This is a genomic window from Psychrobacillus sp. AK 1817, assembly GCF_008807035.1.
Classification (GTDB): domain Bacteria; phylum Bacillota; class Bacilli; order Bacillales_A; family Planococcaceae; genus Psychrobacillus; species Psychrobacillus faecigallinarum.
Window position 1 is genome coordinate 3,229,599 of sequence record NZ_CP031739.1, and the last position, 461,373, is coordinate 3,690,971.

The 461,373-nt window shown below is 36.8% G+C and carries 429 protein-coding genes, 19 tRNA genes, 6 rRNA genes, 1 other RNA gene, 7 pseudogenes, 7 riboswitches and 3 other annotated features (2 of these 472 running past the window's edge); of the genes and pseudogenes, 334 read left to right on the forward strand and 128 right to left on the reverse strand.

Annotated elements, in window-relative coordinates; genetic code table 11:
- The 31 genes from D0S48_RS20710 to gatB form a co-directional block, all read left to right on the forward strand.
- Positions 1 to 5 carry the end of a hypothetical protein gene (locus D0S48_RS20710; RefSeq protein WP_186318291.1) on the forward strand. 145 nt of this gene lie to the left of the window's left edge, so only the last 5 of its 150 coding nucleotides appear in the window; the start codon falls outside the window, past its left edge; its stop codon occupies positions 3 to 5.
- Positions 6 to 541: 536 nt separating this feature from the next.
- Positions 542 to 643, forward strand: a riboswitch (purine riboswitch).
- 86 nt (positions 644 to 729) lie between these two features.
- Entirely contained in the window at positions 730 to 2,061 is a 1,332-nt protein-coding gene (locus D0S48_RS16145) for an NCS2 family permease (RefSeq protein ID WP_151112699.1), read from the forward strand.
- Between the two features lie 128 nt (positions 2,062 to 2,189).
- A complete protein-coding gene (locus D0S48_RS16150; protein WP_151113851.1) occupies positions 2,190 to 2,705 on the forward strand; it encodes a GNAT family N-acetyltransferase in 516 nt (171 codons plus the stop codon).
- A 397-nt stretch (positions 2,706 to 3,102) separates the two neighbouring features.
- Positions 3,103 to 4,657, forward strand: a 16S ribosomal RNA gene (locus D0S48_RS16155).
- A 197-nt stretch (positions 4,658 to 4,854) separates the two neighbouring features.
- A 23S ribosomal RNA gene (locus tag D0S48_RS16160) occupies positions 4,855 to 7,782 on the forward strand.
- Between the two features lie 175 nt (positions 7,783 to 7,957).
- Positions 7,958 to 8,073: ribosomal RNA gene (rrf, locus tag D0S48_RS16165) — 5S ribosomal RNA — on the forward strand.
- The 16S, 23S and 5S rRNA genes sit together here, the layout of an rRNA operon.
- A gap of 361 nt (positions 8,074 to 8,434) precedes the next feature.
- A complete protein-coding gene (locus tag D0S48_RS16170) occupies positions 8,435 to 9,439 on the forward strand; it encodes a nuclease-related domain-containing protein (protein ID WP_191963820.1) in 1,005 nt (334 codons plus the stop codon).
- 473 nt (positions 9,440 to 9,912) lie between these two features.
- Positions 9,913 to 10,458: a DUF2179 domain-containing protein gene (locus D0S48_RS16175; protein WP_144541586.1), complete on the forward strand. Its 546-nt coding sequence runs from the start codon at positions 9,913 to 9,915 to the stop codon at positions 10,456 to 10,458.
- The gene (locus tag D0S48_RS16180; protein WP_151112703.1) at positions 10,455 to 10,646 is read left to right on the forward strand and encodes an NETI motif-containing protein; all 192 of its coding nucleotides are present in this window, start codon (positions 10,455 to 10,457) and stop codon (positions 10,644 to 10,646) included. Before D0S48_RS16175 ends, D0S48_RS16180 begins: the two co-directional genes overlap by 4 nt.
- Positions 10,647 to 10,742: 96 nt before the next feature.
- Positions 10,743 to 10,843, forward strand: a riboswitch (purine riboswitch).
- Between the two features lie 141 nt (positions 10,844 to 10,984).
- A complete protein-coding gene (gene purE, locus D0S48_RS16185; RefSeq protein WP_151112705.1) occupies positions 10,985 to 11,473 on the forward strand; it encodes a 5-(carboxyamino)imidazole ribonucleotide mutase in 489 nt (162 codons plus the stop codon).
- The gene (purK, locus tag D0S48_RS16190; protein ID WP_151112707.1) at positions 11,470 to 12,591 is read left to right on the forward strand and encodes a 5-(carboxyamino)imidazole ribonucleotide synthase; all 1,122 of its coding nucleotides are present in this window, start codon (positions 11,470 to 11,472) and stop codon (positions 12,589 to 12,591) included. The genes purE and purK overlap by 4 nt, the downstream gene beginning before the upstream one ends.
- Positions 12,592 to 12,606: 15 nt before the next feature.
- Entirely contained in the window at positions 12,607 to 13,905 is a 1,299-nt protein-coding gene (purB, locus tag D0S48_RS16195; protein WP_151112708.1) for an adenylosuccinate lyase, read from the forward strand.
- A 47-nt stretch (positions 13,906 to 13,952) separates the two neighbouring features.
- The gene (purC, locus tag D0S48_RS16200; RefSeq protein WP_144541596.1) at positions 13,953 to 14,669 is read left to right on the forward strand and encodes a phosphoribosylaminoimidazolesuccinocarboxamide synthase; all 717 of its coding nucleotides are present in this window, start codon (positions 13,953 to 13,955) and stop codon (positions 14,667 to 14,669) included.
- Positions 14,666 to 14,920, forward strand: a complete 255-nt coding sequence (gene purS, locus D0S48_RS16205) for a phosphoribosylformylglycinamidine synthase subunit PurS (RefSeq protein WP_144541598.1) — start codon at positions 14,666 to 14,668, stop codon at positions 14,918 to 14,920. Before purC ends, purS begins: the two co-directional genes overlap by 4 nt.
- The gene (gene purQ, locus D0S48_RS16210; RefSeq protein WP_151112710.1) at positions 14,917 to 15,603 is read left to right on the forward strand and encodes a phosphoribosylformylglycinamidine synthase subunit PurQ; all 687 of its coding nucleotides are present in this window, start codon (positions 14,917 to 14,919) and stop codon (positions 15,601 to 15,603) included. Before purS ends, purQ begins: the two co-directional genes overlap by 4 nt.
- Positions 15,587 to 17,818: a phosphoribosylformylglycinamidine synthase subunit PurL gene (gene purL / locus D0S48_RS16215; RefSeq protein WP_151112712.1), complete on the forward strand. Its 2,232-nt coding sequence runs from the start codon at positions 15,587 to 15,589 to the stop codon at positions 17,816 to 17,818. Before purQ ends, purL begins: the two co-directional genes overlap by 17 nt.
- On the forward strand, positions 17,794 to 19,215 hold the full coding sequence (gene purF, locus D0S48_RS16220) for an amidophosphoribosyltransferase (protein WP_144541604.1): 1,422 nt from the start codon (positions 17,794 to 17,796) through the stop codon (positions 19,213 to 19,215). The genes purL and purF overlap by 25 nt, the downstream gene beginning before the upstream one ends.
- An 11-nt stretch (positions 19,216 to 19,226) precedes the next feature.
- Positions 19,227 to 20,282 (forward strand): phosphoribosylformylglycinamidine cyclo-ligase, encoded by a 1,056-nt coding sequence (gene purM, locus D0S48_RS16225; protein ID WP_151112714.1) that lies wholly within the window; start codon positions 19,227 to 19,229, stop codon positions 20,280 to 20,282.
- Positions 20,282 to 20,851: a phosphoribosylglycinamide formyltransferase gene (gene purN, locus D0S48_RS16230; RefSeq protein ID WP_151112716.1), complete on the forward strand. Its 570-nt coding sequence runs from the start codon at positions 20,282 to 20,284 to the stop codon at positions 20,849 to 20,851. Before purM ends, purN begins: the two co-directional genes overlap by 1 nt.
- Before the next feature lie 266 nt (positions 20,852 to 21,117).
- Entirely contained in the window at positions 21,118 to 22,653 is a 1,536-nt protein-coding gene (gene purH / locus D0S48_RS16235; RefSeq protein ID WP_151112718.1) for a bifunctional phosphoribosylaminoimidazolecarboxamide formyltransferase/IMP cyclohydrolase, read from the forward strand.
- Positions 22,654 to 22,670: 17 nt separating this feature from the next.
- Complete coding sequence (purD, locus tag D0S48_RS16240) at positions 22,671 to 23,930, forward strand: phosphoribosylamine--glycine ligase (RefSeq protein ID WP_151112720.1); 1,260 nt, start codon at positions 22,671 to 22,673, stop codon at positions 23,928 to 23,930.
- A 462-nt stretch (positions 23,931 to 24,392) separates the two neighbouring features.
- Positions 24,393 to 26,123: an adenine deaminase C-terminal domain-containing protein gene (locus D0S48_RS16245; RefSeq protein WP_151112722.1), complete on the forward strand. Its 1,731-nt coding sequence runs from the start codon at positions 24,393 to 24,395 to the stop codon at positions 26,121 to 26,123.
- 14 nt (positions 26,124 to 26,137) lie between these two features.
- Positions 26,138 to 27,196, forward strand: a complete 1,059-nt coding sequence (locus D0S48_RS16250; protein WP_151112724.1) for a DUF3048 domain-containing protein — start codon at positions 26,138 to 26,140, stop codon at positions 27,194 to 27,196.
- A 25-nt stretch (positions 27,197 to 27,221) separates the two neighbouring features.
- Positions 27,222 to 27,542: a YerC/YecD family TrpR-related protein gene (locus tag D0S48_RS16255; protein ID WP_144541618.1), complete on the forward strand. Its 321-nt coding sequence runs from the start codon at positions 27,222 to 27,224 to the stop codon at positions 27,540 to 27,542.
- 342 nt (positions 27,543 to 27,884) lie between these two features.
- Positions 27,885 to 28,565 (forward strand): heptaprenylglyceryl phosphate synthase, encoded by a 681-nt coding sequence (locus D0S48_RS16260; protein WP_151112726.1) that lies wholly within the window; start codon positions 27,885 to 27,887, stop codon positions 28,563 to 28,565.
- A 67-nt stretch (positions 28,566 to 28,632) separates the two neighbouring features.
- Positions 28,633 to 30,861: a DNA helicase PcrA gene (gene pcrA / locus D0S48_RS16265; RefSeq protein WP_151112728.1), complete on the forward strand. Its 2,229-nt coding sequence runs from the start codon at positions 28,633 to 28,635 to the stop codon at positions 30,859 to 30,861.
- A gap of 22 nt (positions 30,862 to 30,883) precedes the next feature.
- Positions 30,884 to 32,884, forward strand: a complete 2,001-nt coding sequence (gene ligA / locus D0S48_RS16270; protein ID WP_151112730.1) for an NAD-dependent DNA ligase LigA — start codon at positions 30,884 to 30,886, stop codon at positions 32,882 to 32,884.
- A gap of 14 nt (positions 32,885 to 32,898) precedes the next feature.
- Complete coding sequence (locus tag D0S48_RS16275; protein WP_151112732.1) at positions 32,899 to 34,035, forward strand: CamS family sex pheromone protein; 1,137 nt, start codon at positions 32,899 to 32,901, stop codon at positions 34,033 to 34,035.
- 81 nt (positions 34,036 to 34,116) lie between these two features.
- Positions 34,117 to 34,407: an Asp-tRNA(Asn)/Glu-tRNA(Gln) amidotransferase subunit GatC gene (gene gatC / locus D0S48_RS16280; protein WP_144541628.1), complete on the forward strand. Its 291-nt coding sequence runs from the start codon at positions 34,117 to 34,119 to the stop codon at positions 34,405 to 34,407.
- 22 nt (positions 34,408 to 34,429) lie between these two features.
- Positions 34,430 to 35,896: an Asp-tRNA(Asn)/Glu-tRNA(Gln) amidotransferase subunit GatA gene (gene gatA, locus D0S48_RS16285; RefSeq protein ID WP_151112734.1), complete on the forward strand. Its 1,467-nt coding sequence runs from the start codon at positions 34,430 to 34,432 to the stop codon at positions 35,894 to 35,896.
- The gene (gene gatB / locus D0S48_RS16290; RefSeq protein ID WP_151112736.1) at positions 35,896 to 37,326 is read left to right on the forward strand and encodes an Asp-tRNA(Asn)/Glu-tRNA(Gln) amidotransferase subunit GatB; all 1,431 of its coding nucleotides are present in this window, start codon (positions 35,896 to 35,898) and stop codon (positions 37,324 to 37,326) included. Before gatA ends, gatB begins: the two co-directional genes overlap by 1 nt.
- A 713-nt stretch (positions 37,327 to 38,039) precedes the next feature.
- Here gatB and D0S48_RS16295 read toward each other — a convergent pair.
- Positions 38,040 to 38,507: a hypothetical protein gene (locus D0S48_RS16295; protein ID WP_151112738.1), complete on the reverse strand. Its 468-nt coding sequence runs from the start codon at positions 38,505 to 38,507 to the stop codon at positions 38,040 to 38,042.
- Between the two features lie 210 nt (positions 38,508 to 38,717).
- On the opposite strand from D0S48_RS16295, the gene D0S48_RS16300 reads away from it, so the two are divergent.
- Complete coding sequence (locus D0S48_RS16300) at positions 38,718 to 39,347, forward strand: Type 1 glutamine amidotransferase-like domain-containing protein (protein ID WP_191963821.1); 630 nt, start codon at positions 38,718 to 38,720, stop codon at positions 39,345 to 39,347.
- A 158-nt stretch (positions 39,348 to 39,505) separates the two neighbouring features.
- Here the strand turns inward: D0S48_RS16300 and D0S48_RS16305 are convergent, their stop codons facing one another.
- Positions 39,506 to 40,822 (reverse strand): TrkH family potassium uptake protein, encoded by a 1,317-nt coding sequence (locus tag D0S48_RS16305; protein ID WP_151112741.1) that lies wholly within the window; start codon positions 40,820 to 40,822, stop codon positions 39,506 to 39,508.
- A 124-nt stretch (positions 40,823 to 40,946) separates the two neighbouring features.
- Here D0S48_RS16305 and D0S48_RS16310 point away from each other — a divergent pair, with 124 nt between their 5' ends.
- From D0S48_RS16310 to D0S48_RS16430, 25 genes are all read left to right on the forward strand, one after another.
- On the forward strand, positions 40,947 to 41,513 hold the full coding sequence (locus D0S48_RS16310) for a thioredoxin family protein (protein WP_151112743.1): 567 nt from the start codon (positions 40,947 to 40,949) through the stop codon (positions 41,511 to 41,513).
- A gap of 117 nt (positions 41,514 to 41,630) precedes the next feature.
- The gene (locus D0S48_RS16315; RefSeq protein ID WP_151112745.1) at positions 41,631 to 42,542 is read left to right on the forward strand and encodes a diacylglycerol kinase; all 912 of its coding nucleotides are present in this window, start codon (positions 41,631 to 41,633) and stop codon (positions 42,540 to 42,542) included.
- Positions 42,543 to 42,821: 279 nt separating this feature from the next.
- Positions 42,822 to 44,168 (forward strand): cytochrome ubiquinol oxidase subunit I, encoded by a 1,347-nt coding sequence (locus D0S48_RS16320; protein WP_151112747.1) that lies wholly within the window; start codon positions 42,822 to 42,824, stop codon positions 44,166 to 44,168.
- Positions 44,165 to 45,190 (forward strand): cytochrome d ubiquinol oxidase subunit II, encoded by a 1,026-nt coding sequence (locus tag D0S48_RS16325; protein ID WP_151112749.1) that lies wholly within the window; start codon positions 44,165 to 44,167, stop codon positions 45,188 to 45,190. The genes D0S48_RS16320 and D0S48_RS16325 overlap by 4 nt, the downstream gene beginning before the upstream one ends.
- Positions 45,191 to 45,412: 222 nt before the next feature.
- Positions 45,413 to 46,114: a YjjG family noncanonical pyrimidine nucleotidase gene (locus tag D0S48_RS16330; RefSeq protein ID WP_151112750.1), complete on the forward strand. Its 702-nt coding sequence runs from the start codon at positions 45,413 to 45,415 to the stop codon at positions 46,112 to 46,114.
- 362 nt (positions 46,115 to 46,476) lie between these two features.
- Positions 46,477 to 47,187 carry a cytochrome c biogenesis CcdA family protein gene (locus D0S48_RS16335; protein WP_151112752.1) on the forward strand — a complete coding sequence of 237 codons (711 nt, stop codon included), beginning with the start codon at positions 46,477 to 46,479 and terminating at the stop codon, positions 47,185 to 47,187.
- A 37-nt stretch (positions 47,188 to 47,224) separates the two neighbouring features.
- Positions 47,225 to 47,761 (forward strand): thiol-disulfide oxidoreductase ResA, encoded by a 537-nt coding sequence (gene resA / locus D0S48_RS16340; RefSeq protein WP_151112754.1) that lies wholly within the window; start codon positions 47,225 to 47,227, stop codon positions 47,759 to 47,761.
- A gap of 55 nt (positions 47,762 to 47,816) precedes the next feature.
- Entirely contained in the window at positions 47,817 to 49,178 is a 1,362-nt protein-coding gene (locus D0S48_RS16345) for a sensor histidine kinase (RefSeq protein WP_151113853.1), read from the forward strand.
- 37 nt (positions 49,179 to 49,215) lie between these two features.
- The gene (locus D0S48_RS16350) at positions 49,216 to 49,893 is read left to right on the forward strand and encodes a response regulator transcription factor (RefSeq protein ID WP_151112756.1); all 678 of its coding nucleotides are present in this window, start codon (positions 49,216 to 49,218) and stop codon (positions 49,891 to 49,893) included.
- 15 nt (positions 49,894 to 49,908) lie between these two features.
- Positions 49,909 to 50,832, forward strand: coding sequence for a F510_1955 family glycosylhydrolase (locus D0S48_RS16355; protein ID WP_151112758.1), 924 nt, complete (start codon positions 49,909 to 49,911; stop codon positions 50,830 to 50,832).
- Between the two features lie 21 nt (positions 50,833 to 50,853).
- Entirely contained in the window at positions 50,854 to 51,588 is a 735-nt protein-coding gene (locus D0S48_RS16360) for an urease accessory protein UreH domain-containing protein (RefSeq protein ID WP_151112760.1), read from the forward strand.
- 124 nt (positions 51,589 to 51,712) lie between these two features.
- On the forward strand, positions 51,713 to 52,309 hold the full coding sequence (locus D0S48_RS16365) for a YdhK family protein (RefSeq protein WP_151112762.1): 597 nt from the start codon (positions 51,713 to 51,715) through the stop codon (positions 52,307 to 52,309).
- A gap of 338 nt (positions 52,310 to 52,647) precedes the next feature.
- Positions 52,648 to 52,836 (forward strand): hypothetical protein, encoded by a 189-nt coding sequence (locus tag D0S48_RS16370; RefSeq protein ID WP_144542031.1) that lies wholly within the window; start codon positions 52,648 to 52,650, stop codon positions 52,834 to 52,836.
- 127 nt (positions 52,837 to 52,963) lie between these two features.
- Complete coding sequence (rlmD, locus tag D0S48_RS16375) at positions 52,964 to 54,325, forward strand: 23S rRNA (uracil(1939)-C(5))-methyltransferase RlmD (protein WP_151112764.1); 1,362 nt, start codon at positions 52,964 to 52,966, stop codon at positions 54,323 to 54,325.
- 201 nt (positions 54,326 to 54,526) lie between these two features.
- Positions 54,527 to 54,624: riboswitch (TPP riboswitch) on the forward strand.
- Between the two features lie 59 nt (positions 54,625 to 54,683).
- Positions 54,684 to 54,781, forward strand: a riboswitch (TPP riboswitch).
- Positions 54,782 to 54,854: 73 nt separating this feature from the next.
- A complete protein-coding gene (gene tenA, locus D0S48_RS16380) occupies positions 54,855 to 55,544 on the forward strand; it encodes a thiaminase II (RefSeq protein WP_144542041.1) in 690 nt (229 codons plus the stop codon).
- Positions 55,525 to 56,268 carry a hydroxyethylthiazole kinase gene (thiM, locus tag D0S48_RS16385; protein ID WP_151112766.1) on the forward strand — a complete coding sequence of 248 codons (744 nt, stop codon included), beginning with the start codon at positions 55,525 to 55,527 and terminating at the stop codon, positions 56,266 to 56,268. Before tenA ends, thiM begins: the two co-directional genes overlap by 20 nt.
- On the forward strand, positions 56,265 to 57,077 hold the full coding sequence (thiD, locus tag D0S48_RS16390; RefSeq protein WP_151112768.1) for a bifunctional hydroxymethylpyrimidine kinase/phosphomethylpyrimidine kinase: 813 nt from the start codon (positions 56,265 to 56,267) through the stop codon (positions 57,075 to 57,077). Before thiM ends, thiD begins: the two co-directional genes overlap by 4 nt.
- Positions 57,068 to 57,679, forward strand: coding sequence for a thiamine phosphate synthase (gene thiE / locus D0S48_RS16395; protein ID WP_151112770.1), 612 nt, complete (start codon positions 57,068 to 57,070; stop codon positions 57,677 to 57,679). The genes thiD and thiE overlap by 10 nt, the downstream gene beginning before the upstream one ends.
- Before the next feature lie 512 nt (positions 57,680 to 58,191).
- Complete coding sequence (locus D0S48_RS16400; RefSeq protein WP_151112772.1) at positions 58,192 to 59,043, forward strand: DegV family protein; 852 nt, start codon at positions 58,192 to 58,194, stop codon at positions 59,041 to 59,043.
- Between the two features lie 407 nt (positions 59,044 to 59,450).
- Complete coding sequence (locus D0S48_RS16405; protein WP_151112774.1) at positions 59,451 to 60,554, forward strand: TolB family protein; 1,104 nt, start codon at positions 59,451 to 59,453, stop codon at positions 60,552 to 60,554.
- Between the two features lie 281 nt (positions 60,555 to 60,835).
- Positions 60,836 to 61,753: a LysR family transcriptional regulator gene (locus tag D0S48_RS16410; RefSeq protein ID WP_151112776.1), complete on the forward strand. Its 918-nt coding sequence runs from the start codon at positions 60,836 to 60,838 to the stop codon at positions 61,751 to 61,753.
- A gap of 190 nt (positions 61,754 to 61,943) precedes the next feature.
- Positions 61,944 to 63,302, forward strand: a complete 1,359-nt coding sequence (locus tag D0S48_RS16415; RefSeq protein ID WP_151112778.1) for an MFS transporter — start codon at positions 61,944 to 61,946, stop codon at positions 63,300 to 63,302.
- A gap of 229 nt (positions 63,303 to 63,531) precedes the next feature.
- Entirely contained in the window at positions 63,532 to 64,884 is a 1,353-nt protein-coding gene (locus D0S48_RS16420; RefSeq protein ID WP_151112780.1) for an SMI1/KNR4 family protein, read from the forward strand.
- A 218-nt stretch (positions 64,885 to 65,102) separates the two neighbouring features.
- Positions 65,103 to 67,484: a polyprenyl synthetase family protein gene (locus D0S48_RS16425; protein WP_151112782.1), complete on the forward strand. Its 2,382-nt coding sequence runs from the start codon at positions 65,103 to 65,105 to the stop codon at positions 67,482 to 67,484.
- 360 nt (positions 67,485 to 67,844) lie between these two features.
- Positions 67,845 to 69,083 (forward strand): right-handed parallel beta-helix repeat-containing protein, encoded by a 1,239-nt coding sequence (locus D0S48_RS16430; RefSeq protein WP_225321635.1) that lies wholly within the window; start codon positions 67,845 to 67,847, stop codon positions 69,081 to 69,083.
- Positions 69,084 to 69,314: 231 nt separating this feature from the next.
- On the opposite strand, the gene D0S48_RS16435 is transcribed toward D0S48_RS16430, so the two are convergent.
- Both D0S48_RS16435 and D0S48_RS20715 read right to left on the reverse strand, forming a co-directional pair.
- Positions 69,315 to 69,665 (reverse strand): YciI family protein, encoded by a 351-nt coding sequence (locus D0S48_RS16435; RefSeq protein WP_151112784.1) that lies wholly within the window; start codon positions 69,663 to 69,665, stop codon positions 69,315 to 69,317.
- Between the two features lie 333 nt (positions 69,666 to 69,998).
- A complete protein-coding gene (locus tag D0S48_RS20715; RefSeq protein WP_154309982.1) occupies positions 69,999 to 70,145 on the reverse strand; it encodes a hypothetical protein in 147 nt (48 codons plus the stop codon).
- A gap of 122 nt (positions 70,146 to 70,267) precedes the next feature.
- On the opposite strand from D0S48_RS20715, the gene D0S48_RS16440 reads away from it, so the two are divergent.
- The 4 genes from D0S48_RS16440 (at position 70,268) to D0S48_RS16455 (ending at position 73,428) form a co-directional block, all read left to right on the forward strand.
- Positions 70,268 to 70,948 carry a hypothetical protein gene (locus D0S48_RS16440; RefSeq protein ID WP_151112786.1) on the forward strand — a complete coding sequence of 227 codons (681 nt, stop codon included), beginning with the start codon at positions 70,268 to 70,270 and terminating at the stop codon, positions 70,946 to 70,948.
- A 185-nt stretch (positions 70,949 to 71,133) separates the two neighbouring features.
- Positions 71,134 to 71,919 (forward strand): SDR family oxidoreductase, encoded by a 786-nt coding sequence (locus D0S48_RS16445; protein WP_151112788.1) that lies wholly within the window; start codon positions 71,134 to 71,136, stop codon positions 71,917 to 71,919.
- A 255-nt stretch (positions 71,920 to 72,174) separates the two neighbouring features.
- On the forward strand, positions 72,175 to 72,855 hold the full coding sequence (locus D0S48_RS16450) for a YwaF family protein (RefSeq protein WP_225216154.1): 681 nt from the start codon (positions 72,175 to 72,177) through the stop codon (positions 72,853 to 72,855).
- A 105-nt stretch (positions 72,856 to 72,960) separates the two neighbouring features.
- The gene (locus tag D0S48_RS16455; protein WP_151112790.1) at positions 72,961 to 73,428 is read left to right on the forward strand and encodes a hypothetical protein; all 468 of its coding nucleotides are present in this window, start codon (positions 72,961 to 72,963) and stop codon (positions 73,426 to 73,428) included.
- An 85-nt stretch (positions 73,429 to 73,513) separates the two neighbouring features.
- Here D0S48_RS16455 and D0S48_RS16460 read toward each other — a convergent pair whose 3' ends face one another.
- The gene (locus D0S48_RS16460; RefSeq protein ID WP_225216153.1) at positions 73,514 to 74,476 is read right to left on the reverse strand and encodes an alpha/beta fold hydrolase; all 963 of its coding nucleotides are present in this window, start codon (positions 74,474 to 74,476) and stop codon (positions 73,514 to 73,516) included.
- Between the two features lie 206 nt (positions 74,477 to 74,682).
- Here D0S48_RS16460 and D0S48_RS16465 point away from each other — a divergent pair, with 206 nt between their 5' ends.
- The 9 genes from D0S48_RS16465 to D0S48_RS16505 all read left to right on the forward strand — a co-directional run bounded on the left by D0S48_RS16465 (position 74,683) and on the right by D0S48_RS16505 (position 85,295).
- Positions 74,683 to 75,666, forward strand: a complete 984-nt coding sequence (locus D0S48_RS16465; protein ID WP_151112792.1) for a LacI family DNA-binding transcriptional regulator — start codon at positions 74,683 to 74,685, stop codon at positions 75,664 to 75,666.
- Positions 75,663 to 76,547 (forward strand): ribokinase, encoded by an 885-nt coding sequence (gene rbsK, locus D0S48_RS16470; protein ID WP_151112794.1) that lies wholly within the window; start codon positions 75,663 to 75,665, stop codon positions 76,545 to 76,547. Before D0S48_RS16465 ends, rbsK begins: the two co-directional genes overlap by 4 nt.
- Complete coding sequence (gene rbsD, locus D0S48_RS16475; RefSeq protein WP_144541305.1) at positions 76,544 to 76,933, forward strand: D-ribose pyranase; 390 nt, start codon at positions 76,544 to 76,546, stop codon at positions 76,931 to 76,933. Before rbsK ends, rbsD begins: the two co-directional genes overlap by 4 nt.
- A 14-nt stretch (positions 76,934 to 76,947) precedes the next feature.
- Positions 76,948 to 78,444: a sugar ABC transporter ATP-binding protein gene (locus D0S48_RS16480; protein ID WP_151112796.1), complete on the forward strand. Its 1,497-nt coding sequence runs from the start codon at positions 76,948 to 76,950 to the stop codon at positions 78,442 to 78,444.
- Positions 78,431 to 79,372 (forward strand): ribose ABC transporter permease, encoded by a 942-nt coding sequence (rbsC, locus tag D0S48_RS16485; protein ID WP_144541302.1) that lies wholly within the window; start codon positions 78,431 to 78,433, stop codon positions 79,370 to 79,372. Before D0S48_RS16480 ends, rbsC begins: the two co-directional genes overlap by 14 nt.
- Before the next feature lie 15 nt (positions 79,373 to 79,387).
- The gene (gene rbsB, locus D0S48_RS16490) at positions 79,388 to 80,314 is read left to right on the forward strand and encodes a ribose ABC transporter substrate-binding protein RbsB (RefSeq protein WP_144541301.1); all 927 of its coding nucleotides are present in this window, start codon (positions 79,388 to 79,390) and stop codon (positions 80,312 to 80,314) included.
- A gap of 259 nt (positions 80,315 to 80,573) precedes the next feature.
- On the forward strand, positions 80,574 to 81,125 hold the full coding sequence (locus D0S48_RS16495) for a biotin transporter BioY (protein ID WP_144541299.1): 552 nt from the start codon (positions 80,574 to 80,576) through the stop codon (positions 81,123 to 81,125).
- Positions 81,126 to 81,614: 489 nt separating this feature from the next.
- A complete protein-coding gene (locus D0S48_RS16500) occupies positions 81,615 to 84,425 on the forward strand; it encodes a CHASE3 domain-containing protein (RefSeq protein ID WP_151112798.1) in 2,811 nt (936 codons plus the stop codon).
- 12 nt (positions 84,426 to 84,437) lie between these two features.
- Positions 84,438 to 85,295, forward strand: a complete 858-nt coding sequence (locus D0S48_RS16505; RefSeq protein ID WP_151112800.1) for a CheR family methyltransferase — start codon at positions 84,438 to 84,440, stop codon at positions 85,293 to 85,295.
- A 144-nt stretch (positions 85,296 to 85,439) separates the two neighbouring features.
- Here D0S48_RS16505 and D0S48_RS16510 read toward each other — a convergent pair whose 3' ends face one another.
- On the reverse strand, positions 85,440 to 86,576 hold the full coding sequence (locus tag D0S48_RS16510) for a SpoIIE family protein phosphatase (RefSeq protein ID WP_151112802.1): 1,137 nt from the start codon (positions 86,574 to 86,576) through the stop codon (positions 85,440 to 85,442).
- Positions 86,577 to 86,856: 280 nt separating this feature from the next.
- Between D0S48_RS16510 and D0S48_RS16515 the strand changes: the two genes are divergently transcribed.
- The 3 genes from D0S48_RS16515 to D0S48_RS16525 all read left to right on the forward strand — a co-directional run bounded on the left by D0S48_RS16515 (position 86,857) and on the right by D0S48_RS16525 (position 88,047).
- Positions 86,857 to 87,327, forward strand: a complete 471-nt coding sequence (locus D0S48_RS16515) for a YbaK/EbsC family protein (RefSeq protein WP_151112804.1) — start codon at positions 86,857 to 86,859, stop codon at positions 87,325 to 87,327.
- A 15-nt stretch (positions 87,328 to 87,342) separates the two neighbouring features.
- Positions 87,343 to 87,819: an NUDIX hydrolase gene (locus tag D0S48_RS16520; protein WP_151112806.1), complete on the forward strand. Its 477-nt coding sequence runs from the start codon at positions 87,343 to 87,345 to the stop codon at positions 87,817 to 87,819.
- A gap of 75 nt (positions 87,820 to 87,894) precedes the next feature.
- Complete coding sequence (locus D0S48_RS16525) at positions 87,895 to 88,047, forward strand: DUF1540 domain-containing protein (RefSeq protein ID WP_144541288.1); 153 nt, start codon at positions 87,895 to 87,897, stop codon at positions 88,045 to 88,047.
- A gap of 117 nt (positions 88,048 to 88,164) precedes the next feature.
- On the opposite strand, the gene D0S48_RS16530 is transcribed toward D0S48_RS16525, so the two are convergent.
- Entirely contained in the window at positions 88,165 to 89,619 is a 1,455-nt protein-coding gene (locus D0S48_RS16530) for a phospholipase D family protein (RefSeq protein ID WP_151112808.1), read from the reverse strand.
- A 198-nt stretch (positions 89,620 to 89,817) separates the two neighbouring features.
- On the opposite strand from D0S48_RS16530, the gene D0S48_RS16535 reads away from it, so the two are divergent.
- The 6 genes and pseudogenes from D0S48_RS16535 to D0S48_RS21365 form a co-directional block, all read left to right on the forward strand.
- A complete protein-coding gene (locus tag D0S48_RS16535; RefSeq protein ID WP_225216152.1) occupies positions 89,818 to 90,798 on the forward strand; it encodes an ABC transporter substrate-binding protein in 981 nt (326 codons plus the stop codon).
- 18 nt (positions 90,799 to 90,816) lie between these two features.
- Complete coding sequence (locus tag D0S48_RS16540; protein ID WP_151112810.1) at positions 90,817 to 91,824, forward strand: FecCD family ABC transporter permease; 1,008 nt, start codon at positions 90,817 to 90,819, stop codon at positions 91,822 to 91,824.
- Entirely contained in the window at positions 91,817 to 92,848 is a 1,032-nt protein-coding gene (locus D0S48_RS16545) for a FecCD family ABC transporter permease (RefSeq protein ID WP_370455705.1), read from the forward strand. The genes D0S48_RS16540 and D0S48_RS16545 overlap by 8 nt, the downstream gene beginning before the upstream one ends.
- A gap of 10 nt (positions 92,849 to 92,858) precedes the next feature.
- Complete coding sequence (locus D0S48_RS16550) at positions 92,859 to 93,656, forward strand: ABC transporter ATP-binding protein (RefSeq protein ID WP_151112812.1); 798 nt, start codon at positions 92,859 to 92,861, stop codon at positions 93,654 to 93,656.
- Positions 93,657 to 93,659: 3 nt separating this feature from the next.
- Positions 93,660 to 94,436 carry an alpha/beta hydrolase gene (locus D0S48_RS16555; RefSeq protein ID WP_151112814.1) on the forward strand — a complete coding sequence of 259 codons (777 nt, stop codon included), beginning with the start codon at positions 93,660 to 93,662 and terminating at the stop codon, positions 94,434 to 94,436.
- Between the two features lie 19 nt (positions 94,437 to 94,455).
- Positions 94,456 to 94,596, forward strand: a pseudogene (locus D0S48_RS21365) (hypothetical protein); the annotation flags it as partial.
- A 44-nt stretch (positions 94,597 to 94,640) separates the two neighbouring features.
- On the opposite strand, the gene D0S48_RS16565 reads toward D0S48_RS21365, so the two are convergent.
- The 3 genes from D0S48_RS16565 to D0S48_RS20720 are packed head-to-tail and all read right to left on the reverse strand — an operon-like array spanning position 94,641 to position 96,198.
- Positions 94,641 to 95,297, reverse strand: a complete 657-nt coding sequence (locus tag D0S48_RS16565) for a GAP family protein (RefSeq protein WP_151112816.1) — start codon at positions 95,295 to 95,297, stop codon at positions 94,641 to 94,643.
- A gap of 9 nt (positions 95,298 to 95,306) precedes the next feature.
- Positions 95,307 to 96,050, reverse strand: a complete 744-nt coding sequence (locus tag D0S48_RS16570) for a MerR family transcriptional regulator (RefSeq protein ID WP_151113866.1) — start codon at positions 96,048 to 96,050, stop codon at positions 95,307 to 95,309.
- Position 96,051: 1 nt separating this feature from the next.
- The gene (locus D0S48_RS20720; protein ID WP_191697768.1) at positions 96,052 to 96,198 is read right to left on the reverse strand and encodes a hypothetical protein; all 147 of its coding nucleotides are present in this window, start codon (positions 96,196 to 96,198) and stop codon (positions 96,052 to 96,054) included.
- 137 nt (positions 96,199 to 96,335) lie between these two features.
- On the opposite strand from D0S48_RS20720, the gene D0S48_RS16575 reads away from it, so the two are divergent.
- On the forward strand, positions 96,336 to 97,010 hold the full coding sequence (locus D0S48_RS16575; RefSeq protein ID WP_151112818.1) for a DUF4097 family beta strand repeat-containing protein: 675 nt from the start codon (positions 96,336 to 96,338) through the stop codon (positions 97,008 to 97,010).
- A 68-nt stretch (positions 97,011 to 97,078) separates the two neighbouring features.
- On the opposite strand, the gene D0S48_RS16580 is transcribed toward D0S48_RS16575, so the two are convergent.
- The 3 genes from D0S48_RS16580 to D0S48_RS16590 all read right to left on the reverse strand — a co-directional run bounded on the left by D0S48_RS16580 (position 97,079) and on the right by D0S48_RS16590 (position 98,789).
- The gene (locus D0S48_RS16580; RefSeq protein ID WP_151112820.1) at positions 97,079 to 97,375 is read right to left on the reverse strand and encodes a phospholipase; all 297 of its coding nucleotides are present in this window, start codon (positions 97,373 to 97,375) and stop codon (positions 97,079 to 97,081) included.
- A 283-nt stretch (positions 97,376 to 97,658) separates the two neighbouring features.
- Positions 97,659 to 98,048 carry a hypothetical protein gene (locus D0S48_RS16585; protein WP_151112822.1) on the reverse strand — a complete coding sequence of 130 codons (390 nt, stop codon included), beginning with the start codon at positions 98,046 to 98,048 and terminating at the stop codon, positions 97,659 to 97,661.
- Positions 98,049 to 98,276: 228 nt separating this feature from the next.
- Positions 98,277 to 98,789: a helix-turn-helix domain-containing protein gene (locus D0S48_RS16590; protein WP_151112824.1), complete on the reverse strand. Its 513-nt coding sequence runs from the start codon at positions 98,787 to 98,789 to the stop codon at positions 98,277 to 98,279.
- A 162-nt stretch (positions 98,790 to 98,951) separates the two neighbouring features.
- Here D0S48_RS16590 and D0S48_RS16595 point away from each other — a divergent pair.
- From D0S48_RS16595 to D0S48_RS16605, 3 genes and pseudogenes are all read left to right on the forward strand, one after another.
- A pseudogene (locus D0S48_RS16595) lies at positions 98,952 to 100,291 on the forward strand (MFS transporter).
- Between the two features lie 72 nt (positions 100,292 to 100,363).
- On the forward strand, positions 100,364 to 101,347 hold the full coding sequence (locus D0S48_RS16600) for an ornithine cyclodeaminase family protein (RefSeq protein ID WP_151112826.1): 984 nt from the start codon (positions 100,364 to 100,366) through the stop codon (positions 101,345 to 101,347).
- 126 nt (positions 101,348 to 101,473) lie between these two features.
- Entirely contained in the window at positions 101,474 to 102,451 is a 978-nt protein-coding gene (locus D0S48_RS16605; RefSeq protein ID WP_144541264.1) for a ring-cleaving dioxygenase, read from the forward strand.
- A gap of 270 nt (positions 102,452 to 102,721) precedes the next feature.
- Here the strand turns inward: D0S48_RS16605 and D0S48_RS16610 are convergent, their stop codons facing one another.
- The 4 genes from D0S48_RS16610 to D0S48_RS16625 form a co-directional block, all read right to left on the reverse strand.
- Entirely contained in the window at positions 102,722 to 103,864 is a 1,143-nt protein-coding gene (locus D0S48_RS16610) for a DHHW family protein (protein WP_151112828.1), read from the reverse strand.
- Between the two features lie 13 nt (positions 103,865 to 103,877).
- Positions 103,878 to 105,263 carry an MBOAT family O-acyltransferase gene (locus D0S48_RS16615; RefSeq protein WP_151112830.1) on the reverse strand — a complete coding sequence of 462 codons (1,386 nt, stop codon included), beginning with the start codon at positions 105,261 to 105,263 and terminating at the stop codon, positions 103,878 to 103,880.
- Between the two features lie 6 nt (positions 105,264 to 105,269).
- Entirely contained in the window at positions 105,270 to 105,755 is a 486-nt protein-coding gene (locus D0S48_RS16620; RefSeq protein WP_151112832.1) for a DUF4358 domain-containing protein, read from the reverse strand.
- Positions 105,756 to 105,968: 213 nt separating this feature from the next.
- Positions 105,969 to 106,460 carry a QueT transporter family protein gene (locus D0S48_RS16625; protein WP_151112834.1) on the reverse strand — a complete coding sequence of 164 codons (492 nt, stop codon included), beginning with the start codon at positions 106,458 to 106,460 and terminating at the stop codon, positions 105,969 to 105,971.
- Between the two features lie 6 nt (positions 106,461 to 106,466).
- Positions 106,467 to 106,511, reverse strand: a riboswitch (PreQ1 riboswitch).
- Positions 106,512 to 107,059: 548 nt separating this feature from the next.
- On the opposite strand from D0S48_RS16625, the gene D0S48_RS16630 reads away from it, so the two are divergent.
- From D0S48_RS16630 to D0S48_RS20725, 3 genes are all read left to right on the forward strand, one after another.
- The gene (locus tag D0S48_RS16630; protein ID WP_144541254.1) at positions 107,060 to 108,028 is read left to right on the forward strand and encodes a tRNA dihydrouridine synthase; all 969 of its coding nucleotides are present in this window, start codon (positions 107,060 to 107,062) and stop codon (positions 108,026 to 108,028) included.
- Positions 108,029 to 108,345: 317 nt separating this feature from the next.
- Positions 108,346 to 108,861 (forward strand): sigma-70 family RNA polymerase sigma factor, encoded by a 516-nt coding sequence (locus D0S48_RS16635; protein ID WP_151112836.1) that lies wholly within the window; start codon positions 108,346 to 108,348, stop codon positions 108,859 to 108,861.
- Positions 108,854 to 110,065: a hypothetical protein gene (locus D0S48_RS20725; RefSeq protein WP_191963822.1), complete on the forward strand. Its 1,212-nt coding sequence runs from the start codon at positions 108,854 to 108,856 to the stop codon at positions 110,063 to 110,065. Before D0S48_RS16635 ends, D0S48_RS20725 begins: the two co-directional genes overlap by 8 nt.
- A gap of 768 nt (positions 110,066 to 110,833) precedes the next feature.
- On the opposite strand, the gene D0S48_RS16650 is transcribed toward D0S48_RS20725, so the two are convergent.
- Positions 110,834 to 111,628, reverse strand: coding sequence for a polysaccharide deacetylase family protein (locus tag D0S48_RS16650; RefSeq protein WP_151112840.1), 795 nt, complete (start codon positions 111,626 to 111,628; stop codon positions 110,834 to 110,836).
- 254 nt (positions 111,629 to 111,882) lie between these two features.
- Here D0S48_RS16650 and D0S48_RS16655 point away from each other — a divergent pair, with 254 nt between their 5' ends.
- Together D0S48_RS16655 and D0S48_RS16660 are read left to right on the forward strand one after the other, a co-directional pair.
- Complete coding sequence (locus D0S48_RS16655) at positions 111,883 to 112,365, forward strand: NUDIX hydrolase (RefSeq protein ID WP_255475365.1); 483 nt, start codon at positions 111,883 to 111,885, stop codon at positions 112,363 to 112,365.
- An 87-nt stretch (positions 112,366 to 112,452) separates the two neighbouring features.
- Positions 112,453 to 112,833 (forward strand): SET domain-containing protein, encoded by a 381-nt coding sequence (locus D0S48_RS16660; protein WP_144541244.1) that lies wholly within the window; start codon positions 112,453 to 112,455, stop codon positions 112,831 to 112,833.
- A gap of 96 nt (positions 112,834 to 112,929) precedes the next feature.
- Here D0S48_RS16660 and D0S48_RS16665 read toward each other — a convergent pair whose 3' ends face one another.
- The 6 genes from D0S48_RS16665 to dapF form a co-directional block, all read right to left on the reverse strand.
- The gene (locus D0S48_RS16665) at positions 112,930 to 114,285 is read right to left on the reverse strand and encodes a tripartite tricarboxylate transporter permease (protein WP_144541242.1); all 1,356 of its coding nucleotides are present in this window, start codon (positions 114,283 to 114,285) and stop codon (positions 112,930 to 112,932) included.
- The gene (locus D0S48_RS16670) at positions 114,282 to 114,725 is read right to left on the reverse strand and encodes a hypothetical protein (RefSeq protein ID WP_144541240.1); all 444 of its coding nucleotides are present in this window, start codon (positions 114,723 to 114,725) and stop codon (positions 114,282 to 114,284) included. Before D0S48_RS16670 ends, D0S48_RS16665 begins: the two co-directional genes overlap by 4 nt.
- A gap of 1 nt (position 114,726) precedes the next feature.
- Positions 114,727 to 115,995, reverse strand: a complete 1,269-nt coding sequence (locus D0S48_RS16675; protein WP_151112842.1) for a hydroxymethylglutaryl-CoA reductase, degradative — start codon at positions 115,993 to 115,995, stop codon at positions 114,727 to 114,729.
- Positions 115,996 to 116,121: 126 nt separating this feature from the next.
- A complete protein-coding gene (locus D0S48_RS16680; protein WP_144541236.1) occupies positions 116,122 to 116,673 on the reverse strand; it encodes a helix-turn-helix domain-containing protein in 552 nt (183 codons plus the stop codon).
- A gap of 132 nt (positions 116,674 to 116,805) precedes the next feature.
- The gene (locus D0S48_RS16685) at positions 116,806 to 117,366 is read right to left on the reverse strand and encodes a 3D domain-containing protein (protein WP_225321636.1); all 561 of its coding nucleotides are present in this window, start codon (positions 117,364 to 117,366) and stop codon (positions 116,806 to 116,808) included.
- A 176-nt stretch (positions 117,367 to 117,542) separates the two neighbouring features.
- Entirely contained in the window at positions 117,543 to 118,391 is an 849-nt protein-coding gene (gene dapF, locus D0S48_RS16690) for a diaminopimelate epimerase (RefSeq protein ID WP_151112846.1), read from the reverse strand.
- Positions 118,392 to 118,562: 171 nt separating this feature from the next.
- Between dapF and D0S48_RS16695 the strand changes: the two genes are divergently transcribed.
- The gene (locus D0S48_RS16695) at positions 118,563 to 119,123 is read left to right on the forward strand and encodes an STM3941 family protein (RefSeq protein WP_305076200.1); all 561 of its coding nucleotides are present in this window, start codon (positions 118,563 to 118,565) and stop codon (positions 119,121 to 119,123) included.
- Positions 119,124 to 119,252: 129 nt separating this feature from the next.
- Here the strand turns inward: D0S48_RS16695 and D0S48_RS16700 are convergent, their stop codons facing one another.
- Positions 119,253 to 120,104, reverse strand: coding sequence for a KPN_02809 family neutral zinc metallopeptidase (locus D0S48_RS16700; protein ID WP_151112855.1), 852 nt, complete (start codon positions 120,102 to 120,104; stop codon positions 119,253 to 119,255).
- A gap of 111 nt (positions 120,105 to 120,215) precedes the next feature.
- Between D0S48_RS16700 and D0S48_RS16705 the strand changes: the two genes are divergently transcribed.
- The 3 genes from D0S48_RS16705 to D0S48_RS21205 are packed head-to-tail and all read left to right on the forward strand — an operon-like array spanning position 120,216 to position 123,272.
- Positions 120,216 to 121,250 carry a S66 family peptidase gene (locus D0S48_RS16705; RefSeq protein WP_151112857.1) on the forward strand — a complete coding sequence of 345 codons (1,035 nt, stop codon included), beginning with the start codon at positions 120,216 to 120,218 and terminating at the stop codon, positions 121,248 to 121,250.
- A gap of 3 nt (positions 121,251 to 121,253) precedes the next feature.
- Positions 121,254 to 122,342: an NAD(P)/FAD-dependent oxidoreductase gene (locus D0S48_RS16710; RefSeq protein ID WP_151112859.1), complete on the forward strand. Its 1,089-nt coding sequence runs from the start codon at positions 121,254 to 121,256 to the stop codon at positions 122,340 to 122,342.
- A 21-nt stretch (positions 122,343 to 122,363) separates the two neighbouring features.
- Positions 122,364 to 123,272 carry a methyl-accepting chemotaxis protein gene (locus tag D0S48_RS21205; RefSeq protein ID WP_151112861.1) on the forward strand — a complete coding sequence of 303 codons (909 nt, stop codon included), beginning with the start codon at positions 122,364 to 122,366 and terminating at the stop codon, positions 123,270 to 123,272.
- Here D0S48_RS21205 and D0S48_RS16720 read toward each other — a convergent pair.
- Positions 123,265 to 123,927 (reverse strand): HAD family hydrolase, encoded by a 663-nt coding sequence (locus D0S48_RS16720; protein WP_151112863.1) that lies wholly within the window; start codon positions 123,925 to 123,927, stop codon positions 123,265 to 123,267. The two genes, D0S48_RS21205 and D0S48_RS16720, sit on opposite strands and share 8 nt — an antisense overlap.
- Positions 123,928 to 124,003: 76 nt before the next feature.
- On the opposite strand from D0S48_RS16720, the gene D0S48_RS16725 reads away from it, so the two are divergent.
- The 7 genes from D0S48_RS16725 to D0S48_RS16755 all read left to right on the forward strand — a co-directional run bounded on the left by D0S48_RS16725 (position 124,004) and on the right by D0S48_RS16755 (position 130,378).
- Positions 124,004 to 124,294 (forward strand): hypothetical protein, encoded by a 291-nt coding sequence (locus tag D0S48_RS16725; protein ID WP_151112865.1) that lies wholly within the window; start codon positions 124,004 to 124,006, stop codon positions 124,292 to 124,294.
- A gap of 183 nt (positions 124,295 to 124,477) precedes the next feature.
- Positions 124,478 to 124,579, forward strand: a riboswitch (purine riboswitch).
- A 135-nt stretch (positions 124,580 to 124,714) separates the two neighbouring features.
- Positions 124,715 to 125,305, forward strand: a complete 591-nt coding sequence (locus D0S48_RS16730; RefSeq protein WP_144541217.1) for a xanthine phosphoribosyltransferase — start codon at positions 124,715 to 124,717, stop codon at positions 125,303 to 125,305.
- Positions 125,298 to 126,578 (forward strand): nucleobase:cation symporter-2 family protein, encoded by a 1,281-nt coding sequence (locus D0S48_RS16735; protein WP_151112867.1) that lies wholly within the window; start codon positions 125,298 to 125,300, stop codon positions 126,576 to 126,578. Before D0S48_RS16730 ends, D0S48_RS16735 begins: the two co-directional genes overlap by 8 nt.
- Before the next feature lie 77 nt (positions 126,579 to 126,655).
- A complete protein-coding gene (locus D0S48_RS16740) occupies positions 126,656 to 126,973 on the forward strand; it encodes a YbjQ family protein (protein ID WP_144541213.1) in 318 nt (105 codons plus the stop codon).
- Between the two features lie 210 nt (positions 126,974 to 127,183).
- Positions 127,184 to 128,458, forward strand: a complete 1,275-nt coding sequence (locus D0S48_RS16745) for an MDR family MFS transporter (protein WP_144541211.1) — start codon at positions 127,184 to 127,186, stop codon at positions 128,456 to 128,458.
- A 502-nt stretch (positions 128,459 to 128,960) separates the two neighbouring features.
- Positions 128,961 to 129,923, forward strand: a complete 963-nt coding sequence (locus D0S48_RS20730; RefSeq protein WP_225321637.1) for a GNAT family N-acetyltransferase — start codon at positions 128,961 to 128,963, stop codon at positions 129,921 to 129,923.
- Between the two features lie 11 nt (positions 129,924 to 129,934).
- On the forward strand, positions 129,935 to 130,378 hold the full coding sequence (locus D0S48_RS16755) for an SRPBCC family protein (RefSeq protein ID WP_144541207.1): 444 nt from the start codon (positions 129,935 to 129,937) through the stop codon (positions 130,376 to 130,378).
- Between the two features lie 100 nt (positions 130,379 to 130,478).
- Here the strand turns inward: D0S48_RS16755 and D0S48_RS16760 are convergent, their stop codons facing one another.
- Positions 130,479 to 131,846, reverse strand: a complete 1,368-nt coding sequence (locus D0S48_RS16760) for an aspartate kinase (protein WP_151112869.1) — start codon at positions 131,844 to 131,846, stop codon at positions 130,479 to 130,481.
- Positions 131,847 to 132,215: 369 nt separating this feature from the next.
- Positions 132,216 to 132,441 (forward strand) — a binding site (T-box leader).
- Between the two features lie 57 nt (positions 132,442 to 132,498).
- Here D0S48_RS16760 and D0S48_RS16765 point away from each other — a divergent pair.
- Together D0S48_RS16765 and serA are read left to right on the forward strand one after the other, a co-directional pair.
- Positions 132,499 to 133,647 (forward strand): pyridoxal-phosphate-dependent aminotransferase family protein, encoded by a 1,149-nt coding sequence (locus tag D0S48_RS16765; RefSeq protein ID WP_151112871.1) that lies wholly within the window; start codon positions 132,499 to 132,501, stop codon positions 133,645 to 133,647.
- A 38-nt stretch (positions 133,648 to 133,685) separates the two neighbouring features.
- A complete protein-coding gene (gene serA, locus D0S48_RS16770; protein WP_144541201.1) occupies positions 133,686 to 135,272 on the forward strand; it encodes a phosphoglycerate dehydrogenase in 1,587 nt (528 codons plus the stop codon).
- Positions 135,273 to 135,901: 629 nt separating this feature from the next.
- Here serA and plsY read toward each other — a convergent pair.
- The 6 genes and pseudogenes from plsY to D0S48_RS16800 all read right to left on the reverse strand — a co-directional run bounded on the left by plsY (position 135,902) and on the right by D0S48_RS16800 (position 141,796).
- Positions 135,902 to 136,478 (reverse strand): annotated as a pseudogene (gene plsY / locus D0S48_RS16775) (glycerol-3-phosphate 1-O-acyltransferase PlsY).
- Positions 136,479 to 136,605: 127 nt separating this feature from the next.
- Entirely contained in the window at positions 136,606 to 137,607 is a 1,002-nt protein-coding gene (locus D0S48_RS16780) for a DUF2268 domain-containing putative Zn-dependent protease (RefSeq protein WP_191963824.1), read from the reverse strand.
- Between the two features lie 156 nt (positions 137,608 to 137,763).
- Positions 137,764 to 138,162, reverse strand: a complete 399-nt coding sequence (locus D0S48_RS16785) for a hypothetical protein (RefSeq protein WP_151112875.1) — start codon at positions 138,160 to 138,162, stop codon at positions 137,764 to 137,766.
- A 255-nt stretch (positions 138,163 to 138,417) separates the two neighbouring features.
- Positions 138,418 to 139,446, reverse strand: a complete 1,029-nt coding sequence (locus D0S48_RS16790) for a S66 family peptidase (protein WP_151112877.1) — start codon at positions 139,444 to 139,446, stop codon at positions 138,418 to 138,420.
- A gap of 41 nt (positions 139,447 to 139,487) precedes the next feature.
- Positions 139,488 to 139,704, reverse strand: a binding site (T-box leader).
- 622 nt (positions 139,705 to 140,326) lie between these two features.
- Positions 140,327 to 141,118, reverse strand: coding sequence for an HAD family hydrolase (locus tag D0S48_RS16795; protein ID WP_151112879.1), 792 nt, complete (start codon positions 141,116 to 141,118; stop codon positions 140,327 to 140,329).
- Positions 141,119 to 141,187: 69 nt separating this feature from the next.
- A complete protein-coding gene (locus tag D0S48_RS16800) occupies positions 141,188 to 141,796 on the reverse strand; it encodes a DUF3298 and DUF4163 domain-containing protein (protein ID WP_151112881.1) in 609 nt (202 codons plus the stop codon).
- A gap of 53 nt (positions 141,797 to 141,849) precedes the next feature.
- Between D0S48_RS16800 and D0S48_RS16805 the strand changes: the two genes are divergently transcribed.
- The 6 genes and pseudogenes from D0S48_RS16805 (at position 141,850) to D0S48_RS16830 (ending at position 146,771) form a co-directional block, all read left to right on the forward strand.
- Positions 141,850 to 142,566 (forward strand): AAA family ATPase, encoded by a 717-nt coding sequence (locus tag D0S48_RS16805; protein ID WP_144541354.1) that lies wholly within the window; start codon positions 141,850 to 141,852, stop codon positions 142,564 to 142,566.
- Complete coding sequence (locus D0S48_RS16810; protein ID WP_144541356.1) at positions 142,567 to 143,148, forward strand: VanZ family protein; 582 nt, start codon at positions 142,567 to 142,569, stop codon at positions 143,146 to 143,148.
- Positions 143,149 to 143,205: 57 nt separating this feature from the next.
- Entirely contained in the window at positions 143,206 to 143,367 is a 162-nt protein-coding gene (locus D0S48_RS16815) for a Fur-regulated basic protein FbpA (protein ID WP_144541359.1), read from the forward strand.
- A 109-nt stretch (positions 143,368 to 143,476) separates the two neighbouring features.
- On the forward strand, positions 143,477 to 144,628 hold the full coding sequence (locus D0S48_RS16820; protein WP_151112883.1) for a DEAD/DEAH box helicase: 1,152 nt from the start codon (positions 143,477 to 143,479) through the stop codon (positions 144,626 to 144,628).
- Positions 144,629 to 144,631: 3 nt separating this feature from the next.
- Positions 144,632 to 145,860: pseudogene (locus tag D0S48_RS16825) on the forward strand (aminopeptidase).
- 14 nt (positions 145,861 to 145,874) lie between these two features.
- Complete coding sequence (locus D0S48_RS16830) at positions 145,875 to 146,771, forward strand: SGNH/GDSL hydrolase family protein (RefSeq protein ID WP_191963825.1); 897 nt, start codon at positions 145,875 to 145,877, stop codon at positions 146,769 to 146,771.
- A 325-nt stretch (positions 146,772 to 147,096) separates the two neighbouring features.
- Here the strand turns inward: D0S48_RS16830 and D0S48_RS16835 are convergent, their stop codons facing one another.
- On the reverse strand, positions 147,097 to 147,435 hold the full coding sequence (locus D0S48_RS16835) for a magnetosome magnetite crystal formation protein family (RefSeq protein WP_151112887.1): 339 nt from the start codon (positions 147,433 to 147,435) through the stop codon (positions 147,097 to 147,099).
- Between the two features lie 70 nt (positions 147,436 to 147,505).
- The gene (locus D0S48_RS16840) at positions 147,506 to 148,570 is read right to left on the reverse strand and encodes a M20 family metallopeptidase (protein WP_144541369.1); all 1,065 of its coding nucleotides are present in this window, start codon (positions 148,568 to 148,570) and stop codon (positions 147,506 to 147,508) included.
- 102 nt (positions 148,571 to 148,672) lie between these two features.
- Positions 148,673 to 148,764, forward strand: a riboswitch (TPP riboswitch).
- Positions 148,765 to 148,826: 62 nt separating this feature from the next.
- On the opposite strand from D0S48_RS16840, the gene thiT reads away from it, so the two are divergent.
- Both thiT and map read left to right on the forward strand, forming a co-directional pair.
- Positions 148,827 to 149,405 (forward strand): energy-coupled thiamine transporter ThiT, encoded by a 579-nt coding sequence (thiT, locus tag D0S48_RS16845; RefSeq protein ID WP_151112889.1) that lies wholly within the window; start codon positions 148,827 to 148,829, stop codon positions 149,403 to 149,405.
- A 51-nt stretch (positions 149,406 to 149,456) separates the two neighbouring features.
- Entirely contained in the window at positions 149,457 to 150,206 is a 750-nt protein-coding gene (gene map / locus D0S48_RS16850) for a type I methionyl aminopeptidase (RefSeq protein WP_144541373.1), read from the forward strand.
- A gap of 97 nt (positions 150,207 to 150,303) precedes the next feature.
- Here map and D0S48_RS16855 read toward each other — a convergent pair whose 3' ends face one another.
- Entirely contained in the window at positions 150,304 to 151,032 is a 729-nt protein-coding gene (locus D0S48_RS16855; protein ID WP_151112891.1) for a tryptophan-rich sensory protein, read from the reverse strand.
- 158 nt (positions 151,033 to 151,190) lie between these two features.
- Between D0S48_RS16855 and D0S48_RS16860 the strand changes: the two genes are divergently transcribed.
- Together D0S48_RS16860 and D0S48_RS16865 are read left to right on the forward strand one after the other, a co-directional pair.
- Positions 151,191 to 152,993: a M3 family oligoendopeptidase gene (locus D0S48_RS16860; RefSeq protein ID WP_151112892.1), complete on the forward strand. Its 1,803-nt coding sequence runs from the start codon at positions 151,191 to 151,193 to the stop codon at positions 152,991 to 152,993.
- A 6-nt stretch (positions 152,994 to 152,999) separates the two neighbouring features.
- Positions 153,000 to 153,545: a GNAT family N-acetyltransferase gene (locus D0S48_RS16865; protein WP_151112894.1), complete on the forward strand. Its 546-nt coding sequence runs from the start codon at positions 153,000 to 153,002 to the stop codon at positions 153,543 to 153,545.
- A gap of 158 nt (positions 153,546 to 153,703) precedes the next feature.
- Here D0S48_RS16865 and D0S48_RS16870 read toward each other — a convergent pair whose 3' ends face one another.
- The 4 genes from D0S48_RS16870 to D0S48_RS16880 form a co-directional block, all read right to left on the reverse strand.
- On the reverse strand, positions 153,704 to 154,273 hold the full coding sequence (locus D0S48_RS16870) for a beta-class carbonic anhydrase (RefSeq protein ID WP_144541380.1): 570 nt from the start codon (positions 154,271 to 154,273) through the stop codon (positions 153,704 to 153,706).
- Positions 154,274 to 154,360: 87 nt separating this feature from the next.
- Complete coding sequence (gene mreBH / locus D0S48_RS16875; RefSeq protein WP_144541382.1) at positions 154,361 to 155,368, reverse strand: rod-share determining protein MreBH; 1,008 nt, start codon at positions 155,366 to 155,368, stop codon at positions 154,361 to 154,363.
- 257 nt (positions 155,369 to 155,625) lie between these two features.
- Positions 155,626 to 155,766: a hypothetical protein gene (locus tag D0S48_RS20735; RefSeq protein WP_154310020.1), complete on the reverse strand. Its 141-nt coding sequence runs from the start codon at positions 155,764 to 155,766 to the stop codon at positions 155,626 to 155,628.
- 92 nt (positions 155,767 to 155,858) lie between these two features.
- Positions 155,859 to 157,091, reverse strand: a complete 1,233-nt coding sequence (locus D0S48_RS16880) for an aminopeptidase (protein WP_151112896.1) — start codon at positions 157,089 to 157,091, stop codon at positions 155,859 to 155,861.
- Between the two features lie 189 nt (positions 157,092 to 157,280).
- On the opposite strand from D0S48_RS16880, the gene motA reads away from it, so the two are divergent.
- The 4 genes from motA (at position 157,281) to D0S48_RS16900 (ending at position 160,948) form a co-directional block, all read left to right on the forward strand.
- Positions 157,281 to 158,084, forward strand: a complete 804-nt coding sequence (gene motA, locus D0S48_RS16885) for a flagellar motor stator protein MotA (RefSeq protein WP_144541386.1) — start codon at positions 157,281 to 157,283, stop codon at positions 158,082 to 158,084.
- Positions 158,068 to 158,832 (forward strand): flagellar motor protein MotB, encoded by a 765-nt coding sequence (gene motB / locus D0S48_RS16890; protein ID WP_144541388.1) that lies wholly within the window; start codon positions 158,068 to 158,070, stop codon positions 158,830 to 158,832. Before motA ends, motB begins: the two co-directional genes overlap by 17 nt.
- 104 nt (positions 158,833 to 158,936) lie before the next feature.
- The gene (locus D0S48_RS16895; protein WP_151112898.1) at positions 158,937 to 160,037 is read left to right on the forward strand and encodes a carbohydrate kinase; all 1,101 of its coding nucleotides are present in this window, start codon (positions 158,937 to 158,939) and stop codon (positions 160,035 to 160,037) included.
- Positions 160,034 to 160,948: a pseudouridine-5'-phosphate glycosidase gene (locus D0S48_RS16900; RefSeq protein ID WP_144541392.1), complete on the forward strand. Its 915-nt coding sequence runs from the start codon at positions 160,034 to 160,036 to the stop codon at positions 160,946 to 160,948. Before D0S48_RS16895 ends, D0S48_RS16900 begins: the two co-directional genes overlap by 4 nt.
- A 291-nt stretch (positions 160,949 to 161,239) precedes the next feature.
- Here the strand turns inward: D0S48_RS16900 and D0S48_RS16905 are convergent, their stop codons facing one another.
- Both D0S48_RS16905 and D0S48_RS16910 read right to left on the reverse strand, forming a co-directional pair.
- A complete protein-coding gene (locus D0S48_RS16905; protein ID WP_144541394.1) occupies positions 161,240 to 161,461 on the reverse strand; it encodes a DUF1128 domain-containing protein in 222 nt (73 codons plus the stop codon).
- Between the two features lie 68 nt (positions 161,462 to 161,529).
- Positions 161,530 to 162,885 carry an alanine/glycine:cation symporter family protein gene (locus tag D0S48_RS16910; RefSeq protein WP_151112900.1) on the reverse strand — a complete coding sequence of 452 codons (1,356 nt, stop codon included), beginning with the start codon at positions 162,883 to 162,885 and terminating at the stop codon, positions 161,530 to 161,532.
- A 260-nt stretch (positions 162,886 to 163,145) separates the two neighbouring features.
- On the opposite strand from D0S48_RS16910, the gene D0S48_RS16915 reads away from it, so the two are divergent.
- Positions 163,146 to 163,538: a YtxH domain-containing protein gene (locus tag D0S48_RS16915; protein ID WP_151112902.1), complete on the forward strand. Its 393-nt coding sequence runs from the start codon at positions 163,146 to 163,148 to the stop codon at positions 163,536 to 163,538.
- 19 nt (positions 163,539 to 163,557) lie between these two features.
- Complete coding sequence (locus tag D0S48_RS16920) at positions 163,558 to 164,529, forward strand: YihY/virulence factor BrkB family protein (RefSeq protein ID WP_225321639.1); 972 nt, start codon at positions 163,558 to 163,560, stop codon at positions 164,527 to 164,529.
- 749 nt (positions 164,530 to 165,278) lie between these two features.
- On the opposite strand, the gene D0S48_RS16925 is transcribed toward D0S48_RS16920, so the two are convergent.
- From D0S48_RS16925 to D0S48_RS16935, 3 genes are all read right to left on the reverse strand, one after another.
- The gene (locus D0S48_RS16925) at positions 165,279 to 167,180 is read right to left on the reverse strand and encodes a heavy metal translocating P-type ATPase (RefSeq protein WP_151112904.1); all 1,902 of its coding nucleotides are present in this window, start codon (positions 167,178 to 167,180) and stop codon (positions 165,279 to 165,281) included.
- A gap of 152 nt (positions 167,181 to 167,332) precedes the next feature.
- Positions 167,333 to 168,862, reverse strand: coding sequence for a fumarate hydratase (locus tag D0S48_RS16930; protein WP_151112906.1), 1,530 nt, complete (start codon positions 168,860 to 168,862; stop codon positions 167,333 to 167,335).
- A 226-nt stretch (positions 168,863 to 169,088) separates the two neighbouring features.
- Positions 169,089 to 169,274, reverse strand: coding sequence for an SE1561 family protein (locus D0S48_RS16935; RefSeq protein ID WP_144541402.1), 186 nt, complete (start codon positions 169,272 to 169,274; stop codon positions 169,089 to 169,091).
- Between the two features lie 373 nt (positions 169,275 to 169,647).
- On the opposite strand from D0S48_RS16935, the gene D0S48_RS16940 reads away from it, so the two are divergent.
- Positions 169,648 to 170,835, forward strand: coding sequence for an MFS transporter (locus D0S48_RS16940; RefSeq protein ID WP_151112908.1), 1,188 nt, complete (start codon positions 169,648 to 169,650; stop codon positions 170,833 to 170,835).
- A gap of 163 nt (positions 170,836 to 170,998) precedes the next feature.
- Entirely contained in the window at positions 170,999 to 171,907 is a 909-nt protein-coding gene (locus D0S48_RS16945; protein WP_151112910.1) for an EamA family transporter, read from the forward strand.
- A gap of 34 nt (positions 171,908 to 171,941) precedes the next feature.
- Here D0S48_RS16945 and D0S48_RS16950 read toward each other — a convergent pair whose 3' ends face one another.
- Both D0S48_RS16950 and D0S48_RS16955 read right to left on the reverse strand, forming a co-directional pair.
- Positions 171,942 to 173,081 carry a zinc-dependent alcohol dehydrogenase gene (locus tag D0S48_RS16950; protein WP_151112912.1) on the reverse strand — a complete coding sequence of 380 codons (1,140 nt, stop codon included), beginning with the start codon at positions 173,079 to 173,081 and terminating at the stop codon, positions 171,942 to 171,944.
- A 115-nt stretch (positions 173,082 to 173,196) separates the two neighbouring features.
- A complete protein-coding gene (locus tag D0S48_RS16955) occupies positions 173,197 to 173,493 on the reverse strand; it encodes a YetF domain-containing protein (RefSeq protein ID WP_191697919.1) in 297 nt (98 codons plus the stop codon).
- A gap of 305 nt (positions 173,494 to 173,798) precedes the next feature.
- Between D0S48_RS16955 and D0S48_RS16960 the strand changes: the two genes are divergently transcribed.
- Positions 173,799 to 174,491: a hypothetical protein gene (locus D0S48_RS16960; RefSeq protein WP_151112916.1), complete on the forward strand. Its 693-nt coding sequence runs from the start codon at positions 173,799 to 173,801 to the stop codon at positions 174,489 to 174,491.
- A gap of 264 nt (positions 174,492 to 174,755) precedes the next feature.
- On the opposite strand, the gene D0S48_RS16965 is transcribed toward D0S48_RS16960, so the two are convergent.
- From D0S48_RS16965 to D0S48_RS17000, 8 genes are all read right to left on the reverse strand, one after another.
- Positions 174,756 to 175,331 carry a DNA-3-methyladenine glycosylase I gene (locus D0S48_RS16965; protein ID WP_151112918.1) on the reverse strand — a complete coding sequence of 192 codons (576 nt, stop codon included), beginning with the start codon at positions 175,329 to 175,331 and terminating at the stop codon, positions 174,756 to 174,758.
- 119 nt (positions 175,332 to 175,450) lie between these two features.
- Positions 175,451 to 176,866, reverse strand: coding sequence for an alanine/glycine:cation symporter family protein (locus tag D0S48_RS16970; protein WP_151112919.1), 1,416 nt, complete (start codon positions 176,864 to 176,866; stop codon positions 175,451 to 175,453).
- 296 nt (positions 176,867 to 177,162) lie between these two features.
- Positions 177,163 to 177,522, reverse strand: coding sequence for a DUF779 domain-containing protein (locus D0S48_RS16975; RefSeq protein ID WP_151112921.1), 360 nt, complete (start codon positions 177,520 to 177,522; stop codon positions 177,163 to 177,165).
- A gap of 23 nt (positions 177,523 to 177,545) precedes the next feature.
- Positions 177,546 to 179,066, reverse strand: coding sequence for an acetaldehyde dehydrogenase ExaC (locus tag D0S48_RS16980; protein WP_151112923.1), 1,521 nt, complete (start codon positions 179,064 to 179,066; stop codon positions 177,546 to 177,548).
- Positions 179,067 to 179,617: 551 nt separating this feature from the next.
- On the reverse strand, positions 179,618 to 180,142 hold the full coding sequence (locus D0S48_RS16985) for a YehS family protein (RefSeq protein ID WP_151112925.1): 525 nt from the start codon (positions 180,140 to 180,142) through the stop codon (positions 179,618 to 179,620).
- A gap of 133 nt (positions 180,143 to 180,275) precedes the next feature.
- Positions 180,276 to 181,649, reverse strand: a complete 1,374-nt coding sequence (gene rlmD, locus D0S48_RS16990) for a 23S rRNA (uracil(1939)-C(5))-methyltransferase RlmD (RefSeq protein ID WP_151112927.1) — start codon at positions 181,647 to 181,649, stop codon at positions 180,276 to 180,278.
- 126 nt (positions 181,650 to 181,775) lie between these two features.
- Positions 181,776 to 182,585, reverse strand: coding sequence for a polysaccharide deacetylase family protein (locus D0S48_RS16995; protein ID WP_151112929.1), 810 nt, complete (start codon positions 182,583 to 182,585; stop codon positions 181,776 to 181,778).
- 131 nt (positions 182,586 to 182,716) lie between these two features.
- A complete protein-coding gene (locus D0S48_RS17000) occupies positions 182,717 to 183,613 on the reverse strand; it encodes a TIGR01777 family oxidoreductase (RefSeq protein WP_151112931.1) in 897 nt (298 codons plus the stop codon).
- Between the two features lie 101 nt (positions 183,614 to 183,714).
- Between D0S48_RS17000 and recX the strand changes: the two genes are divergently transcribed.
- Genes recX through D0S48_RS17015 form a run of 3 tightly spaced genes read left to right on the forward strand, consistent with a single transcriptional unit; the run spans position 183,715 to position 185,105 of the window.
- The gene (gene recX, locus D0S48_RS17005; RefSeq protein WP_144541424.1) at positions 183,715 to 184,530 is read left to right on the forward strand and encodes a recombination regulator RecX; all 816 of its coding nucleotides are present in this window, start codon (positions 183,715 to 183,717) and stop codon (positions 184,528 to 184,530) included.
- Positions 184,520 to 184,849: a YfhH family protein gene (locus D0S48_RS17010; RefSeq protein WP_144541426.1), complete on the forward strand. Its 330-nt coding sequence runs from the start codon at positions 184,520 to 184,522 to the stop codon at positions 184,847 to 184,849. Before recX ends, D0S48_RS17010 begins: the two co-directional genes overlap by 11 nt.
- A 1-nt stretch (position 184,850) precedes the next feature.
- Positions 184,851 to 185,105 (forward strand): YfhJ family protein, encoded by a 255-nt coding sequence (locus tag D0S48_RS17015; protein WP_144541428.1) that lies wholly within the window; start codon positions 184,851 to 184,853, stop codon positions 185,103 to 185,105.
- 32 nt (positions 185,106 to 185,137) lie between these two features.
- On the opposite strand, the gene D0S48_RS17020 is transcribed toward D0S48_RS17015, so the two are convergent.
- Complete coding sequence (locus D0S48_RS17020; protein ID WP_151112933.1) at positions 185,138 to 186,118, reverse strand: metal-dependent hydrolase; 981 nt, start codon at positions 186,116 to 186,118, stop codon at positions 185,138 to 185,140.
- A gap of 126 nt (positions 186,119 to 186,244) precedes the next feature.
- Here D0S48_RS17020 and mutY point away from each other — a divergent pair, with 126 nt between their 5' ends.
- From mutY to D0S48_RS17070, 10 genes are all read left to right on the forward strand, one after another.
- Positions 186,245 to 187,315: an A/G-specific adenine glycosylase gene (gene mutY / locus D0S48_RS17025; protein WP_151112935.1), complete on the forward strand. Its 1,071-nt coding sequence runs from the start codon at positions 186,245 to 186,247 to the stop codon at positions 187,313 to 187,315.
- Positions 187,312 to 188,055: an enoyl-[acyl-carrier-protein] reductase FabL gene (fabL, locus tag D0S48_RS17030; RefSeq protein ID WP_151112937.1), complete on the forward strand. Its 744-nt coding sequence runs from the start codon at positions 187,312 to 187,314 to the stop codon at positions 188,053 to 188,055. Before mutY ends, fabL begins: the two co-directional genes overlap by 4 nt.
- A gap of 104 nt (positions 188,056 to 188,159) precedes the next feature.
- Positions 188,160 to 188,369: a gamma-type small acid-soluble spore protein gene (locus tag D0S48_RS17035; RefSeq protein ID WP_225216174.1), complete on the forward strand. Its 210-nt coding sequence runs from the start codon at positions 188,160 to 188,162 to the stop codon at positions 188,367 to 188,369.
- Positions 188,370 to 188,504: 135 nt separating this feature from the next.
- On the forward strand, positions 188,505 to 189,044 hold the full coding sequence (locus D0S48_RS17040; RefSeq protein WP_144541438.1) for a nucleoside tri-diphosphate phosphatase: 540 nt from the start codon (positions 188,505 to 188,507) through the stop codon (positions 189,042 to 189,044).
- Between the two features lie 58 nt (positions 189,045 to 189,102).
- The gene (locus tag D0S48_RS17045; RefSeq protein ID WP_144541440.1) at positions 189,103 to 190,854 is read left to right on the forward strand and encodes an ABC transporter ATP-binding protein; all 1,752 of its coding nucleotides are present in this window, start codon (positions 189,103 to 189,105) and stop codon (positions 190,852 to 190,854) included.
- Positions 190,855 to 191,043: 189 nt separating this feature from the next.
- A complete protein-coding gene (locus D0S48_RS17050) occupies positions 191,044 to 192,063 on the forward strand; it encodes an ABC transporter ATP-binding protein (RefSeq protein ID WP_151112939.1) in 1,020 nt (339 codons plus the stop codon).
- Positions 192,038 to 193,021: an ABC transporter ATP-binding protein gene (locus tag D0S48_RS17055; RefSeq protein ID WP_151112941.1), complete on the forward strand. Its 984-nt coding sequence runs from the start codon at positions 192,038 to 192,040 to the stop codon at positions 193,019 to 193,021. Before D0S48_RS17050 ends, D0S48_RS17055 begins: the two co-directional genes overlap by 26 nt.
- Before the next feature lie 24 nt (positions 193,022 to 193,045).
- Positions 193,046 to 194,656 carry an ABC transporter substrate-binding protein gene (locus tag D0S48_RS17060; protein WP_151112943.1) on the forward strand — a complete coding sequence of 537 codons (1,611 nt, stop codon included), beginning with the start codon at positions 193,046 to 193,048 and terminating at the stop codon, positions 194,654 to 194,656.
- Between the two features lie 123 nt (positions 194,657 to 194,779).
- Positions 194,780 to 195,784: an ABC transporter permease gene (locus D0S48_RS17065; RefSeq protein ID WP_144541449.1), complete on the forward strand. Its 1,005-nt coding sequence runs from the start codon at positions 194,780 to 194,782 to the stop codon at positions 195,782 to 195,784.
- A 23-nt stretch (positions 195,785 to 195,807) separates the two neighbouring features.
- The gene (locus D0S48_RS17070; RefSeq protein WP_225216176.1) at positions 195,808 to 196,701 is read left to right on the forward strand and encodes an ABC transporter permease; all 894 of its coding nucleotides are present in this window, start codon (positions 195,808 to 195,810) and stop codon (positions 196,699 to 196,701) included.
- 57 nt (positions 196,702 to 196,758) lie between these two features.
- Here D0S48_RS17070 and D0S48_RS17075 read toward each other — a convergent pair whose 3' ends face one another.
- Both D0S48_RS17075 and D0S48_RS17080 read right to left on the reverse strand, forming a co-directional pair.
- A complete protein-coding gene (locus D0S48_RS17075) occupies positions 196,759 to 197,841 on the reverse strand; it encodes an FUSC family protein (protein WP_144541452.1) in 1,083 nt (360 codons plus the stop codon).
- Positions 197,842 to 197,867: 26 nt separating this feature from the next.
- Positions 197,868 to 199,166, reverse strand: coding sequence for a glutamate-1-semialdehyde 2,1-aminomutase (locus tag D0S48_RS17080; protein WP_151112945.1), 1,299 nt, complete (start codon positions 199,164 to 199,166; stop codon positions 197,868 to 197,870).
- A gap of 178 nt (positions 199,167 to 199,344) precedes the next feature.
- Here D0S48_RS17080 and bcp point away from each other — a divergent pair, with 178 nt between their 5' ends.
- The 3 genes from bcp to perR all read left to right on the forward strand — a co-directional run bounded on the left by bcp (position 199,345) and on the right by perR (position 201,332).
- Complete coding sequence (gene bcp / locus D0S48_RS17085) at positions 199,345 to 199,827, forward strand: thioredoxin-dependent thiol peroxidase (RefSeq protein ID WP_151112947.1); 483 nt, start codon at positions 199,345 to 199,347, stop codon at positions 199,825 to 199,827.
- 4 nt (positions 199,828 to 199,831) lie between these two features.
- Complete coding sequence (locus tag D0S48_RS17090; RefSeq protein WP_151112949.1) at positions 199,832 to 200,776, forward strand: D-2-hydroxyacid dehydrogenase; 945 nt, start codon at positions 199,832 to 199,834, stop codon at positions 200,774 to 200,776.
- A 112-nt stretch (positions 200,777 to 200,888) separates the two neighbouring features.
- On the forward strand, positions 200,889 to 201,332 hold the full coding sequence (gene perR / locus D0S48_RS17095) for a peroxide-responsive transcriptional repressor PerR (RefSeq protein WP_151112951.1): 444 nt from the start codon (positions 200,889 to 200,891) through the stop codon (positions 201,330 to 201,332).
- A 36-nt stretch (positions 201,333 to 201,368) separates the two neighbouring features.
- On the opposite strand, the gene D0S48_RS17100 is transcribed toward perR, so the two are convergent.
- Entirely contained in the window at positions 201,369 to 203,054 is a 1,686-nt protein-coding gene (locus D0S48_RS17100) for a methyl-accepting chemotaxis protein (protein WP_151112953.1), read from the reverse strand.
- A gap of 508 nt (positions 203,055 to 203,562) precedes the next feature.
- A complete protein-coding gene (locus D0S48_RS17105; protein ID WP_144541464.1) occupies positions 203,563 to 203,907 on the reverse strand; it encodes a YgzB family protein in 345 nt (114 codons plus the stop codon).
- A 129-nt stretch (positions 203,908 to 204,036) separates the two neighbouring features.
- Here D0S48_RS17105 and D0S48_RS17110 point away from each other — a divergent pair, with 129 nt between their 5' ends.
- The 25 genes from D0S48_RS17110 to D0S48_RS21155 all read left to right on the forward strand — a co-directional run bounded on the left by D0S48_RS17110 (position 204,037) and on the right by D0S48_RS21155 (position 215,230).
- Complete coding sequence (locus D0S48_RS17110) at positions 204,037 to 204,903, forward strand: nucleotidyltransferase-like protein (protein ID WP_144541466.1); 867 nt, start codon at positions 204,037 to 204,039, stop codon at positions 204,901 to 204,903.
- Positions 204,904 to 205,373: 470 nt separating this feature from the next.
- A 16S ribosomal RNA gene (locus tag D0S48_RS17115) occupies positions 205,374 to 206,928 on the forward strand.
- Positions 206,929 to 207,039: 111 nt separating this feature from the next.
- A tRNA-Ile gene (locus D0S48_RS17120) sits at positions 207,040 to 207,116 on the forward strand.
- A gap of 15 nt (positions 207,117 to 207,131) precedes the next feature.
- Positions 207,132 to 207,207, forward strand: a tRNA-Ala gene (locus tag D0S48_RS17125).
- A 118-nt stretch (positions 207,208 to 207,325) separates the two neighbouring features.
- Positions 207,326 to 210,253: ribosomal RNA gene (locus tag D0S48_RS17130) — 23S ribosomal RNA — on the forward strand.
- Positions 210,254 to 210,374: 121 nt separating this feature from the next.
- Positions 210,375 to 210,490 (forward strand): 5S ribosomal RNA (rrf, locus tag D0S48_RS17135).
- An 8-nt stretch (positions 210,491 to 210,498) separates the two neighbouring features.
- Positions 210,499 to 210,573: transfer RNA gene (locus D0S48_RS17140), tRNA-Asn, on the forward strand.
- Positions 210,574 to 210,579: 6 nt separating this feature from the next.
- A tRNA-Ser gene (locus D0S48_RS17145) sits at positions 210,580 to 210,671 on the forward strand.
- Positions 210,672 to 210,699: 28 nt separating this feature from the next.
- Positions 210,700 to 210,774 (forward strand) — tRNA-Glu (locus D0S48_RS17150).
- 22 nt (positions 210,775 to 210,796) lie between these two features.
- Positions 210,797 to 210,872 (forward strand) — tRNA-Val (locus tag D0S48_RS17155).
- A gap of 146 nt (positions 210,873 to 211,018) precedes the next feature.
- Positions 211,019 to 211,095 (forward strand) — tRNA-Met (locus tag D0S48_RS17160).
- 3 nt (positions 211,096 to 211,098) lie between these two features.
- Positions 211,099 to 211,174, forward strand: a tRNA-Asp gene (locus D0S48_RS17165).
- A gap of 143 nt (positions 211,175 to 211,317) precedes the next feature.
- Positions 211,318 to 211,393: transfer RNA gene (locus tag D0S48_RS17170), tRNA-Phe, on the forward strand.
- 4 nt (positions 211,394 to 211,397) lie between these two features.
- Positions 211,398 to 211,473: transfer RNA gene (locus D0S48_RS17175), tRNA-Thr, on the forward strand.
- 9 nt (positions 211,474 to 211,482) lie between these two features.
- Positions 211,483 to 211,566: transfer RNA gene (locus D0S48_RS17180), tRNA-Tyr, on the forward strand.
- A gap of 9 nt (positions 211,567 to 211,575) precedes the next feature.
- A tRNA-Trp gene (locus D0S48_RS17185) sits at positions 211,576 to 211,649 on the forward strand.
- 25 nt (positions 211,650 to 211,674) lie between these two features.
- Positions 211,675 to 211,750: transfer RNA gene (locus D0S48_RS17190), tRNA-His, on the forward strand.
- Between the two features lie 35 nt (positions 211,751 to 211,785).
- Positions 211,786 to 211,861: transfer RNA gene (locus D0S48_RS17195), tRNA-His, on the forward strand.
- Position 211,862: 1 nt separating this feature from the next.
- Positions 211,863 to 211,934 (forward strand) — tRNA-Gln (locus D0S48_RS17200).
- A 6-nt stretch (positions 211,935 to 211,940) separates the two neighbouring features.
- Positions 211,941 to 212,015: transfer RNA gene (locus D0S48_RS17205), tRNA-Gly, on the forward strand.
- Between the two features lie 6 nt (positions 212,016 to 212,021).
- Positions 212,022 to 212,095 (forward strand) — tRNA-Cys (locus D0S48_RS17210).
- A gap of 31 nt (positions 212,096 to 212,126) precedes the next feature.
- Positions 212,127 to 212,208: transfer RNA gene (locus D0S48_RS17215), tRNA-Leu, on the forward strand.
- 479 nt (positions 212,209 to 212,687) lie between these two features.
- Positions 212,688 to 213,158 carry a potassium channel family protein gene (locus tag D0S48_RS17220; RefSeq protein WP_151112955.1) on the forward strand — a complete coding sequence of 157 codons (471 nt, stop codon included), beginning with the start codon at positions 212,688 to 212,690 and terminating at the stop codon, positions 213,156 to 213,158.
- 260 nt (positions 213,159 to 213,418) lie between these two features.
- Positions 213,419 to 214,924, forward strand: a complete 1,506-nt coding sequence (locus D0S48_RS17225) for an alkaline phosphatase family protein (protein WP_225321640.1) — start codon at positions 213,419 to 213,421, stop codon at positions 214,922 to 214,924.
- A 171-nt stretch (positions 214,925 to 215,095) separates the two neighbouring features.
- Positions 215,096 to 215,230 carry a hypothetical protein gene (locus D0S48_RS21155; RefSeq protein ID WP_255475366.1) on the forward strand — a complete coding sequence of 45 codons (135 nt, stop codon included), beginning with the start codon at positions 215,096 to 215,098 and terminating at the stop codon, positions 215,228 to 215,230.
- 34 nt (positions 215,231 to 215,264) lie between these two features.
- On the opposite strand, the gene D0S48_RS17230 is transcribed toward D0S48_RS21155, so the two are convergent.
- Complete coding sequence (locus D0S48_RS17230; RefSeq protein ID WP_151112959.1) at positions 215,265 to 216,341, reverse strand: threonine aldolase family protein; 1,077 nt, start codon at positions 216,339 to 216,341, stop codon at positions 215,265 to 215,267.
- A gap of 134 nt (positions 216,342 to 216,475) precedes the next feature.
- Positions 216,476 to 216,692 (forward strand) — a binding site (T-box leader).
- 44 nt (positions 216,693 to 216,736) lie between these two features.
- On the opposite strand from D0S48_RS17230, the gene proS reads away from it, so the two are divergent.
- The 3 genes from proS (at position 216,737) to D0S48_RS17245 (ending at position 220,110) form a co-directional block, all read left to right on the forward strand.
- On the forward strand, positions 216,737 to 218,176 hold the full coding sequence (gene proS / locus D0S48_RS17235; RefSeq protein ID WP_151112961.1) for a proline--tRNA ligase: 1,440 nt from the start codon (positions 216,737 to 216,739) through the stop codon (positions 218,174 to 218,176).
- A 124-nt stretch (positions 218,177 to 218,300) separates the two neighbouring features.
- The gene (locus D0S48_RS17240) at positions 218,301 to 218,816 is read left to right on the forward strand and encodes an RNA polymerase sigma factor (RefSeq protein ID WP_151112963.1); all 516 of its coding nucleotides are present in this window, start codon (positions 218,301 to 218,303) and stop codon (positions 218,814 to 218,816) included.
- Positions 218,797 to 220,110 carry a hypothetical protein gene (locus tag D0S48_RS17245; RefSeq protein ID WP_151112965.1) on the forward strand — a complete coding sequence of 438 codons (1,314 nt, stop codon included), beginning with the start codon at positions 218,797 to 218,799 and terminating at the stop codon, positions 220,108 to 220,110. Before D0S48_RS17240 ends, D0S48_RS17245 begins: the two co-directional genes overlap by 20 nt.
- A 221-nt stretch (positions 220,111 to 220,331) precedes the next feature.
- On the opposite strand, the gene D0S48_RS17250 is transcribed toward D0S48_RS17245, so the two are convergent.
- Positions 220,332 to 220,850 carry a hypothetical protein gene (locus D0S48_RS17250; protein WP_151112967.1) on the reverse strand — a complete coding sequence of 173 codons (519 nt, stop codon included), beginning with the start codon at positions 220,848 to 220,850 and terminating at the stop codon, positions 220,332 to 220,334.
- 4 nt (positions 220,851 to 220,854) lie between these two features.
- On the reverse strand, positions 220,855 to 221,544 hold the full coding sequence (locus D0S48_RS17255; protein ID WP_151112969.1) for a B3/B4 domain-containing protein: 690 nt from the start codon (positions 221,542 to 221,544) through the stop codon (positions 220,855 to 220,857).
- Positions 221,545 to 221,601: 57 nt separating this feature from the next.
- On the opposite strand from D0S48_RS17255, the gene queG reads away from it, so the two are divergent.
- The 7 genes from queG (at position 221,602) to D0S48_RS17290 (ending at position 226,800) form a co-directional block, all read left to right on the forward strand.
- Positions 221,602 to 222,741, forward strand: coding sequence for a tRNA epoxyqueuosine(34) reductase QueG (gene queG, locus D0S48_RS17260; protein WP_151112971.1), 1,140 nt, complete (start codon positions 221,602 to 221,604; stop codon positions 222,739 to 222,741).
- 12 nt (positions 222,742 to 222,753) lie between these two features.
- Entirely contained in the window at positions 222,754 to 223,227 is a 474-nt protein-coding gene (trmL, locus tag D0S48_RS17265) for a tRNA (uridine(34)/cytosine(34)/5-carboxymethylaminomethyluridine(34)-2'-O)-methyltransferase TrmL (protein ID WP_144541919.1), read from the forward strand.
- 308 nt (positions 223,228 to 223,535) lie between these two features.
- A complete protein-coding gene (locus D0S48_RS17270) occupies positions 223,536 to 223,718 on the forward strand; it encodes a hypothetical protein (protein WP_144541921.1) in 183 nt (60 codons plus the stop codon).
- A gap of 249 nt (positions 223,719 to 223,967) precedes the next feature.
- Positions 223,968 to 224,801: an aldo/keto reductase gene (locus D0S48_RS17275; RefSeq protein WP_151112973.1), complete on the forward strand. Its 834-nt coding sequence runs from the start codon at positions 223,968 to 223,970 to the stop codon at positions 224,799 to 224,801.
- A gap of 403 nt (positions 224,802 to 225,204) precedes the next feature.
- Complete coding sequence (locus D0S48_RS17280; protein ID WP_151112975.1) at positions 225,205 to 225,909, forward strand: DUF2711 family protein; 705 nt, start codon at positions 225,205 to 225,207, stop codon at positions 225,907 to 225,909.
- A gap of 80 nt (positions 225,910 to 225,989) precedes the next feature.
- A complete protein-coding gene (locus tag D0S48_RS17285) occupies positions 225,990 to 226,307 on the forward strand; it encodes a putative quinol monooxygenase (RefSeq protein ID WP_151112977.1) in 318 nt (105 codons plus the stop codon).
- Between the two features lie 82 nt (positions 226,308 to 226,389).
- Entirely contained in the window at positions 226,390 to 226,800 is a 411-nt protein-coding gene (locus D0S48_RS17290; protein WP_151112979.1) for a hypothetical protein, read from the forward strand.
- A 202-nt stretch (positions 226,801 to 227,002) separates the two neighbouring features.
- On the opposite strand, the pseudogene D0S48_RS17295 reads toward D0S48_RS17290, so the two are convergent.
- From D0S48_RS17295 to D0S48_RS17315, 5 genes and pseudogenes are all read right to left on the reverse strand, one after another.
- Positions 227,003 to 228,357: pseudogene (locus D0S48_RS17295) on the reverse strand (uracil-xanthine permease family protein).
- Between the two features lie 15 nt (positions 228,358 to 228,372).
- The gene (guaD, locus tag D0S48_RS17300) at positions 228,373 to 229,740 is read right to left on the reverse strand and encodes a guanine deaminase (protein ID WP_151112980.1); all 1,368 of its coding nucleotides are present in this window, start codon (positions 229,738 to 229,740) and stop codon (positions 228,373 to 228,375) included.
- Between the two features lie 330 nt (positions 229,741 to 230,070).
- Positions 230,071 to 230,919: an RluA family pseudouridine synthase gene (locus D0S48_RS17305; RefSeq protein ID WP_225321641.1), complete on the reverse strand. Its 849-nt coding sequence runs from the start codon at positions 230,917 to 230,919 to the stop codon at positions 230,071 to 230,073.
- Positions 230,920 to 230,969: 50 nt separating this feature from the next.
- Positions 230,970 to 231,440: a thioredoxin family protein gene (locus D0S48_RS17310; protein ID WP_151112982.1), complete on the reverse strand. Its 471-nt coding sequence runs from the start codon at positions 231,438 to 231,440 to the stop codon at positions 230,970 to 230,972.
- 1 nt (position 231,441) lies between these two features.
- Entirely contained in the window at positions 231,442 to 231,867 is a 426-nt protein-coding gene (locus D0S48_RS17315) for a disulfide oxidoreductase (protein WP_151112984.1), read from the reverse strand.
- Positions 231,868 to 231,996: 129 nt separating this feature from the next.
- Here D0S48_RS17315 and D0S48_RS17320 point away from each other — a divergent pair, with 129 nt between their 5' ends.
- The 5 genes from D0S48_RS17320 to D0S48_RS17340 all read left to right on the forward strand — a co-directional run bounded on the left by D0S48_RS17320 (position 231,997) and on the right by D0S48_RS17340 (position 238,492).
- Positions 231,997 to 233,538, forward strand: coding sequence for a carbon-nitrogen hydrolase family protein (locus tag D0S48_RS17320; RefSeq protein WP_144541937.1), 1,542 nt, complete (start codon positions 231,997 to 231,999; stop codon positions 233,536 to 233,538).
- Positions 233,539 to 233,556: 18 nt separating this feature from the next.
- Positions 233,557 to 235,275: a phospho-sugar mutase gene (locus tag D0S48_RS17325; RefSeq protein ID WP_151112986.1), complete on the forward strand. Its 1,719-nt coding sequence runs from the start codon at positions 233,557 to 233,559 to the stop codon at positions 235,273 to 235,275.
- Positions 235,276 to 235,620: 345 nt separating this feature from the next.
- Positions 235,621 to 236,202 carry a hypothetical protein gene (locus D0S48_RS17330; protein ID WP_191963826.1) on the forward strand — a complete coding sequence of 194 codons (582 nt, stop codon included), beginning with the start codon at positions 235,621 to 235,623 and terminating at the stop codon, positions 236,200 to 236,202.
- A 515-nt stretch (positions 236,203 to 236,717) separates the two neighbouring features.
- Complete coding sequence (locus D0S48_RS17335) at positions 236,718 to 237,833, forward strand: GAF domain-containing sensor histidine kinase (protein ID WP_144541782.1); 1,116 nt, start codon at positions 236,718 to 236,720, stop codon at positions 237,831 to 237,833.
- 11 nt (positions 237,834 to 237,844) lie between these two features.
- Positions 237,845 to 238,492: a response regulator gene (locus tag D0S48_RS17340; protein ID WP_144541725.1), complete on the forward strand. Its 648-nt coding sequence runs from the start codon at positions 237,845 to 237,847 to the stop codon at positions 238,490 to 238,492.
- A gap of 258 nt (positions 238,493 to 238,750) precedes the next feature.
- Here D0S48_RS17340 and D0S48_RS17345 read toward each other — a convergent pair whose 3' ends face one another.
- On the reverse strand, positions 238,751 to 240,088 hold the full coding sequence (locus D0S48_RS17345) for a hemolysin family protein (protein WP_186318279.1): 1,338 nt from the start codon (positions 240,086 to 240,088) through the stop codon (positions 238,751 to 238,753).
- Positions 240,089 to 240,305: 217 nt separating this feature from the next.
- On the opposite strand from D0S48_RS17345, the gene chrA reads away from it, so the two are divergent.
- The 4 genes from chrA to D0S48_RS17365 all read left to right on the forward strand — a co-directional run bounded on the left by chrA (position 240,306) and on the right by D0S48_RS17365 (position 246,863).
- Entirely contained in the window at positions 240,306 to 241,460 is a 1,155-nt protein-coding gene (gene chrA, locus D0S48_RS17350) for a chromate efflux transporter (protein ID WP_151112988.1), read from the forward strand.
- 463 nt (positions 241,461 to 241,923) lie between these two features.
- Entirely contained in the window at positions 241,924 to 243,666 is a 1,743-nt protein-coding gene (locus tag D0S48_RS17355) for an ABC transporter ATP-binding protein (protein ID WP_151112990.1), read from the forward strand.
- Complete coding sequence (locus tag D0S48_RS17360; RefSeq protein ID WP_151112992.1) at positions 243,663 to 245,402, forward strand: ABC transporter ATP-binding protein; 1,740 nt, start codon at positions 243,663 to 243,665, stop codon at positions 245,400 to 245,402. Before D0S48_RS17355 ends, D0S48_RS17360 begins: the two co-directional genes overlap by 4 nt.
- Positions 245,403 to 245,609: 207 nt before the next feature.
- Positions 245,610 to 246,863 (forward strand): MFS transporter, encoded by a 1,254-nt coding sequence (locus tag D0S48_RS17365; protein ID WP_151112994.1) that lies wholly within the window; start codon positions 245,610 to 245,612, stop codon positions 246,861 to 246,863.
- Positions 246,864 to 247,061: 198 nt separating this feature from the next.
- Here the strand turns inward: D0S48_RS17365 and D0S48_RS17370 are convergent, their stop codons facing one another.
- The 4 genes from D0S48_RS17370 to D0S48_RS17385 all read right to left on the reverse strand — a co-directional run bounded on the left by D0S48_RS17370 (position 247,062) and on the right by D0S48_RS17385 (position 251,423).
- Positions 247,062 to 248,786 carry a GMC family oxidoreductase gene (locus D0S48_RS17370; protein WP_151112996.1) on the reverse strand — a complete coding sequence of 575 codons (1,725 nt, stop codon included), beginning with the start codon at positions 248,784 to 248,786 and terminating at the stop codon, positions 247,062 to 247,064.
- A gap of 23 nt (positions 248,787 to 248,809) precedes the next feature.
- On the reverse strand, positions 248,810 to 249,577 hold the full coding sequence (locus D0S48_RS17375) for a gluconate 2-dehydrogenase subunit 3 family protein (RefSeq protein WP_144541739.1): 768 nt from the start codon (positions 249,575 to 249,577) through the stop codon (positions 248,810 to 248,812).
- Between the two features lie 74 nt (positions 249,578 to 249,651).
- On the reverse strand, positions 249,652 to 249,909 hold the full coding sequence (locus tag D0S48_RS17380) for a hypothetical protein (RefSeq protein WP_151112998.1): 258 nt from the start codon (positions 249,907 to 249,909) through the stop codon (positions 249,652 to 249,654).
- A gap of 875 nt (positions 249,910 to 250,784) precedes the next feature.
- Positions 250,785 to 251,423: a GntR family transcriptional regulator gene (locus D0S48_RS17385; RefSeq protein WP_144541743.1), complete on the reverse strand. Its 639-nt coding sequence runs from the start codon at positions 251,421 to 251,423 to the stop codon at positions 250,785 to 250,787.
- 573 nt (positions 251,424 to 251,996) lie between these two features.
- On the opposite strand from D0S48_RS17385, the gene D0S48_RS17390 reads away from it, so the two are divergent.
- Together D0S48_RS17390 and D0S48_RS17395 are read left to right on the forward strand one after the other, a co-directional pair.
- Positions 251,997 to 253,415 carry a YfcC family protein gene (locus tag D0S48_RS17390; RefSeq protein ID WP_151113000.1) on the forward strand — a complete coding sequence of 473 codons (1,419 nt, stop codon included), beginning with the start codon at positions 251,997 to 251,999 and terminating at the stop codon, positions 253,413 to 253,415.
- A gap of 33 nt (positions 253,416 to 253,448) precedes the next feature.
- Entirely contained in the window at positions 253,449 to 254,624 is a 1,176-nt protein-coding gene (locus tag D0S48_RS17395) for a M20 metallopeptidase family protein (protein ID WP_151113002.1), read from the forward strand.
- A 113-nt stretch (positions 254,625 to 254,737) separates the two neighbouring features.
- Here D0S48_RS17395 and D0S48_RS17400 read toward each other — a convergent pair whose 3' ends face one another.
- Entirely contained in the window at positions 254,738 to 254,941 is a 204-nt protein-coding gene (locus D0S48_RS17400; RefSeq protein ID WP_144541784.1) for a YheE family protein, read from the reverse strand.
- A 73-nt stretch (positions 254,942 to 255,014) separates the two neighbouring features.
- On the opposite strand from D0S48_RS17400, the gene D0S48_RS17405 reads away from it, so the two are divergent.
- The 6 genes from D0S48_RS17405 to D0S48_RS17430 all read left to right on the forward strand — a co-directional run bounded on the left by D0S48_RS17405 (position 255,015) and on the right by D0S48_RS17430 (position 260,055).
- Positions 255,015 to 255,404, forward strand: coding sequence for a ferritin-like domain-containing protein (locus D0S48_RS17405; RefSeq protein WP_151113004.1), 390 nt, complete (start codon positions 255,015 to 255,017; stop codon positions 255,402 to 255,404).
- Positions 255,405 to 255,469: 65 nt separating this feature from the next.
- A complete protein-coding gene (locus D0S48_RS17410; protein ID WP_151113006.1) occupies positions 255,470 to 256,612 on the forward strand; it encodes a DUF445 domain-containing protein in 1,143 nt (380 codons plus the stop codon).
- Between the two features lie 41 nt (positions 256,613 to 256,653).
- Positions 256,654 to 256,998 (forward strand): YlbF family regulator, encoded by a 345-nt coding sequence (locus D0S48_RS17415; protein WP_151113008.1) that lies wholly within the window; start codon positions 256,654 to 256,656, stop codon positions 256,996 to 256,998.
- Positions 256,999 to 257,116: 118 nt separating this feature from the next.
- Positions 257,117 to 257,896 carry an enoyl-CoA hydratase gene (locus D0S48_RS17420; protein WP_191697590.1) on the forward strand — a complete coding sequence of 260 codons (780 nt, stop codon included), beginning with the start codon at positions 257,117 to 257,119 and terminating at the stop codon, positions 257,894 to 257,896.
- Positions 257,897 to 258,497: 601 nt separating this feature from the next.
- Positions 258,498 to 259,052 (forward strand): sigma-70 family RNA polymerase sigma factor, encoded by a 555-nt coding sequence (locus tag D0S48_RS17425; RefSeq protein ID WP_151113010.1) that lies wholly within the window; start codon positions 258,498 to 258,500, stop codon positions 259,050 to 259,052.
- Entirely contained in the window at positions 259,039 to 260,055 is a 1,017-nt protein-coding gene (locus D0S48_RS17430) for an anti-sigma factor (protein ID WP_151113012.1), read from the forward strand. Before D0S48_RS17425 ends, D0S48_RS17430 begins: the two co-directional genes overlap by 14 nt.
- 45 nt (positions 260,056 to 260,100) lie before the next feature.
- Here the strand turns inward: D0S48_RS17430 and D0S48_RS17435 are convergent, their stop codons facing one another.
- Entirely contained in the window at positions 260,101 to 260,286 is a 186-nt protein-coding gene (locus tag D0S48_RS17435) for a YhzD family protein (protein ID WP_144541759.1), read from the reverse strand.
- 139 nt (positions 260,287 to 260,425) lie between these two features.
- On the opposite strand from D0S48_RS17435, the gene D0S48_RS17440 reads away from it, so the two are divergent.
- From D0S48_RS17440 to yhaM, 6 genes are all read left to right on the forward strand, one after another.
- On the forward strand, positions 260,426 to 260,626 hold the full coding sequence (locus tag D0S48_RS17440) for a helix-turn-helix transcriptional regulator (RefSeq protein ID WP_144541761.1): 201 nt from the start codon (positions 260,426 to 260,428) through the stop codon (positions 260,624 to 260,626).
- On the forward strand, positions 260,627 to 260,938 hold the full coding sequence (locus D0S48_RS17445; RefSeq protein ID WP_151113014.1) for a DUF2178 domain-containing protein: 312 nt from the start codon (positions 260,627 to 260,629) through the stop codon (positions 260,936 to 260,938).
- 17 nt (positions 260,939 to 260,955) lie between these two features.
- Entirely contained in the window at positions 260,956 to 261,144 is a 189-nt protein-coding gene (locus tag D0S48_RS17450) for a hypothetical protein (protein WP_151113016.1), read from the forward strand.
- A gap of 90 nt (positions 261,145 to 261,234) precedes the next feature.
- Positions 261,235 to 262,440, forward strand: a complete 1,206-nt coding sequence (locus D0S48_RS17455) for a metallophosphoesterase family protein (protein WP_151113018.1) — start codon at positions 261,235 to 261,237, stop codon at positions 262,438 to 262,440.
- Between the two features lie 3 nt (positions 262,441 to 262,443).
- A complete protein-coding gene (locus D0S48_RS17460) occupies positions 262,444 to 265,161 on the forward strand; it encodes an ATP-binding protein (RefSeq protein ID WP_151113020.1) in 2,718 nt (905 codons plus the stop codon).
- Positions 265,158 to 266,096 (forward strand): 3'-5' exoribonuclease YhaM, encoded by a 939-nt coding sequence (gene yhaM, locus D0S48_RS17465; RefSeq protein ID WP_144541771.1) that lies wholly within the window; start codon positions 265,158 to 265,160, stop codon positions 266,094 to 266,096. The genes D0S48_RS17460 and yhaM overlap by 4 nt, the downstream gene beginning before the upstream one ends.
- 267 nt (positions 266,097 to 266,363) lie before the next feature.
- Here yhaM and D0S48_RS17470 read toward each other — a convergent pair whose 3' ends face one another.
- Entirely contained in the window at positions 266,364 to 267,299 is a 936-nt protein-coding gene (locus D0S48_RS17470; RefSeq protein ID WP_144541773.1) for a peptidylprolyl isomerase, read from the reverse strand.
- 139 nt (positions 267,300 to 267,438) lie between these two features.
- Between D0S48_RS17470 and D0S48_RS17475 the strand changes: the two genes are divergently transcribed.
- The gene (locus tag D0S48_RS17475) at positions 267,439 to 267,552 is read left to right on the forward strand and encodes a YjcZ family sporulation protein (RefSeq protein WP_144541775.1); all 114 of its coding nucleotides are present in this window, start codon (positions 267,439 to 267,441) and stop codon (positions 267,550 to 267,552) included.
- A 100-nt stretch (positions 267,553 to 267,652) separates the two neighbouring features.
- Here the strand turns inward: D0S48_RS17475 and D0S48_RS21020 are convergent, their stop codons facing one another.
- The 6 genes from D0S48_RS21020 to D0S48_RS17505 all read right to left on the reverse strand — a co-directional run bounded on the left by D0S48_RS21020 (position 267,653) and on the right by D0S48_RS17505 (position 270,927).
- Complete coding sequence (locus tag D0S48_RS21020) at positions 267,653 to 267,838, reverse strand: hypothetical protein (protein ID WP_090570160.1); 186 nt, start codon at positions 267,836 to 267,838, stop codon at positions 267,653 to 267,655.
- 68 nt (positions 267,839 to 267,906) lie between these two features.
- On the reverse strand, positions 267,907 to 268,452 hold the full coding sequence (locus tag D0S48_RS17485) for a DUF3267 domain-containing protein (RefSeq protein WP_144541776.1): 546 nt from the start codon (positions 268,450 to 268,452) through the stop codon (positions 267,907 to 267,909).
- Positions 268,453 to 268,573: 121 nt separating this feature from the next.
- Positions 268,574 to 269,107, reverse strand: a complete 534-nt coding sequence (locus D0S48_RS17490; protein ID WP_144541778.1) for an HTH-type transcriptional regulator Hpr — start codon at positions 269,105 to 269,107, stop codon at positions 268,574 to 268,576.
- A gap of 273 nt (positions 269,108 to 269,380) precedes the next feature.
- Complete coding sequence (locus D0S48_RS17495; RefSeq protein ID WP_144541780.1) at positions 269,381 to 269,758, reverse strand: YtxH domain-containing protein; 378 nt, start codon at positions 269,756 to 269,758, stop codon at positions 269,381 to 269,383.
- A gap of 105 nt (positions 269,759 to 269,863) precedes the next feature.
- On the reverse strand, positions 269,864 to 270,388 hold the full coding sequence (locus tag D0S48_RS17500) for a tryptophan transporter (RefSeq protein ID WP_144539154.1): 525 nt from the start codon (positions 270,386 to 270,388) through the stop codon (positions 269,864 to 269,866).
- A gap of 110 nt (positions 270,389 to 270,498) precedes the next feature.
- Positions 270,499 to 270,927, reverse strand: coding sequence for an HIT family protein (locus tag D0S48_RS17505; protein WP_151113022.1), 429 nt, complete (start codon positions 270,925 to 270,927; stop codon positions 270,499 to 270,501).
- Between the two features lie 147 nt (positions 270,928 to 271,074).
- Here D0S48_RS17505 and D0S48_RS17510 point away from each other — a divergent pair, with 147 nt between their 5' ends.
- Both D0S48_RS17510 and D0S48_RS17515 read left to right on the forward strand, forming a co-directional pair.
- The gene (locus D0S48_RS17510) at positions 271,075 to 271,824 is read left to right on the forward strand and encodes an ABC transporter ATP-binding protein (protein ID WP_151113024.1); all 750 of its coding nucleotides are present in this window, start codon (positions 271,075 to 271,077) and stop codon (positions 271,822 to 271,824) included.
- Positions 271,808 to 273,004, forward strand: a complete 1,197-nt coding sequence (locus D0S48_RS17515; RefSeq protein WP_151113026.1) for an ABC transporter permease — start codon at positions 271,808 to 271,810, stop codon at positions 273,002 to 273,004. Before D0S48_RS17510 ends, D0S48_RS17515 begins: the two co-directional genes overlap by 17 nt.
- 350 nt (positions 273,005 to 273,354) lie before the next feature.
- Here D0S48_RS17515 and D0S48_RS17520 read toward each other — a convergent pair whose 3' ends face one another.
- Together D0S48_RS17520 and D0S48_RS17525 are read right to left on the reverse strand one after the other, a co-directional pair.
- Positions 273,355 to 273,627, reverse strand: a complete 273-nt coding sequence (locus D0S48_RS17520) for a 2TM domain-containing protein (protein WP_144539146.1) — start codon at positions 273,625 to 273,627, stop codon at positions 273,355 to 273,357.
- 658 nt (positions 273,628 to 274,285) lie between these two features.
- Positions 274,286 to 274,774 carry an antibiotic biosynthesis monooxygenase family protein gene (locus D0S48_RS17525; RefSeq protein WP_151113028.1) on the reverse strand — a complete coding sequence of 163 codons (489 nt, stop codon included), beginning with the start codon at positions 274,772 to 274,774 and terminating at the stop codon, positions 274,286 to 274,288.
- A 293-nt stretch (positions 274,775 to 275,067) separates the two neighbouring features.
- On the opposite strand from D0S48_RS17525, the gene hemE reads away from it, so the two are divergent.
- The 7 genes from hemE to D0S48_RS17560 all read left to right on the forward strand — a co-directional run bounded on the left by hemE (position 275,068) and on the right by D0S48_RS17560 (position 282,336).
- Positions 275,068 to 276,120, forward strand: a complete 1,053-nt coding sequence (gene hemE / locus D0S48_RS17530) for a uroporphyrinogen decarboxylase (protein ID WP_151113875.1) — start codon at positions 275,068 to 275,070, stop codon at positions 276,118 to 276,120.
- 17 nt (positions 276,121 to 276,137) lie between these two features.
- A complete protein-coding gene (hemH, locus tag D0S48_RS17535) occupies positions 276,138 to 277,070 on the forward strand; it encodes a ferrochelatase (protein WP_144539186.1) in 933 nt (310 codons plus the stop codon).
- A gap of 163 nt (positions 277,071 to 277,233) precedes the next feature.
- Positions 277,234 to 277,713 (forward strand): FixH family protein, encoded by a 480-nt coding sequence (locus D0S48_RS17540; protein ID WP_144539142.1) that lies wholly within the window; start codon positions 277,234 to 277,236, stop codon positions 277,711 to 277,713.
- A 94-nt stretch (positions 277,714 to 277,807) separates the two neighbouring features.
- A complete protein-coding gene (locus D0S48_RS17545) occupies positions 277,808 to 278,377 on the forward strand; it encodes a TetR/AcrR family transcriptional regulator (RefSeq protein WP_151113030.1) in 570 nt (189 codons plus the stop codon).
- 67 nt (positions 278,378 to 278,444) lie between these two features.
- Positions 278,445 to 280,634: a YhgE/Pip domain-containing protein gene (locus tag D0S48_RS17550; RefSeq protein WP_151113032.1), complete on the forward strand. Its 2,190-nt coding sequence runs from the start codon at positions 278,445 to 278,447 to the stop codon at positions 280,632 to 280,634.
- 301 nt (positions 280,635 to 280,935) lie between these two features.
- Entirely contained in the window at positions 280,936 to 281,676 is a 741-nt protein-coding gene (locus D0S48_RS17555; protein ID WP_225216120.1) for an alpha/beta hydrolase, read from the forward strand.
- 105 nt (positions 281,677 to 281,781) lie between these two features.
- Complete coding sequence (locus tag D0S48_RS17560) at positions 281,782 to 282,336, forward strand: GNAT family N-acetyltransferase (RefSeq protein WP_225321642.1); 555 nt, start codon at positions 281,782 to 281,784, stop codon at positions 282,334 to 282,336.
- A 360-nt stretch (positions 282,337 to 282,696) separates the two neighbouring features.
- On the opposite strand, the gene D0S48_RS17565 is transcribed toward D0S48_RS17560, so the two are convergent.
- Entirely contained in the window at positions 282,697 to 283,749 is a 1,053-nt protein-coding gene (locus tag D0S48_RS17565) for an LLM class flavin-dependent oxidoreductase (protein ID WP_151113036.1), read from the reverse strand.
- Positions 283,750 to 283,939: 190 nt separating this feature from the next.
- Positions 283,940 to 284,065 (reverse strand): protein YhfH, encoded by a 126-nt coding sequence (yhfH, locus tag D0S48_RS17570; RefSeq protein WP_144539133.1) that lies wholly within the window; start codon positions 284,063 to 284,065, stop codon positions 283,940 to 283,942.
- Between the two features lie 122 nt (positions 284,066 to 284,187).
- On the opposite strand from yhfH, the gene D0S48_RS17575 reads away from it, so the two are divergent.
- Both D0S48_RS17575 and D0S48_RS17580 read left to right on the forward strand, forming a co-directional pair.
- Entirely contained in the window at positions 284,188 to 285,180 is a 993-nt protein-coding gene (locus tag D0S48_RS17575) for a lipoate--protein ligase (RefSeq protein ID WP_144539131.1), read from the forward strand.
- Positions 285,181 to 285,652: 472 nt separating this feature from the next.
- Positions 285,653 to 285,904 carry a DUF3006 family protein gene (locus D0S48_RS17580; RefSeq protein ID WP_151113038.1) on the forward strand — a complete coding sequence of 84 codons (252 nt, stop codon included), beginning with the start codon at positions 285,653 to 285,655 and terminating at the stop codon, positions 285,902 to 285,904.
- A 71-nt stretch (positions 285,905 to 285,975) separates the two neighbouring features.
- Here the strand turns inward: D0S48_RS17580 and nadR are convergent, their stop codons facing one another.
- The gene (nadR, locus tag D0S48_RS17585; RefSeq protein ID WP_151113040.1) at positions 285,976 to 287,055 is read right to left on the reverse strand and encodes a multifunctional transcriptional regulator/nicotinamide-nucleotide adenylyltransferase/ribosylnicotinamide kinase NadR; all 1,080 of its coding nucleotides are present in this window, start codon (positions 287,053 to 287,055) and stop codon (positions 285,976 to 285,978) included.
- Positions 287,033 to 287,755, reverse strand: coding sequence for a nicotinamide riboside transporter PnuC (gene pnuC / locus D0S48_RS17590; RefSeq protein ID WP_144539126.1), 723 nt, complete (start codon positions 287,753 to 287,755; stop codon positions 287,033 to 287,035). Before pnuC ends, nadR begins: the two co-directional genes overlap by 23 nt.
- 222 nt (positions 287,756 to 287,977) lie before the next feature.
- Here pnuC and D0S48_RS17595 point away from each other — a divergent pair, with 222 nt between their 5' ends.
- From D0S48_RS17595 to D0S48_RS17620, 6 genes are all read left to right on the forward strand, one after another.
- Positions 287,978 to 288,682: a response regulator transcription factor gene (locus D0S48_RS17595; RefSeq protein WP_144539124.1), complete on the forward strand. Its 705-nt coding sequence runs from the start codon at positions 287,978 to 287,980 to the stop codon at positions 288,680 to 288,682.
- 1 nt (position 288,683) lies between these two features.
- Positions 288,684 to 289,709: a sensor histidine kinase gene (locus D0S48_RS17600; protein WP_144539122.1), complete on the forward strand. Its 1,026-nt coding sequence runs from the start codon at positions 288,684 to 288,686 to the stop codon at positions 289,707 to 289,709.
- Positions 289,690 to 290,460, forward strand: a complete 771-nt coding sequence (locus D0S48_RS17605) for an ABC transporter ATP-binding protein (RefSeq protein WP_144539120.1) — start codon at positions 289,690 to 289,692, stop codon at positions 290,458 to 290,460. The genes D0S48_RS17600 and D0S48_RS17605 overlap by 20 nt, the downstream gene beginning before the upstream one ends.
- A gap of 38 nt (positions 290,461 to 290,498) precedes the next feature.
- Complete coding sequence (locus D0S48_RS17610) at positions 290,499 to 292,433, forward strand: FtsX-like permease family protein (protein ID WP_144539118.1); 1,935 nt, start codon at positions 290,499 to 290,501, stop codon at positions 292,431 to 292,433.
- Between the two features lie 176 nt (positions 292,434 to 292,609).
- Positions 292,610 to 294,163, forward strand: coding sequence for a fatty acid--CoA ligase family protein (locus D0S48_RS17615; RefSeq protein WP_151113042.1), 1,554 nt, complete (start codon positions 292,610 to 292,612; stop codon positions 294,161 to 294,163).
- 204 nt (positions 294,164 to 294,367) lie between these two features.
- A complete protein-coding gene (locus D0S48_RS17620) occupies positions 294,368 to 296,344 on the forward strand; it encodes a S9 family peptidase (protein WP_151113044.1) in 1,977 nt (658 codons plus the stop codon).
- A gap of 324 nt (positions 296,345 to 296,668) precedes the next feature.
- Here the strand turns inward: D0S48_RS17620 and D0S48_RS17625 are convergent, their stop codons facing one another.
- Complete coding sequence (locus D0S48_RS17625; protein WP_144539114.1) at positions 296,669 to 298,036, reverse strand: amino acid permease; 1,368 nt, start codon at positions 298,034 to 298,036, stop codon at positions 296,669 to 296,671.
- A 126-nt stretch (positions 298,037 to 298,162) separates the two neighbouring features.
- On the opposite strand from D0S48_RS17625, the gene D0S48_RS17630 reads away from it, so the two are divergent.
- The 3 genes from D0S48_RS17630 to fetB are packed head-to-tail and all read left to right on the forward strand — an operon-like array spanning position 298,163 to position 300,154.
- On the forward strand, positions 298,163 to 298,708 hold the full coding sequence (locus D0S48_RS17630) for a GNAT family N-acetyltransferase (RefSeq protein WP_225216122.1): 546 nt from the start codon (positions 298,163 to 298,165) through the stop codon (positions 298,706 to 298,708).
- On the forward strand, positions 298,692 to 299,411 hold the full coding sequence (locus tag D0S48_RS17635; RefSeq protein WP_151113046.1) for an ABC transporter ATP-binding protein: 720 nt from the start codon (positions 298,692 to 298,694) through the stop codon (positions 299,409 to 299,411). The genes D0S48_RS17630 and D0S48_RS17635 overlap by 17 nt, the downstream gene beginning before the upstream one ends.
- Positions 299,408 to 300,154: an ABC transporter permease gene (fetB, locus tag D0S48_RS17640; protein WP_151113048.1), complete on the forward strand. Its 747-nt coding sequence runs from the start codon at positions 299,408 to 299,410 to the stop codon at positions 300,152 to 300,154. The genes D0S48_RS17635 and fetB overlap by 4 nt, the downstream gene beginning before the upstream one ends.
- Before the next feature lie 128 nt (positions 300,155 to 300,282).
- Here the strand turns inward: fetB and D0S48_RS17645 are convergent, their stop codons facing one another.
- Both D0S48_RS17645 and D0S48_RS17650 read right to left on the reverse strand, forming a co-directional pair.
- Complete coding sequence (locus tag D0S48_RS17645; protein WP_151113050.1) at positions 300,283 to 300,525, reverse strand: hypothetical protein; 243 nt, start codon at positions 300,523 to 300,525, stop codon at positions 300,283 to 300,285.
- Positions 300,526 to 300,584: 59 nt separating this feature from the next.
- Positions 300,585 to 301,586 (reverse strand): S66 family peptidase, encoded by a 1,002-nt coding sequence (locus tag D0S48_RS17650; protein ID WP_144539106.1) that lies wholly within the window; start codon positions 301,584 to 301,586, stop codon positions 300,585 to 300,587.
- A 143-nt stretch (positions 301,587 to 301,729) separates the two neighbouring features.
- Between D0S48_RS17650 and D0S48_RS17655 the strand changes: the two genes are divergently transcribed.
- The 8 genes and pseudogenes from D0S48_RS17655 (at position 301,730) to D0S48_RS17690 (ending at position 309,337) form a co-directional block, all read left to right on the forward strand.
- Entirely contained in the window at positions 301,730 to 302,233 is a 504-nt protein-coding gene (locus tag D0S48_RS17655) for a GNAT family N-acetyltransferase (RefSeq protein ID WP_144539103.1), read from the forward strand.
- A gap of 184 nt (positions 302,234 to 302,417) precedes the next feature.
- Entirely contained in the window at positions 302,418 to 304,262 is a 1,845-nt protein-coding gene (locus tag D0S48_RS17660; RefSeq protein WP_151113052.1) for an SLC13 family permease, read from the forward strand.
- A gap of 50 nt (positions 304,263 to 304,312) precedes the next feature.
- Complete coding sequence (locus D0S48_RS17665; RefSeq protein ID WP_144539100.1) at positions 304,313 to 304,795, forward strand: NUDIX hydrolase; 483 nt, start codon at positions 304,313 to 304,315, stop codon at positions 304,793 to 304,795.
- 263 nt (positions 304,796 to 305,058) lie between these two features.
- Positions 305,059 to 305,700, forward strand: a complete 642-nt coding sequence (locus D0S48_RS17670; protein ID WP_151113054.1) for a class I SAM-dependent DNA methyltransferase — start codon at positions 305,059 to 305,061, stop codon at positions 305,698 to 305,700.
- Positions 305,701 to 305,713: 13 nt separating this feature from the next.
- The gene (locus D0S48_RS17675) at positions 305,714 to 306,184 is read left to right on the forward strand and encodes an S-ribosylhomocysteine lyase (protein ID WP_144539095.1); all 471 of its coding nucleotides are present in this window, start codon (positions 305,714 to 305,716) and stop codon (positions 306,182 to 306,184) included.
- Positions 306,185 to 307,114 carry a PLP-dependent cysteine synthase family protein gene (locus D0S48_RS17680; protein WP_151113056.1) on the forward strand — a complete coding sequence of 310 codons (930 nt, stop codon included), beginning with the start codon at positions 306,185 to 306,187 and terminating at the stop codon, positions 307,112 to 307,114.
- A 3-nt stretch (positions 307,115 to 307,117) separates the two neighbouring features.
- Positions 307,118 to 308,251 (forward strand): bifunctional cystathionine gamma-lyase/homocysteine desulfhydrase, encoded by a 1,134-nt coding sequence (locus D0S48_RS17685; protein ID WP_151113058.1) that lies wholly within the window; start codon positions 307,118 to 307,120, stop codon positions 308,249 to 308,251.
- Positions 308,252 to 308,579: 328 nt separating this feature from the next.
- Positions 308,580 to 309,337 (forward strand): annotated as a pseudogene (locus D0S48_RS17690) (SDR family NAD(P)-dependent oxidoreductase).
- A 374-nt stretch (positions 309,338 to 309,711) separates the two neighbouring features.
- Here the strand turns inward: D0S48_RS17690 and D0S48_RS17695 are convergent.
- Complete coding sequence (locus tag D0S48_RS17695; RefSeq protein WP_144539087.1) at positions 309,712 to 309,963, reverse strand: hypothetical protein; 252 nt, start codon at positions 309,961 to 309,963, stop codon at positions 309,712 to 309,714.
- Positions 309,964 to 310,126: 163 nt separating this feature from the next.
- Here D0S48_RS17695 and D0S48_RS17700 point away from each other — a divergent pair, with 163 nt between their 5' ends.
- The gene (locus D0S48_RS17700; protein ID WP_144539085.1) at positions 310,127 to 310,975 is read left to right on the forward strand and encodes a DUF2268 domain-containing putative Zn-dependent protease; all 849 of its coding nucleotides are present in this window, start codon (positions 310,127 to 310,129) and stop codon (positions 310,973 to 310,975) included.
- A gap of 7 nt (positions 310,976 to 310,982) precedes the next feature.
- On the opposite strand, the gene D0S48_RS17705 is transcribed toward D0S48_RS17700, so the two are convergent.
- A complete protein-coding gene (locus D0S48_RS17705) occupies positions 310,983 to 311,687 on the reverse strand; it encodes a class I SAM-dependent methyltransferase (RefSeq protein ID WP_151113060.1) in 705 nt (234 codons plus the stop codon).
- A gap of 130 nt (positions 311,688 to 311,817) precedes the next feature.
- Here D0S48_RS17705 and D0S48_RS17710 point away from each other — a divergent pair, with 130 nt between their 5' ends.
- From D0S48_RS17710 to D0S48_RS17745, 8 genes are all read left to right on the forward strand, one after another.
- The gene (locus D0S48_RS17710) at positions 311,818 to 312,363 is read left to right on the forward strand and encodes a GNAT family N-acetyltransferase (protein WP_151113062.1); all 546 of its coding nucleotides are present in this window, start codon (positions 311,818 to 311,820) and stop codon (positions 312,361 to 312,363) included.
- A gap of 13 nt (positions 312,364 to 312,376) precedes the next feature.
- Positions 312,377 to 312,781, forward strand: a complete 405-nt coding sequence (locus tag D0S48_RS17715; protein WP_144539078.1) for a hypothetical protein — start codon at positions 312,377 to 312,379, stop codon at positions 312,779 to 312,781.
- A 236-nt stretch (positions 312,782 to 313,017) separates the two neighbouring features.
- Positions 313,018 to 314,325: an aspartate aminotransferase family protein gene (locus D0S48_RS17720; RefSeq protein ID WP_144539077.1), complete on the forward strand. Its 1,308-nt coding sequence runs from the start codon at positions 313,018 to 313,020 to the stop codon at positions 314,323 to 314,325.
- Between the two features lie 22 nt (positions 314,326 to 314,347).
- A complete protein-coding gene (locus tag D0S48_RS17725) occupies positions 314,348 to 315,148 on the forward strand; it encodes a transporter substrate-binding domain-containing protein (RefSeq protein WP_144539075.1) in 801 nt (266 codons plus the stop codon).
- Positions 315,149 to 315,194: 46 nt separating this feature from the next.
- The gene (locus D0S48_RS17730; protein ID WP_144539073.1) at positions 315,195 to 315,851 is read left to right on the forward strand and encodes an amino acid ABC transporter permease; all 657 of its coding nucleotides are present in this window, start codon (positions 315,195 to 315,197) and stop codon (positions 315,849 to 315,851) included.
- Positions 315,844 to 316,566, forward strand: a complete 723-nt coding sequence (locus D0S48_RS17735; protein ID WP_144539071.1) for an amino acid ABC transporter ATP-binding protein — start codon at positions 315,844 to 315,846, stop codon at positions 316,564 to 316,566. The genes D0S48_RS17730 and D0S48_RS17735 overlap by 8 nt, the downstream gene beginning before the upstream one ends.
- 184 nt (positions 316,567 to 316,750) lie before the next feature.
- Positions 316,751 to 317,170, forward strand: a complete 420-nt coding sequence (locus D0S48_RS17740; RefSeq protein WP_144539069.1) for a DUF2262 domain-containing protein — start codon at positions 316,751 to 316,753, stop codon at positions 317,168 to 317,170.
- A gap of 53 nt (positions 317,171 to 317,223) precedes the next feature.
- Complete coding sequence (locus D0S48_RS17745) at positions 317,224 to 317,982, forward strand: hypothetical protein (protein WP_144539067.1); 759 nt, start codon at positions 317,224 to 317,226, stop codon at positions 317,980 to 317,982.
- A gap of 129 nt (positions 317,983 to 318,111) precedes the next feature.
- On the opposite strand, the gene D0S48_RS17750 is transcribed toward D0S48_RS17745, so the two are convergent.
- Together D0S48_RS17750 and D0S48_RS17755 are read right to left on the reverse strand one after the other, a co-directional pair.
- On the reverse strand, positions 318,112 to 318,504 hold the full coding sequence (locus D0S48_RS17750) for an MFS transporter permease (RefSeq protein ID WP_151113064.1): 393 nt from the start codon (positions 318,502 to 318,504) through the stop codon (positions 318,112 to 318,114).
- Positions 318,505 to 318,717: 213 nt separating this feature from the next.
- The gene (locus D0S48_RS17755) at positions 318,718 to 319,701 is read right to left on the reverse strand and encodes a C39 family peptidase (RefSeq protein ID WP_151113066.1); all 984 of its coding nucleotides are present in this window, start codon (positions 319,699 to 319,701) and stop codon (positions 318,718 to 318,720) included.
- A gap of 212 nt (positions 319,702 to 319,913) precedes the next feature.
- Here D0S48_RS17755 and D0S48_RS17760 point away from each other — a divergent pair, with 212 nt between their 5' ends.
- The 5 genes from D0S48_RS17760 (at position 319,914) to D0S48_RS17780 (ending at position 323,786) form a co-directional block, all read left to right on the forward strand.
- On the forward strand, positions 319,914 to 320,609 hold the full coding sequence (locus D0S48_RS17760; RefSeq protein WP_151113068.1) for a response regulator transcription factor: 696 nt from the start codon (positions 319,914 to 319,916) through the stop codon (positions 320,607 to 320,609).
- 1 nt (position 320,610) lies between these two features.
- Positions 320,611 to 321,546, forward strand: coding sequence for a sensor histidine kinase (locus tag D0S48_RS17765; protein ID WP_151113070.1), 936 nt, complete (start codon positions 320,611 to 320,613; stop codon positions 321,544 to 321,546).
- Positions 321,547 to 321,646: 100 nt separating this feature from the next.
- Positions 321,647 to 322,567 (forward strand): ABC transporter ATP-binding protein, encoded by a 921-nt coding sequence (locus tag D0S48_RS17770; protein ID WP_151113072.1) that lies wholly within the window; start codon positions 321,647 to 321,649, stop codon positions 322,565 to 322,567.
- Complete coding sequence (locus D0S48_RS17775; protein ID WP_151113074.1) at positions 322,560 to 323,255, forward strand: ABC transporter permease; 696 nt, start codon at positions 322,560 to 322,562, stop codon at positions 323,253 to 323,255. Before D0S48_RS17770 ends, D0S48_RS17775 begins: the two co-directional genes overlap by 8 nt.
- 48 nt (positions 323,256 to 323,303) lie before the next feature.
- Positions 323,304 to 323,786 carry a DMP19 family protein gene (locus D0S48_RS17780; protein ID WP_151113076.1) on the forward strand — a complete coding sequence of 161 codons (483 nt, stop codon included), beginning with the start codon at positions 323,304 to 323,306 and terminating at the stop codon, positions 323,784 to 323,786.
- A 39-nt stretch (positions 323,787 to 323,825) separates the two neighbouring features.
- On the opposite strand, the gene D0S48_RS17785 is transcribed toward D0S48_RS17780, so the two are convergent.
- A complete protein-coding gene (locus D0S48_RS17785) occupies positions 323,826 to 324,458 on the reverse strand; it encodes a GntR family transcriptional regulator (protein WP_370455706.1) in 633 nt (210 codons plus the stop codon).
- 226 nt (positions 324,459 to 324,684) lie between these two features.
- Here D0S48_RS17785 and garR point away from each other — a divergent pair, with 226 nt between their 5' ends.
- The 4 genes from garR (at position 324,685) to D0S48_RS17805 (ending at position 329,555) form a co-directional block, all read left to right on the forward strand.
- Positions 324,685 to 325,581 carry a 2-hydroxy-3-oxopropionate reductase gene (gene garR / locus D0S48_RS17790; RefSeq protein ID WP_151113078.1) on the forward strand — a complete coding sequence of 299 codons (897 nt, stop codon included), beginning with the start codon at positions 324,685 to 324,687 and terminating at the stop codon, positions 325,579 to 325,581.
- On the forward strand, positions 325,581 to 327,020 hold the full coding sequence (locus D0S48_RS17795) for a four-carbon acid sugar kinase family protein (RefSeq protein WP_151113080.1): 1,440 nt from the start codon (positions 325,581 to 325,583) through the stop codon (positions 327,018 to 327,020). Before garR ends, D0S48_RS17795 begins: the two co-directional genes overlap by 1 nt.
- Before the next feature lie 15 nt (positions 327,021 to 327,035).
- Positions 327,036 to 327,872: a class II fructose-bisphosphate aldolase gene (locus tag D0S48_RS17800; protein WP_151113082.1), complete on the forward strand. Its 837-nt coding sequence runs from the start codon at positions 327,036 to 327,038 to the stop codon at positions 327,870 to 327,872.
- 363 nt (positions 327,873 to 328,235) lie between these two features.
- On the forward strand, positions 328,236 to 329,555 hold the full coding sequence (locus D0S48_RS17805; protein ID WP_144539045.1) for a gluconate:H+ symporter: 1,320 nt from the start codon (positions 328,236 to 328,238) through the stop codon (positions 329,553 to 329,555).
- A gap of 83 nt (positions 329,556 to 329,638) precedes the next feature.
- Here D0S48_RS17805 and D0S48_RS17810 read toward each other — a convergent pair whose 3' ends face one another.
- The 3 genes from D0S48_RS17810 to D0S48_RS17820 form a co-directional block, all read right to left on the reverse strand.
- A complete protein-coding gene (locus D0S48_RS17810; protein ID WP_151113084.1) occupies positions 329,639 to 330,424 on the reverse strand; it encodes a M15 family metallopeptidase in 786 nt (261 codons plus the stop codon).
- Positions 330,425 to 330,493: 69 nt separating this feature from the next.
- Positions 330,494 to 331,603 carry a HAMP domain-containing sensor histidine kinase gene (locus tag D0S48_RS17815; protein WP_144539041.1) on the reverse strand — a complete coding sequence of 370 codons (1,110 nt, stop codon included), beginning with the start codon at positions 331,601 to 331,603 and terminating at the stop codon, positions 330,494 to 330,496.
- Positions 331,596 to 332,294 (reverse strand): response regulator transcription factor, encoded by a 699-nt coding sequence (locus D0S48_RS17820; RefSeq protein WP_144539039.1) that lies wholly within the window; start codon positions 332,292 to 332,294, stop codon positions 331,596 to 331,598. Before D0S48_RS17820 ends, D0S48_RS17815 begins: the two co-directional genes overlap by 8 nt.
- 325 nt (positions 332,295 to 332,619) lie before the next feature.
- Between D0S48_RS17820 and D0S48_RS17825 the strand changes: the two genes are divergently transcribed.
- Together D0S48_RS17825 and D0S48_RS17830 are read left to right on the forward strand one after the other, a co-directional pair.
- The gene (locus D0S48_RS17825; RefSeq protein WP_151113086.1) at positions 332,620 to 333,495 is read left to right on the forward strand and encodes a DMT family transporter; all 876 of its coding nucleotides are present in this window, start codon (positions 332,620 to 332,622) and stop codon (positions 333,493 to 333,495) included.
- Positions 333,496 to 333,593: 98 nt separating this feature from the next.
- Positions 333,594 to 334,682, forward strand: coding sequence for a mechanosensitive ion channel family protein (locus D0S48_RS17830; RefSeq protein WP_144539037.1), 1,089 nt, complete (start codon positions 333,594 to 333,596; stop codon positions 334,680 to 334,682).
- A 37-nt stretch (positions 334,683 to 334,719) separates the two neighbouring features.
- On the opposite strand, the gene D0S48_RS17835 is transcribed toward D0S48_RS17830, so the two are convergent.
- Positions 334,720 to 335,259 (reverse strand): 2'-5' RNA ligase family protein, encoded by a 540-nt coding sequence (locus D0S48_RS17835; protein ID WP_151113088.1) that lies wholly within the window; start codon positions 335,257 to 335,259, stop codon positions 334,720 to 334,722.
- A 338-nt stretch (positions 335,260 to 335,597) separates the two neighbouring features.
- Here D0S48_RS17835 and D0S48_RS17840 point away from each other — a divergent pair, with 338 nt between their 5' ends.
- From D0S48_RS17840 to D0S48_RS17850, 3 genes are all read left to right on the forward strand, one after another.
- Positions 335,598 to 335,774: an asparagine synthase gene (locus D0S48_RS17840; protein ID WP_144539033.1), complete on the forward strand. Its 177-nt coding sequence runs from the start codon at positions 335,598 to 335,600 to the stop codon at positions 335,772 to 335,774.
- A gap of 76 nt (positions 335,775 to 335,850) precedes the next feature.
- Positions 335,851 to 336,240, forward strand: coding sequence for a DUF378 domain-containing protein (locus tag D0S48_RS17845; RefSeq protein ID WP_151113090.1), 390 nt, complete (start codon positions 335,851 to 335,853; stop codon positions 336,238 to 336,240).
- Positions 336,241 to 336,370: 130 nt separating this feature from the next.
- Positions 336,371 to 337,141, forward strand: a complete 771-nt coding sequence (locus D0S48_RS17850; RefSeq protein ID WP_151113092.1) for a class I SAM-dependent methyltransferase — start codon at positions 336,371 to 336,373, stop codon at positions 337,139 to 337,141.
- A gap of 218 nt (positions 337,142 to 337,359) precedes the next feature.
- Here the strand turns inward: D0S48_RS17850 and D0S48_RS17855 are convergent, their stop codons facing one another.
- From D0S48_RS17855 to D0S48_RS17865, 3 genes are read right to left on the reverse strand one after another with little or no spacing between them, the layout of a single operon-like run.
- Positions 337,360 to 338,916, reverse strand: coding sequence for a YndJ family protein (locus D0S48_RS17855; protein WP_225321643.1), 1,557 nt, complete (start codon positions 338,914 to 338,916; stop codon positions 337,360 to 337,362).
- Entirely contained in the window at positions 338,906 to 339,514 is a 609-nt protein-coding gene (locus D0S48_RS17860) for a DUF4166 domain-containing protein (RefSeq protein WP_151113096.1), read from the reverse strand. The genes D0S48_RS17855 and D0S48_RS17860 overlap by 11 nt, the downstream gene beginning before the upstream one ends.
- Before the next feature lie 11 nt (positions 339,515 to 339,525).
- Positions 339,526 to 340,428, reverse strand: coding sequence for a DoxX-like family protein (locus D0S48_RS17865; RefSeq protein ID WP_144539023.1), 903 nt, complete (start codon positions 340,426 to 340,428; stop codon positions 339,526 to 339,528).
- Positions 340,429 to 340,517: 89 nt separating this feature from the next.
- Between D0S48_RS17865 and D0S48_RS17870 the strand changes: the two genes are divergently transcribed.
- The 6 genes and pseudogenes from D0S48_RS17870 (at position 340,518) to D0S48_RS17895 (ending at position 343,698) form a co-directional block, all read left to right on the forward strand.
- Positions 340,518 to 340,991: a GyrI-like domain-containing protein gene (locus tag D0S48_RS17870; protein WP_144539022.1), complete on the forward strand. Its 474-nt coding sequence runs from the start codon at positions 340,518 to 340,520 to the stop codon at positions 340,989 to 340,991.
- A gap of 10 nt (positions 340,992 to 341,001) precedes the next feature.
- A pseudogene (locus tag D0S48_RS17875) lies at positions 341,002 to 342,015 on the forward strand (serine hydrolase domain-containing protein).
- Between the two features lie 14 nt (positions 342,016 to 342,029).
- On the forward strand, positions 342,030 to 342,560 hold the full coding sequence (locus tag D0S48_RS17880; protein WP_225321644.1) for a GNAT family N-acetyltransferase: 531 nt from the start codon (positions 342,030 to 342,032) through the stop codon (positions 342,558 to 342,560).
- On the forward strand, positions 342,553 to 342,720 hold the full coding sequence (locus D0S48_RS20740) for a hypothetical protein (protein ID WP_191697627.1): 168 nt from the start codon (positions 342,553 to 342,555) through the stop codon (positions 342,718 to 342,720). Before D0S48_RS17880 ends, D0S48_RS20740 begins: the two co-directional genes overlap by 8 nt.
- A 181-nt stretch (positions 342,721 to 342,901) precedes the next feature.
- On the forward strand, positions 342,902 to 343,228 hold the full coding sequence (locus D0S48_RS17890; protein WP_151113100.1) for a hypothetical protein: 327 nt from the start codon (positions 342,902 to 342,904) through the stop codon (positions 343,226 to 343,228).
- Complete coding sequence (locus tag D0S48_RS17895; protein ID WP_151113102.1) at positions 343,225 to 343,698, forward strand: GNAT family N-acetyltransferase; 474 nt, start codon at positions 343,225 to 343,227, stop codon at positions 343,696 to 343,698. Before D0S48_RS17890 ends, D0S48_RS17895 begins: the two co-directional genes overlap by 4 nt.
- Before the next feature lie 53 nt (positions 343,699 to 343,751).
- Here the strand turns inward: D0S48_RS17895 and D0S48_RS17900 are convergent, their stop codons facing one another.
- The 3 genes from D0S48_RS17900 to D0S48_RS17910 all read right to left on the reverse strand — a co-directional run bounded on the left by D0S48_RS17900 (position 343,752) and on the right by D0S48_RS17910 (position 346,565).
- Positions 343,752 to 344,288: an MFS transporter gene (locus tag D0S48_RS17900; RefSeq protein WP_144539015.1), complete on the reverse strand. Its 537-nt coding sequence runs from the start codon at positions 344,286 to 344,288 to the stop codon at positions 343,752 to 343,754.
- Positions 344,285 to 345,721, reverse strand: a complete 1,437-nt coding sequence (locus tag D0S48_RS17905) for an FAD-binding oxidoreductase (protein ID WP_151113104.1) — start codon at positions 345,719 to 345,721, stop codon at positions 344,285 to 344,287. The genes D0S48_RS17900 and D0S48_RS17905 overlap by 4 nt, the downstream gene beginning before the upstream one ends.
- 67 nt (positions 345,722 to 345,788) lie before the next feature.
- On the reverse strand, positions 345,789 to 346,565 hold the full coding sequence (locus D0S48_RS17910) for an enoyl-CoA hydratase-related protein (RefSeq protein ID WP_151113106.1): 777 nt from the start codon (positions 346,563 to 346,565) through the stop codon (positions 345,789 to 345,791).
- A 151-nt stretch (positions 346,566 to 346,716) separates the two neighbouring features.
- Between D0S48_RS17910 and D0S48_RS17915 the strand changes: the two genes are divergently transcribed.
- Both D0S48_RS17915 and D0S48_RS17920 read left to right on the forward strand, forming a co-directional pair.
- Positions 346,717 to 347,949: an EAL and HDOD domain-containing protein gene (locus D0S48_RS17915; RefSeq protein ID WP_144539009.1), complete on the forward strand. Its 1,233-nt coding sequence runs from the start codon at positions 346,717 to 346,719 to the stop codon at positions 347,947 to 347,949.
- 121 nt (positions 347,950 to 348,070) lie between these two features.
- Complete coding sequence (locus D0S48_RS17920; protein ID WP_144539007.1) at positions 348,071 to 348,424, forward strand: YhjD family protein; 354 nt, start codon at positions 348,071 to 348,073, stop codon at positions 348,422 to 348,424.
- On the opposite strand, the gene D0S48_RS17925 is transcribed toward D0S48_RS17920, so the two are convergent.
- A complete protein-coding gene (locus tag D0S48_RS17925) occupies positions 348,421 to 348,963 on the reverse strand; it encodes a competence protein ComK (protein WP_144539005.1) in 543 nt (180 codons plus the stop codon). The two genes, D0S48_RS17920 and D0S48_RS17925, sit on opposite strands and share 4 nt — an antisense overlap.
- A gap of 179 nt (positions 348,964 to 349,142) precedes the next feature.
- Here D0S48_RS17925 and D0S48_RS17930 point away from each other — a divergent pair, with 179 nt between their 5' ends.
- The 4 genes from D0S48_RS17930 to D0S48_RS17945 all read left to right on the forward strand — a co-directional run bounded on the left by D0S48_RS17930 (position 349,143) and on the right by D0S48_RS17945 (position 355,925).
- Positions 349,143 to 349,373 carry an IDEAL domain-containing protein gene (locus D0S48_RS17930; protein WP_144539003.1) on the forward strand — a complete coding sequence of 77 codons (231 nt, stop codon included), beginning with the start codon at positions 349,143 to 349,145 and terminating at the stop codon, positions 349,371 to 349,373.
- A 463-nt stretch (positions 349,374 to 349,836) separates the two neighbouring features.
- Complete coding sequence (gene uvrB / locus D0S48_RS17935) at positions 349,837 to 351,819, forward strand: excinuclease ABC subunit UvrB (protein ID WP_144539001.1); 1,983 nt, start codon at positions 349,837 to 349,839, stop codon at positions 351,817 to 351,819.
- A gap of 6 nt (positions 351,820 to 351,825) precedes the next feature.
- Positions 351,826 to 354,696, forward strand: coding sequence for an excinuclease ABC subunit UvrA (uvrA, locus tag D0S48_RS17940; protein ID WP_151113107.1), 2,871 nt, complete (start codon positions 351,826 to 351,828; stop codon positions 354,694 to 354,696).
- A 101-nt stretch (positions 354,697 to 354,797) separates the two neighbouring features.
- On the forward strand, positions 354,798 to 355,925 hold the full coding sequence (locus D0S48_RS17945; protein WP_144538997.1) for a DUF4097 family beta strand repeat-containing protein: 1,128 nt from the start codon (positions 354,798 to 354,800) through the stop codon (positions 355,923 to 355,925).
- 144 nt (positions 355,926 to 356,069) lie between these two features.
- On the opposite strand, the gene D0S48_RS17950 is transcribed toward D0S48_RS17945, so the two are convergent.
- A complete protein-coding gene (locus D0S48_RS17950; protein WP_151113109.1) occupies positions 356,070 to 356,621 on the reverse strand; it encodes an N-acetylmuramoyl-L-alanine amidase family protein in 552 nt (183 codons plus the stop codon).
- Positions 356,622 to 356,740: 119 nt separating this feature from the next.
- Between D0S48_RS17950 and hprK the strand changes: the two genes are divergently transcribed.
- The 20 genes from hprK to D0S48_RS18050 all read left to right on the forward strand — a co-directional run bounded on the left by hprK (position 356,741) and on the right by D0S48_RS18050 (position 373,812).
- On the forward strand, positions 356,741 to 357,670 hold the full coding sequence (gene hprK / locus D0S48_RS17955) for an HPr(Ser) kinase/phosphatase (protein ID WP_144538993.1): 930 nt from the start codon (positions 356,741 to 356,743) through the stop codon (positions 357,668 to 357,670).
- Positions 357,671 to 357,698: 28 nt separating this feature from the next.
- The gene (gene lgt / locus D0S48_RS17960) at positions 357,699 to 358,508 is read left to right on the forward strand and encodes a prolipoprotein diacylglyceryl transferase (RefSeq protein ID WP_151113111.1); all 810 of its coding nucleotides are present in this window, start codon (positions 357,699 to 357,701) and stop codon (positions 358,506 to 358,508) included.
- 23 nt (positions 358,509 to 358,531) lie between these two features.
- On the forward strand, positions 358,532 to 359,470 hold the full coding sequence (locus D0S48_RS17965) for a nucleoside recognition domain-containing protein (protein ID WP_151113882.1): 939 nt from the start codon (positions 358,532 to 358,534) through the stop codon (positions 359,468 to 359,470).
- Positions 359,467 to 360,123: a pyrophosphatase PpaX gene (gene ppaX, locus D0S48_RS17970; protein ID WP_144538989.1), complete on the forward strand. Its 657-nt coding sequence runs from the start codon at positions 359,467 to 359,469 to the stop codon at positions 360,121 to 360,123. The genes D0S48_RS17965 and ppaX overlap by 4 nt, the downstream gene beginning before the upstream one ends.
- A complete protein-coding gene (locus D0S48_RS17975; protein WP_144538987.1) occupies positions 360,120 to 360,629 on the forward strand; it encodes an acyltransferase in 510 nt (169 codons plus the stop codon). The genes ppaX and D0S48_RS17975 overlap by 4 nt, the downstream gene beginning before the upstream one ends.
- 202 nt (positions 360,630 to 360,831) lie before the next feature.
- Positions 360,832 to 361,266 (forward strand): MarR family winged helix-turn-helix transcriptional regulator, encoded by a 435-nt coding sequence (locus tag D0S48_RS17980; RefSeq protein WP_151113113.1) that lies wholly within the window; start codon positions 360,832 to 360,834, stop codon positions 361,264 to 361,266.
- 62 nt (positions 361,267 to 361,328) lie between these two features.
- A complete protein-coding gene (locus D0S48_RS17985) occupies positions 361,329 to 361,955 on the forward strand; it encodes a nitroreductase family protein (protein WP_151113116.1) in 627 nt (208 codons plus the stop codon).
- A 345-nt stretch (positions 361,956 to 362,300) separates the two neighbouring features.
- Complete coding sequence (locus tag D0S48_RS17990; protein WP_313955902.1) at positions 362,301 to 363,488, forward strand: ATP phosphoribosyltransferase regulatory subunit; 1,188 nt, start codon at positions 362,301 to 362,303, stop codon at positions 363,486 to 363,488.
- A complete protein-coding gene (gene hisG / locus D0S48_RS17995; protein ID WP_151113118.1) occupies positions 363,481 to 364,110 on the forward strand; it encodes an ATP phosphoribosyltransferase in 630 nt (209 codons plus the stop codon). The genes D0S48_RS17990 and hisG overlap by 8 nt, the downstream gene beginning before the upstream one ends.
- Positions 364,111 to 364,121: 11 nt before the next feature.
- A complete protein-coding gene (hisD, locus tag D0S48_RS18000; protein ID WP_151113120.1) occupies positions 364,122 to 365,408 on the forward strand; it encodes a histidinol dehydrogenase in 1,287 nt (428 codons plus the stop codon).
- Complete coding sequence (hisB, locus tag D0S48_RS18005; RefSeq protein WP_151113122.1) at positions 365,401 to 365,997, forward strand: imidazoleglycerol-phosphate dehydratase HisB; 597 nt, start codon at positions 365,401 to 365,403, stop codon at positions 365,995 to 365,997. The genes hisD and hisB overlap by 8 nt, the downstream gene beginning before the upstream one ends.
- A gap of 12 nt (positions 365,998 to 366,009) precedes the next feature.
- Positions 366,010 to 366,747 carry a 1-(5-phosphoribosyl)-5-[(5-phosphoribosylamino)methylideneamino]imidazole-4-carboxamide isomerase gene (gene hisA, locus D0S48_RS18010; protein WP_151113124.1) on the forward strand — a complete coding sequence of 246 codons (738 nt, stop codon included), beginning with the start codon at positions 366,010 to 366,012 and terminating at the stop codon, positions 366,745 to 366,747.
- 29 nt (positions 366,748 to 366,776) lie between these two features.
- Entirely contained in the window at positions 366,777 to 367,403 is a 627-nt protein-coding gene (gene hisIE, locus D0S48_RS18015; protein ID WP_151113126.1) for a bifunctional phosphoribosyl-AMP cyclohydrolase/phosphoribosyl-ATP diphosphatase HisIE, read from the forward strand.
- A 76-nt stretch (positions 367,404 to 367,479) separates the two neighbouring features.
- Positions 367,480 to 369,009, forward strand: coding sequence for a tetratricopeptide repeat protein (locus D0S48_RS18020; RefSeq protein ID WP_151113128.1), 1,530 nt, complete (start codon positions 367,480 to 367,482; stop codon positions 369,007 to 369,009).
- A 68-nt stretch (positions 369,010 to 369,077) separates the two neighbouring features.
- A complete protein-coding gene (trxB, locus tag D0S48_RS18025; protein ID WP_144538969.1) occupies positions 369,078 to 370,028 on the forward strand; it encodes a thioredoxin-disulfide reductase in 951 nt (316 codons plus the stop codon).
- A 196-nt stretch (positions 370,029 to 370,224) separates the two neighbouring features.
- Entirely contained in the window at positions 370,225 to 370,695 is a 471-nt protein-coding gene (locus D0S48_RS18030) for an NUDIX domain-containing protein (RefSeq protein ID WP_144538967.1), read from the forward strand.
- Positions 370,696 to 370,698: 3 nt separating this feature from the next.
- The gene (gene rapZ, locus D0S48_RS18035; protein WP_144538965.1) at positions 370,699 to 371,583 is read left to right on the forward strand and encodes an RNase adapter RapZ; all 885 of its coding nucleotides are present in this window, start codon (positions 370,699 to 370,701) and stop codon (positions 371,581 to 371,583) included.
- Positions 371,584 to 371,587: 4 nt separating this feature from the next.
- Positions 371,588 to 372,550, forward strand: coding sequence for a gluconeogenesis factor YvcK family protein (yvcK, locus tag D0S48_RS18040; RefSeq protein WP_151113130.1), 963 nt, complete (start codon positions 371,588 to 371,590; stop codon positions 372,548 to 372,550).
- A gap of 43 nt (positions 372,551 to 372,593) precedes the next feature.
- Positions 372,594 to 373,535 carry a DNA-binding protein WhiA gene (gene whiA, locus D0S48_RS18045; RefSeq protein WP_144538961.1) on the forward strand — a complete coding sequence of 314 codons (942 nt, stop codon included), beginning with the start codon at positions 372,594 to 372,596 and terminating at the stop codon, positions 373,533 to 373,535.
- A gap of 19 nt (positions 373,536 to 373,554) precedes the next feature.
- Positions 373,555 to 373,812 carry an HPr family phosphocarrier protein gene (locus D0S48_RS18050; protein ID WP_144538959.1) on the forward strand — a complete coding sequence of 86 codons (258 nt, stop codon included), beginning with the start codon at positions 373,555 to 373,557 and terminating at the stop codon, positions 373,810 to 373,812.
- 1,038 nt (positions 373,813 to 374,850) lie between these two features.
- Here D0S48_RS18050 and D0S48_RS18055 read toward each other — a convergent pair.
- On the reverse strand, positions 374,851 to 375,135 hold the full coding sequence (locus D0S48_RS18055) for a hypothetical protein (RefSeq protein WP_151113132.1): 285 nt from the start codon (positions 375,133 to 375,135) through the stop codon (positions 374,851 to 374,853).
- A 71-nt stretch (positions 375,136 to 375,206) separates the two neighbouring features.
- Entirely contained in the window at positions 375,207 to 375,803 is a 597-nt protein-coding gene (clpP, locus tag D0S48_RS18060; RefSeq protein ID WP_144538955.1) for an ATP-dependent Clp endopeptidase proteolytic subunit ClpP, read from the reverse strand.
- A 176-nt stretch (positions 375,804 to 375,979) separates the two neighbouring features.
- Here clpP and D0S48_RS18065 point away from each other — a divergent pair.
- Positions 375,980 to 376,051: transfer RNA gene (locus tag D0S48_RS18065), tRNA-Arg, on the forward strand.
- A gap of 98 nt (positions 376,052 to 376,149) precedes the next feature.
- Here the strand turns inward: D0S48_RS18065 and D0S48_RS18070 are convergent.
- Complete coding sequence (locus tag D0S48_RS18070; RefSeq protein ID WP_151113134.1) at positions 376,150 to 377,091, reverse strand: catalase family peroxidase; 942 nt, start codon at positions 377,089 to 377,091, stop codon at positions 376,150 to 376,152.
- A 209-nt stretch (positions 377,092 to 377,300) separates the two neighbouring features.
- Between D0S48_RS18070 and D0S48_RS18075 the strand changes: the two genes are divergently transcribed.
- Positions 377,301 to 377,960 carry a TPM domain-containing protein gene (locus tag D0S48_RS18075; RefSeq protein WP_191963827.1) on the forward strand — a complete coding sequence of 220 codons (660 nt, stop codon included), beginning with the start codon at positions 377,301 to 377,303 and terminating at the stop codon, positions 377,958 to 377,960.
- 66 nt (positions 377,961 to 378,026) lie between these two features.
- The gene (locus tag D0S48_RS18080) at positions 378,027 to 378,473 is read left to right on the forward strand and encodes a GNAT family N-acetyltransferase (protein ID WP_151113138.1); all 447 of its coding nucleotides are present in this window, start codon (positions 378,027 to 378,029) and stop codon (positions 378,471 to 378,473) included.
- Positions 378,474 to 378,865: 392 nt separating this feature from the next.
- On the opposite strand, the gene D0S48_RS18085 is transcribed toward D0S48_RS18080, so the two are convergent.
- Both D0S48_RS18085 and D0S48_RS18090 read right to left on the reverse strand, forming a co-directional pair.
- On the reverse strand, positions 378,866 to 379,618 hold the full coding sequence (locus D0S48_RS18085; protein ID WP_151113140.1) for a hypothetical protein: 753 nt from the start codon (positions 379,616 to 379,618) through the stop codon (positions 378,866 to 378,868).
- Positions 379,596 to 380,117, reverse strand: a complete 522-nt coding sequence (locus tag D0S48_RS18090; RefSeq protein ID WP_151113142.1) for an RNA polymerase sigma factor — start codon at positions 380,115 to 380,117, stop codon at positions 379,596 to 379,598. The genes D0S48_RS18085 and D0S48_RS18090 overlap by 23 nt, the downstream gene beginning before the upstream one ends.
- Positions 380,118 to 380,522: 405 nt before the next feature.
- Here D0S48_RS18090 and D0S48_RS18095 point away from each other — a divergent pair, with 405 nt between their 5' ends.
- The 8 genes from D0S48_RS18095 (at position 380,523) to D0S48_RS18130 (ending at position 388,233) form a co-directional block, all read left to right on the forward strand.
- Positions 380,523 to 380,756 (forward strand): glutaredoxin family protein, encoded by a 234-nt coding sequence (locus D0S48_RS18095; RefSeq protein ID WP_151113144.1) that lies wholly within the window; start codon positions 380,523 to 380,525, stop codon positions 380,754 to 380,756.
- Positions 380,757 to 380,893: 137 nt separating this feature from the next.
- Entirely contained in the window at positions 380,894 to 381,931 is a 1,038-nt protein-coding gene (locus D0S48_RS18100; RefSeq protein ID WP_144538796.1) for a sugar-binding transcriptional regulator, read from the forward strand.
- 12 nt (positions 381,932 to 381,943) lie between these two features.
- Positions 381,944 to 382,951: a type I glyceraldehyde-3-phosphate dehydrogenase gene (gap, locus tag D0S48_RS18105; RefSeq protein ID WP_144538794.1), complete on the forward strand. Its 1,008-nt coding sequence runs from the start codon at positions 381,944 to 381,946 to the stop codon at positions 382,949 to 382,951.
- A gap of 179 nt (positions 382,952 to 383,130) precedes the next feature.
- A complete protein-coding gene (gene pgk / locus D0S48_RS18110; RefSeq protein ID WP_370455763.1) occupies positions 383,131 to 384,297 on the forward strand; it encodes a phosphoglycerate kinase in 1,167 nt (388 codons plus the stop codon).
- A gap of 16 nt (positions 384,298 to 384,313) precedes the next feature.
- Complete coding sequence (tpiA, locus tag D0S48_RS18115; protein ID WP_144538790.1) at positions 384,314 to 385,075, forward strand: triose-phosphate isomerase; 762 nt, start codon at positions 384,314 to 384,316, stop codon at positions 385,073 to 385,075.
- The gene (gene gpmI / locus D0S48_RS18120) at positions 385,068 to 386,606 is read left to right on the forward strand and encodes a 2,3-bisphosphoglycerate-independent phosphoglycerate mutase (RefSeq protein WP_151113148.1); all 1,539 of its coding nucleotides are present in this window, start codon (positions 385,068 to 385,070) and stop codon (positions 386,604 to 386,606) included. Before tpiA ends, gpmI begins: the two co-directional genes overlap by 8 nt.
- A 2-nt stretch (positions 386,607 to 386,608) precedes the next feature.
- Entirely contained in the window at positions 386,609 to 387,901 is a 1,293-nt protein-coding gene (gene eno, locus D0S48_RS18125) for a phosphopyruvate hydratase (RefSeq protein ID WP_151113150.1), read from the forward strand.
- Between the two features lie 59 nt (positions 387,902 to 387,960).
- Entirely contained in the window at positions 387,961 to 388,233 is a 273-nt protein-coding gene (locus tag D0S48_RS18130; RefSeq protein WP_191963828.1) for a hypothetical protein, read from the forward strand.
- A 364-nt stretch (positions 388,234 to 388,597) separates the two neighbouring features.
- On the opposite strand, the gene D0S48_RS18135 is transcribed toward D0S48_RS18130, so the two are convergent.
- Positions 388,598 to 390,112, reverse strand: coding sequence for an MFS transporter (locus D0S48_RS18135; RefSeq protein WP_151113154.1), 1,515 nt, complete (start codon positions 390,110 to 390,112; stop codon positions 388,598 to 388,600).
- Positions 390,113 to 390,308: 196 nt separating this feature from the next.
- Between D0S48_RS18135 and secG the strand changes: the two genes are divergently transcribed.
- The 16 genes from secG (at position 390,309) to D0S48_RS18215 (ending at position 407,961) form a co-directional block, all read left to right on the forward strand.
- Positions 390,309 to 390,536, forward strand: coding sequence for a preprotein translocase subunit SecG (secG, locus tag D0S48_RS18140; RefSeq protein WP_144538782.1), 228 nt, complete (start codon positions 390,309 to 390,311; stop codon positions 390,534 to 390,536).
- Between the two features lie 146 nt (positions 390,537 to 390,682).
- Complete coding sequence (locus D0S48_RS18145) at positions 390,683 to 391,429, forward strand: alpha/beta hydrolase (RefSeq protein ID WP_151113156.1); 747 nt, start codon at positions 390,683 to 390,685, stop codon at positions 391,427 to 391,429.
- Between the two features lie 43 nt (positions 391,430 to 391,472).
- The gene (gene rnr, locus D0S48_RS18150; protein ID WP_151113158.1) at positions 391,473 to 393,785 is read left to right on the forward strand and encodes a ribonuclease R; all 2,313 of its coding nucleotides are present in this window, start codon (positions 391,473 to 391,475) and stop codon (positions 393,783 to 393,785) included.
- 51 nt (positions 393,786 to 393,836) lie between these two features.
- Positions 393,837 to 394,304, forward strand: a complete 468-nt coding sequence (smpB, locus tag D0S48_RS18155; RefSeq protein ID WP_144538776.1) for an SsrA-binding protein SmpB — start codon at positions 393,837 to 393,839, stop codon at positions 394,302 to 394,304.
- Positions 394,305 to 394,577: 273 nt separating this feature from the next.
- Positions 394,578 to 394,932: a transfer-messenger RNA gene (gene ssrA / locus D0S48_RS18160) on the forward strand.
- A 150-nt stretch (positions 394,933 to 395,082) separates the two neighbouring features.
- Entirely contained in the window at positions 395,083 to 396,051 is a 969-nt protein-coding gene (locus tag D0S48_RS18165) for a tyrosine-type recombinase/integrase (protein ID WP_151113160.1), read from the forward strand.
- A gap of 628 nt (positions 396,052 to 396,679) precedes the next feature.
- Entirely contained in the window at positions 396,680 to 396,889 is a 210-nt protein-coding gene (locus D0S48_RS18170) for a hypothetical protein (protein WP_151113162.1), read from the forward strand.
- Between the two features lie 346 nt (positions 396,890 to 397,235).
- Positions 397,236 to 397,769, forward strand: coding sequence for an HNH endonuclease (locus tag D0S48_RS18175; protein ID WP_151113164.1), 534 nt, complete (start codon positions 397,236 to 397,238; stop codon positions 397,767 to 397,769).
- A gap of 41 nt (positions 397,770 to 397,810) precedes the next feature.
- Positions 397,811 to 398,200, forward strand: a complete 390-nt coding sequence (locus D0S48_RS18180) for a hypothetical protein (protein ID WP_151113166.1) — start codon at positions 397,811 to 397,813, stop codon at positions 398,198 to 398,200.
- A 663-nt stretch (positions 398,201 to 398,863) separates the two neighbouring features.
- Complete coding sequence (locus tag D0S48_RS18185; RefSeq protein WP_151113168.1) at positions 398,864 to 399,367, forward strand: HNH endonuclease; 504 nt, start codon at positions 398,864 to 398,866, stop codon at positions 399,365 to 399,367.
- Positions 399,368 to 399,653: 286 nt separating this feature from the next.
- The gene (locus D0S48_RS18190) at positions 399,654 to 400,433 is read left to right on the forward strand and encodes a hypothetical protein (protein WP_151113170.1); all 780 of its coding nucleotides are present in this window, start codon (positions 399,654 to 399,656) and stop codon (positions 400,431 to 400,433) included.
- A 149-nt stretch (positions 400,434 to 400,582) separates the two neighbouring features.
- Positions 400,583 to 401,839 carry a hypothetical protein gene (locus tag D0S48_RS18195; protein ID WP_151113172.1) on the forward strand — a complete coding sequence of 419 codons (1,257 nt, stop codon included), beginning with the start codon at positions 400,583 to 400,585 and terminating at the stop codon, positions 401,837 to 401,839.
- Positions 401,840 to 402,032: 193 nt separating this feature from the next.
- Positions 402,033 to 403,382, forward strand: a complete 1,350-nt coding sequence (locus D0S48_RS18200) for an ankyrin repeat domain-containing protein (protein WP_151113174.1) — start codon at positions 402,033 to 402,035, stop codon at positions 403,380 to 403,382.
- 375 nt (positions 403,383 to 403,757) lie between these two features.
- The gene (locus tag D0S48_RS18205) at positions 403,758 to 404,342 is read left to right on the forward strand and encodes a tyrosine-type recombinase/integrase (protein WP_151113176.1); all 585 of its coding nucleotides are present in this window, start codon (positions 403,758 to 403,760) and stop codon (positions 404,340 to 404,342) included.
- Positions 404,343 to 405,197: 855 nt separating this feature from the next.
- On the forward strand, positions 405,198 to 406,271 hold the full coding sequence (locus D0S48_RS18210) for a dsDNA nuclease domain-containing protein (protein WP_151113178.1): 1,074 nt from the start codon (positions 405,198 to 405,200) through the stop codon (positions 406,269 to 406,271).
- The gene (locus D0S48_RS18215; RefSeq protein WP_225321645.1) at positions 406,264 to 407,961 is read left to right on the forward strand and encodes a V-type ATP synthase subunit I domain-containing protein; all 1,698 of its coding nucleotides are present in this window, start codon (positions 406,264 to 406,266) and stop codon (positions 407,959 to 407,961) included. Before D0S48_RS18210 ends, D0S48_RS18215 begins: the two co-directional genes overlap by 8 nt.
- A gap of 491 nt (positions 407,962 to 408,452) precedes the next feature.
- Here D0S48_RS18215 and D0S48_RS18220 read toward each other — a convergent pair whose 3' ends face one another.
- The 3 genes from D0S48_RS18220 to D0S48_RS18230 all read right to left on the reverse strand — a co-directional run bounded on the left by D0S48_RS18220 (position 408,453) and on the right by D0S48_RS18230 (position 411,459).
- Positions 408,453 to 409,499 (reverse strand): hypothetical protein, encoded by a 1,047-nt coding sequence (locus D0S48_RS18220; RefSeq protein ID WP_151113180.1) that lies wholly within the window; start codon positions 409,497 to 409,499, stop codon positions 408,453 to 408,455.
- A 107-nt stretch (positions 409,500 to 409,606) separates the two neighbouring features.
- Positions 409,607 to 410,692, reverse strand: coding sequence for an AAA family ATPase (locus tag D0S48_RS18225; RefSeq protein ID WP_151113182.1), 1,086 nt, complete (start codon positions 410,690 to 410,692; stop codon positions 409,607 to 409,609).
- Positions 410,689 to 411,459 carry a DUF6414 family protein gene (locus tag D0S48_RS18230; RefSeq protein ID WP_151113184.1) on the reverse strand — a complete coding sequence of 257 codons (771 nt, stop codon included), beginning with the start codon at positions 411,457 to 411,459 and terminating at the stop codon, positions 410,689 to 410,691. Before D0S48_RS18230 ends, D0S48_RS18225 begins: the two co-directional genes overlap by 4 nt.
- A gap of 205 nt (positions 411,460 to 411,664) precedes the next feature.
- On the opposite strand from D0S48_RS18230, the gene D0S48_RS18235 reads away from it, so the two are divergent.
- From D0S48_RS18235 to D0S48_RS18245, 3 genes are all read left to right on the forward strand, one after another.
- Entirely contained in the window at positions 411,665 to 414,295 is a 2,631-nt protein-coding gene (locus D0S48_RS18235; protein ID WP_151113186.1) for an NB-ARC domain-containing protein, read from the forward strand.
- A gap of 507 nt (positions 414,296 to 414,802) precedes the next feature.
- On the forward strand, positions 414,803 to 415,903 hold the full coding sequence (locus D0S48_RS18240) for a serine/threonine-protein kinase (protein WP_151113188.1): 1,101 nt from the start codon (positions 414,803 to 414,805) through the stop codon (positions 415,901 to 415,903).
- Positions 415,904 to 416,056: 153 nt separating this feature from the next.
- The gene (locus D0S48_RS18245; RefSeq protein WP_151113190.1) at positions 416,057 to 417,268 is read left to right on the forward strand and encodes a hypothetical protein; all 1,212 of its coding nucleotides are present in this window, start codon (positions 416,057 to 416,059) and stop codon (positions 417,266 to 417,268) included.
- Between the two features lie 27 nt (positions 417,269 to 417,295).
- On the opposite strand, the gene D0S48_RS18250 is transcribed toward D0S48_RS18245, so the two are convergent.
- Positions 417,296 to 417,742, reverse strand: a complete 447-nt coding sequence (locus tag D0S48_RS18250) for a hypothetical protein (RefSeq protein ID WP_151113191.1) — start codon at positions 417,740 to 417,742, stop codon at positions 417,296 to 417,298.
- 446 nt (positions 417,743 to 418,188) lie between these two features.
- Here D0S48_RS18250 and D0S48_RS18255 point away from each other — a divergent pair, with 446 nt between their 5' ends.
- The 12 genes from D0S48_RS18255 to D0S48_RS18305 all read left to right on the forward strand — a co-directional run bounded on the left by D0S48_RS18255 (position 418,189) and on the right by D0S48_RS18305 (position 437,393).
- Positions 418,189 to 419,475 carry a TniQ family protein gene (locus D0S48_RS18255; protein ID WP_225321750.1) on the forward strand — a complete coding sequence of 429 codons (1,287 nt, stop codon included), beginning with the start codon at positions 418,189 to 418,191 and terminating at the stop codon, positions 419,473 to 419,475.
- Positions 419,465 to 422,119 (forward strand): TnsA endonuclease N-terminal domain-containing protein, encoded by a 2,655-nt coding sequence (locus D0S48_RS18260; protein WP_151113196.1) that lies wholly within the window; start codon positions 419,465 to 419,467, stop codon positions 422,117 to 422,119. The genes D0S48_RS18255 and D0S48_RS18260 overlap by 11 nt, the downstream gene beginning before the upstream one ends.
- A complete protein-coding gene (locus D0S48_RS18265) occupies positions 422,119 to 423,249 on the forward strand; it encodes an AAA family ATPase (RefSeq protein WP_225321646.1) in 1,131 nt (376 codons plus the stop codon). The genes D0S48_RS18260 and D0S48_RS18265 overlap by 1 nt, the downstream gene beginning before the upstream one ends.
- Positions 423,250 to 423,346: 97 nt before the next feature.
- Positions 423,347 to 424,699 carry a TniQ family protein gene (locus D0S48_RS18270; protein WP_151113198.1) on the forward strand — a complete coding sequence of 451 codons (1,353 nt, stop codon included), beginning with the start codon at positions 423,347 to 423,349 and terminating at the stop codon, positions 424,697 to 424,699.
- Between the two features lie 326 nt (positions 424,700 to 425,025).
- Complete coding sequence (locus D0S48_RS18275; RefSeq protein ID WP_151113201.1) at positions 425,026 to 426,069, forward strand: ArsR/SmtB family transcription factor; 1,044 nt, start codon at positions 425,026 to 425,028, stop codon at positions 426,067 to 426,069.
- A gap of 35 nt (positions 426,070 to 426,104) precedes the next feature.
- Positions 426,105 to 427,331 carry an MFS transporter gene (locus tag D0S48_RS18280; protein WP_191697721.1) on the forward strand — a complete coding sequence of 409 codons (1,227 nt, stop codon included), beginning with the start codon at positions 426,105 to 426,107 and terminating at the stop codon, positions 427,329 to 427,331.
- A gap of 860 nt (positions 427,332 to 428,191) precedes the next feature.
- On the forward strand, positions 428,192 to 429,190 hold the full coding sequence (locus D0S48_RS18285; protein WP_151113205.1) for a hypothetical protein: 999 nt from the start codon (positions 428,192 to 428,194) through the stop codon (positions 429,188 to 429,190).
- 193 nt (positions 429,191 to 429,383) lie between these two features.
- The gene (locus tag D0S48_RS18290) at positions 429,384 to 433,301 is read left to right on the forward strand and encodes a P-loop NTPase (RefSeq protein ID WP_151113207.1); all 3,918 of its coding nucleotides are present in this window, start codon (positions 429,384 to 429,386) and stop codon (positions 433,299 to 433,301) included.
- Between the two features lie 864 nt (positions 433,302 to 434,165).
- Entirely contained in the window at positions 434,166 to 434,342 is a 177-nt protein-coding gene (locus tag D0S48_RS20745) for a hypothetical protein (RefSeq protein WP_191963829.1), read from the forward strand.
- Entirely contained in the window at positions 434,335 to 435,168 is an 834-nt protein-coding gene (locus D0S48_RS18295; protein ID WP_191963830.1) for a hypothetical protein, read from the forward strand. The genes D0S48_RS20745 and D0S48_RS18295 overlap by 8 nt, the downstream gene beginning before the upstream one ends.
- 125 nt (positions 435,169 to 435,293) lie before the next feature.
- The gene (locus tag D0S48_RS18300; RefSeq protein WP_151113211.1) at positions 435,294 to 436,361 is read left to right on the forward strand and encodes a hypothetical protein; all 1,068 of its coding nucleotides are present in this window, start codon (positions 435,294 to 435,296) and stop codon (positions 436,359 to 436,361) included.
- A 201-nt stretch (positions 436,362 to 436,562) separates the two neighbouring features.
- The gene (locus tag D0S48_RS18305) at positions 436,563 to 437,393 is read left to right on the forward strand and encodes a nuclease-related domain-containing protein (RefSeq protein WP_151113213.1); all 831 of its coding nucleotides are present in this window, start codon (positions 436,563 to 436,565) and stop codon (positions 437,391 to 437,393) included.
- A 213-nt stretch (positions 437,394 to 437,606) separates the two neighbouring features.
- On the opposite strand, the gene D0S48_RS20750 is transcribed toward D0S48_RS18305, so the two are convergent.
- Entirely contained in the window at positions 437,607 to 437,768 is a 162-nt protein-coding gene (locus D0S48_RS20750; protein ID WP_191963831.1) for a hypothetical protein, read from the reverse strand.
- A gap of 271 nt (positions 437,769 to 438,039) precedes the next feature.
- Between D0S48_RS20750 and lepB the strand changes: the two genes are divergently transcribed.
- The gene (lepB, locus tag D0S48_RS18310) at positions 438,040 to 438,507 is read left to right on the forward strand and encodes a signal peptidase I (RefSeq protein WP_151113215.1); all 468 of its coding nucleotides are present in this window, start codon (positions 438,040 to 438,042) and stop codon (positions 438,505 to 438,507) included.
- Between the two features lie 84 nt (positions 438,508 to 438,591).
- On the forward strand, positions 438,592 to 439,563 hold the full coding sequence (locus tag D0S48_RS18315; protein WP_151113217.1) for an HNH endonuclease: 972 nt from the start codon (positions 438,592 to 438,594) through the stop codon (positions 439,561 to 439,563).
- 182 nt (positions 439,564 to 439,745) lie between these two features.
- Here D0S48_RS18315 and D0S48_RS18320 read toward each other — a convergent pair whose 3' ends face one another.
- Positions 439,746 to 440,384, reverse strand: coding sequence for a 2OG-Fe(II) oxygenase (locus D0S48_RS18320; RefSeq protein WP_151113219.1), 639 nt, complete (start codon positions 440,382 to 440,384; stop codon positions 439,746 to 439,748).
- Positions 440,385 to 440,928: 544 nt separating this feature from the next.
- Entirely contained in the window at positions 440,929 to 441,315 is a 387-nt protein-coding gene (locus tag D0S48_RS18325) for a membrane lipoprotein lipid attachment site-containing protein (RefSeq protein ID WP_151113221.1), read from the reverse strand.
- Between the two features lie 363 nt (positions 441,316 to 441,678).
- On the opposite strand from D0S48_RS18325, the gene D0S48_RS18330 reads away from it, so the two are divergent.
- From D0S48_RS18330 to D0S48_RS18350, 5 genes are read left to right on the forward strand one after another with little or no spacing between them, the layout of a single operon-like run.
- Positions 441,679 to 442,680, forward strand: coding sequence for an ABC transporter substrate-binding protein (locus D0S48_RS18330; protein WP_191963832.1), 1,002 nt, complete (start codon positions 441,679 to 441,681; stop codon positions 442,678 to 442,680).
- A gap of 14 nt (positions 442,681 to 442,694) precedes the next feature.
- Complete coding sequence (locus tag D0S48_RS18335; protein WP_151113225.1) at positions 442,695 to 443,684, forward strand: FecCD family ABC transporter permease; 990 nt, start codon at positions 442,695 to 442,697, stop codon at positions 443,682 to 443,684.
- A 1-nt stretch (position 443,685) separates the two neighbouring features.
- Positions 443,686 to 444,465: an ABC transporter ATP-binding protein gene (locus D0S48_RS18340; protein ID WP_151113227.1), complete on the forward strand. Its 780-nt coding sequence runs from the start codon at positions 443,686 to 443,688 to the stop codon at positions 444,463 to 444,465.
- Between the two features lie 33 nt (positions 444,466 to 444,498).
- Entirely contained in the window at positions 444,499 to 445,008 is a 510-nt protein-coding gene (locus D0S48_RS18345) for a pyridoxamine 5'-phosphate oxidase family protein (RefSeq protein ID WP_151113229.1), read from the forward strand.
- A gap of 27 nt (positions 445,009 to 445,035) precedes the next feature.
- Positions 445,036 to 445,458: a DinB family protein gene (locus tag D0S48_RS18350; protein WP_191963833.1), complete on the forward strand. Its 423-nt coding sequence runs from the start codon at positions 445,036 to 445,038 to the stop codon at positions 445,456 to 445,458.
- A 248-nt stretch (positions 445,459 to 445,706) separates the two neighbouring features.
- Here the strand turns inward: D0S48_RS18350 and D0S48_RS18355 are convergent, their stop codons facing one another.
- Positions 445,707 to 446,093 carry a hypothetical protein gene (locus D0S48_RS18355; protein WP_151113233.1) on the reverse strand — a complete coding sequence of 129 codons (387 nt, stop codon included), beginning with the start codon at positions 446,091 to 446,093 and terminating at the stop codon, positions 445,707 to 445,709.
- Positions 446,094 to 446,474: 381 nt separating this feature from the next.
- On the opposite strand from D0S48_RS18355, the gene D0S48_RS18360 reads away from it, so the two are divergent.
- The 5 genes from D0S48_RS18360 (at position 446,475) to D0S48_RS18380 (ending at position 451,530) form a co-directional block, all read left to right on the forward strand.
- A complete protein-coding gene (locus tag D0S48_RS18360) occupies positions 446,475 to 447,830 on the forward strand; it encodes a spore germination protein (RefSeq protein ID WP_186318195.1) in 1,356 nt (451 codons plus the stop codon).
- Positions 447,827 to 448,933, forward strand: coding sequence for a GerAB/ArcD/ProY family transporter (locus D0S48_RS18365; RefSeq protein WP_151113235.1), 1,107 nt, complete (start codon positions 447,827 to 447,829; stop codon positions 448,931 to 448,933). The genes D0S48_RS18360 and D0S48_RS18365 overlap by 4 nt, the downstream gene beginning before the upstream one ends.
- On the forward strand, positions 448,920 to 450,023 hold the full coding sequence (locus D0S48_RS18370) for a Ger(x)C family spore germination protein (RefSeq protein WP_151113237.1): 1,104 nt from the start codon (positions 448,920 to 448,922) through the stop codon (positions 450,021 to 450,023). Before D0S48_RS18365 ends, D0S48_RS18370 begins: the two co-directional genes overlap by 14 nt.
- Positions 450,024 to 450,330: 307 nt before the next feature.
- Positions 450,331 to 451,065, forward strand: coding sequence for a glucose 1-dehydrogenase (locus D0S48_RS18375; RefSeq protein WP_151113239.1), 735 nt, complete (start codon positions 450,331 to 450,333; stop codon positions 451,063 to 451,065).
- Between the two features lie 231 nt (positions 451,066 to 451,296).
- The gene (locus D0S48_RS18380; protein WP_144538729.1) at positions 451,297 to 451,530 is read left to right on the forward strand and encodes a hypothetical protein; all 234 of its coding nucleotides are present in this window, start codon (positions 451,297 to 451,299) and stop codon (positions 451,528 to 451,530) included.
- Positions 451,531 to 451,643: 113 nt separating this feature from the next.
- Here the strand turns inward: D0S48_RS18380 and D0S48_RS18385 are convergent, their stop codons facing one another.
- The 5 genes from D0S48_RS18385 to qoxA all read right to left on the reverse strand — a co-directional run bounded on the left by D0S48_RS18385 (position 451,644) and on the right by qoxA (position 457,042).
- Positions 451,644 to 452,099 carry an AraC family transcriptional regulator gene (locus D0S48_RS18385; RefSeq protein ID WP_151113241.1) on the reverse strand — a complete coding sequence of 152 codons (456 nt, stop codon included), beginning with the start codon at positions 452,097 to 452,099 and terminating at the stop codon, positions 451,644 to 451,646.
- 1,099 nt (positions 452,100 to 453,198) lie between these two features.
- A complete protein-coding gene (gene qoxD, locus D0S48_RS18390) occupies positions 453,199 to 453,480 on the reverse strand; it encodes a cytochrome aa3 quinol oxidase subunit IV (RefSeq protein WP_144538725.1) in 282 nt (93 codons plus the stop codon).
- Position 453,481: 1 nt separating this feature from the next.
- On the reverse strand, positions 453,482 to 454,078 hold the full coding sequence (gene qoxC, locus D0S48_RS18395; RefSeq protein WP_144538723.1) for a cytochrome aa3 quinol oxidase subunit III: 597 nt from the start codon (positions 454,076 to 454,078) through the stop codon (positions 453,482 to 453,484).
- Complete coding sequence (gene qoxB / locus D0S48_RS18400) at positions 454,075 to 456,024, reverse strand: cytochrome aa3 quinol oxidase subunit I (protein ID WP_144538721.1); 1,950 nt, start codon at positions 456,022 to 456,024, stop codon at positions 454,075 to 454,077. Before qoxB ends, qoxC begins: the two co-directional genes overlap by 4 nt.
- 61 nt (positions 456,025 to 456,085) lie before the next feature.
- Complete coding sequence (qoxA, locus tag D0S48_RS18405; protein WP_144538719.1) at positions 456,086 to 457,042, reverse strand: cytochrome aa3 quinol oxidase subunit II; 957 nt, start codon at positions 457,040 to 457,042, stop codon at positions 456,086 to 456,088.
- A gap of 1,686 nt (positions 457,043 to 458,728) precedes the next feature.
- On the opposite strand from qoxA, the gene D0S48_RS18410 reads away from it, so the two are divergent.
- Together D0S48_RS18410 and D0S48_RS18415 are read left to right on the forward strand one after the other, a co-directional pair.
- The gene (locus D0S48_RS18410) at positions 458,729 to 460,183 is read left to right on the forward strand and encodes a benzaldehyde dehydrogenase (protein ID WP_151113243.1); all 1,455 of its coding nucleotides are present in this window, start codon (positions 458,729 to 458,731) and stop codon (positions 460,181 to 460,183) included.
- Between the two features lie 18 nt (positions 460,184 to 460,201).
- Complete coding sequence (locus D0S48_RS18415) at positions 460,202 to 461,041, forward strand: methyl-accepting chemotaxis protein (protein WP_144538715.1); 840 nt, start codon at positions 460,202 to 460,204, stop codon at positions 461,039 to 461,041.
- A gap of 81 nt (positions 461,042 to 461,122) precedes the next feature.
- Here D0S48_RS18415 and D0S48_RS18420 read toward each other — a convergent pair whose 3' ends face one another.
- A protein-coding gene (locus D0S48_RS18420; protein ID WP_225321647.1) for a zinc-dependent alcohol dehydrogenase crosses the window boundary here: on the reverse strand, positions 461,123 to 461,373 show its 3' portion. Its footprint extends 766 nt past the window's final position; only the last 251 of its 1,017 coding nucleotides appear in the window; its start codon lies off the right edge, out of view; the stop codon is at positions 461,123 to 461,125.

Sequence of the window (461,373 nt, forward strand, 5' to 3'; positions counted from 1 at the left end):
ATTAATATGAATGAAAACATAGGAAGATTAAAATCTCCCTATGTTTTTCTTCCTCGAAGTCCTTTTTTAAAAATTGAAGATAGAGTCTATTATTCTCCTAAATTTCATATTCGGTGACAAAAAACTCGTCATCAGATATCCCATTCCTCACTAATTGATTTTGACATTGAAACGACATGGCCATTATTCAAACTAATAACGTTGTAAACAGGGGGTTCACCAGCTACAAATGAGGACAAGAATTACATGAGCTGAACGGGTTTTTCTGTTTTGATAAAAAGCGTTATATATAAATGGTTGGCGCGTGCTTTATGATATCGATATTACGAGCAAGCATGCTACTATGAGTGGGAATAGTATAAATAAAACCTTGGACTGCCTATTTTATAGGTTTTCCAAGGTATTTTTATTCTAAGAAATATAGGTCTATTTTACTTTGAAAATTATTTTGCCTATAAGCAGAAAACGAACTATTATTTGGTTATATTAAATAATGTTCGTATTTAGTATTGATTTCGGCATAATTCGGTGTTATATTACATATATAATTTAATTATGTCGTCGTATAACGTTGGGAATAAGGCCCAAAAGTCTCTACCGAATCACCGTAAATGATTCGACTACGATGAGTGAGCCTATTTATATTCACTTATTGGGGATAGTACATGTATACGACCGAAAATGGTTGTATACTTTTTTTCGTTATCGCGACAAAAAATGGAGGAACTTATGAAAAAGTATTTTCGTTTTGAGGAATTAGGAACTAACTATCGCCGCGAGATTATTGGTGGATTAACAACGTTCTTAGCTATGGCTTATATCTTAGTGGTAAACCCTATGACGTTATCACTAGAATCAGTGCCTGGATTACCTGAATCTATGTATATGGATAAAGGGGCAGTCTTCACTGCTACCGCAATCGCAGCAGCATTAGGTTCTATTTTAATGGGTGTCCTGGCTAAATACCCGATTGCCTTGGCACCTGGTATGGGTCTCAATGCTTTCTTCGCTTACACTGTAGTACTGAAATTCGGAATTCCATGGGAAATCGCTTTGACTGGTGTTTTTGTAGCCGGGGTAATCTTTATCTTACTTTCTTTATCAGGTATTCGTGAAACTATTATTAATGCCATCCCATCTGAGCTTAAATATGCAGTAGGAGCAGGGATAGGCTTATTCATAACCTTTGTTGGTTTACAAAATGCAAAGATTATCGTTGGTAATCCTGATGTGATTGTTGCGCTTGGTGATTTAGCTGACCCAAATGTTCTATTAACAATTTTTGGTCTTATTATAACAGTTATTATGATGGTTAAAGGCGTTAAAGGCGGAATTTTCTACGGTATGTTGATTACCGCTATCGTAGGTATGATCTTTAAGTTAGTAGAAGTCCCTCATGCGATTGTTGGAGAGGTTCCAAGTATGGAATCAACTTTCGGGGCAGCACTCAAACCTATTTTTGAAAACCCAGCATCTTTAATGACATCACAATTTTTAATTGTAGTACTTACCTTCTTATTTGTTAACTTCTTTGATACAGCTGGAACATTAATTTCCGTTGCGAACCAAGCAGGGTTGATGAAAGACAATAAATTGCCTCGTGCAGGTAAAGCTTTACTAGCAGATGCTATTGCTACAACTGCCGGAGCTGTTGCTGGTACCTCAACTACTACATCTTATGTAGAATCTACAGCCGGTGTTGCTGCAGGTGCTCGTTCAGGGTTTGCGGCAGTTGTTACTGGGGTTCTCTTGTTATTATCATTGTTCTTCTATCCTGTATTAGATGTAGTAACTTCTTATGTAACTGCACCAGCATTAATTATAGTGGGTGTACTTATGGTTTCATCTTTAGGAAGTATAGAATGGACGAAATTTGAAGTAGCAGTTCCAGCATTCTTTGTTGTAATTGCAATGCCATTAACTTATTCAATTGCAACTGGTATAGCAATTGGTTTCATATTCTATCCAATCACGATGATTGTAGCTGGAAGAATAAAAGAGATTCATCCGATAATGTATGGGCTATGGGTAATATTTGTCGCCTATTTCATATTCTTATAATTTTCAAGCTATCGAGAGGGGCCAAGTGCCTCTCTTTTTTTGTATTTCAAGAAGAGGGATATAAAGAGATAATAGAGAAATAGTTTATATAGTAGAAACTCGAAAAGATAATGGGGGAAATTGTAGTGATGCAAATAAGAAAAGCAACACCTTCAGATGCAGAGGGTATCGCAAGAGTTCACGTAGAAAGCTGGAAATCTACTTATATAAACATTGTTCCAGAGGATTTCCTAAAAAACCTTTCCTATGAAAAAAGAGTAGAGTATTGGTATTCTGCTATACCCGATGGAGAAGTATATGTAGCGGAAAATGAAGAAGGGGAAGTGATTGGTTTTGCTTCTGGTGGCAAGGAACGAAGTAGGAAGTACCCTAAGTATAATGGAGAGTTATATGCCATTTATATTTTGCAAGAGTATCAGGGGAAGGGTGTCGGAAAACTACTGATTAAACCAATAGTAAAAGAACTAAAGCGCCAGGGAATCCCATCTATGTTAGTGCTTGTGTTAGAGGATAACCCTTCGCGGAAATTTTATGAAAAGCTTGGTGCAAAGAAGATTGATAGTATAATAGTTGAAATTGGTGGAGTGCAGCTTAATGAGCTAGTATACGTGTGGGAGGATATTAATCTTCTGGCTTATGAATAAAATCAAGAATTAAAGCCATCTAAAGCGCATGGAGAGAGGGATTAGAAAGTCTAAAAGGTTTTAAAAGACTTATCAGAATAGATTGTTATTATATTTTCGCTTATTTTATTAAAAATACTGTTGACGAATAGTTAAATAGGGTGGTATAGTTATCAAGTTCTCATTTTTACTTCTGATTTCAAAAAAACAACTCAAAAAAAGTTGTTGACATTGATGATTAGATTTGATAAGATAATAAAGCTGTCGAAACAAAACGACACAATGAACATTGAAAACTGAACATGCAAAACGTTAAGACATATAGCATCAAGCAACTTCGGTTGTATTGACGCAAAACAATTTTTGACATCATTTAATGATGATGCCAGCAAAACAAAATGAGCTTTTTAAGTTCTCTATTATGGAGAGTTTGATCCTGGCTCAGGACGAACGCTGGCGGCGTGCCTAATACATGCAAGTCGAGCGAATGATGAAGAAGCTTGCTTCTTCTGATTTAGCGGCGGACGGGTGAGTAACACGTGGGCAACCTGCCCTGTAGATTGGGATAACTCCGGGAAACCGGGGCTAATACCGAATAATCCATTCCCTCACATGAGGAGATGTTAAAAGACGGCATCTCGCTGTCACTACAGGATGGGCCCGCGGCGCATTAGCTAGTTGGTGAGGTAACGGCTCACCAAGGCGACGATGCGTAGCCGACCTGAGAGGGTGATCGGCCACACTGGGACTGAGACACGGCCCAGACTCCTACGGGAGGCAGCAGTAGGGAATCTTCCACAATGGACGAAAGTCTGATGGAGCAACGCCGCGTGAGTGAAGAAGGTTTTCGGATCGTAAAACTCTGTTGTGAGGGAAGAACAAGTACGAGAGTAACTGCTCGTACCTTGACGGTACCTCATTAGAAAGCCACGGCTAACTACGTGCCAGCAGCCGCGGTAATACGTAGGTGGCAAGCGTTGTCCGGAATTATTGGGCGTAAAGCGCGCGCAGGCGGTCCTTTAAGTCTGATGTGAAAGCCCACGGCTCAACCGTGGAGGGTCATTGGAAACTGGGGGACTTGAGTGCAGAAGAGGAAAGCGGAATTCCAAGTGTAGCGGTGAAATGCGTAGAGATTTGGAGGAACACCAGTGGCGAAGGCGGCTTTCTGGTCTGTAACTGACGCTGAGGCGCGAAAGCGTGGGGAGCAAACAGGATTAGATACCCTGGTAGTCCACGCCGTAAACGATGAGTGCTAAGTGTTAGGGGGTTTCCGCCCCTTAGTGCTGCAGCTAACGCATTAAGCACTCCGCCTGGGGAGTACGGTCGCAAGACTGAAACTCAAAGGAATTGACGGGGGCCCGCACAAGCGGTGGAGCATGTGGTTTAATTCGAAGCAACGCGAAGAACCTTACCAGGTCTTGACATCCCGCTGACCGGCCTAGAGATAGACTTTTCCCTTCGGGGACAGCGGTGACAGGTGGTGCATGGTTGTCGTCAGCTCGTGTCGTGAGATGTTGGGTTAAGTCCCGCAACGAGCGCAACCCTTGATCTTAGTTGCCAGCATTCAGTTGGGCACTCTAAGGTGACTGCCGGTGATAAACCGGAGGAAGGTGGGGATGACGTCAAATCATCATGCCCCTTATGACCTGGGCTACACACGTGCTACAATGGACGGTACAGAGGGTCGCAACCCCGCGAGGGTGAGCTAATCCCATAAAACCGTTCTCAGTTCGGATTGTAGGCTGCAACTCGCCTACATGAAGCCGGAATCGCTAGTAATCGTGGATCAGCATGCCACGGTGAATACGTTCCCGGGCCTTGTACACACCGCCCGTCACACCACGAGAGTTTGTAACACCCGAAGTCGGTGGGGTAACCCTTTTGGGAGCCAGCCGCCGAAGGTGGGACAGATGATTGGGGTGAAGTCGTAACAAGGTAGCCGTATCGGAAGGTGCGGCTGGATCACCTCCTTTCTAAGGATATATTCGGAATACAGATCTTTATCTGTATCTTAACGTTTTGCAGTTCAGTTTTGAGTGTTCATTTTTATGATGAGCATTTAAATTGTTCTTTGAAAACTGGATAAAACGACATCAAAAAAAGAAACAAACGCAAGATATTCAAATTGTGATCACTTACGTGATTGCAAGTGTAGTACTTTTAACTTTTAGGTTAAGTTAATAAGGGCGCACGGTGGATGCCTTGGCACTAGGAGTCGACGAAGGACGGCACTAACACCGATATGCTTCGGGGAGCTGTAAGTGAGCTTCGATCCGGAGATTTCCGAATGGGGAAACCCACTGCCCGTAATGGGGCAGTACATTTGCGTGAATACATAGCGCATCTGAGACACACCCAGGGAACTGAAACATCTAAGTACCTGGAGGAAGAGAAAGAAAATTCGATTCCCTGAGTAGCGGCGAGCGAAACGGGAAGAGCCCAAACCAAGAGGCTTGCCTCTTGGGGTTGTAGGACACTCTATACGGAGTTACAAAAGAATGAGTTAGATGAAGCGACCTGGAAAGGTCCGCAGGATAGGGTAAAAGCCCCGTAGTCCAAAATTCATTCCCTCCAGAGTGTATCCTGAGTACGGCGGAACACGTGAAATTCCGTCGGAATCCGGGAGGACCATCTCCCAAGGCTAAATACTACCTAGTGACCGATAGTGAACCAGTACCGTGAGGGAAAGGTGAAAAGCACCCCGGAAGGGGAGTGAAATAGACCCTGAAACCGTGTGCCTACAAATAGTCAAAGCCCGTTAACGGGTGATGGCGTGCCTTTTGTAGAATGAACCGGCGAGTTACGATTACATGCGAGGTTAAGTTGAGAAGACGGAGCCGCAGCGAAAGCGAGTCTGAATAGGGCGAATGAGTATGTGGTCGTAGACCCGAAACCAGGTGATCTACCCATGTCCAGGATGAAGGTAAGGTAACACTTACTGGAGGTCCGAACCCACGCACGTTGAAAAGTGCGGGGATGAGGTGTGGGTAGCGGAGAAATTCCAATCGAACCTGGAGATAGCTGGTTCTCTCCGAAATAGCTTTAGGGCTAGCCTCAAACGTTAGAATCTTGGAGGTAGAGCACTGTTTGGACTAGGGGCCCATCCCGGGTTACCGAATTCAGACAAACTCCGAATGCCAATGATTTATGTTTGGGAGTCAGACTGCGAGTGATAAGATCCGTAGTCAAGAGGGAAACAGCCCAGACCACCAGCTAAGGTCCCAAAGTATTTGTTAAGTGGAAAAGGATGTGGCGTTGCTTAGACAACCAGGATGTTGGCTTAGAAGCAGCCATCATTTAAAGAGTGCGTAATAGCTCACTGGTCGAGTGACGCTGCGCCGAAAATGTATCGGGGCTAAACAAATCACCGAAGCTGTGGATTGATACCTTTGGTATCAGTGGTAGGAGAGCGTTCTAAGGGCGTTGAAGTCAGACCGGAAGGACTGGTGGAGCGCTTAGAAGTGAGAATGCCGGTATGAGTAGCGAAAGATGGGTGAGAATCCCATCCACCGTATGACTAAGGTTTCCTGAGGAAGGCTCGTCCGCTCAGGGTTAGTCGGGACCTAAGTCGAGGCCGATAGGCGTAGACGATGGACAACAGGTTGATATTCCTGTACCACCACCCCACCGTTTGAGTGATGGGGGGACGCAGTAGGATAGGGTAAGCGTGCTGTTGGTTATGCACGTCCAAGCAGTGAGGTGTGAGTGTAGGCAAATCCGCACTCTGTAACATTGAGCTGTGATGGCGAGGACTTAGTCCGAAGTTCCTGATTTCACACTGCCAAGAAAAGCCTCTAACGAGGTGGGAGGTGCCCGTACCGCAAACCGACACAGGTAGTCGAGGAGAGAATCCTAAGGTGAGCGAGAGAACTCTCGTTAAGGAACTCGGCAAAATGACCCCGTAACTTCGGGAGAAGGGGTGCTCTTTTGGGTGTATAGCCTAGAAGAGCCGCAGTGAATAGGCCCAGGCGACTGTTTAGCAAAAACACAGGTCTCTGCAAAACCGTAAGGTGAAGTATAGGGGCTGACGCCTGCCCGGTGCTGGAAGGTTAAGAGGAGTGCTTAGCGCAAGCGAAGGTGCGAATTGAAGCCCCAGTAAACGGCGGCCGTAACTATAACGGTCCTAAGGTAGCGAAATTCCTTGTCGGGTAAGTTCCGACCCGCACGAAAGGCGTAACGATCTGGGCACTGTCTCAACGAGAGACTCGGTGAAATTATAGTACCTGTGAAGATGCAGGTTACCCGCGACAGGACGGAAAGACCCCGTGGAGCTTTACTGTAGCTTGATATTGAATTTTGGTGCAACTTGTACAGGATAGGTAGGAGCCTTAGAGCCCGGAGCGCCAGCTTCGGAGGAGGCGTCGGTGGGATACTACCCTGGTTGTATTGAAATTCTAACCCATACCCGTAACCCGGGTAGGAGACAGTGTCAGGCGGGCAGTTTGACTGGGGCGGTCGCCTCCTAAAGTGTAACGGAGGCGCCCAAAGGTTCCCTCAGAATGGTTGGAAATCATTCGAAGAGTGTAAAGGCAGAAGGGAGCTTGACTGCGAGACCTACAAGTCGAGCAGGGTCGAAAGACGGGCTTAGTGATCCGGTGGTTCCGCATGGAAGGGCCATCGCTCAACGGATAAAAGCTACCCCGGGGATAACAGGCTTATCTCCCCCAAGAGTCCACATCGACGGGGAGGTTTGGCACCTCGATGTCGGCTCATCGCATCCTGGGGCTGTAGTCGGTCCCAAGGGTTGGGCTGTTCGCCCATTAAAGCGGTACGCGAGCTGGGTTCAGAACGTCGTGAGACAGTTCGGTCCCTATCCGTCGTGGGCGTAGGAAATTTGAGAGGAGCTGTCCTTAGTACGAGAGGACCGGGATGGACACACCGCTGGTGTACCAGTTGTTCTGCCAAGGGCATCGCTGGGTAGCTATGTGTGGACGGGATAAGTGCTGAAAGCATCTAAGCACGAAGCCCCCCTCAAGATGAGATTTCCCATTACGCAAGTAAGTAAGATCCCTCAAAGACGATGAGGTAGATAGGTTCGGGGTGGAAGCGTGGCGACACGTGCAGCTGACGAATACTAATCGATCGAGGACTTAACCAAATTGTTTGTTTCAACTGATGTCTTTTATCCAGTTTTGAGTGAACAACTCAAGAGGATTTCAAAACACAAGCAGTGCTAGGAAACGAGTGAGCGAAGGAAGGAGCGTACTTACGTACGTGACTGACTGAACGAGCGAAGTTGACAACGCAATGCGCAGTGGATTGGAGCCGACAAGTCTAGTGATGATGGCGAAGAGGTCACACCCGTTCCCATACCGAACACGGAAGTTAAGCTCTTCAGCGCCGATGGTAGTTGGGGGTCTCCCCCTGCAAGAGTAGGACGTCGCTGGGCAACTATAGGAAGTCGTCACCGAGTAATCGGTGGCGGCTTTTTTTGTTCTACAAAGAATTTTTAAGTACCGAAGGCACTAACCACTCCATTAACATAGCAGTTCTTTTTACTGTTGAACATAATTAATAAGGAATGTCCTTTTATAATGTCGAAAAAATTAAAGGTCTTTTCCTCGAAATGACATTTCCCGGGAAATAGAAACTAGATATGACAGGAAAGATTAAAAATAAAATAATTAAAAGGAAATATAGTATATTTTAGAATAATGAAGTTATATATTCATTCAAAGTGAAATTGTTGTTGAAAAAGAGAAATTTACAATATCTCTATTTATGCTATTATGCAGAAAAGGAGGGGAGTTTTGATTAATAAAAGTGGCTCTATAAATTATAATTACATTGGTTTACAGGCTCTATATGAGCGATTAGGGAATGATCATCCTATGAAAGCATTAATACATTCCAAAGTAATGTCTGTAAAAGCAGGTATTAATGGAGAGGCAATTATAGAAGGTATATTTAATAAATATACTTTTCCCTTCGAATATAATGTCTTGTTTGATTTGAACCTTAGTGCGGATGGTAAGTTTCAAATAGATGCCTTATTCATTTCTCGACATTATATATTAATGCTTGAGTCGAAAAACATTATTGGTGAACTAAGCTTTGAAAGAGAGCCATTTTGTTTAAGAAGAAAACTGGAGAGCGGTCATGTTGATATTTTTGAGAGTCCAGAGGTTCAATTGGAAAGAAATTTGAACATGCTACATAGATGGCTAGAGAATCGGGGTATACAAATACCTCTAGTTGGGGCCATCGTGTTAAGCTCTACAAAGTCTGAAATTATAAAGCCTCCAGAGAATGCATGCATTATGTATCCAAGTAGTATTCCGAATTTTATATGGAAACAATCTAGAAAGGCTGCTTTTCTATCAACCAATCAATTGGAAGAGTTAAGTAAGAGTATTCTTAAGGCTCATAAAGATTATTATCCTTATCCTATGTGTAAAGCATGGGGGATAGATTCTAATGACTTGATCAAAGGTGTGAGATGTGAGGTATGTAACAGGATAGGCATGCGGCGTGTTATACGAACGTGGAAATGTCCACATTGTCTTAATCAGCACAAGGATGCTCATATTTTAGCTATTAAAGAATGGTTTATGTTAGTTGGTGAAGAAATGACAAACAGTGTTTGTCGAAGTTTCTTAAAGATAGAAAAGAGTCAGACAGCGACCAGGTTATTGCAGAGCATGAAGTTGAAAACTATTGGTGAAGGAAAAGGTGCAAAATATAAAATGAGTAGAAAAATGCTGAACGGTCATAAAATAATTTATCCGGTCATAAAAAATTCTATGCGGTCATAAAATCAAGCTATCCGGTCATAAATCTCCACGAACAGTCATAAATTCAAAATCCATCCAAAAAAAGTTCCTAAATAAACCTATGATTGGTTAAACTGGCACCTACTTTTCTTAAGAATGAGTAGAAAAATGCTGAACGGTCATAAAATAATTTATCCGGTCATAAAAAATTCTATGCGGTCATAAAGTCAGCCTATCCGGTCATAAAACCAAGCTATCCGGTCATAAATCCCCACGAACGGTCATAAATCCAAAATCAAACCCAATTCAAGCTTCATTTCAGTCACAACACTCAAAATTTCCATCAAACATTCCAAAAACATATACTTTCCCTCATACTTCATTCATCCCTCTGTAACACACATTCTTAAGAACAACTACAATTCTTCAATTTTCCGATTAGGTCTAACCATAAAGGGTATATATTAATACATCTTCAACCAATGGGGAAGTATTATATAAGAGGAGTTGAAAGAATGTTAGAAAATGCATTTACTATGGTTTTGATTATCTTTGCGATTAACATTGTTTATGTTACCTTATCAACAACAAGAATGATTCTAACACTGAAAGGCTATCGTTATGTTGCAGCGTTTATGAGTATAATAGAAGTAACCGTTTATATAGTAGGTTTAGGACTGGTGTTAGATAACTTGGATGCAATCCAGAATTTAATTGCTTATGCGCTTGGTTTTGGTACAGGGATTATCGTTGGTTCTAAACTTGAGGAAAAAATGTCTTTAGGATATATTATGGTCAATGCTATTTCTACTGAAAGTGACGTTAACCACTTATCCTCTATTTTGAGGGAAGAGGGGTATGGTGTTACAGATTGGACTGCAAATGGTCTGGAAGGTCACAGACAAGCATTGCAAATATTAACTCCGAGAAAATACGAAGTTAAGCTGTATAATCGGTTAAAGGAAATCGACCCGAAAATATTTATCATTGCTTATGAGCCCAAAACTATTCATGGGGGCTTCTGGGTCAAAACGGTTCGGAAAGGGAAGTTATTTAGATGAAGCAAGAAACCAAATGGTTTGAAGTGGAGGAAAACGAAAGCATCTCTGCTTGTATGGAAAAGATGGCAAAGCAAGGCTTTCAGGTGGTCGGTAGGAGAGAAGAGCCTTTATTTGCAGAGATAGACGGAGTTCCTACCCCTATAAGACAAATGATTCAATTAAAAGGAATAAAAGATAAAGAATCTTGAAATAAGCACTAAAAACCGAACATTATAGTTTTCTGAAAATTAATTGTTCGCTTTTAACCGTTGACGTTACTATCTAGACTTGTTAGAATATTAATAGTAATAGAACGATTTTATCCCCATATATGCTAAAGAATTGGCTTTAGCGTCTCTACCAAGTCACCGTAAATGACAGGACTATGAGGGAAAGCGACTTTTGGAAACTACTAAAAGGGTGAGTTCTTATATGCATATGCAAATAACAAACCCATTTTCTATGTTCCTCAAGTAAACTGCTTTTCTTCTAAAAGAAGACAGTTTATTTGAGGAATTTTTTGTTTAAAAAGGAAGGGACGAAAATAATGGACGCAAAAATTGGTGTAATTATGGGTAGTTCTAGTGATTGGGAAACAATGAAGCATTGCTGTGAAATCTTAGATGAGTTACACATTCCATATGAAAAACAAGTAGTTTCTGCACATCGTACCCCTGATCTTATGTTTGAATATGCGGAGCAGGCAAGAGATCGAGGTATACAAGTTATTATTGCTGGAGCTGGCGGAGCAGCACATTTACCTGGAATGGTAGCTGCAAAAACAACTCTTCCGGTCATCGGGGTGCCAGTCCAATCTAAGGCATTGAATGGATTAGATTCCTTGTTATCAATTGTTCAAATGCCTGGAGGAGTTCCAGTAGCAACGGTAGCTATAGGAAAGGCAGGAGCTACAAATGCAGGGCTACTAGCGGCACAAATTCTTTCCATTCAAGATGCAGAAATTACTAGTAGATTAGAGAATCGAAGAAAAGCAACGAAAAATAGCGTCTTAGAAAGTAATGGTGAGCTACGATGACGAAGACAATCTATCCAGGACAAACAATAGGAATTATTGGTGGGGGACAGCTTGGTAGAATGATGGCCCTTGCAGCCAAAGAGGCAGGGTTTAAAGTAGCGGTACTCGAGCCAACGATGGACTCTCCTTGTGGTCAGATTGCAGATATTCGAATTGTGGCGCCATATAATGATGAGGCTGCATTAGAAGAATTAGCCGATGTAAGTGAAGTTATAACATATGAGTTTGAAAATATAGATTATGAAGGTCTAAAACGTCTTGCAGAAATTGCCTATGTTCCTCAGGGGGCAGATTTGGTAAGAATTACGCAGGACCGTATTTTAGAAAAGAAATCTATAAGAGCAGCTGGAGTTCCGGTGGCAAAATTTATAGAGGTACAAAACTATGATGAGCTAGTGTCCAACATTGACAACATTGGTTACCCTTGCGTGGTGAAAACTACGCGAGGAGGGTATGATGGTAAGGGTCAGCAAATTGTCAAAAGTAAGGATGCTTTAAAACTAGCTAAGCCTCTTTTTGAACACTCGGCGTGCATTGCAGAGGCGTTTGTACCATTCGATAAAGAAATCTCTGTAATCGTTCAAAGAAATGGAAATGGTGAAACCTATTGCTTGCCAATCGGGGAAAATATTCATGTGAACCATATTCTACATGAAACCATCGTTCCAGCAAGAATTAGTACATCTCTATCGGAGAAAGCGGTGGAAGCTGCTGAAACAATTGCGAACCATTTGAATTTAATAGGGACGCTTGCTGTTGAAATGTTTGTGCTAGAGGACGATAAATTACTGATTAACGAGTTAGCACCTAGACCCCATAATTCCGGTCACTATTCTATAGAAGCTTGTAATGTCTCTCAATTTCATCAGCATGTAAGAGCTGTTTGTGGTTGGCCATTACGACAACCAAAGCTATGGACGAACGCAATTATGGTTAATGTACTAGGACAGCATGTTATCCCTGTAACAAACTCGCTAAGCAAGTATCCAAACTGGTCGCTGCACTTGTATGGTAAAAGTGAGGCAAAGGAAAATAGGAAGATGGGACATGTTACTATTCTTTCGGACAATATCGAGGAAACACTGACAGAAATTGAACAATCAAAAATTTGGTCTTAATTTGGAGGAAAAGAAATGATAGAACGCTACACACGCCCTGAAATGGGAGCGATTTGGACAGAAGAAAATAAATACAATGCGTGGTTAGAGGTAGAAATACTAGCTTGTGAGGCATGGGCAGAGATTGGTGATATACCAAAGGAGGATGTCGCACTTCTTCGTAAAAATGCATCCTTTTCTGTAGATCGTATTTTAGAGATTGAGCAAGAAACAAGACATGACGTAGTAGCATTTACTCGTGCAGTATCCGAAACTTTGGGGGAAGAGCGTAAATGGGTGCATTACGGACTGACATCTACGGATGTAGTAGACACAGCTCTTTCTTATGTGATCAAACAAGCTAACGGCATTTTACGTAAAGACATTCAAAATTTTATCGAGATATTAGAAAACAAGGCTAAAGAGCATAAATATACGGTAATGATGGGTCGCACACATGGTGTTCATGCAGAGCCGACTACCTTCGGTTTAAAACTAGCTCTATGGACAGAAGAAATGAAGCGTAATCTTGAGCGCTTTGAGGCTGCGGCTACTGTAATTGAAACAGGAAAGATGTCAGGAGCAGTTGGTACTTATGCAAACATCGATCCATTTGTTGAGCAATATGTATGTGAAAAGCTAGGATTAGCAGCATCACCAATTTCAACTCAAACATTACAACGTGATCGTCATGCTCAATACTTAAGCGTAATTGCATTAGTAGCAACTTCAATCGAGAAATTTGCAACAGAGATTCGTGGTCTTCAAAAGTCAGAAACTCGTGAAGTCGAAGAGTTTTTCTCAAAAGGGCAAAAAGGTTCATCGGCAATGCCTCATAAACGTAACCCGATAGGATCAGAAAATATGGTTGGGATGGCACGTCTCATTCGTGGATATATGATGACTGCCTATGAAAATGTAGCCTTATGGCATGAAAGAGACATCTCTCACTCTTCTGCTGAGCGTGTAATTTTACCGGATGCAACAATTGCACTGAACTATATGTTAAATCGTTTTAGTAACATCGTGAAAAATCTTACTGTGTTCCCTGAAAATATGAAACGAAATATGGATTCTACTTTAGGGCTGATTTACTCGCAACGTGTTTTACTTGCGCTTATTGACAAAGGGCTCGCTCGCGAAATTGCTTATGATACAGTACAGCCACTAGCAATGAAGGCTTGGGAATCTCAAACAGCTTTCCGTAACTTTGTGGATGCAGATGAAAAGATTACTTCATTATTAACAAAAGAAGAGTTGGATGATTGTTTTGACTACAATTACCACATTCAGCACGTCGATATGATTTTTGACCGCTTAGGCTTAAACGAATAGAGTTAACGAAAACATTAAGGCATATCTGAATAATGGAGGAAATTACCGTGATAAAAGGCGATCTATTATACGAAGGTAAAGCAAAAAGATTATATGCAACAGAGAACGAAGACGTTCTCTATGTTGCATATAAGGATAGTGCCACTGCATTTAATGGAGAAAAGAAAGCAGAAATTGGTGGTAAGGGAATATTAAATAACAAAATTACTACCATACTTTTCGAACAGCTAAAAAAATATGGTATTGAATCTCACTTTATCGAGCAAATCTCTGAAAATGAGCAGCTTGTAAAGAAGGTGGAAATTATTCCACTTGAGGTTGTCGTTAGAAATATCGCCGCTGGTAGTCTTTCAAAAAGACTCGGGATGGCGGAGGGCACTCCTTTAAAAAAACCAATCGTTGAGTTTTATTTCAAGGATGATGACCTTGGGGATCCACTCTTAACGAATGCACATTTGGAATTATTAGAAATTGCTTCACCAGTAGAAATAGATACGCTTCAAACAATGGCGCTCGAAGTTAACCAGGTGCTTCGCCCAATATTCTCTGATATTGGTGTTACTTTAGTAGATTTCAAATTAGAGTTTGGTAAAACAGCTGACGGCGCTATTTTGCTGGCTGATGAAATCTCTCCTGATACTTGTAGACTATGGGACAAAGATACAAACAAAAAATTAGATAAAGACGTGTTCAGACGCAATTTAGGAAGCTTAACAGAGGTTTATGAAATTATACTTTCCCGTCTAGGAGGACTATCAAAATGAAAAAAGTTAAAGTATATGTGACACTTCGTGAAAGTGTTTTAGATCCACAGGGGAGTGCAGTAATGGGTGCTCTACACTCTATGGACTATAACGAAGTAACTGACGTTCGAATCGGTAAATATCTGGAGCTACAAATTGAAGAAGGAACACGTGATGTAGATACAGTTGTAAGAGAGATGTGTCAAAAGCTACTAACAAATACAGTAATCGAAGACTATCGTTATGAGGTTGAGGAGGCTGTAAGCAAATGAAGTTCGCGGTAATCGTATTTCCAGGATCGAACTGTGATTTAGATATGTACCATGCGATTAAAGACGAGCTTGGAGAAGAAGTAGAATATGTTTGGCATGATGAGAAGGATTTAAGCGGATTTGACGCTATTTTATTGCCAGGCGGATTCTCTTATGGTGACTACTTACGTTGTGGTGCTATTTCTCGCTTCTCGAATATTATGTCAGAAGTAGTGAAGGCTGCTGAAGCTGGTAAGCCTGTACTAGGCGTATGTAATGGTTTCCAAGTACTGACAGAGGCTGGCCTTTTGCCTGGTGCACTATTGCGCAATAAAGACTTGAAATTTATGTGCCGAACAGTTGACTTAAAGGTAGTGAACAATGAAACTCAATTTACCTCTTCATATGAGAAGAATGAAGTTATTCAAATCCCTATTGCCCATGGGGAAGGAAATTATTATTGTGATGAGCTAACACTAACGTCTTTAAAGGAAAACAACCAAATTGTTTTCACCTATGCTTCAGAAAATCCGAACGGAAGTATTGAAGATATCGCAGGTATTGTAAATGAAAGAGGAAATGTTCTTGGGATGATGCCACACCCAGAGCGTGCTGTAAACGAAATTATGGGTGGAAATGATGGATTAGCGTTATTCAAATCTATTTTGAAACAGTGGAGGGAATCTCATGTCAGTCATGCTTGAACCAAATCCGGAGCAAATTAAAGAACAGAAGCTATATGCTCAAATGGGAATGTCCGATGAAGAATTTGCTATGGTAGAAAACATTCTAGGTAGACTACCAAACTATACAGAGACTGGTTTGTTCTCGGTTATGTGGTCAGAGCATTGCTCTTATAAAAATTCTAAGCCAGTTTTACGCAAATTCCCTACTAAGGGACCACAAGTTTTGCAAGGTCCTGGTGAAGGCGCAGGGATAGTCGATATTGGTGATGGTCAGGCAGTAGTATTTAAAATGGAATCTCATAACCATCCCTCTGCAATCGAACCTTATCAAGGAGCTGCAACTGGGGTAGGAGGAATTATCCGAGATGTATTCTCTATGGGCGCTCGTCCAATTGCAATGTTAAATTCATTGCGCTTTGGAGAACTAAAAACACCACGCGTAAAGTATTTGTTTGAAGAAGTAGTGGCAGGTATTGCTGGTTATGGTAACTGTATAGGTATCCCAACTGTTGGAGGAGAAATTCAGTTTGATGACTGCTATGAGGGTAACCCATTAGTAAATGCTATGTGTGTAGGCTTAATCAATCATGAGGATATTCAAAAAGGTATTGCGGCTGGTGAAGGTAACACGGTGATGTACGCAGGAGCAAAAACAGGACGTGACGGAATTCACGGAGCAACATTCGCTTCCGAGGAATTGACGGAAACTTCTGAAGAAAAACGCCCTGCAGTTCAAGTAGGAGACCCATTTATGGAGAAACTTTTGCTTGAAGCTTGCTTAGAGGTTATTAAATCTGACGCTATTATCGGAATTCAAGATATGGGAGCAGCAGGATTAACTTCTTCTTCAGCAGAAATGGCTTCCAAAGCTGGTTACGGAGTAGAGATGAATTTAGACTTTGTTCCACAACGTGAGACAGGTATGACTGCCTATGAAATGATGCTATCTGAATCACAGGAACGAATGCTGATTGTTGTAAAAAAAGGCCGTGAAGAGGAAATTGTAGAGATTTTTGAAAAATACGGTCTAGACTGTGTAGCAGTTGGTAAGGTGACGAACGATAAAATGCTTCGTCTATTGCATAAAGGGGAAGTAGTGGCAGAGGTTCCTGCAGATGCATTAGCGGAGGAAGCACCTGTTTATTATAAGACATCAGCTGTTCCTGCTTATTTCACAGATTTTCAAGCAATGGAAAACAAAGAACCACTAGTAACAGACTATAAAGAAACTCTTTTAAATCTTCTCCAACAGCCAACGATTGCTTCAAAGGAATGGGTATACGATCAATACGATTACCAGGTCCGTACTAGCACAGTAGTAACACCTGGTTCTGATGCAGCAGTTGTACGCGTTCGAGGAACAAATAAAGGTCTTGCTATGACGACAGATTGCAACTCCCGCTATATTTACTTAGATCCAGTTGCTGGAGGTAAGATCGCTGTGGCAGAGGCAGCACGTAATGTAGTGTGTTCTGGTGCTAAGCCGCTTGCAATTACAGATTGCTTGAATTTTGGTAACCCGGAAAATCCAGAAATATTCTGGCAGCTAGATCAGTCTGCTGAAGGAATTTCAGCCGCATGTATCGCATTAGAATCACCGGTAATTGGAGGAAACGTGTCCCTTTATAATGAAAGAAGTGGAACAGCAGTTTATCCGACACCTACGATTGGTCTTGTAGGATTAGTGGAGGATTTGGCTCATGTAACGACTCAATCCGTTAAACAAGCGGGGGATCTAGTTTATTTGATTGGTGACACTAAAACTGAATTTGGTGGATCTGAGCTACAAAAATTAGTAGAAGGACGTATTTTTGGTCAAGCACCTTCTATCGATTTAGATGTAGAGGCAGCTCGTCAAACGGCTTTACTATCAGCGATTAAAGCTGGCTTAGTACAGTCTGCACACGATATTGCAGAAGGTGGATTTGCAGTAGCCCTAGCTGAAAAAACGTTCGATGCTAAAGGGCTTGGAATTGAAGTGACGGTTCAAGGTTCGGCAATAACAACCCTATTCAGTGAAACACAGTCTCGTTTCATTGTGACTGTTAAATCTGAAAATGCTAGTCAGTTTGAAGCACTAGTACAAGATGCGGTGAAAATTGGACAGGTAACTGATACAAACAATCTAGTAATCTCTCAAGAAAACGGAACTACTTGGATAAACGGTTCTGTTGAGGAATTCCGTTCCGCTTGGAAAGGAGCAATACCATGCTTACTGAACTCAGAGGCTTAAATGAAGAATGCGGAGTGTTTGGAATTTGGGGACACTCAAACCCAGCAGCTATGAGCTATTACGGTTTACATGCATTGCAGCACCGGGGACAGGAGGGTGCTGGAATCGTAGTAACAGATGGTAAGTCATTGCGAGCTGTTAAAGGTGAAGGTCTTGTAAACGATGTGTTTAACAATGGGAAGTTGGAGCAGCTTGAAGGTCATTCAGCAATTGCCCATGTCCGCTACGCAACTGCAGGGGGATCAGGTATAGAGAACGTACAACCGTTACTATTTAATTCTACTACTGGCAGCCTGGCAATTGCTCACAATGGTAACATCGTAAATGCCACTCGTTTAAAGCGTAATTTAGAGCAGCAAGGGAGCATCTTCCAAACAACTTCGGATACAGAGGTGCTAGCACATTTACTTAAAAAAAGTAGACTTCCTTCATTTGAAGAACGTGCAAAGCAATCTCTTCGACTATTAGAAGGAGCATTTGCTTTCATCATTTTAACTGAGGATGGAATGCTAGTCGCACAGGACCCACAAGGTATGCGTCCTCTTTCTTTAGGGATGCTAGATAATGCTTGGGTGGTTGCTTCTGAGACGAGTGCCTTTGATTTAATAGGTGCAGAATTAGTTCGCTCGATTGAACCAGGAGAGCTATTAATCATTAATGATAATGGCTGCCGTTCTGAACGATATATGGAGAAGAGAGATCGTGCTATTTGTACAATGGAATATGTATATTTTTCTCGTCCAGATTCAGATATAGATGGTATTAACATTCACTCAGCAAGAAAACGATTAGGAAAACAGCTTGCAAAAGAGATCTTCATCGATGCTGACGTAGTAACAGGCGTTCCGGATTCAAGTATCTCTGCTGCAATTGGATTTTCAGAGGCTACAGGAATTCCTTATGAATTAGGACTTATAAAAAACCGATATGTAGGCAGAACATTTATACAGCCTTCGCAGGATTTGCGTGAGCGTGGAGTGAAGATGAAGCTATCACCAGTGCGTCAAGTAGTTAAAGGTAAGCGAGTGGTAATGGTAGATGATTCAATCGTTCGGGGAACAACGTCTAAAAGAATTGTGAATATGTTAAAAGAAGCCGGAGCAACAGAGGTTCATGTAGTAATTAGCTCTCCTCCTTTAAAAAATCCATGCTTTTATGGAATAGATATTAGTTCCGACTCGGAGCTGATTGCAGCAAATAATACTATCGAAGAAATGAGAGTCCTAATTGGTGCGGATTCCCTTTCCTTCTTATCGGTTGAGGGAATGGTAAAAGCTATTGGGAGACCCGAGGGAGAAAAGAATTGTGGTCATTGCTTAGCCTGTTTCACAGGAGAATACCCAACGGATATATTCCCAGACACGAAATTACCACATGAAAAAGAGCTTGTTCGATAGGAGGATTATAAATGTCAAAAGCATATGAAAAAGCTGGTGTAAATATTGAAGCTGGCTATGAAGCAGTTGAGCGCATGAAATCACATGTCGAACGCACAGCTAGAAAAGGAATCATGGGTACATTTGGTGGCTTTGGGGGAATGTTTGACTTATCTTCCTTGAATTATAAGGAACCAGTTTTAATCTCTGGAACAGATGGAGTTGGGACGAAGCTCAAGCTAGCCTTTATGACTGACACTCATGACACAATCGGGATTGATTGTGTGGCTATGTGTGTAAATGATATTGTCGCTCAGGGTGCAGAGCCTTTATTTTTCTTAGATTATGTGGCAGTAGGTAAGGCAGTGCCAGCTCGCATCGAACAAATTGTGAAGGGCGTTGCAGATGGCTGTGTTCAGTCAGGAGCGGCTTTAATCGGTGGAGAAACAGCAGAAATGCCAGGTCTATACGAAGAAGACGAATATGATCTAGCGGGATTTGCTGTTGGAGCATGTGAAAAGTCTAAAATTGTTACGGGTGAAAAGATAGCTGAAGGGGACGTTTTAGTCGGTATTGCCTCTAGTGGAGTTCACTCTAATGGATATTCCCTTGTGCGTAAAATAGTATTTGAAGAACAAGGATACAAGACGGATACAGTAGTAGAGGGCTTCGAGGAGCTTGGAAAAATAGGCAAGGCTCTATTAACTCCTACTAAGATCTACGCGAAACCAGTAATGGAGATGCATCAAAATTTAAACATTCACGGAATGGCACATGTAACTGGCGGAGGGTTCTATGAAAACCTTCCACGTATGATGCCAGAGGCTTTAGCGGTGGAAATTGATCTTGGCTCATGGGAAGTGCTTCCGATATTCCAATTTTTAAAGGAAAAAGGTCAGCTCACGGATAAGGATCTTTACAATGTATTTAATATGGGAATTGGTTTTGTACTAGCATTGTCTCAAGAAGAGGCAGAGAAGGCGATTGCTATAGCTGAGTCTCATGGAGAAAAGGCATATACAATCGGTCGTGTGGTGAAAGGTGAAGGTGTTCTATTCAACGGAACACATGACGGGAGCTTAGTGTAATGAATACAGGACCAAGATTTGCCGTCTTTGCTTCTGGCAGCGGCTCTAATTTTCAAGCAATCTATGATGCTGTACGGACAGGTAGGTTAATAGGTGAACCCGTATTAGTTGTAACTAATAAACAAGACGCTTACGTTGTAAAACGTGCAGAGGCAGTAGGAGTAGAAACACTTGTTTTAAAGCCGACTAGCTATTCTACAAAAGACGCCTATGAGCGGGAGATTTTAAACAAGCTACAAGAACTGCAGGTCGAATGGCTAGTGCTTGCTGGATATATGAGATTAGTTGGCAATATATTGTTGGATGCATTTCCAAATCGTATTGTTAATATTCATCCATCCTTACTCCCAGCATTTCCTGGAAAGGATGCTATTGGTCAAGCATTGAAGCATGGAGTAAAGGTTACTGGAGTTACAGTACATTTGGTAGATGCAGGTATGGATACCGGACCAATACTATCTCAATATGCAGTAGAGGTTGTAGCGGAGGATCGAGAGAAGACAGAGGAAAGAATCCATGCAGTGGAGCATGAATTATACGTGAAGACCTTACAACAGCTATGGAGTTAATGGAAGAAGATAAGACAATGCCTGTAACGAATATTCACATTGACAAGGTAGTATAAGCTCGTACTTTCAAAAAAGTATGTCATAAAATAAAGTATGTTGATTTCTGCTCTAGTCTGACGCTTTCCGCGGGGTGAGCGATAAGCCATCCCCGCCGCTAATGCGTCGTTTGTGATTTTTCCGCACGCTAATAAGTAGGTGCGGACATAGGCTGCACTTTTTTTATTAATGAGTAATATTGATTTTTCGATAAATTAGGAGGAATTATTGTGTCAAAACGTGCATTAATCAGTGTATCAGATAAATCAGGAATTCTTGAGTTTGCAAAAGAGCTGGAACAGCTTGGTTACGAAATTTTATCAACTGGTGGTACTAAATCATTTTTAGAACAAAATGGTGTTGCCATTACTTCTGTTGACCAAGTGACAAACTTTCCAGAGATTTTGGATGGTCGAGTAAAAACATTAAATCCTATGATTCACGGTGGATTATTAGCGAAACATGATGATCCTTCTCACCAAGCTCAGTTGGAGGAACATAAAATCACACCGATTCAAATCGTTTGTGTAAATCTTTATCCTTTCCGAGAAACTATATCAAAGCCTGACGTAGCATTTGAGGATGCGATTGAAAACATCGATATTGGTGGACCATCTATGCTCCGTTCGGCAGCAAAGAATCATCAATACGTAACAGTGGTTACCGATGCCGCGGACTATGATGAAGTATTAAGCCAGCTAAAAGAAAACGGAGAAACTACTATTGAAACACGTCGTAGACTTGCTGCTAAAGTATTCCGTCATACTGCTGCATACGACGCGTTAATCGCAGATTATATGACAAATCTTGCGGGGGAAGATTTCCCAGAGCTATTAACCCTTACATATGAGCGTAAACAAGCGTTGCGTTACGGAGAAAATCCTCATCAACAGGCTGCTTTCTATAAACGACCACTTGGCTCAGATTTCTCAATTGCATCGGCTAAGCAATTACATGGAAAGGAGCTTTCCTATAATAATATCCAAGATGCCAATGCTGCTATCCAAATTGTTAAAGAGTTTGAATTGCCAGCTGCTGTAGCGGTGAAGCATATGAATCCATGTGGAGTAGGTACAGGAAAATCAATCTCTGAGGCATTCCAAAAAGCCTACGAAGCAGATTCTACCTCTATTTTCGGAGGGATTGTAGCTTTAAACCGTGAAGTGGATTCAGCTACCGCTAAAACATTGGCAGGAATTTTCTTAGAAATTATCATAGCTCCGTCCTTCTCTGAGGAAGCTATTGCAATGCTTACAGCAAAGAAAAATATTCGCCTATTGACCATTTCTTATGAACAAACTAAAAAAGACAAATGGAATACTGTATCGGTGGAGGGCGGATTATTAATACAATCTCCTGATACATTTGGATTAAAAGATGCAAATATAAAGGTTGTTACGGACCGTGAACCAACAGAGGAAGAATGGAAATCGATGACATTAGGTTGGAACGTTGTGAAGCATGTGAAATCTAACGCAATCGTGGTAGCGACTGAGGACATGACAGTTGGTGTAGGTGCAGGTCAAATGAATCGTGTTGGATCTGCAAAAATTGCACTTGAACAAGCAGGAGGCCTTGCAAAAGGAGCAAGCCTTGCATCAGATGCTTTCTTCCCTATGAATGATACGGTGGAGACTGCTGCAAAAGCTGGAATTACAGCAATTATCCAAACTGGAGGATCTATAAAGGACCAAGATTCCATCGATAAAGCAAATGAATATGGAATTGCTATGGTATTTACAGGTGTACGTCATTTTAAACACTAAAGGAGGCTTCCTCATTCATGAATATACTTGTTATTGGTAGCGGAGGGAGAGAGCATGCAATTGCTAAGCAGTTTCATTTATCTCCCTCTGTGCAAAAAGTGTTTGTAGCACCTGGAAATGCCGGAATGGCAAAGGAAGCTCAAATCGTTCCAATAGAGGCCCTTGCATTTAAAGAATTAGCCAAGTTTGCAAAGGATAATGAAATAGATTTGACGTTTGTCGGACCAGAGCAACCCCTTGCAGAAGGAATTGTAGATTTCTTTGAGGAACAAGGCTTACGCATTTTTGGACCAACGAAGGCTGCTGCACAAATTGAAGGAAGTAAAACCTTTGCTAAAGAATTAATGGACAAATATGGTATTCCGACTGCTGCTTATGAAACCTTTACAGAGGTAGACAAAGCAAAGGAATATATTGAAAGGCTTGGGGCTCCAATTGTTATAAAAGCGGATGGACTTGCTGCTGGCAAAGGTGTTGTAGTTGCCATGACGGTTGAAGAGGCAGATTCTGCAGTAGAAGACATGATTGGTAACCAATTGTTTGGAGAATCTTCTTCGCGTGTTGTAATTGAAGAATTTTTAGATGGAGAAGAATTTTCATTTATGTCCTTTGTTCACAAAGGGACTATTTATCCAATGGTTATTGCTCAAGACCATAAACGTGCTTTCGATGGCGATAAAGGTCCGAACACTGGAGGTATGGGGGCGTATTCCCCAGTTCCACAAATTTCTCAGGCAGTGGTGGATACTGCTTACGAAACTATCGTGGTGACAACAGTTCAAGCAATGACGGCTGAAGGCATATCATTCACAGGTATATTATATGCTGGTTTAATCCTTACTAAGGAAGGACCAAAAGTCATTGAATTCAATGCCCGTTTTGGTGATCCAGAAACCCAAGTAGTTCTCCCTAGAATGAAAAGTGACTTTGGGCAGTTCATGAAATCATTGATGGATGAAAAGCCATTTGATTTGTTTTGGTCTGATGAAGCTATGTTAGGTGTAGTGATTGCTGCTGATGGTTACCCAGAAAATCCAATCAAAGGTGCAAAACTACCTAACTTAGATTCTTTATCTGAAAAAGGCTTGCATATTTTTCATGCAGGCACGAAGAAACAGGATGAAGACTTTGTTTCAAATGGGGGTCGCGTAATTTTAGTAGCAGCAAAAGAGACCTCATTAAAAGCTGCGCAAGATAAAGTATACGAAGGTCTTTCTAGTCTAGAATGGAATGACTTATTCTATCGAACTGATATTGGCTGGCGTACATTTAAATGACCACGAAAAGAATGTCCGGTAACATTACGGACATTCTTTTTTAAGATAGGAAGCATATTTCTTTTTACAAAACTTTTTAATTGAAGCGACAGACGTCGACTCCAGCGAGAGCAGGGAGACAGATGGCTTATTGCTCCCTCGCGGAAAGCGTACGTCTAAAGCTGAAATCAACCGCAATTTGTTGAAGGCTTAGACGCTTGCACTTTTCTTATCATATTTTTTTCAAATAAAACTATTATATAGTATCGAGTACTTTTATTCGTGAAGTAAATTTTAAAGTGTGATATAAACATCTTCATAAAATATAAGGGAATATACCTTTAAATTGGTTGATTAATTAGTAATGACAATAGACCTATTCATGTATCAGAATTTACAAAAAATACATTTCAGTGCTTTGCTTTACTAAAGTACTGTGCTACTATTATTTAAATAAAAGACTTACAGGAAGGAGAAGGAATCATGCATTATCCAATATGGAAAATCGAGCATATAAGGCATCAAATAGAAGTGGTGAACGGAACGAAAGCACCAGACATATTAATAACCAATGCTACCTACTTACATAGTCATCTTAAAAAATGGATTAACGGAAATATTTGGATTGTAAAAGATCGAATTGTTTATTCAGGTACTGATATGCCGCTTATTACGAATCAGACAGAAGTATACGATGCTGCTGGACAAAAAATTGTACCAGGCTATATAGAACCTCATGTTCACCCTTTTCAATTATATAATCCACAAACGTTTGCAGATTTTGCTGCACAGTTGGGGACAACAGCGTTTATTTCAGATAATTTAATCCTTTTCCTAATGTTGGAAAATAAGAAAGCGTTTTCAATTATGGACGAGCTTAAAAAGTTGCCTTTCTCTTTTTACTGGTGGTCTCGATTTGATTCTCAAACAGAATTAGAAAATGAAGAGCAACTATTCACCTCTAAAACAGTGGGAGAATGGATTAATCGTCCAGATGTTATTATGGGAGGAGAGCTGACAGGTTGGCCAAGATTATTATCTGGTGATGACCAAATGCTTTATTGGCTCCAGCAGGCAAAAACAAATGGAATGAAAATTGAAGGTCATTTTCCAGGAGCCTCAGAAAAGACGCTTGCCAGAATGCGTTTACTAGGAGCAGATGGAGATCATGAATCGATGACGATTGAAGAGGTTGAAAGAAGAATTCTTCATGGCTATGCTGTAACTTTAAGGCATTCTTCTATTCGTCCTGATCTGCCAAATCTCTTGAAGGACATTTTAGAAAAAGATCTTCACATTTTTGACCATTTAATGATGACTACAGACGGTTCTACACCCTCCTTCCATACGGACGGTGTAATGGATAAATGTATTCAAGTTGCTTTAGATGCTGGAGTTGACCCGATAGACGCTTATTTAATGGCTTCCTTCAATGTAGCAAAATATTATAACTTATCGAATTTACATGGTGTAATTGCTAGTGGTCGCTTTGCCACACTCAACTTCCTAGAGGACGAGCAAAACCCAGTGCCAATAAGTGTTTTGTCAAAGGGTGTTTGGTTAAGGAAGAATAGTGAAAAAGTAAGAGCATTAGATCCAGTTAATTGGTCAGGAATGCCGCCATTTAAACTTGACTTTGATCTTACTGATAGTGACTTTCAATTCTCTATGCCGTTTGGAATAGAGATGGTAAATGATGTTATTACAAAGCCCTATTCCGTAAGCGTAGATACTACTGACAATGAGTTATCTACAAACCATGATGAAAGCTTCCTGTTGCTTATAGACAGAAATGGTAAATGGAAGGTATCAACCTTGATAAAGGGATTTGCGAATAAGCTTATGGGCTTTGCTTCCTCTTATTCCAACACGGGGGATATATTGTTAGTTGGAAAGAATAAGGAAAGCATGCTTCAAGCCTTTAACGAAATAAAGAAGATGAATGGCGGAATTGTCATTGTAGAGAATGAACAAGTTGTTTGTTCTATTAGTCTTCCAATAGGAGGAGGACTCTCTGATAAACCGATGGAAGCACTTATAGAAGAAGAGGTAGAACTAAAAAAAGAACTAGCTGCTAGAGGCTTTAAGCATGGGGATGCTATATATACACTGCTGTTTTTACAGTCCACTCATTTACCTTATGTCCGGATAACACAAAAAGGGATATTCGATGTAATGAAGAAAAAAGTACTATTTCCAGCAGTTATGAGGTAGGAGGATTCGAGAAAGTGTTCAAAAAATGGGGAATCATTGCTGTTGTTTGCTTGTTGCTAGCAGGTTGTTCAAAAGATGCTGGCATTGAAGAAGCTGTCGCTGAAGACACAGGAGAAGACATAGAAGATGTTGTAGAGGAAGTGATAGAAGAGGAGCCAGTTCCTCTTCCGTTTGTTGCTCCTTTTACAGGTATAGGCTCTGAAGTGGAGCTTAAACAAAGACCTGTCATGGTAACGATTAATAATCATCCGCAAGCTCGCCCACAATCCGGAATTTCTCAGGCGGACATGATTTATGAAGTGATGGCAGAAGGGAATGTAACCCGTTTTTTGGCTGTTTTCCAAAGTGAGGTCCCTGATAATATAGGACCAGTTCGAAGTGCGAGAGATTACTTTGTGGAGATAGCTAAAGGATTAGATGCTTTTTACGTAGCTCACGGCTATAGTCCTGATGCTCAAAAAATGTTAAATGCAAGAGTAGTAGATAATATAAATGGTATGCAATATGATGGGATATTCTTTAAGCGTTCTAGTGAAAGAAAGGCACCCCATAATTCCTATATTTCTAGTGAAAATATTTTTGCAGGAGCAGATCGAGTAGGAGCTTCTATGGAAATAAATAAAATTCCTACTTTTTCATTTTATGAAACAGCTGAAGGAGCAAAACTAGGTAGTCCAGCTTCTAATGTTAGCGTTCGTTATGGTTCTGGAACAAGCTTTGAGAATGAATATAATTATGTGCAAGAGCAAGGTATTTACGAAAGAAAATCTGCAGGTATTTTGACAATTGACAAAGAAAAGCAGACTCCAGTGAAGCTTGCTAATCTAATATTTATGGAAATACCACATAAAACCATTGATAATGCTGGTCGTCAGAAGCTATCCTTAGCTGATGGAGGAAAAGCATATCTTTTCCAAGCTGGTATTATGAAGGAAATAGAGTGGAAAAACGTAGACGGAATATTAGTTCCGATGGAAAATGGCGTACCGGTCAAGCTGGTGCAAGGCAAAACTTGGATTAGCATTGTTCCTACTAATCCAGGGATAGAAAGCATGGTAAAGTATTTGCCATAAGTAAACGATGAAAGGAATGAACTATATGCAGATTGATAAAATTAAAGGTAAACAAACAGACCAATTATTTAATGCTATTTTAGAATTGAAGGATATAGATGAGTGCTATCGCTTCTTTGATGATCTATGCACAATTAGCGAGATTCAGTCACTTGCTCAACGATTTGAAGTAGCACATTTGCTTCGCCTCAAAAAAACTTATGAATCTATAAAAAAAGAAACTGGAGCAAGCACAGCTACTATTTCACGAGTGAGACGTGCATATGATTATGGAAACGATGCATACGATGAAATGTTAGGCAGACTCTATCCAGACGAAGCACCTGTCATAAATAGAAAAGAGTAGTAGTGAAAAGGAAACGTACATAAGCCTTTATTGCTATTTAATATGAAAAGGCAAGAATGCTGGTAAAACAGTCATTCTTGCCTTTAGCTTTTTAACTTTATAATAGTTAACCGGCATCCTTTTGTGACAGCTAGTTTTGTTTATGTGGGGATCTAAGTGAGTGTAAAAAAACGATTTAAAGCTAACACCTATAAGCTGCGTAATTATTAGAAAAATATTGAAGGGATCAATTAGATATTATTTATTACAAATTTAGAATCATTATGGGCTGAACAGCGATGTCTGTTCGGTTTTTTGGTATAATGGGTTAATGTTAATAAACAACTATATGTAGGTGAAAAAATGGATTATAAAGAATGGCGACATATATTTAAGCTAGACCCTGCCAAAGAAATTGCTGCTGATGCGTTGGAGAAGGTTTGTGAGTCGGGAACCGATGCTATTATTATTGGGGGCTCTGATGGGGTTACCTTAGATAATGTGATAGATCTTTTAATGAGAATTCGGAGATACGCAGTTCCTGTGGCATTGGAAGTTTCTACAATTGACAGCATTACACCTGGGTTTGACTTTTATTTTATTCCTAGTGTTCTAAATAGCACGGATACCAAATGGGTGAAGGATCTGCATCATAAGGCAACAAAGGAATTTGGTGAGGTTATGAATTGGGAAGAAATAATCCCAGAAGGTTATTGTATTTTAAATCCTGATTGTAAGGCTGCAGAGCTGACACATGCAGAGCCAGTCAATTCAATCGATGATATAATTGCCTATGCACAAATGGTGGAGCATATGTTTAAATTCCCTGTTTTCTACATGGAATACAGTGGGATGTACGGAGAAGTTCAAGCCGTGGCAAAGGTAAAATCAGGCTTGAAACAGACACAGCTTTTTTATGGTGGGGGCATTAAAACAGAAGCACAAGCTCGTGAAATGGCAGCCCATGCAGATACCATTATTGTCGGAAACCAAGTATATGAAAATTTAAATGAAGCATTAAAAACGGTGAATGCTGTTAAATGATAATTGAGTAAATGCATAGCCAACGGTATAATATAAGGAACAAATGTTCTTGTAGAGGAAGTGTAGTATGGAACTTATAGCAAAAAACCTATTAAACGGGATGAATAAAGAGCAAGAAGAGGCAGTCAAAGCAACCGAGGGTCCATTACTAATCATGGCTGGGGCAGGATCAGGTAAAACAAGAGTGCTCACCCATCGTATTGCTTACTTGATAGTAGAAAAGGAAGTATACCCTTCTAAAATTTTGGCCATAACGTTTACAAACAAAGCGGCACGTGAAATGCGCGAACGTATAAATACTATTTTAGGAGAGGGCACTGGAGAGAGAATGTGGGTTTCCACTTTCCACTCAATGTGTGTGCGAATTCTAAGAAGAGATATTGATCGAATTGGTTATTCTAAAAGTTTCTCTATTTTAGATACTTCCGATCAGCTAACGGTTATTAAAGGTATTTTAAAAGAGCTAAATATTGATACTAAGCAATACGATCCTCGTTCTATGCTGAATGCGATAAGCAGCGCCAAAAATATATGTATCGATTCGGATACTTATAAATCACAAATGAATGAATCTAATCCTTTTGAAAAGACGGTTGCAAAGGTTTACGAGGGTTATGAAAAACGCCTGAGAAAAAACCAATCCTTAGACTTTGATGATTTAATCATGACTACTCTAACGTTATTTAAGCGAGTACCAGATGTTTTGGAATTTTATCAAAATAAATTTCAGTACATCCATGTAGATGAATATCAAGATACGAACAAAGCGCAATACGAACTGGTTCAAATGCTTGCTAAGAAATTTAAAAATATTTGTGTTGTAGGCGACTCGGATCAGTCCATCTATCGCTGGCGTGGAGCGGATATTCAAAATATCCTTTCCTTTGAAAAGGATTATCCGAATGCAAAAGTGATTATGCTGGAGCAAAATTATCGTTCCTCCCAACGAATCTTGAAGGCTGCAAATGACGTCATTGGTAATAACCAAAGTCGTTACCCTAAAGTGTTACGCACAGAAAATCTTGAGGGCGAAAAAATTGAACTATTCCGCGCCAATGATGAACAACAGGAAGCCCAGTATGTAGTACAAAAAGTTCAAGAGCTGATTGAAACCGAAAATAGGACGTTAAACGATTTTGCCATCTTATATCGCACGAACGCACAATCACGTGTAATGGAGGAAGTGCTTGTAAAATCGAATATGGCCTATACAATAGTTGGCGGTACTAAGTTCTATGATCGAAAAGAGATTAAAGACTTATTAGCTTATCTTCGCTTGATCGCCAATAATGACGATGACTTGTCACTTGCACGAATCATTAATGAGCCGAAGAGAAATATAGGAGCTACTTCCTTTGATCGTATTGCGAGATACGCTATTGAACAGGATCGCTCTATATTAGATGCGTTAAACGAAGTAGATTTTATAGGATTACCAGCTAGAGCTGTAAACTCGGTCGTTAAGTTCCATGGACTTATTCAAAACCTGACACAAATGCAGGAGTTCCTATCAGTAACTGAAATCGTGGAGCAGGTGTTAGAGAAAACTGGTTATAAAACTATGCTTAAAAACGAGAAAACGATTGAAGCAGAAAGTCGATTAGAGAATATCGAAGAGTTTTTATCTGTTACGAAAGCATTCGAAGAAAATAGTGACGATAAGTCACTTGTTGCATTCTTAACAGATTTAGCGTTAGTTTCAGATATCGACAAACTGGACGAAGATGAGGACATGTCACAGGGGAACATTATCCTAATGACGATGCATGCTGCTAAAGGCTTGGAGTTCCCGGTAGTATTCATCATTGGAATGGAAGAGAATATTTTCCCTCATGCTCGCTCAATCGGAGACGATGATGAGATGGAGGAAGAGCGTCGTTTAGCTTATGTTGGAATTACCCGAGCAGAGGAAAGACTTTATATCACTTGTGCACAATCTCGTACAATATTTGGGCGAGGTAGCTTTAACAGCCCTTCTCGCTTTATCTCGGAAATATCGGATGAGATTATTGAGGTTGTTGGATGGTCTCGAGATATCCGTAAAAACAAAAGCAGAGATACGAAGGTAATTGCACCAGTACCAAGAGCTGCTGTTTCAAGACCAGCATACCAGTCCACTGGTGGTGAGCGTTTAGGCTGGCAGGTTGGCGACAAGGCTTCTCATAAAAAATGGGGAGAAGGTATGGTAGTAAGCGTTCGTGGCGAAGGTGAGAATACAGAGTTAGATATCGCTTTCCCTAGTCCAACGGGTATAAAACGACTACTGGCTAAATTTGCACCAATCGAAAAAGTATAATTTTCTTAGCGGAGGAAAGTTCATGGATAAATTAGAAAGAGTGAAAGAGCTGCACAAAATATTGCATGAATATGGATATGCTTATTATGTGTTAGATAAGCCCACCGTTCCTGATGCAGTTTACGATCAATTCTTACATGAGTTAATCGCTTTAGAGGAGGAAAATCCTGATTTAATCTTCCCAGATTCTCCTACTCAACGAGTAGGCTCAACGGTAAGTGAAGGGTTTAAGAAAGTTACCCATGCTAATCCAATGCTAAGTCTGTCCAACGCATTCAATGAAGAGGATATTAGAGACTTTGACAAGCGTATTCGAAATATTATTGATGAGACCCCTGTCTATGTATGCGAACTGAAAATAGACGGGTTGGCAGTTTCGCTTCTATATGAGGATGGCCGACTAGTGCGTGGTGCAACTCGTGGAGATGGAACTACAGGTGAGGATATTACAAGCAATATTAAAACCATTCGTGCAGTCCCTTTGCGACTAAAGGAAAATGTAACCCTAGAGGCTAGGGGAGAGGCGTATATGCCTAAGTCATCCTTCCTTAAGCTAAATGAACAACGAGCTGAGAAAGGCGAGGAACTATTTGCCAATCCAAGAAATGCTGCAGCTGGATCTTTGCGACAGCTAGACCCTAAAATGGCTGCAAGTAGGAATCTTTCAATGTTCATCTATGGAATGGGGGGAGATGGGGAAGAGTTTAATATCGATACCCACTCAGAAGCCTTGAAATTTATGAAAGAGGTAGGCTTACCTACTAATAACGAAACTCGAGAATGTCGCTCAATAGAAGAGGTTATGGCATTTATAGAGGAATGGACGACAAAAAGAAATGATATTCCTTATGAAATAGATGGAATAGTTATTAAGGTGAACAATTATTCTCAGCAGGAGGAGCTTGGCTTTACAGCAAAGAGTCCCCGCTTTGCCATAGCCTATAAATTTCCGGCAGAGGAAGTAGTGACAACTATTATTGGTATCGACCTAACAGTAGGACGAACCGGTGTTGTGACCCCGACCGCATTATTAGAACCTGCTCAGGTAGCGGGTACTACCGTGCAAAGAGCTTCTTTACACAACGAGGATTTAATCCGTGAAAAGGATATTCGTATTGGAGACCGCGTTATTATAAGAAAAGCTGGTGACATTATTCCAGAGGTCGTAGAAGTCATCCTACAAGAAAGAAAAGAAGACTTACCTCCTTATGAAATGCCGACTCATTGTCCTGTCTGTGAAAGTGAGTTAATACGAATAGAGGAAGAGGTTGCACTAAGATGTGTCAATCCGCAATGTCCAGCTCAAATTCGTGAGGGAATTTACCATTTTGCCTCTCGTAATGCGATGAATATTGAAGGGCTAGGTGGGAAGGTCGTAGAACAACTGTACAGAGAGAAACTTGTCCAAGACATCTCCGATTTATATAAGCTGACTGTAGATGATTTAGTCAAGCTAGAGCGAATGGGATTGAAATCTGCTACGAATTTGGTAGAAGCGATAAGTGCTTCCAAATCTAATTCTATGGAAAGAGTGTTATTTGGTTTAGGGATCCGTCATATTGGTGAAAAGGCTGCCAAAATTCTATCAGAGAAATTCCACAACTTCGATGCGCTCATGCAGGCATCTAGAGAAGAAATAACTGCTATACATGAAATTGGAGAAAAGATGGCTGATTCTCTAGTAACTTATTTTGAGCAAGAAGAGGTTCAGCAACTGATTGGTCGCTTAAAAGAATCTGGCCTTGATATGAAGTACACAGGTAAAATTATTGATGCTTCGACAATGGAAAACAGTCCTTTTGCAGGCAAAACAGTAGTTTTAACTGGTAAACTAACACAGCTGACACGCCCCGATGCAAAGGAAAAAATTGAATCATTAGGTGGCAATGTAGCTGGAAGTGTCAGTAAAAAAACGGATTTAGTCATTGCAGGTGAAGATGCCGGATCTAAGCTTGAAAAAGCTATTAGCCTAGGTATTGAAGTATGGGATGAGCAAAAGCTGCTCAATAATTTAGAGGAATAAAAGGAGTTCTAAGCATGGCAAAAAAATATTTAGGTATGTCTATATTGATTTTATTGCTAATCGTAACTGGATGTACTCCTAATCAAAAAGATAAAACGGAAGTTATACAAAATACGGAGGAAGAAGAAGGTGAGACTGTTATTATTCCAAGTCTCCAGCTAGATGAAACATATTACCGCACTCTTTTTCCATATAAGGAGAGCGCTAGCAGGGGCTTGGTTGTCTCCAATCTTTATACGAAATATGATATGAAAGAAGTCGAATTAGGCCTCTTTAGAATTTCTCAAACAGAGTTTTCTCCAGACAAGTATTTATTCCAAGAGGGACAATATTTAGATAAAAAAACAATATCCTCCTGGCTGGCAAGAAACAGTCAAACAAAGGATGGGTTAAATCCAAGTGATGAGGGGCTTACTGGAGAAGAGAAAGCATTAAAGGCTCCCGTTTATGTGACTCATATTGTGGAGCAAAACTATCTAGAAGTAGTTGATAAAAAGGCAAGGCTGGCTGGAGTCTCAGTAGGAGTTTCGTTAAACTCTATATACTACTATCAAAAAGAACAATATGGAGCAACGTTTGAACAACCTCTAACACAGGAAGAGATTAAGAAAAACGGTGAAAGAATTGCAGCTGAAATTGTCAATCGTATGAGGCAAATAGAAGGATTAGAGGAAGTACCTATTGTTGTAGGGTTATTTGAACAAAATAGCCGCAATGCTATAGTACCAGGCTCCTACTTCCAATATAGTGTAGCATCAAAAGGAGCTAATTTATCAGATTGGAAGCCGGTCGATGAAGAGTATATTATGTTCCCATCCACTGATGCCGAAAAAAAATATCGTGACTTAAATACAATATTTAGCAACTTTAAGCAAGATGTAGGAATATACTTCTCAAACTATACTAGCGTTATCGGAAGAGGCTACTTTAGAGATCAACAGCTTCAAAAGCTTACGATTGAAATACCTATACAATTTTACGGCACTGCAGAGGTAATAGGCTTTACCCAGCAACTCGCTGTATTAATGAAAAACCATTTCCCTGCCGAGATGAGTGTAGAAATTCAAGTGACCTCTCTAGATGGGGCTGAGGCATTATTAGTAAAAGAAGCTGGAAAAGAGGACGCATTTGTTCATATTTATAACCAGTAATGAAACCAATCGTACTCTGTTCAACTAGTGCGAAAAATGATATGATTGTTGTTATGGTTATTGAATTCGGAGGTGTAAAAATTGGCGAATATTTCAAAAGAAGAAGTAAAGCATGTTGCACATTTAGCTAGACTTGCAATTACAGAAGAAGAGGCAGAAATGTTTGCAGATCAACTAGCTGCAATTACAAAATTTGCGGACGAGCTTAATGAGTTAGACACTACTGATGTCGCTCCAACTACTCACGTATTACCATTAGTGAATGTTCTTCGTGATGACAAATCTGTACCTGGATTAGATCGTGAAAAAATGATGAAAAACGTAAAAGAAGAAGAAGCAGGACAAGTTAAAGTACCAACTATTATAGAATAAGAAAAAGTAAGGAGGGCATCTGATGACATTATTCAAACATTCAGCAGCAGAGCTTCAAGATCTTATCAAAAAGAAAGAAGTATCTATTCAAGAGCTAACTGCTGAATCCTATAAAAGAATTGATAAAGTAGACGGAGAAGTTCAAGCTTTTCTAGCGTTAAATGAAGAGCAAGCTACTGCTCAAGCAAAAGAAATGGATCAAGTTCCTTTCGAGGAAAGAGGCCCCCTTTTCGGATTGCCAATCGGAGTTAAGGACAATATTGTAACTGAAGGCATTGAAACAACATGTGCCAGCAAAATTTTAGAAGGCTTTAACCCTATTTATGATGCAACTGTTGTACATAAATTGCGTGATGCAGGTCTAATTACTATTGGTAAGCTAAATATGGATGAATTCGCTATGGGTTCTTCTAATGAAAACTCTGCCTATAAAAACACACGTAACCCATGGAACTTAAATCATGTACCTGGTGGTTCGTCAGGCGGCTCTGCTGCAGCAGTTGCAGCTGGTGAGGTTCCTTTTTCATTAGGTTCTGATACTGGTGGTTCTATTCGTCAGCCTGCTTCTTTCTGTGGAGTAGTTGGGATGAAACCTACATATGGTCGCGTTTCACGTTTTGGATTAGTAGCATTTGCTTCTTCTCTAGACCAAATTGGACCTGTTACTCGTAATGTAGCGGACAATGCCTTCTTACTAGAGGCTATTTCAGGCTTAGATGCAAACGATTCTACTTCTGCAAATGTAGACGTACCAAGCTTTACTAAATCATTAACAGGTGATATTAAAGGACTCCGTATTGCTGTACCTAAAGAGTATTTAGGACAAGGTGTTGGAGAAGCTTCCAAACAGTCTGTACTTGACGCACTAAAGGTTTTAGAATCTCTTGGAGCAACGTGGGAAGAAGTATCCTTACCACACTCTAAATACGCACTAGCAGCTTATTACTTATTATCATCATCTGAAGCCTCATCTAACTTGGCTCGCTTCGATGGCATTCGTTATGGCTTCCGTGCAGACAATGTAGAAAACTTGATGGAGCTATATAAAGAAACGCGTGCACAAGGCTTTGGTGACGAGGTTAAACGAAGAATTATGCTTGGAACATACTCGCTAAGTGCTGGATCTTATGATGCTTATTATAGAAAAGCACAGCAAGTACGTACATTGATCAAGAAAGATTTTGACAATGTGTTTGAAAAATATGATGTAATCATCGGGCCTACTACACCAACACCAGCTTTCAAAATTGGTGAAAATGTAAAAGATCCATTAACGATGTATGCAAACGATATTTTAACAATTCCAGTTAACCTTGCAGGTGTACCGGGAATCTCTATCCCATGTGGATTTGCAGACGGTCTTCCACTTGGTTTACAAATTATCGGTAAATACTTCGATGAAGCAACAATTTATCGTGTGGCACATGCTTATGAGCAAGCAACAAGCTTCCATAAACAAACTCCGCAAATATGGGAGGGAGCAAAATAATGAATTTTGAAACGATTATTGGACTAGAGATTCATGTAGAGTTAAAAACTGATTCTAAAATGTTCTCACCAGCACCAGCTCACTTTGGAGCAGAACCAAATACAAACACACATGTAATTGATCTTGGTTATCCAGGGGTATTACCTGTAGTAAATAAAACAGCAGTAGAGTGGGGAATGAGAGCCGCTCTTGCGCTTAATATGGACATTGCTCCTATTACGAAGTTCGACCGTAAAAACTATTTCTATCCTGATAATCCGAAGGCTTACCAAATTTCTCAATTTGACAAGCCGATCGGTGAAAATGGTTGGGTAGAGATTGAAGTAGGCGGCGAAAAGAAACGTATCGGTATCACTCGTCTTCACCTAGAAGAGGATGCTGGTAAGCTTACACATACAAGCAATGGATACTCTCTTGTAGACTTTAACCGACAAGGTACTCCTTTGATTGAGATCGTATCAGAGCCAGATATTCGTACGCCGGAAGAAGCTTATGCTTATCTAGAAAAGATTAAATCCATCATTCAATACACTGGAGTTTCTGACTGTAAAATGGAAGAAGGATCACTTCGTTGTGATGCGAACATTTCCTTACGTCCATATGGTCAAGAAAAATTCGGTACGAAAACAGAGCTTAAAAACTTAAACTCCTTTAACTTTGTACGTCGTGGTCTTGAGCATGAACAAGTTCGACAAGCTGAGGTTCTTTTATCAGGTGGAGTTATTCCACAAGAAACTCGCCGTTATGACGAATCAACTGGTAAAACAATTTTAATGCGTGTCAAAGAAGGCGCGGATGATTACCGTTACTTCCCAGAGCCAGATTTAGTACAAATTGTCATCGATGATGCTTGGAGAGAAAGAGTTCGCTCTGAAATTCCTGAGCTTCCAGATGCTCGTAAAGCACGTTACATTGAAGATTTAGGCTTACCTGCATATGATGCAATGGTGCTTACTTTAACAAAAGAAATGTCTGATTTCTTTGAGGAAACTATTGCCCTAGGAGCAGATGCAAAGCTAGCTTCTAACTGGTTAATGGGTGAGGTATCTGCTTACTTAAATGCCGACCAAAAAGAATTGAAGGATATCAAGCTTACTCCTTCTAATCTTGCTGGCATGATTAAGCTAATCTCAGATGGAACAATTTCATCTAAAATTGCGAAGAAAGTATTTAAAGAGCTGGCGGAAAATGGCGGAGACGCTGCTGAAGTAGTAAAAGCTAAAGGCTTAGTACAAATTTCAGATGAAGGCGCTCTTCGTGAAATTGTTACAGCTACATTAGATGCTAACCCACAATCCATTGAAGACTTTAAAAACGGGAAAGACCGTGCAATTGGTTTCTTAGTAGGACAAATTATGAAAGCAACAAAAGGCCAAGCTAACCCGCCTCTTGTTAATAAAATCCTAAATGAAGAAATTGTGAAAAGATAATAAAAGAAGATGACTCCTTAAAGGGGTCATCTTTTTTGTGTATAGTATAAGTAATTATAGATATAATTTGTTAAAAAAACGCCAATAATATATGGTTGATTTCCGCTTTAGACGGACGCTTTCCGCGGGGGGAGCGCTAAGCCATCCCCGCCGCATGCGCGTCGTATGGGATGTCTTATCTGTCTCCCTGCTCCCGCAGGAGTCGCCGTCTGCCGCTACAATCAGCGGTTATGTATAAAAATGGGGAAGTCGTATAGACAACACTCACCCAACTACATAAAGCTTGAACAATTAAATAGTAGATTTCCGCTTTAGACGGACGCTTTCCGCGGGGGAGCGCTAAGCCATCCCCGTCGCATGCGCGTCGTATGGGATGTCTTATCTGTCTCCCTGCTCCCGCAGGAGTCGCCGTCTGCCGCTACAATCAGCGGTTATGTATAAATGGGAAGTCGTATAGGACAAAACTATTTAACTACATAAAGCTAGAACAATTAAATAGTAGATTTCCGCTTTAGACGGACGCTTTCCGCGGGGGAGTGCTAAGCCATCCCCGTCGCATGCGATGGCTTATCTGTCTCCCTGCTCCCGCAGGAGTCGTCGTCTGCCGCTACAATCAAAAGTTGAGTATTATTTATAAGCTTATTTTTGTCTTTATTAATAAAGCAAACGTTACTTCAACAAGAATTTCCTAATTTTTTACACTAATGTTATATCTATTTTGACACCATAAAAGGTTGAGAGCTTAAAACTTCTTTTCCATTTTCTGAGACATAAACTCGCACTTCTTTGCCATTTATAATTCTTAAGGGGTTCTTCATGGAAACATATAGTTCTCCTTGCTCATTAGGTTGAAATAAAGTTCCCCCAACCATCGTTCCAAATCGTACCTCTACATTTTCTTTAGGTCCAAAAACAACTCCTTCGCTATTATCTCCTCCAAGTGAAATTTCATAGTTTGCAGTCGGTTTTAAACCTTTTACTAATACAATTACATCAATAATTCCATCTTCAATAGTACTGTCATCGATTATTTGCTCAAAGGCAATAGTTACTCTACCTGATCCATCTTCCAAAGGTATATCTTCTGCCATATAAGCTTTGACTTCTGTAACACTTTCTTCATTTGAGCAACCGGTTAACACTAGTCCAAAACCTAATAAAATGATAATAATACTACGCATTAGTATCCCCCTATATTGATTAGCAATTTTTATTTCTATTGTCCAAAATAATTCTTTCTTTTATATTTTAACTTAAATATCCATTTACGATAATATATAGGAAAAGCCATTTTTCAAATTCCTTAAAGATAGAGGAGAACTAATTTACATTTAATTTACTAACAAATGGTGCTATGATGAGAGATAATTATGAGGGATAGGGTGATGAGGATGGAGCTTTTTTTTATTGGTGGTGGACATGTTTTAAAGGGTGAACTTAATGATGTTTTGGAAGAATTGGAGTGTAAAATTAATCCTAATGCAAAAGTTTTGATTATACCATTTGCAACAGACGAATCTAGATATGATAGCTGGATGGAAAGCATGAGACAGGCTTTTGCTCGCATTCCTAACGTGACACTTGGTTTATTGCATGAAGAGTTATCAAAAGAAAAAATGGTGACGATGATTCAAGCTTACGACGTTCTTTATTTTATAGGAGGACAACCAGAGAGATTGCTTCAGGTTATCTTGGATAAAGAGCTGACTGGAACTATTAGTAGCTTTCCAGGATTGATGATTGGCTATAGCGCAGGTGCATTAGCTTTTTGTACTGACTGCATACTGACAAAGGATGAAGATTACCCTGACACAATAATATTACAAGGATTAGGGTTAGTGGATTTTAGTGTAGAAGTCCATTATCGTCCAGAATCAGATGATGAGCTATTGACTCTATCTAAAGGGAGAACCATCTATGCTCTTCCAGATGGTAGTGCTATCTTTTATAAGGATGGAAACATAGACACAAGAGTAAATAATATCATTACCTTTGAGAATTCGAATAAAAGCATTGTTTAAGAGAAACTGTCTTCTAGGGCAGTTTTTTTGTGTGAAGAAAAAAGTGCTGGTTAGTTCGCATATCAGTAAAGCGAAACGATTATTTGCCCTAAACCGACAGATTCCAAAATATCAATATAGAAAAGCCCCTGCTATCTGACAGGGGCCATTAGCTTTCCTCACCCAGTAAATATCTGATCATTTGGAAATTTATATTTTACCTTTTTTGGTTTAGTCAAAATGAAGAATAAAGTCAGTGGTCCAATCCTTCCTAAGAACATCAATATACAAATTAGGAATTCTCCTATATTTGATAGCTGTGGGGTGACACCCATTGTGATTCCGACCGTTCCAAAAGCTGAGAAAACTTCGAATAGTAATGGAAGTAAAGGTAAGCGCTCCGTTATGGTTAATGCAAAAGCAAATATAAATACTGTTGCCAAGCTTACGGTACAAATAACAAGAGAACGGATAATAATCTCTCTGGATATGGACCTTTTAAACAGCACAGGCTCCTCCTGTTGACGGAAAAATGCAATTGTTGCAGCTATAATGACAATAAAGGTCGTTAGCTTAATACCGGAAGCAGTGGAGGCACTACCTGCACCAATGAACATCAAAAGCATTGTAAATAATAGAGAAGGGTCCTCCATTAGGCCATAATCGACCATATTAAAGCCGGCAGTTCTCGGAGTTACTGCATTAAAATAAGAGGTCATAATCTTCTCTAGTAAACTCATTTCACCGATTGTATCGTTATTATTAAATTCTAAGATTAATAGAACTAGAGTTGCAAAAGTATTTATACATAGTGTCCCTATAATCATCAGCTTAGTATGGAGTGACCATACTCGAAAGCTGTTTTTACGTAATACATCAATTACTACTACAAACCCAATACCTCCAATGATTATAAGGCTCGTGATAAGTAACACTACTATAGGGTCGTTTGTAAAGTCCATTAGGTTATCTGAAAACAAAGAGAAGCCTGCGTTATTAAAGGCGGAAATTACATGAAAAAAGCTATAATAGATTGCATCGACGAAGCCATACTTCGGAATCCAATGGATCGTTAAAAGAATAATAGCCACAGACTCGATACAAACAACAAACAGGAGAATATGTTTAACTAGCTTGACGATACCTCCGATAGAGGGCTGGTTAAAGGATTCCTGCAAATAAATTCGTTGCTGTAGACCAATTTTCTTTCGGAGAAGAATAAGTATAGCGACAGCAAATGTCATTAAACCGATACCGCCACATTGTATCAAAATAAGTAAAACTATTTCCCCGAAAAGCGTAAGAGTACTACCAGGATCAAAAACGCTAAGACCTGTAACAGTGGTAGCAGAAGTTACCAAAAAGAGAGCGTCTACCCATGAGATATACGTTGTCGTCGCTATAGGCAGCTTTATCATAATTGTTCCGATAAATATTAAACAAGCAAAACTACCAGCAATAAGAACTGGCGGTGAAAAAGAGAGCTTCTTTCCCATGTGGCACTTCCTTTTAATGGATATAAAATAATAATTACTTTAATCCTATTAAGATCGGCTGTCAACAACTTGTTTGAAACAAGTTGTTAAACGAAGTATACTAAAGAAAAAGGGGGATTTTTCATTGAAAACAGAACAGCATTACTTTGAAGAAGCTAAAACGTTGGAGCAATATATGAATGATATGACAACGAAAAAAGAGGAATCCTTTAGTATTTATGACCAATTTGAAGTCCCAGCAGATGATGAATTTATTGAGATATTAAAAACAAAAAAACCGCATATACTAGCTATAACTGAAGACTGGTGTGGAGATGCTATGATGAATAATGCGATTATTCGTAAAGTTTCAGAAGCAGCAGGTCTAGAAACCCGTGCTGTATACCGCGATGAAAATTTAGAGCTTATGGATCAATATTTAACGAATGGTGGACGTTCTATTCCTGTTTATTTATTGCTCAATGACGATGGGAAAGTAATTTCTAAGTGGGGACCGCGTGCAGAGGTCGTTCAAAAATTTGTAATGGACGGTAGAGCGAAATTTCCAGATAAGGAAGATCCTGCTTTTGAAGAAACGCAAAAGAAGTTTTATGAGCAAATGACTCATGAGTTTATGACTAACAATGAATTCCATTTAGCCGTATACGAAGATATTCGTAGTCACTGGCTGCCAATTCTTCAAAACAAATAATCGAGCATTGTTTTTTATGGGAGTCGGCTATAGTCGGCTCTTTCGTACGTTAGGAACTTATTGTGAATAAATATAGTCTTTATAATTAAGAAATTGTAAAGTAGAAAGGAAATCTGTATGAAGCGTGCACGAATTATCTACAATCCAACCTCAGGAAGAGAATTGTTTAAGAAACACTTACCAGGAGTATTGGAGGCTTTAGAAATAGCAGGCTATGAAACATCCTGCCATGCGACCACAGGTGAAGGGGATGCGATTAACGCAGCCAAGAAAGCAGTAGAGAATAAATTTGATATCATAATTGCCGCTGGGGGAGACGGGACTCTCAATGAGGTAGTAGCTGGTGTAAGTGAATTTGAAAATCGCCCGAAAATTGGTGTCATTCCAATGGGAACGACAAATGACTTTGCACGAGCTGTGCATATACCAAGAGATATTCATCGAGCGGTTGAAATTATTATAAAAGGCGACACAATACCAGTTGACGTGGGTAAGGTCAATGACCGTTATTTCATTAACATAGCAGGTGGTGGTCGTATCACTGAGCTTACATATGAAGTGCCAAGTAAACTAAAAACTATGCTTGGACAGCTGGCCTATTATTTAAAAGGAATTGAGATGCTTCCATCCATAAACGCAACTAAAGTCCGTATTGAATACGATGGCGAAGTATTTGAGGATGAAGCTATGATGTTCCTTGTGGGGCTTACAAACTCTGTAGGCGGCTTTGAAAAGCTAGCTCCCAACTCAAGCATTAATGATGGGAAATTCTCCTTACTAATTCTTAAAAAGGTAAATATTGCAGAGTTTATTCGCTTGGCAACACTCGCTATTCGAGGAGAGCACTTAGGAGATCCTCATGTCATTTATAAGAAAGCGACAAATATTAAAGTAACTTCTGACGATAAGGTTCTTCTGAATCTAGATGGTGAATATGGTGGTACCATTCCAGCAACATTCCATAACTTATACAGACATATTGAGGTTTTTGTACCAATCGATGAAATTCGAGAGCAGGACAGACCGTAAAATTATTGAACCCAGCACAATATAAGTGCTGGGTTTTAGTGTAACTTTTTTTATGCAATCCTTCATTATTCATATTTGTTCTAATTTTACTAATAGTATGTTAGGAATCCATCTTTTTAGGGAATAATTTAAAACTAATACTGGATAAGGAATATGAAGGAGTGGAATAGTATGTATAAGAGACAAGAGAAGTATTTGATGTGGCTCGCCTTTGTAGTTGCGGGAATTATGATACTTTCGATTGCTGGAAGAGTTTTTGGAGGATGAGGAGGGTTTAGCATGGGAAATGCTGATTCATTATTTTATAGTCGAGTTTTGACAGAGTTGACCTTATCATTTCATATTATTTATGCGACGATCGGCGTTGGTGTTCCTTTAATGATTATGATTGCACAATGGGTAGGTATTAAAAAGAACGATGAACACTACATATTGTTGGCAAGACGTTGGGCAAGAGGATTTGTAATTACGGTTGCAGTCGGAGTAGTTACCGGTACAGCAATTGGTATGCAGCTATCACTTTTATGGCCAAATTTTATGGAGCTAGCAGGGAATATTATTGCACTTCCATTGTTTATGGAAACATTCGCATTCTTCTTTGAAGCAATTTTTCTAGGAATTTATTTGTACACTTGGGATCGTTTTGAGAATCAGAAAAAACATTTATTATTGCTAATTCCTGTAGCAATCGGTGCTTCCTTTTCAGCGGTATTTATCACCATTGTAAATGCTTTTATGAATGCGCCACAGGGCTTTGATGTAGTAAATGGAGAGCTAGTTAACATTAGCCCCATACTAGCGATGTTTAATCCAGCGATGCCTACAAAGGTAGCACATGTAGTTGTAACAGCTTATATGACATCAGCATTTGTGTTGGCTAGTATAGCAGCCTTTCGTTTGTTAAAGGGATCTAATCATATTTATCATAAAAAAGCTTTATATTTAACGGTAAAGCTCGGATTAATCTTTTCGATTGCGACAGCCATTATCGGTGATTTTTCTGGTAAATACTTAGCGGAGTATCAGCCCGAAAAATTAGCGGCAGCTGAATGGCATTTTGAAACAGAAGAAAATGCTCCACTTATTTTATATGGGGTCTTAGACGATGGAGAAGTTAAATACGCTATTAAGATTCCTTATGCATTGAGTATACTTGCACACTTCAACCCAACTTCAGAGGTTATTGGATTGGACCAGTTCCCAGAGGATGAAACACCTCCGCTATATATACATTATCTCTTTGATATTATGGTGACAATCGGTATGGGATTAGCTGCACTTTCAGCGCTATATTGGCTAGGTAAACGATTAAAATGGGCATTTGTCGATTCTAAGTTTTATAGATGGCTTCTCGTTTTAGGAGGCCCAGCAGCTATTATAGCAATTGAAGCTGGCTGGTGGCTTGCAGAAGTAGGGAGACAGCCTTGGATATTAAGAGGAATAATGAGAGTAGAAGATGCAGCTACTACGAGTGATCAAGTAGATTTTATGTTAATCCTGTTTGCAGGTCTGTATGTGGTACTTGGAATAGGTAGCGTTGTAGTGCTTACTCGTATGTTCCGAAAAAATCCGGTTGAGCAGGAGATTAAAGATAGAAATTCAGAAAAGGGCGGTGATATTCAATGAGTCTGGAAATCATAGGTCTCACAGTTCTTTGGACATTTCTATTTGGCTATGTAATTGTTGGCTCCATTGATTTTGGTGCCGGGTTCTTTAATGCTTATAGCTTGATAACTGGGAAGCAACATATATTGAGTAATATTATTCAGCGATATTTATCCCCTGTTTGGGAGGTAACAAATGTATTTCTCGTATTTTTCTTTGTAGGAATTATTGGCTTTTTTCCTAAGACAGCTTTCTATTATGGAACAACTCTTCTTGTCCCAGCGGGTATTGCTTTAATATTGCTCGGGATTAGAGGCTCCTATTACGCGTTCGAAACATACGGGTCCAGAGGGCATAAAGGGTACTCCTTTATGTATGGTTTATCCGGATTGTTACTACCAGCCTCATTATCAACAGTCCTGACCATTTCTGAGGGTGGTTTTATCGAAATGATTAACGGCTCACCAAGCTTAGATTACAACGCCTTGTTCATCAGCCCCTTAACCTGGTCAATTGTAGCATTAAGTCTTACTTCTGTTTTATATATTTCGGCTGTTTTTTTAACATGGTATGCCAACAAGGCTGGAGATGTAAAAGCAACAAATTTGATGAGAAAGTATGCATTAATCTGGTCTTTTCCAACGATCATTACAGCTGGTGGAATTATTGTAGAATTGCGCTCGCACAACGTGGAGCATTACAATAATATGCTCGATATTTCGTGGGCCTTTGGATTGTCATTCCTATTGTTTTTAGGTACCGTCTGGTTATTATGGAAAAAACGTAAGTATGGTTTGGCATTTGGATTATTGGCAGGACAATTCTTAATCGCCTTTTTTGCTTACGGCTTTTCCCATAAACCTTATTTGCTTTATCCATATTTAACAATCTATGATAGCTTCACAAATGAGGCAATGGCAATATCCTTAATAATTGTGTTTATATTAGGTTTAGCCTTGTTAATCCCGTCCTTATATCTTTTATTGAAGCTTTTTCTTTTCAATAAAGATTATGTCAAGGGGAAGAAGAATAATCACGCTTAGGAGGAACGAACGCTATGACTGAATTTCTAATTTTTTATGCACCCTTCATCGTACTGATCGGCTCCATTATTATTGCATTTTGGGCATCCACCAAGGATGGCCCAGTTAAGGATGAATAAGTAAAAAGGACCTCATTAGTAGAGGTCCTTTTTGCTTAACAATTTCTAAACAAACAAGAAAAGTGATTATGCTAAAATAGAATTAGAAGGGGTGGAGAAATAAATGAGATATGAAGTAATTATGTTCGATTTAGATGATACCTTATACGATTTTGGAATGACTGAGAAAAATGCATTTCAACAGTTATTTGTAGAATATGGATTACCAAATGGACTTCAGGATTATTTAAGCAGCTATAAGGCAATTAGTAAGGTATTATGGGATGAATTAGAAAACGGCATTACAACACTAGAACTATTAAAAATAGAGCGATTCAAACGTTTGTTTTTAGAGCATAGCCTCGAGTTAGATGTAGAAAAAGTAAGTGATAAATATATTGAAAACCTTGGAAGAGAAATTCACTTAATCGATGGTGTAGAGGAAATGCTTACGGATTTATCTGGTTGTCGTTTTGCTGTTTTAACGAATGGCTTCCAAATAGCCCAGCATGCAAGAGTCAACGGTTCTCCTTTGAATGGGAAATTTGAAGCTATAATCACTTCAGAAGAGGTTGGTTATCAAAAACCGCAGTCAGCTATTTTTGAATATGCATTCAAGAAACTAGGAATAACAGACCCGTCTAGCGTTTTAATGGTTGGTGATTCACTTACCTCTGATATACAAGGTGGGAATAATTTTGGTATTGATACTTGCTGGTTCAATCCTCAGCAAAAAGAAAATAGAACTTCTATTTTACCTACATATGAAATACAAGATTGGAAAGAGATGAAAAAAATAGTTCGAGGTCAAATGTTAGAAATTTAAGCTTTAGGAGATTCCAATATTAACAATTTTATAAAAAGAATAAACAAATCTACAAAGCAAATTGCACTCCTAATTTGTTTTATAACAAAAGAACGAAAAACAACAACGTACAAATAAACGTTGTTGTTTTTTATTATTTGAGATTATAAAGATGCTCCTCTCATTGTATCCGCTGTAAAAGAGTGTTAAGTATTAAGCTCCGTCCCCTGTAGAATTAGCCTCTTACAATCCAACTTTTCCATTAAAAAAACAATAAAAAGATATTATAACTTCTTTTAGTTTTTTATATTAACCTCTGCATAATTTCTTCATATTTATTATCTATACTATTCGTGAGGATAATGAAAGGATAGGTGAATTTATTGTTTGACCAATTAAGTTTATTCTTGGCTTTTGGGGCGGGATTTTTGTCCTTTATATCGCCTTGTTCATTACCCCTTTATCCCGCATTTCTTTCATATGTAACTGGGGTATCTCTAAATGAACTTACACAAGATAAAGGTATGTTAAATAGAAAGGCATTGGTACATACGCTTCTTTTTTTACTTGGATTTTCACTCATTTTTATGGCATTAGGTTTCTCCACATCTTTTATAGGAACAATTTTTATTGAATACCAAGACTTAATACGCCAAATAGGAGCAATTCTTATAATATTTTTTGGTTTAGTAATACTAGGTATTATTAATTTTGACTTTCTCCTTTCAGAGAAGAGAGTTCAGTTTAAAAAGCGTCCCAAGGGACATATAGGGTCTGTGTTGATTGGTATGGGATTTGCTGCTGGATGGACTCCATGTACAGGACCAATTCTTGCTGGTGTTATTGCTTTAGGGTTTTCTGATCCTGAACGTGGAATCCTATATATGTTATTTTATGTCCTAGGTTTCTCTGTTCCATTTCTCATTATGTCGTTATTTATAGGAAAAATGAAGTTTTTACAAAAAAGAAGTGAAATGTTTATGAAATTTGGAGGAACTTTAATGGTTGTCATGGGAGTCTTACTATATTTTGATATGCTGACAAAGATTATAGAATTTTTGACTCCTTTTTTTGGAGGATTTACAGGGTTTTAAATTAAATCAAAACTTATTAGAGAGTAGGTTTTTTACTATGGAAAACAAAAAGAAAAAAAGATTTTACATACGACTTACACTTTTGACGTTAATGGTTGGAGTAATTGTCTTTACCATATACACTAATTTAAGTAAAAGTAAAAATGAAGTTTTACAAGTAGGAGATACAGCGCCTGATTTTGTATTAATTGATATGAATGGAGAGAGACATAAATTATCTGATTACAGAGGTCAAGGGGTCTTTTTAAACTTTTGGGGAACTTGGTGTAAACCTTGTGAGAGAGAATTCCCGCTGATGGACAAACAGTATAAAAAAGTAAAAGACAACGGTCTTCAAATACTGGCAGTAAACATAGGTGAGTCCGATTTTAAAGTGCAAAAATATATTGATCGCAAAGGTTTGAGCTTCCCGGTTTTGATAGATAAAAATAAAAGTGTAATGGAGACATATAATATTAATCCTTTACCTACTACTTTTCTTGTTAACCCGGAAGGTAAAATTGAGAAAATAATCACTGGTGAGATGAGTGAGGAAAGCATAAAGCGATATATGGAGCAGATAATGCCTTCATAATATTTAGTTTCATTTGGTTATTTGGATTCTTTAGTGAGAAGGTGTAAATGGTTTGATGAATAGAATTTCGACAAAGTTAACAGCTTATTTTTTCATCGCTGTACTGATAATGGAAGCATTCCTTATTTTTTATCTCCATCAAAATATTGTACATGCAAGAATTGATGAGGAGTTCTCTTTATTATTAAAAAACGGATCAAATCATCGCGAGGTACTTCTTGAATACTACTCTGATACTACTATGAGACATATCGTATTGATGGAAAAGGGAAAGGAAAGAGAAGTCGTTATTACAAATAACAAAGGGGAAATCATAAATAGCTCATTTGAAAAAAATTTGCCTTTAGATGACTATATCCCACTAATAAAAAATCTGGATTCGAAAAAAGATGAAGTACTAGTTTCAGAGTGGAATGAATCACCTTATATTATAAGTGCACATCCCTATAAAGTGAGTAATGATCAATCTGGTTATGTTGTCATGTTTCAAAGTACATCTTCTATTAAGCAATTGGTGGATAAGCTAAACATGCATTTTGGAATTGCCGGTGGGACAAGTGTTATCCTCTTGTTTATCGTCTATACGGCATTATCTAGACTACTTACGAGACCTTTAATACGTATGAAAGAAGCTACGGAGAACTTAAGCAAAGGGGATTTTGCTGTGAGTCTTCCTTCCATCGGTAAGGATGAACTCGGGAAATTGTCAGGTTCTATTCAAAAGTTAGCGAATGACCTAGAAAGAATGAAAACGGAACGAAATGAATTTTTAGCTTCAGTTGCTCATGAACTGAAAACTCCTCTTACATATCTAATTGGATATTCTAATGTAGCAATGCGAAAAGAGATTAGTAAAGAAGAACGTGAGCAGTATCTTTTAATAATTGCAGAAGAGTCAGAAAGAATGAAAGAACTTGTAAAAAATTTATTAGATTTAGCAAAAATGGATGAGAATTCTTTTACTGTATCAAAGGAGTATTTTGATGCACAGCCGTTTTTTGACAACATCATCAAACTAGTTGGACCTTCTTTTGAGATGAAGAATATCAAACTAAGTTATGTATGTGAGGACAATTTTCAAGTACATGCCGATTCTTTGCGATTAGAGCAAATTGTATTGAATTTACTTGATAATGCATTGAAATACTCTAAAGAAAATACAAAGGTTTCATTGGATGTACGTAAAATAGAGAAGAGGACAATTATTTCTGTTATTGATTGTGGAATAGGAATTCCCAACGATGAAATTAGTTTCATATTTGAAAAACTATACCGTATAGAAAAGTCACGTTCACGTTCGTTTGGTGGATCAGGAATTGGGCTTGCTGTTGTGAAGGAATTAGTGGAAGCGCATGGAGGAAGCATTGAGGTTCATAGTATTTTGGGAAAAGGAAGTACATTTACAGTAATAATTTAGGATTATGTAAGGATTGAATAGGAGGTTTTGAGCGTTCATGCAGAAAATTTTGTTAGTGGATGATGAGCCTAGAATGTTAGATTTAATTGAATTATTTCTTCAGCCACTTGGATTCATATGTATGAAAGAAACAAGTGGCAAGAAAGCAATAGAGATACTGCAAAATGAGAAAGTTAATCTTGTCCTTTTAGATGTCATGATGCCAGAAATGGATGGATGGGAAGCTTGTAAAAAGATAAGAAAGTTTTCTGATGTTCCTATAATTATGCTTACAGCCAGATCTGAAAAGTTAGATTTAGTAAAAGGATTAAACACTGGGGCTGACGATTATATAACAAAACCTTTTGATGAAAAAGAGTTGGTGGCAAGAGTTAATGCAATATTACGCCGGTTATCTGTGAATGAATTGGAGGAAGTGTCTATAACTTACGAAGCTTTTATACTAAATAGGGAGACTTATTCATTACAATACCATGATGCAATCGTACAACTAACATTGAAAGAATTTTATATTATTGAAGCATTAATTACTCGCCCCAAAAAAACATATACACGCGAAGAGCTATTGAATGCTGCATGGGAATTTAGCACATATACAGACACAAGAACGGTAGACTCACATATACGCAATTTGAGAGAAAAATTGAAAGCTAATGGTTTCCCTATTGATGAATTTCTTAAGACGGTATGGGGAATCGGATATAAATGGAGCTAAGGGAGTTATATTAAAATGAAAAAATATAAATTTTTAATTGGTTTAATTGTAATATTATTTCTCCTGTCTGCATGTAACTCAAATGAAAAGGAAGGATATTTATTTAACGAAGTTAAAAATAATAAAATTGATCATATACACGGTATGGGATATATAAATGGAGGAAACGAATTTGCCATTGCAACACATTTAGGATTATATGAATATGGCAAAGAAGGATGGAAAGAAGCAAATAGTCAAAAACATGATTATATGGGCTTTCAAGCTGTACGAGAAGGATTTTTCTCAAGTGGTCACCCAGAAGAAGGAAGTGAATATAAAAATCCTCTAGGTCTTATAAAGAGCAACGATAAAGGAGCAAGTTTCGAACAATTAGCTTTTTATGGAGAGATTGATTTTCATTATCTTGCGGCTGGCTATGATTCAAATACAATTTACGTATTAAATGAAACACCCGTTAAAGAGATGGATGTAGGTTTACACTATTCTGTAGATGAAGGTGTTTCTTGGAAGAAGGTTGCTATGAATGGATTTACGTCAGATTATATTTCCAATTTGTCTGCACACCCAACGTATAAGCAAACTATTGCTGCAGCAAGCAAGGATGGATTATTTATTTCGGATGATTATGGACAAAATTTTAAACGGAAGAATGATACTAATAATATCACGTATGTAACATTTAATGAGACAGGAGGTTATTATTCTAATTTTGATAATGATAAGGTATTTCTAAAATCTTTCATGATAGAGAATAGTGAGGAAACAGAAATTGAACTACCATCTGATTTAGAAATGGATCCCATTATCTTTATTGCAATAAACCCAGGGAATCTAAAAGAGATCGTAATAGCTACAAACAATAATAATATTTATGTAACAAAAGACGAAGGATTTTCTTGGGATAAACTCGCTTCAAATGGTGAGTTATCAATATAAGAAAATAGAAGGTGAATTTAGATGTACAGTTTGATGTCAAAGATAAGTCAAACAATAAGTAACCCAGTTACTGATTTCTTACACTCCTTCGAACATTTTCCGATTGTAGTCGCACTTCTACTTGGTTTAATTGGGGCGGCTGCACCTTGTCAATTAACGGGGAATTTAAGTGCTATTACCTTTTATGGAAATCGAACAATTCAAATGAAGGGGAATTGGGGAGAGATTATATCTTTTATCGTAGGGAAAATCGTTGTATTTAGTTTAATTGGATTATTGGCTTGGATATTTGGTCAATCCTTTGAGACAAAAATGACAGAGTTCTTCCCAATATTTCGTAAAGCGATTGGGCCACTTATGATGGTTACAGGTCTTGTACTTTTAGGGATTTTTAAGTTTGGCTTTATTAATAGATTAACTATGCGCATCCCATTGGTATTAAAAGAAGGGAAGTTAGGTTCTTTTCTATTAGGAGCTAGTTTTTCATTAGCATTTTGTCCTACAATGTTTATCTTATTTTTTGTTTGGTTAATGCCTACTGTTTTATCAACCTCTTATGGTTTTGTTTTACCTGCAGTATTTGGATTTGCGACGTCCTTACCGCTAATTCTTTTGTTTATATTAATTTGGTTATTTGATGCAAGGCAATTAATAATGAAAAAAAGTATGAAGCTGGGAAAAGTTATTCAGAATTTAGCAGGCATTATAATTCTTATGATAGGACTTTTTGACACAATCACTTACTGGGAAATATAAGCTTTTTGGTCAATTATTTATGGGGAAGTTCTGCATAGTTTTTTCATAATTTCAGTGTATGATTGTCTTCAACAACAAAGTTTATATTGTTGTGTGTAATTAATAAAGATTGAGGAGGATTATAATGAAAAGAAATTTAATAATAGGTACCATTTTGTTGGTTGTTGTAATGATTATTTCTGCTTGTGCTAGTGATGAGAAGGAAACCAATACAAACCCTAATCCTAATAATATGAACATGAATGAAAGTTCTGGCGAGAGTATGGAAGGTATGGATCATTCTAATATGGACATGTCTGGGTCTGGTGAAGTTCCTGACGGATTGAAAGTAGCTGAAAACCCAACTTTTGAAATTGGCAGTCAAGCAATTTTAGAGACTGACCATATGAGCGGCATGAAGGGTGCAGAAGCAACTATTGTAGGAGCTTATGATACATCTGTATATGTCATTTCTTATACTCCAACAACTGGTGGCAAAAGGGTGGAGAATCACAAATGGGTAATTCAAGAAGAAATAAAAAATGCCGGTGATCAACCTTTAAAACCAGGAACAGAAGTTACCATTGAAGCTGACCATATGGCTGGAATGGAAGGTGCTAATGCAGAAATTGACTCATCAGAAGCTACGACCGTATATATGGTAGATTACATTTCAACTACAGACGGGGAAGCAGTTACAAATCATAAGTGGGTAACAGAAAGTGAACTATCAGCAAAATAAACTAAAATTTTTATAACTTTCACGAAAGAGTTTGTTTGAAGTTGCGGAAGAAATGTCAATATTATGATTCCACTTCTATAGGGAAAACTGCAGAACAGATACTTCTTTCTTAAAATTACTTTCTAAAAATAAAAATGGCGTTGATGCCATGCTGCTTTTTTAGGTTGTATAGACTATTATCAAAAAGACATTTAATGTATTTTGAGATTTTAAAAATTATATTTTTTTTTAATATATAATTTTATGATTTTCCAAAAAATGTATACTTTTCTTTTGTTTAATGAGATACTATGGTAATAACAATGATAAATTGTTAATGCCATAAATTGGAGTTGAACATGTTTGTGATTGCACGTAGCACGAATGGTGTTACAGAAGTGTTGAAAAATTCAAATAGCCAACTGATAAAAGTATTTTACAATCTTGAAGAGGCCGAGCAATTTGTAGCTCGGTTAAACAAAAGTATATTACCTGAGAAGCAGTGGACTGTCATAGAGGATTCATTAATGTTAAAGTTAAACGAGTAAGGAAATTTTCCTTACTTTTTTTTGTGGGTAAAAAAAGTGAGAAATTTAATACACTTAAGCTACCTGATACTATTGGACGCCTATATTTGATATAATAATATCCATTACACAAGAACGGAGATTTAAAGTGAACACACCAGTAAAAAAGAATGATCAGTTAGCGGTTTATATAGAGGATTTGACACATGATGGATCTGGCGTTGCTAAGGTCGACGGCTATCCACTATTCATACATGGTGGTCTGCCAGATGAAAAAGCGGAAGTACTTGTTTTAAAGACATTAAAGAACTATGGCTTTGCCAAATTATTAAATATTGTAGAGCCTTCCCCATTTCGCGTAGAAGCTCCATGTCCTGTATTTTATGAATGTGGCGGCTGTCAGCTCCAGCATATCAATTATGAAGGTCAGTTAAAATGGAAAGAAAATATGGTTCGAAATGTCATGCAACGATTAGGCAAGATTGATGCGCCAGTATTACCTGTAAAAGGAATGGACAACCCTTGGGAATACCGTAATAAATCTCAAATTCCATTTGGTTTAGCGGATGGAAAGGTGATTGCAGGGTTCTATCAGGCGAAGTCTCACAGAATTGCAGACACTCCAACTTGTTTGATCCAATCGGATGAAGCTGATCGATTGATGAGAGCATTCAAGGAAAAGGCATTAGAGCTAGACTTAGTCCCTTACAATGAAGACACAAAAAAAGGTCAGCTGCGTCACTTAGTAGTTCGTAAAGGCAGAGCAACTGGCGAAGTGATGGTCGTTTTAGTAACAAAGCATCCTAAGCTTTCAAAGAAGGAAGCAATTATTGAACTAATTAGAGAAGCAGAACCAAAAGTCACCTCGATTATGCAAAATGTTAATTCAAGAAATACGAACGTCATCTACGGAGACGAAACAAACCTATTGTGGGGGAAACCAACGATTGAGGATTTAATCGGAGATGTTCGATTTGAAATATCTGCTCGTTCCTTTTATCAGGTAAACCCAGAGCAGACAGAAGTATTATATAAACAGGCACTCGATTATGCTCAACTTTCAGGTGACGAGACTGTAATTGACGCTTATTGTGGAATTGGTACAATTTCATTATTCCTAGCGCAAAGAGCGAAGCAAGTGTTGGGTGTAGAAATTGTCCCTCAAGCGATTGAGGACGCAAAAAGAAACGCTGATCTAAACGGCTTCACTAACACATACTTTGAAGCTGGCCCAGCAGAGGAAGTCATTCCACGGTGGTACAAGGAAGGAAAAAATGCAGATGTTCTAGTAGTGGATCCTCCGAGAAAAGGCTGCGACGAAGCACTTCTGACGACAATCATAGAGCAACGCCCAAAACGTGTAGTTTATGTCTCATGTAACCCAGCAACACTTGCACGTGATCTTCGCATTTTAGAAGATGGAGGCTATAAGACACAGGAAATTCAACCAGTGGACATGTTCCCGCAGACGACACATTGCGAAGCTGTCGCTTGGCTGGAACTAGCATAATTATTCAAAAACGAATTCTGATTTTGGAATTCGTTTTTTTATTTTTCGCTTATTTAAATTTAGTCTGGAAGAAGCTCCTACTTATGATATAAATTCAATACATCTGCTAGGGTCTTTGATTCATTTTTAAACTCATACCTGTCACGTCGTGATTATTATCTTGTTTGCCGCGGTGCTTTCAGTTAAACTTAGTGTAATTAAATGAATTTGCAGGGGGACACGTTTGTGTTGAGAAGGTAAAACCTGACCCTTAGAACCTGACTGTTAATACAGACGTAGGGAGCAAAGTACACGATTATCAATATGTACTTACTTAAGCTCCGCGTATTTTTTACGTGGTGCTTTTCTTTTGCAAATACTTTAATTGCGGGGGGACACATTGTGTTGAGAAGGTTAAAACCTGACCCTTAGAACCTGACAGTTAACACTGGCGTAGGGAGCAATCATGGGTGTAGTCTACACTTTTTGGGCGTCTCTATTAGAGGCGCCTTTTTTGCACTTACGTCCACCAATTAAGGAGGACAAAAAAATGGAGTTTTGTGAAAAAGTTAGACAGGAGACGCAATTTTATTGGGAGGCTAGTTTTAACCATCCGTTTGTGCAAGGTATTGCTGATGGTAGTTTACCACTCGAAAAGTTCAAGTTTTATATGCTACAGGATGCGTATTATTTAAAGCATTACACAAAAGTCTTAGCTTTAGCAGCTGCAAAGGCAACAAATGATGAGGACATTCAGTACTTTTTAAACAGTGCGAGATTTATTCATGAAGCAGAGCTTGAGCTTCACCGTACAACTTTTCAAGACTTAAATGTAACGGCCGAAGAAATTGAAAATTTTGAGGTGGCACCAGCTACTTATAATTATGTGAGTCATATGTACAATGCAGTCCATAATGGCGATGTAGCAGAAGCATTTGCTGCTATATTACCTTGCCCTTGGCTCTATCAAGAAATTGGGCAACAGCTTAAGTATGCTCGTCCGAATATACCGCTGTATGCGCAATGGATTGCATTATATGCATCTGACGAAATGCTTCAATCGATTAATAAGCAAAAGTCGATGTTAAATCGTTTTGCGAAGGAACAGCCCATGAAACAAAAGGTTTTAAAGGCACATTTTGAAAAAAGCTGTTATTACGAGTGGATGTTTTGGGAAATGCCATGGACGATGCAAAATTGGACAAAAGGGGTGTATATGAATGAGCCTACAAAAAATTAATCTACAAAAACCTTTAGTGCATTGTATCACCAACTATGTCGTGGCCAATTTTACAGCAAATGGCTTACTAGCAATAGGAGCTTCACCTGTGATGGCCGATGCGGTTAAAGAAGCGGCGGAAATGGCATCAAAATCGAATGCGCTTTTATTAAATATCGGCACATTAAATGAACAGACAATAAAATCAATGCTTCTAGCAGGAAACAGTGCGAATGTGAAGAACATTCCTATAGTTTTTGATCCCGTCGGTGCAGGGGCAACGAATTTTCGATTAGAAACAACGATGGAAATATTACAACAACTTAAAATTAATTTAATTCGGTGTAATGTCGGAGAACTCGCGGCTATTGCAGGTGTTACTTGGCAAGCAAAAGGCGTCGATAGTGGCGTGGGTGAACTTGATGTAGCTGAGACGGCCATGCATGTTGCAAACAAATATAACTGTCTTGTGATTGTGACAGGTGAGCAAGATGTGATTACAGATGGTATCAGAATAGAATGGATCGTAGGTGGTCATGAAAAGGTAACGAAAATGACAGGAAGTGGCTGTCTATTAAGTGCCCTTTGTGCAGCAGAGCTCGCAAGCTGTGAAAATGCATTCGAAGATCTTGCGAATCTACTTCGTGATTATAAACAAGCAAGCTCAAATGCGTATTCAACGATTGGGACATTCCATATGAATTTTCTAAATCAACTTGAATATTTAGCGGAGGGACACCAATGATTACATTAACGATAGCGGGTTCAGATAGTGGAGGCGGAGCAGGCATTCAGGCAGATATTAAAACGTTTCAAGAGCTTGGTGTATTTGGTACAAGTGTTATCACTGCCTTAACCGCCCAAAATACGTTAGGTGTACATGGCATTTTTCCAACAACAGTACAATTTGTAGAAGCACAATTGAAGGCGGTCCTTGAAGATTTTAATGTGACAGCGATTAAAACAGGCATGTTATTTAATTCAGAGATTATTGAGTGTGTCGCTGCTACACTTAAAAATAGAGGCTTACCTCTTATCGTTGACCCTGTGATGATTGCGAAGGGCGGCGCCAGCTTGCTTCAACAAGAGTCTATACAAGCTCTTAAAAATAAGCTGCTACCCATTGCAACTGTTTGCACACCAAATATACCAGAAGCCGAGGTCATAAGTGGTCGCTCCATTCATACGGAACAAGAACTATTTCTAGCTGCTCAAGATATTATCTCCCTTGGGGTACAATGTGTGGTTATGAAAGGTGGACATTTAGCTGGTGACAAAGCGATTGATGCGGTGTTTATAAAAGGGGAGGTTCCTTTTGTCTTAGAAACGAATCGATTTGAAACTAAACATACGCACGGAACAGGCTGTACATTTTCAGCAGCATTAACAGCAGAAATAGCAAAAGGAAAATCTTTGCAAGAAGCCGTTTTGGAAGCGAAAAAATTTGTCCATTTAGCGATTAGCAATCCATTAAATATTGGGCATGGTTTTGGTCCAACGAATCATTTTGCCTATCGTCAGCTTGAGGGGAAGTGTGATGTTGTATGTCACTAAATCTCGATAAATATTTTATTATGGGTACGATTAATTGTAGGCGTGATCCTTTAGTGGTGTTAGAAGCAGCATTACAAGCCGGTATTACGATGTTTCAATTAAGAGAAAAGGGTGAAAATGCACTTACTGGGGATTCCTATGTACAATTTGCACGTAAATGCCAAAATTTATGTCACGCTTACAAAGTGCCATTTCTAATAAATGACGATGTAGAGCTAGCCTTAAAGCTTAATGCTGATGGGATTCATGTTGGTCAGGATGATTTAAATATTGAAATGTTTCGTAAGCGTGCAGAAAATAAAATCATCGGTGTTTCTGTGCATACGATGGAGGAACTGGAAAAGGCGATTGCAAATGGTGCAGATTATGTTGGGATTGGACCCATTTTTGAAACATCATCAAAAAAAGATGCCGAACCACCAGCAGGGGTTGCATTTTTAAAGAAAGCAAGAACTGACTATCCGAATGTCCCCATTGTAGCAATTGGTGGTATTTCACCAACAAACAGTAGCATCGTACGTGAAGCTGGGGCTAATGGTGTTGCAGTTATTTCTGCCATTAGTCTTAGTGAAGATATTTGGAAGACTGTTAGAGAAATTTAAAGTGAATTTTCGTAGTTAATACAAATATAATTTGTTATAAAATCTATAACTTCATTAATCATTATACGCATTGAAGTATGAAGATAAATATGAAAAGGCTACCTTTAACTATAGCAAGTCCTAGCTAATTGCTTAAACCACTAGCATCAAAGTGTTGCCACATAATGCGAAGCAGTGGCATGGTTGGAATTAGTTTAAAGTAACTAAGCAGACGGTTTAGTAGTGCTATAATGCATTTCTAAACCGTCTGCTTTTATATTTATCCTATTTTTAATCAGATAAGAATGGGGATAAGTAAGTATTGTAGGATTAAACCGAAAAAGAATAGGTGGTTTTACGTCATTGCTAAGCTTAATACCTTGTTTTATCTGTCTAACTTAGTTTTAATATTCCATTACATATGGAAATCTTCTGATTATTAATCTGTATATTTTCCCCTTTTAGTGTATATTTAGGATAACTAAAATAAATAAGTACGCAGCATTGCATGCGTTATTTGAAGGGGATGTACTATGAGAAGGATAATTTTATCAACAGAGAGTGGAGCGGATTTACCGAAGGACCTGGTTGAAAAACATCAAATTCAAGTGGTACCGATGCACGTCATCATGGATGGGAAGGATTATTTAGATGGAGAGCTGCCTGTAGAGGAAGTCTTCGATTATCATAGTCGCACAAAAAAAATTCCATCTACAACAGCAACGAATACACATGAGTATCATGAGTTGTTTATGAAAATCAGAACTAATTTTCCTGAGAGCATCATTATTCACATTGGATATACGTCAAAAGCATCTGCTTCCTTTCAAAGTGCGTTAATTGCAGCGGAGGATTTTGAAAATCTTTTCCTAATTGATACGCTAAACGTGACAGGAGGATTAGCTGCAGTTGTGCTGTATGCTGCCAATTTAATTGAGGAAGAACCTTCCATTGATCATAATCAGCTAATAGAAAAAATAGAATCTATCGTTCCTAAAACAAAGCTGGCTTTCATACCAGGCAGTTTGGACTTTCTAAGATCGGGTGGGCGCGTAAGTAACATGGCTTATATTGGAGGGTCATTATTAAAAATAAAGCCCTGCATTGAGCTAAAAGAAGGAAAGCTTGTTTCCACTAGAAAGTATCGTGGGAATATGAGTATAGTTGCGGAAAAGCTCATGCGAGATTACTTGAACCAATATGATATTTCTAGAAAACAGCTGTATTTGATCTATTCTATCGGACTTGATGAAAGTATTAAGAGGCAAATGGAAGAAATCGCAAAGGAAACAGGCTTCGAAAATGTAACATGGATGCAAGCAGGTGCAATGATTTCTACCCATGCTGGACCTGGAGGCTTTGGGATTGCAGGGGTAGAAAATTAGAAAAAGTTCTGAAAAAACATCATTGAGTTATAAAGTTTCTTATAAGTACCGGTCACGTTGTGTGTCTAAGCGAATCAAGCACTTTCTTCAAAACTCAACCAATATCTCCTATTTATCATATACACTAAACATATTGTGAAGTGGTCGCTAAGTTAAAATTAGGATAAGAAAAACGAATTCCAATGATGGATTTCGTTTTTTTATTTGGCTGTTTTCCTCAACATGTAATTACCATTTTATGGTATAATTAGTTGGAAGGTAGAATCTTGAAAAAACGTGTCAGGTTAATTAAAGAGGAGACTAAGACTAGTATCATTTTTATTTGCTGTATAAGTAAAATATTTAATTTTAGTTGTATAGGTTATTAGATGTTTTTACATAAGATAATAGACAAGGAGATGATTCAAATGAAAAATTTAGGATTTGTCAAAATTACTGTTCTCCTCTTAGTCGCATTGACTCTTTCTGCTTGCAGTATGCAAGAAGAAAATAGTAAAGACATGGAAGAGCCAGATGATAGCATTGTCGATAATGAAAACGAAAGCAACGAAAACGATTTAGACTTTGTTACAATCGAAAAAATTGAAAAATACGAGGGAATGGAAATTTCCGACTGGATCGATGAACAGACCGTTGTCCTTGCACAAGAAAACCAAGAACTTGGAAAAATGAGTCTCTTAGAGAATGCAGAGTTCTACCCTAGAAGTATATATGAGTACAAATTGGACACAAAAGAGTTTAAAATGATAAAAGCCCAAAAAAACATGTTTCTTGGTGGGGCAACTTTGTCTCCAGATAAAAAACATCTTTTGTATTATGAATACTCTATTGGGGATGTATCCTATTATCTAATGACCTTGGAGGAAGGGAGGCAATCCTCTGTGACGGAGGACATTATTGGTAGCGCTTATACAGCTGGGTGGACTGACGAGCAAAATGTAATCGGTGCTTCCTATGCCGGAGGGGCATATATGGCTGACACGATAGGTAATCTAACTCAAATTGCCGAGCTTCAGGAGGAACAATTGTACACAGTTCATAAAATGAAGGAAAAAATCTATTATATAACTACAGACAGTCCAACCTTTCAGGTATATATGCTGGATCTGGTGACTAAAGAAAAAAAGAATCTGCAATTGGAAAATGCGGATGGAATCACACTCTCGCCTGATGGAAAGCAAATGCTAGTTACTCAAGCAACCGGGTCAACAAAAAGGCTGATAATTACTGATACCGATGGAAATATACAAAGTACGATTACTGAAGGTTCTGATGTGACTGGCGCTTCCTGGTCTCCCAATCAGCAAATGATTGCATATCAATTAGATTCTGTTATCAACGATGTAGACAGTAGTGGACTATACCTGTACGATATATCAACCGGTAAATCCATACAAATAGCTCCAAATGTCAGAAATGCGAAAATCAAATGGAGCCCTTCAGGTAAAAAAATTTCCGTTACAGAACTGGATGAAAGAAACTATAACAGCAGCATTATATATATAAAATAGTGCGAGGTATTTACTTTTTACTTAAAGAAGACAGTTAGCTAACTGTCTTTTTTTGTGTTTAATAAAAGTTTTAAGAATTAATGGAAGCGTTGTGAAATTAAAAGTTATTGTAATATTACAAAATTTAAGTTATGTTTTAAAATACTCATAAAAATTTAGAAGAATGTATTGGTTGTTCAATTTAGTGTGAACATCTCAATGAATTAAAACTAAATCATAGAGAACGAGAGACACACTTTCTTTTAAAACTATAAATTAGTATCAGAAAGAGGTATAAAATAATGACACTACAACAGTTAAAATATGTAATTGAAGTTGCAAGAAGTCGTTCTATTAGTAAGGCTGCACAAAATTTATTCATTAGCCAGCCAAGTCTTTCAAATGCACTAAAGGAGTTAGAAAATGAAATAGGGACTATCATTTTCCAAAGAACTAATAAAGGAATTATCATGACATCTGAAGGCGCAGAGTTTTTAGGTTATGCTCGACAAGTGGTTGAACAAGCAAATCTTCTGGAAAATCGCTATTCCAATATTCAATCTTCCCAGCAACACTTTTCTGTATCAGCTCAGCACTATGCTTTTGCGGTAAGTGCATTTGTCCGTCTGCTAGAGGAATACAATCGAGATGAATACGAATTTACATTAAGAGAAACCAAAACCTATGAAATTATTGAAGATGTAAAAAATCTACATAGTGAAATTGGTATTTTATATGTAAATGATTTTAATAGAAAAGTGATTCAAAAATTCCTGAGAGAAGGTAATCTCATCTTTCAAGAACTGTTTGAAGCAAAGCCTCACGTATTTATTAGCTCTAGAAATCCGCTAGCAAAGCAGGAATTTGTAACTTTATCAGATTTAATTCCTTATCCTTATCTTTCCTTTGAACAAGGAGATTATAATTCTTTTTATTTTTCGGAGGAAATTTTGAGTACTCTTTCTAGGCCAAAGAATATACGAGTTAGTGATCGAGCGACACTTTTTAATTTATTGATTGGACTTAATGGTTATACAATATCAACTGGTGTGATAAGTCATGAACTAAATAGTAATAACATTGTTTCAGTTCCTTTACTTGTAGATGAACGGATTACAGTTGGCTATATTACACATAAAAATGTAAAAAACAGTCCTCTAGCGACTATATATATTGAATATTTAAAAGAAACAATTGCTGAAGAACAAGTTCAGCTATAGTTTAAAACTATAGCTAGAGATACTAAATAAGTGTTACATGCTACCAATTGTATAGTGCTAAAATTTCCTTACATACACATTGCTTTGCTTTTTTAATAGCCTATCCTTTTATATTCTATCAATCTGTTGCGAGATAAATAGAAATGATAGCTAATTATCTACCTTAAACTACGTGTATATAGGAGGTACCATGAGAACAGTCAACCCGATTGAAATAGTTAATCAGAGTAAATTGAAAGTCTTTCATTACGTGCTTATTATTTGTTTATTTTTTATCATGATGTTCGACGGCTATGATGTGGTCATTTATGGTGCAACCATTCCAATGTTAAAAGCGGAGTGGGGAATCTCTGATTTAGTAGCGGGGGCGATAAGTAGTTATACGACAATCGGTACAGCAGTTGGAGCTGTTTTATTCGGTCTGTATTCAGATCGTTTTGGAAGAAAGCGTATTATTATTTTAACGACCTTCTTATTCAGCTTTTTTACATTATTATCTGGATTTGCAACGTCACCGATCTTATTTATTGTTTTTCGTATTATTGCAGGTTTAGGATTTGGTGGTGTTATGCCAAACATAGCTGCTTTAATATCAGAATACGCTCCGTCCAAACACCGTGCTGCAATTATTTCAATCATATTTTGCGGTTACTCCGTTGGTGCAATTCTAGCCTCGTTTAGCGGGCAGGTATTGCTCGAAAGATTCGGTTGGCAACCGGTATACTGGATAGCCGGCTTACCACTGCTTGTGTTGCCTTTTGCTATACGTATCATTCCAGAATCTATTAATTCTTTAATTAAACAAAAGGATACAAAACGTCTTGTCAAAGTCCTTCAAAAAATAAACCCAATGATCTCTAAAGATGTTCAATTTAAATATGTCCATCAAGAACAGCAACAAAAGTCATCGGTTCGTGATCTTTTTAAAAACAAACTTGGATTAAGCACGATGATGTTCTGGCTGTCTTGCTTCTGTACATTTATCCTCATGTATTCACTAAATACATGGCTTCCAACTTTAATGATGAATGCAGGCTATAATCTGAAATCTAGTCTGTTCTTTGTTGCAGTACTTCAAATTGGTGCCATAACTGGTACAATGATTTTCGGTAACATTATTCAACTACTTGGTTTCAAACGTGTCCTTATTCCACTTTACTTAGTAGGGGCTATCTCATTAATACTGATTGGCTACTCAAAAAATATTTATATAGCTTATGGGTTAATTGCCATTATAGGTGCTGCATCAGTCGGTTTACAAAACATGTCTAATGCATATGTAGCTCAATATTATTCTGTCGATATTCGAGCAGCTGCTCTAGGAAGTACAATGGCTTTTGGACGTATCGGTTCGATTGTTGCTCCAACTTATATGGGAATTTTATTAACTTTTAATCTGCAGCCACAGTTTAACTTTTTTGCAATTGGTATTGCTGCAATCTTTGGCGCAATAGCTATGAGTTTCATTCGTGAAGACCATGCAGACTATGCAGTAGAGAAGCAATTAGTTTCTAATGAAATAGCCTTTAAAAAAGAATCTTTATCATAACAGAATACAAGGAATTCATCATATTTTGGTGAAGACTTACCTAGAAATCAGGAGTGTTGAATGAACAACACCCCTGATTTTTTTATTGTAAAATTATCGATATTTTATACTATCTATCGACTTAACCAACTCCTAATAATAATTCATTTATTTTTCCAAAATTACAAAAAAATTCTACAGTTTATATGGTTTAATAAAGATAGAGAAGTAAATAGGGAGGGGTTTAGCAATGGGGAAAGAATTCTTTAAAAGACTTGAAAAATACATAACGAAAAATAAAAAATACTTAAATAAAGGTGCATCTAAAAAAGAACTCCTAAAATTAGAGCGGGAAACTGGCTACCCATTACCTGAATCCTTTAAAGCTACGTATTCTGTTCATAATGGTGAAAAAAAGTTAGGATTAATGTTTGGATTAACCTGGTATTCCATCGAAGAAATTTTATCGGCATGGAAGGAGTACAACAACTATTATGAAGAGTCCGTTACCGATGTCATTTCATTCGAAAAGAATAAAATCCAAGAGGCATACTACCATCCAGGATGGATTCCTATAGCATACGATTATGGAGGAAACTATCTTGCGATGGACTTTGCACCTGGGGAGAATGGGAAAGCTGGACAAATTATAAATTTTGGGCGGGATGAAAGACAAATGTTTGTCATAAGTGAATGCTTTGATGCGCTCCTCGAGCTACTAATACAACAATTTGAGAACGGAAATTGTTCTCTAATTACGGAGGAAGACGGTAATCCATACGTTATATGGGGAGATTATGGTCACTTTTTTGATAATCTCATTGAACTTCAAAAGACTCCTTGTGCAGGAGAGGATGTACCTCTGGAGCTGGATGAAAGCTGGACAAACTTTCTTACCCAAATGTTAGGTAAAACGCCTAGTAAGATTCATGAGTTACAAAACATAATAACCCTTAGGTTATTCCCATCTAATATAACTAACTTAAAACCACTTGCTTACTTTCAAAACGTCCGCGAATTAATCGCAAGTGGATTAGAGATCACAGACTTCACACCAATTGCTGAGATGCAAGACTTAAAAAAACTCTATTTGGCCAAAACATCTTTGCAGCATTTAGAGTTTTTAAAGCCACTTAAAGATTTAAAGCAATTATCTATTGGAAACACCAAAGTAAGAGACATATCTGTATTGAAAGAGCTGCCTTTACTTCAAGAGCTGTCACTTGAAAATTTAGTAATAGATGATTTGTCTCCTTTGGCATCATGTAAGAAGTTAAGTCACTTAAATCTTTCAGGTATTCAAACAGCTGATCTTCATGGTATTAAAGATATTTTCAGCTTGCGTGAGCTTGATATTACGGGGATTAAAATGAGTAATCTGGATGTTCTAAAAGGGATGATGAATCTACAGGATATTAGATTCGAGGAAGTGGAGAATTATTCAGCTCTCAAGGAACTGGATAACCTTCAATCACTTACTTGTCCGTTCAATGCTTTTATTGCAACAAAAGATCTTTTCGATAAAAAAATGAACTATACCATTATGGGAGAGATTAACGACGAACAAGATGAAATTTACACTAATTATGTGATGGAAGGATAAGCTAAGAACACAACTAACAAAATTGCTGCCCTCTTTTTCATCACCTTCCAAATGAGTATAGGCATTTAGAGATACATTGAAGAATAAATTGATATTAAGTAATTAGTTAGAAGTAAGGGGTACAAGTGAAGAAATAAAGAAATGTGGGTTATAATAGCAATGCTATACAGCTGGATGATTTCCAGAACGGATAAAAAAACAGTAAATGAAGGTGACAGATGAACATCTATTTAAAACCAATAATAAATCCTGATGAATGCTATAGGGAAGCTGAGCAAAAGGCAGCCCAATATTTTAATAAACTTACTGTACAGGCCACAGAAAAAAGCTATATTCCGGTGTTAACGGACGATATTAAAACATGGAAATCTGATCACGTTCATCATCCCATGTTATCCCTTTTTACGCTTGGAAAAGGAAAGGACGATTCTAAGAACTTTAACCATTATATACAGTACTTAAATTATAGAGGGAGGCTAGATAGCTACTTAAACAGGAGCATCTCCTATATTTTTCTCCGTGATTTAGGAAAGTCCCTTGATTCCCCAAATACGCAGACCAGAATTCATAGTGTAGTGAGTAGCTTAAAGGATCAGCTTACCAATTCTAAGCCAGATGGCGAGGAAGCTGAAGCATTTAGTATGGTTGGACTGTATCGGATGGCAAAGAAGGATGGTGTGGAATTAACTTATATTTGGCTATTAAACAAGCTAAAGCAAGTGTCCAATCATATACCAAAGGGAATGGATGCAGAGCACGCCCAACGAAAACTTATAAAAATAATTGCTGGGGTTATTATGCAAGAGAATGAGGAGATGGACAGTGATATATCATCTAATGAGCGTGCTGCAAGGCTCGATAAAGCTATCAGACTGGGATATTCCTATGGATTGACCTATCCATTTATTGACGATTTGCTTGATGCCAAGATTTTGTCGGACGAAGAAGAAAAGCAATATGCAAATTTAATCAGGACAACGCTTACTACAGGCAAAGTACCAAAATTGGGAGAATGGCTTGGAGAAAACGAGGAATTGATCACTTATGTACATCAGGAGCTTGGTGAGGCTTTTCAGTATATTGAGCAAAATCAGCATCCTGAAAGAAGGAACAAATTTTTTGAGCAAGCATATGTGTTTTTCCATTCACAGGAAGTAGATCGTGAAAAGAATTTAATGAACTCTCATTATACGAATGAAGAACTATATATACCCGTTATTTTAAAAGCATCCTCATCTAGGCTTATCGTCCGTTCAGTCCTTAGTGCCTCTGACGATAAGGAGATGGATAACCGTACTTTTTACTACGGTATTTATAATCAGCTGTCAGATGATTTTGCAGATATGTTCGAAGATATGAAAGATGGAGCGGTAACTCCCTATACATATTATTTAAAGTATCACGGGACTCGACCAGACCTGATTAACCCATTTGAATTGTATTGGACTGTCATTAGCAACTTAATCCATAATGTTTATGGTTCTGACGAGAAAACACGAGAAGTAATATTGGACAGAGCCATAAATGGACTCAAGCGATTGAAAAAGCGTGTAGGTACAAACAAATACAAAGAAATTATGAGTCTATTTAGATTCGGAAATCCAAGATTCAATAAACTTCTACAAGAAATGGTTCGAAAAGCAGCTGACGTGGACTTTTTTGATAAATTACTGCGTGATCACATGATTACCGTATTAAAGAATGAAAGTAAGGAGAGAGAGGATTTCTCAAATACGATTAAAACAGTGCGAAACGAAATAAACCAAATATTAGCCATTCCTCTCACGGAGAGTTCTTCCTTCGGAAGAGATTCTATAGCCGAGGCAGCAAATTATAGCTTGGAAGGGGATGGCAAAAGGCTGAGACCGATTGTTACATGGTTTATGAGTGTAAAGGTGTACGAGTTAGATGAAACTGCAATAATGCCACTTTTGAAATCATTAGAATACCTTCATACGGCTTCTCTTCTATTTGATGATTTACCTGCTCAGGATAATGCAGCGATGCGACGTGGACGTCCAACTCTACATGAAGTTTATAACGTAGCAATATCCGAATTAACCGGTCTTTTTCTCACTCAAAAAGCAATTTGGGAGCAGACTAAACTAAATCAATTTGATTCAAAAACGGTACTTCAGATGATTCAATATTCTTCCCAAACAATAGCCGATATGTGTAAAGGGCAAGCGATGGATCTGGAATCTAAAGGAAAACCACTTAGTCGAGATCAGTTAAACACCTTATGCTTTTATAAGACAGGGATAGGATTTGAAGCAGCTCTTGTAATGCCAGCTCTCCTTGCCAACGCAAAGGAAGAGGAAATAATTGCTTTAAAAAGGTTTGCTCGTTTTGCTGGCATCGCCTTTCAGATTAAGGACGACTTACTCGATGTAGAAGGAGATGCAATGCTACTCGGTAAAGACCTTGGAAAAGACGCGGAAAACAATAGCTCTACATTTGTTTCTATCCTGGGTCAGGAAGCTGCCACAATCGAAATGTGGGAAAATTACTGTCTAGCAATGGATGCACTTCAGCACGTGTCCAAAGATACAACCTTTCTAAAACATTTTTTAAACTACCTTATAAATCGAGAACAATAAGATTTGTCCCCATGTTAGCAGACAAAAAGTTAATGATTGATTTTGTATAGATAAATGAGCTTGGAGATGCTTCTCCAAGCTCATTTTTTCTAACCCATTCTAGCTTATATCCAAGCAAATAAAATAGAACAGATACGGTTGTAACAAATTACTTAAGTGATAATCTTCTTCAATACTTATGCCACAAGAACATTTGAGAAGACTCTAGCAGACTATGTCTAACTATTAGTAACGTTTATAGAAGTAGTAGATTAGTTCACCCATTCATATTCTACTTTTCTTCATAGTATAGAAAAGAGAAGAGATATCCTCTTTCTACAATGTCTAGTTAACTACTAGTGAATGATAGGAGGTGAAAAAGTGGCAGAAAAAACATTTGTAAATAATACGTTATCAACGCTGCAAATTACTATCTTTGTTCGGGAAGGTGAACAACCTTATAATCAAGACGGAACTGTTTCTTTCAGTCTGAACCCTGGTGAAACAAAGATTATTTCATATGGAAACGATATTAATACCTTTTTAAATGGGATCATACTTTTCACTATTTTTAATGGTGACCTTTTCAGTAGTGTTAAGTTTGTAACTATCAACTCAAGCGAGCTTGACAACCTTCTCAATACAAATGCCACAATAACTATTACTAAGGTACAAACTGACTACGTACTAACAGGGAGTAATGTGTTTTTAGAGACGGTAAATAATGCTCAAACCGTGGCGGAAATGAGAGCGGCTATTGAAGACCCTGGTCTAGGTTTAAATTTAACAGCTTACAATGCACTAACAGAAGAACAGAAAGATCAAGCGGCGACAGAATTAATTAATGCCAGACCAGTTGGAGGCTATCTAAGCAAATCAAGTGTCCAAGCAGCACTTGATTTGGCAATTAACCAAATCGTTGATCCCAACAATATCTATATCCGAGCAGGTGTCGTTGGGGGAGATGGTAGCTTGGCAAATCCCTTTGGTACAATATCTGAGGGAATTGCAGCAGTTAACCCTGGAGGAATTGTTCATATATTGAGTGGAACATATCCAATTTCGTCTCAAATTTTAGTGGACAAAACAGGGATCACTTTATTAGGAGAACCAGGAACACTTTTACAACTTCAAGCTGATATTATTGCAATATTAGTAACTGCAGAAAATACGACGATCAATAGCTTAAATATAACTAGTGATGTCCCATATGCAAAAGAATTTATCCAAGTAGGTGGTACAAATACGAGCATTTTAAATAATACTATATTTGGTCCACCGCAAGCTTCGCCCATGGCAAACTGGATAGTAAACCGGGCAGTAGTACCACAAGGAGGTATTAATTTCACGGTTGAAGGTAATATATTCTATTCATTGCGAACGGGAATTTATATTAATCCCAATGTGACTGGGGCAATTAATAATAATGTTGTGTATAACACAAAAGGCGGTTTTTTAGTAGACCGAGCATTCACCACATTCCTTGGAAACTCATGGGGAAACCCTGCTAATGAATTTGATATTGTACTGCTAGCTGGTACAACAACAGGTCCTCCATATGATAATTTAGCGCTCTTAAGTGCAACAAACAATAACGCAACAATTGCGGATCAAAGATAGTGAGTAAAGACAACTCATACGAAAGCCAACCTCTAATGAAGTTGGCTTTTTAAGTTTTTCTACTTATTTTGTTTAAAGCTTTATTAGGTGATTTGTGTACCTTAGTTCAATGTTAAAGAGTATCAAAACAATTTAGTATATGAAAAGATAGTGAGAAGAACTTTCATAGAACCTTTTTAAACTAAAGGTATTAAGTGCGATATTTTAAATTTATTTGGTCAGTACAGGCGCCTAAAATACTTGACGCAATTCAATCTGACCTTCCCCATGACCTTGCGGGTCCGGCATCCGCAGCGCCCACTCAATGGCTTCTTCTCTTGACTTCACATCAATGAGAATGAACCCGGCAATCAAATCATTCGATTCAGTAAATGGACCATTGGAAACTACCGGTTTTTCGCCTGATTTCGGGTACGAAATGCGAACCCCATTTGAACTTGGATGTAGTCCTTTAGAATAAACTCGTATGCCTGCCTTAACTAGTTCTTCATTGTACTTCGTCATGGCTTCCATAAGATCATTGCTCGGCAGCTCTCCAGCTTCAGAATTCTTCGAGGCTTTAACAATCATCATAAATAGCATAAAAACTTCCTCCTTCTTTTTTAGAGACATATCCCCTAATTGATCACTTTATAAGACAACAAGCCGGTATTTTCTCGATATATTAATGAAAAATAGGGAACTTTAGTGTCAGGAACTTCATAGGAATTATAAAAAGGTATTGCATAAATAGCACTTTACGTCTTAACCACGAAAATTTTTTATTTGTTGATTGTAGTGGCAGGCGGCGACTCCGGCGGGATGAGTGAGACAGATAAGACAACACAACGGCGCGTAAGCGACGGTGATGGCTTATCGCTCACCCCCGCGGAACGCGTCCGCCTAGAGCGGAAATCAAGTCCATATCTATAATAATTACAAGGCTTCCAGTAGTGTCGGTCTCTGTATTATTGAAAGTAACAGAACTTCGTCTTTGGCATAATAAGTTTTATTGATTTCTTCATAATTCTTCTCCTTTGTATCGATTGACTTCCATATAGATTCAATAACCTTGTTAAACAATCCTCCTACTTTAAGCGAAAGTTATTTCCTTTCTAATTTTATTTAATGATAGATTCAAGAATAAATTCATAATCTCTCGAATAAAGTCTCTATAAAGAGATAACAGACAAGGGGTAGTGAACATGAAAATATTCATAATCTATCTATTAAGTGCTATATATTTCTTCCTGTCATTTTCAATGGATCATATTCGCTCCATTGGTTTTTACTTAATCGTTTCTGTGGCATTGTTCTTTTGGGGAACTTGGGAATGGAAGCGGCGAAGTGAAGAAATTATAGCAGAGAATAGAAGAAACACAGAAGAGGTTTTAGAAGAGATTCCACATACTCAAATGTTACTGTCTCCCAATAATTTAAATGCTTTACTGATCAATGAAGTTACTAATATTCTTTATATCGCTCGTCGGGAAGAGCTGGGAAGCGACTTTGAGATAAAAGATATTCCTTTCAATAAAATATTAGAAGCTGCTTTATTAGAGGATGGAGAAACTATCTCGATGTTTCCTAAAGAGGGTATACTTAGCAGCCGCATAAAATCCGGGGATGAAAAGGAAACAGATGAGGAAGAAGATGAAGAAGATGACGAGGAAGAGTTTGAATTTAGTCTTTGCTTTAAAATCGTTTCCGATGATTTAACAGAGCCTATCCATTCTTTTACCTATTTGGAAGATTATAAAGAGGATTATAAGGAATCTGAACAATACGAAGAGGCGATGGGAGCCTGTAACCAATGGTTTCAAAAGTTAAGCATTATCATTAGACGTTATCAGTATGATCGAGTAATGGTGAATCGATGGAGTTAACGAAATTTATTGATTTTACTTTTAACTATTTCTTCTAATTATTGTCTAGCTTAAGTGTCTTTTCCTAAGGTCAATTGGAAAAATCGGTGGTGGATGGGGGGAGAGCTGTCTTACCCTTCTTATGTTTCAGTTAGATCTCAAAGGGAAGAAAAGAAGTAGATGACAATTTGTTAGGAGGAATACAATTGAGTAAAACAATTTTTATTACTGGAGCTGGAAGTGGCCTTGGAAGAGGTACAGCCATAGGACTAGCAAAAAAGGGACATCGCTTGATTGCAACTACCGAAACAACTTCTCAAAAGACAGATTTATTGCGAGAAGCAAGAGATCTAGATTTAGATATGGAAATTTTCAAGTTAGATATAACCAATGCAAGAGATCGTGCTCAAATGGAAGAGTACGACTTTGATATATTTGTAGCTAATGCCGCTATTAATGAGGGTGGACCTCTTGCCGAGGTGCCAATGGATCGATTCCGTGCATTATTTGAAGTAAACGTTTTTGCAACCTTAGAAACAGCACAGATTGCAGCACGCAAGCTTGTGAAAAAAGGAAATGGTAAAATTGTATTCCTTAGCTCGGTAGCAGGACTTTCAGCAACTCCTTATGTAGGGCCTTATACAGCTACTAAGCATACAGTTGAAGCAATTGCAAAAACGATGCAGAAGGAACTCGAACAGTTTGGCGTACAGGTAGCAACGATCAATCCTGGACCATATAATACAGGGTTTAATGATCGAAGTGCTGAAGAAAAATGGAAATGGTTTAATGAAGAAAAGCATTTCACGAAAAAGGAAGATATGAAAGAGCAAGAGGAATCCTTGAAGAATCAATATGACCCACAAGACATGATTGAAAAAATGATTGAAGTCATCCCGGCAGACAATCATAAATACCGTACTGCGTGGCCGAAAGAGATTGAAGAGAAAATTAAAAAAGACGAAAAAGAACGTTGGGAACTAGAAGTATAGTACAAAGAGGAGAGCATTGCGAGCTAGCAATGCTCTTTTTATGTTTTATACTTTATTCTCTTCTCGATAGTTCGTGTTTCTTTATAATTATAGGAATTATGAAACTAATTCAAGAAAGTATTTAAAACATTTGTTAGCAATAATCGGTCAGTTATCCCGGATAATCGGTAGGCTCCCGTATTTAAATCACTAAATAAGAGGAAAATCCAACGGCTAACTCGAATACTAATAGTAGTAAAACGGGCGGTGAATCTGTTGGATAATCGATTTGTGATGTTTTCATTGGCACATTGGGGTGCAATAGCTGTACTTATTACCTTCATACTTCTTCTATTCATTACGAGGACACGCTGGACCGAATCAGAAAAGAATATTCTGAGCATGGAGCGTTTATTTGGCTTGTCTTTATTAGTGATTGATATTTTATATCATGTATGGCTTGTTCAATCGGACAGGTGGGAGTTAAGTAATTCATTGCCATTGGAATTATGCAGTATTAGCCTTCTATTGACGATTGTTTTGTTATGGACTGGTAATCGTCTGGTTTATCAGTTTGTTTTTTATGCAGGCATAGGTGGTGCTCTACAGGCCATGCTAACTCCAGTTTTGGATATGGATTTTCCACACTTTAGATACTTTCATTTTTTTTATACACATGCAGGGATTATATTAACTGCATTATATTTTACTTGGGTGAAAGGATACCGACCAACGTTTAAAGGTGTTCTCACAACATTGCTTGCTTTAAATATTTTGCTGCCTTTTATCTTTTGGATCAACTACCTTTTTGAAGGGAATTATATGTTTTTACAAAGAAAGCCTTCTGGTGGAAGCTTGTTAGACTTTTTAGGACCATATCCTTGGTACATTCTATCATTAGAGATTGTTGCATTTTTAATATTCATATTTTTATGGTTTCTTTTTAAGAAAAAGTAAATTAAACTTATATCTTGTAATGATGAAATTTTCATCCAGGTGAAAATATTAGATGGGCAAAATTTTTACCTATCTAATTGCATATAAGAAAGGACGTTTTTAACGGTGAAAAAAATTCTATTAAATAAGATGTCTATGCTCCTAATTGCTCTTATAGGGGTCTTAGTACTTTTAAGTGCCTGTAATGAAGAGAATAAAGATGAGGAAACAAAAGAGGCTACTTCAGATAAGCTAGCTTACATAGTAGATTTCGAACTTTCCACTAAAAGTTTAATCATTGATGAAGTAGAATGGATTGAGGAAGCGGATAAAGAACGCATCAAGGAACTGGGGCTAGATGTTGAAAAGGATTTGCCTACGGGATTTATGATTTATGATGAAACTCAGAAGGCCGAAAGCATTAAGCTAGCTGAAAACGCTGAGTTCTTTTTGGTTAACCATGAGGATATCGCCAAGCCTAAGCAAGTAGAAGAAAAGGAATTCATATCTTATTTAGCAGTTGGAAAAGGACCATATGATTTAACCATAGAAGATGGGCAAGTAGTAAAGGTCTCTGAAAAATATACTCCGTAACAAGCAAAACACTTGATAACTATAAATTAGTTATCAAGTGTTTTTTATGAATACATTTTGGAAAGGACACAACTCTATGGAAAAGTTAATCCATCTCCTTTACAAAATCCTTCACTTCCTCGCTCATTTTTTCAGACTGAGACCAATGTAAATAATGATGACCTTCTAAAGGAATTAGCTTGCTTACATTGCTATTCTCTAATTGCTCTTCATAAAAGGTAATATTGGATTTCCCTTCCTTGTTTGCTTGGTTATCATTTGTCGTAAATATCATGACAGGTAAATCAGTAGGGAAGTTAAGCTCCTTTGTGAATTCCATGTTTCTTTGAATATAGTTAGTTTCATTGATTACATTTTGGTTGTAGCCATTCCATGATGATAATAGTTTGGTCATTTTCAAGTTTTCTTTAGAATACGTTCCATCCTCTGCTATAGGCAAAAAATCCTCTGGGGCAATATACATTGCCAATCGAGCAATTCCACTAGGAGCAATAATGCTTAAAGCTTTTGGCATCGTTGGGGCAGCTTCATCAAAATATTCAAGTGCCTGAGGCAAGGTTGGATCAATACCGATTATTGCTTTTATTTCTTCTGGATACAAGTTGGCATAATACATGCTGTATACTCCTGAAATGGAATGTGGCATTAATATGTATGGTTGTTCAATGTTTAACTTCAATAGAGCAGCCCTTGTTTCCTCTACGATGTTTTCTACGGTGCGTTCACTATCTGTTCGATCACTCCAGCCATAGCCAAATGGTTCTACTACAACTACTCTATTGTCCTTTGATAGCTCATTCACTAATGGTTCAAAGTCAAGGGCAGGGGCAGTTGTTCCTAAACCACTCCATAAAACAACCGTGTTGTCGCCATCCCCTTTTTCATAAACATGCATTTCTTTACCATTAACCTCTACTAATTTGCCAATTGCTTCGTACTTGTTCTTTTCATACACAGTCATTAACTGATGAATAGCAAACCAAATACATACAAGACCTACTATCCCTATAATAATATTTTTGAATATCTTCCAAATTCTATGTTTCATTGATTTCATCCTTTTTTAATAATTTCTCTTTAATGAATATTACGAATATATTTTCTTTAAGTTCCATAAGTGGCTATAAAACTACTGTTATAAAACAAAAATATTGTTCTAGGAAATGATATAACAGATTTATATTGACAGTTTTAAAAGTACTTGTTATATTTTGTGTAACCGGTTACACATATATAAGGGAAAGGGGAAAACAGATGGCAAACATAAGAGATGTAGCAAAAGAAGCTGGTGTTTCGGTTGCTTCTGTATCCCGATATCTAAACAAAAAAGGGTATATCAGCGAAGATACAAAGCTCAAAATAAGAAAAGCGATAGATAAGTTAGAATATATACCAAATCAAGTAGCGAGATCCTTAACAACAAAGCAGACGAACTTCATAGGGTTGATTGTTCCTGATATTACTAACCCATTTTTTCCGGAGCTTGCTCGAGCAGTTGAAGATATCGCATTATCTTATGGATATACAGTAGTTTTATGTAATTCCGATGAAAAATCTGAAAAAGAGATACATTATATTGATACTTTAAAGCAAAAATATGTAGCAGGATTTATAGTAACGACGAATCAGTTACGTGCAAGTCATTATGAAGATTTAAATGTACCACTGGTGGCGTTAGATCGGATGATTCATGAATCCATTCCAACAGTTTCCTCCAATAACGTAGATGGAGCATGCATGGGAACAAATCATTTGTTGGATTCAGGCTGTGAAAAGATTGTGTTTATGAGAGGACCTAAAGGGTTGGGACCAGCTGATGATCGGCTGGCTGGATTTTTAAAGGCTGTCGAAGGAAAGAATGTACAAACACATATTGTTGAGAGTCCCTTCCATTTTGGGGAATCTGAGAAGATCGCAAAGAAATTTTTAACAGAAATTGAAGGTGTAGACGGTATATTTGCAAGTACGGATGTATCGGCCGCCGGGGCTTTGAAGGCTGCACATTCATTGGGTATTAGTGTTCCTGACCAGCTACAAATTATGGGGTTCGATGGTATTTCACTTGGAGGAATGCTGACACCTGGACTGACCACTGTAGCCCAAGACATTTATAAAATGGGTGCTTTGGCAACCCGTATACTCATTAAAATTATTGAAGAAATTGAATTAGACGAAAGAGTTATTCAAGTACCCGTTGAGCTAGTGGAACGGGGAACGACGAGGAGTGTACATCGATGATTACAGTTATAGGTAGTATGAATATGGATATAGTTGTGCAAACAGACAACTTCCCTGTCCAAGGAGAAACAGTTTTAGGTCAGCTATTTACTACTGTGCCAGGTGGAAAAGGGTCTAACCAAGCAGTAGCAGCAGCTCGTTTAGGCAGCAAAGTACAAATGCTTGCCAGTGTTGGGATTGACAGCTTTGGGAACGAATTATTGGCTGACCTTAAAGCAAATGGAGTGAATACGGATTCTGTCATACAAACAGAGGAGGCTGCAACTGGAATCGCTAATATCTTACTGTCGGAAGGTGACAATAGAATTATTGTCGTTCCAGGTGCAAACTATTCATTAACCGTGGAAAGTATAAAAAATATGAAAGAAACTATTCAACAAAGTACGTTTGTTATCATGCAGCTAGAGATTCCGATTCCAGTTGTAAAGTACACATTGGAGTTATGCTTAGAGCTAAATGTCCCAGTATTACTAAACCCAGCTCCAGCAAGCGGTTTTCAGCTGGAATTTATGGATTATATTGCTTACCTGACACCAAATGAAACAGAATGCGAGTTAATTTTTGGTGAAAATATGGAAGCGACTTTGGAAAAATATCCAAACAAGCTAATTGTTACACTCGGCAGTGATGGTGCTAGATATTTTGACGGAAATAATCATATTGTCGTTCCTGGATTTAAAACAAATGCGATAGACACTACAGGTGCAGGAGACACGTTTAACGGGGCACTCGTTCATGCACTTGGGCAAGGGCTAAGTTTAGAGCAAGCGGTTCGTTTTGCAAATGCATCTGCCTCCTTGTCAGTAGAAAAATTTGGAGCTCAGGGCGGCATGCCAAGTCACGAGGAAGTAGTCAATAGATTAGAAGGAGCTTGTAAATGAAAAAACAAGGCATTTTAAATCGAGAGCTGGCTGGCATTTTTGCCAAGCTAGGTCACACAGATCAAATTACAATAGGTGATTGTGGCTTGCCTATTCCTGATGGAGTTAAATGCATTGATTTATCATACATTGTCGGCAAACCATCATTCGATGAAATATTAGAAGTTGTTTTAGAAGATTTAGTAGTTGAAAGAGCTTATATTGCTGCTGAAATGAAAACAGCCAATGCTGAAATGAATTATGTAGTCAGAAAATCAATTGAACAAATTACGGAAGTATCACATGAAGAATTTAAAACAATGACTAGTCATTCTAAAGTCATTATACGTACTGGGGAAGCTACTCCTTATGCAAATGTAATCTTGCAAGCTGGTGTCATATTTTAAAGGTGGTGGAAGCAATGATTGAGATGACTGGTATTTCAAAGGCCTTTAACGGAAATACAGTGTTGAATAATGTTGAATTTGAAATAGCTCCAGGAGAAATTCATGCACTAATGGGTGAGAATGGTGCAGGTAAGTCTACCTTAATGAAAATCTTAACCGGAATTTACACTAGAGATTCAGGTGAAATCAAGATCAAAGGAAATCCTGTTGAATTTAAAAATCCCAAGGAAGCAGAACAGGCTGGGATAGCAGTAATTCACCAAGAACTTAATATTCTACCGGATTTGACGGTTGCAGAAAATTTATTTCTTGGAAATGAAAAGACGTTTGGCAAATCAGGAATTTTAAAAACAAAGGAAATGAATAAAGCCGCTAAAGAGGTATTGTTAAACCTTGGCTTGGATGTAGATGTAAAAACAACAGCAAGAAATCTATCCGTTGGTAAGCAGCAAATTGTTGAGATAGCAAAGGCCATTTCTTCCAATGCAGATGTAATCATTATGGATGAACCTACTGCTGCTTTAACAGATAGAGAAATAGAGACATTATTTGAAACTATTAGAGCATTACAGGCTAAGGGAGTGTCCTTTGTTTATATCTCTCACCGAATGGAAGAAATTTTTGCAATATGTGACCGTATCACTATTTTACGTGATGGAAGCTATGTGGGAGTTAGAAATGTCAAAGAAACGACCTTCGATGAAATTGTCCAAATGATGGTTGGACGAGAACTAGGTGGGCGCTTCCCCGACAGAACTTCTAAAATCGGTGATGTGAAGCTTGTAGCCAAGAACTTAACAAGAAAAGGCTTTTTCGAGGATGTTTCTTTTGAGTTACGAAAAGGAGAAATACTTGGTGTAGCAGGACTTATGGGTGCAGGGCGTACAGAGGTAGTTCAATCATTATTTGGCTACAAAAAGCTGGACAGTGGCGAACTAATTCTAGATGGTAAACAAGTAAAGATAAATACGCCACTAGACGCTATTAAGCTCGGCTTTGGCTTTGTAACCGAGGACAGAAAATCGGAAGGGCTAATATTAGATTTCTCTGTTAAAGAAAATTTAGGCATTACAAATTTCAACAAAATATCAAAAAACGGTGTTGTGAATAACCAAAAAGAAAAAAGCTTATATGATTCTATGGTGAAACGATTAGGCGTACGTACTTCTGGTCCTGATCAAACAGTTAAGTCACTTAGCGGTGGGAACCAACAGAAGATTGTAATAGCCAAATGGTTAGGCATTGAGCCTGATATTTTAATATTGGATGAACCGACACGAGGAGTAGACGTAGGAGCGAAAAAAGAAATTTACTCCATTGTGAACACACTTGCTGAAAACGGAGTATCTATTATCATGATATCCTCCGAGCTTCCTGAAATCATTGGAATGGTCGATCGAGTGCTCGTGATGCATGAAGGAAAGATAACTGGTGAAATAACCAAAGAAGAAATGTCACAAGAAAAAATAATGCATTACGCTACCGGAGGGGACAAAGTTGCTAAAATCTAGTTCACAATCAGTGCTACAAAAATTAGGGCCATTGCTAGGACTAATTTTACTAGTGGTAATCATCACTATTATGAGTCCAAACTTTTTAACTGTAAATAACTTAATGAATGTTCTAAGACAGGTTTCTATCAATGCTCTTATCGCATTTGGGATGACCTTTGTTATCTTAACTGGAGGGATTGACTTATCAGTAGGATCGATTTTAGCTCTTACGGGAGCTGTCACAGCAGGGTTACTTGCTGGTGGAATGGATCCAATTTTAGCAATGCTAATAGGTCTTGTTTTAGGGGCAATTTTAGGGGCAATTAACGGAATTATTATTTCTAAAGGGAATGTTGCTCCATTTATCGCTACTCTAGCAACAATGACTATTTATCGAGGACTAACCTTAGTTTACACAGAAGGTAGACCAATTTCAGGATTAGGAGATTCACTATCATTTCAAATGATTGGGAAAGGATACTTCTTGGGTATACCTGTGCCAGTTGTAACAATGGTTGTTGCATTTGCAGTACTTTACTTTATTTTGAAAAAGACGACATTTGGACGTAGAGTTTATGCAGTCGGAGGTAACGAGGAAGCTTCTCGTCTTTCTGGTATTAAGGTTGGCCGAATTAAAATTTATGTTTACGCATTAACTGGAGCTCTAGCAGCCCTGGCTTCGCTTATTTTAACATCTCGTTTAAATTCAGCTCAGCCTACCGCGGGTAACATGTTTGAACTAGATGCAATTGCAGCGGTAGTTCTTGGTGGTACAAGCTTAACAGGTGGTCGTGGTTGGATTGTTGGTACTTTAATCGGGGCTCTTATAATAGGTGTCTTGAATAATGGTCTAAATCTAATTGGTGTATCCTCCTTCTTCCAGCAAGTGGTGAAGGGTGCAGTTATATTATTAGCGGTTTTAATAGATCGCAAAAAAACAGTATAAAGGAGAAAAAACAGCATGAAAAAACTTTATTTTGCTTTACTGTTAATCGTAGCATTGTTCCTAGCAGCATGTTCAATGGATGCACCAGGCTCTGAGAAATCCGATTCTAAAAAAGAATCCACAGGATCTAAGGGTGACTATAAAATTGGTTTATCTGTTTCCACTTTAAACAATCCGTTTTTCGTAACATTAAGTGATGGAGCAGAAGCAAAAGCAGATGAATTAGGAGCAACAGTTACAGTTGTTGACGCACAAGATAATGCTTCAAAACAAGCAAGTGATGTAGAGGATTTAATCCAACAAGGCGTTGACCTTATTATCATCAATCCAGTAGACTCACAAGCAGTAGTTTCATCTGTAGAATCAGCAAATGCAGCAAATATTCCGGTAGTAACAGTTGACCGCAGTTCAGAAGGTGGAGAAGTAGTAGCCCATATCGCATCAGATAATGTTGCTGGTGGAGAGCTTGCAGGTGAATATTTACTAGAATTAGCAGGAGAAGGCGCTGCAGTAGTTGAATTAGAGGGTATCGCGGGATCTTCTGCAGCTCGTGACCGAGGCCAAGGTTTCAATAATGTGGCTGATGGTAAATTAGATGTTGTAGCCAAACAAACAGCAAACTTTAATCGTGCAGAAGGTTTAACCGTTATGGAAAACATTCTTCAATCTAATCCAGACATCAAGGGTGTATTTGCCCACAACGATGAAATGGCATTAGGCGCTTTAGAGGCAATCGAAGCAGCTGGCAAAGATATTATTGTAATTGGCTTTGACGCTACAGATGATGCTGTAAAATCTGTAGAAAATGGTAAGCTAGCTGGTACAATCGCTCAAAAACCAGAACAAATTGGTGAAAAAGCAATGGAAGCAGCTATTAAAGCATTAAACGGTGAAGAAGTAGAAGCTTCTATCCCTGTAGATTTAGAATTAATAAAAAAATAATACATAGAAAAGCTATCCTACGGGATAGCTTTTCTTATAGGTATGCCGTGAACAAGAGTTCACGGTATTTTTATTCATTTTAGGAAAGCAAGCTAGCATATATCCACTTTCTGCCGTTACGCAACAAAGCAAGAATCTAACGGACGAAACGACCTAGATTGCAAGATTAGAAAGGGGATTGACAATATAAGCTTAATTACTTTATATTTGTGTTAACCAATATAAAAATGTGGTTAACTCATATGTGGGGGGAATAATTTTGAAAAAGGGAAATACATATCAGTACGTCTTAGCAGCAATTGGGGCAGCAATTATAGCAATACTTGCGCAAGTGACGATTCCGCTACCACTCGTACCAATTACAGGGCAAACCTTAGCAGTAGGTTTAGTCGTTACCATTTTAGGTATGAGAACAGGTGTATTATCAGTGATAGTATATATATTAATCGGTGCAGTAGGGATGCCAGTATTCAGTGGTATGTCGGGCGGATTAGGGGTTGTTATTGGACCAACAGGAGGCTATATTGTTGGATTCTTGCCATCAGCGATACTTATGGGACTTTACATGAAAAAATTTGGTATCACAATTTCACACGCCATTGTAGCAAACTTAATCGGTATGGTTGTCACATTGGTATTTGGTACAGTTTGGTTAAAAATCATAGCTGACTTGACATGGACAGCAGCGTTTATGGGTGGCGTTGCACCGTTTGTTATCGTAGGTGTAATAAAAGCAGTACTAGCTGCATGGTTTGGTGTTGTCGTTCGACGTCGCTTAGAAAAAGCTCATTTAATCGTGGCAACGGCATAAATGAGCGGAGTTACCGTGATAGTTTTAAGTTTTACGGCTAGGGAGTAGATGAATAAATTTACTAACACTAACCTTAAAGTTATAATTTTTCAAAAAGAAACGGCGCTAGGGAATCATCCCTTAGCATCGTTTTTTTTCTGCAGTTTTAAGTGTATTTCAGAAGTCATGACATATTTTGAAGTGGCAAACATTGATTCCAATGGAGTAAGAGAAACAGGCAAGCGATCACCAGTGATATATGAGCTGCTGTGGAGGTTTATTGCTCACGGTCCTATAGATATATACATTTTTAAAGTTTTTATGGAGCGCTAACCATGGAAGGAAGTAAATGTGTTTTTCTTGCATCAAATAACTCAATAACCACGTTGATTTTCACATGCATAAAAATAGGTAATTAGTTAAATTTTTTATAGGGGCAAACACTGTTATTTTATAACCAATTCATATACTATTAGTATAGTAAAATCCGAATTAAAGGTAGGAATCAAAATGGAGGATAAATTTAAGTTTGGCATACGTTCCAAAATTACCGTTGGCTACATTATCATTATTCTTTGTTTATTTGCTTCCGTTATAATATTGAACAGTCAAATCCGTTCACTACAGCAAGAAAGAAATGATTTAATAAAATATAATACCGAAGTGGAAACATTTACAAATAATGTAGAAAAATATGTAATGGACATGCAAGCTGGTCAGAGAGGCTTTGTCATTACTGGCAACGATAGTTACTTGGAACCTTATTATAAAGCTGCTGAAGAATGGCAGGTAGAGTTTGATCAACTGTTTGACCTTTTAGAGGACAAGCCAAAACAGCAAGAAAAGCTTGTTGAGGTAAAAGGCACAATCGACCTTTGGATAGCAGAGGCAGGTGAGCGTGCAATTGATTTTAAGCGACAGAATAATGAGCAAGGGATTCAGCAATTCTATGCAAATGATCGTGGTCGTGAGTATATGCAATCTATCCGTAGTCAGTTTAACGATTTTAGAGAATACGAAAGAAATGATGCACAAACTAGAGCGCAAGAGTTAGATGATCGCAATAATATGTTGACTATAGGATTATTTGGTCTTTTAGTGATCGTTTCTGCTATTGCAATAGCAATGGCTAGTCAGGTCTCCAAATCGATTGTTCGTACTGTCAAAGATGTAACGGAAACTATTAAAAAGATTGCTTCAGAAAATGGTGATCGTAAGGAAAGAATTCATGTTACTACTAACGATGAGATTAAGGATTTAGCAATAGCAACAAACGAATTATTAGATAATCTCGATGACAGAGAATGGCTGCAAACAAGTCTTGCAGAAATTGTAACAAAATATCAAGGAGTAGGCTCGATTGATAAGCTCGCTAGTGTATTTATGTCTGAAATCTCTAAAATGACAAATTCGTCTTACGGCGCTTTTTATGTGAGAGAGACAAACAATCAAGAAGTTCATTTTATAAAAAAAGCGGCTTTTGCTGACTCGAATTCTCAAAATGAGATTGGAAGAGAAAGCTTCCGATTGGGACAAGGACTAATTGGTCAATGTGCCCTTGAGAAAAATGTTTTTGTCTTTAATGAGATTCCAAAAGATTATCGCTATATTTCTACTGGATTAGGTGAGGTTCCGCCGCGAAGCATATTTATAGTTCCTATTTTGTTCGAGGATGAAGTAATAGCAGTAGTAGAGCTAGCGACAATGTCAGAGTATAGCAAATTACAGCAAGACCTCGTAACACAGATTGTGGAAACGTTTGGCTTATCTATCAATAGTGTTATGGGCCGTATGGAAATTGTTCGACTTCTAAATGAGTCAAGAGCAATGACAGAAGAATTGCAGGCACAATCTGAAGAATTACAAACACAATCAGAGGAACTACAAACTCAATCTGAAGAGCTACAAATGCAAACAGAGGAACTAACTCAGATTAATGAACAATTAGAAGAACGAACAAAAGATGCAGAAGCTAAATCGGAAGAATTAGAAAAAATTAGTCTGGAATTAGAGGAAAAAGCAGAACAGCTTACTATTCACTCTAATTATAAATCAGAATTTCTTGCGAATATGTCACATGAATTACGTACTCCTTTAAACAGTATATTAATTCTTTCCGAAATGCTTTCAGAAAACGGAAAAGGTAATTTATCTGAAGATGAGGCAGAGTTTGCAAAAGTAATTCATTCTTCGGGGGAAGATTTATTATCCTTGATCAATGATATTTTAGATCTTTCTAAAGTAGAGGCAGGAAAGCTAGAGGTTTTATTTGAAGAGGTTAATCTAAGCGAATTACCTGTTCAGATGGAGCATATATTCTCACCAGTAGCCCAGAAGAAAAATTTAGATTTTCGTATAAGTAAGGCAGAAAATGTTCCTGATATTTTCTTTACAGACGAAAAACGCTTCCAACAAATTATTAAAAATCTATTATCTAATGCTATTAAATTTACGGAAAAAGGCTCCGTTGCTTTAACGATAAAGCAATTAGATAGTAATCTTCAAACGGAACAAATGTTAGATATTAGTAAAGAGTGGATTGAGATCTCTATTGCCGATACCGGAATAGGGATTCCAACGGACAAGCACGATTTGATCTTTGAATCGTTCCAGCAAGCAGATGGTGCAACTGTACGTAAATACGGAGGAACTGGTCTTGGTTTATCTATTTGCCGTGAGTTTGCTAAGCTGCTTGGTGGTTGGATTACCCTTCAAAGCCAAGAGGGAATGGGAAGTACCTTTACTTTAGTTGTACCTAGTCTGCCAAAAGGTCCAATTTTAGAGCAGATTGATTTGAGCTTTGGAGAGGTTGCCTCTACTCAAGCGAAAGTGGAGGAAATACAAGAGGTACGGGAGGAACAAGAGAATTCAACTCTTGAGGAACAGGAGCAAAAGATAAAAGAGCAAGAGGAAAAGTTTGAAGCTCTTCCTGAGGATGCGAATGTATTTTCCAATAAAAATATTTTAATCGTCGATGATGATTATCGAAATATTTATGCACTCAAAACGGCATTAGAAAGACGAGGAATTAATATCCTTGTTGCTAAAGATGGTTTGGAATGCTTAGATATTGTACAAAGTAATGCAGAAATAGATGTTGTACTTATGGATATCATGATGCCAAATATGGACGGATATGAGACAATGTCTAAAATTAGAAATGAAATGAATATGACAGAATTACCGATTATTGCTTTAACGGCGAAGGCGATGAAAAATGATCGAGATAAATGTCTAGAGGCGGGTGCTTCTGATTATATTAGTAAGCCATTAAATCTAGATCAATTATTCTCTGTTCTTCGAGTTTGGTTAGCATCTTAAGGGAGTATGGAAATGGACAGTCAATATGAAAGTGGAGAGCTAGAGGGCGTTAATATTCAACATGAAGACTTAGAAGTAGATTTCCTGCTGGAAGCAGTCTATCGCTTATCAGGGTTCGACTTTCGGCAATATAATCGATCTTCCATTTCTCGTCGAATTCATAATCGGATGAAGATGAATGGAATTTCAACCATTACAGGTTTACTAGAAAAGGTTATTCATGAAGACGGTTTTCTAGAGCAATTACTTAATGATTTTTCGATCAATGTTACCGAGATGTTCCGAAATCCAACTTTTTTTAAAGCATTTAGAGAAGAAGTTGTACCGATTTTGAGAGAATATCCTGAAATTCGTATTTGGCATGCTGGTTGTGCTACTGGAGAAGAAGTTTACTCGATGGCCATTTTATTAGAAGAAGAAGGGCTAAAGGATAAAACCGTTATCTATGCAACCGATATGAATGAGCAAGTGCTAGAAAAGGCAAGTAAGGGTGCGTTTCCTATACAAAAGATGCAGGCATATACTAAAAATTATATGCTTGCAGGTGGAAACAAAGCATTTTCTGAATACTATAAGGCGGATTATCAATATGCATATTTCCATCCTTCTCTTTTAGAAAATATTATCTTTGCACAGCATAATCTTGTTACAGATCAATCGTTTAATGAATTTCATGTAATTATTTGCCGTAATGTTCTTATTTACTTTACTCCTGAACTTCAGGATCAAGTACAACAATTATTCTATGAGAGCTTAAGTCCACAAGGTTTCCTTGGGCTAGGAGACAAGGAAACTTTAAAATTTTGTCAGGTGATGGATAACTTTCAAGAGGTAGTAGGTAGTGAACGTATTTATCAAAGATATAAATAAAAAGCAGGATTCTTATATTAAAATAAGAATCCTGCTTTTTCAATTCAAAGTGTTTCTTATGAAAAGGAGGATGGTCGTGACATAGGTCATCACAGCCATCCTCTCTAAAATTTTCAGTAATATATAAAGTCGCTTTTTCTATTCTTAATTGCATTGAACCATTAAGACGCACATGTCGTCGGGTTGATCCTGTTGCTTTTCTTTGGATAGCAAATTATCAATTATACCTTGAGAATGATCCCATTTTTTAGAGGTTAAAGTTTCAATTTGTTTTTCAGATTGTATCTCATTTGGCCCCATAGCCTCTAGAACCCCATCTGTATATAAAACAACTTGGATATTCTTCTCGTAGGAAATTACTTCCTTCTTAACTTCAATTTCATCAAAGAACCCTACTGCACAACAGCCTTTGTTAATCGGAACAACCGTTTCTTCATCAATTAGAGCAAATCCAGGTGGATGACCAGCATTAACATATTCTATCGTTTTTTGCTCTGTATCCACAATCATATAGATGGCTGTGAAATAATATGGTATACCAACCTTTTCGTTATGTATTAAAACCATATAGCGATTTAGCTCTTTAATAACAAGTTCCGGTTCCACTAATTGTTTAATAGCCTCTCTTAATACAGAAGATATAAACATACAAACTAGGGAAGCAGAAATTCCATGTCCCATCATATCTAGTAAAATCACGGCATGACGATGCTCGCTTATTTTATGCCAATAGTACATATCTCCAGCCAGATTGAAGGATGGTAAATATGAAACCTCAATTTGAATGTTTTTTTCATTTAATGGTGGGTTTAGAAGACTTCTTTGGACATGAGTTGCTAAATCTAATTCATATTGGATTTTGTTTTCATGCTGAGTATGCCAATCTAACTCTGCTTTTAAGCGAAGAGCAACTCTTATACGTGCCAGTAACTCTGTCTTATTTATAGGCTTAGTAATATAATCACTTCCACCTACATCTAGTGCTTCAGCTAATTTGTTTTTATCCTCTAATGCTGTCACGAATATTATTTGTACATCCTTAAATCGTTCTTGCTGCTTAATTCTCCTACAAGCTTCAAGACCGTCTATTTCAGGCATCATAATATCTAGTAATATTAAATCTACTGAATTACAGGTTGGATTTTGTTCGCCGATCTGTAAATAGTCAAATAGCTCCTGTGCGGATGTAAGAGATACAGTATCTTTATAACCAGCGCTATCTAATATTTTTTCTATTACAAATAGATTGACCGTGTTGTCATCTACCAGTAAAATCGTCATCGCTTATTTCCCCCTGTAGTGTTTAAAGATAGTGTAGTTAAGTTATCTCTATCTATTAAATTTCTATGATAACTCTTCTTATTTATTATACAAAAGAATATATGAATAGTGTATTTATAAGCCTTTTGCTTCAATGTTTAATATCTAACTTCTTATCCTAATCTTACTAAAATAGTTATTTCGGTAGCTTAATGTAAATATTAATTAGCAAGCTTCTATTTAATTTATTTGAATTATCTATATAATAAAATGAGAAAAAGAAGCAAACGAGGTGAAGTAAATGGCAATCGAATTAGTTAAGGAGTATTTTAAAAGATTTGGTATGGAAGACAAGATTCTAGAATATGAAGCTTCAAGTGCTACAGTAGAGCTCGCTGCAAGTGTTCTTAACGTAGAGCCTGCAAGAATAGCTAAAACATTATCCTTCAAAAAAGAGGAGGATTGCCTGCTAGTAGTTGCAGCTGGAGACACTAAAATCGACAATGCTAAATTTAAAAGAACCTTTGGAGTAAAGGCTAAGATGCTTTCATCGGATGAGGTGGAAGAAAAAGTTGGCCATGCCATTGGAGGAGTTTGTCCATTTGGTATACCAGAGAATGTATTAGTGTATTTAGATATTTCCTTGAAAAGGTTTGATACAGTATTCCCCGCGTGCGGAAGTAGTAATAGTGCTATAGAGCTTACTTGTGAGGAAATATATACATATGCAAAAGGTGTGGAATGGGTAGACGTTTGTAAGGCTTGGGAATAGAAAAGAGGGTGTAAAATGGATTTATCATTTAAAACTGATGAAGGCAGATTTAATTATCGTGTTGCAGGATTACTTCTAAATGAAAGTAAAATATTAATTATGAAGGACGAGAATTCTCCATACTATTATTTTCCTGGTGGGAGAGTGAGCATGCACGAAAAAAGTGAGGATGCTATTCTTCGTGAAATTAGAGAAGAGCTCTCAGTAGATGCTGCCATCGAACGTTTACTATGGATCAACGAAAACTTTTTTGAAGAGGAAGTATTAAAAGAGAAATTTCATGAGATTTGCTTCATTTATCTTCTATCGCTAAAAGACGATAAGCTTTTAACAAAAGGAAATGAATTTGAAGAGAATGAAGAAGGGAAAATTCATACGTATTATTGGAAAACCTTTGACGAATTGAAAGAGTTAAATGTATATCCATTATTTTTAAAGAATAGATGTTCCGAGCTGCCAGAACATCTAACTCATTTTGTAGAGACTAAATAGTGTAGGGAAATCTCGCTTTTTTAGTATGACTTTTATTGAAAACGTTCATGCTAGAAAAGAGGAGGTGTGATACTAATGGCTAAAGATGTACTTTGTGAAGTGAACAACTGTAAGTTTTGGAGACAAGGAAACAAATGTAATGCAAAAGCTATTTATGTAGTAAGCCGTAAAGGAAACCAAGCTTCCAACAGTGATGAAACAGATTGTAAAACATTTGAACCGAAGTAATATATCTGCATGTCTATTATTACTCACCTAATCACACGTTAAAAAAATAATGTGTAAAAAACAGTACAGCTAGTCTCTCATAGAGGGCTAGCTGTACTTAAATAGGGGAGTATGGATTTAATAGGTCGTAATTTTTGTATAGCTTTGGAAGGCATAAATCCAACGCTGCCACCAAGTAAAATCATTTTGATACTCATTCACCTCTACCGTATACATAGCATCCTCGTTGTTCCATAGTCTTTTAAAATATTCCTCCATTTCAATAGCTAGCTCACTGTCATTTGGGGCAATGATTCTTACGTTGTTCTCTAAATTGTAATTATCTAAAGCACGTTCCGTATAGTTTGCAGCACCGTTTGAAATGATTGTATTTTTAGGGGTCTGAATCCATATAGCTTTTGTATGGTATTGGCCAATTACGGTGTTATACCATCGTATATTAATCTTCTCATTTGTATCCTCAAGCAGTTCTTGTACGACTGGGCGATTTGGCAATCCAGACTTTTCTCGACCAAAGGAATTCTCATTAGGGTCTAATATCAAATCTACCTCTACTCCGCGATTTGCGGCATCGACTAGTGCATTAACGATGTTACGTTCGGCGACAAAGAACATTCCTAACCAAATTTTATCTCCCTTTTTAGTGTCATTTATATCGTTCATTAATGCATCAAATATTTTCTTCTCGGTTAAATATTGTGCCTGATACTCTCCTTCTTGTTTCTTAGCCTGTATCCTAGGAAGCTTCGGTCCTCCTGAAAATACAGAAACAGCTTCCTCTGCCTCTAAAATATCATTAATAATTGGTCCATCTAATTTTATAGCTATATTGCCATGAAAACCACTAGCATCGTGTGGATTGGAGGAGGTAACAATTGCAGCTTTTTCCGTTATCAACGCTTTTCGATGATTAGCTTTTACGTTTAGAAGCGTCATATAAGAAGCAACTGTCATTTTCGGAGCTTCGCTAGCCATTGCATTGGCAATCCAGCCTTTGCCACCAATATCAAACCATTGAAAAAAAATGCGGTAAATTCCTGAATAGACTGGGGTTGAATCTCTTAAGGCATCTAAATCTGTATAGACAATTTCTACTCCAGCATCTCGCATTTTTTTGAACCATTCGCTTTCATAGGAGCCATACCCACGATTAAGAGGATCTGTGATAAATACAATTGGCATCTCCGGGTTTTCTCTTTTCTTTGCTGCTACTGTGGAGGAAAGTGTATCCGCTATATTAGGAAAGTCCTGATCCTCATCGTAATAACCATCTACTAGGAAAAAATCTAATACTACAAATTCCTCAGCTTCTTCAATAGTTTTATATACCTCATCAAAAATGTTATTTTCATGCACTGTATTTGTCCCTTTTTTATCCTGCGCATAAGTTAAATCCGTTAGAAATCGTATATTGTTTGTTTTATGTAAATCTCCTGCATAGGAAACGCCTTGGGGAAGTGGCTTAAATGTATGCCATAAGATCACAGCTATGTATATAAGAGCAAAAGCGGTAATAAAGGATGCGACAATCCTCTTCTTTTTGCTCCATGGCTTTTTAGTTTTTTTAGCCATGAAAAAACTCCTCCTATTAAACTTCTATTTTACATATAATATTCCCACTTTTAAAATCTACAAACTTATAATTACATCAGATTTATACTATAAATTAATTATTATTTATTTTAAAAATGCTATTGTAATAAATTTATTTTTGAGATATTATGAAAATGATAATCGTTATCAATTAGAAAAAATATAGGGAGATGAAAAATGATGAAAATTAAAAAATATTGGATGATGAGTGCAACAGCGATGCTAGCGTTAAGCTTAGCTGCTTGTGGAGATAAAGAGGAAAGTTCTACTGAAAAGGTAGAGGTAGAAGCTAAAGAAACTTCGAGTGATGAAGCAAATACAGAACAAACACTTACATATTTAGGCGAAGACTACGTGGTACCCGCAAAAGTAAATAATATTGTGGCAGCTAGTCTAGAATCTATGGAGGATGCAGCAATCTTAGGAGTTAAGCCAGTAGGCGTTCTTGCAATAGCAAATGCTATTCCTACATACCTAGCGGATGAATTAGAGGGAGCGGAACTCGTTGGAGATAAATTTGCTCCTAATAATGAGGCTATCCTAGCGTTAAATCCAGATGTGATTTTAGGCTCATCTAAGCATGGTGAAGAGGTTGTAACTGCATTAAATAAAATTCAAACAATGATTCCTTACTCTCATGTTGCAACGAATTGGAAAGAAAACTTGACGTTACTGGGTCAATTAACAAACAAAGAATCAGAAGCAGAAAAAATAATTACTGACTATGAAGAAAAGGCTGAGAAGGCTAAAGTAGAATTAGGAGAATCATTAAAGGATAAGGAAGTACTCGTATTACGTATACGTAAAGGAAGCATCAATGCTTATCCTGAATCTATTTACTTAAACCCTGTTATCTATGAGGATTTGGGGCTGAAAGTTCCAGAAGTAGTTACAAAAGCAGAGGCTCAGGCAGAATTATCTCTAGAGGCTTTAGCAGATGCAAATCCAGACTATATATTCCTTCAATTTGAAGCAAGTGAAAATACTGATAATGCAGCTGCCTTAGATGAGCTTTTAGAAAATCCGATTTTTGGTAGCATAGAAGCTGCTAAAAATGATCATGTATTTGTAAACGCAGTTGATCCATTAGCGCAAGGTGGTACGGCTTGGTCTAAAGTAAAATTCTTAGACGCAGCGATTGAAAATTTATCGAAGTAAAGTTAGGTGCGATGAATAATGAAAAACAAAAATACATTAGCTTCCATTATTTTAATAGTTTCTCCTCTGTTCATCGCGCTAGCAATAGTTTTATCTATATTATATGGAGCTAAAGATATTAGTCTACTAACAGTTTGGCAGGCGATTACGCAATTCGATGAAAATAATGTGGACCATAACATTATTATGACATCGCGGTTACCACGCGTAATCGCTGCTTTATTGGTTGGAGCTTTTCTAGCTGTTGCTGGAGCGGTTATGCAAGGTATTACCCAAAACTATTTGGCATCTCCTTCGATTATGGGAGTAAATGATGGCTCAGCGTTTGTTATTACAATAGCTATGGTCTTTTTTCCGGGGCTTCCTAATTATCAAATGATTATTCTATCAATGATTGGATCTGCAATTGGAGCAGGTCTCGTCTTTGGTTTTGGTTCCTTGATAAAGGGTGGTTTATCTCCGGTAAGATTGGCTATTATCGGTACAGTCATTGGAACATTTCTGAGTAGCTTAGCTTCGGCTATTGCAATGTACTTTCAAGTGTCGCAAAGTGTCAGCGTTTGGTATAACGCAAAATTACATACAGTAAATCCTGACATGCTATTATTGTCCATTCCTTTTGGTTTGGTTGGCCTCTTTTTAGCATTAGGTGTTGCCAAGTCGTTTACAATTGCCTCATTAGGTGATGAGATTGCAGTAGGTTTGGGGCAACGGACAAAATGGGTGAAAATCATCAGTATTCTAGCAGTAGTCTGTTTAACAGGAACTGCGGTTGCCTTAGTTGGAAAAATAGGATTTGTTGGTTTAATCATTCCACATATTACACGCTTTCTAGTTGGAGTAGACTACCGATTCCTAATACCATGCTCCGCGGCTATTGGAGCGGTCTTTTTAGCTTTGTGTGATGTGCTAAGTCGCTTTATCAACTTCCCGTTTGAGACGCCAGTCGGTGTAGTGACCGCAATTATTGGTGTACCCTTCTTCCTTTACCTAATTCGGACGAGAGGGGGAGCACAGCGTGCATAAAGGCCCTTTCATACGATTTATTACAATGATGTCTATCTTTATTGGTCTGACTATTATCGCCTTTTATTTTCATATTACTAACGGCGCCTTTGATATAAACGTCATGGATATCATCAAAACCTTTCTACGAATAGATCCAAATGAAAAACAAGATTTGGTTATATTTGAGTTTAGATTACCAAGAATTGTAATTGCTGCATTAGTAGGAATTGGCCTAGGAATTGCAGGAACTGTTATTCAAGGAGTGACAAGAAATGGTTTAGCTGATCCCGGCATATTAGGGATTAATGCAGGAGCAGGAGCTTCCATTGTTATATTCATGTTTTTCTTTCAAATGTCTGCTACCAATATTAGTTTCGATAGCTGGTATTCCGTGTTTATCATGCCACTCTTTGGCTTCGTGGGAGGAGCACTTGCTGCAGCTATTATATATATTTTCTCCTGGAGAAATGGCGTGCTGAATATGCAAAGACTAATCCTAACTGGTATTGCGATAAGTAGCGGTTTTGGTGCGGTATCCTTATATATATCGCTCAAGATGAATGCGAGCGACTATGAAATGGCTGCTGTCTGGATCTCTGGCAGTATATATAATGCAAATTGGTCTTTTGTTTTATCAGTTTTGCCTTGGGTTGTTATTCTTGGCTATGCAATTTATCGCAAAAGTCATTTGCTGGATTATCTTCAGCTAGAGGACGCAAGTGTAAAGAGTCTTGGAATATCTGTGGAAAAAGAAAAATCTATCCTACTGCTGTGTAGCATAGGACTTGTTAGTGCATGTGTATCAGTATCAGGCGGAATTGGCTTCATTGGCTTAATGGCTCCTCATATTGCTAAAAGGTTGGTAGGCATTAAGCATCGATATGTAGTGCCGATGAGTGCTGCAGTAGGTATGTTTTTATTGGTCTTCTCTGACTATATTGCTAAGACCGTATTCGAGCCATCAGAGCTACCGGTAGGAATTATCGTTTCAATTATTGGAATTCCGTACTTTTTATATTTATTAGTTAAAACAAGAGCATAGGAGGATACCTATGATAGAAAGTATATTACGAGTGGAACAGCTTAGTTCAGGCTATGAAAAGCAAATTGTTTTCACAAATTTAAATACGTCCATTCAAAAGGGGAAAATAACTACAATTATTGGGCCAAATGGATGTGGAAAATCGACGTTGTTAAAAACGATTGGGCGTATTCTCCACCAAAAGAGTGGTAGGGTTTATTTACAAGAGCTAGATATGAAGTCACTGTCAACGAAAGATATTGCCAAACGTCTAGCGTTACTTTCGCAGAGTCCTGTAGCCCCAGCTCAATTGAAAGTAGAGGAGTTAATCTCTTATGGGCGCTTTCCACATAGAAAAAATATTGGAACTCTTTCAAAAAAAGATATAGAGATTATTGAATGGGCAATGAAGGTCACAAAGACAATCGAATTTCGCTCAAGAGAAATCGACCAACTATCCGGTGGACAACGCCAAAAGGTTTGGCTAGCAATGGCGCTCGCACAGGAAACTGAAATATTATTGTTAGATGAGCCAACGACCTACTTAGATATGGCGCATCAGCTAGAAATGCTTAAGATTGTGGAAGAGCTCAATAAGAAGCACCAATGTACCATAGTGATGGTATTACACGATATAAATCATGCTGCTCGCTTTTCTCATGAGCTCATAGCTATGAGAAACGGAGAAATAATAGAGACTGGAACACCAAAGGAAATTATAACAAAGGAAGTCATGAAAAAGGTTTTCCAAATAGAGGCGAAGATTATGTTCGATGAGGATACAGCTTCACCTGTATGCTATGGATACGAAACGTTAGAGGAGGTGTAATAGATGGATAAGGTGTTACTAGAGGATACAGAGCATTGGCAAATAGATTCCGAGTATACGAATTATCTATATGACATAAAGGTATCTATCCCAACCAGCGCACCTCCTAAGGAGGGCTTTCCAATCTATTATGTACTAGATGGAAATTGGTATTTTCAGCTTGCAAGGGATGTGGTGAAGCTACAATCACAGAACGCACCAAAAACTCTTATCGCGCCTTCTATCGTAGTTGGAATTGGACATTCTGGAAAAGAAGATGTAGCGCGCAAGAGAAGGTTTCTAGACTTTACACCAGAGGCAGAAGCCTATATCTATCCAAAGAGATTAAATGGGAAAGATATAGGGAAACACGGGGGAGCAGAGAAGTTCCTTGCTTTTTTAGAGAAGGAGCTAATACCAAGGGTGCAGAAAAGGTATCAGGTTGACCTACAGAAGCAGGCTCTTTTTGGTCACTCCTTAAGTGGCCTTTTTGTCATTTGGGCTTTGTTTAAGAAACCGAATCTTTTTTCATGCTATCTTTCCATAAGCCCTTCAGCCTGGTGGAATGAATATGAGCTATGTAAGGAAGCAGAGAATTTTGTCCGTTTCCCCAAAAATCTTCATTATAAAAAATTGTTTATATCAGCCGGTAGCAAAGAAGGCTTTATGGTAGAAGACGCAAATCATTTGTACACAGCTTTAAAAGAGAGTGTAAAAACAGAAATATTTATTGCACAGGATGAAAACCATGCATCAGTGGTACCATCTGTTTTAAGCAGGGCATTCCGATATTTAAATTAAACTAGGTTGTGGATGTGAATATTGTCGTTCAAACATGGCTCATTTTAAAGCTCCAAAAGCAATAGATTTTGTAGAGGCACTTCCAAAAACGGCCACAGGTAAGCTACAAAAATTCCGTCTTCGAGAAATGTACTGGAACGGACCTAAAAAAGTAAATTAATTTGCAAAGATCTCACAGCTTGCTAGCTATGAGATCTTTTATTGTTAAAGATAGTCTAAGCTGGCAAATATCAAGACTATCCCTACAATACACATAACCCAAGAAAGAGCAGAATCTTTACTTTTAGATAGCCTATCGTTTAATTTTCGAAAAGGCTGATGTAGCCAACGACCAAATAGTGTATACATAACCATCAATATAATGGATGGCAAGACCATAATTGTATTGTAGATCCCGAGAATAGATGTCCACTCCAGTAATGTTAGATTAGACGTACTCATCAAGCCGATGGCAGCAAAATAAGGAAACGCTGTTCCCCCTTCAATTAAGAAAGTGGTAAAACCAAGCAAAAACATGGTGAAAGTGTTTTTTTTGCTCGGAACCGAAGGAATGGCGGCTTTTTTCTTTGGCATATAAAAGCTTACGATAAACATAATCATTCCTATTAAAAATATTGCCCAGCTAAGAATCTGATGCTTAAAAAGCTCCTTGTAAAAATCAAAGGATAAAGTTATACCAAACATAAGAGAGAAACCTAAAAAGAAATATAAAATAGCTATTGTAATTAGATATACAGATAGAAGTCTAATAAGCCTTTTCTTTTCCATCACTAATAAATAGAGAGTTACGCCAATTATAGTAGGGCTAAGCGTGTCCAATACTGCCAATCCCATAATCGTTAGAAGAATTTCCATATTCATAACATCCCCTCATTCCTTCTTGGCTAGGTAGATAGCGTAGGCACTCTCCAGAAATTCAAGTAAATCTTGGTCAAGGGGATAGAGCCCTAGCTTTTCAGATTCTTTTTCTGACTTTCTAATCTCCCAAAGTTTATCGAGAAAATCGTTCTGTTGACCATATTCTTGTATTCGTTTTTCTTCCATTTGTAAAATAATATGTTGGACGGTAGGAGAATGGGGTTCCTCTGACATAGAATCCTTTAATAATCCAATCAAGCTAATCCATTTAAGAGATGCTTCTTCATTACTTGACATATGGGGGAGTTGATCCCATTGCTTTAAATCTGTTTTAGAAAACGTAGATTCTCGAAACATTCTTTTGCTTTCTTTGTCTGTTGCTGCTAGTTGCATTAGCTTTTGCAAAACAACTGCGTTATCTTCTCTTTCCATTTCATATGAATTTATTAATTCTCTTAAGGAAAGCTCAATTGTTTTTAATTTTTCTTGTTCATTTATGACATAATTCAGCTGTTCTTTTAAACTAGTGGACCAGCTCCATGTGTTGGAGTAGAGCATTTGTTTAATTTCCTCTAGTGAAAAACCTGCTTTTTTAAGAAATTGAATTTGTAATAGCTTTTGTAGTTTTTCCTCGTTATATAAACGATGACCACCCTCCGTTTTAGAGGCGGGGCTTAGCAGATTAATTTTATCGTAATAGCGTAATGTTCTTACGGTAGTACCAGTGAGTTCAGCGACCTTGTTGATATGAAGCAATTTATCCATCCTCCCCTTTGGTTAAGTATTGTATGACATAGCCTACTCCTAAGCCTATCAATACCCCTGGAAACGCAGCATCGAAAACTAAACCAACTCCTGCACCTATAATAACGCAACCGTAAATAATGATGTCCCCTTGTTTCATCAAATCTCCTCCAATCCTCCTTAATTATATAAAATGACGTTACGTCAGTTTCAAGTATTTTAAGAGAAAATTTAAATAGTTGTAAATGACCCAACGTCATCTTGTAAGGTGGTTCTAAATAGATTGGAGGGTAATAGATGAAAAAGTTATCATTAACAGGAATTATTATCTTAGTACTTCTTATTTTGAGTGCTTGTTTTAAAGAAGAGGGAACGGAAGATTACGAAAGTAGAGAACTGGACAATATAAGGAGTATTGAAATTGATTATGGAAGCACAGATATTACTTTGGAATCAGTTGAAACAGATTCATTAGAAGTGATGCTAATGCTGAAAGACAATGGACCGGGTATCCGTTTAGAGGAGAAGGAAGAAAAGCTATTGATAAGTGTACGTAGTGATATTACTCGTCTATTAAAAATAAATAAAATGCCTAAGCTTCATATAAAAATCCCTTCAGAATATAAAGGGGACATTATATTTAAAGGGTCTTCAGGAAAATTGAGAGGGGAGAACTTAACCTTATCCGCCGATCATTTAGAGGTGAATGGGAGCAGTGGAGGTGTTAGTCTGGATTTTCAAGATTTTCAAAGCAATCTCTTTGTAAAAGCTACAAGCGGTAATATAGACATTAAGTTGGACGATGCTAATCCTGATGTAGCTTGGCTTGTTCAATCTAATAGTGGTAATAGGAATCTAAGCAAAATGTTTATTGAGAAAGAAAAAGAGAAACAAGAAACAAAAGGAGTATTAGGAAGTGGAAAATATCTTATAGAATTGAAAACTTCCTCAGGAAATATACGGCTAGAGTAAAAAAGGATAATGTAATTGCCATAAAAAACTACCGCCTTAAGTTGGTGGTAGTTTAAACATCTGTAATTTTAAAATAATCTATTTCGAGGGGGTTTACAGCTAAAGTTGCTTTGGAAGCGCATATAATTGTGCATTAAACGGGCATGCCTCCCCGATTCGGTATGACGATTAACAAGTGGACGGAGTCTTTCTATAAATTCGCGATCACATTCACATTGACTTCGCCCACTTTCATAGCAAAAGTCGTGCATCATACATGTAGCATCTACTTCGTTTACTGGTGCTCCAGGTCCGCTGCAACCAGGGCCACACCAATTATAGCCAGGAACGCAAAAGCCGCGTTTTCTTTTTCTTCTTTGTCGCAAACTAACACCCCCTTCCCTTTATTAGCTAGGGTATTCTCAGTTTTATTTACGAACAAGTACAAGCACCTAGCTGTCCAAGTTTATTTATATTCTAAGAAAAGCGCAGGCACCTATGTCTGCCCCGACTAGCAAATGGAGGAAAGCGAGGAGGCGGCTCCCCAGCCACCAGAGCTTTTTTTCATTTGACCTCGACGGAGACAATAAATATATACAATAAAGTATTGCGATGTTATCTGTTTAAAAAAAGCAGCCCTAAGAAAGGCTGCTGTATCGTTTAATAGTATTAAGTTAAATATGGAAGTTTTTTAAATAACGAATATTGAATAATTGCGTCTGCTTCAGTTTTAGTTACTGTATTTGAAAAGCCGTTATGGTGTCCATTCTTGAAAATTAATGCTATGCCGTTATACAAGTCATCTAAAGTCATGAGAAATATAGTATTCTCATTTCTCTTGTCTATTAGTTTCAGCGTTTCTCCAGTGAGTAAAAGACGAGCTGCCCATTCATCTTGATATATCCCAGCAGGCTTTTCCACCCACTGTGCCTGTTCCTCTTTATGTATAACCCATTGGCCCCCTTCTAACACAGCATTCATTATATTTTCGATATACTCCTCAGTGATTGAAACAGTTACTTCTAGTTCCTTCACTTGCTCTGAAAATATTTGATCCATTATCTTTCCCCCTTATCATAAATTCCCTTCCCATTTAATTTACTATTAATTCATAGAAACTTTAATAATCCAAATCATGGAAAATGGGATATTTAATTAGAGTAAGAGAGAAGTTTATAGCATTTGCTTGGTTTTAAGCTATTAATATTTTAATTAAGATAATAATTATTTCTTTCGAAAAGATTTCAATTCAAACTTTTTTCCTACAGTTGAACTTATTATTTTTCCCTATCTAGAAGAAATTACTAAGAATCGAACCGGCTTGTCCGTGAGGTTGTACCAATAATGTAATAGATTGGCATCAAACATCGTGGAGCCCTGTTCCTTCAATTCTTCTTCCTTGCCATCTACTACTACAGTTAATGTTCCTTCCACAACAAAAAGAAACTCGTGACCACTATGTGAAAAGGCATTTCCTTTGTCTTCCCCTGGTTGAAGAGTCACTAATATAGGGGTGTATGAAGCATCCTGTAAACCATTAGATAAATCCTTGTAATAAAACTGCTGTCTTATTTCAGCTAATTGATCGTTGGATGAGACATCTGAAAAGAAAACGGTTGGATTGACTTTTAGCGCATCTGCTATTTTTTTTAGGGATTCTAAAGTTACACTAGATTTTCCTCTTTCAACTTGAGAGAGGAAGCTAATCGAAACCTCTGTTAGTTCTGCGAGTTCTTTCAAGGTGAGCTTACGTTCTTTTCTTAAATCTTTTAAAATGGTTCCTATTGAATTAGAAGACATATGTATCTCTCCTTTTTTTCTCTATTAACCATCATACCTATTAAATGGAAATGCCTCAACGGTAGCTATATTAAATTTATATTGACAGAAAATTAAAAACTATTAAAATGAAACTGAGGGAGAAATTAAAGTATCACTTCAATTTTAGAAAGGGAGATGTAAATGGATCCAAAACAAATGAGAAAGGTCTGGATTGCTAGCTTAGTAGGAAGTTCAATTGAATGGTTTGATTACTTTCTATATGGGACAGTGGCTGCCCTTGTTTTTAATCAGCTATTTTTCGTAACAGAGGAACCAACTGTAGGGTTATTGCTCTCATATGCATCATTTGCTTTAGCATTTTTTATCCGTCCATTCGGGGAATCATATTCAGTCATATTGGTGATCGGATTGGTAGAAAGAAAACCTTAGTTATTACACTGAGTTTAATGGGAGTTGCAACGTTTGGTATGGGATTATTACCAACGTATCAGGCAATCGGAGTATGGGCTCCAATTCTTTTAATCACGCTACGATTAATCCAAGGGTTAGGTATTGGAGGAGAGTGGGGTGGTGCACTCCTACTAGCTGTTGAATATGCACCAAAAGAAAAACGTGGTTTATACGGAGCAATCCCACAAATGGGAGTAACAATCGGTATGGTAATGGGGACAGTTGCATTATCAATTATGACTCTACTTCCAGAAGGTTCCTTTATGACTTGGGGTTGGCGAGTTCCGTTTATCATGAGCGCTTTGTTAGTTATTTTTGGATTATGGATTCGTAAAGGAATTGAAGAAACACCTTCGTTTAAAAGGGTACAAAAGTCTGGAGAGATTCCAAAACTACCGATTGCAGATACGCTAAAATATCATTGGAAAGAGGTTATTATAGCTGTAGGAGCCAAGGTAGTTGAAACAGCACCATTCTATATTTTTGGAACTTTTGTTGTTTCTTATGCTACTGCTGAACTTGGCTTCTCTCGAACTGCGGTATTAAATACTGTAATGGTTGCCACAATAATCACCACTATCCTTATACCGATAATGGGAAGTCTCTCAGATAAAATTGGTCGTAAGAAGATTTATGTAGCAGGAACAATTGGGATGATTTTGTTTGCTTTCCCTTATTTCTGGATGCTTCAGCAGCAATCGCTTGTGTTATTGGTTGTGGCTACAGTAGTTGGACTTGGAATCATCTGGGCGCCAATTACTGCAGTGCTCGGGACGATGTTCTCGGAAATCTTTGATGCAAAAGTACGTTACACGGGAATCACATTAGGTTATCAAATTGGGGCAGCTTTAGCAGGGGGTACAGCACCGTTAGTAGCGACAAGTCTCATGCTTCAATTTGACGGTTCCTATGTCCCAGTAGCATTCTATATTATCTTCACGGCTGTTATTTCTTTATTAGCAATTTGGGCAGTTAAGGATAGAAGCCAGCAGAATTTAGATGATGTGACGACAATACAAGATGATACAGCAGTAACAAAGACAGCTAAAAAAGAATTAAGTAAAGTGTAATTCGCATGTACATAAAGCTCGTCTTACACTATGGTGGCAAGACGAGTTTTTATTTTGAAGGAGGTTCTTACAATGTTAGTGATAAATGAAAAAGAAATAATGCATACATATAAAATGCAGGATGCGATAAGGGATGTCAAAGATGTCCTAAAAGCAAAGGCAGCGAATAAAATAGCAAATCCACATAGAACAGTAATTGAATTTCCACAACACGAAGCTTCCGCTTTATATATGCCAAGCGCCGATTTAGTTGGGGAGGTTACAGCAGTGAAGGTAGTCACTATCTTCCCGAATAATCCAGTACAAGGGAAGCCCACTACACAGGGGGTTGTTTTACTTTCAGATGCAAAAAATGGAGAACACTTGGCAATGCTAAACGCCTCCTATTTAACAAGGCTTAGAACTGGAGCACTTAGCGGTATTGCCACAGATTACCTTGCTAAAAAGGATTCAAAGGTATTAACAGTAATTGGGACAGGAGCGATGGCCTTTGAACAAGTGCTTGCAGTGCTTGCTGTTCGTAGCATCGAGCGTATTATTCTAGTCAATAGAACTTCCTCAAAAGCAGAAAGGTTTGGTCAAAAGCTAGCAGACTTTGGAGTCAACATTCCATATGAGGTGTTTGTGGATGTATCTGCTGCAGTTAGTCAGGCAGATATTATCTGTTGTGCAACGAGATCTAATGAGCCGGTTTTCAATGGGAATGATTTAAAGCCAGGTACTCATATAAATGGAGTTGGCTCTTATTTGCCTCATATGCTTGAGATGGATGTAGCGACCATAACCAAGTCATCCAAAATAGTAGTAGATGATATTGCTGGCGTTAAGGATGAAGCAGGGGAACTTATGTATGCCGATAAGATTGGTAAATGGTCATTCGAAGAAGTTCATGGAGAAATTGGGAAGCTTGTGACGGGGGAATTGAATGGCCGAGAGCAGGAACAGGAAATAACTTTATTCAAATCAGTTGGTGCAGCATATTATGACTTAGCGGTGGCAAAAGGTGTCTATGTCAAAGCGAAGGCGCAGAAAATCGGAACGGAAATAGATGTATGAAAAGGAGTCCGAGTAGCAAAATATGCTATTCGGACTTTTTGAATTGACTTCTATTTTTTTACATGATAAAATTATCTCGAATTAAAGATATATTAATTAAAGATAAAAATACTGGAGGAGTATAATATGAATCACTTAAAAGGTATGCACCATGTAACAGCTATTACAAGTAGTGCAGAAGAAAATTATAAATTTTTTACGAATGTATTAGGGATGCGACTTGTTAAGAAAACAGTTAACCAGGACGACATTCAAACGTATCATTTGTTCTTTGCAGATGATGTAGGAGGAGCGGGAACAGATATGACATTCTTTGACTTCCCGGGGATTTCAAAAGGTTCCCACGGAACGAATGAGATTTATAAAACAGCCTTTCGCGTTCCAACTGATGCGTCCCTTGATTATTGGGTGAAGCGCTTTGATCGTCTAAACGTTAAGCATACTGGTATTCAAGAGCAGTTCGGAGTAAAGGTACTATCGTTTGTAGACTTTGACGACCAACAATACCAATTAATTTCCGACGAGTATAATAAAGGCGTAGAATCAGGCACTCCTTGGCAAAAGGGACCAATTCCATTAGAGCATGCCATTACTGGACTAGGTCCAATTCATATTCGTATTGCTCAATTTGACTATATGAAGGAAGTTTTGGAGAAAGTGTTACTTTTTAAGGAGATTGCTCAAGAGGGAGATATTCACTTGTTTGAGGTCGGAGAGGGTGGAAATGGAGCACAGGTCATTGTTGAAAAAAATGTTGTTCTCCCTCCAGGTCGTCAAGGCTTCGGAACAGTGCACCATGCCGCATTCCGCGTGGAAGACAGAGCAGTATTAGATGAGTGGACAGAGCGTATGGAAAGCTTTGGATTCCAGACTTCTGGTTTTGTAGATCGCTTTTTCTTCCAGTCTTTATATGCTAGAGTGGCAAATGGCATTTTATTTGAGTTTGCTACTGATGGGCCAGGCTTTATGGGTGACGAACCCTACGAAACCTTAGGAGAAAAACTTTCACTGCCACCATTCTTAGAGGCGAAGCGTGCTCAGATTGAAAGCATGGTAAGACCTATAGATACAGTAAGAAGTACCATTGAGTTTGTGAAGGAATAATGTAAAAAGTCCATTTCCTATTGGAAGTGGACTTTTTTAAACTAGAATATATATCGAGTGGAAGACATTACTCTACAAATTGGTAATGTCTTTTGTTTTGCCAATGAAATTGTTGAACGGTCATAAATTTTTCTATCCGGTTATAAAACCTTCGTGAACGGTCATAAATTTTTCTATCCGGTCATAAAACCTTCGTGAACGGTCATAAAAAATTTTATCCGGTCATAAAACTATTTTCATTGCAAATTACTTAATTTATTTGCCGATTTCCTAGTTATTTAGTTTTAAAATAGATGGTTCGTCAACCAACGTGGATGTGTTGAATAAAAACAAAACATCTTTAATATCATTATCAGACATATACTCATCAATGCTGCCATTATAATATCGAATGTCTATCACATGAATTTCTGGAACGTGTCTTGTAAGAAAAGGAATTACGTTATGCGCATAAGAGTCCTTAATGACTAGTAGCTTTTCTTGTTCAAGCTGTTGCAAGTCAAGGTCGGTTGTAAGCGTCATTAGAGCATGAACACCGCCAAGAAAATAGGAGTACTGATCCTTCTTGGCAAGAAAGCTTTTATCGTACATACTCGTCATCGTTTGATTTGTATCTGCGATATACGTGTTTGTAGACGTGGAATCACGAGGAATATAGACTTGGATATCATCTGGAGATAAACCAACAAACTGCCCTCTTGTATGATAGCTTCCTAAAAATGAATTGCTTACAGTTTGGATTAGGAAATCTTTTTTCGAAAGGAAATCCCACTTTTTCTGCTCTGCATACGCAACATATGCCAAATAAGCTCCATATGTCGTCCAATGATGATCCGTACGATAATAAATCGATTCCGAAGCATGCGGGCCTAGAAAATCAAAGCCATTCATAAAGGTTAAGCCTTTCCACATATGCTCACCGATATATTCATTTACCTTCTGTTGAGAATACGACGGTGCCAACCACGGTAAACGATCAGGATAAAGACCAATCGATGTTGGCGCTAGCATGAAAGTCATGTCTACTGTCGGGTGATTTGTGGCAAATTTATTTACTGAATCTATATATTGCTGAATCTTTGTATAATCAGGCTCTAAGAATTTTTCAAATAAATAGCCATCTTTCCCTTGATAGATTCCGTTATTCTCTTGCTGCAGCCGAGATTGTTCTGCAGCTGATTTTATGAATAACCATTTATCTCGAAATGGAAAGTGGTCTGTTACGAAACTCTCAGTCTCTTCTGCATATTGCTTAGATAATAAATTATCCCATGTAAGAAGCGGTGTAGCTTGTAAATATCTGTTCTCTAAATTCGAGAAACGTTCTTTAGGTAAAATAAAAAAGAAGAAAGCAAATAGAAACAGCGTTCCTACAAACCCTAAGACCAATAATTTCTCTGCATTCTTCTCCATGATTTCTACCTCCCTAAAAACGAAAATATAAGAATGGGTTAAAAGTTGCATCTACTAAATAGGAAACGGAAAGAAAAAATAGAAATCCGTACCAAACGAGATGTAAAAACGATAATTCATTCTTTCTTGACCATCGCTTCTTAGGTAAAGAGGCAATAATCAATATCAAAAGCAAAATTATATTTGTATAAAAAAAGTACAACGTGTCATTATTCCATAGCGCTTGGTGATTTAATCCCGCCATGGCACTCAAGTAACTAAGTATTAAAGAAGGCTGATCAAAAGCAAATAATACCCACCCTATGAGAATAAGAACTAGTGCGTACACATGTCTCGTCCAACGAGGTAAGCGGAAAAGTAGTTTTAATCCCCACCATTTCTCCATAAGGAGAATGACACCGAAATACAAACCCCATGCGATAAAATTCCAGCTAGCTCCATGCCAAAATCCCGTAAGCAGCCAAACGATGAGTATATTACGCATTTGAATGACTAAACCTCGACGATTGCCTCCAAGAGGAATGTAGACATATTCTCGAAACCAGCTACCCAAAGAGATATGCCATCTTCTCCAGAAGTCAGTTATACTTTGAGCAATATACGGCTTGTTGAAATTCTCGTTAAATCGAAAGCCAAACATAAGGCCAAGACCAATAGCCATGTCGGAATAACCGCTAAAATCAAAATATATTTGAAAGGCAAATGCAATAATACCAAGCCAAGCAGTTAATACAGTCAGTGAATCTGGATTGGTATTTGAAATGGTGCCCCAAAGCAATCCAATATTGTTAGCAAGTAACACCTTTTTTGCAAGCCCAATAGTGAATCGCCGAACGCCCTCCGCAAACATTTTGATATTCTCCGTTCGCTTATGGAGCTGTTCAGCAATCGTGCTATATTTCACGATTGGACCCGCAACTAATTGTGGAAATAAGGCAACGAACGTTCCAAAGTCAATCCAGTTTCGTTGTGCTTTAGCTGTCCCTCTATATACGTCTATGATGTAGGACATCGATTGGAACGTATAAAAGGAAATCCCTATGGGCAGAGGAAGGTCCGTTAAAGGAATACTTGTACCAAGTAACGTATTTACATTCTGGATAAGAAAATCAGCATATTTAAAATAAGATAACAGCGCCAGGTTAACTATAATAGAGCATGCGACAATCCATTTGCGTTTCAAAGAAGTCAAATTAGGTCTATCTAGTAACAACCCGAAGCTGTAATCCGTCAGAGTCGACACCAACATAATAACAATGTAAATCGGCTCTCCCCAAGCATAGAAGACAAGACTAGTTAAAAACAAAATCAGATTTCTAATCCGTCTTGGCGAACAATAGTAAAGTGCTAGAACGGCAGGCAGGAACAGGAATAAGAAAAGCAAGCTACTAAATACCATAGTGGCTTATTTTTGTTCAAAAAAGCTATCGTAGACTTTTAGAAGTTCGTCTGCATCTTCTGAGATGACTAATAATATATAGTTGCCTTTCGTAACAAGTTTATAGTTTTTGGCATTCTCATATTGGTCTGGAAGATACGTTTCGAATTGCTTTTGTACATTTTCTACTCTTTGTTTTATTGCTGATTCTACGTCAGGTACATCTTTAGCATCTTTTACTTTCAAAATTGCGATTTCATTTGTTTTTACGTTCATCATTGGTATTCTAATCGAATATTCTTCGAGCTTCTCAGGATCTAGGTTATATAAATCCTTTATTTGATCTGGTTCTAATTCCATTAGACTAGGTTGTTCAACTTTCTCCAACATTTTATCTGCCATTTCATTAGCAGATAGCTCCGGTTCTAGTGTAGAGGACTGATCTTTTGAACAGCCCGCGATTAATAATCCTAATACGATGGTTAACATAAGAAAACTCATTATCTTTTTCATGGTTATGTAAACTCCCTTTTATTATATTAATTTTGACGTCAATGCATTTAGACGTAAGGAGTTCATTTAAGTTACATAATTTTTTTAGTCAAGGTTAATTCATAGAGAAAGAAGACAAAATAAAAAGACCTAAGTCCAGTAGAATACTGAACTTAGGTCTTGGTAGTTGCTGTAACCTGTTAGTCTAACTTTTGGGTCACTGTAAGGTTAAATTTATAGAAGTTCCTTAAACTTTAAACGCTTATTTAATGCAAGCATTAATGGAATACCTATTGCCATCACGACAAATTCGCTTAGAGCAACAGTATACCAGGTGTATGAAAAGATAGAAGCAGGCCAGTCAAAATATAAATGAAGCTCAATGGCTATAATAAACATAGTGAAGGTAAATATAAGCGTGTTTATAATCATCCGCCAAAGATCACTCTTAATAAATTTTCCTACAAATATACTAATAGAAAGTGTAAGAATGGAATGACCAACACCAAAGGTTAGATCGTAGAGACCCATTGGTGAGAATAGATTTGTGATAAATACACCGATCACAATTCCAAAGAAATACTTTTTGTTGAACACAATAAGGTGATTAAACATTTCGGATATCCGAAATTGAAAAGCACCAAATGCAAAAGGCGCCACTAGCATAGATACAGCTACATATAAAGCTGCAATAACTCCACTTGTAGCCATCGTTTTAATCTTCATATTCATTTCTCCTTAGTTTTTTTACGTGGGAGGTTCTCGAACCACGTTATAATTAATCGAACAATCCATAATATTAGTCTAATAGAGGTAGGATGTCAAGAAGTCCCAATAGATTGATAGTTTGAAAAATAGTCTTATTTTTTATTGTGATTCCATTTCATAACTTCTACTTTTATAAAAAATACAAACAATAGAAGAGAGCACAATCATTTTTATACTTTAGGGTGAATAAAGAATAAGTGACTTCCACTCTAGTCGGACACTTTCCGCGATGGATTGTACCCCGTTTGTGATGTCTTTTCTGCCTCACTCATCCCGCAGGAATCACCGACGTGCACTCCAACAACAAAGTGACAAGCGTTCGTTTCTAGTGGATCAGGAAACCTGTATGAAGATAAATTAAAAAAGCTAGGTTATACTATAATAATGACTTAATTGACATCCCTTGAATTGCCACATACATTACGCACAATGTAAGGGTTAGTTTGGTTTGGTTAACTATTATAAACTAAAATTTAATTGATTTAACATGACATATATGTTAAAAAAGTAGAAGCATTTTATCCCGTAATGCATAATGAGAGGATTTGAATTTCAATATGAATGATAATTTTTGGCGTGATTTACCGCGACCATTTTTTGTACTAGCACCAATGGAAGATGTGACGGATGTTGTTTTTCGTCATGTAGTAAGTAAAGCTGGTAGACCGGATGTGTTTTTTACAGAGTTTACAAACACGGAGAGCTATTGTCATCCAGAGGGTCAGAAAAGTGTTCGAGGACGATTGATTTTTACAGAGGACGAACAGCCAATGGTTGCACATATATGGGGAGATAAGCCGGAACATTTCCGACAAATGAGTATTGGTATGGCCGAGTTAGGCTTTAAAGGCGTAGATATTAATATGGGCTGCCCGGTACCAAATGTGGCATCTAGAGGGAAGGGAAGCGGCCTTATCTTACGCCCGGATGTCGCTGCAGAAATTATACAAGCAGCAAAAGCGGGAGGTTTGCCTGTTAGTGTGAAGACAAGGATTGGTTACACGGAGGTAGAAGAGTGGCAGGATTGGCTAACACATATATTGAAACAAGACATTGCTAATCTTTCTATCCATCTGCGTACAAGAAAGGAAATGAGCCAAGTAGATGCGCATTGGGAGCTGATTCCAGAAATCAAGAAATTACGTGACCGAGTGGCACCAAATACGCTACTAACAATCAATGGAGACATTCCTGACCGACAAACTGGCCTTAAGCTCGTTGAACAATATGGGGTTGATGGGGTTATGATTGGGCGTGGTATTTTTAAAAATCCTTTTGCTTTCGAAAAAGAGCCGAAAGAACATAGTACTTCGGAATACCTTGATCTTCTAAGATTGCAACTGGATCTTCAAGATCAATATTCAGCAGAATTGCCACGTTCAATCACAGCTCTGCATCGCTTTTTCAAAATATATGTCAAAGGATTCCGAGGGGCAAGTGAATTAAGAAATCAATTGATGAACACAAAGTCAACTGATGAAGTGCGAGCATTGCTCAATAACTTTGAATCAAACAATGCTGATTGATGACAAATGGTAGAATGATATAACTACAAATAAATAACAACATACTACGCTGTTAAAGTACAGAAATGAATACGATAGCGAATACACCAGCATATGTATGCATTCATCTACACTTATCACTAAGTGGTTAAGTGAATTAGTTTAAAAAGAACGAATTTCCAAAGAGGAAATTCGTTCTTTTTTCTTTGAGTTGTAAGGTGATACACGGAATTATCTTAACTGAAGCTATGAGTTTAAAAAATAATCAGTTTTTTTAGAAAAAACAAACTTTAGTGGTCTGAGAGTCGTTTAATATAGTGAAAGGAGTTGCGAGCAGTTTGTCGATAAATGATTTAAGAGAGTTAATGCTTCAATATACAGAGCCATTAATACGCTTAGCTTATGGATACGTGAAGGATCTTCAAGCGGCAGAAGATATTGTACAAGAAATATTCATTAAGTTTTATCATCAGCAGAATAATTATGAAGAACGCGGTGAAATGAAGGCTTATCTAACAAAAATGACTGTTAACAAAAGCAAGGATTACTTGAAGAGTTGGGCGTATAAAAAAATTCTGCTTCAAAATAAATTTTTTCCACAAGAAGGTAAAGAGAGCAGGGATGAACTAGTTAGAAAAGATGAGCAAGCAATAATTGGAGACGCCATCCTTGGTTTGCCTTTAAAACATCGGGAGGTTCTCATTCATTTTTATTTTAATGAATGGTCCATTTCAGAAATAGCGCATGTTTTATCTCTCCCAGAAAGTACAGTAAAAACTCGCATAAGTCGTGGCAGAGAACTTTTAAGAAGGCAACTGAAAGAAATTGAATGGGAGGTGTTTTTAAATGAATGACTTTATTCCTCCAAAAATAAAAAATTTAACGGAAAGTAAGAAACGTGTCATACAAAATGTAGAAAGTGCGATTGAAAACAATTCAGGTTCAGTAAAAAATAAATGGCGGTATGTAGTAATAGCCACTATTCTAACCATGTCATTGATGATTTTTGTATTAAACGAAGTACGGACTGAAAATGTTCCTTCTACAGCTGAACAACATATTGGGTTGTCACAGCCCGCAATCTCCAATGAACAAGGTATGCTTTATCTACAGGGAATCACATTAGGTGATCCACAATCACAGGTTATTAAAATCTTTGGTGAAAATTATACTAAAGAACATGAGGACGGAAGTGGGTCTGATTACGTCATGGTTTACGAAGATAATATGAGATTCTATATTTATCAAGATAAAGTAGAACTGATTATATTTATGAAAGTAGATAAAAATTATTTCTATAAGTTATTTAATAATTATGATGGTTTTAAAGTTGGATCTTCTGATCTAGGTGACCATGATCGTTTTATATATTCTAAAGAGACTAATCACATATTAAAAGCAACTACATCAGTTCCAAATAAAGACCTCTATTTATATCTAACATATGCAGCACCAGAAATTATGGAAAATCCAGATTTTATTGAAGCAGAACGTATATTACAGGATTCCCCCGAATATGTAGCTAAAAATGAAGAAGAACTATCTATTCTGGATTCTGAAGCGGCATATGAAATGTGTAAGAGAGTGCTGACTGACTATTATAAAGCGGTATGGAACGGCTCGGATATTGAATTGGGTGCATTTATTGATAACGAAAATCTGAAACAGTATACGCAAAAGAAAATTCAATACCAATTTGACATGTATTCAACGAACGATCTGACTGATGATTCGGTGAAGAGTGTTGATATTGGCACTCGGGGAGCGGATTGGGAAGTGGAGTATACTGATGACGCAGATGGGGGGTTTCTCTATTTAAAATTACCTACGGAAATTAAAAATATTGTAGGTAGTTATGGTGAGCCCACTGAATTTCTCGTACGCAATGTAAACGGCAAATTAGTCATTGTTGATTGGTATACGGATGCAAAAGATAGTTATGATTTCATGGTACGTGGAGAAAATCTAACAATTGACAACCCGAATATTTGGAATGATAGTGAATGGGTTAATAAATTAAATAGTAAACAGATTGAATTTTCTGGCTCAATTCGATAGTTATTTACTGCTAACTTATCTAACAAAGTAGTCCAATATGAATCGTGCTATAAACTAATTTCACTTATTAAACAAAGGGTGCTTTAGTTAAACATGATCATTATTTCAATGGTCTATTTTTATAGTAATTGAGTTTATATTGGAATGCGTATGGACGTAATTTGATACTAGGAAGGAGAATGATAAAGAAACCAACTATAGAGTTTAAGAAGAAATTTAGTAAGTAAGTAGATAAATATCTTGATACTTTTAAATGTAATTTTCTATTTACAAGTTAATTTATAAAAGACACCTAATTCGATTTAGGTGTCTTTTTTTTATAATTCTACTTGTTGTAAAATTGAAGTTTAGTATTTTTTAATGTGGGCGAATGCACAGACGGTAAATCCTTACAAAGCATAACCTAAATCGAGATCAAAAGGAGGAAAAAATAATGACACAATTTAATTACGATCGATATGATGATGATGACTATGAATACGGTTATGACAGTTATGGGAGACGCCGCAGAAGACGACGCCCACGTTATCAATACCCGTTTTTCCCTATATTCCCGTTCTTTCCAATTTACCCACCATACCCACCATACTATCGTTATCCATACTACAACCCACCGTTCAACCGTCCTTATGGCTATTAATATATAAAATGTCTACTCACTAAAACTAGGACCGACAGAATTTTAAGTAAAAATACTGACGGTCCCGTTTCGTTTATTATGTGTTTTTATAAAAGTTAAAAGACATAAAATCCTTATGTTCTAAAGTTTCATAAAGTTTCATCGCGAAAGAAATTCTGTACGACATGCTGGTCCTCCTGATAGGTTTTCAGCGTATAGCCTTCCTTCTGGAGCCATTCAATAATGGATGGAAGTGCCTTTGTCGTCTGGCTTCGATCATGTAGTAGTACTATAATGTCTTGATCTCCAGATTTATATGCCTTCTCCACTTCTGTTTGAACATTTGTTATTATTTCTTTAAATTCCTCATCCTTGTATCTCCAATCGTTAGAGTCTACATCCCAATCCCATAGTTTATAATGCTGTTGTTTCAATTTTTCTTTCATAGGAGTAGTTAGATGTGGCTTACTGCCATAAGGTACACGTATAAGCTTAGAGCTGTGTCCAGTCATCTGATCAATGAGACTTACACCGCTATTAATCTCATCAATAAATGCTTGAGCATTTTTATATACCTTTTCTTTATCGTGGGTCATACTATGTGTTCCAATATAGTGCCCATCGCTAGCAACCGCCTTCACAATTGCCTCATTGTCTTTCATATGCTTTCCTAAAAAAAAGAATGTTCCATTGACATTATATTTCTTTAATATACTGTTATGGGTAGTCGTGAATTTGTTAGGACCATCATCAAAGGTTAGGTAAACGTTAGCTTTAGAGCTTGGAGCAGGTGCTGGAGTTGGAGCAGTCACCTTTTTTCGTTCTAATAATCTATTTATATGTTTTTCTACCACCTTGTGGTCTGAAGCAGCAATACTCAACGTTGGAAACGTTAGAGCGCTTATTAGCAACGATACACAGAAGAGCAATAAAAGCTTTCTCATAAAAATCACCTATTTTCTTCGAATTTTCCATGACTGCATTATTTATATATACTCAGTAGAGAGTCTATTTAGAAGAAAAAAGTGTATTTAATATAAGGAAGTGTTTATATGGAAGATGAACTTTTGAAGATATTTGATGAGGATAAAAATTTCGTAGGAGTAGCAACACGAGAGGAAATACATAAGCTGGGGCATTGGCATGAGACATTTACTGTTGGTTTATAGGGAGTGACCATGGTGAGAATTACATATATTTGCAACTTCGAAGTGATGCTAAAAAAGATTATCCCAGCCTATTGGATATTACAGCAGCCGGTCATATCCTATCCAATGAAACAGTGGAGGATGGCATCCGGGAAGTGGAGGAGGAGCTAGGTATTAAAGTTCCTTTTCATCAACTCAATTCTATAGGAGTTATTGGTTACACCATCATTTCAGATAAGCTAATTGATAGGGAATTTGCTCATACTTTTGTTTATAGAAGTTTTCCATCTTTAGATGAGTTCAACCCTCAATTAGAGGAAGTAGCAGGAATTGTCCGGACAGAATTTCGTGCTTTTGCAGACCTATGGAGGGGAAGAGAAGACGAAATAAAAGTTGAAGGAGTAAAATTTGATGATCAAGGTAATAGTAGTTCCTACATAAGAACTGTAGGAAAAGAAAGCTTTGTACCTCATCCTTCAGCTTATTTTGAAGCAATTATTAAGGGGATAGACGAATTGTTAGAGAGGGAGTAGTTTGGCTTTTTATAAATAAAAGGAGCCCATTGTTCAAATTAATGTTACAGTTAAATAGAAATTTTTAAAGATGAGAAGGAGAACAACATGATAGAAGTAAAAACATCTCCATTAAGTAATGGAGAATTCAATAGAGGGGTATTTGCTACGCGCGATATCAAAAAAGGAGAGCTTTTACATGAAGCACCTGTCATTGCCTATCCAAACGAACAGCATCAATACATTGAGCAAACTATAATAGGTGATTACGCTTTTGAGTATGGGATAGGTAAATCTGCCATTCTTTTAGGCTATGGAATGCTATTCAACCATTCGTATGAACCTAATGCTACATATGAGATTAATTTTAGAAATCACACATTTGACTTCTTTGCTTTTACGGATATTAAAGCCGGTGATGAGATTCTCATTAATTATAATGGTGATGTTGATGACAAAGATGAACTTTGGTTTAATAAGGAATCTTAAGAAATCCGTTAGAAATTAACTCAAATCAAAAATCAACCTTAATTAGTTCATAAAATGCCCATCCAGCTCTATGTGAAGTTGGATGGGCATTTGTAATTAGAAACCAAACAGTTGAAGTATAATCCAGCTAGAAGCGTAAAATACCATAAATTGTACTCCAGCACCAATACCTAAAATACGATTTAATAGACCACCAACAGTAGCAACAGTTAATGTTAGTACAATTCCTAAGAGTTGTGCTTCATGATAAGCCAGTAGACATGCCAGCCCAATAAACATAGCAACAATCGCTTCTTGACTAACATATTTTAAAACTAATACAGATGCTTTACGCGCATAATTCATAGAAAATGGATAAGCGATTAAAGAAGCAACAGTAATTCCTATTAGACCAAAAATAAAAAATTCCCATGAAGTTAAATAGGTATGCAAGTTATTAATAGGCTCTACTGTAAACACTGGTGGTGCATTGAATAACGGAGAAGCTGGTCCTAATGCCACTGGACTTAATGGAATACCAAATGCTATTAAAGGAATAATAGCTTCTGCGATATAAGTAGATTCGGTTACCCCATTCATAACTGTCAGACTTGTAGTTGATTTTTTGTAGGCACCCTTCGTTCGAGATCCGACTATTTCTCCCATTAACGATGTCATTCCTACAGGGCTAAATACAAATGTTAATGACGATAAAAATGTGGTGATAGAAGTAAATATGGTCTGTCTTCCTGTAAGTATTTTAAATGGATTTGGAAAATAACCTTTCCAGGACTTTGTTTCTGGTGCTAAATGATATTCATTGGCTTTATCTCTTTGAAGACTTTTTCGAGCACTAGAAGATGCTGCTATTAAAATATCAGATAACATAGGGCCAATCGCAATCCCTAAGAAAAAAGTAATCGATAGATGCTTATCTAATATGGAAAAACTTAATGTATCTAAACTCTTGATAAAAAATGCAAAAGGTATGATTAATAAAACACTGGCCCATTTACCCTTTGAAAAATAGGCAATCAAGAAAGCGGCTATTGTAAAAATTAGGCCAGAAGAAGATTTAAAGAAGTCGGCAAATTGACCCAAAAATTGTCCAAGCAAAACAGCAGTAGGTAATGCGATAAAGGCACCGATGATACCGCCAGAAATCATTTTACGTAAAGCTATATGAGGCATACCCATACGTCTTAAAGTATTCGCATGATCTATTAACGGTACGGCTGTTGTATCACCTGGAATTCCCATTAAAGCAGTGGGAACTGCGTGTGTGAGATGTTTGGATAAAACTGCTGCCATAAAGAATGCAAACACACCTTCGGGAGGGGCACCTAAAAGAATTACAAGCAATGTAATAGGGACCATAATTGCCGTTTCATCAGTCCCAGATATTAAACCAATTACGGAAAATACAATTGCTCCAAGTAAGGCAAATAAAAGTGCAACTAAATAAATACTCATTTGTGATCCTCCCTGTGAGCATTGTTAAAATTAGAGAGAACTCCGAGCTCTTCCAATTCCTTTTTAGTAACAGGATCTTGTTCTATTAAGCGCAATTCTTCTTCATAATCCAGTTGAAGGTCTTGAAAAACTTCTCTTAAATTTTCAGAAGATACCTCATCCTCCACAAGAATACGCTTAGGTCTAAATACGGCAGAATTAACGATTAATATTGTGACAGTACCTGCGATGCCTAACAAAAGAGAGTAAGAGTTGACCATTTGAGCTTCAGCAAATTTAGGGAAAATATATTGTCCTAATTTATATCCACCTAGACTAACAAAAACACTAAGAATAATAGAAAAAATGAGTTGTTTACCTGAGATGGTATCCCCTAATATCTCAACGAATTTCACATTGATGTGCTCATCTACTAAACTAGCCTTATTTTTATTGTCCATTCTAACCCTCCTTTTGAATTTCTTCAGTTATTTGCAAGATACGATCGTAACGTAAATCTTTTTCATTAACGGCTTTTTGAACTATTAAATCAATATTTTCTTTTCTTGCTCCTGCCATTACGGCTAGGTTTTTAGCATGAAGGCGCATATGACCAGTTTGAATTCCTTCTGCTGATAAAGCTCTTAAGCTGGCTGCATTTTCCGCTAAACCAACAGAAGCTATGATACCGGCCAGTTCAACAGCAGATGTTACATTCATTATTTTTAAAGCAGCTTTAGCTACTGGATGTGTTTTTGTAGCACCACCAATTATTCCAACTGCCATGGGAAGTTCTATAGAACCTACTAAATTTCCTTCCTCATTCATCTCCCATGTTGTTAAAGAACGATATCTTCCAGATCTGGCAGCATAAGAATGAGCGCCAGCTTCGACTGCTCTAGTATCGTTGCCAGTTGCTAGAACAACAGAGGTGATTCCATTCATTATCCCTTTATTATGAGTTGCGGCTCTATAAGGATCAGCATCAGCAAATTCGTAAGCGCTTACAATGTTTTTCACTACTTCAGGTCCTCCAAGAGACTCTGCAGAGAACACACCTCTTGCTCTAATTAAACGTTTATCCGCGAGGTTAGTAATTATTTTTAATACGACACGTCCTCCTGTAATTTTTTCTATTAGGGGAGAGACAGCCTCAGCCATTGTGTTAACCGCATTGGCTCCCATGGCATCTTTAGTGTCTACGATTAAATGTATTACAAGCATAGTTTCTCTTACTGTATTTATAAGATGAACCTCTAAATCCTTTGCTCCGCCTCCTAATTTTACTAATGTTGGATCTTGCAGATTACAGTTAGCTAGTATTTCTTCTTTATTCTCATAGATTCTGGCTTTAGCTCCGTGTGGATCTAATATATCCAGTACTTGAATTTGTCCCCGCATGATAGTTCCTGTCGAAGAAGTAAAGAACCCTCCTAAATCATAAGCAGCTCGAGCAGCATTACTTGCAGCAGCTATTACAGAAGGCTCTTCTGTAGCCATTGGGACAAAAACGTCGTTTCCATTTATTTTGAAATTAGCTGCTACTCCCAAGGGAATACTAAATTGACCGATAACATTTTCAACCATAGAATCAGCTAACGCCATAGGAAATGCTTTATTACCAGTGAGTATATTTGTTTCCTCATCTGTTAACCCCTTATTATGTATAACGATTTCTAACCTTTCTTCTAACGTTAATTGATAAAAACCCCTTATTCTAGAACTAGACATATAAAACTCCCCTTTCAATATACTTCCATTCAACAAAGTTGAATGGCATTATACTCAATGTATAATAATATATATCTTTTGTAAAGTTAATATGCTATTTGTTCTGAATTTTTATAATAATTTATTTCATTGGTTTTCAACGTAAACTGTTAAGACTGTTGTATGGCTTTTACTGTTTGAAAGAAAAATATGCGGCTTTTTCCCAGAGAAATATGCTGAGTCACCAGCTGTCATTTCATACTTTGTTCCATCGTAAAGTAGATGGATTGAACCTGTAAGGATGAAGATAAATTCATCGTTTTCATGTATGTAGGGTTCTATGTTTTCGGCTCCTGGTAAAACAGTTACGATAGTTGGGCTGATTATGCTCATATTTTTTTTGTTGGCAAGTAATTCATATTCATATCCGATCTCATTCTTCTCATCTATTGCTTCACGTTTATCTTTTCGAACAATAGATAACTCCCCATGTTCCTCTTGCTCGATAAACCAAGAAGTAGGACTATCAAGGGCTTTTGCTATGTTAGAAAGGGTTACTAGAGTTGGGGTAGTTAAGCCGTTTTCAATTTTTGATATATGACTCTTAGTAATCCCAGCTAAATCAGCTAAAACTTGTTGAGTCATTTTTTTCTTTGAGCGAACACTTTTTATTTTCTTTCCTATATCTTTACTATTCATATTAGGCACCTTCTCCTGGATTATAATGAAACTCTTTTTAAGTATAACAACTTAATATGAGAGGGCGTACCTATTAATTGAATTGTATAAATAGAAAAACCAGCTTCTATTGTGAGAAGCTGGCTACATTAACTATTCTAATATTTTTATTGTTACGTTTTTACGTCCCCATTTATAAGCTTCACTTGTAGTCGAGAAAAATACGTCGATTTTATTTCCTTTAATGGCTGATCCGGTATCGCCTGCTACAGCGTAACCATAGCCCTCCACGTGAACTTTAGTTCCAATCGGAATTACATCTGGGTCAACAGCTATGACTTTAACGTCTGGGTTCTTCTTAAGATTGATACCAGAGCTAGTTATTCCTGTACAACCATTACACTTGGCAGTAAATGCACTTGCTGACACCGTGAATTCCTTTACTACTTTATCACTAGTATTAGTTCTAGAAGGTGTTTTGGATTTTTCTTTAGATGTAGGAGTTATTGATAGTTTCTGGTTTGGCTTAATATCGTCTGTAGTTAAGTTATTCCATGTTTTTAAGTTTTTAATAGAAACTTTATATGTCTTAGAAATTTTGTATAATGTTTCTCCTTTTTTTACTGTGTGAGTTGTTGTTGCTGCGAAAGCAACATTTACTCCACTGACCAATAGTACTATTGTAATGATAAGTGATCCTAATATTTTCTTCAAATACACTATCCCCCTGCTATTTAGTCTAAACATATAGTATCAGTTGAATGTTACAAGTGTATTACAAGGGATTACCATTATCATTACAATTGACAGTATTTTCAGTAAAAATATAAAAAACGGAAAAAACATGCTACCAAACCTTTTTGCCGAGTACATCTAATAGGTCTTATTCATTATTTCGACCAGTCAATAAGACCGGTGAATACAGTAGTAGCAGGACCGGTCATGTATACAGTGTCAGCTGTATAACGAATAATCAGTTCTCCGCCTATTAGTTTGACATGGATATCAGTATTTTTATCGCAATATCCATTTAACACAGAAGCAACCACTGCTGCACAAGCTCCTGTTCCGCATGCCAAAGTTTCTCCACTTCCGCGCTCCCAAACTCGCATTTGTATAACATTTCGATTCTCGATTTGAATAAACTCAGTATTCACACCCTCTGGAAACATAGGGTGATGTTCAAATTTTGGTCCAATAGTTGGGAGGTCTAGTAGGTGAATGTCGTCACTGAATATTACACCATGGGGATTGCCCATAGATACTGGGGTTATAGAATACGTATGATCTTCAATGGTGATTGGATAATTAACCTGCATAGTCTGGTCCTTGACTACAATAGGGATATTGAAAGGTTCTAATATGGCCTGCCCCATATCTACAGTAGCAGACTTCATTTTCCCATTCTCTATATGTAATTCAATCTTTTTCAATCCGCTCAGTGTTTCTATATGAAGAGTTTCTTTTCGTACGATGTCGTTGTCATACACATATTTCGCTACACAACGGATGGCATTTCCGCACATTTTCCCTTCACTGCCATCTATATTGAACATCCGCATTTTTGCATCTGCCACATCAGAAGGGCATATTAAAACAATTCCATCTCCGCCTATGCCAAAATGACGATTGGAAATATCCTTGCTTAATGCTTCGGGATTTTCTATTTTATTTTCAAAGCAATTGATATAAATGTAATCATTTCCACAGCCATGCATTTTCGTAAAAGGTATCATCATTTTTTAGCCTTCTTCCAGTTGTGATTTGTTCTATTATAAGTTTGAGGAAGTTAAGTGGTCAACATGACTGGTATATTCATTTTATGTAAAATGTTCATATTGTATATTTTAGGTAATTTGAATAAAATAACCAATATGGTTAATTAGATAATTTGAAAGGGGAGTGCTCGTATTAAAGAGTTTGTCGTTTATCAAAGTAAAAGAAAACAGTTAATGTTTGTTTTGATGGGAATTCTGATGGTTGTGACTTGTGTATTTCTTCTTATTACAAGTTTCGAAGAGGATAATTTTCAAAAGTTAGTCCTTATGGGAATTGGTGGTATAGGGACAATATTTTTTGGCTTTTGCTTGGGCTTTATTATCAAGCAACTAATCGTAGGGAAAAAACTAGTCGTTGTAAATGAGGAAGGATTTTATGATTTTTCTTCAGCGATTGCTAGTAAGCAACTTGTGGAATGGGGAGGTGTTAGAGAAATAGGTATTTTCTCGATATCAGGACAGTCCTTTATTACAGTACACTTATTTGATGGAGATGCTTACATAGAATCACTGCCTTCCATTAAAAGAGGGGCTATACGTGCTAACCTAAGATTAGGCTCTGGTCATATTAATATTAATATATCAACAGCAAAAGGTGTAACAATAGAAGAGTTGCTACAAGTGATGAGCGATTTTTACTTAGCATATTTAAAGCAATTACCAGAAGTTGAGGTAGAAACAGTCAGGTCATAATATTTTAAAGACTCAAATGAGGCTTTCATATAAGAACCTACCCTCTGAAGTCAAATGGAGAAAAGAAAGGTACGTCACGTTTATCTTTTCTCCATTTACTTACTTGGGGAAAACGCACTTGAATTTTATTTATGGAGTTTTAACACTAAATGTGTCTCCACCTTTAATTGTTCCATTTTCAAAGCCTTTATAGAACCATTTCTTCCGCTGTTCTGATGTTCCATGGGTGAAGCTTTCAGGTACCACATAGCCACGAGCTCTTTTTTGAATAGTGTCGTCTCCAACGGCACTAGCTGCAGTCAGTGCTTCCTCTAAATCGCCCTCTTCTAGTAAATCCATTCCTTGAGCATGCTTTGCCCAAACCCCTGAGTAATAATCAGCCTGCAGCTCGAAGCGAACAGAATATTGATTGTATTCCTCTTCACTTAACTCTTGTCTAAGGGAGGATAGCTCATTGCTTTTACCTAGAAGGGTTTGAACATGGTGTCCAACCTCATGCGCTATAACGTATGCCATTGCAAAATCTCCTGGGGCATTGAACTGCGTTTGAAGCTCCTTGTAGAAGCTTAAGTCTATGTAAAGCTTTTGATCACCCGGACAATAAAACGGACCTACAGAAGCACCAGCTGTTCCACAGGCAGAATTTACACTATTCGTATATAAAACAAGTGTTGGTTCCTCATATTTAAGTCCGTTTTCTTGAAAGATTTTTGTCCATACCTTTTCTGTGTCTGCTAATACAACCGAAACAAATTCAACAAGCTCTTTTTCCTCTTCAGTTTCCTCATAAGGAACCGAGCTGTTAGTTGTTTCGTTACCGCCTAAATTTCCTAACAGCTCATCGGGATTTCCTCCGAGTAGCGTAACTAATAGTACTATAATTAATCCGAAACCACCGCCAATACCAGCTATTGCTTTTCCGCCACTCATTCCACGACGGTCCTCTACGTTTGAACTCCGTGTACGACCTCTATATTTCATACCCTTCACCGCCTATTTAAATTCTTCTATATTCTTATACCCATTTAGCTAAAAGAATAGGCATCCAAATGATGGTGTTTGAATTATAATGAAGGAAAGGGGGATATGATTATGTTGATAAAGCCGAAAATGCTTCAACCGGGAGATAAGATTGCAACCATTAGTCTATCGTGGGGTGGAGCAGGAGAACCTGATTTAAGATGGAGATATGAGCAAGGTGTAGAAAGATTAGAAAAGGTATTTGGCTTGGAAGTAGTAGCTATGCCAAATAGTTTGAAGGGATCAAATTATTTATATGAAAGTCCACAGGCACGTGCAGAGGATTTGATGAATGCATTTAAGGATACATCGATAAAAGGAATTGTATCGAATATTGGAGGCAGTGATAGCATAAGATTGCTACCTTACATAGATTTTGAAGTAATCCGAGAAAACCCTAAAGTTTTTATTGGATATTCCGATGCTACTGTGACCCATTTATTTTGTCATAATGCAGGGATTACTTCTTTTTATGGGCCAGCTATTCTGACTGATTTTGCAGAGAATGTAGAGATGCATGAATACACCATAGAATCTTTGAAAAAGACGCTATTCTCTAATGAAGTGATTGGAGAAATTAAACCGTCACCATTGTGGACTAGTCAACGATTGGAATGGGCTATTGAAAATAAGTATATAAGCCGTGAGATGAATGAAGATGAAAAAGGCTACGAATTGCTGCAGGGTAAAGGTATTGTAAATGGCAGACTAATCGGTGGCTGTATTGAGGTGTTGGAGTTTGCGAAAGGCACTTCGCTTTGGCCAGATAAATCTTATTTCAAGGATTCTATACTATTTTTTGAAACCACTGAGGATTTACCTCTTCCATCTAATATCGAATACTGGCTTCGAAATTATGGAACCCAAGGGATACTGCAAGAAGTAAAAGGTATTATTTTTGCAAAGCCTCAGCACGAAAAGTATTATGAAGAATACAAAGAATCCATTATTACGATTATGAATGAGCTTGGATTAAATGATTTGCCGATTTTATATAATTTAAACTTTGGCCATACAGAACCTAAATTTGTTATACCATATGGAGCAATGGCAGAAATTAATTGTGAGGAAGTAAAGTTTTCAATTATAGATAGTGGAGTTGAGTAATAGATGTCTTCTTATGTAGTTGTGGGTGGTGGAATCCTTGGCGCTTCCACCGCCTATCATCTTGCAAAAAACGGTGTGAAAGTAACTTTGGTTGATCGTCAGGACAAAGGTCAAGCCTCAGCAGCCGCAGCAGGAATTATATGTCCATGGATTTCTCAGAGAAGAAATAAAAAATGGTACGAGCTTGTGAAAAATGGCGCTAAATATTATAAACAGCTAGTGATAGAGCTAGAGGAACTAGGTGAAACTGCTACAGGTTATAAGCAAGTAGGAGCTATTGCTCTACAAAATGATGAAAAAAAACTGCAAAAAATGTTAGAAAGAGCAATGGAGAAAAGAATAGATGCACCTGAAATTGGGGAGTTGAGAATCCTATCTCCGTTAGAAACGAAAGAAAAATTTCCTATCATCTCAGAGGATTACCATTCACTTTATGTGGAAGGAGCAGCTCGAGTAGATGGTATGGCAATGAGAGATGCTTTAACTAGTGCTGCAAAAAAACTAGGAGCAGAGGTCGTATATGGCGATGCTGTATGGAAGGACAATAAGCTATTTATAGACGAGATGGCCATAAATGCAGAAGCAATTATACTCACCAGTGGGGCTTGGGGAAATGAGATTCCCTCTGTATTAGGTTTAGATTTAAATGTGACCTTTCAAAAGGCGCAAATAATGCATTTCCAATTAGAGAATTTGTCTACTGGAGAATGGTCAGTCGTTCTGCCTCCAACCAATCAATATATGCTAGCCTTTGAAAATGGACAAGTGGTAGCAGGCTCTACTTATGAAGAGCATACTGGTTATGATATTAGGGTAACAGAAGAAGGTAAAAAAGAACTGCTAGAAAATGCATTTAGTATTGCAAAAAGCCTAAAAGATGAGAAAATAAAGGAAGTAAGAGTTGGTTTTCGTCCATATACGCCTGACTTTTTACCTGTATTTGGTAAATTGAATGGGCAGGACGGTATTTATTTTGCAAACGGTTTAGGGGCTTCTGGTTTAACGGCTGGACCATTCGTTGGTTCGGAACTAGCTAAACTAGTATTAGGAAAAGAAACAGTGCTGGATCCTGAAAAATATACACCTAATTAGACTAGGCGTGGGGGAAGAGAAATGAGTTACTTACAAACAGAAGAAGTTAATGACATGACCGTAGTGGAAGCTTTGGAAAAAAACTTGGCAATTATTCGTTTTGATATGGATCGCCGAGTGGCATTTGTAAATGAGAATTTTGCGAAAGAACTTAAGTATACAGTAAGTGAAGTAATGGGGATGCATCACCGAGAATTCTGCTTTCCAAGCTTTGTGAACAGTCCGTCGTATGAAAAGCTTTGGAAGGATCTGTTTGCAGGTAAGTCATTTTTTAATAAGGTAGAAAGAAAAGACAAGCATGGCAAAAGTGTGTTTCTAGAAGCTTCTTATATGCCTATTTTTGGTAGTAATGGCAAGGTGCTTGGCGTCACCAAAGTAGCTACTAACGTAACGGAGCGCCACCAAATTTTAATGGGTGTCACAGAAGAGCTGAAGCATATGTCTGAGAATTTGAGCAACCGAGCAGAAGTAGGTATTAAAAGAAGTGAAAATCTTCTGGAAAGAATAGATGAAATCGCTGCTGGTTCTAAGGAAAACACCACTACATTAGATAATCTGCAAAAACAGGCCGATTCGATTAAAGGAATAGTTCAGACCATTAGAGAGATTGCTGCACAAACTAATCTTTTAGCATTGAATGCAGCAATTGAGGCAGCAAGAGCTGGAGAGCATGGACGTGGTTTTAATGTAGTAGCTCAAGAGGTTCGTAAGCTAGCTGGAAGAGTTGAGGCTTCCATCGTAGAAGTAAGAGAAAATATTGAAGGAATAGCGAAGCAGGTCGATAAGGTAACTGCGAGCAATAGCTACTCGCAGACAGTTATAGAAAAAAGCCAACAGGAGATACGAACTGCATTAGACGAGTTCAAGGATATTTCTACTGCTTCTGAAAAGCTCGAAAATCAGACTGCGGAATTCAGCAAACTTATTTAAAATTGTTTATAAGAAGAGGAACTTCAGCTAAATCTTCAATCACATAATCGGCAGAAGGAGCAGGCCAGTATTCATCCCTTTTCCAAATTGTTTTGAGTCCGACTGTTTTCGCAGCAATTATGTCGTTCGCAGGGTGATCGCCGATATATACAGCTTCTTCTGCTTTAACACTAAGCTGCCTAAGAGCCTTTTCAAAAATGCGAGGATTGGGTTTTTTCATTTCCTCCCATTCAGAAATTAATATAGTATCAAAATAAGTATTGATTTTTAAAGAAATAATATTATTCATTTGAAACTGTCCCTTTCCATTGCTGATTATTCCGAGCGATAGGGACAGTTTTTTTAATTGCTCTAGCATGGATATTAGATTGGGAAAGGGTACACAATATGTATGGAAGTTAGTTATGTAATGATTTAATAATTCTTGTTGGGAGATGCTCTGAATATTAAATTCTTGAATTAGAGATGCATAGACGAAATCTTTCCAAATATAACCTCGATTATCTAATTCTATAAAACGAGTACAGAAATCTTCCTTTTGAATATGGTCAAAGTGTGTATGAAGTTCGTCGTATTGACTAGAAATAAACCTTTTTAATGACTCATCTCTATTCAACATAGTACCATCTAAATCAAAAATCACGGCTTTGATCAATATATATACACTCCTTATTGTTTAATGATGATATAAAAACATGATACACTAGTATGTGCTAAAGGAGGTGACGTTTTTGAGTGAGTACTCCATTATTTATATTGAAGTTAAGCGAGAAATTGACTTCTATTTTCAGATGCAGCATATAGAATCTAGCTTTACGTTGCAGATGGACGGAAGGGAGATTGTCTCTGCTCAGCATCAATTTAAGTTCCAAAATGTTCACGACATATCCCACAAGCCCTTTTCATTTGGAGGGGGAATCTTATATTTGCATACCAATCAAGGCGTCTTTTCCTACAATATTAAAGAGAACCCCGCTTACTTTATAGAAGCCTTCAAAACATTAAAATCTTCATTCCATTAGAAACCAACCAAAACACATGACCTATTCATGTGTTTTTAAATTGCCTTTAATTGTTACAGGTGCCTGGCACCTGTAACAATACATGTAACAATACATGTAACAATTGAAATATATGAACAGAATTTTAAGAATGATAGAACTTTTTTATATTATTGTAAAAGAATTTTTCCGTGCTATAATGAGAGCATTCAAATAGTACCTACTCGTATAATCTCAGGAATATGGCCTGCAAGTTTCTACCGACTTACCGTAAACAAGTCGACTATGAGTGACAATGGATAAAGGAATTGGGACACAATAGTGTAACCATTTCTTTTATTATTCGATTAATAACTCGAATGACATTGCTCCACTCGTAAGGATGGAGCTTTGTCATTCGAGTTTTTTTGTATCTCAAATATAAGGAAAGAAGGAATTCCATTGAAATTATTAAAGGATAAAATTGTAGAAGAAGGTAAGGTTTTATCGAAAGATGTTTTAAAGGTGGATGCATTTTTAAATCATCAGATTGATCCTGTAATTATTAAAGCTATAGGAGAAGAGATAGCAGATCGCTTTGCAGAAGCTGGAATAACAAAAATTTTAACGATTGAATCTTCAGGGATTGCTCCTTCTATGTTTGCAGGTTTAGAGCTTGGTGTTTCTGTTGTATTTGCAAGGAAAAGTAAGTCTGTGACCCTTTCCGGAAATTTGCTTACTTCTAAAGTTCATTCCTTTACTAAAAATGTGACAAGCGATATTTCGGTATCTAAGGATTTTCTTCAAGAGGGTGACGTTGTGTTAATCATCGATGACTTCCTTGCTAATGGACAAGCAGTTCTCGGATTGCTTGAGATTATTGATCAGGCTGGAGCAACTACAGCTGGTGTTGGAATTGTGATTGAAAAAGGATTCCAACCAGGAGGAAAACTAATTCGTGAAAAAGGTATTCGTGTAGAATCTCTTGCTATCATTAAATCCTTGGAAAATGGGACTGTAGAATTTCTAGAAGGAACACCTACATATGAATAATATATTTAAAAATACTACACTTGGATTACAGCATGTGCTTGCTATGTATGCCGGAGCAGTAATTGTTCCGCTAATCGTAGGGGGAGCTCTTGGTCTTAGTTCAGAGGAATTAACATATTTAGTTGCCATTGACATTCTAATGTCTGGTGTCGCGACCATTTTGCAAGTTATGAGCAATCGATTTTTCGGTATTGGTTTGCCAGTCGTGCTAGGATGTACATTTACTGCAGTAGGACCAATGATTGCAATTGGAGGAGAATACGGAATATCTTCTATTTATGGTGCTATTATTGTTTCCGGAATAGTTGTTATTTTAATCAGCGGCTTTTTTGGTAAGCTAGTTAGGTTCTTCCCACCAGTAGTAACTGGTTCAGTAGTAACTATTATAGGAATCACCCTAATCCCTGTAGCTATTAACAACATGGGTGGTGGCGATGGGGCAGAGGATTTCGGTTCCATTCAAAACGTTCTATTATCATTTGGTACATTAATATTTATTGTATTGTTATACCGTTTCTCTACTGGTTTTATAAAAGCTATTTCTATATTAATAGGTATTATTGGAGGAACAGTTGCTGCTTATTTTATGGGTATTTTAGACTTTACTGCGGTAAAAGAAGCTGATGTGTTCCATATGATCCAGCCATTATATTTTGGGATGCCGACTTTTGAGTGGTCTCCTATTATTACCATGACATTAGTAGCTATTGTTTCATTAGTAGAGTCAACTGGGGTATATTTTGCTCTAGGGGATATGCTAAATAAAAAAATTCAAAAGGAAGACTTAACTAAAGGGTATCGTGCTGAAGGAATTGCTGTTTTACTAGGCGGTATCTTTAACTCGTTTCCATATACTACATTTTCACAAAATGTTGGGCTTATGCAAATCTCTGGTGTTAAAACACGTAAAATTATTTACATCGCGGGTGGGATGCTAATATTCCTAGGATTTATACCTAAGATTTCTTCCCTTACTACCATTATTCCAGAGGCAGTATTAGGAGGGGCTATGATTGCCATGTTTGGTATGATTGTTTCTCAAGGAATTAAGATGCTAAGTACTATTATTGCAGACTCAGAATCACCTGATAATGCAATGATTATTGCATGTTCAATAGGTATCGGCTTAGGAGTTACGGTAGTACCTGACTTATTTGTGTCCTTACCTGACAGTGTGCAAATTTTGACGAGTAACGGAATTGTGGCAGGAAGCTTCACAGCTATCGTATTGAATATATTATTTAATATGATCCCTACTAGAAAGAAAATATAATAGATTCAGAATAATCAATGCTTCTCCTCCAATAATGCTGTATGATAAAAATAACAACATGTATTGGAGGAGTATTTATGTTAGTCACTACAACGCCTACTATTGAAGGAAAAACAATTGAAACGTATCATGGCATAGTGTCTGGAGAGGCCATTATGGGAGCAAATGTCGTACGAGATCTCTTTGCCTCAGTTACAGATATTGTTGGAGGTAGAAGCTCTGCCTATGAAAATAAATTATCCCAAGGTCGTGAAATTGCAATAGAGGACATGAAGACCCTTGCTAGCAAGTTTGGAGCTAATGCTGTAATTGGTGTAGATCTTGATTTTGAAACAATCCGTGAGGGCATGATGATGTGTGTGGCAACTGGAACTGCCGTTACATACAGAGACTAATTGGTTACAGTCAAAAGTCGTAAACCCATCCTAGGGTTTATGACTTTTTTATTTTTGCCGAGTTCTTTCTTCCTAATAAAATCAGATCAAACTTAATAGATATAGTCTGCTATATTTTTTAAAATACTATAGAACTATATAAAAATCTATTCCGTATGTCGAAATAATATGGGAGATAGCGTTTAATTTATAATTTGAGAGGTAAACATCATGAGAATTAGAGATTGGAATCGTAGTTTACAGGTTCGTTTATTTGGTGAATTTTTTAGTAATTTAAGCTTTTGGATGGTCTTTCCGTTTTTAGCTATATACTTTGCGGATGAGTTTGGGGCAAGTATGGCAGGATTGCTGCTTGTCATATCCCAAATATTTTCCGTTGGTGCTAATTTAATCGGTGGTTATTGTGCGGACCGATTTGGTAGAAGGACGATGTTATTTTTTTCTGCAACCGCAGAAGGTTTTGCTTTTATTTTATTTGCCTTCGCCAATTCACCTTGGTATGAATCACCGACACTTAGCTTCGTAGCCTTCACTATCGCAGGTATGTGTGGTTCATTTTATCACCCGGCAAGTCAAGCAATTGTTGCTGATGTTGTGCCAGAAAAGGATCGCAGTACGGTTTTTTCCGTATTCTATACATCTATTAATATATCTGTCGTAATTGGACCGATAGTAGGGGCAGTCCTATTCTTTAATCATCGCTTTTTATTGCTTTTAGTATCAGGTATTCTCTTCTGTTTAGTAGGCTTAGCATTACGTTTTCTGACGGAGGAAACATTACCAGATGAGGTAAAACAACAGTTAAAAGAAAGTGGCGGAAACGGCTGGGTTCAAGTAGTGCTCAACCAAGTGAAGGCATACGGATTGATAGTAAAGGACAAAGTGTTTTTCCTATTTATAATAGCTGGGATTTTGCTAGCGCAGACGTATATGCAGCTAGATATGCTTATTCCTGTTTATATGAAGGATGCCATTGATGTCCAGGTTCTTGGTAATTTATTTGGCAGGGAATGGACAATTACTGGAGAAGGTTCTTTCGGTATTCTGTTATCTGAAAACGGCTTATTAGTAGTCATTTTCACGGTGTTTGTAACTCGTTGGATGACGAAATATCCAGAACACAAGGTATTCTTTTTTTCGTCGCTCTTATATGCTATTGCTATGCTCATCTTCCCAATGACTGCTAACTTCTGGGTTTTCCTGTTTGCTATGGCTGTGTTTACATTAGGAGAACTAGCTACAGTAGGATTGCAGGAAAGCTTTGTATCAAAGCTTGCACCAGAGGATATGCGGGGTCAATACTTTGCGGCAGCTAGCTTACGATACACAATAGGCAGAACAATTGCCCCGCTTGTTTTACCACTTGTTACTTGGATCGGTTTCACTTGGACGTTTGTTATACTAGCAGTACTGGCACTGCTTAGTGGGTTCATATATCTGCTTACGTTCAAGGAATATTATAAAAGACAAGCGAAAAATAATTAAGTTGAAGGGTACTTGTTATATAGTGGTAAGAGCGAGGAAGATAAGCCTTCACTAATATGTAAGAGAAGGAGAGGGCTTTTCGCTCTCTCTTTTTCATTTTCCGATAAATTGGACAAGGGCTGGTCTCCATTGGAGACCAGCCCTTGATTTTGTATGAGGTAAAACATAATCTTTGAATTTTTAAATTTCATCCCGAATGTTCGGGGAATAATTTCCATGAAAGACTTAAGCTTTCAATGCCGCGGTAAATTGTTCCACTGGTTGTCTTCTAACCTAAGCAACGTAAACCCTTCCTGCTTTTACGTCCTTGCGACCCTATAGTCGCTCCAGTGTGAATAAGTATGTTCAAAAACACGTTAGTAGAATGCCAGATTTCTCTTTTATGTCCTACCTAAATTGTTAACAACCTATAATATATCATATTTGTTATTGATGGTCAACAAAATTGTGATAAACTATTCTAAACTATAACAAGGTTGGTGGGAATATGGAAGTTTGGGACATGCTAAATAATTTTAGAGAGAGAACAGGGATGACTCATATTCGAGGTGAAGAAATGGAGGAGGGTACATTTCATGAAGTAGTCCATGTTTGGATTATGAATGATGAAGATCAGCTTTTGATTCAAAAACGTCAGCCATGGAAAAAGGGATGGCCGAATATGTGGGATTGCGCAGCTGCAGGCTCAGTTTTGACAGGAGAAACTACTGAAATTGCAGCAGTGCGAGAAACAAAGGAAGAGCTAGGAATTGATATAGATCTGGAGCAGGCAGATATTTTATTTACGGTCAAATTTCCTAGGGGCTTTGATGACAATTACCTAATAAGAAAGAACGTGAAGATAGAGGATTTAATGCTTCAATACGAGGAAGTGGCAGATGCCAAATGGGCAACTATAGAGGAAATTAGAGAAATGGTTAACCGAGGAGAGTTTATCGCTTATCACATATTAGAAAATGTCTTTGAAATAATTGAATCGAAAATTTCCTTGAGAAAAGCAAAGATGGAAGATGCTGAAGAACTATATGAACTTCAAAAACAAGTTTTCTTACCACTTTATACAAAATATGAGGATCATCAAACAACCCCTGCATTGCAAAGCTTTGAAAGATTCAATGAGCGCCTACTTCAAGGGACATTTTATAAGATTTTAGAGGCTGGTAAATTAGCTGGTAGTGTACATGTGTACAAAACAGCGCCAAATATCATGCGATTACATATGATTAATATTTTAGATAGTTATCAGGGAAGAGGGCTGGCTCAGAACGTGATGAAACGTCTAGAAATGATTTATCCAGAGATTAACAGCTGGGAGCTTGATACAATTCTTCAAGAAGAAAGAAATTGTTATTTATATGAAAAGATGGGCTATGTTCGAAATGGTAAACAAAAGGTTCTCAACGAAAAAATGACCATTATTTCCTACGAAAAGCATGTTGGTCTTGCCCAATTACAATCATTATAGGAGAAGAAGCGATGCCAGAAATTAACCATCAAACGTATATCAAAGCAAGTATAGATAAAGTATATAAAACTCTTTCAACTGCAGAAGGTTGGAACGCTTGGTTCACCAATCAAACTTCTCTTCATATGGAGCAAGACGGCACGGGGGAAATTCGCTTAAAATGGGATGGATTTGGTCAGGAAAAGCTGGAACTAGAGGATGGCGGTAGAATTTTGAGAGCTGTTAGGGACGAATCCTTTGTTTTCCAGTGGTCTCCGGGCGAGTTGGTCACGACCGTGGAATTTAAATTAGAACCGTATCAAAAAGGAACACTTATTATGTTGAAAGAAGTGGGCTATTCCAATTCAGACAAGGATATAAAAGCATGCATTAACTGTGCGGTGGGATGGGGAGAGGCCATGACGCTTCTTAAAATATATTTGGAAGAGGGAATTGTATACAAGGAAGATTTGTAAGGATTAATTATTTGAACACCTTTATTTAAAAGCAAAGCTTAAGCGTAGACAATGTTGAAACTAAGACTTTGTCTACGCTCACCGGATGTCATTTTAATAATTATCCTATTGTTACAGATGCAAAAAATTCCTGATATAACTCTTGAAGAATTTTGTTTTCATTGCTTTGATGAACGCCAAAGGAAAGGCTGACCTCCGATGATCCTTGATTGATCATTTCGATATTAGCACCAGTCCTAGCGATTGCAGTAGCAGCTCTAGCAGCAAGTCCTGTACTATTGTTCATTCCTTCTCCAACTATTACAATCATGGAAAACTCGTGACGGAAGTGAGCATCCTCTGCATGCAGCTCCTCCGTAACCCTTTTTATGATTCTATTTTCTTTTTCAGGTGTCAGTTGGTGGCTTCGGAAGATAACCGATATATCATCTAACCCAGAAGGAGTATGCTCATAGGAAATATGCTCTTCCTCTAAAATTTGTAGTAGCTTACGCCCAAAACCAATTTCCCGGTTCATCAAATATTTACTTACATATAGAATAGAAAATCCACTGTCTGCGGAAATTCCAGTAATCGGGCGACGATTAACTTTTCGGGAAGAAACAATTTTCGTACCAGGTGCCGATGGATTGTTCGTATTCTTAATGCAAACGGGAATTTTAGCCTTATAAACAGGCATTAATGCCTCGTCATGAAACACAGAGAATCCAGCATAAGAAAGCTCGCGCATTTCCCGATATGTAATTTCCTCGATTTCAACTGGACAGTTCACTACCTTAGGGTTGGCGCAAAAAACAGAATCTACGTCTGTGAAATTCTCATAAAGTTCCGCTTTTACGGATGCAGCTAAAATTGATCCGGTTATATCTGAACCACCTCTTTCAAATGTACGGAGCAATCCATCCTTCGTGTAGCCAAAAAATCCTGGGAAAACAATTACTTCTGCTGTATTTTGTAAGTTATTTTGAAGATTTTCGTAAGCTTCTGGCAAGGCAATCGCCCGTTCAGGAAAGTCATTAATCACCAATCCTGCTGATTTAGGACACATATATCTTGCTGGGATACCGATACTAGTGAAATAAGTAGAAATTAGCTTCGCATTATTGTCCTCTCCACTGGCTTTAATAGAGTCTACAAATAATTCCTTATTTGAATGATCCATAGAAAGCCTGGATTGCAAATCCTTCTCAATCACATCACAAATGAGCAATTCTAAGTTCAGCCCTAACGCAATTTCCTTATACCGGTCTATTACAGCGTGTAGGCATTGCTCTGTATTTTCTCCATTTAAAGCTACGTAGGCAAGGTTAATCAATAAGTCTGTCACCTTCAGATCTTGTTCGAAACGTTTGCCAGGAGCAGAAACCACTACATATTTTCTTTTGGAATCAGCTTCTATGATGCTAGCGACCTTTTTAATTTGTTCTGCGCTAGCTACTGAAGTGCCTCCAAATTTACTTACGATCATCTCATCAAATCCTTACTTTTATGTTTGTTTGTATTTATGGAAAAAACAAATGATTTTATACAGTGTACAAATTTTAAACTTATACGTCAATATGTAAGGCTTAATTTCTTTAAAATAATCACTCATAATATGTATGATTAATTTTTTAAACTTAATATAGTTCGTGTTTTGGTTGCGTTTTACTAAAAATGTCAAAGTTACAACACAAAAAAATTATAAATACGAATGATTAAATATTTTTTTATTTTTGAAAATAGCTTTATATCAAGGTTTATAAGCGTTGTAAAAAAATGATAGCGTTTCCAAGTTTTCAAACTATATTGACAACTGAAAATAACCTAAGTATGATAGGTTTAATTCAATAAGCGTTAAACGATTTTGACAGAGATAAGCTTTGCATTTTGTAAATCTACAGAGAGCTGATGGTTGGTGCAAATCAGTGATTTCGTATGTGGAGTAGCACTCTTGAATCGGTGAACTGAAAAAAGTAGGCTCATCCGTGAATGCGCGTTAAGCATATGAACTAAGAGGCTGCAGAACGTTTGCAGTAAATTTGGGTGGTACCGCGTGAGTTTTTTAGCTCTTCGCCCCTTACATTTTATGTAGGGGACGAAGGGCTTTTTTGTTTTTAAAAATAAGGAGGAGAAAAATTATGCTTCAAGATCAAACCATTTTACGTATTCCAGGACCTAGTCCAATTCCACCAAGTGTGCAAAGAGCCATGAACCAATCAATGATTGGTCACCGGGGCAAGGAAACCTCGGATATGCTTAAGAAAATTGCTCCAGGCTTGAAAAAAGTTTTTGGCACGACTCAAGAAGTCGCCATTATTGCAGGGAGTGGAACAGCTGGACTAGAAACGGCAGTTGTAAATGTCGTGAAGCCAGGAGAGGAAGTGCTTGTTGTCGTAACAGGTGCCTTTGGAGATCGTTTCACTAAAATATGCGAAGCGTTTAACATTAAAGTTCACGTATTGAATGTTGAGTGGGGAAAGGCATTAAACCCTGAAGAAATAAAGGCTTTTCTAGCAGGGCATCCAGAAATAAAAGTAGTCTTTTCAACTTATTGCGAGACATCTACTGGAGTATTAAATCCAATTGATAAGCTAGCTTTAGCAGTTCAAGAGGTTTCAGATGCATTAATAGTGGTAGATGGAGTTTCTTGTGTGGGAGGAGTAGAAACAAAAATGGATGAGTGGGGAATCGATGTAATGGTAACTGGTTCTCAAAAGGCATTCATGCTTCCAGCAGGATTAACCTTTGTAGCTGCTAGCGAAAAAGCTTGGAAAGTCATTGAAGAAAACGATCAGCCTAGATTTTATTTAAGTCTAAAAAAATATAGAGATAATTTATTGAAAGATACTACACCGTTTACACCTGCTTTGTCATTGTTATTTGGGCTGGAGCAAGTTTTAAGTTTATTAGAAGCAGAGGGGCTAAACAATGTATATTCTCGACATGCACTAATGAAGGATATGACACGCGCTGCTTTCAAAGCATTAGGCATACCTTTATTGACTTCAGATGAAGATGCTTCTCCAACAGTTACTGCGGTTCAACCGGAAGATTTTGATGCAGAGGAGTTCCGTAAGATTCTGAAAAAAGAATTTGCTATTTCTATTGCAGGAGGCCAGCAGCATTTAACCGGCAAGATTTTCCGCATTGGGCATATGGGATATTGCTCTCCAGCAGACCAGTTACAAATCATTAGTGCAATTGAGGTAGCTCTTAAGAAACTAGGTAAGAATATCGAGCTTGGAAAAGGTACAGCGGCAGCACAGCAAGTCTATTTGGCTCAATAAAAGACTTAATCATTTCAAAGATAAAGGAGAAGAAGATCATGGCATACAATATTTTAATCAGTGACCCACTTAGTGAGGATGGTATTTTTCCATTAAGAGAAGCAGATGGCTTTAATATAGTAGTAGATACAGACTTAACTCCCGATCAACTAGCAGAAAAAATTGGTGAATTCGATGCGTTGCTTGTACGTAGTCAAACTCAAGTTACCCGTGAAATCATCGAAAAAGCAACAAATTTAAAAATTATTGGTCGCGCAGGGGTGGGTGTAGACAATATTGATCTACCTTCAGCAACTGAGCGCGGAATTATTGTAGTTAATGCACCAGATGGCAACACAAACTCTGCAGCTGAGCATACTATTGCAATGTTAATGTCTCTTGCCCGTAAGATTCCACAAGCATTCCATTCATTGAAAAATAAGAAATGGGATCGTAAAACTTATATTGGGGTAGAGGTAAAGAACAAAACATTAGGTGTCGTTGGATTTGGTAGAATCGGTCAAGAGGTTGCGGTTCGTGCGAAAGGTCAACGAATGAATGTAATTGCTTATGACCCTTTCTTAACTCCCGAAAAAGCAGAAAAGCTAGGTGTGCAATTTGGTACGGTTGAGGATGTAATTAAAGCGGCTGATTTTATCACCATACATACTCCATTACTAAAAGAAACACGCCATCTCATTAATAAAGATGCATTTGCAAAAATGAAAGATGGTGTACAAATCATCAACTGTGCTCGTGGAGGAATTATTGATGAAGAGGCTTTATACGATGCAATCTTGTCAGGCAAGGTTGCCGGAGCAGCACTAGATGTGTTTGAAGAAGAACCATTCGTAGAACATAAACTTTTAACATTGCCGCAGGTCATTGCTACTCCTCACTTAGGGGCGAGTACAGTAGAAGCACAAGAAATTGTAGCAATAGACGTGTCATATGATGTAGTAAGCTTTTTAACAGAAGGAATAGTCAAAAATCCAGTTAACTTGTCCTCTGTACCGAAAGACGTATTAGCAAAAATTGAGCCATACTTCAATCTTACTGAACAGTTGGGCTCATTTCTCAGCGACTTAACTGAAGGCCCTCCAGAAGAAATAAATATTACTTATGCTGGAGAGCTCGCTAATTTTGATGCGCGACCATTATCCCGCAATGCGGTAAAAGGTCTGTTGAAAAGCAAACTAGGTGAATCTGTTAATGACGTAAACGCTAAGTTCCTTGCGGATCGGCTAGGAATAACAGTAAATGAATTAAAAACTCCAAAATCAAAAGGATTTACTAGTCTCATTACTGTAGAAGTGAAAACGGCTACAGGGTCAAGAAAAGTTTCTGGTACATTATTAAATGGACTTGGTGGACGTATCGTTCGTGTAGATGATTTCATCGTAGATGTTGTGCCTGCTGGGTATTTATTGTTTATCCGTCATAAAGACCAGCCTGGTGCAATTGGACGTGTAGGTATGCTGCTTGCAGAGGAAGGTATCAACATTGCAACTATGCAGGTTGGACGCTCAGAGGTCGGTGGAGATGCAATCATGATGCTTACTATTGACAAACATGTAGAAGTTAAGGGAATTGAGAAATTAAAAGCACTAGCAGATATATATGATGCAACTCCAATTGATTTGTAAGATGGTAGATTTCCGCTTTAGTCGGACGCTTTCCGTGGGGTGAGCGTTAAGCCATCACCGTCGCTTACGCGTCGTTAGTGATGGCTTATCTGTCTCCCTGATCCCACCGGAGTCGCCGCCTGCTGCTCCAATCATGGAGTGCGAAGTAAGGGAAGAAGTAGTGTGAATTCATTCATGAATAAATTACATGATTATGAGAATCGATCCACTACATTTTATATGATATGTATAAACAATAAATGGTAGATTTCCGCTTTAGTCGGACGCTTTCCGTGGGGTGAGCGATAAGCCATCACCGTCGCTTACGCGTCGTTAGTGATGGCTTATCTGTCTCCCTGATCCCACCGGAGTCGCCGCCTGCTGCTCCAATCATGGAGTGCGAAGTAAGGGAAGAAGTAGTATGAATTCATTCATGAATAATAAATTACGAACCAATACATTAGGAGATTAGTATAAATGACTATTTAGACAAGCTTCTAGCAAATCATTGGCGTATTGTTTCAAAATGTCTAGTGACATTATAGTTGGTAACCCAATGTTATGGTATTAACTTTAAAATCCTATGTAATTACATTAATTTTGGAAAGCGAATATTAAATTAAAACACCCGTTAGCTTAACAAGTAAACACTAATTTTCAACTATTTTGTTTTCTGTTCCATTTACAATTCTCTTTATATTTTGTCTATGCAGAATGATTATTGATAAGCTTATTAGTAGAGAAAGTGCTATCATAACTTTATCTTCAAATATAAGACTGTAAATGAATAATGCTATACTAGCCAACATTGAACTTAGTGATACATATTTAGTAAATAGCAAAGTTAACACAAAAACAACAAAACCAACAAAAACACCTGAAGGAATCAAAAACAAAAAAACTCCAGTTGCTGTCGCAACAGCCTTTCCTCCTTTAAAACTAGCAAAAACAGAAAATATGTGCCCTAATATGGCTAATAAACCAGATACAATAGGGTTAACTGTAGAACCAAGTATTAGGGGAAGTAAACAAGCAAATGTACCTTTTAATATATCAGCAATTGCAACAATTACTCCTGCTTTTATGCCTAAAACTCTATAAGCATTAGTTGCACCAAGATTACCACCCGTAATCACGAATATCTTTCTTATAAAATATTTTGCCGATTACTAAAGCAAAAGAGATTGAACCAATTAAATAACTTAGAATCAAAGTTAAAATGTTCAAAGTGTTATCTCCTTACATAGTTTGTTAAGTAAGTATTTCTATTTATTGCACATGATTTCCTGCAATCCATCTTACATTACCTGCTGCGTTAGTTCAAAATAATTTTCACCTTACAATATATCAATTCTTACTGGAGCAAAGCACTATATTTACTACCCGCAACGATTTCCTTGGCACCCTTTTTTGTCCATTCCAAAATAGAAATATCTGGATTATTTTCAATATAACTTTCAGTGATTAGATAACCTATTTTGTAATTCGAGAATCTCGGAATATCTTTACGTTTATTGCCATAAACCAATTTATCGTAAATAATAAAATCCATAGATTTGCCATATACGCTTAATTCTTCTAACACCTTAGCCTCTTCATCATTAGATAATGGCTCTTTCCAAATGACTTTTGTTTCAGGGTATACAATACTTGCAAAGGAATCTGCTTTACCTTCCTGCATGGTTAAATCTAAAATGTTATACTCGATTGGTACACTATTATGCAAAATATTAACCGTATGATGATACTCGTGAGCCACCGCATACTTTACGGTTTCTTCTGAAACGGATGGGTCAATCATAAGCAAAAAATCACTTTCAGAAAATGTCATCCCACTCAATCCTCCCCCTGTATTAATGAGATGCCATTCCTCAGGATTAACTGGAAAAATATAAATATTTGTATCTTTACCTGATAACAGTTCTGCCGATTTCAATATGGCTTCCTCTATCCACTTATTAATTTGTTCTTGATTTTCAAGTAGCTCATTCGTATTTTTTTTTAACTGTTCTATTTCCAAAGATGGTGAAAGCGGGTCGCCTAATGTTATATCATTAATAGAAGATTGCTCCTTAAACGGTACTAATACATACTTTGTATAGATAGATTTTTTATCAAGCTCAGGATTCTCACTAATTGTTGTTGCGTATTCCATCACTTCATCGAAAAATGAAATAATTTTAAACTCCTGTCCTTTATATGAAAAATGGTAAGTAGTTTCCATAGAAGTATTTTTATCATCCACTATCTCATGTTTCTTTTCCTGTATTCCTTTGTTTTGTTCTTCACCATCTATACAACCCGGTATAAAAAAAACAAGTAACAGTAAATTTGATAATTTTATCAAACGTCTCATTCTATCCCCCATGTCCTTTTCTAAGATACAGAAAAGGATTTATATATCATTGATACTCTTCTTCCACTAAACCGCTCCTCGTGGCCAAATATTTACATACATTAACTTATTCAATACAATCGCAATAAAACCTTCTTATTGAACTAAACTGCACCGTTAGTTCAATAAGGATGTTTCTTCATTACTACTTTTAAAGAAACCCTCTGTATACAAATGGTCCTCTTCAGCATCTACATTTGGGTACTTAGTAAAAACTGATTCAAACTCACCACTATCGGTAAGGTAATCAATGACTTCAACAATTCGTTCTCTAGTTGCAATATCAATTAGAACCATATCGCTTGCTTGAAAGTATGTTCCATTCATACATTCGCCTGTCTGTTCATTTTTCTCTCTTAGTGACTGAATGTTTTTGTATGTGAAAAATGTTGCCATCCAAACAGAACGGTCTGGAAGAGTCACTTTGACATCAGTATTTACATCCTCAACATCCCATTCTTTAGATTCCCACTCTTCGGCTTCTATCCATATATTTCGATTGCTCTTTTCTATCATAATAATTCCACCTTTTAATTAGTTATTACACCTATGCTTGTTCAACTGACCTGCCCGGTTAGTTCAATAAGAAAAAAGAGTTGCATTTAGCAACCCTTGATCTTTAACTAAAGCACCCTTTTGATTAGATACATTTATTCACAAACTTTGCCGGTAATCCAAAACTCATTTCATTTATTACAAGAATGCTGCTTCTTGATGAAACTAAAGAAATCTTCTATATTGATGCGCTTAGCATTGATAGTTATAAAAAGTCTACTTAAAGTGCATAGTTATTTTTCCGATACCATTTTTGTATGATACATTTGCGAGCGCACCATTAACTAATGTATTTTGTGGTGGCAAATGTCCAATATCAACATCATAAATAAACGGAATATTATCATGATAAAAAATGTCCATCAAAACATCTTCTAGTTCATAATCTTTTGTTGGAGCATATCCACTTGATCTGCCAATTAACACTCCGTTAGTATTTTTAAACCAACCATTTATTTTCATCTGCCACAAAGCACGATAGATTTCAGCCGCACTCATTCCTACGCTTTCAAGATACCAGATAGTGCCTTGATCCTTTGTATACGTATCTAAGTATTCTTCCACTTGATCGAATGGTGTTCCATGAAGATTTTGTATTGTATTAATAACGCCTCCTAACAATCTTCCAGAAAAATGTTCATGTGTATTTATACTTTTCCATTCCGTTTTGGTATCAAAATAAAAACCTGTTGCTGGATTCATAAATACCTTCTCCCATGAGGATTGAAATTCAAAAGATGATTTTTGATTTATGATATCTCCATGATTCGCTGTCAGTACCTTATGCCAACTACTGCTCGTTTCATCTAATGTTGGTGCGGACATCTCCACAAAATTTATGCCATGTGCTGATGCATTACCTGTTATGGTGGTATAAACAAAGTTAATCGTACTTATATCCGAATAACCTAATATCCACTTAGGAGTATGTTTTTTAATTTTCTCCCAATCTAACAACGGAAGAATTTCTAAAGAAAATTGTCCTCCCCATGGTGGAATAATCGCTTTAATTGCCGGATCCGCTAATAGCTCCATAAATTCTTCTGCTCTTATTTCTTTTGTTGCACTTCTTGATTTCTCATCATTCCATACCGTTTTTGCTAGTTCTACTTTATACCCTAGAGATTCAATGTTACTTTTTGCTTTCTCTAATAATATATGTAATGGTTTCTCTACACCACTCGAAATTGCTGTAACAGCAATTTTATCGCCTTTTTGTAAAGCTTCTGGATATTTTATTATCACTTATCATCCCTCCTTATAAATATAAAAAAGCCCATCATCCCATAAGAGACGATAGGCTATACCTACGTGGTACCACTCTTTTTGATTTGTTTAATTAAAACAAATCCACTCAAAAACCTATTACGAGGTTAGCCGTTAAGACTTAAATATCAGTCTTACCACTCCTGGGCGAGTTGGGGAATTTATTGACTGCCTTTCACCAACCGACAGCTCTCTAATCAATAAATAATCCTTAATACTCCCAATCATTGTGTTTTCCTTAGTTTATATTTTTCCCATTTTACAATTTATCCATATTTTAGTCAATAAGTTCTTATTGGAATATTTATCTTTGGCAACTAACCTGCTCCTGCACCGTTAGTTTAAGTGTAACCCTTCACAATTTCTAGCTATTTTAACATAAGTATCAAAAAAAAATTACCTCTAAGTTAAACTAGAGAGGTGATTTTAAAATTTCTTTATAAATGTCAGTAACAGACTTTAATGTAACTGGACAGCAATGAATATCACACCATGAAGGAGATAACACTTTTCTGTCGTAGCTTTAAAATAAAGTTTGATTAAAAGATATCCTTTTAACCCTAAAAAACAGCAAATAAACAAAGTAACCCGTCTTGACTTAAAATATCAAACTTTATTTAAAACTTACACTTAAATGGAAAATAAAAACAGCCTGTCTTTAATAATAATTTTGTTTTAAAGAATGTTGTAACTGGACAAAAAGAGGGACATTAATTAGCGATTATTCCACTACTTTGCTGTCGATGCTTCATTGCAAGTAAAACGAGTAGTGAAAAGGCAAGAATACTGTTAAATGAGCATTCTTGCCTTTTCAAATTTTATAATTTTTTAGCGATAAAAGACTTATAGAAAGAGAGCATTATTTTATTTTTTCTAAAATACCGATTAATTCATGCAAGCTTTCAATAGTGTAGGTTGGCTGTACTTCTTCTGAGACAGGCTTGTTTTCACGATTGATCCAGACGGATTTGATTCCTACACGGGATGCTCCGAGGATGTCGGTCATTAAATTGTCACCAACCATTAATACTTCGTCTTTTTCTACATGAACGAGCTCAAGTGCATGTTCAAAAATGGAAGGATCAGGCTTCCCCTTTCCGAAGCCGCCAGAAATTAGAATATGTTCGAAATAGGGTGCAATTTCTGGTGTAATTTCAAGTTTGGTGTTTTGTAGGCTTGGAGAGCCGTTCGTCATTAGAAGCAATGTATAGTTATCCTTTAATAAGTCTAGCACTTCAAATGTTTCTTCATATACAAATGGGCTTTCCTTGCGCATACGGGGAAAATATATTGCCAGTTCTTCTCCGAGTGCAGCATCTTCCACGCCGAGCTTATCTAAACCGTTTGTCCAGGACTGCTTTTGATAGTCAGCAATCAGTGCCTTCATCTTTTGAAAGTCTTCTCCTGGATCATCAAATATTCCCCATAATCCTTCGAAAGGATTAATGCCAATCATCTGTGTGAAGGGACGTGTTTCGTATGAATCGTATAACTGGCTTGCCGATTCACGAACGGCTTTTTCTAGCTCTACAGTATTCACTGCTACCTTAGTAGCGGCATAATCACATGTTTTCTGAAAAGCCGTTGCTACGCTCTTTTTGTCCCATAGTAGTGTGTCGTCCAAATCAAAAAATATAGCCTTTGTCTTCATCTATGTACCCCCTCCACTAACTTACTTATTACTTTACCTTAGTGAAGGGAGGTATGTCACTAGGGTTGATTAAAATGTTAATAATGTATTGAGAGGGCCTTCTGAGCGAATTATATCCTCGATTGATTTAATGGCAATGGGAAAGTAAGGGAAGCCATATACATAGGGTGTTATTTCGTAGAGCTGAAAGTAAATGACAATAGTATGATCCGCTAGATAATAATCTTGGTCTGGTCGGATAGCAGTGAAATCTTCCAGAAGAGGAACATCCCATGCTTCTATTTTCTTCGAAATGATTTGAGATAATCTCTCCACATAATTACTATTGGGTTTAAACAAATCCTTTAATGCGTATTGCTTACCAGTGGTAGTATCAAAGGTTAATGATTTAGTAATCGTCAATCCATGAGCTCCTCCAGTAAAGGAATACACGGTGAGGCTTAAGCTTAAAATATTTCGCTCGTTCGTCTTAATTTCGTAGGTGCCTACCATTTCCACTAAATATTCATTATAGAAGCCTTGTTCGATTAGCATATTATTTAATAGAGAAACTATGTCTCCATTAATCTTTTTTTCTGCAGACGAATGAGGTAAGTTAGTAATATGAGGATAATTGACAGAAATGTTAGGTTTTGAATGGGAGATGTATTTGTTTGTAACGCAAACTGGAAAATCCACTGTTCACAACCTTTCAAGCATAATACTTATTATATGAATGAAGGGAGTTTCGTATGTTTTTAAAAAAAATAATGATTAGAAGCGATGAGAGTATTTTAGAAGGAGAATATCCATTCACTATACCGACAATCCGGAACTTTAGGGAACTTGAGCTTACAAATAGCGTCACCTTCTTTGTAGGTGAAAATGGAACTGGGAAATCCACTTTATTGGAAGCAATTGCTGACCAATGTGAATTTAACACAGCGGGTGGAGGAAGAAATAATTATTATGAGGTTGATGCTGCAGAAAGCTCACTAGGTAAATATGTGAAGCTATCATGGATGCCGAAGGTGACAAATGGGTTCTTCTTGCGAGCAGAGACATTTTACCAATTTGCTTCTCATGTTGAAGAAAGTGAAAGTATTAACTTTTATGGTGGGAAGTCTCTTCATGAGCAATCGCATGGCGAATCCTTTTTATCGTTGTTTTTACACCGTTTTAACGGTAGAGCAATTTATTTGTTAGACGAGCCGGAAGCTGCACTTTCACCACAGAGACAGCTGGCTTTTTTAAGAATTATGCATGACTTAATACAAGAAGAGGATTGCCAATTTATTATTGCTACTCATTCTCCGATTATATTAGGATTTCCAGATGCAACGATTCTCAGCTTCGATAACGGAGAAATTGAAGAAGTGGAATATGAGCAAACCGCTCACTATCAAACGACTAAATATTTTCTAGATCACCGGGAGAAATTTTTAAAGGAGTTATTGGAAGGTGATTAGATGCCTGTAATTATGAATTATATAGATGAAATGCTTTATACCATTGCTATTTTTTTACCTGTCCTAATTATCTGGAGGCTTATTCGTTGGAAGAGGCGAGGCTTTCATTTAAGGGAAGGTTTATATGAGTTAGGTGTATTATTTCTCATTGCAGTATTAGTTGGCTTGTTTTCTCAAACAATCATACCAAAGTATGGAGAGGAACAGGCTTATGTAAACAGTATCAATTTGGAATTGTTTCGAGTTTTAGAGGAAACGTGGAACGCTATCATATATTTAGGGTATTGGGAGCCTTTTTATATTAACTTCCTTGGCAATATTGCTCTATTTATACCTATTGGTTTTCTCTTTCCTCTTGTCTTCAAACGTATGGAGATTTTCCCCTTTCCTGTAATTATGGGATTTCTTATCTCGCTATTTATAGAAATCGTTCAAATTCCGCAAAATAGGAGCAGTGACGTGGATGATCTTTGGTTAAATAGCTCTGGAGCGTTAGTAGGTTATTTGATTTATTTATTGGTTAGAAGGAAATTTCCTGTTTTCTGTAAGGTGTTCAAGAAAAATCATGCAACGAGTTTATAAATTTCTCGTCCGGGGTAAATATTATTCGGAGAGAAAAAAGCAAGGAGACAACTAAGAATGATGATACAAAAAGATACACAAACAGAACAAAGAAGAGACAATATAATTGAAGACCTTGTAAACAAAGGTGTTTTTAAAATTGATGGAAAACAATTATATGAATTGAATTTTTACGAATTAATGAAGCAATATATAAATGAAGAGAAACAAACAAATTAGTGCCTAGTATAAGGCACTTTTTTAATTGCATTTATCTATTTATATGGCTAATGGTCGATAATAGAAATGTGGTACACTTGAGTCAAACACAGATGAGGTGGAGAAAAACTTGACAGCTATACAAAATTTAAATGAAACATTACAGAAAAAATGGGCAGAAGCAGAATTTGCCTTTGAGATGCCTATCCAAACACAACTTATTCCGCATATGCTTGACGGTTCAGATATAGTAGCAGAATCACCAACGGGTACAGGGAAAACACTGGCGTATGTGCTTCCTTTACTACAATTGGTAGATCCTTCAAAAAAGCAAACACAGGCATTAATAATGGTACCTTCTCAAGAGTTAGGAATGCAAATTGTCGAGGTATTGAGAGAGTGGGCTTCAGGTACTGTTGTCTCAGTTGCTCAGCTAATCGGTGGCGCGAATATTAACCGACAAATTGAAGGCTTGAAGAAAAAGCCGAATATAGTAGTAGGAACACCTGGTAGATTGCAGGAGCTTGTAAAGGTGAAAAAGCTTAAAATGCATGAGATTAAGACGATTGTGTTAGATGAAGGTGACCAGCTACTTAGTAGAGAGCATCGTACTACTGTTAAAGGATTAATAGATGCAACAGTTGAGAGACAGCTTGTCGTGACATCGGCAACAATAACAGAGGAAATTGAGCTAGTAGCAGAACGAATGATGAAGGAACCAATAAGAATTCATGTGTCAGCGGAGGAAGTCCCAGCAAAAGGTGAAGTCATTCATAGCTTTGTAAAAACAGAGACTAGAGACAAGACAGAACTATTAAGAAGGCTTTCGCATTTTAAAGGAATGAGAGGATTAGCATTCGTTAACAGTCTAGATCAATTACTGATGAAGGATTATAAGCTATCTTATCGAGATGCTCCAATTGCATCTCTTCATTCTGAAATGAAAAAAGAAGAGAGAAAAAAAGCATTGGACGACTTTAAAAATGGAAAAGTGAGCATTTTAATCGCTACAGATGTTGCAGCCAGAGGATTAGATATATCGGGACTAACTCATGTTATTCATGTAGATGTACCACATTCAATTGAGCAATACTTACATCGTTCAGGGCGTACTGGACGAGCAGGTAAGGATGGAGAGGTATTAACTCTTTTAACATATAACGACGAAAAAACTTATAAAAAATGGACAAAAGAGCTTCCAAGCAAGCCAGTCCAAAAAATATGGTATCGCGGTGAATTAATAGAGGGATCATCTAAAACAATCGATAAAAAGGGGAAATAATGTATGGATTTTCAAAAAAATCTAGAGGAATATGCTGAGTTAGTTGTTAAGGTAGGTCTAAATATTCAAAAGGGACAGCCGCTACTCATTAATACAACAACAGATACAATCGATTTTACAAGACTTATTGCTAAAAAAGCCTATGAAGCAGGGGCAAAAAGAGTAGAAGTAAACTATACGGATGAAGTAAATGCTCGATTATTTTACGATATGGCCCCGATGAAGCATTTCACGAAGTGCCAAAATGGGTTGTTGCTCAAAGAGATGAATTGATTGAAAATAAAGGTGCTTTATTGTGGATTGACGCCGATAATCCCGATCTTTTAGAGGGTGTGTCAATTGATCGTATTTCTAACTATCAAAAGGCTTCTGGTAAGGCTTTAGAAAATTACCGTAAAGCAGTGATGAATGATGTGATTACTTGGTCAATCGTAGCAATGCCATCTAAAAAATGGGCTGCGAAGGTTTTCCCTAAACTCCCAGAGTCAGAACAAATGGATGCATTATGGGAGCTTATATTTAATGTAGTACGCATTGGAAAAGGAACTGCAGTCCAACAATGGCAGGAACATATAAATAATTTAGAGTCACGAGCTGCATTATTGAACGAAAAGCGCTATAAAAAACTGCATTATACGGCAGATGGAACGGATATTGAAGTAGAGTTACCAAAGGAACATATTTGGCAATCAGGAGCTAGTAAAAATGCTCAGTCCGTGCCATTTATCGCTAATATGCCTACAGAGGAAGTGTACACTGCGCCGCTAAAAACAGGTGTGAATGGATATGTAAGCAACACTAAGCCTTTTGTTTATCAAGGAAATGTTATTGATGGCTTCAAATTGACGTTTAAAGATGGAGAAATTGTCCAAGTTCAAGCAGCCACAGGCGAGAAACTCCTACAAGAGCTAATTCAAACAGATGATGGCGCAAAATATTTAGGCGAAATTGCATTAGTTCCGCATGAATCACCTATCTCTGCATCGAATGTATTGTTTTTTAACACTTTATTTGATGAGAATGCCTCCAATCATTTTGCTATTGGAGAAGCATACCCAACCTGTGTAGAGGGAGCTCGTGGCCTTACTACAGAAGAGTTAGAAAAAATGGGTATTAATACTTCTATTGTTCATGAGGACTTCATGATTGGAAGTGGAAATATGGATATAACAGGTGAATTAGCAGATGGAACAAAAGAACCCATCTTCATTAAAGGTGCTTGGGCATTTTAAGGAGCTGATTATTGTTGAAAAGGTTGATAGGCATATTCATCGCCCTTTTTATAATATCTAATACTTACACAGTTGAAGCTAAGGGGAAAGAGGTGTACATTCCTTTAGGTGATTCTTTAGCAGCTGGCCAAACACCAAATCAGGCAATTGATGCTGGCTATACAGATTTAATCTCTCAGGAATTAAATAGAGCAAATCTGCTTGGGTTTTATTCTAAAGCCCTAGCTTTTCCCGGATATACAACTGCTGATGTCTTAAGAACTGTTCAAACAAAGGAAGCACAGGAGCTTTTGGCTAATGCAACACTAGTTACGATATCCGCAGGAGCTAATGATCTTTTAAGACTAGTACAGGTTAATCCTTCAAGTGGAATGGTCTCTTACAAACAGGTATCCGCTAATTTTGCACTTAATAATGTGAGAAAAAACATGGAGGCAATCCTGGAAAAAGTCCAAGCAGCAGCTCCGAAAGCTAACATATATGTAATGGGTTACTATTTTGCATATCCTCATGTGCATGATTCACAAAAGGCGGGAATTGGCAAAGAGTTAGATCAGCTGCATGCTATCCTTCAAACAGTTGCAGAGAAAAATGGAGCAACCTATATTTCGGTTGAAGAGTCTTTCAAAGGAAAAGAGAGTACTTTAATACCAAATGTTGCTGATGTACACCCTACCATGGAAGGTTACCGGCAAATGGCAAATTCGTTCTTTACAAAGTACAATTCACGTATGCTCGTATATGAACATGAGATGCCAAAGCCAAATCCTTTAACATTCGAGGAACTTATAGAAAGTCAACGTACAAATGCAAGTGGAAATTCTCAAGCTAAAGCAACAGTGTCCACTGGCTACCTATCGTTGACGAATGTAAATTTAATATCCAAAGTTTTTCAGAGGATTCTTTTATAGAGAATTTTGGAGAAAGTAATAATTCAAAAAAAGCAGGAGAAATCATTTGATTTCTCCTGCTTTTTTTTATTGGAGGTGACTAATAAGTCTTCTCCTTCTAAATAATAGTGCTACCTTGGAGAGGCTATAAAGAGCCCATATTAACATTAATAAGTTTCTAACTTAGTTCAATTAGCGTTTTACAGTTTTTTTGGATTTCATTGCTTTACGAACAAGAGGGTACACAACAGGTGCCCATTTAATAGCTGCTTTTACTAGTTTTCCTACTTTCATAATCAATCGCTCCTTGTTGTTCTATAATATCTTATTCCCATTTGAGGAGCTATTAAACATGCCGTAACACTTTGACTCCTTGTACGATATTCCATATAAGTAAAACTAGATTGATCACTGTATATAAACCCATAAAAATAAGAGCAGTAGTCATACTAGTCCACATGGAAGCAGAATCTCCAGTAAAGCCTAAAGGTAAAAAGTTTGCGAATATAGCCAGCATTAAGAGCACAAAGAAAATAGTAGGGATGATATGAGAAATTAATGAACGCTTAGCGTGGTACTTTACCTCTTTTTCCGATGTAAGGAAGTAAACGATAATCGGGAGAATGAAAGGGGCAAACAAAATAGAAAAATATGTTGATGCACTTAAAATTTTATTGGTATCCATTCATAGTCTCCTCATTATTATTACTTATCGCTCTCCCTACGGAAAGCATCCATCTATAGCTTATATCTAGTTATTCTAGTACAAATCTAACGAGAATATCCTTATATTCCTCTACTGAAGATATAGAAACGTATTCCTGATCACCGTGCCAGTCAGAACCGCTTGGTCCAAATTCGATAGCTACTGCACCCTTAGCTGCATAATAACGTGTGTCGGCCGCACCATGCTGTCCAAATAGAACAGTAGGTGTCTGTCTAATCGAATTACAAACTGCTAAAAGTTTTTGTATATACTTGTCATCTTCTTTATTGGTGATTGCTGGGGTGTGTCCTTGGAAGTGTATTTCACTACCAGGATATTTTTCTAAAAGATCTCTTAGTTCCTTTGTGATTTTCTCAGCGTCTTGTCCAGGAACAAATCTTAAGGAGTAACTAATAACACATTTATCAGGTACCATATTATAGCGATCTCCTGCTTCTATTTTTGCCAAGTTTAAGGAAGGATAATCATAATATTCATTGCTTGCCTCCATAAAAGAGCAATTTCTTAGTTCCTTATCGAATAATATTGCTTTTTCAATCGCATTATCTCCTTCCCAAGGACGGCTTCCGTGCGCGGCTTTCCCTTTTAAATGGATATCCCATTGTAAAATTCCTTTAGCCTGAAGACCGATATTAACATGAGTTGGTTCACCACAAATAACGAAGTCTCCACAATGACCTTGTTCAACTAAGTGTTTGGAGGTTTTTCCTCCTGTTTCTTCATCAGTAACTATATGTAGCTGGACTTTTTTTGTAAGCTTATGTTCATCTTGTGAGAGTATATAAAAAGCCTGCATCATTGCAGCAACGCCTGCCTTCATATCTGCAGAACCACGCCCATATAGTCTATCATCAATAATTTTTGGTTCAAATTGCTCGGGATTTCCTGGAACGACATCAATATGGCCATTCCATACGATAGTTTCCTCACCGGCTCCTATTTCAGCTACAAGCATTAGCTTAGTGTTTAATTCATAGGTTTTTGTTGATATGTTTCTCTTTTCTAGCCAGTCCTTACAGTAAAGCAGTGCCTCGTTAGCTCCGTTCAAATCATTACTCTTTATTTTGATTAAATCCATAAGTAAATTTATCAACCAAAACACTCCTAATAATAGATTTATTATTACTACTATAATACCTTTGGGGGTTGCAATATAAACATGTATCGGCTACAATGAACTCAAATCAAATAAATTCTAAACCACAAGGGGCGTCGCTATAGCGGCTGAGATAGTACCCTTAGAACCTGTAAGTTCATGCTTGCGTAGGGATGTGGATGGATACTGACAATCGCGCGATGTCTGGCTCTGTCCCGACGGCGTTTTTTTGTGGTCAAAAAAGGGGATTACAATGAGAAATCAGCGTGTCGTATTGTTAGTAGAAATAGCTATATTCGCAGCATTAGGTTATATAATGGATTTAATAGGATTTGGGATGCCACAGGGTGGAAGTGTTACCTTTGTGCTTGTACCCATTATTTTAATAGCATTTCGCCGTGGTATAGTGGCAGGTGTTGTGACAGGATTTTTGATTGGACTATTGCAGGTAGTTACGGGGCGCTTTTACCCGGCGCCATTATCCTTTGAAATAGTAGTTATTCAAGTAGGAATCGATTATTTTATTGCTTTTATGGTGGCGGGAATGGCAGGTCTATTAAGACCAGCATATATGAAAGCATTTGAAAATCAAAACAAGAAAAAAATGGCGATAGCAATTGTAATAGGTGCCTTAATTGCCTCATTTTTGCGCTACTTGGCACACGTTTTATCAGGGATACTATTTTTTGGTGAATTTGCTGAGGGAGAAAACGTAATTCTTTATTCCTTAATTTATAATTCTACTTATATGATTCCTGTGTTCTTGTTTGCCGCTTTTATTTGTGCGATTCTATTCGTAAAAGCCCCACGCCTATTAATGCCGAATTCATAAGATATATGATATGATAATCATACATCTAAGTGAAGAAGGGATCTTGTAAAGATGATAGCAAAAACAAATGAAGAGTTAGAAATGTTAAAAAAAATAGGCCAAATTGTTGCTGAAGTACGAGAAGCGATGAAGGCTGCAACTAAACCGGGTGTAACTACCAAGGAGCTAGATGAAATAGGCGGCGAGTTATTTAAAGAAAAAGGCGCTATTTCTGGACCTATGGGAGAGTATGATTTCCCGGGGTATACTTGTATAAGTGTAAATGAAGAAGTGGCTCATGGAATTCCAGGCTCCCGTGTGATTAAAGAGGGTGACCTTGTAAATATTGATGTATCCGGTTCATACGAAGGGTTTTTCGCAGATACTGGAATATCATTTGTAGTAGGCGAAGGGTACGAAGACAAGGAAAAACTTTGTCAAGTAGCGGAAAGTGCATTTAATCGTGCTATGCTGAAGGTAAAAGCAGGTTCTCGTCTAAACCAGATTGGTAAAGCGGTGGAAAGAGAAGCGAAGGATAATGGATTACATGTCATCATGAACCTAACAGGTCATGGTATCGGAAAGTCCCTGCATGAAGCACCCCAGCATGTCTTAAATTATTATGATGCTTGGGATCCAACAATTTTAAAAGAAGGTATGGTTCTAGCAGTAGAGCCCTTCATCTCAGCAAAAGCTGAACATATCGTAGAGTCAGGGGATGGATGGACGTTTGTAACTCCTGATAAATCTCTTGTTGCACAAATTGAACATACAATTATAGTTACAAAAGACGAACCGATTATTTTAACTAAATTAATTTAAATGAGTGAATTTCATTAAATAGCGCTTTTCTATAAAATACAAAATTTGTCCCTCTGTTAATTTAGCGGCAGGAGGCAATATAAAAAACACCAACGATTTAATTTTTCGTTGGCGTTTTTTTTATAAATAGAATTCCCGCTACTAAGACAGCGCTTAAAAACAGGGAAGCTGTTGAAATTAATAATTCATTAATATTATGACGGACTGCTATACCGATAAAAGCCCATATAAAAACTAATACAATAGCACGATCATCATAATGGTACCTAAAATGTAGAGCGATAGCTGTTGCCAATGTTAAGAAAATGACAACCCATAAGGAGGTTGTAATGCCAAAACCGCTAAATTCATAATAAGTAAGCACATAATCTAAATTTGCTAGCGTCGCAACAAAAATCCATCCCAAATAGATAGATATTGGCACTCGACTCTTCCAATTGGACTCATTGCTGGAATAAGTTAGATATAGTAAGAATAAGAACCAAAGTAGGGCAATGATTGTAATGAGGGCAAAGCTAAATTTTTCATAATGCCATAGTAAAATCCAAGAGATATTGAATATACATGTTGCTAAAAATAATAATACTCTACGTAGGGGTATCTTCTGTTGATTTCTATATTCTCTTATAACATTCCAAATCCAGAATGCAAGTAATATATAAATAAAGATCCAAATTGAAAATACATAGCCTGCTGGTGTAAAAAGTGCTGGTATTCTAGAAGATATTTCACCAGTTGTTTGACCATTTATAGGTAGAGTATTTGCAAGTATATTAACAATAATCGTTGCAATATAACCACAAATCAAAAGGATAATTTTGATCAATAGATCCCCCTCCTTCTATATTTAATAAGTATACCTTTCAAATAAAGAGCGCACAAATTCAATTATAGAAATAATGTGACAAAAAAACGAATAATTGACATGGTGAAACATGGTATAATAGATTTCAAGGTAATTTTTAAAATAGGGGGAATTTTCTGATGTTAAAACAAAATTATCCAATAGTCTGGGATCTAGATCGTTTTTATCTAGGTGGCAGTAGCTCGTCAGCTTTACAACAACATTTAGATGAAGTAAAAGTTAAATTAGGTAACTTTGAAGTAAATATAAAAAAATTAGAAGTTCCAACCGCTGTACAAGAGGCGAAACAAATTAGCCATACAATTGAAGAATTAAGGGATGTAGCAGTAAATTTGTCGGAAGCTAGTGCTGTGATTGGCTGCTATCTAGCTCAAGATACGACAGATAAAAAAGCAACATTATTACAAGGTGAAGTTGGTTCATTGTATGCTAGGTTGTCTTCCTTAATGAATACTATACAACAGGTATTTAGTAAAACGGAAGGGACAGTTTGGGAAGAACTTTTAAAGACAGATGAACTATCACAATTCGAGTTTGTATTGAATGAATGGAGAGAGAATGCGAGTAAAATGCTCTCTGAAAAAGAGGAAGATTTAATAACTACACTTGAGGTGGACGGTTATCATGCATGGGGACAATTGTACGATATGCTTGTAGGAGACATTCGTATTAAAATAACTATTGACGGAGAAGAAAAATCTCTTTCAGTAGGACAAGCAAACAATTTGAGCTCTAGCGACAAAGCTGAAATCCGTAAGGAATCGTTTGAAGCATTGGAGCTTGCATGGACAGAAAAAGAAGATTTTATAGCAAAAGCGCTTAATCACTTAGCAGGCTTCCGCCTAGCGACCTATAAAAAGCGGGGCTGGGATAATGTTTTAGAAGAACCACTATCTATTAACCGAATGAAACAAGATACATTAGATGCAATGTGGGGAGCAATCTCTAAAAATAAAGCTCCGTTTGTGGAATATTTAAATAGAAAATCGGCGATGCTAGGCGAAAAAGCGATGCATTGGTATGATTTAGATGCACCAGTTAGTTCCTCTACCGAAAAAATGGATTTTCAACAGGGTGCTGAGTTCATATTAAAGCATTTTAAAGAATTTGGACCAAAGCTAGAAGAGTTTTCTCGTCATGCTTTTGAAAATGGGTGGATTGAAGCAGAGGATCGTCCGAATAAACGCCCTGGTGGGTTTTGTACGGGTATGCCAGTTTCACAAGAATCTCGTATCTTCATGACCTATAGTGGTACTATGTCGAATGTTTCCACACTTGCACATGAATTAGGTCATGCCTTCCATTCATATGCTTTAAGACCGGTTCATTGGATGAATACGAGATATGCAATGGGTGTTGCGGAAACTGCTTCGACCTTTGCTGAAATGATTGTAGCTGATGCCGCTGTTCGTGAATCAAAATCGACAGATGAGAAAATCGCTTTGCTGGAGGATAAAATTCAACGCAGCGTAGCTTTCTTCATGAATATTCACGCTCGCTTCTTGTTTGAAACAAGATTTTATGAGGAACGAAAAGAGGGAATTGTTTCTGCTACACGTTTAAATGAATTAATGGAAGAAGCTCAACGTGAGGCTTATGGAGATGCGTTAGACACAGTCCATCCACATTTCTGGGCTTCTAAATTACATTTCTACATTACCGATGTTCCTTTCTATAATTTCCCGTATACTTTTGGTTACTTGTTCTCTTTAAGTATTTATGCAAAGGCAAAAGAGGAAGGTACAGGTTTTGAAGAAAAGTATATTGCGTTATTACAGGATACAGCGGTCATGTCGGTAGAAGACTTAGCTATGAAACATCTACAAGAGGATATTACAGAGGAAGCGTTTTGGAAGAAGGGTATTGACCTTTGTATACAAGACGTCCAAGAATTCTTGCAATTAACTAATGCTAAAGGGTGACGGTGCTTGATATATTTAGAAGGAGCTAGTTGTTACTTAAGAACTTTGAATGTGAAAGACGCACCTGCTCTTGCGAATTTAGTGTGTGACAATAAAATGTATTGGTCTGTTTTTGAACCATTACATCAAGAAGAATATTATACAGCTAGTGTACAAAGAGAAAAGATTCGAGAATCACTTATGCTCATGCAGGAAAAAAGAGAATATAGTTTTGGAATTTTTACACATGAACGAGATGACTTGATTGGAAGTATATCGCTTTATAGTTTAAAGCGAATGCCTTTTTCAAGTGGCCTCATTGGATACTCTATTGATCAAAGACACGTCGGAAAAGGAATTGCCTCAGAGGCAGTTCGACTTGTTAAACAATTTGGTTTACAGGATGTTCAGTTAAATCGTATCGAGGCATATGTATCTCCAAGAAACTTTGGTTCTATCAAGGTATTGGAAAACAATCACTTTGTTCGTGAAGGCTTACTTCGCAAGCTGTTATTTATCAATGGGAAATGGGAAGACCATTATATGTATTCTTCTATAAGAGGAGAGTTATAGCGTAAAAGAGGAGGCTATTCTAGAATAGCCTTTTTTTATTGGAAGGGTAAAGGAAATTATAATCACTGTAGTAGAGAAGAATTTAAAATAAAAAAGATTTAGCCTCTGACTTTATCAGAAGCTAAATCTCTTATTATGACGATTTCCTGGGAAATATATTATTTTTTGTCGATATTACCATCTGTAACAAGGTCTAATTTGCCAGTGTGAGGGTCAATAATGAGTCCATGAACTGGAACCTCTGGAATCATTAATGGATGACTTCGAATCATATCAACGCTATGTAAGACACTTTCCTTTACGTCTGAAAATCCTTCAAGCCATTCTTCTACCTCGATACCTGAGTTTTTTAGTACATCAAATACACGAGGGTCAACTCCACGAGCTGTCATCTTTTCAAGAATCTTATCCGTTTGTATAGAACTCATTCCACAATCATGATGACCAATTACATAAATCTCATCTGCTTGAAGCTCGTATACAGCAACGATTAAACTACGCATGATTCCACCAAAAGGATGGTTAATAACAGCACCAGCACTTTTAACAATCTTTACATCACCATTTTTCAGGTTCATAGACTTTGGAAGCATTTCAACTAAACGCGTATCCATACAAGTTAGAATAACTATTCGTTTGTCTGGAAATTTAGTCGTTACGTAAGGCTCGTAGAGTTTATTTTCTACAAATGATTTGTTGTAGTTTAAAATGTCGTTCAAACTTGGCATAGTAATTCCTCCTTCTTTATCTATATATTATACGAAAAAAAAGGACTTTACTTAAGATTTGTTTGAAACTTTCCTAATTTTTTTTAATTATCTCATTGCTCTTCTTTTATTAGTGGTAATAAAAAATGATTTACCTGTACCGATAGCTACAGATTGCAATGGTTCTGGAGCAAGGTGGACAGGGACTTCGATTACACTACTTAACCATTCTTCTAAGCCTTTTAATAGAGCGCCTCCACCAGTGAGAACTACACCGTGATCCACAATATCACCTGAAAGCTCAGGAGGACATATTTCTAAAGTAGCACGAATTGCTTCTAAAATAGCCTCTAGAGATTCTCTTAATACTTCTTGAATTTGTGTGGAGGATAGCTTTACTACTTTTGGTAATCCTGTCACAACATCTCTTCCGCGTATTTCCATTACTTCTTCAGTATGAGGAACAAGTGCATATCCAATAGTCATTTTTACTAGTTCAGCTGTAGGTTCTCCAATGATTACATTAAACTCTTTACGGATATAGTGAATGATTGACTCATCCATACGATCACCAGCAGCTTTAACTGTATTCGAAGCAACTACTCCACCGTAAGAAATAATGCCTACTTCTGTTGTACCACCACCAATGTCTACAATCATACTTGCAACTGGCTCATTAACTGGCAAGCCTGCGCCAATTGCTGCGGCAACAGGCTCTTCCATAAGCTGGACTTCCTTTGCTCCACTTTGACGGACAGCATCCTGAATCGCTCTACGTTCTACAGATGTTGCCCCTGATGGTGTACACACAATAACCGTAGGTTTCCGAAGTGCATTTCCCATTTTCTTGCTCGCTTTTTGCATGATCAACTTTAAAAGCTGAGTTGTTACATCAAAGTCAGCGATTACACCATCCTTAAGAGGTCTAATGACTTCTATAGAGGTTGGTGTTTTACCAATCATTTTCTTTGCTTCTGATCCAAAAGCAACGATTTCTTTTGTTTTTGTGTTTACTGCAACAACAGTTGGTTCATCTATAAGTAAGCCTTTATTTTTCGTATAAACTAAAGTATTAGCAGTTCCTAAATCAATACCAATATGTGAATTTGACAACATATGTCTTCCTCCATTTCAATTGCTCTACGTTATTATAATGGAAAATAAACTAAATGCCATTTGTTACATAATGGAAGATTACATGTGTTTCAATCGTTGCAATTAGTAAAAGACTATTAAAAGGTAGGAAACTGATTATATTAGCCTAATTTGTTTTCGTTTTGTAATACAAACGTATTCAAAATGAAATGAAAAAAATAAGAAGTAACAAGCTTTAAAATAAAAAACAACCGCAATTGTCATTGCGGTTGCTAAGATTAAAATTTATTTGTTGGTTTTGGATCTACAATAATTGCATCTTGGTTGTTCATTGGCCCTGAGAAATAGAACATGATTACTGCTCCAATTGCTAGAATACCTCCAGCGAAACCAAGAACTGTTGCTATGAATAAGCCCATTTTTAACACCTCACTATTCATATTACTATCATTATAACTTATTTTCACTAGATTTGTAAAAGGAAAAAGTTATTTTTGTGAACAGATTGTGATTAAAAAGCCCAGTTCCCATTTCGGAAAATCGGTTCTTTTGTGCCATCTTCTTTTATTCCATCAATATTCATATTTTCAGAACCAATCATAAAGTCTACATGAGTAATACTTTCATTTAAACCGTTGGAAGCTAGTTCTTCACGAGTCATTTTTTTACCGCCTTTGATACAGAATGCATATGCACTACCAATCGCTAAGTGGTTTGAAGCATTTTCATCAAATAATGTGTTGTAGAATAATAGATTCGAATTAGAAATCGGAGAATCATGTGGTACAAGTGCTACTTCTCCAAGATAATGGGAGCCTTCGTCTGTTGCAACTAAATGCTCTAATACTTCTTGGCCTTCTTCTGCTTCTACTTTTACAATGCGACCCTTTTCAAAAGTTACGGTAAAATTATCAATAATATTACCACCGTAGCTTAAAGGCTTGCTACTAGCTACGTAACCATCTACGCCAGTTTTTAATGGAACAGTGAACACTTCTTCAGTAGGCATATTGGCCATGAAGTCCTCACCTTTTTCATTAGTGCTACTAGCTCCACACCAAAGATGACCGGTAGGCAACTCAATTGTTAAATCTGTACCAGGTGCCGTGTAATGAAGCTTTTTATAATTTTTGTCATTTAGGTAGTCTACCTTTGTATGCAATAATCGGTCATGCTCTTTCCATGCAGCAACTGGGTCTTCTAAGTCAGCTCTCACCGCACTAAAGATTGCTTCCCATAATGCTGGAACTTGCTCATCTTGAGGTAGGTATGAAAATACTTTGGCTGCCCATTTTTTTGAAGGTGCTGCAACAACAGACCAACTAATTTTGTCCGATTGAACATATTGACGATATTTAGACATTGCTTGACCTGATGCCTTTTGGAAAGCTGAAATTTTACTAGAATCGATACCTTTTAGTAAATCAGGGCTTTGACTAACAATGCTCATGAATGCAGCTCCAGATTCAGCTAATTGTTCTCTTTCCTGTACTTTCCACGGAGGGAAGAAATCAAAAGAATCTTTAGGGGCTAATTCATATCGCATACGTGTTAACTCGTCATCTGAAAAGTCTACATATACTGTTTTTGCACCAACTTCATAAGCTTTTTTAGTTACTAAGCGAACGAAATCCACACTTTCTGTAGATGCAGCAATATATAAATCTTGCCCCTTTTGAATATTAACTCCTACTTCAACAGCTAAAGCAGCATACTTTTCTAACTTATTTTCAAAGGTTGACATATTCATACTTCCTTTCTTTACTTAAGAATATAGTATCAGTCTTTAGGGTGCTTTATCAATCCTTCACAGATAATTATGACAAAAAATGTCCACATAAATTAAATAAAATTTATAGTTAGAATCTTTTTATTAAAATACTGATAAATTAACCGAAATAAAGTACAGAAATAGAATGTGGGGGTTAATGAATTGGATAAGTCTACAGTAATTGGTCTCATCTTAGGAATAGTAGCTTTAGGAGTAGGAATGGTTCTTAAGGGAGTAGGGTTAGCTGCACTATTGAATCCAGCGGCTATTCTGATTATTATCGTTGGAACCATAGCAACAATTGTCATAGGATTTCCTATGGATGAGTTAAAAAGAATTCCTAAGCTTTTTGGTGTAATTTTTAAAGAAAAAAAATTAGTGCCTGATAGTGAGGTTATTAAATTGTTCTCCAATTGGGCTGATTTGGCTCGTAGAGAAGGGTTACTTGCGTTAGAAAGTAAAACAACAGAAGTAGAGGATCCATTTCTAAAAAACGGCTTAACTTTGGCGATTGACGGTCAAAATGCTGACTATATTAGAGATGTCTTAACAGAAGAGATTAGCGCATTAGAAGAAAGGCATTCAACAGGGGCACAAATTTTCACTCAAGCAGGTACATATGCACCAACCCTTGGAGTACTTGGTGCAGTAGTAGGTTTGGTAGCTGCCTTGGGAGATATGAACGATGTTGAAAAGCTTGGACATGCTATTTCTGCAGCGTTTATCGCTACATTGCTAGGAATTTTTACTGGCTATGTCCTTTGGCATCCGTTTGCAAATAAACTAAAAAGAAAATCAAAACAAGAAATTAGACAAAAAACAATGATGCTAGAGGGAATTCTTTCCGTTTTAGAAGGAGATGCACCTCGCGTGATAGAACAAAAGCTGGCTTCTTATCTATCTATGTCTGAACGTAAAAAAGTTTTAAATGAAAGCGGGGAGGCTGGCCTTGGCAAAGAAGCATAAAAAACATCAACATGAAGAGGAAATGAGTGAATCTTGGCTTCTTCCTTATGCAGATATTTTAACCCTGCTATTGGCATTGTTCATCGTGTTATTTGCTTCTAGTACCGTAGACCAAGAAAAGCTAAACCAAATGTCTGCAGTTTTTAATCAGGTATTTGATGGAGGCACGGGTCTAATGGAACAGCCATCTCCTATGGATGTTCCTAGAAATAACAATAGTGGTGACTCCAATCAAAGCATGGCTTATATTGAAGACCAGCAAGCATTGTCTGAGATTCAAGATAGTGTAGATGAGTATATTGCAGTGAATGCACTCGAAAAACAATTCGCAACTGAATTAACAGATGAAGGATTGTTAGTGACTATTAGAGATAGTATTTTATTTGATATGGGAGAGGCAGAAGTAAAGCAGGAATATAGACAAATTGCAGAAGATATTTCTGATTTGTTAGTATTTGATCCACCTCGAAATGTGGTCATTACAGGACATACAGACAATATTCCGATATCTAGTAACATTTATGCCTCTAACTGGGAGCTAAGTGTTATGCGTTCGGTTAACTTTTTGAAGATATTAGTGAACAATCAAACAATCGATCCGCTATATTTTAGTGCGAAGGGGTATGGAGAGTTTAGGCCAGTTGCGTCAAATGACACGGGGGAAGGACGAGCAAAAAACCGACGTGTTGAAGTATTGATACAACCACGTGTATTAGAGGATGGTAGCTTAAACGATCAGCCACAGTAAAGATGAAACTGACAATTATTTAAAATAGTTGTCAGTTTTTGTTTGACTTTCTTAAACAAAAGTTTATAATTAAAACAAAAGTTCAAAAGAGAGGAGGTAAAGGTTTGGAATCAAAGGAAATTAAAGTTTTAACATATCTCCGTAAAAATCCATATGCTTCGCAGCAGGAAATGGCAGATGAGCTAAAGATGTCTAGGCCAGCTGTAGCTAACATCATTTCTCAGCTTATAAAAAGCGGGAAAATAATTGGACGTGCATATATATTGCCCGAGAACAAAGAAATTATTTGTATAGGTGGAGCGAATGTTGATAGGAAGTATATTGTAAAAGATAAATTACAAATGGGAACTTCCAACCCAACCACAAGTCTCCAAAGCATAGGGGGTGTAGCCAGAAATATCGCCGAAAACTTAGGCAGGCTTGGAAATACCGTTCGCTTGCTTACAGTTGTCGGCAATGATATGGAATATGCCTCGATTGAAAAGGCTTCTAGTCATTGGATGAATTTATTTTCTGTGGAAAAACTTGCAAACTACTCCACGGGAACTTACTCAGCTGTTTTAGACAGAGGAGGAGAAATGTTATTTGCTTTAGCCAATATGGATATTTATGATCAGTTGACAGTAGAATACATGAAAAAACAAGAGGCTTATCTGACCAATGCACAGCTTATTATAATAGACATGAACTGTCCTAAGGATGTCATGGAATACATTCAAGCCTTGGCAGTTGGAAACAAAATACCACTTGCTATTATTCCAGTATCATCTCCAAAGATGAATAGGATGCCAGAATCATTAGAAGGTATAGAATGGCTCATAACTAACAAGGATGAAGCCGAAACTTATTTTCAAAAACAAATTATCGATGAGGATTCATGGAAAAACACTGCTGAAGCATTCGTTCAAAAAGGTATACGTCACGTGATAATCACTAATGGCAGCAAGGGTGTCGTGTTTGCTGGAGAAGAGAAGGAAACTATGTTTATGCCTGCTATACATACTGAGCAGGTTGTTGACGTGACTGGAGCAGGTGATGCATTTGTCTCTGGGACTCTTCATGCGTGGCTAGAGGGAGCAGAGGTACAACAGGCAGTGTTAACAGGAATGATAAACGCAACAAAAACACTACAATCTGCAGAAACAGTAAGAACTGAGCTATCTAAAATGAAGCTAACTAATGAACTGGAGGAATATACACAATGAAAAAATATTTAACATACTCACAAGAAGTAGAACAAGGAATGGCAGAAGGAAAAGCAATAGTAGCACTAGAGTCAACAATCATTTCCCATGGAATGCCTTATCCTCAGAATATAGAGATGGCAAGAAAAGTGGAGCAAATCATCCGTGACAATGGAGCAGTTCCAGCAACAATAGCAATAATGGACGGGAAAATTAAAATTGGACTTTCAAATGAAGAATTAGAAACTCTTGCAACTAGTAGTAATGCTAGAAAAACTTCTAGAAGAGATTTACCTTACGTAGTGGCTTCAAAAGAAATTGGTGCTACTACTGTTGCGACAACAATGATTTGTGCAGATCTTGCAGGAATCCAAATGTTTGTAACTGGAGGTATCGGTGGTGTTCATAGAGGAGCAGAAACTACAATGGATATTTCTGCAGACCTTGAAGAGCTTGCTTCTACAAATGTTGCGGTAGTTTGTGCGGGGGCTAAATCTATTCTAGATATTGGATTAACATTAGAATATTTAGAAACAAAAGGTGTGCCAGTTGTAGGTTTCCAAACAGAAGCATTCCCAGCATTCTATACAGCTACTAGTCCTTTTAAATCTAACTTCCGTATGGATGAGGAAAAAGATGTTGCTGAGATGTTAAGCGTGAAGTGGGAGCTTGGTCTTCAAGGAGGAGCTATTATCGCAAATCCAATTCCAGCAGAGTATTCATTGGATGAGGAATATATGAATGGAGTAATTCAATCAGCATTACAGGAAGCAGAAGCAAATGGTATTAAGGGTAAAGACGTTACACCATTCTTACTTGGAAAAGTAAAAGAGCTAACTGAAGGTAAATCGTTAGAATCTAATATCGAGCTTGTATACAACAATGCAAAAGTTGGAGCAAAAATTGCAGTTGAATTGAATAAATTATCTTAAGTAATAAAATCCTTTCCTAATCTTAGGAAAGGATTTTTTTGTTACATTTACATTAAAAGCATGAATAGATGGCAGATTTCCGCTTTAGTCGGACGCTTTCCGTGGGGTGGAAGATAAGCCATCCCCACCGCTAGCGCGTCGTATGTGATGGTTTATCTGTCTCACTCATCCTACGGTTATAGAAAAGAAAAAGAGAGGTAACCTTGGAATAGACGGGGTTAACTCTCTAATAGTTTGTTTTTCCTGTGAAACAGCGTCGATTTAGACTTGCGAAAAAGACTTATGCTCAGCTTACTTTCTTAAACTACCAAGCTCTGCAACAATTGCTTGCATTTCACTTGGACTAAAAGAATCTCTTTTGTTGACCATTTCATATAAATATACGAGATCTTCATAGGCTGTTGCTTTAAAATCCTCTGATTTCATCGCATCTACATTTACCATACGTAATTTTTCCTTGATTGTTTCAAGCATATAGCTGATATTTTCAACGGAAGGTTGTGTTAGATCCATTCTTTTGTACCTGCCTTTCATACATTAGAAATATCATTTCACGCTACGGATGGAATGTCAAATACTAATTAAGACTTGCTAGCCAGTTTTTCTTCTTTTAGCTTGTTTTTTATACGTTTCGTTTCATAAACTATAACTCCTGATAGGCAAAGTAATCCTATTAAGTTAGGAATAGCCATTAAAGCATTGGTAATATCCGAAAAGGTCCATATCAAATCTAAAGAAACAACGGAACCGATGAACACCATGGCAACAAATGCAATACGATAAATGATTAACAACGATGGATTCTTAAATAAGTACTGGAAGCATTTTTCTCCGTAATACGCCCATCCGAAAATTGTAGAAGATGCAAAGAAAATTAGACCTACAGCAATTACTATTGGTCCCCAATCCCCAAGGAAGTGACCAAAGGCTGCTGAAGTAAGATCCCCACCAGTTATATTAGGATCTTTATACATCCCAGACATTACAATCGTAACTCCTGTGATTGAACAGATTATAAACGTATCTAGAAATACTTGAGTCATAGAAACGAGAGCCTGTCGACCAGGTAAATCAGTTTTTGCAGCCGCGGCAGCTATTGGAGCGGAACCAAGTCCTGCCTCATTAGAGAATACGCCGCGTGCAATACCATAACGGATAGCTGCACCAACAGCTCCGCCAACTGCTGCTTCTCCTGTAAACGCAGATTTAAAAATAATAGCAAAAGCTTCAGGGACTGCTGTAATATTGGTAACCATTATTACAAGACCAGCGAGTATGTAAAACAAAGCCATTACCGGTACAAATACTGCAGTTACGTTACCAATAGATTTAATACCTCCAAGAATAACGAGAGCGGTAAAAATAGTGAGAACTATGCCAGTAACCCACGTTTCAATTCCAAAGGTAGATTCAACGGCGCTCGAAACTGAATTAGCTTGTGTGCCGTTTCCTATTCCGAATGCAGCTAATGCACCAAAAATAGCAAACAGCACTGCTAACCACTTTTGTTTTAAGCCATGTTCTATGTAATACATGGGTCCGCCGGCCATTTGACCTTTAGCATCCTTTACACGATATTTAACTGCTAGTATTGCTTCACTATATTTGGTTGCCATCCCAAAGAAAGCGGAGAACCACATCCAGAAAACTGCACCAGGACCTCCTAGTAAAACTGCAGTTGCAACACCGACAATATTACCTGTCCCTACGGTAGCAGCAAGAGCAGTAGTTAGAGCCTGGAATTGTGATATATCTCCTTCCGCTGTTTTATCATGCTTTCTAGAAAAAGTAAGCCTTAAAGCTACTGGCAGCAATCTAATTTGTAGGAAACCGACTCGGACGGTTAAAAAAATTCCTGTCCCTACTATTAGGATGAGTAGAGGGATTCCCCATAGTACATCCGAGACACTTTTTAATATTTCTAGTAACTTATCCAATTGATATCCTCCTTAATTCGTTTTGTTATTAAAGTTTTTGCTAGTACCTCAAAAAACGAGAAAATCACAAAATTTTAATAAACTAACTTTATTTGCATTCAATTCCTTTCACATTAATTTTTATCCTTTTAACAATATTCATAAAATTCTCTTAAATAGTCAAGCTTATTTTTGTAAAATATTATTATTAATAGTTTGATTCGTAAAAGCCAGGGTATAATAAAATTAATATAAAATAGCTAAATTTGGAGGTCATAAGTATGAGTGAAAGCAAATTTGTTAAAGGGATATTATACGGTGCTATTCTTGGTGGGGCGCTTACAATGTTAGATCGAAAAACAAGAGATTCCGTAATGAACCAATCTCGCCGAGTTAGAAACGAGATTAAATATTACAATAAAAACCGTGACGAGCTGAAGCAGACTATTGAACAACAGGTGAATAAATGGCAATCGGTTTATAATCAGTTCACTTCAGATGCAAAATATATTTCACAAAAAGTAAATGAGGTTAAAGAAATTACACCTCAAGTTAAAACTCTTGTTACTGATACAAAAGATACTTTCTCTCAATCAAAAGAAGAGTATAAATCAATTGTAGTTCCAGAAGATGAGGAACCTAAAAGTATTTACGAACCAAAATTACAATCTTAATTCGAAAGGAGAGGAAGAAATGTTATCAAGGATGGATCAACCTCATAAATCAAATAAGAAATCTTCCTCTCCAAGCTGGTATCAAAAGCTAAAATTATTAAATTTTAAAAAGAAGGAGAAAAAGAAAGAGGAGCACCATGACTTAACATCATGGTCAGGGTACTTCAAGCATTTTATCGCTCATATCCAGCGAACGGATATTACTGGTCTTGCAGCACAGTTAGCCTACTTTTTCCTTTTGTCCTTATTTCCTTTATTAATTTTTATTGTTACATTACTGCCTTATCTCAATTTAGATGAGGCTCAGGTTTTCCGCTTCATAGAAAACTATGCACCAGCAGAGGTTTATAAGTTAATCAATGGTACTGTCTCGGATGTGCTAGTCAGCCGGAATGGCGGGTTATTATCTATCGGGATTCTCGGTACGATTTGGTCTGCTTCAAATGGGATGAATGCAATTGTGAAATCCTTGAACAGGTCTTATGATATTGAAGAAACGAGACCCTTTTTTATCGTTAGAGCTTTATCTGTAGTCTTTACTTTGCTGATGATACTGCTTTTCGCTGTAGCACTTGTTTTACCGGTTTTCGGTCAACAAATTGGTACTATTCTATTTTCTTATTTTGGTTTTCAAGAGGACTTTGTGAATCTATGGAATAATATCAGATGGACACTTACCCCGATCATAATGTTTATTGTGCTTTGTGCACTATATTGGATTGTTCCAAACATTAAGCTTGGACTAAAAAGTGTTTTCCCTGGAGCAGCATTTGCTACTTTGGGATGGATTATCGTATCTCTAGGATTCTCTTTCTATGTAAGTAACTTTGCTAACTACTCTGCGACTTATGGAAGTATTGGGGGGATTATCATCCTCATGTTATGGCTCTACTTCACAGGAATAATTCTGTTGGTCGGTGGCCAGATCAATTCTGTAATGCAAGAGAGAAAGTTACAACTAGATAATAAGAAAGCAATGAAAAAAGCTTAATAAACACCCATGGGTTGAAGATATTCATGAATTCAACCCATTGGTGTTTTTTTGGTTAGAGGATTGAAATGGGTCTCTTCTGATAAATTGCGCGGTCGCCACTAAAAAGGTGAAAACATCACGTAAATAGGAGAAATGCGCCCGTAAAGTATGGCAAAGTGTCTCCTAACCAAGAGGAAAGCGCCCCTAAAGTAGGGCAAAGTGTCTCCTAACCAAGAAAAGCGCTCCTAAAGTATGGCAAAGTGTCTCGTAACCAAGAAAAGCGCCCCTAAAGTATGGCAAAGTGTCTCCTAACCAAGAAGAAAGCGCCCCTAAAGTATGGCAAAGTGTCTCCTAAACAAGAGGAAAGCGCCCCTAAAGTATGGCAAAGTGTCTCCTAACCAAGGAAAGCGCCCCTAAGTAAAGAAAAGTGTCTCCTAACCAAGAGGAAAACGCCCCTAAAGTATGGCAAAGTGTCTCCTAACCAAGGAAAGCGCCCTAAGTAGAGAGAAGTGTCTCCTAACCAAGGAAAGCACTCCTAAAGTAGAGAGAAGTGTCTCCTAACCAAGAAGAAAGCGCTCCTAAAGTAGAGAGAAGTGTCTCCTAACCAAGAAGAAAGCGCCCCTAACGGAGGGAGCTGCTCACAAAAAGGTTTGATTAGAAACAATAAAAATCGTTCACTCAAATCAAACAATTTCGCACAGCACCCGAATTTTTTCTCTTAACAATAAAAAAAGCATCCGTCTTAACAAGACGGATGCTATGCTACATTAAATTTTACGATTTAACATTCTTAAGCCATTTAAGATAACGAGAATGGTGCTGCCCTCATGTCCAATAACTCCTAAAGGTAAGTCTACAACCTGTAAGAAGTTGGAAACGATAAGAATGGTGATTACTGCAAGAGAGAAAAAGATATTTTGTTTTACGATTCTTTGCATTTTACGAGACATTTTTACTGCATAGGCAATTTTGCTTAAGTCATTTTTCATTAAGATGACGTCGGCAGTTTCTAACGCCACGTCAGTTCCTTCGCCCATTGCAAAGCCAGTTGTTGCTGTTGCTAGGGCAGGGGCGTCGTTAATTCCATCCCCAACCATTCCGACAAATGAATGCTCCGCTAATAGCTCCTTCATATGCTGAACCTTTGTTTCTGGGAGACATTCGGCAATATATTGGTCTATTCCAGCCTCTTTAGCGATTACCTTTGCTGTTTTTTCATTGTCGCCGGTTAGCATGACCGTTTTGATACCTAGCGATTGTAAAAGCTTAATAGCCTCTTTAGCTTCTTCGCGTACCGTATCTTTCAAGGCAGCAGCAGCTGCAATTCCCTTTTCATCACGCATGAAAATTACTGTTTTTCCTTCATCAGCTAAGGCAGCAGCGACTCCACCTTGGAAAGCAAAAGCATCCGCTTTATTTACGAATTCAGGCTTACCAACTAAAATTTCCTGACCGTCCATTGAAGCTCTCAGCCCGAATCCTGGTCTGTCTTCAATGGAGATGATTGGAAGTTGTGTAATTCCCTCTGTCTTAGCAAATGCCGAAATAGCCTGTGCAAGTGGATGATTGGACTGGGATTCGATTGTAGCAAGAATAGTTAGAGTAGATAAACGATCTAAATCATCCCTTACAAAGAAGTCTGTTACGACTGGTTTCCCTTGAGTTAGTGTACCAGTTTTATCTAGAGCAATTGCTTTCATTTCACTAATATTTTCTAAATGCATTCCACCCTTAAACAATATTCCATTTTTTGCACCGTTTGAAATAGCTGCTAGAGTTGCGGGCATGATAGATGCTACAAGCGCACAAGGGGAGGCAACTACCAATAAAACCATCGCTCGGTAAAAAGTTGTGTTCCAATCCCATCCAAGTAAAAAGTGGGGGAGAACCATCATAACTGCTACTGCAATTAGAACTACTTTTACATAAGTACCCTCAAAACGTTCTATAAATTGTTGGGCAGGAGACTTTTCATCTTGCGCAGTTTGTACAAGATCAATAATCTTTTGGAATAAAGAGTCCTCGTTGGTCTTAGTCATTTCCATTGTAATGGCGCCGCTTAAGTTAACTGTGCCGGCAAATAGAGTGTCGTTTGGTTGCTTAGAAAGGGGAATAGATTCACCACTAATAGCTGCTTCATCAACGGAGGTCATTCCATTAATCACAATCCCATCAGCAGGAATTCTTTCTCCTGGTTTTACTACTAAATTATCACCGACTGCTAAATCCTTTATGGAAACACGTATGGTGCTTCCATCAGCTTGAAGCTTCCATGCTTCTTCTGGTTGGAGCTCCATTAACGAAGAAATCTCTTTTCGGCTTTTATTCATCGTATATGTTTCCAAAGCGCCACTTACAGCAAAAATAAAAATAAGAATAGCACCCTCAGTCCAATAACCAATAATGGATGAACCAATTGCTGCAAAAATCATAAGCATTTCTACATTTAATTCTTTTTCCTCTATCGTTGCCTCTATTCCTTCCTTAGCCTTAGCAAATCCACCAATTATAAAAGCTAATACGTAAAAGACGATGGAGACTGTTTCAAAACCTGATTTACCTATAAACCAGGCGATTAATATTAAAAGCCCAGAAAATAGAGCTGCAATCAATTCTATATGGGGCATTACTTTAGATAGGAAGGTATCCTTTTCTTCTATAGTCGACATATAAATCCTCCTCTTGATAGTGATTTTCATTATTAATTCTCTGTAAAATAGAGTAAAACTGGATTTTCACTATGGAAAATCCAGTTAATTTAAATTAAATATTACTTTATAATAATTATAATCTAGAGAATTTTAACTGTCAACCATTAAAATTAAGAGAATACAGGCTCTTTATACAATGACAATTTTTCTAAAGATGATTTGTCTACATCTGCATGAAGACTATTACCATGAGAGTCCATGGTCACAACCGCCGTGAAATTTTCTACTCGTAAATGCCACATTGCTTCTGGAATTCCAAATTCCATTAAATCTACGCCTTCTACTTCTTTAATGCAGTCAGCATAATATTGTGCAGCACCACCAATTGCGTTTAAGTATACTCCGCCATGCTCGTTAAGTGCAGCTAACGTTTTAGGGCCCATTCCACCTTTACCTACAACTGCACGTATACCAAACTTTTTCATGATATCACCTTGATATGGCTCCTCGCGAATAGAGGTAGTTGGTCCGGCAGCTCGAACATGCCATTTATCATTATCGTCCTTTTGCATTACCGGACCGCAATGATAAATAATATGGCCATCAAGATCTACTGGTGCGTCGTGGCTCATAAGGTGGTGATGAATAGCATCGCGACCAGTGAACATACGTCCAGTAATTGAAACGACATCTCCTACTTGAAGGGAACGAATTTGCTCTTCGGTGATAGGGGCAGAAAGCTCTATAACTTTTTTAGGTGCTTCTTTTTGAGTTTCGTCTTTAAATTCAATTTTCTCACCATCTTGGTAATGCCATTCTATAATTTCTCCTGTGGAAGGATCTATATTAATGGCCATACGGCGATATGCCCAGCAATTGTATGCTACCGATACATAGAAACTCGCAGGGATACGGTGCATGACACCAATTTTACAACCAAGCAGAGTTGCCTCGCCTCCAAAGCCCATCGTACCAATTCCTAATGTATTTGCTTTTTCCACGATATAAGCTTCTAGTATGGCTAAATCTTCATTTTGATTAATATCATCTACAGAACGGAATAATTGCTCCTTCGCCAAATCATATCCAGAAGAGCGGTCGCCACCTATTCCTACTCCTATAAAGCCGGCTGAGCAGCCTTGACCTTGGGCCTGATACACAGAATGAAGAATGCATTTACGGATGCCATCTAAGTCTCTTCCTGCACGTCCAAGACCTTCTAATTCTGTTGGAAGGCTATATTGGATGTTTTTATTTTCACATCCGCCACCCTTAAGAATAAGCTTCATTTCTATATAGTCTTTTTCCCATTGTTCAAATTTAACTACAGGTACACCTTCTCCTAAATTATCGCCACTATTTTTTCCGGTTAAAGAGTCAACGGAGTTTGGACGTAGTTTAGCATCTTTAGTAGCAGTAATGATAGCTCGTTTAATAGCTTCCTTAATTTCTATTTGATTTACACCAACAGGAGTTTTAATCTTGAAAGTTGGTAGTCCTGTATCCTGACAGATAGGTGAAATATTTTCATCTGCCATTTGAATATTATTTGTAATTGTATCTAAGCTCATTGCAGCACGAGTACCTTCATTTTCAGCAGCTTTTGCTTTTTGAATCGCTCTTCTCACATCTTTAGGTAAGTTGGTAGAAGTTTCGGTAATCAAATCATAAATACTTCTCTCTAGTTGTCCCAATTGCATTTGGTAGCGCCCCTTTTATGTATGTAGTAACAAACATTACAAGTATACTATTTTAATGGAATGAAAAAAAGAGCAGCTTAGCGACTGCTCTTTTATGCAATGATGACGTTTATATTTCATGAACTTTGTTTCATTGAAAGGAAAATAGAATTCTAGAAACAATAATAATTACTCCAAAAACAAAAGGTATCGGAAATTAATTTTCCGATACCTTTAGCTAAAAATACTACTCTTTAGAGTTTTTAAATTGTTCCATTTTTAGTTCTAAATCATCCATCATTTGAATAAGTCTGTCTATATCTTCTAAATCAGTCGTCTCAGGTTCAATAGAATCAAGTACTTCTAGAAACATTTGAAGTCGGTCTTTTAAATAAGATACTTGTTGTTCTGAATTTGATATTTGATTGCCCACAGAATAACACCTCACTTTATAAGATAAGAATATAACATCAGCGGCATAAAAGATAGGTAAAAAGAGTTATTTTATTAATTAATGCATTCAAAATATTTACACTATTCTGTTTATGTGATAAGGTATGAATAAGTTATACGAAAGGAGGCCGTAGTGAATAGTCGAAACCAATCAATCATTAGAAGGAGGCGGTTCAGACATTTCACCGGCAAAATAGCCGCAAATGCAGTTATGAATACTCACAAGGATTTTAGTAATATATAAAGGCTCGGTCAATCTTAAGTGATATTGACTGAGCCTTTTGTTGTTTAAATAGCATGAAAATTTTGTTATGATAACCTGGATTATATTAAAAAGATGAAGAGGTTATCCAATGCAACAATTTACAGCTTTAGAGAGCAGACGTTTTAAAATATTAGTTATTATAGTTTCCATTTCAGGATTTTCGCAGGGGATGCTCTTGCCTTTAATCTCGGTCATTTTTGAACAGGATGGGGTAAGTGCAACATTAAATGGATTGAGTGCGACAGGTTTATACATAGGTACTTTGTTAATCTCCCCGTTCATCGAGCCACCACTACGCAAATATGGATACAAGCCGATGATTGTTATAGGTGGGCTTATAGTTATAGTTTCACTTCTGCTTTTTCCTTTATGGAAAAGCGTAGCCTTTTGGTTTGTGCTTCGTTTGTTAATAGGAATTGGTGATCACGCACTCCATTTTTCTACTCAAACGTGGATTACTAGTTTTTCTCCTCAGGATCGCTTGGGAAGAAATATAGCCATTTACGGACTTTCTTTTGGGCTAGGCTTTGCAGTTGGACCTTTGTTTGTTCAACTGGTAGAAATTTTTGAGGGTCTTCCGTTTATCGTCTCAGGGCTTTTATGTTTATGTGCCTGGGTTCTAGTATTTTTCTTGAAAAATGAAAAGCCAGAAACAATTTCTTCTTCAACTGTAAACGGGACATGGAAACGATTTGGAGCAACTTTTGCTGTAGCATGGATTGCTTTTATTCCGCCATTTAGTTATGGCTTTTTGGAATCTTCCCTGAATGCTATTTATCCGGTATATGCTCTACGGAACTCGATTGAAATTAGTCATTTATCATATATTTTAGCCGCATTTTCCATTGGGGGAGTAGCTTCTCAATTACCCCTTGGCATGTTGAGTGATCGCTTGGGCAGAAGGCAAGTTTTGTATAGTATGCTTGGATTAGGTGCTTGTACATTTGGAGCAGCTAGCTTTTTTGAAACCTCTGCAATAGTTGTAGGTGCTTTCTTCTTTATAGCGGGAACCTTTGTAGGATCTACCTTTTCTCTCGGCATAGCTTATATGACTGATTTAACCCCAAAAGAGCTATTGCCTACTGGAAATTTAATCTGTGGTATTTTTTTCAGTCTAGGAAGCCTTTCAGGCCCCTTCTTTGGAGGATTGTTTATTCAATTGTTTGAGGGAGTTAGCTTTCTAATTCTCATCGCTATACTTCTCGGTGTTCTTGCTATACTTATATTTTTTACAAAATCTAAGAATCCTATCCACTTTGTGACCGATAAAATGTGAACCAATATTTGGCTACCATCACTCACTTGAGCAATGGTAGCCAAATTTATTTAGTATTCCAACTTATTCCTAGAGTATTGACATTACAAGTTCATTTAATATAATTGTATAGCTTCATTTACATTTGATATCTCAAGAATTGAAAGAGAAAAGGGGAAGACTTATGTGGTTTATATTTGCTCTTTTGACTGCCTTAGCATGGGGAGGAGCAGACTTATTTTATAAAAAGGGTACAGATCCCAAGGATAAATTTAGCCATTTAAAAATAGTTGTAATGGTAGGTTTGGTCATGGGAATTCATGGAACATTGTACATGTTCCTTAAGGGCATTCAATTTGATCCGATGGATATGGTGTTGTATCTACCTGTTTCTGCACTTTACATACTATCAATGGCTATAGGATATATTGGGTTGAGATACTTAGAACTCTCAATAGCATCGCCGGTTCAAAACTCCTCTGGCGCTATTACAACGATACTCTTATTTATCTTTTTTACCCACTCGCTAAGTGCTTTAGAAATAATATCTATTATTATTATTACATTAGGGGTAATCGGACTAGCTGTTTTTGAAAAACAACTGGAAAAACAAGTGCTGCAAGCAAAACCTAAAACTATAGATACTAAATATACTATTGGATTTATGGCTATTATATTTCCAATTTTGTACGCATTAATTGACGGGCTTGGAACGTTTGCTGATGCAGTATATTTAGATGAGCTTAGTTTAATCGGGGAGGACGCAGCTCTACTAGCGTATGAGTTTACATTTTTTATTTGTGCGGTAGTGGCTTTTGTTTATCTGAAGGCTATAAAAAAAGTCAAGTTTAATATATTCAAAGAAAGAGACAAGACAAGTGCAGCTATTTTAGAAACAATAGGTCAGTTCTTTTATGTATTTGCCATGTCTTCAAATGCAATCATTGCGGCTCCAATCATTGCTTCCTATAGTATTTTTTCTGTGTTACTATCTAGAGTCTTTTTAAAAGAGAAGCTAACGAAGAAGCAATACGGTGTAATAATCGTAGTAATCGTGGGCATTGCTTTATTAGGAATAGCAGATGAGTTATAAAAAACGTAAGCTTCTAGCTTACGTTTTTTGTGTTTTATGGTTTTAAGACAAATTTAATACTTTCCTCTTCATGATCATGAAATATTTTATAGGCTTCACTAGCCTGCTCTAACGGGACTCTATGCGTAATAATTTGAGTAGGATCAATATCTCCATTAGTAATCATTTCATATAGTTTAGGCATATAGTGTACAACAGGTGCTTGTCCGGTTTTTATAGTTACATTTCGCTCAAAAATATTACCGAGAGGGAACATATTGTAATTGGAACCATAAACACCGGTTAATTGGATTGTACCGAACTTTCTTACCGCTTCTATTCCAATATCAATGGCGCTTAAAGTACCACCCTGCAATTTAAGCTTTTGTCCGACTTTTTCCATTGTAGACATTTTGCCATCCATACCAACGCAGTCGATAACCACGTCTACACCGCCGTTTGTAATTTCTCTAATGTATTTACCCATATCATCGTATTCTTCGAAGTTGTATGCTTCTACTTTGTTCATTTTAACAGCATGATTTAAACGATATGCTAAATGATCGACCGCTATAACACGTTTTGCGCCTTTCATCCAAGCAAATTGCTGTACCATGAGTCCGATAGGTCCAGAGCCAAGTACTGCAACTGTATCTCCTTGTTTCATCCCTGAGTGCTCGATACTCCAGTAAGCTGTAGGAAGTACGTCTGAAAGGAACAGCAATGACTCATCTTCCAATTCACAGGATTCTGGTATTTTGAAAGGCATATAATTTCCATAGGGCACACGTAAATACTCGGCTTGGCCACCAGGGAAGTTGCCATATCGCTCTGTGTAGCCTAAGTAGGCTCCAGAGTCGATTAGCGGATTATCATTGGAATTATCACACTGACTTTCCATTTCATTTTGACAATAAAAGCATTCTCCACATGAAACGTTAAAAGGAATTACAACCCGGTCACCCTTTTTTACTTTTGTTACTGATGGACCTACTTCTTCCACTATTCCCATGGGTTCATGCCCGATTACAAAATCCTTACGTGTTGGCATACCGCCTCTGTAAATATGTAGGTCTGACCCACAAATAGCAGTAGTAGTAATACGTACAACAATATCGTCGCTTTTTTCAATTTTGGCATCGGGAACTTCTTTAACTTGTATATCCTTTGCACCTTGATAAGTTACTGCCTTCAAGCTATCTCCTCCTTTAAAATGTTTTCTATATTAATTATTACCCTGGAGGAAGTAAAAAAAACTTCAAATTCAAAAAATAGCATAGTGCATTAAATTAACTATCTTGGCTTGCGCGTCATGATCGATTTTTTATGTTAATTATTGTATCTTCCTTGGAATGGTTAGATTTTGGGATGATAGAAAGCTCACCAATGGATTCTAAAATAACGACTTGAACTTCATCCATAGATAAATTACCATCCATTCGAACCGATTGGATAACTTCATCTTCACGTATTCTTTCTTTTTTCATTGTTTTATAAAAATAGCTTCCACTGTAATAAAGCAATGCTACATCTGCAGTTACAATATCATCAAAAGTATCTGATTTTTTACTGCTAAACGAAAATAGCCATTGGAGAGCAATTAACACAAATAAAGCTGCAATTCCATCGAAAATAGAGACCTTACAAGCATAATAGTAGCAAATACTGAACCAATAGATACTGTGATTACAAGTCAAAGGCATTTAACTGTGCTAAGGAGCGTTTTCCAGCAAGTCTCAACATGATGATTTAGACGATATAAGCCATGACACCTAATAGGATTATTCGCCAGATTTCCATCCAGTTTAAATCAAACAATTGACACCCTACTAAAGTTGTTTTTTTATTTCTTTACCACAACATCTATTAGGAAAACATAAGGGACGTCAATATTTATTGAAGGAGAGATGACATGAAGAAAATAAATATATTTTTGTTGGGATTGATAATTTTGAGTATACTTACAGCCTGTGGTAAGGATGAGGAAATTTCTAATGGTACAGGTATAGCTGAGGAGGAGCATGACGGTCATGACCATGATGACCATGAGGGACATAGCCACGAAGGTGAAGAAAATATTGTGGAATTAGATTATGCAAAGTTAGATCAAGCAATTGAACAGGTTTTGGAGGAAATCCCTAGCTTTTCAGTTCAAGAAGAAATTGAAAAGGGTACAGAGGAGAGCCTCTCAACTTACTTCAATGAAGACAAAATGGAGTTCCGCTTAAAGGTAGAAAGCGTTATAGGAAATAAAGAATATGATAAAAAGGAGTTAAAAGTATACTCCCAATATTATGTGAAGGAAAATTTGTTGGCGATAGAAATGGCTAAAAAGAAATATAATATCGAGGTTAAACCTTCAGAGGTTGCTAGCTATATAGAAGAGAATGTAAAGGGCATTGTTCCAGAAGAAAAGGAGCAATATGCTAAAAGCATTGGAGTTACTTTAGAGGAGTTAGATAATATCTTTGATCGAGATATCTATATAATGGATGTACTTTGGTCTAAGCTAACACCAATTTTAATGGAAAAATACCAACAGGGAGACGGAGAAAGTGAAGAGGAATACATGGAGAGGCTCACAAATGAATTCTATAATGCATAAAAGAGTAATCTAAACGATAGCTTTAATCCCTTTGATTATAGGAGAGCATCTTGATCTTAGCTTTAGACATCGTGTTTTGCGGGGAATGATAATCCTTCAGCATTGTAGGAAGTCTACGGACAGGCATATCTATAAGATTATTAAAAAGACGTAAAGTCAGTGGACTCAACAGTCTAAAATTATTCGGCAATGATATAGAATAAGTCTGTCCAAACCTACATTAAAACAAGGGAAATTAGAACTAAAGGGCAAATACAGTATATTTTAACGCTTTTTTAAGTTGGAGGGATGAAGATAACAGTCTATCGTGTGGTCGTTGATCATTCCAACAGCCTGCATATATGAATAGCAAATAGTGCTTCCAACAAAAACAAAGCCATCTTTTTTTAAACGTTTACTCATTGAATCACTTATTTCATTGGAAGTAGGTACATCAGTAACCGAATTCCAATGATTAATAATAGGAGAGCCATCAACAAAATTCCAAATATAATTAGAAAAAGATCCATGTTCCTTTTGAATTTTTAGGAAAGCGTGGGCGTTAGTTATCACACTAAGAATTTTAAGACGGTTTCGAACAATTCCGCTGTTCTCACGAAGAGATTGAATCTTTTCTTCATTGTAATTAATAATTTTGTTGGCCTCAAAGTTATCAAATGCTTGGCGATAATTTTCACGTTTTTGTAGTATTGTCCACCAGCTAAGTCCTGCTTGAGCGCCTTCGAGACATAGCATCTCAAATAGGTGTCTATCATCATAAACGGGGACACCCCATTCTCGGTCATGATATTCTTTGTATAAAGGTTCCTTGCCAACTACCCAATTACATCTATTCTCCATGTTTAAGGTCATCCCCTTTTAATGCGAACGTATATTCTGTTTTCATTGTATTATAGAAAATACTAAATAGCAATAAAAAATGGTTGATAGTGATATTTCACTACCAACCATTTATAATGTTAACGATCTTTGTCTTCATCACCCCAGCATTCTACTTCTCCTATGTCAGGCACATTTTTCTTGTAGAATACAGGATCCAATCCTTTTTTTCGTTGTAACACATAATCATTTATAACACGTTTGGCAATTTTCCATAGCATAAGGATAGCAACTAGGTTAATGATAGCCATTAAAGCCATAAAGAGGTCAGCTAAATCCCATACAAGTTGAACTTTTGCCACAGAACCAAACATAACAAAACCGACTACAAGCACACGGAAAATAAGTAGCATAGTCTTGGACTCCTTGATAAATCCGATGTTTGTTTCGCCGTAATAGTAGTTACCTATTACTGAGCTATAAGCAAACATAAATATCGCGATGGCTAAAAATGTACTTGCCCAGCTACCTAAGCTATCAACTAAAGAAACCTGTGTTAAATTGACCGAAGCCGCTTCAGATTGAAGGTATGCATCGCTTAGTAAAACAATGGCAGCTGTTGATGTACAAACAATTATTGTATCAATAAAAACACCAAGTGTTTGAATGAGACCTTGTTTCACAGGATGAGAAACGGAAGCAGTCGCCGCTGCGTTTGGGGCAGAACCCATCCCTGCTTCATTTGAGAATAATCCTCTTTTAATCCCATTCATGATGGCAGCTCCGACCATCCCTGCAAATGCTTCTTCAAAACCAAATGCTGATTTGAATATAAGAATGAATACATTTGGTAACTCACTAATGTTCAAAAAAACTACAAGAAGAGCAACAGCAATATATGCTAATGCCATCACTGGTACTAGAATTTGCGTAACACTTACTATTCGTTTAAGACCACCGAAAACTATGACTGCAGTAAATATTGATAAAATGATACCAACTACTACTCGACTAGATCCAAAGCTCTCTTCAAAAGCAATAGTGATAGTATTGGCTTGCACTGCATTAAACACAAATCCATATGTAAGAGTAATCACAACTGCAAAAAGAATACCCATCCAACGCTTATTTAATCCTTTTTCCATATAGTACGCTGGTCCACCACGGTACATATTACCATCTTTAACTTTGTACACCTGTGCCAGAGTACTTTCTATTAAAGAAGAAGCACCACCAATAATAGCAATCATCCACATCCAAAATATTGCTCCAGGTCCTCCGAGCGCAATAGCGGTTGCAACACCAGCTATGTTGCCGGTACCAATGCGAGAGGCCGCAGATATTGTAAAAGCCTGAAAGGAAGAGACGCCTTTTTTTCCAGAACTATCAACAGTAGCTTTTTCTGTAACAACACGGAACATTTCTGGTATTAATCTAATTTGAATAAACTTTGTCTTTACTGTGAAAAATATTCCTACTCCTACTAAGAGTATGATTAATATGTAAGAATATAAAGCATTATTCACATCCTGTAACATACTTTCAAACAAACTCATTATTAATTCCTCCTAAAAATCCGTAACGCTAGTTATGTAATACCTATTTTATATAGATTGGTTTAATTTCTCTTATCTAAACATCTCACAAGTACTCATTTTGTAAGATGAATAGTGTTGAGTAAATAAATAGAGTTGGTTTTGTGTAAAAACCAACTCTCTATTTTCAAACAGAAATATTACAATCTAATAATTTTATAATAAAAATTTCAAAGAGGAAAGTCTAATTACACTATTTGTGTAAATAGGTATAAAAAAATATGGATAAAAAGATTATTCTTTTTATCCATATCAAGTTAAAGAGTAGGTAATTCCGCTCTTTCCTCATCTGAAAATACACGAGAATGAATATGAAATGCAATACCTTCTGTGCTTTCGAGAGAAAAGGCGGCCCCCATACCCTCGACGACATCTAATATTAGCTGTGTATGTTGCCAATAAGTGTAGTGAGACTGGTGCATATAGTAGGGCGCATTTCCAACTGTACCAATTAGGAGGTCACGACTTCCGATATAGAAGTCTCCCTGCCTGTAGCACATTGGAGCAGAACCATCGCAGCAGCCAGCAGACTGTACGAACATAATTGCCCCATGCTTTGTCTCAAGCTCATTGATTAGCGTAAGAGCTTTTTCTGTTGCTACGATGCGTTCTACCATTCTTTCATCTCTTTTCTAACTTTTTAGAAGAAGCCCATTGCTGATTTGTTGTAGCTAACTAGCATACATTTAGTTTGTTGATAGTGTTCAAGCATCATTAAGTGGTTTTCACGACCGATACCAGATTGCTTGAATCCTCCGAATGCTGCATGAGCAGGGTATTGGTGGTAAGTGTTTGTCCAAACACGACCAGCTTGGATTGCACGACCAGCACGGTAAGCCGTGTCAATGTTACGAGACCAAACTCCAGCACCTAATCCGAACTCAGAATCATTCGCAATTTCCATTGCTTCGTCAAAGTCTTTGAATGTAGTAACAGAAAGTACTGGTCCAAAGATTTCTTCTTGGAAGATACGCATTTTATTGTTCCCTTTGAATACTGTTGGAGCAACATAGTAACCGCCTTCGTGGTCACCTTCAAGTTTATTTTGAGTTCCGCCGATTAACAATTCTGCGCCTTCTTCTTTACCAATTTCGATGTAAGAAAGAATTTTTTGTAATTGTTGGTTGGAAGCTTGAGCGCCCATCATAGTTTCTGTATCTAATGGGTTACCAATTTTAATAGCTTTAATGCGTTCTAATGCACGTTCCATGAATTTTTCATAAATTGATTCTTGAACAAGTGCACGAGATGGACAAGTACAAATTTCACCAGAGTTAAGAGCGAATAATACCAAGCCTTCGATTGCTTTGTCTAAGAACTCATCATCTGCATCCATAACGTCTTCGAAGAATACGTTAGGTGACTTACCACCAAGCTCTAATGTTACAGGAATAATGTTTTCAGTTGCATATTGCATGATTAAGCGACCAACACCAGTTGAACCAGTGAACGCTACTTTTTGGATACGTGGGTTTGTAGCAAGTGGTTTCCCAACTTCTGCACCGAAACCGTTTACAACGTTTAAAACACCAGTTGGTAGGATATCTTGGATAAGCTCTAATAACACCATTAATGAAGCAGGTGTTTGTTCAGCTGGTTTCATAACAATTGTATTACCTGCAGCTAAGGCTGGAGCGATTTTCCAAACAGCCATTAGTAGAGGGAAGTTCCAAGGAATAATTTGTCCTACAACCCCGATTGGCTCATGGAAATGATAAGCTACTGTATCGTTATCAATTTGACTAATACCGCCTTCTTGAGCACGGATAGCCCCTGCAAAGTAACGGAAATGATCTATTGCCAATGGAATATCAGCATTTAATGTTTCACGAACAGCTTTCCCATTATCCCATGTTTCCGCAACAGCAATTTTTTCTAAGTTTTCTTCCATGCGGTCAGCAATTTTGTTTAAAATAATCGCACGGTAGGCTACAGATGTAGCAGCCCAAGCACCTTTAGCAGCATGAGCAGCATCTAATGCAAGCTCGATATCTGCTTCTGTAGAACGAGCGGCTTTAGTAAATACTTTACCTGTAAGTGGTGAGACTACATCGAAGTATTCTCCGTTAACTGGAGCTACCCATTGTCCGCCGATAAAATTATCGTAATGATCTTTAAAGTCAACTACTGCACCAGCAGTATTAGGATTTGCATAAATCATATTTATTGCCCCCAAAAATAATATTTTTATCACTTAATGCTCAGACGTCTGACGCCTTGCAATAATCACATCATGCACCAGAAAAAAAAAGAAAGCAAGAAATAAATTCATTTTTTATTCACAATTAGAAAAAAAAGTTTCTTTTTAAAATTGAAAATATACAATTGGTTAATATACAATTATTTAACATTAGATAATTGATATATAACAATTATCTATATATTTAAGTGGATTTTTGTATAATGTATTATAACAGAATAATAAAATAATTCATGAATTTTTATGCATGTATAATGAATCTTTATTCTAATTTTAATTAAGATTTAGATTGGCTTTCATAAGGGGTATGTCTTTGCTAAATTAAAAATATATTATTAAAAAATATTTTCAGTAAACTGTTTCTAAAAAGATAATATTTATGCTGGTAAGCTCTTAAAAATGGTCTGAAAATAGAACATATAAAAAGGCAAGAATGTTGGTTTAACAGCAGCATTCTTGCCTTTTCAATATATTTTAAATGATAGAGGACTCAGAGGACAGTCACCGAGGATTTATAAACCTCTATATTTGATGGCCAACCCTTTTAAGAAATTTCTAGCAAATTTGTCGCCACATTCTTTATAGTTGCGGTGACCTTCTTTTCGTAGGATGGCACTTAACTCACTTTTCGTAATAGCTACTCTTGACTCTTCGAGAATATCAATCATATCCTCACTAGTTAATGCCAATGCTATTTTCACTTTCTTCATAAGCATGTTATTGACACTTTCACTATTTCCAGATGGGGATGGTGGGGCTACTTGTTGTCCTTGTTTTTGCTCCTGTGGTCCTCTTTTAAAAGTAATAAGACCATTTAAAAAGGATTCTAACATTTTATTGTTACATTTTAATTGGTTATCCTCTTCCTCAGGACTCTCATCATAGTCACTTTCAAAGCTATCCTTGGATTTAGTTAACAGCTTCAAAACGTCTTCCTTGGAAATTTCTACGCCACCAAGTTTAAAGATTTCAACCATTTCTTTGTTTTTAATATCTAATGCATATCTCAATCGTATCAATATATCATTATTTTCCATTTATAATCCTCCTCTAGCATTCAAATGCATATGCTTCTAATGTTATGTAATAGCCTTCCTTCTACAGTGATAAACAGTATAGAAGAAAATCCGAGAATCACTCAGATTCCCGGATCCTTTTTACAATGAACCATTATTTTAACGTAAGCAAAGTAACTACTTCAATATGAGCTGTCTGTGGGAACATATCAACAGGCTGCATATATTCTACATGGTAAATTTTCGTCAACTCCTGCAAGTCCTTTGCAAGAGTGGAAGGATTACATGAAGTATACACAAAACGTTTAGGTTTTATTTCTAGCACTGTTTTAAGAAGCTCCTGATCTAATCCAGTTCGAGGCGGATCTACTGTCAGTACGTCTGGTACAAACCCTTCGCTCTGCCATTGTTTCAACCATTTTTTTGCAGTTCCATGAACATACATCGTGTTTTGGTAGCCGTTACGTTTAGCATTTTTCTTAGCATCCTTAATAGACTCCTCAATAATGTCCATACCACGAACCTCTTTTGCATTTTTAGCAAGCCAAAGCCCGATTGTTCCGACACCACAATATGCGTCCACTACTGTTTCTTTACCCGTTAACCCGGAAGCTTTTTCAATTTCATCGTAAAGGTGCTCAGTTTGTTCAGGATTCAATTGGAAGAATGCACGGGCAGATAGGTCAAATGCCAATTCTCCAAGTTTTTCATGAATGATTTCCTTACCAAATAAATTGAAGGTCGTTTCACCAAACACTAAAGATGTTTTTCCAGGGTTAATGTTCTGGCTAATGGACACAATATTAGAATCGATTTTACGAATCATTTGTACAAGATCTTCTTTACGTGGCATTTTCTTTTGGGTAGTCACTAAAGTCACTTGGATTTGCCCAGTTTTCATTCCGGTACGCACAACAATAGTACGAACAAGTCCCTGAGGATTTTTATCGTCATAAATTGGAATATTAAGCTCTTTTAAGTACGCTTTTATTTCGTTTGTGATACGGGTAGTGGCAGGATGTTGTACCATACATTCGTTAATATCGATTAACTTGTTAGTACCTTCTGCATATAAACCGGCGATTACATCATTACCTAGCTGTCTTGTTTGAAACTGGCTTTTGTTTCGATATAACCATGGGTTTTCCATCCCAAGCGTAGATCTGACCTCAATCGTTGGAGTTAGATCTTTCATATATCGCTCAAGCGCTTGGATTACCATATCTCTTTTTTCAATTAGCTCTCGCTCATAGGTCATATGCTGAAGTTGGCATCCTCCGCATGCTTCGTATACTGGACAAGGTGGTTTCACTCTGTCTGGAGAAGCCTGTCTGATTTTTTTTATCGTTGCTTCTGCGTATTTCGGAGTTACTATAGTTACTTGAGCAGTTACCACTTCTCCAGGAAGTGCTCCTTTAACAAATACTACGTTGCGCTTAAAGAAGCCGACTCCTTCACCATTAATGCCTAGCCTCTTTATAGTAAGTGGGAACTCTTGTCCTACTTTTATAACTGTTTGTTCTTTCATATCCTTCACGTCCTTTATCAACCAATAAAACAGTATAACTTTTTTATATGGTCGGTTGCAAGTTAAAGGTGCCAGTTAATGATACTAACTGGCACCTAGTTGCATTAACATCTATTATAAAGGAATTTACTGTGGAAGAGAATAATCAGGTATATCTAGTTTGGATAAGTTAAGATCATTAATCCTACCAAATGTATAGCCTCGTTTTTTCGCTTCTTTAATAAAGGCCGGAAGCCCATCTGCATTGTCAGGAGACACGGTATGCATAAGGACGATTGCCCCTGGATGAATTTGTGTTATTAACTCGTTGTAAGCATATTGACCACCTTTTTTCTGATCTCGATGCCAATCAATAAAAGCGATTGACCAGAAAAAATGCTGATGACCAATTTCATTTGCTGCAGCTAATACATCTTCATCAAAAATTCCCTCGGGAGGTCTAGTGACAGTAGTTCTCTCTAAAGAAGTAAGCTCTTTTAGACGGTTATCAAATTTCTGTAGTTCTTTTTTTATTTCATCCTTTGACATTTTTGCAAGATTTGGATGCCCGTAAGAATGGTTACCTATTTGATGTCCTTCTTCAATCATACGTTTTACGAGTGGGGTGGCACTCTCTAGATAATGGCCTGTTAAAAAGAAGGTGGCACTAATATTTTCTGCTTTTAATGTATCTAAAATACTAGCGGTATAGCCGTTCTCATAACCATTATCAAAGGTGAGGTATATAATCTTCTTGTCAGCAGGGCCTTTATAAATTGCCCCGTGTTTTTCTAACAATGCATCTAGTTCTGCTCCGGCCTCAGGTGGAACTTCATCTCGAGCTTTTTTAAATCCCCAATGTATCTCCTTCGCTTCTGCCGTAAATGGCTCATAGGAAAAGCCGAGGCTTATGATAAAGGTTGCTATTATAATTCCTATTACGTGCTGCTTCCACATAATTATTTGCTCCTTTTCTAATGAATGTTTGCACAAAAAAGCGCAATCTCTTTAAAAATAGATTGCACTTGGGAATGGGATTTATTCATTTTTACCAGTTGGTTAGTTTTACTATAATGCAAGTGGACTTACTATTTATATATATCATTTAAGGCACTTTCTAAATCAGGGAAGTCGAAGGCGAATCCAGCTGCTATCAATACTTCAGGAAGTACTTTTTGACCTTCTAAGACAAGTTGGCTTTTTTCGCCAAGTGCAAATTTTAAAGCAAATGCTGGAACCGGAAAATAATGCGGTCTTTTTAATACGGTCGCCAGTGTTTTACTAAATTCATTCATCTTTTTAGGATCGGGGGCAACTACATTAAAAGGTCCGCCTATATTGTTCTCAATTGCAAATAAAAGTGCATTAGCGACATCCTGAACATGAATCCAGGACATCCAATTATCTCCTTTTCCTATAGGACCGCCAACAAACATTTTGTAGGGGAGTGCCATTAACGGAAGCGCTCCTTCTGTTCTGCCTAATATAATTCCAAATCTCCCAAAAGCTACTTGGACTCCATATTCCTCAGCGGAGGAAGCTTTTTGCTCCCAATCAGCTACTGTTTTAGCTAAGAAGTCATGTCCTTTCTCAGTAGAACGTTCGTTATATATTCTCTCGTTAGAAGCGGGGTAAATTCCTATAGCGCTTGCATTGATTAATACTTTTGGTTTTTGCTCTAATAATCCTATAATACGAATTATTTCGTTGGTGGCTTGCATTCTGCTATCATAGATTTTTTCTTTTTGCTTTTCTGACCAACGTCCGTTATTAATCGATTCTCCAGCTAAATTTACTATTGCATCAATACCCTCCAAATATTCCTCAGGTCTAGTATCATTTGAAAGCCAGTTAATGTATGTGACGTTACCTTGTTGATGCGAGCGTGACCTCGATAAAATAATAACTTCATGTCCTTTATGTTCCAACAGCCTCGTCAAAGCTCTTCCTACAAAACCAGTTCCGCCAGTTATTGCTACTTTCATCTAAATCAGCCTCCTCTTTACACTATAGTAACAGTTCAATCATTTATCACACACGAATTTATACGTTATACTTAAAGTAAGTGGAATGGAGAGATTATCGTATGCCGATTATTACAAAAATAGGACGTCAAAAAAAGAATAATGAACGGTATAATTTATATTTGGATGAAAAGTATGCCTTTAGTGTAGACGAGGCAGTCTTGATAAAATATCAACTGACTAAAGGAAAAGTCATTGAGGCTTTCACTTTAGATGAAATTGTTTTTGATGATGAAGTGCGAAAGGCTTATAATAAAGCCATCAATTATTTAAGCTTTCGGATGAGAAGTGAGCATGAGGTAAAGCAAAAGCTATTACAAAGTGAGTTCGGCGAGGCTGTCGTGTTAGAAGCTATTCGTAAATTGTATGAGCACGGATTTCTAAATGATGAAAGTTTTACAAAGGCTTTAGTTGAGACTCAAAAAAATAGTAGCAAGAAAGGCCCTGCTGCTATTCGTCAGGAACTGAAGAAAAAAGGGATAGAAAAGGAACTTCAGGAGGAAGTGCTTGCTACATACTCGGAAGAGGAACAGGTTTCTATTGCCAAAAAGCTAACTGAAAAAATTATCAATCAAAACCAAAATAAAACCCCTCGGCAAATCAAACAAAAGGTGCAGGAAAACCTTCAAAGAAAAGGTTATAACTTTAGCATCATTTCTCAAGCAATTGATTCCTTTGAGCTAGAAAAGAAAGATGAAGAATGGCTAGACATAATTGCAACTCAAGGAGAGAAGATCTGGAGGAAGTATTCTTCCAAATATAGTGGCTTTGATCTGAAACAGCGTGTGAAGCAGGCACTTTACCTAAAAGGATTTCCTGCTGAGCATATAGACTTGTATATAGAAAAGAAGGAGTTGGAAGCACTAGATGAACAATAAAAAATATAGTCAGATGTCGGAGCAGGAGCTTCGAACTGAAATTGCTAACTTAAAAGAAAAGGCAAGAAAGGCAGAGCAATTAGGCATCGTTAATGAGTATGCAGTATATGAACGAAAAGCAATGATGGCTCAATCTTTCCTTACTGATGTCAATTCGATTAAACCAGGAGAAATGTATAGAATTAGTGGTGACCCAGGGATGTTCTTTCAAGTAGAATATTTAAAAGGTAAATTTGCTTGGGGATATCGTTTAGGTGGAGATAAGTACGAGGAAGCATTACCAATTTCTATACTAGAGCCATTAGAGGAAGGAAAATAATATGGAAACTAAAATAAATGAGTTAACAAATTTATTACTAGAGAAAAATGATAAGCTGTCCTTTGAAAAGGCAAGGGCTTGGATAGAATTACTATGGTCTGATTTTGAATCATCCTATGCGCGTGCAGGTTATGAATACAAAGGTGCAGCGGTGACAGAAATGGTCATTAAAAAGTGGATAGATGGCTACGGCGGACAATTGCATGAGTTTGCAACCACGAACGAAAAATACAAGCATTTACTGGATACAGATTAAACGCTAGGAATATGATTCCTAGCGTCTCTGTTTTAATGAGGTAAAAAGTCTAATTTTTTTCTTAGCTTATCTTCACTGAATATCCAGCCTGTGTATGAGTTGATAATATCCAAGTCTTCATTCAAGTGCACAACTGCCACAAAAGGATAATAATCGTTACTTCTATAACGTAAATCGATAAGACGTACTTCGTGAATATGTTCGAACTTTGTTATTTCCCATCTGTAAATAGGCGAAAACGAAGTGAAGGCACTTAGGTTTGTATCTTTAAGTGCTGCCTCTACTAAAGGAGAATCAGGAATTTCCTCTCGTTCAAACTTATCATAAATTGTAATGGAACGTCCGTATGCTCTACCTACATAATGATGGGTCTCTGAGCTAGCTGCAATTCTCCATTGAAAAAATTTTATAGTGGGAGCAACAATAATTTCTGTTGTATCTGGAATCGTTTTCTTTACACTATTTTTAACAGCACTTTGCACCGCAAAGCGTAAAATGTAATAAATAGCGATTATAGCGTACATTGTAAGGAATGTAGGTACTGGATTAAATCCAAACATCCATAATAATAGGCCTAGTACATGAATACCAAATATGATTGGATCGAATGTATTTATGACTCCCAATGCCACCCATTTTTTAGAGAAGGGGCGCAATGCCTGAGTTCCATATGAATTAAAAATATCAACAAAGACATGAAGAAACACTGCTAAAAACGTCCAAAGCCAAAGATGAAGCCAATTTGCTTCAGGGATAATTAACCATAATACACCAGATATTAGTAACGGCCATAAAAGAACGGCTGGAATAGAGTGGGTAATACCACGATGATGGCGTATGTAGATTGCATTATTTCTTAATTTTAGAACAGTATCTATATCAGGGGCTTGAGATCCGATTATAGTTCCTGCAATTACTGCAGTAGTAGTTAGAGAACTACTTGTAACGACGGGATCTGCCATTGCCAAACCACCAAGTGCAATACCCATAACGATATGTGTACCTGTATCCATGTGTGACCAGCTCCTTTAGGAAACAAGTTATCTTAATCATAAGATAAAGTAGATAAATTAACAAAGTAATTATTAAAGTTATACCCTATTATTACATACAATAATCGCAGGGAAAGGAATCTAAATGTGAACGAATTATATAATAAGCAAATTGGTGAGTCACTAGTATCCTGGTTTTTAGAGGAAAAACGAGATTTGCCTTGGAGAAAAACAAAAGATCCATACAAAATTTGGGTATCCGAAGTAATGCTACAGCAAACAAAGGTTGATACAGTTATCCCTTATTATGAGAGATTTATCTCTAAATATCCCTCTCTGGAATCACTTGCAGAAGCGGAAGAGGGAGAACTATTAAAAGAGTGGGAAGGCTTGGGCTATTATTCAAGAGCCCGTAACCTGCAAGCAGGAGTAAGGGAAGTTGTAGAAGAATATAATAGCGTAGTACCGAACAACCGAAAGGAAATATCAAAGCTAAAGGGCGTTGGACCTTATACGGCTGGAGCAGTGTTAAGCATTGCATATGATATTCCGGAGCATGCAGTTGATGGAAATGTAATGAGAGTACTCTCTCGAATTTTATTGATAAAAGAGGACATTGCTAAACAAAAGACGAAAAAGATATTTGAAGAAGCTGTTATGAACTTGATGTTTAAGGATAACCCTTCAGCATTTAACCAAGGTTTAATGGAACTTGGGGCTATTATATGCACTCCTACGAAGCCCAAATGTTTACTTTGTCCAGTGCGAGAATATTGTTCGGCTTTTTATGAGGGAGTTCAAGAGGAACTGCCAATAAAAACAATAAATAAAAAGACAAAATTACATAAAATGAAGGCAGTAGTGATTCAACGAAATGATGGTAAAATTTTGTTAGAGAAGCGTCCCTCTAAAGGATTGCTTGCAAATATGTGGCAATTCCCTATGGTTGAGCTGCCAACTTCCACCCATACAGTTGAGGAAGTGGTAGAGCTTGACTATGGAGTGGAAATTCAAAAAGGAAAAGAATTGATAGCATTTAAGCATATTTTTTCTCATCTTGTTTGGGAAATCGAAAGCTTCGAAGCAAAGCTTATGAACGAAAAAAAAATATCATTGAATAGCCAATGGTATTCTATAGAAGAAGTTAACAATCAACCAATGCCTATTCCCGTATTAAAAATGTGGAATGCATGGAAGGAAAGGAAGAGTATCACATGACAAATCCGGTAGCATTAGTAACAGGTAGCAGCAGAGGTTTAGGAAAATCAATTGCCATCGAGCTTGCGAAAAATGGCTATGATATTGTGGTCAATTATGCGCGCAGTAAAACAGCTGCATTAGAAACTGTTCAAGAAATTGAAGCTTTAGGTCAAAAAGCTTTGCTTATTCGTGCAAACGTAGGAGATATAGAGAAGCTTCGTGCGATGTTCCAAACAATCAAAGATGAGTTCGGTCGTTTAGATATTTTCGTTAGTAATGCTGCTTCTGGCGTTCTTCGACCAATAATGGAATTAGAGGAATCCCATTGGGACTGGACGATGAGTATTAATGCAAAAGCAATGCTTTTCGGAGCACAGGAAGCTGCGAAGCTTATGCCGAATGGCGGTAAAATTTTAGGTATTAGCTCATTAGGATCTATTAGATATTTAGAAAACTACACAACAGTAGGTGTATCTAAAGCTGCTATTGAGTCTATCACTCGATATTTGGCAGTAGAGCTGGCTGAAAAAGGAATTGCAGTTAATACAGTTTCCGGTGGAGCATTAGATACTGATGCTTTAAAGCATTTCCCAAACAGAGAGCAATTATTAGAGGATGCTCGATTGAACACTCCGGCAGGTCGAATGGTTGAAATTGAAGACATGGTAAAAACAGCAATGTTCCTGCTATCCGACGACGCATCAATGATCCGTGGACAAACTATTATAGTGGACGGTGGACGTTCGATTAAAATGTAATTGTTAGTATGTGGTCATTAATTTGGACCGCATAGAGAGGAAATCAATTACTTTCTTCCAGTTCGCCGCAGTAAAAAATTCAATTTAACATTTTTAAATTTCAAATGAATATTATCTCCAAAAGTGCACATGATATATTTTGTACGGAGGTGAAATCCATGAAAAAGAATAACAGTCAACAACCAAACAAAAGACAAGAGTTTGCTTCAGAAACTGTAATTCAACAAGTTAAAGAGCAAAACCGTCAAGCTGAAATGAAAAAACAACAAGCTAGCGGGAAGTTTTCGAACGGTTCTTCTAACCAATCAAAATAACATGGATTCACCAAAAATCAGCGAGGGCATTTTGCCTTCGCTGATTTTTTTACTACAGTTTTTTCCTATGGATTGCTATAATAGGGAAATAAGTATAATATTCAATTTTGCGCTTGGTGAAAAGGTGGCTAAATCATGGCGATTCCAACAGAAGGAGAAATTATTCAAATTCACAGCTACAAGCATAATGGCCGTATCCACCGTGTCTGGCAGGAAACGATGGTTTTAAAAGGCACCAAGAATATTGTGATAGGTGCAAACGAACGTACTCTTGTAATAGAGGCAGATGGCCGAACATGGATTACAAGAGAGCCTTCCATTTGTTACTTTCATGCAGAGCATTGGTTTAACATTATTTGTATGCTTCGAGAAGACGGCGTATATTATTACATCAACATTAGTTCGCCATTTGTCTACAACAATCAAAGGTTAAAATATATTGATTATGATCTAGATGTGAAGGTCTTTCCAGACATGACCTACACTATTTTAGATGAGGATGAATACGAACAGCACAAAAGAGAAATGAATTATCCAGATGAGATGGATGCTATTCTTGAGCGAAATATAGAAAAACTAATTTCTTGGATTAAGCAAAGAAGAGGGCCGTTTGCTCCCGACTTTATAGAGGCATGGACAAGTCGTTATCATTTTTATAAACAGCTGAATGAATAGTTGAAGAACCTGTTGACTTTACAACAGGTTCTTCCGTTTTAAGAAAGGAAGTAATTTTGTGAGTACCATGAAAAGATATATGGAATTTGTGAAGCCTTATAATTGGCAAATATTCCTAACAATTGTTATTGGGGTTATAAAATTTGCAATTCCACTATTTATACCTGTATTGATTAAGATTGTCGTTGATGATATTATTGGCGGCGATATGTCAACGGATGAGAAAATCCAACAACTGATTTATTGGCTTGGTGGTACCGCATTGGTATTCTTAATCGTTCGACCACCAATCGAGTATTATCGACAATATTTGGCACAATTAGTCAGCAATAAAATTTTGTATGATATACGTCAAAAGCTATACATACACCTTCAAAAACTCAGCTTAAAATACTATTCCAACACACGTGCAGGAGAAGTGATTTCTCGCGTTATTAATGATGTAGAACAAACAAAAAACTTTGTTATGATTGGCTTGATGAATGTCTGGCTTGATCTAGCTACCATTCTAATAGCTATCGGCATTATGTTGACAATGAATGTCAAGCTAACATTAGTTACCTTAATAGCATTTCCGTTCTACGCATTCAGTGTTAAATTCTTTTTTGGAAGACTTCGTGATTTAACAAGAAAGAGATCCCAGGCTCTTGCAGGAGTACAAAGCTATCTTCATGAACGTGTCCAAGGGATGAGTATTATTAAAACCTTTACACTCGAAAAACATGAACAAAAATTATTCAATGAGACGAACGGAGAATTTCTAGATAAAGCAGTGGATCAGACGATATGGAACGCAAAAGCATTTGCTGTAGTTAATACTATTACGGATATTGCTCCACTATTAGTAATTGCTTACGCTGGATATGAGGCTATTCATGGAAGATTATCTGTAGGAACGATGGCTGCGTTCATAGCTTACATTGAGCGCCTTTATAGTCCCTTAAGACGATTAGTTAATTCTTCAACAACATTAACACAATCCTTTGCTTCTATGGATCGAGTATTTGAGTTGATGGATGAGAAATATGATATTGTCGATAAACCTGAAGCTAAAAAGTTAGGCAATACATATGGGGAAGTAACCTTTTCCAATGTTTCCTTCCAATATGAAAAAGACGGTCAAACTATCCTTAATAATATAAACCTTAGAGTAAATGCTGGTGAAACAGTTGCATTTGTCGGGATGAGTGGTGGGGGTAAGTCCACTATTATTAGCCTGATTCCCCGATTTTATGATGTGACATCAGGTAGCGTACAAATCGATGGAAAAGATGTTCGCGACGTGACGATTGAATCGCTTAGACAACAAATAGGAATTGTCCTACAGGATAATATTTTGTTTAGTGACTCCGTAAAATCGAATATCTTAATGGGTAAACCAGATGCAAGTGATGAAGAAGTAATAGAGGCGGCAAAAGCTGCTAATGCACATGACTTCATTATGGAACTGCCTGATGGATACGAAACAAAGGTTGGAGAGCGTGGAGTTAAGCTTTCAGGAGGTCAAAAGCAACGTGTCGCAATTGCACGTGTATTTTTAAAAAATCCAACGATATTGGTTCTAGATGAGGCGACTTCAGCATTAGATTTAGAGAGCGAATCTTTAATTCAAGATTCTTTAGAGCGTTTGGCACAAAATCGAACAACAATTATCGTAGCACATAGACTTTCCACAATAACTCACGCAGATAAAATATTTGTTATAGAAAATGGAGAATTAGCAGAGGAAGGTTCTCATGCTAAACTCATGAAGGACAAAGGGGTATATTATAACTTATTTCAAATACAACAATTAGATACTGTGGACTAACAAACACACCCAATAAGGCGATTTTGTTCTTATTGGGTGTTTTTTTATACTATTTTTATGGATTATTGAATATAGGGAAGGTTTTAAATAGTCCGAAAAGTATTGCATAAAATGCTAAAATGTGTAAAATATCAATATGAACAAATATAATGAAAATTTTAAATAGTCTTGTAAAAAAGGAGAGTTATCATGGAACAAGGAAAAAAAGTATTAGAAGTGAAAGGTCTTCAAACTTCCTTTTTTACAGATGATGGTGTTATTCCATCTGTTGATTATGTAGATTTCCATGTTAGAGAAGGGGAAATCTTAGGCATTGTAGGCGAATCAGGCTGTGGTAAAAGTGTTACCTCACTATCAATTATGGGTCTAATTCCTAGTCCCCCTGGAAAAATAACAAATGGAGAAATCTTATTTAAAGGCAAGGATTTAACTACTTTCTCTGAAAAAGAGATGAGAAAAGTAAGAGGAAATGAGATTGCTATGATATTCCAGGAGCCGATGACCTCTTTAAATCCTTTATTTACAATTGGGAATCAGCTTATGGAAGCTATAACCCTACATAAAAAAGGCTGGAGTAAAAAACAAGCTAAGGACAGAGCGGTTGAGATGCTCAAGCTTGTTGGTCTTCCTAGAGCAGAAGCACTTATGAAGGACTACCCTCACCAACTTTCAGGTGGTATGCGTCAAAGGGTTATGATTGCAATGGCGCTTGTATGTGATCCAGAGGTATTGATAGCTGATGAACCGACTACAGCATTAGATGTTACGATCCAAGCACAAATCCTAAAGCTAATGCGAGATCTGAATAAAAGACTAAATACAGCTGTACTTCTTATCACTCATGATCTTGGTGTAGTGGCCGAGACCTGTGAACGTGTAGTGGTCATGTATGCAGGAAAAGTAGTAGAAGAAGGACTAGTTGACACTATTTTTAAAAACCCTCAGCATCCATATACAAAGGGGCTACTTGCATCAGTGCCTGACATGAGATACAAAAAGCAACGACTATATTCTATTCCTGGTAATGTGCCAAAGCCAGGAGTTATAAAGCAGGGCTGTCGATTCGCTGCAAGATGTGAATTTGCATTCGAACGCTGTCTGCAGGAAAATCCTCCTCTTTTTGAAACATCGGAGGGACATAAAACAAGATGTTTCTTGTATGACTCTAAGGAGGTTGCAGATTATGACAGAGCCGCTGTTAAAAGTTGACGGACTGAAAAAATATTTTCCTATTCGTTCGGGTGTTTTGTCAAAAAAAGTGGGTTATGTGAAAGCAGTAGATGACATATCTTTCTTTGTGAATGAGGGAGAAACGTTAGGGATTGTTGGAGAATCAGGCTGCGGTAAATCTACTACAGGCCGTATGCTTATGAGATTGCTAGAGCCAACAGAAGGAAATGTGATGTTTGAAGGAAAGGATTTAACGAAGATTTCAGACTCGGCCATGCGCAAGGTTAGACGAGATATCCAAATGGTGTTCCAGGATCCTTATGCTTCTCTAAATCCTCGTCATACAGTGGAGAAGATTTTAATGGAGCCGCTTATAGTTCATCAAATCGGAGATCCTAAAACTCGCAGACAAAAGGTTCATGACTTTTTAGAAATTGTAGGACTGAGCAGCTATCACGCAAAACGATATCCTCACCAGTTCAGTGGTGGACAAAGACAGCGTATTGGAATCGCTAGAGCACTTATGACCAATCCAAAGCTGATTATAGCGGATGAGCCCGTTTCTGCACTCGATGTATCCATTCAAGCTCAAGTTTTAAATCTTATGCAGGATTTGCAAAAGGAGTTAAAACTGACCTATATATTTATCGCCCACGATTTAGGAGTGGTCCGTCACATTAGCGACCGAGTAGGGGTTATGTATTTAGGTAGAATGGTCGAACTTGCACCTAGTGAGAATTTGTATGCAGAGCCGCTGCACCCTTATACAAAAGCACTTCTCTCTGCTGTGCCAGTACCTGATCCACAATTTCAAAGGGAGCAAATTATATTAGAAGGAGATATTCCAAGCCCTTCTAACCCTCCTACAGGCTGTACATTCCATACACGTTGTCCTTTTAAAATGGACGTTTGTACAACCGTTAAACCGAAGCTAGAGGAAGTTAAGAACAGTCATTTTGTTGCCTGCCATCTTTATAATGAGGCAGTCCAGCATTGATAATATAAATTTGGAGGGGTCCATGTGAGAAAAAAGAAATTATTGTCTTTTATGTTTTTAATGATATTTGCTGCTTTTACAATTGTTGCTTGTTCAAGTGATGAAACCGGAGGAGATAAAAAAGGAGAATCCTCCTCATCATCAGGGGATAAAGTATTAGTGTTTGGTCGAGGGGGAGACTCTGTTTCTCTAGATCCTGCTATAGTAACTGACGGTGAATCATTTAAAGTTACACAAAATGTATTTGAAACACTATTAAATTTTGGTGAAGAAGATACTACTATTCAAGCAGGCCTTGCCAAAGAATGGGTAACATCTGATGACGGTTTAACTTATACATTTACTTTAGAAGAAGGAGTTAAATTTCACGACGGTACAGATTTTAATGCTGAGGCTGTTGTGAAAAACTTTGAACGCTGGGCTAATGGCTCAGAGGAAAAATTCTATTACTATGGCTCTATGTTTGGAGGATATGCAGGCGATGAAGGACATGTAATTGAGTCAGTTACTGCTGATGGTGATTACACAGTAGTATTTAAACTTAAACGTCCACAAGCTCCTTTCTTAAAAAATATTGCTATGAGTCCATTCGGAATAGCAAGCCCAACGGCATTTGAAAAAGATGAAGAGAAATTTGGAGATAATCCAGTAGGAACAGGTCCATTCAAATTCGTAGAATGGAAACGAAATGATTCCATTACAATTGAAAAATATGAAGATTACTGGGTAGATGGTATGCCTAAGCTTGATAAAGTTGTATTCCGTGCTATTCCGGATAACGCAGCACGCTTAAACAACCTACTAGCTGGAGACATTGATTTGGCTGATGGAGTAAATCCGTCTGATCGTAAAACAGTTGAGGGTGATTCTACTCTACAACTGTATGAGCGCCCGTCCATGAACGTTGGTTACTTAGGTCTAACGAATACTAGACCGCCTTTTGACAACGTAAAAGTACGCCAAGCAATGAATTATGCTATCGATAAGCAAGCAATTGTAGATGCTTTCTTTGAGGGCGGAGCTGAAATCGCTAAAAACCCTATGCCTTCTTCTATTAGTGGCTACAATAACGATATTCCTGGTTACGAATATGATCCAGAAAAAGCAAAGGAACTTTTAGCAGAAGCTGGATTAGCAGATGGCTTTGATATGGAGCTATGGGCTATGCCGGTTCCAAGACCTTATATGCCAGACGGAGCAAAGGTCGCAGAAGCAATTAAAAATAACTTAGAAAAAGTAGGCATCAATGCAAAAATCGTTTCTTATGAATGGGCAACATATTTAGAAAAAGCTCGTTTAGGAGAAGCTGATGCTTTCTTACTTGGATGGACTGGTGATAACGGGGATGCGGATAATTTCCTTTATGTATTGCTAGACAAAGATAATATCGAAAGTAATAACTACACGTACTATAGCAATGACCAATTACACGAAATTCTAATCGAAGCACAATCAGAGGTAGACGAAAACAAACGTATTGAATTATATAAACAAGCTCAAGAAATAATATTTGAAGATGCACCATGGGTTCCACTTGCTCACTCAACACCATTACTTGCTGGTAAAGCAGAATTGACAGGCTTCACACCACATCCAACTGGCTCAGACAAATTAGGAAACGTTGACTTTAAGTAAAGACTGATGGGGGAGGGAATCTTCTTGATTCCTTCCTCTTTTAAAGGATAAGAAGTATTTTAATTGTCAGGTCAAAGAGAGAAGCTTGTATTTCATATTTTAAGATGAAGAGGGTGAAAAAACATGCTTCACTATATTGGAAAGAGGCTGTTGCAGCTTATACCAGTATTGCTTGGTATGACTTTTTTAGTTTTTATGATTATTCGTGCTATCCCAGGTGATCCAGCACAGGTTATTCTGGGACAATTAGCTTCTAAGGATGCTATTGAATCACTAAGAGAAAGCCTAGGCTTAAATAATCCTTGGTATGTGCAATATTTTGATTATTTATTTGGTCTTCTTCAAGGTGATCTTGGTGAGTCGATGCGAACTGTTAAGCCAGTAGCTTCTGAAATATGGCCGTATCTTGCTGCTACGTTTGAGCTAGCGTTCTTTGCAATTCTAATAGCAGTTATTATAGGGGTAAACGCGGGAATTATATCTGCATGGTTCCAGAACTCTTGGTTCGATTACTTAGCAATGGTACTAGCTTTAATAGGTGTTTCGATGCCAATATTTTGGTTGGGGTTAATGGAGCAATGGATTTTTGCCGTAGAATTACACTGGCTTCCAACAGGTGGGAGGCAGGAAGCAAGAGACCCAGTTTCAGCAGTCACCAACTTATATGTAATTGATACTATTATTAATGGCCGTTTTGATCAGCTTGGTGTTGTTCTCAAGCATTTGTTATTACCTAGTATTGCCTTGGCTACTATTCCAATGGCTATTATTGCTCGAATGACCAGATCTAGTATGCTAGAGGTTATGAGAGCGGATTATGTACGAACAGCAAGAGCTAAAGGCCAAAAAATGTTTTGGGTAGTATATAAGCATTCTTTGAAAAATGCCATCATTCCAGTCTTAACAGTAATCGGTCTTCAAATGGGCTTACTTTTAGGAGGAGCTATATTGACAGAAACCATCTTTGGATGGCCGGGAATTGGTCGCTATATTTACGATGCCATTCAGTTCCGTGATTACCCTGTTATTCAATCTGGAATATTAGTAGTTGCTTTTATATTCGTTATGATCAATTTATTCGTTGATATTTTATATGGATTAATTGATCCACGCATCAAGTATGACTAAAAGGAGAGATGATGATGACCCAAATGGTTCCAAAAGCACCGGATAATTTATTGGCTACCGAAAAGGACATATCAGCTGGTCCTTGGAAAGAAGCGTGGAGAGGTTTCCGGAAAAACAAGGTGGCGCTTGTCGGCACTTTTATCGTATTTTTCTTTATAGTAGTCGCACTAATAGGACCTTTTCTGGTCCCACAGGGCATTGATGAACAATCCATGACGAAACATCGACTTTTAGCACCATCTAGTCAGTTTTGGTTTGGCACGGATGATTTTGGCAGAGATATATTCTCTCGAATTGTGCATGGGGCTAGAATTTCTCTATGGGTAGGTTTTTCCTCAGTAATCGGCTCTGTCATTATAGGAAGTATATTGGGAATAGTAGCCGGCTACTACGGGAAATGGGTTGACATGATTATCTCCCGTATCTTTGATATTCTACTTGCTTTTCCTAGCATTCTTCTAGCGATTGCAGTAGTTTCTGTGTTAGGTCCTTCTTTGCAAAATGCTTTGATTGCGATTGCAATCATCAATATTCCTAACTTCGGGCGACTCATCAGATCAAAAGTGTTAAGTATTAAAGAAGAGGAATACATAACCTCTGCTAAGGCAATTGGTATGAAGGATTTTCGTATCCTTTTCTCGCATATTTTACCTAACTCTATGGCACCTGTTATTGTGGCTGGAACCTTGGCCATTGCTTCTGCAATTATAGAGGCTGCCGCACTAGGCTTCTTAGGCTTGGGAGCACAGGCACCAACACCCGAGTGGGGCAAAATGCTAGCGGATGCACGAAACCACCTCCGAACAGCACCGTGGACAATGATTTTCCCAGGACTTGCTATCATGTTAACAGTCCTTGGTTTTAACCTTATGGGTGATGGCTTAAGGGATGCATTGGATCCAAGAATGAAAAACTAAAAAACACGTATCTCCTAATGGCACTCATTGCCAAATGGAGATACGTGTTTTTTAGTTTTAATAAGGAGTTTCCTCAATCTGTACAGTTAATTCCTTACTGTGGAAGTTCTGATAAGCAGTTATGAGCTTATCTACATGCTCTAGCTGTTCTTCATATTTTAAAATAGAAGATAGTAAATGCAGGAGATGGTACGTAGAGAACTCCTCCTCTATTTGGGTTAAGGCAATTTGTTGGACGAATATATTCATAACCTCTTGTCTTTGAATAAATGCCTCTGGACCGTGCCATTCCATATGATCTGCTTTAAGCTTGCCAATAAATTTCAAATGGAGCTGCTCATGATAAGTCAAAAGAGAATCTAATCTTTCAGTTATCATCATTCTAAAATGCTCTGGAAGATCATTTAATTCATTTTCATGGAGATGCAATCTTTTTAATACTTCTAAGCTATTGTATGAAATCTCGATGAGCTCGCGATAAACGACTGCTTTTCTACCTTTTGAATGTGTTGCTTTTTTTGTATATACTCTTTCTTCCTTAAAAAAGGAGTATATTTGATCGATTCGTTCTAGTCTACCTTTTAGCTGACTTATTGCCTGCTTACTAGACTGGTGATCGGCCGCGTTTCTGGAAGCGATTCTAATCCATCTTATAATTTCATCCTGTGTGTAATGAATAGAGTTAAAAAGCTTTGTCTCAAATTTAGGTGGAAGAAATACTAGATTTACGACAAAGGCTGAAATTACCCCAACGAGAATGGTACAAAATCGAATCAGTGCAAAGGTTAAAAATTCATCGCTTTGTATCTCCATAATGGCTATCACAGTAACTAATGCTAACGAAACAGTTTTTTCTAGCTTAAATTTGAGCATGATGGAAATGGCGACAATTGCAGCAAAGCCAACAGCAATAATATGATTGCCAAAAACTAATGCAAAAATGACTGCAATAGCTGCTCCAATTAGGTTAGATTGTATTTGTTCAATAACGGTTAAGTAGGATCTATAGATAGATGGTTGTATCGCAAAAATTGCTGCTATTCCTGCAAAGACAGGACTAGGAAGCTGAAGTAGTTCAGCTATAAACAAGGAAAATACTATAGCAACTCCAGTTTTAAATATGCGTGCGCCTAATTTCATTCCATCCTATCCTTTCGTTAACCTTATTACTTTGATTTATTTAGTTGAGCAAAAGCATTGTCTACAACATTAATTGTCTCTACTATATCATTTTCTGTGTGAGCTGTAGTAATAAACCAAGCTTCGTATTTAGAAGGTGCAAGATTGATACCCTGCTCAAGCATAAGCTTGAAGAATTTAGCGAACATTTCACCATCACTAGCTTCTGCCTGTTCGTAGTTTTCAACCTTTACATCGGTAAAATAAACGGAAAGTGCACCTTTTATGCGATTGATTGTAATTGTAATATTATTTTTCTTAGCTGCATCTAAAATTCCTTTCTCTAACAATGCACCTAATCTATCTAGCTCTTCATATAAACCGGGAGCCTGAAGAACTTCTAAACAAGCAATTCCTGCTTGCATTGACGCAGGATTACCAGCCATTGTTCCAGCCTGATAAGCAGGTCCAAGTGGTGCTACCTGCTCCATAATTTCTTTCTTACCGCCATATGCACCAATCGGAAGTCCTCCGCCAATAATCTTACCTAATGCAGTTAAGTCCGGTATTTGGCCAAGCATAGTAGATGCAGCTCCATAATGGAAGCGGAATGCTGTAATTACTTCATCATAGATAACAAGAGCTCCCTTTTCTTTTGCAATTTCGTGAACTAGCGCTAAAAATCCTTCATTAGGCTCCACCATTCCAAAATTACCTACAATTGGTTCCACTAAAATACAGGCTAATTCAGAACCCCACTTTTCCATAGCATCCTTGTATGCCTGAGGATCATTGAATGGAATCGTTATAACTTCTTTTGCGATAGATTGAGGTACTCCGGCAGAATCGGGAGTTCCAAGAGTTGCTGGGCCAGAGCCTGCTGCAACTAAAACTAAATCAGAGTGCCCGTGATAGCAGCCAGCAAATTTCATTACTTTTGTTCTTCCTGTATAGGCACGTGCAACTCGTATTGTAGTCATTACTGCTTCCGTCCCTGAGTTAACAAAGCGCACTTTATCCATTGAAGGTATAGCATCTTTTAGCATTTTAGCAAATGTAACCTCATGCTTTGTTGGGGTACCATATAATAAGCCTGTTTGGGCCGCTTTTGTAATAGCTTCTGTAATATGCGGGTGAGCGTGTCCGGTAATAATAGGACCGTAGGCTGCTAAGTAATCGATATACTTGTTTCCATCTACATCATAGAAGTATGCTCCTTCTGCTCTTTCCATGACAATAGGTGCTCCGCCTCCAACTGCTTTATAGGATCGGGAAGGGCTGTTTACTCCTCCAACGATATGTTCTAATGCATGTACCTGTATTTGTTCAGATTGTGTATGTTTCAATGTTCTACCTCCAGTATTGAATGTATGTAAGATGAAAATTATAACTTGTCTTTCCTAAAACTTCTAGTCATAGTGGTTACTTTTAATATTTTAGACAAATAAGAGGAAAAAGGCTAAAGAAATTGAACATACTTATAAAGTTCGTTACGATATAACTAATATTAGAGGAGGGATTTTGATGGAACAATTAGAAGGAATGGCCGCACCTAAATTTTCATTAAAAAATGAAAAGGGTGAAGTAGTATCATTGGAAGACTTTGCTGGAAAGCAGTATGTCATTTTGTACTTTTACCCTAAAGACTCCACACCGGGCTGCACGACGGAAGCATGTGAGTTTAGAGACGCCTATGAAGATTTTTCTGATTTAAATGCAGTCATTCTTGGAGTAAGTGCAGATGGTGAGAAGGCACATACAAAATTTATAGAAAAGCATGGACTACCTTTTTCTTTATTGATCGATGATACTCATGAGGTTTCAGAGACATACGGAGTATGGGCATTGAAGAAAAACTTTGGGAAAGAATATATGGGAATTGAACGTACAACATTTTTGATCGATCCAACTGGGACAGTGGTGAAGGAGTGGAGAAAGGTTAAAGTAAAAGATCACGTAGAAGAAGTGCTACATACATTAAAATCCTTAGTAAAAGCTGGTGAATAAATAGATGAAAATATTATTTTCCTTTTTACCAAAGGAGGAGCAGCGATTAAGCTTGATCAATCGCTTTCCCCAAGTAGATTTTATCTTCCATAAGGACTTAAATGAGAATGAACTTAAAACAGCTAGTGTTTTTGTGACGTATGGGGAGGACCTTAAACCTTCACATATAGAAGGTGCTAAAAAACTGAAATGGGTTATGGTTGCCTCAGCAGGTTTAGAAAAAATGCCTTTACAAGAAATAGCCCAAAGGAACATACTTCTCACAAATGTGAGAGGTATTCATAAAACACCTATGGCCGAATCCATTTTGGCTCATATACTTTCTATTAAAAAGTCCCTGCCTCTCATAGCTGAAAATCAGAAAAAGGCAGAATGGTCGAAAAGAGTTCCCTCATCGGAGCTTTATGGATCAACAGCATTAATAATAGGGCCGGGGGCAATTGGAGGAGAAGTAGGAAGACTGTTACAAGCATTTGGAGTACACACAATTGGTTGCAATCGTAGTGGAAAAACAGCATCTTATATGGATGAGATGGTATCCTTCAAGTCATTAAAAGAGGTATTACCAAAAGCTGATATAGTAATCTCCATACTTCCTAGCACTGAAGAAACGAGAGGACTGTTAACATACGAGCACTTCAAATCTATGAAAGAGAGTGCTATTTTTATGAATTACGAACGTGGGGACTTATTGAAAGAGCAGGATTTGAAACAAGCCTTGGAGGATAATTGTATAGCCTATGCTGTATTAGACGTTTTTGCAAAGGAACCACTTGAAAGTGATCATCCGTTTTGGAGTATGCCAAATGTAATCATCTCCCCACATATCTCTAGTCACTCCTCTCAATATGTGGTGAGAGCACTTGAAATTTTCTCTAGAAATTTAACTTCCTATTTAAATGAAGAAAGCAATTTTGAAAATGTTATAGACGTTTCACGAGGATACTAAAGTGTATTAATACTATGTTAATAGTCGAAAAATTTGACAGCGATAGTATTTCTTCTTTATACTTATTATAAACTTATCATTTAATAATGATTATAAAGAGAGGTGCATAGCGATGACGGAAGTACATTTAAGAGACGCTTTGGATACATTGAAATCAACCGGTGTACGTATAACGCCTCAACGCCATGCGATTCTGGAATTTATTATTCAATCTATGTCACATCCCACTGCGGACGATATATATAAAGCGCTTGAAAGTAAATTTCCCAGCATGAGCGTTGCTACTGTCTATAACAACTTACGTGTGTTTAGAGAAGCGGGCTTAGTAAAGGAATTAACATATGGCGATAATTCAAGTCGTTTTGATTTCATCACAAATGACCACTACCATATGATTTGTAATTCTTGCGGTAAAATAGTTGACTTCCATTATCCAGGATTAGATGAAGTAGAGCATCTTGCCTCTCATTTGACCGGTTTTGATGTTAGTTCTCACCGAATGGAGATTTACGGTTCGTGTCCTACATGTAAGGAACAAGCAACTAAAGTCCAATAAAAAACCGAGCGTATATTCGCTCGGTTTTTATTTTGTCTAAATTTTAAAGCGGCCAATAAGTTGTTCTAAATCCACTGCTTTTTCTGTTAAGTCCTGCGCCACTGTGTTGATTTCCTGCATGGTTGCTGTCTGTTCCTCTACAGCAGCAGAGATCATTTCGGTCTGGGAGGATGCTTCTATCGTATGGCTGGCAATTTCAGCTACTGATGCTGCAACTTCTTCAGCACTTGCTGAGATTTGCTCAGATGTAGCTGAAATATCTTCTATCTGGTAGGTAACTTGCTCAATGGAGCTAGCAATTGATAGGAAGGAAGTATTGGCCTCGTTAATTACTTCCACACCTTCTTCAGCATTTTGAAGTCCGACCAAAACGGATTTTTCCACATTTTTTGTATCCTTATGAATTTCTATAATTAAGGATACTATTTGGCTAGCAGACTGTTTAGATTCCTCAGCAAGTTTCCTTACTTCATCGGCAACTACTGCAAATCCTTTTCCATGTTCTCCTGCTCGAGCAGCTTCAATAGCAGCGTTTAAGGCAAGTAAGTTTGTTTGCTCAGAGATAGCTGTAATAACTTTTGTGATATTCTCAATTTCAAGGGATTGCTCACTTAATTTTTTAATAAGCTGATTCGTTTCATTAGATGAATCATAAATCAGTTGCATTTGTTCTTTGGCTGTTTTTAATATTTCTTCACCCTTACTAGCAAACTCAATTGTGTTTGATGCATTGCTATGTAAAATTTGGGTAGATTCAGCAATACGTTGCACTCCGGCAGCAGTCTCATCCATAGCAGTCGCACTTTCTTTGGCAGATCTTGCAGAGCTTTGTGCACCTTCGGCAGTCATTTCCACACGATTTGCCACATCCGTAGACGCAATGGTCACTTCCTCTGTGCTAGCAGAAAGCTCCTCAGATACACTCGATAAATGATTGGCATTTTCATGTAAGCTAATGATTAGATCTTTCAGGTTAGATTTCATTTTATTAAAGGATTTAGCTAGATCACCTATTTCATCCTTTGCTTGGCTATTAATATCAGGTGCTGTTAAGTCACCATTCGCTATAATCTCAGTTGCCCTTGCTACTTTCACAAGAGGAATAGTAATGGATTTTTTTATAAAAATAGAAATTCCAGAAGCGACCATAATACTAATAGCAAGTATCGCCAGACTAAAAATAATTGTATTTTTGACTACCTGTTTAGTCTCATCTGTAATTACCTTTAATTGACCTTCTTGATATTCATTTATTTTGAGTGCTGTGGCTAAAACACCTTCATTTGCTATTTGAGCGTCATTATTTACTATTTGTAACGCACTGTCTTTGTTTCCCTTGTTTAATGCGTCCATAGCTTCTGTAGCAGCAGTGTTAAACGCGTCGTTATGTTTATGGATATCACTCAAATAGCCCTTCATTGTGTCTGATGAAGCCAAATTTTCTAAATTTAGAATTGCCTCATTCAACAAATCTTGATGCATAACTAAGGAGTCCTTTGCCTTATCTGTATTATTTAAAATCATAGCTCTTATGTAAAGTCCTTGCATACCAAGCTCTGTTTGAATATCGTCCGTTAAGAGCTGTTGTTGTACACGATTATCTAATGCATAATCAAATTTTTCTTCAATAGATAGTAATTGTAGGAATGTTACCCCTAAAGTGATAAGTAATAAAAAGAAAATAGATAAAAAGGAAAAGTTCAGTTTTTTTCTAATAGACATAATGGTACCCTCCGCTTCTTTCGCTTTAAGTCTAAAGTAGTATTAATTATCCGTCAACTAAAAATATTTTGATTAATTTTATTCTTAAAAATAAAACAATACAATAAAGTGAAAAATAATTGATACGTATAGGTAATTAAACACGGGAATAGTACAAGGTCGATGACTGCCTAAACAAATGGAGAAATTAGTTCTCAAAGCCACCTAGACTTTTTTATTTAACCTAAATAGGAAAGGTACGCAGAGTAAATGGGGAAAATTATTTTGATTTACAATACATAGTAAGAAATCGTCGATATCCATTCCAATTGATTAGTGTTGGCTAATTTAAAAAGTGAGGAGTTTCTATATCTTCTAAGAAACAGAGGTGCTGGTTATCATGATGATGCTAATAATGCGATGCTTGCAATATGGAGAGTAGAGAAAGAAGACTTCGTTTCATTTCACTCTATATGAGTATACTATGTTAATATAAAAAAGCACTTTGCTTAAAAGCAAAGTGCAGGGATTATTTTTTTCTATTGTAGCTAATATCAAATTCTTCTCCTTCAAGAGTAGGATCCAATGTAAGTGGTTCTTTGCAATACATACACATATCTACTCGTCCTAAAACTTTCGTGTGTTTTCCACAATTGGGGCATACTACTTGAACAGCTTTAGTAGATAATAAACCTATCCATCCATATACAGCTGTACTTCCAATAATAGAAAGTAACCCAAGTGTCATAAATATTGTTACTAAGATAGCGTTCTCTCTAAAGAAGATAGCCCCGTACATGATAATAAAGCCAAAGAATATTAGACCAAGAGCAAAGGAACGAATTCGATTTATTTTGTTTTTATAGGGTTTCATTTTTTAGCCTCCTAATTATACCTACACTATAACATATTTTTTTATAAAGGAATGTTATTAAAGTTTAAAGAGGAAATATCAAATTATTGTCGAAGAATAATACATAAGTTAATAAAGGAGGCTTTCACATTGGAAGCGTTGTTAAGACCTATCTATCAAGAAAGAGCCAGTGATTCAAATACATTAGGCATAATATTAATAGAAAAAATAGAAGAAGTCAGTCCTATTACTGATACCTTTGATTCCATATTGTTCATTATAACTAAAGATTCTCCTATTCCGGTTTTTACTAAGCATTATACGTATAACGACAAAAAGGCAGCATTGCATATTATTACGGAGAAACAAATTAGAAAATGGTTTATAGTAGGAGCCAATCCTAAGTTGGTGGGCTGGATGATCAATGGGAGAGTAATATTTGATCGAAATGAATATGTAGAAAACCTTAAAAAGGAATTACAGGATTTCCCGGTAAACGGCCGAAATGTAAGAATGGGAATAGAATTTGCAAAGCTTAGTAGAAGCTATATGCAAGCTAAAGTATTCTTTGAGCAATTAAATTATCTAGATGCTTATAATCATATTGTAAACTCACTGCATCATCTAGCTAGATTAGCTATTATTGAAAAGGGGATGCACCCGGAGGTTATGGTGTGGAAGCAAGTAAAGCAATTAGATCCTTCTATATATAAATTGTACGATGAGTTAGTGTCGAGTGGAGAAACATTAGAGAAAAGATTAGAACTTTTATTTTTAGCAAGTGACTTCTTAATTCATTCAAGAACAAAGGATGGGGCACGACATATAATCGAAGTACTTTCTTCTAAAGAGTATTGGACGATACAAGAGATTCATGAACAAGAGGAATTAAAAAACTATTCCGTTGACCTTGAAGTATTTATAGAATTCTTGGTCGATAAAGGATTAATTCTAATAGAAAAACAACCTACTAAAAGCAGCCATATTCTGCATAGATACTACAAAGTTAAAGAGTAAAAAAAGGTCAACAAAAAACGAAATAAAAAAATGCTCGTTTTTTGTTGACATATACATTAAATATGCGGTATTATAATAAGCGTCGTCAAAAACGAATTAAAAAACAGCAGAAAATTAATAAAAAAAGTTTTTTAAAAAACTTCTTGACTAGCCAGTTGAATGGTGATAAATTAGAGAAGTCGCAAAAAACGACAACGCAAAAATGAACATTGAAAACTGAACATGCAAAACGTTAAGATATATAGCTTCAAACAACTTCGGTTGTATTGACGCAAAACAATTTTTGACATCATTTAATGATGATGCCAGCAAAACAAAATGAGCTTTTAAACTAGTTCTATTTTTTCTGGTTGACGAGACGTAGTGCAGTGCTAAGAAGCGAGTGAGCGAGAAAAGGAGCGTACTAACGTACGTGACTGACCGAGTAAGCGAAGCTGACAACGCAATGCGCTGTGTATCGCCAGCCAGCTATTATGGAGAGTTTGATCCTGGCTCAGGACGAACGCTGGCGGCGTGCCTAATACATGCAAGTCGAGCGAATGATGAAGAAGCTTGCTTCTTCTGATTTAGCGGCGGACGGGTGAGTAACACGTGGGCAACCTGCCCTGTAGATTGGGATAACTCCGGGAAACCGGGGCTAATACCGAATAATCCATTTCCTCACATGGGGGAATGTTAAAAGACGGCATCTCGCTGTCACTACAGGATGGGCCCGCGGCGCATTAGCTAGTTGGTGAGGTAACGGCTCACCAAGGCGACGATGCGTAGCCGACCTGAGAGGGTGATCGGCCACACTGGGACTGAGACACGGCCCAGACTCCTACGGGAGGCAGCAGTAGGGAATCTTCCACAATGGACGAAAGTCTGATGGAGCAACGCCGCGTGAGTGAAGAAGGTTTTCGGATCGTAAAACTCTGTTGTGAGGGAAGAACAAGTACGAGAGTAACTGCTCGTACCTTGACGGTACCTCATTAGAAAGCCACGGCTAACTACGTGCCAGCAGCCGCGGTAATACGTAGGTGGCAAGCGTTGTCCGGAATTATTGGGCGTAAAGCGCGCGCAGGCGGTCCTTTAAGTCTGATGTGAAAGCCCACGGCTCAACCGTGGAGGGTCATTGGAAACTGGGGGACTTGAGTGCAGAAGAGGAAAGCGGAATTCCAAGTGTAGCGGTGAAATGCGTAGAGATTTGGAGGAACACCAGTGGCGAAGGCGGCTTTCTGGTCTGTAACTGACGCTGAGGCGCGAAAGCGTGGGGAGCAAACAGGATTAGATACCCTGGTAGTCCACGCCGTAAACGATGAGTGCTAAGTGTTAGGGGGTTTCCGCCCCTTAGTGCTGCAGCTAACGCATTAAGCACTCCGCCTGGGGAGTACGGTCGCAAGACTGAAACTCAAAGGAATTGACGGGGGCCCGCACAAGCGGTGGAGCATGTGGTTTAATTCGAAGCAACGCGAAGAACCTTACCAGGTCTTGACATCCCGCTGATCGGCCTAGAGATAGGCTTTTCCCTTCGGGGACAGCGGTGACAGGTGGTGCATGGTTGTCGTCAGCTCGTGTCGTGAGATGTTGGGTTAAGTCCCGCAACGAGCGCAACCCTTGATCTTAGTTGCCAGCATTCAGTTGGGCACTCTAAGGTGACTGCCGGTGATAAACCGGAGGAAGGTGGGGATGACGTCAAATCATCATGCCCCTTATGACCTGGGCTACACACGTGCTACAATGGACGGTACAGAGGGTCGCAACCCCGCGAGGGTGAGCTAATCCCATAAAACCGTTCTCAGTTCGGATTGTAGGCTGCAACTCGCCTACATGAAGCCGGAATCGCTAGTAATCGTGGATCAGCATGCCACGGTGAATACGTTCCCGGGCCTTGTACACACCGCCCGTCACACCACGAGAGTTTGTAACACCCGAAGTCGGTGGGGTAACCCTTTTGGGAGCCAGCCGCCGAAGGTGGGACAGATGATTGGGGTGAAGTCGTAACAAGGTAGCCGTATCGGAAGGTGCGGCTGGATCACCTCCTTTCTAAGGATATATTCGGAATACAGATTTTTATCTGTATCTTAACGTTTTGCAGTTCAGTTTTGAATGTTCATATTTATATTAACATTTTTAATAGATATGGAAATTCAAAGAGGGCCTATAGCTCAGCTGGTTAGAGCGCACGCCTGATAAGCGTGAGGTCGATGGTTCGAGTCCATTTAGGCCCACCATACCTTTTTAATTTCGGGGCCTTAGCTCAGCTGGGAGAGCGCCTGCCTTGCACGCAGGAGGTCAGCGGTTCGATCCCGCTAGGCTCCACCATTAAAAATATAATTGTTCTTTGAAAACTGGATAAAACGACATCAAAAAAAGAAACAAACGCAAGATATTCAAATTGTGATCACTTACGTGATTGCAAGTGTAGTACTTTTAACTTTTAGGTTAAGTTAATAAGGGCGCACGGTGGATGCCTTGGCACTAGGAGTCGACGAAGGACGGCACTAACACCGATATGCTTCGGGGAGCTGTAAGTGAGCTTCGATCCGGAGATTTCCGAATGGGGAAACCCACTGCCCGTAATGGGGCAGTACATTTGCGTGAATACATAGCGCATCTGAGACACACCCAGGGAACTGAAACATCTAAGTACCTGGAGGAAGAGAAAGAAAATTCGATTCCCTGAGTAGCGGCGAGCGAAACGGGAAGAGCCCAAACCAAGAGGCTTGCCTCTTGGGGTTGTAGGACACTCTGTACGGAGTTACAAAAGAATGAGTTAGATGAAGCGACCTGGAAAGGTCCGCAGGATAGGGTAAAAGCCCCGTAGTCCAAAATTCATTCCCTCCAGAGTGTATCCTGAGTACGGCGGAACACGTGAAATTCCGTCGGAATCCGGGAGGACCATCTCCCAAGGCTAAATACTACCTAGTGACCGATAGTGAACCAGTACCGTGAGGGAAAGGTGAAAAGCACCCCGGAAGGGGAGTGAAATAGACCCTGAAACCGTGTGCCTACAAATAGTCAAAGCCCGTTAACGGGTGATGGCGTGCCTTTTGTAGAATGAACCGGCGAGTTACGATTACATGCGAGGTTAAGTTGAGAAGACGGAGCCGCAGCGAAAGCGAGTCTGAATAGGGCGAATGAGTATGTGGTCGTAGACCCGAAACCAGGTGATCTACCCATGTCCAGGATGAAGGTAAGGTAACACTTACTGGAGGTCCGAACCCACGCACGTTGAAAAGTGCGGGGATGAGGTGTGGGTAGCGGAGAAATTCCAATCGAACCTGGAGATAGCTGGTTCTCTCCGAAATAGCTTTAGGGCTAGCCTCAAACGTTAGAATCTTGGAGGTAGAGCACTGTTTGGACTAGGGGCCCATCCCGGGTTACCGAATTCAGACAAACTCCGAATGCCAATGATTTATGTTTGGGAGTCAGACTGCGAGTGATAAGATCCGTAGTCAAGAGGGAAACAGCCCAGACCACCAGCTAAGGTCCCAAAGTATTTGTTAAGTGGAAAAGGATGTGGCGTTGCTTAGACAACCAGGATGTTGGCTTAGAAGCAGCCATCATTTAAAGAGTGCGTAATAGCTCACTGGTCGAGTGACGCTGCGCCGAAAATGTATCGGGGCTAAACAAATCACCGAAGCTGTGGATTGATACCTTTGGTATCAGTGGTAGGAGAGCGTTCTAAGGGCGTTGAAGTCAGACCGGAAGGACTGGTGGAGCGCTTAGAAGTGAGAATGCCGGTATGAGTAGCGAAAGATGGGTGAGAATCCCATCCACCGTATGACTAAGGTTTCCTGAGGAAGGCTCGTCCGCTCAGGGTTAGTCGGGACCTAAGTCGAGGCCGATAGGCGTAGACGATGGACAACAGGTTGATATTCCTGTACCACCACCCCACCGTTTGAGTGATGGGGGGACGCAGTAGGATAGGGTAAGCGTGCTGTTGGTTATGCACGTCCAAGCAGTGAGGTGTGAGTGTAGGCAAATCCGCACTCTGTAACATTGAGCTGTGATGGCGAGGACTTAGTCCGAAGTTCCTGATTTCACACTGCCAAGAAAAGCCTCTAACGAGGTGGGAGGTGCCCGTACCGCAAACCGACACAGGTAGTCGAGGAGAGAATCCTAAGGTGAGCGAGAGAACTCTCGTTAAGGAACTCGGCAAAATGACCCCGTAACTTCGGGAGAAGGGGTGCTCTTTTGGGTGTATAGCCTAGAAGAGCCGCAGTGAATAGGCCCAGGCGACTGTTTAGCAAAAACACAGGTCTCTGCAAAACCGTAAGGTGAAGTATAGGGGCTGACGCCTGCCCGGTGCTGGAAGGTTAAGAGGAGTGCTTAGCGCAAGCGAAGGTGCGAATTGAAGCCCCAGTAAACGGCGGCCGTAACTATAACGGTCCTAAGGTAGCGAAATTCCTTGTCGGGTAAGTTCCGACCCGCACGAAAGGCGTAACGATCTGGGCACTGTCTCAACGAGAGACTCGGTGAAATTATAGTACCTGTGAAGATGCAGGTTACCCGCGACAGGACGGAAAGACCCCGTGGAGCTTTACTGTAGCTTGATATTGAATTTTGGTGCAACTTGTACAGGATAGGTAGGAGCCTTAGAGCCCGGAGCGCCAGCTTCGGAGGAGGCGTCGGTGGGATACTACCCTGGTTGTATTGAAATTCTAACCCATACCCGTAACCCGGGTAGGAGACAGTGTCAGGCGGGCAGTTTGACTGGGGCGGTCGCCTCCTAAAGTGTAACGGAGGCGCCCAAAGGTTCCCTCAGAATGGTTGGAAATCATTCGAAGAGTGTAAAGGCAGAAGGGAGCTTGACTGCGAGACCTACAAGTCGAGCAGGGTCGAAAGACGGGCTTAGTGATCCGGTGGTTCCGCATGGAAGGGCCATCGCTCAACGGATAAAAGCTACCCCGGGGATAACAGGCTTATCTCCCCCAAGAGTCCACATCGACGGGGAGGTTTGGCACCTCGATGTCGGCTCATCGCATCCTGGGGCTGTAGTCGGTCCCAAGGGTTGGGCTGTTCGCCCATTAAAGCGGTACGCGAGCTGGGTTCAGAACGTCGTGAGACAGTTCGGTCCCTATCCGTCGTGGGCGTAGGAAATTTGAGAGGAGCTGTCCTTAGTACGAGAGGACCGGGATGGACACACCGCTGGTGTACCAGTTGTTCTGCCAAGGGCATCGCTGGGTAGCTATGTGTGGACGGGATAAGTGCTGAAAGCATCTAAGCACGAAGCCCCCCTCAAGATGAGATTTCCCATTACGCAAGTAAGTAAGATCCCTCAAAGACGATGAGGTAGATAGGTTCGGGGTGGAAGCGTGGCGACACGTGCAGCTGACGAATACTAATCGATCGAGGACTTAACCAAATTGTTTGTTTCTAAGATGTCAGTTTATTCAGTTTTGAAAGAATAAATTTTTATTAAAATAACACTTGTAATAATCTACAGACTTGTTATAATAGAAAATGTCTTTCAGTAATTATTCAAGTCTAGTGATGATGGCGAAGAGGTCACACCCGTTCCCATACCGAACACGGAAGTTAAGCTCTTCAGCGCCGATGGTAGTTGGGGGTCTCCCCCTGCAAGAGTAGGACGTCGCTAGGCGATATTATTCCGAAGTAGCTCAGTGGTAGAGCAATCGGCTGTTAACCGATCGGTCGTAGGTTCGAGTCCTACCTTCGGAGCCATTTCTAGGAGAGCTGTCCGAGTGGCCGAAGGAGCACGATTGGAAATCGTGTAGACGGGTAACACTGTCTCAAGGGTTCAAATCCCTTGCTCTCCGCCAGATAGATTTCTTCTTTACATAATATAATGGCCCCTTGGTCAAGCGGTTAAGACACCGCCCTTTCACGGCGGTAACACGGGTTCGAATCCCGTAGGGGTCACCATTTAAATTAAAACCAGCACTATGGAGGATTAGCTCAGCTGGGAGAGCATCTGCCTTACAAGCAGAGGGTCGGCGGTTCGAGCCCGTCATCCTCCACCATTATAAATTTTCAACACTTATTATTGTCGCGGGGTGGAGCAAATCGTTTCACGAAGAAAGCGATTAACGTCGACGCAAGCGTAGCGTGGAAGACGTAAAATTCACTAATTGCGTAGTTGATTTAAATTTCAACACTTTCTTATTGTCGCGGGGTGGAGCAGTTCGGTAGCTCGTCGGGCTCATAACCCGAAGGTCACAGGTTCAAATCCTGTCCCCGCAACCAAATGGTCCCGTGGTGTAGCGGTTAACATGCCTGCCTGTCACGCAGGAGATCGCCGGTTCGATCCCGGTCGGGACCGCCATTTATTATTCAACAACATAGAGATTTAGGATAAGCAAGCAAATCGAGGAAGCAATCGAACGAAAGAAGGAGCGTACTAAAGTACGTGACTGAATGAGTGAGTGAAGCTGACAAAGAGTAGCGCAGCTTAGCGTAAATCGAAGAGGCTCAGTAGCTCAGTCGGTAGAGCAAAGGACTGAAAATCCTTGTGTCGGCGGTTCGATTCCGTCCTGAGCCACCATTATGCCGGAATAGCTCAATTGGTAGAGCAACTGACTTGTAATCAGTAGGTTGGGGGTTCAAGTCCTCTTTCCGGCACCACTCACCAGTGGAGGGGTAGCGAAGTGGCTAAACGCGGCGGACTGTAAATCCGCTCCTTAGGGTTCGGCGGTTCGAATCCGTCCCCCTCCACCAGTTTTTAATAGGGGCATAGTTTAACGGTAGAATAGAGGTCTCCAAAACCTTTGATGTGGGTTCGATTCCTACTGCCCCTGCCAAATAATAAGTTAACTTTGAATAATGGCGGTTGTGGCGAAGTGGTTAACGCACCGGATTGTGATTCCGGCATTCGTGGGTTCAATTCCCATCAGTCGCCCCATATTCCTTTTAGTTAGCTCTTTTTTTTATTCTGTGGCGGTCGTGGCGAAGTGGTTAACGCACCGGATTGTGATTCCGGCATTCGTGGGTTCAATTCCCATCGGTCGCCCCATTGGGGTATAGCCAAGCGGTAAGGCAACGGATTTTGATTCCGTCATGCCCTGGTTCGAATCCAGGTACCCCAGTTTTTTGCGGAAGTAGTTCAGTGGTAGAACACCACCTTGCCAAGGTGGGGGTCGCGAGTTCGAACCTCGTCTTCCGCTCCAAATTAAGGCGGCATAGCCAAGTGGTAAGGCACAGGTCTGCAACACCTTTATCACCGGTTCAAATCCGGTTGCCGCCTCCAATTTTTAAAAAGTATTTACTGCCTTCATTATGCCGGTGTGGCGGAATTGGCAGACGCGCGGGACTCAAAATCCCGTATCTTCGGATGTGTCGGTTCGACCCCGACCACCGGTATCTATTATGAAATATCACTTACAATTTGATATTTTGACTAAAGCTTATGAATGCTGTTACCGCAGCTTTTGTAAGCTTTTTTTATATTCTCATTCATGATTATTTTTTAATAGTTTCCATTGATTTTAATTTTTTTACTTATGTTTTACACAGACGTCATAAGCTTTCTCATCTTCTATCCTCAGTTCTTTTATTTCATTAGAATAATCCCTTGAGAGTCATTTCAATGTCTTTATGTCCTATACGATCACTTACTTACTAAATTAATACTTTATTATACATATGTACACTAGCATGCAAATGTCTTAATCCATGAATTGAGAATATATCTCTATTCCGTTTCCTATATTAATTAATTTGTATATATTTTATATTCGATTGACAAGATAGTCATATCGACATTAATTATATTCATTATCGAGGAATTCATACAACTAAAACTGAATGAACTAGAGAGACGATAGGAGAGGGATAGATGCATGTTTTCCACGATACTAATGGGATTGACGATTTTATTTATGGTAACAAACTTATACTATTTCTTTTCAGGTCGTAAGTATAAGAAAAGTTATTTTCAGTCAACTTTATTCCAAAAACTATTTTTTACTATGCTTGGCATTACCTTTGGATTTGCTGTTCTTTATTATTTATTGTCCATGGAAGGGGATGTAGTAAGAGTTAGCACTGAAGAGGGGAAAGATGGAGGAGAGAATTTTTTGGATTATCTCTATTTCAGTGGAGTCACCATATTATCAGTAGGTTATGGGGACTTGGTACCTGTCGGAAAGGCGCGATTCTTTGCACTTATACAAGCAGCCATCGGTCTTTTGTTGCCAACCGCATTTTTTATCAGAGCTTTGGGTGAAAAGGAAGATAGCCCTGGGGAAAGCACAAAAAACGAAAAAGAAGGTGAGCAAAGCAATGGCGGTGATGGAGAAAAAGATAGTTGAAGCAGATGAACAATTTTGATTCTTATAAAGATAAATCAACCGGTGAAGGTGTTTTCTTTTTATGTTTGATATATATAAATGGATGTCGATGAATATTCTTACATACTTTCTGACTAAACATGAGTTTTTAACAATAAACAAGCATGTATTCATTTGTAAATCACCATACTAAAGCTACGAATGGAAGATAGGTGACTAAAGTGAAGAAAACAATACTCATCATATTAGCTTTATTGCTTGTTATATGCGGAGGCCTTGTATTGAGTATTTCTATGTCTCCGACAAAAAAGCTTAATGAAGTAAAGATAGCAGCCTCCAAAAAGCCGGTGATTCTTATTGTTGTCGATTCATTAATGACTGAGCCGCTACAAGAGGCACTGAAAGAGGGGAAGGCACCTGCTTTCTCATTTTTAACAAAGAACGGTGATTTTTATCCAGAGTTTATTAGCTCTTATCCAACTATGTCAGTTACGATTGATAGCACCTTGTTGACGGGAACATATGCAGACCGACATAAACTACCAGGATTGATATGGTTTAAAAAGGATGAGAATCGTATGATTAGCTATGGGAGTGGTATAAGGGAAATGTGGGATAACGGGATAAAGCATGTGGCAGCGGATAGTGTTATTCACCTGAATGAATCGCATCTAAGTAAAGATGTTTTTACGATTCACGAAGAACTTGCGAACGCCAAAATGCAATCTGCTTCCATCAATGGTCTCTTATATAGGGGAAGCATTCCCCAAAAATTAAATGTCCCTAAGCTTCTTTCTTTTGCAGATTTATTGCCAAAAGAACTAGAGGTGAATGGTCCAATGATTTTGTCGCTCGGTGCCTTATCTCAATATAATCCAGAGAACGACAAATATAAATACAGCTGGAAACGAATGGGTGTTAATAATGATTTTACCGTAAATGAGATGACGTACTTAATTGAACAAAAGAAGCTTCCTCCGTTTACGCTCGCTTATCTTCCGGATGCTGATGCTTCCATACACAAAAACGGTCCTACTGATAGTACAGCGATTGAAAAGGCTGATCAAGCGATCCAGGAAATGTTCGGTAGTTTTGGATCTTGGGAAGAGGCCATTCAAGAGGTAACCTGGATTGTCCTTGGTGATAGTGGACAATCATCAGTCAAGGAAAAGAAGGAAATGGGTTTAATCGATTTAAATGACTTGTTGAAGGGTTACACATTCTGGGAACGTGGAAAAGAAAATGTGCAGTTGGCAATCGCAATCAATGAACGAATGGCCTATATTTATTTGCAGGATGAACAGATTCCTTTTACTGAGGTAGTAGATATTCTCAAAAAGGATGAGCGAATTGGTTTTATTGCATGGAGTGATCAGCAAACGAATCATGTCGTGAGCGCAAGTGATAAAGAATTCACCTTTTCACCAAACGGACCTTATATTGATGAATATAAGCAGTCGTGGCAGTTGGATGGGGATATGTCTATTTTAGATATAAAACCGGATGAGCATGGAACTATACTCTATCACACGTATCCTGATGCGTTAGCAAGGCTACACGGAGCGCTTCACTCGCAAGAAGGCAAAGTTATTATAGTAGATGCAAAGCCATCTTACGAATTTATTGAAAAACATAGTCACGATCATGCAGGTGGAGGAGCGCATGGGTCACTCCACCGGGTAGATTCTGTTGTTCCCTTGGTGATTGTTGGTGAGACAGAAAGACCCCCTTCTAATCGTCTTGTGGATGTAAAGGAATGGGTTATAGAATTGTTGGGTGGCTCTTAAGTATGGAGCCACTTTTTTTCTGATGCTTCTTTTAAATACAAATTCTTCAGTAGTAGTCATTCAACCTTAATATGAGTATAAATATGAAATAACATAATTAGGAAGTTTTATTTTTCTAAAATAGGGAATAACATATCTAGACGCGATAAACATGAAAGTGAGGAATTTAAAATGATTAAAACATACAATTTTATTATTGAAGGAAAAATTATCGAGGTACATGCAACTTCCAAAACAGAAGCTGAAAGCAAGGCAAACCATATATATGAAGAACTAAAAACAGAGCAATTTCAACAGCAACAATAAAAAACTCTCAACTAAGCGTTGAGAGTTTTTTATATTATTTCATTTCTTCTCTTAAGCTATCGAATAATTTGTCTATTAGATTCTTGGGGATTTCTAAGCAAGAGTCTCCGATACTAAGTTCAAAAGTACAGCTATTCCCATCTTGCTTGCTTAGATAGCTTGTAATCCCTATATGGTTAGCTAACTGTACTTTCGCCAAGATAGCTGCTATTTCTTCTTGGTTACGCTTAAAATGCACATGAAACATATTTGAAACTGGTACCTCTGGAATTGTATAAATATCCTTACAGTCATTAAATAGCTTTGCGAGTTCCATTGCACTATTATAATATTGTTCCATATTATTTGCTCGTTTATCAAAATAATAGTCAGCTGATAGAATATAAGGATATAAGCTTATGAGCGTTCCACCATAACGTTTTCTCCAGATTTTAGATTTCTCTATGAAATCCTTATCACCGGCTAGTACTGCTCCTGCAATCCCGCCAATTCCTTTATAAAAGGACATATAGACACTGTCAAAAAGGTCGCAAACTTCAGCTGCAGTTTTTTTGTAAAAAGGCAACACTTCTAGAAGACGTGCACCGTCCAAATGAAGCATAATAGACTTTTCACGACAATAAGCGGAAATCTGTTTTAATGTTTCAAAACTAGGAAGTTGGCCTCCGATTTCTCTTTGGGGTAGTTCCAATAAAAGACAGGCAATGTCCTCTTCAAGGTTTACCACATCATCTAACTCTATGACTCTATCTTTGTCAGCTAATAAAATAGTCTTGATATGGTGTATTTCCTTTAATCCATCCATTTCATGAATTTCTAAATGGGATAAGGGATGATATGCAACCTTATTTAATTTTTTCTCATCGCACCATATGCGTAAGGCGATTTGTTGGGCCATTGTACCGCTAGGGAAAAACGCAGCTGTGCCTTTGCCTAGTAATTTAGCCATTTTATTTTGGAAATCTTCGATAATATGCCCCTCACCATATATATCACTTAGCTGTTCTCCAGAAATGTCCTTCAATGCATCTTGTAAAACAGAAACGTCTCGTTTTCCATGACCAGCTAATCGATAAGTACACTTGTCATAGGAATTTTTTAAATGGTTCATTTAATTTCCCCCAACGTATTTTTACTTTGTTATAAGATAAGTATAATGTATTTTTTATCTTCTGATAGTTTAAATTTTTGGTTAAAAAGAAGTGCATTGTATTAAAGCTTTGATTTTGGTATATTATTAATAATATATAATCTGTGATGTGAACAAGTAAATAAGAATTGTGAGACAGAAAATATAGCAATTGCTGAGAGCTATATCACCGCTTCTTGTTGAAACCTACCACTGAGATGTTATGCAAACATAACCGATTCGTTTTCGTTACCAAACGTTTAGAGGGCTTAAATTATTTTAAGCTAAACTAAGGTGGTACCACGTCTATTCAAGCACAAGGACGTCCTTTTCCAAGGACAGCTTTGTGCTTTTTATATTTTAAGGAGGGAATTATCATGACTAATCAACAACAAAACGATTTTACTAAATGGTATATTGACACAATCCAAAAAGCTGATTTAATGGATTACACACCAGTGCGTGGATGTATCGCATTTAAACCGGACGGGTACGAAATCTGGGAGCATATCCAAGCAGAAATGAACAAACGCTTTAAAGAAACGGGACACCGCAATGCGTATTTCCCAATGCTAATCCCTGAATCTTTTTTCCAAAAGGAAAAGGATCATATTGAAGGTTTTTCTCCAGAGCTTCCATGGGTAACTGAGGCAGCAGGCGAAAAGCTGGAGGAACGTTTAGCGCTTCGTCCAACTTCCGAAACAATGATCGGTCATTTGTATTCTGATTGGATCAAGAGCTACCGTGACCTACCTGTATTGATCAACCAATGGGCTAACGTGTTCCGTTGGGAAAAGAAAACACTTCCTTTCATACGCACTTCTGAATTTTTATGGCAGGAGGGTCATACCGCTCATGTGGACGAAGAAGAAGCTCGTCAAGAAACAATGCAAATGCTAAATATTTATAAAGAGGTAGTGGAGGGTCTATTGGCCATTCCGGTATATGATGGACAAAAAACTCCTTCAGAGCGCTTTGCAGGGGCTGTAGATACGTTTTCTATCGAGGCAATGATGAAGGATGGAAAAGCGGTTCAAGCGGGTACATCTCATTATCTTGGGACTAAATTTGCTGAAGCATTTGATATTAAATATTTGAACAAAGAAAACAAACACCAACATGTGCATACAACATCTTGGGGAACATCTACTCGATTAATCGGCTCTGTGATTATGGTTCACGGTGATGAGCAAGGTCTTGTATTGCCACCACGTATTGCACCGACACAAGTTGTATTAATACCAGTTGGACCATGGAAAAAGAACCCAGCAATTATTGAAAAATTAGATGAAATTTTTGCTGCTTTAAAAGCAAAAGGTATCCGTGTTCGATTAGATGACTCTGATCAATCACCTGGATATAAATTTAACGAGTGGGAACTAAAAGGTGTACCAGTTCGTGTTGAGCTAGGACCACGTGATTTAGAAAACAGTCAAGTGCTTATGAAGGCACGTGATTTAGATGAAAAAGAATCCATTGATATTAATGGCATCGTTGAGCGCGTAGAAGAAGAGCTAAATACAATGCAAACTCGTCTTTTAGAAAAAGCACGTGCATTCCGTGATGCAAACTCTCATACTCATGTAGATTCCATGGATCAGCTAAAACAACATTTAGACGACTCTGCAGAAAAAGGAGAAATCCCAGGATGGATCCTTGCAGGATGGTGTGGAGACGATGCTTGTGAAGAGCATGTAAAAGAAGAAACGAAATTCACAACACGCAATATTCCATTCAATCCACCTGCTGAGAAATCAACTTGTATTAACTGTGGAAAAGAATCGAAACACACAGTTTGGTTCGGAAGATCCTATTAACCAAATAAGAAAGTACAAATCAGTCATTGTTTATTCAATGGCTGATTTTTTTATTTTCAAAAATCTTGTAAGATTAAGTAAAATAGATCGTCTAATTAAATAGTAGAGAGATAGGGGGGATCACTTGGAAAGGCAGCTAATCGAGGAGTGGTTTGAGTTATATGAGCGAGATGTAACCAGTTTCCTCATTTACTATACAGGGTCAATGGATGTACAGGATCTTGTACAGGAAACTTTTCTTCGTGGAATGAAAAAGATTGCCCATTTTAGAGAAGGGTCACATCCGAAAACATGGTTAATAACGATTGCCAAAAATATCGTCATTGATCGGGCTAGAAAAAATAATATTTGGAATCGGATAAAATACTTACTACGAGATGAAAAACAAACAGAAAATCTAGACCATACTATTTTGCTTGGTGAGATGAATCGTGAACTTTATATAGCAATTAATAGATTGCCAGCAAAAAACAAAGAGGTAATAATTTTAAAAGCAATACTTGAAATGACCTCTAAACAAGTAGGAGAAATACTAGAGGCCAATGAAAACCATGTGAATGTTCTTTATCATCGATCGCTCAAGAAACTGAAGAGCATTCTAGAAACGGAGGGATTTGAGTATGAAGCGAGAACACGATGATTTAGAGGAACAGCTTAGAAACCTTCCGAAGCATTCTCTTACTCAAGAGGATAAAAGAAAAGTTATCCATAGTATTCGCAGTGCTGCAAAACCAAATCGTTTAAAATTTCTAAAACCGCTATCTGTATTTGTAGCAGCAGCTTGTCTTTTAATGGTTGCTTATTTAGCAAGTCCTATGTATAAATCAGAGATAACTCAAGAGTTGAAGTTAGGTCTCGGTTCAATGGAGGAACAGAATTTTTTAAAAAGCTTTGAGCTCGAAATAGCCGGCATTAAAAGCTCGGAGGTCACAATGGATTCATCGAAGGAGACATTGCATGGAGTAAGAGTAAAAGTATTTTTGAAATCTAAGAAGCTTATACCAATCGATGTGTGGAATTCTGTAGAGTTTCGAGCTGCTAACCCACACCTCTTCTTAAAGGATGGATATGGTATTGGAAATTCAGTAAGCTATAGTTCAACCCCGAGCGAGGATGGATACCATTATACGGTAGCTTTTGAATCACTGTACGCAAATTATTCGGAAGTGGAAATACAAAAATTATTAGAGGCAAGCGAAGAAATCAAGTTCACTATGGAATATCAGGGGAAAATATATGGTCTAAATAATAAATCTCAAAAAACGGTTAAAGTAGAAGCGCCATTAGCTACTTCTTTTACTTTACCTGATCGAGATCAAAACGTAATAGGGCTGGATGGAAAGATTGGCATCCTTGGTCCTGAGAATTTCGTGGCAGAGGACACTCGTCGAGTTGCGAAACTCATGCTCTACTATTGGGGTAATCCTGAATCGTTAGTAGGGAAGGAATATAAAGTGGAGGCTATGAACATTTACGGAGAGACTTTTCTATTATCAGAGGGAGTGTTAAGCGCTGGTTTATATAGTGAAGATGCTCACATTTTAACAAGTTTCCCGGCCTTTACGGGAGAGGGAGAATGGCAGCTTTCCTTTTACGTAGAGGAGAATTTGTTCGAGGCATTTAGAATTGAGGTTCTTCCGCCCTTACCAAAAACCGAAAACTATATCCTTTTAGATGCACCAAAAGAAATCCCAGTTGGAAAGACTCATGAACTAATCATAGAAAACCGCAGTGGTGAGGAACAAAGTATAGAGGTACAGCTGATGAATTCAAAAGGAATAATAGAGCAAGAAAGTATATTTCAACTAGATCCCAATGCCCCTTATGATAATCAAGGAACAATTTATCATTATCAAGGAAATATTACAATTCCAGAAAAAGGGGAATGGTCCCTTGTCATAGACGGAGAACAAACACAGCTATTTGAAAATTAACCAAGTAAAAACGCTCCCTCCAAATATGGAGAGGAGCGTTTTTCATAGCAGAAGGTCGGGTAAAACACTAATTAATTGTGGGTTGATTGCCATTGCAATGGTTAGTCATTAGTCATTAGTCACAAAGTAAATGGTAAATGGTCATTGGTTTGCCATCATTTAAATTGTAATGACCTCCTGCTATGCCTTGGCAAGGAGTCTCACCTTACCAAGGATTTATGTTAAGCATATTTTTCTTCATCAAAGGCAATAGTAACAGAATAGTTTTTGGCATTAATAAGTCCAGATAATTTATTTGCGTCCTTCTCAAAGTCCAATGCTTTTTTTCGATATTCCTCTGGCTCATATAAGGCAACCTCTACATAAGTAGTTCCTTCGCCATAGCCTCCAAACTGGATTCTTTGTTTTTCATGGCTTCCTAACTGTTTATATACTCTTGCCTGTGCGCGTAGCTGAGTAGCAAGCTCAATTGCCTCTACGATGGTGAGAGGGTCTTCTTTATAGGTAATTGTATTATTTAAGTTTGCCTCGTAAATAAGTCTATCAAGCTTTCGGATATCATTGCGAATATCGTTCATTTCTAAATCTATTGCTTCCACAGTTCTTATAGGAGGAGCAGGAAGAGTCCCCTTTTCAATAACAGTGAAACCAACGCGCATGATTTCCATTTCCAATTCTTGAACTCGTTTCAATAAAATACTCTTTAGCTTCACTGCCTCTGCAAGAAGTATATGTGCCATAAATTTATATCCTCCATTCAACTTGGTTATTATCTAAAATAATGCTTGCGGCTTCTCCACCATGAACTTGGGTAAACATTTGACCCATAGATTCTAATAATTTATCCGCCTCTTCTTGACCCATAGAAGGTCTTAGAAAGACTACCTGTAAAGCACTCGTTGTATGTTCTGTAACAGCTGTCCGCTTAGAATCGACAAATGGACTTCCAAATGCTTCAACTTCATCTTGAAGTGTTAAAATCCCACTTAAGTTGTTTTCTCTACCATTCAGCCCAAGGTAGCTTGTTTCTTTATTGCCAACTGTGAGGAAGATATCCCCTTTAACCTCATCCAGATCATAAATTCCTAATGGAATTTCATATCTCATGGAGAAGAAGTTATTTAAATCTACAGCAGAATGCATAGGTGTGATATAATTTTGTTTTGCAATCCTTCTATACATTGCTTCCATGGAAGGACGATAACGATTCGGGTCCGCCCCAAGCTTTTTCCAAAGAGCTCGCCATTCCTTTATCCCTTCAAAATCATTAACAGATTTTTCCTCTAGTTCGAAGAATAATTGTTCTTGAAATAATTGGAGACGCCCCTTAAGCATTTGTGGCGAAGTGGATACAATAATTTTGTTATAATAAATAAGGCCGATTTTAAAAGTAGGCTCTATTTGTAATAGAGCTGTATCTAATTTTACAAACATTTTAAACCATCCTTGTATATATTTTCTTCATTGTAACATAAAGAAAGGAGAACTCTAGTGAATATAAACCAGTTTCAACAAAACCTCATAGAATATGCTGCTACCATTGGAATTGATAAAATTGGGTTTACCACTGTTTCTCCATTTCATGAGTTGAAAAATAGATTGATTCGCCAGCAGGAGCTAGGATATGCTTCAGGCTTCGAAGAGCCTGACCTTGATAAAAGAACTCACCCTGAGCTTTTATTGGAGGAAGCACAAAGTATTATTTCGATAGCAATTGCTTATCCGTCTAAGATGAAGAACGCTCCACAAAGTGTAAAGGGAGCTAGAAGGGGAATATTTGCTAGAGCATCTTGGGGAATAGATTACCATACAGTTTTAAGAGAAAAGCTTGCTCAATTAGAATTATATATTTTAACGCATATACCAGATGCTAGACTACGTTCTATGGTTGACACTGGTGAGTTGTCTGATCGTGCTGTTGCTGAACGCTCCGGGATTGGCTGGAGTGCAAAAAACTGTTCCATAATCACACCAGAGTTTGGATCCTATGTCTATTTGGGTGAAATGATTTCCTCTATTCCCTTTGCTCCGAGTGAACAGATGGAGGATCAGTGTGGGGACTGCAGTCTTTGTTTAGAAGTTTGCCCTACTGGAGCTTTAATAGAAGGTGGTCAGCTTAATGCACAGCGATGTATCGCCTTTATCACTCAGACAAAAACGATGGTTCCAGATGAGTTTCGAGCAAAGATAGGAAATAGAATTTATGGCTGTGATACATGTCAAACGGTTTGCCCGAAAAACAAAGGCAAGGCTAATTTACACCAAGAGGCCTTCAAGCCTGATCCAGAGTTAGTGAAGCCTTTACTTCTACCACTGTTAAGCATGTCAAATCGGACCTTTAAAGAAACGTATGGGCATATGTCTGGTTCGTGGAGAGGGAAGAATCCTATTCAGCGGAACGCAATCATTGCATTGGCTCATTTTAAAGAAGAGGCAGCTGTTCCCACTCTTATAGAACTCATGCTTCACGATGCAAGACCAGTAATTCGAGGGACTGCAGCATGGGCAATAGGAAAGATTAATACAGAGGAAGGCTTACTTGCCTTAAAGAAAGCCGAAAAAACGGAACAAGAAGAACAGGTAATAGAAGAGATTCGTAAGGGTCTTGCATTTTACACAATTCAAAATTAGGAAGTGGAAACATTGAGTATTAATGTTGTATTGTATCAACCAGAAATTCCTGCCAATACAGGTAATATTGCTAGAACCTGCGCAGGAACAGGAGCAAAGCTGCACCTTATTCGTCCATTAGGTTTTTCTACAGACGATAAAATGTTAAAGCGTGCAGGACTTGATTATTGGGAGCATGTAGATATTACTTATTATGATGGGTTAGAAGAGTTTTTCGCAGCACATCCTGAAGGTGAATATTATTTAATCACTAAGTTTGGCGCGAAGCCGCATACTACGTTTGACTTTAGCGATTCAGATAAAGAACATTTCTTTATATTTGGACGTGAAACGAAGGGACTTCCTCGTGACTTCATTGACGCACATCCAGATCGCGCCCTTAGAATTCCTATGAATGATAATATTCGATCCTTGAACTTATCGAACACTGCAGCAATTCTTATATACGAAGCATTGCGCCAGCAGGATTATCCAAACTTACATTAAAAAAACGGACGAAGTCTTATAAAGACTCGTCCGTTTTTATGTTGAATATTAATTATTTTTCAGATGCACCTGGTTTGTCGTCGTATCCTGCAGTGAAAATTGCAGAAAGAAACGTAATACAAACGCCAAGAATAAGGATTAGTTTCATACTTAAGCGCCTCCTATATATATTCTAATCATTAGTATAACCTAATTCATGAAAAAATGAAACGAAACAATAAAACGAAATTATGTCCGAATTATTTCATGTCAAAGTTGCATGTAACGTGTGATTCTACTAGGATAGATAAAAAGGAGTGATTTTTTAAATGGATAATTTGAAAAATGGTCCAGAGAACGGTTCAATGGCAACAAACATGGACGAAGTAAAAACATTAGGTAAACAAATGGAACGAATGAGAGATAACCAAGAGCTAGAAGAAGATAATCGTGTATCAGACCCTGCACAGTCCGACAGTGCTACAATTATGAAGAAGAGGAAAGACGACTGATTCTTCAGTCGTTTTTTCTTGAAAGTTAAAGCTGTAGAACTGCCTCCTCGCATTTCCCCATTTGCTTGTCGGGGCAAATATAGGCACTTGCGCTTTTCTTATTGTCTAGCTCCATCGCCTTGCCCCTCGGGGTCAAATAGGAAAATACTGCGGTGGCTGAGGAGCTGCCTCCTCGCATTTTCCCATTTGCCTGTCGGGGCAGATATAGGCGATTGCGCTTTTCTACATAAAAAGGGAAGGATGATGTAAATGGAATTACTAGAGAATTCAACAAAGAGACTGGCTAATGGAGTAGAGATGCCACGTATTGGACTAGGAGTATATAAAATGACAGAGCCAGAAGTTGCTCTAAAAGCTATTACTTATGCTTTAGAATCTGGTTACCGTCATGTTGATACGGCTTCTCTCTACGCAAATGAAAATGAGGTTGGAGAGGCAGTACGAGCTTCTGGAATTTCACGTAATGAAATATTTGTTACTACTAAGGTTTGGAATACAGATCAGGGCTATGACCAAACTTTAAGAGCTTTTGAAAAGTCATTGAAGCTATTAGGAATGGATTATGTAGATTTATATTTAACACATTGGCCAGTTGCTGACAGTTTTGTAGATACATATCGTGCCATCGAGCGTTTGTACGAGGAAAAACTTATTCGAGCAACAGGAGTGTCTAATCATAACCAGCATCACCTTGAAGCTATAGCAGCTAAGGCTAATATTAAGCCTATGGTCAATCAAATTGAGTGTCACCCTCGTTTGACGCAGTATGATTTACGAGAATATTGTGCTTCTCAAGGTATTGCAGTTACCTCTTGGTCCCCACTTGCAAGAGGTGGATTACTTGGGGAACCAACTCTCTCTCGAATCAGTGATAAGTATGGAAAGTCTACCGCTCAGGTAATTATCCGTTGGCATTTACAGCATGATTTAATTGTTATTCCAAAGTCTGTAACGCCTGAAAGAATACACGAAAATTTTGATGTCTTTGATTTTGAATTATCGTTTGAGGACATGAAAAACATTGATGCCCTCAATTTAAATGAGCGTACTGGAGCAGACCCAGACAATTTTAGCTTTAAATAATACAAAAAGGTCATTACTGAGGGGATATCAGTAATGACCTTTTTTATGCGCTGTTATTTCATTGTAAGAATTTTCCTTGAGAGAAAGTATAGGAAGTTATAAAAGGGAAAACAGCGTCAATAAAGGGGGTTTATCTTAATATTTCCCATAAGGCGATACTTTATACAAAAAAATTGAAATTGATTTACGCTTTCACACATGTTGTGATGTCTTATCTGTCTCACACATCCCAACGGAGTCGCCGCCTGCCGCTACAATCAACAAAGAGGGTTCGTTTAAAGTTGGTAAAGAACTATTTAAGAAACAACTGAAATAAGAAGGGAATAATAATCTTTTCTAGAAGTTATGTTAGAAGGTATGATGTTTCTTCAAGGAAGCGATTCTACCGAAGGAGGGATTACTAATGGCAAAAGAGAGGATTTTACCTAGACCGAATAAATATGCTGTTTGTTCGCCAGAGGGTATTTCAATTAAGGAATATTACAAAGGAGTATTTGAGGAAGTTTTTCTCTTTTTTCATCCTTTTATTCAACCAAAAACGATTACTTATGAACTCTTTGAGCCAGATACATATCCAATGATAAATGACATTATAAAACATTGTGAGATGCTTACTTGGAAACAGTTTTTAAAAATATCTAAGATTGAAAACTATAAACAATTGGATATTGGACTAAGAACTAGTATTTCAGGGCTAAATAAGAATGTTGCAAATGAAGATGTAGCTAAGACAATTCTAGATGTATGTAAAAATGAAGAGATTATTGCTCCCTCGGAGGGATGTTTTCCAGTACCGTTAATAACAGGTTTACTTGAGAGTATAAAAAAAGAAGGACATGAATGGATTTGGTATGGTGATGAATTAGGTACAGAGCGAAAATTAGAATATATTGATGATTTAGTTGGAGATTGTAACGCATTTCCTAACCATCCAATAAACCTCTTTACTCATGATCATAGTATACTGTTAACCACCCATTGGGATAGTCATTTCTCCATGTTGTGCTCAGATAAAAATACAGTAAATAAAATAGTTAAATCTTGTAATCTGGAAGGCTTTTATTGTGGTGAACGCACTAAAATATACTGGAGTTTATATCAATGCTAACAAACATTCTTTATAGAAGGTAGGATAATTATCTCTCAATGTAGAAATAATTACCAGGTGACATAATAGAGGAGGACAATATGAGTAAATTTAGTTTGTTTATTAAGTTTATAGTACAAGAAGGCGAACGAGACGCAATGGTAGATATTTTGTTAGAAGCAGCAGAATCAATGAAAAATCTGGATGAATGTGAGATATATCTAATAAACATTTCTGAAAGTGAACTAAACTCTGTTTATGTTTATGAAGTGTGGAGCAATGAAAATGCCCATCAAGCTTCTCTTACTCATGAAGCTACTCAAGAATTAATAAAACGTGCAAAACCATTTATTACTGGAATGGAAAGAATCCGCACCTTAGAAACAAAGGGTGGGAAAGGTATTTTATCGAATTTCTAATAGACCACGGTGCTATCTTTAGTAACAAAGGACAGCATTACTTTGGAACTTAACAAGCTTTAACAGAAATGAGGGGTGCCAAATGTCATTTGATGAGCTGACGAAAGAAGAAGGATATCATATTTCTTTTGAGAGTATTTCCGAACCTCGAAAAGATGAAGTTCAGCTTAGAATAATAGTAAATCAAAGTAAGAATCCAACAGACTTACTTATTTATCCCCACCCAGATAGCAAGGTGACGAGGTTACAAATTGATTTTAAAAACTATATAACGTATTCCGTTATCTACGATGACTATACACGTTGGAATGATGAGGAGGAATTTCAAGGTGATTCCTTCGTAATTTATAAAAGGTCAAATTTATTAAGCTCTCTTCAAAAAGATAATTCGTATTTTCCAAATGGTACACTTGTACATTACTCATTACATTGTATTGAACATATAGTAAATATAATTTCAGTATATGAACCAATGATTATAGAAATAGATTAAGATCGTATTACTCCTGTTATGCCAAAGTTTTGATGAATCAATCAAAATTAGCGCACAGGATCAGAACTAGACAATCTTAATGTATATAAAAAATGGTCATTACTGAGGGAATATCAGTAATGACCATTTTTTTGCTACTATTACATTGGAAAAAATCTTATGTAAATGAAGGGAAAGCATCTTTTATACTAAGTGGTTCCTCTTATTGTTTTCCACTAGGTAATATTTTATTCAATATAATTGCAAGAAGTGATGCAACTGCAATTGGAGAACTGAACATGTATTGCATAGTAGAAGGTAATGAATATAGAAATTCATCAGGAATAAGTGTTAAAGCTAAAGTCACAATCATTGGGATTGCAACTACATACATTTCTTTTTCACCAAAAGAAATATTGCGTATTACCTGTAAGCCATTTATAGCAATAATTCCACATATAATTATAAACACGCCACCAATTACTGCAGAAGGAATAGATGCTATTAAAGCAGCGAGCTTGCTAGAAAATCCAAATAAAACGAACCAAAAACCTACAGCAACAAATACTCGACGACTTGCAATTCCAGTGATAGAAATGACGCCTGCATTTGTTGAATAACCAGTTACTGGTGTAGAACCTAACAAGGATGCTACGAAACAGCCAAGACCTTCTCCGATAACACACCTTTGTTTATTTGGTTATCTGTTAAGGGCTCATCGATTACATTACTGATAGCAAACCATGTTCCAGTAGTTTCAGCCATCAATACAATATATATAATAATCATTGTTATAATAGCAGAAAGGTTGAAGGAAAAACCGAAATCTACAAAAGGTATTTGTGGCAAGCTAAACCAGCTGGCTTGGCTAACAGCTGACAAATCCAAAACGCCCATAGCATTTGCTGCCAAGCATCCGACTGTTAATGCGAGGATGACAGAGATGATTTTAAAAATACGCCCCTTATTTTGTAATAATGAGCTAAGCATAACGCAAAGGATTAAAACAGATGCGGTAATAATTGCCAAAAAGACATTTTGATTGACGGTAGCTCCAGCTCCGTTGTATATATTATCATTAATCGCTACGGGCATAAGGGAAAGACCGACAACGAATATGATCGTACCACCTACTAATGGAGGAATGAATATCTTCACAATTTTGTTGAATAGCCCTGTAAAGCCTAAAAGTATAACTAATGCAGCACCGATTAAACTTGCCCCTAATACAGAGCTCCATCCAAGTGAACCACTACCACTCGCTGCGTAAATCCCAACGATGGCTCCTAGAGGAACATAAGAAGGCCCTTGAGCGATTGGTAGCTTCATACAAAAAGATGTTTGGATAATGGTCGCAATTCCTGCTGCTATAAAGGTAGATTGGATTAAAGCAGTTGACTGGTCAGAGGATAATCCGATTAATAATGCAACAAGGAATGGAACTACATAAATATCCATTGCCAACACATGCTGTAATCCTAGTAATGTAGATTGTCCAAAAGATACTTTTTCATCAGGTAATACGGTTAGTCGTTGTGCGTTATTGTCTTCTTTTAAATTCACTGGAAAACCCTCCAAATATTTTTGAGATTACTATTTTCGAGAATGTACCTTTTCGCCTTGTACCCATACTTCTTGAATGTTTTCTGGACGGACAAGGTACATTATTTTTTGGAAGATATCTTCTAGACTCTCTTTTACTTCAAATAGAGGAAGCTTTGCTGTCGGAAGCTTTGTATCTATAATTTGAATATCCCATGTATATTTTTCTTGAATACGTCCTATAGGAAGACTTAAGCTTTCGCCACCTCCGGCCGTGGCAAGGTAAAATGCTTCATTAATAGTAATACGTGAGTTTGGAACACCACGTTTTGTTGGCGGAAGGTTTTTGTCCACTCCATCCTCTAGCATTCTAGAAGAAATAACTGCCTGACGAGCATTATCGAATAGGCTAGGAGAAAAGCCTCCCGAAATATCAGAGCCCAATCCAATCTCTACTTTCTTAGAATGTAGATGTGCTATAGGTATAACACTGTTTGCAAAATAGGCATTGGATACAGGGCAATGCGCTACCGCGGTACCAGTTTGTGCAAAAAGATCAGCATCAGCATCATCAAGAAAATTACAATGTGCCATAACAGATTTCTCGGTTAAAAGACCAAAATCATGTAAGGCATGCGCGTCATTTTTTTGAAAACGATCCTGAACATAGCCATGCTCCCAGTCACTTTCACTGCAATGCGATTGAATATGAGTATCATATTTTACTGCTAATTCTCCTAAGCCCTTTAAAGCCTCATTTGTACAGCTTGGTATAAAACGAGGCGTCACGACTGGATACACTCCTTGTTTTGTTTTCTCTCCTAACTCCTTAACGGCTATGATAAAATCCTCTGTATCTGTTAGGGCAGTTTGGGTATTAGCATCACGATAATAATTAGGAGTCTGATCTGGATTGTCCATGACAACTTTTCCAACTAAGCCACGCTGTCCTTTTTGTGCACAAATTTCAGCCAATAAAATGCTTGCTTCCTTGTGTACTGTAGCAAAATATAAAGCGGTTGTTGTACCGTTCGCTAATAAGGTATTGACCACTTCCTCATACACATTTTTAGCAAAATTCAAATCTGCAAACTTGGATTCGATCGGAAACGTATAGCTGTTTAACCAATCATATAAAGGGAGGTCTAATGCAGTTCCTGCCTGTGCCCATTGTGGAGCATGAACATGAAGATCAACAAACCCAGGTAGAATATATTGTCCTTCTTCTAGACGATGAAAATTTTCTTTATGTAGATAAATATCTAATATGGCTTGATATTCAGGATTTGCAGGAGATACTATCCGTTCAATTAACCCTTCTCCATTTATACAAAACAGATTGTCTTTAAGAATTTTTACTTCCTTTGGTGTGCTGCTAGTAAAAGCTGTGCCTTGGAAAACCATCGAATAATTTAACATATAAACCACCTTAATGTTCGTGTTTTTTAATTTTTATAATCATATTATATTAGGATATTAAGTAAATGTCTACACAAACCGAACGATGGCTATTTGGATTTTTCTTCTGTGAGCAGATAGACGGCGATTCTGTTGGAAAGTGAGATAGATAATCCAAAAAGAGGAAATCAATTAAACTTTAATCAGTGAAAGTGTAAAGATCTTGTTCGTTTAGAAAGATAAAATAGGAAATATGAAGTTATTCATCTATATATTTCTTAACTAAAAAAACACCCAATTATTTCAATTGGATGTTTTTGTATCATAGTTAGTATATAAGAGGATAATCTTTTATCGTTTATCCTCAGCAATAATCATTTGTCCTGTAATAGGATGCTTAAACTGTACCTTGAATGCATGTAATTCATACGTTTTTGTAGGTGATTTTTTTGCTCCATATAAATCATCACCGACAATAGGATGTCCTAGATGAGCTAAATGTACTCGAATTTGATGAGTGCGACCCGTCTCTAAAATAGCATGAACCTTTGTAAATTGTTCATCTCTGCCTACTACTTCATAGTGAGTGATGGCTAATTGTCCAGAAGGAGATACACGTCTTCTAGTAGGATGATGACGATCAGTGCCTATAGCTGCACGAATCGTTCCATGATTGCTCTTCATTTGTCCTTCCACAATCGCTTCATAAGTACGTACAATTTCCTTTTGTTCGATCATTCGATCTAGCATCCCTTTAGCGATTGGATTTTTTGCAACTACTACCAATCCTTTTGTACCTTCATCAATTCGATGAACATGCTCACCATATTGATGTCCCTTGCTTTGTAAATAGTGGCTAACAGTATTCATCAAAGTATGATTTTGTCCTTGTTCATTTGGATGTGTTGCAACCCCTCGTGGCTTTGAGACGATTAATATATAGTCGTCCTCATATGCTACATACAATGGTATTTGATTGGATGGGAGATAGTTAGAGGATTCTGCTTCCCATTTGAAATTTAAAACATTTCCCTTCTGTTGAGGTAATTTCCATTGTAAGAGTTCCCCATCTTGATCAGTTACTGCTTTTTGCATGCGTAACTCGTGAATAAGCTTTTTACCGAGTTTCCATTTAGTTTGAAGAAGCTGGTCAATAGTCAAGCCGTCCTCTTGTACTGTATAAGTAAGTATATGTTGCATAATCTCTCTCCTTTAAAAAAGGTCATGCCAATTAGACATGACCTTTTTCTTTATTTTAATACAACTTGATCAAAGAATGCTTGAATATTTTCTTTTGGCTGAGCATTTGGCATACGAGCCACTTCTTTTCCATTTTCAAAATGAACTAAAGTAGGTGTACCTTTGATATTAAAATCATCCCATCCTTGTTCATACTCTAAAATATTGTATTTGAATATCTCAACATTATTTTCCTCAGCAATTGGTGTTAATCTTGGCGTCATTTCCTTACAGTGTGAGCATTCTGGACTGAAGAAATAGACCGTAAAGGTTTCACCCTTTTCAATCTTTTCATTTAGATCCTTTGGTAAAATAATGTTTTGATAGTTTGGATCATCGAGTAAGTCAATTGTAGATTGCTTTAGATTGTCTGTATCATAGGGATTGTCCTCTAAAGCATTTTTATTTTTTTGACTGTTTAAAACAAAAATTAGTACAAAAACTAATACTATTACTCCACCGATAATGGCGATTTTCTTCATATTACTTGTCCTCCTTGATACTCTTTAAAATAACTAAGCTACTAATTGCGATTAACAGAAACGCTACCAATGCCAAAAACGGGATAGTGATGAAGCCGAATACATTTATATATTCCCCAGTACATGGGACTCTACCGCAAGCAGGAGCTACATCTTGTAAAAAAGCCAACTTTTGAAGACTATAATGATAAATAGAGAAGCATAATCCTATTATAGAAAATGTAAGTGTAGTGGCGGCAATTTTAACATTTTTTTGTAAAATAGCTATGCCTAGTATAATCACTAGCGGATACATGAGAATCCTTTGATACCAGCATAACTCGCATGGCTCGTATTGTCGTACCTCAGAAAAATACAAGGAACCAAGTGTTGCAACAAAAGCTACAGACCACATGAATAACAGAATATTTTCGATTTTCTTTGTCATAGTATGCTCCTTTGAAATGCTTTGAACTCAAATTAAATTATAAGCGTTTGGAAAGGGCATGTAAAATATTTTATATGTGACAGAAAGAGTTATATAATGAAACATAGTATTTAAAAGAGGAGCGGTAAAATGTCGGAAGAATTTGATTTGTCACAGTTTGAAAAAAGTATGATTATAAGAGAAATGACTTTCTCAGATATAGATTCTATATTAGAAATATCTAGTTTTTGTTTTCCGGGTATGGAGCCATGGAAGGTTGAACATTTAAAAAGTCACTTAACGATTTTTCCAGAAGGGCAGTTAGTAGCCGAATTAGATGGTAAAGTCATTGGCTCCTGTTCAAGTCTTATTATAAATTTTGATGAGTATGATGATCGTCACTCTTGGTCTGATGTGACGGATGAGGGATATATCACAAATCATAATCCCGACGGATACAATCTGTACGGTATTGAAGTAATGGTGCATCCGAATTATCGACGCATGAAAGTAGGGCAGAGACTATACGAAGGTAGAAAGGATATTGCTCGCCAATTCAATTTAAAATCTATCATAATTGGTGGCCGTATACCGTATTATCACAAGCATGCAGATGAAATGTCACCTAGAGAATACGTAACAGCCGTATCACGCCATAAAATATATGATCCTGTTTTAACATTCCAGCTTATGAATGGGTTTACGCTAATGCGTATTAATCCAAACTATTTACCAGATGATGTTGCTTCTGCTAAATATGCAACTTTAATGGAATGGAATAATGTCGATTATATTCCTCTGTCTAAGCGTCACTTTAAGACGAGCTATCCAGTACGTATTTGTGCAGTTCAATATATGATGCGGAAGATTAACTCTTTTGAGGAATTTGCTAATCAATGTGAATACTTTGTAGATGTTGCTTCTGATGCTCAATCTGACTTTGTTGTATTTCCGGAAATCTTTACAACACAGCTAATGTCTTTTTTAGATGAACAGTCGCCTAGTCAAGCTGTACGTAAGTTAACAGAGTACACTCCTCAATATATGGAACTTTTCTCTGATCTTGCGGTAAGATATAACATTAATATTATTGCAGGATCTCATTTTGTTGAAGAAGAAAATGAGGAAATCTATAATATTGCATACTTATTCCACCGTGATGGATCTATTGATAAGCAATATAAAATTCATATTACTCCTAACGAAAGAAAATGGTGGGGAATCAGTGCTGGAGATTCTGTTCAAGTATTTGATACAGACTGTGGGAAGATTGCAATTCAAATATGCTATGATATTGAATTTCCTGAACTTGCGAGAATTGCGACAGATATGGGCGCAAATATTATTTTCACTCCATTTTGTACAGAAGATCGCCAGGGCTATTTAAGAGTACGATATTGTGCACAGGCGCGCGCTATTGAAAATCAAATCTATACAGTAATCTCTGGGACTGTAGGAAATTTACCGCAAACAGAGAATATGGATATTCAGTATGCTCAATCAGCAATATTTGCACCTTCAGACTTTGAATTTGCTCGTGACGGCATTGTTGGGGAAACAGAGCCTAATGTGGAAATGGTTTTAATCGGAGACGTAGATTTAGAAATTTTAAGAAGACAGCGTCAAGACGGCACCGTGAAGCATTTAAAAGATCGTCGACATGATGTATACAGTATAGATTATAAAAAATGATGGATGGAGCAGAGATATATGTCCTATAAAAAACTCTTCGAGCAGTGGAATAATGTAAATGAAATGGAAGCTGTATGGAAGGATGACCTCAAGCTTTTAGCAAATGATGAAAAAAGACAAGAGGATGCTTTTTATCGTGATTTAGAATTTGGTACTGGTGGAATGAGGGGAGAAATAGGAGCTGGAACGAACCGTATAAATAATTATACGGTTCGCAAGGCTACTACTGGTTTAGTGGAATACATAAAAGTGGCTGGGACAGAGGCAATGAATCGCGGTGTAGTGATTGCCTATGACAGTCGAAGATTTTCACCCGAATTTGCCAAGGAAGCAGCTCGAACACTAGCTGCTGGAGGGGTAAAGGCCTATGTATATACGGAGCCTAGAACAACCCCGCAGCTATCTTTTTCGGTTAGAGAGCTAAATGCCTATATGGGAATTGTAATTACAGCGAGTCATAATCCACCAGAATATAACGGTTACAAGGTATATGGACAAGACGGTGCACAATTAAATTTATTGGATGCAGATTCGGTAATAGAATATGTAAAAAAAGCAGGAGATGCACTATCTATTAAAAATGATGAAGTCAATGAGGAGCTCATCGTTTATTTAGACGAAAGCATAGATGCTTCTTACATAGATGCTCTAAAAACTGTCCAAGAGAATTCAACTCTTGCTCAAAAAACAGATTTAAAGGTAGTCTTTACTCCCTTACATGGTGCTTCTGGGGAGACAGTCCAGCGAATTTTAAGCGAAGCAGGCTATCAGCATATCTTTTATGTGAATGAACAAATGGAACCAAATGGAGAATTTCCAACCGTTGTTTCTCCTAACCCGGAAGAGAAAAGTGCATTTGAATATGCTATTCAATATGGTGAAAAGCATGGTGCAGATTTACTAATCGCTGTAGATCCTGACGGAGACAGAGTGGGAGCAGCGGTTAAGGCTGATAGTGGCTATAAGCTTCTAACAGGCAACCAAACCGGTGCTATCTTAATAGAATACTTATTGATGATGCGCAAGGAAAAAGGGACGATGCCTGCAAACGGTCGAGTGTTTAAAACGATAGTTACATCCGATTTAGGCAGAGTAATCGCTGAGTACTACGGAGCAAGTACAGAGGACGTGTTGACTGGCTTCAAATTTATCGGAGAGAAAATTAAAAACTATGAGGAAACGAAGGAATTTGAATTTCTATTTGGTTATGAAGAGAGCTATGGCTATTTAGTGAAGGACTTCGCACGAGACAAGGATGCTGTACAAAGTGTATTGGTATTAGTTGAAGCAGCTGCCTACTATAAACAGCAAGGGCTGACATTAGTTGATGTCTTAAACAATCTTTATGAAAGACATGGCTATTATCTAGAAGGCTTAGTGTCTGTTACAAAAAAAGGGGTAAGCGGTGCAAAGGCAATTGCTAATCTACTGGAGCAAATAAGAGTGAACCCTATAAAGGAAATTGCAGGTATAGAGGTGTTGTCTCAAGAAGATTATTTATCATCTTTAAGAACATTTACAGACGGCAGAGAGCAAGAACAGATTTTATTGCCATCTTCTAATGTGTTGAAATACTTTTTGGCAGATGGTTCCTGGGTTTGTGTACGACCTAGCGGTACTGAGCCTAAAGTAAAATATTATTTTGGGGTAATAAGTGAATCTGCAGAGGAAAGTAAGCAAAAGCTTGAAGCGATTAAAGAATCATTTTCTAGTAATTTAAATCAATATTTAGAGTAGAGACAAGGCGCTGAATTATTTTATTCAGTGCCTTTTTTTAGCGAAAAATTATATATTTACATGTAAGTCATGAACTTTAGATGATTGATTTCCGCTCTCGGCGGACGCTTTCCGTGGGGTGAGCGATAAGCCATCACCGTCGCTTGCGCGTCGTTTTGTAATGTCTTATCTGTCTCTCGTCCCACCGGAGTCGCCGCCTGCCGCTCCAATCAAATGTTAAATAGGTAATGAGAAAGTCATAAGGACGAATTTAACAAAAATCTGTTTTTTTTGGTATGTTAAAGGACAAGAGTAATTGAAACGAAAACTTCAAAATGCTGTCTAATTATAAAAGAGGTGATGATTTTGAAAAAAATTAATTTAATTATATCCTTTATGTTTATATCAATTGGTTTATTTGGTTGCCAACAAAACGATAATGAGAATGTTGATAACGAACCGTCTGAAACCCAACCATTAGATACAAAAGCCGAGGTCCTAGAAGAAGATTTTGTATATCGACTTGTTACGGAAAAAGCAGAATACGGTAAGAATGAACCTATAAAAATTTATGCGGAATTAGAATATACAGGCGGTAAAGAAGAGATTGAAATTTTTCATTCAGCTTCACCATTTTCTTTCCCAATGATTGAGACTACGAGAAATTATGAAATTGGATACGGCATGGATCAACCATTATTAAGCACTAAACTATTAAAAGGGGAACCACTCCGTGCAGAATATAGTGGAAGTGGCGGATACGATTCAAAGGATAAAAAAGAATATATAGATTTTATGAGGCAAATTATGAATCAGGAATTTCCGGAAGGACGTTATGTTGTAAATGGCATTGCAGATTTTTATATTATAGCTAATGAGGAAACTGAACAAGAGAAAAAATATATTATAAAAGCAAACGTTGAATTTAGGGTTAAACATAGTAATTAGAAAAAGACTTTTCACTACCGGGTGCTTTACTTCTAGAGGGAGTAAAGCTTTTTTCTTAAACTATATCGACAGTTTATACAAAATCAATTTAAGAATACCTGAAAGTTTTTAAGAATGGTGAGGAAACCCATTTTAGAAGGGGGGTTCTTTCTTGTTATACTAACCGGTGCTTTAGTAAAAAAACAGACATCAAAGTAAAAAGAGCTTGGAGATACATTTTCCAGGTCATTTTTTGTGAGTATTTTAAATTCCTAATCTTTAACATAGCCTTTTTTTATAGATAAAAATGCTACGGGTAGTTTCTCCAAAGATATACTATCAGTGGTGCCAAATGAAATATCATCTTCGCCGCCCTGTTTAGTTATCTTCTTAAGTCTTACCAATTGCTTATTTGGAGGCATAGTTGCTCACGCTATTCTTATTTTCAGTCAAAAGTATGATGCTTCTATTATTTATAGGTAGACCTTTTCCATGATAAGATGAATATAACAGGTAGGTTAGATGGAGGAATTGAAATGCAATCGAAGGAACTTTCCAATATAGAGCTGTTGAAGGAAATAGCAGAACTTTTAAATGAAGAGACAGAAATGGAACAAATGCTACAGGGAGCACTTCGAAAGCTATTGGAGGGTACCATTTTTGAGACAGGCTGGATTTTTTTTATTGGAGAAAAAGGAAAGCAGGAGTTAATTGCTCATGAAAATCTCCCGAATACTTTAGAACAAAATAACTGTCGTCACCTACAAAAGGGTGGCTGTTGGTGTGTTTCTAGATTTCGAAATGGAGAGTTGAAAAAAGCCTCTAATATAATCGAATGTCAACGGATTGAAAATGCTAATAAAACTAAAGAGGTTATTGAAGAAGAGATTACACATCATGCTACGGTTCCTTTACAATCTGGACAGGAACGCTTTGGACTATTAAATGTTGCTACAGCCAATACAGTCCGCTTTGAGGATGGGGAGTTAGCTCTATTAGAATCGGTCGCCTTTCAAATAGGCTCGGCGATTAAACGAATTTTGCTGACCAAGCAGGAGCAGCAGGTAGCTCTAGTGCAAGAAAGAAATAGATTAGCTCGAGATTTACATGATTCTGTAAACCAATTGCTTTTTTCGGTAACCTTGACTGCTCGTGGTGGTATAGAAATGACAGAACAGCCTGAGGTGAAGGGAACGTTTAAAGAGATTCAATATTTAACCCAGGAAGCATTAACTGAAATGCGCGCACTTATTTGGCAGCTCCGCCCGAGGGGATTAGAAACTGGAATAATAGAAGGGTTAAAGGGCTATGGAGACATATTGGGTTTAACCCTAAATATTCAAGTGAAGGGGGTTATCAACCTCCCAGCAAAAATTGAGGAAACATTATTTCGAATTGCCCAAGAAGCATTAAATAATATTCGTAAACATTCAGGGGTATTAAAAGCGGAAATTTATGTGACGGTTACCTCTACAGATGTTTTATTGGTCGTAAAGGATGAGGGATGCGGATTTCATATGAAAGATTTAAGAATGCTTCCTTCTATTGGATTACAAAGCATGAAGGATCGCGCAAACTCTGTCAGTGGCACAGTGGACTGGGTGACTGAAGCAAACAAAGGGACAGAAATTTTAGTCCGATTACCTTATTAGGGGGGATAAAGATGATCAGAGTATTAATAGCTGATGACCATCATGTAGTTAGACGAGGATTAATGTTCTTTTTGAAAACACAAAAAGATATGGATATCGTAGGGGAAGCAACTAATGGAAAAGAAGCTGTAGAACTGACAGAAACATTGAAGCCGGACATAATTTTAATGGATCTAGTTATGCCGGAAATGGATGGCATTCAAGCTACCAAAAGAATTAAAGTAAAGTATCCTTCTATTCAAATACTAATGCTAACAAGTTTTTCTGACAGGGATCATGTGATACCAGCTTTAAAAGCAGGAGCATCAGGATATCAGCTAAAGGATATCGAGCCGGACGATTTAGCTGAAGCTATTAGGAAATTAATGCGTGGTGAAAACACTATCCACCCAGAGGCAACTAGTCAAATGGAAAAAGAAAATGAGCCAAGAGAAGTGCTGCCGCATGAGGAATATCCTCTAACTCCAAGGGAACAGGATGTGCTAGCAGAGCTAACAAAAGGTAAAAGTAACCGTGAGATTGCTTCTTCGTTGTTTGTGACTGAGAAAACAGTAAAAACCCATATTTCCAATATTTTTTCAAAGCTACAGGTCCAAGACCGTACTCAGGCTGCATTATATGCAGTTAAGCATGGTTTGACTGAGTCAAGTGGTCAATGAGAGGACAATTTCCAAAGAATATGTTATGAGAAGAAAGGAGTGCTGTAATTATCATAGCACTCCTTTTAACTATTAATTTTTTTCTATCGTTAATAGTAATTATGAAATTGATTCAGACTACAGGCTCGACCCGTGCACCAGGAGAACACCGACTATGTAGTAGAAAAGAGTCCCGGAAATTTACTAATAGGTAAATTTCCGGGACTCTTGAATTTATAAGGCGGGTTTTGTCCCAGCCTCTATTTTATGGTGTATTATTTATTCTTCTATGGATTCTTCTTGCTCCTCTTGTTCATCAGGAGCTTTTACAACTTCTAAGTATTGAATATGATGTCCGTCGATTTCTTTGACAGTAAATTCATACCCCTGTTCTAGGAGCTTTTCACCACTGACAGCATCGTAGCTTTTTGTCATAAACCACCCACCAATAGTATCAATATCTTCTTCATCGATATTAATATTGAGTAAGTCATTTAAACTTTCAATTAACATTTTAGCGTCAATTATATAATGGTTTTCTGCAACCTTCTGAACCTCAGGTAGCTCATCTGTGTCAAACTCATCGCGGATATCACCTACGATTTCCTCAATGATATCTTCAATCGTGACAAGACCAGAAGTACCGCCGTATTCATCCATTAAGATGGCCATATGAATACGTTCACGTTGGATTTTAAGTAATAAATCAGCGATAGGCATGTTTTCAATCACTCGAATAATTGGTTGCATATAGTCTACTACTGGAGTAGAGGCATTTGCAGGATCACGTATGAAGGCAGTTAAAAGATTTTTCATATTAACTAGTCCAATGATATGGTCTTTGTCTCCGTCAGTTACAGGATATCTTGTAAATTGTTCGACGCCTACTACTTCAAATACTTCACTAAGAGTTAAATCCTTATCAATAGAAGTAATTTCAGTTCTAGGTACCATAATTTCCTTCGCTATGCGATCATCAAATTCAAAGATTTTATTTACATACTTATATTCTGCTTGATTGATTTCTCCACCTTTAAAACTATCGGAAAGAATCATACGCAATTCTTCCTCTGAATGGGCTACTTCTGATTCTGAAACAGGCTCTAATCCAAACACCTTGGTTGCTAAGAAACGTGCAGATCCATTCATACCATGGATTACAGGATACATAACTTTATCAAAGATGACTAGAGGCTTGGCAACTGCCAATGTAATCTGTTCAGATCGTTGTATAGCAAATGTTTTAGGGGTTAATTCTCCAACTACTACATGTATGAATGTTACTAATGAGAATGCAATGATAAATGAAAGTATGGAAGAAACACTTTCAGGAAGCTCAAAATACTCAAATGCTGGATGTAATATTCTTTCTATAGTAGGCTCTCCCAACCACCCTAATCCTAATGCGGTGATGGTAATACCAAGCTGACAAGCAGATAGGTATTCATCCAAATTAGAAACAACCTTCTTAGCATTTATAGCTTTCTTGTTTCCCTCAGCTAAAAGCTGATCGATTCTTGTTGTTCTTACTTTTACTATTGCGAATTCACTTGCAACGAAAAATGCAGTGAGTGCGATTAAGACAGCAAATGCTGTCAACCGTATGGCTATGTCCAAATAATTACTTTGTCCCTAACCCAAATGAGGGGTAGAACAAAGTGTACACCTCCTGTTTTCTAAAAAATAGTTTCTAGGTTTAATAATAAAATATATAAAAAGAAATTACAAATCTTTATTCTTTATGTTGAAACTTTATTACCCCAACTGTAATCTTGAAGTGTATATTTCCTATTACATGAATAATTTTTTAGGCTGGGGAGGAGTGTAAAAAACAATGAAAAAGTATATTGAAATAGCAAAGACTTCAACAAAGCTGGGACTTACATCTTTCGGAGGTCCGGCAGCTCATCTTGGATATTTTCGGGAAGAATATGTGCTGAAAAGAAAATGGCTTGACGAGAAGCTGTATGCAGATATTGTAGCAGTTTGTCAGTTCCTGCCTGGGCCCGCATCCTCTCAAGTGGGCATAGCCATCGGAATTATGCGAGGTGGTCTAATTGGAGGAATCGTTTCTTTTTTAGGTTTTACGTTACCTTCTGTCCTATTGCTTGTACTATTTTCTGCACTTCTATCTTCTACTGGCTCATTCGATAGTGGTTGGTTACAGGGCTTGAAAATTGTTGCTGTTACTATTGTTGCTCATGCTTTAATTGGAATGCAAAAGTCACTGGCACCAGATCGTATAAGAATTTCTATTGCAATATCATGTGCCATCTTAACTTTACTTATCCCAACTATAGTAGGACAATTTAGCATTCTAATTGGGGCAGGGTTGTTTGGGTATATATGTTTTCGCTCAGATAGTAATGAGACTGATACAAATATAGTGCTTCCGTTTGGAAAAAGAACTAGCATATTTGCTTGGCTATTGTTTTTTGGGCTTCTTATTTTTCTGCCCTTGCTAAAACCTTTTACCCATTCTGTTTATTATTCTATTTTTGACACTTATTATCGTGTAGGCTCTTTAGTGTTTGGGGGAGGGCATGTCGTCCTTCCTATGCTTCAACGAGAAGTTGAGCTTTCTCCTGATGTGTTTTTGGCTGGATATGGGGCAGCACAGGCAGTACCCGGACCATTGTTTACAATCGCTAGTTTCCTTGGACATGCAACTGCCGGAATTCCAGGTGCCTTGTTGGCAACCTTAGCTATTTTTTTACCATCGTTTCTTTTGGTAATCGGTATTTTGCCTTTTTGGTCGATTATACGGAACAAAAAAGGGATTCAAAATGCGTTAAAAGGTATAAATGCGGGGGTTGTTGGAATTCTTCTGGCTGCATTATATAATCCAGTTTTTACAAGTGCTGTACAGGAAACATCTGATTTTATAATTGTATTAATCACTATTACTCTATTAGTAATTTATAAATGGGCTCCATATAAGGTAGTAATTTTAAGTGCATTTTTAGGTTTTGTTTTTCATATTATTTAACAGAGTTAAGATTTTTGTGCACGAGTGCCTACTGCTTAATATCCTGAAAAGATGGAATATACTTTATTAGGATGAATGATTTTAATTGTCTATTTTTTCGAAATGTATTGACAACGAAACTTTTATTGAGATAATATTAAGTGACACTAAATAATTTTGAAATGGAGGTATGAATAATGATTCGTTTAAAAGATATCGCAAATAATTTTATAGCTTGTTCATACCTACCATTTGACGCTAAATGACTGTTTAATAGCATAATATTACTATGTCTATTTTAAAGTGCATTACCGTATCATGGGTAATGCACTTTTTTTGTGTCTATTATTTCCAAATTTTGGTGTATAAAATGAGGAGGGAGTGTTGAATATGATTATTCAACGAGCAAAGCAAATCTTAATAAAGGAATCTCTTGAAGGTGGATAGCCGAAAAATGTAAAGGAAAGAAAAGAGGGACAAACGAATGTTTTCAGTATTATTTAAGTTAAAGTGGTTTTTTAAAGATCATTGGAAAAGATACACAGTCGCTGTCGGTGTGCTAATCATTGCGAGTGCATTTGAAATTTTGCCTCCTTGGCTAGTAGGAAGAGCGATTGATACTATTACGCTAGGCAATATGAATAGTGACTTATTATTGAAATATGTAATTTATTTTGTAGGCATCATTATTGTTGGATATATCTTGAATTATGTTTGGCAGTATCAATTATTTGGTGGTTCTATTTCTATTGAGCGTATTTTACGCACTAAGTTGAATCGCAAGTTTTTAAGCATGACACCGACATTTTACGAGAAAAATCGTACAGGTGACTTAATGGCCCGTGCTACAAATGATTTAAATGCAGTAGCAACTACAGCCGGCTTTGGAATTATGACCTTAATAGATTCGACAATGTACATGGCAGCACTTATCTTAGCAATGGGTTTTCTTATTTCATGGAAGCTTACTTTTTTTGCGCTATTACCTATACCAATTCTTGCACTTATAATGCAATATTTAGGTAAGATTATCCATGAAAAGTATATGATTGCACAGGATGCATTTGGTGATTTAAATGACCGTGTTTTAGAGTCTATCGCTGGTGTAAGAGTAATTCGTGCTTACGTCCAAGAGCGTGCCGATGAGAAGAACTTTGCAGACATGAGTGAAGAGGTTTACCAAAAAAACATGGTAGTAGAGCGCATTGATGCATTGTTCGGACCAATCACCAAAGTAGGTACGGGGATTAGTTATGTAGTTGCACTTGGATATGGTGCTTATTTAGTCTCTAAAGGTGAAATGACAGTAGGAAATCTAATCACCTTTAACGTATATCTTGGTATGGCTATTTGGCCAATGTTTGCTATCGGTGAACTGATAAATGTTATGCAAAGAGGAAATGCCTCGCTTGATCGAGTACAGGAAACGTTGGACTACGACGCGGATGTCAAGGACCCAACTGCTCCAGTCAAACTAAAAGATGTCACGTCTATCGGTTTTGATGAGGTGGGCTTTCAATACCCATTGTCTCAGGTAAAAAATTTAGAAAATATCCGTGTGAACCTACAAAGAGGCCAAACGCTTGGAATTGTTGGTAAAACAGGCTCGGGGAAGACCACCTTTATGAAGCAACTATTAAAGGAATATCCAATAGGAGCTGGTCAACTGACTATAGGGGATATTCCAATTTCAGAGCAAACAAAGGAGCAGGTGCTAGATTGGATTGGATATGTCCCTCAGGATCATGTTTTGTTCTCCAGAACGATACGTCAAAATATTCTTCTAGGGAAAGAAAATGCTTCAGAGGAAGAGCTAGAGGAAGCAATTCGTTTAGCACACTTCCAGCAGGATTTAATGAATCTTCCAATGGGATTAGAGACTTTGGTTGGAGAAAAAGGGGTTTCCTTATCTGGTGGACAGAAGCAAAGGGTATCGATTGCCCGTGCACTTATTAAGAATCCAGAGATTCTTCTATTAGATGATTCACTCTCAGCAGTGGATGCTAAAACAGAAGCGAAAATTATTGAAAATATACAAAATGAACGTAGTGGGAAGACAACAATTATTACGACGCATCGTTTGTCAGGCATTCAGCATGCCGACCAAATCATCGTTTTAGATGAAGGAATCATTGTAGAACAAGGTACGCATGAGGAACTTCTAAAGCAAAATGGTTGGTACAAGGAACAATATGATCGTCAACAGCTTGAGGGGGTGTCGTCATGAGTACAGGAAAACGACTCTACCATTATGCGTTATTTTATAAAAAACCAATTGTTCTTGGTTTAATCTTTCTAACTATCGCTGTAATTGCTGACTTAACAGGACCTTTTATCGCAAAAAAAATCCTTGATGATCACATTACATCGGGTGCTATCGATCTAGAGCCGATTCTAATGCTCCTAGCAGTATTCTTTGGCTTAAGTATCGTCACAGCAGTTTTTAGATATTTTATGTTCATTAACTTGCAGGTTGGAGCGAATCGCGTTGTTCAGAAGCTTCGTAATGATGTTTTTCAGCACATTCAAACTTTACCTATACAGTATTTTGATAACTTGCCTGCAGGTAAGGTAGTAGCTCGTGTGACGAATGATACGGAAGCCATTCGCAATCTTTATGTCCAGGTACTATCACAGTTTGCTACCAGTATTATTTCTATTACTGGAGTTTATATAGCAATGTTCATATTAGATGTAAAAATGGCAGCAATCGCATTGTTTGTTGTACCAATAGTTTATATATGGATGCTTGCTTATCGAAGATATGCATCCCAGTATAATCATATTGTTCGAACAAAGATTGCAGATATGAATGCTATGTTAAATGAATCAATTCAAGGAATGTCCATCATTCAAGCTTTTAAACGAGAGAAGCAAATGGATCGTGAGTTTGAGGAGATGAATGAAGAGCATTACAATTATCAGCGTAAGCTCTTAAAACTGGATTCTGCTACATCCTTTAATTTGGTCCAGGTTCTACGGTCTATCATGTTCGCTCTATTTATTTTGGTGTTTGGGAGCCAGTCAATGGAACCTGGTGCAATCGTATCTGCCGGTTTACTTTATGCATTCGTAGATTATACGACTAGGTTATTTAATCCGATTACAGGAATAGTAAATCAGTTTGCACAACTAGAGCGTTCACTTGTGGCTGGAAGCAGAGTATTTGAGCTTTTGGATGAAAACGGTGAAAAAGTAGAAGATAATCGAATGGAACGATACGAAGGAAATGTGGAGTTTCAAAACGTATCCTTTGCCTATAAAGAAAATGATTATGTATTAAAAAACTTGAACTTTGTCGCGAACAAGGGAGAAACAGTTGCCCTAGTAGGGCATACAGGATCGGGAAAAAGCTCTATTATGAATTTGTTATTCCGATTCTATGACCCAACAAAAGGGAAAATTTTAATAGATGGAATAGATATCACTTCACTACCGAGACAGACAATTCGTAATCATATGGGAATTGTATTACAGGACCCATATTTATTCTCAGGTACTATTGAAACAAATGTCAGCTTAAATGACCCAAGTATTTCACGAGAAAAGGTAGAGGCTGCGTTAGAAGCAGTGGGTGGAGAGAGAGTATTAAAAAATCTTGAAAAAGGGCTAGATGAACCGGTGATTGAGAAGGGAAGCACACTATCATCCGGTCAAAGACAGCTTGTATCCTTTGCGAGAGCACTTGCGTTCGACCCGGCTATTCTAATACTAGATGAAGCAACCTCTAATATTGATACTGAAACAGAAGAAATTATCCAGCATGCGATGGATGTATTGAAAAAAGGAAGAACTACCTTCATCATCGCACATAGACTTTCTACTATTAAGAATGCTGACCGTATTTTAGTATTAGATCGTGGTGAAATTGTAGAAAGTGGTACTCATGACGAGTTGCTGCAACTACAAGGTCGTTATGAACAAATGTATAAGCTACAAGCAGGAGTATCTCCTCACGCATAAGGCGAGAGGGGGTATTCCCTTTTTTTAGTGCTATCACTGTGCTCATCAGTAAATATACTTTTTATTTGTTAAATAGCTATGTGAGCCAAGCCATCTAAGTCAAACGAGGAAATAGAACTTATAAAATATTAATATTTTATAGATTGTATTTTTCTAACGCACATCGTATATTTAGTGTATCGAAATAAAATAGAAGAGGTCTTAAATATGATTCCTTGGCTTGCAGACTGGAAAAAGAAGATTGCAACGTTTAACCTGAATATCCAAATGTTTATGCTAGCGAATGTACTCATCCAGATTGGAATGGGTGTTTTTTCTGTAATGTACAATTTGTACATAAAAGAGCTTGGTTATCCTGAAACATTAAACGGAAAAATAATTGCAATGACCTCCTTGGCCTCTGCGCTTATGCTAGTCCCTGCTGGATTTTTAAGCGATCGATTTGGAAGAAAGAAAATTATTATTATCGGTGCTGTCGTTGCTTCTTTTACGTTGTTTTATCGAAGTTTAATGATTGGGGAGCAGTCTTTAATCTATGCAGCTTTTTTCACCGGCCTTTTTATGGCACTCGTCCAAGTATCAGGAGTTCCTTTTTTGGCGGAGAACTCCAAAGCGAGTGAGCGGATGCATCTCTTTAGCATTCATTTTTCTCTTATGACGGTAGCTGGTGTTATCGGAAGTCTTGGTGGAGGGGTTATGGCAGATATGCTCCATACTTTTGGAGATATTTCAGTTGTCAATTCCATTAAATACGTGTTAATTTTAGGGGCTGTTATATTCACACTTGGTCTCTTGCCACTCCTACGATTACAGACAGTGAAAGCAAAGGAAATGGCTGCTGACCTGGTAGCGGATAGCAAAGAAGGGCCAAGTGGCTTTCGTAAAAATTTAAAGATAATCATATTGTTTGGCTTTGCCAATCTACTAATTGGTACCGGCTCTGGATTGGTTATCCCGTATTTAAATTTATATTTTTCTAATCGTTTTGGAGCATCCAATTCGTATATAGGTCTTATTTTGTCGTTAGGTTCTGCTATGACTGCCATAGCTATGCTACTAGGGCCAGCTTTAGTCAAACGGGTGGGTAAGGTAAAGGCATTGGTTATCTTTCAACTGTTATCTATTCCCTTCCTATTTATAACTGGCTACACTAATTCTCTTGTGATTGCTTCTATTGCCTTTCTCATGCGCCAAGCGCTTATGAATGCTGGAAATCCTATACAGAGCGCAATAGCGATGGATTTGGTACAGGATAAATATAAAGGTCTGGCGAATTCCGTGAACCAAATGGTCTTTAATGTTGGGTGGGCCAGCACAGGGGCAATTTCAACAGGATTAGTGATGACCTTTGGATTCTACTGGGGCTATGCCTATACATTTACAATTACAGGCATTTTGTATTTAATTGCCTCCACTTATTTTTTTATTGTATTCGGAAGAAAAAAACTAGATAGTACATAAAGTAAAACAACCTATGGAAATTTCCAATAGGTTGTTTTTTCTTTTTATTTTAATGAGGCAATGTTAAAGGTGAGGGAGGCAGCTCTTCTCTCAAACGTTATTTTATAGAAAATCTATACACTTTAACATTTTATAAAAAGCTCCTGAGCGCAAATTGTATGCGAGTCAAGAGCTCATTTATAGTACAACTAGCTTTTATTATGCTTTAACTAGTATTCCGCCTTCTTTTAGGTATTTTTGAATTCCTTCAGATGCACGATACGAAAGAGCACCAAGTGTGCCAGTTGGATTGAAGCAACTATTATGTGGGAATGCAGATGAACCTACCACAAATACGTTTTCAGCTTCCCACATTTGTAGGTATGTGTTAAGAGCAGATGTTGCTGGGTCAGCACCCATAATAACACCGCCTGTGTTATGTGTGTTGGTATCTTTGTTTACGTTAAATGGAGCTTGTTCTTCACTTGTATCAATAATATCTGCACCAATTTCTTCTGCAATTTTGCGCGTGATTGTTGACATGTATTTACCCATCGCACGATCATTATCTGTATACTCATATGTCATACGTAGTAATGGATATCCAAATTCGTCTTTAAATTCTGGGTCGAGATCCAGGTAATTTTCTTTATGTGGTAAAGATGCACCTTGTGTTTTAACTGGGAAGTTTGAGTTAGCGTATTTAATAGATTTTTCTTTAAACTCCGCACCCCAGGTTGGTGTTCCAGCAGGTACCCGGTTTACTGCAATTGGACGGTCCCCATATTGTGTTGAACGAATGCCAGCACCGTGTATGAAGTCCACTTCAGAATGGTCAAAGTTATCACCCATATATTCAGCAATCTCCATGCCTAATGCTCCAGCACCACCGTATAGATTAAACTCTCTGTCCTCAAAGAATAGCTGAGAACCTCCAGCTGTTATTTGATAACAGTAGTTTTTACCAATTGTTCCTTTACCTGTTTTTGGATCATAAGGAGTACCTAGACCAGAATTTAGAAGTAAACGAGCATTGTTGAATACATAACTTGCAACTACAACTACATCGGCAGGCTGCTCAAATTTTTCTCCCGTTAGCATATCAACGTAAATAACTCCGGTTGCTTTGCCACCATTATTGGTTAATTCTAAAACATTAGAATGTGTACGAAGTTCTAGCTTACCTGTTTGTTTTGCAACCGGAATTACTGTTACAGCAGGGTCACCTTTTGCTCCATATTCACATCCAAAGTTTTCACAATATGCACAGTATTGGCATGCGCCACGAGAGATACCATCTGGATTTGTATATGCTTCTGAAAGGTTGGCTGCAGGCATAACAAAAGGTTTGTATCCTAAGCTTGTTGTTGCTTTTTCAAATTCTTTCATTAATGGTGTTTTCACTAAAGGAGGGGTTGGATATGGATTAGCACGTTTCCCCCATAGTTCTACTGTTTCCCCTGAAATACCAGCCATTTTTTCGAATGTATCATAATATGGTTCCATCTCATCATAAGTTAGACCCCAGTCGCTTAGACCTTCCATCCAAGCAGGAATTTTATCGATTCCGTAACGCTCAATTGTTTTCGTACGAATTTCGAAATCATAGGGTAGGAAGCGATAAGTTTGTCCATTCCAGTGACTACCTGCACCACCAACTCCGTCTCCTACTATGAATGTACCGTATTGACGCATCGGTAAAGCTTTACCCGATAACGTATTACGATAAGTAATCGTTTCTTTTGAAAGATCCTGCATTAGCTCTGTACGATGTTGGTAACGAAGTTCATCATGTCCCATTATATAATCAGCTGTTGTCCGGTCTTTACCGCGTTCTAATCCAACAACACTTATTCCTGCTTTCGTTAGTTCAGCTGAGACGATTCCACCAGCCCATCCCATCCCTACTACTACGACAGGTACTTTAGGTAATTTTGTAACCATTTATATGTCAGTCCCTTCAATTATTAATGTCCCATATGAGAATTTAAACTTTGTGGTTCAAGTTCGATAAATTTGTCATCTTGTATTTCAGCCACGTATTGCATACGAGATCCTGGATACTTACGCATACTCCAGCCCTCCATTTTATTATTACCACCATACATTGGGTCTGCATATACACCCTCAAGAGTTAATGTACGTAGCAAACTGAAAAACTGGGAAGAAGAAACTTTTCCGTATAATTCAACTTTACCTTCACTAAAAGCAAGAAGAACTTCATCTTGTTGAGTAGCTTCTAAATCTTTAAAGTCAAGTTCAAATTGTTCGTTACTATAGGTGTTTAAGCTATTTAAACCAGCTAGAAATAGATCTTTACGTAGAATTTTCGTTTGTGGACCTTGGTTTTCTTCAGCTTTATAAAAAGCACCTAAACGATAATCTTTTACGTTAGAACCCCATGGACCAGCCAATTGGTGATCAATATAAATAGCAGCGTTCAGTTCTTTGGCTCCAGGGCCATTTGCATCTTCAGGGAAAATACGTTCCACAGCTGCTTGAGTAACTTGGTATTGGTTTGGCGTGAAGAACATTAGAGCTACATTTGGATTAGCAGTAGGCGTTGCTGCGTGATTATGAGTTTCAGTAGTTGTTGATTTATCATCTTTTATTAAAAGACTTCCTAAAGCTCCACCTAAAACAACACCACCAACCGTCAAACCAGAATTTTTGATAAACGTACGTCTAGAAGAACGTTTGTCTAAAACGGAATTTTTATTTTCTTGTTCTGACATAATAATACCTCCCATAAATTTATGATTTTTTATTTAACTAATTAAATAAAAAAAGTGCAAAAATTATTCTTCTTTTAATGCACAATAGAGCTCCAATTATAAACAATCGTATGAAGAGCTGAAAAAACAAGTAATGAAGCTATAAAAATAGTGTATTTTCTTCCTGCCCAACAAAAAACAATGATGGCTAAACCAATTCCAGAACCTATTAGGGCAAACCAAGGGAATGGACTATTATAAAAAAAGAGTAAAAGTGCAAAATCAGCTACGAGAAAAAGGGCAAGTAGCACTTGATTGAGCATCCTCAATTCTTCTAAATTGTACTGCGTCATACTTATTCTCCTTTCTTATGCGATAATTAGCACTAATTAAATAAGATATTTTTGCATACAAAATAAACTTTTTTGTATGCAAAACAACATTATTCATTCTACTACAATCTTTAGTTGTTTGTACACATTAAAAATTATACATATGAGGATATATAATCATTAACTATTTTTGATCATCAAATTGATTGTTAAAAAGAAATGTTTTGAAGAAAAATAAGTTATTCTTAATAACTGAGGGAATAGATAATTTAGAAGAGGTTGTGATGGTTACTACAGTGGTACTATTGCTTTGGAATATAAAGAAGTGAACTGTGAATATGAAAAAAGAGATTCTACATAAAATTGTTAAAGGGAATTAGTTTGTTATTTATCGAATTGGTCGGGAAGGGGTTTATTGGGCATACTATGATGTGAATAGGTACTGTAGTTGAATAGTTCACAGAAGAGACAACGCCTGACGGAAAACACACTGTAAAAGGAAATGCGATAGAGGTGAATTATCGAGAAAGTACTACAAATATTACTTGGATGGGTAATGGTACAGTCATGCAACAGACATACATTAGATGTACCAAATGATCAATTTAATTTTAGCAATCAATAACAAGTCACTCAATTAAAGCTTTCTTTTTTCGAAGACCCTTTAGTAAATTAAACAAACTATTTTTATACGTATATATTCATTAATTCTTATTGATTTTAAAATATCATTATAAAGATATTTTTCGAAAAACTTGAAACATTAAACTAGAATATTTCATAAAGAAGTAAGAGGTATTTTGAAGTTAAATAGCGATTCGATCAAGATAAGTATTTAAATATTATTGTTAAAGAAAAAAAATTTAGAGCGATTCAATCGTATAGTTTGAATCGCTCTAATACTGTCCTTTTCTGCCAATAATCTCTAGTGTGAAATTCATGTCTTTATATAAATGTTTGGTCATGAGTTCACCGGCAAGTTGTTCATTCTTATTCTTAATCGCATTGTAAATTTCTTCATGCTCATCTATTAAATGCGGACGATTATATATATCAAGCTTTAGGCTAAACAAATAGAAAACTGTCTGAGCTTTTTCTAATCTTTCAATCATTAAAGGATTTTGGCATTCATGTATAATTAGTTCATGAAAGCGTTGGTTTGAAGTGTATATTTTTTTTGACTGCCCTTCCATAAGCGAATTACGAGATTGCTTTATGGTGTTCTCGAGTTCTATTAACTTTTCTGTTGTCATATTTTTCGCTGCTCTTTTTGCTGCAAAACTTTCTAGTACAATGCGCATCTCATATATGTATATTAAATCTTGTGCAGTAGGACTATAGATATGTTTATTTTTAATTAAACCTTCTTGCTCTAATCTTTTAATTGCTTCACGAATGGGTGTGCGACTAACACCGATCTCTTCTGCAAGACGTTCTTCTACGAGTTTCATGCCGCCTTTATAAGTACCATCCAGCATACGTTCCTGAATGTACTCATAAGCCAGTTTTTGTGCATTCATTTTGTTGGAAACCATATCTTAACCCCTTGAAATTAATTTAATTAATACACATCTATTATACTTTATAATTTATTTTTTTTGAATAATATTACATCCTCCGGTACAAATTGCTTTTTTAGACTAGCATTGAGTTACATAAGTATTGCAAGAAGGTGCTTGTTCGAGGCTAATAGATACAAGCATGAGAATTTATTTGCTATTTATTGCTTGATGGAGTTTATGTTTTTTAAACAAATGCCTTAACTAGATTAAAGAATCTCCTAATTTTTTCATTTTACTAAAAAACAAATTTTCTGTACAATTTGAAAAATAACATAATTGCATCAGGGTAAAATTTTGGTGTAAAAAGGAGAGATGCGATGTGATTAGATTAGCTGCAGTCAGTTTATAAAAAGCAAATGATCAAATCTTTTACTAGGTTTAAGGCTAAAATAGTTTTGCCCAACGGGATAGTATATAAATTATTTCTGTCACTATGGGTACATGTATATCGCTTTATTCCCCAAAAAATTTTGGAATTCCATCTTAGAAACTTTGCTCATTTACTCAAGAAACGAATATTTAAATTATATTAAAGGGGAATTAGACATGACCACAGTTATTAAAGAAGAATCGGTTAAAAAGAAAAAATTTAGAGAAGCGCCACATCCATTTGTCATTCTGTTTACAGTTGTTATTATTATGGCTGCTTTAACTTACCTCATTCCAGCAGGGCAATACGACCGAGTAGAGGATGCGGATGGTCGGACAATTGTTGTAGATGGTTCTTACCAAACAATTGATTCAAGTCCAGCAGGTTTTTTAGATATATTTAATGCTATACATAAAGGAATGGTTCAAGCTGCTCCAATTATTTTCTTTATTTTTATGGTGGCTGGCTCATTCAATCTATTTAGAGAGTCCAAGGCAATTGAAGGTGCATTTGGTTCCTTGTCTACTAAAATGAAAGGGAAAGAAATGCTAATTATCCCGGTAGTGATGATGTTTTTTGGAGTTGCTGGGGCAGCTGTAGGAATGTTTGAAGAGGCACTTCCCTTTATTATGATTTTAGTACCGATTGCAATAGTTATGGGATTCGATTCAATTGTAGGGGCAGCAATGGTTATTGTTGGCGTATCTGCTGGTTTTACAGCAGCATTCATGAACCCATTTACAATAGGGGTTGCTCAAGGAATTGCAGAGGTTCCAATTTTTTCAGGAATGGGCCCGCGTATAGGCTTTTGGGTTGCTTTCATGGCTATATCCATTGGGTACGTTATGATTTATGCAAATAAAATTAGGAAAGATCCAACGAAGAGTATTATGTATGAGGAAGACAAAAACCGAAATATTGATATAGAAGCTATGCAACAGGATAAAATTACTAAAACACAGGGAATTATTATAGGGGTTCTAGTGTTAACACTAATAGGTCTGGCATTTGGAGTATTAAAATTTGGATGGTTTATAACGGAGATTTCAGCTTTATTTTTGATAATGGCAATTGTTATAGGTTTAATTAATCGATTGAATTTTAATGAGATTACTAAATCCTTTGTTCGAGGCTGCGAAGAAATAGTATTAGGGGCATTAGTGGTTGGTTTTGCTTACGGGGCATTAGTCATTTTGAATGATAGTAACACCATTGATACTATATTATATGGAATTACTAATTTAGTAGAAAAATTTCCTTCAAGCTTAACAGCAATCGGTATGTATATCATGCAGACCGTGTTAAATCTTATTGTTACGTCCGGGAGCGGTCAAGCAGCATTAACTATGCCGATTATGGCGCCTCTTTCTGATTTGTTAGGTGTGAGCAGACAAACTGCTGTATTAGCTTACCAAATGGGAGATGGCATCACGAATATTATCGCACCAACTAGCGGACTTATATTGGCAGCCTTAGCGATGGCTAAGATTTCTTACGGTAAATGGGTTCGCTGGCTATGGCCACTAATTTTGATTCAATTTATAATGGGAGCAATATTTATAACTGTGGCACATATTTTCTTTTGGCCAGCTTGATGCAGTGCGTTTGTTATTTAGGAGGTTTAAGAAATGGAAAAAATATTTAATAGATTAGAAGAGATTTATCCTGAGTTAGTTGATTTTCGAAGAGATTTACATATGCATCCAGAGCTTTCTCATGAAGAGGTAGAAACACCAAAAAAAATTGCTGCTTACTTAAGAGAACTAGGGTTAGAGGTTAGAACCGAAGTGGGCGGAAGAGGAGTTTTAGGCTTTTTAAAGGGAGGTAAACCGGGTAAAACTATTGCACTTAGAGCAGACTTTGATGCTCTTCCAATTCAGGACGAAAAAGAAGTAGCATACAAATCGAAGGTACCAGGAGTTATGCACGCATGCGGGCACGATCTTCATACATCTGCTCTTTTAGGTGTAGCAAAGGTACTAAGTGAGCGGAAAGAAGAGGTTCCAGGTACTGTTGTTTTCTTGCATCAATTTGCTGAGGAGGTCACCCCAGGTGGCGCCGAATATATGATTAAGGATGGTTGTTTGGATGGTGTGGATGTTATCTATGGAGCACATGTAATGTCATTGCAGCCCTATGGAAAGTTTAGCGTAATAGAGGGGTATGCTTCCTCTGCTCAGGATGATTTTTATATAACTATCCATGGGAAAGGAGGACATGGCGCTTCTCCTCATGAAACAATTGACGCTTTAGTGACGGGGAGCCAGTTAGTAGTAAATTTACAACAAATAGTAAGCCGTAGAGTCGACCCTTTAAAGGCTGCTGCAATCACAGTAGGTTCATTTCAAAGTGGGAGCACTACCAATGTTATTCCTGATACTGCCTTTATCAAAGGTACAGTTAGGACCTATGATGAGGATGTTCGTGTCATGATAGAGCAAAAACTAGAACAGATAGTAAAAAGCACATGTGAGGCTGCTGACGCTACATATGAGTTAAAATATGTGAAGGATTGCCCTTCCATCTACAACGATCCAGCCGAAACAAAACGCGTGGAGAAAGTGGCAGGCTATGTCGTCGGTGAGGAAAACATTATTCCAGGAAAACCGATGAATGGCAGCGAGGATTATGCCTACTATCAACAAGAAATTCCGGGAGCCTATTTTATCATTGGCGGAGGTAACGAGGAATTGAAGGCAACTTACCCACACCATCATCCTAAATTTGATGTGGATGAGCGTGCAATGATAGATATAGGAAAGATGTTTATTGGAATAATTTTCGAACAATCGGACAAAAAATAAATCATATTAAAGCCTATGCGATAAAAAGCATAGGCTTTTATATAGATCAGAAAGGGGAAGTTCTAACTTTGCCCTTTCGTATCTCGGAATAGACATAGGTGCTTGTGCTTTTCTTAGTCGTATACGTGGAAGAGCATTAGCTCGTGAATCATTTTTTTTACTGTTTCTTCATCAGATGGTGTCTCACCATTCCACTTAATAGAACCATCTGGCTCGTAGTTTGCTGAATATCTTTTTTGTTTGTAGAAGAAAGAAAGTGACCAGCCAGGTAGTTGTTTGTTTTCATAGAGTGGCTTAAAGCTGAAATGCTGTAACAAAGAAATCATACCTTTCATGTGAGTGAATTTGCGCGCATATACTAGTATAAATGACTAGTGAAGGAGCATCTAATTGTTTATTGAAAAGCTTGAACAAGCAATCAAGAACGAGTACGCTGATTATCATCATTATATGGATATGTATAAGCTGACAGACGATCCGTATTGGAAGGAATTCATCGAGCATGTTTATGAGGATGAAAAAAGCCATTACGAAATGTTTCAACAACTCTATTATATGCTTACAGGGAGTTTTGTTCAAAACTTACAAAAAGTACCCCCATGTACAGAATTAAAATCCTGTGCCAAGCAGTCTGTGAAAGATGAATTGGAAACAGCAGAAGTATATAAGGAAATGCTGCTTCAAATTCCTATTCAACAAGCCTATGCTCCTCTATTTTGCGCTATGCATGATGAGACGGAGCACGCAATCCGATTTTCGATGATGTACAATGCACTCTAATTGTTTTTGTGTTTCATACTCCTCTGCTATAATAATCTAGAAGCTAGAGGAAAAAGGTGAGATAGATGGGTTTTTTATGGACAATCATATTCATGGCAGTCGTTGGAGCAGCAATTGGAGCGGTTACAAATCACCTCGCCATTAAAATGCTTTTCAGACCTCATGAAGCAAAGTATATAGGATCATGGAGAGTACCGTTCACTCCAGGCTTAATACCAAAGCGTCGGGATGAGCTTGCTAAACAATTGGGAATTACTGTTATCAAGCATTTACTGACACCTGATATTTTTAAAAAGAAATACTTCAATGATTCGATGAAAATGAAAGCTAATGATTTCATTGTAAAACAGCTTAATAAAAATATATTTCAGTCAGAGAAGACGATAGACGATTGGCTAAAGCTTGCAGGTATAGAATCTGTGCCTTCTCTTGTAAATGAAAAAATAGAAGAACAGGTTGATATACAATTTAATCGGGTTATGACGAAGTTTGAAAAGGAAACAATACGTCAAATTGCTCCACTAGATTGGCAGCTGAAGGCTGATAGCAAGGTCGGAGATATTGTTTCCTATATTCTTCAAAAGGGTGAGGAATTTTTTCAATCAGATGAAGGTAAAAGTGCAGTTAAAAAACTGATTGATGATTTCCTATCTACCAAAGGAACATTAGGTAACATGATTCAAATGTTTATGGGAGAGTCTTCTTCACTTGCTGGGAAGGTACAGCCTGAAATATTAAAGTTTCTTCGTGCCCCAGGAACAAAAGTAATGCTTGAAAATATTGTTCAAAATGAGTGGGAAAAGCTTAAGGACCGACCTTTGGCTGAGATGATGGAAGGCTTTGATTTTGATCCATTGGTGGTCAATGTAAAAGCATACTTAAAGGAACAACTTGCAATTGAAGAAAGATTAAATTATAGTTTAAACCATTACTTCCCTGGTGCCTCAGATTGGTTAGAGACTCAAATGGTACCTAAAGTAACTAATTTTGCTTTTGTCGAAGCAGAGGCAAAACTAGAGGAAGTATTACGTAAGATGAAGCTTGAGGAAATGGTTAAAGAGCAAGTTGACTCTTTCCCAGTAGCGCGATTAGAGGATATCGTACTTGGAATCTCCAAAAGAGAGTTCAAAATGATTACTGTTCTCGGTGGTGTGCTCGGGGGGCTTATAGGAATCATTCAAGGCCTAATCGTATTTCTAACTAGCTAACAAAAGGCTAGGACAATGCCTAAATAAAGGAGCTTACAAACATGATTAACATTTACGATGATATTAACAAACTAGAGGCATCACTTCGCCAGACCGATCAATTCGCAAACGTAAAAGATGCAATAGAATCAGTAAAGGCCGACCCAGAGGCACTTGCTTTATTTCAAAGCTTCCGTAAAATTCAGCTTTCTTTACAAGAGAAGCAAATGCAAGGTGAGGAAATCTCTGGTGAAGAGATCGAATATGCTCAAAAAACAGCACAGCTTGCTCAAACAAATGAAAAAATATTCCACATGCTACAAGCGGAAATGGCACTTAGCCAGATGATCGAAGAGATTAACCGTGTGTTGCTTAAACCTGTCCAAGAAATGTATGAAGGAATATAACATGAAAAGGCTCTAAGCTCTTTGGCTTAGAGCTTTTTTTATTAGCTTAAAAAGAAGGAATATATGAATAAATGCCGAATTATAAAAATGAATGACTATTCACAAAGGGGATTTAATTATGTATAAAACTTTATTATTTGAACAAGAGGGTCGTATTGCAACATTAACTTTAAATAGGCCAGATGCTATGAATGCAATGGATGAAACTATGATGGAAGAATTAGCGGAGTTATTGGAGGATTTAAAAGAAAATAAATCTATTCAAGTCCTTATCATTAAAGGGGAGGGTCGTGCTTTTTCAGCTGGTGGCGATATTAAAGCAATGCTTAACGATGAAAATCCTTTAGACATAGATGCAGCAATGGATTATTTAACTCGTATCGCACTAAACCTTTATACTTTGCCTCAAATCACCATTGCTTCCGTTCATGGAGCTGCGGCAGGTCTTGGATTTAGCATGGTTCTAGGTTGTGATATTATAATCGCTGAAGAAAATAGTAAGCTAGCGATGAACTTCATAGGAATCGGACTAATACCTGATGGAGGGGGCCACTTCTTCCTAAAAGAACGAGTAGGGATACCAAAGGCAAAGCAGCTTATGTGGAGTGGACAATTGTTTAACGGCAAGGAAGCACAAAAGTTAGGACTAGTAGACGAGGTAGCACCAGACGGAGCTGGTCATGCAACAGCCGCAGCCTATGCACAAAAACTTATTGAATCACCGGTTGCAGCAATGATCACCTCTAAAGAAATTTTACACTTATCCAAAATTCATGACTTACAAGCAATTTTAAAGGGAGAATCAAAAGGTCAATCGGCAATGCGTAAAACAGCAGATCATAAAGAAGGTATTCAAGCATTCGTTGAAAAACGTAAACCGACGTTTAAAGGAGAATAATGAGTGTGAAAGAGTCAAGGTTAGCTAACCTTGGCTCTTTTTTATTGGAGAGCTTGGTTACGGGGAAATGTTTCGCCGCTAAACGGTTGAATGTGTGAGCATACGCTCGTAAAAAATGCGAATGCGCTCCTAAAAGTAGAATAGTGTCTCCTAAAGTGAGCGAACCCGCTCCTAAACGGGTGAAAAGTGCCCGTAAAGTGTATTTCCGCCCCTAAATCATCAAAAGGCGCTCCTAAAAGTAGAAAAGTGTCTCCTAAATGAAGAGGAATCGCCCCTAAAAGGGTTGAAAGCGCACCTAAAGTGTACTTCCGCCCCTAAACGATCAAAAGGCGCTCCTAAAAGTAGAAAAGTGTCTCCTAAAGAGAGCGGAACCACCCCTAAACGGGTGAAAGGCGCCTCCTAAAGTGTACTTCCGCCCCTAAATAATCAAAAGGCGCTCCTAAAAATAGAAAAGTGTCTCCTAAATGAAGCAGAAGCTCCCCTAAAATACTATCAAATCCGCACCACTTAATCCCAACACCTATATATTTTACAAATAAATTAATTTAGACTGTAACAATATGCATGTCTAAACGTTTTAGGTTAGAAGGGAGGCAAGGAAGTGAAGAAACAAAGGAAAGATGACTTAGAAACAGTCTATTTAGCTTATGCTAAGCCTCTCTACTTCTACTTACTTAAACTAACGGGATCCGATTCGATTGCGGAAGAGCTTGTTCAGGAGTCCTTTTATAGAGCGACTTTGTCCTTGGATTTATATGACGGCAGGCAAGTTAAAAGCTGGCTATATAAGGTAGCTAGAAATACATATATGGATGAATGGCGAAAACGGAAGAGGTGGAAGTGGGTACCGCTCTACGATTATCTCTCTAATTCCGAGGAATATGTTAGCCCATATGGAGTGCCAGAGGAGGATTTATTGAATCAAGAAAAATCCGGTGAAATTCAAGATATATCACTGCTCCTTCCGGAAAATTATCGGACTATATTATATTTAAGAGAGTATGAGGAGTTTTCATACGAAGAAATTGCAGAGACATTAGAGATTACATTAGATCAGGTTAAAGTAACAATACATCGGGCTAGACAGAGATTCAAACAGCTGGCAGATCGCCTTGGAAAGGATTTTGATAGGAGTGGAAAAGATGGAATGGAATGATGAGAAAGCAAAAGCAATTGTACAAAAGCATAAAAAACGTTTTTCATGGAAATTATCTTTCAATGTCATTCGTGTACTTTTAGGGATTTTTCTTGTATATGCTGTTTATATGATCTCAGTATCAATCATTTATGAAGCTACTAACGTAGGTAAGCGAACGGAATTTTATCAGAAATTAGCCGTTGATTGGACTTATCCAGGATATATCTCCACTAATTCAAGAAGTGGGACAAATGAAATTACTCCCTTTTTAACACAGAAGATTGACTTCCCTTTGATGAAAATAATAGGTAAAGAGGAGTTTGCTATAACAAAGGTTAGCCTAAATAAACCTCTTATAGACGCTTATAGCACGACTACTGTTAATGAGTATTTTCCCTATAATAGTGACAAGGGCTTTAATTTTTCTTTACCCTATAATCCTGTAACGAATGAAAAGTTAGACGAAACTCAGACACCGAATGTTTGGAATCAGTTAGAGCAAATACATGAAGGAAATGTGGCTCAACTAGCTTTTTCCATAAACGATTACTACTCTCCAGAGGAATTATTAGAATTAATTTCTCCTTATCAAATAGATGTTTTATGGATGCCAATTTATATGGGGGAATTAAAGAATTTCACTGAAGGCGGCTGGAGTGGCAGTGAAAACGATATATCATTAGCAAAACCTTGGGGATTATCAGGATTTAAAAAGGTAGATGCAGACTTTAATATCAATTATTCAACTAGCATTTTAAACAATCATTCAGTAAGGGAAAGCCAATCAGCAATGCTTAGAAATATGAAAATGATGCTCGACAAAGATAAAAACCTAGCAGAAACATTGTTAGCAACAGATTATCTTCAAGAAAGACATGATTATCTTCAAAAAGAAGGATTCCAAGCTTATGGAGCAGTGGTGACAGGACCTGTGAAAGAGTTACTGAAGCTTAAAGAGGTAGAGGGCATTCATAGTGTTCAGCTAGGAGAAATTAAGCCGTGGAATTGGATCGAAGAATAGGAAAAGGGACTTAAACCGTTATATCGGGTTAAGTCCCTTTTTATATTACACATGAAACAATATAAGCTTGCCGGAGCTGTTAACTAAGCGATGTGTTTTGTTTCCGTAGCCTTTTTCGTGTATTGCTTCTTCCCCTTGTTTCTTTGCTTCGTCGTCGTTTTCATAATTCCATGTTTCCTCGACGATTAGTTCCCCTGTTGGTTCAAATGCTGTGAATTTGTATGCTTTCATGTATCATACACCCCTTATGTATTCTTAAAATTCATTATACAACAAAAATTAAAAAATAAAAGTAAAGTCTGCTTGACATTTATTTAATAAGTAAAGTATACTTTACGTAAAGTTAGCTTTACTAAAAAGGAGGGTAACAGTGAAAAATTATGTTCGGGATAAACGAATGGAACTAGGGATGACACAGGACGAATTATCGGAAAAGTTAGAGGTGTCCCGGCAAACTATAATTTCTTTAGAAAAAGGAAAGTATAATCCATCTATTAATTTGGCTTTTAAGCTTTCCAAATTGTTTCAGTGCCATATAGAAGACATTTTCATTTACGAAGGGGAAGATTAAATGAGTGGAGAATTTGATTGGTTTACGTTTTTAATTGGATTGCCAGCGGCGATAGCAATCATGGGGATTACTTTTTTTATTTTTCGTAGAGTCGGAAAGAAGAAAAGATTATTTGATGAACGGTATAATCAAGTGCATTCAACTGCAAGATCTTATTCTTGGAAAGTCACAACAGCAGCCTTATTAGTAGCATGGATGATTATCATCATTGTGGAGGGGCCCGGATTATCATTTTTTATTATGACTGGCCTCTGGATTACACACATCGTCTCTTATGGAATAGGTGCTGCAGTAGCGGAAAAGAAAAACTAGCAAAGGAGGAATAAATCATGACTAAAGCTAAGTGGGCACTAGTGGCATCAATTTTTGCTTTAATCGGTTTACCATTAATTTTCTTAGGAATCTCTCTATATACAGGACAGTGGTATTACTTCCTATTTAGCCTACCAGCAGGGTTAACGGCAGGGATAACTGGTTTAGTTACATCTCTAGTACAAATACAAATGGAAAAGAAATAAAAAAAGGGCTATTACACATTTATTTGTGTATAGCCTTTTCTATATGATAAAATAAGAACAAATATTCTATTTTTAGTGAGGTGTAGTAGAATGGCAGCTATTCGGTTTTTACATGTGGCAGATTTACATTTAGACAGCCCCTTTAAAGGATTATCATCTATCCCTAAAAATAGATGGCAGGAAATTAGAGAAAGTACATTTCATGCCTTTAATAATGTTATTCAGTATGCTTTGGCAACTAAGCCGGACTTTGTTTTAATAGCCGGTGATATTTATGATGGAGAAAATCGTAGTCTGCGAGCTCAGCATTTGTTTCAAAAGGGAATGGAAGCTCTTGGAGAAGGCGGGATACCGGTTTTTATTTGTCATGGAAACCATGATCATTTGAGTGGAAGCTGGGTTCGTTTTCAGATGCCAGAGAACGTAGAGGTATTTGGACGAGATGTAGAAACAAAAACACTTAATGTTAAAGGCGAGACTGTACACATTTCTAGTTTTAGCTATAAGGAACGCCATATTCGAGAAGCAATGCATACCTATTTCCCAAAGGCAAATGGTCAGGACTTTCATATAGGAATGCTACATGGAAGTTTAGAAGGAAATAAAGAGCATGATGTCTATGCGCCGTTTCGTCAAAGTGATTTAATCGGGAAGGGGTATGACTACTGGGCGCTTGGGCATATACATAAGCGACAGGTTTTACATATGGATCCAGCTATCGTCTATCCTGGCAATATACAAAGCAGACATCGCAATGAAAGAGGGCTGAAAGGTTTCTATGAGGTAACTCTGACAAAGAACAATACAGACCTGCAATTTATCCCTTGTAGTATGTTTATCTACGATCAGCTAGAGGTTTCCTGTAAGGATATTGTCCACGCCAATGAATTGATTAGTCGGGTAGAACACCAGCTAAAAGATTATGTGGAAAGCAATGGAAACGCCATTATAGAATTAACGCTAACCGAAATTACAGAAGAGACCTTTGAAATGCTTGATACATCCTCGAGGGAGGAATGGCTAGCCATCTTTCAGGAATCTATGGATCAGCAAAATCCCTTTATCATCCTTAAGGATTTAGTTATTGACTTACCTATTAACCAACTCAATGAAACGCTGATGTTGACGGATATATGGGAAGAGTGGGACTTTACACATTGGAAGCTGGCTGTGAAGGAGTTATATCAGCATCCAAAAGGCAGTCGCTACCTTCCAAGCATAGATGAGGATTTTATTGAAGAGGTAAAAATGGAATCTAAGCAATTACTGAACAAGGCTGTAACGAGGGGAGTGTAACATATGAAAATAGAAAAGCTCCATATATACGGTTTTGGAAAGCATGAAAATATAGAAGTGGAACTTCATAAGGGGATAAATGTATTCTTTGGGGAGAATGAAGCAGGAAAGTCTACGATTCAGCAGTTTATACTGCATATTCTTTTTGGATTCCCACAGCGAAATGCACAGCTCCTTAGGTACGAGCCAAGAAGCAACACCACTTATGGCGGAAAGATACAAATCCAATCAGATGAAGGTAAGAGAGTCGTGATTGAGAGGGTAAAAGGGAAGGCGAGTGGAGATGTCACCTTATTTTTCGAGGATGGTACTCGTGGAGGAGAAAAGGAGCTTTCCAATATACTTCATTCCTACAGTCGAGTAGATTTTGAAGCTATTTTTTCATTTTCTCTGCTTCAGTTACAGGGCTTTGAAAAAATGACAGAGGAAGAGCTGACTCGTACACTACTCTCCTCTGGAACAACAGGAATGGATACGTTATCCAATGTGGAAAATCAGTTTGCAAAAGAAATGGGAGAGCTCTACAAGCCGACTGGTAGAAAGCCACTCATCAATCAAAAATTGGAAGAGTTAAGGCAGCTTGAAGTTGGGTGGAAGGAGCAAATGGAACAGGTGGAGAAATACGAGCCATCTATCCAGCGTCTAAATGAAATAGAGCAGCTCTTAAGTGAAATGATAGAGCGTGAGAAGGAGCTGGCGGGGCAACTACAGAATTATTCTCGTTGGAAACAATTAAAGCCACTAAAAATAGCTGAAATCGAGCTTATCGAGGAGTTGGATAAGCTTCCAATACTATTATTTCCACCGGAAGGGATTCGCCGCTATGAGGCTATTAAAGATAAGCAGACAAATACACAAATTGCTGCAGAACAACTAAACCAGGAGCTGCAGCTAACAGTTCAAGCTACTGAAACAATTTCACTAGAAAAGCTGAATGAAATTCAGGGATTTTTGGGTCAGGAATCTCATTGGCATCAGTTACGTGCCAAGCGAGTTCAGTTAGAGGAAGAACAGAACAAAACACTACAGCAACAGATGCAACAGCTTAGCCTAATTGGCATGGAGTGGGAAAAAAGTTTAGTCAGTATTATTGACGCAGATATGTCTATGCAGCAAGAAGATCGGCTCGTGACAATGCTTCAAGAACAAGAGCAACTGGACCATCAGCATCAGCAAGAAAGCCGTTTACTGAATCTGAAGAAACAGGATTCGGAGCAGCTACAAAAAAAGATACAGGAATCGAAACGCTCTCGGTCATCATCTAGTGGCCAAGGTAACGCAACGGGTATCTTATTTTCGGTAATAGGATTTATATTAGTTATTGGGGTTATCTTTAGCTTTCTTGCCTCCAATTGGTTTATTGCTCTCCTTGCAATTATTATTAGTGTTGTTGTCTATGGAGGCTTTAAATTGCTCGTTAGAGGGCTGAATAAAGAGAATGATGTCCGTCAATATACAAGCTTACTAGAAAACGAGCTAAGCGGACTCACTGAACAAATTACTCAGCTAGAAGAAACAATAATAGAAATAGAACAGAGGAAGAGGGACCTGAAACAAAGAGTTTCTGTATTTTTAAAGAAATATCATATTAATGAGGAGCTTTCTCCTAATTTATTAACGGACCTGTTTAATCGTTTAAGAATGATTCAGGATTACCAAATTCAACTGGACCAAATGGAAGGTAAGTTAGAGGAAGTAAGCAGAAGCTTGCGAGACTTGAAAAATCGTGCTCAACATTTGACGAACTTCCAGTTAGCAGATGACCTTTTATTCCACCAACTACGTGAAATTTATTTATCAGAAAAGAAGAAGTTAGAGGAAGAGCAGACGACTATAAATAAAATAACGAAACTCAAGGAAAAGCTTAAGGAGCTACAATTGTTATTAAAAGCTCAGGATCAACAGATGACATTGCTTTTCCAAGAGACTGGGGTTACAACAGAAAGTGATTATTATCAAGCTCATTTAGTGTCTCAAAAGAGAGCTACATTAGAAAGAGAATTAGAGCAAGTTAGGATACAATTAGGCGATAGTCAAGTAGGTATCGATGATTTTGAGGAAGGCTTTGAAGAAACAGCTAGAAAAGCTCTAAATGAGATGAAAGAAAAAAGTCAGGTTCTTTTAGAGGAAAAGGCATCATTGCTATATGAAACGAGTCGCTTGCTCGAAAATGAGAAGCAAAGTGAAAAATTACAAGAATTAGAAGAAAAAAAATCCGAGCTGTATGAGCTAGTTAAAAAATGGGCTGCTTATAAAACAGTGACAGAAGCTATTAAACAGACATTGTTACAACTAAAAGAAGAAAGACTTCCGGAGGTTCTTGAAAAAGCAAAATGCTATTTTCGGATATTAACTAACGAATCCTACGAGCAGTTAGAGTTTACGCCTGACGGTCTTTTCGAAGCAGTCAAGCCTAGCGGAGAACGATTTAAGATAGCAGAGCTAAGTCAGGCCACAAAGGAGCAGGCATATATTGCCTTAAGAATTTCCTTAGCAGTTTCGTTAAAGAATAAAATTTCTTTTCCTATTATTCTGGATGATCCTTTTGTACATTTCGATCGAAACCGATTAAAACAAGTGGTACAATTAATGCAAGAGCTACAAGATGAACATCAACTATTGTATTTTACATGTCATGAGCATATGCGTCTTAGTTGGAATGAGGCTCATATAATAGAGGTAGCGACATTACAAGTTGGAAGTGGAGGGGTTTTGAGATGAAGGGAATTACACAGCTACGAGTAGGAGATCCTGTTGATCATTTCTTACTGATTAAACAATCAACTAAAGGTGTTACAACAGTTGGAAAACCATTTATGTCACTTGTACTGCAGGATAAAAGTGGAGATATCGAGGCCAAGCTATGGGATACCAACGAGGAGCATGAAAAACAATATGCTGCTAGTCAAATAGTGCGCGTTGGGGGAGAAATACAAGATTATCGTGGAAAGTTTCAGCTACGTGTAAAGAGTATTCGACCTGTTAAAGCAGATGAGACGATAACCATTCACGATTTAGTTCCATCAGCAGAAAAGTCAAAAGAAGAATTGATGGAGGAATTACTACAATTTTTCTTCGAGATGAAAAATCCTTTGATACAACGAGTAACGCGCCATTTACTAAAGAAACATCAAACAGCGTTTATGACTTATCCAGCAGCTACTAAAAACCATCATGATTATGCTTCTGGTTTAATTGATCATGTCGTTTCTATGCTAAAGCTTGGAAAATCCCTATGCGACCTTTACCCAACATTAAACAAAGATCTTCTTTATGCAGGAATCATCTTACATGATATAGGGAAGGTATTAGAACTATCGGGGCCAGTAGCTACTACGTACACAGTTGAAGGTAACCTGTTAGGACATATTACGATTATGGTGAATGAAATATCAAAAGCAGCAGAGGAGCTTCAAATTGATGGAGAGGAAGTAATGCTACTTCAACATATGGTGCTTTCTCATCATGGAAAAGAAGAGTGGGGTAGTCCGAAGCGACCGATGGTGCGTGAAGCAGAAATACTGCATTATATTGATAATATTGATGCTAAGATGAATATGCTTAATCGAGCATTGGATAAAACGAATCCGGGAGAATTTACAGAGCGTTTATTCCCATTAGAAAATCGTTCTTTCTATAAGCCTACTTTTGAATAAAGAAAATCGTAGAGGCCATGCAAGGCCTTTACGATTTTTTTATTGAAAAAAAGCTCCAAATGATTATTAATAGTGATGTTTAGCATAAGTTCCAAGGTCTTGAGGGCAAATGGAGATGTCCCCGAAAGAGAAACCTCCATACTTCCGTGGGTTATGTGTACAAGATGTTTTATAGGTTTAACGTTTTCATGTTTATAGATATAAAAAAGGGATCACGGCATGAGCCGCGATCCCTTATAGCAAAATAGTTAATCCTGCTAGTTTGAATTATTTTTCGCTTTTTTCAGTAGAAGCATCGTCTTTTGTTTTTGATTCATCTGTAGTATCGGCAGCTTCACCAGCATTTAAAAATTCATCAAGGGCAGCTTCTAAATCTTTATCCTTGATATCAATTTTAGCATCCTTTAATAGCTTAGCGATTTTTGGTAATAATGCAGATTGGTCTGCTTTTTCAAGCTTCAAGTTTTTCTCTATTTCAGCTTTTTTGTCTTCATATGATTCTTTAACTTCACGCTTGTCCGTTACTTCGATAATATGGTAGCCAAAGCTAGATTTAACTGGTTCACTAATTACATTAGGCTCTAAAGCAAATGCTGCTTTTTCAAATTCTGCGTCCATAGCACCTTTACCGAACCATCCAAGCTCTCCGCCGCTTTCTTGTGCAGCAGGTTCTGTAGAGTAAGCTTTTGCAACTTCAGCAAATTCTTTACCAGAATCTAATTCAGCTTTAACTTTTTTAGCTGTTTCTTCATCTTCTACAAGCACGTGGCGAGCATTAACTTCGTTTTTGGTATTTTCATATTCCGCTTTAATTTCATCTTCAGAAACCTTTACATCTTCGATCATAGCAGCTTCTTGTAAAAGATTAAGGCGTAAATATTTTTTGTATGATTCTTCTGTGTATCCTTGTTGAGCTAGCAACGTTTCAAAATTTTCTCCTAGCTGTTCTTTATCAGCTTTTAGCTGAGCGTCTACTTGTTTATCGGTAACATCGTACTTAGAGTCAAGTACTTTTTCAATCATAAGAAGTTGGAAAGCTTGTTCTCCAATGGAAGCTTTCATTTCTTCATATAAATCATTTTGTGTGATGTCGCCTACTTTAGATGTTGCAATTACTTCGCTGCTATCAGCAGAATCATTGCTACATGCTCCTAATGCAAGAACAGATGCTGCTAATGTTAATGATAAAACTGTTTTTTTCATGGAAATCTCTCCTAACTTCATCATGTTGCAAGTGTAACTATAACATAAACGAAACAAAAACAAAAATAGTTCCCGTTCATTTGCCTACCATATTTTGAAACCACAGCATAGGATAAATTAGAAAAGGGAGGTGTTCTAAATGGGTGGACAATATAACAACTATGGCGGTGGCTATGGATCAGGTTCAGGCTTCGCTTTATTAGTAGTTCTGTTTATTCTTTTGATTATCGTTGGCGCTGCATTCATCTACTAACGAAATCAAGAACTGAGATCGCTTAGGCGATCTTGGTCTATATTTCTTTCAGAAATAAGAAATGACCCAATCATTTTAATGATTTGGGTCAATTTTTCTCTTAAACTGCGTAAACCAACTCAACATAGAAAGATACAAGAAGAATCGTAATTAATATATTAATGGTTCTAAAAATCTTAGGATGTTTTTCTTCTGGGATTTCTTTTGACATTACAAGCGCATAAGTCATTCGATTAATTTGTAGCAAGTAAAATGCCGAGAATAGAACTAAAGTAAATATAATCATGTCTAAACTCCCTTCATATACACTAAGCATATCAAATAAGGAGCAGTAGTTACAAGTGTAACATATTGCTAATAATTCGAAACAGCTACTAAAATTTGATAACCAGCGTCAGTTTCTTCAATAAATGCACTTTTAGGTGACTTGCTTAAATTCTTTACATAAATTAAGTCTATAAAACACATTCCGCAGTGATAGGCAAAGAGCATCGTAAAATAATGTGCAAAGGTTGGTGCTAGCAATGCCCCTATTAAAATAGCAGAATTGATAAATATAAAAGGAGCAATTAATGAAAATAAAAATCTATTTTTATTGATTGGATCGCACACTCTAATAGAAACGATTGGAAGAATACCATACCGTCTCTTTACGGTAACTTTAATATTATTTCGAATTGTAAACAATGGAATAAAATGAATTATTTTATGAAGCGGATAAACCATTAATACCCCAATAGCGAATAGCCAAAAGAAGTCATCAGATTTATGAGAATCATTTATAATTCCTAGTAAGGCATATGCGATAGAAAAAACGGCAATTACCATAATAGATGATAGAAGAAATAAACGCTCCATGCCGTATTGTTTTTTGACATTAATGGTTTTCCAGCAATGCAAGATAGATGCATCTCCTATAAAATAAATTATATTTCAGATACATACAATACGATGTTTCTATAAAAAATACAAGCTTAATAAATATTAAAATTTATAGAGCGCTTACATTGCTGGTTTAACGCTATTCTGCCTTAGTAAAAGAATCATCAATGTTCTGAATAGAACGCTCAAATATCTCCATAAAATCGTCGCCATATATATTTCGGATTACAGCCATCACATCCATGAACTCTGGGAACCTTCCATAAAGATCCTTTACAGGACGAGAGCCTTCAATAACAGAATGAGGAGTTTCATGATAATTTTCATACATTTCCTCTAAAAGCTGCTGACCTTTTTCAGTTACATCTACGTATGTGTTACGCTTGTCCGTATCTCGTTTAGAAAAAGAAAGTAATCCTCTTTCCTCTAGCTTTTTGGAAAAGTTAAAGGCAGTAGACACATGCATTACTCCAAATTTTGCAACATCGGAAATAGTAGCGCCTTTAAGGTGATAAGAAATCCATAAAATATGATGCTCATTAATATTTAGATCATAGGGCTTAATCCAAGTTTGCCAATCTTTTTCGACTGCCTTCCAAAGAGCTTTTGAAAGTTGAGCTATTCGCTGACTATATAGCATTGCTTCCTTCATCGTATAAAATTGATCAGTCATCTCGTATGCCTTCTTTCTGAGTTATAATCTTTACACATTATAGCAATAAAGTAAGGAAGTTGAAATAAAATATTTAAAAATATTATTAATTTTATAATAATTTACTATAGAAAGAGACAAAGAGAAATACGATTTCACAATGCCGAACAATCTATTAAAAAAAATCTTCCTATGCTTACAACAGAGAAAAATGAAAAAAGGAGGGGAAAGCACCTCCATATTCTTTTAAAAAAAGTATGCCTTTAATCTAAAAGACTAAATGCATACTTCTGTTTAGCGGGTTTCTGCAACCTCATTTTTCTTAGGAAGTGCTTGCTCAAGCTGTTCAATAGCTGATTGGATAGAAGAAATTTCATTTTGTAGTTGTTGCTGGAGAGGCAGTGTACCATTTTGCCACTTTTCGACGCTTTCTTTTACGTCCTTTACTGTTCTTGGAATCATTACCTGTGATTCTGCCTTTAAGCTTTGTATGGATACTTTTACTTTACGTAGCTGATCGTTAATATCAGAGAGCTTTTCTTTGTAATCGGCAGATACGGTTTTAATATTTTCCCTAACTTCTGTACCACTTTTAGGGGTGGATAAAAGTACGGTCGTAGCACCTGTTAATGCTCCAAGAGCTACACCAATTAATAATTGTGATACTTTCATTCAAATCACTCCTTATATGTATATATTATTCCTTTCCTTTCCATTATTAAAACATAATATTGAATACAAAAAAAGCTTTCCTTGTAAAAGGAAAGCTTTTGGTATTTAAATAGTAAGTGCTGTCTTAAAGTTGGAGCGTCTTACAAGTTTTCCGACAATCGGATAAATGATAAAAAACGCTATACCGTTTATAAGGACCGCTGGTAAAACGACAATTACGAATAGTTCTGTAAAGACTGCGCCTGCATTGAAGATGAATATAGCAGTAGATAGGAATACAGTACCAGAGACTAATGTTCCAATACACGTTAAAACAATTGCAGTCGCTAATTTGTTTGCTAACTTTTTAAGTAATATCACTAATCCGAAGAAAACTAAAGCAGTTATTAACTTGTCAATAATATTAGGAACAAATCCTCCAGGGAAGGTAGAAAACAATCCCGATATAATTCCTGTAGATAGCCCTAGTAAAAAGACATTTTTAATTTCTGGGAATAATAATATTCCAATAAACATCATCGTCAACATAAAATCTGGCTTCATACCCCCATTAAAACCTGGAATAATAATATAAAGCACAGCTCCCACACCGACTAGCAACGACATTAGCACAAGATTTTTCGTATTCATTTCTCATCTCTCCTCAACTTTTCTCAACTATTTGGTTCTTCTAACGTATCCTCATGATCGTTAGCAAGAATCTTATTTATGATTGTAAGGCTTTTTCCTTATAAAAGCAATTAGTTGGACATTAATTTATCTGATAGTTCTTTGGCTAACTCTTGAATCATTTCTGATGAATAAGTTTTTTCTTTTGTGTTCCAAGTAAGCTTCAGTCCGTCTGTTTGATCGTAGCGTGGAATGAAATGCAAGTGAAAATGGAAGACGCTTTGCCCAGCTGGGGCCCCGTTATTATTTAATAAGTTCATCCCAACGGGTCCGAATGTATCCTTCAATACAGTCGCGATTTTTGGGACTACCTTAAACAAGTTGCTTGCCTCTTCTTCACTTAAGTCATATACATTTTCCTTGTGACTTTTAGGAATAATTAAAGTATGTCCTTTAGTTAAGGGCATAATATCCATAAAAGCATAGACATACTCATCCTCATAAATTTTTGCACTTGGAATGGAACCATCAATTATTTTACAAAAAATACAGTTAGTCATGAAAAAACCTCCTATTCATTGTTAGGATGAGTTTAACATATAATAGGACAAGTTTGTTTTTCTTTTCTAAACATTGATTGAAATTGAAAGGAGATTTTTAAGGCAGGCTTTGGTAAAATTATAAATAAGAAGAATAGAGGTGTAGAAATGACTGTATTAGAAGTAAAAAATGTAACAGGAGGATACACAAGAAAGCCTGTATTACATGATTTAGACTTTTCCATTAATAAAGGGGAATTAGTTGGATTAATCGGATTAAATGGAGCAGGGAAGAGTACAACAATCAAACATATAATTGGAACAATGAATGCTGCAAAAGGGGAAATTCTACTTAATGGTAAATCATTAAAGGATGACCCAGCACTTTATCGCTCTTCTTTTTCTTATATTCCTGAAACCCCAGTGTTGTATGACGAGCTAACGTTAAATGAGCATTTAGAGCTTACAGCAATGGCCTATAATTTAGATAAGGACGTATTTGAGGCAAGAAAAGCATCTCTATTAAAAGAGTTTAGAATGGAAAAAAGGTTGAACTGGTTTCCAACCCATTTCTCAAAAGGGATGCGACAAAAAGTAATGATTATGTGTGCATTTTTAGTTAGCCCATCCTTGTATATTATTGACGAGCCTTTTGTTGGGTTAGATCCCCTAGGAATTCAGTCGTTGCTTGATCAGATGAAGTCAAGAAAGGACGAGGGCGCTTCTGTTCTAATGTCCACTCACATATTATCAACTGCCGAAAGATACTGCGATCGTATTCTTCTTTTGCATAACGGGAAAATTCGTGCACAAGGGACTATGACAGATTTACGAGCAGCATTTAAAATGCCTCATGCAACTTTAGATGATCTTTATATTGAAATGACAAAGGAACAACAAGATGAACAATTTGAGTGAGGTATGGAGTAAACGATTTGTTTTCTATATAAATGAGCTGCAGAAATATTTGAAGTTTATTGTTTCTGGTCATTTGGCTATTGTCATCGTATTTGCAATTGGCGCTTTAGGTTATACGTATAGCGAATGGCTAAACTCAGCTCCTAAGGATTTTCCCGCATATTTGGTTGTAGCTTTAATATTAAGCATCTTAGTTACATTAAGCACGCCGGTTACCCTTTTGAAAAATGCGGACAGCGTGTACTTTTTACCATTGGAGACCAAGTTAGGGGAGTACATACGACTTGCTCTTCGATGGACTTATTTCTCCTCAATATTTGTCACCCTAGCAGCATTTGTCGTTGCTATACCTTTATTGACAAGAGTGGCAGGTAGTACTAAGGAAGAAATCATTGCTCTATTAATTTTTTTATTAATATTCAAGTATTGGAGTATCCATACTGAATTCAACTTTCGTTGGGCTTCAAATGGAAGAGGAGTATGGGGAGATCGTTTTCTTCGCTTCCTACTAATATTGGTATCATTGTACTTCCTATTGAATGGAAGCTATTTATTTATGATTTTAGTAGTTATTGTGCAATTCGTTTACACAATGGCATGGGTTAAAAAGAAAAAAGAAGTTCCATTTCCTTTCGAGCATTTTATTGTAGTCGAGCAATCTCGTATGATGAGATTCTATCGATTTGCTAATTACTTTACAGATGTTCCGCACATCCGCGGAATGACGAAAAGAAGAAAATGGTTAGATGCATTCTATAAACTTGCCGGATATGGACAAAGGAATACACAGCTTTACCTAGTTATGAGAACTTTCATCCGTACAAATGACTTCTTCTATTTATGGCTGCGTTTAACTGGGCTTGCAATGATTGGAGCTATATTCATCCCATTCCCAATCGTGTCTATTATATTTGCGGCTGCCCTTGCGTTTGCTACCGTTATTCAGATAAAGCACGCTTTATTGTCTGGACATGAGTTTAGAATGGACCTATTGTTTCCTATTGAAAAGGATGTAAGAAAGCATGCAGTAGCTCGTATGATTCGATTCCTTCAGTTAATTCAGGCGGTTGCTGTTTTAATAGGTGTTTTAATCCAAGGTGATTATGCTTCTGTAATGTTCTTAATACCAGTAGCAGTGCTAGTAATATCAGAAGTGACTTTACGTATGACTAAAATTTAAATTAAAACCTCAAGTAATTGAGTATACTGCCCCGTAAATGTTAGACACCAAACTAACAATTGCGGGGTTTTTTGTTTATATTTTTTTACTAGATTCCTTATTAGTAACAAGTTGAGGATGAACAGCAGACAGCTTAAGATAGAGAAACTTCACTTTAATAAAATGGGTGTTTGTAATTATGTAGGAAATAAAAATACAATGAGCTGGAAAATGTATATTTCCAAGCTCATTGTATTTCGCTTTCTTTAAAGAACACAGCCAGTTTTAATGTAATCATTCACAAATTAAAAGTTGGTTAATTTCAAAAAATTTAAAACTACCTAAACTTACATGTCTTAAAAACATAGGTTTCAGATTTTATCTTTCTCTATATACTCTTTAATCTTACGTTCTTCCCACTCTGCTCCTAACTTCCCAAGGGAAAGAGTTGTAAAACCATGTATAGCAACACCTATTCCCCAACCTCCAAGAGGATATAAAAACCATAAATAACTTGGGTCAGATATTATATTTATCAAAAAGAGCATTAGGTTAACTAGTACATAGACCGTTAAATGAATATAAAACGATTTTAAATTCTCTACCTTCTTTTTAGCTCGTAGATAAATCTCATCTTGTTCCATTTCCTCATTTCCTCCATTACTGCATATTTATACCTAATTTAAATTTACCATAAATACCAAATATTAAATGGATTTTTAAAAATTATATATTCTCGTAAATATACAACTGTGGGGGAATCAGTATGATTTTTATCGGGGAGGTATGGCTATGTATTTTCCTCCCATCTACTTCTTTATAATCTCTTCTATATTAAAAGTAGGAATACTTTACTTAATATCAATTATTACCCGAACAGTTTGATATGGGGGTATAAATCTATGATAAAAATAAAAAAATTTTATAACTCAAAGTTCGGAGTGAAAAGAATGAGAAATGAACAAACTGCTAATAAAATTGAGACTTTGTAGTCCGAGGGAATATCAGCTTATGCTGAAAAGTATATGCAAATTACGTAATTAATGAAGCTACTCAGCTTACTAGCAAGATATATAATGGTAATTACTATTCATAGATTCTTTAAGGACCGGAATTCTTGGAACTCGGGAGCTTAAGTTAAACTGTGTAGGACAATGTGTGGAATATAGACTATTATCTTGTTGTTAAAGATTTATATAAGGAAACGCTAATTACTTAGGTGGTAAACTAATAATGCCAGTTACCACCTAAATAAAAACTTCTATAAGTACTCGCCTTCTCATTAATTTGCCTAATCGTTTATTACTCTTCCTCTGATTTGGAACGATAGGTAGATTTATATGGGGCGCTTGTGAAAAGCTGTTGCTTATCTGCTACGCTTGTGAAGTCTAGAGTAACTGATTTTTCCCATGTTTCGTAGCTGCTTGCTCCTGTCCATTCTGATAAAATGATGTACGTGTCTGATTTTAAAGGCTTTAGCACTCTTAATGCTATAAAACCGGGATTTGATTGCACTGTAGGGGATAAATTTGTATATTGGTACTCAAAAATAGACTTACCTTCGTCCGATACTGGTACATGCTGAAGGACAAAGTAGCCATTCTCACTAAAATTACCGAGCGTTTCTAAAATTTCATAAACACGAGGGACTTGGAAGACGGACTTTCCAGATGTTTCTTGTATGAGGACAGAGTTTCCTGCACCATGTAAAATATACAAATCCTCTTTTGTATTTTTATCTTTAATGGATTGCATGAATTCGGGTGTTCCAGATGTCATGTATAATTTCATATAATTTCCTCCTAAATATTTTGTATTTATACTTTTCCCCAATTTTGCAAATTTAAAAACTTTCATTTCAAAGTAAGGTTTGAAATGAGGACAAATTTATGACAATTACCGTATATAACTATACATTAATTAAAGAAACGTCTATAGTTGAATCGTATATTTGAAACGGGATGTAATCGTTATCAAAGCAATTAAAAAGATTTTTTTTTTACATTGTAGTAAAGTATGAAGAGAATTCATCGTAAAAACATTAGGTCTAAAATAACATGTTATCAAGAAAGGCAGGAAATGAAATGACGACTTTTAATGACACACTTTTACGTGCAGCGCGCGGGGAAAAAGTGGAACATACTCCTGTATGGTATATGAGACAAGCAGGCAGGTCCCAACCAGAGTACAGAAAAATTAAAGAGAAATACTCTTTAGAGCAAATTACTCACGAGCCAGAGCTTTGCGCGTATGTAACACGCCTACCAGTAGAAAACTATAACGTGGATGCAGCGATACTTTATAAAGATATTGTAACTCCGCTTGTAGGAATTGGAGTAGATGTAAAAATAAAATCAGGTGTTGGGCCGGTCATTTCAAATCCAATACGCTCAGTGCAAGACGTGGCGAATCTAGGCGAGTTCTCTCCAGAAGATCACGTACCATTTGTACTAGATACTATTAAATTATTGACTACTGAACAATTAAGTGTTCCTCTAATTGGTTTTGCTGGTGCTCCATTCACATTAGCGAGCTACATGATTGAGGGAGGACCTTCCAGAAGCTACAACAAAACGAAAGCATTTATGGTGTCTGAGCCACAAGCATGGTTTGCTTTAATGGACAAGCTTGCCGATATGATTGTTGTGTACATAAAAGCACAGGTTAAAGCGGGAGCTAAGGCTATTCAAATTTTTGATTCGTGGGTTGGTGCATTAAACGTAGCAGATTATCGTATTTTCATCAAACCGATTATGACACGTATCTTTTCAGAACTGCGTGAAACAGGCGTTCCTTTAATCACATTTGGTGTAGGAGCAAGCCACTTAGCAATGGAATGGCATGACCTACCTGTAGACGTGGTGGGAATCGACTGGCGTTTATCCATCGAAGAAGCCCGTGCAAAAGGACTAACTAAACCTTTAATGGGTAATTTAGATCCTTCTTATCTAATTGGGGAATGGGCGGAAATTGAAAAACGTGCAAAACTGATTATTGAACAAGGTGTGGCTCATCCAAGTCATATATTTAACCTTGGACACGGAGTATTCCCTGAAGTAGATCCTGATGTCTTAAAACGCTTAACTGCTCTTATCCATGATTATAGTAGAGAACTTATTTCAGCGAAATCTAATTAAAAAATTTAGAGGTGAGAATTATGAAGAAAACAATGGGACTATTAGTAATGGCATATGGAACACCATACGAGGAAGCGGATATTGAACGTTACTATACGCATATTCGTCATGGTCGCAAACCAAGTGAAGAACAATTAGATGATTTAACAGGTCGCTATAAAGCAATTGGAGGTATTTCTCCACTTGCAAAAATCACGGAAAACCAAGCAAAAGGTCTTTGCAACCGTTTAAATGAAGTACAAGATGAAATCGAATTTAAACTATATATAGGTTTAAAGCATATTGAGCCTTTCTTAGAAGACGCAGTTGCAGAAATGCATAAAGATGGAATTACAGAAGCAGTTTCCATCGTATTAGCTCCACATTTCTCTACGTTCTCTATTAAATCCTATAATGGACGTATTAAAGAAGAAGCAGAAAAACTTGGCAACCTAAAAATTACTTCAGTAGAAAGCTGGTATACAGAGCCTAAATTTATCCAGTATTGGAGCGATAAAGTAAGCGAGGCATTTGCAAAAATGTCAGAAGAGCAACGTGAAAAAGCTTGTTTAATCGTATCTGCTCACTCTCTACCTGAAAAAATTAAGACAATGGGAGATCCATACGAAGATCAACTAAAAGAAACTGCAGAACTAATCGCAGAGGCTGCTGGCGTGAAAAATTATGCAGTGGGCTGGCAAAGTGCAGGTCAAACACCAGAGCCATGGATTGGGCCAGATGTGCAAGACTTAACTCATGATTTATACAAGGAAAAGGGTTACACAACATTTGTTTATACTCCAGTAGGATTTGTTGCAGAACACTTAGAAGTTCTTTACGACAATGATTACGAATGTAAAGTAGTTTGTGATGAAATTGGTGCTAATTATGTGCGTCCTGCTATGCCGAACGACCAACCTCAATTTATTGATGCGATGGCAGATGTAGTACTTAAGCATTTAAAAGCTTAGTCGAAAAAACGATAAGTAAATAAAATGCTCTAAAAGTTGATAGCTTTTAGAGCATTTTTAATAAGTGGAGTAGAAGAAACTACATATAACGGTATACGATCACTGGGGTAAAAAGAACAGCTGCTGTAAATAATTATATTGCCAATCTAGGAGGATTATACGAATGAAAAAGACAATTATGGTGCTTGCGCTACTAGTAGCTTTCACGCTAGTCGGATGTGGAGAGAAGGAAGAAACTCATACAAGTACGAGCCATCAAGGAACATTGGATGAGGTTATTGTAGAAATTCAAACACCTGAGAAGTTACAGGTAGGTGAAGAGGTAGTTCTTTCTGCAAAAGTGACCCAAAGTAAGGAAGCCGTGAATGATGCAGACTCTGTGGAGTTTGAAGTTTGGGAATCAGGATTGCGTGAAGAAGGACATATGGTAGAAGGAATACTTACAGAAGATGGTGTTTATGAAGCGAATTTTACCTTTGATCATGACGGAGTTTATTATATGTTTGCTCATACAACAGCAAGAGGTCTTCACGTAATGCCAAAACAAGAGCTTACCGTTGGAAATCCAGATATGAGTAAAGTGTTACCAGATGATAGCGATAACTCGATGAATCATATGGAGCATAGTGATGGAAATCATTAAATAATACTTGCATAAATAAAAAATAGAGAGTATTATAATGACTAGTTGACCGAAATGGTTTTCTAGTCATTTTTTTAGTGAGGGGGGTAACCAAATGGACCGTAAACAGGAAATTTTACTAGCTGCCAATAAGTCCTTTTCTCTTTTCGGATATAAAGCTACTACAATGGAGCAGATTGCAAAGATTGCAAATGTAGGAAAAGGTACTATTTATAATTTTTTTGAAAATAAGGAAGTCTTATTTCAAGAAATTGTTCTCCGCATGATCGAAGAGATGAAGCAGGAGGCTCTTAATGTAATTATTGAAGAAGCACCTTTCCAACAAAATGCTCATGCTGCTCTAATGAAGATGCTTGAGTTCCGAGAAACTCATCAATTATACGCTAAAATAATTGACGAAGAAACACAATGGAAAACCCCAGCAGTAAAACAAGTAATTGGACAAGTCGAACAAGCTATTGTTTCGTTCATAGGCGAAAAGATTAATAAGTATGTACAAAAAGGTGAAATCCGACAAGTAAACGAAGAACTTGTAGCATATTTATTATTAAAGGCATACGTTGGATTTGTGAATGACTGGAATTTAACCCATGATAATTCTTTAACCGAAGAAGAGATAGCTAACTTCTTTCAAGACACAATTTTTCGCAGTCTCGCAATTTGAGACTCATTTTTTTAGCATAAAATGACCGAATGGACATATCGGTCATACAGTATTAGGAGGTATTTAAATGATAAAATCGGAATGGAAAAGTATTTTTAAAAACAAAAAGTTATTGATTTCAGTAATTGCTGTTTTATTTATTCCAGTGATGTACGCTGGAATGTTCTTGTGGGCATTCTGGGATCCGTATGCTAATCTAAGTGACCTGCCTGTAGCGGTCGTTAACTCAGATGAGGGAGCGGAATTCAACGGGACTGAGCTTTCCCTTGGTAAGGAACTAACAGATAAGCTCCGAGAAAGTGGTCAATTTAAATTTGTATCTGTGTCTGAAAAAGAGGCTGATGAAGGCCTATTAAACCAAGATTATTATTTATTAATCGAGATTCCAGATAACTTTTCTGCACATGCAACAACTTTGTTAGATGAGAAGCCAGAGAAAATGGTGATCACTTATAAAGCAAATGAAGGATATAATTTCTTATCTTCGCAAATAGGAGAAACAGCTATGGATCGAATCCGAGCTGAAGTAAATGAACAAGTATCGGCAACCTATGCAGAGCAATTATTTGATTCCATTACTAAGCTAGGGGATGGATTTGCAGAGGCATCTGATGGTGCTGGTCAACTAAAGGACGGGGTAGTAGAAGTTAATAATGGTGCCTCCAATTTAAAAGGTTATCTTGAACAATTAGCTAGTAGCACGATTGAGTTAAGAGACGGCACTAGTACGGTTGTAGAGGGTATCCAGTCGGCTGCTAATGGTTCTGTAGATTTAAACAAAGGTTTAGCAACGCTTGCTGATGGATCTTCCCAGTTAACGAATGGTGTTAGTCAAACAGCATCAGGGGCTACTGCTTTAAATAGTGGTATCCAAGACTATACTGCAGGTGTAGATAAATTAAATGAAAGTTATCAATTACTAAGTGAGAAAGAAAAAGGTCTACTTGATTCTTTAACTAAGCTACAAGCTAGTAGTTCTAAATTGAACGACAGTACAAATCAACTTGCTCAAGGTTCTGCTAATGTAACAGCTGGCATTCAAGCATTGTCTCAACAATTAGGCCAAATAACAGCTGCTTTACCACCAGAACAGTCTGCTGCAATTACAGAAACCTTGGCAAAACTAGAAGCTGGTAGTACTTCTGTTTCCTCTGGCTTAGAGCAATTGGCTGGTGGAACAAAAAATCTAACTAGTGGAACAGCTCAAATAGTTAGTGGAGCAGAACAATTGAGTGGAGGTTACTCACAAGCTCAACAAGGGGTTTCAAAATTAGCCTCATCTTCCACAGCTTTATTAGAAGGTTCAGCAAGTCTTGCTGGCGGTACTAAGACTTTAGAAGAAAAAATGAACGAATTTAACGCAGGTATCAATCAGGCATATTCTGGCTCATCAAGTCTAGTGAATGGCTTGAACGAATTAGCATCAGGTTCTTCTCAATTGAAAGAGGGAACAGGTACACTTGCTGAGAAGTCGGGAGAATTAGCGGATGGATCTACTAAACTAGTAGAAGGTACACAGTTATTAGCTGATGGAACTGACACTTTACAATCTAGTTTAAAAGAAGCGAGTGAACAAGCAGGAGAAGTAAATGCATCTGAATCTACTTATGAAATGGTAGCTTCTCCGGTAGATGTTGATGTTATAGGAGTCAATGAGGTACCTAACTATGGAACAGGATTCACACCTTATTTCTTATCACTTGGTTTATTTGTAGGTGCTTTGTTAATTTCTATCGTATTCCCATTTGTTCAGCCTGTTATTGCTCCTACAAGTGGGGCTAAATGGTTTACAAGTAAAGTAACAGTTCTTGGTGCAGTAGGGATTATTCAATCGTTGTTTGTAGTAGCAGTGGCACTATTTGTTTTAAAACTAGAAACTCAAAGTGTTGGATTATTCATCCTTTCTGCAGTTATTACAAGCTTCACATACTTAGCGCTAATACAGTTGTTAGTTTCTATACTAGGCGATCCAGGTCGATTTGTTGCAATCGTAATCTTGATTTTGCAGCTTACTACAAGTGCAGGTACATTCCCATTAGAACTAATACCAGCACCGTTACAATTCTTTAATAAATTGCTGCCAATGACTTATTCTGTTCAAAGCTTTAAAGCATCAATTTCTACAGGTGATTTAAGTCATTTCTGGCAAAATAACAGCTTCTTGCTTGGATTTATGGTAGTCTGCTTGGCGATAACATTTGGTTACTTTATGTTATTGTTTGCAAAACGCTATTCTAAACAACCAAAAGAAGCATAATATGAAAGCCCATCTCTGTAATGAAGATGGGCTTTTTCTTATTAATTGAATCAATTTCATAATTTCTATTTATGTGAAAAGATACGAACAATAATACCGCATAAGTCGTGTCCTGTCGTTCCACTCAACAGAGTGACAAATGTACATGTATTAATAGTATATGAAATTAACAAATATATGCTATGTTAAATGGAAAAGGTTTTTATCGTAAAATGGAACGGTGACACCTACACTATATTAGTTTCCGCTCTAATAGAATATTTAATAAAAATAAAAATAAGTTAGTGAGGAGCTCAAAATTATGATGAAAATAATACCTCCTAAGCCTTTTTTCTATAAAAGTGGGGACAAGGCAGTTTTACTATTGCATTCTTTTACAAGCAATACGAATGATATGAAAAAGTTAGGAAGGTATTTGCAAAAGAACAATTATTCTTGCTATGGACTATTGTACAGTGGGCATGGTTTAACAGCAGAAGAACTTCTGACATATAGACCATCAGATTGGTGGCAAGATGTGCTAAACGGCTACCAGGTATTAAAGGATGAAGGTTTTGAAAAGATTGCTGTGATTGGTCTCTCTCTTGGAGGTGTGTTTGCATTAAAAGTTAGTCAAGAGTTGGAGGTAAATGGTGTTGTGACAATGTCAGTTCCAATACATAGGGAAGCTAATTTTCTACAAAAGCGTGTCTTTCATTATGCAAAGAGATACAAACAACTAGAAGGAAAGAAAGAAGCCCAAATAAACTTAGAAATAAAACACCTTCAAAATATGTCTATCGATTCATTAGTTGAGTTCCAGCAGCTAATTGATATAACGATGGATAAATTATCACTTATAACGTCACCAATCAGTATTTTATATGGTGAATTGGATGAACTATTGTATAAAGAGAGTGCAGAGGTAATTTTTCAAAGCGTAGCGACGAACCAAAAAATAATGAAGGGATATCCGAACTCTAAACATTTAATGACATTAGGCGATGATATTAACGAAGTTAACAAAGATATTCTTACATTCTTAAATGATTTAACATGGTAGTTTTAATGAGCCTTCAACTTAACAGTAGCTTTCCTTCTAGATGGCGGGTGGAGTGCTTTATGTATTGTTTATTAAAAGAAGAATAGCTTAGAAGGGATATTTTATATGCATCCAGATAATATGAAGATAAAAAAGATTATAGAGTGCGATATTGACAATGAACTGACTGAAAATATTCAAGAGTTATTGACGGAGTGCTTTAAAGATATTTATCCAAATAATAGAATTTATTTTAAACAAGTGCCTCATTTTAGATTTTTAGTTTTTAATGAGGAGAAACACCTTCTGGCACAGGTAGGGTTAGATTACCGAGTGATGAATCTTAATGGAAAACGTATAAAAGTGCTAGGTATAATTGACTTATGTGTTTCACGAGAATACCGCTCCAAAGGAATTGCTTCGCTTTTACTTTTAGAAATTGATAAATACTGTGTAAAGAAAGATATTGATTTTTTACTTTTATTTGCCGACAACAAGACATTGTATTTAAATAATGGATACAAATCTGTTAAGAACAAATGTAAGTGGTTAAAAATCGATGACAGAAATCAAACTATTTTGGGTATAGGCTATGAAGAAAGAAGTGACTTGATGGTAAAGAATATTAGTACAAACGAATGGACAGAAGGAGACTTAGATTTTCTAGGATATCTCTATTAAATCTCGGTTCTACTTAAATTAAATTATTTTTATTACATATGAAAAGAGATTCGGATTTTGCGTCGCCTGTGCTAGGTTGTTATTGTACTAACCAGTAAAAAAACGATTGCAAATGTAATGAGCTTGGAAATATATTCCCAAGCTCATTAGTACTTTTAGAATTATGGTAATACTAAATTTTCAACAAGAAAGGAGAAATAGTAAAATGATTTTCGCTCTAGGCGAATGTGTTCAGAGGGAGAGCAATTAGCTAATCCATTATCCTAGCTCGGAGTCTTGTTTGTGAGTGCTAATTTGTCTCTCTTAATCCACATGAGTCATACTCAAGTATGAGTTGGTTTTTTATGAAGTCTTCAACTGTCAAACTTCTTGCTTTTCTCTCTTAAATTTCTCTACTAGCGGCATTACTTGTTCTGCGAAACGCTTCATTTCCGTATGTTGAGGGGAAAATTGGAGAATTAATAGGTTTACGCCTATTTCCTCAAAGGCAATAATTTTCTTGGCAAGTTGTTCAGGAGTTCCTATTAGGTCTGGTCGCAATCCTCGGTTAGATACAGAGTAATCCTTGAGCTGTACTTCAACGTTAAGATGAGACTTGCTAACAAAATCCTTGTAACCATCATAACCCGGAGATCCTTCTTTTACTTCTGTGATACGAGCAAGCTCCAGTTGTACTTCCTCCTCAGTATCTCGACAAATAACATAAGCAGACATTCCAAATGATTCTAAAGGTTTATCGCCAAGCTTTTGACGTCTTTGTTTCATGTCCTCAATCTTTTCAGCGACTTCCTCTACTGTGCCCCCATGCATTACATAGGAATCACACGTTTTAGCAATTGTTTGCTTTCCAGTTTCGCTTTCTCCCCCGGCATATAAGGGAATATGTTGTTTCGTTGGCTTGGGTGATAAATAAGTATTTTCGTACTGATAAAACTGGCCTCTATAGGTAAAAGGGTTTTCCTTCCATAACCCTTTTAAAACGGCTATAAATTCCTCAGTTCGGGCATAGCGTTCATCATGTGCCGTGAAAATTCCTCCATATTGCTTAGCTTCACCCTCCCACCATGCAGATACAACATTAAGTGAAAAACGTCCACCGCTTATCTGATCAATATTAGTGGCAGCTTTGGCTGTTAAAGCAGGATTATGAAAGCCAGGTCGGATGGCAGTCAAAATTTCTAGACGTTTAGTTACCGCTGCAATAGCTGCTGCAGTTGACCACGCATCTAAGGAAGGGGATTCAATCCCTTTGATATCATTTAGATTTAACTCAGCTATTAGTGTTAAGTCATAGCCTAAAAATTCCGCTTGTTGTGCTAAGTCTTTGACATATCCAAATGTTGCCGGCATTTCTTCATCTTGTACATTACGTAACCATCCACCGAATACAGGTAACCAAAAGCCATATCTCATTTAATATCCAACCCTTCTTTAAATATTGTTAATTCAGAAAATTGTTAATATCATTAATCCTAGCATATTGCTTGGTTATAAACAATAATTCATTTCACTAAAGCGTTAAAATGATTAATTAGTTTCATAGAACAAAGAACGCAAAAAAACCAGCTAGAAAGGGGAGTTTCTAGCTGGTAAATAAATAAAATTATAAGTTGTTGCATTTATCACAGTGGTTCCCATAGCATTCATGTTGCTCTTCAATTGGCTCGCCGCATGTAGCACATTTCTTTTTGGGCAGGTTACGGAAAAATTCTAATACGTTTTCTAACATATAAATTCCACCTCCATCTGTTATATAACTGTTTGAATTGAATTTATTGTAATATAACACAGAATGTTTTGTCAACAAATTCCCTTGAATTTTGTTAAAATAGGAATAAAGGAGTGATAATGATGTATTTTATTGATAATAAAGGAATTACAGATCCACGCATCAACCTGGCGATTGAAGAGTATGCCTTAAATACAATGGATGTAGAGAAGGATTCATTTCTTCTTTTTTACATAAATCAGCCATCGATCATCATTGGTAGAAACCAAAATACAATCGAAGAAATTAATACAGATTTTGTTGAACAAAACGGTATAATTCCAGTACGTCGACTTTCTGGAGGAGGAGCAGTTTACCACGATCTTGGAAATTTGAATTTTAGCTTCTTAACAAAGGATGATGGAGACAGCTTCCGTAACTTTAAAAAGTTCACACAACCCGTTGTAGATGCTCTAAAAAAGATGGGTGTAGACGCAGAACTTTCAGGTAGAAATGACATCTTAGCTGAGGGGAAAAAAATCTCCGGTAATGCTCAATTCTCCACCCGTGGTAGAATGTTCAGCCATGGAACATTAATGTTTGATACAGAGATTGATGCTGTTGTATCAGCACTAAAAGTAAAAAAAGAAAAAATTGAATCTAAAGGGATTAAATCAATTCGCAGCCGCGTTACAAATATTGTTGATTTATTAGATGAACCGATGACAGTAGAGGAGTTCCGTTTAGCAATACTTTCTTCTATTTTTGGCGGAGAGGACAAAGTTCAATACTGGGAATTAACAGAAGAGGACTGGGCTAATATCCATAAGCTATCTGAGGAAAGATATCAAAAATGGGAATGGAACTATGGTAAATCACCGAAGTTTAATATCCAGCATTCCCACCGATTCCCTACAGGCAGCGTAGACGTTCGTTTAGAAGTGAACAAGGGAGTTATAGAAGAGGTTAAATTCTTCGGCGACTTCTTTGGAGTAGGAGAAGTAGAAGAGGTAGAGGTTTTACTAGTAGGAAAAAATTACAGCAAAGAAGCAATTGAACAAGCATTAGAGTCTGTAGACGTACCTAAATATTTTGGTGGGATTACCAAGGAAGAGTTAGTTCATCTTATATATTGATTATGTAGCTTGAAAAATATCGATTAGTTTTAAGGGGAAAGCAGTCTATTTCTGACATGAAATAGACTGCTTTTTTTGGTACACTTTGAATCATCTCTGCAACAGTTCCGAGATTTCCCGCAACACTTTTCGTACCCGCAACACTTCGAACCATCACTGCAACACTTCACCCCTTTAGCGCAACACTTTGCACCCTCTCTGCAACAGTTCTGAGATTTCTCGCAACACTTCTCCTCTTTAGCGCAACACTTTGAGCTATCTCTGCAACAGTTCCGAGATTTCCCGCAACACTTCGAATCATCTCTGCAACAGTTCCTAGATTTCTCGCAACACTTTTCGTACCCGCAACACCTGACTAATTCTCAGCAACATTTCTCCCCGAATAACGATGCATCTATCGTAATGAAATTAACATATAAAAATATTTCATTTCTCTTAACAGGAGTTGCAGATACTCAGGGAGTGAAGGTAAGTGAGCTCAAATAAAAAATATACACTTGATCGAATTGAAGAAGGTATGTACGTTTTTTGGGAATCACCAGAGGAAATGAATCAACTGGTTCTGCCAACTACTACTTTTGATGTCACCGTAGATGAAGGAGATATTGTCTGTATCACCTTTGATGGCATCAAATATCACTTGGAAGTTTTCAAGGAAGAAACATTAGAAAAGCATAAAAAAGTAAGTGCTTTATTAGAGAAACTAAAAAATAAAAGTAATTAAACAAATCCCATTCCAATTTGGAATGGGATTTTGGATTTTACTTATTGTAAGAAGACTTTAGAGCTCTATGGTCATAACTTCAAAGAATTATTTACGATTTCTATACATTTCTGCAGGCGTTCTGTACGATTTTGTTCATCCACTATATGCAGGGTTATACCATAATCACGAAACAAAGCTTTTAAATAATCATTATCTCTTAATCTCATTTCTTCTTCCACAGGCAATCTCGTTCCATCCATTTCATAATCATTATGAGGCTCTAAGTATATATAAGTGTCAATTTGATTGACCTTATTTTTAATCATTTCCTCTAATACTGTGCTTTTTTCACCAAGTCCTTTCATCCGAAAAAATTGTGTATAAGTTTCCTCGGTATCGATGAATAGTACTTTATTGGAGGTTGGTATGGCTTGTTGAATAGCATGGCTATGTCCAAATGCAATTTGATGAAAATCCTCTGGCATATCAATATCGAAGCAACCGTTAATGTCATCGTAGAAAGCTCTACCATATTCTTCTACGAAGTTCGTAAGATAATGAGCAGCGAGCAGCTTGGTCATAGTGGATTTTCCGGTAGATTCTATTCCACATAAACAAATCCTTTTCACATACGATTCTCTCACAGCAGAAGGGAGCATATCCCAATATGAATAGACACCACTTGCTCTTATTTCTGTTGCTGAAATAGGAAACGGACTATTATTGCGGTCGAAAATAATATGCTGGCTAGCTGGAAAATACTTGTTAAAGTATGTGTCATATTCTGGTTCGCTGCTAAACACATAATCTAGCCTTCCTCCAAGCTTTTGAAGCAAACTATCATTGGCTTGCTTAACTAAAGGGTCTGTCATATGATCAGGTGAGCGTCGTTCATAGTGAGATAACACTCGAACATTGGGCAAATTCTTAGTAGCTTTTGTTACCCAGCGCTCTCTTAGTCGGGAAGATACCCATTTAAATTTACTATGTTGGCAAAGCTTTTGCTCATACCCTTCATCATAACCAACTACCACGAACAGCACATCTACCATAGATGCTGCCTTAATAATGCAGCTTAGATGGCCCATGTGAAAAGGGAGGAACTTGCCTCCGTAATAGCCAAACGTTAAATTTGGATCATACTCACTAATTTGAATGCCGTAATTCATAAGCTTCTCCTTGTATATTATGCTGTTGCTTGTGCATTTTCAGCCAGTTTACATACCCATAAATGGAGTTAACTAAAAATGCTGACCACATAACAAGCATAGCCCAGTCATTACCACCAGTTTGTAATAACACAATAACCCATAACACAATGGTCAATCCATTTACCATAATCCATAAAACCCATTGCTCAGCAAAGCGTTTAAGCATCAAAATCTGAGCGATAACAGATAACACGACTGCTGCTGAATCCAAACGTACCTGTTGTCCGCCAATAGCATTTAGTAGGTACGCATATGCGATGGAACCTACTACGGCAGTCCCAATTACATATATCCAACCTTTTTGGTCGAGCCTTTTAACAGATACATCCTCCCCAATCGTCTGAACCTTTGTTAAATTCTTCTTCCACAAATAGATTCCGATAAACTGTATTGGAAAATAGAACAGCGCATTTAGCATAGACTCCCCATACAATCCGTACGTATAAGCAATATAAGCATAGCTCGAAGTTTGAACAATACCAAAATAATAATTACTGATTTTCCCTTTTGCGACTAATACAACGCAAAGCATACCTGTAATAGAGCTTATAAATCCTAATAACGAGTCTTTGAAAGCGAAAAAAAGATAAATATTTACTAAAGTAAATACACCCAACCAAACTTTTTCAAACAAAGTCCAGTCCTTGAACATTCCCATCACGCTCTTCCTTTTTAAATTTATAGAACAATAAAACAATAATTTATTTTGGAAATAAATTCAATATGCATACTAAAATGAAAATATTTGGGAGCAATACTAAAGACATTTATAGCTTGTAAAAGAAGAATATTATTATTGTATGAAATATTAGAGTGTATAAAGAATAATAAAGGTATTTTTGATATGATAAAGACAGAAAGATATAGGAGGAGGATTCCTGTGGAAACACACCGCGTGCTAGTAGTTGAAGATGACAAAAAAATTGCAGCTCTACTAGCTGATACTTTAAGAAAATACCACTATGAAGTGCATACAATAGAAGACTTTGATCAAATTTTGGAGGAGTTTACTGCCTTTAACCCTCACATCGTATTGCTGGATATAAACTTGCCATCCTATGACGGCTATTACTGGTGTCGTCAATTAAGACAGCTGACTACTTGCCCAATTATTTTTGTTTCTGCGAGATCTGGCGAGATGGATCAAATATTCGCTCTTGAAAATGGCGGTGATGATTTTATCACCAAACCTTTTCATTACGAAATCGTCCTAGCAAAGATAAAAAGTCACTTAAGAAGAACCTATGGTGAATATGCAACAAAACAAGAGGAAAGAGTAGTTAAGACAGGTAAGCTACAGTTGTTTTTGGAGCGCATGGAGCTACATATTGGAAACGAAGAAATTCCTTTACAAAAGAAGGAATGTACGATATTAGATTTACTTATCAGAAATCATCCAAAGGTCGTAACACGGGAACAGCTTCTGGAGGAACTATGGGACGATCAATCATTTGTGGATGAAAATACGCTGAATGTGAATATGACACGTGTTCGAAAAAAGCTAGCGGATTATCATGTTATTTCTACGATTGAAACTGTACGAGGAGCAGGTTATCGCTTAAACCTAAGTTCGGAGGAATCATAAGATGTTTCGTTTATTTATAAGAGAGCATTCCATCTTTATTATATTTCAGTTTTTTCTTGTGCTATTTATTATGCTCCTCTACTGGTTGGACGGCTTTCGCAACATAGATACTGCAGTTTATTCCATTGTTATTAGTACAATCCTTACACTAACCTTTTTAGGGACCCTTTTTGTAAAAAGGATGTCTTTTTATAAAAAGATTCTCTCTGTTCCCAACAAAATTGAGGTTGTCCTACAAAAAGAAGCTCATTCACCTGAGGTAAAGCAGGTTGAAATCTATTTACAGCATATTTATCGCTTGTACCAAAAAGAGGTCCAGCTCCTTTACGCTACTCAAAATAGACATCTGCAATTTATGAACAGTTGGGTGCATCAAATGAAAACCCCAATTTCAGTATTAGAAATGATGAGCCAAAATGGAGAGCAGGTAGATTCAAAAAGTGTTCTAGAAGAGACCGACCGGTTGAAGCGTGGATTAGAAGCGGTTCTCATGAATGCCAGACTAGACACATTTGAAGAGGATATGCATATCGAACAGGTTAATTTGAAGGAAGTTGTGACAGAAGAGGTTTCTAAAAATAAACGATTATTTATTAGTCATCGTGTTTATCCTGTCATTGAAATGGACGAGAACTGTGTAATAGCGACAGATGCCAAATGGATTCGTTTCGTAGTGGCTCAATTTTTGACAAATGCCGTTAAATATACGATGAATGAAAATAAAAAAATATTTTTTGAAACAACTATTGAAGACGACAAAGTAATACTGTGTGTAAGGGATGAAGGAATTGGCATACCGGCTTCAGACATTAAACGAGTAACCAAGGCTTTTTTTACTGGAGAAAATGGACGAAAAAGTGGAGAATCTACCGGTATGGGATTATATCTTGCGCAAGAAATTTGTAATCGTTTAGGCCATAAAATGAAAATTAACTCTAACGTAGGTGAAGGGACGACTGTTTCTATCCTGTTTGAAAAGCTAGAATCAATAGAAAGGACTGAAATGGATGTCGATATTAGTACTTGATGATATAACAAAGGTTTATGAAGGGAAAGTGGCTCACCTCGCCATCAATCAGCTGAGCTTTGAAGTGGAAAAGGGAGAATTTCTTGCGGTAATGGGACCTTCAGGAAGCGGAAAAACCACACTACTCAATATAATATCCACCATTGATCGCCCTACTTCAGGTGACCTTCTTATTAATGGGTTAAATCCTTTAGAGCTTAACAAGGATGATTTATCTCTATTTAGAAGAAGACAGCTTGGCTTTGTATTTCAAAACTTTAATCTGCTCCCAGCGCTCACTGTGGAGGAAAATATGGTCTTGCCTTTAACATTGGATGGGCAGCCAGTGGAAAAAATGAAGGAGAAAGTAGAAAAAATTGCGGAATCACTAGACCTGATGAATATTCTGGAGAAGAGACCAGCCGAAATATCTGGTGGTCAAGCACAAAGAACTGCAATAGGTAGAGCTTTGATACATAGACCTTCTATTATTCTTGCTGATGAGCCTACAGGGAACTTAGATTCGAAAGCTGCACGAGACGTGTTAGAAGTATTGACACAGGTTAATAAACTGAGTGACACGACCATTATTATGGTGACACACGATCCAATAGCGGCAAGCTACTGTGATCGAGTGTTGTTTATCAAGGACGGAGAATACTTCAATGAGATATACAAGGATGATCGTAGACAAACGTTCTTCCAAAGAATATTGAATGTTCTTTCTCTGTTAGGTGGAAACGTGAATGACCTGAATTCATTACGAATCTAATTTAAATTCTTGGAAATAAAAAATAGGTGGAAATGTAAATGACTTTTCAACAATTTGCTTATCATAATGTCATAAGGAACAGCAGAGTATACGCGGCTTTTTTTCTAGCTAGTAGCTTCTCTGTCATGGTGTTCTTCGTCTATACGATGCTAATGTTTCATCCAAAGATAGAAGACCAGTTTTTACGTGATATAGCATTTGGTGGGATGCTTATTGCCGAGATTATATTAATCATTTTTACTTTGTTCTTTTTGTTTTATTCGATGAGCGCATTTATTCAGGCTAGGTCACATGAATTTGGCGTCCTATTGAATCTAGGAATGCAAAAGCAACAGCTGAATCGTATGATTTTCATAGAAACGATGCTGTTAGGGCTAATATCAGTCACAGTAGGAATATTTTTTGGATTCTCCTTTTCTAAATTCTTTTTTATGGTTATCCGTGAGCTTTTCTTGCTGGATAGTCTGCCTTTATATTTGTCGTGGAAACCATTTGCACTGACAATTATTGTTTTTGTCACGTTGTTTGTTGTAATATCCATCAGTAGTGTAGTGTTTATTCGAAAAAGAGACATTATACAGCTGCTCAGAGGCTATAGTAATGATGAGGGACCTACCTCTTATAAGAAGTGGCGAGCAGTTTTAGGCTTTGTGCTCATTTTAACTGCGTATGGTCTAGTGATTTACTCCGCATTTCAAATGCATATTGCACTTAGCTTTGTTATAGTGATTCTCGCATTTTGGGGGACCTATTACTTTTACACGGACAGCATATTATATTTGTTACAGGTTATTAGGAAAAAGAAAAAACTATACTGGCATCCCTTTCGATTAATCGCTTTTGCAGATGCATCCATTAAAATACGAGAGAACGCTAAAATGTTCTTTGTAGTAACAATCGTTTCCTGTATAGCCTTTCTTTCAGTGGGAATAGTAACTTCTTTTACTTCTTTCACGACACAGTTTAGAGAGCTGAATCCCGTAAGTATCTTCTATTCAAGCGATTGGGACAACCCCTTTGAACAGCAGCATGTGATGAAACTTACAGGGGAACTGCAACGAGAAGGACTTTCCTATGATTTAGTTAAGTTTCATTTGAAAATACAGACTTCTTCTAGCACTAGAGATCCTATAAACATTATTAAAGAGTCTGAAGTGAATAGTCTAGCACTCGCTCTCGAGATTCCATTTATTGATTTACAATCGGGGCAGGCCTTGCTAGTGCCGAATACGAAAGAGGATTTTGGTAGCGTGCAGGTCGAAAATGAACAGACAGTCCTTGAGGAAAGTAATATTCCTATTCGCATTCAAGGCATTTATACAAAGCTAATATTCCCATCATTGGCTATTAAGAATAGATCCATAATAGTTAGCGATGAGGATTATATGCTTATAACCGAACCACTTACGGGCTATGGGATAAAGGAATCATCGATGACTTTTTATGCTTTTCACGTTTCTGAATGGCTTCGGACCAAGGATATAGGTACGGATCTTGATCGAATTATGAATGAGACGGTAAATGCAACAGGAACGAATCCTAATCCATTTTATTATGTAAATCCAGGTTTAAACTATTCTATTATTCGTGCAACCTTCTCCTTGCTTCTTTTTACGGGACTGTTAGTAGCAGCAGTGCTCATCCTTGCGGCAGGTAGCTTTGTCTACTTTAAGCTCTATACAGACTTAGAAAGAGATAAAAAGCAATATGATGTACTGAGAAGAATGGGAGTAACAGATCAGGAATTGGTTAAAATCGTCAATAGACAGCTTATTCCGCAATTCTTCTTACCATGGGGATTGGCAATGATTCATAGCACCTTCTCTTTTTTATTTTTACAGGCATTCTGGGTAGAGCTAGCTGCCGTATCTATAGCTAAAGAAATGCTATTAGTGTTAATAGCCTTCACGATTATACAGCTCTCCTATTTTTACTTGATCAGATGGAGATATATCGCGCATATTCTAGAATAAAATTGAAGTGGGAGTAAGGGGGATTTCCTTGCTCCTCATTTGATTAGTTGGCATATTAGATATCGCTCAAATGGTGCAAACCTTCATTTTATATTGAATTGTCAAAACTTTTCTTATATAATTAATATTGGGGATTATGAATGACCATTCATTCAAAATAGATGGGAGTTGTAAAAATGAGTTTAGTGACACACGTTCAACAAAGGGCATTAAAAAATCCGGACAAAATTGCATATCATTTCATGGGGAAAGATACAACATACGCAGAGTTCAATCAGTCCGTAGAACGTTTTGCGGCAGCTTTGAAATCATTAGGGGTAGAAAAAGGAGACAATATTGGCTTCTTGCTCGGAAATTCACCCCATTTTTTAATATCTCTTTATGCTTCGATGCGTTTAGGGGCAACTGCAGTACCGATCAATCCAATTTACACACCAGATGAGATTAGCTACATCGTAAAAAACAGTGACGCTAAAGCTATTATTGCGTTAGATGCTTTTATACCGTTAGTAGAAAAGGCAGCTGGTGTTTTTTCATCCGTGGAGAATTATATAATATGTGAGACTGATCCAACTACAGCTGAGAAGCTAGCGGCTCTTCCCTCTCTATTAAAGCCAAAGGTGAAATCGTTTACATATTTGATATCTACTCCGGCTGAAGCAGTGCCTCTAGTGGATGTAGATTCGGATGATACAGCTATTATTTTATATACCTCTGGGACAACTGGTCATCCAAAAGGTGCCATGCTGACATTTGACAATATTTATTCGAATGCTCGTGACGTGGCTGAGTATTTAAACTTTAGCACGGACGATCGCATAGTTGCGACTCTTCCAGTGTTTCACGTTTTTGCACTGACAGTTGTTGTGAATGCGCCATTATTAATGGGAGCTACTATTTTATTAGTTCCTAGATTCAGTCCACAGGAAGTTTTCCAAATCATTAAAGAGCAGAAGGCAACTGTGTTTGCAGGTGTGCCAACGATGTTCAACTTCCTATATCAATTCCCAGAAGGAAAAGTGGAGGATTTCTCTACAATCCGTTTAGCCATTTCCGGAGGTTCTTCTTTACCGGTTGCTCTTTTACACAATTTTGAGGACAAATTTAAAGTTCGTATTTCGGAAGGGTATGGTTTATCCGAAGCATCTCCAGTTACTTGCTTTAACCCAATCGATCGTGACCGTAAGGCGGGCTCTATTGGTACTTCTATCGTTAATGTAGAAAACAAAGTGGTTAACGAATTAGGGGAAGAGGTACCGGTGGGAGAGGTTGGCGAACTGATTGTACGTGGACCAAATGTCATGAAGGGCTATTATAAGATGCCTGAGGAAACGGAAAATGCAATCCGAAACGGCTGGTTATATACTGGAGACCTAGCTCGTCAAGATGAGGAAGGGTATTTCTATATCGTAGACCGTAAAAAGGATATGATTATCGTAGGTGGCTACAATGTTTACCCTCGTGAGGTTGAGGAAGTGTTGTTTGCGCATCCGGGTATTGTGGAAGCAGCAGTCATTGGAGTTCCAGATCCTAACTTTGGTGAAGAGGTTCTTGCTTTCGTTGTGAAAAAGGATGAATCTTTAACTGAGGAGCAACTTCATGATTATTGTGCTGAAAAACTAGCAAAATACAAAATACCAAAGAGTATAGAATTTTTAGAGGAGCTTCCTAAAAATACGACAGGTAAAATATTGCGTCGTACTTTGAAGCCAACATCTAAAACTAAATAAGCTGCCAAAGTGCCTCCTAAATAGGAGGCATTTTTTGTTCAATGAAATGCTAGAGTACTAGACACATAGTAGAATGTACTCTTAGTTTTCTTTGATATAATGTTAGGAAATTAAAAAATGATTCATTTTTAAGGTGAAATAAAGGGTATTGATTTCGAATGTCGAAATAAATGGAAATACAGAAATGAAAGAGAGGAATAATGAATGAATAAAAGAAAGCTAGAAGCAAAGGATTTATTCAAGCTACAGTCCATCACTAATCCTGTAATTTCTCCATCTAACAAGGAAGCAGTGTTTATCCGTACGGAGATGAGTGAGAAGGATAACAAATATTATGCATATTTGTATCATGTTAATTTAGAAACAGATGAGGTGACCCAGTGGACACACCAAAAGGAAAATATTTCGTCCCCTAGATGGTCCAACGATGGAAAATACATAGCCTTTTTGTCTAACCGAGAAGATAAAAATCAACTGTTTTTATTATCAACCAAAGGTGGAGAATCAAAAAAGCTAACTAATCTAGAAAAAGGAGTTACTAGTTTTAATTGGTCCCCTTGTGGCAAGAAAATATGGTTTGTTGCACCTTTAAAAGAGGGAGCGAACTGGGATGATGAGCCTAAAAAAGAAGAAAACAAGAAACCAGAAGCATACGTAGTAGATAAAATGAAATATCATGCAGACGGTGTTGGATTATTACCTCAGGACGTATATAGACAAATTGGAAGAATCGATCTTGAAACAGAAGAAATCGAACAGTTTACAAAAGGTAATCATCAACATAGCCTTCAGGCAGTCTCTTATGATGGCAAAAAATTAGTCATTGGAGTTAATAGAGAGGAAAATCAAGACTTTTCATTTAAGCAACCGATTTATTTGGTTGACACGGAAACAAAAGAAGAGAGCTTATTAGTGGATGAGGATGGATATTTCGGCGGAGCTTCTTTTTCCTATGACAATCAGTATATTGCTTTTGTTGGAGCGAATAGAACTTTTCAAAATGCTACCCATGCGGAAGTGTATGTATATAATACTCAAACTGGTTTAAAAGAAATACTAACAGAAGGTATTGATGCGCCTGTCGGTGATTATGCTGGAGGTGATTTACAACAAGGTTCCAGTGCACCGAATGTTGTGTGGACAAAGGATAACCATTTATATTTCCAGCTTTCTTCTATGGGAGATGTGCGGCTCTATTTTGCTTCTTTAGAGGGTGAACTATATCCAGCAACACCTGAAAATGAGCATGTATACGGCTACGATATTGCAAATGATGGCACTTTTGCGCTTGGTACAATTAGCAATTCAGTATTTCCCGGGGAATTATTTAGGCTTAATTTGACGACTGGTGAAAGAAAAGCACTTACTTCATTCAATGAAAAGCTTTTAGAGGAAGTAGAGCTTGTCGAACCGGAAGCGATTGTTTATAAAGGAGCGAAAGAATGGGATGTCCATGGCTGGCTTATTAAACCAGCAGGCTATGTAGAAGGGAAAAAATATCCGCTTGTTGTAGAGATTCATGGTGGTCCACATACGTTGTACGCAAATACATTTTTTCACGAACTGCAGCTACTGGCGGCCAAGGGATATGGTGTTTTATATGTAAATCCGAGAGGAAGCCATTCATATAGTCAAGAATTTGTAGATGCCGTAAGAGGTGACTATGGTGGAGGGGACTATGAGGACATTATGGCAGGTGTTGACTATGTATTGTCTGAATACGATTGGATTGATAAGGAACGATTAGGGGTGACTGGAGGAAGCTATGGTGGTTTCATGACTAACTGGATTGTCGGACATACGAATCGCTTTAAAGCAGCCGTGACCCAGCGTTCTATCTCCAATTGGATTAGTTTTTATGGAGTTTCCGATATAGGATATTACTTCACACCTTGGCAAATTGGTGCGGACATGACAGATATTGATAAGCTATGGGATGCATCTCCTTTAAAGTATGCTGTGAATGTCGAAACTCCTTTGCTTATTTTACACAGCGAAAATGATTATCGTTGTCCAATCGAGCAGGGGCAACAGCTCTATATCACTTTAAAGGGAATGGGGAAAGAAACAAGCTTTGTCCGTTTTCCTCAAGCAGATCATAATTTGTCGCGTGTTGGACTACCAAACCTTCGTCAAACAAGACTCGAACAAATTACTGGCTGGTTTGAAAAATATATCTAGAAGTAAGAAAAAGAGGCTGGGACGTAAGTAGATTCAGCAAGGTAAAAATGCTGTGAGTAGATTGATACTTTATTCTGAATGAATTTCGTTATGGTAAATATTAATTTAACTAAAGATGTCCTCTTTCACTTGATATCGAAGAAATTTTAGTTGTTCGGAGCGAAGGTGCGACTCCTAGGGGATAAGCGCGTGGGAGACTCAACATGTACCCACAGGATAGCGTCTGCGGTTGCGGAGAACAGCGAAAAGAGTCCCGGAAATTTACTATTAGTAAATTTCCGGGACTCTTGAATTTATAAGGTGGGTTTTGTCCCGGCCTCTTTTTTACCGTTGATTTGACTTTTTATGAAAACCATTTTTGTAATAACTAAAAACTAAGCCGATGATCCAAATCGGTCCAACTATTACAGCAACTCTAGTGTCAGGAAAATATGCCATAAGACCAAGCACTAATATTAAAAAGGCTAGCACAATGTACGAACCATATGGATAAAATAATGCCTTATAGGAAAGCCTTGAGACTTCACCCTTAGTTAAGGATTTGCGGAATTTTAATTGGGATAATAATATAATTCCCCACGTCCAAACAGCTCCAAAGGTGGATATGCTCGTTACCCAAATAAATACCTTTTCCGGTACTAAATAATTTAATAATACGCCTACTAATAACAGCGTAGCTGAAAAAATAATCGCTTTAGAAGGAACGCCCGTGCCACTGATTCTTTTAAAGGATGCAGGAGCTTGCTTTTGCTCTGCCAGATTAAAGAGCATTCTTCCTGTGCTAAAAATTCCACTGTTACAGCTTGATAAAGCAGCAGTCAATACGACAAAATTAATAATACCCGCTGCAGGTCCAATACCGATTTGTTCAAACATTAAAACAAACGGACTGCCATTATTTCCAACTTCGTTCCAAGGATAAATCGACATAATGACGAACAATGCTCCAACATAGAACAATAAAATACGCCAGAATACTGTATTGATAGCATTAGGAATAACTTTTTTAGGATTTTTTGCTTCTCCTGCAGTTACCCCAATCATCTCTACGCCTAAATAAGCGAACATGACCATCTGAAGGGACATGAAAATGCCGGAAATCCCATTCGGTGCAAAGCCACCGTTTGTCCATAGATTGCTAATACCTACGGCTACACCGCCATTCCCGATTCCAAAAATAATAACTCCAAGTCCGACGAAGATCATAGCAAGGATTGCTATGATTTTAATAAGCGCAAACCAAAACTCGAATTCTCCATATGCTTTAACCGCTATCAAATTAACTAATGTCATGATAACTAAAGCTGCTAATGCCCAAATCCATGATGGGGTATCTGGAAACCACATTTTCATGTATACACCAACCGCTGTAATTTCGGCCATACAGGTAACTACCCATAAAAACCAATAATTCCATCCGGTTATATATCCTGCTAGTGGACCTAAATAATCCTTTGCGTATCTGCTAAAAGATCCCGATACTGGGTTATGTACTGCCATCTCCCCAAGGGCACGCATGATGATGAAAATAGCTAGACCGCCAATAATATAGGAGATTAGGATGGCTGGGCCAGCTAATTGAATGGCTGTTGCGGAGCCTAAAAATAACCCCACACCTATTGCAGCACCTAATGACATTAAGGTGATATGCCGTTGTTCTAAGCCTCGTTGTAATTGCTGATTTCCACCCAAGAGAGTAGCACTCCTTTTACATATGTACTTTTTTACAAATAACACTCTACCACAATAGAAACTATTTAGGAAATATTCTTTAAAAAGAATAGTGTGATAAAATTATATGCAAGTATGTTAGGGGGCATGAAAGTGCAAGAGATTATTATAAGACCTGTAAAAGAAGATGAATTATATCGTTTATGGGAATTGAGCCTAAAAGAGGATTATCCAGAATGGAAAAAATGGGATGCCCCCTTTGAGCCCTACACTTCCATGACATATGAACAATTTATCCAGAAAAAAGACTATTTCATGAACCAAGAGGATTTTTGGGGGATATATGTGAACGACGATTTAGTAGGTTCGCTTTGTTATTATTGGGAGCATGAGGCTTCCCTGTGGTTAGAGATGGGGATCCTCATTTACGATCCAATGTTCTGGAATTCAGGCATCGGAACCAAAGCGCTTAAAATGTGGATTGATCATCTTTTTCACGAAATGCCCCTGATACGTGTTGGTTTTACAACATGGTCGGGCAATGAACGAATGGTCAAGGTTGGAGAAAAGTTAGGAATGACAATGGAAGCGCGCATGAGAAAGTGCCGTTTACATAATGGGGTCTATTATGATTCTATCCGTATGGGATTATTAAGAGAAGAATGGGAAGAACAAAATGAATCATTTACTTGAACTAAATAATGTAACTAAAAATTACTGGAAAACAGAAGGGGATAGTCATCGTCCATTTTTGTTTGAAAATATCACTACTATTATTACCTCTCCGCAACGGGTGGTTTTATTGGGTAAGTCAGGTCAGGGAAAAAGCACTCTGCTACGCACAATTGGTTTAATGGAAGAATTTGACCAAGGAGAAATAAAATATAAGGGTAATTCCTCCAAATCTCAGGATGCTCGTGAATGGAGAATGAACATCGCTTATGTGTCTCAGCATCCGGTTATGCTTCCAGGAACTATAGAGTATAACTTGAAAACAGTAAGTCGTTTACATGATAAACCCTTCGAAGAGAAATATGCAAAAAGTTTAATGGTGCAGTTGGGGCTCCAGCATCTCAGCTGGGACAAGCAAGCGAAGGATTTATCAGGTGGGGAAAAGCAACGAGTGGCTCTTATCAGATCACTTCTGTTAAGACCAACTATTCTATTATTAGACGAAGTAACCGCTTCTCTTGACCAGCAGAGTAAGGAATATGTGGAGGGTCTACTTCTAAAGCTTCACAAGGAAGAAGACATTTCATTTATTCTTATCACGCATGATACCCAGCAGGCAAAGAGTATTGGTGAGCGGATATGGCTAATGGAGGATGGCAAGCTATCAATTGATACTGATGCTCGTTCATTTTTTGATGTTTCGATGGACGAGGTGTTCAAATGAGTTTTTTAGCGCTTAGTTTTACTCTTTTATTCGTGATTATTACGATGCTAGTTTCAGTTTGGCAAAAGCTTGATTTGGAGAAAGATATTGCAGTAGGAACGGTTCGTGCTGCAGTCCAATTATTAGCAGTCGGTTACGTCTTACAATTTGTGTTTCAGTCCGAGAATATATTTTTTATCATTTTAATAATATGTGTGATGATCGTAGTGGCAGCTATGAATGCGGCAAAACGTGCTAAGGGAATGACTGGCGTTGTCTGGCGAATCATTTTGTCGATCGCGACAATGGAGATATTAATGATGGGGTTGCTACTCAGCCTACATATTATTGAGGCGACTCCTCAATATATCATTCCACTAAGTGGGATGACCATCGGTAATGCAATGGTTGCTTGCGGGTTATTTTTAACTCAATTAAAACGGGAGACAGATACTTCAAAGGGAGAAATAGAAGCACTTCTTTCACTCGGAGCTACAAGCAGGCAAGCTGTACAAGACGTGCTAAAGCGTTCAGTTAAATTCAGTATGATTCCAACTATTGATGCCATGAAAACAGTGGGGCTAGTCCAGCTCCCAGGGATGATGACAGGAATGATTATTGCCGGAGCAGACCCAGTTGAAGCAGTTCGCTATCAAATATTAATCATTTTCGTATTTACAAGCTCCTCTGCCATCACAAGCATGATGCTAAGTGTGCTTTGCTACAAAAACTTATTCACGAAGGATTTACGATTGAAGAGTTAATATACTGGAAAATATAAAAGAGATCGGGAAAAGTTAGTGAACTTTGTGAGTAAAACAGCATTAGTGCAAGGTTCGGTCGCAACTCTGCAATGTTCTACTCCATCACCGCAAGGTTCTCTCAAGTCTACTTAATATTTCATGCTCTCTGCAACACTAAGCACCTTCTGCGCAATACTTTCCGAGTTATGCGCAACACTTGTCCACGTCACTGCAACACTTCCCGAGCACTGCGCAAAACTTGTCCACGTCACTGCAACACTTTCCGAGTTACACGCAACACTCCCAAAGTTTTTCACAACACTTACTTCCATCTCCGCAACAGTGTCATTTCCCGTAACACTACATCCCATCCACATCCACGGTCTCCACATCTGTCCCTCCTAAAAGACAAACCCACACTAAAAGGGTGTAGCTCACGGGCTACACTCTTTTAGTTAATCCATTGTTCCATAATTGTTACTTCTTTGTTCGTAGCATCTAGCTTTACCTTGCGACCAATTGGCATCGTTAGCATCGGATGAGTGTGACAGCAGTCGAAGTCTGCTAGGATAGGGATGTTTAGGTCCCCAATGGTTTCTAAGAGAATGTCGTATGGTTGTCTTGCCGTTTCGGAATCATCAAATAGCTCATGCTTCCCTAAAATAATGCCTCCGACTCGGTCGAAAACGCCATTGACCTTCAATAAATTGAAGTTTTTTTCTACTATGGAGGCTGATTTCATGGTGTCCTCAATCATTAGGATATCGCCTTCTTTAATGCTTGGCATATAGGGGCTTCCCCAGAATCCATACATCGCGTTCAGGTTGCCACCGATGAGTCTTCCTTCGGCAATTCCTTTATTTATGCAGATCCATTGGTTGTCTCGCTGCTCTTTATCCTTTGTTTTATCCTCCCAATTGGCCATTTCGTCTGTCCAATACGGAGGAGTTGGAATAATGTATGGAGCTTGTTGCTGCTCGATTAGCATTTGAGAGAAGTAATCATATGTATAATCGACGAAAGGCTCAAATTCTCCAAAGGAAGGAACGAGTGCAGGTCCATAAAAGGTTGGTATTTCTGTCTTGGCATAGAGCGCCAAAAGGACGGCTGTTGCATCAGAATAACCGATTACTATTTTTGGATCCTTCTTAAATGCTTCATAGTCTATGTATGGAAGAATTGCATTCGAGTTCGTACCGCCAATAGTGGACATGATGCAACGGATTTCCGGATTTCGGATTAGCTCATTTAATTCCTCTGCACGATCCTTAATACTTCCTGAGCGATAGTGGTCGTGCTTTCCGGTCAAGCTTCCTTCAACTATCTCAAAACCCTTTGAGCGAATAAAAGCCTTTGACCTTTCGAAACGCTTAGGTGAGGAATAAGTAATAGGCGACGAGGGAGAATAAATTCCAATTTTATCTCCTTTTTCTAATCTGTTTAATAATGTCATTTAACTTCCACTCCTTTATACATACTATAAAAGAAATATAGAACGCTAACTATAACTTTTTTAAAATTTAGACAAGTATTTACAATTATATTTGGAAAAGAGTATATTTAAATGAAAATGAAGAAAATGGATGTGAATGAATAATGTTACATATTAAAGAGGCTATATTAATAGAAAAGGACGGTTTTTATATTAGTACGGATAAGAGTTTATTAGATATAGACGTCATTTATAATTTTTTAACGAATGATTCCTACTGGCTCAAAGGAGTAACAAAAGTTTTGGTCGAGGCCTCCATTGAGAACTCAATTTTATGCTATGGAATTTATGAAGGAAATCCTACATCTGGAACAGCGAAACTGGTCGGATTTGCTCGAGTAGTTTCTGACTTGGTTAGACATTCATGGCTAGGGGATGTTTTTGTTCTACCTGATTACAGAGGGAGAGGGCTTAGTAAATGGCTAATGAGCATTATTGTGAACCATCCATATTTGAAGGGGACAAACTTCCATCTGGCAACTAAGGATGCGCATACCTTGTATGAACAATATGGATTTCAGCCATTAGAAAGCATAGAAAAGAGAATGGCTAGACCACATGATTGGGATGCCATTCATGCGGCCTATAACAGTGTAAATAAAGGTTAGTAGAGATGTGAAAACGCTGGTTAGTTGGTAAACAAATCATTTTGCTCTTTCCCATCATTATTATTTACTCCTTCTTTAAAGCTCTGATATTAATTTGTAACAACCTTTGATTTATTTGGGGGTTACTTCGTCCATACTTTTTATATAATAAGAGGAGACGAAAACAGAAGGAGCTCACTTAGATATGCAGTTAGCAATAACATTTAGTATATTGGCGATTAGTATCGTTTTATTTATAAGCAATCGAATTCGAGCAGATTTAGTGGCGCTACTGGCACTATTGGCATTTGTTATTACGGGTGTATTAGACCCTTCAGAGGCGCTTGCAGGGTTTTCTAACTCCGTTGTAATTATGATTGCAGGATTATTTGTCGTTGGAGCAGGAATTGTAAGAACGGGACTAGCCCAAAGCGCAGGTAATCTTTTACTCAAGTGGTCTGGAAAAAGTGAACAAAAATTATTTATTTTGCTGTTACTTATTACAGGAAGTGTTGGGGCTTTCATGAGTAATACAGGAACGGTTGCATTAATGCTACCAATTGTCATCAGTATTGCAATCAGCATCAATAGCAGTCCGTCCAAGTATTTAATACCACTTTCTTATATAAGTAGTTTATCGGGTTTGCTAACCTTAATAGCGACACCGGCGAACCTGATTGTTAGTCAAGTGCTTGTTGACAATGGCTATGAAAAGCTTGGTTTCTTTGAAATAACTCCAGTTGGTGTGATTGCTATTATTGTAGGTATCTTATACTTTGTTGTGGCAAGAAATTGGGTTCTACCAAGAGCAAGTAAGAAGGATGCAGTCAGAGATGGTCATAAGCTTTCACCTAAACAGCTAGCTGTCGATTATGAGCTTGGGGGCAATCTGCATCGCTTGAAGGTTCCTGAGCATTCTCTAATGATTGGAAAGAAATTAACGGATTTAAAGCTACCTGCGAAATATCATTTAGCTATTTTAAAGATTGATCGTAAATCGATGGAAGGGATTAATCTTTTGCCAATGACGTACCAAGAGATGGCAGGTCCTCTAAGTACGATTCAGGCGAAGGACGTTCTCTATATTCAAGGTTCTTTGACAAACACCGAGGATTTGGCAAAGGATTATTTGCTGGAAGTGGATGATGACGATTCGATGCCAGACTTGCTAGTTTCTAAGCAGCTTGGAATTGCAGAGGTATTATTGACTCCACATTCTAGTCTGATTAATGAAACAGTTGCAAGCATCGGCTTCCGTGAAAAATATAATCTAAATATATTGGGGATAAATCGTAAGGGTGACTATGTATTGAGTGAGATGGCAAACGTACGACTGCGATTTGGAGATGCCTTGCTTATTCAAGGAGCCTGGGAGGAAATTGAGCTTTTAGCCAAGGCAACAAATGACGTAGTAGTGGTAGGACAGCCAAAAGAACACGCAAGTATGGCAGCAGCAAGCGGAAAGGCCCCTATTGCAGGAGCAATTATGGTGCTAATGATTGTATTGATGATTTCAGAAATATTCCCTGCCGTAATTTCTGTTTTAATAGGAGCAGTATTAATGGTCGTAACAGGATGCTTGCGTAATATGGATGATGCTTACGGGAAGATGAACTGGGAAAGTATTATTCTTATAGCAGCTATGCTACCTATGGCTACAGCTCTAGAAAATACAGGTGGTATGGTCATTCTGTCTAAAGGAATAATTGACCTCCTTGGTGGTTTAGGTGCATTGGGTGTATTGGCAGGTATTTATTTTATTACAATGGTATTTGGTCAGTTTATAAGTAACACAGCCACCGCCGTTCTTTTTGCTCCAATTGCAATGAATGCAGCACTTAGTATGGGTGCAAATCCTTATACTTTCTTAATAGCCATTGCTGTTTCATCTAGTATGGCGTTCGCAACACCTGTTGCGTCTCCGACTAATGCTTTAGTGATGACAGCCGGAGGTTATAAATTCTTCGATTTTGTAAAGGCAGGTATTCCTTTACAGTTAGTCATGTTCATCGTCATGATGATTTTTATTCCTATTTTCTTCCCACTGTAACATGGTAAAATACCCTTATATAGAAATTTTTTCAAATAGGGGGTATGAAGATGAATATGCCAACGCATATTTTAGCTGCAGGCGGAATTGTAGAAGATGAAAAAGGCAACATTCTTTTAGTGAAAACAGAGCATGGTGGATGGGTTTATCCAGGGGGGCAAATCGAAAACGGAGAAAATGTTATCGAAGGCTTAATCCGAGAGGTAAAAGAGGAAAGCGGTATAGATGTGAAAGTATTAACGCTATACGGTGTATATTCCAACACAGGAACCTACAAATGGCATGATGGGGTAACAGATGTTCCGACTAAAATCATGATGGATTTTGTTTGTAAGCCAATTGGTGGAAGTCTTTGTACCTCTGAAGAAACGTCTGAGGTAGCATGGGTGCCGAAGAATGAGGTACTAAGTATGATTACTGCAGATGCAATTCGGTTAAGATATCAAGCTTATCTAGAATTCGAAGGAAAAGTAATTTACAAGGAATATGTAACCAACCCAACCTTTGAATTAAAACTAAATAGATATATTTAATGATTAGCATATTTTTTTGAGTTGATGTTTGTTGAAATTGTTTTAAAACATCAGTCAGCGATAGCTAAAATAAATTTACATTTCTATAAAAATTCTAGAGCAAACCTTTATCTGGTTTGCTCTTTTTGTTTTTTTGTATAGAGAAGGGGTATAAAAATAGAAACATCTTCCTTTTATTCGTCTGCTGAATATGATATAAATAAAAGTGTTAAAACAAAGTAAACAACTTGGTTTAATATACTTATTAAAAGGGGTTTTAACGAATGGGTAGAGAATTTGTAGATATTTTTGATGGATGGGCAGATTCATACGAGGCTTCGGTGTCAGGAAAGGATCCTGAGTATCGTGATGTTTTTGAAGGCTATGACACTATTTTAAATGAAGTAGTCAATCGTGTTTCTGGGAATTCTATCGTTGAATTTGGTACAGGAACTGGTAACTTGACAGCAAAGTTAGTTGAAAAAGACTTTTCTGTCATTGGCATCGAGCCGAACGAAAAAATGAGAGAGATGACAGCAGAACGTTTCCCAAAAAGAGAAATAATTGATGGTGACCTATTACAGTTTGAAATAGGGAAATCTCATGTGGATTCTATTGTCAGCTCTTTTGTATTTCATCACCTGACGGATGAAGAAAAAGGAATGGCTCTAAAGCTATATTCAGCGCTTCTGAAGGAAAATGGCAAGGTCGTGTTTGCGGATACCGCATTTATCACAGAGGAAGCAAAGCAGGACCAGATAAAAAAAGAAAGATCTAGAAATTTTCATAATGTAGCGGATGATTTAGAACGAGAATACTATACGACCATTCCAATTTTAACGAAATTATTTGAAGAAGCAGGATTTCAGGCACACTTCTCGAAGATGAATGATTATGTCTGGATCATGGACGCAACGAAAAAATAAGGAGCGAATAATGATGAAAAAAATGAACGTAGAAAGCTTTAACCTAGACCATACAAAAGTAGTCGCACCATTCGTACGCCTAGCAGGAAAAAAAGAAGGTATCAATGGAGATGAAATATACAAATATGATATCCGATTTAAACAACCAAACAAAGAGCATATGGAAATGCCGGGATTGCACTCACTTGAGCATCTGATGGCTGAAAATATTCGCAATCATACGGAACAAGTGGTCGATTTAAGTCCAATGGGCTGTCAAACAGGATTTTACCTCTCTGTGATCAACCATGAGAATTACGATGAAATTTTAGAAATTCTTGAAAAAACATTAGAGGATGTTCTTCAGGCGACCGAGGTCCCAGCTTGTAATGAGGTACAGTGTGGATGGGCTGCAAGTCATAGCTTAGAAGGGGCAAAAGAAATTGCTTCTGAAATGCTAGCGAAAAAAGACGAATGGCGACAAATTTACAAAGAGGAAGCATAAATGAATATTTATCGAAATGTCCAGGAGTTAATAGGAAATACGCCACTAATAGAAATAACAAACATTTCAATTCCAAACAATTGTCGTATTTTTGCAAAATTAGAATACTTAAACCCTGGAGGAAGCATAAAGGATCGATTAGGTTTGTCTTTAATAGAGGATGCCGAGAAATCAGGTAGACTTGTGCCGGGTGGGACGATTGTTGAGCCTACAGCTGGAAATACAGGGATAGGACTTGCACTCGCTGCCATTGGAAAGGGATATAATGTTGTATTTGTCGTTCCAGAAAAATTCAGCCAAGAAAAGCAAACGCTGATGCGGGCGCTAGGTGCAGATGTCATCAATACGGATACATCATTGGGTATGCAAGGAGCCATTAATAAAGCTCAGGAGTTGGTAGAGAAAACAGCTAATGCATTTTCACCGTCGCAGTTTTCCAATCCAGCTAACCCGAACACTTATGTTCAAACTCTGGGCCCAGAGCTTTGGAGGGATTTAGAAGGTCAAATCGATGTGTTTGTGACAGGTGCTGGTTCAGGAGGTACCTTTATGGGTACTTCCATCTTTTTAAAGCAACGGAATGAAAAAATAAAAACAGTAATTGTTGAGCCAGTTGGATCCATCTTGAATGGAGGAGAAGCTGGTTCTCATACAACGGAAGGTATCGGTATGGAATTTTTACCGAAGTTTATGGATTCATCCTACTTCAATGCAATTCATACTGTAAGTGATAAGAATGCCTTTTCCGAGTTACGTAGACTATCGAAGAAAGAGGGTTTACTGGTTGGAAGTTCCTCTGGCGCAGCATTCTATGCAGCCATTAAGGAAGCGGAGGTAGCTAAAGAAGGAAGCCATATCGTAACCATCTTCCCAGATTCTAGCGAACGATATTTGAGTCAGAAGGTATATGAATTATTCAAGGAGGAATAAAATATGCGCGCAAAAACAAAGCTTATTCATGCAGGGATCGTTGGAGATGAAGCAACAGGGGCAGTGTCTACACCGATTTACCAAGTAAGTACGTATAAGCAAGAGGCAGTAGGTAAATTTAAGGGATTCGAATATTCACGTACTGGTAATCCGACTCGTCATGCATTAGAAGTCTTGATTAGTGATTTAGAGGGAGGGGTAGCAGGTTTTGCTTTTTCTTCAGGCATGGCAGCAACAAGCTCTATAATGATGCTCTTTAGCAAGGGAGACCATGTGATATTAACAGATGATGTTTATGGTGGGACTTTTCGAGTTATTTCTAAAGTATTGAACCGTTTTGGAATTGACGCAACATTCGTCGATACTGGAGACCTTGCCAATGTGGAGGCTGCTATTACAAATAATACAAAGGCTATTTTCTTAGAAACCCCAACAAATCCTTTGCTTAAGATTACTGACATAGAGGCAGTCGCAAAATATGCAAAGGAGAAAGGGCTGTTAACTATTGTTGACAACACGTTCATGACACCTTATCTCCAACAACCAATTTCTCTTGGTGCCGATATTGTTGTGCATAGTGCTACAAAGTATTTAGGCGGTCATAGTGACGTAGTGGCTGGCCTAGCTGTAGTTAATTCTGAAGAGTTAGCTAACGAACTGCATTTTGTTCAAAACTCAGTTGGAGCAGTATTAGGTCCACAAGATTCATGGCTATTGATGCGTGGTATTAAAACATTAGGGCTACGCATGGAAGAGCACAATGAAAGTGCCCAGCGAATTGCAGAATTTTTAAATGAGCATGAGGCGGTTGGGAAAGTATTTTATCCTGGACTCTCTACCCATTCAGGGCATGAACTAATGAAAAAACAAACTACTGGCTTTGGAGGAATGATTTCCTTTGATGTCGGAAGTGCTGAAAAGGCAGATGAACTTTTAGCGAAGCTTCAATACTTTACACTGGCCGAAAGTTTAGGAGCAGTTGAGAGTTTAATCTCTGTGCCTGCTCGTATGACTCACGCATCAATACCGAGTGACCGCAGAGCAGAATTGGGCATTACCGATGGGTTAGTTCGTATTTCTGTAGGCATCGAGGATGTAGAGGATTTAATTGAGGACTTAGAGCAAGCATTAGCTTAAGTAAATAAAAAAACACACCACCTTTGTTATGAACTGCCCCGTAAAAGTTAGACACTAATCTAATTTTTACGGGGTTTTTTTATAGCACTTTGCCAAGAAATTAATTAAATTATAATTTTAGAAAATATTGCATATATAATTGTTCTCTTCTTAATTGTTCGTATGTCTTCATAAAAATAGGTGTTATGAAATTAACTCAAGTATGATGAAGGAATTTTATATCATAATAATACGAGAGACTTTATAGTTTCCCTACTATATTGAAATAATGTTTTATGAGTTTAGTTTAGGGAATTTAATAAGTGAAAGCTAACGTAAGAAGGGAGTTATGTATATGAGTACAAGTAAGACAGCAATCATTACAGGTGGCGGTGGCGGGCTGGGTCGAGCAACAGCCTTAAAACTTGCAGAGTCAGGCGTCAATATTAGCATTATTGATGTGTCAGAGGAGCAAGGGAACGAAACTGTTCGTTTGATTGAAGAAAAAGGAGCTAAGGGCATCTTTATCAAGGCAGATGTTACTAATGCTGAAGAGGTTAAGCAGTACGTAGACAAAACAGTGAGCACCTTTGGCTCGGTAGATATGTTCTTTAATAATGCAGGAATCTCAGGGCCAGGTAAAAAATTCTTGGACAATTCGATTGAGCAAATTGATCTTGTTTTGGATATTAACTTAAGAGGTGCCTTATACGGCCTATATTACGTACTACCGGAAATGATTAAAAATGGGGAGGTAGCATAGTTAATACTTCCTCTACGGCTGGATTGGTAGGACAGGACAGTGTAGTAAGTTATTCAGCAACAAAGCATGGTATAGTCGGTGTTACCAAATCTTTAGCAGCCGAATATGCAAATCAGGGAATTCAAATTAACGCAGTAGCTCCAGGATCTACTGAAACCCCTATGGTTAAACAATATAGAGAAATGAATCCAGATGTATTTAAGGCAGTTTCCGCTACAATTCCACAACGTCGTTTAGGACAACCAGAGGAAGTTGCTGAATTGGTTTCCTTTTTATTGATGAGCGAGGCTAAATACATTAATGGTGCTGTCGTACCAATTGATGGAGGATTTACTGCTATCTAGGTAACTTATTTGGACAATTGCATACTATAACATTAAGGCATACCGCTTATGTGGTATGCTTTTTAAATTCAAGAACATCTGTATCTTAAACGCCTTAAGATCAGCAACATCACTGTTCGGCAAACAGGAAGACATACTAATTAAGAGTATTCGAGTCAACAGCACTTTACCGGTAAAGCACTAACATTTATTAATATGTAATTGTAGTGGCAGGCATCAAATCCATCGGTATAAATCCGCGCGTAGAAAGCATTTATCACAAGAGAATCTGAATTTTCTTTTACATGCAACGGGCATTTAATACAATTTAATCTAAAATGAAAAAGGAATAGGTCCTAGCCCATTCCCTTTTTTAGAAGTATAAAAAAGAAGTATTACCAGAAAAAAGCCCCAGCTAAAGCAATTCCAGTAATTGCACCTAATGCAATACCGTAACCAAATCCTGGTCCGAATCCCCAGCCCCAACCTAAACCATATCCTCCAAAGTTATTGTTAGGCCGAATCCATACCATATCCCGATCAACCTTTGTAATTTGTCCTACATGTGTTCTACCTTGGTTGTCCGTAATTCTTACTCTTTTTCCATGGTATCTACAGCATAAATCATATGTTTGTGATTGATTCATTTTTTGTCCCCCTCTCTCAAAAAATTACATACAAGTATGTTCTATAACATATGCCGTATGGAAGTTTTCACAGTAGACAATCGTCTATGAATACTAGGCTTAATAGTTTTAAGATTTATACAAAACCTGAAATGATAATAGGAAATGAGAAAGGAATGATAGGTTGGCTGTTATCAAAACTTCTAGTTGGTTATATGAATTTATTGAATCCTGCGAAAAAGAAGAGAGGAAAGATGTCTATCAGCTTCAGGGTGAATTTCTATGTGAGCCACTGATGGATATTTTCCCTAAGACAAATAGAGAAGCAATTCATTATGAACTTCTACGATTTGGATTATTTGAACCAAACGAATGGCAGGAAGTGAAAAGCATTGTAGAAAAAATGGAGGAAAGGAAAGTATGGGAGCTAGTAAATAATGAATATAAGCAGTTAAGAAAACTGTGGAATGGTCCCAAGGTGCCGATTTATATCTTCCCTATTAAAATAAGAGGCACAGGCCAGGCAAGAGAGCCCTTACCAGTTAAAAATGGCGTGGCCTATAAAAAGGCATTGTTTTTATTTGTGTCTAAGGATCTTTCTGATGAGGAAATCAAAGCTTCCCTGGTACATGAATATAATCATGTTTGCAGGCTCCAATTTTTGAACCTTTCTCCTTTAAAAACAACCTTGGAGGATTCTCTCATAATTGAAGGTCTGGGGGAATATGCAGTAAAAGAGGTTTGTGGAGCAAAAAGGTTAGCCCCATGGATTGAACTCTATTCACACGATGAAGCACTAGAAATATGGAAAAAGCATTTTATTCCCTCTTTAAAAGTAAAGGATATAAAAAATCATCAGATCTTTCTATTTGGCCAACCTAGAAGTCCCTTTCCAAAATGGATAGGGTATCATATTGGCTTTCATTTAGTAGATTCCTTTGTAAAAAAACAGGGGCCATTCCCAAACGGGGAACTATACCGGAAAACAGCAAAGGAAATTATTGCAGGATCTAGTTTTTCAATTAAAGGTTAATAGATATCTATAGACGACATCTAAAAATCCGGTAGCCTACTACGTCACTATATTCATTTAGAAATTGGTTATGCTCATCCCAAAGATCATAAAGTGACATATCTATTTCGCTGGATGGATTTATGTCGTCGATGTCTATTTGTTCCATATTGACTGGAGGCTCAAGCATTTCAATATGCTGAAATCCTGCCTTTTGCAAACAATCTTTCCACTCTTCCTCACTAAATAGCTGTTGAACGCCATAGAGCTCCTTCACTTTCTCCTTTACTTGCTCCGAAAGATTGGAGGTGCCAGTCATTTCACTCAATAGTAGCCTGCCATCCTTCTTTAGCATTCGAGCTATTTCACTTAAGGTATTGCCTATGTTAGTAAATACAAGGACTGATTCGGAAATAATGACATCATAAGAATTCTCTTCTAAATTTAAGTGTTCGATATCCCCTTCGATTAAATGAATGGTACCCTCCAGTAAATCCAAACGCTCCCGAGCTTTTTTTATCATAAGTGGATGGTTATCAACAGCTGTTACACTGCAACCATACTTAGTAGACAAAAAAGCAGAGGTTTTTCCTGTTCCACAACCAATATCTAAAACAGACTCAGACGCTTGAATTTTCTCTTTTCTTAAAAGAAATTGTGTTAATCCAAACCCACCTGGATGAGCACTTCCAATTCCAAAATATGATAGTAAATCTAGGTATTTGTTTGACATGAAGCAACCTCCCGTTTTCATTATAAATAGCATATGCGTCAAATAACTAATTAGCTAGGTAGATTAAAGGGAAAATAACGTATAAAGGAGAATAACATAAGAAAGTAAATAGAAATAGGAGATTCCTCAAATGGAGAATGGACTAGAAAACAACACCATATACTTAACTGAAATGACAGATGGCTTTCTCATGGATATTCATGGTTATGCATCTAACGAAGAGGTTTGCAAATACCAGCCTTGGGGACCAAATAGTATCGAAGACACTAAAACTTACTTGAAGGAAGTCTTAGCTGACGTTATGAAAGATAAAAGAACTAGGTATGTGTTTGCTGTTGTAGAAAAGACAAGTAATAAGATGATTGGAGCTGGAGAACTATTTCATGTAGATTACGCCAATAAGAATGGAGAAATGGGCTATATAATACATCCAAACTTTTGGGGTAACGGTATAGCTACACAGGTTGCGCATTTACTACTTGATTTTGGATTTAAAGAGCTGAAGCTAAACCGTATTTCTGCTACTTGTGATGTCCGAAATATTGCATCAGAAAAGGTTTTAAAGAAAGTAGGTATGATACAGGAAGGATTATTAAGAGAAAATATTTTATTGAAGGACGGCTGGAGAGACTCTTTTCTCTATAGCAGTTTGAGCCGGGATAGGATGACAAAATAATAGGGGGGATTTGATGGCAGATGTTTTTCAAACGTCCGTAGAACAGTTCACACAAGTGCATGATGACTTTATTCAAGCATGGAATGTAGCAATGTCTACCGGTAAAACTGAAGGTCTTGAAATTATGACTCAAAATTACTATGTTACTTTTTTTAATGGTCATGTTGAAAGGCCAGAGTTCTTTGACCGTCCAGAAGCTGTACAGGGGATGAGGGAGTCAGTGGAAGCCTTACAGGGCGCCAAAAAAAGATTTGAACATCGAATTATTAGACAGCGTGATGCAGGTAGGTTCGTAGTATTTTATGAGATGATTATTGAAAAGAACGGACAAGAGTTAACTCGTTTTTTTACGTTAGAGGATTGGGAAGAGATAAAGGGACAATGGTTGTTGACACGAGAAATTACGGAGCATATTTGAGGTAAGCACTCTCTTCAGTAAGAAGAGAGTGTACTCTTGAAAATACTAATTATTTTTAATTTGAAAATTCGACATATTTAAACTTTTATTTTGCATAAATTTACTATTGTATAATTATACATAAAGGCATATATTATATAAATATTAGAAAAATCCATTAGCTAATAAATATTTAAATATATATTCTATGATTCTATCTGGAAAATGATAGTAGAAGAAAAGCGAAGGTGAGCAATATGAGTAATTGGTTGAATTTATATGATAATATGGAAGACTTTCTGGCACCTAGTATGGCAAAGGACCATCCTAATATCCCAATAGTCAAGGAAGAAGGCTGTTATTATTTTGGTGCAGACGGTAAAAAATATTTAGATTTTACTTCAGGTATAGCCGTAACGAATACTGGGCATCGTCATCCTAAAATCGTTCAAAGCATCAAGGATGCTGCCGATCAATTAGTACATGGTCCGTCAGGTGTCATCATGTATGAATCCATTCTCCAGCTTTCCAAAAATCTTGGTGAAGTGTTGCCTGGAGATTTAGATTGTTTCTTTTTTGCAAATAGCGGAACCGAAGCTATTGAAGGGGCTTTAAAGCTAGCGAAGTTTGTCACTGAAAGACCTTATGTGGTTTCGTTTACAGGCTGTTTTCATGGACGTTCACTTGGTGCATTAAGCGTTACAACATCCAAAAGCAAGTATCGGAAATTTTTACAGCCATCGCATTTATCCTACCAAATTCCTTATGCAGACGCGAAGAGCTGTCCAGAGGGTATGGACCCGGAAGTATACTGTGTAGAGCAGTTAGAAAAAGATTTCAAGCGGCTCTTTAAGCATCAGGTAACTCCTGAAGAGGTTGCATGCGTTATTTTAGAACCAGTTCTAGGCGAGGGCGGCTACATTATCCCTCCTAAATCTTGGGTAAAGAGAATCCGAGAGATATGTGATGAACATGGAATACTATTAATATTTGATGAAGTTCAAACTGGATTTGGTCGAACTGGTGAATGGTTTGCTTCCCAATATTTTGGAGTAACTCCCGATATCATGGCCATCGCTAAAGGAATCGCCTCTGGGCTGCCACTTAGTGCAACTGTTGCTTCTAAAGAGTTAATGAAGAAATGGCCAATTGGTATGCATGGAACTACTTTCGGTGGAAATCCGATAGCGTGTTCTGTGGCATTGACCACATTAGAAATTTTTCACGAGGAAAACTTAGTTGAAAACTCTAAAGTGGTAGGGGCGTATGCAACGAAGAAATTAAATGAGCTAAAAGCAAAATACGCGATAATTAGTGATGTTCGCTCTGTCGGCTTAATGATCGGAATTGAAATCTCTAACCTTGAAACAGGAGAGCCAGATGGACAGGCAGTCATGAAAATTCTCGATTACGCATTAGAGGAAGGCGTGCTCTTCTATCTCTGTGGAAACGTGGGCGAAGTTATTCGTATGATTCCTCCATTAACAGTAACAAAGGAACAAATTGATGATGGATTAAAAATGCTTGAAAAAGCAATTATTCGATATACAAATGAAACAAAATAAAATAGAAAAAGGAGTAACAATCATGAAAAATAAATTACTTTTAGTTATATTAGCAATGATTATAGCAATTCTAGCAGCATGTGGAACAAAAGAGGATACGGCGAAAGATTCTGGTAATGCATCATCTCCTTCAGAAGAAAAACAAGTTTTAAAAATGGGTACTTCAGCTGATTATCCACCATTTGAATATGTAGACACTGCAAAAGGTGAAGAAATTATCGGTTTTGATATTGATCTAGCAAATTTAATCGGGGAAAAACTAGGATATGAGATTGAAGTGGAAAACATCGATTTTAACGGTTTAATCCCAGCGATTCAAGCAGGTAAATTAGACTTCGTATTATCAGGAATGACACCAACAGAGGAACGCGACAAAGTAGTTGACTTCTCTGTTCCTTATAACGAAACAGTGCAAATGGTCGTAACTAAAAAAGATAGTGGCATTAAATCAGTGGAAGATTTAGCTGGTAAAACAGTTGGTGTTCAAATTTCATCTATTCAAGAAGAGCTAGCGAATGAAGTAGCGCAAACAGTAGATATGAAAGTGGAGAGCCGCAACTTAATACCAGAGGTTATTCAAGAATTAATGACAAAGCGTTTCGATGGTGCAATCATTGAAGATATTGTTGCAGAAAACTATGTAAAGCGTAATGATGACCTTACATTCTTCCCAGTAGTAGTAGATGAAATCGATTATAAGGCAGCTGTATTTCCAGAAGGCAGTGAACTTAAAGAGAAATTTGATAATGCTATCAATGAGCTAATTGAAGAAGGAAAAATTGATGAGCTTAGAGAAAAATGGTTTGTAGTAGAAGCAGAATAATTTAGCATAAAAAATATAATAGTTAGATAGAAAGGAGGGTAACGATATGTTAGATTTTTCTGCAGTCGTTCCCTCTATTCCTTATATTGCAAAAGGAATAGGTGTTACACTTCAAATAGTTGTTGGAGCCACAATTATCGGATTAGTTTTAGGTATTTTATTGGCTCTATGTAAAATTGGTAAAATTACCGCATTGAGATGGTTTGCAGACTTTTATACGTCCATTTTTCGAGGAACTCCACTCGTTTTACAATTGATGATTATTTATTATGCAATTCCTCAGCTTTTTGATATTAATATTGAGCCAATGCCTGCAGCAATAATTGCATTTGGTTTAAACTCTGGTGCGTATATCTCAGAGATTATTCGTGGAGGTATCAATGCTGTTGATAAAGGCCAGTTGGAAGCTTCATTAGCTTTAGGCATTCCATACGCAAAGATGATGAAGGATATTATCCTGCCACAAGCTATGAAAAATATCATGCCTGCTCTTATGAATGAATTTATAACTTTAACGAAGGAATCTGCAATTGTAACAGTGATCGGGGCTTTAGATATAATGCGTCGTGCTTATGTCGTTGGTGGTTCTTCTTATCGTTATTTAGAGGCATTAATGATTGCCGGAGTGATGTACTATATTCTTACACTTATTTTATCATTCCTTGGCAAGAAGCTAGAAAAGAGGATGAGTAGAAGTGATTAAAGTAGAAAAATTATATAAATCATTTGGAAAAAATGAAGTCTTAAAGAACATTTCCACGGAAATAAAGGAACAGGAAGTAATTGCAATCATTGGACCATCCGGTTCTGGTAAGTCTACCTTTTTGCGTTGCTTGAATCTTTTAGAAATCCCAACAAGCGGTGTTATTAGTATTGGAAATGATGTCGTGACGGATAAAAAAACAAATATTATGAAGGTACGTGAAAATGTAGGAATGGTCTTTCAGCATTTTTATCTGTTTCCTCATAAAACGGTATTAGAGAATCTAACTTATGCACCAATGCAGGTTCAAGGGAAATCAAAGGCAGAGGCGACAGCCACTGCTGAGGACCTTTTAAGAAAGGTTGGACTCTTTGAGAAACGTTCAGAATATCCAAATCGCTTGTCAGGAGGACAAAAGCAACGTGTAGCTATTGCCCGTGCCTTAGCGATGAACCCTTCTGTGATGCTATTCGATGAACCGACATCTGCCCTAGACCCAGAGATGGTAAAAGAGGTTTTGGCGGTTATGAAGGATTTAGCTGAATCAGGAATGACGATGATTATCGTGACACACGAGATGAACTTTGCCAAAGAGGTAGCAGATCGTATTTTATTTTTGGATGGTGGAGTATTAGTAGAGGACACACCACCAAATGAATTCTTTAGTTCTCCAAAATCGGAGCGTGCAAAAGAATTCCTAGAAAAGGTTTTATAAGAAAATATGTATTCAAACGGCAGCAAGCTCAATAATTTGGAGCTTGCTGTCTTTTTTAGCATTAATAAATTGCAAGGATGACTGAAAAAGGTATTAGCGCTGTATTTGTAGAATTAAAGAGAATATTGTTATACATAAACTGAGTAGCTGTTAGATAGGGAAGAGTAATAATGGGAGGTAAAATGTGGAAAATAAATGTATTTTTGATGTTCTAACCTTTGATATAGATAGGGGTAATTATGAGGGAAAAGTCGAAATACAGAAAGGTTATTTTATAGATGTAACTATATCTGTTGAGTCATTTGATAAAGATTTAGTATTTGAAGTAGCTGAAAATACCTTTGAAACAATAAAAGTCTCTGAGGAATTATATAAAGAAAAAATAGCAGAGGATTTACTGCAGCTACATAACGAAGTGTGGAATGAAGGAAGAATGACCAATAAGGATGAATTTAAAAAACGAATTAAAATGCAGGGAATGTTAATCTTTTGTGAGGGAAACGCAGAATTATATTATGACGATGGAGACTTATTTTGGGGACACACGATAGTAGTAGATATTGATGAGAACGGTTTATATCAAGATGCTCAAATTTTTGGATGAGATTAATTTGTTGTTGGGCGAGATGAATAAATAACTGAGAATAGAGGTTACATATGGAGGTTTTCGATAATATTAATTTAGAAAAGATACCTACAAATATAAGGATAAATGTTTTAGATAAGCAGGTAGATTTACCAGGAGAAATAAGAACAAAAATAAATCAATACTGGGAGAATATTAACAGAAAAGGCATATTCAATCGAGGAAAGGTTTTTAGTATTGAACGAGTTCAAGAGAATGAAAAGAATCTACTTATTTCCCTTACCCATACTGATTATGCCCATTTTCTTTATAGTAGGAAAATGGAATTACAATCTCAGTATGACTGTATTGTTGTCTACCCCGCTACACTCATCCTTACTTCGGACCAATATATAGTTTTTGGTCATATGAATGAAGGAACAGCTAATCCAGATAGAATTCAATTTGCCGCTGGTGGATTAGACGAAAATGATTTAGAAGAAGGGTATATCAATATACATAAAAACATTGAAAGGGAGATTCAAGAAGAGCTAGGCATTGACCTAACTAAAACGAAATGTAAATCTCCATTAAGACCATGGTTGATCAAACGCGGAGGAAAATCATTGGTTTTACTATATCAAGTAACTATAGATTTAACCTCTAAAGAAGTAAAAGAAATACATGAAAAATACAAAAATGATTTATATAGTTTAGGGAGTACTCCAGAGTTTAAGAGACTAGAAACTATAAAATATAACCGTACGGAGTTAACTAGATTGTTGTTAAGTGAACATCCAAAGGCCGATTATATAGACCCACTTTGTACGTATTTACTAAAACATTTATAAAAATAACAAGCTCTGAACATGAAAATAGTAAATGTTGAAGTTTGGAGTTAACGACCCACATAATCCTTTAAAAAATAGTAGAAGCACCTTCATTCACTTATTTGGATGATGGTGCTTCTTTTTTTTAGCTTACTCGACTATTTCAACTTGTGTCTGACGTTTTTTAGCTAACAGCATCCCGAAAAGGAAGGTCATGAAAATAACTCCCATAACAGTAATGACAATGCAGCGAAGGATATAATCAGAGTCCATGGCAAAAATCACATCTTTGCGGAACCAGTTTTGGAAAGGTAGACCAAACCCTAGGAGAACAGCGAAGAATAGGAGTTTAGTCCAAATGCTTTTCCCCTTCATTTTTTTGATAGCACTATTCACTAATAAACGCAGTAAAGCTAGCCCTAATCCTACACAAAAGAATATCATTAGATAAGACACTATGTCGTCATTGGTAATTACGGCTGCAAGGATCAATCCAATAGTTATAATTAATGAACCAAACATAAAAATATATTTTTTATTCATTTTACATTCTCCTTTACTTAATTACCGAACAATGTGTTGTCTATTTGCTTTATTATCATATAAAAACAGGATAATGAAAGCAATCGACAGATTTTTAGAAACTGTTCAGTGGTTAGTAGGAAGACCTTCGTATAGATGTATGGATGTTGATTTTGGAAGTTGGGGTAGCAAAAAAAAGAGAGCTTTGACGGTAGTCATTGCTCTCTTTATTATTTATTTTTTATAATCTACAACGATGTAAGGCTGTAATTGGAATGGTTTAGGTGCAATATTGCGATCATTCCATTGTCCAAACCATCTTTCTAAAGGATAGAAGTAATATCCATCCTGCCAATGGTCTGATGTATCATACGGGTCAGCAAAGATGAGCATATCATCACCAATACCAGGTGTACCATTATTATCATAGCCAATGATTGCTTGCCAATGTCCGTCCCAATCTGCCCACTCAACCATAATTGGACGATCGTTGGAAAGGTGGCTAGTTAACCACTTAACAAAATAGCTATCCTTTGCATCTGAAACCCAAGCATCGGTTGTATCGCTGTTTTCAGAAGCATATAAGCTATTCCACGTGAAGGTAGCAGGTAGGTTTCCTACATTGTTTCCAGTTGCTCCATCTGTTTCTTGAATAAGATCCTCTGTTGAATAATTCACTTTATAGCTTGTCTCAACAACTTCAAAGCCTTCTAAACTAGTAAAGAAGTTGTGAAGCTGGCTAACGTCGGTTCCATATTCGGGGAAGTTATTTGCTGAACCAGGTTTAGCCCCCGGAGTGTCTAAGTCGGTCATTGCTTTCATTTGCTCGGCAATATCCATCTCCGTCATTTCCGTATATCCAAAATGATTAGCAACCATTAAAGCTGTTGCTGGACCACAAGACCATTCTGTTGTTTGCTGCATCGTTTGAAAATTTTCGATTAGTAGTAATTGATCATCTGATTTCATGTTATAAAACTCAGGTGCTTTGAAGTAACGAGACTCTGCATTGTCGCCTGCTTCTGCATAAGCATCAGCACCGCCCATTTCATCATAGTCTTCGCCTTTAATCATTGTTGGTTTAACTGCCACAGTAGTTTCGGCTGACGCTTTTGTGTCTACTTCCTTGTTAACCTCCGCTTGTAAATCTGTGTTCTCTGAGCACGCAGATAATAATAGCATTGCGGATGCTAAAACTGCTGTAAGGGTTCTTTTCATTTATCCCCATCCTTTTCATATTTTTTTGAAACACAAGAATTTATTATATAGAAAGTAGGATACAATTCAATAGATAAATTTATATTATTTTTTTACTTTATTTTGAAGTAGCTTATTAAAATAAACATGGAGAAAAATTAGTTTATATATATATTTACTTCCATTAATTAGATATGATTAAGAGAAAAAGCGTATATAAGAGGTGTAAAGGAATGCCTAAACGTATTTTATTAGTGGAAGACGATGAATCTATTTGTGAGATGGTAGAAAAGTATTTAAGAAGTGAAGGTTTTCTAATTACTACCGTAAATAACGGAGAAGCTGCAGTCCAACAAAATGTGGTGTCAGCCTATGACTTAGTTATCTTAGATATTATGATGCCAAAATTAGATGGCTTGGAAGTGCTGAGAATTATTCGTGAGAAAAGCGCTGTACCTATACTAATCATGTCAGCAAAGGATAGCGATGTGGACAAAGCATTAGGACTGGGATTAGGGGCAGATGATTATCTTGCCAAGCCTTTTTCGTTACTCGAGCTTTCTGCCAGAGTTAAGGCTGCTATAAGAAGAGCCACAAAATATTCAAAGGAGCTAAATGTAAGCGAGGATGTCCTTATAATAGGAGATTTAAAAATAGATGTTAAGAATTTTACTGTTACTAAAGGAAATGAAAATTTAAAACTAACTGCAAAAGAGTTTGCTATCTTAAAGTTATTTGCTGCCAATCAAAACCGTGTATTTACTAAACAACAAATTTATCAGCTAGTTTGGAAAGATGAATATTATGGGGATGAAAATATTATTAATGTGCATATGAGAAGGCTTCGGGAGAAAATTGAAATAGAACCCTCTAACCCAAGGTATATAAAGACTTTGTGGGGGATTGGCTATAAGTTGGAAGGTTTCTGATATGGTGCTTATATTATTTATCATAATTGCATTGTTAATTGGTCTCATTTTTTTCCAATACAAAGAAAAAAGAAACCTTACCTCTAACATTGCCTACGCACACCAAAAGCTTCAAATGATTGTTCAAGAAAACACTATAGAGAAAGTCTTGGCACATACAGAACATAAAGAGCTCATGCAATTGTTAAATATGATTAATGAGCTATTAGTTGAAAAACAAAAGGTTTTAGTAACCCATACAAGGTTAGAAGAGTCCATGAGGAAGATGCTCTCAAATGTATCCCATGATTTAAAAACACCGTTAACAGTAATTCTTGGATATATTGAAATGCTAGAAATTGACCACTCCTTAAATGAGGAGGAAAGAAGACAATTACTTCTTAAACTACATACTAAAACAAATGAAGTACTTAAAATTATTCATACATTTTTTGATTTAGCTAAAATAGAAGCGGGCGACCAGCACTACCCACTATCTAAGGTAAACATAAACGAAATATGTCGTAAGAACATTCTAATCTTCTACGATATGGTAACAGCGATGAATATGGATATTAAAATTGATATTCCAGAAGCCCCTCTTTATGCATTTGGTAATGAAGAGGCAATTGATAGGGCTTTGAACAATCTTTTATCTAATGCTCTAACATACGGTGCTGAAGGCAAGATAATTGGATTAGCTTTGAGAAATGACGAAGCTTACATCTACATTGATATTTGGGATAAAGGAAAAGGAATTGATGAATACCATGTGGATCGGGTCTTTGAAAGAACATACACCATGGAGGATTCTAGAAACAAATCCTTCCAAGGCAGTGGTCTTGGCCTAACGATTACAAAGCGACTTCTGGAAATAATGGGAGGTTCTATTCAGCTCTCAAGTATTCCTTATGAAAAGACTGTCTTTACAGCTACCTTGAAACGAATAACATATTAAAAAAGCTAGAAGAACTTAAGAAATTCGTAAGATTGTATTAATAAAAAAGAGAGGTTCATTTCCTATACTAAGGATAGTAAGAAATAGGGAGAGGGTTCTAATGTCGTATATATTGAAAACCAATCATTTGACGAAAGTATTCGAAGGAAGGGAAGTTGTATCTTCTGTTAACATGCATGTGCAAAAGGGAGAGATTTATGGGTTTTTAGGTCCTAATGGTGCTGGTAAAACAACTGTCATGAAAATGATTACTAATCTTATAAAGCCAACAAATGGGGAAATAGAGATTTTTGGTGAAAAGCTAACAGATCGGTCATATGAGGTACTTAAAAGAATCGGATCAATAATTGAGTACCCTATATTTTATGAGAAACTAACTGCTAGAGAAACATTGGATCTTCATTGTGAGTACATGGGCTTTTACGACAAGAAGGAAATAGAGAAAGTATTAGAAATGGTGAATCTTCATACAGGAGGTAAACGAGTAAAAGAGTTTTCCCTTGGAATGAAGCAACGTTTAGGAATTGCGCGTGCCATAATCACAAAGCCAGAATTGCTTATTTTAGATGAACCAATAAACGGATTAGATCCCATTGGCATTAAAGAAATGCGAGAATTATTTGAAATGCTTTGTAAGGAATATGGAATTACGATTCTCGTCTCTAGTCATATATTAGGCGAAATAGAACAATTAGCAGATACAATTGGTGTTATTAATAATGGAAAGCTAATAAAAGAAATCTCTATGAATCAGTTAGCTCAAAGTCAATCTGACTATATAGAATTGGTCGTTCAGGATGGAAAAAAAGCCGCTTTTCTATTGAGCGACAAATTACAGCTAGTTAACTTTAAAATGGTTGATGATCATTGTATTCGAATATATGAATCGTCAGTCTCTCAACAAATGATTTCCAAAGTATTGTACGAACATGATATAGAAATTGAGGCCATTAGTAAAAAAACGAGCTCATTGGAGGATTATTTCATGAAGCTTATTAATGGAGGTGTAGTAAGTGTTTAAACTGATGAAGCTAGAAATGAAAAAGTTTAAGTTGTCTTCCTACTCGCGCAGCGCGATAATTGCTAATTTTGTTATTCTCGGTTTTATGTTTCTTATTTCCTTTATATCTAAAATGGAGGGAGATACTGACTTTGTGAATTATCAGGAGGCTATAGGAGTTATCGAATCCTTTGTTCGAGCGACCTTTATCATCTTTGCCTCCACTCTAATAGCTAAGCTAATAATAGGAGAATTCAAAAAGAAAACGATTACTACTTTATTTATGTATCCAATAAGCAGAAAGAAACTTATAGCAGCAAAGCTGACAATTATAATTATTTTTACCTTTACATGGATTATTATTTCTAATGTTTTTATTACAACTGTCTACTACTTTCTAACCGTAAACTATCAGCTAATTCCAGGTTCGTTAACAGCTGACTTTTTGCAAGAACATAGTGTGAGTGTATTGATGAATGCAATTTCTGCCTCATGTATGGCGCTAATTCCGCTTTACTTTGGAATGAAGAAATATTCAATTCCCACTACTATTATCACTTCGATTTTGATAGTAATGATTGTTTCCAACAATAATGGTAGCTTTTCATTAAACGATATAATTGTAATTCCGTTATCGTTGGCAGTGATTGGCCTAACCGTTGCGTATCTTGCTATTCGAAATATTGATAGGCTGGATATAAGAGTATAAGTAAAGCTTGAGGAGTATAGTTCAAAACCAAGTCAGGGGGCTCCAAACATGAAAATCAAGCGAAGTGAGATACTCACTAACGATGACATTTGGAATGCAGTTTTAGCCGCCTATGGAAACTACTCTTTTCCGACAGAAAATGAAAAAATGAATGATTTCTATATTTTATTTAATTATTTTTGTGAGATGGAAAGCGGTGGACATGAAAGCTTACTCAATTGGTTTTCACAGCCAATCAAACAGATGGGTACTCACGAATACTTAAGACGACTGGCTATAATGTTGGAGCAGATTGGTGCTAATGATTACGCTGAGATTGAGAAGGCTTATTTGAAAGAAATGGTGAATATTTTTGAGGTAATAGAAAGCCGTGGATTTGAAGGTCCTAATTATGAAAGTCTAGAAGCAGATTTCATGAAAATAATTGAAAAAGCCGATAAGGAATATAGAAATTTAGATGAGCAGATAAATGCTCAAATATACAAATATGCCTTGATTATATATAAAGAGGTACTTGAGCTAGATAATTGATGGAAAAAGGATGGTGTGACATTGTCACAACCATCCTTTTTAATTTCTTGAAACATTGAGAATATGGAGACAAAAGTCTAAATCTGCTTGTAAATGCTTCTCCATCAACTCTTTTGCTTGTTCGGTATCCTGCTGGGAAATAGCCTTGTAAATTTCCTCATGCTCATCTATCAGTTGTGGTCGCTTATATAATACTACAGTTTTTCGGAACAAATAAATAATAGATTTCATCCGATCAATTGTTTCAATCATATGAGAATTACCACTAGAATTAACAATAATTTGGTGAAAGAGTTCATTTGCCTCCATAATTTCTTCTGGAGTTCCTTCCCTACCAACCTTAATACAGTTTGCTAAAGTCTCCAAATCTTGCTCTGGTAAATAGGTAGCTGCTGTCTTTGCAGCAAAGCCCTCTAATAGAATCCTCATTTGAAAAAGGTTCCGTAGGTCCTTTTCGGAAGGTTGAACGACTTTTTTGTTTACGATGAGGCCTTCGTTCGTTAGCTGACGAAGAGCCTCGCGAATAGGAGTGCGACTAAAGCCTGTTTCCGTAGCAAGTTTTTCTTCAACTACTTTTGTGCCTCCAGTAATTTCTCCATTTAAAATCCGATCTCTTATTTCCTCGTATGCTTGCTGGGAAGCTGTCCGACTATTTGAATGTAACATTCCCATTTAATTCACTCCTAAAGTCCATTAATTCTCTACCATAAACTTAACAAAAATAAAGAAAGAAAGATAGTTTAGAAAAAATCTTGATTTTTAATGGATACAAATGTGTCTAAAATGTATACAAAAATGAAAAAAGAGTATACAATAACTTTATTGAAATAACCTGCAAGCGGTTTCAATTATAAAAACTTAATAATTATTACAAAAACACTAGGAGGAAATATATATTATGGCTAAAAAAGTTGGCTTTATCGGATTAGGAATTATGGGAAAACCAATGGCGATAAATTTATTGTCTAAAGGTTTTGAAGTAATGGTAAATGATTTAAATAAAGAAGCAGTGCAGGCATTAATTGATGCCGGGGCAACTGCGGGAGATTCAGCAAAGGTCATTGGGGAAAACAGTGAAGTGATTATTACAATGCTTCCTGCATCTCATCACGTACAGCAAGTAGTGCTAGGAGAAAATGGAGTACTTAGTGGAGCTAAAGAAGGCTCTGTAATTATAGATATGAGTTCTATTTCTCCTGTAGTTTCTAAAGAGATTGCGGAAAAGGCGAGAAAACAAGGTGTAGAAATGTTAGATGCGCCCGTAAGTGGAGGAGAGCCAAAAGCAATCGACGGTACACTTGCAATCATGGTTGGTGGGAAAGAAGAAGCTTTTGATCAAGTGAAGGACGTTTTATATGCAATGGGAGCTGAAGTTACTTTAGTTGGTGGGAATGGTAGTGGTACTACTGCAAAATTAGCAAACCAAGTTATAGTGAACTTAAACATTGCAGCAATGTCCGAGGCATTAGTGCTAGCTGCTAAAGCAGGAATCGATGTAGAAAAAATGTACCAAGCAATTCGTGGTGGATTAGCGGGAAGTGCAGTGCTAGATGCAAAGGTTCCACTAATTCTAGACCGTAACTTTGTTGCTGGAGGAAGAATTGACATTAATCTTAAGGATATGACAAATGTGATGGAAACAGCGCACGAAATTGGTGTTCCTCTTCCATTGTCAAGTCAGCTAGTCGAAATTTTCCATGCTTTAAAAGTAGATGGAAAAGCAGCAGATGACCATGGTGGAATTGTTCAGTATTACGAAAAACTTGCGAATGTTGAAGTAGGGAGAGCGGAATGATGATAAACAGTAAAGAAGCACGCAATACACAAGAGGTATTAGCATCTATTCCTTCGGTAGATACAAAATTAGTTCAACAAATGCTGAAAGATGAATTACGTAATTTAAATAAAAAAATTATCGTTTTAGATGATGATCCAACCGGTGTTCAAACCGTACACGGAATTTCTGTTTATACAGATTGGTCTATAGAAAGTATTGAGATGGGCTTCAAGGAAGACAATACAATGTTCTTTCTATTAACCAATTCTCGAGGCTTTACTGCGGCAGAAACGGAACAAGCTCATATAGAGATTGCTGAAAATATTGTGAAGGTAGCCAATAAAGTAAAGAAAGATTTTATTGTTATTAGTCGAGGAGATTCCACTCTAAGAGGTCATTATCCACTTGAAACGGAAGTTTTAAAAAATACGGTTGAACAGAATTCTAATGTTCAATATGACGGTGAGGTAATCCTTCCTTTCTTTAAGGAGGGCGGCCGTTTCACAATAGACAATATTCACTATGTGCAATATGACGAACAATTGGTTCCTGCGGGAGAGACAGAGTTCGCAAAAGATAGAACCTTCGGATATAAAAAGTCTCATTTAGGTGAATGGGTAGAAGAAAAAACGGAAGGTAAGTATACTGCTGAAAAAACAACTTATATTTCATTAACTAGCTTACGAGAATTGAATGTAGAAGGTATTACAAACCAACTGCTACAAGTTAAAAATTTCGATAAGGTAGTCGTAAATGCAGTAGATTACGTAGATGTCGAGATTTTTGTTATAGCCCTAGTGAAGGCTATGAAGGCTGGAAAGCAATTTATGTTTAGAAGTGCAGCAGCGCTCACAAAGGTTATTGGAGGAGTTAGCGATAAATCACTTTTAACAAGAGAAGAATTGATTAAGGAAGAAACAAATCATGGCGGGTTAATTTTAGTGGGATCTCATGTGAAAAAAACTACCGAGCAATTAGAAGTGTTGAAAACAAACGAATCTATTGAATTTATCGAGTTTGATTGCCATTTAGTTTTAGAGGCAAATAAATTCCAACAAGAAATTGATCGAGTGATTGAAACAACCGAGAGCCTTATTAAAGAAGGCAAGACAGTCACAGTTTATACAAGACGGGAACGACTAGATTTAGGCGAAGGTAAAAAGGAAGAAGAGCTAAAACTTTCTGTTCAAATTTCAGATGCAGTTACTAGCATTGTTCAACGTCTAAGTATTCGCCCGAACTTCATAATCGCTAAAGGCGGTATTACTTCGAGTGATATTGGGACAAGAGGTTTAGAAGTAAAAAGAGCTACAGTAGCTGGGCAAATCAAGCCAGGTATTCCAGTGTGGCTCACTGGTGAAGAAAGTAAATTTCCAGGAATAGCTTACGTTATTTTCCCAGGAAATGTGGGAGCGGTAACAACACTAAAAGAGACAGTAGACATGTTGAATAGATAAGGGGAGATTCTAAAGATGATAGTGGATACAAAAAAAATATTAACGGATGCTCAACGCGATCAATATGCTGTTGCTGCCTTTAATGTATATAGCTTAGAAACAGTCCAAGCAGCGATCAAGGTAGCAGAACAAGAAAATCAGCCTGTCATCATTGCATTAGGAGAAAGATACTTCCCGACAGTTGATGTAGAGGGATTTGCAGCAATGGTTAAAGCGATGGCTGAAAAAGCAACAGTGCCGGTTGCTTTACATCTAGACCATGCCTATGAAAAAGAATCTATTATCCGCGCTATTAGATGTGGTTTCACTTCAGTAATGTTTGATGGTTCTGCACATCCATTCGAGGAAAATGTCCGCCTGACGAAGGAAATAGTTGAAATTGCGCATATGGCAGGTGTATCTGTAGAGGCAGAAATAGGATCTTTAGCCAAAGGAGAATTTTCTGATGAGGAAGAGGGAACGGGAACTTTAACCGATCCAAAGGCTGCCAAAGCGTTTGTGGAAGCTACGGGAGTAGATTTCCTAGCTGCAGCGATTGGTACGGTGCATGGTATGTATAAGGGAGAGCCAAAGATCGATCTACCCTTACTAAAGAGAATCCAGCAAGCAGTAGATCTTCCTTTAGTATTACACGGGGGCTCTGGTACTCCAGAGGCTGTAGTAAAAGATGCAGTCCAACTTGGTATATGTAAAGTGAACGTCAATACTGAAGTATCGATGGCTGCCGTTTCATTTATGCAAGACTACTTAGCTTCTAAAAATATGGTTCATCTATCAACTGTTATGTCTGAAATGCAACAGGCAATGGAACCAGTAATGACGAAATTTGTTCGTCTATTTGCAAATAAATAAGTTTGTAAACTTCATAAGTAGTACTTTACCTATTTCTAAAATTTTATCTTAATTAAGTTAACCTGAGTACTTTACTGATAAAAAACGACTATTTAACACATGGTTGATTGTAGCGGCAGGCGGCGACTCCGGCGGGATGAGTGAGACAGATGAGACATCACACCCGACGCGTAAGCGACGGTGATGGCTTATCGCTCACCCCGCGGAAAGCGTCCGCTTAGAGCGAAAATCAATTATACTTTATGATTAAAAAGTATGTATTTCTATTTTATATTTCCGTATTATCTTTTTATATAATTCTGACTTTTAAAATTGATTCAAATAAATAGAATTTAAATAACATTTATAGAAATGAGGATTACAATGCCAATAGTATCTATTTGTATAGGGGTTGCCCTATTACTTTTATTAATGATTGTATTCAAGTTGAACGCTTTTATCTCATTGATTTTAGTTGCTTTAGTCGTTGGGATATTAGAAGGTATGACCCCTTTAGAAGCTATGACATCTGTTCAAGGCGGGCTAGGGGGAACACTCGGAAGTCTGACTATGATTATTGTATTTGGAGCAATACTTGGTAAGCTAATGACGGATTCAGGTGGTGCTCAGAAAATAGCCAATACCCTGATAAACTCTTTTGGTAAAAAGAGAGTCCAACTAGCTGCGGTACTTACAGCTTCTGTAGTGGGAATTGCGTTGTTTTTTGAAACAGGAGTAGTAGTACTGATTCCTTTAGTATTTACAATTGCAACTGCCGCTGGAGTACCAGTCTTATACATTGGTATGCCGGTTATAGCCGCACTAATTACTATGCATGGCTTCGTACCACCACATCCTGGACCAACTGCTGTGGCAAGTGTGTTTGATGCCAATATAGGTAAAACAATGCTATATGGAATTTTAATTGCGATTCCAGCGATTATTCTAGCAGGTCCTTTATACACAAAGTTATTTAAAAAGGATTTTTTAGAGGTAGAGATTCCAAAGGGTTTATTTAATCCTAAAGAGTTCACGGAAGAAGAGATGCCAGGATTTGTTACAAGTATTATTACTTCTCTTATGCCGGTTATTTTAATAGGCTCTCAGGTAGTGGTTGAAATTATTGCACCTGACTCAGCTGTTATGCCGTTCTTTGATTTTATCGGTAATGCAAACGTGGCATTGCTATTGTCAGTAATTTTTGCATTCTTTACATTTGGTATAAACAGAGGCAAAAAGATGAAGGATATAATGCAATCTGTTTCTGATGCAGTTGGTGGGATTGCTATGATTCTTCTAATTATTGCTGCAGGCGGTGCGTTCAAGCAAGTGCTGATTGATAGTCAAATTGATGTGTATATCTCAGATATAATGGCTGGTTCTACTCTTTCACCATTGTTAATGACGTGGTTAATTGCTGCTATCTTAAGGATTTCAGTTGGATCTGCTACAGTTGCTGGTATGACTGCTGCTGGTATAGCAGCGCCTTTAGTTGGTATTACTGGTGTAAGTCCAGAGCTTATGGTATTAGCAGCAGGTGCTGGTAGTGTAACTTTCTCTCATGTAAATGATGCAGGGTTCTGGATCTATAAAGAATACTTTAACCTGTCTATCGGGAAAACGATTAAAACATGGTCTGTAATGGTAACGATTATCTCCTTAGTTGGATTAGCAGGAGTCTTAATATTAAATATGTTTGTTTAAGCATGTTAAAGGTTCTTAAAAAAGTGAAGACAAGCCGATTTTGGCTTGTCTTCACTTTTTTTATTTTATAACCATGAATCGCATTAATTAATAACAGAAGTAATGATATACCCAGTATGATTGTCTCCAGAAATATTAACTTGATCAGTATTTGGTATGTGAGCAACCTCTATGTTTTCAACATACTGGACATAATAAGTAATACCTTTTATTTGTTTTTTATAATGTCGCTTTTCTTTTAAAAATAACAAATATTCCTCCAACGCAAAATTCTTTTTCTCCATCATGACACTATGAGGCAGACCAACATAGCGGAAATGCCAAGGCTCAAAAGCAATGCCCGTAACGTCTACTTTGTTTTTGGGGTAACGTAATATAAAGCCGTAATCAGCAGCATTCTTTGCCAGCCATTCACCTTCTAGCGTTTTCTCCATCGTACCTTGAGTGGATCCAATATCTAAGGAAAGGCCACTTTGATGTTCGCTATATCCAGTAGGAAGTGCATAACTAGCACCATTTTCCTCATAAAGTTGCTGTTGTAGATTTCCGCTACGGTAGGCACTATTGATTTTAAAGTGATGAATACCATCATTAGCAGCTTGTTCAAACATTTTCTGTAAAGGTTCAATGACTTTCTTTTCAAGCAGGTACTCTGAATCTACGACGACATTACTCGCTAGGTTTGATGGGATAACAGCTAAGTTAGTTGGGTCTTGCTGTAGTTTTGTTTCTTTATTGACTAAGATTAGCTCTCCGTTATGGACAGATTCATTATGTAACGGGATTTCCTGCTCTAGAGCTGGAGAATTCTTTAAAAAGAATGGAAAACCAATAATTATCAATACAATGGCCACTAATATTTTTTTCATGTAAACTCTCTCCTTTTCTAATAGTTCCTAGCTTAAGGAAGAGAGTTTAAATAGAAAGTGGGTAAAAGCTTAAATATTTCTTAAATCGAGAGGAAGCGTTACCTCAAAATGAATTCTCTGCTCTCCATTCCAAACATGGATGGACCCATGATGTTTTTCCACTATTGTTTTGGCTATATACAAACCTAGCCCCGTTTGCTTTTTTTGTAAACTTCTCGATTGATCTACTGTATAAAACATATCAAAAAGGTGAGGCAGGTCATCCTCAGAAATTGGTCTACCGTGGTTACTGAGGCGAATCTCGATTGTCTTGCTAGTTTTTTTGGCTATGATTTGTATAGGCTCTGTCAAGTCACCGTACCGTAGGGCATTACTTAATAAATTTTCAAAAACACGTGCTAGTTCCTTTCCATTCCCCATAGTGAATAGATTCGGTTCAATGCTTTCTTCGATTTTGGCATCCCTCTCATCAATGAGGGGATACATTTCATTAATCAATTGAAGAAGTAATTGTTGTATATTAATAGTCGTTTGTTCCGTTGTGTTTAAAGTTAAAGATAAATCTAATTTAGAAATATCAAATAATGTTTCAATGAGCTCCTCTAAATATTGTGATTTATTATAGGCAATTTTTGTGTATTCTTCTATTTGTGCAGGCGTTAAGTTGAGTTGATTTTGCAATAAGTTTAAATAACCAATGACAGAGGTTAATGGTGTCCGTAAATCATGCGCTAAATTGGCAATCAATGTTTCTTTACTACTCTGAGACAATGCTTGTGATTCAATTGCTTGCTTCAATCGGGTACTTGCCTCATTAATATCTTTCGCAATGTATTGGAATTCATCATTGGAGGAAATTTGTGTTTTGTAGGAAAAGTCACCATCTGCTAAATGACGGATGCCTTCAGAAATCTCCTTAAAATATTTTGTGTACGTTCTTGTTAACAAATAGAAAATGATAATGGCCAACGGTATATAAATGACCATGAATACATAGACATCGCCGATTTGTCGCATCAATTGACGGTAATACATATAGGTGTCACCGTAATAAACATTTTTTCGGTAATAAAGCTGCAATAGCTTATAAATGGAAAATGTAATAAATGCTGCAATGAGTAAGCTTTTTATAAACAAATAAATAATGCGCATGCGGAAGCTGTGTATAAATTTATTCATTGATTTTATAGCCTACTCCCCAAACCGTTTCGATGATTTTTTTAGCTTTGTTCGAATCATTTAATTTTTTTCGTAACGTGCGAATATGAACCATGACGGTATTAGCCCCTTCAAAATATTGCTCCTTCCAAACCTTTTCAAAGATTTGCTCAGAACTAAATACTTGGTTAGGGGAGCTTGCTAACAATAATAAAATATCAAATTCCTTAGGGGTTAAATCAACTTTTTCATCATTTACCGTGATGGTTCTTTCACTTGCTTTGATAATGAGATTTTGAAGTTGAATAATATCCTTCGTGTTTGTCTGTTCCGTTTGACTCCACTGAAAGGCTCTTCTTAATTGTGCTTTAACCCGAGCGACTAACTCTAAAGGATTAAAGGGCTTTGTCATATAATCATCTGCGCCGATGACAAGCCCGCTAATTTTATCGAAGTCTGATTGCTTGGCGCTTAAAAAAATGATCGGTGTTTGATGTGTTTGGCGTATTTGTGTAAGCACCTCATGACCATTTAAATGAGGCATCATAATATCTAAAATGACGAGATCAATAGGATTATTCTTAAATATTTCAAGACCTTCAAGGCCATTATGTGCCTGTAAGGTTTTGAATCCTTCGTTTTGCAAATGAATCGAAACAAGTTGGGCAATTTCTGTTTCGTCATCGATTATTAGTATTGTTCTTGTTTTCAAGGTGAAAATGCCTCCATTTCAATATTAATTGTTATAAATATAGGTCAATCTTAGCAAATATAATTATTATAGACGATAAATCTTAAATTTTTCTGAAGTAAAGTGCTTAACATTTATTAGAAGAATTTGTTGCATCAAGCTGTACAGAGTGAGACAGATGAGCCATCACAACCCCACGGAACGCGTCCGGTTAAAATAGAAATCAACCATTTTTTTATAAACTATTCCTGCAAGAACTTGACTTGTTTTTTTAAAGTAAAATAGTTATTTATTCAATCTATACGATATACTTACAGGTATGAAATTGGTTAGGTTGGTGAAGAGAATGCAAAGATACATAGGAGAAATATTGTTGATTGTTACCGCTATTATTTGGGGGAGCGGATTTGTAGCAAGTGCGGTATCGTTGGAGCACTATACACCCTATCAAATATTGGCCGTGCGTTTTTTAATGGGCGCATTATTATTAAGCGTTTTGTTTTTTAAAAAGTTCAAAAGACTTACAAAGCGTACTTTGTTAAGCGGAATAGTACTGGGGGTATTTTTGTATGTTGCATTTGCTTTACAGACGGTGGGGCTTCAATTTACAACTCCGTCCAAAAATGCATTTTTAACCGCTGTAAATGTTGTAATTGTACCTTTTATCGGTTTTTTAATATACAAGCGGAAAATCGATATGTATGAACTAACAGGGGCAATATTAGCAATAGCTGGTGTTGCAGTTCTATCTTTAAAATTGTCTGCCGAGATTAATGTGGGAGATTTGCTAACGCTAGGCTGTGCAGTTGCCTTTGCATTTCACATTTTTTACACTGCTATCTTCGTTCAGAAAGAGGATCCAGTTGTATTAACGATAGTACAAATGGGTACATCGGCTTTAATTGCTTGGATTATTGTATTCTTTAGGGGAGAGACGACTTTTTCTGTTGAAACAGAGGGAGTTCTTTATTTGTTATACTTAGGTGTTTTTTCAACAACGATTGCTTATTTAATGCAGACGGTTGCTCAAAAGTACATAACAGAAACAAAAGCGGCTATTATATTATCAACGGAATCATTCTGGGGTATGGTATTCTCGGTCATCATATTAAGTGAAATATTAACAGTTAAAATGCTTGTGGGAGCGATACTAATACTATTAGCTATTGTTATTTCAGAAACAAAGTTTAACTTATTGAAAAAAAGGCGAACCTTCATATAAGGAACATTTTCAATCTATTTAATAACAGCAAATCATTAAAGTTTAGTAAGAATTTGTGTTATGATATGGATTGATTTTGTTAGGAGGTATTATGTTTTATGGATTGGTCTATCTTTATCACGTATATTTTTTGGAAGAACCTTAGTATATCTATTGGTATACTATTAGTGTTTCTTATTTTGAGGAAAATTTTCTCGAAATATGTATTTAACCTGTTAATCAGGCTAAGCGATAAAACTCCGACCGATACATTGACTAATCTTTTTCGTTCTTTTGAAAAGCCTATTCAGTGGATGTTTATTACAGTCGGTATTTATGTAGCAGCTAGCTTCTTTCCACACTTTGATGAAACTAATAAATTCTTCCTGGTGCTTATAAGAGTTTCCTATATTATTCTTATAAGCTGGGGATTATATAATATGTCATCTGATTCTTCTACTTTCTTCACTAAAATGAGAAATAGATATAACCTCGATATCGATGATATACTCATTCCTTTTCTTTCAAAGGCTTTACGAGTTATTATTGTTGTCATTAGTTTTAGTGTTGTTGCTGAGGAATTTGGTTATAACGTAAGTGGATTTGTAGCAGGACTAGGTTTAGGAGGAGTAGCTATTGCCTTTGCTGCAAAGGATGCTCTTTCTCATCTATTAGGTGGTTTTGTTATTATCACGGAAAAGCCCTTCAGAATAGGGGATTGGATTTTAACTCCTGATGTTGAGGGAACAGTGGAGGATATAACTTTCCGAAGCACAAGAATACGGACCTTTGCACAAGCAGTAGTCACCTTGCCGAATGCGACTATTGCAAATGGTCCTATTACAAACTGGAGTAAAATGGGTAAAAGACAAATTAATTTTAACCTACGAGTATCTCAAGAGACGCCTAAGGAAAAATTAGAGTTAATAGTAAAAGAAATTGAAAAGCTTGTAAGTAAGCATTCAGGAGTTCACCCAGAAACGATTTTCGTAAAATTTGATGCATTTAAAGAAAATGGGTATGATATTTTCTTATATTTCTTTACTAATACAACAGTTTGGGCTGAGTTTTTAAAGGTAAAAGAAGATATTAACTTTAGTATCATGGAAATTTTAGAACGCGAAGGAGTTTCCATTGCCCTTCAAAGTCGAAAAGTTTATGTGGATTCGGAATTAGTTCAGAATGAAACGATGAAAACAGAGGAATAATATATCCGCCAGAGACTATCTCTTGGCGGTTTTTTCTTTATATAATTTTTAATTTTTTGGAATATAAAATAGGTGCATATCCTACCGTCGATGTGTCAATCAAGGCAATTTCTTTTATAAAACCAGAAATGGATGTTTGGTTATATGAGCAATGATGCATGGCCTCTAATAGTTTTTCCTTAGTCAAACGATTAGCAATTGTACAATGGGGAATCCAACGACCTGGATTGTATAACGAGTCTTCTTCTTGATTTTTTTTGAAATGTTCGTGATAGTCCATATGAAAATCCATTAATTCTTTAGTAACTAGGGGAGAATAAAAAAGTGCTCCAGAATTAATAAATGACCCAATCGTTTCAAAAGAAATAGTTAATGAAACCTTCTCTTGCAAATATCGATCCATTTCTTTTATATATTGTTCAACATTTAAATTTTTATAGCTGGCAATAGTTATATGTGGTTTTCGGTCTTTGACTTCAGATGCATAGGAAGAGATGTTTTGATCTTTCAAATCATTCCATACCTCAATAATCTGTTGTTCGGTTTCTTCATCAAATAAAGCAATTATTCCATACATAATACACACACCTTTTTATTAGTTAACGCTCATTTCTTAAACGTTCTACTTCTTTTTCTAAATTGTCCAGTCGTTTATGTATTCTATAAAAGATTGGTAAGTATGCCAATGCCATTATTACCAACAAGCCCAATCCTGTCAGCCTCTTCATATAGAGTATTTATTTGCACAATTATATCATATAGATACTTACTTAAAATCCAAAAGATGTAAAAATTTTAGAGCAAATGAAAACCATTCAAAATCATAATTTTCCTCGTATTCGATGAATTGTATAAACAGATAGTTATTGCGAAAGATAAGAACGAATCATAGCAATTAATGAGAGGAGTGTTTTTATGGAGAGTATTCGCGAGGGATTAATCCCGACAGTATTAGGGACAGCAGTAACTACAACTGGAGTAGCCTTGAGGAACAATAGAAGCATCTCACCATTAATAACGAGTTCAATTATAGGTTTTGGCCTGGCACATATAGTGTTAGGAGCAATCGATTTAGTTGAACACCGTCGCTAAGATTCAAATGGAGGAATTCGTTTTTCCTTTCTTATTACCTAGCTTCACATACACAAAATGAAGGAGGTGTTGGTCCATGTCAGTAATATCCAGAATTGCTTTAGCATTAGTTATTATTGGTGCATTAAACTGGGGTTTAATCGGATTCTTTGAGTTTGATTTAGTAGCATCTATCTTCGGTGGACAAACTTCTGCGTTTGCTCGAGTAGTGTACGCACTTGTTGGCTTGAGCGGAATAGCATGTATACCACTTCTGTTTGCCCAAGAGGACGAACAAAACAGTACGAGTTCTTCCAAAGACGGTAATCGTCAAGCTTACAGAAATCTAAGCTATGATACGGAATTTGCAGAAGAAGAGGAAATTATTGTTGCAGCAGATCCACAAACTAAAGCTTCGACTGGTAATTCAACAACAAACCCTCAAACGAATTATTATAAAAAAACTTCTAAGAAAAAGAAGAAATAATTCTGTATGAGAACTAGGAAAACTGACGAACGTTTTAACGTTCGTCAGTTTTTTTATATGCAAACAAAAGGATAATAGGAGCAAATAGCGAATATTAAAAGAAAAAACTTGGATTATATGGAGGAACAAGATGAATATTGAGTCATTGAAGATAAATAAAGAAAGCTGGGAAAAATCAGCAGAACATTTTTATGGAAGAAACCCTCTTCCAGAGTATGGACCAATGGCTCCGCGTGAGGAGCAAATGAATCTTTTTGGAGAAGTAGCAAATCTCAAAGTATTGGATATTGGCTGTGGAAGTGGCCATTCCTTGCTATATATGGGAGAGAGAGGCGCTGGAGAACTTTGGGGTATAGATCTATCGGTAAACCAAATTAACGCTGCAAAAACATTGTTAAAGACACAAGGATTTTTAGTGAGATTATTCCAGTCACCAATGGAAACGAATCCTGGATTGCCACTAAACTATTTTGATGTAGTATATTCTATTTTTGCAATTGGTTGGACTACAGACTTAGATCAAACATTAGAGAATATCCATTCCTATTTAAAACCAGGAGGTATTTTTGTTTTTAGCTGGGAGCATCCTTTACATAGTAGAGTAAAACATGAAGAAGGAAGCTTTATTTTCAACAAATCCTATCAAGAGGAAGGTCCGTATGACCATGAATTTTGGGATACTCAAGCAATCATGCAACAATTTAAAGTTAGTACATATATCAATAAGCTTATAAACGCTGGTTTTAAAATCGAAGAAGTTATAGAAGAGGTGTATTCGGAGGAGGCAGATTTACAACGCCATGTGAATAGATGGTACTCATTTGAAAAAGCACAGCTTATACCGACTACTCTCATTATTAAATGTAGCAAATTACAATTCGATGAAGAACTTGAAAAGTAGTAAGTTAATATATAGAAAGATAGTCTTTCATTCTCAACCTTCTATTATTTATTAATTGAAGCGACAGGCGACTCCAATGTGATGAGTGAGGCAGATAAGACATCACCATACAACGCGTATAGCGACGGAGATGACTTATCGCTCTCCCCACGGAAAGTGTCCGTATAAAGTGGAAATTAAGCATGTATTGACCCGTCAAAGGGAGCTTGCGCTTTTAACTATTTCCAAATAATTTTATATTTGATTGTCAGAAAGGGAACTGAAAAGATTCGCATCTGATGTCTTGCAGTTAGTACATCACTCTTTTCTTCTAAAAGAAATTGTTCCTCCAGAGGAAGCTTAAAGACATTATTGCCAAAGGCGAGGTAAATTCCAGCATCAGAGGTTGATGCTCTCTTACTAGTTAACAGCAGCTTCCCATTCTTTTCATGTAATTCCAATATGCCAATCATAGTCGACCAAGGGAGTGGTAAGGCAATATTCATATAGCTTTTGTCGCCTTTTTGGTGTAAGGAATATAAAGCGACAAAGATGACATCCTGTTCAACTTTGCGAATCCAAGCTCTCGTCTTCATACGACCATCTTCTATAGCTACAATGTTACCTGTCATTTCCATTTGTTTAGAGGAAATCGGTAGATTCAGTTGTTGCATTTTTTTACTAAAGACTTTGTAAATAACTGCAAAAGGCTTAAACCATGTATGCCAACTGACTTCAGAAAACAAACGATAGCGCTGAGTGTTTTCATAAAAGTCGATAATCCTTGAAGGTAGTGCTTTGCTGTCCACATATACATTCATATCGTCTACTAGGCCACTATAGCTGGAGTTTCCTTTATGGTTGGATAGTATTTTTTCTCCGACATTCCATTTCCCCCTAATATTGCTTACTGGAAAGCACCAGCCTAAATGCTTGGTAGGAGGAGTCCACATAGACCATCCGAAGATTCCAACCCCAGCAAAGACCACACAGTTGAGAAATCCGTGAAACTTCAACATGAAGTCAATCGTGACTCCAAATAACCCAAAGGCATTTCCCATTGTATAGAGAAGAGAAAAAATAATAGTAATTCCTAAAGCTCCGAATGATGTCACGACACAACGTTTCTGTAAGCTATTTTTATATGTTGTCTTTAAGGACAAAATTATGAATCCGTAAATTCCAATGATATAAAGAATGACAGAGACAAATTCTATTAAGGTGGAAAAAGTAATGCCAATCGCCACTACCATCGGTGATATTAAAATAATCGTAGTGAGTAGTTTATAGCCAATTGGTTTATATATTCTTCCTAAAAACCCGATGAAAATAGGCAAAAGAAAGGAGGAATAATGAAAGTGGATGCCTGTCAGCCAAGTCAAAATTGGTGAAAATCCTGTATCTAACTCGACTATAGAGGCAAAAAACCAAAGGCCTCCGATAAATAAATACATGAACCCCATATCAATAGCAAACTCTTCTAAGTGGGAAAATCCTCTTTGAACAAAGCGTTTAAATCCATAGGTAGCTACTACAAGAGTAAAAAGTAAATATATAAATGCTAGTAGAATATCAAACTTTGTTTCACCTGTCATTTGTAACAAAGAAACTACAATAATAGCAGGTATGACTAAAAAATAAATTCTCTGCTCTGTTCTTAAAACTAATCTCAATACAAGTGGTACAAATAAAATTTGTGCCACGGTCAACATTAGAAAATACCATGGAGTTACACTAAAGATGGCGACAAATAGAAATAAAATAGTATGTAGAATGGCGATCCATTTATAGGTCATCTGCCTGAAACACTCCTTCATACTCAAACAAGGTGCCTAGTATAGGATTGGTAATTAAAACATGGATGGAAAACGCATCTAGTTTTTCTAGATAGCTTTCTTTCACAAGAACATTCCCTTTTAATAGTTCAGGTAAAGAAACTTCTAGTTTTCCAATAACCAAGCGTTGTTTCCTAGATTCTATTTGCATACTTCCTTCCTCTGTTACAAGGAAAAAAAGTTCAGAGTAGAACAAGCTAGGCTCGCCTAGATAATCCTTTACAAGTCCATTTGGATCTAGGCTCATCAATGCATTAAAATATCTTGTTTTTTTCGGGAAAAAAAATGTTCTTTCCCAGACGACCTGTTGTTCTCCATTTGGACCAATTTGACCTTTGTTTACAATTCGAAATGGTATGTTTTTTCCTTGCTCGGGAAATAAAAACTTCCAGCGAGTAGCTAAAAGAAAGAAGGGGGATAGCCATCTAGGCCCACCCTTTATCTTCGTCATCACTCCTGTAGCCTTAAAGGTTGTATGGGGTGCAATAGTATATCGACTTTTAAGCATAGGATGGAGTCTATGAAATTGTTCTCCTAGCATTTCTTTGTAGATGGACATATTTAAGCTCCTCATCTTGAACGTTTACAGTTTTTTGCTGTAGGTATATCGTTGCTAACGAACAAACCGATAATCGTTAACGCAAACAATGATAGGTTAAACGTTAATGGGTTAAATGGATCTCCGAAAACTGTAGCGTCTCCTATTATTGTAGTAAGCGTGAGTAAAGGAAAAATGATTAACTGGATTTTTAACAATCTTCTTTTATTTTTATATAGTAACCATAGGAGACCAAATACAATTTCTATTACCCCAGCTGTTGCTACTATATTTTGCGCTTCATTGAAGGTAAAGGGAAGCAAGCCTTGGGTCATCGATACTTCTTCAGGGTGCATTAGGATTAGCTTAGGAATTAGACCATGATATACCCACACAAAAAAGAACAAGATGGTGATAATCCAGTGACTGAAAAATCGTATAAACTGTCCAGATGGTGCATCACCCTTTTCTAGCCACCTCTTTAGTACATCGAAGCTAAGTGCTGTTGCCCATCCCATCATTGGTCGAAAAAGCAGCCGATCGATTACTTTTCCTAGTCCTCCAAACCGCACATCATAATCATATTGAGTCAGAAAGGTAATCCCCTGTTTCTCTGGAATGTACTTCCAATAACCCTTACCCTCGCTAATAGGAGAGATCCATTGATCGGTACCGAAATGGAGGGAGGATGTTCGAGAATAATCATTAGCATGAAAGGTACCCACACTTTTTCCCCAACCGGCAACGGCTAATCCAAATCCAATATTCGTTTTATATTCAAACAATTGTGGTTCATCATCTTCTTTAGGTAAATAAGTGATAGAGGAAAAACGCAAATCCCATTGCTCATGTAGTGAGGGATCTTGAGATGTCTCCCATAATCTGTCCATATCTGTGTAAATTGTAGTCTCTACATAAATTGGTTTATTTTTCATATTACCACCTCTCCTTTAGAATATCATAAAGGACTTTGTACGAGGTATATAGAATAGGGATAATATATGGGCTTTTAAGGGGGATCTAGATGACAATAGTACATGAATGGGTTAAGGATTTAGGAGAGCTGAAGTTAATCGGACTTCGCGTATTGTGTCCGGGAGAAGAATTTGGTAAAGAAATCCCAAAAGCTTCTCTAGAGCTAGACCGAAGAATAGGAGAAATTCGACTGGTTAAGAACCCATCAGTCCAAATAGGGGCATTCATAGTAGATGCTCAATCTGAGGAGGAGGATGGTTATTGGGTATGTGTAGAAGTAACGGATTTTGTGAATGTTCCAGAAGATATGATGGCTTTAACAATTCCTCCTCAAAGATATGGATCATATAGACATAGAGGACCGAATCATGAAATATTTAATTCCTATAACGTACTCCATAATAGAATAGAAGAAACAGAATATGAGAGAGCAAAGGAAAAATGGCATTTAGAGATATTTACTAGCTGGAAGGATAGTCACAACTTAGATGTAGAGCTATTAGATACATTGAAATGGAAATGAGGATAGAGGAATGCAACTAATAAATAACCTAACTAATCAATTCAGTTTAGTAGAGGAGCATGTTCAGCATACATATGAATCGGTTTTTGCATCTGGAGCAGCTGCTATCGTCATTTATAAGGATGAAATTGTATTAGAAAAATATTGGGGTACTCAATCGACTAGAACTAATTCCAGAAATATTCAAGCAGATACACAATTCCATGTAGCTTCTGTTCGAAAGAGCTACATAGGTTTCGCGGTAGCATATGCCGTACATCATGGCTATATCGCTTCGATTGATGACGAAGTGACAAAGTATATTGCAAATCTAGAGGAAGAGATTTTTCGTGGAACGACGATTAGACACCTATTGACACACTCGCATGGGTTAACCGAGCAGGACGGGAAAATCGTGTGAGAGTTTTTATCCGGGGAAAGCTGGGCATATCGACAGATTAATATTAAATTACTAGCCGAATTAGTAAAAATAACGACAGGACAAACAGTAGCTGATCTACTAACGGAGCAGGTGTTTCGGCCTTTACAGTTAAACGAGACTGGCTGGTATACGGAAATCGGTCCAAAAATCGCCGAAGTAATTAGTGAAACCGGTCAACCAAAAAAAGTAGCTACAAGCAGTGCAGAAGGTGATCAAATCAATATGTTCATTTCAGCAAGAAACCTAGCTTATTGGGGTTACCTTCATCTAAAGCTAGGATTTATAGACGGTGAGCAGGTTATACCAAAAGAAATTATTCAACTATCCACTTCCCTTATAAGTCCAAGTACAATAGATAAGGATCTGCCTCAGCATGGATTCCTTTGGTTTGTGAAGGATTTACAGGCGAAAAAGACGGAAATTGGGGAAATGGTCCCGTGTGGCTCCTATCAAATTTTAGGGTTTACAGGCGTTGCAGTGCTTGTCATACCCGATCACGATATAGTGGCAGTCCGAATGGTTAATAGCTACGGTTCTCCAGAAAACCATGATTTTCTAGCGGATATAAGGTCCTTTGGCGATAGTGTGATGAATAGTTTATAAGGAGTGAACAATAAATGATTATTTTTAAGCAATTTGATCATAGCGTACATACCGCAGAGGAAATGGCTATGCTTTATCAAGCAATATGGAAAAAAGAAGAGGATGACTTTTTCGAACGAATTCAAAGGCATGCAGATTACGAAGGTTTTTTAGGAATTGTAGCTTACAGTGATACAAACGAGTGTGTGGGATTTGCCTATGGCTACAAGTCGGAGAAGGGGCAGTATTACCGTGAGCTTCTAGAAAAGGAGTTAACTTCTGATGAAATAGAAAGGTGGTTAAGTGATTGCTTTGAATTTGTAGAGTTAGCGGTTCATCCCTCGTACCGAAAAAATGGTTTCGGTAGGGAAATGGCCGATAAATTGGTAAACAATTCTCATAGGAAAACGTCTATATTGACTACTCAGGTAAGTAATTTAGCCGGTCAGACATTGTATACAAGCCTAGGCTGGGTAGTGGTAAAAGAAAATTTTATTCCTTCTCCAACTGATGAGCCATATGTCATTATGGGGAAGGTGCTAAAAGGAGATAGATTTTATGAATAATTGGATATATATTTTGTATTTTATTGTGTTAGGAGTTGTTTCATTTTTTACAGGAGAAATTGTTACATTTGTTATGCTAGGGTTTATAATAATCAGTCTCACTAACATTCACAACACTTTAAAAGAAATTTTACACAAGAAGAAAACGGAAGATTATTAAGGTATGAAGTGGCTCCTTATAATCATTCCGTTGCTGGGGGTTTGGTGGTTTTTAAATTTAATAGTGTTACTTGAGAAATTGAAGGCAGGAAAAAACTATCAAAATCAAAAATTGTTGGGAGCAGTATGTACATTCTTTTTGTTGCTGTTCCTTATCTATTTCCTAATGGGGAGTGCCTCCTATGTATAGTTTTGAAGCTTTTAGTACTTTTACATTAATGAGACCTGTCTTTATCACGTTTCTACTTTTGTCTGTGATGTTATTTATAGTAGTAGTTCTCCCTATACAAAGAAAATGGTTAACGAGCTTCACTATTTCTAGCGTTTCTATTGTTTCTATAGTTGCGTGTGCCCAAATGCTTTATATAGAAGGAATTATAGTAGATGAGCTTAATTTAGGAGGAGATATAGTTTCGACCTTTATGTTCCTCGCTATAACTTTGTTGAGTTTATTAAACCCTATTATTTATTTTGTAAGACAGGGTAAGAGGGGAGGAAAAAGTGCTTGAGCTATACACTTCAACCAATGACTCAAGATCAGGCAAATGTTATTGCCTATAGCTGGCATTATGAGGAACCATATTCCTTTTATAATATGGAGGCTGATAAAGAAGATTTGGAAGAATTTCTAAATCCGATAAGCCGCGGTGATTCTTATTTTGTCGTTTTGGAGCATGATGAAATCATCGGCTTCTTTGGCTTTACTTCTGTATCCCCTGGGGAAATTGATATTGGACTAGGCATGCGTCCAGATTTAACGGGTAGTGGAAGAGGGTTAGATTTTTTGCAAGCAGGCATGCAGTTTGCACTAAATAGATTTCAACCGACAATCATTACTTTATCTGTCGCTGCCTTTAACAAGCGAGCTATAGCTACCTATAAGAAAATAGGTTTTGAAAAGGTTAGTAATTTTTCACAGGATACTAACGGAGGAAGCTATGAATTTGTCAAAATGATTTATAAAACAGCCAAGGAGTAAATCTCTTTGGCTGTTTTGCTGTGGTTTTTTGTTGAAGTCTCACCAGTTAATTATTATTCTATTTTGAGCTTAAGAATATATAGACCGCTCCATGCAAAAATAATAGAGGCTAGGTAAAAGATAGTACCGATAGTTAAAAAGTCGACAAGATAGCCGGTGGCAATTACGGCTACTGCTGCAGCGATAGAGGTCCAAATATGGTACGTACCAATTTCTTTTCCAGCAGATTCTTTTTTTACATTCCGAGCAAGTACTGTTTTTTCAGAGTTCTTCTGAACGGCGCCTAATATTCCCATAAAAATTTGAAGCATATATACATGCCATATCTCGTAGGCTAATGGGAAAATTAACAAAATAACAGCCATTCCCCATGAATACAGAATAAGCAAAAGCTTATCTCCAATTTTATCTGCAAGTTTACCGACAAATGGATAGGTTAATGCTGCAGTAAGAGCAAATAATCCGTAAGCCCAACCGAACTGAGAATAGCTTCTTCCAACATTGTTTAATAGAAGAACATAAAAAGGAAAGATCATACTGGATGCCATTCCGATGATGCCTTGGTAGAGGATGAATTTTTTGTATTTCATTGGTGGTACTCCTTATAGAACATATTCATAAATTTATTTTCAGGGTCATATTTTTCTTTCATATAAAAAAACTCTTCTGTTCTCGGATAGGCTTCTATTAGTTGTTCCCTTGTTGGGAAATGATAATAGGGTAAATAATAGCTTCCATCATGAGCTAAAGTAATATCAATGATACTTCGAACGACGCGTGTCGTTTCCTGCATACTTTCCTCGTCTGTTCCCTGATTAACCAACAGGACAAGTGCGAACATATCATCCTTTGAGTAGGACATGACAGCCTCTTCGTTTTTCTTCACGTAACGAATAGTAATATTAAGAAGGTTAAAATCTTGTTCATCCTTTAAAATATCTCTCAAATCTTCGATATAGGTGCTAAACTCATCTATTGGTATAAAATATTCCTGTAATACTTCCGTTTTGCTATGGTTATCATACTCCATAAATGCCGACTCAGAGCGCATAACGTTGTTTCTGGAAATATATGTATCCTCTAATTTTTGGTTATACGATTCTTGAGTACTCCAAAATATATTCTTACCCCAGTCATTTATTCGTGAGAGACCCAGGAAAAACTTAGGAATCGCAATTATTGTTTCTCTTTTTAACTTTGAATGGCTTTCCAATATTGATTGATTGTCTGCTAAGTAGTAATCAGTTACATACATATCCTCTAAAAAATTGTTGGGTGCAACAGAAATTCTGGCTAAATGCATTTTGACACGTTTATCCTGTAAAATTTGTTCACGGAAATAGGAGCTGTATTCATCAAAGGCAAAGGAATTGGTACGTATTTGATAAAGCTCATCATCCGTTAAATGCAATGTAACGTCCAAAATGATTCCAAATAATCCGTAACCTCCTATAACCAAAGGAAAAAGTTCAGCGTTTTCTTTTCGGCTAACATGAAGAATTTCCCCATCAGCATTCAGTAGTCGGAAAGATTCAACTGTATCGATTAAGGAGGTATACTCAATATTTCTTCCATGAACATTTACGCTCAATGAACCTCCAACAGTAAAAATATTCTGAGACTGGCTGACCTTAAGAGAGAGCCCATAGGGATTGATATAGGATTGAATATCTGCCCATGTTACTCCACTTTGAACTGTTATCATTTTGTTTTTTTCATCTAGCTCTAGTATTTTGTTATACCCCTTCATATCTAGTAAAATCCCATTCGGATATAAGGTTTGTCCCCCTTGGCTATGCTGCATACCTGCAATAGAAATAGTTTCTTTATTGTGGCTCGCTTCTTGCACAATTCTTTGAATATCCTCTACTTTCCCAGTAGATTCAATTGACTTCATTTTGACTGGCAATAAACCCGCAGAATCTTCAACGAGTTGGGTAGCTTGTTTTGTTTGAAAAAGTGTGTAAGATGCGACGAACAAAACTATGTAAAAGACACTAAAAAGGATACGAGATTTATTAATGATTTTTCTCCTCCTAATATAGATAAAAAAGAGATAGTGCCATTAAGACAATATCCCTTTTGTTGTATTATTTCCCCTTAAAAACAGGCTTTCTTTTTTCGTTAAATGCATTTAATGCCTCTACACGATCCTCGGTTGGAATAGTGACCTCATAAGCCTTACGTTCAATTTGTAAGCCGGTTTGTAAATCTACGTTCATTCCTTTTTTTACGGCAAATTTCGCTTGCTGAAGTGCTACAGGGCCATTTGCAAGGATAAGGGCTGCGAAGGTCTCGGTTTCTTGCTTTAACGTTTCACGACTAGCAACTTTAGTTAAAAGTCCATATGTGAATGCTTCATGTGCTGTTAATCTCTTAGCTGTTAAGATAAGCTCCAGCGCCTTCGACTCTCCAATTAAACGTGGCAAACGCTGTGTCCCACCAGCCCCAGGAATGATGGCCAAGCTTGTTTCCGTTAGTCCCATTAGAATGTCATCTGCTGCAATCCGGAAATCACATGCGAGTGCCAGCTCAGTACCACCTCCAAAAGCATAACCATTTAACATGGCAATGGTTGGCTGTGGCAGGTTTTCAATCATAGAAAATACTTCACCTATTTTATATATATTTCGCTTTACTCGTTGCTCTGTTAATGTTCTACGCTCTTTTAAGTCAGCCCCAACACTAAAGGACTTTTCGCCAGAGCCTGTAAAGATTACTAGTCTAATGTCAGGATTAATGCGAATGGATTCGGCTATTTCTCCAAGCTCGCGTAGCATGTCGTAATTGAATGCATTCAATGCCTCGGGTCTATTTAATGTCACATATCCAATATTACCTTGTTGTTCATAAGCAATGGTTTCCATTATATCTCCCCCTAAAATACGATAAGTTTCTCATATCTTAACATATCATTTTATGATTATTCTGTCACTAAAGGAAAAAATAGGTCGTTTTTCCTTACTTTTTTTGATACAATAGTTATAAATTACATTTCTTAGAACAAGAGGAATTAAAATGGATATCTTTATTGCAAGACAGCCAATTTTTAATATAAACGAATCGTTATTCGGTTTTGAATTGTTATATAGAAACAACGAAGACAATTCTTTCCCAGAAGTGGATGCAGATATGGCTACCATTGATGTGCTAACGCATTCATTTCTTACTATAGGTATAAATGAGCTTGCAGGTGATAAGCTATGCTTTATCAACTTTACTGAAAATCTTCTCGATAAGGAAGTTTTAAAAAGATTTCCTTCCAACAGAATTGTGGTGGAGATTTTAGAGGACATTATAATTACGCCAAGTATTATACAAAATATTAGACAGATAAAAGCAATGGGCTTCCTCTTGGCATTAGATGATTTTGTACTAAAAAATAATGTTCTTTACTATGAAGAATTATTTAGTATTGTTAACTTCATCAAAATAGACTTTCTTTCTAGCTCAATAGAGGAGCGAAATGCTGTTGAAAAGATTGTTCAAACTAATTATCCTCATATAGTTTTGCTTGCAGAGAAGATTGAAACCCGTATCGATTTCTATGAGGCAAAGGCAGCAGGCTATAAATTGTTTCAAGGCTACTTTTTTGCCAAACCTGAAATCATTAAGTCCACGGAGATTCCAGGTAATATAATGCAGTATTTGAGACTGATTAGTCTTTTGCGCAATGAGGAAGCCACTTTGGATGAAATAGCTATTGAAATTGAACGTGATGTTTCTTTGACCTTTAAGGTGCTTAAATTGATTAATTCATCAGCTATTAAAACTCGCTCCAAGGTTCGCTCGATCAAGCAGGGTGTATTGATGCTCGGGCTTGAGGAAATCAATCATTGGATTCATGTATTAATGCTACGTGAAGCACATAACACACATAACGGAGACGGACTAGCTATTATAGAGGCATCCTTGTTTAGAGCGAAATTTTGTGAGCTGTTAGCGAAAGAAAAGCGTCTACATAATTCCTCTGAATATTTATTGGTAGGGATGTTCTCCTTAATGGATACATTATTGCATAGAGAAATGGAGCAACTAGTAAGAGAATTACCTCTTTCAGATGAAGTAGCAGCGACTCTGTCTGGTACTAAAACAGACCTGACGGCTTTCTTAGACTTAACAATTGCTTATGACGAGGTACGCTGGACTGATATGTTTGAAGGTGCTGAGACAATCGGTATTGATTTCCCCTCACTTAATAACTTTTATAAGGAGGCCCGTCGGTGGGCTTCTGAAATAGTTACTCAATAATACTACTGCCAATTTTCGGATTGGCAGTTTTTTTATTGAATTTCTTTTCTTTCCATTGCATTTTCTTTGATAAGTTGTAATATAATAAGAACAAGTGTTCTTAAAAAGAAAGGTGATTAAGATGCCATTAATACCTGAAGAGGCGATTCCTTATTTTGAAAATATGATTTATCTTCCTATGGTATTTACCATCTTGGAAAAGGATCGGACGATTTTTGAAAAGGCTCCCTTCAAATTAAACAGACCATATATAAACATTGTCGAAGAAGCAGTGAAGCAGGTACAAAAAGAGTTAAAAGACACACATATTTACATGAGGAGGCATAGTATGAAAGTGCTCCGAGGAGAAGGAGATGATATGTTCACAGAATATGTATTTTTTCATGGTGGCTACGAGGAGCATCGACGTTATTTGAATGTCCGTCTTCGTAACCGCGTAGAAGAACTACTTACAATGTACTTAACCATTTCCTAATCGATTGGTAATGTTTTTCGAACTGCATGTCTGGAAGTTATAAAACCGTGGTTTAAAAGATGGCTCATTCTTTTAAGAAAATGGGTACTTAAAATATTGGAATAGGCAATCTGACGGCTGATAGTATTCGTAGAAACAGGAACATCAATTGTGTCACCGTTCGGTAAGACGATAGTAGAGCCTTTTTGAGTAGGGTAGAATGCTTCAATTGCTTGAAAGGAAAACCAGATATTTAAATCAGATTTAGGAGAAAGGATAGGAAGCAAAATACAAGGCGAACCATAGTCATGCGCAAGTACAATTGGAAGCTTAAAGTAGTTACCAATGGTTTCTCGAGACAAATTTACAGCATGTTGAAAGGAAGAACCGTAGAAAGCACAGGAGTAGCGAACAATTTCATATGGCTTTTTACTTACAATGAAAGACTCGCCAGAAAAATTAATAACTTTCGTGTAAACTTTGTTATTTACTACTAAAGGTTGAAGGGACGCTGTTTCAAAGGAAATAAGATGGGATTTATTCTCATATTTTTTTGCCAGAAAATTTCACTCCTTAGTATAATATAATTTAAATTATAGTTAAATTTGGAAATAAATCAAGTTAATATATCTAATTATTAAAATATTTGATGTTTACTATATAATCTAAATTTTCTTAAAATGATTGCAAGTAGCCTTTAGCTTTTATATAATATAAAAAAGGCATCGGGGTGATTATAATGGACAAACAATATTCATATACAGATTTTATGAAAGCAATGGGACAAACAGGGAAAGAAAGCTCCGCAGAAAAATTGTTAAACGAAATTTATCTTGATATGTTTTTAAATGTTGTCCACCGGGAGCAAAGGAGTTATCGATTACTAGAGTTGATAGATGAGGCGTTGGATCGTAAGGACAGAAAAGCATTTAACGAATATACAAATGTTTTGCTCCAACTAAAGAGTTAAACAAAAGCCGCTTATGCAGAGCGGCTTTTTTCTATTTATGGAGTTGAATTTAAAAATGAGTTAATTTCATAAATAGAGCCTTGCCATTAAAAATGAACAAGTTTCACTTAGTTGTTTGGATGATGGTCATCGCGCAGAATGCGTAAATCAATGTAGGCAGTAAGATTCATCGTTTAAAACGATTTCTTCAAATAAGTGGACTTCAATTTTTCTAAGATAGTAAGGGCTTCTTGTAGAAACAAAAATAAAAATTATTCCTTTACTCTTTGACAAATTAGAATCTTATGTAGCTTTTTCTTGAAAAGAGGGTAGTAATACAAGGAGTAATATTTTATTCAAACGTTGCTACATCAATAGTCCAACATACTCAAAATAAAAAGTTTTAAAACGTATGTTCGTTTTAATAGTGTTAGAAAAATGATTATGTTACACTAAATTTATTAAGCACACGGGAGGCAAACATATGGAACAAATCTTTGATTTACAATCTCCGTATGAGCCGGCAGGGGATCAAGTAGAAGCGATTAAAGAACTAGTTAAAGGAGTAAAGAAAGGTAAAAAGCATCAAACATTACTAGGGGCCACAGGTACCGGTAAGACCTTTACTATTTCTAATGTAATTCAACAAATCAATAAGCCAACCCTTGTAATGGCCCATAACAAAACACTGGCAGGACAACTATATAGTGAGTTCAAGGAATTCTTTCCTAACAATGCAGTAGAATATTTTGTTAGTTATTATGACTACTTTCAACCAGAGGCATACGTACCACAAACAGATACTTATATAGAGAAAGATTCAAGTATAAATGAAGAAATAGATAAATTACGACATTCTGCCACTTCCTCATTATTTGAGCGTAAGGATGTCATTATCATCGCTTCAGTTTCCTGCATTTATGGTTTAGGGAATCCAGAAGAATATAGAGAGATGGTTGTGTCTTTAAGAACAGGTATGGAAATCGATAGGAATCAGCTATTAAGAAAGCTTGTAGATGTTCAATATGAACGTAATGATATTAATTTTACTCGTGGAACATTCCGTGTCCGTGGAGATGTGGTGGAGATATTCCCTGCTTCCCGAGATGAGAGATGCCTAAGGGTAGAATTTTTTGGTGATGAAATAGATAGAATTCGTGAAGTAAACGCATTAACAGGAGAAATATTAGGAGAGCGTGACCATGTAGCTATTTTCCCTGCATCCCACTTCGTAACTAGAGAAGAAAAAATGAAAATAGCGATTAATAATATTCGTCAAGAGCTAGAAGAGCAACTAACTATCCTTCGCAGTGAGGATAAATTGTTAGAAGCTCAGAGATTGGAGCAACGGACCAATTATGATTTAGAAATGATGGAGGAAATGGGATTCTGCTCTGGAATAGAAAACTATTCTCGTCACTTAACATTAAGAGAAGCAGGAGCGACACCCTATACATTATTAGATTATTTTCCAGAGGATTTCTTGCTCGTAATAGATGAAAGTCACGTTTCGTTACCTCAGGTTAGAGGAATGTATAATGGGGATCAGGCTCGTAAATCAGTATTAGTGAATTACGGCTTCCGTTTGCCATCAGCTTTAGATAATAGACCTCTAACATTCCAGGAATTTGAGGGACATGTAAAACAAGCAATCTATGTATCAGCAACACCGGGACCATATGAATTGGAGCATACACCAGAAATGGTTGAACAAATTATTCGCCCAACTGGTTTATTGGATCCAGTCATTACCGTAAAACCTATTGAAGGTCAAATAGATGATTTAATCAATGAGATTTATGAAAGATCGGCAAAAAATGAACGAGTACTGATAACTACTTTGACGAAAAAGATGTCCGAGGATTTAACGGATTATTTAAAAGAAATAGGCATTAAGGTGCAATATTTACATTCTGAGGTAAAAACCTTAGAACGAATTGAGATTATTCGAGAGCTTCGATTAGGTACTTATGATGTTTTAATCGGCATTAACCTGTTGAGAGAGGGGTTAGACTTGCCAGAGGTTTCACTAGTTGCTATTTTGGATGCCGATAAGGAAGGATTCCTACGTTCGGAACGTTCATTGATTCAAACGATTGGTCGAGCAGCCCGAAACTCCAACGGAGAAGTTATTATGTATGCAGATAAAATGACAGATTCCATGAAAAAAGCAATCGATGAAACAAAGCGTCGTCGTACAATTCAAATGGAATATAACGAAAAGCATGGCATTACACCTAAAACAATTGTGAAGAAAATAAGAGAAGTAATTAGAGCCTCTCAAGTGGCTGAAGAAGAGGAAAGCTATGCACAGCAATTAACTAGTGGAAAAGTCTTAACTAAAGAGGAAAAGGGTAAACTACTAGAAAAGCTAGAAAAAGAAATGAAAGATGCTGCAAAGGCGCTTAACTTTGAACGGGCTGCTGAATTACGTGATGCAATTTTGGAGCTCAAGCTGGAAGGATGATGATTGGTGAAAAACCAAGAGATTAATATTCAAGGTGCTCGTACAAATAATTTAAAAGATATAAGTATCAAAATACCAAGAGATAAGCTTGTCGTTATGACAGGTTTATCTGGTTCTGGTAAGTCTTCCTTAGCCTTTGACACTATTTATGCTGAAGGACAACGACGTTATGTAGAATCCTTATCGGCATACGCAAGACAGTTTCTAGGCCAAATGGATAAACCAGACGTTGATTCAATAGAAGGGCTATCACCGGCCATTTCGATTGATCAAAAGACGACAAGTAAAAATCCAAGATCTACAGTAGCAACTGTTACAGAAATTTATGATTATATGCGATTGTTATATGCTCGGGTAGGGAAGCCAATTTGTCCAAACCATGGAATTGAAATATCCTCGCAAACAATTGAGCAAATGGTTGACCGATTAAGCGAGTATCCAGAAAGAACTAAAATGCAGATTCTTGCTCCGATTGTGTCTGGTCGTAAAGGAACTCATGTGAAATTACTAGAGGACATGAAAAAGCAAGGATATGTACGCGTTCGCATTAATGGAGATTTAATAGACTTAGATGACGATATAAACTTAGATAAAAATAAAAAACATAATATTGAAGTAGTCATCGACCGAGTTGTATTAAAAGAAGGTATAGCTGCACGATTAAGCGATTCCTTAGAATCTGCGTTACGACTCGGAGATGGACGAGTTCTAATAGATGTGATGGAACAAGAGGAGCTACTATTTAGCGAGCATCATGCATGTCCAATATGTGGCTTTTCCATTGGCGAGCTAGAGCCGAGAATGTTTTCGTTTAACAGTCCATTTGGTGCGTGTACAGATTGCGATGGGTTAGGCACCAAGTTAGAGGTAAATCCAGATTTAGTTGTTCCAGATAAATCATTAACTCTGGAAGAGGGAGCCATTGTAGCATGGCAGCCTACGAGCTCTCAATATTATCCGAAGCTACTAGAGGCAGTGTGTAAGCATTACAAAATAAAAATGAATGTTCCAGTTGAGAAACTACCTATTGATCAGTGGAACAAAATTATGTACGGTTCAGGAAAGGACAAAATTCGTTTCCGTTATCAAAACGAATATGGCCAAGTAAGGGACAATTCGATTCAATTCGAAGGTGTACTTGCAAACATTGAAAGACGTTATAAAGATACGTCCTCTGATTATATTCGAGAGCAAATGGAAAAGTATATGGCAGAGCATGACTGTCCTACTTGTAAGGGGTACCGTTTAAAGGAAGAAACGATGGCAGTGAAAATAGATTCATTGCATATTGGCCAAGTTTCTAGATTTTCGATTGAGGAAGCAAATAAATTTTTCAGTGAACTGAAATTGTCAGATAAGGACATGCAAATCGCTCGATTAGTTTTAAGAGAAATTGATGAACGACTTAGCTTTCTAGATAATGTGGGACTAAATTATTTGACTCTGAATCGGGCATCTGGGACATTATCTGGAGGAGAGGCTCAACGAATTCGTTTAGCGACTCAAATTGGCTCTCGTCTTACGGGCGTACTTTATATTCTTGATGAACCTTCTATCGGTCTACACCAAAGAGACAATGACCGTTTAGTAGCAACTCTGAAGGATATGCGAGATATAGGAAACACTTTAATCGTTGTAGAACATGATGAAGATACGATGATGGCTGCTGATTATTTGATTGATGTAGGTCCAGGGGCAGGAGTACATGGTGGGCAAATAGTAGCTGCTGGAACTCCTGAAGAGGTAATGAAAGATAAAAATTCTCTTACAGGACAATATTTAAGCGGGAAAAAGTTTATCCCTCTTCCTCTAAAAAGAAGAAAACCAGATGGTCGTTTTATTAAGATTAAAGGTGCTAAGGAAAATAACCTGAAAAATGTTAATGTTGATATTCCACTAGGGGTATTTACTGCTGTGACAGGTGTATCTGGCTCTGGGAAAAGTACATTGGTCAACGAAATTCTGTATAAATCATTAGCACACAACATCAACCGAGCTAGATCGTTGCCAGGTGCACATAAAGCAATAGAGGGAATAGAAATGCTAGATAAGGTGATTGATATCGATCAGTCACCGATTGGACGCACACCTCGCTCAAATCCTGCCACTTATACTGGCGTTTTTGATGATATAAGAGATCTATTTGCAACGACTAATGAGGCTAAGATTAGAGGATATAAAAAAGGACGCTTCAGCTTTAATGTAAAAGGTGGACGCTGTGAGGCTTGTCGAGGCGATGGAATTATCAAAATCGAGATGCACTTTTTACCGGATGTTTATGTACCTTGCGAGATATGTCATGGAAAACGCTATAATCGAGAGACACTGGAAGTATTATATAAAGGAAAAAGCATTTCAGACATTTTGAAGATGACAGTAGAAGAAGGGGTTGCTTTCTTTGAAAACCATCCGAAAATCAGTCGTAAAATACAAACCCTTTTTGATGTGGGGCTAGGTTATATGGAACTTGGTCAGCCTGCAACCACTCTTTCTGGTGGAGAAGCGCAACGTGTGAAACTGGCTTCAGAGCTACATAAGCGCTCGAATGGTAAGTCATTTTATATTTTGGATGAGCCAACTACAGGATTACATGTCGATGACATTGCAAGATTACTTATTGTTTTACAGCGCTTAGTTGAAAATGGAGATACTGTTCTAGTCATTGAACATAATTTGGACGTCATTAAAACAGCTGATTACTTAATTGATTTGGGACCAGAGGGTGGCGATAAAGGTGGAACAATCCTAGCATCTGGAACACCAGAAAAAATTGCAGAAGTCAAGAATTCCTATACTGGTAAGTATTTAAAAACTATATTAGAGCGTGATCGTAAAAGAATGGAAGAAGGCATTAACAAAGCAACTACAAAAAGTTAAAAAACTCAAAAAGCTTCAATGAAACTTTTTGACTCATAGAACGTATAACTAATAGGAAGAAATTTGCAATACACTTTTAATTTATGAGGAGGCCTTTCACTATGCAAGAGGAACGTAAACGTATTTTAGATATGGTTGAAAACGGCACGATTACTGCACAGGAAGCACTAGCACTTTTAGAAGAGCTCGGTAAGCAAGCAACAATAGTCACTCCCCAAGTAAATGAGCAGAAGTTTGAAGAAAAAGAAAAAGAAAAAACGCATCAAACGAGACAAGGAAATACTGATTTTATCGAAGAACTGAAACGTGATTTTACTATGGTAGGAGATCGCTTCATGCAGTTCATGCAAGGAACTGTAGATAAGATGAAGGATTTCGAGTTTGAAGTTAAATTAAGTGATCCGGTTACGTTTGAAGAAAAATTTGTAAAAGAAGATATACAATTTGAGGATATCGCGATTAATCTTGCAAATGGTAAAGTGGAAATTCATCCATCTGAGGAGCCTTTTACCCACGCAACAGTGAAGGTAAAATCCTTTAAAAATTCTACAGAGGAAGAAGCAAGAACAAGATTCCAAAATGAGTTTATCTTTACTACTGAAGGAAATAAATTACGTGTTTATAGTGATATGAAAACGGTAGCCGTACAAGTAGCACTTTATATACCAGAAAAAGAATATAATCATATTTCTGCGCGTTTGTTTAACGGTGATTTCATTGCGAAAAACCTAGAATCTAAAACCTTTAAGATTAAGACAACAAACGGTAAGGTGGAATTGGAAGATAGTAAGTTCCATAGAGCAGACATAGAAACTGTAAATGGCTCAGTCCAGGTTCAAAATGTTGAAGGTGACACCGTTGAGGTAGAAACGATGAATGGCCGCATTTACGTAGATGGAAAATTGAAGGACATAGAAGGCTCTTCGGTTAGTGGACATGTAATTCTGACAACGAAAGACAAAGAAGCACGTAAAATCGAAGGAACAGCGGTAGCAGGTACTGTTGAAATTTATGTACCTAAAAACGTTTCTTTAAAAGGCGAAACTTCTACACAGTTAGGGCGTATAGATGTGCAGCTTTCTGATGTAACTCAGTTAAACCAATCTGAGCAGCTTCTCAATAAAAAAGTAGGCTTCACAAAAGTAGTAGACTCTGAGGGAGAGCCGTTACGAGTATATGGAGATGCTAAAACAGGATCAGTTTTAGTTAGATATACAACGGAAGCATAATAAACAACTAAGACCAAGTCATTTGTTGACTTGGTCTTTTCTTTATAAAGTCCTTCAAAATTATATAGAGTTGGTTCGCTTAAGAAAGTGCAATAGGTCAGAAAAAGGTAGAAGGGGATGTTCACAAACACCCTTCTACTTTTTTTAGTTTTTATTTTTTACCCAAATCTTTATTCCAGTGGCAATTCCTTGTGCACATTTTAAACGATATTCTTCGGATTGCAGAAGCCTTGCTTCCTCTTTGTTCGTCATAAAACCACATTCCACTAGAACTGCTGGCATGATAGTATCTCGTACAACAGCTAGATTCTTCTGTTTAACCCCCCGATTTTTCCGTTCCACAGAGATACAGAGGGATTCTTGAATATGTTTTGCTAGTAAAATAGAATCGGCGGAAGGCTTCAAATACGTGTAGGTTTCTATACCGTTCACTTCATTCCAATTGCTCCCATATGCATTGGCGTGGATGGAAATAAAAGCTTGTACTTTTAATTTGTTCGCAAGGGAAGTTCGCTCTCGTAATGGTACATCGACATCATCAGAATGACTAAAAATAACTACGATTCCGGTGTTATCTAACTCTTTCTTAACTAATCTTGTGACCGCACTGTTAAACTCAAATTCCTTCATCTTACCATCGGGGGTTCTTTTTCCTGCTGTTTCTGGGCCATGACCTGCATCTAATATAATCCTCAATACGCTTCACTCCTTTTAACTAATAAATAGGAAGAGAAAAGATAAATGGATACTAATTCAATGTTTATTCATGCTAAAATAAGAACTAAGTTTATCAGAGGGTAAAAGGAGTGGAAAATGTGTCTCATGTTACGACAAAAGATATACAAGAGAAATTTAATTTGTCCTTAGTTAGCGGACAAGAGGGTATTGGACGACACATTTCTATAAGTGATATTTCAAGACCTGGTATAGAAATGGCTGGTTACTTTATGCACTATCCTTCCGATCGCATTCAGTTAATGGGAAAAACGGAAGTTTCCTTTTTTGAATTACTCAAACCTAAAGAAAGATCTGACCGGATGATGAAGCTTTGTGCACAGGACACACCTGTTATTATTGTTGCTCATGGCATGGAGGTTCCCAGTGAGTTAATTATAGCATCTAACGAGAACTCGGTGCCTGTTCTAACTACTAGCATGCCGACCACTAGATTTTCTAGTATGCTTACGAATTATTTGGAAAGTATGCTAGCACCTACTACTGCTGTTCACGGAGTATTGGTAGATATATATGGTGTAGGTGTATTGATCACTGGAAAAAGCGGTGTAGGTAAAAGTGAGACAGCCCTAGAATTAGTGAAAAGGGGACATCGGTTAGTTGCGGATGATTGCGTGGAAATCAGACAGGAGGGTGAGGACACTTTAGTAGGAAGCGCCCCAAAATTGATTGAGCATCTTTTGGAGATTCGTGGATTAGGTATAATAGATATTATGACACTGTTTGGTGCTAGCGCCATTCGAAGCTATAAGCGAATCACTCTTGTAATCGAGCTAGAAATCTGGGATGAAAAGAAAACTTACGACAGACTAGGTCTTGAGGAAGAGAAAATGGAGATTATTAATACTGCGGTGACTAAGCTAACGGTCCCAGTTCGACCAGGTCGAAATTTAGCGGTCATCATAGAAGTTGCTGCCATGAATCACCGATTGAAAAAAATGGGTGTTAATGCAGCAGAGGATTTTGCAAAGCGATTAGACGATGTTATAAACCAAAATGGAGAATTTTAAATAATATATTTGGTTGAGAGGAGCTTTTATGAATATTCTACAGGCAATTGATCCGGTCGCTTTTTCATTAGGACCGCTAGAAGTAAGATGGTACGGTATAATTATTGCATTTGGAATCGTACTTGCATTTATAGTTGGACAGCGTGAAATGGTAAAAAGAGGATTTCATCCGGATTATTTAACCGATTTACTTCTTTGGGCTGTTCCAATCGCTATTATTAGTGCACGTATTTACTACGTAATATTTAAGTGGGATATCTATAGTCAGCACCCAGAGAATATTATTAAAATATGGGAGGGTGGTATAGCGATTCACGGTGCTTTAATAGGATCGTTCTTAACTGCTTACTTCTTTACGAGAAAACGTCGGAGTTCTTTCTGGAAGGTTACGGACATATTGGCACCAAGTATTTTGATTGGTCAGTTAATTGGCCGTTGGGGTAACTTTATGAACCAGGAAGCACATGGTGGAGAGGTAACGAGAACTTTCTTAGAAAACCTATTCCTTCCAAACTGGATTATAGAGCAAATGTATATTGAGGGAAAATATTATCACCCGACATTCCTTTATGAGTCTATTTGGAACTTGATTGGAGTCATTATTATGCTGTTCCTTCGTAAGGTGAACTTGCGTCGCGGAGAAATGTTCCTCTTCTATTTAACATGGTATTCAGTTGGACGTTTCTTTATCGAGGGAATGCGTACAGATAGTTTATATTTAATAGGTGATTTGCGTACTGCACAGGTTGTATCACTAGTGACTATTGCAGTAGCAATTATTATATTTGTTTATAGAAGAATAATGGTTAAGCCAGTTGTGCGTTATCAAGACAAGTAAGAAAGATGGGATTGGGTATGGAAATGGGGACTCTTAAAAGGGGAATGTCTGCCGGTCTAAAAACAACGTGGACGTTAAGTAAGGTTATCTTTCCAATAACATTAATAGTAGTGATTTTGCAGCACACTCCTGTTTTGCCATGGATAATACAATTTATAGAGCCTTTTATGGGGTTAATAGGCTTACGTGGAGAAGCAGCTATTCCACTTGTCCTAGGAAATGCATTAAATCTTTATGCAGGTATAGCAGGAATATTGTCTTTAGAGTTAACCGTGAAGGAAGTATTTATATTAGCAACCATGCTATCGTTCTCCCATAATATCTTTATTGAAACAGGAGTTGCTTTAAAGGTTGGAGTGAAGCTATGGATCGTATTAGTTGTCCGATTCGGACTCGCTATAGTTTCAGCGGTTGTTATTAACTTAGTATGGCAAGGTGGTGGCGAGGTAGCAAAGTATGGGGTAGTTACCGCAACACAAAACATACCGGATGGCTGGTTTGAAATTATTTTACTCGGTCTTCAAAAAGCCACATTTGGTGTTTTGCAGCTTGCTCTAATTGTTATTCCACTTATGGTGATCATCCAATTTTTAAAGGACCGAAATTACTTACAAAAGTTTTCAGATAAACTGGCACCTTTCACCAAAGTAATTGGTGTGCAGCCAAATGCTTCCATGACTCTAGTCGCTGGTCTAGTGATTGGCCTTGCTTATGGAGCAGGAGTAATGATTCAAGCGGTTCAGGAGGACGGAGTAAGTAAGAAGGACGCAACTTTAGCATTCATCTTTTTAGTGGCATGTCACGCCGTTGTAGAGGATACGTTAATTTTTGTTCCATTAGGAATTCCAATTTTACCTCTCTTGCTCATTCGATTGATTACGGCTTTTGTCTTGACGATTATTGTCGCCTATATTTGGCGAAAATCAGAACAGAAAAGAACCAAGGAAGTGTTTACAACATGAACGTAACAACCTATAAAGCGTTGCTTTTTGATCTTGATGGAACGTTGTTAAATACTAATGAGCTCATAATTGAAAGTTTTTTACATATTTTAGGAGATAAATTTCCTGGGAAATATGATAGAGAAAGTGTAATACCTTTTTTAGGGCCATCACTTCGGGAAACCTTTGATGGCATCGATCCATTGCTAACTGAGTCACTTATTTTGTCATACAGGGCGTGGAATGAGGAACAGCACGATCAAATGGTTACAGCATTCGATGGGGTTGTCGAAACCCTTCAAAAATTAAAGAATCAGGGCTATAAGTTAGCAATCGTTTCTACTAAGAGAAGATCCATGATTGATAGAGGGCTTCAGCTTATTGGATGTCAGTCATTATTTGACACGATCGTGGGATATGAAGATGTATCTAATACTAAGCCTGATCCTGAACCTATTCTGCTTGCCCTAGAGCAATTGAATGTCAGTAAGGAAAACGCCCTCATGATTGGTGACAATTTTCATGACATAGTTGGTGGGCAACGTGCTGGAGTAGATACTGCCGCTGTAGCTTGGTCTATAAAGGGTGAGGCATTCTTGGCAACATTTGATCCAACCTATATGCTGCAGCATATCAGTGATTTACTTTCTATAAAAAAAGGGCAGCTCTTATGAGAAAAACGGAGAGATACCCTGTAAAGGGAGCTAATTCCCTCTGGCATGTATACGATACGGTGCCTTTTTGGAAGGTGATAAAAAATTTTATTTTTATCCAGGCTGCGAGATATTCACCTTTTTTAAGCTGGAAAAACTTTTTTTATCGTACTTTTTTAAGAATGGAAGTTGGAAAGGAAACTTCTTTTGCTTTAATGGTGATGGTAGATGTTATGTTTCCTGAAAGAATTAAAGTAGGGAATAATACGATTATAGGATACAACACAACAATATTGGCGCATGAATATTTAATTGATGAATACCGAATTGGCGATGTTATTATCGGAGATCGCGTATTAATAGGCGCTAACTCCACTATTTTACCTGGGATAACAATAGGAAATGACGCTATTATCTCTGCGGCAACACTAGTAAATGCTGACGTGCCAGAGGGCTGCTTCGTAGGAGGCAACCCAATGAGTATTATTTATACGAAGGAACAAATGCTAGAGCGTAATGCAAAGTAAAAAACTATTTAATGTTAGAAAAGAGCTGCACCTCCCCTGTTAGATTTTAACTAACAAGGGGAGGTGTAGTTTTTATATGATAAAAACTACCAACTAATTCTCTCAAGCAAAATACTTGATTAATATTTTTACTGAGATATAATTGACGAGTCAATGATTGATTAGTCAAGAGTTGATTCGTCAAGGGGTAAGGAGGGGAACGATGACTAAATCCTTTAAAGAAATAAAACAAACATTGCTTATGCTTCAAAGTATTGATAGACGAGTAGCGCAAAACTTTGAAAAAAGAACTGGTATTAGTTTCACCAGGTATGAAATGTTACACACATTATTCGAACGAGCACAGCTTTCCCAAATAGAGTTACAGCAAACGTTGAAAATTGATCAAGCAGCAATTACAAGACACTTGAAAATACTGGAAGAGAAGAACTTTGTTGTTCGCAATCGAAATAAGCAAAATAATAGAGAAGTGATTGTAGAGATTACAGATGCCGGTATAAGCACTTTAGAGAACTGTGATTTAGATAAAAATCAATTTATTGATGAATTATTTAATGGATTTACAGATCAAGAGATAAAGCAACTTCAAATATTAGTGAAAAAGTTAATTGATAACACAGAAATGCTAAATAGTTAAAAGGAAAAATACACGACATTCCTTGAAACTTCGAAATAATTCATTTGAAAGGGGTATCTAAGATGCCAAAAACACAAACAACAATCGACCAATTAATCCACGAAAGAAAATCAGTACGTAAATATAAAGAAAATGTCGTTATTCCTCATGAGGAAATACAAACTTTGTTACAAAAAGCGATTACAGCGCCTTCTTCAAGCAATATGCAGCCATGGCGTTTTATAGTAATTGAAGATCAACAGGTAAAAAAAGAGTTACGTGTGATTGCTAATAATCAGGAACAAGTGGAGACTTCATCAGCAATAATAGCTGTACTAGGAGATTTAGAAATGTACAAAAATGCAGAAAAAATATATGACGCTAACTATGAACAAAAATTTATGCCGAGAGAATTAGCTGATTTAATGATAAAAAATTCTCTTTCCTTGTACGGAAACTTACCTCAAGAAACAATGAAAAATATTGTACATTTTGATGCAGGACTTATATCCATGCAAATTATGTTATTAGCTAAAGATATGGGCTACGACACAGTCCCAATGGGTGGCTTTGATAAAGTCAAATTCGCTGAAAAATTTAACTTACTTCCAAATGAAGTACCAATTTTACTTATTGCTATAGGAGAAGCAGCTGCTCCTGCATACGGATCTTCACGCCTTCCTCTTGAACAAATCGTTAGGTATATTTAATAGAAGTATTGGAAATATAAAATCTAAGAAGTATCTGCTTAATCATTAAGCAGGTACTTTTTTTCTTTTTCAAATATTTTAGCTGAGTTGAGCAAGCTCTTAGTATCTCTACACTACAAATCAGTCTTCGGAAGCGATTCACAAAGCATTAGTACAAATAATATAAATAGTAGATTGTCCTCCAATCTCAAGCTTTTTATTACTTATTGAATGAAGCTGTAAGCTTGTTCAAAATCCTACTGATTTCGATAACGTTCTGAAGTTGACGAATAGTATGAAATAGTATAAAATTTACTTAATTTATTATATTAGCACTCTAGCATAGTGAAGTATTTAAAATAAGAGGTGAAACCATTGAGTAAAATTCAAATGTTTGAAAAGCCGCTTGGGATGCGAGACTCATTTCCAGAGGTTAATGAGCAAAAAGAATACATAAGATCTATAGCGAGAGAATTTATTCGAAACAAAGGATATGACTTTATCAAAACGCCATCGGTAGAGTATTTTGAAACCATTGGGAAAGCATCTGCAATCGATGAATCCTCATTATTTAAGTTGGTGGACAATCAAGGTGAGATGCTTGTTCTTAGACCTGATATGACAACCCCGATTGCTAGAATTGCAGCATCAAAGCTTTTAAAGGAAAAAAATCCTTTACGTTTAGCTTATTATGCTAACGTCTTTCGTGCACAGCAACGTGAAGGCGGAAGACCAGCGGAATTTGAACAGCTGGGCCTAGAGCTGATTGGTGATTTTAGTGCTTATGGAGACAGTGAAATTATCTATACCGCAGTAGAACTCATTAAAGCGTTAGGCGTGGAGAACTTCCAAATTACTATTGGTCATGCTGGAATACTGACAGCAATTCTTTCTAACAATACTAGCAAGCTAGAGCAAGTCGAAACACTTAGACTGCTCCTAGTAGAAAAGAACTTTGTAGGATTTGTACAAATGCTAGATGACTTGAAGCTGACAGACACACAAAAGGAGAATTTGACAAAGCTTGTAGATTATACGCTAGAGTCTAAATCATGGGAAGATTTTAGACAGCTTTTGACAGACGAACAACAGTATTTATTGGATCAGATTGAACAACTAAAGAAGCTTTTAGAAGTACAACTGAGTGATCCTGCTATTTACTCGTTTGATTTTTCATTGGCGAGTCATATGAGCTATTACACAGGTATGTTATTTGAAATTCATGCAGCAGGAAGTGGTTTTCCAATTGGCAATGGGGGAAGATATGACGAGCTGTTTAGGCAATTTGAACAAAGCGTGGGAGCTACGGGCTTTGGAATACGGGTTGATCGCTTGTTAGAAGTATTGCCTAAAAAGGCAACTGATGAAAAGCATACGCTTCTTTTATTTGATAAGGGCTCATTCCTGAAGGCTAATGTGCTAGCGGAGGCAAGAAGAAATAATGGAGAGCGTGTCACCCTTCAATATAAGGACAGTGTCCATGACATAGAAGCCTATCAAGATAGTTTTCATGAAATAATTAAGGTAGTAGAAGGTGGTTCTGCAAGTGAATGAATTAACGATTGCAATGCCTAAAGGTCGTATTTTTGAAGAAGCATATCAATTATTTATCGACGCAGGATTTAACTTACCAGCCGAAATTAGTGATTCTCGTAAGTTGATCGTAGAGGCACCGGATGAGAGGATACAATTTATTCTGGCAAAGCCCATGGATGTTCCGGTTTATGTGGAGCATGGGGTTGCCGACATTGGAATAGCGGGGAAGGACGTTTTGCTAGAGCAGCATCGGGACGTGCATGAACTATTAGATTTGAATATTAGTAACTGCTATATTGCGACAGCAGGGTTGCCGAATACTGTTATGGATGAGATAGCTCCTCGTGTTGCTACTAAATATCCAACGATTGCGACCAATTTTTATAAGGAAAAAGGGGAGCAGGTGGAGATTATTGAACTGAACGGTTCTATTGAGCTAGCTCCAATGATTGGTCTTGCCGATCGTATCGTCGACATTGTATCTACAGGACAAACGTTAAAGGAAAATGGTTTAGTAGAATATGAAAAAATTGTAGATATATCATCTAGGATAATCGTCAATCCGGTAAGCTATCGAGTAAAAAGAGAGCGAATTCGAGCGTTCGTTGCGAAGCTAAATAAAGAACTTCTAAAAAGGTAGGGAATGCCACGATGAAAATAGAAAAGCTTACAGACACCATTTCTTTACAGCGGTCTATGGAACAGGCAAATATCGATCATGTGACAACTGTACGTGAGGTGATTTCCGATGTGAAAGAAAACGGAGATCAAGCGTTATTCGTTTATACAGAAAAATGGGATGGGGTAAGGCTTTCAAATTTGAAAGTGTCCGATGAGGAGATGGAAGAGGCATTCCTCAGCTTTGAACCTCAGTTAGTAGAAGATTTAAAGGAAGCGGCAGATAACATTCGGCTGTTTCACGAGAAGCAAATTAGACAAAATATTGACCTTGCTTTAGAAAAAAACTCGTATATTCAATATAGAATTTCCCCACTAGATGCTGTTGGGTTATACGTTCCTGGAGGAACAGCAGCGTATCCATCCTCTGTTCTCATGAACGCCATTCCAGCACTAGTCGCAGGAGTAAATCGAGTAGTCATCGTATCTCCGCCCTCTAAGAACGGGAAGCTACCTGCTTCGGTTTTAGTTGCAGCTAAAATCGCAGGTATTACCGAAATCTACAAGGTAGGAGGAGCCCAGGCGATTGCAGCACTTGCATATGGAACGGAATCCATTAAGCCTGTCGATAAAATCACAGGACCTGGTAACAGCTATGTGGCACTTGCGAAAAGAGAAGTGTTTGGCAAGGTAGCTATTGATATGATTGCAGGACCTAGTGAGATTGCTATTATCGCTGATGATACAGCCTTTGCCGATGAGGTAGCTGCCGATTTACTAGCACAGGCGGAGCATGATCCATTTGCAAGCTCTGTTTTAATAACCACTAGTGAGCGATTAGCACAAAAGGTGTCAGATGAAGTGGAAAGACAGCTACAACTGCTGCCACGTGAAGAAATTGCTCGAGCATCTATTGAAAACTATGGACGCATCTATTTGGCTGAATCGCTACAACAGGCGGTTAAAGCAACAAATGAATTAGCTCCTGAGCATTTAGAGATTATCACAGAAAATGCAAAAGAGCTAAGCGAGCAAATCAGGCATGCTGGGGCTATTTTCATTGGTCGATATAGCAGTGAGCCAGTAGGTGATTATTTTGCAGGAACGAACCACGTACTGCCGACTAATAGTACTGCCCGTTTTTCAAGCGGGTTGAATATAGATGACTTTGTTAAAAAAACAAGCGTAGTTTATTATTCGAAGGAAATGTGGCAGGAGCAATATCCTAAAATCGCTCGCTTGGCTAGACTAGAGCAATTAGAGGGCCATGCACGCTCTGTTGAATCAAGAAGCTGGGAAAAGGGGTTATTAAATGATTAAACAAAGAAACGCTCAAATAGAAAGAATGACAAATGAGACAAAGGTGTATGTAGATATTAACCTAGATGGTGAGGGGAAGGCTGAAATCGAGACAGGTGTTCCTTTTATGGACCATATGCTAGACCTGTTCACTAAACATGGATTGTTTAACGCTAAGATAAAAGCAAATGGTGACACGCATATTGACGATCACCATACGACAGAGGACATAGGCATTGTTCTCGGCCAAGCAGTAAAAGAGGCATTAGGAGATAAAAAGAGCATCAAACGCTACGGTAATGCATTTGTTCCAATGGATGATGCTTTAGCTCAGGTTGTTATCGATATTTCGAACAGACCTCATTTAGAATTCAGAGCACAATTTCCGACACAAAAGGTTGGTACGTTTGATACAGAGTTAGTCCATGAGTTTTTATGGAAGTTTGCACTAGAAGCACGTATGAATGTCCATGTAATTGTTCATTACGGGGCAAATACTCACCACATGATTGAAGCAATCTTTAAGGCGCTGGCTCGTGCCATTGACGAAGCTATTACAATAGATGATCGAGTGAAGGGTGTACCTTCCACAAAAGGTCTACTTACATAAAGGAGGTATATCATGAGTTCGATACAAGTGTATCCTGCAATAGATATGAAGGGTGGTAAATGTGTACGACTTTATCAAGGGGATTATGACCAAGAAACGATTTATGGAGATTCTCCATTTGAGATGGCAAAAAAGTTCGCAAATGAAGGAGCTACATGGATTCATCTGGTGGATTTAGACGGAGCAAAGGATGGAGCAAAGATTCATGCAAATGAGGTCATTCGAATTGTCAATGAACTTCCAGTTAAAGTTCAAATAGGTGGTGGCATACGCTCGAAGGAGGATGTTAGCTACTATTTGGATAACGGTGTAAGCCGTGTCATTATTGGAAGTCTTGCTATTTCACAGCCTGAGCTTGTTGCCGAACTGATCGAGGAGTATGGAGGAGACAGAATTGTCATTGGCTTAGATGCAAAAGATGGTATGGTAGCAACTCATGGTTGGCTAGAAACCTCTGGCAAATCTGCAGTTGAAGTAGGCCAATACTTTGCCTCCAAGGGAGCAAAACATGTCATTTTCACGGATATTGCGACAGATGGAACACTACAGGGCCCAAATTTAAAAGCCAATAAAGAACTTGCCGAAGCTACAGGTTTGTCCATTATTGTTTCAGGTGGCATCAGCTCCTTAGAGGACATTGGAGCAGTTGCCGAGTTGGCTAAAATCTCTAGCGTAAGTGGAGTAATAACAGGAAAAGCGTTATACAATAACCGTTTTACAATATCAGATGCGTTACAAAAAATAAATTAACAAGCAATCCTTGAAGGGGAGTTTTTAACATGGCTACATTGACATTTGATGATAGAGGACTAATACCAGTAATTGTACAGCACGCCATTACAAGAGAGGTTTTAACGCTTGCGTATATGAATGAAGAGGCTTACGAGAAAACGGTTGAGACGAGGGAGGCCTGGTTTTTCAGTCGAAGTAGACAGGAGCTTTGGCATAAGGGAGAAACCTCTGGAAACACACAACAGGTTGTATCAATTCGAACAGATTGTGATTCAGATGCAATAGTATTAGAGGTGCTACCTAGCGGACCTGCCTGTCATACAGGGGAAGAGACATGCTTTCATATCAGCTTAGAAAAATTCGAAGAACCTTCTGGATATAATGTAGTCACTCATTTGATCAAAACAATAGCAGAGCGTCAACAAACGATGCCAGAAGGAGCCTATACAACCTACCTGTTTGAAAAAGGTGTAGACAAAATATGCAAGAAGGTCGGAGAGGAAGCATCAGAAGTAATTATAGCCTCTAAAAATAACGATGCAGAGGAGCTAAAATGGGAGGCGGCAGACCTCATCTATCACTTGCTTGTTTTATTGCAAAATCAAAATGTAAGCTATTATGATTTATTACAAGTATTGCAAAAAAGACATGAAACGAAATCACATAAAAAATAATACTTTATGATATACTGAGATTATACTGATAAGGGACGTTGTGATAACGTTCCTTATTATTTTTCGGAGGATTATCTTGAATAAAAAAAGAAAAAAGAAAATAGACAAAGAAAATATAATTTCATTCTTGCCGACTGGCGAATATTACTATAAAAAAGCATTAGATGAACTTCAAAAGGATGAGTATCAAAAAGCTCATAAATATTTAAAAAGAGCATCTGATTTAAGCCCGGATGACCCAATGATTTTACTCCAATACGCCATTTTACAAATGGAATTTGATAAATACGATTATGCTCATGAATTATTAAGAAGTGCCCATGCGCTTGACCCAAACGAAGGAGATATCATATTCTTCTTAGCTGAGGTAAATGCTCATTTGGGAAACTTCATAGAGGCAAATCGCTTTGCCAAAATGTATTTAGAAAAAGAAATAAGCGGAGAATATATGGAGGAAGCGATGGAAATCGTCGACTTTACCGAGCAGGAGGATATCGTATCTCTACAGCTGGATACTCCATCAAGTGAAGCCTTGTTTTTACAGGAAAAGGCGAGACGTTTAATGGAGCAAGGAAAGTTTGAGGAAGCTGTGGAGCTACTTGAATCTATTATTGCTGATCATCCTGATTTCTGGGCTGCCTTTAATAATCTGGCCCTTGCCTATTTTTATATAGGGGAAGAGGAGCAATCGAAGGCATTACTGCATCAAGTTCTAAGAGAAAACCCAGGCAACATCCATGCACTATGTAATCTTGCGGTAATTCATTATTATGAAAAAAATACCGAGGAACTAGATGAAATCATCGAATTTCTGTCCAAGATTAATCCATATTTTATCGAGCACCGATACAAATTAGGTGCTACCTTTGCGTTGATTGGTAAATATGAACAAGCCTTCAAATGGCTGAGAAGCTTACAGAGAAAAGGTTTTGAAGCAGACCCCGGATTTTACTTTTGGCTCTCGCACTCTGCATACTTTGCAGGGCATGAGGAAGTTGCCCGCAATGCTTGGAAGGCACTTTTAAAACTTGACCCTGAAAAAGCAGGCTTCGAGCCTTGGCTACCGCAAATGAAAGATTTAGTGGAGCCAGATAGTGATGAACAAAAGAATTTGATATTGGAAAAGCTACAGGATAAACATATTAGTGAACGTATATTTGGATTCTATCTTTTAGGGAAATCTAGACATCGTCAGGAAATTATTGCACATCCTAAATGGATTGTAGTGGATGAGCTAACTACTATGGAAAAACTGTTTCTGGCAAATTCCTTAGGCCATAAATTTGATGAAAAGTCTCCAGCAGAGAAAGCTTTTTTAAGAGCAATTTCTGCATCTGACTTACTTTATGACGCTCATAAACCATTAGAACAGTCAGATACCTTCCTGTTTCAAATGTGGTTTGTTTTAGTAGAGAGAGCATTAGAACGTGCTTACGCATTTAAAAATCCGCGAGCTTTGGCAGCCGCTACGGAGTATATGTTTGCTTCGTCTCGTATGAAAAACGTGACGAAAAAACAGTTTGCCGAGCAATATGGGATTACAACTGCAACACTCACGAAATATGTCAACGAACTCATCCAATTTTTACCTTTTTCTGACTCCTAAGCATATTAGTTGATGAAGGATATAAAATTAGTTAGATTGTTGGTATGTAGTAAGTAGGAGGAATTTAGATGACAACTGAAAAAATATATGACGTAATAATTATAGGTGCCGGTCCAGCAGGCATGACAGCTGCTGTTTACACTTCACGAGCAAACCTTTCCACTTTAATGATTGAGCGTGGAATTCCTGGCGGCCAAATGGCCAACACAGAAGAGGTAGAAAACTACCCAGGGTTTGAAACAATTTTAGGACCTGAGCTTTCCACTAAAATGTTCGACCATGCAAAAAAATTCGGTGCAGAATATGCTTACGGTGACGTGTCCGAGGTAATCGATAATGGAGACTATAAAACAGTTAAAGTAAGCGGAAAAGAATATAACGCGTTAGCAGTCATCATCTCTTCAGGTGCCGAATACAAAAAAATGGGTATTCCCGGTGAGACAGAGCTTGGTGGTCGTGGCGTCAGCTATTGTGCAGTATGTGATGGTGCATTCTTTAAAGGTAAAAACCTTGTAGTGGTTGGAGGAGGAGATTCTGCTGTAGAAGAAGGAGCCTTCCTAACTAAATTTGCTAACAAAGTAACGATTGTTCACCGCAGAGATAAGCTTCGTGCTCAAAAAATCCTGCAGGATCGTGCCTTTGCAAATGAAAAAATTGATTTCATCTGGAATACAACATTAAAAGAGATTCATGGAACAGATGGTAAGGTTTCTAGTGTTACTCTAGTCTCTACAACGGATGGTTCAGAAAAATCATTTGATACAGACGGCGTCTTCGTATATGTAGGAATGCTTCCATTAACTAAACCATTTACTAATCTTGGTATTTTAAACGAAAATGGTTATATCGTGACAAACGAAAAAATGGAAACAACTGTACCTGGAATCTTTGGCGCTGGTGATGTTCGAGACAAAATGCTTCGCCAAATCGTTACAGCAACAGGTGACGGAAGTGTTGCTGCATTATCAGCTCAGCACTATATCGAGCACTTAAAAGATAAAAATACAACAAATGTGTGATTTAATTTTATCTTAATTTAACTGTAACTGTACTGAAATATTAAAGGTGTATATTAAAGTATATAAATTGACCCCCTTTTTATATATGTAAGATTTTGAACAGGCTGTTTTGCGATTTAAGTCGTGAAGCAGTCTCTTTTTGTGTAAGTTCATGTATAATAGAATGTAACTAAAGTGAAAGATGGAGTGACCATACGTGCAAAGAATCGCTAACTTACTTATATGTAAAGACAACAAAGTTCTTTTATTAAAGAAACCACGTAGAAATTGGTACGTAGCGCCAGGTGGCAAGATGGAGGAAGGAGAATCCATTCTAGTTTCTGCGGTACGTGAATTTACGGAAGAAACAAACACAGTGCCTATCAATCCTCATTTAAAAGGTATTTATACTATGGTGATTGAAGAAGACGGTAAGCGTATAGATGAATGGATGTTATTTACCTTTATCGGAACAGATATAGAAGGAACACCATATAAAGAAACTAAAGAAGGTGTGCTTGAATGGCACCCAGTTGAATCCTTACAACATCTTCCGATGGCTGAAGGAGACCGTACTAATCTGTTGTTCGCTGTAAAAGAAAAAGGTATGCAGTATGGTACCTTCGTTTATACTCCAGAATTTTCATTGATAAGTGAAACTATTCAGCAATCAGGGGAGGAAATATAAACAGTGGAAGCACAACCAAAGCAAGAAACAGAAGTCGTTATAATAACGGGTATGTCCGGAGCAGGAAAAACAGTAGCTATACAAAGCTTTGAGGATCTAGGATATTATTGCATCGATAATCTTCCACCCGAACTATTAAGTACATTTATAAAGCTAATGATTGAGTCAAACCAGCAACCTCGAAACATTGCTGCTGTCATGGATATGCGAGGCGGAGAAATGTTTCACTCATTGGTGGATTCAGTTAATCATCTTCAGGAAGCAACTTCTGTAACTCCGAAGGTCCTGTTTTTAGATGCACAGGATGAGGTACTTGTCAGAAGATATAAGGAAACTAGACGTTCCCACCCATTGGCTAATGCTGGATTGCCTTTAGAGGGCATCAAAAAAGAAAGAGAGCTTCTCTCTGATTTAAAAGGCAGAGCTCAATTCATTTATAATACTTCAAAGATGAAGCCTCGAGAGCTACGTGAAAAAATTCAAGAGGAATTTTCTTCGAATGGAAGCAAGGTCTTTACGGTGAATGTCATGTCGTTCGGGTTTAAGCATGGAATTCCCATTGATGCTGATTTGGTTTTTGATGTGCGTTTCCTCCCAAATCCTTATTACATAGAGGAGCTTCGTTTGAAATCAGGGTTAAATGAAGAAGTTTCTAGCTACGTTCTAAAATGGGCAGACACGAAGACTTTAATAGAAAAGCTGACTGATCTATTCAACTTTATGATACCGCAGTACAAAAGAGAAGGAAAAACGCAGCTTGTAATTGCCTTTGGTTGTACGGGCGGTCAACATCGTTCTGTTACACTGGCAGAATATTTTGGTAACCTTTTGAAGGCGGATGACGAAACTATAATAACGCATCGAGACGTTACAATTAGGAAGGAATGACTAAATGGGTCGTACAAAACACCGAAAAAAAATAGTCATTTTAGGTGGAGGTACTGGCTTATCAACCTTACTCCGAGGTCTAAAAAAGCTTCCACTAGATATTACAGCTATCGTTACAGTAGCTGATGATGGAGGAAGCTCTGGTAGATTGAGAGATGATTATGATATTCCACCACCAGGTGATATTCGTAACGTTTTAGCAGCATTATCAGAGGTAGAACCGCTAGTAGAGGAAATGTTCCAGTTTCGATTTGCACATTCCAGTGAGCTAGAGGGACACTCCTTAGGGAATCTCATGATAACAGCATTAACCTCTATTACAGGGGATTTTGCTCATGCAATTACTGAAATGAGTAGAGTGCTTAATATACATGGCAAAGTATTGCCGGCTGCCAATCAGCTAGTGACATTACACGCTGAATTTGAGGATAAAACCATTATTACAGGGGAATCTAAAATACCGGACTATGGGAAAAAGATAGAAAAGGTATTTATTACTCCCGCTGATGTAAAGCCTTTACCAGAGGCTGTAAACCTTATTCGCCAAGCGGATATTATAGCTATTGGACCAGGTAGCCTTTATACTAGTATATTGCCTAATCTATTAGTAGAAGATATTCGAAAGGCTGTCATTCGTTCTAAGGCGAAGAAGGTGTATATTTGTAATCTCATGACGCAGGCTGGAGAAACAAATAACTATACTGCCTATGATCATGTAAAGGCGCTTATTGACCATGTAGGAGAAGACTTCCTAGATACTCTTCTTATAAGTAAGGAAGAGATTCCTGAAAACGTTCAATATTTATATAAGCAAGAGATGGCATCACCAGTTAAAATAGATTTAGATAAGCTAGAGACACTAGACATAGATATCGTGAAGAAAGACATTTCCGTCGTATATAATGGCGCAGTGCGACATGATGCAATCGAAGTAGCGAAATGGCTTTTCGAATATGCAGGACAATGAGAATCTAAGAAGATAGGTTCTGCAAGAAAGGGGGAAACGTTATATGTCGTTTGCTTCTGAAACTAAAAAAGAAATGACGCAGGAGGAATCAAAGCCCTGCTGTTCAAAAGCAGAGCTATCTGCGCTCATCCGAATGAACGGATCTCTGTCATTTAGCAATAAAATGCTAAGCCTGGATGTTCAAACAGAGAATGCGGCAATTGCCAGAAGACTGTATACTCTTATCAAATCAATGTATAAGTTAGATGTGGAATTGCTCGTCCGCAAAAAAATGAGATTAAAAAAGAATAATGTGTATATTTGTCGTGTCAGAGAAGGGGCTAAAAGCTTACTAGAGGATTTAATGATTTTGAAGGAAGGTTTTCAATTCGAATACTCCATCTCCCCAGAGCTTGTCAAAAAGAATTGCTGTAAACGAGCATACTTACGAGGTGCTTTTTTAGCAGGTGGCTCTGTAAACAATCCCGAAACTTCATCTTACCACTTAGAAGTATACTCATTATATAAAACACATAGCGACGCATTAGTCGATTTAATGAATTATTATGAATTAAATGCAAAAACAATTGAACGTAAAAAAGGTTTTGTGGCATATTTAAAGGAAGCAGAAAAAATATCTGACTTTTTAAGCATTGCTGGAGCTCATCGTGCCCTCTTGAAATTTGAGGATGTGCGAATCATCCGAGATATGCGCAACAGTGTCAATCGTTTAGTCAATTGTGAAACTGCCAATTTAAACAAAACCATCAGCGCAGCCATCCGACAAGTGGAGAACATCCGCTTTATCGATAACGCAATCGGCTTAGACCAATTGCCAGAGAAGCTGCGAGAAATAGCTCGTCTGCGAGTGGAGTATCAGGATGTTACACTAAAGGAACTAGGAGATATGGTGTCCACTGGAAACGTAAGTAAATCTGGTGTCAACCATCGTTTGCGCAAATTGGATGAAATAGCAGATGCATTAAGAAGAGGCGAATCAATTTAAAGAAATGGGGCTAAGGATTATGGCGGAACAACAGGTCGAGGTAAAATTACAATCAGGACTTCAAGCAAGACAAGCAGCATTATTTGTACAAGAAGCTAATCGTTATATTGCAGATGTGTTTTTAGAAAAAGATGATAAAAAAGTAAACGCTAAAAGTATCATGGGTATCATGAGCTTAGCGATAAGCAAGGGTGCTACCATCACTTTAAGTGCTGAGGGCTCTGACGAAGCAGAAGCAGTAGAATCACTAGCTAAATTCATTTCTAAAGCAGAATAATTAATCGTAAGGCTGTTGTATGATCCGGTATGGATTGTATGGCAGCTTTTTAATATTAATCGTATGTATCTCCTTGAAAAGTATAACTAATAGTTGGTAGATTTCCGCTTTAGGCGGACGCTTTCCGTGGGGTGAGCGATAAGCCATCACCCGTCGCTTACGCGCGCGGTTGTGATGTCTTATCTGCCTCACTGATCCCACTGGAGACGCCGCCAGTCGCTGCAATCACAGGTTGTCTAGGAAAGAGAAAGTCGCAAATTCAATTTAATTGAAAAGCATGAACGATAGTTTGTAGATTTTCGCTTTAGGCGGTCGCTTTCCGCGGGGGGTGCGATAAGCCATCACCGCCGCATTCGCGTCGTTTGTGATGGCTTATCTGTCACCCTCTTCCCGTAGGAGTCGCCGCCTGCCGCTTCAATCATAGGTTGTGTAGGAAAGAGAAAGTCGTATGGGATAAACTTACTCAACTATTTAAACAGTTACTTGAAAAGAATGAAAGAGAGAGGAGAGATTTCCGCTTTAGGCGGTCGCTTTCCGTGGGGTGAGCGATAAGCCATCACCCGTCGCTTAAGCGCGCGGTTGTGATGTCTTATCTGCCTCACTGATCCCACTGGAGTCGTCGCCTGCCGCTGCAATCATATGTTGTGTAGGAAAGAGATAGTCGCAAATTCAATTTTATTGAAAAGTATGAACGATAGTATGTAGATTTCCGCTTTAGGCGGTCGCTTTCCACGGGGGGCGCGATAAGCCATCACCGCCGCATTCGCGTCGTTTGTGATGGCTTATCTGTCACCCTCCTCCCGTAGGAGTCGCCGCCTGTCGCTGCAATCACAGATTGTGTAGGAATAGAAAGTCGTATGGGAAAAATAAGTTATCTAATTTCCGTGATGCTTCATTATTCAATTTTAAGAGAATACAAAGTAAACTCTTTTATGAAGTGATATAATTTCATTTAAAATTTTTAGGCAATAGACAGGGTTAAAAAATAGATTGATTTATATATAGAAAAACGTGTTCATATAAATGAACACGCTCATACTAGGAAGAAAAATCGTTGTTAATGATCTTATCTACGTATTTTTTTGCAGGAACTAGCCCTAAATTTGTTTCATTTCGAACGAATTTGACCATTTCCACTAGGCTACTGCCGTTATTATTCATCTCTAAAATTTGTTTTTCTAAATCCTCGTCACCGATAAAATGAAGGTCCTGCTGTTCTTCTAATTTTCTAATTTTGCTTTGTAGGCTGAAGGTATAGATTACTAAAAATAGAATGATTAATAAAGAAGTTATTTGAAATAGAATAGTTACACAACCTTTCATTACTAAATTTACAGAAAAGCTTTATTAAAAAATCCAAGAGAGCAGGAGCTCGCTTGGATTTTATTGTATTATTAGTCTTTTTTCATTTCGCTGCGTGCGATAATATGATCGATTAGACCGTATTCTTTTGCACGTTCTGCTGTCATGAAGTTATCGCGGTCTGTGTCTCTTGAAACGACTTCAAGTGGCTGACCAGTACGTTCAGACATAATGTGGTTTAATTTATCGCGTAAGAACAAGATGCGTTTTGCAGCGATCTCGATTTCTGTTGCTTGCCCTTGAGCTCCACCAAGTGGTTGGTGAATCATTACCTCTGCGTTTGGAAGTGCATAGCGTTTGCCTTTTGTTCCAGCAGTAAGTAAGAAAGCACCCATTGATGCTGCCATACCGATACAAATAGTTTGTACGTCTGGTTTGATGAATTGCATTGTATCGTAGATAGCCATACCAGCAGTAATACTTCCGCCTGGGCTATTGATGTAGATGGAGATATCCTTTTCTGGATCTTCCGCTTCTAGGAATAAAAGCTGAGCAACGATAGAGTTTGACACGTTGTCATCAATCGCACTACCAAGCATGATGATGCGGTCTTTTAACAATCTTGAATAGATGTCATAGGCACGCTCACCGCGATTTGTTTGTTCAATAACTGTAGGAATTAAATTCATCCTGGATTGCCTCCTTCAAAGGTGGTTATATTTTTTTATTTTTATTTGTGTACTGAGAAATTCTACCTCAGTTGTAACTTTATCATACATGGAATGGTCAAGGAAGGTCAAATATTAAGCTTAGAAATGTTGACTTGAATTATTCCTATTCCATTTGTATAATAGAAAGGTCGCTTGCCCCTGTAGTTTAATGGATATGACGTAAGATTCCGGTTCTTGAGATGGGGGTTCGATTCCCTCCAGGGGCGTCCATAACATTTAGAAACACTCGAATTCTTCGAGTGTTTTTTTATTTACAAGATATGAAAGTATATGCTTTGTCGAGCTTTAATGCCCTGCATTTTCCTTACTCATTTTTACTTCTCCTTTCATATGATTCAGCATATGCGCCACTACGAAAGTGTAGTATAGGATCATCTGTTAGCTCTATGCCCTCCGGTACAATCGTTGGATCAAAAACAATGTCTTCCTTATGATGTATTTTATTTTTGATTTCCAAACGACCAATATTCACTTTTCTTCTTTCCTCTGGCCACATATCTGTAGCATCGTTTGGATTATCGCCATCCTCCGCTAAGCGGATAACGAGGTCAAACTCGACCGGTGCCTGGTTTAATCTGTTATCTAGCTCCTCGGTCAAATAATTAGCTGAAAGAGATTTACTTGTCAAAGCAGGGTCCTTTGTTTCATTAACAGGAACCCATTCATATTTAATCGCCTGGCGAACACCGTCTTTATTGACGAAATAGAAGGCATGTATAGGATAATAATGGAGCTCTGCGTAGCTTATTGGCGGCTGTTTTGCCTGCTCTTTAATGATTTGAATAACGTTTTTGCTATGTGGATATTTTTTAGAGAGCAGCTCTACCATGGCAAGGCCTCTATCAATAGTTTTGATACCTGTTTTTTCATCCGTGAATATTTCAATCATATCTATAAATTCTCTAGGGCTGCTAGTGACAAACATAGGCACAGTAGCACTCACTAAATTGGTGATACTGCCATCTGCTAGCTGAAATTGAACAGCCAGTCCTTTTGCCGGGGTAAGATAATCTATCGAAGCAGGATTAGGCGGGCTATTGGAAAAACGGACGGTAGCGGAGACGGCTTCTCTATGAAGGTGAGGCGCTACAGTGTAAGGTACCGCATTGCCATTCGGATGAAATACCGCTTCATACATATCTCCCTTTGCATGGGCTCTTCTTGCTCCAGGGAATTTCCCTTGAATTTGTTCGAGTGCATCTACCGCTTCCTTTGGAGTTAAATCCTCTTTATGTATTTGTTCCATGTTTTTACCTCCTTATTTATTGCAGTCTATTCATCATTACCACTCTTTTCCTATATTAAACCCACAAAACGGGAAGACATCTCCCTTTGAAAATTAATAAGATAGTTTTCGCATATAATGAATGAGTCTTGAATATTTGGAATAAAGTAAAATAGAGGCTTTAAATAGATAAAAGGGTGAGAGTTAAATTTGAAGGGAGATAGGTGCTATTGAAAAGAACTATACAGTTGCTAGTTAGTATAATATTAGTTTCTCTATTATTTCCGTTAACGACAGGAGCTGCATCTAACATTCCTAATGTTCCTAGAGATTCCTATTTAGTAGATTTAGAAGGTTATCTAGCTGATGAAACTAATCTTGAAATAGAGCAATTAGGAAACAGATTGAAACAAGGAACCACTGCTCAAATGGTTGTCATGATTATCGATAATATAGGTGATCAGTCAGCAGAACAATTCAATATGGAGGTCATACGTGAAAATAAAATAGGAAGTGTTAGAAAGAAAAATGGCATTGTTATTTTGATTGAGACGGATCCTATTAATCAAGGAGGGCCGACAGTTGAAATAACAGTAGAGCGCGATTTAGAGGAAGCGATGTCGTACGAAAAAGTAGACCGTATAATTGAACAATATACTATGCCTTATTTGAACCAAGGTTTTATCGACGAGGCAGTTCTTTCCACATACCAGGCTTTATACAATGAAGTAATACGAGAATATGGTTTGAAAGAGGGGACTATACAGCCACAAGTTTATACTACTAACAACGCTAATCAGTTGTTTATTCCTACTGTTGTGGTAATTGCACTAGTAATCTTTCTCCTTTATAGGATGATAAATAGGAACAGGGGTCACGAGCGCAAATAGTAATCTATACTGCATATCCAATTTTTTATTATTCTGATAAAATATAAAAAGAGAGGGGATGTAGAGATGAAACTAGTAGAGATAAACAAGAATAACTGGCGTAAAATTGTCTTTCTATCAACTAACGAGGATGGCAAAGCAACTATAGTCGAAAAATTTGTAGCATCCAATGCATTATCCATCGTTCAATCGGTCTATGAAACTGGTTGGATTACAAGAGGGATAGAGGTTGAGGACAAGCTTATTGGCTTTACGATGTACGGGTTAGATGAGGAAACTTCAAACTACTGGCTATGCAGATTTATGATCGATCATCAGAGCCAAGGTAAAGGCTATGGCAGAAAAGCAATTGAGCTAATCTTGAACGAAATAAAGCAGCTTGATGGTTGTGAAAGCATCTATTTATCAACCGAGCCAGATAACGAAGCAGCCATCAAGCTATACGAAAGCCTCGGCTTCCAAAAAACAGGCAAGCTTAATGAGGGCGAAGCGGAGTTTATGCTAAAGGTCTAGGACAAGGGGAGAGCGAGGGCTCTTCTTTTTTTGTTGAGTGGATTGTCGTAAAACATGGGGTAATTGTAGTAAGCTAGGCTCCGATTGTACTAAAAACGGAGAGAAGGCTGATTGAGAAAATGGATTGTAGTAAAACACCAGGAGATTGTAGTAAACTAGGCCGTGATTGTAGTAAAAAGTGAAGAGATTGTAGTAAAACCCGAGAGAAGACTGATTGAGAAAATGGATTGTCGTAAAACACGAAGACATTGTAGTAAACTAGGCTGTGATTGTCGTAAAACATCAGGCGATTGTAGTAATCTAGAGCAACATTATCGTAAAACAGCTCCCGACAACAAAAAAACCAACAAAGAGTTGGTTTTCTCCTAATCTTTTTCTGCAATTTCATTGAACTACTTGTCGGTGTTTACATAGGCTTCGAAATTCTCTATTTTATCACGTAAAGGTATGCCATCTACATCGCCTGTGCCGTTGTATCTCCCTATTTTTCCGGGTTCTGTTTTCGAAAAGATAAATTCTTCTTTTAACGTATGAGAAATTTTCTGTCCCTGGCTGTTTGTTAAGGAAATTTCAACGATAGGACGATAAATATTTGGATGATCCTTTTCCTGTTCAATTTGAACTTTCTCTAAATGTATGGAAATGTCGTTATCCAATAGAAAATGATTATATTTGAAGACCATGACAGTATTAATAGCTTGTTTCAACTCATTTTCCGTAAAGTATTCACTAAAGCTAGAATAATAATAATTCATATAGTCTTTGTATTCCTTTGAATCTAATAGTTTGTCGTACTCTTCTTGGCTCTCCGCGCTTGTTTTGCTTTGCAGATCAAACCACTCCTGCATTAAACGTTCAAGCTCCTCATCTGGTCCATTGTATTCTCTTTCAAGTACCGCCATAATAACTTCTTCATTAGTGAGAGACTCAGCTGTTTGCTCTGGTTCGGAGGGCATGAGATACGTAATGATTAGAAAGGAGGCTATCGCAACTATTGCTAATGAAATGATGGCTGGAAATACTCTTCGTTTTTTCTTTTCTATTCGTTCCTTCACTGCTAGCCATGTGTTGCGTCTTGCTTCATTAGAACGCTCGACATTCTTCATATCCGCGAAAAGCTCATCAAATTCCTTTAACGGTTCCATCTGCATAGCCTCCTTTTTGGTGAAATTCCTTTTTTAGTGCCTCAAGTGCACGCAACATTTTCATCTTTACCTTTGCCTCGGTCCATCCAAGTATGAAGGCGGTTTCCTGGATCGAGCACTCCTGAACCTTTCGCAGGATGATAACCTCTTGATAGTCTTTTTTTAGCAATCGTAAGGAGTCGTACATTCTCGTAAGCTGTTCTTTTTGTTCAAAGCTACCTTCGGGTGTAAGTGCCCTAGTTTCTAAATCATGCTCTTTTTCAAATGAAAAAAATTGAATCACTCTTTTTCTTCTAAAATAATCATAGGTAACATTGCGAGCTATCTTTAATATCCATGTAGCGGTAGAAGCCTGCTTATTAAAGGAATCAACTCCTTTAAATGCTTTATAAAATGTTTCTTGTGTTAGATCCTCCGCACATTCCTTATGGCGGACAAGCAAGTAAATGTAGCCGTAAACCCGGTCGCTGTGGTCTCTATATAGCTGTTCCATTTCCATTTTCTGACCTCCCTTAAAGCAATAGACGAAGGAACCTTTAAAAAGTATCGTTTATAAATAAAGATAAAGGTAAATGATTCTTCCAAGTAGACTTTTGCGAAGTGACGAATTAATTTGAAGTCAATACATGCAATCTAGTTATTTATTTATTTATTTATTTGATTGATGCGACAGGCGACGACTCCAGTGGGATGAGTGAGTCAAATAAGACATCACAACCGACGCGAAAGTGACGGTGATGGCTTATCGCTCACCCCGCGGAAAGCGTTCGCCTAAAGCGAAAATCAATCTACTTCCATCTTACCTATTAAGGAATAATTTGTACGCATAACTTTACACACGCTTTTGATATCTAAAAGGATTATAATGAGTGAAGGTAAATGTTATTGGAAGGAGGTATAGAAAATGTTAGTCCATTTCTATACAAGACCGGGGTGTCATTTGTGTGATGATGCGAGAATGATGCTGAAGCTAGTCCAAGAGGACGTGCCATTTCAAATAGAAGAGCATAATATAGAAGAGGATGATCAGCTGCATGAAAAGTATATGCTCATGATTCCCGTTGTGGAATATCAAGGGGAAATCATACAGTATGGGAATGTAGACTATGTGACGCTGATGGAAGCATTAGAAAATTGATGCTTCCAAACACAAATATTGCTATTTTGAATATATTAAAGTATTATGATTATAGAAATTAAATTTTTTTTGAGTAGATGGGACATTTTTGGCGTAAGTGGGACAAAAACGTCACCAATAAGGTTGGGATGTGACAAATGGATTCTTTTCTAGGTGCGCAACTAAAGCTTATGCCAGAGATGAGTGACCTGCTTCAGAAGAGGTATCGTATTCTCCAAACAATCCAGCTGACCAAAGGTATTGGCCGAAGAGTTCTAGGTGAACAGCTAAGCTTAACCGAGCGTGAAACTCGTAAGGAATTGGACGCTTTAAGGACTCAAGGCTTGATAGAGGTTTCTCGTGAGGGAGCTTCGATTACAGCTGAGGGCAATGAAGTATTAACAGAGTTAAAAGAAGTAGTTCGTTTGTGGTCGGGTCGATCGCAGATGGAGCTAATGTTAAAAAAATATTTAAATATAAAAGATGTGATTATAGTTCCGGGAAATGTAGATAATGATACAAATACATCTATGCTTTTATCGCAGGAGGCTGCAAAGTATTTAGAAAGTATTTTACTGAATGAACACATTATCGCAGTTACCGGTGGGTCAACGATTGCATCCATCTCCCATGCAATGACGGAGTCGTCCAGATGGAAGGACTTGTTGTTTATTGCAGCTAGAGGAGGGGTAGGGAAGGATGTCCGGCTACAAGCAAATACAATAGCGTCTTTGTTTGCTAGTAAGATGAATGGATCCTACCGCACGTTATATATACCTGACCGCTTAAGTGAGGAAGCATATATGACGATGAAGAAAGAGCCTTTTATTCAAGAAATGATGGACCTTTATGAAAGGACGAACATCATTATTCATGGAATAGGCGATGCTTTAGAAATGGCCAAAAGAAGAAATTCTAGTGACGAGGAGATTGAGCTTCTGAGAAGTAGAGGAGCGGTCAGTGAGTCGTTTGGCTATTATTTCAACAACCAGGGTGAAGCAGTTCACCATATTCGAACAATTGGCGTTCAGTTAAACCAGCTTCAACATATAGAGCATCTACTTGCGGTTGCAGGCGGGGCAAAAAAAGCAAATGCACTTATTTCTTATTTCAAGCAGGCACCATTGCAAACTGTCTTAGTAACAGATGAAGGTGCAGCAAACGAAATGATGAAAGTAATTCCAAAAAACATTTAGGAGGAATTTATAATGACAGTAAAATTAGCTATTAACGGATTTGGACGTATCGGACGTAAGGTTTTCAGAGAAGCTTTAGAGCAAAAGGATTTAGAAGTAGTAGCAATCAATGACTTAACAGATGCAGCGATGCTTGCTCATTTATTGAAATATGATTCTGTACACGGTATCTCTAATGCGGACATCACTTCAGAGGGTGAATACCTAGTAGTTAACGGGAAAAACATTCAAGTATTCGCAGAAAAGGATCCTTCAGTACTTCCTTGGAAAGACCTAGGAGTAGACATCGTAATCGAATCTACTGGCGTATTCAGCACAGTAGAAAAAGCAGGCAAGCATTTAGAAGCAGGAGCTAAAAAAGTTATTCTTTCTGCTCCAGCGAAAGACAATATGCCGACATTCGTTATGGGTGTAAATGAAGAAAAATATAACCCAGAAACAGATCATGTAGTTTCCAACGCTTCTTGTACAACAAACTGCTTGTCACCAGTAGCGAAAGTATTACAAGATAACTTTGGTATCAAACGTGGGATGATGACAACAATTCACTCATTCACAAATGACCAACGTATCTTAGATTTACCACATAGCGACTACCGTCGTGCTCGTGCAGCATCTGAGTCTATGATTCCAACAACAACTGGAGCAGCAGCTGCAGTAGCGAAGGTTCTTCCAGAGCTAAAAGGAAAATTAGATGGTATGGCTGTTCGTGTACCAACACCAAACGTATCACTAGTCGACTTTGTAGCAGAGCTAGACAAAGAAGTAACTGTAGAAGAGTTAAACAAAGTGCTTCGTGAAGCTTCTGAAAATGAACTAAAAGGAATTCTTGAATACAATGAGCTTCCATTAGTATCAATCGACTACAATGGTAACACTGCTTCTTCAACTGTAGACGGACAATCTACTATGGTATTAGGAGACAATCTTGTAAAAGTATTAGCATGGTATGACAACGAATCAGGCTACTCTGCACGTTGTATCGACCTTGCATTATTAATGGCAAAAAAAGGGTTATAATTTAAAGCACTAAGCCTTTCAAAAGCCGAGGAACATTAGTTTTTGAATAGCGTTAAAGTATAATAACCTCTATAATAAAAGAGGGTAAAGGAGCAAAGGTTACCCCTTTTGCTCCTTCTTTTTTTAAGTAGGCAATTCAATTACATAAGGAGGCTTATTTTATGAAGGAAAAACAAACAATGAGCGATGTAACGTTAAAGGGAAAACGCGTCTTTTGTCGAGTAGACTTCAATGTACCAATGGAAGACGGTGCAATTACAGATGATACTCGTATTCGTGCAGCACTACCTACGATCCAACACTTAATCGAGCAAGGAGCTAAAGTGATTCTTGCAAGCCATATGGGTCGCCCAAAAGGGGAAGTAAAGGAAGAGCTACGTTTGACAAAGGTTGGCGAGCATTTAGCAAAGCTATTGAATAAGCCTGTCACTAAATTAGATAAATCAATTGGAGAAAAAGTGGAACATACTATCTCTAAAATGAACGAGGGAGACGTTGTTCTTTTAGAAAACGTCCGCTTCCACGCTGGAGAAGAGAAAAACGATCCAGAGCTAGCAAAAGCGTTTGCTTCGTTAGCGGATGTATATGTAAATGACGCATTTGGTGCTGCTCACCGCGCACATGCGACAACAGAAGGTATTGCTAAGCTACTTCCAGCAGTTTCTGGATTGTTGATGCAAAAAGAATTAGATGTATTAGGAAAAGCTTTAACTACTCCTGAACGACCTTTCACAGCTATCATTGGTGGAGCGAAGGTAAAGGATAAAATCGGTGTCATCGATCATTTATTGGACAAGGTAGACAACATCCTAATCGGTGGTGGACTGTCTTATACATTTACGAAGGCACAAGGCCATGAGATTGGAACTTCTCTTTTAGAGGAGGACAAAATCGATTTAGCTAAGTCCTTCCTTGAAAAAGCGAAGGAAAAAGGCGTGAACTTCTATTTGCCAATCGATGTGGTTGTTGCAGACGAGTTCTCCAAGGATGCAAATACGAAGGTCGTGTCAATCGACCAAATCCCTTCAGACTGGATGGGCTTAGACATTGGTCCTGAAACCGTAAAGCTTTACGATCAAGTCATTAAAGACAGCAAGCTAATTATTTGGAACGGACCAATGGGTGTGTTTGAAATGGATGCTTTTGCAAACGGAACGAAGGGTGTTGCCAATGCAATGGCGGAAACCTCTGGGTATACAATCATTGGCGGAGGAGACTCAGCTGCAGCTGTAGAGAAATTTGATGTAGCAGATAAAATGGACCATATATCAACTGGTGGAGGAGCTTCCTTAGAGTTTATGGAAGGTAAGGACTTACCAGGCGTATCGGCACTAAACGATAAGTAAATGGAGGAGATTTTATATGCGTAAACAAGTAATCGCAGGAAACTGGAAAATGTACAAAACGCTTTCTGAGGCAAAGCAATTTGCTAACGAATTAAAAGCAAAGCAACTAGACACCACGAATGTAGAGGCAGTCATCTGTGCGCCTGCTCTATTTTTAGAGTCATTAGTTAACGAGACTAAGGGATCTTTCATTTCGATTGGTGCACAAAACATGCATGAAGAAAAGGAAGGAGCGTTCACTGGTGAAGTGAGCGGTCAACAATTACAAGATTTAGGCGTAAGCTATGTTGTAATTGGTCACTCCGAAAGACGCCAATATTTTAACGAAACCGACGAATCAGTCAACAAAAAAGCAAAGGCTGCATTTGAAAATAACCTAACGCCAATCATCTGTGTTGGAGAGTCGTTGGAGCAGCGTGAGAGCAACGAAACAGAAAGTATTGTTTCTGCTCAAACAACAGCAGCGTTAGAAGGTCTTACAGAAGAACAAGTGAAAAACACAATTATCGCCTACGAGCCAATCTGGGCAATCGGAACTGGTAAAACAGCTACGGCTGATGATGCAAACGATGTATGTCGTGCAATCCGTGAAACGATTTTAGATGGCTTTGGAGAAGAAGTTGCAAGTGCAGTCCGTATCCAATACGGTGGCAGTGTGAAGCCTGAAAACATTGAGGAATTGCTTTCTAAGGAAGATATTGATGGTGCATTAGTAGGCGGGGCGAGCTTACAGGTAGATTCGTTTGTGAAACTACTGGAGGCTGGTGCAAATGTCTAAAAGTCCAGTTGCATTAATCATTTTAGACGGTTTCGGACTAAGACCTGAAACTTATGGTAATGCAGTTTTTCATGCGAAAAAACCAAACTTCGATCGATATTGGAACGAATTCCCGAACGCAACCTTGATCGCTTCTGGGGAGGCAGTTGGCTTGCCAGATGGACAGATGGGTAACTCAGAGGTTGGCCATTTAAATATCGGTGCCGGAAGAATTGTTTATCAAAACCTTACACGAATTCATAAATCTATTCGTGATGAGGAATTCTTTAAAGAGCAAAAGCTTTTAGCTGCGATTGAGCATGTGAAGCAAACGGGTGGAAAGCTACATCTTATGGGCCTTCTATCTGATGGTGGAGTTCATAGTCATTATTCACATTTATTTGCTTTATTGAAGCTTGCTAAAGCACAGGGGCTGAACGATGTTTTCGTACATGGCTTCTTAGATGGACGTGATGTTGGTCCACGCACAGCGGTAGCATACGTAGAGAAAGCAGAAAAACAAATGAAGGATATTGGTATAGGCCAGTTCGCATCTATTAGTGGCCGCTACTATGCAATGGATCGTGATCGCCGTTGGGATCGTGTTGTCCTTGCCTATAAGGCGATGGTAGATGGAGTCGGTAAAACGGCTGAAACAGCAACTCAGGGAGTACTTAACTCTTATGAGGAGGATATTGCAGATGAATTCGTCGTGCCATTTGTCATTGAGAAAAATGGACAGCCGGCTACTACTATAGATACTGGTGATGCAGTCATCTTCTTTAATTTCCGTCCTGACCGTGCAATTCAGTTATCGATGGCGTTAAATACTCCATCGTTCGATAGCTTCCCATTAAGCGAAAAGCATCCGAAGAACCTTAAATTCGTGACATTCACTCATTATAGCGATGAAGTAGTAGCGGATGTAGTATTTGAAAAAGTAAATTTATCTAACACGATCGGTGAGGTTCTTGCAGCTCGCGATAAAAGACAGCTTCGTATAGCCGAAACCGAAAAATATCCGCATGTGACATTTTTTATGAGTGGTGGTCGAGAGGAGCCATTCCCTGGAGAACAACGAATTCTCATTAATTCTCCTAAGGTGGCAACGTATGACCTTAAGCCAGAAATGAGCGCTTATGAAGTAACCGACGCTTTAGTAGGAGAAATTGCATTAGACAAATTTGATGCGATCATCTTAAACTTTGCAAATCCGGATATGGTAGGTCATAGCGGAATGCTAGAGCCAACCGTGAAGGCAATCGAGGCAGTGGATACTTGCCTTGGCAAGGTGGTAGATGCAATTTTAGCAAAAGGCGGCCAGGCAATTATTACCGCTGACCACGGAAATTCCGATGAGGTAGTCACAATCGAGGGTAACCCGATGACAGCTCACACGACCAATCCTGTACCAGTTATTGTGACTGAAAAGGGAGCAACACTTAGAACAGACGGAATTTTAGCCGATTTGGCTCCAACCATGTTACACTTATTAGGTATAGAAGCACCGCCTGAAATGACAGGTAAAACATTAATCGAAACGGAGAGTTGAAAATGCCAATTATTACACAAATTCAAGCTCGTGAGGTATTAGATTCACGCGGAAACCCAACAGTTGAAGTAGAAGTATTCACAGAAAGCGGAGCATATGGCCGCGCAATCGTACCATCTGGTGCATCTACTGGTGAATACGAAGCAGTAGAACTTCGCGATGGCGACAAGTCAAGATACCTTGGAAAAGGTGTATTAAAAGCGGTAGAAAACGTGAACAACGTAATCGCGGCAGAATTAGAAGAAAATTTCTCAGTGTTAGACCAAGTTGAAATCGACCATGCAATGATCGAGCTAGACGGTACTGAAAACAAAGGTAACCTAGGAGCGAACGCTATTCTAGGAGTTTCTATCGCAGTAGCACACGCTGCAGCTGACTATTTAGATGTACCTTTATATCAATACCTAGGCGGGTTTAACGCAAAACAACTTCCAGTTCCGATGATGAATATCGTAAACGGCGGCGAGCATGCTGACAACAACGTAGACATCCAAGAATTCATGATCATGCCAGTAGGAGCAGAATCATTCCGTCATGCTTTACGCATGGGCGCAGAAATCTTCCACAGCCTAAAATCAGTATTAAAAGATGCTGGCTTAAACACAGCTGTTGGTGATGAAGGCGGATTCGCACCAAACTTAAAATCAAACGAAGAAGCACTTTCTACAATCATGACCGCAATCGAAAAAGCTGGCTACAAACCAGGTGAAGAAATCCTTCTAGCAATGGATGTAGCATCTTCTGAGCTATTCAACAAAGAAGACGGCAAATACCACCTAACTGGTGAAGGCGTAGTCAAAACTTCAGAGGAAATGGTTGATTGGTACGAAGAGCTTTGCAATAAATACCCAATCATCTCAATCGAAGACGGATTAGACGAAAACGACTGGGCTGGCCACAAGCTTCTAACAGAAAGACTTGGCAAAAAAGTTCAGCTAGTTGGAGACGATCTATTCGTAACTAACACGAAAAAACTAGCACAAGGAATCGAGCAAGGCGTAAGCAACTCAATCCTAGTAAAAGTTAACCAAATCGGTACACTTACAGAAACATTTGACGCAATCGAAATGGCAAAACGCGCTGGCTACACAGCAGTCATCTCCCACCGCTCTGGTGAATCCGAGGACGTAACAATCGCTGACCTAGCAGTAGCAACAAACGCAGGCCAAATCAAAACAGGAGCACCATCCCGCTCCGACCGCGTAGCAAAATACAACCAACTACTACGTATCGAGGACCAACTATACAACACAGCTCAATACCTAGGCAAAAAAACATTCTATAACCTGAAATAAATAATGGTAGATAACTACTTAACACTTTTGTGTTAAGTAGTTTTTTTGTGGGGAGATTTGTGCGGAGTGCTGCATGGAGCTTGGGAAGTGTTGCAGAGATAGGGAGAAGTGTTGCAGAAAATGGGCAAAGTGTTGTAGAGATGGGGCAAAGTGTTGCGCGAAAGAGAGGAACCATTGCGGGAAATAAAAGAGTTGTGGGAAATAGGGTAAGTGTTGCAGAGATTGGGAGAAGTGTTGCAGAGAAGGAGCAAAGTGTTGCGAGAAAGAGAGGAAGCGTTACGGGAAATAAAAGAGTTGCGGGAAATAAGGTAAGTGTTGCAGAGACGGGGTGAAGAGTTGCAGAGAATGGGCAAAGTGTTGCGAGAAAGAGAGGAACCATTGTGGGAAATAAAAGAGTTGCGAGAAATAGGGAGAAGTGTTGCGTAAAAGGATAGAAGTGTTGCAGAGATGAAGCAAGGTGTTGCACAAAAGGTGGTGAACATCAGGGAAATGCGGAACGTTGCAGAGACGGAGCGGAACCTTGCACAGATTGCGTGCAACATTGCGGAGATAGAATAAAACCTTGCACAGATGGAGTGAAACCTTGCGGAGACGAGCATAAACATTGAAGAAATCACGAAACTCTTGCAGGCCCATCATAATTTGCTAACGAGTTTCAAAAAAAGAGAGCAGGTACATCGCCTGCTCTCTTTTCTATTAAAATATATACGGGCCGACCAAGAAAAACAGGACGGCTAAATTCATAAAGGTCGCATATAAAATCATATACGTGTAATCTTCCTCTTCTGGGTTATAGCGGGCAAGGAATAATGGAACGACCGATATAACAGCTCCTACGACTAATAAACCAACAAAATGCCAGCTCTCCGTAATGAATGGAACATTTGCAATGATCGTTTCCACCTTCGTAAAGCGATATAAGAAAAAGATTTGCAACGCTAAAAGCGAGACGACATGGATAACAAATCCTAAAAGGTAGGTTTTTTCATATTTAAATCGGTTTAAAATAACTGTGCTCAAATAGGAAATCCCAAATGCAAGGATGATCCATGCAAAGGCAAACAGTACTAGCATTAAGCCGTTAAAGGATTTACTAAACTGGGTGTAGGCTGCTTGCTTGTAGTCCTCCTTGGAAATTTGTTTGCTCTCTTCTATTTGGATTGGGTCAGAGGAGGTGTAAACTAATTCCCTTTGAGAACCATTCATCTCTAAAAAGGCAACGGTCTGCTTGTCTAATATGACAGGGCGCTCGTATCTGATACCTGATTTGGACAACAATGTAGCCTGAATCGTGCCATTAGTTAGCGGCCCCATGAACACTTGGTTTTTATTGCCGGCATAGGTTGCGGTAAAGGCTATTAACGTTTGTCCGTCCTGCTGAAGTACAGTTGGCTGGGTAATGTCATCTAATGTGCGACCGTCCTCTTCATGCTCAAATTTTAGCTTAGTCAGCTGAATGGTTTGATTTGGCGAAAGATTAAAAGATGCCTGTTGGATCACCTTCGATTTTGCACCGCCAGAAACAATGGTTGCATCCATTAGCAGCAAGTACTCCTCTTTTGAATGCTCAATAATATTTAAGGAGGATACTAAGCTTGCTGTACTAGTGAACTTGAATAATTGGTTAGGCTCGTTCGTTAGAGTGTATACGCTAAAGCGGTCTCCCTGAGTATCCTTTGTTATAGCAAAGATGTTATTATCAAAAATTTTAACATCATAGATAGGCTCATCCATCCCATAAGCTTGCTCTTGGCCATCCTTCAAAACTGTCAATTGACGGTCCTTCGTCCAGTAGACTAACGTATCGTCCGATTTTACGAAATCCTCGACGTTTGGGGCAATTTCCTGGATGTCGTTCTTTGTGTTGAAATGAAGTAAGGAATAATTTTTAATATAATAAGAGTCCGTTTCATCACTCCAGGCGTTAGTGCTTGTACTAGTTAAGGCCAAGCTGCGAGCTTCCTTACATTTTAAGTCCAAATCACAGGAGACGATGGTTTGCTGCTTGAAATTTCTAAGAGCAAGTATGTAGCTATTCTCCTTATCTAATACTTGAAAATTCGAATAATTAGATGTAGGGATATCGACCGAAAAAGTTCTGCTCCAATTATCTGATGGTAGTTTCGTTTCTTCCTTTAATGTAAACCAATAGACGGTAGCGATTAACGCTAAAAGGATGATGGTGGTCATTGCAAATAATTTTTTGTTCACAATCAATCTTTCCTATTCATTATGTATTTTTACAAAATAAACCATTAAATCTTTCCTATTTCATTTTACCGCTAGATTATGAGAAAATATATGATATTATTTAGATAACTACTTTAAAGTTTATAGACTGTTGTCAGTTCTATTTAAATTTGGTAAAATTATAAGTGTTGTGAAGTTCTAATCAGGAGGTGTAACAATGAATACATTATTAATGACATTATTAATCATCGTCTCACTTGCTTTGATTGTAGTAGTATTATTGCAGTCAGGTAAAAGTGCTGGACTTTCAGGAGCCATCTCCGGAGGAGCTGAACAACTCTTTGGAAAACAGAAAGCTCGTGGTATGGATTTAATCTTACATAGAGCGACTGTCGTACTTGCAGTATTATTCTTCATTTTGACGATAGCTGTTACTAAATTTTAAAAACGAATGTATACGCCTAACCATACTTTCATTTGGTTAGGCGTTTTCTTTTATATTTGGGCATACATAAGATAAAATTAATAATGGTAAGATATATATATAGTAGAAAAGAAATGCTGTTTTTGGATATAGGAGGTTTTATTGGAATGCGTATCACTACACCAAAGCCGTTTTTCTTTGAGGCAGGAAAGCGAGCAGTATTATTATTACATGGTTTTACCGGCAATTCGTCCGACGTGCGGATGCTTGGTCGATTTTTAGAAAAAAATGGTTACACTTCCTTGGCTCCACATTATAAGGGACATGGTGTACCACCGGAGGAGTTGCTAGAAACTGGCCCAAAGGACTGGTGGAAGGATGTTATGAAGGCATACGACCGGTTAAAGGCAGCTGGCTATGACGAAATTGCCGTTGCTGGATTGTCTCTCGGAGGCGTATTTTCGTTGAAATTGGGGTATACAGTACCTGTAAAGGGAATAGTAACTATGTGCTCTCCAATGACGATGAAAACGACCGACGTCATGTTTGAGGGCGTCGTAAAATACGCGAAGGAATATAAGAAATATGAAGGTAAAAGCGAGCAGCAAATAGAAGAAGAAGTAGAGGAAATTCGCAAAAATCCGATGCAAACACTGGGTGAGCTGCGAGAATTCGTCTATGAGGTCCGCGACAACGTGGATCATATCTATGCGCCACTTCTCGTCACACAGGGGAAGCTTGATACAGTCATTGACATAAATTCTGCAAATTATATTTATGAGCAGGCTGAATCGATTGAAAAAAAGATAAACTGGTACGAGGAATCTGGTCATGTCATTACGCTTGGACCAGAAAAGGAAACGTTACATGAAGATATATTAAACTTTTTAGAATCGCTGGATTGGAATGTGTAAAACAGACCAATTCCGCACAATCTGAAAAGGGAGGGATGTTTAGATGGAGAATATGAAAGAACAATTACTGGAGTTAATGAACTCAGAAGAATATAAACCGATGACCACCAAGGAATTAGAGGACCATTTCGGACTAACCGAGGCTGACGACTTCAAGGAGCTAGTAAAGACACTAGTTTCCATGGAAGACAGCGGAGCGGTTGTACGCTCAAGATCTAATCGTTATGGTGTCCCATCTCGCATGAATTTAATCGTCGGGAGCTTCATCGGTCATGCTAAGGGCTTTGGATTTGTTACACCCGAAGAGGCTGGAATGGATGATATCTTTATTCCACCTACGGAAATTAACGGGGCGGTAAACGGTGACAAGGTGCTCGTTCGTGTATCGAAAGAATCATCAGGAGACCGTAGAGAAGGTACGATCATTAAAATCACTCAGCGCGGAATCTCTCAGGTTGTCGGTACGTTCCAGGACAATAAAGGCTTTGGATTCGTTATACCAGATGACAAAAAAGTACCGATGGACGTATTTGTCGCTAAAGGCGACACGCTAGGAGCAGTGGATGGACATAAGGTAGTTGTAGAGATTACCGATTGGCCAAATGAAAGAAAGTCTGCAACAGGGATTGTCACGAAAATCCTTGGACATAAAAATGATCCAGGTGTTGATATTCTATCAATCATCTACAAGCATGGGATTACGATTGACTTCCCGAAAGAGGTAATCGATCAAGCAGAGGCTGTTCCAGATCAAATCGCAGAAGGTGATTTAGAAGGACGCAGAGATCTTCGGGATGAGGTTATCGTCACAATTGACGGAGCAGACGCGAAGGATTTGGATGATGCAGTAACAGTAACAAAATTGCCTGACGGTACATATAAGCTTGGCGTACATATTGCGGACGTAAGCCACTATGTAACAGAGGGATCTGCTCTTGACCGCGAGGCATACGACCGTGGAACAAGCGTTTACTTAACCGATCGTGTTATTCCAATGATTCCACATCGTCTATCGAATGGTATTTGCTCGCTTAACCCAAAGGTCGATCGTTTAACGCTTTCCTGCGAAATGATCATCAACGGCTCTGGTATGGTGACATCCCATGAGATTTTCCAAAGTGTGATCCGCACAACCGAGCGTATGACATACTCGGATGTTTATAAAATTTTAGAAGAAAAAGACGAAGCTTTAATCGAGCGCTATAAAGACCTTGTGCCAATGTTCGAGAACATGGCTGAGCTTGCAGCTGTGCTTAGAAAGAAACGTGAGGAACGCGGTGCAATCGACTTTGATTTCCCGGAAGCTAAAATTCTAGTAGACGAGGACGGCTGGCCAACAGACGTAGCTATTCGCGAGCGTACGGTGGCTGAGAAGCTGATCGAGGAATTCATGCTAGCTGCCAATGAAACCGTTGCAGAGCACTTTAAATGGATGGATGTGCCGTTCATTTACCGTATCCATGAAGATCCTAAGCCAGAAAAGCTTCAACGCTTCTTCGGCTTCCTAACGAACTTCGGTTTAGTTGTAAAAGGTACAGGCAACGACATTCACCCGAAAGCACTTCAAGAAATCATTGAAAGCATCGAGGGAATGCCAGAGGAGCCAGTTATCTCAACAATGCTTCTTCGCTCCCTACAGCAGGCAAAATATTACGGAGAATGCCTAGGACACTTTGGTTTATCAACCGAGTTCTATACGCATTTCACTTCTCCGATCCGTCGTTACCCTGACTTAATCGTACATCGTCTGATCCGTACGTACTTAGTGAATGGGGATGTTTCATCCGCAACCATCAACCATTGGGGTGCAATCATCGACGATATCGCAGAGCATACGTCGAAACGTGAGCGTCGTGCAGTAGATGCTGAACGTGACACGGATGCACTGAAAAAAGCGCAATACATGGCGGATAAAATCGGTGAGGAATTCGAGGGTATCGTTAGCTCGGTTACGAACTTCGGTATGTTCATCGAGCTGCCAAACACAATCGAGGGTCTTGTCCATGTGACGAACATGACAGACGACTACTATCGCTTTGACGACCGTCAAATGATGATGATCGGTGAGCGTTCTGGCAAGCAGTTCCGTATCGGGGACGAGGTAACGGTTCGCGTTTCAGCTGTAAAACCAGAGGAAGCCGCTGTAGACTTCGAGGTTGTTGGCATGAAGAAATCCTTTGGCCGCAGCACACGTAAGGAAAGTCCAAAGGTTATCCATGCATCTAAAAAAGGCACTGGCAAGGATAGAAAAGACAAATCACAGCCAGGGCCGAAAAAAGGAACGAATCAGAAAAAGAAATTCTATGAGTCCGTTGCGAAGAAATCCCAAAAACGCAAACGACCAAAGAAAAAATAAAGAGGGAGCGGCCTAGGTCGCTCCACCTAGCTTTAGACAGGGGTGAATAGAATGGCAAAAAAGCATGACGACAAGCCACTAGCACAGAACAAGAAGGCCAATCATGACTATTTTATCGAGGAAACAATCGAGGCAGGTATCGTCCTACAAGGAACCGAAATCAAATCCATTCGTAACGGGAAGGTACAGCTAAAGGATGCATTCGTGCGCATTCGCAACAACGAGGCATGGATCTCCAATATGCACATCAGTCCGTACGAGCAAGGGAACCGCTTCAACCACGATCCGCTGCGTTCTCGTAAGCTATTGCTACACAAGAAGCAAATCAGTTCACTAATTGGAGAAACAAAGCGTGAGGGCTATACAATCGTACCGCTCAAAATGTACTTAAAGAACGGCTACGCAAAGGTCCTAATCGGCATCGGTAAAGGGAAAAAGGATTACGACAAGCGCGACACACTAAAGAAAAAAGAAGCAAAACGCGACATCGAGCGAGCATTCAAGGATGCCCAACGATAATAGCAGCTTCCTCGTTATCCGTCTAGTGGAAGTATGTATCACTTGAATTTTGACCTAATTTGATGTATAGTTATAACTGTAACTTCTTACTGAGATGCAAACCTTTTATCTAAGTGACACCTTCAGACTGACTTGAAAACGCTTGTCAGTCAAGGCGCGCAGCACGAGGCGGAAGCGAATTGAACTTAGGTTCATGAGCTGACAACGAAGTGCAAGCAACGAAGAATGAAAGCGTTTGTCAACAGTCTGAAAAGCTTACAATATTCCATAAACGGGGACGTTATGGATTCGACAGGGATAGTCTAAGCTTGAGTTGCGCGTCAGAGGCTCGGCTCTGTAAAAACGGAACTTATAATAACAGGCAAAACAAACAACAACTTAGCATTCGCAGCGTAAGCTCGGATCTGCTTTATCTATCCATCGCCCATGTGGCTAGGTAGAGCTCACTCTTAGTGGGATACGGTTGGCAGTGCCACTTGAGCCGTCAGCAAGAGATTTCCAAGTTAGCGTACAGGACGCCCGCTTATCGGCATAATGCTACGCGAAACTTCAAATAGGTAAGATACACGCGTAGAAGCTTAAGTGTTAGAGTTTCTGGACGCGGGTTCAAATCCCGCCGTCTCCATATTAAAAACTACTATAAACGTAGCGGTATCAACGGTTTACACAATAAGGGAGTTTGAACGAGTGTTGAACTAGGGAGGTAACTCCCTAATAAACTCCCTATCGAATTTGCGACATTGACCTTCTAATTTATATAAATTAGGAGGTTTTTTGTATGGGCAGAAAACATGGTATTTTCTCCATTCAATCAGAAGATGTTAACATTACAATAAAGAAAAAAGTAGTTAAAAGAAGTGGTATAACAATTTCACACGCATTAGAAACCATTTATCAGCAAATGAAAATCGCAGGAAATCGAATTAGGACAATCGAAAGCTATGATTATATTTTTAATCAGTTCGTACAGTTCAACAAACTGGAATATGTAGAGGATATTACAGCCGATAGCATTTACGATTACTTAGGATCACTTGAGGTTGCTCAACAGACAAAATTAATTCGATTAAAATCAATTAAGGCTGTTTTAAGTAAGTTTCATAACAATGGTTGGATGAAGCAGAAGTTCTGGAGTACCATTAATATCAAAATTGATAAGAAAGTCAAAAAGGATGCTAAGGCAAATGATATTGAGATGCTGATTGAACTAATTGACCAAAACACTTTTATTGGCTTTCGAGATACAGTAGCTATCCTTACATTATATAAAACTGGCATTCGTATCCAAACATTAGGTGAGTTAAAAGAAAGACATATTGATTATGAAAACCTTTCCTTAAACTTAGACGGATCTATTTTGAAGAATCATAAGTTCTTAAAACTGCCAATTGATCAAGAATTAGCCGACCTTTATCAAGTGTTGATTAAGCAAAACGATATGATTCGGAGCTATTACAAAACCGAGAATACAAATATCATCATTACGCAGAATGGCTTACCGATTAATAATAGTAAAACCTCTAATAATGCTATTTCTAAACAGCTTAATAAATATTCGAAACGATTCGGTTTAGAAAACATTAATGCACACGCAATACGCAGAGGGTATGCAAAGAAGTTATTAGATGCGGGAGCAAGCATTGCCATAATCTCTAAAGCACTTGGACATAGTGATTTAGCAGTAACAACACAATATCTTGATTTGGATGTCGAAGAGGTAGCAACTAGTTTGAGGGACTATCTGTGATGATAGCAACAGTACATTTGATTTGACAACTGGAGATTTCACTTCGGAACTTTATTACTAATCAACCCTTTAAAATGGGATGCTTGACATCCCTTTTTTTATGTTTACTGGGAAAGAGTGTCTCATTCCAGACACTATTTCCTACAACACTTAATCTACACGATATTTATAGATCCGACTCCATAAATTGGTGATATAAGCATCTCATGAGCCTATTGGATTGACCCTAGCTCTTCTTCATCTCATTCTGTGAAATGGCATGTTAGCCAATCTGAGGCGACTCTAAACAATGCTTAGTTGGTCTACAAGATCTAGAAAGACGATGAAAAGCTGACTACGATATCATCGTACTCTGGTCAAAACTGTTAAATGTGGACACAATCTTAATTTCTGATGCTCCTAAAACCATTGTTAGGCAAATGAGGGGGAGTGGCAATAGAAGCCGAACTATAAGTAATTATGTCCTTTATGTTGAGCATTTTCAAAGCAAAACAAACATACGAAATGTTGGGGATATTTCCGCAGAAGCAATTTATAAATGGTTAGACAGTATGGACGTGAGAAATCAAACTAAATTAACATGTTTGAAACGGAATATGTAAAATAACAAGGGGAAATTCTGTAGATTATGGAAGATGAAAGCTCTACTGTGATTAGGCTTGCAGTTACAAAGGATTCATATGGATATGATTATAATGACGTTGACTTTATTACATATGAAGGAACAACTCCATTCGTAGAAGAAGATATAATCTCTGTATACGGAACAATTATGGAATCTCATACTTATCAATCTACTGCAGGATATCAAACTTTCAGTACCGCTTTTAGAAGCTGAAATTATCAAATAGAGTGATCTTAGATAAAATAATATAACTATATTTGGAAAGAGCAGTCACAATGACCGCTCTTTTTTTGTTATATCCGAGTAAGATAAATAGGATAAAGAATTTAGTTTCTAGCCCCGTAGAGAGAAAAAGCTTAAAAAAACTTTCAGCAAACTCTTAATACATTGGTTTAAGTCTAATATTACTAAAATAAGGAGCAGAATGCTTGCTGTGTTGGTTATACAATAAACCATTGCAATACTTTTGGTTTTTTCTAGTATTTACCAATCCTAAAAGGTGCAGTATACTTTTGAAAAATCTAAAAGTTAGTGTAAGTAAGCTAGAAGGAGAGTTGCGATGATAGAAGAATATTGTAGATTGTTTAAGACTTGTTCTATTTGTGGCAGGTTGAAATACCATACAAAATTCGTATCTAATGGACGTGATAAAAGTAGGAGAAAATCTTATTGCCATGAATGTAAAAGCTATAAAAAAATGCTATCTTCAAATTCATTTGATATTAAAGTTCTTAAAAAGACGCGTATAAATGTAAGATTAAAGATAAGTTCGAAAAACAGAGTATTCTATACTGTTTCCTATAACAATGCAGTAGCGATGGTAGAAGAAAAAGTGGCTTTTATTGTTAAAGACAATCTTATCTATCTAATGTATAGCAATACAACCTTTAAAGAGATGATTCTTGAGAGAGATGGATTTCTATGCAGATATTGTAATGCTCTAGGAAATACGTTGGATCATGTTATTCCAAAGTCAAAGGGAGGTATAAGTACCTTTTCAAATTGTGTTTGTTGTTGTGATAAGTGTAATAACGAAAAAGGTGATCTGTTATTAGAAGAATTTCTTAGAAATAGAATTATTAAAATGCTCTGAGTTTAATACGTTTAAGTATACGTTGAAGGGAAGGATAAACAATGTCAGAGGAAGAAGTTACAATTAAAAAGAGTATCAGCTTAAGACAGGATCTTTATAAATATGCACTGGAAGAATCAGAAAAGAAACACGGAGGTAATTTTAGCGCTTTTTTAACTTATTTGATAAGTTGCCAAAAAAATAATACTGAATATGTAACATATAATAATGGTAAAGAAGTAATTATATTAACAAAAGAAAGAGTTGAAAAGTTGTTTATGTATGAGAAGTGGTTGAGTGAGATACTGGAATTGTTAGATGATGGTTTAACAATTGTTGCTAAAGGTCATTTAACTATGAAAAGCGAAACTTTAAGGATTTTAATAGATAAACATCTAGTTGTAAAGAGTATGGGATTAGAAAAAAATTATGACATTTCAATTAAAATGTAGATGTACGATGAATTACTTTCTTATGTGTTAGCAGGAGTCGAAACGTTCAGTACTCCCAGCTCCTGAGCTATCATGCCTCACTAGCCTAATTTACGGATGATACCACCTTAATCCACATAACTCAATGTTAAAAATACCGATACGAGACGGGTATTTACTGCTTTTCATACATTAAAAAGACATAACCAATAAGTATTTCTATAGTAAACTTCGAAATGTGTACCATGTCCACATAATATAAAATGTTTCCAAGGAAAAAATCTATTGCATAATCATATGTATAGTAGTATAATTTTTGACATAACAATTGAAAATTAAATCTATCATATAATAAATAAACTATTTAAGGAGTTGTTTCTACATGTACCCGCCTCTTTAGAGGCACACATATCCAAATACCTGTTACTTACTAAAAACGGATAGGATTTACTATGCCTATTCTTAAACAGGGGATAAGTGTGTTTTCTAACGAGTTGGATCATGTAGATTCAACTCCTTTTTTGTGTTGTTTTTAGGGAGCGAATTTAACTAATTCTTTAATATAAAATAACACAGAATCTAAAATCCAATTTCAGAAAGAGAGGTGACGAAGTTGCTGAAAATCGTGGTGTCGGGCAATGGTATATTGTTGAGAGTGAGGGCTTACACTAGCTTCAAGCATCAATGTACAAAAAATGTAGTAAGTGTAAAGAAAGTAAGAGTGTAGAAAAGTTTAGCAAAGATAAAAGTAAATCTGATGGACTAACTAGTGCATGTAAAGAATGCAATAATTACAGAGAAAAAAGACGTAGGGAAAATGGTGGCGATTTTACAAAGGAGCAGAAGCTAGCTTCCTTTAAAAAGTATGGTAAATTATGCCGAATATGTGGAAATACTAGTGACTTACAAGTTGATCATAAGCTCCCACAAACTTTATGTGAACCATTTAAAGCAAGTAGCATTGATAATGCGTGGGTATTGTGTAAAAGGTGTAATATTGCTAAAGCTGATAGGATACTACTCGAAGTCATCGAAACAGTACCTAATGATGTCTTAGGACCAATGCTATTAAGAGAATATGCTAAATCAATTGCACAACATCTCTTTGAAACAGTAAAGGTAACGATAGGTAACAAGCAATATACTGAGGTGAAAGTTCAAAGAAGTACACCTCGATTACAGGTATAGTTTTGCAATTAGATTAAAATATACACCTAAAAACAAGGTGCATCATATGAAAAGGATACCTAAAAATTAGGTGTCCCCCTAATCTTAAAAGAAGTAGTGTTTTTCTATCATTTCGAATGATTGTAAGTGGGGAATAGATAGAAGAATACTAGATAGAAGATAATATACTAGATAGAAATATAGGGGCGCAAATCGGCAAAGCCTCTCTTTGCCCCCCTCAAACAAGCTATATTGAAATCTTTTTATAGGATGGGGAAGATAGAAAATTATAAGGAGAAAGACAACTGTGAATACAGAAAAAAAATCAACTACGCATTCAAAAGAAAATACAGAATCATTTATTATGATTTCCAAGTCACTCATAGAAACTAAGAGACTAGGCAAGAATGGTGAATTAGATGTTTACCATTTAGCAATCATTAAATCAATAGCAAACAACTTTCAAGGTGTTGCTTATACAGGAGTTACTCATTTAATGAAATTTATTGGTATGAATACTGAACAAAATAAAACAAGGAAAAGAACAAAGGATTCACTACTCAGATTGCAGGAGATGGGACATATCGAGATTTACGAAAATATAGCAATGGAAAATATAGTGGAGGAATTAAAACCTTCCAACAACTATTTTGTAAAACCGACAGGCAAAGATGAAGATTGGGGTTTTGCAAAAGTATTCTATAATGATATTCAAAAAATCGTTGCAATGAAAAGCGATTATAAGCCAAAGATATTCGCAACTTATCTTAATATGATAGGTAATATATTTTATGGTACAAGCAACGTTCCAATTTCATATACTAAAATTGATACTATTGTAAAAAGTACAGGAATAAACAGAAAGTCAGTTGTTGAATATCTTAAAGCATTGTATGAAGAAGAAATCCTAAACTTTGTTTACTTTCAGATTAATAACTCAGTTACAAAGAACTATTGCACCAGATGGATTCATAGAGAATACACTTCAACATGGGCAGCTCAGCAAGCAGAATTTCATTACAAAACTTATTATAAAGAGTTTAAAAGTGGAGGGGTTGGTGTATCGGACGAAAGGGGAGTCTCATAATTTGAGAGTCTCTTTTTTTTTGTGTATTGGGGTAGATATTCGGGATATTTATATTTAATTATCACTAGGATAAAAACTCTAATAATTGTCCTGTAAAAATTACCATATAGTGCTAAAATAAATTGGGATGTAATTAGAGGAGTGTGTATATGAAAATTCCATTTGAAGATTGGTTAATTAAACAAAACATATCTGTACAAGCAAGTGAATTATTTAAAGAGGCAATCTTATGTTATAAAGCTTCTGCATATAGAGCATCACTTTTATTCTCTTATTTGACTTTCCAAACAGTCCTTAAAGACAGGGTTTTAGAAGCAAAAAAGCCTAGCGCAATACCCCAAGGTCTTTGGGATTCAATACAAAGGGATCTCCTTAATGATGATATTTGGGAGAGCAAATTATTCGAGACAGTAAATAGAAAGCAGCCCGCAGAAATATTCCTACTTAGTGAAGAAGTTAGAAAGCAATATGAATACTGGAAGGATCGAAGAAATGATTGCGCTCATGCTAAAGGAAATCAAATTAGTTACCAGCATGTTGAAGTGTTTTGGCTATTTATTGAATCAAATCTAGCAAAGTTTGTAGTTAATGGAGGGAAAGAATCACTTATTGAAGAAATTAAAGTTCATTATGATTGGGGTGTAACCCCTAGAAGTGCTGACTATACAAAAATAATAGAATCTATACCTTTAGTAGTAGAAAAACTGGAACATAATGATTTTCTCCAAAATATTTATAATTATTTTAATGATAAGGATATATTAACTGATGATACTGTTCTAAAATTTTGGGTATCTTTGCTAAAAATTGACGGAGAATTTTCTAATAGTACAGTGAAATTTTTAGTTGATAAGGGTTCATTTATATTAGAATTATTAATGACTGAACCGATTTTGGTGGTTTATTTCCGAGATGAAAAACGGTTCATACGTTCTCTTTGGAAAGAGAAGTTTTGGAATTCTTATAGAGTTTACCCGTTATTTATTACGATGTTAAGGAATAAGATAATACCTCAAGAGGAGATAAAAGAGGCAATTGAAAGGATTTCAGTAGTTGTAGGTGACACACATTTCTCACGAGTGGAACAAGTTGATGTTACTTCATTGCAGGAAAGTGGATTTTTTGAGATATTTAAGGATTTAGCATTTGGTGAGTTCGGAATGATAAACAACTTTAATTGGGCAAGAAAAAATAAGCATATTATCTGCCTGCTTTTGAAACTAAACGGAGTAAACAGTCAAATAGTTAGTGTTCTAAATGATACATTTAATGCACAACACACACCCTGGAGATTAGGTGATGCAATAAGAGAATTATTTGAGGATAGACCTTCAATAAAAGAGTCTTACATTAAGTTAAATGAAGAAATAGGTGGGAAACTTCCAGAAAGTTTAGGTTTTAATTAACCTTCTTAAAATGCGATTGCAGCTAGATAAGTAGAAGACCCTGTGGATACTAGATATTATAAATAATTTTGAGTAATTTATCATTATATTCAACTGTTTTTATTTTTGTAATAAAATATCGATTTTATTCACTATTGCAATCAAGATTTAATTAAAACAGAGAAGAGAAAAACTACTACTTTTGGGGGTTGTTATGAGTTATATCACAAATGAAGAATTTATAAAATTGGTTACCGAAAATTCTAATATTGAAAGAATAGGAATCGCCTTGGAAAATGGTGTTAATCCTAATATTAATAACAGAAATGTTAAACCACCGATTATTATTGCAGTTCAGAACAAGAGTATAGAAGTTATTAAATTGTTGTTAGAGAATGGAGCAGAGATTAATGTTCAAGATGCGGTAGGTAAAACCGCATTGTTTTGGGCGTCGGGAAGGAAGAATTATGACGATATTGTAAAGCTATTAGTGGAGAATGGAGCAAACCCTACTATTTCTGATAAAACTCGTACTACACCTCTTCAAATTGCAGTAAGAAAAGGTGAAAAGAATTATGTGGATTTAATGTTAAGTACCATTGTACCCTTTTTATCTCAAGAAGGATACGAGCTAATAGAATCAATAGAGATTGCTTCTCGAAAAGGTTATGTAGAAATTTTGTTGGCACTTTTAACTATGACTAAATCTCTTAAAACGGATTATGACTTTATAAATTCTGCATTAAAGGAAGCATCACAGCAGGGACAATTAAATATAGTCAAAACAATTCTGGAAAGTGAAAGGGTTTATCAATATATTGGTCAGTTCACACCTCTAATGCTATCTTCAAGTAGAGGGCATTTAGAGATCATGAAAATGCTGATGGATGCAGGGTTTGATCCAAATCTAAAAGGATTTAAAGAACAAACAGCTTTAATGGAAGCATCATTATCTGGAAAAGTTGAAGCGATGAATTTACTAATTCAAAGAAATGCTGATATAAACTTGAGAGATAGAGATGGAAAAACGGCATTAATCATGTCGATTGAAGAAGGACATGTTGATGTAGTGGTAGGACTATTAGAAAATGGCGCAAATCCGTATCTATGCTCTAAGGATAAATACGGAAACTCATTAAATGCCTTGATGTGGGCTGCTTATAAGAAAAATGAGGAAATAATGAATGTTTTACTAGACGTTGGGGTAAACCCCAACTTAAAAAACGAAATAGGAGAATCAGCAATTTTTTTAGCCATAGAAGATAATAGGTGGCATACCACTATTACTGATATCCTTGACAAGGAATACGATTTAGATGGTTCTTATAGAAGAATTGTACAGATGTTTATAAATAAAGGGTTAGATGTAAATATAAAAGACAGAGAAGGTAATACTTTAACTATTTGGGCAACTTTAAAGAATTATAAAAAAGTCCTAGAGTTACTACTATTAAATGGAGCGGAAGTTATACTGAAAAATAATAAGGGAAAAACAGCATTGGATTATTCGAGAGAGAGATACAATTGTGATTCAATAATTCGTTTGTTAGAGAAGTATTCATAGTAATCATTTTACCCCTACTTCAGTTCGTAAGAATCATTTTATAGAGATAAATCAAGGGCTGCCATTTATCTTCGGTATAATATGAATTGCGATTGCTATCAAAACTAGTATGTTGTGAAGAAATTGAAGAAGAGTGCTGAATTAAGACTTCAGCGCTCCTTTTGAATTTCTCCTGCTTTTCTTTTACAGCTAATGTTTTCTTGAGTACAGAATGGTTGAGATGATTGTATTTAAAACAATGTATGAATGTATGCTTTTTGATAAAAGGATACATATGAAACGTTGGTTTTATAGTATTCCTTTATTGCTATGTTATTGAATGTATGGTATTTTTAACTTAATTATAAAAGGATACATTCGGAAACGAGGATTTTTATGGCAAATAACAGTGAGAAAAAAGGAATGTTAATTGATGTTCAACCACTCAAAACTAAAACAGAGGTTAATGATTTGATTGAAGCTCTGGGTATGTCGAAGGAGTTTGGTTTACGCAATCAGCTTCTATTCAAATTAGGCATCTCAACAGGTTTACGTTGTGGCGATCTAGTTGCATTGAAAGTGGAACAGGTCAAAGGTAAAAGCTCATTCAAGATCCGTGAAGGTAAGACAAACAAGGAACGCACAGTCTATTTGAACAATCTTATGGCTGATTTAGCAGATTACATTGAAACACTGCCATCAGATACAATGTACCTGTTCCCAAGCCGCAAAGGTGATGGTCATATCACAACAACACAGGCTTACCGCATCATTGCAAAGGCAGGTGATATGATAGGTAATCATTCGATCGGTACACATACAATGCGTAAGACCTTTGGCTACACCTATTACCAAGCAACTAAAGATGTGGCAACGCTGATGGAGATATTCAACCATTCATCGCAAAAGACAACACTAAGATACATAGGCATCACAGAAGAAGCGATTGAGAATAGTATAAAAAGCGTATCGTTCTTCTAGGTTATTCAGAGAGAGCATATCTAATATGGTATGCTCTTATTTTTGTTCGAAGAGAAGTCATAGCTAAAAAGGTTATATTTGGTATACAGTAAGCACTAGTAGTAGATTAACGACAATAGCGCTAAAGTTAAATGCTAGTATCGTATTAATACTGATAACGAGTAAATGCAGTGAAGATATCATGTTGATTTAGTATGAGTAGTTGGGCTTGTATGATAAAGCTGGAATATTTACTGATTTAGAAAGTTAAATTTAAGTTTCACTAGAGGTGCATCTCTAGCAAGGTGACTAGTTACACATAAATGCAATACCAACCTTTAGCTGTTGGAACATGAGGGTTGTAACAAATAAATGAAGGACTACAATTGAATGGAAATAGCTAAATAGATAACTTGGTAACAGATAGTAAACTACTATTATATTGAATTTAAATATATTGAGGAGCAGTTGCTAAGAACAGTAATGATGTTCTAGATTAATTCTAGAAGGTTAGTAATAGATATATTTATCTTCTATAATTCGTTAGATTTTTCATGAAGATTAATTAAGCAGCTAATTTAATAAATGAAAATAAAGGAATCTCTGGTGAATTAATAGCAGCTATATATCTGAATTTATATAGTAGAAAGGTAAACCAATACTACAGAGTTCTACAGAGAGGAAAGAAACAATATTTTCTTTGTAATAGAGTGGGGGCTTATTCCCATATTTTAAGGGAGATTAGATGTGGGGATGGGAGGTAGGTAGGCTCACGCACATAAAATAGAATTACACGAAACGAAAATAAAAATGCTAACAAAAAGTATATATGGTAAATTTAAACTAAGGTGTAATAAAGTGTGGGGGGTACTTGAAATGGTTACTGAATTATATCCCAATCTAAAAAAGTATGTCATTAGGGAAAACAAAGGGTCAATGGCATATAATCGATTAGCAATGCAACTTAGTTTTGCCATGTTGCAGCTATTTGAGTTGTACAAAAACTCTAGTTTCACAATTAGTTTAGATTGTATCGATGATGTTGTAGTTTTTAAAACATCAGATGAATCTCCTAATATAACTACTTATCAATTAAAAACAAAGGATAGTAATGCAGGGAGTTTTGAACTAAAGGCACTTACCAGTAAAAGTGTTTTCCAAAAAATGTATGATCATATTGAAAAAATTGATGAAGATGTAAAAGAAGTCATTCTAGTTTCTAATTTATCATTAAAATATAAGGACAAAATAATTAGTGGAGAGTCTATAACTTTAAGTGAAGTGGATGAAAAAATAAGAGACATAATCTGTGAAGACTTATCCAAAAACTCTGAATTTCACACTAAAGGTTTTTCGGAAAAGTTGAAATTTTCTCAAATAGATATGTCAATTCAAAACCATTTAGATATCTCTAAAAATAAGTTTAACCAACTCTTATTAAATCAAAAAATTGATATAAGTCTTGTTACTGCAGAAGCCTTATTCAACACATTACACCATATTTTACATACAAAGCAGTGCCATGAATTTAGCTTACAAGATGATATCTTAACTATTCTCCCTAAAAAAAGTTTCACAAGTACTGACTTTGAAAAGATAATAGAGAATGCAAAAAATGTAAGCGAATTAATTAATTTTAGTGACATCATTGATAAATATAAATATAAAAACCTAAATCTAATGGAAGAAAGTAAGTATAAGCAAGCGCTGGCAACTTTTAAAGACAAATTTACCTCTGCGCCAAATATATTAAACAGCATTATGAAAAAAATAATAGATTATTCTAGGCAAAGAATTATAAATGGAAGTGGTTCTAGAGAGGAACTACTTACAGAGTTAAAACAAGAATTTATTCAGGAGTTTGAGTTGTATTTCTCACCTCAAGAGAAAGAAATCCTTTTTATGAACTGTATTGAGCAAGCAATTGAAGGAGGGAGTAACGTTGGTTAATCAAATGACATTTAAGAAACTGATTATTTTTGATATTGAAGCAAAAACTTCTAAAACAATTAACTTTTACGAAGGGATCAATATAATCACAAGTAAAGACAATCAGTTAGGTAAGTCTACTATAATGAAATCATTATATTATTGTTTGGGTAGTGAAATGTTCTTTTCAGATCGTTTAAACCTAAAAACTAAAATGCATTTTTTAGAGTTAGAAATTAAAGGAAAGCCATACCTTTTTCTTAGGCATGGTAAAATTATAGTTGTAAAAGATAGAAATGGGTTACACAAATTCAATAGCGCAACCGAATTATCACATTTCTTAAGTGAAATACTAGAATTAAAAGTAATGTTAGAGTCGAAGGGGAAGAGTTATGTAATTGCTCCACCTGTATTTACCTTTCTACCATATTATATTGACCAAGATTATGGGTGGACACCAGAATTAAAATCTTTTGACAACTTAAATCAATTTGATAAGAATAAAAGGAAGTATTATAGTTATTATCATCTATCATTGTTAAATGAGGAGTTTGGAGAATTCCAAATACAGAAAAAGACATTAGAAATAAAAATTAAAGAGTTGTTATTAGCATTACAAAATGCAACTAACTTATTGGAGTATATTAACAATACACTCACAAAATTTAAGAAAGAAATAGATTTGGAGTTTCTGAGGATAGAATATGAAAATACTCTAGTTAAGTATAAAAAATATTCCTTTGATTTAAATAACCTTAGAAAAAATCTTATTAAAATAAACGAAGAAATATACAAAATCGATAACATAATAAATAACTTAAATGAATCTCAAAAAGATCATGAGAAAGTTATTAAAAATATTAAAAAAAATCTTGAAGTTGAATGTCCTAACTGTCAATCCATTTTCGAAGTACAAGCAAAAGATGTATTTAGGATCAACTATAATATTTCCGATTTAGATTCTTCTAAAATAGAGCTTATAGATTTAAAAGAAAAGGTACTGGAAAAAAAACAAAAAGTAGAGAAAGATTATTATTCACTAAATGAACTATTACATAAAATTGAGAATGAAAAGGTAAAGTCTGAAATAACATTTGATGAAGTTCTAAGATTTAAAGGATTAGAAGAAACTCAACAAAAACTTACCACTGAGTATTTATTTAATGATGCAGAATTAAAAAAAGAGAAGAAGCAATTAAGTAGAATCAATAAGCAACTGAAATCATGGAATGATAGTATTGATAAAGCCAATGAATCTTATAGAGATATATTGGAATATAATTTACATTTATTTAATACTAAGGAAAATGATTTACCTAGCAAGATCGAAATTGACCATACGATATCAGCTTCTGGAAGCGGACAGGTTAGGGTGAACTTAGCAAGGATATACTCTTTTTTACAGTTAAAAGAAAACACATCTAATTCTCATATTAGGTTGCCTTTATTAATAGATTCTCCTAAAGGGGGAGAGCAAAGTGTATCTAATAGTGAGTTGATACTATCTTTAATTACTGATAAAATGGAGCTGCCAAATCAAATAATTTTAGCAACTATTGATTTTGATAGTTTTTATAGGGGAGATGTTAAGGATTTTAATTTGATTGTCTTAGATAATCCCCAATATAGTCTCTTAAATACTCAAGATTACCTATCTAACGAAGCTTTAATCAAGCAATATTTTGAATTATATTGGCTAGCATGTAAATAATAAATGAGCAAGCATTGTTGAAATTAGAGCTATTATTGATATCTAAAATGTTGTAAAACACCCCTAGACCTGCTTCATTATGTCGGAGTCATATTTGAAGAATTATCGAAGAGAATCTTTAAATGATAAAGATTCTCTTTTTAATTTGCAATTATATGGTATATACTGATATTAAGAAGGTCTTTGAACCAAGTTCGTAAAAATGTAATACTCCCTAGTGAGTAAAACCTTGATATAACAACGTTTAATAGCGTAGAAGCTTAAGTGTTAGAGTTTCTGGACGCGGGTTCAAATCCCGCCGTCTCCATATTTTTCCAGTCGTTGAAACATACGATTGGCTGTGACATAAAGCATAAAATTTCCTTTTGGAAATTTTATGCTTTATTTTATTTTGGGAAATTTTATGCTTTATTTTTTTCGATAAGTAGTGACTTTAAGTATATCTTTGCCTTCCGCTTAATTGAGCGTATATCTTGGTAGTTTCACTTTTCTCATGTCCCATAAGAATTATTTGATGCATTTTCAGTATTAGGATTAATGTGATTAAGTCTCAACCAGTTTAATAAAAGTATGGATGTAGCTATATACCACACTCTAAATAGATGTTCGAATTGTGAATTGCTAGGTAATAAAGCTTTCTTTCGCCACATTTTTACTATTTCTTCGGCAGTTAAATCATCTTCTTTATTAAAACCTTTAATATCTTTTATTTCCAATTCAGCATGTCGAGAGTAAGCGCCTAAAAGTTCAGAAGCATTGAATACACCGAAGAAAAAAGATCTCCATTTATTTTGGATTCTGTTATTGAGAAGATAAACGTTATCTCTTACGTCTGTTCCATTTTTAATTTGATTATATAAGGGTTTGTTTCTCTCTAAATCCTTCTTAATTAACTCTAAAATATTACTGATTCGTTTAATGAAATCAGGTTGATTAAAATTATTGATACTAGCCCATTCGTATAGAGCAATACTCACTTCTTTTTTTGATAAAGCTGATTTTATTATATAACTAGAGTGAAAAATGCTGTGACTTTCAATTTTTATATCCGGAAATGGCGAGATATTATGTTTAGTTATAAACTCATTCATATTTATTGCCCAAAGATACTCTTGAAAGTAATTGACTTGCATAAACTTTTTTTCTCTACCGTTAGTTAAATAATTTGCATAACTTAGAGTATAAGTGTCGTAGGCGTCAATTGAATATTGTTTTGCTGTTTGTTCTATATTAGCGATAACTATATCAGCTTGGAGATTTAATACGGAAGGACAAGCATAATCGTTCCAAAAGTTCTCTACTTTTCTATACGCTTCATAGTAAGATAAGAATAGTCTATGTAAATAGAATGTATTTTCGTAACCCATCTTATTTACGAAGGTATCTGATTCGGGATGATTAAGATAGAAATTTCTCTGTGAAGCTCTTCCAATCCCTCCTTCCACATTTAGTTCCTCTGGTCCATCGTAAGAAAAGTAAGGGTTCGTTATACCTTCTAACTGCGAAGTATATGTATCTACTAATAGATTATATTTCACTTTAAATGTCTTCCTTTCAAAATAAATGGCCATTTATTTGTTTATTTTGTACTAAAATTTTCATTACTTATCATTATTTTATCTGTAGCTGCTATATATAATAAAATTTAGAGTTTATCGATAAGAGGAACCGACATCGTTTGTATCATAATCTTCCTAATTTCTCTCGCATTATTTAATGAAGAAACCTTTTTTTTAAGCTTATTTTTTATGTCCTGCTTTTCAATTTCACTTTGATCATTTTCATTGAATTTCATTAGTTCTTCTTTATAAACACTATCTATAATAGCTTCTTTTGCAAAAGTAGTGAGCTCTTCAAATTTAATAAAATGATCAAACCTTGCGTAAATGGGAGCACCTAAATTTTTCTTTATTTCTTTTTCACTTTGATAATTTGAAGTACAAAAAATAATTGTATTTTCTAAATTCACCTCATAGAACTTATCTGAATAAATTCCTTCATCAAAAAATTGATAAAAAGCACTATAAAACATTGGGTGAGCTTTATCAAACTCATCTAATAAAATGATATTTGTTTCTCTATCTAATAAATCTTTAGCAAAAGAATTACTCTTATCACCAAATATATAATTCATAAAGTTTTCATTATGAAACATCGAGAGTTGTTTTCGAAACAATGTGTGCTTAGGGTTAACAACTTTATTAACAAATTTAGCTGTCTCTGTTTTCCCCACACTGGTTGGACCGTAAAGCATAATTACGGTTGGTTTTTGGACCCCTTTGTTTGTCATACAATAAAGTGATGCCAAAAGTTCATTTTTAACAATAGATTGTCCATAAATAACTTCATCAAAATTCTGTTTTATATATCTTAAATGACTCAATTCTAATTTAGAGTACTTATAGGTATCTACCGATATTTCTACTTCAGTTTGTGAAGTTTGCAGTTGATGTAAGATTTTAGCTGGAGGATTATGCAGTAACACCTCTTCATACCCATATTTTTCAGCAAATAATAAACTATAAATTAAAAATCCTTCTATAAAAAAGTCTGCAACACCTGAATACTCGTCTGAATAAATAACTAATGTATTACAATTATTATAAATGTCTGAATGTGAAGTTTCTTTTGAGTCTAGTGATCTTACTAAATTTGAAAGTGTTAAAGCATTTTCAGTGGGGACACTTTTATCAAATTCACTTTTAGGACCATTAAATATTTTAAATTTCAATTACTCTTCGCCTCCACTCCAGCAAGAATTACATCATATACTTTTAAGTAGTCGCTAACTGCATTTGTTCCTACATCATCTCCTAATACTTCGCTTGCTGAAAGGCGAGTAGTTTCCCCATTGCCATCCATCTCATTTTCAATTATTAGATCTGTTTCTTTTGCTTCTCCTACTTCTACCGCATAATATTGAAGTTTCATTTTAGGTAAATCCATCAAGCTGTATGCATTTTTAAACGTATTAATATTAAATCTTAGAATAACTTGCGTATCGTCTTTATATGCTAAAAGTTCGTAATAACCTTTAGCGTTTTCTAATATCTCATCAAGTTTATGAATATCGAAGTCTTGCATTTCTGACATAAGAGGGGAATCTTCCTTGATAATCTTCATATATGGAGTATACATTTTAATAAATGCAAAAGAATTTTTAATAGGACGGATAGAAAAGCCCTTAAATATATGTAATTTCTCTTCCTCTTTTAATTTACTACTAAGTCCATAGAAGTCGGCTAAAATAGTATTTGAAATAGTTTTAGTGACAAGTGAATCACTCGCACTCGCAGCGTCTGCACTAACTTTTACACTAAAAGCTGCCTTAATTGCTGTAAAAAAATTTGTACCTGCTCCTACTTCTGCTGAAACTTCCGCTTTACCTCCAAAATGGACCGTTCCTTTCTCTTCGTCAACTGAAATGAGTTCTCCTCCATATTCTATCTGTAAAATATCTGTGGCAGATCCCTCATCAAAATAAATTACCTTTTGCATATTAACACATCCCTCTCTAAATATTGATATCTTACTCATTTCTAACTTGCTCATCAATAAAATATCTTATCGTATATGGATCCATGCTTTTTTCGGAATAGTAAAAAATGCGGGGAGAACATAGTAAACATAACTAACATTTAGTGATAGACTTATGGATATCTATAATATACCATTATAAGAAAAGAATGGGGGTTATGTTGAAATGTATAATTCACAAGCAGCTAGATTAACACTATATGCATTTATTTCAGCAATTGAATCTGATTTAAGAGATTTCTTAACTCTTAATATAGTAGAAGAAAAAGAAAAAGAAATACTTGAAAAATTCATTGAAAAAGTTGAAAAAAGAGTAAGACTAGAAGAAATAGAATCCAGTAGTCTTTTGCCTATAATACACTTTTTAGATTTTGGAGATTTAAAACAGATTCTAGATATTATTGTGAGCGATCTTCCTGATAGTTATAAAAATCAAATAAAGGAACTATCGGAGAGAATAGAAAATATTACTCCAATTAGGAATCGAGTTATGCATTCAAGGCCTCTAAACTTTGATGATTTTCCAACGATAATTGACTTTATTGAAGATATACATAAATACGGATTTGTAGAATTCTATAATACTAAAGATACAAAGAGTAAAATTATGCAGGACCCATCTTATATTTATGGTCTTAAACTTCCTTCTCATGAAAATTATCAAAATGCGATATTAAATAATTTACCCCAACCTGAATTTGATGACACGGGTTTTGTAGGGAGGAATATCGATAAAAAAAATATTAAAGAATTAATATTGGGTCATTATCCTGTGATATCAGTAGTTGGTGATGGGGGAATAGGTAAAACAGCACTTGTTCTAAATTCCCTTTATGAGCTATTAGATGATTCAGCGCATCAGTATGAAGGTATAATATGGGTTTCCTTGAAAACTCGTACATTAAATAATGGAGAGTTTATAAATATACAAAGTACAATTACTAATACAGTAGATATTTACAAGGAAATATATAATGTTTTAGATTCTACTACTTCAAATCAAGATTTAGATAATATAATCACCAATATTATAGAATATATGGCTAATTTTAATATACTTTTAGTATTAGATAATCTAGAAACCATTAATACAAGTTCTATTAGGGAATTTCTTATTAAAATCCCTAAGAACTCGAAAGTTATAACAACTTCTCGGATAGGAATAGGCGAGTTTGAGCATAGATATAACTTGCAAGGACTTACTGATAAAGAATCTAATTATTATTTAAGAAGATTAGCTCAAAATAACAAATTAAACATATTAAGTAAAGTGCCAGAGAAAAAACTTTCAGAAATTGCTTCAAATTTATACTTTAATCCATTAGCTATGAAATGGTTTGTAGCTAATATGCTAAAAGGGGAATCCATAGAATCTATCCTAAAACATAAAGATGATTTAACTGAATATTGTATGTCTAATGTTTATAATAAGCTCTCAGAAGATGCTAAGAAGATATTAGAGATAATGCTTATCTCAAATAAAGAATGTAGTAATGCTGAATTGACATATTTGTTTAATATAGATTCTTTACGTTACGGTAAAGCAATGAATGATCTGTTTGCCACAAATATGGTTAATATGAAAAATGATAATAAAAAAGTTGAAAATCGAACTTTATTCTTTATTACAGATTTTGCAAGAGAATATCTAAAAAAGCACTGCAAACCCAGTAATAAATCATTTATTTCGATTCAAAAGAAGATGAGAACTTTAAAAGGACTTTCTGAAAATTTGCAAAATGAAGAAAATGACCCTTATAGAATTGAGTCAATCTTTATAAATCATTCTGATGAAGAGATATCCGCTTCTTATTTAAAGAAGGCATTAACTTTTGCTAATAAAAGTGAGTTTGAAAGTGCTGAAGAATATATCGAGAAAGCTAGAAATGCAACCCCTGATTTCTTTGAAGTATATAAAATATCAGCATTTATCAGTGTTTTACAGAACGATTATTATGCTGCCGAACTTGCTTATCAGACCGCTATAGAATGTAAACCAGATTATCCACCGATATATTTCTTTTACGCAGGTTTTAAATTAATGACAATTGAGAATTTTGATGAGGCTTATGATGCTATCACTTTTGCAGAAAAGTTAGATCCTAAAAATAATAGAATAAAAATGCACAAAGGTAGAATATTAAAACAGTTGGGTGAGTACTCAGAAGCTGAAAAAGTATTTAACGAAGTACTTGAAAATCTAGAAAACTTAGATATTAGAACCAAAAAGGAATTAGTTGATCAAGCGTCTGATAATTTAAAAAGATGGGCTGATATGACAAGAAACGAAAACGGGGAGTTAGCTGAATCTCTAATAAAAAAATCAATAAATATACTTGAAAGAATAGACGAGGCTCATTTTGACACCAAGATTGTTATTACAATTTCTAAGATAATTAAAACCTTAACATATATATATATTGAAATGAATAAAAATGACGTCTCATATTTAATTGAACTCTTAGAAAAATATTATTCAAAAGTAAGAGTTATTGAAGATAAAAACTTTAGACGACCTTTCGAATCACTTTTGGCTAAAATAGACTTAAATCAAAGAGAAGATATTACTAAAATATTTTCTTCCAATGTTGTGAACCATACAATTAAAGAACAAGGATTCATTATAAGTTTAATGCCTACATATGGCTTTATTAAAAACTTTTCACCTAACAATTTATTTTTCTATTGGAATGATTTTGAAGGAGACTTTTCTAAACTTGCAATAGGGGATAAGGTTCAGTTTACAATAGGTAGTTCTGAAAAAGGTCTCTGTGCAAAAAAAGTTACACTAGTATAAAAAACTTGTGGACTGTTTAATTTGGTCTACAAAAATCTCCAGAAGAACCCCCTGCATCCTATCATATGGTTGGATACAGGGGTTCTTTTCTTTGAGAATATCTTAAGGAAATTCCCAAAGAAAGTGGAAGCATAGACCCTAGCACCTCTCAATCCCATTTTTATAGAGCTGATACTCTCTTTTTATTAAGCATGGTAGTTGTCCCCTTTCTAAGAATTGACTCTCCCAGGAAGTTTACTATAGTAAACAGTAATAAATGAATGAATATTTTGACTCAGAAATGAGATTTTAATTAAAAGAGAAGAAGGCACCCCTAGCTTCTCTTTTTTTACTTCGATTTCATTTTGAAATTCTAGTCAAACTATCGAAAAGTGTAATATAAAAATCAAGTATAATAGAGATAATATTTTAAGGAGGAAATGATGCTTACTTTAGTGACATTTCAAAAAAATTAGGTAGATAATAATTTGAAGAGAGCTAAGAGCCAGATTGTCTAGGAGGAAAAAAATGGAGAGTATAGAAATTCCAAAAGAAGATGATGTGCTTGAGCTAATAGAATATTTTAAGAGTGAGTTAATTATTTATGCTACTGGTGGTTCATCAAATATTTCAGATTCTGAGTATGCACGAATTCGAAAAATTTTAATAGGTATCCCAAATATAAACGATTTAGTTCCTGAGTTTGTAAAGAAATATCGGAGTAAATTAGAATTTTGGGGATTTATAAAAGAAGAATATAGTTCTTATGCTGAAAGACGTACGTATTTAGCAAAAGTATTTAATGCAATGGTAGATAGATTAGAAGAGTCAAACTTTCTTTTGATTCCACAGTATGAACGTAATCAATTAATAGGTGAAGGTGGATTCGGACAAGTTTATAAGGTAGAAAACGAGTTAATAAAAATGAGTTTTGCTATAAAAGTGCTAAATCCTGCGTTTGCGAATGGAGGTGAAGGAAATCTAGAGAGATTTTTTAGAGAGGCACGAATCTTATTTAAATTACATCATCCAAATATTATTAAAGTTTATGATGTAGGATTAACAGGGAAAATTCCATTTATTAAAATGGAACATTTTGAAGGTAAAGACTTGAACAAAGTGTTGAAAGACCATAGTAATCTGACCCCAGAAAAAGCTCTTGTATTAATTGAAGAAGTAAGCGAGGCTTTAAACTATGCACATAACGAAGTAGGAATTGTTCACAGAGATATAAGACCAAGTAACATTATGGTCGCACGCCCTAATCAATTTAGACTTATTGACTTTGGTTTAGGCGTTTTTTTAGAAAAAGAATTAGTTTCTAGAATAACTAGGTCTGGAGAAAATATTGTAGGTGGGCATTACACAGCGCCAGAACTATTAGAGAATCCAAGTCTTTTAGACCCACGATCGGATATTTATTCTTTAGGAGCTGTATGGTTTACTGTGTTAACTGGAAGACCGCCAGCAGGAAGTAGAATTAAAGATCAGCTATTATCAATCCCAAGATTGAAGGGGGAATATTCTGATATGATATTAAAATGTCTTGATGATCTAGAAGATAGATATCAGAATATAAATGAGCTATTAAATGACATTCAGAATTATAGGAAGAACATTCTAGATTAATTAGTTAGAGTACTTTTAACGAATTTTTTTAAAATTAAATGAAAAGTATACAGAAATTAAATCGTATTTAAATTTAGATATACCGATTACTTTTTATATGAAATTGCAATCGGTGAGATTAAAATGAACAATTAAGAAAGGAGGAGGAGTAGGATGTATTGGCCAAGAAAAAAGGGGAACTTTAAATTTGTGGATAAAGAGAGCATTCCTTTATTAGAAATAAAAAATACGGGTGATATTGAACGAGAGTTTTACGTTTACTCTGAAAATTTTATATCAGCGGCAAATTTATTAGTGAACCATGTCTTAGAAACAAATGAAAATACTAAAAAAGATTTTTGGCTCTTCGGCCTAACTTATTTATACAGACAAAGCTTGGAGCTTATCTTAAAATCTATAGCCTTTAAATATATAACTATAAAGAATGATAGAGTGGAGTTTATAGGAAGGGTTAGACACAATCTAAAATATGCATATGATGAAATAAGTTTATTGGTACCAGCAGATGATCTTAGCTTGAAGGAAAGGGAAAGGGAATGGTTGAAAACTTTTTTGACTAATATATCTGAATGTGATGAGCAGTCTGATATGTTTAGATACCCATTCAGTATAAAAATGAAAGCATTTTTTCAAAAGCAAACCCATATCAACTTGAGGGTTTTAGGTACTAATATGAATACTGCTTATAAATTGTTAACTATGATTTCAAATAAGGCGGATGAAATCGATCATAAGGACTTAATCAAGTTCAAACCCGAATTTTTAATGTCTAGTGGAAGCTATCTTGAGCAAGCTGTGATTTGGAAAGGTTTCAATAATAATAATTATTACCCTTATATTCAGGGATATATGGAAAGTGGTAAATATTTATATGAATTAATTAAAGATGATCAAAAAGTCTACCTGTTCTTACCAATGTGTTATATGTATAGAAATGGAATAGAATTGGCTTTAAAACGTATTTTAGTCGAAGACTGTCAATTCGATAATCAAACAGCAGCAAATAAAATGAAAAATAAAAAGCATAGTATAGAAGGACTTTGGAATGTAATAAAAAATTATATAATTATAAGTTCTGATGTTCCCGATGACAGTTCAACTATTAATGATGTCGAGCTCTATATTAAACAACTACACAATTTAGATATTACTTCCGACAAATTTAGATATCCAATTAATAAATTTTTGAAATTCCACTTTGACAAAAAGGTAAGATTTGATGTAACCAATGTTTCGCTATGCTTTTATGAATTATTTACATTCTTAGATGCTGTAGATAGTATGCTTTCTCATCAAAATGAAATTTTGGCAGAAATGGAACTGGAAGCACGAAGAGAGTTGGAAAGTGATTACGAGCGCTATTAACATAAATTTCTTAAAACTAATGAATCGTTAAAGATTCTTCAATAGAAGAAAGAAAGAAAGAAAAAATATAAATTTATCTAATTTTCTTCTATTATATAATAGTCTTGCTGTTTCTTCTTCGAGTGCTTTAATCTTTGTATCAAGTTTATTTTTATCTTGGAAGAGGAAAGTATTTGCGTATCCAACAATATAAATAACAGGATGACGTTGATAGTCCTCGCCAATTTTAGCAATAAACACTTTTAAATTTCCTTTTATACCCTCAGTGGACGTGGAAAAAATTTCTGTTAAGAGACCTTCCTTCCGTAGGCCGATATAAGTCAATGTATTTTTTATTGGCTTATTTCGATTACTTTCGATCTTAAGCCAGTTGTTTGCAGTTGTTTGTAGTTGTTTGTAGTACTGTCTCTGAAGTTTTTTCGATAACTGATGCTCAGCAATATCCTTTTGAGGAAAAAGCTGTTTCCGTTTCAAGAATTGCACCACAAGAAAAATATCTCTCTCATCAAGTCCTAATTTTTCAAGGAATTTATTGACTTCCTTATTTTGTTCTTTGCTGCTGACTCGTATGTAACCGAAATTTTTATATATTATTACTCGTGGTTTTTGTTTTCTATTATTCTACCACTTAAATTCATAAACTTATTTATTATAGAAGTCTTTATTATAAAAAAAAAGAAGTCATTTTGGAACATTCAAATTGACTTCTTTTTATTTTGTGAAATTGGAATGTTGATGTCAACTCGACAAGGCAGTACTTTTAGTAAAAAAATTTAGGGGAAAATGAATAAATCAATAATAAAATTGCCAATAATAATAGTAATCTTTCAAGAAAATTCTTGAGATGAAACTACTATTCGAGGTGATAACGACTGAACCAAATCCATAGAAGTATCTTATATAACATTGATCCTATTGGAATTGAAACAGGTTTAGTAGAAAGTCTGAGTAGTTACTTAATCAGGATTTCATATGAACATAACATCCAAGTAGGCCACTTGGTAAATAAGTTAGTGGTTCCTGAAATGCATAAAGATTATTTGGCAAGAAGCTCTATATACGGTGGTAACAGTTTTTATGAAGGTGCTAAAACAATAAATGGATACACGAATAACTCAATTGAATTGGTTTGTGTTTTGGAAAGGTTAACAACCAGAAGAGATCTATTAAACCTAACTCTATTAAAATTAAAAGATTTAGTTCCATTAAGAAATTTACTAAAAGAAACTTTCTCGTGGTGTCCAGAATGTATAAAGAAATGGAACGTTGAACACAAGATTATTTACTATCCATTAATTTGGTATTTAAAACCTATAAAGATTTGTATTGAGCATAAGTGTTATCTTATTGAAAAATGCACATCATGCACCAAGAAAATTGATATACTGCGTAGAAAAATGATCCCAGGTCATTGTCCCAACTGTTTTAACTTGCTAATACAGGATCAACTTAGAAAAGAGATTAACCAGCAGGAATGGCAATGGCATTCATTTGTATATCGAAATATAGAAAGCTTAATAGGATTAAAACCTAGTGAGATATTCACTCAAGAAAATATTAGTAACCAGTTAAATGATATCAATAACAATCTTTTTTCAGACAATATAAATAGTTTTGCTAAATTCTTAAGTATTCCTAAAAGTACTTTAAGAGCCTGGGCTAAATCCGAAAATATCCCTACCTTAGATGGATTACTAATTATCTGTTATAAATTAGAGACTACAATTTTCGATTTCCTCACAAAAAGTTGGGAAAATATAGATTTAAACCATCAGATTGAAAAAAAGAATATTAATAAAGACAAAGCTATTAGAAGAAAACTGGACCTTACTTCTATTGAAAGTAGGCTGAAGGAAGCACTGATATATGAGCCTCCAATTTCAATGGCTTCTACTGCTAGAATAATAGAACACGATAAACGAATCTTATATAGCAATTTTCCGGATTATTGTAAACAAATTTCAAAAAGATATAAAGAGTATATCAATCAAAAATCAAAACAGAGAATAGAAGAATTAAAAAAAGAAATTGAAAAAGCCTTTTATTACTTAGTAAATGAGGGTATATATCCTAGTAGTGAGAAAATTCAGAATAAATCTAATAAAAAGGGGCTGCTCAAGGAGAGAATCCTCCAAGAATATTGGAAAGACCTATTGGCTCAAGAAAATTTTTACAGGAGAAAGGGGAGGAGTAGTAATGATGAGTAATAGTGAGTTTGAAGATTGGGCAATTAAACTCAACTTAACAGACGATGCTAAGAATGAAATACAACGTGTAAGACAGTCACCGCCAGCAAGGAGAGTTGGCGGAGGTAAACATAACGTGAGTGGTCGGTATAGTAGTAAAAAAATGGGAGTTACTATTCAATTTGAAAGTCATAAGGTGGAATTACCTACTATTTACATGTTGGAATATAACGATAATGTTTTAGAATATTATGATCAGCCACCACAAATAAAACTTACCTACTATCAAAGTAATAAGAACAACAAAAAAATGGCTTATTTGAATACACCAGATTTTTTTGTGATTGAAAAAGAAAGGGCATATTGGGTTGAGTGCAAAACGGAAGAAGAGCTTATTAAAAAATCTCAGAGTAATCCAGATAGATACCTTAGGGAGAATGAGCAATGGATATTTACTCCTGGAAAAGATTTCGCAGCTGAATATAATCTAGACTTTCTTATTCACTCATCTTCAGAAATAAATTGGAATCTTCAACGTAATCTTGAATTTCTAGAGGACTATTTTGTTAAAGATTATGTGTTAAATGAAACAAAAATTAAAAGAATAAAGGAATCTATTCAAGAAGCTCCTGGAATAACTTTAAAAGAATTATTACTAAGTGATGAAACTCAGTTTAATGCTGATGATATATATGCACTAATAGTTAAAGAAATTATATATATTGATTTATATAATGAATTAATAACTGATTTAGAAAATGTAAAAGTTTATTTAAATATAGAACAATATAAACTTTTTTCTTTAGTTGAGAATTCAACTAGAAGGAAGAGAAATACTAATACAATAGAGTTGAATAGCGGAAATCATATCGTTTGGGGGAATACAGTTTGGACAATTCTTAATTATGATCACGAAAGTAAAATAGTCTTTTTATATTCAAGGGATGAAAATAAAAATATTGAGTTACCTATTAATTTATTTGAATCGTATATATTAGACGGGTATATTCTTGGGGCTGATAAGGATGAAAATAAGGAAAGTATCGAACTAAAAAAGATGATTTTGCAGGCGAATGAAACTGATTTAATAGAAGCAAACAAAAAGTATGAGATTGTTGTTAAGTATTTAAACGGGGAAAAAATAGAATTTATAGATGTAACAGACAGAACACTCCGCAACTGGGTGAAAAAGTATAAAGATGCAGAAGAACTTTATGGCAATGGGTATGTAGGTCTACTACCTCAAACTAAAAAAAGAGGGAATAGAAATGCGAAGTTACCTGCTGAGACTATAGAATTGATGTATAAGATGATATCTGAAAGTTATGAAACAATAAAATCTAAATCTGCCAAACAAGTTTATCGCGAATTACTTGTAAAGTGCGAGGAATCTAATTTGTATGTACCATCATATGCCACCTTTTGTGAAACAATAAATAATCGAGCATTATATGATATTGAAAAAGCTAGGAAAGGTAGTAGGGCATCTTATAAATATGAAGAGTTTTATATTGAACTTGAATTTACTACTCCAAGACATGGGGAACGAATTTTTGAGATAGCACATATTGATCACACTGAGCTAGATATTGAGCTAAATATTAATGGAAAGGTTTCTAAGCGACCATGGCTTACACTAATGATTGATGCTTACTCTAGACGAATTCTTGCATATTATTTAACCTTTGAAGAACCGTCTTACCGGTCTTGTATGATGGTGATTAGAGAATGTGTGAAAAGAACTAATCGTTTACCAAATTATATAGTGGTCGATGGAGGAAAGGAATTCAGTAGTGTATATTTTGAATCATTGCTAGCGTTATACAGTGTTCATAAAAAACAAAGACCTGCAGCAAAGGCACGATACGGTCATGTTATTGAGCGGTTATTTGGAATTACAAATGAGTTATTTATTCACAATTTAAGAGGAAATACTCAAATCACTAAAAATGTAAGGCAAGTAACTAAAAGTGGAAATCCAAAAAATCATGCAGTGTGGAGACTTGAGACTTTGAATGAACGACTTGATACATGGTTTAGTAATATATATGACAATAAGGAAAATCCATCTCTTAATCAAACTCCAAAAGAAGCATTTGTGGAATCTATAGCTGTGTCAGGTAATCGCTCAAATACTTACATTCCTTACGATGAAAACTTTATATTAATGACTTTACCATCTCCCAAAGGGAAAACAAGAAAGGTCCATCCTGGTCAAGGTATTAAACTAAGCTATTCATATTATTGGTGTGAAGAATTTAGGAATCCTAAAATTGAAGCTACTAACTTAGAAGTTAAATATGATCCATTTAATATTGGGATAGCTTATGCATTTATAGATAATCAATGGGTAAAATGCCTATCTGAACAATATAAATATTTAAATGGAAAGACAGAGAAACAAATAAAATTGATTGCAGAAGAGGTTAGGCAAAAGAGAAAATTATATTCTCGAAATAATACGATAACAGCAAGAATGATAGCTAGTTATATTCTCGAATCAGAAGGAATAGAAGAAATACTTGCTATAGAAAAGTATAAACCTTTAGAAAAGGATCTAAATGTTTTAGAAAATATACAGGTTCCAAAACAAAATGTAGATCTTGTAAAAGAAGATGCAAAAGATGAAGACGATGAACTTGAGATTTTTGGGGAGTTGGTGTAGTGATCAATAAACAAAGATTATTTAGTGAAGAGCTACTAACAAAATCTAAAGAAGAACGTGAAAAGTTTTTTGATGATTTTACTGTTAGCCATCCAAAAATGAAACAGGTATTAATCGAATTAAAAAATGAAATCTATAATGGTTATCATAATATTATAATGGTGGTTGGACCATCTGGTGTAGGAAAATCAAGATTGTTTTATGCAACTGCTCAATCTATTGTAACTGATATGGTTGAAGAGATTGAAGTTGATAAAAGTATTATACCTATTACCGGAATAGAACTCCCAAATCCAGACTTAGGGAAGTTTAATTGGAAAGATTTTTATTATCGTGTACTCACTTCATTAAATGAACCTTTAATTGATTATAAGATTGATGTTAATAATTTGAAGAATAAGGAATACACCCTAAAGTCTAATAATTCAGGGACTGCAGCGGTGTTACGTAGAACAATAGAAAATGCTTTTTATTATAGAAAAACAAAGGCACTTCTTATTGATGAAGCGCAACATTTTTTTAAAATTAATTCAGACAAAAGAGGAGATGGCGAGAAAAATCAAAGACAATTTAATTCAATAAAATCATTAGCAAACATGAGTAATACAAAAATTGTTTTGTTTGGAACATATGATTTAAATACAGTATTTAATTTAGATGGACAATTGTCAAGAAGGGTAAAAGAAATTCACTTTCCAAGATATGACTATACAATACGAGTAGATAAAAAGAATTTTCATTCTATTCTGTTGACATTTCAAAGACTACTACCTGTCCAAGAAGAACCTAATTTAATAGCATACTCAGAATATTTATATGAGAATTCTCTAGGATGTGCAGGAATATTAAAAGACTGGTTGAGGAGATGCCTAGCAGGGGCTATCGAAAATGATGAACCAACTATTACCTATACCAATTTAAAAAAGAACGCGTTAAAAACGAAAAAACTTTTAACCTTGGCAAACGAAGCAATAAGTGGAGAATTAGTCTTTAAAGAAAGTGATAGTGATAAAGATAAACTTAGGGCCCTCCTTGGAACAAAACAAGATGATGTAAAAGAAAAAATAATAAAAAAAGTTTCTACTCCGGGAAAAAGAAACCCTACAAGAGATGATGTTGGTTTAAAATAGTTTTCATTTAAAATTATTTGAAAAAAAATAGAAATGAAAAAATGGTATTTTTATTAATGTGCTACTAAACTAACATTTATACTATGGAGGTATCGATTTGGAAAATATTTTAAACAATCTCCCTAAAAGCAGTTTACTTTATAGCATGAATCCAATTGGAGTTGGTACGTTTAATATAGAAAGTCTTACAAGCTATGTTACTAGGTTAAGTTCAGCTCATAATATAACGTTAGGGGTTTTATTTACTAAAATTATTTATCCATTTTTAGAAAAGGAAAATTTTCCTAGAGATGGAATCAAAGCAAATAAGTCATCTGCTTTTAACAATTTCCATTATAATTCAAATGAACTCGTGTATGCTTTAACAAATTTAACTACCATAAAGAATTTGGAAAATCTTACTTTAATAAACTTTAACTCTTTTTTATCAGATTATGAAGTTCGATCAACTAAATATTGGTGTCCTCTTTGTTTTCAAGATTGTAGAAATAACAAAAGTCCAATCTATGAAAAACTATTATGGAGTTTTGAGGTAGTGGAAGTTTGTTTCGAACATAGATGTAAGTTAGTTAATAGTTGTCCTTCCTGTAATAATATACAATATCATATGACAAGGAGTGGAAGAACAGGGCACTGTTATATATGTGATACTTACTTAGGTTTAACAGATTGTAGAAAATATGAAGAATTGCCACAAGATTATATAGTTTGGCAAAAATGGATCATTGAAAATATAAAAGAACTACTTATACTTAATCAGCAAGAAAGAGTATATAATAATAAGAAATGGATAAATTATGGTGAGAATATCGAATATATTATCAACTTAATAGCTAATAACTATGGAATTAAGAAAAATGATATCTTTAAAGTTTCTAATATTCCAAGAAGATTATATAGTTATTGGAAAAATGGACAAAGAAAGGCTTCATTATATTCGGTATTAAAATTAGGTTATGTTACTTCAATTTCTTTAAACAAATTTTTTTCTCACGAAGAATATATTATGGGAGAAAAAATAAGAAGACTACCTCAGTATATTTACCAAAATAATTTATATAAGAATCAAAAAAAATATGAAATTAATGAACTGAAGGAAGAACTGAGGAGAGTAATTATTAAAAATGAAGATAAAAATAATCCACCCCTTTCTTTATCTCAAATTACAAAAATATTAGGGTATAAAAAAACTGAAACATTACGTAAAAAACTTCCCCATGAAACTGAAATAATAGTAAATAAATATAAAGAGTACATAAATGAAAAAAATATAAAAATGAAAGATGACCTTAGAAGTATCATTATAAAGTTAATGAATGATGGTATTACTCCCTCCTCATCTAATATAGAAGAAGAGTTAAAAAAACCCAAGTTTTTTTGGAAGAATTCCCATAGAGAAATACTTAGTGATCTATTGGAAGAATTAGGTGTAGTGAAAAAAAGCAAATAAGTAAGAAAATGAGAGATTTAAAAGGTTTCTTCTGGAATAAATTCAATAGGAATAACCACTAATCAGCGGCTTTTTTAAAAGAATATTGGTAAACTAGAAGATTCCTATTGAAGTAGCGGAGAAGCCTGAGATAATTTGAATGTTTACCTATCAGTAACTTGATGGAACAATAAGAAATTTACATACATACGCTAAATACCCCATTCAATACGAATGGGGTATTTTAAATTTAATAGGAATTTTAATTCTATATATGTTGAATTTTGCATTCTATTAATATAGAATGAATATTAAGAAAATATAAATTATATTAAAGAGGTGTTAAAGTGGATGTTTTAAATCTTACAAGTAAGAAAAGAGAATCCTATCAAATTCAGCTAGAATACTCAGTTTTATGGGAGTGTGCTTTGGGGATAGCTGCAATAACCAATACCCCATTTATTAAAACTTTAGAAAACCCAGAGGATTATTGGGAAGACCTGAAAAAATCCTTATCAATAGAACTATTAGAGCATTTGAACTTTGTTGAAAGCAACAATACTTGGAAGGCCCTACTTCAATTGTTACATAAGAAAAGATTTAATGATTTATTGGAGTTTACTTCCTACATAAAGGATATTTCAGATACAGATTTTAAATTTATTTGTTTACCCTTTGTTGGCATGAAATTTCAACTCATAAGAAATAAAGCAGCATTAGGCGAGGCAGCGGCTATTGAGGAAATGAAATACTTAACAAGCAACAATCCCTTTTTTCCACGATACATTGAATTCATTAGTACAACAGATGTCAGCTTTCTAAAAGAACACCTTATAGTAGTGATGAAAGGTTGGTACGAAGCTGTTATTAATAAAGATCTCGAAGGACTTAATACAATACTACAAACTGACTATGATATGAAAAAGCAAATGTCCGACAAAATGACTTCTGAAAGACTGGTTGAATGGGCAACTGGAGGAATTGTTTATATGCCAGAACCAAGTGTTAACAATGTTCTTTTAATACCCCAATATATATATCGGCCTTGGAATATAGAGTCAGATATTGAAGGCACTAAAGTATTTTATTATCCCGTAGCGAATGAAAGTATTACACCAAATAATCGATATACACCAAATGACTTTTTAGTACTTAAACATAAGGCATTAGGAGATGAAGTACGAATGAGGATTGTTAAATTACTGTACGAAAACGACCGTACTTTACAAGACATTACTACTCAATTAAACATTGGTAAATCTACAATTCATCATCACCTCAAAATTCTGAGATCAGCTAAATTAGTGGAAATCATTGAATCTAAGTATTCACTTAAAAGGAATGCGGTCGCATTTTTATATGAAGAACTAAACCTATATTTAAGAAAGTAATTGAAAAAGAGGATAAAAAGGAAGGTGACTTACTATTGATTAATAATCCTAGCTTTCGTTCTATTTGGCTGAGTAGTGCAACTTCGGAATTAGGCGGTGCTCTATTTACTGCATGTAATTCAATTTTAATTTACGAGTTAACAGGCTCACCCACTGCTTTAGGGTTGGTATGGCTGATTTACTACATACCATCTTTTTTTATGCAGTTATTTATTGGACCATATATTGATCGTTGGAGTCGTAAATGGATAATGATTAGTTGTCAGTTAATCCGAATGTTGCTCGCTTCTGTTTTGGTCTTATTTCTTTTTCAAGATAACTTTACGATAACTTTTATTTATATCGTTCAAATTATTGTTGGAATAGTTATGCCGATTTTCACACCGGCAAATCAAGCCATTTTACCAACGATCATTGAAAAAGAAAAACTATCACAAGCAAATGCATCATTAGAGTCCGTTCGACAAGTCATGGCGGTTATGGGACCGCTTTTATCAGGTGTCCTAGTAGATGTCTTAGAGATAGAGTGGATACTAGTTATTATATCAATCGCATTTGCACTAAGTGCTGTTACTTTGTTAAAAATAAATGAAAATTATATAAAAATGGCTGTTAGAAAACCGTGGATTGTAGAGTTTAAAGAAGGACTTCAATCCTATTTCAAACATAAGTTAATTGTATGGCTGGGTATATTTTTCGGCTTTGTCCAATTCGGTGTAGGCGTAACAATCGTGACAACTTTACCTTATATAACTACAATATTAAACCAACCTTATTCGGCTTATGGATTGTTTATGTCTGCTTTTCCAATTGGTTACACAATAGGAGCCTTACTTAATTCCAAGCTATTAAAGATTAAGGGTATAGGCATTCTTTTTACTGCGTTATTCATTGGAGGATGTACATATATTTCTTTAGGTATTACACCGTGGTATTTTATTGCTGTCTTGACAGAATGCATGGCAGGTATGGCTATTGCTATTTTTAATATTTACAACATTACACTCATCCAAAGTTCAATTCCAAATCATTTAATGGGAAAAGTGACTTCGGTTCGCTTATTGATAATGCGAACAATGTTACCATTAGGTATATTATTTGCTACAGTAACCGTTCAGTTCTTAAGTATTCGGACATTATATTTTGTAATTGGTAGTGTAATCTGTATTACATCATTGGTTGGGTATCTATATTTAAATAAGCAAGTTAAAGTTGGAAAGAAATTAGGGGAAGTAGAAAGGGAAGGACAGTTTGGTAATTAACTTATTTTTAGGATTATCGGGATTTTTAAATTCAAGTTACTTTAATTAGTCGAACAAGTTAGTGAAATGTTTCACTTTAACTAAAGGTCAACCAGAAAAATCTGGCTAACCTTATATTAACGGGTGCGTTAGTCAAAAATAATATTAAAGTAAAATGAGCCAGGAGAAAATATCCTAGCTCATTTTTATGTGGTTACAGAATTAGAGGGAAGTCTAATTTAAAATGTGATTTGATTTTTCGCTGTTTCATATTTGTATCATAATTTCAAGAAAAATAAATAAATTATATAATTTCCTAAAGTATAAAAATAAAGCATAAGTTTTCCTAAAGTAGAGAGCTTTATAGTTATTTCCTTATTTTTGATTTTTAATTAAGATATTTTATAATATATTCTTCTTAAAAATTCTTTAAAGTCATGTGGCTCTAAGCGTGGGAACTTTATGGTTTATTCTTAGGAAATTATATGGTTTATGTCACATTGGCAACGGTAATTTAATAGTATTCGGAGCGATTACGCAAGCTAGACTCATGCGTTTTCGCTACACAATCGACCTTCTAATCTAATTGATTGGAGGGTTTTTTTGTTGTCTAAAAATAACAGATCGAGTGCAGTTGAAAGAATGATTTTTTTCATGCTTTTACTTAAAATCTCATCGTTATAAAAGACATTCTGTTCTAGCCAAATATTTCGCATTTTCTATCTACTATGTTCATATTCGCGAATCCTATCAAATTGTCTTTAAGACATCGACTTAATTGTTTAACACATTAGTGTAATTTGGTTTTTATGTTAAAATTAAGATAGTTATTTATTTGTACAAACCATAATTTTAAAAGTTAATTTTAGGAGGTTAATAAATTGAGAGAGGTACTATACTATCCGAATTTTTACATAGAAGATGAAAGGTGGTTAAAATTCGCTCTTCTATATCTTGGGGAAGTTGTAACTATTATGCCTAACAATATGGGGGAAATAGAGCTATCGGCAAATCAAGAATTAGTTCTAAGGGAAACTAATCTGTTTTCAGCTCATTCTCCAAATTCTGAAGAAATAGAAGTAGCTGCTTTAAATATTGGGGACACAATAGGTAGAGTTACAATGAATCCTTTAATGCAAAATAGGGCAAATAGCTGGCGTGATTTAGAAGGAGAAAATATAGAGATTTATTCAGGGAAAATGGCTTATAAATTACAAGAAATGTTAATAGAAAAGGAATGGGCTCAAGAAACCGAAAGAGGGTTAATTATTAATAATGACTTAGCAACAGAATACATGACTTTATTAGCGAATGTTATTTCTAATAGAAGGGACATTCCAACAATATCTGATAAGAAGTCAGATGTAAGATATAGAGAATTAGATAGAATAGTTAGAACTGATTTTAGAAATAACAGTTTAAAAACATTGAGAGATAGTATCGAAATTTATTTGCCTAGAAACATTGATGAGACACCTATCGAAAGGATAATTGAATTCCGAAATAATCCAGTCAATCAAAGGAATTTAAACGAATTCCATGATGCGATGGCAATGGTTAATAGGATGGGAGAAATGACATCTGAATATGATATTATTGAAACGAAAAAAAGATTGATTGATGCAAAAAAACAGTATAAAAGCAATTTAAGGAATAGCTTTGCTGTTACAGGGGCGTCTATTTTAGGCATTTATCAACTTATTGATGGTGATGCTTCTAGTTTAGATTTTTTAAAAGAGGTATTAGGAATGGGTGTAATTGCTGGAGTAAAGGTCGCATATGGACAAGTAAATGGGTATACAAATTCATCTAAGGCGGTTAGTTACTTAACTGAGGTAGAAAGGCTAAACAAATTTAATGGTTATAGAAGACCTTGGTAGTATCAATTACTTGCTAATAACACAATTCGATTGATAATGACTAAGATTTCATAATTACGTCTTTGGAGGTTGTTTCGTTGTATAAGAAAGTAGATAGTTTTAATTTTAGTACATATTCGTTTATACCTGAAATTTAGGATTTAGATAATAGTTTTGGATCTATGTTTCTAGAAGTATTATATAAGGAGATAAAATGAAAAAAAAACAATCTCAAAATTCAATAAAGAGAATTGAGTCTTCAAGAACTGGTGGACAAATAGCAATGATGGGATATTCCTATCAATTATTATATTCCTTATATCTAACCTTACTCCATGTGAAAAATGAGAATTATGTTAGATTTGAAGGCATCGAAGATATTGATAGTTATCTTGTAGAAGAAAATAAAGAAGGCACTATTTATCATACGCAATTAAAATATTCAACTAATAAACAAGATGCTAGTTTTATGAAGAGTATCTTAAAAAATTTCTTAGAAATTTATTTATTAGATAAGGATAATGAAGTTAGATTTTTTAAATTAGTTTATAACTTTGATGTAGCTAAAGGGAATTTGGAAAAATTAATTCAAAATAATCTTGATAAAGAAAATATTAAATACTGGAAAAAAATAATTGATACAATTAAATTTGAAAATTTAAATTGGGACTGGAATAAATTTGATTTTAATAAATTTATAAAACAATTAAAGTTTGAGAAAGTCGATAAAGAGTTTTTAGAAAATGAAATTGAAAAATTAATAATTAAGCGTTTTGAAATTCATACATCAAATATAACCCTTTTTTTTAACGGCTTATTTTACACGATTTTTCAAGCTGCCAAGGAACGTGAAAAAATTAATGACAGCTTACTAAATACGGTAATTCAAAATATAAAAGAAGACATTCATTTTGGAGAAAAAAATCCCGCAGTACATTGGATATCTAAGATCGACTTTAAGAACACCTCTCTAGATTATTCCTCTAATTTCTTTGAAGGAAAAAGAGTTACGGTAAATGATATTGTAGCAAATATTCCGATTAGAAGACTGGAACTTGAAAATCAAGTAAGACAATCAATACTTAATAATACTATCACTGTTATTAAATCTTCTAGTGGACAAGGAAAATCTACTCTAGCGTTACAAGCTATGTTTAATTTAAGTAAAGATATGACTGTTTATAGAATAGATTGGTGTAAGGATTCTAAAGAATTAAAGCATCTAGTACAATATTTTAAAAATCGTATATCTGTTGGAGAACATGTACTTATATTAATTGATAATTTAAATGAAGATCATGCAGAATGGAATAAGCTAGCGTTTAAATTAAAAGAAGATATTTCTATAAATTATAAAATAGTTATAACTGTTAGAGAAGAAGATTGGAATCAATATGCGGGAGATCAAAGCCAAATAGGTTCATTAAATTTAATTAAGCCGGAATTAACCCCTTACGAAGCTAAAGAAATTTACTACCAATTAAAATCAATAGGCAAAATTCATCCGAATACTAAAAATTGGCAAATCGAGTGGGAGAAAATTGATAAAAGTAGGTTGCTTATTGAGTATATTTATTTAGTTACTCAAGGTCATATGATTAGAGAACGTTTAGAAAATCAATTGAATAATTTAAGTAAGAAGTCGGATTATTATTTAAAAATTGAAATACTAAAAATCGTAACTTTAGCAGACGTTTTTGGTATTAAAATTAAAACCGAAAAATTAACTGAATTTTTATGTAATACTTTCGAAATACTTGACATTAATTTCACTTTTAAAAGCTTAGAAAATGAGTATTATTTAAAATTTGAAAATGATACTGAATATATTGAAGGTCTACATCAAGTGAGGTCTCAACATATTGTTAATATCCTATTTGAAAATACTCCATATAGTAATACCTTATTAAGTCTTATTCAAATAGTAGATGACTTTTATATAACTAAACTCTGTTCATATCTTCCATCCTATTTATTATCAGAATTAAAAGAAGAATTTTATGAGAACCTTGCAAATAAAGCTGCTTTAAAGTCATATATATTTATGACAAATATTATTAAAGGATTATTTTCTGGGTCTACTTTGCAATATTACATTGAAAATAAATTTGCATTTGATGAAGCAAATGCAAAAGGGGTTTTATTCTTTTTTATAACAGGGCTATTTCCAATTCCTGATAAAAAAATAGGAAAATCATTAGAAGATTTTTTCGATACTCTCAAGCGGAATGATAAATATTCAGAAGGAGTAATAAAATTTGAATCTACTTTAAAATCAACACCTAGACTTGAGCTTACATCTACGGATGCTTATATTTTTTCATATTACTTAAACGAAAATTTGTATAATAAACAGCTAAAAAGAATTAAAACTAGCTTTTCAGACTTATCATATTGGTTATACAGAATTGATAAAAATTTCAACCTTACATGTAATTTAGATATTGAACAAATTTGGACACAGCGTGATATTTGGAGTTTCCATGATTTAAGTAAATTAATGTTTTTATATTCTAGAACATCCATACAAAAATTCAATGAATTTATTTCTAAAAATAAAGATAAAATATTTACCTATTTAAAAATTCAAACTGATTCTTTGGAACTTAAAGAAGTAAATAATAATATAATAATAAAATATCTATTATCACCCTCTGATCAACATAATTCGAATAATCTCAGTGTAAACAGAATAGAAGAGATTTGTAGATTTTTACCTATTTACGAAACATATATAACTGAGACAATAAAGTTAGAAATTGATATTTTAAACCAGTACGAATATCACGATGATTCTTCAAAAAAAATACCTTACGAAAACGTGATATTAAAATTTAATACAGATATGACCTCAATCTGGTTAAATACATTACAAGGAATATACAAAGCTGATTCTATATATCAATGGCAAGAACATTATATTAAACTAAGAAAAATTATTTTAGATTTAATAGAAATATGTATTTCATTTATTTCGAAAAGAATAAAGGGAAAAAAACTAGGTCAGCATGAAATAAACGAATTTGTTAAGTTAAAACAATCATTTGAAAGTCAAACATTAAGAAAGATGATTTTTCCTTCAACTGACTCTAATCCAAAGCATAATAATTCAAGTAATGATTATAAAATTAGTGAAAATTATTATAATGACTTTCAAATATTTTTAAATGCATTTATCGATCTTTTAACTTTAAAGGATATTTCCCCCAAACTAGTATTAATTAATCTAAAATATTCTATAACTCAGCTTTCTACTATGCATCAAAAGTTTAAATTAATATGTTCTAATACTTACTCTTATTTTGATTTAGAGGAATTATATACTTTAGAAATAAACGCTTTAAATAAAATGTATACTTATATTGATTATTTTATAAATAATCGACATTTTAATAAGAAGTTTAGTAACTATGAAATTGAATTATGGAAAAGGAATCAGAAGGATCTATTAATGAATAGTATCAATGAGATTATTCAGTCTATTAATGTGGACCACTCAATAAAAGTCCTACCACCTAAAGATATATTTCAAGAAGATATATTTAATGTTCTACCTATTTGTATGTATATAAATGAATTTAATTCTATGAACTTTTTGGACATAATTACTTCTCTAAATCAATTTAAGAATTTGGATATTTCATTTATAAACATTACTTTTATCGATTCTAACAATAAAATTTTACCAAATAGTTTTAGGGTAGCTATCGACAAAATAAATGATATTGCTGAAAATAAATCTATGACATTTAATCCGTTTCTACCAATACCAATAAATCTTGAAATATTAAACTTACTTGATTTAGATTCAAATAATATAATTAAACGAGACAATAATATAAACGATGATTTACTTTCTATTTTATATCAACTTTGGACCTATAGTGTTATTAGTTCTTATACAATAAAAGTCAACGATTCAAATGAATTGTATTTCTTAAACACGAAGTTAATTGCAATAAAAAATAATATAGAAACTGCTCTTTTTAATTCAAATTTTTCAAGAGAATATAAAGATTTTATAACCGAGATTCTAGGATCTGTATTGGATAACAAGCTCACTATCGATAACACTATTATTAATAATTTTGTTAACCAGATAATTTCCGAAACGATAGAAGAGTTCAACTAGACAAAATATTTTATCATCTAAATTATGGTGATTTTTAATTCTTTAGTTAGAAATTATTAAAGGGTTGTAGGGAAGTAACCTTAGCATATCCTATTTAATACTGGTTCTTCAGTCTAATTATAATATAGTGAGTTATGCAAAAAGCCTTTTAAACTTTTCGTATAGCTCAGCTTTAATTCTCAATATTATTTATTATAGAAAGGTTACTTTATCTAATATAATCTAAATACTTTGTTCCTCTTTCTAAACTAATAACCCAAACTGAATTGTTAATAGAAGTTAGTTTCCCTGTATGGAGGTTTATAATACGGTGTTGACACGTCTGGCTAAAATCTGGTCAATAATAAGTAGAAGTGCTTGGGAACTTTGGTAGGTCTGTTTCTAAGCAATTAGTTCAAATCCCCGCCGTCTCCTTATCACGAACTCATATGATTTCATAAAGTGTCAAAACCCTTGGTATTCAAGGGTTTTCTCTTTTGTCTATATCATTTAGTATCAATCGAACGTAGCCAAAAACTTTACATGTTCAAATAGCTTAAGAACTTTAGAATCGCTCTTCTTTTGCTTTCTAGGTAGTCCAAAAGTAATGATTGAAAATAGTTGATAAACATATTAAGTACATCTTAATTAAACTCATGCCCAGTATTTCAATATTAATCTTAGTATTTGGTCTAAAAAAATAACATGTATCCTTTAATTAGCTTGTATTTTGGTAATTCAAATATTATTAATAATGCCGATATGTATAGAGGATTGGTTTTATTTGTAATTAAACATATAAATAGTAATGTTATTGTTTAATAGTATTTAAATAGTAAATGACTTGTATCTCAATCTAAAATAACTGAGAACGGTGCTGCGACTATGAATATTAAATTAGAAGAATACAAACAATTAAAAAAGAAAAATGAAGAACTAGTGAGTAAGATGAAAAGACTTACAAGAATGCTAAAAAGCTCTGTAATGAAGAAAGATTTGGAATATTTACTAAATATATTAATTCCGGATGTTAATGAGGATTCAGGTTTACCTTATGACTAATAGGTGTGATTTAGCATTCTATATTAGCCAAAAATACACCTCAGAAGATAACATAAAGTCTACGGTATTAAGTGAAGAAACAATAGAGGATTTTCAACTGGCGCTGAATAGGTTTGTCAAAGAAATAGTAGGACAAAAAAATATAGAAGAAATTCATCTTATGATTTTATTTGAAATTTTATCATATAAAGATAATCATGAATTTTTAACTGAATTTGAGATAATGTTTGATAGGTATATAGAGGAATTAATAACTGCTTGTTCTATAACTAGAAATGATTACTGGCTTGTAAAATTACTATTTGTTATTTGGAATAATGCACATAATACGGTTCTTAAAAAGTACTTCGACTATTTGTATACCCGTAGGTTATTAATAAATAGAATGATTTCAGAAAGTAATATGACTTTATGGGAAATGTTGGCTAACTATTCTGGTTATGAATTGTCTGGAAATAAAATGATCTCTATAAAGAAATCTCATTCTAAAAAACATTCTAGGTTTGAAGTCCCAAAAATGATACCACTAACCCCTAAAAATGATGAAATTTCAAGCTCGAATAAACGAAATACAGAAAATTGGAAAGACTTTAGCGATTTAAGAATATTTGGTTATGAAGTAACTAATAAAACAGATGAAGAAAGAAGAAGTGCGTTAAATAATGCTTTAATGAATATTCATCCTTCAAGAATTATCTCACATATTAGTAGTCTTCTGAAAAATTCATATAAGAAAGATGGTATTAGAGGAGATTTTAGTAAATCTATCAAGGCATATGAAACGGATTTGCAATCCTTAGAAGGAATAATTAATCGAAACATTTAATTAACAAACTAAAGACTTGTAAATTGGTTCTAAGAATTCCATTTTACAAATTAAATATAAGAAATGATATACATGAGTGGAGTATAAATATGTAAATTTAGTTGTTTAAGGAGAGGAAAGAAGTAATGCTTAAAAAAATATTTTCGTTATTAGCTCTAAGCTTCCTTTTAGTTGGTTGCGCTAATGAAAATGCAAAAGACAACCCAGAAGAGGAAGTAGGTAAAGAAGAAAGTGCAGAAGTTATCGAAAAGAAAACTGCTCAGGAGTATTTAGTCGATTTCGAGAAAACGGATATTTATCAAGAGCGTGTTAAAGGTATAGATATTAGTTTTCTTGAATCAGTAGATTTTGAAGGAGATAAAGTACCGGAAATGATACTTGGCACAAATGATGATACAAAAAATAGCAATGTAACAATCTATAAATTTGAAAATGATCAATGGATAAAAGATATATCGAAAAATTATGAGTCAAACATACATATATATTTAAAGTCAATCGGTAAACTTCCATATGAAGATGGAACTTTAAAAGAGGCACTAGCTTTTGAAATAATAGAAGCTCAAGCAAGTACTATCCGCCAAAGTTTATCGATTCTAAATTATAATGAAGCTACACAATTCATTGAAGAATTAGTGGAAATTGAGTTACAATCAACAGAAACATATAGTGCTAATTTAGAAGAAAATAGTTTCATTGTGACTGCAGAAAACGGTTTTACTCAAAATTATATATTTAAAAATGGAGAGATAGTAGACAACAGTGGTAAACAGTTGGGTATTATTATTAATGAGGAATTGTCTAAACTTGTAGGGACGACAATTAATGACTATTATATTAATGTGACAGATTTTTACTATACTGCACAAAGTAAAATTACAGAAAATTTAATAACAGAAGAATATTATGAGGGAGCAATGTGTTCCTTCTACGAAACATTCTTTATTTGTGAATCTCATAAAGAGAGTGGAGGAATGCATGCTTATTACATTACTCCTAAAAATAAAGTAACTGTAGATGAATTAACAAGTGTCTTTAATCAAACAGTAGAAGTTGTAGGATGGGAAAATGAGATGGAAGGTGGCTATTCATACACAGCTGAAGTCATGACAGATTCAGGTTTATATAGTCTAGAATTTGATGGAGATTCACCAGATTCAGTTTTAGAATTTATAGCATATGTACCTAACTAAACACAGAGATTCTAAATATGGAACAATTGCTAAATGAAGTTTAATCAAAGACCTTCTAATTTTCAAGATGAATTAGGAGGTTTTTTTCTGTCTAAATTAATACATGGCTTATTTGGATATAATGGAGAATTTATTGTATTACAAACGAATTATTAAATTAATTAAAGAATCAACGATATATAAGAAAAGGGGAGAGTCTACATGTTTTCAAGAATAATTAATAATATTTTTAAAAGAGAGTCTACCGAGAAAGTATCTGTTACCGTTAAGCAAAGAATAGAGAAACAGTCCAAACCAACTCCTTCAAGAATTGGTGAGCTTGGTGAATATAAAATCAATATACAACTTGACCAACTTCCTAAGAATAGCAAATATCTAAGTGATGTATTAATTGAAAACAATAAAGCTAAGTCTGGATATTCACAAATTGATCATGTTATCTTTACTCCTTATGCAATATTTGTTGTAGAGACTAAGAATTATAGTGGAACTATTTATGGGGATAGGAGCAGGACTAAGTGGAGTGTTAATGGGAAATTTCCGATGATGAATCCATTTAATCAGAATTATGGTCATATACAAGCGATTAAGGGAGTTCTCGAGATAGAAGATGAGACACAATTTGTCTCAATGGTCTCTTTTACTAAAAGATGTACTTTTAAAGTAAATGATGAATTAAGAAAAATACAATCGAATGATTTAATCGTTTATGACATAGAACTATCGGAGTATATTACGAGGAAGATCAATATACTTAAGCTTCAAAATCCGGAACCAATTTATTCTACGAATGAATTACAGAACTTATACAATAAAATAAAGAGAGCTAATATAACTGATTTATATATAAGAGATAAGCATGTTGAAACGTTGAAAGAAAAGGATAGGGAATCTATTAAGAATGAGAATCACCTTTCGACTTGTAAAACATGTGGGAATCCGGTTTCCGAAAAGGTTAAAGTATATTGTTTATCAAACAAAACTCGTTTTAAAGGCAATATATATTGCTTTGAGCATCAAAAAGCTATTTAAGTAATTTTTAATGGTGAAATAGTAGCATTATTATGCTGCTCCTTTTTTGAGACATTTAATGAGTTTCATTTCAATTTTAATATACTAACATACATCATATATGAACCTGTAGATTTTACTATTATCATATGTCTCATAAAACCAAGAAAGGGAAGATATGGAATTTCGGTAATACTTTTGCTGGAACGATGATTAATCCTTTTCCATGCTAGATTAATAACTTATTTGCGCACCGGTGTAATAATCCTCTTTTTCATCCCAGAACAACTGATTTTGCATGCCATACATCATAAATAATTGCTCTATGTAAATTCGTTCATCTATAGAAAGGATATTATTTATTTCATTATGTATGGTCTCTTTGGCCGGAATCAATGGCTTATAATCAACTCCATTTATGCCAATGTCACCATACCTCAACACACACCAATCAAGATTCTCAATTTAATAGATAATACATGTATAATAGTAATATAATGGTATATGTAAGAAAACTGAATATTTTAAGAAAAATCGGAAATTAATGTCTTGGCAGGGCAGTTAAAACAATCGGTTGGCGTTTTCCAAGTAACTGAAAAGTGATGAAAACTTTATGATAGGCTAAAAAACAATTAGTTGATACTGGAGAGTCTAGGGGGATTATCAAATGAGAAAATTATTTGTTTATTTATTTTTTATTGCAATTTTAGCTGGATGTGACAGAGATGATAAATATGTTGGTGTACTTGAAGGAGTTTCAATGTCTCCCACTATAGAGCATGAGCAAAGTGTAGTAATTGATAAAAGTTATTATATCGAAAATGATATTAATCGTGATGATATCGTGCTCTTTAAACTCGAAGAAAAAACTCCAATAAAAAGAGTGATAGGTTTGCCTAACGAATTCATTCAAATAAGTGGTGGAACTATTTATATTGATAACAAGCCACTTGTAAGTGAGTATGATTTTGTTGATGTATGGGATGGGGACATGCCTGAAGAGGGTATTCAATTAAAGAGTGACGAGTATTTTATAATTGGAGATAATCCTAGACCATTAACAAGTAAGGATAGTAGAGCTGTAGGTCCAATAGCTAAGGAGGATATTTTAGGAAAATTTATTGAAATTAATTAATTGAAGAAATATTTACCTAAAATTTAACGAAGTTCTATCAAATTAAGGTGCAATCACCTAGTAAAGGTAGAGAAAGGAGGAAAGATGGGCTGGGAGTTAAACGTTGCAGAAGCAAAGGATATTTATTTGACAGAAAGTGATTTGTGGCGCTACACCCAACATTTCCTAATGCATTCGCATCATACCACAACTTACAAATATATTTTAATGAAGGCATTACTAGAGAGTTTACCAGAAATCAGTGAAAGTGGTCGGTTAACGTTTTTGCAAGTTACAAGACATGTGACTAAAATTTACTGGAATCTAACGGTTACGTACCAGCTCGGGCAATTGAATTCAAAAGAAAAACGGAGCAGCTTAGAACAAGTAATTATAGAGTTTCAACGAAAGCATGAGATTCCAAGAGAGTGGAATTTTGACAAAATAGCAGAACCACAAAAAGCTCTTCTTATTAAAGATGTAAACGATATTTTTAAAAAGTACGTTTACGGATCCTTTTACAAATCGTATGACGGGACTATATATTCTTTTCATAAAAAGGAAGGATGGTTTCAGCTTACAGCACCCTATATTGTTTTCTTTGAAAAATACAAGCGAATTCTCATGAATGTTACGAATTATCAACTTGCATTGTTTTTAGAGAAGTACAACACGAAAGAGGCAATGGAAAAGATTTTGACGAAGGTGGAGCTTGTTTCTGCCAGACAATCACTATCGGAGTTTCAGTTGCTGCTTAAACAGTATGGAGAGGAGCGCTGCTTTTATTGTAATAATGCAGTTAAGAAATCCCATGTGGATCACTTTGTACCATGGAGCTATGTGCAAAATGATGTGCTATGGAATTTTGTGCTCGCTTGTTCGTCCTGTAACTCGAGCAAAAGTAATCGAATAACACATACTGAATACCTAGGAGAACTCGTGGCACGAAACAGTAGATGGCTTGCCTATGACCAAATGGAGACATATAGCGAAAAGAAGCTTGTACAAATGTATGACTATGCTATTCAAAATGGTTTTTTAGGGGATTGGAGACCAAGAGAGGGAAAGAGGGCTTAGTAAAATGTTAGCAAGTAAAAAATATATAATTAAAAGTTTTCAGTGACTTTCTTTAATCTAGCTTAATTGTTTTATCTTATGGTTATGTTCTCAATTTTTCCTGACTGATCACCAAGCGAGCTATACTTAAAGAAAAGAACATACTGTTTTACAAAAAAATAACAGTGTGTTCTTTTTTTTTTTCATCTTATCTTCTGCTTCCTCATCCACTGCGTAGCAACCCACTTCTCACCAGTTATCACTGGTGCTCCGCCATGTAAAGTTAATTCATTTAGAGTTTGATCGCTATAGAAATACTCGAAATAAACAGCCATCCCTTTTTTAGGCGATACTGAAAAATTTAGTTTAGGGAAAAAAGTTTCTCCGCCTTCTTCTACATCATTTAAGTACATGACGAGCGTACTAATTCTATTATTATTTGCTACTTTACTTGTTGATGAAAAGAAATCGTAATGGGCTTTGTACTCTTGACCGGGAGTATACTGAAGAATTTGAAGGCCTTCTCCGTGTTCAATGGGTATATTCATAATAGAGGAGATTCTTTTTTCGACTCTAGCAACAATAACGTTTTCACTTTCTTCAATAAATGAACTACTACTCGTTCTCAGTTCATTTACTTCGCGTGTCGTTCCAATTTTAGAACGTTTCATTTTATCCTTAGACAATCTGATCAGTTCATCACACTCTTCGTTACTTAACACATTTCCTAAAACCACTATTAATGGTTCTTCTAATCTAGCGACTATATCAATCTCTCTATCTGTAATTATTTTACTTCCTACGTGATCAAATATAGTTTGCTCTTTATTTACCGTTATCAACTTCAAACCACCTTTTAATCTATCAAATTTTCAACACGAGTAAGTTTTGGATAATATTTAAATGTGTTAACTGTCTTCTTTTTACTTCAAAACCTTGCATATCAGAGTATGCTTTTACACTTTCTTCTGGAATAAATTTCATTTTATTTTATCATATAATTTTTATAAATCTAAAATTTTCGAAAATTTAGAAATAATTAATTTTTCGGAGCTGTTGTTTGCTAATGGAGGAAGAAAATAATGATAAATAATTTCGCTTCATTGGTTTAAATATAAACATTGAGAAGTAATATTTAGTCAACGTATGCGTTGATTCATCAATAATTACTGGGGAGGTAAAAACCTGCCAACTTATCAGGAGTGGAAAGACTTCACTATGTTGGTATTCATCTGAGGCGCACCATATTTTATTTATCTACTAATCAAGAGTGTTTGACCATGTAGCTATTTGTCTTTACTCAGATTTAATGGCAATAATGTAAGCATTAAACAACGCCCACCTTTATGCAGGTGGGCGTTGTTTTGAATTAATACATAATATTCACTAGTCTTGTTCACTCATAGAGTTAAAAAATTCCTCTACAATCGGTTCAATGTCTGGCTCGGTATTATAATAGGCATCACCAATTTGATTTAAACCGAACTGGAGGGTTGCTTTGTCGCCTTCATAGAAAGTAATGGAGTACAGAAATCCATCTCTTTCACTTTGATCCTCGTCTGGAATAAATTTAATATGCTTTACTTCTTTTATAAAAGACCATATTTCCTTTTTATTTGTGGTTGTTCGACTACTACCATTACTACCATCAAAAACTTCTATTTCGGACACATCCTCTAAATCGTTTTTATAATAATCTTCAATTGTTAATGTTTCAAGTCCACATCCTGTAAGTAAGATTGTAAAAACAATAGTTAATAAAATGCGTTTCATATGTTTACCTCCAGTTTTAAACTAAAGTGCTAAGTTCAACAATTTGATTATGCAGTGGATATAAATACAGACTTTATTTATAACTATTTGGAGTCCTTAAAAGTATCTAATCAAACAAAACTAATTCGCTCGAAGTCCATCAAAGTACTGCTAGTTGTATTAAAGGTTGTCAGTCTGTAAGAGTTTTCTCTTTAATCGCTTATATTTCTTTTGTATGAAAACTGGAAAGGAAAAAGAATTAAATACTTATTGACATTTGTAGTTGAGAACGATTATCATTGTGAAGAGAATGAAAATCATCATCAATTAGATAGTTTTTAATGGTTATAAAGTAATTCACATACAGATACAGGGGGAAGCATGATGAAGAAATTTTATTTAGCACTATTTATTGCAGTAGTTACATTAATGGTAGCTTGCGGGGCTAATACAGACGAGGATGCTAAGGGGAAAGAAGAAGTATCTGATACTGAAACGAAGGACTCTAGTAAAACAGAAGAAACTAGCGATGTTTATAGTTTAGATAACGATGGTATTGATCAAGCGACTATGGAAGAAGCTCTTAAAGACTTTCCAGCAGAGGTTCCAGAACGTGTAATAACAACATCAGTGCCGTTAACAGAGATGTTACATTTACTTGGAGTTACACCAGTAGGCGTGCCTACTTCTACTAATCCTATTCCAGCAGACTTTGACTCTATTGAGAGAATTGGTTCTCCAATGGCTCCGGATCTTGAGGTAGTAACAAATCTTGAGCCTGATTTACTTATTGGCTCGGAAGCACTTCGTAGTACATTAGACAAAAGTCTAGAAGGTATGAATTTAGAAACAGCTTACTTACCGACTGATTCTTTTGATGACTTAAAATTAAGCTTTAAAACATTAGGAACTTATTTCAATAAAACAGAAGAAATGAATACAGTTTTAAGTTCATTATTGAACAAGGAAAACGAATTAATTGCACAAGCAGAAGGAAAAGAATTACCTAGTGTTATGTTGATGATTGGTACTGCAGATTCATTCATGGTTATGAGTGAAGGTTCTTATTTAGGTAGTTTAGTGAAGAAGCTAGGTGCTGATAATATTGCGACTTCTGCTTTGAAAGCTACGGAAACTTATTCACCTCTTAATATGGAGGACGTTGTAGTTGCTGACCCAGATATTATTCTTGTATTGGCTTCCAGTGATCATGGAGCATCTGAGGATATGTTCCAAAAAGAAGTAGAGAGTAATAGCACTTGGACTAAACTTTCGGCATATAAAAATGATAACGTCCATATTCTAGACTACTCAACTTTTGGAGTTACATCAATTAATAATGCGGAGAAAGCATTGACTGAAATAGCAAATTATTTTTATAAATAAAAGAGGGTTTTCAAGTGATTAGTAAAACAAGAAGCGGAACAATCGTATTCATTACTTTCTTGTGTATGATTGCTGCTGGCATCATCGCCATCGGATTAGGTAGTGTGACTATTTCAGTTCCAGACATTTTAAAGACTATCTTTAGTTCTTCGACTACTGATGTGCATAATACAATCATTTGGGATATTCGTTTACCTCGAGTTGTACTTGCTTTGATTATCGGTGCAAATATCGCAATTTCAGGGGCTTTACTACAAGCTGTTATGGGTAATCCATTAGCAGATCCAGGTTTAACAGGTGTAACGAGTGGGGCAGCAGTTTGTGTCCTTCTTATCATGCTTGCTGCTCCTGAATATACGCAATTCATCCCAATTGCAGCTTTTGTAGGAGGAGTTTTTGCTGCAACGATTGTCTATGCTCTAGCTTGGAGAAGAAATGGTATTTCGCCAATAACAATTATTTTGTCCGGTGTTGCAGTTAATGCATTATGCGGCGGTATTATTGGCTATTTGTCCATAATTTACAGTGATAGACTTCCTTCAGCAGTTCAATGGCTGAACGGTAGTTTGGCGGCAAAAGGCAATAGTGCTTTATTTATGGTCTTGCCGTATGCAATTGTTGGATGGATTCTATCCATCTTTGCTATACGTAAGGCAAATATCATTCGACTGGGTGATCAAGTTGCGTCAAATCTTGGTGAGAATGTTCATCGAATCCGCATAGTGCTTTCTTTATTAGCGGTATTTCTAGCAGCAATTTCAGTGGCTGCTATAGGCATGATTGGCTTTGTTGGCCTTATCGTGCCACATATGGGTAGATTGCTAGTAGGCTCTAATTATAAGTATATGCTGCCTATGAGTATGGCACTTGGAGCTCTTGTTTTGTTAGTAGCTGATACAGGTGGAAGAACTTTATTTGCGCCAATGGAAATTCCAGCTGGAATATTAATGGCTGTAGTAGGCGGACCATACTTTTTATACTTAATGAGGAGGAGGACATTCTAATATGTTTCGTGTAAATTCCGTGTCGATTCGGTATGAACAAAAAAATATAGTTAGTGACTTCTCTTTTCATGTAAACCAAGGAGAAATAGTGTCCATAATTGGTCCGAACGGTTCGGGAAAGTCAACTCTACTGAAAGCAATAGCACGTAATATTCCATATCATGAAGGTTCAGTGGAATTCGATGGGACTAATTTGAAATCAATGAACGCAAAACAAGTTGCTCGTAAAATGTGTATGTTAAGTCAGAAAAATCAAGCACCAAGCGATATGACCGTGATTGATCTTGTTTCGTATGGTAGGTACCCGCATAAAAGGTGGTTTGAGAAATTAAACAACGAGGACATGGAAATTGTTCATTGGGCACTCGAAAAGACACATCTGACTATGTATAAGGATCGAACTGTTGCTTCTTTATCCGGGGGAGAATCTCAGCGAGCATGGATAGCCATGGCACTTGCCCAAAGACCAAAAGTTTTGTTGCTTGACGAGCCTACAACTTATTTGGATATTTCTCATCAGCATGAAGTACTGGAGCTTGTTCGAGAGCTTAACCAAGATATGGGTATGACAGTTGTCATGGTATTACATGATCTCAATCAAGCATCTTATTACAGTGATAATATAATTGTAGTTCAAGCTGGTGAAAAAGTAATGAGCGGTACGCCAAATGAGGTAATGACGAAGGATATGATTCGGCAAGTCTACCGAATGGATGCTGAAATTCAATATATGACAAATGAGAATAAGCCACGCATTCATTTGTTAAGCACGGTTAGATAGTAAAAATATAAAAAAATATTGGGGGAAATAGAAGTGAAAAAACCTGTTGATATAGAGAAAAATAAAGAAAAGTATTTACAGTTTGTTGAAAGCCGAAAAAATTTGATATTGAGCTTAATAGATGGAGAAGGAAAACCCTTTACTAGCTATGCACCATTCGTTAAAAAAGATGGAAAGTTATACATATATATTAGCCAAATAGCAGAGCACTATGGCTTAATGGAAAAAAATGAGTTTGTCGATGCATTTTTACTAGCGGATGAGTCTGCAACGGTCAATAAATTCGCCACAGAGCGAGCGCGTTGGACGTGCACCTCGATCAACCTAGGTAATGAAGGACATGAAGATATCTTTGAGCTATTTAACACAGCTCATGGTTCTGAAATGTTAGATGTATTACGTGGATTAGATTTCTCACTTTTCGAACTGACTCCATTGCAAGGACGTTATGTAGTTGGTTTCGGAATGGCGTTCGACACAGATATCAATGCAAATGTATTTACGCATGTAGTTGTGGATAAGAAAAAGGATGCTGAAGATTAAAATCAAGGAAAAGGAGGAATAGTTGAAATGACATATACTACTATATTACCATGGAATGGTACTAGAGGACGTTTTCAGAAAACTGCTGAGGGATTGCCTATAGAAGATATGACACTACAATTAGGAAAATCATCTCTTGGTTCTTTAATCCATCATACGGCAGAAGTTGAGTATATGTTTGCCGAATGGTTTTTTGGGAAAAGAAAGCCAGAGGAGATAGCTAAACCTTCTTTGACGGATTTAGAAGAGCTAGTTAAGCTGCTATCAGCTTCAAACGAACATCTCCTAGAAGCGATGAAAGATTTACCTGAAGATGAGTGGCATAAAAGTATGGAATCTCCTATTGGAGCATCAACACCTTTAGAGGCTGTAGGAAGACTTATGTATCATACGGGGATTTATGCAGGGCAAATTTCATTCATTCAAAAACACGGGATTAGCCAAGATTAATAGATAGTAAAAAGAGTATCAAACAATTTTACATTGTTTTGATACTTTTTTTGGTTAGTTAAATATATTGAACATAAAGCTTGGAGATTCACGTGCTTTAATTGTGAATAGAAGTGAACCGTAGTGGAGCAGATGGATTCTTGGTAGGCAAGTTACAAGCAATTATATCTGTCTGATTTTATCATATACGCATGTATGCATGAACAAGAGTCGAATCAATCTATTGCAGAATTAATACTTACTATTTACTAGTCTTGTTCACTCATAGCGCTAAAAAATTCCTCTACAATCGGTTCAATGTCAGGCTCGGTATTATAATAGTCATCACCAATTTCATTTAAAACGAATTGGATGGTTGCTTTGTCGCCTTCATAGAAAGTAATGGAGTACAGAAATCCATCTCTTTCACTTTGATCCTCGGCTGGAATAAATGTAATATCCTTTACTTCTTTTATAAAAGACAGTATTTCCTCTTTATTTGTGGTTGCACGACTATTACCATTACTACCATCAACAACTTCTATTTCGGACACATCCTCTAAATTCTTTTTATAATAATCGTCAATTGTCAATGTTTCAAGTCCACATCCTGTAAGAAAGATGGTAAATACAAAAGATAATAAAATGCTTTTCATATGTTTACCTCCAGTTTTAAACGAGTATTACGTATAGCTTAAGCTAAACAATTAAAGCTGTAGCTTTTGCTTTGTTTGTCTTCAGGAACGCTCCATCACAGATACACGATTAGACGGGGTGAGATATAAATTGTTACAAATTGGGAGTGTAAATAAACAGAAGTAGAATATAGAACAACAGATATAGGGGAGACTAACTTGTCTCTTTAAATTAACCATATACTGTCTCAAAACTAGAACCACATTTCAATTGAAATGTGGTTCTTCCTGTTTTCAAACGATGTACATAATTAAAGCCATTAATTGGTTAGAATTTTGTACTTTCGGTTAACCTAAATGTATTAAAAATATTCTTATATGGAGGCTATGAGCTTGGATAGTATGTCGAAACCGAATCCTCCTACATTGATGAATGAGCTATCTGAAAAGTTTACCCCTTCTAGTGATATAATCTTCAAGCCCTTACAAATGGAAGGGAATACAGTATTTATGTTCTATTTAAAATCAGTTGTAGATGGTGCTAAGCTACATGGAACGATTATTAAACCTTTTTTTGAAATGAAATCCTTTGGGAGTTACCAATCTTATGTCGAATCGTTGCCGGACTTAACTACGATGAAATCGGGAGAAGAACTGCAAATTGAAATAACGAAGGGACATGTCCTAGTAGCTATAGAAGATGAGTTTTATCTAATAGATATTAAATTAGTGAATTCGAATGAAGTACAGCAAACATTAATGGAGCCTACTATTTACGGTCCACAATTAGCTTTAAGTGAGGATATTGAGACGAATTTAAACATTATTAGGCAGCGTTATCATGAGCCTACCTTAAAGTTTGAAATGCACCAATTGAAGGATAAGGCTCACCAGCCCGTGGCCATTATTTATGACGAAAAGACGGTAAAACAGTCTGTACTCAAAAATGTCAAAGAAAAATTAAAGAATTTAGATGCGACACTTATTCAGTCTGCTGGAGATTTGCAGCTCCACTTAAATGGGTCTAAAATTACTCTTTTTCCTACCCTGATTTTGACGGAGCGACCTGATCGAATATCATATAATCTGGCCGCTGGAAAAGTTGTAGTCATGATTAATGGGAGTCCTCATGCATTAATAGCTCCCGTTGTTTTCTTTGACTTTATGCTCTCGATGGAAGATAACTATCATACTTTTTGGATTACTACGTTTACATTGATACTGAGGTATATAGGTTTGATCATCTGTCTCATTTTACCGGCGTTGTATGTTGCCGTGACGTCCTATACCCCAGATGTTATGAGAACGGAATTGGCGCTTACTGTAGCAGGGAGTAGACTTGGAGTGCCTTATCCGTCCTTTATCGAGGTATTATTCATGCTTATTTTCATGGAGTTTCTTACTGAGGCAAGTATACGATTGCCTAAGGCCATTTCTGCAACAGCTACGACAGTTGGAGGACTGATCTTAGGAACTGCGGCTACTGAAGCAGCATTAACCTCCAATATCATGATTATCATTGTGTCTGCTGTTGCTATTACAAGCTTTGTCATTCCGATTAGTGAGATGAGCTTTTCTATCCGTATTTGTCGATATATGCTAATCATCTATACAACGCTTTTTGGAACGATAGGGTTAATACTAGGATCTCTAGGGCTTGTAATGTTCTTGGCTAACAAAAGAAGCTTTGGTGAGCCCTATCTAAAAATGTATTGGTGGGGGGAGAAGAAAGAAATAGGGGTGCGATCAAAAGGATGAGCCGGTATCTATATTACTTAATAATTGTCACAATGGTTACTAACATCATCGCATCTGTGCCAAGAATTTTAATGAGTGAGAGCAAAAATGGAGCCATAGTGTCCATGATTATTGCTATCATTGTTGGAGTATTTCTTACTATCACCGTTATAAACTTATTTAGGCACTTTCCAAATATGACCTTTCCAGAAATATTAAAGAAGTATACTTCTAAGTGGTTTTATTACCCTGTTTTATTTTACTTTGCAATTTCATGGTATGCTGCGGGTCTTATAACTATTGCAACGTATGTTATGCTGTTTAATACTTTTTTGTCTTATGAGACTTCTGTTACCATAACAGCTCTGGCATTTATATTGATTATCTCCTTTGGGGTGTTAATGAAGGAGAAAAGTGTTCTTTACACAACTGAGCTCGTGTTAGTTTTGTTTGTACCTGTCATTTTCTTTCTAATAGTAAAAGTATATACCGATTCACGATTAGATTGGGATTTTGTAAAGGTAGCTATTACACACATCAATGAATTACCAAGCTATAATGCCTATTCAGCATCTACGTATATTTTTATAGGTGCTGTTAACATAATTATCTTCAATAAATTTATTAAGTTTAAGAAGAAAGCAGGATTTAAGGAAATAGTCATTTTAAGTTTGACAGGTATCTTCACTTTGTTTACAACATATTTCATACCTATAGGTTTTAATGGCTTTGAACAAATTGATAATTTTACTTTTCCTTGGGTGACAACAAGCGATGCTGTACGCATGAAGTTTGGAATAATTGAGCGAGCCATTTTCATTTTTGTCATTTTATTTTTGGGAGTAGCCTTTATTAGCCTGTTGATCCACTGGCATGTTTCACTGAAAATATTTGAAAGCATCTTTTTGTTTAAAAAGTTGAAATGGAAAGAAAGAAATCTCACATCTTATCTATTTGTTTTTCTATTCGGGATTATAGGAATAGCTGTGACGAGACAAATTAGTGAATATCAATTAACTAAACTTTCTACTTATTTCTATAATATATTGCCAATATTCTACATCGTTTTAATCGTAAGTTTACTTTTTGCAAAACGGAGGTTAAAGTCTAATGGCTCATCTTAAATTTCTGACAATTATACTAGTCATTACAAGCTTTCTTTCGGGCTGTGGATTTAAAGATATTGATAATCGAATATTTGTTACAGCGATTGGAATTGATCCTTCTGAAAAAGAAAGCGGTAAATATAAAATTACATTGAAGCTAGCTATCCCTGTTTCATCCATCAAACAAGAAAAAGAACCGAGCTATCAGTATTTAGTGCATGAGGGTGAAAATATAGAAGAAGCGGTTAGAATATTAGAAACACATACGGATAAGGTTTTGGAATTTGGGCATGCAAAAATAATCCTAATAAATGAAGCGCTATTAGAAGAAGAGCTCAAGGATTTTATGGATTATCTTTTTAGAAGAGGGGATATACAAACAATCGCTTGGGTTGCTGTAGCTAAACCTTCGGCGGAAGCTATACTTAGAACTGAACCAAAGGGGGAGGCTGCAGTTGCATCTCCACTTACTAAATTTTTTGGGAATACAGGTACGGAAAGTCCCTATATAGTCTCAACTTATTTATATGAATTTAGAAGAGATTTTCATGGTGAAGGTGTTGATCCGATTATACCAATCGTGGAGTCAAATGAGTCAGGTACTCAGCTAATCGTCAATAAATCCGTAGTAGTGAAGGAGAGGATTAAGCCACTTGAATTATCCTCTAGTTTAACGAGAGACTACAATTCACTGGCAAATAGTATAAGTGGGTACAGCGTTAAAATAGTGACTGATGATTTAAAGCTAGTACTAAATATGGGAACCGTTAAGATGAAATATAAAGTAATAAATGATAATGAACGACCTACATCCATCAAGGTAGACGTAAAAATGACAGGAGTCATCAGCCAGTCAAATAAGCAATTGCCCCTAAACAACTTAGACAAATATAATAAATTAGCTTCCAAAGAGATAAAAGGAAATTTGGAGAAATTACTCACCACGCTTCAAAAGGAAGAGATAGACCCCTTTGGATTCGGGCTTAGATATCGAACAATGCAGCTATATGATAAAGGTACGTTTAAAAAATGGGAAGAGGCATACCCAAACTTACCTTTTGATGTAAACGTAGATATCGCATTAAAAAGTACTGGAACGATCCAATAGAATAACTTATTACAGGGGGAGTATGAAAGCTTTGCTGAGTAGTCTACATTTGTTTTATTTTCTTCCTTTCATAAAGTCAAAATCCTGTAGCGTTATCGACTCAAATTTGCAAGTCTTAACCACTGTTTTAAGGACGGTTTTATAGGAGAAATTAAGTGTTTTAGCTTAGACTTTTGGTTAACATTAATTACTTCATATCATAATGTTTAAACACTATTGTATCTATTTGATTTAGGATAAAATAGGTATATAATGGAATTGTAACCGTTTGCAATAAAGAAAAAATATATTAGTGGGAGGAATTTGAATGGGTCGTTTAACAGACAAAGTTGCTATTATTACTGGTGGAGCACGTGGTATGGGTGAATCTCATGTACGTAAATTCGTAAGTGAGGGTGCGAAGGTTGTCTTCACTGATTTGAACGAGGAAGGCGGACAATCTCTAGCGAAAGAACTAGGAGAGAACGTATTGTTTGTAAAACAAGACGTAACAAAAGAAGCAGACTGGACAACTGTTATTGAAGAAACAGAAAAAGCTTTCGGTCCAGCCAACATCTTAGTGAACAACGCTGGTATCAGCATGAGCAAGCCTTTAATGGAAATGACTGAAGCTGACTACCGCAAAATTGTGGACATCAACCAAGTTTCTGTATTCCTTGGAACAAAAGCAGTTGTTCCTTCTATGCAAAAAGCAGGTGGCGGTTCTATCGTCAATATCTCTTCTATGAACGGTTTAGTTGGTGGAGCAGTCGGATATACAGATACGAAATTTGCTGTTCGTGGTATGACTAAGGCAGCAGCTCTTCAATTAGCTCACTTTGGCATTCGTGTAAACTCAGTACACCCAGGTGTTATTGAAACACCAATGGTTACTCAAGGAGACGCGGTAGAAATGATTAAAGAGTTCGCTAAGCATATCCCACTTAAACGTGTAGCTCAATCTGAAGAAGTTTCTAGCCTTGTTCTTTACCTAGCATCTGACGAATCAAGCTACTCCACTGGATCTGAATTCGTTATCGATGGTGGATTAACTGCACAATAATAAATTTTGGAAGAAAATAATGCTTCCATTATTATAGAGAGCTCCTCAGCAGGTTTGAATCTGCTGAGGAGTTTTTTTGTTATATGTGTTCCGCTAATAGAAGCTAGAGAGGAAGCATAAAATTGGGGAAGAAGGGACCTCTAACTTTTCACAGTCGTTCACATTTCTGACAAAAAGTATTGACAAAATTGTGAACGAGGTGAATAATATAGGTTAAGAGGGGTGTTTCGAATGGAATCATACGTAAAAATGTTACACGCTACAAAAATTGTAGGTGCAGCCTTGTTAACTATAGGAATTGCTGTCTTTTTATATGGAACATTAATAAGTGAGTATAGTACAGTTATGGGCGTTGGAATCGGAATCGTCATGGGAGCAGTCTTCACATTTATTATTGGGATGATATTAGTTGCTTCAGAGGAAATGATTTTGAACTCCAAACAATTGAAAAAAGAGAGCATCTAATAAAATACTCTCTGACAAAAAGGTATCTAGAGAAACAGCTCTAGATGCCTTTTTTTATTGGTTAAGTGTAAGTAGTGACTCCTCATGCGCACGTCAAGAAAGGCACAACTTTCTTAACCAATCTGTAATGGTTTTACCGGTACACATATTTCACAATAATGGTTGTTTACCATATCCTCCGTGTACCTTTCTAAAATGGGTTTGTTGTCAATTTGATATCCATTGCCTTGTAAAGAAGGAAAAATGCTAGCATATGCTATTTGAATATCCTCGGCTGTATGTTTAACCTTGTAAACAAGGTATTCTCCTGCAGCTAGTTCACCTTCGCAAATCGAATCATCCACTTGATAATCCTCTGAAATCACTAAACAAGCATCAAATCTACAGTTTTCGGGAAGTGTTGTCGTAGGGTTATCTTGTTGGATAGCAAGTATAGTTCCCGAAAGCTCTTTCTCTTTAGCCCATTTTTTTAACTTCTGCATAACTTCAATATTTGCAGAACCATATGGACCAACACGTCGTACATAAGCCAAGCGGTAGTTAGGTAGTGTTTCAACTTCAAACTTCATCGATTCTTACTTCCTTTCTTCTTTTGGAATTGTTTGGTACATTTCGAATGTAACATGCTTAAAAAATATATACACGAGTTAATTTTATAAACAGCAATTTACCTACAAAAAATGAAAATTGCTCACTTTATTGTTTGTAGCGACAGTTGATGGCTAATCGCTCACCCCACGGAACACGGCCACCGAAAGCGGAAATCAACCATCTATTTTTTGAGACTTATAATGAGGTGTATTTGATACATCCTATCCAATTTAGTTTGCTTATCCTTAAAAGATTTTCCTAGCATACCCTTTATGATTGAAGCGACAGGGGGCGATTCCAGTGGGATGAGTGAGTCAGATAAGCCATCACAACCGCGCGCGTAAGCGACGGGTGATGGCTTATCGCTCACCCCATGGAAAGCGACCGCCTAAAGCGGAAATCAACCATCTCTCTCATTCTTTTCAAGTAACCGTTTAGATAGTTTAGCAAGCTTTTTTTCAAATCACTTTCTATTCCTACACAACCTATGATTGCAGCGACAGGCGGCGACTCCAGTGGGATGAGTGAGACAGATAAGCCATCACAACCGCGCGCGTAAGCGACGGGTGATGACTTATCGCTCACCCCACGGAAAGCGACCGCCTAAAAGCGAAAATCAGCCATCAATTTTTTGAGATTTATTTTTGATACAAACTGCCCAAACTGAATTTGATTTTATCCTAACTACTTTCTCGTCACACAACCTATGATTGAAGCGGCAGGCGGCGACTCCAGTGGGATGAGTGAGACAGATAAGCCATCACAACCGCGCGCGTAAGCGACGTTTGATGGCTTATCACTCCCCCACGGAAAGCGTCCGCCTAAAGCGGAAATCAGCCATCTATCCTAACTACTTTCTCGTCACACAACCTATGATTGTAGCGACAGGCGGCGACTCCAGTGGGATGAGTGAGACAGATAAGCCATCACAACCGCGCGCGTAAGCGACGGGTGATGACTTATCGCTCACCCCACGGAAAGCGTCGGCCTAAAGCGAAAATCAGTCATCTATTCTTATATCTTTCCATCTTTATCAGCAACAAAAAAAGAGCGCCTAATAGACGCTCTTCTTCGTTATTACATATCCCACACCATTACAAGTAACGTACCTAAAATCGTTAATAATGCGAGCAATAAGCCGTAATAGACATTGACATAAATGGATTTTTTATCATCCGTTTCGCCAGCATGCATGAATACCACTAGCTGTAAACCGGCCTGGGTAAACGCAGTCAGCAGTAAGATAGTCATTCCAACTCCAAAGGACATATCCATAAAGTACACCAATAATGCTACTGCTGTTAGGACCAATGAAAATGCAAAGCCCATTACTTGCTTGAGAGGGAATAATTCTTTCATATTACATCATTCCTTTCAAGTAGATGAAGCTGAAGATGAAAATCCAAATCACATCTAGGAAATGCCAATATAGAGAGAAAATAAATGACTTATTAGCAGTTTCCGGAGTTAGACCACGCTTCTTGATTTGTAGGAGAATGAACAATCCCCAGAAGAAACCAAATGTTACGTGCAAACCATGTGTCCCTAACGTCGTCAATAAAATCGCCGTAAAGGCACTAGTTTGAAGTCCTGCTCCAACATGTATATAGTGTGTAAACTCGTAAATCTCCACTCCTAGGAAAGCAGCTCCTAGAAGAAGTGTAATTCCAAAGAAAGCCATTGTAGCTTTTGTACGGTTCATTCGCATTGCATGAATGGCAAGTCCGATTGTAAAGCTACTCGTTAAAAGTAAAAGTGTCTCAATTAACACTGGTGTTATTTCAAAAATATCTGCACCAGAGGGACCGCTACCTATGCGATTCTCTAAGGTGAAGTAGGAGGCGAAAAGTGTTGCGAAAAGCATAATTTCCGCCCCGAGGAAAATCCAAAAGCCCAAGACTTTTAAGCTGTTTTCCTCTGTGCTGTATTCAAGTGGAAGTGACTTATCTACCTTCATTTTTTAGCACCTCGCAATTTTCTTTCCGTTTCTTCGATTTCCTCTACCGAAATGTATCTTCCATGATCCTGCTCAAATGAACGGTATGCTAGACAACCTAAAATACCAATCAATGAAACGATGGCAAGTGGCCATATGCTGAAGATCATTGCAAACCCAAGGGCAAAGAAGATACAGCTCATGATAAATGGTAAACCGCTATTATTCGGCATGTGAATTTTCTCGATTTTTCCTTTGAATATTTCATGACCGTTTTTCTTAGAATCCCAAAACGCTTGTGTAGACTCGACCTGAGGTGTAACAGCGAAATTATATTCAGGTACTGGTGTATGTGTAGCCCATTCCAGTGATCGTGCATCCCATGGGTCATCCCCAATATCGCGAGAAGCATAACGGATACTGTAATAGATGTTATAAACAAGTAACGCGAAGGCTACTGCCATAATACCTGCTCCAACGAAGGAAACCATATTCCACATTCCGAAACCTGTAGACTCAGAGTAAGTGTACATACGACGCGCTTGACCGTCTAATCCCGTAATATACATTGGGATGAAGGCTAGTACGAAACCGATGGATAATAACCATGCAGTCCATTTTCCTAGTCGCTCGTTTAACATAAAGCCGAATATTTTCGGCCAATAGTAAGTAAGACCAGCTAGCATTGCGTAAACAACACCAGGGATAATTACGTTATGGAAATGGGCAACTAAGAACATCGTATTGTGATATTGATAGTCAGCTGCTGACATTGCAAGCATTACCCCTGTAACCCCACCTAAAGTGAACAGTGGAATGAACATGATGGAGTAAAGCATCGGTGTCGTAAACTCGATTTTCCCCTTCCATAGGGTGAACAGCCAGTTAAATATTTTAACCCCTGTCGGAATAGCGATCGCCATCGTAGTGATCGAGAAGATACTATTTGATAATGGACCTTGACCCATTGTAAAGAAGTGATGCGCCCATACGACAAAGGATAGGACAGAAATAACTACCATAGAAGCAACCATTGACTTATAGCCATATAGATTGCGTCGAGCAAAGGTTGAAATAATCTCACTGAATAAACCGAATGCCGGTAGTATTAGAATGTATACCTCCGGATGTCCCCAAACCCAGAACAGGTTAGCCCAGAGCATATCCATTCCGCCATTGTCCGTTGTAAAGAAGTTTGTCCCAAACAGTCTATCCATTGTTCCCATTGCTAGTAATACAGTTAATACTGGGAAAGCGAAAACGATAATGATGTTTGCGATAAACGCTGACCATGTGAACATTGGCATTTTCATTAAAGTCATACCAGGTGCTCTCATTTTCAGGATAGTTGTAATAAAGTTAATACCAGTCATCAATGTACCAAGACCAGCTATTTGAATTGCAATCATGTAATAGTTCGTACCAACAGATGTACTGAACTCATTGCCTGCAAGCGGGAAATAAGAAGTCCAACCGGCATCAGGCGATCCACCTACGATGAAGGAAATGTTGAATAATCCCATACCCATAAAGAACAGCCAGAAGCTAAGTGCATTTAAACGTGGAAACGCTACATCTCTTGCTCCAATTTGTAATGGAATAACATAGTTAAAGAAAAAGATGATAAACGGCATTGCCATAAATAAAATCATTACTACTCCATGAGTGGAGAAGACTTCATTATAATGCTGCGAATCTAAAAATGTGTTTTCTGGCATCGAAAGCTGATAGCGCATCATAATGGCGTCAACGCCACCACGGAACAGCATCAATAATGCTGTAAGCAAGTACATAATACCAATACGCTTATGGTCTACTGTAGTAATCCATTCACGCCAGAGGTATCCCCATTTCTTAAAGTAGGTAATACCTAAAACTATTGCAACCATCGTAAGGCCAATTCCGACCATGGATGCATATATCAAAAAGCTTGGATGTGGTACGGCAAAGCGATCAAAGAAATCCATACTTTTGTTTCTCCTTTCAGGAATCTATAGCTTTTACTATAGTAATCTTGTAATTCTTCAATTAATGCTGAGAATGATCTGATTCCTCAGTTTCATTAGTTTGTCCATGATTCTCATGCTCGGACTTCTCATCCTTATCAGTTGATTCATGGTGCTCGTGTTCAGATTCCTCTGCATTATCGCCATGGTCATGACTAGGAGCAGGTGAGAATTCTAAATGTGTTCCTGTATAAGTTGAACGGCCAAGATGACCTGGTTCTAATAATTCCTCAAACTTCTCTTCTGTAAGAGCAGGTGCAGTTTCATGTACTTCCTCTACCCAATCCTCAAAATCAGCATTAGACATAGAGGTAACATCAAAGACGTTTTCTGCAAATCCAGATCCACTGAAGTTCGCATTTCTGCCCATGAACTCGCCTTCAACATCGGCAGCTAAGTGTAACGTAGTCACCATATCAGACATCGCATACTTTTGCCCGCCTAGCTGTGGAATCCAAAAGCTAGTAATTGGTCCGTGGGAGTATAGTTTAAACTCAATCGCACGATTAGCTGGGATATATAAGTAGTTAACCGTTTCAATACCTTGTTCAGGATAACTAAAATGCCATTTCCAGTTTGAAGAAGATGCATAAATGATTAATGGTTCCTGATCCTCATAGCCTTGAGGTGTCGACTCTACAATATAGTTACTTCTAACAGAAACGATTGAAAGAAAAATAACTATTATAATAGGAATACCGATACAAATTGCTTCCACAATCGGACTTCCTTCTATATGTGGTGGCTCGTAATCCTCGCTTTGTTTAGAAGCACGGTATTTTATTAACACAAAAACTAAGATAGCTAAAACGACAATCACAATCCCCGACATTAGGAAAATAGATAACATAATATCATTTGCCTGTGCCTCGGCTTGAGGGCCTTTAGGGTCTAAAACAAGTAATGGCTCACATCCTGTTAATACAGTGACAATAGTGAAAACCATCGTCAAGAGAGCCCACTTCAATTTTAATTTCATCGTTGTACCCCTTTCCAATCTATTATAAAAAGCTAAGGTAACTAGTGTTGCTTTCAAAGAATTCATCTCTGTGCCTCTATCTTATTACCATGCCTTCAAAAAAACGAATATAAAAACCGGACTTCACGAATTGTTCAAGAAGATTTGAACGTTCTTTAACACAATTGTGAAATATTTAAGAAAGTGTCAACTTCGTTCATAATTATGGGGTTAATTAGTTCTTTTGTACTTTTTGTTTCAGCACTCTTCAAGTGATGTTGTTCAATTTCTATCGTGGAAAGGCTCTAAAACGAAGAATTAGATATCTGTAGGAAGTCTTATTGGAGATAGAAAGGACATAAACTGGTAGCCAGGTTGAAATTAACAGAACAAGCATTAAATAACTAGCGGGGACCACAAAATAGTAAATAAAATTCTAAATATGCCACTAACAAAGTTATATCTACATAGCAATCTAATGGAATTCTAAATAATATTTTATAACTCTTGATTGAAGCGGCAGGCGGCGACTCCAGTCAGTGGGATAAGTGAGACAGATAAGCCATCACAAACGACGTGTACGCGGCGGTGATGGCTTATCGCTCACCCCACGGAAAGCGACCGCCTAGAGCGGAAATCTACCATCTATATTCAAAATTTAAGTATAAATTAATTCGATTTAATGGCTAAATATAACGGTATAATTTTTTTCATTCTAACTTATCTAATTCACCCTCTACCTATTATTGAAGCGACCGCCTAAAGCGGAAATCTACCATCTATATTCAAAATTTAAGTGTAAATTAATTCGATTTAATAGCTAAATATAACGGTATAATTTTTTTCATTCTAACTTATCTAATTCACCCTCCACCTGTGATTGAAGCGACAGGCGGCGACTCCAGTGGGATGAGTGAGACAGATGAGACATCACAAACGACGCGCAAGCGGCGGTGATGGCTTATCGCTCACCCCACGGAAAGCGACCGCCTAAAGCGGAAATCTACCATCTATATTCAAAATTTAAGTGTAAATAAATCCGATTTAATGGCTAAATATAACGATATAATTTTTTTCATTCTAACTTATCTAATTCATCCTCCACCTGTGATTGAAGCGTCAGGCGGCGACTCCAGTGGGATGAGTGAGACAGATAAGACATCACAAACGACGCGTAAGCGCGGTGATGACTTATCGCGCACCCCACGGAAAGCGACCGCCTAGAGCGGAAATCTACCATCTATATTCAAAATTTAAGTGTAAATTAATTCGATTTAATAGCTAAATATAACGGTATAATTTTTTTCATTCTAACTTATCTAATTCATCCTCCACCTGTGATTGAAGCGTCAGGCGGCGACTCCAGTGGGATGAGTGAGACAGATAAGACATCACAAACGACGCGTAAGCGACGGTGATGGCTTATCGCTCACCCCACGGAAAGCGACCGCCTAAAGCGAAAATCAGCCATCTATATTAATAGTTCTTAGTAACTCAGATATAACTCTTGCGCTATTCTTATATATTAGATTAGGTAATAATGTTTGTTTGTCTGAAAGAATCGAATGGGTGTATGGGACTATTTTTAAAACTTTTCAGTAACTATTAGATAAATTATTCACAATACATTTCTATTTCAGTAAAGATTTTACTAATCCTGACGATAATCAAAGAGTTAATAAGAATAATATCCTGGAGGTTAAAAAGATGAACTTAGAAATGTTAGGCAAACAATTTATCGCTGGTGAATGGAGAGACGGAAACAGTAGTCTCGTGTTAAATAATACAAACCCTTACAATGACAAGCCTATTAATACATACAAGCTAGCAAATGTAGAAGATATAGATTTAGCATATAAGGCTGCACATGCAGCGAAGCTAGAATGGGACAAAGTAAATCCTTATAAAAAACGTGATATCTTAGAAAATGCAGTAAAATATATGGAAGAGCATGAGGAAGAAATCACCTCTATTATTATGGAAGAATTAGGTGGTACTAGACTGAAGGCAGCATTCGAAATTGGTCTTGTTAAAAACATCATTAAAGAGGCAGCTACCTTCCCATTAAGAATGGAAGGGAAAATTCTACCTTCTACAATAGATGACGTGGAAAATAGATTATACCGAATTCCTGCAGGCGTTGTAGGAGTTATTAGCCCATTTAACTTCCCATTCTTCTTATCGATGAAATCTGTTGCACCTGCACTAGGAGCTGGAAATGGTGTCGTATTAAAACCTCATGATGACACACCTATTATGGGCGGAACGCTAATCGGAAAAATCTTTGAAGAAGCAGGAGTACCGAAAGGATTAATAAATGTCGTTGTTACAGATATCAAAGAAATTGGCGATGCATTTGTGGAGCACCCAATTCCAAGAATTATCTCCTTCACTGGATCTACACAAGTAGGAAGCTATATTGGTCAGGTAGCTATTAAAAACTTCAAAAAGCCATTACTTGAGCTAGGCGGCAACAGTGCTTTTATTATTTTAGAGGATGCTGACCTCGAGTATGCTGTGAATGCTGCTACTTTCAGTAGATTTACCCATCAAGGACAAATTTGTATGTCAGCAAATAGAATTCTTGTTCAACGATCTATTTATAAAGAGTTCATTGAAAAATATGCACAAAAGGTTTCTTCTCTTAAAGTCGGTGATCCATTAAATCCTGAAACAATCATTGGGCCAGTTATCAATGATCGCCAAGCCCAAACCCTGCAAGCCTTGATCGAAAAAGGGATTGAAGAAGGTGCTACACCTTACCTTAAAGGGAATGTTACTGGAAGATTGCTAGAGCCAACCATTTTAACAGATGTTACGACTGACATGAGTGTTTCTCAGGAAGAGCTTTTCGGACCAGTAGTATGTGTTATTCCTTTTGATACAGAAGAAGAGGCAATTGATATTGCTAACAATACTCGTTTTGGACTAAGTGGAGCTATTCATACATCTAATCTAGAACGAGGAGTGGAAATGGCTAAGAAGGTACACACAGGGATGATTCATGTTAATGATTTAACGATTAATGATGAACCGATTGTAGCCTTCGGTGGTGAAAAGCAATCTGGCTTAGGTCGCTTAAATGGCCAATGGAGCTTAGATGAATTTACAACATTAAAATGGATTTCAGTGAACTACGGTCAAAGAAACCTACCATATTAATAGAAAGAGTGAAAATTGATGGCAGAACATGATTTAATAAAAGCATTTGTTAAAGTTGCTCCATTGCTTAATGAGCTTGTCCAGGACGATATAACTGTTGGAATTTACGATACGGAGAAGCTGATCATTAATATACCAGGTAAAACGTTTGCTTTAAATGTAAACCCAGGTGATCCATTAATGGAAGGGGATATCGTAACAAATGCGATTAGAACCGATTCTCCTTTATCGGCAGTCCTTCCGAAGGAGCTATTCGGATTTCCGTTAATAGCTCGTGCACTACCTCTTCATGATGATGAGGGTAATGTAATAGGCGGTGTAGGAATCGGAACAAGCTTGGAAAAGGCAAACAAGCTATTTGAAATGGCTGAAAGCTTTTCTGTAATTGTGGAGCAAACAGCAGCAGGCATTGAAGATATAAGTGAATCGGTGACTTCACTTGCTGATCGAGTGACAGATATTACGTCTCAAATGAAAGCCGTAAGCTCAAGTGCAGAGCAAATCGGTGAAATTTCTTCTGTAGTTAAGGGAATATCAGACCAAAGTAATCTGCTTGGTTTAAATGCAGCGATTGAAGCGGCTAGAGCAGGGGATGTAGGGAAGGGCTTTTCCGTTGTAGCGAATGAAATACGTAAGCTAGCAACCAATTCGAAGGAAAATGTAAATCAGATTAATGACATAACAAAAAACATTCAAGGGCTTCTGTTAACGTTGAACCAAGCTTTCTCAGAGGTAAATACATTGACTGACAACCAATCCGGTTCCATTCAAGAATTTTCTGCAACTATTCAAGAAATTAGCTCTAAGGCACAAGAGCTAGCAACACTTGCACAAGAATCACTTAGTCAAGATAACTAAAATGAAAAGAGCAAACTGTCTTCATGACGGTTCGCTCTTTTTTAAAAGCTAGATTTAAGAGAGATCTCTTTTACGAAGCTATTAACTTAAATCTACCATAACCTTGATAGCACCTTTTGCAGCAATTGCTACATCAAATGCTTCCTGGATATCGTCTAGCTTATACACTTGTGTAACGATTGTTCCAATTTTCGTTGCTGGGTTAGATAGGTGTTCTACTACTTTAGAAATATCCTCGTGTGTGTATCCGCTTGCGCCAACGATTTGCACTTCCTTGGACATAATTTGAGATAAGCTTACTGGTACCTCCTGCTTGTACACAGCAATGATTG

Coding starts and splice junctions, on each gene's coding strand:
- D0S48_RS16145 (WP_151112699.1), top strand. CDS start 730: ATGAAAAAGTATTTTCGTTTTGAGGAATTAGGAACTAACTATCGCCGC.
- D0S48_RS16150 (WP_151113851.1), top strand. CDS start 2,190: ATGCAAATAAGAAAAGCAACACCTTCAGATGCAGAGGGTATCGCAAGA.
- D0S48_RS16175 (WP_144541586.1), top strand. CDS start 9,913: ATGTTAGAAAATGCATTTACTATGGTTTTGATTATCTTTGCGATTAAC.
- D0S48_RS16180 (WP_151112703.1), top strand. CDS start 10,455: ATGAAGCAAGAAACCAAATGGTTTGAAGTGGAGGAAAACGAAAGCATC.
- purE (WP_151112705.1), top strand. CDS start 10,985: ATGGACGCAAAAATTGGTGTAATTATGGGTAGTTCTAGTGATTGGGAA.
- purK (WP_151112707.1), top strand. CDS start 11,470: ATGACGAAGACAATCTATCCAGGACAAACAATAGGAATTATTGGTGGG.
- purB (WP_151112708.1), top strand. CDS start 12,607: ATGATAGAACGCTACACACGCCCTGAAATGGGAGCGATTTGGACAGAA.
- purS (WP_144541598.1), top strand. CDS start 14,666: ATGAAAAAAGTTAAAGTATATGTGACACTTCGTGAAAGTGTTTTAGAT.
- purQ (WP_151112710.1), top strand. CDS start 14,917: ATGAAGTTCGCGGTAATCGTATTTCCAGGATCGAACTGTGATTTAGAT.
- purL (WP_151112712.1), top strand. CDS start 15,587: ATGTCAGTCATGCTTGAACCAAATCCGGAGCAAATTAAAGAACAGAAG.
- purF (WP_144541604.1), top strand. CDS start 17,794: ATGCTTACTGAACTCAGAGGCTTAAATGAAGAATGCGGAGTGTTTGGA.
- purM (WP_151112714.1), top strand. CDS start 19,227: ATGTCAAAAGCATATGAAAAAGCTGGTGTAAATATTGAAGCTGGCTAT.
- purN (WP_151112716.1), top strand. CDS start 20,282: ATGAATACAGGACCAAGATTTGCCGTCTTTGCTTCTGGCAGCGGCTCT.
- purD (WP_151112720.1), top strand. CDS start 22,671: ATGAATATACTTGTTATTGGTAGCGGAGGGAGAGAGCATGCAATTGCT.
- D0S48_RS16245 (WP_151112722.1), top strand. CDS start 24,393: ATGCATTATCCAATATGGAAAATCGAGCATATAAGGCATCAAATAGAA.
- D0S48_RS16255 (WP_144541618.1), top strand. CDS start 27,222: ATGCAGATTGATAAAATTAAAGGTAAACAAACAGACCAATTATTTAAT.
- D0S48_RS16260 (WP_151112726.1), top strand. CDS start 27,885: ATGGATTATAAAGAATGGCGACATATATTTAAGCTAGACCCTGCCAAA.
- pcrA (WP_151112728.1), top strand. CDS start 28,633: ATGGAACTTATAGCAAAAAACCTATTAAACGGGATGAATAAAGAGCAA.
- ligA (WP_151112730.1), top strand. CDS start 30,884: ATGGATAAATTAGAAAGAGTGAAAGAGCTGCACAAAATATTGCATGAA.
- D0S48_RS16275 (WP_151112732.1), top strand. CDS start 32,899: ATGGCAAAAAAATATTTAGGTATGTCTATATTGATTTTATTGCTAATC.
- gatA (WP_151112734.1), top strand. CDS start 34,430: ATGACATTATTCAAACATTCAGCAGCAGAGCTTCAAGATCTTATCAAA.
- gatB (WP_151112736.1), top strand. CDS start 35,896: ATGAATTTTGAAACGATTATTGGACTAGAGATTCATGTAGAGTTAAAA.
- D0S48_RS16295 (WP_151112738.1), bottom strand. CDS start 38,507: ATGCGTAGTATTATTATCATTTTATTAGGTTTTGGACTAGTGTTAACC.
- D0S48_RS16300 (WP_191963821.1), top strand. CDS start 38,718: ATGGAGCTTTTTTTTATTGGTGGTGGACATGTTTTAAAGGGTGAACTT.
- D0S48_RS16305 (WP_151112741.1), bottom strand. CDS start 40,822: ATGGGAAAGAAGCTCTCTTTTTCACCGCCAGTTCTTATTGCTGGTAGT.
- D0S48_RS16315 (WP_151112745.1), top strand. CDS start 41,631: ATGAAGCGTGCACGAATTATCTACAATCCAACCTCAGGAAGAGAATTG.
- D0S48_RS16320 (WP_151112747.1), top strand. CDS start 42,822: ATGGGAAATGCTGATTCATTATTTTATAGTCGAGTTTTGACAGAGTTG.
- D0S48_RS16325 (WP_151112749.1), top strand. CDS start 44,165: ATGAGTCTGGAAATCATAGGTCTCACAGTTCTTTGGACATTTCTATTT.
- D0S48_RS16330 (WP_151112750.1), top strand. CDS start 45,413: ATGAGATATGAAGTAATTATGTTCGATTTAGATGATACCTTATACGAT.
- resA (WP_151112754.1), top strand. CDS start 47,225: ATGGAAAACAAAAAGAAAAAAAGATTTTACATACGACTTACACTTTTG.
- D0S48_RS16345 (WP_151113853.1), top strand. CDS start 47,817: ATGAATAGAATTTCGACAAAGTTAACAGCTTATTTTTTCATCGCTGTA.
- D0S48_RS16350 (WP_151112756.1), top strand. CDS start 49,216: ATGCAGAAAATTTTGTTAGTGGATGATGAGCCTAGAATGTTAGATTTA.
- D0S48_RS16355 (WP_151112758.1), top strand. CDS start 49,909: ATGAAAAAATATAAATTTTTAATTGGTTTAATTGTAATATTATTTCTC.
- D0S48_RS16360 (WP_151112760.1), top strand. CDS start 50,854: ATGTACAGTTTGATGTCAAAGATAAGTCAAACAATAAGTAACCCAGTT.
- D0S48_RS16365 (WP_151112762.1), top strand. CDS start 51,713: ATGAAAAGAAATTTAATAATAGGTACCATTTTGTTGGTTGTTGTAATG.
- D0S48_RS16370 (WP_144542031.1), top strand. CDS start 52,648: ATGTTTGTGATTGCACGTAGCACGAATGGTGTTACAGAAGTGTTGAAA.
- tenA (WP_144542041.1), top strand. CDS start 54,855: ATGGAGTTTTGTGAAAAAGTTAGACAGGAGACGCAATTTTATTGGGAG.
- thiM (WP_151112766.1), top strand. CDS start 55,525: ATGAGCCTACAAAAAATTAATCTACAAAAACCTTTAGTGCATTGTATC.
- thiD (WP_151112768.1), top strand. CDS start 56,265: ATGATTACATTAACGATAGCGGGTTCAGATAGTGGAGGCGGAGCAGGC.
- thiE (WP_151112770.1), top strand. CDS start 57,068: ATGTCACTAAATCTCGATAAATATTTTATTATGGGTACGATTAATTGT.
- D0S48_RS16400 (WP_151112772.1), top strand. CDS start 58,192: ATGAGAAGGATAATTTTATCAACAGAGAGTGGAGCGGATTTACCGAAG.
- D0S48_RS16405 (WP_151112774.1), top strand. CDS start 59,451: ATGAAAAATTTAGGATTTGTCAAAATTACTGTTCTCCTCTTAGTCGCA.
- D0S48_RS16410 (WP_151112776.1), top strand. CDS start 60,836: ATGACACTACAACAGTTAAAATATGTAATTGAAGTTGCAAGAAGTCGT.
- D0S48_RS16415 (WP_151112778.1), top strand. CDS start 61,944: ATGAGAACAGTCAACCCGATTGAAATAGTTAATCAGAGTAAATTGAAA.
- D0S48_RS16420 (WP_151112780.1), top strand. CDS start 63,532: ATGGGGAAAGAATTCTTTAAAAGACTTGAAAAATACATAACGAAAAAT.
- D0S48_RS16425 (WP_151112782.1), top strand. CDS start 65,103: ATGAACATCTATTTAAAACCAATAATAAATCCTGATGAATGCTATAGG.
- D0S48_RS16435 (WP_151112784.1), bottom strand. CDS start 69,665: ATGCTATTTATGATGATTGTTAAAGCCTCGAAGAATTCTGAAGCTGGA.
- D0S48_RS16440 (WP_151112786.1), top strand. CDS start 70,268: ATGAAAATATTCATAATCTATCTATTAAGTGCTATATATTTCTTCCTG.
- D0S48_RS16460 (WP_225216153.1), bottom strand. CDS start 74,476: ATGAAACATAGAATTTGGAAGATATTCAAAAATATTATTATAGGGATA.
- D0S48_RS16465 (WP_151112792.1), top strand. CDS start 74,683: ATGGCAAACATAAGAGATGTAGCAAAAGAAGCTGGTGTTTCGGTTGCT.
- rbsK (WP_151112794.1), top strand. CDS start 75,663: ATGATTACAGTTATAGGTAGTATGAATATGGATATAGTTGTGCAAACA.
- rbsD (WP_144541305.1), top strand. CDS start 76,544: ATGAAAAAACAAGGCATTTTAAATCGAGAGCTGGCTGGCATTTTTGCC.
- D0S48_RS16480 (WP_151112796.1), top strand. CDS start 76,948: ATGATTGAGATGACTGGTATTTCAAAGGCCTTTAACGGAAATACAGTG.
- rbsB (WP_144541301.1), top strand. CDS start 79,388: ATGAAAAAACTTTATTTTGCTTTACTGTTAATCGTAGCATTGTTCCTA.
- D0S48_RS16500 (WP_151112798.1), top strand. CDS start 81,615: ATGGAGGATAAATTTAAGTTTGGCATACGTTCCAAAATTACCGTTGGC.
- D0S48_RS16505 (WP_151112800.1), top strand. CDS start 84,438: ATGGACAGTCAATATGAAAGTGGAGAGCTAGAGGGCGTTAATATTCAA.
- D0S48_RS16510 (WP_151112802.1), bottom strand. CDS start 86,576: ATGACGATTTTACTGGTAGATGACAACACGGTCAATCTATTTGTAATA.
- D0S48_RS16515 (WP_151112804.1), top strand. CDS start 86,857: ATGGCAATCGAATTAGTTAAGGAGTATTTTAAAAGATTTGGTATGGAA.
- D0S48_RS16520 (WP_151112806.1), top strand. CDS start 87,343: ATGGATTTATCATTTAAAACTGATGAAGGCAGATTTAATTATCGTGTT.
- D0S48_RS16525 (WP_144541288.1), top strand. CDS start 87,895: ATGGCTAAAGATGTACTTTGTGAAGTGAACAACTGTAAGTTTTGGAGA.
- D0S48_RS16530 (WP_151112808.1), bottom strand. CDS start 89,619: ATGGCTAAAAAAACTAAAAAGCCATGGAGCAAAAAGAAGAGGATTGTC.
- D0S48_RS16535 (WP_225216152.1), top strand. CDS start 89,818: ATGATGAAAATTAAAAAATATTGGATGATGAGTGCAACAGCGATGCTA.
- D0S48_RS16540 (WP_151112810.1), top strand. CDS start 90,817: ATGAAAAACAAAAATACATTAGCTTCCATTATTTTAATAGTTTCTCCT.
- D0S48_RS16550 (WP_151112812.1), top strand. CDS start 92,859: ATGATAGAAAGTATATTACGAGTGGAACAGCTTAGTTCAGGCTATGAA.
- D0S48_RS16555 (WP_151112814.1), top strand. CDS start 93,660: ATGGATAAGGTGTTACTAGAGGATACAGAGCATTGGCAAATAGATTCC.
- D0S48_RS16565 (WP_151112816.1), bottom strand. CDS start 95,297: ATGAATATGGAAATTCTTCTAACGATTATGGGATTGGCAGTATTGGAC.
- D0S48_RS20720 (WP_191697768.1), bottom strand. CDS start 96,198: ATGAAACAAGGGGACATCATTATTTACGGTTGCGTTATTATAGGTGCA.
- D0S48_RS16575 (WP_151112818.1), top strand. CDS start 96,336: ATGAAAAAGTTATCATTAACAGGAATTATTATCTTAGTACTTCTTATT.
- D0S48_RS16585 (WP_151112822.1), bottom strand. CDS start 98,048: ATGGATCAAATATTTTCAGAGCAAGTGAAGGAACTAGAAGTAACTGTT.
- D0S48_RS16590 (WP_151112824.1), bottom strand. CDS start 98,789: ATGTCTTCTAATTCAATAGGAACCATTTTAAAAGATTTAAGAAAAGAA.
- D0S48_RS16600 (WP_151112826.1), top strand. CDS start 100,364: ATGTTAGTGATAAATGAAAAAGAAATAATGCATACATATAAAATGCAG.
- D0S48_RS16605 (WP_144541264.1), top strand. CDS start 101,474: ATGAATCACTTAAAAGGTATGCACCATGTAACAGCTATTACAAGTAGT.
- D0S48_RS16610 (WP_151112828.1), bottom strand. CDS start 103,864: ATGGAGAAGAATGCAGAGAAATTATTGGTCTTAGGGTTTGTAGGAACG.
- D0S48_RS16615 (WP_151112830.1), bottom strand. CDS start 105,263: ATGGTATTTAGTAGCTTGCTTTTCTTATTCCTGTTCCTGCCTGCCGTT.
- D0S48_RS16620 (WP_151112832.1), bottom strand. CDS start 105,755: ATGAAAAAGATAATGAGTTTTCTTATGTTAACCATCGTATTAGGATTA.
- D0S48_RS16625 (WP_151112834.1), bottom strand. CDS start 106,460: ATGAAGATTAAAACGATGGCTACAAGTGGAGTTATTGCAGCTTTATAT.
- D0S48_RS16630 (WP_144541254.1), top strand. CDS start 107,060: ATGAATGATAATTTTTGGCGTGATTTACCGCGACCATTTTTTGTACTA.
- D0S48_RS20725 (WP_191963822.1), top strand. CDS start 108,854: ATGAATGACTTTATTCCTCCAAAAATAAAAAATTTAACGGAAAGTAAG.
- D0S48_RS16650 (WP_151112840.1), bottom strand. CDS start 111,628: ATGAGAAAGCTTTTATTGCTCTTCTGTGTATCGTTGCTAATAAGCGCT.
- D0S48_RS16660 (WP_144541244.1), top strand. CDS start 112,453: ATGATAGAAGTAAAAACATCTCCATTAAGTAATGGAGAATTCAATAGA.
- D0S48_RS16665 (WP_144541242.1), bottom strand. CDS start 114,285: ATGAGTATTTATTTAGTTGCACTTTTATTTGCCTTACTTGGAGCAATT.
- D0S48_RS16670 (WP_144541240.1), bottom strand. CDS start 114,725: ATGGACAATAAAAATAAGGCTAGTTTAGTAGATGAGCACATCAATGTG.
- D0S48_RS16675 (WP_151112842.1), bottom strand. CDS start 115,995: ATGTCTAGTTCTAGAATAAGGGGTTTTTATCAATTAACGTTAGAAGAA.
- D0S48_RS16680 (WP_144541236.1), bottom strand. CDS start 116,673: ATGAATAGTAAAGATATAGGAAAGAAAATAAAAAGTGTTCGCTCAAAG.
- dapF (WP_151112846.1), bottom strand. CDS start 118,391: ATGATGATACCTTTTACGAAAATGCATGGCTGTGGAAATGATTACATT.
- D0S48_RS16700 (WP_151112855.1), bottom strand. CDS start 120,104: ATGAAATATAGAGGTCGTACACGGAGTTCAAACGTAGAGGACCGTCGT.
- D0S48_RS16705 (WP_151112857.1), top strand. CDS start 120,216: ATGTTGATAAAGCCGAAAATGCTTCAACCGGGAGATAAGATTGCAACC.
- D0S48_RS16710 (WP_151112859.1), top strand. CDS start 121,254: ATGTCTTCTTATGTAGTTGTGGGTGGTGGAATCCTTGGCGCTTCCACC.
- D0S48_RS21205 (WP_151112861.1), top strand. CDS start 122,364: ATGAGTTACTTACAAACAGAAGAAGTTAATGACATGACCGTAGTGGAA.
- D0S48_RS16735 (WP_151112867.1), top strand. CDS start 125,298: ATGAATAATATATTTAAAAATACTACACTTGGATTACAGCATGTGCTT.
- D0S48_RS16740 (WP_144541213.1), top strand. CDS start 126,656: ATGTTAGTCACTACAACGCCTACTATTGAAGGAAAAACAATTGAAACG.
- D0S48_RS16745 (WP_144541211.1), top strand. CDS start 127,184: ATGAGAATTAGAGATTGGAATCGTAGTTTACAGGTTCGTTTATTTGGT.
- D0S48_RS20730 (WP_225321637.1), top strand. CDS start 128,961: ATGCTAAATAATTTTAGAGAGAGAACAGGGATGACTCATATTCGAGGT.
- D0S48_RS16755 (WP_144541207.1), top strand. CDS start 129,935: ATGCCAGAAATTAACCATCAAACGTATATCAAAGCAAGTATAGATAAA.
- D0S48_RS16760 (WP_151112869.1), bottom strand. CDS start 131,846: ATGATCGTAAGTAAATTTGGAGGCACTTCAGTAGCTAGCGCAGAACAA.
- D0S48_RS16765 (WP_151112871.1), top strand. CDS start 132,499: ATGCTTCAAGATCAAACCATTTTACGTATTCCAGGACCTAGTCCAATT.
- serA (WP_144541201.1), top strand. CDS start 133,686: ATGGCATACAATATTTTAATCAGTGACCCACTTAGTGAGGATGGTATT.
- D0S48_RS16780 (WP_191963824.1), bottom strand. CDS start 137,607: ATGAGACGTTTGATAAAATTATCAAATTTACTGTTACTTGTTTTTTTT.
- D0S48_RS16785 (WP_151112875.1), bottom strand. CDS start 138,162: ATGATAGAAAAGAGCAATCGAAATATATGGATAGAAGCCGAAGAGTGG.
- D0S48_RS16795 (WP_151112879.1), bottom strand. CDS start 141,118: ATGAAGACAAAGGCTATATTTTTTGATTTGGACGACACACTACTATGG.
- D0S48_RS16805 (WP_144541354.1), top strand. CDS start 141,850: ATGTTTTTAAAAAAAATAATGATTAGAAGCGATGAGAGTATTTTAGAA.
- D0S48_RS16810 (WP_144541356.1), top strand. CDS start 142,567: ATGCCTGTAATTATGAATTATATAGATGAAATGCTTTATACCATTGCT.
- D0S48_RS16815 (WP_144541359.1), top strand. CDS start 143,206: ATGATGATACAAAAAGATACACAAACAGAACAAAGAAGAGACAATATA.
- D0S48_RS16835 (WP_151112887.1), bottom strand. CDS start 147,435: ATGGATACCAATAAAATTTTAAGTGCATCAACATATTTTTCTATTTTG.
- thiT (WP_151112889.1), top strand. CDS start 148,827: ATGAGAAATCAGCGTGTCGTATTGTTAGTAGAAATAGCTATATTCGCA.
- map (WP_144541373.1), top strand. CDS start 149,457: ATGATAGCAAAAACAAATGAAGAGTTAGAAATGTTAAAAAAAATAGGC.
- D0S48_RS16860 (WP_151112892.1), top strand. CDS start 151,191: ATGTTAAAACAAAATTATCCAATAGTCTGGGATCTAGATCGTTTTTAT.
- D0S48_RS16870 (WP_144541380.1), bottom strand. CDS start 154,273: ATGCCAAGTTTGAACGACATTTTAAACTACAACAAATCATTTGTAGAA.
- mreBH (WP_144541382.1), bottom strand. CDS start 155,368: ATGTTGTCAAATTCACATATTGGTATTGATTTAGGAACTGCTAATACT.
- D0S48_RS20735 (WP_154310020.1), bottom strand. CDS start 155,766: ATGGGCTTATTCATAGCAACAGTTCTTGGTTTCGCTGGAGGTATTCTA.
- D0S48_RS16880 (WP_151112896.1), bottom strand. CDS start 157,091: ATGTCAACCTTTGAAAATAAGTTAGAAAAGTATGCTGCTTTAGCTGTT.
- D0S48_RS16900 (WP_144541392.1), top strand. CDS start 160,034: ATGAAAAAATATTTAACATACTCACAAGAAGTAGAACAAGGAATGGCA.
- D0S48_RS16905 (WP_144541394.1), bottom strand. CDS start 161,461: ATGGATCTAACACAACCTTCCGTTGAAAATATCAGCTATATGCTTGAA.
- D0S48_RS16915 (WP_151112902.1), top strand. CDS start 163,146: ATGAGTGAAAGCAAATTTGTTAAAGGGATATTATACGGTGCTATTCTT.
- D0S48_RS16920 (WP_225321639.1), top strand. CDS start 163,558: ATGTTATCAAGGATGGATCAACCTCATAAATCAAATAAGAAATCTTCC.
- D0S48_RS16925 (WP_151112904.1), bottom strand. CDS start 167,180: ATGTCGACTATAGAAGAAAAGGATACCTTCCTATCTAAAGTAATGCCC.
- D0S48_RS16930 (WP_151112906.1), bottom strand. CDS start 168,862: ATGCAATTGGGACAACTAGAGAGAAGTATTTATGATTTGATTACCGAA.
- D0S48_RS16940 (WP_151112908.1), top strand. CDS start 169,648: ATGCAACAATTTACAGCTTTAGAGAGCAGACGTTTTAAAATATTAGTT.
- D0S48_RS16945 (WP_151112910.1), top strand. CDS start 170,999: ATGTGGTTTATATTTGCTCTTTTGACTGCCTTAGCATGGGGAGGAGCA.
- D0S48_RS16960 (WP_151112916.1), top strand. CDS start 173,799: ATGAAGAAAATAAATATATTTTTGTTGGGATTGATAATTTTGAGTATA.
- D0S48_RS16965 (WP_151112918.1), bottom strand. CDS start 175,331: ATGGAGAATAGATGTAATTGGGTAGTTGGCAAGGAACCTTTATACAAA.
- D0S48_RS16970 (WP_151112919.1), bottom strand. CDS start 176,866: ATGAGTTTGTTTGAAAGTATGTTACAGGATGTGAATAATGCTTTATAT.
- D0S48_RS16975 (WP_151112921.1), bottom strand. CDS start 177,522: ATGGTAGAACGCATCGTAGCAACAGAAAAAGCTCTTACGCTAATCAAT.
- D0S48_RS16980 (WP_151112923.1), bottom strand. CDS start 179,066: ATGATTTATGCAAATCCTAATACTGCTGGTGCAGTAGTTGACTTTAAA.
- D0S48_RS16985 (WP_151112925.1), bottom strand. CDS start 180,142: ATGGAAAATAATGATATATTGATACGATTGAGATATGCATTAGATATT.
- rlmD (WP_151112927.1), bottom strand. CDS start 181,649: ATGAAAGAACAAACAGTTATAAAAGTAGGACAAGAGTTCCCACTTACT.
- D0S48_RS16995 (WP_151112929.1), bottom strand. CDS start 182,585: ATGTGGAAGCAGCACGTAATAGGAATTATAATAGCAACCTTTATCATA.
- D0S48_RS17000 (WP_151112931.1), bottom strand. CDS start 183,613: ATGAAAGTAGCAATAACTGGCGGAACTGGTTTTGTAGGAAGAGCTTTG.
- recX (WP_144541424.1), top strand. CDS start 183,715: ATGCCGATTATTACAAAAATAGGACGTCAAAAAAAGAATAATGAACGG.
- D0S48_RS17010 (WP_144541426.1), top strand. CDS start 184,520: ATGAACAATAAAAAATATAGTCAGATGTCGGAGCAGGAGCTTCGAACT.
- D0S48_RS17015 (WP_144541428.1), top strand. CDS start 184,851: ATGGAAACTAAAATAAATGAGTTAACAAATTTATTACTAGAGAAAAAT.
- D0S48_RS17020 (WP_151112933.1), bottom strand. CDS start 186,118: ATGGATACAGGTACACATATCGTTATGGGTATTGCACTTGGTGGTTTG.
- fabL (WP_151112937.1), top strand. CDS start 187,312: ATGACAAATCCGGTAGCATTAGTAACAGGTAGCAGCAGAGGTTTAGGA.
- D0S48_RS17035 (WP_225216174.1), top strand. CDS start 188,160: ATGAATATTATCTCCAAAAGTGCACATGATATATTTTGTACGGAGGTG.
- D0S48_RS17040 (WP_144541438.1), top strand. CDS start 188,505: ATGGCGATTCCAACAGAAGGAGAAATTATTCAAATTCACAGCTACAAG.
- D0S48_RS17050 (WP_151112939.1), top strand. CDS start 191,044: ATGGAACAAGGAAAAAAAGTATTAGAAGTGAAAGGTCTTCAAACTTCC.
- D0S48_RS17055 (WP_151112941.1), top strand. CDS start 192,038: ATGACAGAGCCGCTGTTAAAAGTTGACGGACTGAAAAAATATTTTCCT.
- D0S48_RS17065 (WP_144541449.1), top strand. CDS start 194,780: ATGCTTCACTATATTGGAAAGAGGCTGTTGCAGCTTATACCAGTATTG.
- D0S48_RS17070 (WP_225216176.1), top strand. CDS start 195,808: ATGGTTCCAAAAGCACCGGATAATTTATTGGCTACCGAAAAGGACATA.
- D0S48_RS17075 (WP_144541452.1), bottom strand. CDS start 197,841: ATGAAATTAGGCGCACGCATATTTAAAACTGGAGTTGCTATAGTATTT.
- bcp (WP_151112947.1), top strand. CDS start 199,345: ATGGAACAATTAGAAGGAATGGCCGCACCTAAATTTTCATTAAAAAAT.
- D0S48_RS17090 (WP_151112949.1), top strand. CDS start 199,832: ATGAAAATATTATTTTCCTTTTTACCAAAGGAGGAGCAGCGATTAAGC.
- perR (WP_151112951.1), top strand. CDS start 200,889: ATGACGGAAGTACATTTAAGAGACGCTTTGGATACATTGAAATCAACC.
- D0S48_RS17100 (WP_151112953.1), bottom strand. CDS start 203,054: ATGTCTATTAGAAAAAAACTGAACTTTTCCTTTTTATCTATTTTCTTT.
- D0S48_RS17105 (WP_144541464.1), bottom strand. CDS start 203,907: ATGAAACCCTATAAAAACAAAATAAATCGAATTCGTTCCTTTGCTCTT.
- D0S48_RS17220 (WP_151112955.1), top strand. CDS start 212,688: ATGTTTTCCACGATACTAATGGGATTGACGATTTTATTTATGGTAACA.
- D0S48_RS21155 (WP_255475366.1), top strand. CDS start 215,096: ATGATTAAAACATACAATTTTATTATTGAAGGAAAAATTATCGAGGTA.
- D0S48_RS17230 (WP_151112959.1), bottom strand. CDS start 216,341: ATGAACCATTTAAAAAATTCCTATGACAAGTGTACTTATCGATTAGCT.
- proS (WP_151112961.1), top strand. CDS start 216,737: ATGACTAATCAACAACAAAACGATTTTACTAAATGGTATATTGACACA.
- D0S48_RS17245 (WP_151112965.1), top strand. CDS start 218,797: ATGAAGCGAGAACACGATGATTTAGAGGAACAGCTTAGAAACCTTCCG.
- D0S48_RS17250 (WP_151112967.1), bottom strand. CDS start 220,850: ATGGCACATATACTTCTTGCAGAGGCAGTGAAGCTAAAGAGTATTTTA.
- D0S48_RS17255 (WP_151112969.1), bottom strand. CDS start 221,544: ATGTTTGTAAAATTAGATACAGCTCTATTACAAATAGAGCCTACTTTT.
- D0S48_RS17270 (WP_144541921.1), top strand. CDS start 223,536: ATGGATAATTTGAAAAATGGTCCAGAGAACGGTTCAATGGCAACAAAC.
- D0S48_RS17275 (WP_151112973.1), top strand. CDS start 223,968: ATGGAATTACTAGAGAATTCAACAAAGAGACTGGCTAATGGAGTAGAG.
- D0S48_RS17280 (WP_151112975.1), top strand. CDS start 225,205: ATGGCAAAAGAGAGGATTTTACCTAGACCGAATAAATATGCTGTTTGT.
- D0S48_RS17285 (WP_151112977.1), top strand. CDS start 225,990: ATGAGTAAATTTAGTTTGTTTATTAAGTTTATAGTACAAGAAGGCGAA.
- D0S48_RS17290 (WP_151112979.1), top strand. CDS start 226,390: ATGTCATTTGATGAGCTGACGAAAGAAGAAGGATATCATATTTCTTTT.
- guaD (WP_151112980.1), bottom strand. CDS start 229,740: ATGTTAAATTATTCGATGGTTTTCCAAGGCACAGCTTTTACTAGCAGC.
- D0S48_RS17305 (WP_225321641.1), bottom strand. CDS start 230,919: ATGCAACATATACTTACTTATACAGTACAAGAGGACGGCTTGACTATT.
- D0S48_RS17310 (WP_151112982.1), bottom strand. CDS start 231,440: ATGAAGAAAATCGCCATTATCGGTGGAGTAATAGTATTAGTTTTTGTA.
- D0S48_RS17315 (WP_151112984.1), bottom strand. CDS start 231,867: ATGACAAAGAAAATCGAAAATATTCTGTTATTCATGTGGTCTGTAGCT.
- D0S48_RS17320 (WP_144541937.1), top strand. CDS start 231,997: ATGTCGGAAGAATTTGATTTGTCACAGTTTGAAAAAAGTATGATTATA.
- D0S48_RS17325 (WP_151112986.1), top strand. CDS start 233,557: ATGTCCTATAAAAAACTCTTCGAGCAGTGGAATAATGTAAATGAAATG.
- D0S48_RS17335 (WP_144541782.1), top strand. CDS start 236,718: ATGCAATCGAAGGAACTTTCCAATATAGAGCTGTTGAAGGAAATAGCA.
- D0S48_RS17340 (WP_144541725.1), top strand. CDS start 237,845: ATGATCAGAGTATTAATAGCTGATGACCATCATGTAGTTAGACGAGGA.
- chrA (WP_151112988.1), top strand. CDS start 240,306: ATGAAAAAGTATATTGAAATAGCAAAGACTTCAACAAAGCTGGGACTT.
- D0S48_RS17355 (WP_151112990.1), top strand. CDS start 241,924: ATGTTTTCAGTATTATTTAAGTTAAAGTGGTTTTTTAAAGATCATTGG.
- D0S48_RS17360 (WP_151112992.1), top strand. CDS start 243,663: ATGAGTACAGGAAAACGACTCTACCATTATGCGTTATTTTATAAAAAA.
- D0S48_RS17365 (WP_151112994.1), top strand. CDS start 245,610: ATGATTCCTTGGCTTGCAGACTGGAAAAAGAAGATTGCAACGTTTAAC.
- D0S48_RS17370 (WP_151112996.1), bottom strand. CDS start 248,786: ATGGTTACAAAATTACCTAAAGTACCTGTCGTAGTAGTAGGGATGGGA.
- D0S48_RS17375 (WP_144541739.1), bottom strand. CDS start 249,577: ATGTCAGAACAAGAAAATAAAAATTCCGTTTTAGACAAACGTTCTTCT.
- D0S48_RS17380 (WP_151112998.1), bottom strand. CDS start 249,909: ATGACGCAGTACAATTTAGAAGAATTGAGGATGCTCAATCAAGTGCTA.
- D0S48_RS17385 (WP_144541743.1), bottom strand. CDS start 251,423: ATGGTTTCCAACAAAATGAATGCACAAAAACTGGCTTATGAGTACATT.
- D0S48_RS17390 (WP_151113000.1), top strand. CDS start 251,997: ATGACCACAGTTATTAAAGAAGAATCGGTTAAAAAGAAAAAATTTAGA.
- D0S48_RS17395 (WP_151113002.1), top strand. CDS start 253,449: ATGGAAAAAATATTTAATAGATTAGAAGAGATTTATCCTGAGTTAGTT.
- D0S48_RS17410 (WP_151113006.1), top strand. CDS start 255,470: ATGGGTTTTTTATGGACAATCATATTCATGGCAGTCGTTGGAGCAGCA.
- D0S48_RS17415 (WP_151113008.1), top strand. CDS start 256,654: ATGATTAACATTTACGATGATATTAACAAACTAGAGGCATCACTTCGC.
- D0S48_RS17420 (WP_191697590.1), top strand. CDS start 257,117: ATGTATAAAACTTTATTATTTGAACAAGAGGGTCGTATTGCAACATTA.
- D0S48_RS17430 (WP_151113012.1), top strand. CDS start 259,039: ATGGAATGGAATGATGAGAAAGCAAAAGCAATTGTACAAAAGCATAAA.
- D0S48_RS17435 (WP_144541759.1), bottom strand. CDS start 260,286: ATGAAAGCATACAAATTCACAGCATTTGAACCAACAGGGGAACTAATC.
- D0S48_RS17445 (WP_151113014.1), top strand. CDS start 260,627: ATGAGTGGAGAATTTGATTGGTTTACGTTTTTAATTGGATTGCCAGCG.
- D0S48_RS17450 (WP_151113016.1), top strand. CDS start 260,956: ATGACTAAAGCTAAGTGGGCACTAGTGGCATCAATTTTTGCTTTAATC.
- D0S48_RS17455 (WP_151113018.1), top strand. CDS start 261,235: ATGGCAGCTATTCGGTTTTTACATGTGGCAGATTTACATTTAGACAGC.
- D0S48_RS17460 (WP_151113020.1), top strand. CDS start 262,444: ATGAAAATAGAAAAGCTCCATATATACGGTTTTGGAAAGCATGAAAAT.
- yhaM (WP_144541771.1), top strand. CDS start 265,158: ATGAAGGGAATTACACAGCTACGAGTAGGAGATCCTGTTGATCATTTC.
- D0S48_RS17470 (WP_144541773.1), bottom strand. CDS start 267,299: ATGAAAAAAACAGTTTTATCATTAACATTAGCAGCATCTGTTCTTGCA.
- D0S48_RS17475 (WP_144541775.1), top strand. CDS start 267,439: ATGGGTGGACAATATAACAACTATGGCGGTGGCTATGGATCAGGTTCA.
- D0S48_RS21020 (WP_090570160.1), bottom strand. CDS start 267,838: ATGATTATATTTACTTTAGTTCTATTCTCGGCATTTTACTTGCTACAA.
- D0S48_RS17490 (WP_144541778.1), bottom strand. CDS start 269,107: ATGACTGATCAATTTTATACGATGAAGGAAGCAATGCTATATAGTCAG.
- D0S48_RS17495 (WP_144541780.1), bottom strand. CDS start 269,758: ATGAAAGTATCACAATTATTAATTGGTGTAGCTCTTGGAGCATTAACA.
- D0S48_RS17500 (WP_144539154.1), bottom strand. CDS start 270,388: ATGAATACGAAAAATCTTGTGCTAATGTCGTTGCTAGTCGGTGTGGGA.
- D0S48_RS17505 (WP_151113022.1), bottom strand. CDS start 270,927: ATGACTAACTGTATTTTTTGTAAAATAATTGATGGTTCCATTCCAAGT.
- D0S48_RS17510 (WP_151113024.1), top strand. CDS start 271,075: ATGACTGTATTAGAAGTAAAAAATGTAACAGGAGGATACACAAGAAAG.
- D0S48_RS17515 (WP_151113026.1), top strand. CDS start 271,808: ATGAACAATTTGAGTGAGGTATGGAGTAAACGATTTGTTTTCTATATA.
- D0S48_RS17520 (WP_144539146.1), bottom strand. CDS start 273,627: ATGGAACAAGATGAGATTTATCTACGAGCTAAAAAGAAGGTAGAGAAT.
- D0S48_RS17525 (WP_151113028.1), bottom strand. CDS start 274,774: ATGAAATTATACATGACATCTGGAACACCCGAATTCATGCAATCCATT.
- hemE (WP_151113875.1), top strand. CDS start 275,068: ATGACGACTTTTAATGACACACTTTTACGTGCAGCGCGCGGGGAAAAA.
- D0S48_RS17540 (WP_144539142.1), top strand. CDS start 277,234: ATGAAAAAGACAATTATGGTGCTTGCGCTACTAGTAGCTTTCACGCTA.
- D0S48_RS17545 (WP_151113030.1), top strand. CDS start 277,808: ATGGACCGTAAACAGGAAATTTTACTAGCTGCCAATAAGTCCTTTTCT.
- D0S48_RS17550 (WP_151113032.1), top strand. CDS start 278,445: ATGATAAAATCGGAATGGAAAAGTATTTTTAAAAACAAAAAGTTATTG.
- D0S48_RS17555 (WP_225216120.1), top strand. CDS start 280,936: ATGATGAAAATAATACCTCCTAAGCCTTTTTTCTATAAAAGTGGGGAC.
- D0S48_RS17560 (WP_225321642.1), top strand. CDS start 281,782: ATGCATCCAGATAATATGAAGATAAAAAAGATTATAGAGTGCGATATT.
- D0S48_RS17565 (WP_151113036.1), bottom strand. CDS start 283,749: ATGAGATATGGCTTTTGGTTACCTGTATTCGGTGGATGGTTACGTAAT.
- yhfH (WP_144539133.1), bottom strand. CDS start 284,065: ATGTTAGAAAACGTATTAGAATTTTTCCGTAACCTGCCCAAAAAGAAA.
- D0S48_RS17575 (WP_144539131.1), top strand. CDS start 284,188: ATGTATTTTATTGATAATAAAGGAATTACAGATCCACGCATCAACCTG.
- nadR (WP_151113040.1), bottom strand. CDS start 287,055: ATGAATTACGGCATTCAAATTAGTGAGTATGATCCAAATTTAACGTTT.
- pnuC (WP_144539126.1), bottom strand. CDS start 287,755: ATGGGAATGTTCAAGGACTGGACTTTGTTTGAAAAAGTTTGGTTGGGT.
- D0S48_RS17600 (WP_144539122.1), top strand. CDS start 288,684: ATGTTTCGTTTATTTATAAGAGAGCATTCCATCTTTATTATATTTCAG.
- D0S48_RS17605 (WP_144539120.1), top strand. CDS start 289,690: ATGTCGATATTAGTACTTGATGATATAACAAAGGTTTATGAAGGGAAA.
- D0S48_RS17610 (WP_144539118.1), top strand. CDS start 290,499: ATGACTTTTCAACAATTTGCTTATCATAATGTCATAAGGAACAGCAGA.
- D0S48_RS17615 (WP_151113042.1), top strand. CDS start 292,610: ATGAGTTTAGTGACACACGTTCAACAAAGGGCATTAAAAAATCCGGAC.
- D0S48_RS17620 (WP_151113044.1), top strand. CDS start 294,368: ATGAATAAAAGAAAGCTAGAAGCAAAGGATTTATTCAAGCTACAGTCC.
- D0S48_RS17630 (WP_225216122.1), top strand. CDS start 298,163: ATGAAAGTGCAAGAGATTATTATAAGACCTGTAAAAGAAGATGAATTA.
- D0S48_RS17635 (WP_151113046.1), top strand. CDS start 298,692: ATGAATCATTTACTTGAACTAAATAATGTAACTAAAAATTACTGGAAA.
- fetB (WP_151113048.1), top strand. CDS start 299,408: ATGAGTTTTTTAGCGCTTAGTTTTACTCTTTTATTCGTGATTATTACG.
- D0S48_RS17645 (WP_151113050.1), bottom strand. CDS start 300,525: ATGTGGAGACCGTGGATGTGGATGGGATGTAGTGTTACGGGAAATGAC.
- D0S48_RS17650 (WP_144539106.1), bottom strand. CDS start 301,586: ATGACATTATTAAACAGATTAGAAAAAGGAGATAAAATTGGAATTTAT.
- D0S48_RS17655 (WP_144539103.1), top strand. CDS start 301,730: ATGTTACATATTAAAGAGGCTATATTAATAGAAAAGGACGGTTTTTAT.
- D0S48_RS17660 (WP_151113052.1), top strand. CDS start 302,418: ATGCAGTTAGCAATAACATTTAGTATATTGGCGATTAGTATCGTTTTA.
- D0S48_RS17665 (WP_144539100.1), top strand. CDS start 304,313: ATGAATATGCCAACGCATATTTTAGCTGCAGGCGGAATTGTAGAAGAT.
- D0S48_RS17670 (WP_151113054.1), top strand. CDS start 305,059: ATGGGTAGAGAATTTGTAGATATTTTTGATGGATGGGCAGATTCATAC.
- D0S48_RS17675 (WP_144539095.1), top strand. CDS start 305,714: ATGAAAAAAATGAACGTAGAAAGCTTTAACCTAGACCATACAAAAGTA.
- D0S48_RS17680 (WP_151113056.1), top strand. CDS start 306,185: ATGAATATTTATCGAAATGTCCAGGAGTTAATAGGAAATACGCCACTA.
- D0S48_RS17685 (WP_151113058.1), top strand. CDS start 307,118: ATGCGCGCAAAAACAAAGCTTATTCATGCAGGGATCGTTGGAGATGAA.
- D0S48_RS17695 (WP_144539087.1), bottom strand. CDS start 309,963: ATGAATCAATCACAAACATATGATTTATGCTGTAGATACCATGGAAAA.
- D0S48_RS17705 (WP_151113060.1), bottom strand. CDS start 311,687: ATGTCAAACAAATACCTAGATTTACTATCATATTTTGGAATTGGAAGT.
- D0S48_RS17710 (WP_151113062.1), top strand. CDS start 311,818: ATGGAGAATGGACTAGAAAACAACACCATATACTTAACTGAAATGACA.
- D0S48_RS17715 (WP_144539078.1), top strand. CDS start 312,377: ATGGCAGATGTTTTTCAAACGTCCGTAGAACAGTTCACACAAGTGCAT.
- D0S48_RS17720 (WP_144539077.1), top strand. CDS start 313,018: ATGAGTAATTGGTTGAATTTATATGATAATATGGAAGACTTTCTGGCA.
- D0S48_RS17725 (WP_144539075.1), top strand. CDS start 314,348: ATGAAAAATAAATTACTTTTAGTTATATTAGCAATGATTATAGCAATT.
- D0S48_RS17730 (WP_144539073.1), top strand. CDS start 315,195: ATGTTAGATTTTTCTGCAGTCGTTCCCTCTATTCCTTATATTGCAAAA.
- D0S48_RS17745 (WP_144539067.1), top strand. CDS start 317,224: ATGGAGGTTTTCGATAATATTAATTTAGAAAAGATACCTACAAATATA.
- D0S48_RS17750 (WP_151113064.1), bottom strand. CDS start 318,504: ATGAATAAAAAATATATTTTTATGTTTGGTTCATTAATTATAACTATT.
- D0S48_RS17755 (WP_151113066.1), bottom strand. CDS start 319,701: ATGAAAAGAACCCTTACAGCAGTTTTAGCATCCGCAATGCTATTATTA.
- D0S48_RS17760 (WP_151113068.1), top strand. CDS start 319,914: ATGCCTAAACGTATTTTATTAGTGGAAGACGATGAATCTATTTGTGAG.
- D0S48_RS17765 (WP_151113070.1), top strand. CDS start 320,611: ATGGTGCTTATATTATTTATCATAATTGCATTGTTAATTGGTCTCATT.
- D0S48_RS17770 (WP_151113072.1), top strand. CDS start 321,647: ATGTCGTATATATTGAAAACCAATCATTTGACGAAAGTATTCGAAGGA.
- D0S48_RS17780 (WP_151113076.1), top strand. CDS start 323,304: ATGAAAATCAAGCGAAGTGAGATACTCACTAACGATGACATTTGGAAT.
- D0S48_RS17785 (WP_370455706.1), bottom strand. CDS start 324,458: ATGGGAATGTTACATTCAAATAGTCGGACAGCTTCCCAGCAAGCATAC.
- garR (WP_151113078.1), top strand. CDS start 324,685: ATGGCTAAAAAAGTTGGCTTTATCGGATTAGGAATTATGGGAAAACCA.
- D0S48_RS17795 (WP_151113080.1), top strand. CDS start 325,581: ATGATAAACAGTAAAGAAGCACGCAATACACAAGAGGTATTAGCATCT.
- D0S48_RS17800 (WP_151113082.1), top strand. CDS start 327,036: ATGATAGTGGATACAAAAAAAATATTAACGGATGCTCAACGCGATCAA.
- D0S48_RS17805 (WP_144539045.1), top strand. CDS start 328,236: ATGCCAATAGTATCTATTTGTATAGGGGTTGCCCTATTACTTTTATTA.
- D0S48_RS17810 (WP_151113084.1), bottom strand. CDS start 330,424: ATGAAAAAAATATTAGTGGCCATTGTATTGATAATTATTGGTTTTCCA.
- D0S48_RS17815 (WP_144539041.1), bottom strand. CDS start 331,603: ATGAATAAATTTATACACAGCTTCCGCATGCGCATTATTTATTTGTTT.
- D0S48_RS17825 (WP_151113086.1), top strand. CDS start 332,620: ATGCAAAGATACATAGGAGAAATATTGTTGATTGTTACCGCTATTATT.
- D0S48_RS17830 (WP_144539037.1), top strand. CDS start 333,594: ATGGATTGGTCTATCTTTATCACGTATATTTTTTGGAAGAACCTTAGT.
- D0S48_RS17835 (WP_151113088.1), bottom strand. CDS start 335,259: ATGTATGGAATAATTGCTTTATTTGATGAAGAAACCGAACAACAGATT.
- D0S48_RS17840 (WP_144539033.1), top strand. CDS start 335,598: ATGGAGAGTATTCGCGAGGGATTAATCCCGACAGTATTAGGGACAGCA.
- D0S48_RS17845 (WP_151113090.1), top strand. CDS start 335,851: ATGTCAGTAATATCCAGAATTGCTTTAGCATTAGTTATTATTGGTGCA.
- D0S48_RS17850 (WP_151113092.1), top strand. CDS start 336,371: ATGAATATTGAGTCATTGAAGATAAATAAAGAAAGCTGGGAAAAATCA.
- D0S48_RS17855 (WP_225321643.1), bottom strand. CDS start 338,916: ATGACCTATAAATGGATCGCCATTCTACATACTATTTTATTTCTATTT.
- D0S48_RS17860 (WP_151113096.1), bottom strand. CDS start 339,514: ATGTCCATCTACAAAGAAATGCTAGGAGAACAATTTCATAGACTCCAT.
- D0S48_RS17865 (WP_144539023.1), bottom strand. CDS start 340,428: ATGAAAAATAAACCAATTTATGTAGAGACTACAATTTACACAGATATG.
- D0S48_RS17870 (WP_144539022.1), top strand. CDS start 340,518: ATGACAATAGTACATGAATGGGTTAAGGATTTAGGAGAGCTGAAGTTA.
- D0S48_RS17880 (WP_225321644.1), top strand. CDS start 342,030: ATGATTATTTTTAAGCAATTTGATCATAGCGTACATACCGCAGAGGAA.
- D0S48_RS20740 (WP_191697627.1), top strand. CDS start 342,553: ATGAATAATTGGATATATATTTTGTATTTTATTGTGTTAGGAGTTGTT.
- D0S48_RS17890 (WP_151113100.1), top strand. CDS start 342,902: ATGTATAGTTTTGAAGCTTTTAGTACTTTTACATTAATGAGACCTGTC.
- D0S48_RS17900 (WP_144539015.1), bottom strand. CDS start 344,288: ATGAAATACAAAAAATTCATCCTCTACCAAGGCATCATCGGAATGGCA.
- D0S48_RS17910 (WP_151113106.1), bottom strand. CDS start 346,565: ATGGAAACCATTGCTTATGAACAACAAGGTAATATTGGATATGTGACA.
- D0S48_RS17915 (WP_144539009.1), top strand. CDS start 346,717: ATGGATATCTTTATTGCAAGACAGCCAATTTTTAATATAAACGAATCG.
- D0S48_RS17920 (WP_144539007.1), top strand. CDS start 348,071: ATGCCATTAATACCTGAAGAGGCGATTCCTTATTTTGAAAATATGATT.
- D0S48_RS17930 (WP_144539003.1), top strand. CDS start 349,143: ATGGACAAACAATATTCATATACAGATTTTATGAAAGCAATGGGACAA.
- uvrB (WP_144539001.1), top strand. CDS start 349,837: ATGGAACAAATCTTTGATTTACAATCTCCGTATGAGCCGGCAGGGGAT.
- D0S48_RS17945 (WP_144538997.1), top strand. CDS start 354,798: ATGCAAGAGGAACGTAAACGTATTTTAGATATGGTTGAAAACGGCACG.
- lgt (WP_151113111.1), top strand. CDS start 357,699: ATGAATATTCTACAGGCAATTGATCCGGTCGCTTTTTCATTAGGACCG.
- D0S48_RS17965 (WP_151113882.1), top strand. CDS start 358,532: ATGGGGACTCTTAAAAGGGGAATGTCTGCCGGTCTAAAAACAACGTGG.
- ppaX (WP_144538989.1), top strand. CDS start 359,467: ATGAACGTAACAACCTATAAAGCGTTGCTTTTTGATCTTGATGGAACG.
- D0S48_RS17975 (WP_144538987.1), top strand. CDS start 360,120: ATGAGAAAAACGGAGAGATACCCTGTAAAGGGAGCTAATTCCCTCTGG.
- D0S48_RS17980 (WP_151113113.1), top strand. CDS start 360,832: ATGACTAAATCCTTTAAAGAAATAAAACAAACATTGCTTATGCTTCAA.
- D0S48_RS17985 (WP_151113116.1), top strand. CDS start 361,329: ATGCCAAAAACACAAACAACAATCGACCAATTAATCCACGAAAGAAAA.
- hisD (WP_151113120.1), top strand. CDS start 364,122: ATGAAAATAGAAAAGCTTACAGACACCATTTCTTTACAGCGGTCTATG.
- hisB (WP_151113122.1), top strand. CDS start 365,401: ATGATTAAACAAAGAAACGCTCAAATAGAAAGAATGACAAATGAGACA.
- hisA (WP_151113124.1), top strand. CDS start 366,010: ATGAGTTCGATACAAGTGTATCCTGCAATAGATATGAAGGGTGGTAAA.
- hisIE (WP_151113126.1), top strand. CDS start 366,777: ATGGCTACATTGACATTTGATGATAGAGGACTAATACCAGTAATTGTA.
- trxB (WP_144538969.1), top strand. CDS start 369,078: ATGACAACTGAAAAAATATATGACGTAATAATTATAGGTGCCGGTCCA.
- yvcK (WP_151113130.1), top strand. CDS start 371,588: ATGGGTCGTACAAAACACCGAAAAAAAATAGTCATTTTAGGTGGAGGT.
- whiA (WP_144538961.1), top strand. CDS start 372,594: ATGTCGTTTGCTTCTGAAACTAAAAAAGAAATGACGCAGGAGGAATCA.
- D0S48_RS18050 (WP_144538959.1), top strand. CDS start 373,555: ATGGCGGAACAACAGGTCGAGGTAAAATTACAATCAGGACTTCAAGCA.
- D0S48_RS18055 (WP_151113132.1), bottom strand. CDS start 375,135: ATGAAAGGTTGTGTAACTATTCTATTTCAAATAACTTCTTTATTAATC.
- clpP (WP_144538955.1), bottom strand. CDS start 375,803: ATGAATTTAATTCCTACAGTTATTGAACAAACAAATCGCGGTGAGCGT.
- D0S48_RS18070 (WP_151113134.1), bottom strand. CDS start 377,091: ATGGAACAAATACATAAAGAGGATTTAACTCCAAAGGAAGCGGTAGAT.
- D0S48_RS18080 (WP_151113138.1), top strand. CDS start 378,027: ATGAAACTAGTAGAGATAAACAAGAATAACTGGCGTAAAATTGTCTTT.
- D0S48_RS18085 (WP_151113140.1), bottom strand. CDS start 379,618: ATGGAACCGTTAAAGGAATTTGATGAGCTTTTCGCGGATATGAAGAAT.
- D0S48_RS18090 (WP_151113142.1), bottom strand. CDS start 380,117: ATGGAAATGGAACAGCTATATAGAGACCACAGCGACCGGGTTTACGGC.
- D0S48_RS18095 (WP_151113144.1), top strand. CDS start 380,523: ATGTTAGTCCATTTCTATACAAGACCGGGGTGTCATTTGTGTGATGAT.
- D0S48_RS18100 (WP_144538796.1), top strand. CDS start 380,894: ATGGATTCTTTTCTAGGTGCGCAACTAAAGCTTATGCCAGAGATGAGT.
- gap (WP_144538794.1), top strand. CDS start 381,944: ATGACAGTAAAATTAGCTATTAACGGATTTGGACGTATCGGACGTAAG.
- pgk (WP_370455763.1), top strand. CDS start 383,131: ATGAGCGATGTAACGTTAAAGGGAAAACGCGTCTTTTGTCGAGTAGAC.
- tpiA (WP_144538790.1), top strand. CDS start 384,314: ATGCGTAAACAAGTAATCGCAGGAAACTGGAAAATGTACAAAACGCTT.
- gpmI (WP_151113148.1), top strand. CDS start 385,068: ATGTCTAAAAGTCCAGTTGCATTAATCATTTTAGACGGTTTCGGACTA.
- eno (WP_151113150.1), top strand. CDS start 386,609: ATGCCAATTATTACACAAATTCAAGCTCGTGAGGTATTAGATTCACGC.
- secG (WP_144538782.1), top strand. CDS start 390,309: ATGAATACATTATTAATGACATTATTAATCATCGTCTCACTTGCTTTG.
- D0S48_RS18145 (WP_151113156.1), top strand. CDS start 390,683: ATGCGTATCACTACACCAAAGCCGTTTTTCTTTGAGGCAGGAAAGCGA.
- rnr (WP_151113158.1), top strand. CDS start 391,473: ATGGAGAATATGAAAGAACAATTACTGGAGTTAATGAACTCAGAAGAA.
- smpB (WP_144538776.1), top strand. CDS start 393,837: ATGGCAAAAAAGCATGACGACAAGCCACTAGCACAGAACAAGAAGGCC.
- D0S48_RS18165 (WP_151113160.1), top strand. CDS start 395,083: ATGGGCAGAAAACATGGTATTTTCTCCATTCAATCAGAAGATGTTAAC.
- D0S48_RS18170 (WP_151113162.1), top strand. CDS start 396,680: ATGGAAGATGAAAGCTCTACTGTGATTAGGCTTGCAGTTACAAAGGAT.
- D0S48_RS18175 (WP_151113164.1), top strand. CDS start 397,236: ATGATAGAAGAATATTGTAGATTGTTTAAGACTTGTTCTATTTGTGGC.
- D0S48_RS18180 (WP_151113166.1), top strand. CDS start 397,811: ATGTCAGAGGAAGAAGTTACAATTAAAAAGAGTATCAGCTTAAGACAG.
- D0S48_RS18185 (WP_151113168.1), top strand. CDS start 398,864: ATGTACAAAAAATGTAGTAAGTGTAAAGAAAGTAAGAGTGTAGAAAAG.
- D0S48_RS18195 (WP_151113172.1), top strand. CDS start 400,583: ATGAAAATTCCATTTGAAGATTGGTTAATTAAACAAAACATATCTGTA.
- D0S48_RS18200 (WP_151113174.1), top strand. CDS start 402,033: ATGAGTTATATCACAAATGAAGAATTTATAAAATTGGTTACCGAAAAT.
- D0S48_RS18205 (WP_151113176.1), top strand. CDS start 403,758: ATGGCAAATAACAGTGAGAAAAAAGGAATGTTAATTGATGTTCAACCA.
- D0S48_RS18210 (WP_151113178.1), top strand. CDS start 405,198: ATGGTTACTGAATTATATCCCAATCTAAAAAAGTATGTCATTAGGGAA.
- D0S48_RS18230 (WP_151113184.1), bottom strand. CDS start 411,459: ATGCAAAAGGTAATTTATTTTGATGAGGGATCTGCCACAGATATTTTA.
- D0S48_RS18235 (WP_151113186.1), top strand. CDS start 411,665: ATGTATAATTCACAAGCAGCTAGATTAACACTATATGCATTTATTTCA.
- D0S48_RS18240 (WP_151113188.1), top strand. CDS start 414,803: ATGGAGAGTATAGAAATTCCAAAAGAAGATGATGTGCTTGAGCTAATA.
- D0S48_RS18245 (WP_151113190.1), top strand. CDS start 416,057: ATGTATTGGCCAAGAAAAAAGGGGAACTTTAAATTTGTGGATAAAGAG.
- D0S48_RS18260 (WP_151113196.1), top strand. CDS start 419,465: ATGATGAGTAATAGTGAGTTTGAAGATTGGGCAATTAAACTCAACTTA.
- D0S48_RS18290 (WP_151113207.1), top strand. CDS start 429,384: ATGAAAAAAAAACAATCTCAAAATTCAATAAAGAGAATTGAGTCTTCA.
- D0S48_RS20745 (WP_191963829.1), top strand. CDS start 434,166: ATGAATATTAAATTAGAAGAATACAAACAATTAAAAAAGAAAAATGAA.
- D0S48_RS18295 (WP_191963830.1), top strand. CDS start 434,335: ATGACTAATAGGTGTGATTTAGCATTCTATATTAGCCAAAAATACACC.
- D0S48_RS18300 (WP_151113211.1), top strand. CDS start 435,294: ATGCTTAAAAAAATATTTTCGTTATTAGCTCTAAGCTTCCTTTTAGTT.
- D0S48_RS18305 (WP_151113213.1), top strand. CDS start 436,563: ATGTTTTCAAGAATAATTAATAATATTTTTAAAAGAGAGTCTACCGAG.
- lepB (WP_151113215.1), top strand. CDS start 438,040: ATGAGAAAATTATTTGTTTATTTATTTTTTATTGCAATTTTAGCTGGA.
- D0S48_RS18315 (WP_151113217.1), top strand. CDS start 438,592: ATGGGCTGGGAGTTAAACGTTGCAGAAGCAAAGGATATTTATTTGACA.
- D0S48_RS18325 (WP_151113221.1), bottom strand. CDS start 441,315: ATGAAACGCATTTTATTAACTATTGTTTTTACAATCTTACTTACAGGA.
- D0S48_RS18330 (WP_191963832.1), top strand. CDS start 441,679: ATGAAGAAATTTTATTTAGCACTATTTATTGCAGTAGTTACATTAATG.
- D0S48_RS18340 (WP_151113227.1), top strand. CDS start 443,686: ATGTTTCGTGTAAATTCCGTGTCGATTCGGTATGAACAAAAAAATATA.
- D0S48_RS18350 (WP_191963833.1), top strand. CDS start 445,036: ATGACATATACTACTATATTACCATGGAATGGTACTAGAGGACGTTTT.
- D0S48_RS18355 (WP_151113233.1), bottom strand. CDS start 446,093: ATGAAAAGCATTTTATTATCTTTTGTATTTACCATCTTTCTTACAGGA.
- D0S48_RS18360 (WP_186318195.1), top strand. CDS start 446,475: ATGTCGAAACCGAATCCTCCTACATTGATGAATGAGCTATCTGAAAAG.
- D0S48_RS18365 (WP_151113235.1), top strand. CDS start 447,827: ATGAGCCGGTATCTATATTACTTAATAATTGTCACAATGGTTACTAAC.
- D0S48_RS18370 (WP_151113237.1), top strand. CDS start 448,920: ATGGCTCATCTTAAATTTCTGACAATTATACTAGTCATTACAAGCTTT.
- D0S48_RS18375 (WP_151113239.1), top strand. CDS start 450,331: ATGGGTCGTTTAACAGACAAAGTTGCTATTATTACTGGTGGAGCACGT.
- D0S48_RS18380 (WP_144538729.1), top strand. CDS start 451,297: ATGGAATCATACGTAAAAATGTTACACGCTACAAAAATTGTAGGTGCA.
- D0S48_RS18385 (WP_151113241.1), bottom strand. CDS start 452,099: ATGAAGTTTGAAGTTGAAACACTACCTAACTACCGCTTGGCTTATGTA.
- qoxD (WP_144538725.1), bottom strand. CDS start 453,480: ATGAAAGAATTATTCCCTCTCAAGCAAGTAATGGGCTTTGCATTTTCA.
- qoxC (WP_144538723.1), bottom strand. CDS start 454,078: ATGAAGGTAGATAAGTCACTTCCACTTGAATACAGCACAGAGGAAAAC.
- qoxB (WP_144538721.1), bottom strand. CDS start 456,024: ATGGATTTCTTTGATCGCTTTGCCGTACCACATCCAAGCTTTTTGATA.
- qoxA (WP_144538719.1), bottom strand. CDS start 457,042: ATGAAATTAAAATTGAAGTGGGCTCTCTTGACGATGGTTTTCACTATT.
- D0S48_RS18410 (WP_151113243.1), top strand. CDS start 458,729: ATGAACTTAGAAATGTTAGGCAAACAATTTATCGCTGGTGAATGGAGA.
- D0S48_RS18415 (WP_144538715.1), top strand. CDS start 460,202: ATGGCAGAACATGATTTAATAAAAGCATTTGTTAAAGTTGCTCCATTG.